Annotated in this window: 417 protein-coding genes, 2 tRNA genes and 3 pseudogenes (2 of these 422 cut by a window edge); 202 read left to right on the top strand and 220 right to left on the bottom strand. The window is 64.4% G+C overall.

From position 1 onward, the window contains the following. The 5 genes from LPA35_RS06070 to LPA35_RS06050 all read left to right on the top strand — a co-directional run. On the top strand, positions 1 to 1838 hold the 3' portion of the coding sequence (locus tag LPA35_RS06070) for a 2-oxoglutarate dehydrogenase E1 component (protein ID WP_055396677.1). Its footprint begins 1042 nt before the window's first position; 1838 of the gene's 2880 nt are visible here — the last part of the coding sequence; its start codon lies off the left edge, out of view; it ends in the stop codon at positions 1836 to 1838. 51 nt (positions 1839 to 1889) lie between these two features. Next, complete coding sequence (odhB, locus tag LPA35_RS06065) at positions 1890 to 3164, top strand: 2-oxoglutarate dehydrogenase complex dihydrolipoyllysine-residue succinyltransferase (protein ID WP_121420343.1); 1275 nt, start codon at positions 1890 to 1892, stop codon at positions 3162 to 3164. Positions 3165 to 3253: 89 nt separating this feature from the next. After that, positions 3254 to 4681 carry a dihydrolipoyl dehydrogenase gene (gene lpdA, locus LPA35_RS06060; protein ID WP_228895769.1) on the top strand — a complete coding sequence of 476 codons (1428 nt, stop codon included), beginning with the start codon at positions 3254 to 3256 and terminating at the stop codon, positions 4679 to 4681. Between the two features lie 81 nt (positions 4682 to 4762). Next, entirely contained in the window at positions 4763 to 5860 is a 1098-nt protein-coding gene (gene zapE, locus LPA35_RS06055) for a cell division protein ZapE (RefSeq protein ID WP_228895768.1), read from the top strand. Continuing rightward, positions 5857 to 6555, top strand: coding sequence for a hypothetical protein (locus LPA35_RS06050; RefSeq protein ID WP_228895766.1), 699 nt, complete (start codon positions 5857 to 5859; stop codon positions 6553 to 6555). Before zapE ends, LPA35_RS06050 begins: the two co-directional genes overlap by 4 nt. A 180-nt stretch (positions 6556 to 6735) precedes the next feature. Here LPA35_RS06050 and LPA35_RS06045 read toward each other — a convergent pair whose 3' ends face one another. Next, a complete protein-coding gene (locus LPA35_RS06045; protein WP_055396686.1) occupies positions 6736 to 7542 on the bottom strand; it encodes a PP2C family serine/threonine-protein phosphatase in 807 nt (268 codons plus the stop codon). A 106-nt stretch (positions 7543 to 7648) separates the two neighbouring features. On the opposite strand from LPA35_RS06045, the gene LPA35_RS06040 reads away from it, so the two are divergent. Both LPA35_RS06040 and LPA35_RS06035 read left to right on the top strand, forming a co-directional pair. Further along, positions 7649 to 7852: a YdcH family protein gene (locus LPA35_RS06040; protein WP_055396751.1), complete on the top strand. Its 204-nt coding sequence runs from the start codon at positions 7649 to 7651 to the stop codon at positions 7850 to 7852. Further along, positions 7852 to 9900, top strand: a complete 2049-nt coding sequence (locus tag LPA35_RS06035) for an ATP-dependent DNA helicase (RefSeq protein ID WP_228895764.1) — start codon at positions 7852 to 7854, stop codon at positions 9898 to 9900. Before LPA35_RS06040 ends, LPA35_RS06035 begins: the two co-directional genes overlap by 1 nt. Here the strand turns inward: LPA35_RS06035 and LPA35_RS06030 are convergent. Next, positions 9863 to 10660 carry an outer membrane protein assembly factor BamD gene (locus tag LPA35_RS06030; protein WP_055396690.1) on the bottom strand — a complete coding sequence of 266 codons (798 nt, stop codon included), beginning with the start codon at positions 10658 to 10660 and terminating at the stop codon, positions 9863 to 9865. The genes LPA35_RS06035 and LPA35_RS06030 overlap by 38 nt on opposite strands. Before the next feature lie 182 nt (positions 10661 to 10842). Between LPA35_RS06030 and dnaE the strand changes: the two genes are divergently transcribed. From dnaE to LPA35_RS06010, 4 genes are all read left to right on the top strand, one after another. After that, positions 10843 to 14376: a DNA polymerase III subunit alpha gene (gene dnaE, locus LPA35_RS06025; RefSeq protein ID WP_228895762.1), complete on the top strand. Its 3534-nt coding sequence runs from the start codon at positions 10843 to 10845 to the stop codon at positions 14374 to 14376. Between the two features lie 107 nt (positions 14377 to 14483). Beyond that, entirely contained in the window at positions 14484 to 14852 is a 369-nt protein-coding gene (clpS, locus tag LPA35_RS06020) for an ATP-dependent Clp protease adapter ClpS (protein ID WP_055396693.1), read from the top strand. 57 nt (positions 14853 to 14909) lie between these two features. Next, positions 14910 to 17258, top strand: a complete 2349-nt coding sequence (clpA, locus tag LPA35_RS06015) for an ATP-dependent Clp protease ATP-binding subunit ClpA (RefSeq protein WP_055396695.1) — start codon at positions 14910 to 14912, stop codon at positions 17256 to 17258. A 277-nt stretch (positions 17259 to 17535) separates the two neighbouring features. Beyond that, positions 17536 to 18669: a hypothetical protein gene (locus LPA35_RS06010; RefSeq protein WP_228895760.1), complete on the top strand. Its 1134-nt coding sequence runs from the start codon at positions 17536 to 17538 to the stop codon at positions 18667 to 18669. Positions 18670 to 18709: 40 nt separating this feature from the next. On the opposite strand, the gene LPA35_RS06005 is transcribed toward LPA35_RS06010, so the two are convergent. Beyond that, positions 18710 to 20083 (bottom strand): lytic murein transglycosylase, encoded by a 1374-nt coding sequence (locus LPA35_RS06005; RefSeq protein ID WP_228895758.1) that lies wholly within the window; start codon positions 20081 to 20083, stop codon positions 18710 to 18712. A gap of 212 nt (positions 20084 to 20295) precedes the next feature. Here LPA35_RS06005 and sbcB point away from each other — a divergent pair, with 212 nt between their 5' ends. The 3 genes from sbcB (at position 20296) to LPA35_RS05990 (ending at position 24531) form a co-directional block, all read left to right on the top strand. After that, positions 20296 to 21744 (top strand): exodeoxyribonuclease I, encoded by a 1449-nt coding sequence (gene sbcB / locus LPA35_RS06000; RefSeq protein ID WP_228895757.1) that lies wholly within the window; start codon positions 20296 to 20298, stop codon positions 21742 to 21744. Positions 21745 to 21898: 154 nt separating this feature from the next. Next, positions 21899 to 23146 carry a cystathionine gamma-synthase family protein gene (locus LPA35_RS05995; RefSeq protein WP_228895755.1) on the top strand — a complete coding sequence of 416 codons (1248 nt, stop codon included), beginning with the start codon at positions 21899 to 21901 and terminating at the stop codon, positions 23144 to 23146. A 29-nt stretch (positions 23147 to 23175) separates the two neighbouring features. After that, positions 23176 to 24531: a protein kinase gene (locus LPA35_RS05990; protein ID WP_121420335.1), complete on the top strand. Its 1356-nt coding sequence runs from the start codon at positions 23176 to 23178 to the stop codon at positions 24529 to 24531. A 42-nt stretch (positions 24532 to 24573) separates the two neighbouring features. Here LPA35_RS05990 and LPA35_RS05985 read toward each other — a convergent pair whose 3' ends face one another. Continuing rightward, positions 24574 to 26853, bottom strand: a complete 2280-nt coding sequence (locus tag LPA35_RS05985; RefSeq protein WP_228895752.1) for an EAL domain-containing protein — start codon at positions 26851 to 26853, stop codon at positions 24574 to 24576. Positions 26854 to 27178: 325 nt separating this feature from the next. After that, positions 27179 to 28408, bottom strand: coding sequence for a nucleoside recognition domain-containing protein (locus tag LPA35_RS05980; RefSeq protein ID WP_218299847.1), 1230 nt, complete (start codon positions 28406 to 28408; stop codon positions 27179 to 27181). A 232-nt stretch (positions 28409 to 28640) separates the two neighbouring features. Between LPA35_RS05980 and LPA35_RS05975 the strand changes: the two genes are divergently transcribed. The 7 genes from LPA35_RS05975 (at position 28641) to LPA35_RS05945 (ending at position 34770) form a co-directional block, all read left to right on the top strand. Next, complete coding sequence (locus tag LPA35_RS05975) at positions 28641 to 29354, top strand: YebC/PmpR family DNA-binding transcriptional regulator (protein ID WP_228895977.1); 714 nt, start codon at positions 28641 to 28643, stop codon at positions 29352 to 29354. Positions 29355 to 29421: 67 nt separating this feature from the next. Then, a complete protein-coding gene (locus LPA35_RS05970) occupies positions 29422 to 29715 on the top strand; it encodes a J domain-containing protein (protein ID WP_055396708.1) in 294 nt (97 codons plus the stop codon). Beyond that, the gene (locus tag LPA35_RS05965; protein WP_121420332.1) at positions 29712 to 30290 is read left to right on the top strand and encodes a hypothetical protein; all 579 of its coding nucleotides are present in this window, start codon (positions 29712 to 29714) and stop codon (positions 30288 to 30290) included. Before LPA35_RS05970 ends, LPA35_RS05965 begins: the two co-directional genes overlap by 4 nt. Before the next feature lie 5 nt (positions 30291 to 30295). Continuing rightward, positions 30296 to 31060 carry a hypothetical protein gene (locus tag LPA35_RS05960; protein ID WP_121420331.1) on the top strand — a complete coding sequence of 255 codons (765 nt, stop codon included), beginning with the start codon at positions 30296 to 30298 and terminating at the stop codon, positions 31058 to 31060. 157 nt (positions 31061 to 31217) lie between these two features. Further along, positions 31218 to 32501, top strand: coding sequence for a hypothetical protein (locus LPA35_RS05955; RefSeq protein WP_228895750.1), 1284 nt, complete (start codon positions 31218 to 31220; stop codon positions 32499 to 32501). 255 nt (positions 32502 to 32756) lie between these two features. Next, positions 32757 to 34025, top strand: a complete 1269-nt coding sequence (locus LPA35_RS05950) for a GGDEF domain-containing protein (RefSeq protein ID WP_228895749.1) — start codon at positions 32757 to 32759, stop codon at positions 34023 to 34025. Between the two features lie 115 nt (positions 34026 to 34140). Continuing rightward, the gene (locus LPA35_RS05945) at positions 34141 to 34770 is read left to right on the top strand and encodes a DUF1569 domain-containing protein (RefSeq protein ID WP_228895747.1); all 630 of its coding nucleotides are present in this window, start codon (positions 34141 to 34143) and stop codon (positions 34768 to 34770) included. 135 nt (positions 34771 to 34905) lie between these two features. On the opposite strand, the gene LPA35_RS05940 is transcribed toward LPA35_RS05945, so the two are convergent. Beyond that, positions 34906 to 35562, bottom strand: a complete 657-nt coding sequence (locus tag LPA35_RS05940; RefSeq protein WP_057224697.1) for a hypothetical protein — start codon at positions 35560 to 35562, stop codon at positions 34906 to 34908. A gap of 154 nt (positions 35563 to 35716) precedes the next feature. Between LPA35_RS05940 and LPA35_RS05935 the strand changes: the two genes are divergently transcribed. Genes LPA35_RS05935 through LPA35_RS05925 form a run of 3 tightly spaced genes read left to right on the top strand, consistent with a single transcriptional unit; the run spans position 35717 to position 40687 of the window. Next, entirely contained in the window at positions 35717 to 36784 is a 1068-nt protein-coding gene (locus LPA35_RS05935) for an HlyD family secretion protein (RefSeq protein WP_140426724.1), read from the top strand. Then, a complete protein-coding gene (gene rbbA / locus LPA35_RS05930; RefSeq protein ID WP_370641356.1) occupies positions 36748 to 39552 on the top strand; it encodes a ribosome-associated ATPase/putative transporter RbbA in 2805 nt (934 codons plus the stop codon). The genes LPA35_RS05935 and rbbA overlap by 37 nt, the downstream gene beginning before the upstream one ends. 1 nt (position 39553) lies before the next feature. Beyond that, positions 39554 to 40687 (top strand): ABC transporter permease, encoded by a 1134-nt coding sequence (locus LPA35_RS05925; RefSeq protein ID WP_228895743.1) that lies wholly within the window; start codon positions 39554 to 39556, stop codon positions 40685 to 40687. Positions 40688 to 40745: 58 nt separating this feature from the next. Here LPA35_RS05925 and LPA35_RS05920 read toward each other — a convergent pair whose 3' ends face one another. Then, positions 40746 to 42020 (bottom strand): amidohydrolase family protein, encoded by a 1275-nt coding sequence (locus LPA35_RS05920; protein ID WP_228895741.1) that lies wholly within the window; start codon positions 42018 to 42020, stop codon positions 40746 to 40748. Positions 42021 to 42149: 129 nt separating this feature from the next. On the opposite strand from LPA35_RS05920, the gene LPA35_RS05915 reads away from it, so the two are divergent. Further along, entirely contained in the window at positions 42150 to 42542 is a 393-nt protein-coding gene (locus tag LPA35_RS05915) for a VOC family protein (protein WP_228895739.1), read from the top strand. Between the two features lie 63 nt (positions 42543 to 42605). Here LPA35_RS05915 and LPA35_RS05910 read toward each other — a convergent pair whose 3' ends face one another. The 7 genes from LPA35_RS05910 to LPA35_RS05880 form a co-directional block, all read right to left on the bottom strand. After that, positions 42606 to 43343 (bottom strand): AraC family transcriptional regulator, encoded by a 738-nt coding sequence (locus tag LPA35_RS05910; protein WP_228895737.1) that lies wholly within the window; start codon positions 43341 to 43343, stop codon positions 42606 to 42608. Between the two features lie 14 nt (positions 43344 to 43357). Then, positions 43358 to 43831 carry a hypothetical protein gene (locus LPA35_RS05905; protein ID WP_228895734.1) on the bottom strand — a complete coding sequence of 158 codons (474 nt, stop codon included), beginning with the start codon at positions 43829 to 43831 and terminating at the stop codon, positions 43358 to 43360. Beyond that, a complete protein-coding gene (locus LPA35_RS05900) occupies positions 43828 to 44751 on the bottom strand; it encodes an ABC transporter permease (protein ID WP_055396734.1) in 924 nt (307 codons plus the stop codon). The genes LPA35_RS05905 and LPA35_RS05900 overlap by 4 nt, the downstream gene beginning before the upstream one ends. 114 nt (positions 44752 to 44865) lie before the next feature. Then, a complete protein-coding gene (locus LPA35_RS05895) occupies positions 44866 to 45927 on the bottom strand; it encodes an ABC transporter permease (RefSeq protein WP_218299835.1) in 1062 nt (353 codons plus the stop codon). A gap of 19 nt (positions 45928 to 45946) precedes the next feature. Continuing rightward, the gene (locus LPA35_RS05890; protein ID WP_228895732.1) at positions 45947 to 47503 is read right to left on the bottom strand and encodes an ABC transporter ATP-binding protein; all 1557 of its coding nucleotides are present in this window, start codon (positions 47501 to 47503) and stop codon (positions 45947 to 45949) included. After that, complete coding sequence (locus tag LPA35_RS05885; RefSeq protein WP_228895730.1) at positions 47504 to 48469, bottom strand: 5'-methylthioadenosine/S-adenosylhomocysteine nucleosidase; 966 nt, start codon at positions 48467 to 48469, stop codon at positions 47504 to 47506. It abuts the gene before it with no gap. Positions 48470 to 48609: 140 nt separating this feature from the next. Continuing rightward, complete coding sequence (locus LPA35_RS05880; protein WP_228895728.1) at positions 48610 to 49620, bottom strand: BMP family protein; 1011 nt, start codon at positions 49618 to 49620, stop codon at positions 48610 to 48612. 366 nt (positions 49621 to 49986) lie between these two features. Here LPA35_RS05880 and LPA35_RS05875 point away from each other — a divergent pair, with 366 nt between their 5' ends. Continuing rightward, complete coding sequence (locus LPA35_RS05875) at positions 49987 to 50526, top strand: hypothetical protein (RefSeq protein ID WP_199731217.1); 540 nt, start codon at positions 49987 to 49989, stop codon at positions 50524 to 50526. Positions 50527 to 50588: 62 nt separating this feature from the next. Here the strand turns inward: LPA35_RS05875 and upp are convergent, their stop codons facing one another. The 5 genes from upp to LPA35_RS05850 form a co-directional block, all read right to left on the bottom strand. Beyond that, positions 50589 to 51236 carry a uracil phosphoribosyltransferase gene (gene upp, locus LPA35_RS05870; protein WP_121420316.1) on the bottom strand — a complete coding sequence of 216 codons (648 nt, stop codon included), beginning with the start codon at positions 51234 to 51236 and terminating at the stop codon, positions 50589 to 50591. A gap of 182 nt (positions 51237 to 51418) precedes the next feature. Further along, entirely contained in the window at positions 51419 to 52411 is a 993-nt protein-coding gene (locus tag LPA35_RS05865; RefSeq protein ID WP_055401172.1) for a threo-3-hydroxy-L-aspartate ammonia-lyase, read from the bottom strand. A gap of 144 nt (positions 52412 to 52555) precedes the next feature. After that, on the bottom strand, positions 52556 to 53398 hold the full coding sequence (locus LPA35_RS05860) for an enoyl-CoA hydratase-related protein (protein ID WP_228895726.1): 843 nt from the start codon (positions 53396 to 53398) through the stop codon (positions 52556 to 52558). A 166-nt stretch (positions 53399 to 53564) separates the two neighbouring features. Beyond that, positions 53565 to 54371 carry a hypothetical protein gene (locus LPA35_RS05855; RefSeq protein WP_228895725.1) on the bottom strand — a complete coding sequence of 269 codons (807 nt, stop codon included), beginning with the start codon at positions 54369 to 54371 and terminating at the stop codon, positions 53565 to 53567. 189 nt (positions 54372 to 54560) lie between these two features. Continuing rightward, on the bottom strand, positions 54561 to 56081 hold the full coding sequence (locus tag LPA35_RS05850; RefSeq protein WP_228895723.1) for a helicase HerA-like C-terminal domain-containing protein: 1521 nt from the start codon (positions 56079 to 56081) through the stop codon (positions 54561 to 54563). A 79-nt stretch (positions 56082 to 56160) separates the two neighbouring features. Here LPA35_RS05850 and LPA35_RS05845 point away from each other — a divergent pair, with 79 nt between their 5' ends. From LPA35_RS05845 to rng, 7 genes are all read left to right on the top strand, one after another. Then, positions 56161 to 56880: a YebC/PmpR family DNA-binding transcriptional regulator gene (locus LPA35_RS05845; protein WP_010458745.1), complete on the top strand. Its 720-nt coding sequence runs from the start codon at positions 56161 to 56163 to the stop codon at positions 56878 to 56880. Between the two features lie 114 nt (positions 56881 to 56994). Next, entirely contained in the window at positions 56995 to 58275 is a 1281-nt protein-coding gene (gene purD / locus LPA35_RS05840; protein ID WP_218299826.1) for a phosphoribosylamine--glycine ligase, read from the top strand. Beyond that, the gene (hemF, locus tag LPA35_RS05835; RefSeq protein WP_228895721.1) at positions 58275 to 59246 is read left to right on the top strand and encodes an oxygen-dependent coproporphyrinogen oxidase; all 972 of its coding nucleotides are present in this window, start codon (positions 58275 to 58277) and stop codon (positions 59244 to 59246) included. Before purD ends, hemF begins: the two co-directional genes overlap by 1 nt. A gap of 194 nt (positions 59247 to 59440) precedes the next feature. Next, positions 59441 to 60313 carry a ribosome silencing factor gene (gene rsfS, locus LPA35_RS05830; RefSeq protein WP_228895719.1) on the top strand — a complete coding sequence of 291 codons (873 nt, stop codon included), beginning with the start codon at positions 59441 to 59443 and terminating at the stop codon, positions 60311 to 60313. Between the two features lie 56 nt (positions 60314 to 60369). Further along, the gene (gene rlmH, locus LPA35_RS05825) at positions 60370 to 60837 is read left to right on the top strand and encodes a 23S rRNA (pseudouridine(1915)-N(3))-methyltransferase RlmH (RefSeq protein ID WP_228895717.1); all 468 of its coding nucleotides are present in this window, start codon (positions 60370 to 60372) and stop codon (positions 60835 to 60837) included. 96 nt (positions 60838 to 60933) lie between these two features. Continuing rightward, positions 60934 to 61548, top strand: a complete 615-nt coding sequence (locus LPA35_RS05820; RefSeq protein ID WP_228895714.1) for a nucleoside triphosphate pyrophosphatase — start codon at positions 60934 to 60936, stop codon at positions 61546 to 61548. A 30-nt stretch (positions 61549 to 61578) separates the two neighbouring features. Continuing rightward, positions 61579 to 63066, top strand: coding sequence for a ribonuclease G (rng, locus tag LPA35_RS05815; RefSeq protein WP_121420308.1), 1488 nt, complete (start codon positions 61579 to 61581; stop codon positions 63064 to 63066). 24 nt (positions 63067 to 63090) lie between these two features. On the opposite strand, the gene LPA35_RS05810 is transcribed toward rng, so the two are convergent. Then, the gene (locus LPA35_RS05810) at positions 63091 to 63699 is read right to left on the bottom strand and encodes a glutathione S-transferase family protein (protein WP_228895712.1); all 609 of its coding nucleotides are present in this window, start codon (positions 63697 to 63699) and stop codon (positions 63091 to 63093) included. A gap of 95 nt (positions 63700 to 63794) precedes the next feature. Between LPA35_RS05810 and LPA35_RS05805 the strand changes: the two genes are divergently transcribed. Further along, complete coding sequence (locus tag LPA35_RS05805) at positions 63795 to 64745, top strand: YafY family protein (protein ID WP_228895710.1); 951 nt, start codon at positions 63795 to 63797, stop codon at positions 64743 to 64745. Between the two features lie 187 nt (positions 64746 to 64932). On the opposite strand, the gene LPA35_RS05800 is transcribed toward LPA35_RS05805, so the two are convergent. The 6 genes from LPA35_RS05800 to kdpF form a co-directional block, all read right to left on the bottom strand. Continuing rightward, on the bottom strand, positions 64933 to 65643 hold the full coding sequence (locus LPA35_RS05800; RefSeq protein WP_228895708.1) for a response regulator: 711 nt from the start codon (positions 65641 to 65643) through the stop codon (positions 64933 to 64935). 21 nt (positions 65644 to 65664) lie between these two features. Further along, positions 65665 to 68397: a DUF4118 domain-containing protein gene (locus LPA35_RS05795; RefSeq protein WP_228895706.1), complete on the bottom strand. Its 2733-nt coding sequence runs from the start codon at positions 68395 to 68397 to the stop codon at positions 65665 to 65667. A 67-nt stretch (positions 68398 to 68464) separates the two neighbouring features. Beyond that, on the bottom strand, positions 68465 to 69082 hold the full coding sequence (gene kdpC / locus LPA35_RS05790; protein WP_228895703.1) for a potassium-transporting ATPase subunit KdpC: 618 nt from the start codon (positions 69080 to 69082) through the stop codon (positions 68465 to 68467). Between the two features lie 52 nt (positions 69083 to 69134). Beyond that, entirely contained in the window at positions 69135 to 71201 is a 2067-nt protein-coding gene (gene kdpB / locus LPA35_RS05785; protein WP_228895701.1) for a potassium-transporting ATPase subunit KdpB, read from the bottom strand. A gap of 21 nt (positions 71202 to 71222) precedes the next feature. Continuing rightward, positions 71223 to 73016: a potassium-transporting ATPase subunit KdpA gene (gene kdpA / locus LPA35_RS05780; RefSeq protein WP_228895699.1), complete on the bottom strand. Its 1794-nt coding sequence runs from the start codon at positions 73014 to 73016 to the stop codon at positions 71223 to 71225. Further along, positions 73013 to 73108 (bottom strand): K(+)-transporting ATPase subunit F, encoded by a 96-nt coding sequence (kdpF, locus tag LPA35_RS05775; RefSeq protein WP_010458774.1) that lies wholly within the window; start codon positions 73106 to 73108, stop codon positions 73013 to 73015. Before kdpF ends, kdpA begins: the two co-directional genes overlap by 4 nt. Before the next feature lie 499 nt (positions 73109 to 73607). Between kdpF and LPA35_RS05770 the strand changes: the two genes are divergently transcribed. Continuing rightward, on the top strand, positions 73608 to 74510 hold the full coding sequence (locus LPA35_RS05770; protein WP_121420300.1) for a DMT family transporter: 903 nt from the start codon (positions 73608 to 73610) through the stop codon (positions 74508 to 74510). Positions 74511 to 74531: 21 nt separating this feature from the next. On the opposite strand, the gene LPA35_RS05765 is transcribed toward LPA35_RS05770, so the two are convergent. The 5 genes from LPA35_RS05765 to lptF form a co-directional block, all read right to left on the bottom strand. After that, positions 74532 to 75704 (bottom strand): pyridoxal phosphate-dependent aminotransferase, encoded by a 1173-nt coding sequence (locus LPA35_RS05765; protein ID WP_228895697.1) that lies wholly within the window; start codon positions 75702 to 75704, stop codon positions 74532 to 74534. A 55-nt stretch (positions 75705 to 75759) separates the two neighbouring features. Beyond that, entirely contained in the window at positions 75760 to 76701 is a 942-nt protein-coding gene (locus tag LPA35_RS05760) for a CysB family HTH-type transcriptional regulator (protein WP_228895695.1), read from the bottom strand. Between the two features lie 64 nt (positions 76702 to 76765). Continuing rightward, positions 76766 to 77146, bottom strand: coding sequence for a sirohydrochlorin chelatase (locus LPA35_RS05755; protein WP_055396016.1), 381 nt, complete (start codon positions 77144 to 77146; stop codon positions 76766 to 76768). 32 nt (positions 77147 to 77178) lie between these two features. Then, positions 77179 to 78285, bottom strand: coding sequence for an LPS export ABC transporter permease LptG (gene lptG, locus LPA35_RS05750; protein ID WP_055396018.1), 1107 nt, complete (start codon positions 78283 to 78285; stop codon positions 77179 to 77181). Further along, positions 78282 to 79385, bottom strand: coding sequence for an LPS export ABC transporter permease LptF (gene lptF / locus LPA35_RS05745; protein WP_055396020.1), 1104 nt, complete (start codon positions 79383 to 79385; stop codon positions 78282 to 78284). The genes lptG and lptF overlap by 4 nt, the downstream gene beginning before the upstream one ends. Before the next feature lie 73 nt (positions 79386 to 79458). On the opposite strand from lptF, the gene LPA35_RS05740 reads away from it, so the two are divergent. After that, a complete protein-coding gene (locus LPA35_RS05740) occupies positions 79459 to 80958 on the top strand; it encodes a leucyl aminopeptidase (protein WP_228895693.1) in 1500 nt (499 codons plus the stop codon). A gap of 7 nt (positions 80959 to 80965) precedes the next feature. Next, entirely contained in the window at positions 80966 to 81400 is a 435-nt protein-coding gene (locus LPA35_RS05735) for a DNA polymerase III subunit chi (protein ID WP_228895691.1), read from the top strand. 280 nt (positions 81401 to 81680) lie between these two features. On the opposite strand, the gene LPA35_RS05730 is transcribed toward LPA35_RS05735, so the two are convergent. Next, positions 81681 to 81818, bottom strand: a complete 138-nt coding sequence (locus LPA35_RS05730) for a hypothetical protein (protein ID WP_228895688.1) — start codon at positions 81816 to 81818, stop codon at positions 81681 to 81683. Between LPA35_RS05730 and LPA35_RS05725 the strand changes: the two genes are divergently transcribed. Continuing rightward, positions 81817 to 82017, top strand: a complete 201-nt coding sequence (locus tag LPA35_RS05725; protein WP_055396105.1) for a hypothetical protein — start codon at positions 81817 to 81819, stop codon at positions 82015 to 82017. The genes LPA35_RS05730 and LPA35_RS05725 overlap by 2 nt on opposite strands. 131 nt (positions 82018 to 82148) lie before the next feature. After that, positions 82149 to 83276, top strand: a complete 1128-nt coding sequence (locus LPA35_RS05720) for a branched-chain amino acid ABC transporter substrate-binding protein (RefSeq protein WP_121420293.1) — start codon at positions 82149 to 82151, stop codon at positions 83274 to 83276. 287 nt (positions 83277 to 83563) lie between these two features. Here the strand turns inward: LPA35_RS05720 and LPA35_RS05715 are convergent, their stop codons facing one another. Next, entirely contained in the window at positions 83564 to 84571 is a 1008-nt protein-coding gene (locus LPA35_RS05715) for a D-2-hydroxyacid dehydrogenase family protein (protein WP_121420292.1), read from the bottom strand. Positions 84572 to 84782: 211 nt separating this feature from the next. On the opposite strand from LPA35_RS05715, the gene LPA35_RS05710 reads away from it, so the two are divergent. Then, positions 84783 to 86078 carry a tyrosine-type recombinase/integrase gene (locus tag LPA35_RS05710; RefSeq protein ID WP_370641355.1) on the top strand — a complete coding sequence of 432 codons (1296 nt, stop codon included), beginning with the start codon at positions 84783 to 84785 and terminating at the stop codon, positions 86076 to 86078. Here the strand turns inward: LPA35_RS05710 and LPA35_RS05705 are convergent. The 17 genes from LPA35_RS05705 to LPA35_RS05625 form a co-directional block, all read right to left on the bottom strand. After that, positions 86047 to 86352: an AlpA family transcriptional regulator gene (locus tag LPA35_RS05705; protein WP_228895684.1), complete on the bottom strand. Its 306-nt coding sequence runs from the start codon at positions 86350 to 86352 to the stop codon at positions 86047 to 86049. The genes LPA35_RS05710 and LPA35_RS05705 overlap by 32 nt on opposite strands. Further along, positions 86349 to 88010, bottom strand: a complete 1662-nt coding sequence (locus LPA35_RS05700; RefSeq protein ID WP_370641354.1) for an RNA-directed DNA polymerase — start codon at positions 88008 to 88010, stop codon at positions 86349 to 86351. The genes LPA35_RS05705 and LPA35_RS05700 overlap by 4 nt, the downstream gene beginning before the upstream one ends. 338 nt (positions 88011 to 88348) lie before the next feature. Then, positions 88349 to 88825: a four helix bundle protein gene (locus LPA35_RS05695; RefSeq protein WP_228895683.1), complete on the bottom strand. Its 477-nt coding sequence runs from the start codon at positions 88823 to 88825 to the stop codon at positions 88349 to 88351. A gap of 75 nt (positions 88826 to 88900) precedes the next feature. Continuing rightward, on the bottom strand, positions 88901 to 89401 hold the full coding sequence (locus LPA35_RS05690) for a DUF1566 domain-containing protein (protein WP_228895681.1): 501 nt from the start codon (positions 89399 to 89401) through the stop codon (positions 88901 to 88903). Between the two features lie 83 nt (positions 89402 to 89484). Beyond that, a complete protein-coding gene (locus tag LPA35_RS05685; protein WP_228895679.1) occupies positions 89485 to 90123 on the bottom strand; it encodes a DUF1566 domain-containing protein in 639 nt (212 codons plus the stop codon). 36 nt (positions 90124 to 90159) lie between these two features. Further along, entirely contained in the window at positions 90160 to 90720 is a 561-nt protein-coding gene (locus LPA35_RS05680) for a hypothetical protein (protein WP_228895677.1), read from the bottom strand. Continuing rightward, positions 90717 to 91070, bottom strand: a complete 354-nt coding sequence (locus LPA35_RS05675; protein ID WP_228895675.1) for a hypothetical protein — start codon at positions 91068 to 91070, stop codon at positions 90717 to 90719. The genes LPA35_RS05680 and LPA35_RS05675 overlap by 4 nt, the downstream gene beginning before the upstream one ends. Further along, positions 91067 to 91705 carry an HD domain-containing protein gene (locus LPA35_RS05670; RefSeq protein ID WP_228895673.1) on the bottom strand — a complete coding sequence of 213 codons (639 nt, stop codon included), beginning with the start codon at positions 91703 to 91705 and terminating at the stop codon, positions 91067 to 91069. The genes LPA35_RS05675 and LPA35_RS05670 overlap by 4 nt, the downstream gene beginning before the upstream one ends. Continuing rightward, positions 91702 to 91923 carry a hypothetical protein gene (locus LPA35_RS05665; protein ID WP_228895671.1) on the bottom strand — a complete coding sequence of 74 codons (222 nt, stop codon included), beginning with the start codon at positions 91921 to 91923 and terminating at the stop codon, positions 91702 to 91704. The genes LPA35_RS05670 and LPA35_RS05665 overlap by 4 nt, the downstream gene beginning before the upstream one ends. Positions 91924 to 91938: 15 nt before the next feature. Further along, positions 91939 to 92316, bottom strand: coding sequence for a hypothetical protein (locus LPA35_RS05660; RefSeq protein ID WP_228895669.1), 378 nt, complete (start codon positions 92314 to 92316; stop codon positions 91939 to 91941). 18 nt (positions 92317 to 92334) lie between these two features. Next, the gene (locus tag LPA35_RS05655) at positions 92335 to 92709 is read right to left on the bottom strand and encodes a hypothetical protein (RefSeq protein WP_228895668.1); all 375 of its coding nucleotides are present in this window, start codon (positions 92707 to 92709) and stop codon (positions 92335 to 92337) included. 29 nt (positions 92710 to 92738) lie between these two features. Then, the gene (locus tag LPA35_RS05650; protein WP_228895666.1) at positions 92739 to 93656 is read right to left on the bottom strand and encodes a DUF2303 family protein; all 918 of its coding nucleotides are present in this window, start codon (positions 93654 to 93656) and stop codon (positions 92739 to 92741) included. A 60-nt stretch (positions 93657 to 93716) separates the two neighbouring features. Continuing rightward, entirely contained in the window at positions 93717 to 94109 is a 393-nt protein-coding gene (locus LPA35_RS05645; RefSeq protein WP_228895664.1) for a hypothetical protein, read from the bottom strand. A 60-nt stretch (positions 94110 to 94169) separates the two neighbouring features. Then, positions 94170 to 94400: a hypothetical protein gene (locus tag LPA35_RS05640; RefSeq protein WP_228895662.1), complete on the bottom strand. Its 231-nt coding sequence runs from the start codon at positions 94398 to 94400 to the stop codon at positions 94170 to 94172. Next, positions 94397 to 94576, bottom strand: a complete 180-nt coding sequence (locus tag LPA35_RS05635; protein WP_228895660.1) for a hypothetical protein — start codon at positions 94574 to 94576, stop codon at positions 94397 to 94399. The genes LPA35_RS05640 and LPA35_RS05635 overlap by 4 nt, the downstream gene beginning before the upstream one ends. Beyond that, complete coding sequence (locus LPA35_RS05630) at positions 94573 to 94734, bottom strand: hypothetical protein (RefSeq protein WP_228895659.1); 162 nt, start codon at positions 94732 to 94734, stop codon at positions 94573 to 94575. The genes LPA35_RS05635 and LPA35_RS05630 overlap by 4 nt, the downstream gene beginning before the upstream one ends. Beyond that, entirely contained in the window at positions 94731 to 95621 is an 891-nt protein-coding gene (locus tag LPA35_RS05625; protein ID WP_228895657.1) for a DUF1566 domain-containing protein, read from the bottom strand. The genes LPA35_RS05630 and LPA35_RS05625 overlap by 4 nt, the downstream gene beginning before the upstream one ends. Before the next feature lie 188 nt (positions 95622 to 95809). Between LPA35_RS05625 and LPA35_RS05620 the strand changes: the two genes are divergently transcribed. Continuing rightward, positions 95810 to 96370: a hypothetical protein gene (locus LPA35_RS05620; RefSeq protein ID WP_228895655.1), complete on the top strand. Its 561-nt coding sequence runs from the start codon at positions 95810 to 95812 to the stop codon at positions 96368 to 96370. A 45-nt stretch (positions 96371 to 96415) separates the two neighbouring features. On the opposite strand, the gene LPA35_RS05615 is transcribed toward LPA35_RS05620, so the two are convergent. Continuing rightward, positions 96416 to 96898, bottom strand: coding sequence for a helix-turn-helix transcriptional regulator (locus LPA35_RS05615; RefSeq protein WP_228895653.1), 483 nt, complete (start codon positions 96896 to 96898; stop codon positions 96416 to 96418). A gap of 70 nt (positions 96899 to 96968) precedes the next feature. Here LPA35_RS05615 and LPA35_RS05610 point away from each other — a divergent pair, with 70 nt between their 5' ends. Beyond that, complete coding sequence (locus LPA35_RS05610; protein WP_228895651.1) at positions 96969 to 97319, top strand: YdaS family helix-turn-helix protein; 351 nt, start codon at positions 96969 to 96971, stop codon at positions 97317 to 97319. A gap of 5 nt (positions 97320 to 97324) precedes the next feature. Here the strand turns inward: LPA35_RS05610 and LPA35_RS05605 are convergent, their stop codons facing one another. The 3 genes from LPA35_RS05605 to LPA35_RS05595 form a co-directional block, all read right to left on the bottom strand. Continuing rightward, positions 97325 to 97693, bottom strand: coding sequence for a hypothetical protein (locus LPA35_RS05605; protein ID WP_228895649.1), 369 nt, complete (start codon positions 97691 to 97693; stop codon positions 97325 to 97327). 423 nt (positions 97694 to 98116) lie between these two features. Beyond that, positions 98117 to 98494 (bottom strand): DUF2513 domain-containing protein, encoded by a 378-nt coding sequence (locus LPA35_RS05600; RefSeq protein WP_228895648.1) that lies wholly within the window; start codon positions 98492 to 98494, stop codon positions 98117 to 98119. 93 nt (positions 98495 to 98587) lie between these two features. Then, complete coding sequence (locus tag LPA35_RS05595; RefSeq protein WP_228895646.1) at positions 98588 to 98839, bottom strand: hypothetical protein; 252 nt, start codon at positions 98837 to 98839, stop codon at positions 98588 to 98590. Here LPA35_RS05595 and LPA35_RS05590 point away from each other — a divergent pair. The 3 genes and pseudogenes from LPA35_RS05590 to LPA35_RS05580 form a co-directional block, all read left to right on the top strand. Further along, positions 98838 to 99368 carry a phage regulatory CII family protein gene (locus LPA35_RS05590; RefSeq protein ID WP_228895644.1) on the top strand — a complete coding sequence of 177 codons (531 nt, stop codon included), beginning with the start codon at positions 98838 to 98840 and terminating at the stop codon, positions 99366 to 99368. The genes LPA35_RS05595 and LPA35_RS05590 overlap by 2 nt on opposite strands. Positions 99369 to 99573: 205 nt before the next feature. Further along, positions 99574 to 100410, top strand: coding sequence for a hypothetical protein (locus LPA35_RS05585; RefSeq protein ID WP_228895641.1), 837 nt, complete (start codon positions 99574 to 99576; stop codon positions 100408 to 100410). After that, positions 100407 to 100610, top strand: a pseudogene (locus LPA35_RS05580) (YdaU family protein); the annotation flags it as partial. The gene LPA35_RS05585 and the pseudogene LPA35_RS05580, both read left to right, overlap by 4 nt. On the opposite strand, the gene LPA35_RS05575 reads toward LPA35_RS05580, so the two are convergent. Further along, positions 100542 to 100841 (bottom strand): hypothetical protein, encoded by a 300-nt coding sequence (locus tag LPA35_RS05575; protein WP_228895983.1) that lies wholly within the window; start codon positions 100839 to 100841, stop codon positions 100542 to 100544. The pseudogene LPA35_RS05580 and the gene LPA35_RS05575 sit on opposite strands and share 69 nt — an antisense overlap. A 186-nt stretch (positions 100842 to 101027) precedes the next feature. Between LPA35_RS05575 and LPA35_RS05570 the strand changes: the two genes are divergently transcribed. The 25 genes from LPA35_RS05570 to LPA35_RS05450 all read left to right on the top strand — a co-directional run bounded on the left by LPA35_RS05570 (position 101028) and on the right by LPA35_RS05450 (position 124287). Continuing rightward, on the top strand, positions 101028 to 101432 hold the full coding sequence (locus LPA35_RS05570) for a hypothetical protein (protein WP_228895980.1): 405 nt from the start codon (positions 101028 to 101030) through the stop codon (positions 101430 to 101432). 225 nt (positions 101433 to 101657) lie between these two features. Beyond that, positions 101658 to 102209 (top strand): hypothetical protein, encoded by a 552-nt coding sequence (locus LPA35_RS05565; protein WP_228895639.1) that lies wholly within the window; start codon positions 101658 to 101660, stop codon positions 102207 to 102209. Further along, positions 102206 to 104290 (top strand): phage terminase large subunit family protein, encoded by a 2085-nt coding sequence (locus LPA35_RS05560; protein ID WP_228895637.1) that lies wholly within the window; start codon positions 102206 to 102208, stop codon positions 104288 to 104290. Before LPA35_RS05565 ends, LPA35_RS05560 begins: the two co-directional genes overlap by 4 nt. Further along, complete coding sequence (locus LPA35_RS05555) at positions 104287 to 104592, top strand: Mor transcription activator family protein (RefSeq protein WP_228895635.1); 306 nt, start codon at positions 104287 to 104289, stop codon at positions 104590 to 104592. Before LPA35_RS05560 ends, LPA35_RS05555 begins: the two co-directional genes overlap by 4 nt. 51 nt (positions 104593 to 104643) lie before the next feature. Next, the gene (locus LPA35_RS05550; protein ID WP_228895633.1) at positions 104644 to 104889 is read left to right on the top strand and encodes a hypothetical protein; all 246 of its coding nucleotides are present in this window, start codon (positions 104644 to 104646) and stop codon (positions 104887 to 104889) included. 11 nt (positions 104890 to 104900) lie between these two features. Further along, positions 104901 to 106532, top strand: coding sequence for a phage portal protein (locus LPA35_RS05545; RefSeq protein ID WP_228895631.1), 1632 nt, complete (start codon positions 104901 to 104903; stop codon positions 106530 to 106532). Beyond that, the gene (locus LPA35_RS05540; RefSeq protein WP_228895629.1) at positions 106529 to 107842 is read left to right on the top strand and encodes a S49 family peptidase; all 1314 of its coding nucleotides are present in this window, start codon (positions 106529 to 106531) and stop codon (positions 107840 to 107842) included. Before LPA35_RS05545 ends, LPA35_RS05540 begins: the two co-directional genes overlap by 4 nt. 42 nt (positions 107843 to 107884) lie before the next feature. After that, positions 107885 to 108523, top strand: coding sequence for a head decoration protein (locus LPA35_RS05535; RefSeq protein WP_228895627.1), 639 nt, complete (start codon positions 107885 to 107887; stop codon positions 108521 to 108523). 62 nt (positions 108524 to 108585) lie between these two features. After that, on the top strand, positions 108586 to 109599 hold the full coding sequence (locus LPA35_RS05530; RefSeq protein ID WP_228895625.1) for a major capsid protein: 1014 nt from the start codon (positions 108586 to 108588) through the stop codon (positions 109597 to 109599). Positions 109600 to 109612: 13 nt separating this feature from the next. Then, a complete protein-coding gene (locus tag LPA35_RS05525; RefSeq protein ID WP_228895623.1) occupies positions 109613 to 109921 on the top strand; it encodes a hypothetical protein in 309 nt (102 codons plus the stop codon). A 15-nt stretch (positions 109922 to 109936) separates the two neighbouring features. Next, positions 109937 to 110344, top strand: coding sequence for a hypothetical protein (locus LPA35_RS05520; protein ID WP_228895621.1), 408 nt, complete (start codon positions 109937 to 109939; stop codon positions 110342 to 110344). 35 nt (positions 110345 to 110379) lie between these two features. Continuing rightward, positions 110380 to 111165 (top strand): hypothetical protein, encoded by a 786-nt coding sequence (locus LPA35_RS05515; protein ID WP_228895619.1) that lies wholly within the window; start codon positions 110380 to 110382, stop codon positions 111163 to 111165. A gap of 116 nt (positions 111166 to 111281) precedes the next feature. Next, a complete protein-coding gene (locus LPA35_RS05510) occupies positions 111282 to 114155 on the top strand; it encodes a phage tail tape measure protein (protein ID WP_228895617.1) in 2874 nt (957 codons plus the stop codon). Between the two features lie 33 nt (positions 114156 to 114188). Next, positions 114189 to 117344 carry a discoidin domain-containing protein gene (locus LPA35_RS05505; RefSeq protein ID WP_228895616.1) on the top strand — a complete coding sequence of 1052 codons (3156 nt, stop codon included), beginning with the start codon at positions 114189 to 114191 and terminating at the stop codon, positions 117342 to 117344. Between the two features lie 9 nt (positions 117345 to 117353). Then, on the top strand, positions 117354 to 118988 hold the full coding sequence (locus tag LPA35_RS05500; RefSeq protein WP_228895614.1) for a carboxypeptidase-like regulatory domain-containing protein: 1635 nt from the start codon (positions 117354 to 117356) through the stop codon (positions 118986 to 118988). Then, on the top strand, positions 118985 to 119614 hold the full coding sequence (locus LPA35_RS05495) for a hypothetical protein (protein ID WP_228895612.1): 630 nt from the start codon (positions 118985 to 118987) through the stop codon (positions 119612 to 119614). Before LPA35_RS05500 ends, LPA35_RS05495 begins: the two co-directional genes overlap by 4 nt. A gap of 20 nt (positions 119615 to 119634) precedes the next feature. Further along, positions 119635 to 119970 carry a hypothetical protein gene (locus LPA35_RS05490; protein WP_228895610.1) on the top strand — a complete coding sequence of 112 codons (336 nt, stop codon included), beginning with the start codon at positions 119635 to 119637 and terminating at the stop codon, positions 119968 to 119970. Next, a complete protein-coding gene (locus tag LPA35_RS05485; RefSeq protein ID WP_228895608.1) occupies positions 119963 to 120289 on the top strand; it encodes a hypothetical protein in 327 nt (108 codons plus the stop codon). The genes LPA35_RS05490 and LPA35_RS05485 overlap by 8 nt, the downstream gene beginning before the upstream one ends. A 19-nt stretch (positions 120290 to 120308) precedes the next feature. Beyond that, a complete protein-coding gene (locus tag LPA35_RS05480; protein WP_228895607.1) occupies positions 120309 to 121031 on the top strand; it encodes a head decoration protein in 723 nt (240 codons plus the stop codon). Continuing rightward, complete coding sequence (locus LPA35_RS05475; protein WP_228895605.1) at positions 121028 to 121855, top strand: hypothetical protein; 828 nt, start codon at positions 121028 to 121030, stop codon at positions 121853 to 121855. The genes LPA35_RS05480 and LPA35_RS05475 overlap by 4 nt, the downstream gene beginning before the upstream one ends. Then, a complete protein-coding gene (locus LPA35_RS05470; RefSeq protein WP_228895604.1) occupies positions 121852 to 122226 on the top strand; it encodes a hypothetical protein in 375 nt (124 codons plus the stop codon). The genes LPA35_RS05475 and LPA35_RS05470 overlap by 4 nt, the downstream gene beginning before the upstream one ends. A 10-nt stretch (positions 122227 to 122236) precedes the next feature. Continuing rightward, positions 122237 to 122581: a hypothetical protein gene (locus tag LPA35_RS05465; protein ID WP_228895602.1), complete on the top strand. Its 345-nt coding sequence runs from the start codon at positions 122237 to 122239 to the stop codon at positions 122579 to 122581. Between the two features lie 22 nt (positions 122582 to 122603). After that, positions 122604 to 122966, top strand: coding sequence for a hypothetical protein (locus tag LPA35_RS05460; RefSeq protein WP_228895600.1), 363 nt, complete (start codon positions 122604 to 122606; stop codon positions 122964 to 122966). Then, complete coding sequence (locus LPA35_RS05455; RefSeq protein ID WP_228895598.1) at positions 122963 to 124126, top strand: glycoside hydrolase family 104 protein; 1164 nt, start codon at positions 122963 to 122965, stop codon at positions 124124 to 124126. Before LPA35_RS05460 ends, LPA35_RS05455 begins: the two co-directional genes overlap by 4 nt. Positions 124127 to 124137: 11 nt before the next feature. Next, entirely contained in the window at positions 124138 to 124287 is a 150-nt protein-coding gene (locus LPA35_RS05450; protein WP_228895595.1) for a hypothetical protein, read from the top strand. 31 nt (positions 124288 to 124318) lie between these two features. On the opposite strand, the gene LPA35_RS05445 is transcribed toward LPA35_RS05450, so the two are convergent. The 3 genes from LPA35_RS05445 to LPA35_RS05435 all read right to left on the bottom strand — a co-directional run bounded on the left by LPA35_RS05445 (position 124319) and on the right by LPA35_RS05435 (position 125201). Continuing rightward, positions 124319 to 124561 (bottom strand): hypothetical protein, encoded by a 243-nt coding sequence (locus LPA35_RS05445; protein WP_228895593.1) that lies wholly within the window; start codon positions 124559 to 124561, stop codon positions 124319 to 124321. 98 nt (positions 124562 to 124659) lie between these two features. Next, entirely contained in the window at positions 124660 to 124887 is a 228-nt protein-coding gene (locus LPA35_RS05440) for a hypothetical protein (protein ID WP_228895591.1), read from the bottom strand. After that, entirely contained in the window at positions 124860 to 125201 is a 342-nt protein-coding gene (locus tag LPA35_RS05435; protein WP_228895589.1) for a hypothetical protein, read from the bottom strand. Before LPA35_RS05435 ends, LPA35_RS05440 begins: the two co-directional genes overlap by 28 nt. A gap of 200 nt (positions 125202 to 125401) precedes the next feature. Here LPA35_RS05435 and LPA35_RS05430 point away from each other — a divergent pair, with 200 nt between their 5' ends. Further along, positions 125402 to 126067, top strand: coding sequence for an SOS response-associated peptidase (locus LPA35_RS05430; protein WP_228895587.1), 666 nt, complete (start codon positions 125402 to 125404; stop codon positions 126065 to 126067). Between the two features lie 292 nt (positions 126068 to 126359). Here the strand turns inward: LPA35_RS05430 and LPA35_RS05425 are convergent, their stop codons facing one another. Both LPA35_RS05425 and lexA read right to left on the bottom strand, forming a co-directional pair. Further along, on the bottom strand, positions 126360 to 126848 hold the full coding sequence (locus LPA35_RS05425; RefSeq protein ID WP_228895585.1) for a hypothetical protein: 489 nt from the start codon (positions 126846 to 126848) through the stop codon (positions 126360 to 126362). A 173-nt stretch (positions 126849 to 127021) separates the two neighbouring features. Then, complete coding sequence (gene lexA / locus LPA35_RS05420; RefSeq protein ID WP_176886099.1) at positions 127022 to 127696, bottom strand: transcriptional repressor LexA; 675 nt, start codon at positions 127694 to 127696, stop codon at positions 127022 to 127024. 89 nt (positions 127697 to 127785) lie between these two features. Here lexA and LPA35_RS05415 point away from each other — a divergent pair, with 89 nt between their 5' ends. The 3 genes from LPA35_RS05415 to LPA35_RS05405 are packed head-to-tail and all read left to right on the top strand — an operon-like array spanning position 127786 to position 129671. Beyond that, positions 127786 to 128736 carry an asparaginase gene (locus LPA35_RS05415; protein WP_228895583.1) on the top strand — a complete coding sequence of 317 codons (951 nt, stop codon included), beginning with the start codon at positions 127786 to 127788 and terminating at the stop codon, positions 128734 to 128736. 17 nt (positions 128737 to 128753) lie between these two features. Beyond that, positions 128754 to 129176, top strand: a complete 423-nt coding sequence (locus LPA35_RS05410; RefSeq protein ID WP_121420290.1) for a hypothetical protein — start codon at positions 128754 to 128756, stop codon at positions 129174 to 129176. 24 nt (positions 129177 to 129200) lie between these two features. Next, the gene (locus LPA35_RS05405; protein WP_121420289.1) at positions 129201 to 129671 is read left to right on the top strand and encodes a DUF6152 family protein; all 471 of its coding nucleotides are present in this window, start codon (positions 129201 to 129203) and stop codon (positions 129669 to 129671) included. Between the two features lie 123 nt (positions 129672 to 129794). On the opposite strand, the gene adk is transcribed toward LPA35_RS05405, so the two are convergent. From adk to LPA35_RS05375, 6 genes are all read right to left on the bottom strand, one after another. Further along, positions 129795 to 130451, bottom strand: coding sequence for an adenylate kinase (gene adk, locus LPA35_RS05400; protein ID WP_121420288.1), 657 nt, complete (start codon positions 130449 to 130451; stop codon positions 129795 to 129797). 227 nt (positions 130452 to 130678) lie between these two features. Next, on the bottom strand, positions 130679 to 131515 hold the full coding sequence (kdsB, locus tag LPA35_RS05395) for a 3-deoxy-manno-octulosonate cytidylyltransferase (RefSeq protein WP_255669569.1): 837 nt from the start codon (positions 131513 to 131515) through the stop codon (positions 130679 to 130681). Beyond that, the gene (locus LPA35_RS05390) at positions 131512 to 131694 is read right to left on the bottom strand and encodes a Trm112 family protein (protein WP_010458810.1); all 183 of its coding nucleotides are present in this window, start codon (positions 131692 to 131694) and stop codon (positions 131512 to 131514) included. Before LPA35_RS05390 ends, kdsB begins: the two co-directional genes overlap by 4 nt. A 70-nt stretch (positions 131695 to 131764) precedes the next feature. Continuing rightward, positions 131765 to 132829 carry a tetraacyldisaccharide 4'-kinase gene (gene lpxK / locus LPA35_RS05385; protein WP_228895579.1) on the bottom strand — a complete coding sequence of 355 codons (1065 nt, stop codon included), beginning with the start codon at positions 132827 to 132829 and terminating at the stop codon, positions 131765 to 131767. Positions 132830 to 132834: 5 nt separating this feature from the next. Further along, positions 132835 to 133269: a biopolymer transporter ExbD gene (locus tag LPA35_RS05380; RefSeq protein ID WP_121420285.1), complete on the bottom strand. Its 435-nt coding sequence runs from the start codon at positions 133267 to 133269 to the stop codon at positions 132835 to 132837. A gap of 106 nt (positions 133270 to 133375) precedes the next feature. Further along, on the bottom strand, positions 133376 to 134020 hold the full coding sequence (locus tag LPA35_RS05375) for a MotA/TolQ/ExbB proton channel family protein (RefSeq protein WP_055396044.1): 645 nt from the start codon (positions 134018 to 134020) through the stop codon (positions 133376 to 133378). 352 nt (positions 134021 to 134372) lie between these two features. On the opposite strand from LPA35_RS05375, the gene xseA reads away from it, so the two are divergent. Both xseA and LPA35_RS05365 read left to right on the top strand, forming a co-directional pair. Beyond that, positions 134373 to 135698 (top strand): exodeoxyribonuclease VII large subunit, encoded by a 1326-nt coding sequence (xseA, locus tag LPA35_RS05370; RefSeq protein WP_228895577.1) that lies wholly within the window; start codon positions 134373 to 134375, stop codon positions 135696 to 135698. Positions 135699 to 135908: 210 nt separating this feature from the next. After that, positions 135909 to 136490, top strand: a complete 582-nt coding sequence (locus tag LPA35_RS05365; RefSeq protein ID WP_121506237.1) for a superoxide dismutase — start codon at positions 135909 to 135911, stop codon at positions 136488 to 136490. 283 nt (positions 136491 to 136773) lie between these two features. On the opposite strand, the gene LPA35_RS05360 is transcribed toward LPA35_RS05365, so the two are convergent. Further along, positions 136774 to 137271 (bottom strand): DUF192 domain-containing protein, encoded by a 498-nt coding sequence (locus LPA35_RS05360; RefSeq protein ID WP_055396050.1) that lies wholly within the window; start codon positions 137269 to 137271, stop codon positions 136774 to 136776. Positions 137272 to 137460: 189 nt separating this feature from the next. Next, positions 137461 to 137706, bottom strand: a complete 246-nt coding sequence (locus LPA35_RS05355) for a hypothetical protein (protein WP_228895575.1) — start codon at positions 137704 to 137706, stop codon at positions 137461 to 137463. 199 nt (positions 137707 to 137905) lie between these two features. Here LPA35_RS05355 and icd point away from each other — a divergent pair, with 199 nt between their 5' ends. From icd to LPA35_RS05335, 4 genes are all read left to right on the top strand, one after another. Then, a complete protein-coding gene (icd, locus tag LPA35_RS05350; protein ID WP_055396054.1) occupies positions 137906 to 139165 on the top strand; it encodes an NADP-dependent isocitrate dehydrogenase in 1260 nt (419 codons plus the stop codon). A 281-nt stretch (positions 139166 to 139446) separates the two neighbouring features. After that, positions 139447 to 141300, top strand: a complete 1854-nt coding sequence (locus tag LPA35_RS05345; protein WP_228895573.1) for a PAS domain S-box protein — start codon at positions 139447 to 139449, stop codon at positions 141298 to 141300. Then, the gene (locus tag LPA35_RS05340) at positions 141297 to 141692 is read left to right on the top strand and encodes a response regulator (protein ID WP_055396057.1); all 396 of its coding nucleotides are present in this window, start codon (positions 141297 to 141299) and stop codon (positions 141690 to 141692) included. The genes LPA35_RS05345 and LPA35_RS05340 overlap by 4 nt, the downstream gene beginning before the upstream one ends. Before the next feature lie 18 nt (positions 141693 to 141710). Further along, the gene (locus LPA35_RS05335; protein WP_228895571.1) at positions 141711 to 145328 is read left to right on the top strand and encodes an EAL domain-containing protein; all 3618 of its coding nucleotides are present in this window, start codon (positions 141711 to 141713) and stop codon (positions 145326 to 145328) included. A gap of 163 nt (positions 145329 to 145491) precedes the next feature. Here LPA35_RS05335 and LPA35_RS05330 read toward each other — a convergent pair whose 3' ends face one another. The 7 genes from LPA35_RS05330 to LPA35_RS05300 form a co-directional block, all read right to left on the bottom strand. Then, positions 145492 to 146241: a glutamine amidotransferase gene (locus LPA35_RS05330; RefSeq protein WP_228895569.1), complete on the bottom strand. Its 750-nt coding sequence runs from the start codon at positions 146239 to 146241 to the stop codon at positions 145492 to 145494. After that, the gene (locus LPA35_RS05325; RefSeq protein WP_228895567.1) at positions 146238 to 147686 is read right to left on the bottom strand and encodes an ABC transporter ATP-binding protein; all 1449 of its coding nucleotides are present in this window, start codon (positions 147684 to 147686) and stop codon (positions 146238 to 146240) included. Before LPA35_RS05325 ends, LPA35_RS05330 begins: the two co-directional genes overlap by 4 nt. Next, the gene (locus LPA35_RS05320; protein ID WP_228895565.1) at positions 147683 to 148525 is read right to left on the bottom strand and encodes an ABC transporter permease; all 843 of its coding nucleotides are present in this window, start codon (positions 148523 to 148525) and stop codon (positions 147683 to 147685) included. The genes LPA35_RS05325 and LPA35_RS05320 overlap by 4 nt, the downstream gene beginning before the upstream one ends. Beyond that, positions 148522 to 149490: an ABC transporter permease gene (locus tag LPA35_RS05315; protein ID WP_228895563.1), complete on the bottom strand. Its 969-nt coding sequence runs from the start codon at positions 149488 to 149490 to the stop codon at positions 148522 to 148524. Before LPA35_RS05315 ends, LPA35_RS05320 begins: the two co-directional genes overlap by 4 nt. Further along, the gene (locus tag LPA35_RS05310; protein WP_228895561.1) at positions 149487 to 151100 is read right to left on the bottom strand and encodes an ABC transporter substrate-binding protein; all 1614 of its coding nucleotides are present in this window, start codon (positions 151098 to 151100) and stop codon (positions 149487 to 149489) included. Before LPA35_RS05310 ends, LPA35_RS05315 begins: the two co-directional genes overlap by 4 nt. Positions 151101 to 151118: 18 nt before the next feature. Then, positions 151119 to 153230, bottom strand: a complete 2112-nt coding sequence (locus LPA35_RS05305) for a TonB-dependent siderophore receptor (protein WP_228895974.1) — start codon at positions 153228 to 153230, stop codon at positions 151119 to 151121. Between the two features lie 413 nt (positions 153231 to 153643). After that, positions 153644 to 154033 carry a DUF2946 family protein gene (locus LPA35_RS05300; protein WP_228895555.1) on the bottom strand — a complete coding sequence of 130 codons (390 nt, stop codon included), beginning with the start codon at positions 154031 to 154033 and terminating at the stop codon, positions 153644 to 153646. A 306-nt stretch (positions 154034 to 154339) separates the two neighbouring features. Between LPA35_RS05300 and LPA35_RS05295 the strand changes: the two genes are divergently transcribed. Together LPA35_RS05295 and LPA35_RS05290 are read left to right on the top strand one after the other, a co-directional pair. Next, a complete protein-coding gene (locus LPA35_RS05295; protein ID WP_228895553.1) occupies positions 154340 to 154993 on the top strand; it encodes a hypothetical protein in 654 nt (217 codons plus the stop codon). 42 nt (positions 154994 to 155035) lie between these two features. After that, a complete protein-coding gene (locus LPA35_RS05290) occupies positions 155036 to 155575 on the top strand; it encodes a hypothetical protein (protein ID WP_131798434.1) in 540 nt (179 codons plus the stop codon). A gap of 54 nt (positions 155576 to 155629) precedes the next feature. Here the strand turns inward: LPA35_RS05290 and mmsB are convergent, their stop codons facing one another. From mmsB to LPA35_RS05235, 11 genes and pseudogenes are all read right to left on the bottom strand, one after another. Continuing rightward, positions 155630 to 156577 carry a 3-hydroxyisobutyrate dehydrogenase gene (mmsB, locus tag LPA35_RS05285; RefSeq protein ID WP_255669574.1) on the bottom strand — a complete coding sequence of 316 codons (948 nt, stop codon included), beginning with the start codon at positions 156575 to 156577 and terminating at the stop codon, positions 155630 to 155632. 55 nt (positions 156578 to 156632) lie between these two features. After that, a pseudogene (locus LPA35_RS05280) lies at positions 156633 to 157033 on the bottom strand (DUF488 domain-containing protein). A 26-nt stretch (positions 157034 to 157059) separates the two neighbouring features. Continuing rightward, positions 157060 to 157524 carry a TfoX/Sxy family protein gene (locus LPA35_RS05275; protein ID WP_228895548.1) on the bottom strand — a complete coding sequence of 155 codons (465 nt, stop codon included), beginning with the start codon at positions 157522 to 157524 and terminating at the stop codon, positions 157060 to 157062. A gap of 72 nt (positions 157525 to 157596) precedes the next feature. Then, positions 157597 to 158763, bottom strand: a complete 1167-nt coding sequence (locus LPA35_RS05270; protein ID WP_121420269.1) for an acyl-CoA dehydrogenase family protein — start codon at positions 158761 to 158763, stop codon at positions 157597 to 157599. Between the two features lie 42 nt (positions 158764 to 158805). Next, positions 158806 to 159228, bottom strand: coding sequence for a lysozyme inhibitor LprI family protein (locus LPA35_RS05265; protein WP_121506253.1), 423 nt, complete (start codon positions 159226 to 159228; stop codon positions 158806 to 158808). A gap of 168 nt (positions 159229 to 159396) precedes the next feature. Further along, positions 159397 to 160920 carry a CoA-acylating methylmalonate-semialdehyde dehydrogenase gene (locus tag LPA35_RS05260; RefSeq protein ID WP_055396084.1) on the bottom strand — a complete coding sequence of 508 codons (1524 nt, stop codon included), beginning with the start codon at positions 160918 to 160920 and terminating at the stop codon, positions 159397 to 159399. Positions 160921 to 161197: 277 nt separating this feature from the next. Beyond that, on the bottom strand, positions 161198 to 161743 hold the full coding sequence (locus tag LPA35_RS05255) for a phage tail protein (RefSeq protein WP_228895547.1): 546 nt from the start codon (positions 161741 to 161743) through the stop codon (positions 161198 to 161200). Between the two features lie 11 nt (positions 161744 to 161754). After that, entirely contained in the window at positions 161755 to 162945 is a 1191-nt protein-coding gene (locus tag LPA35_RS05250; protein WP_228895544.1) for an ABC transporter substrate-binding protein, read from the bottom strand. Then, positions 162942 to 163967, bottom strand: a complete 1026-nt coding sequence (locus LPA35_RS05245; RefSeq protein ID WP_228895542.1) for a sulfotransferase — start codon at positions 163965 to 163967, stop codon at positions 162942 to 162944. The genes LPA35_RS05250 and LPA35_RS05245 overlap by 4 nt, the downstream gene beginning before the upstream one ends. Then, positions 163955 to 164806 (bottom strand): aspartyl/asparaginyl beta-hydroxylase domain-containing protein, encoded by an 852-nt coding sequence (locus LPA35_RS05240; protein ID WP_228895540.1) that lies wholly within the window; start codon positions 164804 to 164806, stop codon positions 163955 to 163957. Before LPA35_RS05240 ends, LPA35_RS05245 begins: the two co-directional genes overlap by 13 nt. Next, the gene (locus tag LPA35_RS05235) at positions 164803 to 165645 is read right to left on the bottom strand and encodes a collagen-like protein (protein ID WP_199726989.1); all 843 of its coding nucleotides are present in this window, start codon (positions 165643 to 165645) and stop codon (positions 164803 to 164805) included. The genes LPA35_RS05240 and LPA35_RS05235 overlap by 4 nt, the downstream gene beginning before the upstream one ends. A gap of 479 nt (positions 165646 to 166124) precedes the next feature. Here LPA35_RS05235 and LPA35_RS05230 point away from each other — a divergent pair, with 479 nt between their 5' ends. Next, positions 166125 to 167021, top strand: a complete 897-nt coding sequence (locus tag LPA35_RS05230) for a LysR family transcriptional regulator (RefSeq protein WP_228895538.1) — start codon at positions 166125 to 166127, stop codon at positions 167019 to 167021. A gap of 111 nt (positions 167022 to 167132) precedes the next feature. On the opposite strand, the gene LPA35_RS05225 is transcribed toward LPA35_RS05230, so the two are convergent. From LPA35_RS05225 to LPA35_RS05210, 4 genes are all read right to left on the bottom strand, one after another. Further along, the gene (locus tag LPA35_RS05225) at positions 167133 to 168332 is read right to left on the bottom strand and encodes a hypothetical protein (RefSeq protein ID WP_228895536.1); all 1200 of its coding nucleotides are present in this window, start codon (positions 168330 to 168332) and stop codon (positions 167133 to 167135) included. 46 nt (positions 168333 to 168378) lie between these two features. After that, on the bottom strand, positions 168379 to 170133 hold the full coding sequence (locus LPA35_RS05220) for a DUF4384 domain-containing protein (protein ID WP_228895534.1): 1755 nt from the start codon (positions 170131 to 170133) through the stop codon (positions 168379 to 168381). Positions 170134 to 170173: 40 nt separating this feature from the next. Further along, the gene (locus LPA35_RS05215; protein ID WP_228895532.1) at positions 170174 to 170608 is read right to left on the bottom strand and encodes a hypothetical protein; all 435 of its coding nucleotides are present in this window, start codon (positions 170606 to 170608) and stop codon (positions 170174 to 170176) included. A 147-nt stretch (positions 170609 to 170755) separates the two neighbouring features. Further along, positions 170756 to 171229 (bottom strand): hypothetical protein, encoded by a 474-nt coding sequence (locus LPA35_RS05210; RefSeq protein ID WP_228895530.1) that lies wholly within the window; start codon positions 171227 to 171229, stop codon positions 170756 to 170758. Positions 171230 to 171797: 568 nt separating this feature from the next. Here LPA35_RS05210 and LPA35_RS05205 point away from each other — a divergent pair. The 7 genes from LPA35_RS05205 to LPA35_RS05170 all read left to right on the top strand — a co-directional run bounded on the left by LPA35_RS05205 (position 171798) and on the right by LPA35_RS05170 (position 176578). Beyond that, entirely contained in the window at positions 171798 to 172541 is a 744-nt protein-coding gene (locus LPA35_RS05205; RefSeq protein WP_228895972.1) for a response regulator transcription factor, read from the top strand. Positions 172542 to 172740: 199 nt separating this feature from the next. Beyond that, entirely contained in the window at positions 172741 to 173439 is a 699-nt protein-coding gene (locus LPA35_RS05200; RefSeq protein WP_228895527.1) for a sensor histidine kinase, read from the top strand. Positions 173440 to 173564: 125 nt separating this feature from the next. Then, positions 173565 to 174134 carry an NUDIX hydrolase gene (locus LPA35_RS05195; protein ID WP_228895525.1) on the top strand — a complete coding sequence of 190 codons (570 nt, stop codon included), beginning with the start codon at positions 173565 to 173567 and terminating at the stop codon, positions 174132 to 174134. Between the two features lie 5 nt (positions 174135 to 174139). After that, positions 174140 to 174931, top strand: a complete 792-nt coding sequence (locus LPA35_RS26110; RefSeq protein ID WP_304505250.1) for an expansin EXLX1 family cellulose-binding protein — start codon at positions 174140 to 174142, stop codon at positions 174929 to 174931. Between the two features lie 60 nt (positions 174932 to 174991). Continuing rightward, complete coding sequence (locus LPA35_RS05180; protein ID WP_055397783.1) at positions 174992 to 175444, top strand: YiiD C-terminal domain-containing protein; 453 nt, start codon at positions 174992 to 174994, stop codon at positions 175442 to 175444. 48 nt (positions 175445 to 175492) lie between these two features. Next, entirely contained in the window at positions 175493 to 175870 is a 378-nt protein-coding gene (locus LPA35_RS05175) for a PH domain-containing protein (RefSeq protein WP_121420259.1), read from the top strand. Positions 175871 to 175999: 129 nt separating this feature from the next. Further along, positions 176000 to 176578 carry a hypothetical protein gene (locus LPA35_RS05170; RefSeq protein ID WP_228895522.1) on the top strand — a complete coding sequence of 193 codons (579 nt, stop codon included), beginning with the start codon at positions 176000 to 176002 and terminating at the stop codon, positions 176576 to 176578. Between the two features lie 137 nt (positions 176579 to 176715). Here LPA35_RS05170 and LPA35_RS05165 read toward each other — a convergent pair whose 3' ends face one another. From LPA35_RS05165 to LPA35_RS05135, 7 genes are all read right to left on the bottom strand, one after another. Further along, positions 176716 to 176874 (bottom strand): DUF3309 family protein, encoded by a 159-nt coding sequence (locus LPA35_RS05165; RefSeq protein WP_007856361.1) that lies wholly within the window; start codon positions 176872 to 176874, stop codon positions 176716 to 176718. Positions 176875 to 177086: 212 nt separating this feature from the next. Continuing rightward, the gene (locus tag LPA35_RS05160) at positions 177087 to 178715 is read right to left on the bottom strand and encodes a DHA2 family efflux MFS transporter permease subunit (RefSeq protein ID WP_228895520.1); all 1629 of its coding nucleotides are present in this window, start codon (positions 178713 to 178715) and stop codon (positions 177087 to 177089) included. 16 nt (positions 178716 to 178731) lie between these two features. Then, positions 178732 to 180057 (bottom strand): HlyD family efflux transporter periplasmic adaptor subunit, encoded by a 1326-nt coding sequence (locus LPA35_RS05155; protein ID WP_228895518.1) that lies wholly within the window; start codon positions 180055 to 180057, stop codon positions 178732 to 178734. 60 nt (positions 180058 to 180117) lie between these two features. Beyond that, a complete protein-coding gene (locus tag LPA35_RS05150; protein ID WP_228895516.1) occupies positions 180118 to 181593 on the bottom strand; it encodes an efflux transporter outer membrane subunit in 1476 nt (491 codons plus the stop codon). 63 nt (positions 181594 to 181656) lie between these two features. Then, complete coding sequence (locus LPA35_RS05145) at positions 181657 to 182169, bottom strand: MarR family winged helix-turn-helix transcriptional regulator (protein ID WP_142145888.1); 513 nt, start codon at positions 182167 to 182169, stop codon at positions 181657 to 181659. 215 nt (positions 182170 to 182384) lie between these two features. Next, positions 182385 to 183026 (bottom strand): zeta toxin family protein, encoded by a 642-nt coding sequence (locus LPA35_RS05140; protein WP_228895515.1) that lies wholly within the window; start codon positions 183024 to 183026, stop codon positions 182385 to 182387. Next, entirely contained in the window at positions 183027 to 183374 is a 348-nt protein-coding gene (locus LPA35_RS05135) for a hypothetical protein (protein WP_055397794.1), read from the bottom strand. Between the two features lie 149 nt (positions 183375 to 183523). Here LPA35_RS05135 and LPA35_RS05130 point away from each other — a divergent pair, with 149 nt between their 5' ends. Continuing rightward, a complete protein-coding gene (locus LPA35_RS05130; protein WP_228895513.1) occupies positions 183524 to 184477 on the top strand; it encodes a ketopantoate reductase family protein in 954 nt (317 codons plus the stop codon). Between the two features lie 13 nt (positions 184478 to 184490). On the opposite strand, the gene metE is transcribed toward LPA35_RS05130, so the two are convergent. Then, entirely contained in the window at positions 184491 to 186872 is a 2382-nt protein-coding gene (metE, locus tag LPA35_RS05125; RefSeq protein ID WP_228895511.1) for a 5-methyltetrahydropteroyltriglutamate--homocysteine S-methyltransferase, read from the bottom strand. 108 nt (positions 186873 to 186980) lie between these two features. On the opposite strand from metE, the gene LPA35_RS05120 reads away from it, so the two are divergent. Next, entirely contained in the window at positions 186981 to 187907 is a 927-nt protein-coding gene (locus LPA35_RS05120; protein WP_228895509.1) for a LysR family transcriptional regulator, read from the top strand. Here LPA35_RS05120 and LPA35_RS05115 read toward each other — a convergent pair. Further along, positions 187899 to 188312, bottom strand: coding sequence for a nuclear transport factor 2 family protein (locus tag LPA35_RS05115; protein WP_228895507.1), 414 nt, complete (start codon positions 188310 to 188312; stop codon positions 187899 to 187901). The two genes, LPA35_RS05120 and LPA35_RS05115, sit on opposite strands and share 9 nt — an antisense overlap. Before the next feature lie 93 nt (positions 188313 to 188405). Between LPA35_RS05115 and LPA35_RS05110 the strand changes: the two genes are divergently transcribed. Further along, positions 188406 to 189272, top strand: a complete 867-nt coding sequence (locus LPA35_RS05110) for a LysR family transcriptional regulator (RefSeq protein WP_228895505.1) — start codon at positions 188406 to 188408, stop codon at positions 189270 to 189272. Positions 189273 to 189373: 101 nt separating this feature from the next. Here the strand turns inward: LPA35_RS05110 and LPA35_RS05105 are convergent, their stop codons facing one another. The 4 genes from LPA35_RS05105 to LPA35_RS05090 all read right to left on the bottom strand — a co-directional run bounded on the left by LPA35_RS05105 (position 189374) and on the right by LPA35_RS05090 (position 193113). Beyond that, positions 189374 to 190342 (bottom strand): 2-hydroxyacid dehydrogenase, encoded by a 969-nt coding sequence (locus LPA35_RS05105; protein ID WP_228895503.1) that lies wholly within the window; start codon positions 190340 to 190342, stop codon positions 189374 to 189376. Between the two features lie 72 nt (positions 190343 to 190414). Continuing rightward, on the bottom strand, positions 190415 to 190888 hold the full coding sequence (locus LPA35_RS05100; RefSeq protein WP_228895501.1) for a nuclear transport factor 2 family protein: 474 nt from the start codon (positions 190886 to 190888) through the stop codon (positions 190415 to 190417). A gap of 142 nt (positions 190889 to 191030) precedes the next feature. Continuing rightward, on the bottom strand, positions 191031 to 191942 hold the full coding sequence (gene kdgD, locus LPA35_RS05095) for a 5-dehydro-4-deoxyglucarate dehydratase (protein WP_121506278.1): 912 nt from the start codon (positions 191940 to 191942) through the stop codon (positions 191031 to 191033). Between the two features lie 199 nt (positions 191943 to 192141). Beyond that, the gene (locus LPA35_RS05090) at positions 192142 to 193113 is read right to left on the bottom strand and encodes a tripartite tricarboxylate transporter substrate binding protein (protein WP_121506279.1); all 972 of its coding nucleotides are present in this window, start codon (positions 193111 to 193113) and stop codon (positions 192142 to 192144) included. Positions 193114 to 193491: 378 nt separating this feature from the next. Between LPA35_RS05090 and LPA35_RS05085 the strand changes: the two genes are divergently transcribed. Both LPA35_RS05085 and LPA35_RS05080 read left to right on the top strand, forming a co-directional pair. Beyond that, the gene (locus tag LPA35_RS05085) at positions 193492 to 194589 is read left to right on the top strand and encodes a beta-propeller fold lactonase family protein (protein ID WP_228895499.1); all 1098 of its coding nucleotides are present in this window, start codon (positions 193492 to 193494) and stop codon (positions 194587 to 194589) included. Positions 194590 to 194691: 102 nt separating this feature from the next. Continuing rightward, positions 194692 to 195690 (top strand): tripartite tricarboxylate transporter substrate binding protein, encoded by a 999-nt coding sequence (locus LPA35_RS05080; RefSeq protein WP_121506281.1) that lies wholly within the window; start codon positions 194692 to 194694, stop codon positions 195688 to 195690. A gap of 105 nt (positions 195691 to 195795) precedes the next feature. Here the strand turns inward: LPA35_RS05080 and LPA35_RS05075 are convergent, their stop codons facing one another. From LPA35_RS05075 to LPA35_RS05025, 11 genes are all read right to left on the bottom strand, one after another. Next, positions 195796 to 196041 carry a helix-turn-helix transcriptional regulator gene (locus LPA35_RS05075; protein WP_228895497.1) on the bottom strand — a complete coding sequence of 82 codons (246 nt, stop codon included), beginning with the start codon at positions 196039 to 196041 and terminating at the stop codon, positions 195796 to 195798. 163 nt (positions 196042 to 196204) lie between these two features. Continuing rightward, a complete protein-coding gene (locus LPA35_RS05070; protein WP_228895495.1) occupies positions 196205 to 196537 on the bottom strand; it encodes an EthD family reductase in 333 nt (110 codons plus the stop codon). A gap of 114 nt (positions 196538 to 196651) precedes the next feature. After that, complete coding sequence (locus LPA35_RS05065) at positions 196652 to 198496, bottom strand: ABC transporter ATP-binding protein (RefSeq protein WP_228895493.1); 1845 nt, start codon at positions 198494 to 198496, stop codon at positions 196652 to 196654. A 122-nt stretch (positions 198497 to 198618) separates the two neighbouring features. Continuing rightward, complete coding sequence (locus LPA35_RS05060; RefSeq protein ID WP_176886055.1) at positions 198619 to 199296, bottom strand: hypothetical protein; 678 nt, start codon at positions 199294 to 199296, stop codon at positions 198619 to 198621. Positions 199297 to 199354: 58 nt separating this feature from the next. Further along, a complete protein-coding gene (locus LPA35_RS05055; protein ID WP_055397820.1) occupies positions 199355 to 199822 on the bottom strand; it encodes a CopD family protein in 468 nt (155 codons plus the stop codon). 94 nt (positions 199823 to 199916) lie between these two features. Then, positions 199917 to 201299, bottom strand: a complete 1383-nt coding sequence (locus tag LPA35_RS05050; RefSeq protein WP_228895491.1) for a diguanylate cyclase domain-containing protein — start codon at positions 201297 to 201299, stop codon at positions 199917 to 199919. A 166-nt stretch (positions 201300 to 201465) separates the two neighbouring features. Further along, a complete protein-coding gene (locus tag LPA35_RS05045) occupies positions 201466 to 202326 on the bottom strand; it encodes an oxaloacetate decarboxylase (RefSeq protein ID WP_228895489.1) in 861 nt (286 codons plus the stop codon). A gap of 77 nt (positions 202327 to 202403) precedes the next feature. Next, on the bottom strand, positions 202404 to 203681 hold the full coding sequence (locus LPA35_RS05040; RefSeq protein ID WP_228895487.1) for a PrpF domain-containing protein: 1278 nt from the start codon (positions 203679 to 203681) through the stop codon (positions 202404 to 202406). A 35-nt stretch (positions 203682 to 203716) separates the two neighbouring features. After that, complete coding sequence (gene acnD / locus LPA35_RS05035; RefSeq protein WP_228895969.1) at positions 203717 to 206353, bottom strand: Fe/S-dependent 2-methylisocitrate dehydratase AcnD; 2637 nt, start codon at positions 206351 to 206353, stop codon at positions 203717 to 203719. Positions 206354 to 206387: 34 nt separating this feature from the next. Beyond that, the gene (prpC, locus tag LPA35_RS05030) at positions 206388 to 207545 is read right to left on the bottom strand and encodes a 2-methylcitrate synthase (RefSeq protein ID WP_228895485.1); all 1158 of its coding nucleotides are present in this window, start codon (positions 207543 to 207545) and stop codon (positions 206388 to 206390) included. Further along, the gene (locus LPA35_RS05025; protein ID WP_228895482.1) at positions 207542 to 207937 is read right to left on the bottom strand and encodes an acyl-CoA thioesterase; all 396 of its coding nucleotides are present in this window, start codon (positions 207935 to 207937) and stop codon (positions 207542 to 207544) included. Before LPA35_RS05025 ends, prpC begins: the two co-directional genes overlap by 4 nt. A 134-nt stretch (positions 207938 to 208071) precedes the next feature. On the opposite strand from LPA35_RS05025, the gene LPA35_RS05020 reads away from it, so the two are divergent. The 8 genes from LPA35_RS05020 (at position 208072) to LPA35_RS04985 (ending at position 223434) form a co-directional block, all read left to right on the top strand. Continuing rightward, the gene (locus LPA35_RS05020) at positions 208072 to 209529 is read left to right on the top strand and encodes a short-chain fatty acyl-CoA regulator family protein (protein ID WP_228895480.1); all 1458 of its coding nucleotides are present in this window, start codon (positions 208072 to 208074) and stop codon (positions 209527 to 209529) included. 255 nt (positions 209530 to 209784) lie between these two features. Then, the gene (locus LPA35_RS05015) at positions 209785 to 212967 is read left to right on the top strand and encodes an EAL domain-containing protein (RefSeq protein ID WP_228895478.1); all 3183 of its coding nucleotides are present in this window, start codon (positions 209785 to 209787) and stop codon (positions 212965 to 212967) included. Between the two features lie 289 nt (positions 212968 to 213256). Then, the gene (gene smc / locus LPA35_RS05010) at positions 213257 to 216781 is read left to right on the top strand and encodes a chromosome segregation protein SMC (RefSeq protein ID WP_228895477.1); all 3525 of its coding nucleotides are present in this window, start codon (positions 213257 to 213259) and stop codon (positions 216779 to 216781) included. A gap of 22 nt (positions 216782 to 216803) precedes the next feature. Next, the gene (locus LPA35_RS05005; RefSeq protein WP_218301148.1) at positions 216804 to 217922 is read left to right on the top strand and encodes a cell division protein FtsZ; all 1119 of its coding nucleotides are present in this window, start codon (positions 216804 to 216806) and stop codon (positions 217920 to 217922) included. Between the two features lie 8 nt (positions 217923 to 217930). Further along, positions 217931 to 218398 (top strand): GNAT family N-acetyltransferase, encoded by a 468-nt coding sequence (locus tag LPA35_RS05000; protein WP_228895475.1) that lies wholly within the window; start codon positions 217931 to 217933, stop codon positions 218396 to 218398. After that, the gene (gene ligA, locus LPA35_RS04995; protein ID WP_228895473.1) at positions 218391 to 220478 is read left to right on the top strand and encodes an NAD-dependent DNA ligase LigA; all 2088 of its coding nucleotides are present in this window, start codon (positions 218391 to 218393) and stop codon (positions 220476 to 220478) included. The genes LPA35_RS05000 and ligA overlap by 8 nt, the downstream gene beginning before the upstream one ends. A 28-nt stretch (positions 220479 to 220506) precedes the next feature. Next, positions 220507 to 222840 (top strand): penicillin-binding protein 1A, encoded by a 2334-nt coding sequence (locus LPA35_RS04990; RefSeq protein WP_228895471.1) that lies wholly within the window; start codon positions 220507 to 220509, stop codon positions 222838 to 222840. Positions 222841 to 223053: 213 nt separating this feature from the next. Next, entirely contained in the window at positions 223054 to 223434 is a 381-nt protein-coding gene (locus LPA35_RS04985) for a collagen-like protein (RefSeq protein ID WP_304505249.1), read from the top strand. A 57-nt stretch (positions 223435 to 223491) separates the two neighbouring features. Here the strand turns inward: LPA35_RS04985 and LPA35_RS04980 are convergent, their stop codons facing one another. The 3 genes from LPA35_RS04980 to LPA35_RS04970 all read right to left on the bottom strand — a co-directional run bounded on the left by LPA35_RS04980 (position 223492) and on the right by LPA35_RS04970 (position 225093). Next, positions 223492 to 223716 (bottom strand): DUF1737 domain-containing protein, encoded by a 225-nt coding sequence (locus LPA35_RS04980; RefSeq protein ID WP_228895469.1) that lies wholly within the window; start codon positions 223714 to 223716, stop codon positions 223492 to 223494. An 8-nt stretch (positions 223717 to 223724) separates the two neighbouring features. Continuing rightward, positions 223725 to 224276, bottom strand: a complete 552-nt coding sequence (locus tag LPA35_RS04975; protein WP_228895467.1) for an NUDIX hydrolase — start codon at positions 224274 to 224276, stop codon at positions 223725 to 223727. A 121-nt stretch (positions 224277 to 224397) separates the two neighbouring features. Then, positions 224398 to 225093 carry a fumarylacetoacetate hydrolase family protein gene (locus LPA35_RS04970; protein ID WP_228895465.1) on the bottom strand — a complete coding sequence of 232 codons (696 nt, stop codon included), beginning with the start codon at positions 225091 to 225093 and terminating at the stop codon, positions 224398 to 224400. 169 nt (positions 225094 to 225262) lie between these two features. Here LPA35_RS04970 and LPA35_RS04965 point away from each other — a divergent pair, with 169 nt between their 5' ends. The 3 genes from LPA35_RS04965 to LPA35_RS04955 all read left to right on the top strand — a co-directional run bounded on the left by LPA35_RS04965 (position 225263) and on the right by LPA35_RS04955 (position 227361). Further along, positions 225263 to 225718, top strand: coding sequence for a MarR family winged helix-turn-helix transcriptional regulator (locus LPA35_RS04965; protein ID WP_055397946.1), 456 nt, complete (start codon positions 225263 to 225265; stop codon positions 225716 to 225718). Positions 225719 to 225820: 102 nt separating this feature from the next. Continuing rightward, positions 225821 to 226489 carry a maleylacetoacetate isomerase gene (gene maiA, locus LPA35_RS04960; protein ID WP_228895463.1) on the top strand — a complete coding sequence of 223 codons (669 nt, stop codon included), beginning with the start codon at positions 225821 to 225823 and terminating at the stop codon, positions 226487 to 226489. Continuing rightward, positions 226486 to 227361, top strand: coding sequence for a polyphenol oxidase family protein (locus LPA35_RS04955; protein WP_228895462.1), 876 nt, complete (start codon positions 226486 to 226488; stop codon positions 227359 to 227361). Before maiA ends, LPA35_RS04955 begins: the two co-directional genes overlap by 4 nt. Here the strand turns inward: LPA35_RS04955 and LPA35_RS04950 are convergent. Then, on the bottom strand, positions 227281 to 227607 hold the full coding sequence (locus LPA35_RS04950) for a hypothetical protein (protein ID WP_228895460.1): 327 nt from the start codon (positions 227605 to 227607) through the stop codon (positions 227281 to 227283). The two genes, LPA35_RS04955 and LPA35_RS04950, sit on opposite strands and share 81 nt — an antisense overlap. A gap of 124 nt (positions 227608 to 227731) precedes the next feature. Here LPA35_RS04950 and LPA35_RS04945 point away from each other — a divergent pair, with 124 nt between their 5' ends. The 3 genes from LPA35_RS04945 to phbB all read left to right on the top strand — a co-directional run bounded on the left by LPA35_RS04945 (position 227732) and on the right by phbB (position 231772). Continuing rightward, the gene (locus tag LPA35_RS04945) at positions 227732 to 229432 is read left to right on the top strand and encodes an alpha/beta hydrolase (RefSeq protein ID WP_228895458.1); all 1701 of its coding nucleotides are present in this window, start codon (positions 227732 to 227734) and stop codon (positions 229430 to 229432) included. Between the two features lie 74 nt (positions 229433 to 229506). Then, positions 229507 to 230685, top strand: coding sequence for an acetyl-CoA C-acetyltransferase (locus LPA35_RS04940; RefSeq protein WP_121420226.1), 1179 nt, complete (start codon positions 229507 to 229509; stop codon positions 230683 to 230685). 349 nt (positions 230686 to 231034) lie between these two features. Continuing rightward, entirely contained in the window at positions 231035 to 231772 is a 738-nt protein-coding gene (phbB, locus tag LPA35_RS04935) for an acetoacetyl-CoA reductase (protein ID WP_121420225.1), read from the top strand. 485 nt (positions 231773 to 232257) lie between these two features. Here the strand turns inward: phbB and LPA35_RS04930 are convergent, their stop codons facing one another. From LPA35_RS04930 to dapC, 6 genes are all read right to left on the bottom strand, one after another. Next, a complete protein-coding gene (locus LPA35_RS04930) occupies positions 232258 to 234300 on the bottom strand; it encodes an ABC-F family ATP-binding cassette domain-containing protein (protein WP_228895456.1) in 2043 nt (680 codons plus the stop codon). A 112-nt stretch (positions 234301 to 234412) separates the two neighbouring features. Continuing rightward, positions 234413 to 235348, bottom strand: a complete 936-nt coding sequence (prmB, locus tag LPA35_RS04925) for a 50S ribosomal protein L3 N(5)-glutamine methyltransferase (RefSeq protein ID WP_228895455.1) — start codon at positions 235346 to 235348, stop codon at positions 234413 to 234415. Continuing rightward, positions 235345 to 236538, bottom strand: a complete 1194-nt coding sequence (gene dapE / locus LPA35_RS04920) for a succinyl-diaminopimelate desuccinylase (protein ID WP_228895453.1) — start codon at positions 236536 to 236538, stop codon at positions 235345 to 235347. Before dapE ends, prmB begins: the two co-directional genes overlap by 4 nt. A gap of 163 nt (positions 236539 to 236701) precedes the next feature. After that, entirely contained in the window at positions 236702 to 237865 is a 1164-nt protein-coding gene (locus tag LPA35_RS04915) for a PilT/PilU family type 4a pilus ATPase (RefSeq protein WP_228895451.1), read from the bottom strand. A gap of 70 nt (positions 237866 to 237935) precedes the next feature. After that, positions 237936 to 238769: a 2,3,4,5-tetrahydropyridine-2,6-dicarboxylate N-succinyltransferase gene (gene dapD / locus LPA35_RS04910; protein ID WP_121420221.1), complete on the bottom strand. Its 834-nt coding sequence runs from the start codon at positions 238767 to 238769 to the stop codon at positions 237936 to 237938. 37 nt (positions 238770 to 238806) lie between these two features. Further along, positions 238807 to 240012 carry a succinyldiaminopimelate transaminase gene (dapC, locus tag LPA35_RS04905; protein WP_228895449.1) on the bottom strand — a complete coding sequence of 402 codons (1206 nt, stop codon included), beginning with the start codon at positions 240010 to 240012 and terminating at the stop codon, positions 238807 to 238809. A gap of 174 nt (positions 240013 to 240186) precedes the next feature. Here dapC and LPA35_RS04900 point away from each other — a divergent pair, with 174 nt between their 5' ends. Continuing rightward, positions 240187 to 241677 carry a methyl-accepting chemotaxis protein gene (locus LPA35_RS04900; protein ID WP_228895447.1) on the top strand — a complete coding sequence of 497 codons (1491 nt, stop codon included), beginning with the start codon at positions 240187 to 240189 and terminating at the stop codon, positions 241675 to 241677. Between the two features lie 27 nt (positions 241678 to 241704). Here LPA35_RS04900 and LPA35_RS04895 read toward each other — a convergent pair whose 3' ends face one another. The 6 genes and pseudogenes from LPA35_RS04895 to LPA35_RS04870 all read right to left on the bottom strand — a co-directional run bounded on the left by LPA35_RS04895 (position 241705) and on the right by LPA35_RS04870 (position 249805). Next, positions 241705 to 244266, bottom strand: a complete 2562-nt coding sequence (locus LPA35_RS04895) for a phytanoyl-CoA dioxygenase family protein (RefSeq protein WP_228895445.1) — start codon at positions 244264 to 244266, stop codon at positions 241705 to 241707. A gap of 214 nt (positions 244267 to 244480) precedes the next feature. After that, positions 244481 to 245465: pseudogene (locus tag LPA35_RS04890) on the bottom strand (IS5 family transposase). A gap of 32 nt (positions 245466 to 245497) precedes the next feature. Then, a complete protein-coding gene (locus LPA35_RS04885; protein WP_228895443.1) occupies positions 245498 to 245857 on the bottom strand; it encodes an ABC transporter permease in 360 nt (119 codons plus the stop codon). A 325-nt stretch (positions 245858 to 246182) separates the two neighbouring features. Next, positions 246183 to 246809, bottom strand: coding sequence for an RnfABCDGE type electron transport complex subunit B (locus tag LPA35_RS04880; protein ID WP_228895441.1), 627 nt, complete (start codon positions 246807 to 246809; stop codon positions 246183 to 246185). Between the two features lie 68 nt (positions 246810 to 246877). Beyond that, complete coding sequence (gene phaZ, locus LPA35_RS04875; protein ID WP_228895439.1) at positions 246878 to 248506, bottom strand: polyhydroxyalkanoate depolymerase; 1629 nt, start codon at positions 248504 to 248506, stop codon at positions 246878 to 246880. Positions 248507 to 248713: 207 nt separating this feature from the next. Beyond that, on the bottom strand, positions 248714 to 249805 hold the full coding sequence (locus LPA35_RS04870) for a GTP pyrophosphokinase family protein (RefSeq protein WP_228895437.1): 1092 nt from the start codon (positions 249803 to 249805) through the stop codon (positions 248714 to 248716). Positions 249806 to 250035: 230 nt separating this feature from the next. Here LPA35_RS04870 and LPA35_RS04865 point away from each other — a divergent pair, with 230 nt between their 5' ends. Next, complete coding sequence (locus LPA35_RS04865; protein ID WP_228895435.1) at positions 250036 to 252840, top strand: EAL domain-containing protein; 2805 nt, start codon at positions 250036 to 250038, stop codon at positions 252838 to 252840. A 55-nt stretch (positions 252841 to 252895) separates the two neighbouring features. On the opposite strand, the gene LPA35_RS04860 is transcribed toward LPA35_RS04865, so the two are convergent. The 3 genes from LPA35_RS04860 to LPA35_RS04850 all read right to left on the bottom strand — a co-directional run bounded on the left by LPA35_RS04860 (position 252896) and on the right by LPA35_RS04850 (position 255936). Beyond that, the gene (locus tag LPA35_RS04860; protein WP_228895433.1) at positions 252896 to 253522 is read right to left on the bottom strand and encodes a GNAT family N-acetyltransferase; all 627 of its coding nucleotides are present in this window, start codon (positions 253520 to 253522) and stop codon (positions 252896 to 252898) included. After that, a complete protein-coding gene (dusA, locus tag LPA35_RS04855; RefSeq protein WP_370641368.1) occupies positions 253479 to 254471 on the bottom strand; it encodes a tRNA dihydrouridine(20/20a) synthase DusA in 993 nt (330 codons plus the stop codon). The genes LPA35_RS04860 and dusA overlap by 44 nt, the downstream gene beginning before the upstream one ends. A 283-nt stretch (positions 254472 to 254754) precedes the next feature. Beyond that, the gene (locus tag LPA35_RS04850) at positions 254755 to 255936 is read right to left on the bottom strand and encodes an alkane 1-monooxygenase (protein WP_228895431.1); all 1182 of its coding nucleotides are present in this window, start codon (positions 255934 to 255936) and stop codon (positions 254755 to 254757) included. Positions 255937 to 256197: 261 nt separating this feature from the next. Here LPA35_RS04850 and LPA35_RS04845 point away from each other — a divergent pair, with 261 nt between their 5' ends. Beyond that, the gene (locus LPA35_RS04845) at positions 256198 to 256785 is read left to right on the top strand and encodes a lysophospholipid acyltransferase family protein (protein WP_121420213.1); all 588 of its coding nucleotides are present in this window, start codon (positions 256198 to 256200) and stop codon (positions 256783 to 256785) included. A 97-nt stretch (positions 256786 to 256882) separates the two neighbouring features. Here the strand turns inward: LPA35_RS04845 and LPA35_RS04840 are convergent, their stop codons facing one another. Beyond that, positions 256883 to 257335 (bottom strand): Lrp/AsnC family transcriptional regulator, encoded by a 453-nt coding sequence (locus LPA35_RS04840; RefSeq protein ID WP_228895429.1) that lies wholly within the window; start codon positions 257333 to 257335, stop codon positions 256883 to 256885. 170 nt (positions 257336 to 257505) lie between these two features. Here LPA35_RS04840 and LPA35_RS04835 point away from each other — a divergent pair, with 170 nt between their 5' ends. Beyond that, entirely contained in the window at positions 257506 to 258636 is a 1131-nt protein-coding gene (locus LPA35_RS04835; RefSeq protein WP_228895425.1) for a saccharopine dehydrogenase family protein, read from the top strand. 35 nt (positions 258637 to 258671) lie between these two features. Next, positions 258672 to 259610: a GSU2403 family nucleotidyltransferase fold protein gene (locus tag LPA35_RS04830; RefSeq protein ID WP_228895424.1), complete on the top strand. Its 939-nt coding sequence runs from the start codon at positions 258672 to 258674 to the stop codon at positions 259608 to 259610. 18 nt (positions 259611 to 259628) lie between these two features. On the opposite strand, the gene LPA35_RS04825 is transcribed toward LPA35_RS04830, so the two are convergent. Continuing rightward, positions 259629 to 261488 carry a long-chain fatty acid--CoA ligase gene (locus LPA35_RS04825; RefSeq protein WP_228895421.1) on the bottom strand — a complete coding sequence of 620 codons (1860 nt, stop codon included), beginning with the start codon at positions 261486 to 261488 and terminating at the stop codon, positions 259629 to 259631. A 235-nt stretch (positions 261489 to 261723) separates the two neighbouring features. Continuing rightward, positions 261724 to 262359, bottom strand: a complete 636-nt coding sequence (locus LPA35_RS04820; RefSeq protein WP_228895420.1) for a GntR family transcriptional regulator — start codon at positions 262357 to 262359, stop codon at positions 261724 to 261726. A gap of 143 nt (positions 262360 to 262502) precedes the next feature. Between LPA35_RS04820 and scpA the strand changes: the two genes are divergently transcribed. The 8 genes from scpA (at position 262503) to bioB (ending at position 272692) form a co-directional block, all read left to right on the top strand. After that, positions 262503 to 264671, top strand: a complete 2169-nt coding sequence (gene scpA, locus LPA35_RS04815) for a methylmalonyl-CoA mutase (RefSeq protein ID WP_228895419.1) — start codon at positions 262503 to 262505, stop codon at positions 264669 to 264671. Beyond that, positions 264668 to 265696 (top strand): methylmalonyl Co-A mutase-associated GTPase MeaB, encoded by a 1029-nt coding sequence (gene meaB, locus LPA35_RS04810; RefSeq protein WP_228895417.1) that lies wholly within the window; start codon positions 264668 to 264670, stop codon positions 265694 to 265696. Before scpA ends, meaB begins: the two co-directional genes overlap by 4 nt. 35 nt (positions 265697 to 265731) lie before the next feature. After that, positions 265732 to 267264, top strand: a complete 1533-nt coding sequence (locus LPA35_RS04805) for an acyl-CoA carboxylase subunit beta (RefSeq protein ID WP_056062687.1) — start codon at positions 265732 to 265734, stop codon at positions 267262 to 267264. Between the two features lie 21 nt (positions 267265 to 267285). After that, complete coding sequence (locus LPA35_RS04800) at positions 267286 to 267741, top strand: PH domain-containing protein (protein ID WP_228895415.1); 456 nt, start codon at positions 267286 to 267288, stop codon at positions 267739 to 267741. 23 nt (positions 267742 to 267764) lie between these two features. After that, the gene (locus LPA35_RS04795) at positions 267765 to 269813 is read left to right on the top strand and encodes an acetyl/propionyl/methylcrotonyl-CoA carboxylase subunit alpha (RefSeq protein ID WP_228895413.1); all 2049 of its coding nucleotides are present in this window, start codon (positions 267765 to 267767) and stop codon (positions 269811 to 269813) included. 37 nt (positions 269814 to 269850) lie between these two features. Beyond that, entirely contained in the window at positions 269851 to 270636 is a 786-nt protein-coding gene (locus LPA35_RS04790) for a YdcF family protein (RefSeq protein WP_228895411.1), read from the top strand. Between the two features lie 85 nt (positions 270637 to 270721). Beyond that, a complete protein-coding gene (locus LPA35_RS04785; protein WP_228895409.1) occupies positions 270722 to 271198 on the top strand; it encodes a VOC family protein in 477 nt (158 codons plus the stop codon). A 393-nt stretch (positions 271199 to 271591) separates the two neighbouring features. Next, positions 271592 to 272692 carry a biotin synthase BioB gene (gene bioB, locus LPA35_RS04780; RefSeq protein WP_228895407.1) on the top strand — a complete coding sequence of 367 codons (1101 nt, stop codon included), beginning with the start codon at positions 271592 to 271594 and terminating at the stop codon, positions 272690 to 272692. 11 nt (positions 272693 to 272703) lie between these two features. Here bioB and LPA35_RS04775 read toward each other — a convergent pair whose 3' ends face one another. The 3 genes from LPA35_RS04775 to LPA35_RS04765 are packed head-to-tail and all read right to left on the bottom strand — an operon-like array spanning position 272704 to position 277516. Further along, positions 272704 to 273900, bottom strand: coding sequence for a two-component system response regulator (locus tag LPA35_RS04775; RefSeq protein WP_228895405.1), 1197 nt, complete (start codon positions 273898 to 273900; stop codon positions 272704 to 272706). Then, the gene (locus LPA35_RS04770; protein WP_228895403.1) at positions 273893 to 276952 is read right to left on the bottom strand and encodes a response regulator; all 3060 of its coding nucleotides are present in this window, start codon (positions 276950 to 276952) and stop codon (positions 273893 to 273895) included. The genes LPA35_RS04775 and LPA35_RS04770 overlap by 8 nt, the downstream gene beginning before the upstream one ends. Before the next feature lie 36 nt (positions 276953 to 276988). After that, on the bottom strand, positions 276989 to 277516 hold the full coding sequence (locus LPA35_RS04765) for a molybdopterin-dependent oxidoreductase (RefSeq protein ID WP_228895400.1): 528 nt from the start codon (positions 277514 to 277516) through the stop codon (positions 276989 to 276991). Between the two features lie 412 nt (positions 277517 to 277928). Between LPA35_RS04765 and LPA35_RS04760 the strand changes: the two genes are divergently transcribed. The 8 genes from LPA35_RS04760 (at position 277929) to LPA35_RS04725 (ending at position 288426) form a co-directional block, all read left to right on the top strand. Continuing rightward, positions 277929 to 280859: an EAL domain-containing protein gene (locus LPA35_RS04760; RefSeq protein WP_228895398.1), complete on the top strand. Its 2931-nt coding sequence runs from the start codon at positions 277929 to 277931 to the stop codon at positions 280857 to 280859. A 15-nt stretch (positions 280860 to 280874) separates the two neighbouring features. Beyond that, positions 280875 to 281204 carry a hypothetical protein gene (locus tag LPA35_RS04755; protein ID WP_228895396.1) on the top strand — a complete coding sequence of 110 codons (330 nt, stop codon included), beginning with the start codon at positions 280875 to 280877 and terminating at the stop codon, positions 281202 to 281204. After that, entirely contained in the window at positions 281201 to 282043 is an 843-nt protein-coding gene (locus LPA35_RS04750; RefSeq protein WP_228895395.1) for an HDOD domain-containing protein, read from the top strand. The genes LPA35_RS04755 and LPA35_RS04750 overlap by 4 nt, the downstream gene beginning before the upstream one ends. Positions 282044 to 282055: 12 nt before the next feature. Then, positions 282056 to 283009 carry an ATP-binding protein gene (locus LPA35_RS04745; protein ID WP_228895393.1) on the top strand — a complete coding sequence of 318 codons (954 nt, stop codon included), beginning with the start codon at positions 282056 to 282058 and terminating at the stop codon, positions 283007 to 283009. A 3-nt stretch (positions 283010 to 283012) separates the two neighbouring features. Beyond that, entirely contained in the window at positions 283013 to 284356 is a 1344-nt protein-coding gene (locus tag LPA35_RS04740) for an HD domain-containing phosphohydrolase (RefSeq protein ID WP_228895391.1), read from the top strand. Between the two features lie 17 nt (positions 284357 to 284373). Continuing rightward, entirely contained in the window at positions 284374 to 284907 is a 534-nt protein-coding gene (locus LPA35_RS04735) for a response regulator (RefSeq protein WP_055397897.1), read from the top strand. Positions 284908 to 285098: 191 nt separating this feature from the next. Next, the gene (locus LPA35_RS04730) at positions 285099 to 287483 is read left to right on the top strand and encodes an EAL domain-containing protein (RefSeq protein ID WP_228895389.1); all 2385 of its coding nucleotides are present in this window, start codon (positions 285099 to 285101) and stop codon (positions 287481 to 287483) included. A 142-nt stretch (positions 287484 to 287625) separates the two neighbouring features. Further along, positions 287626 to 288426, top strand: coding sequence for an SDR family NAD(P)-dependent oxidoreductase (locus LPA35_RS04725; protein ID WP_228895388.1), 801 nt, complete (start codon positions 287626 to 287628; stop codon positions 288424 to 288426). A 75-nt stretch (positions 288427 to 288501) separates the two neighbouring features. On the opposite strand, the gene LPA35_RS04720 is transcribed toward LPA35_RS04725, so the two are convergent. Genes LPA35_RS04720 through LPA35_RS04705 form a run of 4 tightly spaced genes read right to left on the bottom strand, consistent with a single transcriptional unit; the run spans position 288502 to position 292182 of the window. Continuing rightward, positions 288502 to 289926 carry an MATE family efflux transporter gene (locus LPA35_RS04720; RefSeq protein ID WP_228895386.1) on the bottom strand — a complete coding sequence of 475 codons (1425 nt, stop codon included), beginning with the start codon at positions 289924 to 289926 and terminating at the stop codon, positions 288502 to 288504. Next, complete coding sequence (locus LPA35_RS04715; protein WP_370641367.1) at positions 289910 to 290413, bottom strand: MaoC family dehydratase; 504 nt, start codon at positions 290411 to 290413, stop codon at positions 289910 to 289912. The genes LPA35_RS04720 and LPA35_RS04715 overlap by 17 nt, the downstream gene beginning before the upstream one ends. Before the next feature lie 40 nt (positions 290414 to 290453). Further along, positions 290454 to 291713, bottom strand: a complete 1260-nt coding sequence (locus tag LPA35_RS04710) for an MFS transporter (protein ID WP_121420192.1) — start codon at positions 291711 to 291713, stop codon at positions 290454 to 290456. Continuing rightward, positions 291703 to 292182 carry a MarR family winged helix-turn-helix transcriptional regulator gene (locus LPA35_RS04705; RefSeq protein ID WP_228895383.1) on the bottom strand — a complete coding sequence of 160 codons (480 nt, stop codon included), beginning with the start codon at positions 292180 to 292182 and terminating at the stop codon, positions 291703 to 291705. The genes LPA35_RS04710 and LPA35_RS04705 overlap by 11 nt, the downstream gene beginning before the upstream one ends. A 74-nt stretch (positions 292183 to 292256) precedes the next feature. Between LPA35_RS04705 and LPA35_RS04700 the strand changes: the two genes are divergently transcribed. Next, positions 292257 to 292808: a PaaI family thioesterase gene (locus tag LPA35_RS04700; RefSeq protein WP_121508683.1), complete on the top strand. Its 552-nt coding sequence runs from the start codon at positions 292257 to 292259 to the stop codon at positions 292806 to 292808. Next, positions 292805 to 293218: a lactoylglutathione lyase gene (gene gloA / locus LPA35_RS04695; RefSeq protein ID WP_228895382.1), complete on the top strand. Its 414-nt coding sequence runs from the start codon at positions 292805 to 292807 to the stop codon at positions 293216 to 293218. Before LPA35_RS04700 ends, gloA begins: the two co-directional genes overlap by 4 nt. A gap of 128 nt (positions 293219 to 293346) precedes the next feature. Here gloA and LPA35_RS04690 read toward each other — a convergent pair whose 3' ends face one another. Continuing rightward, entirely contained in the window at positions 293347 to 293871 is a 525-nt protein-coding gene (locus tag LPA35_RS04690; protein WP_228895380.1) for an OmpA family protein, read from the bottom strand. A gap of 112 nt (positions 293872 to 293983) precedes the next feature. On the opposite strand from LPA35_RS04690, the gene LPA35_RS04685 reads away from it, so the two are divergent. Both LPA35_RS04685 and LPA35_RS04680 read left to right on the top strand, forming a co-directional pair. After that, a complete protein-coding gene (locus LPA35_RS04685; RefSeq protein ID WP_228895378.1) occupies positions 293984 to 294577 on the top strand; it encodes a gamma-glutamylcyclotransferase in 594 nt (197 codons plus the stop codon). A 99-nt stretch (positions 294578 to 294676) separates the two neighbouring features. Continuing rightward, positions 294677 to 295204 (top strand): superoxide dismutase family protein, encoded by a 528-nt coding sequence (locus LPA35_RS04680; protein WP_228895376.1) that lies wholly within the window; start codon positions 294677 to 294679, stop codon positions 295202 to 295204. Positions 295205 to 295296: 92 nt separating this feature from the next. Here LPA35_RS04680 and LPA35_RS04675 read toward each other — a convergent pair whose 3' ends face one another. Both LPA35_RS04675 and LPA35_RS04670 read right to left on the bottom strand, forming a co-directional pair. Then, entirely contained in the window at positions 295297 to 295860 is a 564-nt protein-coding gene (locus LPA35_RS04675) for an NTP transferase domain-containing protein (protein WP_228895373.1), read from the bottom strand. A gap of 83 nt (positions 295861 to 295943) precedes the next feature. After that, complete coding sequence (locus tag LPA35_RS04670) at positions 295944 to 296711, bottom strand: SDR family NAD(P)-dependent oxidoreductase (RefSeq protein ID WP_228895372.1); 768 nt, start codon at positions 296709 to 296711, stop codon at positions 295944 to 295946. 100 nt (positions 296712 to 296811) lie between these two features. Between LPA35_RS04670 and LPA35_RS04665 the strand changes: the two genes are divergently transcribed. Beyond that, positions 296812 to 297720, top strand: a complete 909-nt coding sequence (locus LPA35_RS04665) for a LysR family transcriptional regulator (protein ID WP_228895370.1) — start codon at positions 296812 to 296814, stop codon at positions 297718 to 297720. A 29-nt stretch (positions 297721 to 297749) separates the two neighbouring features. Here the strand turns inward: LPA35_RS04665 and LPA35_RS04660 are convergent, their stop codons facing one another. The 3 genes from LPA35_RS04660 to LPA35_RS04650 all read right to left on the bottom strand — a co-directional run bounded on the left by LPA35_RS04660 (position 297750) and on the right by LPA35_RS04650 (position 301258). Then, entirely contained in the window at positions 297750 to 300020 is a 2271-nt protein-coding gene (locus LPA35_RS04660) for a xanthine dehydrogenase family protein molybdopterin-binding subunit (protein WP_228895368.1), read from the bottom strand. 22 nt (positions 300021 to 300042) lie between these two features. Continuing rightward, entirely contained in the window at positions 300043 to 300504 is a 462-nt protein-coding gene (locus LPA35_RS04655) for a (2Fe-2S)-binding protein (protein WP_055401911.1), read from the bottom strand. A 181-nt stretch (positions 300505 to 300685) separates the two neighbouring features. Further along, a complete protein-coding gene (locus tag LPA35_RS04650; RefSeq protein WP_121506399.1) occupies positions 300686 to 301258 on the bottom strand; it encodes a TetR/AcrR family transcriptional regulator in 573 nt (190 codons plus the stop codon). Between the two features lie 149 nt (positions 301259 to 301407). Between LPA35_RS04650 and pdxH the strand changes: the two genes are divergently transcribed. The 7 genes from pdxH (at position 301408) to LPA35_RS04615 (ending at position 306772) form a co-directional block, all read left to right on the top strand. Continuing rightward, positions 301408 to 302046 carry a pyridoxamine 5'-phosphate oxidase gene (gene pdxH / locus LPA35_RS04645; RefSeq protein WP_228895365.1) on the top strand — a complete coding sequence of 213 codons (639 nt, stop codon included), beginning with the start codon at positions 301408 to 301410 and terminating at the stop codon, positions 302044 to 302046. A 45-nt stretch (positions 302047 to 302091) separates the two neighbouring features. After that, positions 302092 to 302487 (top strand): VOC family protein, encoded by a 396-nt coding sequence (locus LPA35_RS04640; RefSeq protein ID WP_228895363.1) that lies wholly within the window; start codon positions 302092 to 302094, stop codon positions 302485 to 302487. Positions 302488 to 302625: 138 nt separating this feature from the next. Further along, a complete protein-coding gene (locus LPA35_RS04635; RefSeq protein ID WP_121420177.1) occupies positions 302626 to 303219 on the top strand; it encodes a TetR/AcrR family transcriptional regulator in 594 nt (197 codons plus the stop codon). A 297-nt stretch (positions 303220 to 303516) separates the two neighbouring features. Beyond that, positions 303517 to 303810, top strand: coding sequence for a hypothetical protein (locus tag LPA35_RS04630; protein ID WP_228895361.1), 294 nt, complete (start codon positions 303517 to 303519; stop codon positions 303808 to 303810). Between the two features lie 121 nt (positions 303811 to 303931). Next, entirely contained in the window at positions 303932 to 304933 is a 1002-nt protein-coding gene (locus LPA35_RS04625) for an NADP-dependent oxidoreductase (RefSeq protein WP_228895359.1), read from the top strand. 113 nt (positions 304934 to 305046) lie between these two features. Beyond that, on the top strand, positions 305047 to 305751 hold the full coding sequence (locus tag LPA35_RS04620) for an SDR family oxidoreductase (RefSeq protein ID WP_218301097.1): 705 nt from the start codon (positions 305047 to 305049) through the stop codon (positions 305749 to 305751). Between the two features lie 49 nt (positions 305752 to 305800). Beyond that, a complete protein-coding gene (locus tag LPA35_RS04615; protein WP_228895357.1) occupies positions 305801 to 306772 on the top strand; it encodes an alpha/beta fold hydrolase in 972 nt (323 codons plus the stop codon). 50 nt (positions 306773 to 306822) lie between these two features. Here LPA35_RS04615 and LPA35_RS04610 read toward each other — a convergent pair whose 3' ends face one another. From LPA35_RS04610 to LPA35_RS04590, 5 genes are all read right to left on the bottom strand, one after another. Next, a complete protein-coding gene (locus tag LPA35_RS04610; protein WP_228895354.1) occupies positions 306823 to 307779 on the bottom strand; it encodes an AEC family transporter in 957 nt (318 codons plus the stop codon). Positions 307780 to 307977: 198 nt separating this feature from the next. Beyond that, positions 307978 to 309078 (bottom strand): ABC transporter ATP-binding protein, encoded by a 1101-nt coding sequence (locus LPA35_RS04605; RefSeq protein WP_370641351.1) that lies wholly within the window; start codon positions 309076 to 309078, stop codon positions 307978 to 307980. A 1-nt stretch (position 309079) separates the two neighbouring features. Next, positions 309080 to 310471 (bottom strand): HAMP domain-containing sensor histidine kinase, encoded by a 1392-nt coding sequence (locus tag LPA35_RS04600; RefSeq protein WP_228895350.1) that lies wholly within the window; start codon positions 310469 to 310471, stop codon positions 309080 to 309082. Continuing rightward, positions 310468 to 311193: a response regulator transcription factor gene (locus LPA35_RS04595; RefSeq protein WP_228895348.1), complete on the bottom strand. Its 726-nt coding sequence runs from the start codon at positions 311191 to 311193 to the stop codon at positions 310468 to 310470. The genes LPA35_RS04600 and LPA35_RS04595 overlap by 4 nt, the downstream gene beginning before the upstream one ends. A 305-nt stretch (positions 311194 to 311498) precedes the next feature. Continuing rightward, a complete protein-coding gene (locus tag LPA35_RS04590; RefSeq protein WP_228895346.1) occupies positions 311499 to 312059 on the bottom strand; it encodes a hypothetical protein in 561 nt (186 codons plus the stop codon). A 191-nt stretch (positions 312060 to 312250) separates the two neighbouring features. Between LPA35_RS04590 and LPA35_RS04585 the strand changes: the two genes are divergently transcribed. Next, a complete protein-coding gene (locus LPA35_RS04585; RefSeq protein WP_228895344.1) occupies positions 312251 to 312826 on the top strand; it encodes a Crp/Fnr family transcriptional regulator in 576 nt (191 codons plus the stop codon). Between the two features lie 191 nt (positions 312827 to 313017). Here LPA35_RS04585 and LPA35_RS04580 read toward each other — a convergent pair whose 3' ends face one another. From LPA35_RS04580 to LPA35_RS04570, 3 genes are read right to left on the bottom strand one after another with little or no spacing between them, the layout of a single operon-like run. Further along, complete coding sequence (locus LPA35_RS04580; protein WP_228895342.1) at positions 313018 to 313707, bottom strand: glycosyltransferase family 2 protein; 690 nt, start codon at positions 313705 to 313707, stop codon at positions 313018 to 313020. Continuing rightward, entirely contained in the window at positions 313704 to 314618 is a 915-nt protein-coding gene (locus LPA35_RS04575) for a UbiA family prenyltransferase (protein WP_228895340.1), read from the bottom strand. The genes LPA35_RS04580 and LPA35_RS04575 overlap by 4 nt, the downstream gene beginning before the upstream one ends. Further along, the gene (locus tag LPA35_RS04570) at positions 314615 to 318226 is read right to left on the bottom strand and encodes a glycosyltransferase family 39 protein (protein ID WP_228895338.1); all 3612 of its coding nucleotides are present in this window, start codon (positions 318224 to 318226) and stop codon (positions 314615 to 314617) included. The genes LPA35_RS04575 and LPA35_RS04570 overlap by 4 nt, the downstream gene beginning before the upstream one ends. A 595-nt stretch (positions 318227 to 318821) precedes the next feature. On the opposite strand from LPA35_RS04570, the gene LPA35_RS04565 reads away from it, so the two are divergent. Both LPA35_RS04565 and LPA35_RS04560 read left to right on the top strand, forming a co-directional pair. Beyond that, on the top strand, positions 318822 to 319031 hold the full coding sequence (locus tag LPA35_RS04565; RefSeq protein ID WP_055401919.1) for a hypothetical protein: 210 nt from the start codon (positions 318822 to 318824) through the stop codon (positions 319029 to 319031). A 123-nt stretch (positions 319032 to 319154) separates the two neighbouring features. Next, entirely contained in the window at positions 319155 to 319505 is a 351-nt protein-coding gene (locus LPA35_RS04560; protein WP_055401895.1) for an RNA-binding protein, read from the top strand. Between the two features lie 323 nt (positions 319506 to 319828). Here LPA35_RS04560 and LPA35_RS04555 read toward each other — a convergent pair whose 3' ends face one another. From LPA35_RS04555 to LPA35_RS04520, 8 genes are all read right to left on the bottom strand, one after another. Further along, entirely contained in the window at positions 319829 to 321451 is a 1623-nt protein-coding gene (locus LPA35_RS04555; protein ID WP_228895337.1) for a sensor domain-containing diguanylate cyclase, read from the bottom strand. Between the two features lie 309 nt (positions 321452 to 321760). After that, on the bottom strand, positions 321761 to 323899 hold the full coding sequence (locus LPA35_RS04550; RefSeq protein WP_370641366.1) for a TonB-dependent receptor domain-containing protein: 2139 nt from the start codon (positions 323897 to 323899) through the stop codon (positions 321761 to 321763). 280 nt (positions 323900 to 324179) lie between these two features. Beyond that, positions 324180 to 324662 carry a hypothetical protein gene (locus LPA35_RS04545; RefSeq protein ID WP_228895335.1) on the bottom strand — a complete coding sequence of 161 codons (483 nt, stop codon included), beginning with the start codon at positions 324660 to 324662 and terminating at the stop codon, positions 324180 to 324182. 46 nt (positions 324663 to 324708) lie between these two features. Next, positions 324709 to 325314 (bottom strand): DUF3299 domain-containing protein, encoded by a 606-nt coding sequence (locus tag LPA35_RS04540; RefSeq protein ID WP_121420164.1) that lies wholly within the window; start codon positions 325312 to 325314, stop codon positions 324709 to 324711. 147 nt (positions 325315 to 325461) lie between these two features. Then, a complete protein-coding gene (locus LPA35_RS04535) occupies positions 325462 to 325713 on the bottom strand; it encodes a hypothetical protein (protein WP_218301085.1) in 252 nt (83 codons plus the stop codon). Positions 325714 to 325772: 59 nt separating this feature from the next. Next, entirely contained in the window at positions 325773 to 327011 is a 1239-nt protein-coding gene (locus LPA35_RS04530) for an FtsX-like permease family protein (RefSeq protein ID WP_218301084.1), read from the bottom strand. Beyond that, on the bottom strand, positions 327008 to 327691 hold the full coding sequence (locus tag LPA35_RS04525; RefSeq protein ID WP_218301083.1) for an ABC transporter ATP-binding protein: 684 nt from the start codon (positions 327689 to 327691) through the stop codon (positions 327008 to 327010). The genes LPA35_RS04530 and LPA35_RS04525 overlap by 4 nt, the downstream gene beginning before the upstream one ends. Further along, on the bottom strand, positions 327688 to 328113 hold the full coding sequence (locus tag LPA35_RS04520) for a Fur family transcriptional regulator (RefSeq protein WP_218301203.1): 426 nt from the start codon (positions 328111 to 328113) through the stop codon (positions 327688 to 327690). The genes LPA35_RS04525 and LPA35_RS04520 overlap by 4 nt, the downstream gene beginning before the upstream one ends. Positions 328114 to 328499: 386 nt before the next feature. On the opposite strand from LPA35_RS04520, the gene LPA35_RS04515 reads away from it, so the two are divergent. After that, positions 328500 to 328946, top strand: coding sequence for a hypothetical protein (locus tag LPA35_RS04515; RefSeq protein WP_055401882.1), 447 nt, complete (start codon positions 328500 to 328502; stop codon positions 328944 to 328946). 73 nt (positions 328947 to 329019) lie between these two features. Here LPA35_RS04515 and msrA read toward each other — a convergent pair whose 3' ends face one another. After that, entirely contained in the window at positions 329020 to 329556 is a 537-nt protein-coding gene (gene msrA / locus LPA35_RS04510; RefSeq protein ID WP_228895333.1) for a peptide-methionine (S)-S-oxide reductase MsrA, read from the bottom strand. Between the two features lie 95 nt (positions 329557 to 329651). On the opposite strand from msrA, the gene LPA35_RS04505 reads away from it, so the two are divergent. Genes LPA35_RS04505 through LPA35_RS04480 form a run of 6 tightly spaced genes read left to right on the top strand, consistent with a single transcriptional unit; the run spans position 329652 to position 337291 of the window. Beyond that, on the top strand, positions 329652 to 330374 hold the full coding sequence (locus LPA35_RS04505) for a TetR/AcrR family transcriptional regulator (protein ID WP_121420158.1): 723 nt from the start codon (positions 329652 to 329654) through the stop codon (positions 330372 to 330374). A gap of 2 nt (positions 330375 to 330376) precedes the next feature. Further along, the gene (locus tag LPA35_RS04500) at positions 330377 to 331564 is read left to right on the top strand and encodes an efflux RND transporter periplasmic adaptor subunit (RefSeq protein ID WP_228895331.1); all 1188 of its coding nucleotides are present in this window, start codon (positions 330377 to 330379) and stop codon (positions 331562 to 331564) included. 24 nt (positions 331565 to 331588) lie between these two features. Further along, a complete protein-coding gene (locus tag LPA35_RS04495; RefSeq protein ID WP_228895328.1) occupies positions 331589 to 334771 on the top strand; it encodes an efflux RND transporter permease subunit in 3183 nt (1060 codons plus the stop codon). 41 nt (positions 334772 to 334812) lie between these two features. Continuing rightward, positions 334813 to 335526: a protein-L-isoaspartate O-methyltransferase gene (locus LPA35_RS04490; protein ID WP_121420155.1), complete on the top strand. Its 714-nt coding sequence runs from the start codon at positions 334813 to 334815 to the stop codon at positions 335524 to 335526. Positions 335527 to 335557: 31 nt separating this feature from the next. Beyond that, a complete protein-coding gene (locus LPA35_RS04485) occupies positions 335558 to 335899 on the top strand; it encodes a rhodanese-like domain-containing protein (RefSeq protein ID WP_121420154.1) in 342 nt (113 codons plus the stop codon). 57 nt (positions 335900 to 335956) lie between these two features. Next, entirely contained in the window at positions 335957 to 337291 is a 1335-nt protein-coding gene (locus LPA35_RS04480) for a TolC family outer membrane protein (protein ID WP_121420153.1), read from the top strand. 136 nt (positions 337292 to 337427) lie between these two features. Here the strand turns inward: LPA35_RS04480 and LPA35_RS04475 are convergent, their stop codons facing one another. The 5 genes from LPA35_RS04475 to LPA35_RS04455 all read right to left on the bottom strand — a co-directional run bounded on the left by LPA35_RS04475 (position 337428) and on the right by LPA35_RS04455 (position 342241). Continuing rightward, positions 337428 to 337970, bottom strand: coding sequence for a hypothetical protein (locus LPA35_RS04475; protein ID WP_228895327.1), 543 nt, complete (start codon positions 337968 to 337970; stop codon positions 337428 to 337430). 70 nt (positions 337971 to 338040) lie between these two features. Next, on the bottom strand, positions 338041 to 338499 hold the full coding sequence (locus LPA35_RS04470; RefSeq protein WP_228895325.1) for a hypothetical protein: 459 nt from the start codon (positions 338497 to 338499) through the stop codon (positions 338041 to 338043). 139 nt (positions 338500 to 338638) lie between these two features. Then, on the bottom strand, positions 338639 to 339982 hold the full coding sequence (locus LPA35_RS04465) for a 3-deoxy-D-manno-octulosonic acid transferase (RefSeq protein ID WP_228895323.1): 1344 nt from the start codon (positions 339980 to 339982) through the stop codon (positions 338639 to 338641). A gap of 20 nt (positions 339983 to 340002) precedes the next feature. Further along, entirely contained in the window at positions 340003 to 340779 is a 777-nt protein-coding gene (locus LPA35_RS04460) for a carbon-nitrogen hydrolase family protein (RefSeq protein WP_218301075.1), read from the bottom strand. Between the two features lie 73 nt (positions 340780 to 340852). Continuing rightward, positions 340853 to 342241 (bottom strand): phosphomannomutase/phosphoglucomutase, encoded by a 1389-nt coding sequence (locus tag LPA35_RS04455; protein WP_218301074.1) that lies wholly within the window; start codon positions 342239 to 342241, stop codon positions 340853 to 340855. A gap of 157 nt (positions 342242 to 342398) precedes the next feature. Between LPA35_RS04455 and LPA35_RS04450 the strand changes: the two genes are divergently transcribed. The 5 genes from LPA35_RS04450 to LPA35_RS04430 all read left to right on the top strand — a co-directional run bounded on the left by LPA35_RS04450 (position 342399) and on the right by LPA35_RS04430 (position 350186). Beyond that, positions 342399 to 343982, top strand: coding sequence for a DNA-3-methyladenine glycosylase 2 family protein (locus LPA35_RS04450; protein ID WP_228895320.1), 1584 nt, complete (start codon positions 342399 to 342401; stop codon positions 343980 to 343982). A gap of 65 nt (positions 343983 to 344047) precedes the next feature. Continuing rightward, positions 344048 to 344605 carry a methylated-DNA--[protein]-cysteine S-methyltransferase gene (locus tag LPA35_RS04445; RefSeq protein WP_228895318.1) on the top strand — a complete coding sequence of 186 codons (558 nt, stop codon included), beginning with the start codon at positions 344048 to 344050 and terminating at the stop codon, positions 344603 to 344605. Further along, the gene (locus tag LPA35_RS04440; RefSeq protein WP_055401926.1) at positions 344602 to 345528 is read left to right on the top strand and encodes a DMT family transporter; all 927 of its coding nucleotides are present in this window, start codon (positions 344602 to 344604) and stop codon (positions 345526 to 345528) included. The genes LPA35_RS04445 and LPA35_RS04440 overlap by 4 nt, the downstream gene beginning before the upstream one ends. Before the next feature lie 154 nt (positions 345529 to 345682). Continuing rightward, on the top strand, positions 345683 to 349501 hold the full coding sequence (locus tag LPA35_RS04435; protein WP_228895315.1) for an EAL domain-containing protein: 3819 nt from the start codon (positions 345683 to 345685) through the stop codon (positions 349499 to 349501). A gap of 136 nt (positions 349502 to 349637) precedes the next feature. After that, positions 349638 to 350186, top strand: a complete 549-nt coding sequence (locus tag LPA35_RS04430; protein WP_055401930.1) for a hypothetical protein — start codon at positions 349638 to 349640, stop codon at positions 350184 to 350186. A 75-nt stretch (positions 350187 to 350261) separates the two neighbouring features. Here the strand turns inward: LPA35_RS04430 and LPA35_RS04425 are convergent, their stop codons facing one another. Then, positions 350262 to 352196 (bottom strand): propionate--CoA ligase, encoded by a 1935-nt coding sequence (locus LPA35_RS04425; protein WP_255669573.1) that lies wholly within the window; start codon positions 352194 to 352196, stop codon positions 350262 to 350264. A gap of 274 nt (positions 352197 to 352470) precedes the next feature. On the opposite strand from LPA35_RS04425, the gene LPA35_RS04420 reads away from it, so the two are divergent. From LPA35_RS04420 to LPA35_RS04410, 3 genes are read left to right on the top strand one after another with little or no spacing between them, the layout of a single operon-like run. Further along, complete coding sequence (locus LPA35_RS04420; RefSeq protein ID WP_228895310.1) at positions 352471 to 353439, top strand: chromate resistance protein ChrB domain-containing protein; 969 nt, start codon at positions 352471 to 352473, stop codon at positions 353437 to 353439. Continuing rightward, positions 353436 to 354809, top strand: a complete 1374-nt coding sequence (chrA, locus tag LPA35_RS04415; RefSeq protein WP_228895307.1) for a chromate efflux transporter — start codon at positions 353436 to 353438, stop codon at positions 354807 to 354809. Before LPA35_RS04420 ends, chrA begins: the two co-directional genes overlap by 4 nt. 33 nt (positions 354810 to 354842) lie before the next feature. Next, entirely contained in the window at positions 354843 to 355772 is a 930-nt protein-coding gene (locus LPA35_RS04410) for a Fe-Mn family superoxide dismutase (RefSeq protein WP_228895305.1), read from the top strand. 201 nt (positions 355773 to 355973) lie between these two features. Here LPA35_RS04410 and LPA35_RS04405 read toward each other — a convergent pair whose 3' ends face one another. The 6 genes from LPA35_RS04405 to LPA35_RS04380 form a co-directional block, all read right to left on the bottom strand. After that, positions 355974 to 356603, bottom strand: a complete 630-nt coding sequence (locus LPA35_RS04405; protein WP_228895303.1) for a hypothetical protein — start codon at positions 356601 to 356603, stop codon at positions 355974 to 355976. Positions 356604 to 356799: 196 nt separating this feature from the next. Beyond that, positions 356800 to 357987, bottom strand: coding sequence for a hypothetical protein (locus LPA35_RS04400; RefSeq protein ID WP_228895301.1), 1188 nt, complete (start codon positions 357985 to 357987; stop codon positions 356800 to 356802). A 112-nt stretch (positions 357988 to 358099) separates the two neighbouring features. Then, positions 358100 to 358705 carry an isochorismatase family protein gene (locus LPA35_RS04395; RefSeq protein ID WP_121420141.1) on the bottom strand — a complete coding sequence of 202 codons (606 nt, stop codon included), beginning with the start codon at positions 358703 to 358705 and terminating at the stop codon, positions 358100 to 358102. An 88-nt stretch (positions 358706 to 358793) separates the two neighbouring features. Continuing rightward, a complete protein-coding gene (locus LPA35_RS04390; RefSeq protein WP_228895300.1) occupies positions 358794 to 359708 on the bottom strand; it encodes a ribose-phosphate diphosphokinase in 915 nt (304 codons plus the stop codon). 2 nt (positions 359709 to 359710) lie between these two features. After that, on the bottom strand, positions 359711 to 361327 hold the full coding sequence (locus LPA35_RS04385) for a thymidine phosphorylase family protein (RefSeq protein ID WP_228895298.1): 1617 nt from the start codon (positions 361325 to 361327) through the stop codon (positions 359711 to 359713). A 145-nt stretch (positions 361328 to 361472) separates the two neighbouring features. Then, a complete protein-coding gene (locus tag LPA35_RS04380; protein ID WP_370641365.1) occupies positions 361473 to 362609 on the bottom strand; it encodes a PQQ-dependent sugar dehydrogenase in 1137 nt (378 codons plus the stop codon). Positions 362610 to 362830: 221 nt separating this feature from the next. On the opposite strand from LPA35_RS04380, the gene LPA35_RS04375 reads away from it, so the two are divergent. Further along, on the top strand, positions 362831 to 363406 hold the full coding sequence (locus LPA35_RS04375) for a C40 family peptidase (RefSeq protein WP_055395932.1): 576 nt from the start codon (positions 362831 to 362833) through the stop codon (positions 363404 to 363406). Positions 363407 to 363426: 20 nt separating this feature from the next. Here LPA35_RS04375 and LPA35_RS04370 read toward each other — a convergent pair whose 3' ends face one another. After that, the gene (locus LPA35_RS04370; RefSeq protein ID WP_228895293.1) at positions 363427 to 363813 is read right to left on the bottom strand and encodes a hypothetical protein; all 387 of its coding nucleotides are present in this window, start codon (positions 363811 to 363813) and stop codon (positions 363427 to 363429) included. 286 nt (positions 363814 to 364099) lie between these two features. Between LPA35_RS04370 and LPA35_RS04365 the strand changes: the two genes are divergently transcribed. Together LPA35_RS04365 and LPA35_RS04360 are read left to right on the top strand one after the other, a co-directional pair. Next, positions 364100 to 364351 (top strand): GlsB/YeaQ/YmgE family stress response membrane protein, encoded by a 252-nt coding sequence (locus LPA35_RS04365; RefSeq protein WP_055395928.1) that lies wholly within the window; start codon positions 364100 to 364102, stop codon positions 364349 to 364351. Between the two features lie 75 nt (positions 364352 to 364426). After that, positions 364427 to 364930, top strand: a complete 504-nt coding sequence (locus LPA35_RS04360; RefSeq protein WP_228895291.1) for a hypothetical protein — start codon at positions 364427 to 364429, stop codon at positions 364928 to 364930. 59 nt (positions 364931 to 364989) lie between these two features. Here LPA35_RS04360 and LPA35_RS04355 read toward each other — a convergent pair whose 3' ends face one another. Beyond that, on the bottom strand, positions 364990 to 366030 hold the full coding sequence (locus LPA35_RS04355; RefSeq protein WP_121420136.1) for a tripartite tricarboxylate transporter substrate binding protein: 1041 nt from the start codon (positions 366028 to 366030) through the stop codon (positions 364990 to 364992). An 81-nt stretch (positions 366031 to 366111) separates the two neighbouring features. Further along, positions 366112 to 366588, bottom strand: coding sequence for a DUF3237 domain-containing protein (locus LPA35_RS04350; RefSeq protein WP_121420135.1), 477 nt, complete (start codon positions 366586 to 366588; stop codon positions 366112 to 366114). A gap of 206 nt (positions 366589 to 366794) precedes the next feature. Here LPA35_RS04350 and LPA35_RS04345 point away from each other — a divergent pair, with 206 nt between their 5' ends. The 10 genes from LPA35_RS04345 (at position 366795) to alkB (ending at position 377438) form a co-directional block, all read left to right on the top strand. Further along, the gene (locus LPA35_RS04345; RefSeq protein ID WP_228895290.1) at positions 366795 to 367688 is read left to right on the top strand and encodes a helix-turn-helix transcriptional regulator; all 894 of its coding nucleotides are present in this window, start codon (positions 366795 to 366797) and stop codon (positions 367686 to 367688) included. Between the two features lie 344 nt (positions 367689 to 368032). After that, positions 368033 to 368290: a PepSY domain-containing protein gene (locus tag LPA35_RS04340; protein ID WP_121506444.1), complete on the top strand. Its 258-nt coding sequence runs from the start codon at positions 368033 to 368035 to the stop codon at positions 368288 to 368290. A gap of 50 nt (positions 368291 to 368340) precedes the next feature. Next, on the top strand, positions 368341 to 368886 hold the full coding sequence (locus LPA35_RS04335) for a cytochrome b/b6 domain-containing protein (RefSeq protein ID WP_121506445.1): 546 nt from the start codon (positions 368341 to 368343) through the stop codon (positions 368884 to 368886). 14 nt (positions 368887 to 368900) lie between these two features. After that, the gene (locus LPA35_RS04330; protein ID WP_228895287.1) at positions 368901 to 369590 is read left to right on the top strand and encodes a response regulator transcription factor; all 690 of its coding nucleotides are present in this window, start codon (positions 368901 to 368903) and stop codon (positions 369588 to 369590) included. A gap of 4 nt (positions 369591 to 369594) precedes the next feature. After that, positions 369595 to 370923, top strand: a complete 1329-nt coding sequence (locus LPA35_RS04325; RefSeq protein ID WP_228895286.1) for a HAMP domain-containing sensor histidine kinase — start codon at positions 369595 to 369597, stop codon at positions 370921 to 370923. Positions 370924 to 370978: 55 nt separating this feature from the next. Beyond that, positions 370979 to 371701, top strand: a complete 723-nt coding sequence (locus LPA35_RS04320) for a hypothetical protein (RefSeq protein WP_228895284.1) — start codon at positions 370979 to 370981, stop codon at positions 371699 to 371701. 42 nt (positions 371702 to 371743) lie between these two features. After that, positions 371744 to 374569, top strand: a complete 2826-nt coding sequence (locus tag LPA35_RS04315) for a DEAD/DEAH box helicase (protein WP_228895282.1) — start codon at positions 371744 to 371746, stop codon at positions 374567 to 374569. Between the two features lie 245 nt (positions 374570 to 374814). Continuing rightward, positions 374815 to 375948, top strand: coding sequence for a bifunctional DNA-binding transcriptional regulator/O6-methylguanine-DNA methyltransferase Ada (gene ada, locus LPA35_RS04310; protein ID WP_228895961.1), 1134 nt, complete (start codon positions 374815 to 374817; stop codon positions 375946 to 375948). Then, positions 375945 to 376700, top strand: coding sequence for a 2OG-Fe(II) oxygenase (locus LPA35_RS04305; RefSeq protein ID WP_228895280.1), 756 nt, complete (start codon positions 375945 to 375947; stop codon positions 376698 to 376700). Before ada ends, LPA35_RS04305 begins: the two co-directional genes overlap by 4 nt. 84 nt (positions 376701 to 376784) lie before the next feature. Next, positions 376785 to 377438, top strand: a complete 654-nt coding sequence (gene alkB, locus LPA35_RS04300; RefSeq protein WP_228895278.1) for a DNA oxidative demethylase AlkB — start codon at positions 376785 to 376787, stop codon at positions 377436 to 377438. A 10-nt stretch (positions 377439 to 377448) separates the two neighbouring features. Here the strand turns inward: alkB and LPA35_RS04295 are convergent, their stop codons facing one another. Further along, positions 377449 to 379245, bottom strand: coding sequence for a DUF3592 domain-containing protein (locus LPA35_RS04295; RefSeq protein WP_228895276.1), 1797 nt, complete (start codon positions 379243 to 379245; stop codon positions 377449 to 377451). A 292-nt stretch (positions 379246 to 379537) separates the two neighbouring features. Between LPA35_RS04295 and LPA35_RS04290 the strand changes: the two genes are divergently transcribed. Further along, complete coding sequence (locus LPA35_RS04290) at positions 379538 to 380023, top strand: EVE domain-containing protein (protein ID WP_176885934.1); 486 nt, start codon at positions 379538 to 379540, stop codon at positions 380021 to 380023. 55 nt (positions 380024 to 380078) lie between these two features. Here the strand turns inward: LPA35_RS04290 and LPA35_RS04285 are convergent, their stop codons facing one another. The 3 genes from LPA35_RS04285 to LPA35_RS04275 all read right to left on the bottom strand — a co-directional run bounded on the left by LPA35_RS04285 (position 380079) and on the right by LPA35_RS04275 (position 382327). After that, positions 380079 to 380690, bottom strand: a complete 612-nt coding sequence (locus LPA35_RS04285) for an exosortase H-associated membrane protein (protein ID WP_055394618.1) — start codon at positions 380688 to 380690, stop codon at positions 380079 to 380081. Next, entirely contained in the window at positions 380680 to 381201 is a 522-nt protein-coding gene (xrtH, locus tag LPA35_RS04280; protein ID WP_121506455.1) for an exosortase H, read from the bottom strand. Before xrtH ends, LPA35_RS04285 begins: the two co-directional genes overlap by 11 nt. 172 nt (positions 381202 to 381373) lie before the next feature. Then, the gene (locus tag LPA35_RS04275) at positions 381374 to 382327 is read right to left on the bottom strand and encodes a class I SAM-dependent methyltransferase (protein WP_228895272.1); all 954 of its coding nucleotides are present in this window, start codon (positions 382325 to 382327) and stop codon (positions 381374 to 381376) included. 298 nt (positions 382328 to 382625) lie between these two features. On the opposite strand from LPA35_RS04275, the gene LPA35_RS04270 reads away from it, so the two are divergent. After that, positions 382626 to 382877 carry a GlsB/YeaQ/YmgE family stress response membrane protein gene (locus LPA35_RS04270; protein ID WP_055394624.1) on the top strand — a complete coding sequence of 84 codons (252 nt, stop codon included), beginning with the start codon at positions 382626 to 382628 and terminating at the stop codon, positions 382875 to 382877. A gap of 76 nt (positions 382878 to 382953) precedes the next feature. Here LPA35_RS04270 and LPA35_RS04265 read toward each other — a convergent pair whose 3' ends face one another. Both LPA35_RS04265 and LPA35_RS04260 read right to left on the bottom strand, forming a co-directional pair. Continuing rightward, complete coding sequence (locus LPA35_RS04265) at positions 382954 to 383574, bottom strand: NUDIX domain-containing protein (protein ID WP_370641348.1); 621 nt, start codon at positions 383572 to 383574, stop codon at positions 382954 to 382956. Next, positions 383571 to 383735, bottom strand: coding sequence for a hypothetical protein (locus LPA35_RS04260; RefSeq protein WP_158603809.1), 165 nt, complete (start codon positions 383733 to 383735; stop codon positions 383571 to 383573). Before LPA35_RS04260 ends, LPA35_RS04265 begins: the two co-directional genes overlap by 4 nt. A 93-nt stretch (positions 383736 to 383828) precedes the next feature. On the opposite strand from LPA35_RS04260, the gene LPA35_RS04255 reads away from it, so the two are divergent. Together LPA35_RS04255 and LPA35_RS04250 are read left to right on the top strand one after the other, a co-directional pair. Then, on the top strand, positions 383829 to 384590 hold the full coding sequence (locus LPA35_RS04255; RefSeq protein ID WP_228895270.1) for a DeoR/GlpR family DNA-binding transcription regulator: 762 nt from the start codon (positions 383829 to 383831) through the stop codon (positions 384588 to 384590). Between the two features lie 271 nt (positions 384591 to 384861). After that, positions 384862 to 387123 (top strand): hypothetical protein, encoded by a 2262-nt coding sequence (locus LPA35_RS04250; protein ID WP_228895267.1) that lies wholly within the window; start codon positions 384862 to 384864, stop codon positions 387121 to 387123. A gap of 137 nt (positions 387124 to 387260) precedes the next feature. On the opposite strand, the gene LPA35_RS04245 is transcribed toward LPA35_RS04250, so the two are convergent. Next, positions 387261 to 388208: a LysR family transcriptional regulator gene (locus LPA35_RS04245; protein WP_228895265.1), complete on the bottom strand. Its 948-nt coding sequence runs from the start codon at positions 388206 to 388208 to the stop codon at positions 387261 to 387263. 144 nt (positions 388209 to 388352) lie between these two features. Here LPA35_RS04245 and LPA35_RS04240 point away from each other — a divergent pair, with 144 nt between their 5' ends. Both LPA35_RS04240 and LPA35_RS04235 read left to right on the top strand, forming a co-directional pair. Continuing rightward, positions 388353 to 388772 carry a RidA family protein gene (locus LPA35_RS04240; protein ID WP_228895263.1) on the top strand — a complete coding sequence of 140 codons (420 nt, stop codon included), beginning with the start codon at positions 388353 to 388355 and terminating at the stop codon, positions 388770 to 388772. Between the two features lie 51 nt (positions 388773 to 388823). After that, positions 388824 to 389372, top strand: a complete 549-nt coding sequence (locus tag LPA35_RS04235) for a hypothetical protein (RefSeq protein WP_228895262.1) — start codon at positions 388824 to 388826, stop codon at positions 389370 to 389372. 263 nt (positions 389373 to 389635) lie between these two features. Here LPA35_RS04235 and LPA35_RS04230 read toward each other — a convergent pair whose 3' ends face one another. The 3 genes from LPA35_RS04230 to LPA35_RS04220 all read right to left on the bottom strand — a co-directional run bounded on the left by LPA35_RS04230 (position 389636) and on the right by LPA35_RS04220 (position 392445). Next, on the bottom strand, positions 389636 to 390364 hold the full coding sequence (locus LPA35_RS04230; RefSeq protein WP_228895260.1) for a hypothetical protein: 729 nt from the start codon (positions 390362 to 390364) through the stop codon (positions 389636 to 389638). Next, on the bottom strand, positions 390357 to 390860 hold the full coding sequence (locus tag LPA35_RS04225) for a hypothetical protein (protein ID WP_228895258.1): 504 nt from the start codon (positions 390858 to 390860) through the stop codon (positions 390357 to 390359). The genes LPA35_RS04230 and LPA35_RS04225 overlap by 8 nt, the downstream gene beginning before the upstream one ends. A 517-nt stretch (positions 390861 to 391377) precedes the next feature. Further along, on the bottom strand, positions 391378 to 392445 hold the full coding sequence (locus LPA35_RS04220; protein ID WP_228895257.1) for a LacI family DNA-binding transcriptional regulator: 1068 nt from the start codon (positions 392443 to 392445) through the stop codon (positions 391378 to 391380). Positions 392446 to 392712: 267 nt separating this feature from the next. Here LPA35_RS04220 and LPA35_RS04215 point away from each other — a divergent pair, with 267 nt between their 5' ends. From LPA35_RS04215 to LPA35_RS04185, 7 genes are all read left to right on the top strand, one after another. Beyond that, a complete protein-coding gene (locus tag LPA35_RS04215) occupies positions 392713 to 393396 on the top strand; it encodes an amino acid ABC transporter permease (protein WP_228895255.1) in 684 nt (227 codons plus the stop codon). Continuing rightward, positions 393393 to 394082 (top strand): amino acid ABC transporter permease, encoded by a 690-nt coding sequence (locus LPA35_RS04210; RefSeq protein WP_228895252.1) that lies wholly within the window; start codon positions 393393 to 393395, stop codon positions 394080 to 394082. The genes LPA35_RS04215 and LPA35_RS04210 overlap by 4 nt, the downstream gene beginning before the upstream one ends. Positions 394083 to 394096: 14 nt before the next feature. Then, positions 394097 to 394879 carry an amino acid ABC transporter ATP-binding protein gene (locus LPA35_RS04205; protein ID WP_228895250.1) on the top strand — a complete coding sequence of 261 codons (783 nt, stop codon included), beginning with the start codon at positions 394097 to 394099 and terminating at the stop codon, positions 394877 to 394879. A 56-nt stretch (positions 394880 to 394935) separates the two neighbouring features. Then, on the top strand, positions 394936 to 395730 hold the full coding sequence (locus LPA35_RS04200) for a transporter substrate-binding domain-containing protein (protein WP_228895248.1): 795 nt from the start codon (positions 394936 to 394938) through the stop codon (positions 395728 to 395730). Between the two features lie 95 nt (positions 395731 to 395825). After that, positions 395826 to 396368 carry a VOC family protein gene (locus LPA35_RS04195; protein ID WP_228895246.1) on the top strand — a complete coding sequence of 181 codons (543 nt, stop codon included), beginning with the start codon at positions 395826 to 395828 and terminating at the stop codon, positions 396366 to 396368. A gap of 83 nt (positions 396369 to 396451) precedes the next feature. Next, entirely contained in the window at positions 396452 to 397732 is a 1281-nt protein-coding gene (locus LPA35_RS04190; protein ID WP_228895244.1) for a ribulose-bisphosphate carboxylase large subunit family protein, read from the top strand. A gap of 3 nt (positions 397733 to 397735) precedes the next feature. Continuing rightward, the gene (locus LPA35_RS04185) at positions 397736 to 399091 is read left to right on the top strand and encodes a four-carbon acid sugar kinase family protein (RefSeq protein WP_228895242.1); all 1356 of its coding nucleotides are present in this window, start codon (positions 397736 to 397738) and stop codon (positions 399089 to 399091) included. A gap of 85 nt (positions 399092 to 399176) precedes the next feature. On the opposite strand, the gene LPA35_RS04180 is transcribed toward LPA35_RS04185, so the two are convergent. The 6 genes from LPA35_RS04180 to aceE all read right to left on the bottom strand — a co-directional run bounded on the left by LPA35_RS04180 (position 399177) and on the right by aceE (position 410979). Continuing rightward, positions 399177 to 400598 carry an aspartate kinase gene (locus tag LPA35_RS04180; protein WP_228895240.1) on the bottom strand — a complete coding sequence of 474 codons (1422 nt, stop codon included), beginning with the start codon at positions 400596 to 400598 and terminating at the stop codon, positions 399177 to 399179. A gap of 313 nt (positions 400599 to 400911) precedes the next feature. Continuing rightward, entirely contained in the window at positions 400912 to 403290 is a 2379-nt protein-coding gene (locus LPA35_RS04175; protein WP_228895238.1) for a bifunctional diguanylate cyclase/phosphodiesterase, read from the bottom strand. A 55-nt stretch (positions 403291 to 403345) separates the two neighbouring features. Next, positions 403346 to 404302 (bottom strand): substrate-binding domain-containing protein, encoded by a 957-nt coding sequence (locus LPA35_RS04170; protein ID WP_228895237.1) that lies wholly within the window; start codon positions 404300 to 404302, stop codon positions 403346 to 403348. Between the two features lie 386 nt (positions 404303 to 404688). Further along, entirely contained in the window at positions 404689 to 406533 is a 1845-nt protein-coding gene (lpdA, locus tag LPA35_RS04165) for a dihydrolipoyl dehydrogenase (RefSeq protein WP_228895235.1), read from the bottom strand. Positions 406534 to 406552: 19 nt separating this feature from the next. Continuing rightward, the gene (gene aceF / locus LPA35_RS04160) at positions 406553 to 408238 is read right to left on the bottom strand and encodes a dihydrolipoyllysine-residue acetyltransferase (protein ID WP_228895233.1); all 1686 of its coding nucleotides are present in this window, start codon (positions 408236 to 408238) and stop codon (positions 406553 to 406555) included. 17 nt (positions 408239 to 408255) lie between these two features. Next, positions 408256 to 410979, bottom strand: a complete 2724-nt coding sequence (gene aceE, locus LPA35_RS04155) for a pyruvate dehydrogenase (acetyl-transferring), homodimeric type (protein ID WP_121506474.1) — start codon at positions 410977 to 410979, stop codon at positions 408256 to 408258. Between the two features lie 167 nt (positions 410980 to 411146). Between aceE and LPA35_RS04150 the strand changes: the two genes are divergently transcribed. The 5 genes from LPA35_RS04150 (at position 411147) to LPA35_RS04130 (ending at position 418130) form a co-directional block, all read left to right on the top strand. Next, a complete protein-coding gene (locus LPA35_RS04150; RefSeq protein ID WP_055395892.1) occupies positions 411147 to 413708 on the top strand; it encodes a PAS domain S-box protein in 2562 nt (853 codons plus the stop codon). Then, entirely contained in the window at positions 413705 to 414331 is a 627-nt protein-coding gene (locus tag LPA35_RS04145) for a response regulator transcription factor (RefSeq protein WP_007848524.1), read from the top strand. Before LPA35_RS04150 ends, LPA35_RS04145 begins: the two co-directional genes overlap by 4 nt. A 72-nt stretch (positions 414332 to 414403) precedes the next feature. Further along, positions 414404 to 415258: a bifunctional methylenetetrahydrofolate dehydrogenase/methenyltetrahydrofolate cyclohydrolase FolD gene (folD, locus tag LPA35_RS04140; protein ID WP_228895231.1), complete on the top strand. Its 855-nt coding sequence runs from the start codon at positions 414404 to 414406 to the stop codon at positions 415256 to 415258. Positions 415259 to 415330: 72 nt separating this feature from the next. After that, positions 415331 to 417400, top strand: a complete 2070-nt coding sequence (locus LPA35_RS04135; protein WP_228895228.1) for a M3 family metallopeptidase — start codon at positions 415331 to 415333, stop codon at positions 417398 to 417400. Positions 417401 to 417476: 76 nt separating this feature from the next. Beyond that, positions 417477 to 418130: a DUF4124 domain-containing protein gene (locus tag LPA35_RS04130; RefSeq protein ID WP_370108469.1), complete on the top strand. Its 654-nt coding sequence runs from the start codon at positions 417477 to 417479 to the stop codon at positions 418128 to 418130. Between the two features lie 95 nt (positions 418131 to 418225). Here LPA35_RS04130 and rpiA read toward each other — a convergent pair whose 3' ends face one another. Continuing rightward, positions 418226 to 418915 (bottom strand): ribose-5-phosphate isomerase RpiA, encoded by a 690-nt coding sequence (rpiA, locus tag LPA35_RS04125; RefSeq protein ID WP_121506478.1) that lies wholly within the window; start codon positions 418913 to 418915, stop codon positions 418226 to 418228. 37 nt (positions 418916 to 418952) lie between these two features. On the opposite strand from rpiA, the gene LPA35_RS04120 reads away from it, so the two are divergent. Further along, complete coding sequence (locus LPA35_RS04120) at positions 418953 to 420005, top strand: quinone-dependent dihydroorotate dehydrogenase (protein ID WP_228895226.1); 1053 nt, start codon at positions 418953 to 418955, stop codon at positions 420003 to 420005. Positions 420006 to 420111: 106 nt separating this feature from the next. Here the strand turns inward: LPA35_RS04120 and LPA35_RS04115 are convergent, their stop codons facing one another. The 16 genes from LPA35_RS04115 to uvrB all read right to left on the bottom strand — a co-directional run bounded on the left by LPA35_RS04115 (position 420112) and on the right by uvrB (position 432562). Beyond that, a complete protein-coding gene (locus LPA35_RS04115; protein WP_121420102.1) occupies positions 420112 to 420444 on the bottom strand; it encodes a hypothetical protein in 333 nt (110 codons plus the stop codon). Continuing rightward, on the bottom strand, positions 420444 to 420839 hold the full coding sequence (locus tag LPA35_RS04110; protein WP_055395878.1) for a phage holin family protein: 396 nt from the start codon (positions 420837 to 420839) through the stop codon (positions 420444 to 420446). Before LPA35_RS04110 ends, LPA35_RS04115 begins: the two co-directional genes overlap by 1 nt. A gap of 42 nt (positions 420840 to 420881) precedes the next feature. After that, the gene (locus LPA35_RS04105) at positions 420882 to 421184 is read right to left on the bottom strand and encodes a DUF883 family protein (RefSeq protein ID WP_008904788.1); all 303 of its coding nucleotides are present in this window, start codon (positions 421182 to 421184) and stop codon (positions 420882 to 420884) included. A 146-nt stretch (positions 421185 to 421330) separates the two neighbouring features. Then, positions 421331 to 422428 (bottom strand): NAD(P)/FAD-dependent oxidoreductase, encoded by a 1098-nt coding sequence (locus LPA35_RS04100; protein WP_228895224.1) that lies wholly within the window; start codon positions 422426 to 422428, stop codon positions 421331 to 421333. A 29-nt stretch (positions 422429 to 422457) separates the two neighbouring features. Further along, entirely contained in the window at positions 422458 to 423495 is a 1038-nt protein-coding gene (locus LPA35_RS04095; RefSeq protein WP_218301028.1) for a histone deacetylase family protein, read from the bottom strand. 187 nt (positions 423496 to 423682) lie between these two features. Beyond that, positions 423683 to 423757 (bottom strand) — tRNA-Val (locus LPA35_RS04090). 48 nt (positions 423758 to 423805) lie between these two features. Further along, a tRNA-Val gene (locus tag LPA35_RS04085) sits at positions 423806 to 423880 on the bottom strand. A 37-nt stretch (positions 423881 to 423917) separates the two neighbouring features. Continuing rightward, positions 423918 to 424631, bottom strand: coding sequence for a DNA polymerase III subunit epsilon (gene dnaQ / locus LPA35_RS04080; RefSeq protein ID WP_228895222.1), 714 nt, complete (start codon positions 424629 to 424631; stop codon positions 423918 to 423920). Further along, positions 424631 to 424969, bottom strand: a complete 339-nt coding sequence (gene fdx, locus LPA35_RS04075) for an ISC system 2Fe-2S type ferredoxin (protein ID WP_228895220.1) — start codon at positions 424967 to 424969, stop codon at positions 424631 to 424633. Before fdx ends, dnaQ begins: the two co-directional genes overlap by 1 nt. Positions 424970 to 425010: 41 nt before the next feature. Further along, positions 425011 to 426882 (bottom strand): Fe-S protein assembly chaperone HscA, encoded by a 1872-nt coding sequence (gene hscA, locus LPA35_RS04070; RefSeq protein WP_228895217.1) that lies wholly within the window; start codon positions 426880 to 426882, stop codon positions 425011 to 425013. 80 nt (positions 426883 to 426962) lie between these two features. Beyond that, positions 426963 to 427481 (bottom strand): Fe-S protein assembly co-chaperone HscB, encoded by a 519-nt coding sequence (gene hscB, locus LPA35_RS04065; RefSeq protein WP_228895215.1) that lies wholly within the window; start codon positions 427479 to 427481, stop codon positions 426963 to 426965. An 87-nt stretch (positions 427482 to 427568) separates the two neighbouring features. Then, complete coding sequence (gene iscA, locus LPA35_RS04060) at positions 427569 to 427892, bottom strand: iron-sulfur cluster assembly protein IscA (RefSeq protein WP_008904781.1); 324 nt, start codon at positions 427890 to 427892, stop codon at positions 427569 to 427571. Positions 427893 to 427918: 26 nt separating this feature from the next. Continuing rightward, complete coding sequence (iscU, locus tag LPA35_RS04055) at positions 427919 to 428323, bottom strand: Fe-S cluster assembly scaffold IscU (protein ID WP_121420096.1); 405 nt, start codon at positions 428321 to 428323, stop codon at positions 427919 to 427921. Positions 428324 to 428362: 39 nt separating this feature from the next. Then, entirely contained in the window at positions 428363 to 429583 is a 1221-nt protein-coding gene (locus LPA35_RS04050; RefSeq protein ID WP_121420095.1) for an IscS subfamily cysteine desulfurase, read from the bottom strand. A gap of 109 nt (positions 429584 to 429692) precedes the next feature. Beyond that, a complete protein-coding gene (iscR, locus tag LPA35_RS04045) occupies positions 429693 to 430229 on the bottom strand; it encodes a Fe-S cluster assembly transcriptional regulator IscR (protein WP_008904778.1) in 537 nt (178 codons plus the stop codon). Between the two features lie 242 nt (positions 430230 to 430471). Continuing rightward, the gene (gene uvrB, locus LPA35_RS04040) at positions 430472 to 432562 is read right to left on the bottom strand and encodes an excinuclease ABC subunit UvrB (protein WP_121420094.1); all 2091 of its coding nucleotides are present in this window, start codon (positions 432560 to 432562) and stop codon (positions 430472 to 430474) included. A 105-nt stretch (positions 432563 to 432667) separates the two neighbouring features. Here uvrB and LPA35_RS04035 point away from each other — a divergent pair, with 105 nt between their 5' ends. Then, on the top strand, positions 432668 to 433864 hold the full coding sequence (locus LPA35_RS04035) for an amino acid aminotransferase (protein ID WP_055395858.1): 1197 nt from the start codon (positions 432668 to 432670) through the stop codon (positions 433862 to 433864). Positions 433865 to 434026: 162 nt separating this feature from the next. Continuing rightward, entirely contained in the window at positions 434027 to 434620 is a 594-nt protein-coding gene (locus LPA35_RS04030) for a nucleotidyltransferase family protein (RefSeq protein WP_228895212.1), read from the top strand. A 98-nt stretch (positions 434621 to 434718) separates the two neighbouring features. Here LPA35_RS04030 and ygiD read toward each other — a convergent pair whose 3' ends face one another. Then, entirely contained in the window at positions 434719 to 435624 is a 906-nt protein-coding gene (ygiD, locus tag LPA35_RS04025; RefSeq protein WP_228895958.1) for a 4,5-DOPA dioxygenase extradiol, read from the bottom strand. A gap of 139 nt (positions 435625 to 435763) precedes the next feature. Between ygiD and LPA35_RS04020 the strand changes: the two genes are divergently transcribed. The 3 genes from LPA35_RS04020 to LPA35_RS04010 all read left to right on the top strand — a co-directional run bounded on the left by LPA35_RS04020 (position 435764) and on the right by LPA35_RS04010 (position 438017). Next, positions 435764 to 436654 (top strand): CoA transferase, encoded by an 891-nt coding sequence (locus tag LPA35_RS04020; RefSeq protein WP_228895210.1) that lies wholly within the window; start codon positions 435764 to 435766, stop codon positions 436652 to 436654. A 15-nt stretch (positions 436655 to 436669) separates the two neighbouring features. Next, a complete protein-coding gene (locus LPA35_RS04015; RefSeq protein WP_228895209.1) occupies positions 436670 to 437359 on the top strand; it encodes a cold shock and DUF1294 domain-containing protein in 690 nt (229 codons plus the stop codon). A gap of 196 nt (positions 437360 to 437555) precedes the next feature. Then, entirely contained in the window at positions 437556 to 438017 is a 462-nt protein-coding gene (locus tag LPA35_RS04010) for a hypothetical protein (RefSeq protein ID WP_121420036.1), read from the top strand. A gap of 478 nt (positions 438018 to 438495) precedes the next feature. Here the strand turns inward: LPA35_RS04010 and LPA35_RS04005 are convergent, their stop codons facing one another. After that, entirely contained in the window at positions 438496 to 440898 is a 2403-nt protein-coding gene (locus LPA35_RS04005; protein ID WP_228895206.1) for a YgiQ family radical SAM protein, read from the bottom strand. 191 nt (positions 440899 to 441089) lie between these two features. On the opposite strand from LPA35_RS04005, the gene LPA35_RS04000 reads away from it, so the two are divergent. After that, on the top strand, positions 441090 to 442040 hold the full coding sequence (locus LPA35_RS04000; protein WP_228895205.1) for a helix-turn-helix domain-containing GNAT family N-acetyltransferase: 951 nt from the start codon (positions 441090 to 441092) through the stop codon (positions 442038 to 442040). 140 nt (positions 442041 to 442180) lie between these two features. Then, positions 442181 to 443203: a proline dehydrogenase family protein gene (locus LPA35_RS03995; protein ID WP_370641347.1), complete on the top strand. Its 1023-nt coding sequence runs from the start codon at positions 442181 to 442183 to the stop codon at positions 443201 to 443203. A gap of 84 nt (positions 443204 to 443287) precedes the next feature. Here the strand turns inward: LPA35_RS03995 and LPA35_RS03990 are convergent, their stop codons facing one another. Continuing rightward, entirely contained in the window at positions 443288 to 443479 is a 192-nt protein-coding gene (locus LPA35_RS03990) for a hypothetical protein (RefSeq protein ID WP_218301018.1), read from the bottom strand. Positions 443480 to 443695: 216 nt separating this feature from the next. Between LPA35_RS03990 and LPA35_RS03985 the strand changes: the two genes are divergently transcribed. The 3 genes from LPA35_RS03985 (at position 443696) to LPA35_RS03975 (ending at position 446650) form a co-directional block, all read left to right on the top strand. Next, positions 443696 to 444289, top strand: a complete 594-nt coding sequence (locus tag LPA35_RS03985; RefSeq protein WP_228895203.1) for a YigZ family protein — start codon at positions 443696 to 443698, stop codon at positions 444287 to 444289. 210 nt (positions 444290 to 444499) lie between these two features. Then, positions 444500 to 445915: a dihydrolipoyl dehydrogenase gene (locus LPA35_RS03980; RefSeq protein ID WP_228895201.1), complete on the top strand. Its 1416-nt coding sequence runs from the start codon at positions 444500 to 444502 to the stop codon at positions 445913 to 445915. 519 nt (positions 445916 to 446434) lie between these two features. Then, on the top strand, positions 446435 to 446650 hold the full coding sequence (locus tag LPA35_RS03975; protein WP_228895199.1) for a YjfB family protein: 216 nt from the start codon (positions 446435 to 446437) through the stop codon (positions 446648 to 446650). A 33-nt stretch (positions 446651 to 446683) separates the two neighbouring features. Here the strand turns inward: LPA35_RS03975 and LPA35_RS03970 are convergent, their stop codons facing one another. The 3 genes in view from LPA35_RS03970 to LPA35_RS03960 are tightly spaced (at most 43 nt apart) and all read right to left on the bottom strand, a layout consistent with a single transcriptional unit that may run on beyond the window. Continuing rightward, positions 446684 to 447829 (bottom strand): FAD-binding oxidoreductase, encoded by a 1146-nt coding sequence (locus LPA35_RS03970; protein ID WP_228895197.1) that lies wholly within the window; start codon positions 447827 to 447829, stop codon positions 446684 to 446686. A gap of 21 nt (positions 447830 to 447850) precedes the next feature. Further along, positions 447851 to 449410: an amidase gene (locus LPA35_RS03965; RefSeq protein WP_228895195.1), complete on the bottom strand. Its 1560-nt coding sequence runs from the start codon at positions 449408 to 449410 to the stop codon at positions 447851 to 447853. A gap of 43 nt (positions 449411 to 449453) precedes the next feature. Then, a protein-coding gene (locus LPA35_RS03960) for a tripartite tricarboxylate transporter substrate binding protein (RefSeq protein WP_228895193.1) crosses the window boundary here: on the bottom strand, positions 449454 to 450358 show its 3' portion. The gene runs 82 nt beyond the window's last position; only the last 905 of its 987 coding nucleotides appear in the window; its start codon lies off the right edge, out of view; it ends in the stop codon at positions 449454 to 449456.

The raw sequence follows: 450358 nt of genomic DNA, 5'->3' as shown, positions 1-450358 counted from the left end.
GCATGGACCGCCGCGCCGACCCGCACGGCAAGCAGGTGCTGCCGGTGCTGGTGCATGGTGATGCGGCCTTTGCCGGCCAGGGTGTGAACCAGGAAACCCTGGCGCTGGCCCAGACCCGTGGCTACTACACGGGTGGCACGGTGCACATCATCATCAACAACCAGATCGGTTTCACCACCTCCGATCCGCGTGATACGCGTTCCACGCTGTATTGCACCGACATCGTCAAGATGATCGAGTCGCCCGTGCTGCACGTGAACGGTGATGACCCCGAAGCCGTGGTGCTGGCCACCCAGCTCGCCTTGGAGTTCCGCATGGAATTCAAGAAGGACGTGGTGGTGGACATCATCTGCTTCCGCAAACTGGGCCACAACGAGCAGGACACCCCGGCTCTGACCCAGCCGCTGATGTACAAGAAGATCGGCCAGCACCCTGGCACGCGCAAGCTCTATGCCGACAAGCTGGCGGCACAGGGCCTGGGTGAGTCGCTGGGCGACGATATGGTCAAGGCCTATCGTGCCGCCATGGATGCCGGCAAGCACACGGTCGATCCCGTCCTGACCAACTTCAAGAGCAAGTACGCCGTGGACTGGAGCCCGTTCCTGGGCAAGAAGTGGACGGACGCTGGCGACACGGCCATTCCTCTGGCTGAGTGGAAGCGCCTGGCCGAGAAGATCACGACCATTCCTGAGAGCGTGACGCCGCACCAGTTGGTCAAGAAGGTCTATGACGACCGCGCTGCCATGGGCCGTGGCGAGATCCCCGTGGACTGGGGTATGGGCGAGCACATGGCATTCGCATCGTTGGTGGCCAGCGGCTACCCCGTGCGCCTGTCGGGCGAAGACTGTGGCCGTGGCACGTTCACGCACCGCCACTCGGTTATTCATGACCAGAAGCGCGAGAAGTGGGACATCGGCACCTATGTGCCACTGCAGAATGTGGCCGAGAATCAGGCTCCGTTCGTTGTGATCGACTCGATCCTGTCGGAAGAAGCGGTGCTGGGCTTTGAATACGGCTACGCCTCCAACGACCCCAACACCCTGGTGATCTGGGAAGCGCAATTCGGCGACTTTGCCAACGGTGCGCAGGTCGTGATCGACCAGTTCATCGCCTCGGGTGAAGTGAAGTGGGGCCGCGTCAACGGCATCACGCTGATGCTGCCACACGGCTACGAAGGCCAGGGCCCTGAGCACAGCTCTGCCCGCCTCGAACGCTTCATGCAGCTGTCGGCCGACGCCAACATGCAGGTGGTGCAGCCCACCACCGCCAGCCAGATCTTCCATGTGCTGCGTCGCCAGATGGTGCGTGATCTGCGCAAGCCGCTGATCATCATGACGCCCAAGTCGCTGTTGCGTAACAAGGATGCGACTTCGCCGCTGTCCGAGTTCACCAAGGGCAGCTTCCAGACGGTGATTCCCGAGCAGGACGAGGCCATCGTCAAGAAGGCAGCCAAGGTCAAGCGTGTGATCGCCTGCTCCGGCAAGGTGTACTACGACCTCGTGAAGAAGCGCACCGAGCGCGAAGACGACGATGTGGCCATCATCCGCGTGGAGCAGCTCTACCCCTTCCCGCACAAGGCATTCGCCGCTGAAATCAAGCGCTACCCCAACGCCACCGACGTGGTGTGGTGCCAGGACGAGCCGCAGAACCAGGGCGCTTGGTTCTTCGTGCAGCACTACATCCACGAGAACATGCTCGAAGGCCAGAAGCTGGGCTATTCCGGCCGCGCGGCTTCCGCGTCACCTGCCGTGGGCTACTCGCACCTGCACCAGGAACAACAAAAGGCGCTGGTGGACGGCGCGTTTGCCAAGCTCAAGGGTTTTGTCCTGACCAAGTAAGGCCAGCTGCGACCCGACAACAGAACAAAACCCCATTCCGAAAGAATTGATATGGCTATCGTAGAAGTCAAAGTCCCCCAGCTGTCCGAATCCGTGGCCGAGGCCACCATGCTGACGTGGAAGAAAAAGGCCGGTGAGGCTGTGGCAGTGGATGAGATCCTGATCGAGATCGAAACCGACAAGGTGGTGCTTGAAGTGCCTGCCCCCTCGGCTGGTGTGCTGGCTGAAATCATCCAGGGCGACGGCGCCACCGTGGTGGCCGAGCAGCTCATTGCCAAGATCGATACCGAAGGCAAGGCCGGCGCGGCCGCTCCTGCCGCCGCTGCTGCAGCACCCGCTGCCGCCACGGCATCGGCTCCTGCCCCCGCACCAGCGGCTGTTGGCGGCTCCAAGGGCGATGTGGCGATGCCCGCTGCCGCCAAGCTGCTGGCCGAGAACAACCTGTCCGCATCGGCTGTGGCCGGCAGCGGCAAGGATGGCCGCGTGACCAAGGGCGACGTGCTCAGCGCTGTGGCTGGTGGTGCCGCCAAGGCTGCTGTGGCGGCCCCGAGCGCCATCCCCACGGGCGTGCCCACCAAGGCACTGCCCCAGGTGTCGGCCCCGGCCGCCAAGGAAGACCTGGGCGACCGCCCCGAGCAGCGCGTGCCCATGAGCCGCCTGCGCGCCCGCGTGGCCGAGCGCCTGCTGCAGTCGCAATCGACCAACGCCATCCTGACCACGTTCAACGAAGTGAACATGGCGCCGGTGATGGACATGCGCAAGAAGTTCCAGGACACGTTCACCAAGGAGCATGGCGTGAAGATCGGCTTCATGAGCTTCTTCGTGAAGGCTGCCGTGCACGCCTTGAAGAAGTACCCCGTGCTGAACGCCTCGGTCGATGGCAACGACATTGTTTACCACGGCTACTTCGACATCGGCATCGCCGTGGGCTCGCCCCGTGGCCTGGTGGTGCCTATCCTGCGCAATGCCGACCAGATGAGCTTTGCCGACATCGAGAAGAAGATCGCCGAATTCGGCAAGAAGGCCGCTGAAGGCAAGCTGGGCATTGAAGAAATGACCGGCGGCACGTTCTCGATTTCCAACGGTGGCACCTTCGGCTCGATGATGTCCACGCCCATCATCAACCCGCCCCAGTCCGCCATCCTGGGCGTGCACGCCACCAAGGACCGCGCTGTGGTGGAGAACGGCCAGATCGTTGTGCGCCCGATGAACTACCTGGCCATGTCCTACGACCACCGTATCATCGACGGCCGCGAAGCCGTGCTGGGCCTGGTGGCGATGAAGGATGCGCTGGAAGACCCATCGCGCCTGCTGTTCGACATCTAACCTCCTGACCGCATGGACCCACCCGCGTGGCCGACCTCTGGTTGTGCCCGCCGGTGGGTCTTTCTCCAACAGACTGAACGAGATTTCCCATGAGCAAACAATTTGATGTGATCGTCATCGGCGGTGGCCCCGGTGGCTACATTGCCGCCATCCGCGCAGCCCAGCTGGGCTTCAATGTTGCCTGTATCGACGAGTGGAAGAACGACAAGGGTGGCCCCGCACCGGGCGGCACCTGTACCAACGTGGGCTGCATTCCGTCCAAGGCGCTGCTGCAATCGTCCGAGCATTTCGAACACGCCAACAAGCACTTCGCCGAGCACGGCATCACCGCCACGGGCGTCAAGATGGACGTGGCCAAGATGATTGCCCGCAAGGACACCGTCGTGAAGCAGAACAACGACGGCATCCTGTACCTGTTCAAGAAGAACAAGGTCAGCTTCTTCCATGGCCGCGGCTCTTTCGTGAAGGCTGCTGAAGGCGGCTACGAGATCAAGGTGGCTGGCGCCGCCGAAGAGTCGCTGACGGGCAAGCAGATCATCATTGCCACCGGCTCCAATGCCCGTGCGCTGCCCGGCACGCCGTTCGACGAAGAACTGGTGCTGTCCAACGACGGCGCGCTGCGCGTGGGCGCTGTGCCCAAGAAGCTCGGCCTGATCGGCTCGGGCGTGATCGGTCTGGAAATGGGCTCGGTGTGGCGCCGCCTGGGGGCCGATGTCACCATCCTCGAAGGCCTGCCGACCTTCCTGGGCGCGGTGGACGAGCAGATCGCCAAGGAAGCCAAGAAGGCCTTCGACAAGCAAGGTCTGAAGATTGAGCTGGGCGTGAAGGTCGGCGAGATCAAGACCAGCAAGAAGGGCGTGAGCATTGCCTACACCAACGCCAAGGGCGAAGCCCAGTCGCTGGACGTGGACAAGCTCATCGTCTCCATTGGCCGCGTGCCCAACACCATTGGCCTGAACGTCGAAGCCGTGGGCCTGCAGCTCGACGAGCGTGGCGCCATCGTGGTGGATGCCGACTGCAAGACCAACCTGCCCGGCGTGTGGGCGGTGGGTGACGTGGTGCGCGGCCCGATGCTGGCGCACAAGGCCGAGGAAGAGGGCGTTGCGGTGGCTGAGCGCATTGCGGGCCAGCATGGCCACGTCAATTTCAACACCGTTCCCTGGGTCATCTACACCAGCCCCGAGATCGCATGGGTGGGCCGCACCGAGCAGCAGCTCAAGGCCGATGGCGTCAAGTACAAGGCGGGCAGCTTCCCCTTCCTGGCCAACGGCCGTGCACGGGCGCTGGGTGACACCACAGGCATGGTCAAGATGCTGGCCGATGCCGAGACTGACGAGATTCTGGGCGTGCACATCGTGGGCCCGCAGGCCAGCGAGCTGATTGCCGAAGCTGTTGTGGCCATGGAATTCAAGGCCAGCAGCGAAGACATCGCTCGCATTTGCCACGCACACCCCAGCCTGAGCGAAGCCACCAAGGAAGCGGCCCTGGCCGTGGATAAGCGCACTCTGAACTTCTGATTTTTGGGTCAAATCGGGCTCTAGCGCTTATCTGATAAGCGCTAGTAGCTATAAAAATCATAGTTTCTGAGCATCCACCACGTGACTGTTAAACAGGCTTACCTGACCGAGTTGGCCGCTAAAGGCTACCAAAGTGACCCTGCCCAATTGCGCGCAGTGGATGCCCTTCAGCGTTGCGCTGATGACTGGGCCGCATACAAGGCCCAGCGTTCCAACGCACTCAAGAAGCTGATCAACCGGCCTGATGTGCCGCGCGGCGTGTACATGTATGGCGGGGTGGGGCGGGGCAAGAGCTTTCTGATGGAATGCTTTTTCGACGCCGTTCCCTTGAAGCGCAAGGTGCGCCTTCACTTTCACGAGTTCATGCGCGAAGTGCACCGCGAACTGGCGGGCCTGCAGGGCACGGTCAACCCGCTGGACGTGCTGGGCGCGCGCATTGCCAAGCGCTACAAGCTCATCTGCTTTGACGAGTTTCACGTGGCGGACATTACCGACGCCATGATCCTGCACCGCCTGCTGGCGGCATTGTTCGATAACGGCGTGGGCTTTGTGACCACTTCGAATTTCAAGCCCGACGACCTGTACCCCGACGGCCTGCACCGCGACCGTATTCTCCCGGCGATTGCCCTGCTCAATGAAAAGCTTGAAGTGGTCAATGTGGACAACGGTACCGATTACCGTCGGCGCACTCTGGAGCACGTGAAGCTGTACCACACGCCGCTGGGCCCCGAGGCAGATGCTGAAATGGGCCAGGCGTTTGACCAACTGGCCGAAGTGCACGACGAAGACCCGGTGCTGCACATCGAGGCCCGCGAGATCCGGGCACGCCGCAAGGCCGGTGGTGTGGTGTGGTTTGACTTCAAGACCCTGTGTGGTGGCCCCCGGTCGCAGAACGACTATCTGGAAATCGCGACGCAGTTCCACACTGTGCTGCTGTCCGATGTGCCCTACATGCCGGTGAGCATGGCGTCGCCTGCGCGGCGTTTTACCTGGCTCGTGGACGTGTTGTACGACAGGCGCGTCAAGCTCATCCTGTCTGCAGCAGTACCCCCCGAGCAGCTTTACACCGAAGGCCCCTTGGCGCACGAGTTTCCGCGAACGATTTCGCGGCTCAACGAGATGCAGTCCAAGGAGTTCCTGGCGCTGGAGCGCCGTACTGTCGATACGGGGCTGACATGATCTCCAGACGCTTCGTATCTGTGGCGATTTTCTTGCTTGCCTGGGGGTTGTCGGCCTCGGCCATTGCGCAGCCGACAGCTGCTGGTGCGGAGGCCAACGGCCAGCAGGCAGCCGCCAAGGCGGCCGAACGTAAAGTGGAACACGACCGCATCCGCTCCGAACGCGAGGCCATCAAGGCCAGGCGACAACAGGACGAATCGGCCTGTTACCAGCGATTTTCCGTAGAAGACTGTCTGCGCAGTGTGCGGTCGGGCGTGCGCGATGCAGAAGCCCGTTTGCGTGCGCAGGAGATCGAACTCAATGATGCCGAGCGCAAGGAAAAAGCGGCGGAGCGTCTCAAATCCATTGAAGAAAAGCAGCGCGGCGTGCCGGATAGCCCCTCAGCGGGCAGCGGTGCTGCAAGCGCTGTGGTGCGCAAGCCGTCGCAAGACCCCCAGGGCCTGAAATCGCAGCGTGACCACGAGGCTGAGCTGCGAGCACAGCAGCAGCGCATTAAGGTGCAAAAGCAGGCCCAGGAGCAGGCAGCGCGCACCAGTGGCAATGCCGAGCGTGCCGCAGAGGCGCGCGCACGCCACGCGCAAACGCTTCAGGCTGCGCAGGAGCGCCGGGACCGAGTCGAAAAGTTACGGGCAGAGGCCGCAGCCCAGGGGCGGGTCCCTGCAGCTCCGTTGCCAGCGGGTTCGGCAGCACGCTGAAACAGGTTTATTTGGGGTGGCTGCCCCAGGTGTTGAAAGTGCGCGTGGCGCCCAAAAGGCGCAGCGGGCCAGTGGGTGCAGAGGCTCGGTCAGCGTCGGCGCCGCATTCTTCAAGGGCCGCCGAGCCACTCGCCCTTTTGGTCACCGACCCACGCACGCACCAGCGGGTGGGGCGCTGCTTCAGGGACGCCCTGCGTCAGCGGGTACCAGGCGAGCGACCTTCTTTTCTTCCACCAGCGCCTCCATCTTCACGATGACCAGCGAGAGGTTGTCGCCGCCGCCCCGCGCGCGGGAGCGGGCTTTTTCAATCAGAAACTCCGTGGCTTCCCGTGGCGAGAGGGAATCAACCACGGAGCCGAGTTCGGTGGGCGAAAAGTAGTGCCACACCCCATCACTGCAGGCCATGAGCACATCGCCAGGCTGCAGTTGGGGGATCACATGGGTGGTGATGGGCGGGTCGCTTTCAGTGCCGAGGCAGCCCACCAAAATGTTCGAGTGCGGATGGTTGTTGGCCTCGGCTTCGGTCAGCTCGCCCCGGTCCACGAGAGCCTGTACATAGGAGTGGTCGCTGGTGCGGAACACCATGCGCGCACCTTGGAAGTGGTAGATGCGTGAATCGCCGGCATGCACCCAGTGGCAGTCGCCACGCGGGTTGATAAGAAAGGCTGCAATGGTGCTGTGCGGTTCCTGCTCGGCAGAAATGGCTGTGAGCCGGATCACGATGTGAGCTTCTTCCACCATGCTCTTGAGCATGGCTACCGGGTCGTCGGTGTCGGGCGAATAGCGCTCGAAGAGCTGGCGCGCAGTCATCATGACCTGGTCGGACGCCTTGCGCCCGCCGCTGCGCCCGCCCATGCCATCGGCAAGGACACCCAGTATGCAGCCATTGTGCCGCTCGTGGGAGATCAGGATCACCTGGTCTTGCTGGTACTCCCGGTCACCCTTGTGGATGCCGGTGGACGCGATGAGGCGAAACGCTTTGGTCATGCTGGTGATTGTGGGGGCGCGTACGCAAAGGGCCATCGCGCAAACGGGGGCAAGCGCGTATTATCCGCCCGCCTGTGGCATTTTTGCCATCCCACGGCCCCTTGCCTTGAACCCCAGCCTCCATTCCCCCCAACGCCAACTCATTGAGCTGCGCATCGAGCATGCCGATCTGGACGCTCTGATCGACCGGTGTGCCCCTGACGGCGTGGCGGACGAATTCACGCTGCGCCGCCTCAAAAAGCGCCGCCTCGCTCTGCGTGATGCCCTGGATCGCCTGGAACGGGACCTTCAACCCCAAGAGCCCGCTTGATGGCGTTGGTAGAGATGGTGCAGGAGGTGTTTGCCCCTGGCGGCGTGCTGGCGCGGGCCGACACGCATTTCCAGCCGCGCGAAGGCCAAACGCAAATGGCCATGGCCGTGGCGCACACCATCGAAACGGGCGGGGCGCTGGTCGTGGAGGCAGGCACGGGGGTGGGCAAGACTTTTTCCTATCTGGTCCCGGCACTCCTGAGCGGCGAACGGGTGCTGTTGTCCACCGCCACCAAGGCCTTGCAGGACCAGCTGTTTGCGCGCGATCTCCCGCGCCTGGCGCAGACCCTGGGCTTGCCGGTGCGCATGGCGCTTCTGAAGGGCAGGGCGAGCTATCTGTGCCTGTACCGCATGGAACTGGCGCGCCAGGATGTGTCAGCCCGTGAGCCTGGAGTGGCACGGGTTTTGGCCAAGGTCGAGAGTTGGTCGCATGGCACGCGCTCGGGCGATCTTGCAGAGCTGACGGGGTTGGACGAACGCTCGCCCGTGATACCGCTGGTCACCTCCACCCGTGAGAACTGCCTGGGCTCGCAGTGCCCCCGATTTCGCGAATGCCACGTGCATTTGGCGCGGCGCGAGGCCTTGGCGGCGGACATCGTGGTCATCAACCACCACCTTTTCTTCGCCGATGTGGCTGTGCGCGAGTCGGGCATGGCCGAGCTCTTACCGTCCGTGCGTGTGGTGGTGTTTGATGAGGCGCACCAGATCAACGAGACGGGCGTGCAGTTTCTGGGGCTTACGCTGTCCACGGGCCAACTGATGGATTTTGGCAGGGACCTGCTGGCAGCAGGGCTGCAGCATGCGCGAGGCCTTGCGGATTGGACGGGGCTTGCGAGCCAAGTGGATCTGTCTGCCCGGGATTTGCGCTTGGCAGCGGGAGATATGCGGGGCAGCGCAAAGCTGCGCTGGACCGATGAAACGCCGGAGAGCGTCAGGCCGGATGAATGGCAGACTGCCCTGCGCCGCGTGGCGCTCGCCTGCGCCCAGGCGCAAGAGGCGCTCGACACTGTCAGCGAAATAGCGCCCGACTTTGTGCGCCTGTATGAGCGCGGGACTGAACTGCTGGCGCGCCTGGCCCATTTTTCTGGCCCCGGCAATCCGGATGCGGTGCGCTGGGTCGATGTGGGGCCGCAGCTGCGCTTGACGGAATCCCCCCTGGACATTGCCGAGGCCATGCGCACACGCCTGCTGGCCACCCCTGCGGAACCCGTGGGTGACGATGGGTGGCCCGGGGAGCCTGCTGCCGGACCCGGCAGGGCCTGGGTCTTCACCTCGGCCACCTTGGGCGATGACGAGCAACTGAGCTGGTTCACGGAGCGGGCGGGTTTGCAGGACGCGCAGATCCTGCGGGTTGCGAGCCCGTTTGACTATGGGGCGCAGGCAGCACTGTATGTGCCACGCCACCTGCCGTCTCCGGCCGATCCTTCGCACAGCATGGCGCTTGCGCGCTGGGTGGGCGAGGCTGCAGCGCAACTGGGTGGCCGCACCCTGGTGCTGACCACGACGCTCAAGGCCTTGCGCACCATTGGCGATGCGTTGAAAGCGCAGTTTGCGGGCTCCGCTGTCCTGGAGGTGCTGGTGCAGGGCGAGTGGCCCAAACGGCGGCTGATGGAGCGTTTTCGCGAAGGGAGCGAGCACGGGCAGCAGGGCTGTGTGCTGGTGGCTTCCGCGACGTTCTGGGAAGGTTTTGATGTGCCTGGGGATGCCTTGCAGCTTGTTGTGATTGACAAGCTTCCTTTTCCTCCCCCGGGCGACCCTTTGGTGGAGGCGCGTACGCAGCGTATTGAGAAATCTGGCGGGAAAGCGTTCAAGTCTTACGCACTGCCCGAGGCAGCCGTTGCGCTCAAGCAGGGGGCGGGGCGGTTGATCCGGCGTGAGTCCGACCAGGGCATTCTGGTGGTGGGTGACACCCGCCTTGTCACCATGGGCTATGGCAAGCGCCTGCTGGCGGCCTTGCCGCCCATGCGGCGCCTGGAGTCAGAGCCCGAGTTTGAAGCAGCTCTTCAGGCGCTTACCAAAGCTTCCACCACGGCTCCGCCTTTTCCTTGAGGCCCCCGCGCAGATAGGCGCTTTGGGGGTACGAAGTGTCCATCACGCGGCGTGCATCGTCGCGCAGCTGCGTCATGCCCAGTGCGTCGTACGACTGGATCAGGATGTACAGAGCTTCTTCGAGCGCGGGCACGCCCTGGTAGTCCGCCAGGGCTACCTGGGCACGGCTGATGGCTGCCACATACGCGCCGCGCTGGAAGTAGTAGCGCGCCACATGCACTTCGTACTGCGCGAGCGAATTCACGATGTACGTCATGCGCTGGCGTGCATCCTGTGCGTAGCGGGATTCCGGGAAGCGGGTGGCCAGCTCGCTGAAGGCCTCAAAGGAGTCCTTGGCTGCTTTCTGGTCGCGCTCGGAAAGGTCCTGGCGCGAGATGAACGAGAACAGGCCAAGGTTGTCGTTGAAGTTCACCAAGCCCTTGAGGTACAGCGCATAGTCAAGCGCAGGGCTGGCGGGATGGAGCTTCATGAAGCGGTCCAGCGTTGCAATGGCCTGGGCTTTTTCGCCAGCCTTGTAGTGCGCGTAGGCCTTGTCGATCTGGGCCTGCTGCGCCAGCGGGGTGCCGGCTGCACGCCCTTCCAGCTTTTCGAGCAGAGGAACCGCCTTGTCGTAGGCGCCGCTGTTCATTTCGTCCTGCGCTTCCGAATGGATGCGATTGGGGCTCCAGTTGGCCGTTTTGTCTTCGGTTGTGCTGGAGCAACCCGCAAGCAGACCAGCAAGCAGCAGGGCAGAAACGAGGGGCAGTGGGGCACGCAGCATCGCAGGCAGCTTTCAGCAAAAAAGGAAACAAGGGTGCAGGATAGCTGGGCCGGTCCAGAGGGCCAGGCGCCGCTGGCATCCAGGGCACGAAAAAGCATTGTACTGGGGGTGGCACCTGTCAAGAGGCGTTGCGCTGCCAGCTTTCTCTCGGTGGAGGTGCTGGGCTTTCTACAATGGCCCCCATGTTTGTTCACTTGCGCCTGCACACCGAGTTCTCCGTCGTAGACGGTACCAATCGAATCGATGAGGTGGCCAAGGCGGCTGCCAAAGACGGCCAGCCTGCACTGGCCATCACCGATCTCAACAACCTTTTTGGCGCGATCAAGTTCTACAAGGAGGCGCGGGGCAAGGGCGTCAAGCCCATCCTGGGGGCCGAGATTTTTCTGGAAGGCGAAGCGGGCGCAGCCCCCTCACGCCTGATCGTCCTGGTGCAGAACCGCCAGGGCTACCTCAATCTGTCCGAACTGCTCGCGCGCGCGTGGACGCGCAATGTCGTCAAGAACCTGGCGCTGTGCACCTGGGCCTGGCTGGAAGAGTTGTCGGAAGGGCTGATTGCCCTGGCCGGGGCACAGGCTGGGCCTGTGGGCCAAGCTCTCCTGAAGGGGGACGAGTCGGGCGCCGCAGAGCTTGCCTTGCGCCTGGCAGGGCTGTTTCCACACCGGTTTTACATCGAGTTGCAGCGCGCGGGCCGTGTGGACGATGAAAGCCACGTGGTGGCTGCTGCACAGTTGGCGGCGCGCCTGAGCTTGCCCGTGGTGGCCACGCATCCTGTGCAGTTCGCCACCCCAGACGACTATGAGGCCCACGAGGCGCGCGTCTGTATTGCAGAGGGGGAGATCCTGGCCAACCCGCGCCGCGTACGCAAGTTCACGCGCGACCAGTATTTCAAGTCGTCTGCAGAAATGCAGGCCTTGTTCGCTGATGTTCCGTCGGCCATTGCGAACACGGTGGAAATTGCCCAGCGTTGCAACCTCACGCTGGTGCTTGGCAAGCCGCAGTTGCCGGACTTTCCCACCCCCAATGGCATGCCGATTGATGAGTTCTTTCGTTTTGCCTCGTTCGAGGGGCTGGAGGAGCGCCTGAAGCTTCTCTTCCCCAAGGAGTCCGACCGCGATCAGCAGCGTCCCCGCTATGTGGAACGCCTGGAGTTCGAGATCGGAACCATTCTCAAGATGGGTTTTCCGGGCTACTTCCTCATCGTGGGGGACTTCATTCAGTGGGCCAAGGCCAACGGGTGCCCTGTGGGGCCGGGACGGGGATCGGGTGCCGGTTCGCTAGTGGCGTATGCCCTCAAGATCACCGACCTGGATCCGCTGCAATACAACCTGCTGTTCGAGCGGTTTCTGAATCCCGAGCGGGTGTCCATGCCTGACTTCGACATTGACTTTTGCCAGTCCAATCGTGACCGGGTGATCGACTATGTGAAGGACAAGTACGGCAAGAATGCCGTGAGCCAGATTGCCACTTTCGGGACCATGGCTGCCAAAGCCGCCATCCGCGACGTGGGCCGGGTGATGGACATGAGCTACATGTTCTGCGACGGCATCTCCAAGCTGGTACCGGGCAAGCCCGGCATGTCGTACACGCTGGCCTATCCGCCCGAGGTGAAAAAGGAAGGCGACAAGAACAACTACGCACTGGAGCTGGAGCCGCTGCTGTACGAACGCGTGCAGAAGGAAGAAGACGTCAAGACCATCATCGAGATGGCGCAAAAACTCGAAGGCATGACCCGCAACATCGGTATGCACGCGGGTGGGGTTTTGATTGCGCCTGGCAAGCTCACGGATTTCTGCCCGCTCTACCAGCAGCCGGGCAGCGAATCGGCTGTGAGCCAGTACGACAAGGACGACGTGGAAGCTATTGGCCTTGTGAAGTTCGACTTCTTGGGTCTCGCCACTCTCACCATTCTGGAAATCGCGCGTGAGTTCATCATCAAGCGCCACAAAGGCCAGGAGAACTTCGCCTTCGAGAACATTCCGCTGGACGATGGCCCCACCTACCGGCTGTTTTCCGACGGCAAGACCGAGGCCGTGTTCCAGTTTGAAAGCCGTGGCATGCAGGGCATGCTCAAGGAAGCGAAGCCGAGTCGGCTTGAAGACCTGATTGCACTGAACGCGCTGTACCGTCCGGGTCCCATGGATCTGATCCCGAGTTTCGTGAACCGCAAACACGGCAAGGAAGTGGTGGAGTACCCCCATCCGCTGGTGGAGCCCGTGCTGGCCGAGACCTACGGGATCATGGTGTACCAGGAGCAGGTGATGCAGACCGCCCAGGTTCTGGGGGGCTACAGCCTGGGCGGCGCCGACATGCTGCGCCGCGCCATGGGCAAGAAGAAGGCCGAGGAGATGGCCGAGCACCGGGAGATCTTCCGAAAGGGTGCGGCCGAAAAGAACATCAGCCAGGAGAAGGCTGACGAAGTGTTCGATTTGATGGAGAAGTTTGCAGGCTACGGCTTTAACAAGTCACATGCGGCTGCTTACTCCCTGTTGGCTTACCACACGGGTTGGCTCAAGGTGCATTTCACCGCAGAGTTCTTCTGCGCCAACATGACCGTGGAAATGGATGACACCGACAAGCTCAAGGTGCTGTTCGAAGACGCGCAAAAAATGGGGCTCTCTTTCGAGCCGCCGGACGTCAACCGTGGCTTCTACCGGTTCGAGCCCGTGACCGACAAAATCATCCGCTACGGCCTGGGCGCCGTTAAGGGCACGGGCCAGCAGGCCATCGAGGCCATGGTGGCGGCGCGCGAGGGGCGTGGCGAAGGGCCCCACGGCGCCACCACCGGGCCTTTCAAGAGCCTTTTCGACTTCTGCCTGCGCGTGGACAAGGCGCGCATGAACAAGCGCACGGTGGAGGCTCTGATCAAGGCGGGTGCATTTGATTCCATCAACATGAACCGGGCATCGATGGTGGCGTCGATCGACCGGGCTTTTGACTTTGCGGCTGCCACGCTGGCCAACGTGAACCAGGGTGGCTTGTTCGACATGATGGGTGATGATGCCCATGGTTCCAGCACGCAGGAGCCTGAACTGGTGGACGCGGTTCCCTGGGGGATCAAGGAGCGACTCACCCTGGAGAAAACGGCGGTCGGTTTCTATCTGTCCGGCCATCTGTTCGATGAAGTCGCCACGGAGGTGCGCCGCTTTGTGCGCACCCAGATCGATGAGCTGCTGGACAGTCGCGAACCCCAGGTCTTGGCCGGGATCATCAGTGATTTCCGGGTCATCAATGGACAGCGGGGCAAATTGGGCCTGTTCAAACTGGACGACAAGTCTGCCGTCATTGAGGCGTCTGCCGATGAGGCCTTGCTCAACACGTACCGCAACCAGCTCAAGGAAGATGAGTTTGTGGTGATGATGGGCCGCTTGCAAATGGACCATTTCAGCGGTGGCCTGCGCGTGAAGGTGCAACAGGTGTGGGACTTGGCAGGGGCGCGTTGCCGTTTTGGCAAATACCTGCATGTCACCGTCGGCGACAAGGGCCCGGATGTGCACCGCCTGGTCAAGGAGTTTCCGCCGCGCAGAGAGGAGCTTGCCGAGGGTGAATTGCTCCACGGCCTGCGTGTGCGCATGGGGGTGCGCTGTGTGGCGCAGGACGCGGCCGCTGTGGCGGAGCTGCAACTGGGGGAGAGTGCCCGTTTTTATCCCACCGATGCTGCGCTGGCCGCCTGGACCGCCCAGGCGGGCAGTGGTTCGGCCACCGTGGTTTACGAATAAATCGGGTGTTGGAAACCATTCGGTGAATATCGTGAAGGCGACAGCTTGAAAAAAACCGGATCAACGTCAGATTTCCCTCACGGCAGCATGCCGCGCGGATCGCTAGAATGATTTTCATGGCAACAAAACCACCTTCACCCCCCACCGCGCTGCCCGTGACCCGGCCCGCGCGGGATGATGGCGGTTCGGTCGTGCTCGAAAGACGCACCCAGAAGACCCAGCCGCCGCAGATGTACCAGGTGGTCATGCTCAATGACGACTACACCCCCATGGAGTTCGTCATCGTGGTTTTGCAGGAGTTTTTCAGCAAGGACCGTGAACAAGCCACCCAGATCATGTTGAAGATCCATCTCGATGGCAAAGGCGTCTGCGGTGTTTATTCCCGCGATGTGGCTGCCACCAAGGTGGAACAAGTGCTTGACGCCGCCCTCAAGGCGGGCCACCCACTCCAATGTGTCAGTGAACCTGTTGAATAACAGGTTTTTGATCCCGATCTACAGTTATCCCTTCCACGCAAGCACAAAGGAGTTCACATGATTGCCCAGGAACTGGAAGTCAGCTTGCACATGGCCTTTGTTGAGGCCCGTCAGCAGCGCCACGAGTTCATCACCGTGGAGCATCTGTTGCTTGCACTGCTCGATAACCCCAGCGCAGCGGAGGTGCTGCGCGCATGTTCGGCCAATATCGATGATCTGCGCTCATCGCTGGCGAACTTCATCAAAGACAACACGCCCCAGGTGGCTGGCACCGATGAGGTGGACACGCAGCCCACGCTGGGATTCCAGCGTGTGATCCAGCGCGCCATCATGCACGTGCAATCCACGGGCAATGGCAAGAAGGAAGTCACGGGTGCCAACGTGCTCGTGGCCATCTTTGGCGAGAAGGATTCGCATGCCGTGTACTACCTGCACCAGCAGGGCGTGACGCGCCTGGACGTGGTCAATTTCATTGCCCACGGTATCAAGAAGGGCGAACCCCCAGAGCCTGCCAAGCCGGACAACCAGGCGGAAGGCGAAGAGGGTGGTTCTTCTGAGCGCAACGAAAAAGCCTCGCCGCTGGAACAGTTCACCCAGAACCTGAACCAGGCCGCCAAAGACGGCAAGATCGATCCGCTGATCGGGCGCCACTACGAGGTGGAGCGCACGATCCAGATCCTGTGCCGCCGCCGCAAGAACAACCCACTGCTGGTGGGTGAAGCTGGCGTGGGCAAGACGGCGATTGCCGAGGGCCTGGCCTGGCGGATTACCCAGAACGATGTGCCTGAAATCCTGGCCGAGGCCACGGTGTACTCGCTAGACATGGGCGCATTGCTGGCAGGCACCAAGTACCGGGGTGATTTTGAGCAGCGCCTCAAGGGCGTTCTCAAGTCGCTGAAGGACAAGCCCAATGCGATTTTGTTCATCGACGAGATCCATACGCTGATCGGTGCGGGTGCCGCGTCGGGCGGCACGCTGGATGCCTCCAACCTGCTCAAGCCCGCGCTTTCCAGCGGCCAGCTCAAGTGCATTGGCGCAACGACCTTCACGGAATACCGTGGCATCTTCGAAAAAGATGCAGCGCTGTCGCGCCGTTTCCAGAAGGTGGACGTGGTGGAGCCCAGCGTGGCCGAAACCATCGACATCCTCAAGGGCCTGAAGTCGCGCTTTGAAGAGCACCACAGCGTGAAGTATGCGGCGGCGGCCCTGCAGGCTGCAGCCGAGCTGAGCGCCAAGTACATCAATGACCGCCATCTGCCTGACAAAGCGATTGACGTCATTGACGAAGCCGGTGCTGCACAGCGCATCATGGTGCCGAGCAAGCGCAAGAAGACCATCGGCAAGGCCGAGATCGAAGAGATCGTGGCCAAGATTGCGCGTATTCCGCCTGCGAACGTGTCCAATGACGACCGTGGCAAGCTCCAGACGCTGGAACGCGACCTGAAGAGTGTGGTGTTCGGCCAGGACAAGGCCCTGGAAGTGCTGGCCAGCGCGGTCAAGATGGCGCGGTCCGGTCTGGGCAAGGGCGACAAGCCCATCGGCTCGTTCCTGTTCAGCGGCCCCACAGGCGTGGGCAAGACCGAGGCGGCCAAGCAACTGGCCTACATCATGGGCATCGAGCTCTTGCGCTTTGACATGTCGGAGTACATGGAGCGCCATGCGGTCAGCCGCCTGATTGGTGCGCCTCCGGGCTATGTCGGGTTCGACCAGGGTGGCCTGTTGACCGAAGCCATCACCAAGAAGCCGCACGCTGTGCTGCTGCTCGACGAAATCGAGAAGGCGCACCCGGACATCTTCAACGTGCTGCTGCAGGTGATGGACCATGGCACGCTGACCGACAACAACGGGCGCAAGGCCGACTTCCGCAACGTCCTGATCATCATGACGACGAATGCGGGCGCCGAGACCATGAACAAGGCGACGATTGGCTTCACCAACCCGCGCCAGGCGGGCGACGAAATGGGCGACATCAAGCGCCTCTTCACGCCCGAGTTCCGCAACCGGCTGGATGCCATCGTCAACTTCAAGGCGCTCGACGAGCAGATCATCCTGCGCGTGGTGGACAAGTTCCTGCTGCAGCTGGAGACGCAACTGGCCGAGAAGAAGGTGGAGGTTACCTTTACCGATACGCTGCGCAAGCACTTGGCCAAGAAGGGTTTCGATCCGCTCATGGGCGCCCGCCCGATGCAGCGTCTGATCCAGGACACCATCCGCCGCGCGCTGGCCGATGAATTACTCTTCGGTCGCCTGACGGACGGTGGGCGTCTGACGGTCGATATCGAGGTGAAGACCGACGACAAGGGCGTGGAAACCTCCGAGGTGCTGCTGGACATCCAGCCGCTGGCCAAGAAGGAACGCTCGGCCAAGTCCGAGCCCGCCGAGCCCGAGGAAGCCACGGCGGACTGATGGGCACTGGCGCCACTGGCGCCTTGCCGACACGTACCGGCACTCTCCAGACGCCAGCCATCATCGCGATGGCTGGCTTTTTTTTGTCCGCAGTGCAGTGTCAACAGCGTGGTGGCGGCGAAGTCTGCACAGGCAGTCTTTGACGAGCTGGATCAGCGAACTGGTGTGCGCGAACGCCGTCCGGTGCCCCAATGTCATTGAAACGTTTTCGCACAGTTCCGTGGCGAACCAGCACCTTTGGGGCGGCATACTGCGCGCTGACTGAGGAGACGCCCCCATGACCATGACCCCCACACCTTGCGCCCCGTTGCTTCCCGGTGATGCCTTTCGCAAGCGACGTCTGGGCGCGATCAGCCGGTGCCTCGCCATTGCCAGTTTTGGTGCCCTGGTGGCAGCTTGTGGCGGCGGCGGGGGTGATGCGGCGCCGATTTCACCGCCGCCGGGCTCCCCGGCGCCAGGCGCGCCAGCGCCAGCTCCGCCCCCCGGGGGCCATGTGTATGGCGATGTGCGCGGCGCAACCCTGGGTGTGGGCGCGCCGCTCAATGGCGCGCTGCCGTTCCCTGCCAACAATGACTGGAACGCGGATATCAGTGGGCTCCCCATCGATCCCAACTCTGACAACCTCATCGCCAGCATTGGCCTCTCCCGGGGTTTGTTCCCGGATTTCGGCGCGGGCCTGTGGGAAGGCGCGCCTATCGGCATTCCCTATGTGGTGGTGGCAGGTAACCAGCCGCGTGTGGCGGTGCAGTTCACCGACTACGGCGACGAGAGTGATGCAGGCCCGTACCCGATTCCGCCCAACGCGCCTATTGAAGGCGGTCCTTCCAGCGCGGGAGACCGTCACGTGATCGTGATCGACCGCGACAACAACCGCTTGTATGAAACCGGCAACAGCTACCCGCAGTCCGACGGCAGCTGGCGTGCGTCGGGTGGTGCTGTCTTTCACCTGGACAGCAACAACGTGCGTCCCACCGCCAGGCCACGATGGACCAGCGCAGACGCAGCGGGCCTGCCGATTTTTCCGGGCCTGGTGCGGTACGACGAGGCGTCGCTGGGCGCCGGTGGCATCCGCCACGCGCTGCGCTTTACCGTCAGCCAGACCCGCCGCGCTTACGTGCCGCCCGCGACCCACTGGGCATCGAGCAATACCAGCCCCAACCTTCCCCCCATGGGCATGCGCGTGCGCCTGAAGGCGGGCTATGCGATCCCGCCGGGCTTCTCTGCCGAAGCGCAGGCTATCCTCTCCGCCCTCAAGACCCACGGGATGATGGTGGCCGACAACGGCTCCAACTGGTTCCTGAGCGGGGCGCCGGACGAACGCTGGAACAACGATCGCCTGAAGTCCGAACTGCGCCAGGTGCTGGGCCGCGACTTCGAGGTCGTGCGCATGGACGGGCTGGTGACGCCATGACTCCGTGGGGCGGCCAGTTGGGCAGGCCTTGGGGCTCTGTCTACTGGCGCGCCGTAAGCCGCTCCAGCAGTTCCACGGTGGGATAGCCGTCCGCCACAACGCCGATGCTGCGCTGGTAGCCTCGCAGCCCCGCGCGGGTGGCGGGGCCCATCACGCCGTCCGGGGTGCCCGCGGCAAATCCCTTGCGGTTGAGCGCCTCTTGTAGCTCCTGCAATTGCTGGCGTGAAAGGGGTGCAAGGTCGCGCGGCCAGGCGGCAACCACGGGCCCGCCACCGCCAATCTGGCGCGCCAGCAGCGCCACCCCCAGCGCGTAGTTGACCGAGTTGTTGTAGCGCAGGATGACCCGGAAATTGCCCCCTACCAGAAAGGCCGGGCCTCGGGCACCTGCGGGCGTGACGATGGACGCGGAGGCCAGGGTGGGCAATGCCTGCCCGTCGATGCCGCGCACACTTTCGGCGTCCCACTGGGCTGTGGTCTGCCGTACGGAAGGGTCTGCGCGGGCGTGGTCGAAAGACGCGGGCAACTGCACCTCCACCCCCCAGGGTTCGCCCGCCTGCCAGCCCGAACGCGCCAGGAAATGCGCGGTAGACGCCGTCACGTCCGGGATGCTGCCCCAGATGTCGCGGTGGCCATCGCCATCGGCATCCACGGCGTAGGCCAGAAACACCGAGGGCAGGAACTGCGTGTGCCCCATGGCGCCGGCCCAGGAGCCGAGCATGCGGTCTGCTGCGATGTCGCCCTGGTCCACGATGCGCAGCGCGGACAACAGTTCGGCCTGGGCCCAGGCGCGGCGGCGGCCTTCATAGGCCAGCGTGGACAGCGCGTCCACGGTGCGGAACGTCCCGAAATTGCTGCCGTAGTTGCTCTCCATGCCCCAGATGGCGGTGATCACGGTGGCAGGCACGCCATAGCGGGCGGCGGCGGCTTCCAGCGTGGCGCTGTGTTCGGCCAGCTTGGCCTGGCCTTGGGCAATGCGCTGCTGCGAGACCGCACTGTCAAGGTAGGCCCAGGGTGTGCGCGTAAATTCAGGCTGTGCCCGGTCAAGCTCCACCACACGCGGCTGCCATTGCGCCTGGCCCAGCACTTCGCGCACCGTGCGAGGCTGGATGCCCGCCTGCAAGGCCTGCGTCGAAAACGCGTCGCGCCATGCGGCAAAGCCTGCCGCATGGTCCACGCCAGCGGTGGGGCTGCCGGTAGATGTTGCGGCATCTTGGGCCGGTGTGCTGGCGGTGGCAGGGGGGGCGCTGGCTGGCGGCGGTGTTTTCACCGCGTCCGGGCGATGGGGAGGCGCTGCGGCGCAGCCCGCCAGAGCCAGGGCTGCCCAACATGCTGCGAGGGAACGTGGGGACCAAGAGGACAAAAGGGAAGGGCGGAGCCGCGAAACGGAGGGATTGGCTGGGTGGGTGCTTTGCATGCGCCATTGTCCTGCGCTGCAGCGGCGGTGCTGCGCTGCAGGTGTATCACGGCGTGAAGCGGCATCCGAGGGGTATTTGTATTTGCTATATATTTTATAGCTGCTAGCGCTTTATCAGTATGCGCTAGGGGCCTAAAAAGCTTGTAAATCAGGTTACAGTTCACGGTATCCCTCGCCCTGTTCTTCTGTCGCCCCCTGTTTGCCCATCGACCATGGCCCCCCACACCTTCCTCTGGCACGACTACGAAACCTTTGGTGCCAACACGCGCCGCGATCGGCCTGCGCAGTTCGCGGCCATCCGCACGGACGCGGAGCTGAACGAAATCGGCGAGCCGCTGATGTTCTATTGCCAGCCTGCCAACGACTACTTGCCCGACCCGGTGTCGTGTCTCATCACAGGCATCACGCCGCAGCTGTGCCTGGAAAAGGGCGTGCCCGAGCACACGTTCGCTGCGCGCATTGAGTCCGAATTTGCGCAGCCCGGCACGATAGGCGTGGGCTACAACACCATCCGGTTTGACGACGAGATCACGCGCTTCATGTTCTGGCGCAACCTCATCGACCCGTATGCGCGCGAGTGGCAAAACCAGTGCGGCCGCTGGGACCTGCTGGACGTGGTGCGCATGACCTATGCGCTGCGGCCGGATGGCATCACCTGGCCAAAGAAAGAAGACGGCGTGACCCCCAGCTTCAAGCTGGAACACCTCTCCAAGGCCAATGGCCTGCAGCACGACGCGGCGCACGATGCGCTGTCAGACGTGCGCGCCACCATTGCGCTGGCGCGGCTGATCCGCGAGCACAACACCAAGCTGTTTGACTTTGCACTGAGCCTGCACAAGAAAGACCGCGTGGCCGCCGAGCTGCGCCTGCCCGCCACCACCAGCACGGCGCGGCCGTTTCTGCATGTGTCCGGCATGTTCCCCACCGAGCGCGGTTGCCTGGCCGTGATGTGGCCGCTGGCCAGCCACCCTACCAACAAAAACGAGCTGATCGCCTGGGACCTGGCCCACGACCCGCGCGAGCTGGCCACGCTGAATGTGGATGACATCCGCCTGCGCATGTTCAGCAAGGCCGACGCGTTGCCCGAGGGCGTGACGCGCCTGCCCATCAAGACCATCCACCTGAACAAGTCACCCATGGTGGTGGGCAATGTGAACACGCTCACGCCCGCGCTGGCGCAGCGCTGGGGCATCGACCTGGCCCAGGCCGCACAGAACGCCGAGGTGGCGCGTGCGCTGCCCGACATGAGCGGCATCTGGCCCGCAGTGTTTGCCCGCCCACAAGAGCCGGCGCCGGATGTGGATCAGGACCTGTACGGCGGTTTTGTGGGCAACAACGACCGGCGCCTGCTGAACGACCTGCGCACCCTGAGCGGCGACAAGCTGGCCAAGGCGCGTGCGAACTTTGATGACCCGCGCCTGGCCGAGCTGCTGTGGCGCTACCGGGCGCGCAACTTTCCGCAAACGCTATCGCCCGATGAGCAGGAACGCTGGGAGGCTCACCGCGCTGCCTGCCTGTTCGACGGGCAGGGCGGGGCGCGCACGGTGGAGCAGCTGTTCACCGAGATCGACGAACTCTCGGAGACCGCCGACGATGAGCGGACCCAGGACATTCTGGGCGCCTTGTACGATTACGCGGAGCACATCGCGCCGGAGAGGTAGCCCCCCTGAGGCGCTGCGCGCCTTTCCCCCGAGGGGGACGCACCCGGTGGCCTGGCGGAGCCAGTTCCACGGGTGCACTGGCATCAGGGCGCGCCAGTAGTGATCGCCCCGCCTCGTACGTAGACCAGTAGAAACAAAGCAGCCGCAGATTTTTATGACGACACCGCAGAACCACAGTTTCACCACCCAGATCGTGCACGCCGACCGCCTGGGCGGCGCCGAGCATGGGGCCATCCACAAGCCGATCCATACGTCCGTTCAGTACGGGTACGAGAAGATGGAAGAGCTGATCGCCGTGTTCCAGGGCACGAGCAAGGGCGGCTTTAACTATGCGCGCCAGGGCACGCCCACCACGGCGGCGCTGGAGGCCAAGATCACGCAGATGGAACGCGGGCACGGCTCCATCGTTTTCTCCACCGGCATGGCGGGCATTTGCGCGGTGTTCGTCACCCTGCTCAAGGCGGGTGACCATCTGGTGGCCAGCCAGTTCGTGTTTGGCAACACCAACAGCGTGTTCGGCACGTTGGCCGACCTGGGCATTGAAGTGACCACGGTGGATGTGACCGACGCGGCCAAAGTGGCTGCTGCCCTGCGCCCCAACACCCGCATGGTGTTTGTCGAAACCATTGCCAATCCCGGCACGCAGATCCCCGACCTGGAAGGCATTGGCGCGCTGTGCCAGCAACGTGGCGTGCTTTACGTGGTGGACAACACCGTGGCATCGCCCTATCTGTTCCGCGCTGCCACGGTGGGCGCGGGCCTGGTGGTCAATTCGCTCACCAAGAGCATCGGCGGGCAGGGCGCTGCGCTGGGTGGCGCTATCACCGACACGGGGCTGTACGACTGGTCGGGCTACCCCAACATCTTTGCGCCCTACCGCAAGGGCGACCCCAAGGGCTGGGGCCTTCAGCAGCTGCGCAAAAAGGGCCTGCGCGACATGGGTGGCACGCTGTCGTCCCATGCTGCGCACCAGCTGGCGCTGGGCGCTGAAACGCTGTCGCTGCGCATGGACCGTACCAGCGCCACGGCCCTGGCCTTGGCGCAGTGGCTGGAGGCGCACCCGGCCGTCTCGCGCGTGCTGTACCCCATGCTGCCTTCGCACCCCCAGCATGCCTTTGCCAAAAAGCTCCTCCAGGCGGGCTCATGGCTGCTGTCGTTCGAGCTGCGCAACCCCGACCAGTGCCTGGCCGTGTGCAACCGCCTGCAGTTGCCCATCAAGGCCACGGGGCTGGCCGACACGCGCACGCTGATCATCCCGGTAGCGCACACCATCTTCTGGGAGGCCGGCCCCGCCGTGCGTGCCGCCATGGACATTGGTGACAGCATGATCCGCCTGTCAGTGGGCCTGGAAGACCCACAAGACCTGCTCGCTGACTTTGAGCAGGCCCTTGCAGGCGCCTGACCTGTCAAATACCCGCCCAGGAGTCCCTCATGGCCACAGCAACCTCGGCGCCCCCCGCCAGCATCGGCAAGTACCGCATCGAGCGTGAACTGGGCCGGGGTGCGAGCGGCATCGTGTTTCTGGGGCTCGACGGCTTTAGGGGGCGCAAGGTGGCCATCAAGCAGACGCATGCCCATCTGCTGAAAGTACCCGAGCAGGCCGAGCGCTACCGCAAGCTGCTGCGCAACGAGGCTGCGCTGTCGGGCCGCCTGCGCCACCCCAACATCGTGCGCCTGCTCGATGCGGACGAGGAGGCGCTGCCCCCCTACCTGGTGCTGGAATATGTGGATGGCCAGCCCCTGTCAGCCTATGCCACGCCGGATGCACTGCTGCCCGTGCCCCAGGTGCTGGACATTGCCTTCAAGTGCTGCAACGCGCTCGAGTACGCGTGCCGCGAAGGCCTGGTGCACCGCGACATCAAGCCCGCCAACCTCATGCTGGCCAAAGACGGCGACATCAAGCTGACCGATTTTGGTGCGGCGCTGTCACTGCGCAGCGATGCCACGCAACTGTCGGGCCTGGTGGGCTCGCCGTCCTACATGTCGCCCGAACAGGTGCGTGAACACGACCTCACGCACCACAGCGACATGTTCTCGCTGGCTGTTGTTGTGTACGAGCTGCTCACGGGTCGCCGCCCGTTTGACGGCGACACCGACTTCGCCACGCTCTACAAGATCAGCAACGAGGCGCCCACGCCACCGAGCCTGCTGCGCGCGTCGCTGCCAGCCCATGTGGACGACGTGTTGCTGCGCGCCCTGGCCAAGCAGCCCTCCGACCGTTTTGCGACCTGGGACGATTTTGCACGGGCGCTGCTGGCCGCCCACCAGAGTCTGCCCCGCCAAAAATCCCAAGACACCGAGGCCGAGCGTTTTGCGCGCCTGCGTGCGCTGCCGTTTTTTGCCGACTTTCACGACGTGGCTCTGTGGGAGCTGATGCGCCTGGGCAACTGGCGGCGGCTGGAGCGGGGCACGGTGCTGATGCGCGAAAACACGCCCGGCGATTCGTTCTGCATCCTGATCGAGGGCCAGGTGGCCGTGAGTCGCCAGGGCTGGAATCTCAGCACACTGAGTGCGGGTGTCACCCTGGGTGAAATGACCTACCTGCGCCCCGACAACAGGCTGCGCACCGCCACCGCCGTGGCCGAGTCCGAAGTGCTGGTGCTCAAGGTGCGCAACCCCGCGCTGCGCGGGGCGTCCGAAGACCTGCAGTCGTGTTTTGACAAGGCCTTCATCAAGCTGCTGGTGGGGCGGTTGATTGCGACCAACGAGCAACTGGCCGAGTGGGAGCTGGTGGCTGCCCCTCCCGCCCCGGTAACACCGGCATCGCCTTCCGCGCCGCGCGGCTGAAGCGCCTTCGTTGCGCCCGCCGCTGGCTCGGCAACCAGGGAGTCAGTGCGCCACGGTTTGCAGTAGCAGCTCGTCAAGCGGGGCAGGGCGGCCCAGGGCGTATCCCTGGGCAAAGTGCACGCCCAGCCCGGTCAGCAGGTCCACGACGGCCTTGCTTTCGGCAAACTCCGCCACAGTCTTCTTGCCCATCAGGCAGCCAATTTCGTGGATGGACTTCACCATGGCGAAGCTCACCGGGTCGTCGGCCATGTTCTTCACAAACTGCCCGTCGATCTTGAGCATGTCCACCGCCAGCTCGCGCAGGTAGGCATACGACGATAACCCGCTGCCAAAGTCGTCGAGCGCGAACTGGCAGCCCCGCGCGCGCAGGGCGTGGATGAAACGGTTGGCCGCTGCCAGGTCGCCCATGGCGGCGGTTTCGGTGATCTCGAAACACAGGCGGTCGCAGCGCACCGGGGTCTGGTCCATGGCCTGCAGCACCTGGCTCAAAAATGCGGCGTCGCCCACGGACTGGCCCGATAGGTTGATGCAGCACAGCTCCACACGCTCCTGGTGTTCGGCCATCCAGGCCAGGGCTTTTTTGATGACCCAGCGGTCCACCCGCGCGGCCAGGTGGTAGCGCTCCACGGCGGGCATGAATTCGCCCGGCGAGACCCGTTGGCCGTCGGCCGTGCGCATGCGCAGCAGGATCTCGCAATGCAGGCCGTGCGGCGGGCTGCCCTGCAGTGTGCCCAGGCGGGCGATGGGCTGGCCAAACAGCTCAAACCAGTCATGCTGTAGCGCATGCTCGATGCGGCTGACCCATTCCATGACGCCATAGCGCTGCGCCAGGGCAGGGTCGTTCTCGGCATAGACGTGGATGCGATTGCGCCCCCTGTCCTTGGCCACGTAGCAGGCGCTGTCTGCCGCCTGCAGCAAGGCGCCCACGCTTTCGGTGGCGGCATCCAGCACCACGGCTCCGATGCTGACACTGACACTGAACACATGGTCGCGCCAACCAAAACGGAATGCGGCCAGTTCCTGCTGCATGCGCTCTGCGACCTTCAAAGTCTGTTGCAGGTCCTGCTGCCACAGCAGGATGCCGAACTCGTCGCCTCCCAGGCGGCACAGCAGATCCTGAGGCTGCAGGTGGGCCAGGAACAGGCGCGCCACCTGCCGCAGCAGTTCGTCCCCTGCCGCATGGCCGCAGGTGTCGTTGATCACCTTGAAATTGTCCAGGTCAAGGTAGCACACGCAGTGGCGGTCGGAGGCCTCCCGCGTGGCGGCAAAGGCCTGGGCCAGCAGGTGCTCGAACGCGCGGCGGTTGCCCAGGCTCGTGAGCGTGTCGTGCAGGGCCTGGAACTCCATTTCGCGACTCAGCCGGCTGGCCTCGGTCACGTCGCGAAACACCAGCACCACACCGTCAGCATCCCCGCCGGGGCGCAGCAGTGGTGAGGCGGACAGGTCCATCAGCAGGGGGGCTCCTGCCAGTGGTGTGGACCGCAGCTTGGAATGCAACTGGGTGCTGCCTTGCGCCAGTGCGCGGCCCACCAGGTCGGGGGCAGCCTGGGTGCCAGGTTCGGCGGCCAGGCCCAGCACGTCCTGGTGCCTACGTCCGCAGGCGGCGGACAGCGACCAGCCTGTCAGCGTCCGGGCTGCAGGGTTCAGGTACTGCACCAGCCCCGTGGCGTCGGTGGTGACCACGGCGTCGCTGATCGAGTGCAGGGTGACCTGCAGGCGCTCCTTTTGCTGCAGCAGCGCTTCTTCGGCCTCGTGCCGCGCGGTCATGAACCGCACCCGGTCCAGCGCCACGGCCAGATGCCCAGCGGTGGCCTGCATCAGTGCGATCTGCCAGGGCTTGGGGGGCCGCACGCCTTCCTCGTCGCCATAAGTGCCCATGCCCAGTGCGCCCATGCGCTGGTCCGCCATGATGAGCGGCACATTGACGATGGTACGGTTGTGCAGCACGGCGATCACGGCCTTGTTGGTGCGTGGGTCGGTGCGGGCATCTTCCACCACCACGACGTGGGTGGCCTGCATGATTTCTTCGAGCAGCGCATCCCCCTTCACGGGGATTTTCATGGTCTGCAGCTGGCGGCTCAGGGCACCCTCCTCACCGCTGGTGGTGTGTGTGAGGAAGTCCAGCATCCCCGAGGATTCGTCAATCAGGGCCAGCCAGACGTGGCGGTAGTCAAAAACACTCTCTCCCATGGGTTTGACGGCATCGAGCACGTCGGACAAGGTCCAAGCGCGTTCCAAGCGTTTGCACAGCTGGAGCAGGGCCTCGGAGTGCCTGCGCTCTTCGGCGTCGTGGGGCGCTGTGGGGTTGGGGGGCAATGTCATGGAACGTGGTGAAGGGCGTTTTCCGGGAGCCCTGGAGCAAGGGACGACGTGCTCGATCGCTGCCGTGGCGCCGCTTGCGCGCCCATGAGGCAGAGCATAGGTACCGCCTCAGTCGCCCGCATGGTGGAAACCACCAATTGGCTTTGGATGGTCCGTGCAAGCCACCCCGGAGTCTTTGGGGTCCGTGGTGCGCTCAGGGGCAACCCCCGGTGGGAGCGTCGGAATGGCCCCAGTGAGAAGGAGTTGGGTAGGAGCAACTTGCTATTCAATTTATAGCTACTGGCGCTTAATAGATAAGCGATAGGGCCATTTTTCTTCAATAACTTTAACCAAAAAACCGATAGCACACCACAACGGCCGCCACCACCCCCGCCAGTTCGGCCAACAGCGCGCAGCCCACCGCGTGCCGCGCACGCTGAATGCCCACCGCCCCAAAGTACACGGCCAGTACATAAAAGGTGGTCTCAGTACTGCCCTGAATGGTGGCTGCAGCCAGCGCCGCAAAGCTGTCTACCCCTTGCGTCTGCATGGTCTCGATCAGCATGGCGCGCGCAGCGCTGCCTGAAAACGGCTTGACCAGCGCAGTGGGCAGGGCGTCCACAAACCGGGTGTCTGCACCCAGCACCTGCACGCACCAGCGGATGCCATCGAGCACATAGCCCAGCGCCCCCGATGCACGGAATACCCCCACGGCACACAGCATCGCCACCAGATAGGGCAGCAGGCCCTTGGCCACGTCAAAACCTTCGCGCGCGCCCTCGATGAAGGCTTCGTACACGGGCACCTTGCGCCACGCGCCGATGCCCACGAACAGGACGATCAGCGCAAACAGCGTGAGGTTGCCCAGCAAGGACGACAACTGGGCCAGCGCGGCGGCGCTCAAGGTGGTCAGCAGCGCCATGAAGCCGCTCAGAACCAGCGCGACGGGCAGCAGATAGGCCAGCACCACGGGGCTCCACAGCGGCAGGCGCTGCACCACTGCCACGCTGAGCAGGCCCACCAGCGTGGACGCTGATGTAGCCAGCAGAATGGGCAAAAAAACCAGCGTCGGGTCGGGCGCTCCCTGCTGCATGCGGTACATGAAGATCGTCACCGGCAGCAGCGTGAGCGAAGAGGCGTTGAGCACCAGGAACAGGATCTGCGCGTTGGTGGCGGTGTCGGGCTCGGGGTTCAGCTCCTGCAGGGCTTTCATCGCCTTCAGGCCCATGGGGGTGGCCGCGTTGTCCAGCCCCAGGGCGTTGGCGGCAAAGTTCATCGTGATCAGCCCCAGCGAGGGGTGGCCGCGCGGCACCTCGGGCATGAGCTTGGCAAACAGCGGTGCCAGCCAGCGCGCCAGGGCGTCCACAATGCCCGCCTTTTCGGCAATGCGCAAGAAACCCAGCCACAGCGTGAGCGTGCCAAACAGCAGCACCATCACCTCGACCGACAGCTTGGCCATCTGGAACAGGGCCTGCACCATCGACGAAAAGATCTCGGCATTGCCGCCCACCAGCCACTGGGCCAGTGCGGCCACGGCAGCGGTCAGAAAAAAGCCCAGCCACAAGGTGTTGAGCATCAGTGGTCCTGAATGACGGGGAAGCGAAGGGCCTGCATGGTGGTGAGGTTACCTGCCCCCAGGCTGGGCGCTGGCTTGGGCGTGGCGGCAAGGCAACGGGTGGCTCGGTGGTACCCTATAGGGTTCGGTTCCAACCTGCACAGGGGCTTATTTCGGGCTTTTGGTGCTCGAATGGGCCTCCATCACATCGACAGGCGCCCTGGCGCGCCACAACTCCAAGAAAGACATCACCATGGGCGCGCAGTGGAAAGCAAAAGGCAAGGCACAGGTGGCCGACGCCAAGGGCAAGCTGTTTGGCAAGCTGGTCAAGGAAATCACCGTGGCCGCGCGCGGCGGTGCCGACCCGGCCAGCAATGCGCGCCTGCGCCTGGTGGTAGAGCAGGCCCGCAAGGCCTCGATGCCCAAAGATACGCTGGAGCGTGCCATCAAAAAGGGCTCGGGCACCGGTGCTGATGCCGTGAACTACGAGCGCGTGATCTACGAAGGCTTTGCGCCCCACCAGGTCGCCGTGATGGTCGAATGCCTGACCGACAACGTCAACCGCACCGCGCCCGAAATGCGCGTGCTGTTCCGCAAGGGCCAGCTGGGCACCTCGGGCTCGGTGGCCTGGGACTTCAACCATGTCGGCATGATCGAGGCCGAGCCCGCCACCCCTGACGCCGACCCCGAACTGGCCGCCATCGAAGCCGGTGCACAAGATTTTGAAGCAGGCGACGAAGAAGGCACCACCACCTTCTGGACCGACCCCACCGACCTCGACCTGGTGAGCCGTGCGCTGCCCGCCCACGGCTTCAATGTGCTGTCGGTCAAGCTGGGCTACAAGCCCAAGAACCCGGTAAACCCCGCCAACCTGACCGCCGAGCAGCTCGAAGAGGTGGAGAACTTCCTGGCCGCCATCGATTCCAACGATGACGTGCAGAACGTGTTTGTGAGCCTGGGCGGCTGATGGTGGTGGCCCGCTGGCCTGGTCGCCGGTGCCAGTTTCATCCCGCCCCCGCTCCATTGAATCATCCATGACCGCAGACCACTACGCCGCCCTCGGGCTCGCGGCCAACGCATCGCTGGCCGACATCAAGAAAGCCTTTCGCCAGAAGGCGTCGTTCTACCACCCGGACCGCAACGACGCCCCCGACGCTGCCCAGCGCTTTCAGGCTGTGCAAAAAGCCTATGAAGTGCTGTCGGACGACACCGCCCGCCAGGCCTACGACGACAACCGCCGCCGCAACCTGCTGGACGACCCGCTGCACACCGCCCAAGAGATCTGGCAAGCCTATTCCACGCGCATTTTGACAACGACCACTCCGTGAAACTTTCCCCTTATTTTTATGACCTGCGCTCTGCCTACCAGGCCGAGCTGGACGACCTGGTTTCCGACTCCGAAGGCAAGGATGTGCTGCGCAAGCGGCTGGCCGAAAAGCGCAACGAGATTGCCTTTCTGGTCCAGATGATGGAGTTGGCCCCCGAAATGGTGGCCGTGGTGTTCCACCAGGGTTTTCGCTTCACCAAGCCGGCTGTGGTGGAACACCTGCTGAGCCTGCCGGTGGACGAACTGCCCGACTGGCACAGCCTCTCGCCTGCCATCGCACTGGAGCCCTGGGCCAGCAGCCTGGCGCAAACCGTGCTGCGCGAACCGCAGGGTGCCCGCTTCATGGCTGTGGCTGCAGGGCTGGAATACCTGCAGCAGCACGCCCGCCTGGCGCACCATGCGGCCTCGTCGGCCGAGGGTGACAGCGACGCCGATGACGGTGAAGACGCCGCAGAGCATGATGACGACTACAACGCACTGAGCGCCGATGACGCTGCGGACCCACAAAACAGCCGCAGCCGCGAAGAGGCCAGCTCCAACTGGCTGGCCGACGCGGGTTTTGACCGCAAGGAGTGACGACCATGAGCAGCAACAACCAACACCTCGCCCTTATCACCAAGACCACTAGCCTGATCGCGGCTGGCGACATCGTGGGCGCCGAATCGGCCTTGTCGGAGCTGGCGGATGCTGAGGGCGACAACGCCTTGATGGTGGTGCTGGACCAGCTGGCCCCCAAGGACATTCTGGCCGTGATGCGCGAGTACGACGAGTCCAAGGCCTCTGTGGTCAACATGCTTGTGACGCCCGAGCAGTTCGCGCGCGCCATGGTGCTTGAAAAGCAGTACAAGGACCTCACCCACACGCACCTGCGCAGCATGGTCAACGCGGTCATCTTCCGCGACGATGCCGACCCGGTGGAGTTTCTTACTGCCATTGGCGACCTGGACGGTGGCGCCGAGGCCTTGGCCAACTACTTTGCCGAAAAGTGGAGCCGCATCGAAGCCTTTGCCCGCACCGGCACGTTTGACGCGGTGGAAGACTATGGCCCCACGCTGACCGACGACGAACTGCTCGCCTCGGGCTACGTGCAGCCGCGCATCGATCTGGACGAGGTGGCCGACCGCGACTGGATGCAGATGGCCTGGCTGCTGCGCTACGAGTGCCGCGACCTGTTCATCGAAACCTTGCTGGTGCTGCGCGCCAAGGCACGTGCCTTTGACCTGGGCCTGGAAGAGGGCGACGAATCGCCCGCCGAGGAAGACGACGGCAAATTCGAGACCAGCGAGACGGATCGCGGCAAGGCCACGCCCGCCGCACGTACGTCGGATGAGGAATCGGCGATTTGAGATGAAGCACCCCCTGAGTCGCTTCGCGCCTTCACCCCTCTCTCGCATTGCTGCGCAACGCGGGAGGGGGACGCCCCCAGCGCGGCGGGGCGGCCCTTGCGCGGGGGCGCTGGCCTTCGCAGCGCCAGTTTCAACGGCTGCGGGAATGGCCCACTAAATGACCATCGACGAACAGTCCTCTACCCAGGCTGCGGGGGCCAACACACTGCAGCTCCACGACGCCCGTCCTTTCTTTGAAAAGGCGCTGGCCTATGGCGTCCAGCATGGCGTGATTGGTGCCGACAAGCTGGCCGCCATCAATGCCGATGCGCCCAAGGGCATGGTGCAGATTGCCCGCTACTTTGGCAGCGAGTTTTTGCGGCCCGAACTGGAGAAGGCGCGTGACCGCATGGTCAACCTCATCAGCCTGTACCTGCTCGATACCACTGAGGGCGACCTGCACCAGGCCGCCATCTCGCTGCGCGACCATTCGTTGCTGTCGCGCTCCAAGGGCGGCTCAGACATGCTCAAGCGCCTGATTGGCATGCCCGAGAGCAGCAACTTTGGCATGGCGGGCTATGCCGATGCCGAGACCCCGCTGCTGGCCGTGTGGTCACTGCGCAGCCATGCTGACTACCGGGCTGAGCTGGCGCGCCGCACGCAGATTGCGCAGGCCATCCATGCCGCCCAGTGGCTGGCCGAGCAGTTCGACCTGGACCCGGACGAGCTCGAAGCTGCGGGTGCCGATGCTGAAGCCGTGATCCGCACCGGCCTGCTCGTGCTGGCCCTGGCGCCCAGGTCCATGGACCTGGGCGAATGGCCGAACACCGTCGCGTTCGAAAAAATGCTGATGGCACAGCGCAAGAAGAAGCTGGCGCCGCCTTCACAGCTGCGCCTGCCCCCCGGCTTGCCTGCTGAACTGCGCGAGGTGGTGTTGGCGCACTGCGCCAGTGTGCTGGCCGACCTGCCGAGGCTGCTGGATTCCGCCACACTGGTGCGTACGCTGCTGCGCCCCACCGGCGCTTTCCGCGCGCGCTACTTTCTGCTGGACGACCCGCTGGCCGAGGTGGACAACTTCCACCGCAGCCTGGATGCGCTGGAGGAGGGCGAGGAACCCCCGCTGCCCGCCAGCAAGACCTGGACAAAAACCACCCAGGGCAACGATGACGAGCATTCGCTGCTCACGCTGTTCCTGTGCCTGGCTGCGGGTGTGCCCAAGAAAACCCTGCTGACCGAAAAGACCGCCGCCAGCCTGGTGCGCAAACTGCGCAAATCCGGCCTGCAGCCCGCGTTGGCCACCGAGTTCATCCGCACCCACGCGCCCGGTGTGCACCAGCAGGACTACATCGCGCTGTGGACCAGCTTTGTGCAGGACGCAGAAAAAACCTTGCTCAACGACATGGACTACCAGATGCACGATGCCCTGGCCCTGCTGCGCCGGGAATGCAATGTGGTGGGCTAGGAGGCTGCGCGGCAGAAGGAACATCGGCTGCAACGCGCGAAAAACCGCTCTCGCGCGGTACTACCTCCTGCGCCCAGGGGCCCACCCTGGGCTTGTCGGTAGCACCACGCGGTCCTCGGTTTTCGCACGTCTCGCTTCGATGCCTTCTTCCGCGCAGCCTCCTAGCCGCGAACGGCACGCTGCTGGCTTGGCGCCGTCATCCGCCCAATTTATCCCATTTGCACCAGGCGGCACCTTTACACAGGTCAAGGAAAGGTGCCGCGCGACACGGTGCCCGGCGGCGGTCCGGTTAACATTCCAGCCGCCCGCCAGCCCGCCCTCAAAGTGCACAGCCCCACACTCCTCATCATTGCAGCGCTTCTGACTGCGCTCGTCACCACGGTGTTGTATGCCGTGTGGTCGTTCAACCGGAACATCCCCGGCCTGCGCCTGTGGATGGTGTCGTTCCTGCTGGGGTCGGTGTTCAGCGTGAGTCTGCTGGTGCGGGACTGGTTTCCCGAGGTGGTGGCGGTGGTGATCTCGCAAGGTTCGGTGTCGCTGGCAGCCTACCTGTGCCTGATGGCCAGCCGCATGTACATGGGGCGACGCCCGTTTTCTCATTGGTATGCGGTCGTGGGTATCGGGGCCCTGATGGTCGCGTCGGTGTATTTCACCGTGGTGCAGCCCCATCTGGGAATGCGGTTTGTTTTTGTGGGGCTGGGTGCGGGCATCTGCTTTTTGCTCACGGCGCGCACGATGGCCGATGGTGGCGTGCGCCGCGTGCCCGCGCGCTACCTGTTCGCGTTGGTGGCGGGTCTGCATGGCCTGTTTTTGTTGCTGCGTCCGGCACTGTTCAAGCTCGCTCCCGTTGCGCCCGGCGGCTTGCCAGACGCAGGACTGGTGACGCTGGTATCGCAGTTTGTTCTGCTGGAGGCCATTGTGGCCGTGGTGTTGCTGGGGTTTGGTGCGCTGATGCTGGCCAACGAGTTCATCACCAGCGAGCTGCGGCACCTGGCCGAGATGGACCCGCTGACCAACGTGTTCAACCGCCGCGCGTTTCTCACGCTGCTGGACAAGGCCATCAGTGCCGCCCAGCGCACCGGGACGGCTGTGCCCGTGCTGGTGATGGACCTGGACCACTTCAAGAACATCAACGACACCTGGGGTCACCGGGCGGGTGACGATGTGCTGCGCCATTTTGTGATGCTGGCCCACCGTTGCCTGCGCAAGGAAGACGTGATGGGGCGCCTGGGGGGCGAAGAGTTCGCCATCTTCCTGCCCAACGCGAGCGCCGCTGGTGCCCTGGCCGTGGCTGAACGCCTGCGCGCGCTGGTTGAAGCCCAGCCAGTGGCCACGGGCCCGCAGTCCATTCCGCTGACCGTGAGTGTGGGCGTCACCCTGTGTGCCCACGGCGACGCGGCGGGCGCTGCGCTGCAGCGCGCCGACGAGGCCATGTACCTGGCCAAGGAGCGCGGCCGCAACCGCGTGGAAGTGTCTGAAAAAATCTTGGGCACTCCGGTGGCGCCAGCAGCGACTGCTGCTTGAGCCGCCGTACGCGCCGCCTGTGTCGGCTGCCCGACCTTCGCTGCGCCGCTGCAGCATTTGCTGGCGGCAAAATGGCGGGCACCCCTTCGGCCCACAACAACCTGACTACCATCCCATGGCAATCAATCCCCACGGCAGCAATCCGGGCGCCCCGTTCGATGTGTTGCCCACACCACCCGCTGCACCGCGCAGGGCGTTCCTCCGTTCGGGTACGGGGTTGGCCACCCTGGGTGTGGTGGCGGTCTCTGGTGCTGGTTACCTGCTTTACCGGCCCGGCAATGACCGGCAACTGGTCTTTGGCAACCTGCGCGAGGCCATGCAAGAGGTAGAGCGCCTTGCGGGCGCCGAGGTCCAGCCGCTTGCGCCCGCCACGGCCTGGAACTGGTCCCAAACGCTGGAGCACTGCGCACAGAGCATCGAGTTCTCGCTGCAGGGTTTTCCGGCCCCCAAGTCGGCGCTGTTCCAGAACACGCTGGGTGCAGCAGCTTTCAACGTGTTTGCCCTGCGCGGCCGCATGAGCCACAACCTGGCAGAACCCATTCCCGGCGCGCCCGCGCTGGATGCGTCCACGCCCGACGCGTCAGCGGCCCTGGCCCGGCTGCGCAAGGCCGTGCAGGACTTTGCCGCCCATGCCGGGCCGCTGCAGCCGCACTTTGCCTACGGGGCATTGAGCCGCGCGCAGTACGAGCAGGCGCACGCCATGCACTTGGCCAATCACCTGTCGGCGTTTGATGTGCGGGGCTGAGTGGAGGGCTGGTGCAACGCGTGCGGTGTGGGCCGCGGAACCCTGACTGAGATTGTTTGCTATAAATAATGTAGCTATTAGCGCTTGTTCAATAAGCGCTGGAGCCATTTTTCTTAACATTTTCTGATTGTCAGATCAGCCCAGATCGTCAAAGTCCCACTGGGCGCACAGCGCCTCAAAGCGATCGGCGTCCAGGGCGCTCAGGAACAAGCCCGGCTCTGCAAGCTCCCCCTCGGCATGCAGGTACCACACCAGCGCCTGCGGCCCCACGGTGAAGATGCGCAGCCCCGCTACATCCACCACGGCCTGCGCCTGCATGGCGTGCAGCAGCGCTGCCAGGCCCCCCTGCGTTGAGAACCCATGGCACGCGCGCATGCCGCAGAACGGGTAGCCACCCTGGGCCATCTGGTAGTAGGCGATGGTGTGCAAAAACGCATCCAGGCCCAGGTCTTCCTCGTGCCAGTCGGGGGCGTCCAGGTCGGTGGTTTGCCATACCCGCTGCTGCGCATCGGTGGCCCACCAGCACACGGCCTGGTTTTCTTCCAGAAACAGCAGCTTGTCGCCCAGGCACTCCAAATCCTGCAGCGGCGCAAACCGCTGAAAACCGGCCATCAAATCGGCACGCCTGCCCACGGCGGCGTAGTAAGCGTGCAGGGCAGGGGGCACCTTGCACCCCAGGCGATGGCTTGCGGCAGCCAGTTCATCTTCCGTCGGCCCGTCTTCGGCGCTGACAGGACGGCCCAGCAACCAGGCAAGGGTGTCGGAAAGGGGCGGGGGGGTGAAGGCGGTCATGGGTTTCGGTTGTGAGAGCCACGCGCGGCCGGTGCAGGCCGGATGTTGGGGGGACGATTGATGCAGGTCAAGAGAGGGCGTGCTGCAGCTTGGGGCAACGTGGAGTGCAAAGCTACCATCCCCCGATGGGCCCAGGTGCCCGCAAGGATGGACCATGAGCAAGCATTGGAAGACAGCGGCGGCCCTGGCCGTGGTGCTGCTGGGAGGAGGGCTGCTGTTGCACTGGGCACCCTGGCAGGCCAAGGGGCCCGGCCCCGGTTTTGTGAGCGGCAACGGCCGCATCGAGGCCACCGAGATTGCCGTGGCCACCAAGCTGGCGGGGCGTGTGCTCGATGTTTTGGTGGCCGAGGGCGATTTTGTGAAGGCGGGGCAGCCTCTGGCCCGGATGCAGATCGACGGCCTGCAGGCCCAGCGCGAAGAAGCCGTGGCCCGGCTGCAGCAGGCGCAACTGGCCATCGGCAGCGCCCAGGTGCAGGTGGCGCAGCGCGAGAGCGACTACCAGGCTGCCCTGGCCGTGGTGGCCCAGCGCGAGAGCGACCTCGACACCGCCCGCCGCCGCCTGCCGCGCTCAGAACAGCTGGCGCGCGAAGGCTTTTTCTCCAGCCAGTTGCTCGACGACGACCGCGCCAAGGTGCGCAGCCAGCAGGCCGCCGTGACCGCAGCCAAGGCCCAGGCCAAGGCCGCGCAGGCGGGCATTGGGGCATCGCGCACGCAGGTGACCAGTGCCGAGGCGAACGTGCGCGCGCTTCAGGCCACGCTGGCCCGCATCGATGTGGAGCTGGCCGACAGCGAGCTCAAGGCGCCGCGCGACGGCCGCGTGCAGTTCCGCGTGGTGCAGCCTGGCGAGGTGGTGGGCGCGGGCGCACGGGTGCTGCAGCTGGTGGACCTGAGCGATGTGTACATGACCTTCTTTTTGCCCGAGACGGTGGTGGGCCGCGTGGCGCTGGGCAGCGAGGTGCGCATCGTGCTCGATGCCGCGCCGGGCTTCGTGATCCCGGCCACCGTGTCGTTCGTAGCCAGCACCGCGCAGTTCACCCCCAAGACGGTGGAGACCGCGAGCGAACGCCAGAAGCTCATGTTCCGCGTGCGCGCCCAGATCGACAAGGCGCTGCTGCTGCGCCACCAGGAGCAGGTCAAGACCGGCCTGCCTGGCGTGGCTTGGCTGCGGGTGGACCCTGCGGTGGAATGGCCCGCCAATCTCGCCGTCAAGGCCGACCAGTGAGCCTCCCCGGCAGCGTGGCACCCGTGGCCCGCCTGCGTGGCGTGGGCCAGCGCTACGGGCGCACGGTGGCGCTGGATGGCATCGACCTGGAGGTGGCCGCCGGCCGCATGGTGGGCCTGATCGGGCCGGACGGCGTGGGCAAGTCCAGCCTGCTGGCGCTGGTGGCGGGTGCCCGCGCGGTGCAGCAGGGCACGGTGGAGGTGCTGGGCGGCGACATGGCCCAAAGCCGCCACCGCAGCCGCGTGTGCCCGCGCATCGCCTACATGCCGCAGGGCCTGGGCAAGAACCTGTACCCCACGCTGTCGGTGGAAGAGAACCTGCAGTTCTTTGGCCGCCTGTTCGGGCACGACGCGGTCGAGCGTCGCCGGCGCATCGATGAACTCACGCGCAGCACCGGCCTGCACCCATTCCTGCCGCGGCCTGCGGGCAAGCTCTCAGGCGGCATGAAGCAAAAGCTGGCCCTGTGCTGCGCGCTCATCCACGACCCCGACCTGCTGATCCTGGACGAGCCCACCACCGGCGTGGACCCATTGGCGCGCGCCCAGTTCTGGGATTTGATCGGCCGCATCCGCGCCGCGCGGCCCGGCATGAGCGTGATCGTGGCCACGGCCTACATGGAAGAGGCCCAGCGCTTTGAATGGCTGGTGGCCATGGACGAAGGGCGCATTCTGGCCACCGGTACGCCTGCCGAGCTGATGGCCCGCACCGGGCATGATGCGCTGGAGCAGGCCTTTGTGGCACTGCTGCCCGAGGCCAAGCGCCGGGGCCACCATGCGGTGCAGATTCCGCCGCTGGACCGGTCGCAGGCGGATGACGCCGCCAATGTCGCCATCGAGGCGCGCGACCTGACCATGCGGTTTGGCGATTTTGTGGCGGTGGACCATGTGAGCTTTCGCATCCAGCGCGGCGAGATTTTTGGCTTTCTGGGCAGCAATGGTTGCGGCAAGTCCACCACCATGAAGATGCTCACCGGCCTGCTGCCCGCCAGCGACGGGCAGGCCTGGCTGTTCGGCCAGCCGGTCGACCCCAAGGACATGGCCACGCGGCGGCGGGTGGGCTACATGTCGCAGGCGTTTTCGCTGTACAGCGAGCTGTCGGTGGAGCAGAACCTGGTGCTGCATGCCCGGCTGTTCCACGTGCCCGAGGACGAAGTGCCCACGCGCGTGACGGCCATGCTGGAGCGCTTTGACCTGCAGGCCGCTCGCAGCGCACTGCCCATGAAGCTGCCGCTGGGCATGCGCCAGCGCCTGTCGCTGGCCGTGGCCATGGTGCACCAGCCCGAGCTGCTGATCCTGGACGAGCCCACCTCGGGCGTGGACCCGATGGCACGCGACAACTTCTGGCGCCTGATGGTAGAGCTGGCACGGCGCGACAAGGTCACCATCTTCATCTCCACCCACTTCATGAACGAGGCCGAGCGCTGCGACCGCATCTCGCTGATGCACGCAGGGCGCGTGCTGGAGAGCGCTGCGCCGCAGGACATCGTGGCCAAACGCGGCGCCGCCACGCTGGAAGAAGCCTTCATTGGCTACCTGGAAGATGCTGCGGGCACGGCCCAGGCTCCTGTGTCCGAGGTGGCTTCGGGCACGACTGCGCTATCGCCGGTGTCCCCGCCCAATACTCCCACCTGGCCCACCCGCCTGCGCCAAAGCCTGGCCCGCATCCACAGCACCCAGTGGCGCGAATCGCTGGAGCTGCGCCGCGACCCGGTGCGGGGCGCCATGGCGCTGCTCGGCTCGCTGATCCTGATGTTTGTGATGGGCTACGGCATCAGCATGGATGTGGAGAACCTGCGCTTTGCCGTGCTGGACCGCGACCAGACCGCGCTGAGCCGAGCCTATACGCTGAACCTGGCGGGCTCGCGCTACTTCACCGAGCAGCCGCCGATCACCACCTATGCCGAGCTGGATGCGCGCATGCGCTCCGCCGAGATATCGCTGGCGCTGGAGATCCCGCCCGGCTTTGCCCGCGACGTGGCACGCGGCCAGCCGGTGCAGATCGGCGCCTGGGTGGACGGCGCCATGCCGCAGCGCGCCGAAACCGTCATCGGCTACGCCCAGGGCCTGCACCAGCAATGGCTGGTGGAGCAAAGCCGCAGCCGCACGGGCGTGGTGCCCCGGGGCCTGCTGGAGGTGGAGCCGCGCTACCGCTACAACCCCGACGTGCGCAGCCTGCCGTCCATGGTGCCTGCCGTGATCCCGCTGCTGTTGCTCATGCTGCCCGCCATGCTCACGGCCCTGGCCGTGGTGCGCGAGAAGGAGCTGGGCTCCATCATCAACCTGTATGTCACGCCGACTACGCGCACCGAATTCATGCTGGGCAAGCAGCTGCCCTATGTGCTGCTGGCGCTGTTCAACTTTGGCCTGATGTGCCTGGCAGCGGTGACGGTGTTTGGCGTGCCGATGACCGGAAGTTTTGCCACGTTGACATTGGCCGCCGTGGTGTTCAGCCTGTGCTCCACGGGCATGGGCCTCCTGGCCTCCACCGTCACGCGCAGCCAGATTGCGGCGATGTTCTTTGCCATGGTGGGCACGATCATTCCGGCCGTGCAGTTTGCGGGGCTCATCAACCCCGTGTCGTCCATGACGGGCTTTGCGCGCTGGTTCGGAGAGGCCTATCCGGCCAGCCACATGTTCACCATCAGCCGGGGCGTGTTCAACAAGGCGCTGGGCCTGCAGGATTTGCAGGCCGAGTTCTGGCCCATGCTGGTAGCGGTGCCGGTCATCGTCGGCACCGCCATCCTGTTGCTACGTAAGCAGGAGACCTGACATGGCGCTGAGAGGTCGTTGGTCGAACGTTTTCAGGTTAGGCATCAAGGAACTATGGAGCCTGTGGCGCGACCCGGCCATGCTGTTCCTCATCGTCTACACCACCACGCTGGCGGTGTACTCGGCGGGCATGGCGCAGCCTGAGACGCTGTACCACGTGCCCATTGCCGTCGTGGACGAGGACGACTCGGCGCTGTCCCGGCGTATCGCCACGGCGTTTTATGCGCCCCAGTTCACACGCCCCGCCATGATCAGCATGCGCGAGGTAGACCCGTTGCTGGATGCCGGCCGCTTCACGCTGGTGCTGCACATTCCCGCCCATTTCCAGCGCGACGTGCTGGCGGGCCGGGTGCCGCAGGTGCAGCTCAACATCGACGCCACGCGCATGGGGCAGGCGTTTGCGGCCAATGGGGCGGTGCAGCAGATTGTGCAGCTGGAGGTGGCGGAGTTCGTGCAGCGCGACCGCACCGTGGCCGAGCAACCCATCGAGCTGACGGTGCGCGCACGCTTCAACCCGGCGCTCAACCCTGCGTGGTTTGGATCGCTGATGGAGTTGATCAACATTGTGACCATGCTCTCCATCATCCTCACCGGCGCCGCGCTGATCCGCGAACGCGAGCATGGCACAGTGGAGCACCTGCTGGTCATGCCTGTCACCCCGGGCGAGATCATGCTGGCCAAGGTCTGGGCCATGGCGCTGGTGGTGCTGGTCGCTACCTGGGTGTCGCTCACGGCGGTGATCCGCTGGGCGATTGGCGTGCCCATCGAGGGCTCGGTGCCGCTGTTTCTGCTGGGGGCCACGTTGCATCTGTTCGCCACCACGTCCATGGGCATCTTCATGGCCACGGTGGCGCGCAGCATGCCGCAGTTCGGGCTGCTGATGGTGCTGGTAATGATGCCGCTGGAGATGCTGTCGGGCGGCATGACGCCCCGCGAGAGCATGCCCTTGTGGGTGCAGTACGTGATGGCGCTGGCGCCCACCACGCACTTCACCGAACTGGCCCAGGCCATCCTCTACCGGGGCGCGGGCTGGGCGGTGGTGTGGCCGTCGCTGGTGTGGCTGCTGGGCATTGGGGCGGTGCTGTTCAGCCTGGCGCTGGCGCGGTTTCGCAAGACGATTGCGCGCATGGCGTAGATGCTTGGGATACTATTGAATTTGTAGCATGTTGCGCTTGTTGGATAAGCGCCAGGGGCTAATTGGACGTGAAATCCACGCTGCAGGGCCGCCCCGGCAGGTGCAGTTGCGCCACGGGTGCCGGGCTGCTGGCGAGCCGCTGGCCCCGCCGCCACACGCCCAGGCGGGTTGCCCGCAACGCAATGGCCTCGACGGGGGTGCGTGCGTGCAGCAGCACGAAGTCGGCATGGCAGCCGGGTGCAATGCCATAGCCCTCCAGGCCCAGCAGGCGCGCGGGGTTCACCGTCACCGCATCAAAACACTGCCGCATCGCAGCCTGGCTGGTCATCTGCCCCACGTGCAGGCCCATGTGCGCGGCCTCCAGCATGTCGGCGCTGCCGCCGCTGTACCAGGGGTCGAGCACGCAGTCGTGGCCGAAAGCGACGGTGAGACCCGCAGCCATCAGCTCGGGCACGCGGGTCATGCCCCGGCGCTTGGGGTAGGTGTCGTGGCGGCCCTGCAAGGTGATGTTGATGAGAGGGTTGGCCACCACGCCCAGATCGGCCTCGGCCATCAGGGGGATGAGCTTGCTCACGTAGTAGTTGTCCATGCTGTGCATGGAGGTGAGATGCGAGCCCGTCACACGGCCGTGCAGGCCCAGGCGCTGGGTTTCAAAAGCCAGGGTTTCGACATGGCGCGAGTGCGGGTCGTCGGATTCGTCGCAGTGCATGTCCACGCGCTTGCCGCGTTCGGCGGCCAGCTCGCAGAGGATCTTCACGCTCTCGGCCCCCTGGGCCATCGTGCGTTCGAAGTGAGGAATGCCGCCCACCACGTCCACGCCCATATCCAGAGCCCGTTTCAGGTTGTCGAGCCCGCCCGGCGCGCGCAGCACGCCGTCTTGCGGGAAGGCCACGAGCTGCAAATCCAGGTAGGGCGCCACGCGCTGTTTCACATCCAGCAGGGCCTGCACCGGGAGCAGGCTGGGGTGGCTCGTGTCCACGTGGCTGCGAATGGCCAGCAGTCCGCGCGCCACGGCCATGTCGCAATAGCGCAGGGCGCGCTCTACGATGGCCTCGTGCGTCAGCGTCGGCTTGAGCTCGCCCCACAGTGCAATGCCTTCGAGCAGCGTGCCACTCTCGTTCACGCGCGGTTGGCCGTAGCTCAGGGTCGAATCCATGTGGAAATGCGCATCCACAAACGGCGGGCTGACCAGCATGCCCGCAGCATCCACCGTTTCGTGCGCGGGGGCTTGCAGGCCTTCGGTGACTTCGGTGATGCGGCCGCCCTGCACGGCAATCGACATGTTCTGGCGGCCGTCGGGCAAGGTGGCGTGGGTGATGAGCAGGTCGAGCATGGCGTGGGTCTTGTGGGTCAGGCTAGGTGTCGGGTTTTTTCAAGACATGAGCCGGCTCTGTGCCTAAGCTCTGGGTCTCGCTTTGATCATCAACGATTCAGCGCATCCATTCTTACAAAGGCAGCTCTCATGCAATTTGGCTACACCATTCTCTACGTCGAAGACGTTCCCAAAACCATCGCTTTTTATGAAGCTGCTTTCGGCTTTGTCCGCCGCTTTGTGCACGAGGCAGGCGACTTTGGCGAGTTGGACACCGGAGCCACCGCACTGGCCTTCTCGTCGCTGCGGCTGATGGCCGAGCTGGGCAAGAACCCGCAGCGCGCGTCGGCCGATGCGCCCAGTTTCGAGATCGCGTTCACCACGGCCGACGTGGCCGCCGCTGTGCAGCGCGCGGTGGATGCCGGTGCGCGCCTGGTGCAGGCGCCGGAGCAGATGCCCTGGGGCCAGACCGTGGCCTATGTGGCGGATATCAACGGGGCGCTGGTGGAGCTGTGCACGCCTGTGGGGCCGCCGACCGCTTGAACTGTGGGGATCACTTCTGCGCTGGCAGCATCGCCCCTTCATCAGCGCTAAGTTCATACAAGATCAGCCATAGCCCGCCTGTGCCACCGTGGCCAGCAGTTGCGGTGTGCTGCGCAACGACGCAGGTGTTTGCCCCAGCCAGCGCAGGCAATCGCGGCTGAAGTGCGCCTGGTCGGCATAGCCGTGATCTGCCGCAATTTCGGCCAGCGGTTGCACAGTGCCCAAGGCCTGTGCTGCTCTGCGCACGCGGGCCAGGGCGCGCCAGAAGCGGGGCGTTTGGCCGGTGGTACGTTGGGTCAGGCGCTCCAGGCTGCGCTCTGAGACTCCCAGGCTGTGCGCCGCCGCGCCCACGGTGCGGCAATGCGCCAGCGAGCGGAGCGCTTCTTGCGTACGCGGGTCCGCGCGGGTGTGCTGGTCGATGGCTTCCAGCAACAAGGCTTCCGGCGCCGTTGTGCCACCACCGGCAAAGCTGAAGGGGGGCCGCCCTGCGCGGTGCTGGGCTTGCTGCCAGATAGCTTGTGCAGACCTCAACAAGGCTGACGCGTCAATGCGGGTGCCCGGTACAAGGCGAAAGCCCAGCCATTGTTCGCCCGCACGCCCCGGCACGACCATTGCAGCATCGGCCAATGCAGAGATATGCCAGTCAGACTGGCCGCGCGCATTGGTATGCAGGATGAGGTCGCTGCAGCCATCGGGCAACACCGTGGTCGGGTTGGCGTCGGTGGTGTTGAACTGCCAACGTGCCAGCACCGTGGCTGGCAACACGGGTGGTGCGATGTGATGAAGCTGCGTGGCGGGCATGGTCGGCAGGGGGCTCAACGCCTTTGGTTGGTGCGAAAACGCACATCGCCCGGCTTGTGCCCTGCATCGATGGTGATGCGGAAAGCACGGTCTCCATGGCCGGACTCTGCCCTGGCCGTAAAACGAATGCCTCGGCGCGTGGCCTGGCAGTTCATCTGGCTCAGGGTAAGAGAGGCGTGGTCGTTGTTGATCTGCGCAAAGCTCTCGGAATGGACCTCGGTGGCACTGTCGGTGCCGTCGCGCACGATCCACTGCAGGTACAAGAACGACTGCGCGTAGCGTGTGGCGTGCACGATGCGATACATGCCACCGCCCTCGCCAAGCTGCACGGGGGCGGGCCACTGGCCACAGACCTTGATCCAGTCCACGTCGGGCGCAGTGGCAAAGGATTCATACGGCATGTCCATGCCCAGCGCATGCGCCTGACCCGCGCACGCCAGCAGGGCCGGGGCCAGCCAACGGGCAAAAGTATGTGGAACCAGTTTCATCGCTCTCCCTTGCGATACGGCTTCATCAGCGCCTGCGGATACGCGGCTTTGCGTGCCACGAGCACCAGCGCCAGAATGGACAGCAGGTAGGGCAGCATCAAATACACCTGGTAAGGCAGCCACGCATCGCCCGCCTGCTGGAGGCGCAGCTGCAGCGCATCGAAGAAGGCAAACAGCAGGGCCCCCAGCAACGCCTTGCCGGGCCGCCAAGACGCAAACACCACCAGCGCCACGCAGATCCAGCCGCGCCCGTTGATCATGTTGAAGAAAAACGCGTTGAAGGCCGACAGCGTGAGAAACGACCCCGCCACGCCCATCAGCGCCGAGCCCGCCACGATGGCGCCCGTGCGTGTGGCCGCCACCGAGATGCCCTGGCCTTCGGCCGCTTGCGGGTTCTCGCCCACCATGCGCACGGCCAGGCCGAGCGGTGTGCGCAGCAGCACCCAGGCCAGCAAAGGCACCAAGAGCAAGGCCAGCAGTGTGAGCGGCGTCTGTGCCGACAGGATGGGAATGCCCAGCCACTCCATCGGTGCAAACGGCTCGATGGTGGGCGGCGTGTTGACCTTGGGGAAGCTCACGCGGTAGCCGTAGTAACTGAGCGCCGTGGCCAGCAGCGTGATGCCGAGCCCCGACACATGCTGCGACAGCGCCAGCCCCACGGTCAGCCAGGCGTGCAATAGCCCGAAGACAGCGCCGGTGAGCGCCGCCACCAGCACCCCGGTCCACAACCCATGGCCTGCATACACCGTGAGCCAGCCGGTAAAGGCCCCGGCCACCATGATCCCTTCAATGCCCAGGTTGAGCACACCCGCGCGTTCGCACAGCAAAACCCCCAGCGTGCCCAGGATGAGCGGGGTGGCCACGCGCAGTGTGGCGATCCAGAACGCAGGGTTGGCGAGGATGTCGAGCAGTTCGGTCATGCGGCTGCTCCGGCATGGTTTGCTTTGTTTTTGATAGCTAAAAAGGCATGATGGACGCGCGGTAACGGCCCATTTTTCTTGAAATTTTGGTGTGAATGAAGGTTCATGCCGCCCTCACTTCCAGCGCACGCGGTACTGCGTGAGCAGCCCCGCCACCAGCACTGCGATCAGCGAGGTCGCCACGATCACATCCGCAATGTAGGTCGGCACGCCCACCGCACGGCTCATGCTGTCGGCACCCACCAGCACGCCCGCCACAAAGGTGCCCGCCGCAATCACGCCCAGCGGGTGCAGCCCCGCCAGCATGGCAATCACAATGCCGCTGTAGCCGTAGCCGGGCGACATGTCGAGCGTCACATACCCAGTGCGGCCCGCCACCTCGATAGCCCCCGCCAGCCCCGCCAGCCCGCCCGAGAGCAGGGCGACCAGCACCACGGTGCGGGTGATGGGCACACCTGCGAAGGCCGCAGCGCGCGCATTGGCCCCGGCGGCGCGGATGTCAAACCCCGGCACCGTGCGCGCCAGCAGCGCCCACAGCATCACGGCCAGAGAGATGGCCCACAGCAGCCCCGTGTGCAGCCGCGTCTGCGGCACCAGCTTGGAAAGTTCCAGGTCGCCCTGCAGCGCCACGCTCTGCGGCCAACCCATGGAAAGCGGGTCTTTCATCGGCCCATCTAGCAGGGCCGACACCAGCAACAGCATGATGAAGTTGAGCAGCAGCGTGGTGACCACCTCGTCCACCCCCAGCCGCGCCTTCATCAGCGCCGGGCCCAGCAGCAGCGCTGCCCCGGCCAGCGCAGCCGCCAGCATCATGAGTGGGAAGAGCAGGTAGGGCGACCACTCCAGTCCCGTGCCGCCGTGCATGCCGCCCACGGCCACGGCGGCCAGCGCGCCTGCATAGAGCTGACCTTCAGCCCCAATGTTGAACAGCCGGGCGCGGAAGGCCACTGCGGCCGCCAGCCCGGTCAGGATCAGCGGCGTGGCGCGGGTCAACGTCTCGGTCAGCGCAAACACCGAGCCGAATGCGCCTTGCAGCAGCAGCGCATAGGTCTGGCCCACGGGGGCGCCAGCCCACAGCACCAGCAGGGCGCTGACGATCAATGTGAACACCACGGCGCCCACCGGTGCCAGCACGTAGGCGGCGGGGGAGGTGTGGTTGCGTTTTTCGAGTCTCATGGATTTTTCTTGTTGTCGCTCAGTGGGTCGCACCGGCCATGGCCAGACCGATGGCTCCGCGTGTCCAGTCTTCTGCGGGCCGCGCCTCGCTCAAATGCCCGTCGTGCATCACCGCCACACGGTCCCCCAGGGCCAGTACTTCGTCCAGGTCATCTGAAATCAGCAGCACGGCCGCCCCCGCATCGCGCGCTGCAATGAGCTGTTGCTGCACAAAGGTCACCGCACCAATGTCCAGCCCCCAGGTCGGTTGGTGGGCAACGATGAGCTGGGGCGCTTGCGCGGTGCTGCCTGAGGCATCCTTGGGCGGCATCAGGGCCCGGCCCAGGATGAGCTTTTGCATGTTGCCGCCCGACAGCGCCCGCGCAGGCGCATCGGGCCCGCCGCCGCGCACGTCAAAGGTCTCGGCAACGCGCTGCGCATGCTGGCGTGCCGCTCGGCGCTTGACCCAGAAGGCACGGAACCACGGGTGTGCAAACGAAGGGCCGCGCAGGCGTTCGGACACGGCGTTCTCCCACACGGGCAGGTCGCCCACGACGCCCACGGCGTGCCGGTCTTCGGGGATGCGGGCCACGCCCTGGCTCACCAGCCACGCGGGCCGGGCTTGGAGCGGTGCGCCACGCAGCGTGACCGCGCCGGAGGAGGCCGCACGTACGCCACACAGTACATCGGCCAGCGCCACCTGGCCGTTGCCGCTGACGCCTGCAATTGCCACGATCTCGCCCGCGCGCAGGGTGAGAGACACATTGTTCAATCGATCGCGCCCCATGGGGGCAGTGCTGACGTTGCTCAGGGTGCAGACAGGCTCGCCTACATGCTGTGCTGGGCGGCGCTCGGCCACTTCGATCGCGTGGCCCACCATCCATTGCGCCAACTGCCCCTGCGTTGTGCCCTGTGCAGGCGCTTCGGCCACCAGCTTGCCCTGGCGCAGCACGGCCACGCGGTGGGACACGCGCAGCACCTCGCCGAGTTTGTGGCTGATGAAGATGATGGACAGGCCCTGCGCCACCATCTGCGCCAGGGTGTCGAACAGCGCTTCACTCTCTTGCGGGGTGAGCACGGCAGTGGGTTCATCCAGGATCAGGATGCGGGCGCCCCGGTAGAGCGCTTTCAAAATTTCGACCCGCTGGCGCTCGCCCACCGAAAGGCTGCCGACCTTCGCATCGGGGTTCACTGGCAGGCCAAACTGCTGCGACACGGCCAGCAGCTTGGCCCGCGCTTCGCTGCGGCGCGAGAAAGGCTGCCACAGCGGCTCGCTGCCCAGCAGCACGTTGTCCAGCACCGTGAGGTTGTCGGCCAGAGTGAAGTGCTGGTGCACCATGCCAATGCCCGCCGCCAGCGCCGCGCGCGGCTGGCCGGGGTGCAGGGGCTGGCCGAAGACTTCGATGCTGCCTTCGTCGGCCACGTAGTGCCCGAACAGGATGGACATCAGCGTGGACTTGCCCGCGCCGTTTTCGCCCAGCAGGGCCAGCACTTCGCCGCGTGAGAGGGTCAGGCTGATGCTGTCGTTGGCGACGAGCTTGCCGAAGCGTTTGGTGATGCCCGACAGGCGCAGGACGGGCGCTGTGGTGGAGTCCATCTACTTCCAGGCCGCCAGAAACGCGCGCAGCACCTTGGCAGAATTGGCCGCCGCCAGGCCCATGAAGGTGCCCATTTCGTTCTCACCCTCGCCACCACCGGCCAGGTCGCTCAGCGAGCGGAAGGCGATGTAGGGCACGCCATTGCTGTGTGCGACCATGGCGGTGGCGGCGGTTTCCATGTCGAGCACGTTGGCCTCGAAGGTCTTGAAGGCGTACTCGCGGAAGGCCTTGTTGTCCACAAAGGCCTGGCCCGACACGCCGTTGCCGCCCACCACCAGTTGCGGGCGCTGCTTCAGGCAGTTGGCGGCTACGCAATGTTCCAGACCTACGTTTTGCAGGCTGCGGGCGGTGGCCAGCATCTTGGGGTCGGCTTCAAACCAGAATTTTTTGGAGAGCTTGGGCTGGGCGGCCGAGCGCACTTCCACGGGGCGCGGGTGCATCATGCCGAAGGCGGGCATCGTCAGCTCGCTTTTCATCCAGGCGGGGGCGCTGTACTGGCCAGGTTTGTCTTCACGCGCCATCAGCCATTCCATGTACTGGCCCCACTGCGCGGGCACCGTGACGTCGCCAATGTGCAGGCTGGGGTTGACGCCGCCCGCGATGCCGCTGAAGACCACATGACTCACGTTGAAGCGGTCCAGCACCAGCTGGGTGTTCATGGCCGCGTTGGTCATGCTGATGCCTGAGAGGAAGACCACCACGGGTTTGCCTTCGAGCGTGCCGGTGGTGAACTCCACGCCGTTGATGCTGTGTTTGGCGGGCCGCTGCACCTGGGGCAGCAGTACGGTCAGCTCAGGGGAAAAGGCGGAGATGACGGCGATGCGGGGCGTGTCGTCCAGCCGCACAGCCGTCTTGCCGGGCGCGGTGGCGGCACAGCCTGCCACCACGGCGGCGAGGGTGAGGGCGCCCAGCAGGCGTGTGCACCGGGAGATCAGGGAGGGCTTGGCGGCGGAGAGGGATTGCATGGGTGTGGTGCCTCGTCAAAGAAAAACAGCGGTGTGCGCAGTCAACGCGAAAAAAACAAACAGGCCACCGCTTTGCTGGGGTGGCCTGTGCACAGACTGGAACAGGGGCGGGCAGGGTGGGTGCCCGCTACATTCAGTGCCTACTTGGCCGTCGATTTTGGCTGGCTGTCGTCCACCTTAACGGTGAACTTGCCCGCCAGGATGTCGGCCTCTTTCGCCTTGACCTTGGCCACGATGTCGGCGGGCACCTTCTTCTCGAACGTGCCCAGCGGCGCGAGTTCAGAGCCCTTGTGCTTCATCATCGAGTACGGGCCGTAGTCTTCGGCGGTGAACTTGCCTTCCTTGACCAGCTTGAGCGCACGGTCGATGCTGGGCTCCATGTGCCAGATGGCCGATGCCACCACCGTGTCGGGGTACTGCGGCTGGGTGTCGATCACGTTGCCGATGGCGAGCTTGCCCTTTTCCTTGGCCGCGTCGCTCACGCCAAAACGCTCGGCGTAGAGCACGTCGGCGCCCTTGTCGATCATTGCAAAGGTGGCTTCCTTGGCCTTGGGCGGGTCAAACCAGCTGTTGATGAAGGTGATGGTGAACTCGACCTTGGGGTTGGTCTCTTTGGCGCCTGCCATGAAGGCGTGCATCAGGCGGTTGACCTCGGGGATGGGGAAGCCGCCCACCATGCCGATCTTGTTCGTCTTGGTCATGCCGCCCGCGACCATGCCGCTGAGGTAAGCGGGTTCCTGGATGTAGTTGTCGAACACGCTGAAGTTGGGCGCCTGCGGCTTGCCGGAGGAACCGAGCAGAAAGGACGTCTTGGGGAAGTCCTTGGCCACCTTGCGGGCGGCGGCTTCCACCGCAAAGGCCTCGCCCAGGATGAGCTGGTTGCCGCCGGTGGCGTATTCGCGCATCACGCGCTCGTAGTCGGCGTTGCTCACGTTTTCGGTGGCCTTGTATTCGATCTCGCCCCGTGCTTCTGCGGCCTTCAGGGCCTTGTGGATGCGGCTGACCCATTGCTGCTCGAAGGGTACCGTGTAGATCGCCGCGACCTTGAGCTTGGACTGCGCTGTGGCCAGTGATGGTGCGAGCGTCAGGGCTGTGGACAGGGCCATGGAGGTGCAGAGCAGGCTGCCAGTGAAGATGCGGCGAGTGGTCATGGTTGGGGTCCTTGTGAAATGCAACAAAAGGGGATGTGCGCTCGGGTCCAAGCAATAAGTATGCACACAAAGGGCATGGCGGTATCTTGATTGCAAGATGCAAGCGTTAGAACATTGTGTTTCGGTAGCCCCCGAAATTCGCAAGCCCATCGCTGTCGAGCGTATTTCTCGCACTACCATCCTGCGCTCGAATGAGGGCGTCTGGACCGGCTGGCTGGTACGAGACGGCGCGGGGAGTTTTCAGATGTTCCTTGAATTCGTTGGATGGATGCCGGGGGCGGCGCTGAAGACGGGGCCTTGCGAGGTTCCCCTGAACTCGCCCGAAGCGCTTGTGTGTGACTACAAAATGACTTGGGAGGGATTCTTGTGAAAGCATTGATGGCAGTGGCAACCGCAATGACGTTGGTCGGGTGTGCTTCGGTAACGAACGACACCACCCACGGCGTCCGCGTGGATACAAGGCAAAAGAGTGGCGCGGTGGTAGCTGGCGCCGACTGTGTGGCAACTAACGACTATGGATCGACAAGCTTCAAGTCTGGTGGCACGCAGGCACTGCGCCGTTCAGCGGGCGATATGACGATCGTCTGCACGAAGAATGGAGAGCAGCCAGCCAACGCACGCTTGATATCCCGCCCCAATGGCGGGATGGCGGGGAATATCGTCCTTGGCGGCGTCATCGGCGCAGTGGTGGACCATAACCGTGGTACAGCCTACACCTACCCGACCTGGGTGGAGCTGGTATTTGGCGAGTCGCTGGTGTTCGACCGATCGCTTCAGACCGGGGATGCCGTGGTGAAAGGCCTAGCGGCTGGCTCGGTTACGGCAAAGGCAAACGCACCCGCGCCCGGCCGTTCGAACACAACCTCGCACCAGTGCATGCAGCAGCTCCCTGGAGCCATCTGCTGAACTGCGGTACTGCAGTATCAAAAAAGCCCCGCATTTGCGGGGCTTTTTTGCGGGTGCGTGGCCTATTTGGTGCCAAAAATCCGGTCGCCCGCATCGCCCAGGCCCGGCAGGATGTAGCCGTGGTCGCTCAGTTCGCGGTCAATCGCTGCGGTGAAAATCGGTACGTCGGGGTGTGCCTTTTGCATGGTGGCGATGCCTTCGGGGGCGGCCAGCAGGCAGACGAACTTGATGGAGCGGGGGTTGAGCTTTTTCAGGCGGTCTACGCAGGCGGAGGCCGAGTTGCCGGTCGCCAGCATGGGGTCCACCACGATGATGTCGCGCTCGTCCATTTCGGACGGCATCTTGAAGTAGTACTCCACGGGCTGCAGCGTGGCCGGGTCGCGGTACAGGCCGATGTGGCCTACGCGGGCGCCGGGCACCACGTTGAGCATGCCATCCAGGAACCCGTTGCCCGCGCGCAGGATGGAGACCAGCACCAGCTTCTTGCCGTCGATGACCTTGCCGGTCATGGTCTCTAGCGGGGTTTCAATCTCGATGTCCTGCAGCGGCATGTCGCGCGTGACTTCATACGCCATCAGCGTGCTTAGCTCCCCCAGCAAGCGACGAAAGCTGTTGGTGCTGGCGTCCTTTCGGCGCATGAGCGTGAGCTTGTGCTGGACGAGGGGGTGGGTGATGACGGTGACGTTGTTGTTGGTGCTGGCAGTGCTCATGGCGAGGCCTATGGTCTACAGGTAGAAATGAAAGGGGTGGCGGTATTTTGACGGTACTTGCGCCAGCGCCCGTAAAAACTGGCGCGGCCCAGGCCAGTGGACGCCGTGGAACTGGCTTCGCCAGGCCACTGGCGGCGTCCCCTTGAGGGGAAGGCGCCGCAGGCGACTCAGGGGGGCGCGGGCTAGTCCGCCAGAAACCGCGCATAGCGCGCCAGGTCAACGTTGCCGCCGCTGATGAGAACGCCCACGCGCTCACCGTGCAGCAGCTTGCCTCCGTTGTCAGCGCCAGAGAAGGCCTGCGCACCCGCATAGGCCAGGGCGCCGGTGGGCTCCACCACGATCTTCATGCGCTCGGCAAAGAAGCGCAGGGATTGCATGAGCTGCTCGTCGCTCACGCTGATGATGTCTTCGGCATGGTCGCGGATGATGGGGAAGGTGAGCTCGCCCAGCGCCTGGGTTTGCGCGCCGTCGGCGATGGTGTGGGGCGTGGGGATGCGCACGATGTGCCCGGCGCGCAGCGACTGCTGGGCGTCGTTGCCCGTTTCGGGCTCGACACCCACCACGCGGCACTGGGGTGCCAGGGCCTGCGCGGCCAGCAGGCTGCCTGCCAGCAAGCCGCCACCGCCCACGCAGACAAACAGGTAGTCCAGATCGGGCACTTCTTCAAACAGTTCTTTGGCGGCGGTGCCCTGGCCTGCAATGACGTGCGGGTGGTCAAACGGCGGCACCAGCGTCATGCCGCGCTCCAGCGCCAGGTGGCGGCTGATGGCTTCGCGGTCTTCGGTGTAGCGGTCGTAGGTGACGACCTGGGCGCCGTAGGCCCGTGTGGCCGCCATCTTGGAGGCGGGCGCGTCTGCGGGCATGACGATGACGGCGGGCATGTCCAGCATGCGGGCCGACAGCGCGATGGCCTGCGCGTGGTTGCCGGCCGAAAAGGCCAGCACGCCGCGCTCGCGCTGCTCATCGGTGAACTGGGCCAGGGTGTTGAAGGCGCCCCGGAACTTGAAGGCGCCGGTGCGCTGCAGGTTCTCGCATTTGAAGAACAGTTGCGCACCCAGCAGGTCGTCGGCGGTGGTGGAGCGCAGCACCGGCGTGTGGTGCGCCATGCCCTTGAGCCGGTGCGCGGCGGCGGCCACGTCGTCGTAGGTGGGCGGGGTGAGGCTGGGCAAGGTCATGGCGGCATCCCTGGTGGCGGGGCAAACGCTTGCCCCTTCAGCCCTCGGATGATAGCGGGTTGCCGCGTGGTTTCAACCCAAAATAGCCATTCGCGCTTGTGTAGCAAGCGCGAGCCGCTATAGATTTTGATGGTTGACGGCGGGTCAGCCCAGCTCGCTGAACCGTTGCAGCGGCGTCAGTGCCGGGAAGTCGCCCGCGCGCTTTTGCTTCATCGCCGTGACCGACTCGCGCACATGCTGGTTGCTCCAGATGGCGCCTTGCAGCCAGCCCATCTGGCGCAGGCTGTCTTCCACCGAATGGTCGCGGGCGTAGTTCACGGCCTGTTTGGTGCCCCAGATGGCCACGGGCGGCTTGCTGGCGATCTCTTGCGCGCACTGCAGCGCGGCGGCAAGCATTGCTTCTTGGGTCTCGAACACTTCGTTGACGAGGCCGTAGCCCAGGGCCTTGGCTGCGCTCAGGCGGCGGCCGGTGTAGGCCAGCTCTTTCACCACACCCAGCGGGATCAGCTTGGGCAGGCGCTGCAGCGTGCCCACGTCGGCCACCATGCCGATGTTGATCTCCTGGATGCAGAAGAACGCATCCTGCGTGGCGTAGCGGATGCAGCTCGCGGTGACCATGTCCACCGCGCCGCCGATGCAGCCGCCGTGGATGGCCATGATGACGGGGATGCGCAGGCTTTCGATGCGGGTGAAGGTGGCCTGCATGTCGGTCAGCAGGTCAAAGATGGCGGCGCGGCCTTCAGGGCTCTGGTCGTCCATGGTGATGGCGCCGCCAAAGGTTTCGAGCGCCATGCCTGCGCTGAAATGTTTGCCGGTGCTGCTGATGACCAGCGCCCGCGTTTCGCCCGCCTTGTTGAGCTGGGCCAGCACCTCGTCCAGCTCGCGCCAGAAGGTGGGGTGCATGGTGTTCATGGCCTCGGGGCGGTTCAGCACCAGATGGGCCACGTGGTCGGTGATGCTGAGGGAAAAGCAGGTGAGGGTGTTCATGGGGTGCCACTGTAGACCGGTGAATGCAGGTCGGGTCGTCGCCTGGGTGACTCTGAGCTATTTTGGCTGCCAGCGCTTATCTGGTAAACGCTGGCAGCTATGAAAACAGGAGTACTTTTGCGCGCGTTCGGCAGAACGGGCGGCGGACGTCTATAGGCACAGTCTGTCAATCGCCGCCCCCGCCACCACAGCCGCCGCCATCCCCTCCGCCGTCGCTTCCACCTCCATCCGAGCTTTCGGCGCCGCCAAAGTCGCCCGAGCTGCCGCTGTAGCTGCCGTCCGAGAAGCTGGTGCCGCAGTAGCTGTCTCCACCACTGCCACCCGCGTCGCTCTTGCGGGCGATGTCGGAGCAGTCGGGCACGTAGGAGAAGCCGCCTGCAATGGCGAACTTGGCATCCAGCGCAAACAGCAGGGGCAGGCGGCTGGGGGCCTTGGGGTCGATGGACTCCTCCTTGCATACCCAGTACCAACAGCGGCGCAGGCCATCGTTGTGGCGCGCCTTTTTACCCAGCGCCTCGGCGGGTGTGTGGTGCAAAAAGAAGCCCAGGGCGTTGTGGCACCAGGCTTTGTAGGCCTGGGTGTGCAGGATGAACTCATGCCACAGCGCGTCGACCGCCTTGGAGGGCATGGCCACAAACTGTTTGTTGCCGCGCAGGCAGGCCATGAAGAACTGGCGCAGGCCGCGTTCGACCAGCTCGCAGTCGCGGGTGCTCAGGTGGGGGTAGGTTTCGCGCAGCTTGCGCTGCAGAAAGCGGGGCAGGGGGGCCTCGCGGATATAGCGCTGGCGGACCGCGTTGGTCCACTGGATCACCAGGGCGGTGATGATGACTGTGGCCAAAAAATACAGAATCCAGGGCCACCGCAGGCGCCAGGCGCCCGCGAAGATCCCGACGATGGCGGCCACCCACACGGCAATCGCCAGCAGCACGACCTTGCTTCCCCACCACAGCAGAACGTTTTCGATGCGCTTCATCGTCCCTCCTTTTTTGTTGTTGTGTGGCGATTTCACGGCTGTTTGGTGACTGATTGATGACACTTTGGGTGGTGTCGCCAGATGGTCACGCGGGGGCTACCCCCAGCACCATCGCAGGCCGGAGCTGCCGTGATGGGGCCGCGCTTGGAGGCGCTGAGCAGGGGGGCGGAATCTGTGCCCCCCTTGCGTTCAACGCCGCTTGCTGCCGCCGAAGATGCTACCCAGCACCCCGCGCAGGATTTCCTTGCCAATGGTGGTGCCCATGGTGCGCACCGCCGACTTGGCCATGGTCTGGGCCAGGCCGTCGCGTTTGCCGCCGCGCGGGCCGGTGCTGCCAAACAGCACGTCGTTGAGCCCGCCCATCAGGCCGCCGCCGCTGTCTTCCGTGTTGGCGGGTGCACCTTTGCCATTGGCAGGTGCCTGCGCACTGGCTTCGGCGGCGCGGCCCTTGAGTTTTTCGTAGGCGGACTCGCGGTCCACCACCTTTTCGTACACGCCCGCCACCAGTGAGTTGGCCACCAGCACCTGGCGCTGCTGCGCTGTGATGGGTCCGAGCTGGCTGCCGGGTGGCAGCACAAACACGCGCTCGGTCACGCTCGGGCGGCCCTTGGCGTCCAGAAAGCTCACCAGCGCCTCGCCCACGGCCAGTTCGGTGATGGCGGTCTCGATATCGAGGCCCGGCTTTTGCCGCATGGTGGTGGCCGTGGCCTTCACGGCCTTCTGATCACGCGGAGTGAAGGCGCGCAGCGCGTGCTGCACGCGGTTGCCCAGCTGGGCCAGCACGCTGTCGGGGATGTCGAGCGGGTTCTGTGTGACGAAGTACACGCCCACGCCCTTGGAGCGCACCAGGCGCACCACCAGCTCGATGCGCTCGATGAGCACTTTCGGCGCCTCGTTGAACAGCAGGTGGGCCTCGTCGAAGAAGAACACCAGTTTGGGCTGCTCGGGGTCGCCGATCTCGGGCAGTTGCTCGAACAGCTCAGACAGCATCCACAAGAGGAAGGTGGCATACAGGCGCGGCGAGTTCATGAGCTTGTCGGCCGCCAGGATGTTGACCACGCCGTGGCCGTCCACGGTCTGCATGAAGTCCTGGATGTTGAGCATGGGCTCGCCAAAGAACTGCGTGCCGCCCTGCTGCTCAATCTGCAGCAACCCGCGCTGGATGGCGCCCACGCTGGCGGCGCTCACGTTGCCGTATTCGGTGGTGAACTCTTTGGCGTTGTCGCCTACGTACTGCAGCATGGCGCGCAGGTCTTTGAGGTCCAGCAGCAGCATGCCGTTGTCGTCGGCGATCTTGAACACCAGGTTGAGCACGCCCAGCTGGGTTTCATTCAGGTTGAGCATGCGGCCCAGCAGCAGCGGGCCCATGTCCGACACCGTGGCGCGCACAGGGTGGCCCTGTTCGCCAAATACGTCCCACAGCGTGGTGGGGCAGGCCAGGGGGGCGGGCAGGGGAAGGCCCCGCTCCTTGAGCACTGCCGCCAGCTTGTCGCCAATCTTGCCGGGTTGGCTGGCGCCGGTCAGGTCGCCCTTCACGTCGGCCATGAACACCGGCACGCCAATGCGCGAGAAGTTTTCCGCCAGCGTCTGCAAGGTGACGGTCTTGCCCGTGCCGGTGGCTCCGGTGATGAGCCCGTGGCGGTTGGCCAGTCCGGGAAGCAGGTGGCATTCAATCTTGTCGTGCTTGGCAATCAGCAGGGGTTCGGCCATTTCGGGTTTCCTCGGGGGTACGGGTTCGGCAAAAAGTAAAATCCACCGACTAGATTAAATCAATACAAAAGGACTTCTCGTGGCAGGACACAGTAAATGGGCGAATATCCAGCACCGCAAAGGGCGCCAGGATGAAAAACGCGGCAAGATCTGGACCCGCATCATTCGTGAAATCACTGTGGCTGCCCGCTCGGGCGGCGGCGACCTGTCTGCCAACCCCCGCCTGCGCCTGGCGGTGGACAAGGCCAAGGCGGCCAACATGCCCGCCGACCGCATCAAGTACAACATCGACAAGGCCACGGGCAACGCCGAGGGATTGACCTACGAGGAAATCCGCTACGAGGGCTATGGCATTGGTGGCGCAGCGATCATGATCGACACGATGACCGACAACCGGGTGCGCACCGTGGCCGAAGTACGACACGCGTTCAGCAAACACGGTGGCAACATGGGCACCGAGGGCTCGGTGGTTTTTCAGTTCAAGCACTGCGGCCAACTGATTTTTGCCCCCGGCACCAGCGAAGACAAGGTGATGGAAGTGGCGCTGGAGGCGGGGGCCGAAGACGTGGTGACCGACGACGACGGCGCAGTAGAGGTGCTGACCGCCCCCGCCGACTTTGAAGCCGTGAAGAATGCCCTGGAAGCGGCAGGCCTGACGCCCGAAGTGGCGGGCGTGACCATGCGGCCTGAAAACACCATTGAACTGACGGGCGACGACGCGGCGCGCATGCAGCGGCTGCTGGATGTGCTGGAGGACCTGGACGATACCCAGGAGGTCTACCACAACGCTGCCCTGTGACATTGCGCCTGTGGACCGCCGCTTTTTTCTTGCGCTGACTTGTTTTCCGACTGATATTTCCCCGAACCCCGCCAAGCAGCCCAGCGCTGCGAGCAGGGTTCACCAAAGGTTCCTATGAAAGTACTTGTGATTGGTGGCGGCGGCCGTGAACACGCGATGGCGTGGAAACTGAGCGAGTCCCCCAAGGTGACCAAGGTGTATGTGGCGCCTGGCAATGGCGGCACCGCGCTGAACTCCAAGCTCGAGAACGTGGCCATCACCGACGTGCGCGAACTGCGTGTGTGGGCGCAGGCCGAAAAGATCGCACTGACGGTGGTGGGCCCCGAAGCGCCACTGGCGGCGGGTGTGGTCGATGAGTTCCGTGCCAATGGCCTGCGCATCTTCGGCCCCACCAAGGCTGCTGCCCAGCTCGAAAGCTCCAAGGCCTTTTCCAAGGCCTTCATGCGCCGCCATGGCATCCCCACGGCCGACTACGATACCTTCACCGACCCGGCTGCGGCCCACGCATTTGTGGACCGGCTGGGCGCGCCCATCGTCATCAAGGCCGATGGCCTGGCTGCAGGCAAGGGCGTGGTCGTGGCCATGACGCTGCAGGAGGCCCATGATGCTGTGGACTTCATGCTGGTGGACAACAAATACGGCGTGACCCACAACGAAGGTGGCGCGCGTGTGGTGATCGAGGAGTTCCTCGAAGGCGAAGAAGCCAGTTTCATCGTGCTGTGCGACGGCAAGAACGTGCTGGCGCTGGCCACCAGCCAGGACCACAAGCGCCTCAAAGACGGCGACGAAGGTCCCAACACCGGCGGCATGGGTGCGTATTCGCCCGCGCCAGTGGTCACGGCCGATGTACATGCCCGCGCCATGCGCGAGATCATCCTGCCCACGATTCGGGGCATGGAAAAGGACGGCATTCCCTACACCGGTTTTCTGTATGCAGGCCTGATGATCGACGCCAAGGGCCAGCCCAAGACGCTCGAATTCAACTGCCGCATGGGCGACCCCGAGACGCAACCCATCCTCATGCGCCTGAAAAGCGACTTCAGCGACGTGATGGCTGCTGCCGCTGACGGCAAGCTCGACCAGATGGAACTGCAATGGGACCGCCGCACCGCACTGGGCGTGGTCATGGCCGCCCATGGCTACCCGGAGAACCCGCGCAAGGGTGACCCCATCACCGGCCTGCCAGCCGAGGCGGACGATGCCGTGGTGTTCCATGCGGGCACGCAGCTCAAAGATGGCGTGGTCAGCGTGACCGGTGGCCGTGTGTTGTGCGTGACGGTGCTGGCCGACAGCGTCAAGCAGGCGCAGCAGCGTGCCTATGACGTGGCGCGCGGCATCCAGTTCGATGGTGCGCAGTACCGCCGCGATATCGGCTTCAGAGCACTCAAGAGCTGATGGCAGACGTTCAGAACTTGAACCCCGCCGACACAGTGGCGAGGGTGCGCGGCTATCTGGTGGGTCTGCAGGCGCGCATCACCGACGCGCTCGAAGCCGTGGAAGGCGAGGGCGGCGCACGTTTTTTGGCCGACGCTTGGAGCAAGCCGCCCGGTGAGCCGTTGCAGGGCGACGGCATCACCAAGATCATGGAAGGCGGCCGCGTGTTCGAGCGCGCGGGTTGCGGCTTCAGCCATGTGCGCGGCCCCCAGCTGCCACCCTCGGCCACGCAGCACCGGCCCGAGCTGGCGGGTGCACCGTTTGAGGCCATGGGCGTGTCGCTGGTGTTCCACCCGCGCAACCCGTATGTGCCCACGGTGCACATGAATGTGCGCATGATCGCGGCTGGTCACCCTGGGCAAGCGCCGACCTGTTGGTTTGGCGGTGGCATGGACCTCACGCCGTACTACGGCTTTGAGGAAGATGCGGTGCACTTTCACCGCACCTGCCGTGATGCCTTGGCACCCTTTGGTGACGACAAGTACCCGCGCTTCAAGCAGTGGTGTGACGAATACTTCTACCTCAAGCACCGTAGCGAGCAGCGAGGCGTGGGTGGCGTGTTCTATGACGACTTCTCCGAGCTGGGCTTTGAGCAAAGCCTGGCGATGACGCAGTCGGTGGGCGACGCCTTTTTGAAGGCCTACCTGCCCATCGTGGGAAAGCGCCAGGGCACGCCCTACGGCGAGCGCGAGCGGGACTTCCAGCTCTACCGCCGCGGCCGTTATGTGGAGTTCAACCTGGTCTGGGACCGGGGCACGCATTTTGGCCTGCAGTCGGGTGGGCGCACCGAGTCCATTTTGCTGTCCATGCCGCCGCTGGTGGCGTGGTCGTACCAGCGTTCGGATGCGGCCGATTCCGCCGAAGCTGATCTCACACAGCGCTTTCTGCTGCGGCGCGACTGGCTCGGTGGCGAGTCTGCTGCAGCGGCTTGAAAGCCTTGAAAAGCGCAAAAGCTATAATTTCAATAGCTGCCCGCGCTTTTCACACCAGCGCAAGAGGCCAAAAACACCTCAAACGGACGCAGCGCCAACGCGCAACAGCTGCGCAACACCCAAGGCGCAGCCCCACTGGTTGCGCGCTGCGTTGCACGCTATATTGATTCCATTTCCTCTCTAATCACCGCCTGATGACCACCTCCACCAAATCGGAAACCGCCGCCAAAAAAGACGTTACCAAACTCCAGCGCGCCATCGTTGATGGACTGGAGGACGTCAAGGCGCAAGACATCCAGGTCTTCAACACCGAGCATCTCTCGCCGCTGTTTGAACGGGTGATCGTGGCATCGGGCACCTCCAACCGCCAGACCAAGGCCCTGGCCGCCAGCGTACGCGACGCGGTGAAAGAAGCGGGCTTTACCAAGCCGCGCATCGAAGGCGAAGACAACGGCGAATGGATCATCGTGGACTGCGGCGCCGCCGTGGCGCACATCATGCAGCCCGCCATCCGCCAGTACTACCGCCTGGAAGAGCTGTGGGGCGATACGCCCGTGCGCCTGAAGCTGGGCGCCGCCAAGCCGGTGTCCAGCGCTGCCACCGACTTGGCCGAAAAGAAGTCGGCCCAGAAGGCTGCCAAGTCCGACGCCAAGGCCGCTGGCAAGGCGACCGCCAAAAAGGCAACCGCACCAGCCGTGCCGGCCCGGTCGGGCAAAGCTACGGTCAAGGCCGTGGCCAAAACAGCTGCCAAGTCCGCTGCCGCACCTGCTAAATCTGCTGCCAAACCTGCAGCCAAGACAACCGCAAAAGCACCTGCCAAAACATCTGCGAAAGCCCCGACCAGGGCGCCCGCAAAGAGCAGCAGCACTGCCAAGGCCGCACCCGCCAAGACGACTGCAAAGCCAACCACTGCCGCCAAAAAGCCCGCAGCCACCAAGGCACCGATCAAGACCGTGGTCGTCAAGCCATCGGCCCCCCGTAGCAAGACCGCTGCCGCCAAGCCCGCACCCGCGCGTGGCGGAGCAGCCGCCAAGCCCGCCGTCAAGAGGGCACCGGGCCGCAAGTGACTGCAGCCTCGGCCCATCGACGACCACCTGTACCCGCGCACCGCGCCTGAGTTGCCATGAAGCTGCTGATCGTGGCCGTGGGCCAGCGCGTGCCCGACTGGGCGCAGACGGCGTACGACGACTACGCCAAGCGGTTTCCGCCGGAGCTCAAGGTCGAACTCAAAGCCGTCAAGACCGAGCCACGGGGCTCCAAGACGCTGGAGACGCTGTACGCCGCCGAGCGCGAGCGGATTGAAGCTGCGATCCCCCGGGGTACCCGCGTGGTGGCGCTGGACGAGCGCGGCACCAATCTCACCACCAAGGCCCTGGCCGAGCGCCTGCGGGGCTGGCAATTGGGCGGTGACGATGTGGCCCTGGTCATCGGCGGCCCCGACGGGCTGGACCCGGCCTTTCGCCAGGGCGCGCACGAGCGCATTCGCCTCTCGGACCTGACCTTGCCACACGCCATGGTGCGGGTGCTGCTCATCGAGCAGCTGTACCGCGCCTGGTCGGTGAATGCCGGGCACCCCTACCACCGAGAATGAGGCCTGGATCGGGGTGTGGGTGGAATACTATATTTTTTATAGCTGCTAGCGCTTGATGGGTAAGCGCTAGAGCCGATTTTTAATCAAAATCTGTTCATGCCTGACTTCATCTACCTTGCCTCCCAAAGCCCCCGTCGGCGCCAGCTGCTCGAACAACTGGGCGTACGCCACGAACTGCTGCTGCCCAATGTGGAGGGTGACGAGTCCGAGGACGCCGAAGCCATCGAGGTGGTGCTGCCCGGCGAAGCGCCTACGGCCTATGTGGAGCGCGTGACGGGCCTCAAGCTCGACGCGGCTGTGGCCCGGCGTGCCCGCCGTGGTTTGCCCGATGCGCCCATCCTGTGCTCTGACACCACCGTGGCCCTGGGCCGCACGATCTACGGCAAGCCCGACGACGCGCTCCATGCCGCGCGCATGCTGGCTGAGCTGGCGGGCCACGAGCACCGCGTGCTCACCGCTGTGGCGCTGCAGGTGGGCCCCAAGCGCCTGAGCGCGCTGTCCATATCCCGAGTGACCTTTGCAGCCATGACCACCGCGCAGATTGACGCCTACGTCGCCACTGGCGAGCCACTGGGCAAGGCGGGGGCGTACGGCATCCAGGGCCGGGCGGCGGCGTATGTGGAGCACCTGGCGGGCAGCTATTCGGGCATCATGGGGCTGCCGATGTACGAGACGGCACAGCTGCTGCGCGCGACAGGTTTCGCCATCTAGGCGACAGCAACAACAGACAACAACAACGCCATGCAACAAGACATCCTGATCAACTGGTCGCCCCAGGAAACCCGCGTGGCCGTGGTGGAGCACGGCGCCGTGCAGGAGTTGCACATCGAGCGCACGCTGGAGCGGGGCCTGGTGGGCAACGTCTACCTGGGCAAGGTCTCGCGCGTGCTGCCGGGCATGCAGTCCGCCTTTATCGACATCGGCCTGGAGCGTGCGGCCTTCTTGCATGTGGCCGATGTGTGGCAGCGCCAGCCCGATGGCGAGCCGCCCGCATTCGCCCGCAAGAACGAGCCGCAGGTGCCGATTGAAAAGCAGGTGTTCGAGGGGCAGGCGCTGATGGTGCAGGTCATCAAGGACCCGATTGGCACCAAAGGTGCACGACTGTCCACGCAGATCAGCGTGGCCGGGCGCCTGCTGGTGTTTCTGCCGCAGGACGACCATGTGGGCGTGTCGCAGAAGATTCCGCCTGCCGAGCGCGATGCGCTGCGCGCGCGGCTGCAGGCGCTGGTGGGCGATAAATCCACGGGCGGTGGCGGCGGCTTCATCCTGCGCACCAACGGCGAAGATTCGACCGATGCCGAACTGGCCGAAGACATTGCCTACCTGCGCAAGACCTGGGCGCGCATCAAGGAGGCATCGCTCAAGCTGCCTGCCATGTCGCTGCTCCATCAGGATTTGGACCTGCTGCAGCGCGTGCTGCGCGATCTGGTGGGGGACCATACGCAGACCATCCGGCTCGACTCGATGGAGCAGTTCCAGCGCCTGCGTGCGTTTGGGCAGGAATTCATGCCCGCCGCCGCCGGCAAGCTGCAGCACTACAAGGGTGAACGCCCGATTTTTGACCTGTACTCCATCGACGAAGAGGTGGCCAAAGCCCTGGGGCGCCGCGTCGATTTGAAGTCTGGCGGCTATCTCATCGTGGACCAGACCGAGGCGCTCACCACCATCGATGTGAACACCGGTGGCTACGTGGGGGCACGCAACTTCGACGACACCATCTTCAAGACCAACCTGGAGGCCGCCCAGGCCATTGCCCGCCAGCTGCGCCTGCGCAACCTGGGCGGCATCATCATCGTGGACTTCATCGACATGGTGCGCGACGACCACCAGCAGGCCGTGCTGGCGGAGTTCAAAAAACAGCTCGCCCGCGACCGCGTGAAGACCATGGCGGGTGGCTTCTCGCAGCTGGGTTTGGTGGAGATGACGCGCAAGCGCACGCGCGAATCCCTCGCCCATATGCTGTGCGAGCCCTGCGAGGCCTGCCAGGGCAAGGGCAGCGTGAAGACCGCGCGCAGCGTGTGCTACGACATCCTGCGCGAGATACTGCGCGAAGCCCGCCAGTTCAACCCGCGCGAATTCCGCGTGGTGGCGTCGCCCCGCGTGGTGGAGCTGTTCCTGGACGAGGAAAGCCAGCACCTGGCTGGTCTCTCGGACTTCATCAAGAAGCCGATCTCGCTGCAATCCGAGAGCGCGATGGGGCAGGAGCAGTACGACATCGTGCTGCTGTAGCGCCCATCGTTCTGCGCGCCGTCTTCAAGCGTCGATCTGCATCGCCGGGCGTGCCTGCACCCGCGCCAGCCAGGCCTGCACATGCGGGTGCGCGTTGACGGGGGCGCCCAGGTACAGGCTGTAGCCCAGCACCGAGCCCACTGCTAAATCCACCAGCGAATAGTCGGCACCCAGCATCCAGGGCTGCGCAGCCAGCCGCGCGTCCAGCACCGCCAGCAACTCGCTCAGTTGACGCAGGAGGGCTTCTGCTTGGGCGGCGTTGCGCCAAACCTCTTCGCCTTGGGTTGCCACATGCAGGCGTCCCACGAGCGCACCATAGGTCACATACGCCCAGGTGCACCACGACAGGGCCTGCAGCGCCTCGGGCGTGCCCGCAGCGGGCCACAGCCCGCGTTCAATGCCAAAGCGATGGCCCAGCCAGAGGTGGATGGCCAGGGCCTCGAACATGGGGGCGCCGTCCACAGTCAAGGTTGGCACCTTGCCGTTGGGGTTCATGGCCAGGTATTCAGGGCGGCGCTGCTCGCCGGTGCGGATGTCGATCTTCACGCGTTCGTGGGGCACGGCCAGCTCGGTCAGGGCGCAGGCGATGGGGGTGGCGCTGGACATGGGGTGCCAGTAGAGAACGATGGACATGGAAAGCTCCTTGGGTGGTTGTGGAAGAAAAGGTGGTGCCACTGTAAAAGCCATTGCGGACAATTTCAGTCCGCAATAGAAAGTAAAGTCGCGCCATGCTCACTTCATCAACCCGCCTGCTGCGTCTGCTCGCCTTGCTGCAGACGCGCAACCACTGGATGGGGCCGGAACTGGCCGAGCGCCTGGAAGTGCACCCGCGCACCTTGCGGCGCGACATCGACCGCCTGCGCCAGCTGGGCTACCCCGTGCATGCCAGCAGCGGCGTGGCGGGCGGCTATGCCTTCCGGGCCGGTCAGGCGCTGCCGCCCTTGCTGCTGGACGACGACGAAGCGCTGGCCGTGTCGATTGCCCTGCGCACTGCCACTGCCGGCGCGGTCGGCGGCATTGAAGAGCCCGCACTTCGGGCCCTGGTCAAGCTGGAGCAGGCCATGCCCGCCCGCCTGCGGCAGCAGGTGGATGCACTACGCTCCACCATCCTGCCCATGGACCGTGTCGGGCCGGTGGTGGATGCCTCGTTGCTGGCCACGCTGGCGTCGGCCTGCCGTGACCAGTTGCGCCTGGCGTTCACCTACGGCGACAGCAAGGGCCGCAGCGCCGAACGCAGCGTGGAGCCCCAGGGCCTGGCCCATACCGGCCACCGCTGGTACCTGGTGGCGTGGGACCGGGTGCGGGAGGACTGGCGCACCTTCCGTATCGACCGCATCGTGGGGGCTCCCACGGTGGGTGCCCATTTCGCGCCCCGGGTGTCGCCCGATGGCGGGGATCTGAAGGCATACGTTTCACGTTCGATTGCAGTGGCGCCCCATGCCGAACAGGCGCGCATTGTGTTGCATGCACCGTATCAAGAGATGGCCAGACGCATTCCGCAGTCGGCAGGTGTGGTGTCGGCGCTCGATGAGGGGCAGCGGTGCCAGCTGGATTGCGGCGCCAACGATTCGCTGGTGTACTGGCTGATGGCGCTCGATGTGGAGTTCGAAGTGCTGGCACCCGTTTCGTTGAAGGAGCGCTTGCGGGTGGCGGGGGAGCGGGCCTTGCGCTGCGCCTGAAGTGAAACACCCCCTGAGTCGCTTCGCGCCTTCCCCCTCTCTCACGTTGCTTCGCCATCTGTGAGGGGTACGCCCCCAGCGCGGCGGCACTGGGTTTGGGCTGCGCCAGTTTCATGCATCGCGGGCGGTGCACAACGCAACGGACAACTACGGTTTCATATTTTTGAAAGCAAATGGGTATGAGTGCTCAAGGCACGAAACGGTACCCGATGCCCGCCTCGGTCCGCAAATGCTGGGGCATCGAGGCGTTGCCCTCCACCTTCTTGCGCAGGTTGGCCATGTGCACCCGCACGTAGTGCGTGTCTTCGGCATGGCCCGGCCCCCACACGGCCTTGAGCAACTGCTGGTGGGTGATGACGCGGTCGGGCTGGGATGCCAGGTGGGTGAGCAGCTTGTATTCGATGGGCGTGAGGTGCAGGGCCTCGCTGCCATCCTCCCCCGTGCGGCGCTCTACCGTGCGGCGGGCCAGGTCCACGGTTATGGGGCCGAACTGGATAACGGGTGTGGCCTCGGCGCTTGAGGCCCGCTGGCTGCGCCGTAGCTGGGCGCGCACGCGGGCCATCAGCTCGCCCGAGCCGAACGGTTTGACCAGGTAGTCGTCGGCCCCCGCATCCAGCGCTGCGATCTTGCTGGCTTCGGTGCTGCGGGCCGAGAGCACGATGACGGGCATGGCCGACCAGGTGCGCAGGTCGCGGATCAGGTCCACGCCGTCGCCATCGGGCAGGCCCAGGTCCAGCACCACCAGGTCGGGGCGGCGCGTGCCAGCTTCGATCAGGCCGCGCTGCAGGGTGGCGGCCTCGTGCACGGTGTGGCCTTCGCTCTCCAGCGTCAGGCGCACAAAGCGGCGGATGTCGGCTTCGTCTTCGACGATGAGGATGTGGGTGGGCAGGTCGGTCATGGTGGTTGCGGGGCCGTGCCGTCAAACGTCGCTGTTGGTATCGGTATCGGTGCCCAGGTCGGTGGGCGGTGTGCCGCGTGGCAGCAGCAGCGTGAAGCGTGCGCCCGCAGGTTGGCCCTGGGCGTTGAGGATGGTATCGCCCCTGATGCTGCCGCCATGCGCCTGCACGATGGCGCGGCAGATGGCCAGCCCCAGGCCCACACCGGGCGTGGCGCTTTCGCGGGCCCCACGCTCGAACTTTTCAAACAGCAGCTCCTCGCGGCCTTTGGGCAGGCCGGGGCCTTCGTCGGTGATGGTCAGGGCCACCGCATCGCTCTGGGCCTGCGCCCCGATGTGGATGGCCGTGCCGGCGGGCGTGTACTTGGCGGCGTTTTCCAGCAGATTGACCAGCACGCGCTCCATCAGCACGGCGTCGATCTGCAGCAGTGGCAGGTCGTCGGGCAGGTGCACGTCCACACGGTGGGCGCCCATGGCGGGGGCGCTGGCAGCCAGCGCACTGCCCACCACTTCTTCCAGCGGCTGCCAGGCCTTGTTGAGCTGCACGGCCCCAGCCTCCAGGCGGGCCATGTCCAGCAGGTTGTTGACCAGCGCGCTCATGCGCTGGGCCGATTGCTGGATGGCGCCGGTCAGCTCCTGCTGGTGGGCGGGCAGGGGCGGCTGCACCATGGCCAGTGATTCGGCCAGGCCCACCAGTGAGGCCAGCGGCGTGCGCAAGTCGTGCGAGATGGCAGAGAGCAGCGAGTTGCGTAGCCGCTCGGACTCGATCTGCACCGTGCTTTTTTGCGCCACATCAATGTAGTGGATGCGCTCCAGCGAGATGGCCAGCAGCGAGGCACAGGTCTGCAGCAGGCGACGCGGTTCCACCCCTGGCACCTGGCCCTGGGGCATGGCCACCACCAGCACGCCGCGGATGCGCATGGGCGCCTTGAGCGGCAGCACCAGCGTGGGGCTGGAGTGCAAGGTGTCCGTACCCCGGCCAGCAGGCTCACCGCGCTCAAACGCCCATTGCGCCACGGCCATGTCCACCGGCGCGCTGCCACCGGGCAGTATCTGAAGGCGGTTGTCGTCGTCAGCCACCACCAAAGTGCTGCCTGCGTTGAACTCGCCGGTCATGAACCGCGCGCCGATTTCGGCCACTTGCTCGGGCAGCAGCGCGGCAGACAGGTCGCGCGCCATGTCGTACAGGCTGCGCACGCGGTGTTCGCGCTCGGTGGCGGACTCTGCCTGCACCTTGAGCCCGGCGGTGAGCTGGCCCACTACCAGGGCCACCACAAGCATCACGGCGAAGGTGACGAGGTACTGCGCGTCACTGACCGCAAACGTGAAGCGCGGCGGTACAAAGAAAAGGTCGAAAAACGCCACACCCAGAATGGCGGCCATCACGGCAGGGCCGCGTCCAAACCGCAAGGCCACGCCCACCACCACCAGCAAAAACAGCATGACGATGTTGGTCAGCTCCAGCACATCGGCCAGCGGCGTGGCCACCACGGCGGCAATGCAGCAGGCCAGGGCCGCCGCCAGGTAGCCAGGCCAGAAGGCAGTGCCCTTGTTCGTGGTTTCAGGCGATGCATTGGAGGTGGGGGGGCGCGCCAGGCCTGCGCGGGCGGGCAGCGTGCCCACCTGCAGCAGGTCGAGGTCGCTGGCCAGATGCCCCACCTGGTCGGCCAGCGTGGTCTGCCAGGGCCAGCGGCGTGCGCTGCGGCCCATGACCACGCGCACCAGGTTGTGCTCGCGCGCATAGCGCACCAGGGCCTGCGCAGGCTGGGCGGCAGGCAGTACCGTGCAGGCCACGGCCCCCAGCTGTTGCGCAAGTTTCAAGGTGCGTTCCACCTGCGGATGCAGCGTGGCCGACCGGCCTTGCTGCTCGGGCGTCTCGACATGCACGGCGTGCCAGGGCAGGTCGAGCTGCGCGGCCAGGCGGGCGCAGCTGCGCACCACCTTTTCGGCGTTGTCGCCCGTGCCCACGCAGGCCAGCAGGGCCTCGCGGTTGGGCCACACGGCTTCGGCAGTGGTGGTGCTGGCGCGGCGGTAGGCGCGCATTTCATCGTCCACCCGGTCGGCGGTGCGGCGCAGGGCCAGCTCGCGCAGAGCCAGCAGGTTGCCTTTGCGAAAGAAGTTGGCGGCGGCGCGCTCGGCCTGCTGGGGCAGGTAGACCTTGCCGGCCTTCAGGCGCTCGAGCAGCTCGTCGGGCGGCAGGTCTACCACCACCACTTCGTCGGCCGCGTCAAAAAACTGGTCGGGCACCGTCTCCCACACGCGGATGCCGGTGATACCGCTCACGATGTCGTTCAGGCTCTCCAGGTGCTGCACGTTCATGGTGGACCACACGTCGATGCCTGCGGCCAGCAGTTCTTCGGCGTCTTGCCAGCGCTTGGGGTGGCGCGAGCCTTGCACGTTGCTGTGGGCCAGCTCATCGAGCAGTACCAGGCCCTCGGGGTGCTCTGCGCCCCAAGCCAGGGCGGCGTCCAGGTCAAACTCGGGCAGGGTGCGGTCTTTGTAGGGCAGGGCGCGCAGTGGCAGGCGCGGCAGGTGCGTGGTCAGCGCCTCGGTGTCGGCGCGGCCGTGCGTCTCAACCACGCCGATGGTGACGGGCAGGCCCTGCGCTTGTGCGGCCCTTGCCGCCGACAGCATGGCGAAGGTCTTGCCCACGCCCGCGCAGGCGCCGAAGAACACCTTGAGCCGCCCGCGCTGCTGCTGGGCCTGCTCTTGCTGGATGCGCTGAAGCAGCGCGTCGGGGTCGGGGCGATCCTGCATGGGCACAGTGTACTCGTCAATTTTGAATCAAATTGGCCTCTGGCGCTTGTCCGTCAAGCATAAGCAGCTATTGTTTTGGTAGCGATTCGAGTGCGAGGTTCAAAGCCAGCACGTTCACACGCGGCTCGCCCAGCACACCCAGCCAGGGGCTTTCGGTGTGCTGCTGCACCAGGGCCTGCACCTGCGCCAGCGGCAGGCCACGGGCCTTTGCCACGCGGGCTGCCTGGTAGTCGGCAGCGGCGGGGCTGATCTGCGGGTCCAGCCCGCTGGCCGATGCGGTGACCAGGTCCACGGGCATGGGGCGGGTGTTGCCGGGGTCCGCAGCACGCAGGGCCTCGATGCGGGCCTTCACGGCATCTGTCAGCGCCGGGTTGGTGGGGCCCAGGTTGGAGCCGCCCGATGCCGATGCGTTGTAGGGCATGGGCGCCGTGGCTGAAGGGCGGCCCCAGAAGTGGCCGGGTTCGGTGTACGACTGGCCGATGAGCTCGGAGCCTACAGTCTTGCCACCCTGGGTGATCAGGCTGCCATTGGCCTGGTGGGGGAACGCGGTCTGCGCCACGCTGGTGACGAGCAGCGGGTAGAGCAGGCCGGTGACGATGGAAAGCTCGATAAACAGCGTGAGTGCAGGGCGAAGCAGGCCGCCTGGGCTGGCGGGCGCGTCGTCGCGGGGGATACGGATAGGCATACGATTTTCCTTGTCAGTGATTGGGGGGCGGTGTCTTTGGTTGGGGCACGGCTCAGGTCAGACCTGCGGCGGCCAACACCATGTCAATCAGCTTGATGCCAATAAACGGCACCACCATGCCCCCCAGCCCATAAATCGCGAGGTTGCGGCGCAGCAGCGCGGCGGCACCCACGGCGCGGTAGGCCACGCCCTTCAGGGCCAGTGGGATGAGGAAGATGATGATCAGCGCGTTGAACACCACGGCGGACAGAATGGCCGACGAAGGGCTGGCCAGGTGCATGAAATTCAGCGCCGACAGCTGCGGGTAGGTGGTGACAAACGCCGCTGGGATGATGGCGAAGTACTTGGCGATGTCGTTGGCGATGCTGAAGGTGGTCAGCGAGCCGCGCGTCATCAGCATCTGCTTGCCGGTCTCCACAATCTCGATGAGCTTGGTGGGGTTGCTGTCCAGGTCCACCATGTTTCCGGCCTCCTTGGCGGCTTGTGTGCCCGTGTTCATGGCGACGGCCACGTCGGCCTGGGCGAGGGCGGGGGCGTCGTTGGTGCCGTCGCCCGTCATGGCCACCAGCTGCCCGGCCGTTTGGTAGCTGCGGATGAGCTGCAGTTTCGCTTCGGGCGTGGCCTCGGCCAGGAAGTCGTCCACACCGGCCTCGGCAGCAATCGCGGCGGCAGTGAGGCGGTTGTCGCCGGTCACCATCACGGTCTTGATGCCCATGCGGCGCAGCTCGGCAAAGCGCTCCTTGATGCCGCCCTTGACCACGTCTTTGAGCTCCACCACGCCCAGCACGTGGGCACCATCGGCCACCACCAGGGGCGTGCTGCCACGGCGGGATACGTCGTCCACCGCCGTCTGCACGGCGGTAGGAAAGCGTCCGCCCAGTGCCTCCACATGCTTGCGGATAGCGTCTGCTGCACCTTTGCGCAGCAGGCGCGGGCCGGGCAGGTCCACCCCGCTCATGCGGGTCTGTGCGGTGAAGTGCACGAACTGGGCGCCCATGGCCTCGATGTCGCGCTCGCGCAGGTTGAACTTCTGCTTGGCCAGTACGACGATGCTGCGGCCTTCGGGCGTTTCGTCGGCCAGCGATGCCAATTGGGCGGCGTCGGCCAGGGCGGCATCCGTGACACCCGGGGCCGAGATGAACTGGCTGGCCTGGCGGTTGCCCAGGGTAATGGTGCCGGTCTTGTCCAACAGCAGCACGTCCACGTCGCCTGCAGCCTCCACCGCGCGGCCTGAGGTGGCGATCACATTGGCCTGCATCATGCGGCTCATGCCCGCCACGCCAATGGCGCTGAGCAGGCCAGCAATCGTGGTGGGGATCAGGCACACCAGCAGGGCCACCAGCACCACCAGGCTCACAGGCTCGCCCGCACCGCTGGCCTGCACGCTGAACAGCGAGAACGGCAGCAGCGTGACCACCACACCCAGGAACACGATGGTGAGCGCCACCAGCAAAATGGTCAGCGCGATCTCGTTGGGTGTCTTGTGGCGCTTGGCGTTCTCCACCATGGCGATCATGCGGTCCACGAAGGTCTCGCCGGGGTTCACGGCCACGCGCACCACGATCCAGTCGGACAGCACGCGGGTGCCGCCAGTCACGGCCGAGAAGTCTCCGCCCGATTCGCGGATCACCGGGGCGGATTCGCCGGTGATGGCGCTCTCGTCCACTGAGGCCACACCATCGATCACCTCGCCATCGGCAGGGATGGTGTCACCCGCCTCCACCAGCACCACATCGCCCTTGCGCAGGTTGGCTGCCTCCAAGGGCAGCCAGGTCATGGCGGTGCGTGGGGTGTTGCGGTCAAACTGGCCGTCCAGCTTTTTCGCCCAGGTCTGCTTTTTCAGGCCGCGCAGCGAAGCCGCCTGGGCCTTGCTGCGGCCCTCGGCCATGGCCTCGGCAAAGTTGGCGAACAGCACGGTGAACCACAGCCACAGCGCCACGGCAGCGGTGAAGCCCTCAGGTTTGCTGGCGGCCAGCGCGGTGGTGAATGCGCTGCCCACGTACACCACAAACATCACGGGGTTGCGCCATTGCACGCGCGGGTCCAGCTTCTTGAAAGCCTCCAGCAGCGCGGGGCGCACCAGGGCGGGGTCGAACAGGGTCAATGTTTTGCGAGTCATCACAATCTCCCAGCTATCTTCTTAACGTGGCCAGAGCATCAAATGCTCGACCACCGGTCCCAGCGCCAGGGCGGGTACATAGTTCAGCAAACCCACCAGCAGCACCACACCAGCCAGCAGCGCCACAAACAGCGGGCCGTGGGTGGGCAGGGTGCCGTCGGTGGCGGTGGCGCGCTTCTTGGCGGCCAGGGCACCGGCCATGGCCAACACGGGCACGATCACGCCAAACCGCCCCAGCCACATGGCCACGGCCAGCAGCGTGTTGTAGAACGGGGTGTTGGCCGACAGGCCTGCAAAGGCGCTGCCGTTGTTGTTGGCGGCGGAAGACAGCGCATACAGCACCTCGCTGAACCCATGCGCGCCCGGGTTGGCCAGGCCAGCGCGGCCTGCTTCGCTCATCACCGCCACGGCAGTGCCCAGCAGCACCAGCAGCGGGGTGATGAGGATCGCGATGGACACAAGCTTCATCTCGTGCGCCTCGATCTTCTTGCCCAGGTATTCGGGCGTGCGGCCAATCATCAGCCCGGCAATAAACACGGCCATGATGGCGAACACCAGCATGCCGTACAGGCCCGAGCCCACGCCGCCAAATACCACCTCGCCCATCTGCATGAGCACCATGGGCACCATGCCGCCCAGGGGGGTGAAGCTGTCGTGCATCGCAATCACCGCGCCGCAGCTCGCGGCTGTGGTGATCACTGCGAACAGGGCCGAGGCGGCGATGCCAAACCGCGTTTCCTTGCCTTCCATGTTGCCGCCCGGCTGCAGCGCGCTGGCGGCTTGGTCCACGCCCAGCGAGGCCAGAAGCGGGTTGCCCTGCTGCTCAAACGTGGTGGCTGCCACCACTGCGACCAGGAATAGGAGGCTCATCGTTGCCAGAATCGTCCAGCCCTGGCGCTCATCGCCCACCATGCGGCCAAACACCAGGCACAGCGCGGCGGGGATGAGGAAGATCGCCAGCATCTGCAGCAGGTTGCTGGCGGCCGATGGGTTCTCGAACGGGTGGGCCGAGTTGGCGTTGAAGAAGCCACCGCCGTTGGTGCCCAGCATCTTGATGGCGAGCTGTGAGGCCACGGGGCCCATGGCCAGCGTCTGGGTGGCTTGCGCGGCGGGTTCCGTCACCGGGGCGCCCTGGGCGTCCAGCACCGGCTGGCCCGCGCCATCGAGCTTGGGCGCGTCGTAGTGCACAGACTCCAGCGTCTGCACCTCGGTGTAAGGCGACAGGTTCTGGATCACGCCCTGGCCTGCAAACACCACGGCCAGCACCAGCGACAGGGGCAGGAGCACCCACAGCGTGGCACGGGTCAGGTCAGTCCACACATTGCCAATGCTCTGCGCTGAATGCCGCGCGAACCCGCGCACCAGTGCAATGACGACGACCAGGCCCGTGGCGGCAGACAGAAAGTTCTGCACCGTCAGCGCCAGCATCTGCGTGAGGTAGCTCATGGTGCTCTCGCCACCATAGCCTTGCCAGTTGGTGTTGGTGACAAAGCTGATGGCCGTGTTGAAGGCCGAGTCCGGCGACACGGCAGCCATGCCTTGCGGGTTGAGGGGCAACACCGCCTGCCAGCGCTGCAGCGCATACACGGCCAGCACGCCCAGGCCGTTGAACACCAGCAGGCCCAGCGCGTAGCGCAGCCAGCCAGTTTCTTCGTCGGGCCGCACGCCAGCCAGTTTGAACAGCGGCCCCTCCAGCCGCCGCCCCAGGGCAAAGCGGCCTGCCATGACGGCGTCAATCCAGCGCGCCAGCGGCCAAGCCAGCGCCAGCAGCAGTGCCATAAACACTGCCAGTTGCAGCCAGGCACCGGTGCTCATGAAAAGTCCTCCGGCCGCAGCAGCACAGCGACCAGGTACACCAACAGGGCAGCAGCCAGCACGGCCGCCAGAATCATCCAGCCGCTGGTCATGACCGCCCCCCTTGCGCTTGCTGTTGCAGCCGCGCGCAACCCTGGGCCAGCCCATAGCCAGCCAGCCAGAGCAGGCCTGCTGTCGCCAAAAATATCCAGTCCATAGCGTCCTCCTTGAGACATGGACCGATGCTAGGAATGGCCGCATCAAGACGAGCGCAAGAGTGCGGGGTGGGGTATCAAGATCGCATCAAGATGCGCGGGAGCGCGGCCGGACTATCAAACAGGTGTGTGGTGGTGTGCTATCCAGTTGATAGCTGTTGGCGCTTTATCTTCCTGCGCTAGAGGCTGTTTTTGCTCTGATTCACCTTTGTGCGGGGCACGGGCTGGCTGTGGTGGTGCAGGCGCTGGGTGTGTCTGCTGCTGCACGCCTTGCTGGGGCACACACTGAGGCTTTCTAGCAAGAGAGCCGGGTCACAGCAGTGCTTGGATGCCAGCCCGGAGCCAAGGCGCTCGCGAGGTGAGATCATCCCCACCCCGGTTTTCGTTTCTTTTCTTCATGACCCAGGCCACTCCACTCCGTCCCAGCGCTTCCAGTCCGCTCAATTCGCTGGTCCCTTTGCTTTTTGTGGCGCTCTGGAGCACCGGCTTTATCGGCGCCAAGCTGGGGCTGCCGTATGTGGAGCCACTGACCTTTCTGGCGCTGCGGTTTGCCATCGTCATCGTGCTCATGCTCGCGGTGGTCGCCGTGGCGCGTGCGCCGTGGCCGCCAACGGGAAGGGCCTGGCTGCACATTGGGGTGTCGGGCCTGCTGGTGCATGGCGTGTACCTGGGTGGGGTGTTCATGGCCATCGGGCACGGGCTGCCGTCAGGCATCACGGCGCTGGTGGTGGGGTTGCAGCCACTGCTGACCGCCCTGGTGGCCGGGGCTTTGCTGGGCGAGAAGGTGCGGCCGGCCCAGTGGGCGGGCCTGGCCCTGGGCTTTACCGGCGTGGCGCTGGTGGTGGCCGGCAAGGTGGCCACCGTGCCAGCCAATGCACTGATGGGCATGCTGCTGCCCGCTGTGGTCGCGCTGCTGGGCATCACGGCCGGCACGCTGTACCAAAAGCGGTTCTGCCCCTCGTTCGACTTGCGCACGGGCTCGGTGATTCAGTACCTGCCCTGTGCCGTGGCCATGGCCGCCGTCGCCTACGCCACCGAATCCATGGCCATATCGTGGACCGGCGAATTTGTGTTTGCGCTGGGCTGGCTCGTGCTGGTGCTCTCGCTGGGGGCCGTGAGCCTGCTGAATCTGCTCATTCGCCGGGGCGGCGCAGTGAATGTGGCCAGCCTGTTCTACCTGACCCCGCCCACCACCGCGCTGATCGCCTGGGCCATGTTTGGCGAGACGCTCAGCGGCTGGGCGCTGGTGGGGATGGCGTTGGCAGTGGCGGGGGTGTGGCTGGCGCGGCAGACGAGGTAGGGCCTCAATAGGCCCTGCAGATCACAGCTTGCGCAGTCGCTCCAGCGCGGCGCGCAGCGTTTCGTCCTTCTTGGCAAAGCAGAACCGCACCACGCGCTGGTCAAACCCGTCGCCATAGAACGCTGACAGCGGAATCGCGGCGACGCCTACCTCGCGGGTGAGCCACTGGCAGAAATCGGCCTCGTTCAAATCGCTGATGGCCGAAATGTCCACGCACTGGAAGTAGCTCCCGGTACTGGGCAGCAGCTTGAAGCGCGAGCCTGCCAAGCCCTCGCGAAACAGGTCGCGTTTGGCCTGGTAGAACGCGGGCAACTGCAGGTAGGGCGTGGGGTCCTGCAAATAGGCGGCCAGGCCATGCTGCATGGGCGTGTTAACGGTGAACACGTTGAACTGGTGCACCTTGCGGAATTCGGCCGTCAGCGCTGCGGGCGCAGCCACGGTGCCGACCTTCCAGCCGGTGACGTGGAAGGTCTTGCCAAAGCTCGACACGATGAAGGCGCGGGCGGCCAGGCCTGCAAAGCGCGCGGCGCTCTGGTGCTCGGCGCCGTCGAACACCATGTGCTCGTACACCTCGTCGCTGATGAGCAGGATGTCGGTGGGGGCGAGCAGGTCTTCGAGCTGGCGCATTTCCTCGGCCGTCCAGATGGTGGCGCTGGGGTTGTGCGGGCTGTTGATGAGGATGGCGCGGGTGCGCGGCGTGATGGCGGCGCTGATCTTGGCGAAGTCGGGGCGGAAGGTGCCTGGCGTGAGCGGCACGCGCACGGCCTTGCCGCCAGCCAGCTCGATGTTGGGTACATAGCTGTCGTAGCAGGGGTCGAGCACGATCACCTCATCACCCGGGTGCACGATGGCGAGTATGGCGGTGATGATGGCCTGCGTGGCGCCCGCAGTGATGGTGATTTCGGTGTTGGGGTTATAGGCGCGGCCGTGCAGCGCCTCGATCTTGCGAGCCACGGCCTCGCGCAGCGCAGGGATGCCGGGCATGGGTGGGTACTGGTTGTGCCCGGCCTGCATGGCAGCGGTGACGGCGTTCACCAGCTCAGGGGCGCATTCAAAGTCTGGAAAGCCCTGGCCCAGGTTGACGGCCTTGTGTTCGGTGGCAAGGGCCGACATCACCGTGAAGATGGTGGTACCGACGTGGGGCAGCTTGCTGGGGAAGGCTGGGGTGCGGGCGGCAGCGTTAGCTTGGGTCATGGCGCAACAACGTAAAAATCAAAGGTGTTCTGAAGACAGGCGAACTACGGCGAAGTCACAGCTCATAGTCGTTGACGTGCCCCGTCATCGCTCGGGCGATAAGGTCACGGCTCAGCCGGTCGCTGAGCAGTTCGGCAAATTTATAGACAAAGTTGCGCAGGTAGGCGCTGCGCTTGAAGGCAACGCGTGCCACGCTCTGCCCGAAAAGGTGACCCACAGGGCGCACGGCCAGGTCGCCCACCGGGTCGTCGCGCATGGCCATCTCGGCCACGATGCCGATGCCCAGGCCCAGGCGCACGTAGGTTTTGATCACGTCCGAGTCGATGGCTTCGAGCACGATGCGCGGCTGAAGCTTGCGGACGGCAAAGGCCTGGTCGATCTTGCCCCGGCCGGTGAACGAGGGGTGGTAGGTAATCAGCGCCTCGTGCGCCAGGTCGTCCAGGCCGATGCGTTCCTTCTGCGCGAGCGGGTGGTCGTTGGGCACGACCAGCACGTGCTGCCATTCGTAGCAGGGCAGGGTGACGAGTTCGGGGTAATCGGCCAGGGATTCGGTGGCCATGCCGATTTCGGCCACTTCATCGATCACCATGCGCGCCACCTCGTGCGGCGTGGCCTGGTGCAGGCTGATGTTGACTTTGGGGTAGGCCTCACGCAGCCGCGCCACGGGCACGGGCAGCACGTAGCGGGCCTGGGTGTGGGTGGTGGCGATGCTCAAGGTGCCGCTGTCTTGCGCGCTGAACTGCTCGCCAATGCGCTTCAAGTTACCCACCTCGCGCATGATGACTTCGATGCTTTTGAGCACGTGCTGGCCGGGCTCGGTGATGCGCTTGAGGCGTTTGCCGTGGCGGGCAAAGATGTCCACGCCCAGTTCTTCTTCCAACTCGATGATGGCCTTGGAGACGCCGGGCTGGGAGGTGTGCAGGGCCTTGGCGGCTTCAGTCAGGTTGAGGTTGCGGCGTGCTGCCTCTTGAACGAAGCGGAATTGGTGCAGGTTCATATCTGATATCGCCTAAAGGGTTGCATCATTATGCTGCAAGCATCTAAGAGATATTGGAAGAACCTCAGCTTTGGGGCGCCTCGCACGCGATTTCTGCCATCAATGCGGTCATGCGCGGGTCTTCGCCGATGGCGGTCTGCACGTGGAAATGAACGCCGGGGTGGGCGGCACGCAGGTCCTGCACCAGCACGGGCAGGTCTTCACGCGCATGCTTGCCGGTGCCCAGGAACATGGGCACCACGGTGACCTGCGTGGCGCCCTGCGCGGCGAGTTGCTGGGCGGCATCTGGCAGCGATGGTGTGCACAGTTCCAGGTAAGCGCAAAGGACCGGCCTGCCAGGCTGCTGCGCGGCGATATGCGCCGCAACGGCTTCCAGTGGCACGCGCCAGAGTGGGTCCCGCGATCCGTGTGCGAATAAAATGATAGCGGCTTGCGCTTGCTGCATAAGCGGTAGAGGCCAAAAAGGCTTAAAAAATTTTACCGGCGAAGCACCAGCCAGCCGAAGGCGGCTAGCGACAGCACGGAATAGATGAGCCCAGGCGCGGCGGCGGTGAGCCAGGGCGACCAGTTCTGCAGGTTGCCTGCATAGCCGAACACGTTGTTCAGCAAGAAGAAGCTGATGCCCGCCATGACGCCACCAAACACATAGCCCGCAATGCCGCCCGAGCGGAAATGCAGGTAGGCAAAAGGCAGGGCCAGCACCACCATCACTAGGCAACTGAGCGGGTAGAAAACCTTGCGCCAGAACTCGATTTCGTACCGCTGGGCAGACTGGCCGTTGGCGTCGAGGTGGCGGATGTACTGGAAGAGGTCGATGGTGGCCATGCGGTCGGGTTTGAGCAGCGAGGCGGCCACCATGTCGGCGCTGATGCGGGTGGGCCACTGCAGGGTGGGTGCATCCAGGTGCTCCACACGCGCCTCGTCGTTGCCGCGCTGTTCGAAGCGGCTGCGCTGCACTTGCTCCAGGTTCCACGCACCGTCCGGCCCAAACTGGCCGGATGCGGCCCGCGTCTGCGAGGCGAGCCGGCCCTTGGCATCGAATTCAAAGATACGCACGTCCAGCATGCCGCCATTGGGTGTGAGGGCGCGCACGTTCACGGCATAGGAGTGGTCGTCCTGGCGCTCTTTGAGCCAGGCGCCCGTGGCGCCAGTGGTCAGGCGCCCCAGGTATCGCACCTTGACGAGCTGGGCGGCGCGGTCGGTCAGCGGCGCAATGTAGTCGCCTACCGCAAAGGTCAACAGTACAAAGAAGCCCCCCAGCGCCACCAGGGTGCGCAAGGCACGCCACGGGCCCATGCCGCTGGTGCGCATGATGGTGAATTCGGAGCTTTGGGCGAGCCGAGCCATCACGAAGATGGTTCCGATGAGCACGGTAATGGGCAGCAATTCGTACAGGTGGCTGGGAATGCTCAGCACCACGAACAGGAATGCGTGCGAGAGCTGGTAGCCCTCGGCGCCGGTGCGGCCCACCCAGCGCAGTTCGTCCACCAGGTCAAAAAAGAAAAACAGCGCCAGAAATCCGGCGGTGACAAAGGCCACGGCGAACAGGGCTTCGCGGTGGATCAGGCGGCGAATGGTTTTCATGCGGGGCTCCTGGTCGGACGGGGCTGCCAGAGCCGCCGCACGGTCCAGTGGTTGTGGCGCGCAGCCAGGATCAGCAGCGACATGGTCAACATGCCGCCATGCAGCAGCACCATGAAGCTCAGCAGGCCCAACCGGCCCGCACCCACCCAGCTTTGCCCCAGCGTCATGAGGTTGTAGTACACGATGAATGCAAAAAGCGCGAACACCAGGCTGGTGCTGCGCGCAGCGCGCGGGTTGACGCTGGCCACGGCCAGGCCCAGCACGACGAAGTTGATGGCGGCCAGCGCCAGCCCCAGGCGCCAGCCCAGCTCGGCGCGGTAGGCAGGCAAGGGTTGCATCAGCAGCTCGTGCGTGGCGCGGGTCTTCACAGACAGTTCTTCCGCCGAGCCTGCAGGTGCCGACCCAATGCGGGTGCCGTATTCGGAGAACTCGCTGATCTTGACGCCGGGCTTGTCGCGCGAGGTCTCCAGGCGCTGGCCTTCGCTCAGCACCGCCATGCGCTCGCCGCCCCGTGTCTCCAGCCGCGCGCTGCGCGCAGAGGTCACGGATTCGCGGGCGCCGTCGGTGGCGGCGATGAAGATGTTGTTGCCAGCCTGCGTGTCGGGGCTGTCCTTGTCGATGAAGAACACCCGGCTGCCGTTGGAGGATTCCTGGAATTCGCCGGGCGCGATGCGGTCGATGTCGCTGCGTTGTTCGTAGCGCGTCTTGAGTTCCTGAATCTGGGAGTTGGCCCAGGGCCACACCAGCAGCGACAGCACAGCAATGACCACCATGACCGGCCACGCAAAACGCAGCAAGGGCCGCAGCAGGCTGATGAGGCCACGGCCGCTGGCAAACCAGATGACCATTTCGCTGTCACGGTACATGCGCGAAAGTGTGCCGACCACAGCGATGAAGAGGCTCAGGCTCAAGATGGTGGGCAACTGCCCCAGCACCGTGAAGCCCATGACCAGCATCACATCGGAAGGGCTCACGCTGCCTTTGGATGCCTGTCCCAGGGTGCGGATGAGCATCATGGTCATGACCACGGTCACCAGCACCACGAGCGTCGCGCCAAAGCTGCGCGCCAGCTCCTTGCGGATGGATGAATCGAATAACATTGGCTAGGAGCGCGCTATGCACTTTTGCGTGCATATCAAAGTGCATAGCACGCTCAAAAGGAAAACACCGATTATGAACTTTGATCTCAAGACCCTTGACCTTGCTGCGGCAGCTTCAGAGAAATGCGACCTGCTGGTTGTGCTGCTCCCTGAGGGCTTCAAGCCCGGCAAGGATGCGCTGTCCGCCCTGGCGGCCCTGGCGCTCAAGAACGGGGATCTGGCCACGAAGGCGGGCAAGCACCTGCAGCTGTACCAGGTGCCTCCCGTTGCCGCCCGTCGCGTAGTGTTGGTGGGGCAGGGTGACGGATCTGCCCGTGCCACCCGCCAGGCGCTGCAGGCGGTGGGGGGTGCCGTCAAGGCGCCGCAGACCAAACGAGTGGTGTTGTGTTTTGCCGGGGCCGTGCAAGCCGCTTCTGTCAGCGCCGCTGTGCAGGCCGTGGCCGAAGTGAGCTATGTCTACACCACCACCAAGACCAAGGTGGAGGCGCGCAGTCTGAGCCGCTGCGTGGTGGGTGTACCCACCGCCCCGGATGTGCGCGAGGACTTCGACGCCGGTGTGGCGCTGGTGGCTGGGGTGGAGTTTGCGCGGGAATGGGGCAACCGCCCCGCCAACCATGCCACGCCCACCCTGCTCGCCGACGCCGCCAAGACCCTGAGTAAGCTGCCCCGCATCCAGTGCAAGGTCCACGGCCCGGCCGAAGTGGCCCGGTTGGGCATGGGCGCATTCCTCGCTGTGGCAAGGGGTTCCGAGGAACCCCTGAGATTCATCGAATTGCGCTACAACGGCGCGGCCAAGGACCAGGCTCCCGTCGTGCTGGTGGGCAAGGGCATTACGTTCGATACCGGGGGCATCTCCATCAAGCCTGCCCCGGAGATGGACGAGATGAAGTTCGACATGTGCGGCGCTGCCAGCGTGCTGGGCACCTTTCGCGCTCTGGGAGAGTTGCAGCCCTCGATCAATGTGGTGGGGCTGATACCCGCCTGCGAGAACATGCCCGATGGCCGTGCCGTCAAGCCGGGTGACGTGGTCACGAGCATGAGCGGTCAGACCATCGAAATCCTGAACACCGACGCCGAAGGCCGTCTGGTGCTTTGCGACGCGCTCACCTACGCCGCCCGCTTCAAGCCTGCCGCCGTGGTGGACATTGCCACCCTGACCGGCGCCTGCGTGATTGCGCTCGGTGGTGTGCGCAGTGGTCTGTTCGCCAACAACGATCCCCTGGCATCCGCATTGCAGCAGGCCGGCGAGTCTGCCCAGGACCCTTGCTGGCGCATGCCGCTGGACGACGACTATGCCGATGGTCTCAAGAGCAATTTCGCCGACATGGGCAATGTAGCCGGCCGTGCGGGGGGCTCCATCACCGCCGCGAAGTTCCTGCAAAAGTACGTGGGCGACGTGCCATGGGCGCACCTGGATATTGCTGGCACGGCCTGGAAGGGTGGCGCCGCCAAAGGTGCCACAGGGCGGCCGGTGGGACTTCTGGTGCACTATCTGATGGGCCAGGCCATTGCCGCCAAGCCGGTTTCAAAGCCTGCGGCGGCAAAACGCTCCGTGCGCACCAAGACGGCCTGAGCGTGCCATGACCGAGGTTGCGTTTCATTTCAATGCGCCGGACAAGCTGGCCTACGCATGCCGCTTTACGCGCAAGGTGCAGCGCAGCGGGGCCCGCCTGGTGATTGCGGCGCCGCCCGACACCTTGGCGACGCTGGACCGCATGCTCTGGGCCCTTGCTCCGCAGGACTTTGTGGCCCATTGCCTTGGCGATGCTGATGAAGACCTAGTCCATGCGTCTCCCGTGTTGCTGACTGCCGATGCCCGGTCTGCCCCGCACCATGAAGTGCTACTGAACCTGCACGCGGAGGTGCCGGAGGGATTTGGCCGGTTTGATCGGTTGGTGGAAGTGGTGAGTGCGCAGGATGAGTTGGATCGCGGCGAGGCCCGGGCGCGCTGGCGCCACTATGCATCGCGCGGCTATGCCATCACCCGCCACGACTTGGTGCTGAAAGCTGGCTGATGGCGCTGCCTCCTCCCAAAACGCCCCCGCGCTTTGTTCCCACCCTCACCGAAGTGGTGCAGGTGCCGGACTCCGCGCCTCTGCCGCCGGCGTCCTCTGCACCATTGCGCACCACGGTCATGTCTCCGTCCGCGTTGCCCGCTGCAAGACCCAGCCCGACAGCAGCGCAGCCTGCGACACGACCGCTGAGCCCACCTCTGCCCAGTGCCCGCCCGCCTGCTGTGATGGCGCCACGCCCGGCTGCACCAGCGCCCGTGCAGAGTGCGCCCGCTCCGTTGGTTCACCATGCTCCCGTTGCGGCGGCAGTGGCTCCCGCGTCTTCGTCTTCGCCTGCATCTCTCGCGTCGACCATCGGGTCTTCAAAGACGCCCAGACCGCAGCTCACCCGGCCACTGCCGGAAGGCATGGAGGAGTACATGGTGCACAGGGTCATGCAGCGTGTGGACGTTGTGCTGGATCAACGTTTGCGCGAAGCCATCGCCACCGTGGTGCAGGAGCAGACACGATCGGTGCTGCCGCGACTGCGTGAAGAGATTGAATCCGTGGTCCGGCATGCCGTGTACGAGGCGGTGGCAGACGAGCTGGCCAGTGGCGCGGCCTCGGTGCCAAAGGGATGACAGGGTATTCCCCTGTGGTTTCTCTCGCGTTTAATCGTGTTCCCTAATGATCTGGCCCGTAAATTGCGATATGTTCGCCTGCGTTGAGACACAAGAAGATTCTCAGCGTTTATCTTTACTGGAGATTTGATATGCAATTGAAGTTGAAACTGACCGTGGTTGCTGCTATCGCGGCTGTTGCTGGTGTGGCCTCTGCACAAGAGCAGGTGGTCAAGATCGGCCATGTGGCTCCGGTTTCCGGCGCCCAAGCCCACTACGGCAAGGACAACGAAAATGGCGCCCGCATGGCCATTGAAGAGCTGAACGCTCAAGGCATCACCATCGGCGGCAAGAAGATCAAGTTCGAACTTCAAGCTGAAGATGACGCTGCCGATCCAAAGCAGGGCACGGCCGCTGCACAAAAGCTGTGCGACTCCAAAGTTGCAGGCGTTGTCGGCCACCTCAACTCCGGTACCACCATTCCTGCTTCCAAGGTCTACAACGACTGCGGCATCCCGATGGTGACGGGCGCTGCGACCAACCCCAACCTGACCAAGCCTGGCTACAAGACCACCTTCCGTATCATCGCCAATGACAACGCCCTGGGCGCTGGCCTGGCGTTCTACGCTGTGGATACGCTCAAGCTGAAGACCGTTGCCATCATCGACGACCGTACCGCTTACGGCCAAGGTGTGGCAGACGTGTTCAAGAAGACTGCCACTGCCAAGGGCATGAAAGTGGTGGACGAGCAGTTCACGACCGACAAGGCTACCGACTTCATGGCCATCCTGACGGCCATCAAGTCCAAGAACCCTGATGCCGTGTTCTACGGCGGTATGGACCCTCAAGCCGGCCCCATGCTGCGCCAGATGGAACAACTGGGCATGGGCAACGTCAAGTACTTCGGTGGTGACGGCGTCTGCACGTCTGAAATCGCCAAGCTCGCAGCGGGTGCTAAGACCCTGGGCAACGTGATCTGTGCTGAAGGCGGCTCTTCGCTGGCCAAGATGCCCGGCGGCACGGCCTGGAAGGCCAAGTACGATGCCAAGTACCCCAACCAGTTCCAAGTCTACAGCCCCTACACCTACGACGCCACGTTCCTGCTGGTGGACGCTATGAAGCGCGCCAACTCCGTGGACCCCAAGGTGTATGTGAACGAACTGGCCAAGTCCAACTTCAAGGGTGTGACCTCCACCATCGCTTTTGAACCCAATGGCGAAATGAAGAACCCCGCCATCACTCTGTACGTCTACAAGGACGGCAAGAAGACCCCTCTGTAATCGGAGTGGTCTGGCTCTTCAAGGTCTTTTTGGCTTTGGAGAGCGCCAAATAAAAGGGCTTCCTTTGGGAAGCCCTTTTTTTGTTGTTCAAATGCAGCTAGGTGAGGTGAGCAGGTTGTTCTGCTTGGCTGCTCAATGCCCAGGAGCTGGAGTTTGTTGAAGACTCGGGCGATGACCAAAACCGGCGCTAGGCGCAGCAGAAGGTGCAATCGTACTGAGGTTAGGAGCTTCCAGTTTTGTTGCTTCCCGCAATAGCGAGGATGGATGTACCCGATTTTTGCGCCAAATTAACGCCGCACCTGCAGTGCGCCTGGATTCACGATGTTGGTGGGAGTGCCTTTGATGAAATTCACCACATTGTCGAACGCTGCACCAAAATAAAGCTCATAGCTGTCTTGCTCGACATAGCCAATGTGGGGCGTGCAAATGCAGTTCTCCAGCCGCAGCAGGGCATGGCCCTGAAGGATGGGTTCGCTCTCGAATACATCGACTGCGGCCATGCCGGGGCGGCCCCGGTTCAGGGCTGCAATCAGGGCATCGGTCTCAATCAGCTCGGCACGCGAAGTGTTGACCAGCAGGGAGGTGGGCTTCATGCAAGACAGATCTTCGAGTGAGACGATGCCGCGCGTTTCGTCGTTGAGCCGAAGGTGGAGCGAGATCACATCGCATTGCGAGAAAAACTCCTCGCGCGTGGTGGCAGCCTGGTATCCATCCGTCAAGGCCTGGGCGCGTGATGCCTCACGCCCCCAAATGCGGACGTTCATTCCAAAAGCACGCCCGTAGCCCGCCACCAATTGGCCAATGCGGCCATAACCCCAGATACCCAGCGTTTTGCCCCGCAGCACGCTGCCAAGGCCAAAATTGGGAGGCATGGACGCCGTCTTCAGCCCTGATTGTTGCCAGGCGCCATGCTTGAGGTTGGAGATGTACTGCGGCAGTCGGCGCATTGCGGCCATGACAAGTGCCCACGTCAGCTCTGCGGGGGCCACGGGTGAGCCTATGCCTTCTGCCACTGCAATCCCACGTTCCGTACAGGCAGCTACATCAATGTGACTGCCGATCTTGCCGGTTTGCGCGATGAGCTTGAGACGGGGAAGTTTCTCCACCAGTTGACGGGTGATCTGGGTGCGCTCCCGCACGAGCACGATGATGTCAGCGTCTTTGAGGCGGACGGACAGCTGGCCCAGCCCCTTGACGGTGTTGGTGTAGACCTTGGCGGTGTACGCGTCGAGCCGGGATGCGCAGTGGAGCTTGCGGACTGCGTCCTGGTAGTCGTCGAGGATAACGATATTCATCGTTTGTTCAACTTTCATAACTCATTGATTCTCAAGGCTATATTGCTGTAGAGCCTTGTTTTTATTGGCAAAATCCTACACCTTGATGCCCCGTTGTTGTTGTTGATTTGGTGAGGGCGTTTGGTGGGATGGCGGCTACACTTGCTGCCCCGGCGTAGGTTTGGCGTAGGTTTTTCAATGCTGCGCTGCGGGTTAATCCAAAGGGTGGCAAATGCAGTTTGATGCACGGGCCGCTAAGGCCCTGCAGCCTGGCGCCTCCATTGTCGTACAAGGTTGCAAAGGCCTTCGGCTTGTGGCCTCTGTCAGTCGCAAAACTTGGACCTATCGTTACAAACACCCCGACACCGGACAGATGAAACAGGTGCGTTTGGGCTACTGGCCAGACATGGCGCCGGTGGATGCTGCTGCGCGCTGGGCTGAGCTGCGGGCGGTGCGTGAGGCTGGGGGCGACCCCAAGGCCAGTGGCCGTTCAAAGCGGGCCGGTGCAGGCGGGGCGCCGATGGTGGCTGTGGCCTACACGCTGGGCGACCTGGTGCGCGACTACGCCACGGGGTATCTGCAGGTGCGGCGCGAAGCCAAGGGTGCCCGCGCGGTGCGCCTGCGGCTGGAGCGGGCTACGGCCCAGCACCAGGGGCTGCCGGTTGCTGACGTTACGCGGCGTTTCGCATTCGACCTGATCACCGGCCTGGCTGACAGGCCCGTGCTGGCCAACTCGGTGAAAACGGAGCTGGCGGCGGCGTGGGTGTATGCCATGGACGCGGGCCGCATCCCCGAGGATCTGCCCAACTGGTGGGCCCAGGTGCTCGCGCGCAAGCTGCGCAGCAAGGGGGCCAAGCGCGATGGCGTGCACAAGGGCACGGGCAAGCGGGTACTGCAGGATGCTGAGATTGCCCGGCTGATGGCTGGCAACATGCACCTGTTTAGCCAGCAGGTGCAGGACTTTTTGACACTGCAGCTGTGGACGTGCACTCGGGGCGCTGAGATTGTGGCCCTGCGGCCCGAGTTTGTGCGCGAGGATGCCGGCGTGCTGTGGTGGACGATGCCCAAGGGCCTGACCAAAAACCGGCACATCGAGGATGCGGTGGATCTGCGGGTACCGCTGTTTGGCCGGGCTGCGCGCATTGTGCGACGGCTGATGGCCGATGGGGGCGAATGGCTGTTCCCCAGTGTGTCACGCGGTGGGGTGCTGCAGGCGCAAACCCAGGCCTACATGCAGAGCAAGGTGCACTACCGCCAGCCCTACAGCAAGGCTCGGCCCGACCATGTGCGCGAGCGGCTGACGGTAACCCACTGGTCGCCCCATGATCTGCGGCGCACGGGCCGCACGCTGCTGGCGTCCATGGGCTGCCCGCATGAGGTGGGCGAGGCCATTCTGGGTCATGTGGTGCCGGGTGTGGCGGGTGATTACAACCTGTACCGCTACGACAAGGAGCGCGCCCACTGGCTGGCCGCGCTGGATGCGCGGCTGGAGGCCATCATTGCGCAGGCTGCGCCGCCGCCCGGCTAGCCTTGGGCTTGGCCGCCCCGGTGTTGTGCGGCGGCAGCTGGGTGGACCTGGGGCGCGATGCTGCCCAGGCTGCTACCTCAATGGTGAGCCAGCCCACGCGGCGGCCCGATAGCTGCCGCGGCTCGGGGAATTCTCCCTGGCGCACCATTAGCTGCACGGTGGAGACCGACACGCACAGGGTTTCAGCCACCCCGGACAGGTCCATAACGATGGGCGATCCCGGCGGCAGCAGCTTTTCGGGGGAGATGGAGGTGTTGCTTTGCGTACTGCTCATGTCTCTGCCCTTCTGAATGCCTTGCTTAGATGCAACCCCTCCACCGCATGCCCACGCTTGAGCAGTGCTCGGCAAACCGCCGCCCGCTCCTTGTGGCTGTGGCTGGCCTGGCGCACCAGGCCCAGGTAGCTGTTGCCTGCGCTGTAGACCTCGGCTGCTGGCATGTGCTCGATGCGCTGCAGGGCGCTGGCCAGGGTGCGGCGGCGGGTGGTGCGGCGCCAGGGTTTGATGACCTGGCCGACGAAGTCGATACCCCGGTCCACCGGCTGCAGGATGGTCTTGCTGGGGTTCAGGCGCACGCCCAGGTGGGCGGGCAGCCAGGCGGTGATGTTGAGCAGCGCGGCGCTGAGCCACTGGGCATCGGGGTGCAGCAGGATGAAGTCATCCACATAGCGCACATAGTGCGGCGCGCGCAGCTGGTGCTTGGCGTACTGGTCCAGGCCGTCCAGCAGCACGTTGGCAAAGAACTGGCTGCTCAGGTTGCCGATGGGCAGGCCGGTGTCGGCGGGCGCGTTGAACAGGCTTTTGTGCGCGGGCACGCGGCGCAGGGTGCTGGCCTTGCCACGCACCTCCACGTCGCTGCGCGGGTCGTGCATCAGGATGGTGGTGGCCAGGGCCAGCCACCAGGGTTCATGCCGGATGCGGGCGGCCAAGCGCTGCAGCAGGATGGGCTTGTGGATGCTCACGAAGAAGTTGGCGCAATCGCACTTCAGGTAGTGGGCGGGGCGGGCCCAGTTCTGGGTGCAGCTGCGCACCTGGGCTTCCAGCCGCTGGGCGCCGTACAGGGTGCCCCGGCCCGGGATGCAGGCGCAGGAGTCGGCTACAAACGATGCCTCGAAGCGCGGGCCGATGTGGTTGTACAGCAGGTGGTGCACGATGCGGTCGCGGAACTGCGCGGCCCACACCTCGCGCGGCTTGGGGCGGGTGATGGCAAAGCAGATGCTGCGCCCGGGCCGGTAGCAGCCGTCCAGCAGCTCGGCGTGCAGGTCGCACAGGTTGCGCTCCAGGTGCTGCTCGAACTCGCGCGCGCTGGTGGTGTTGCGCTTGTGCTGGCGGCAGTCGATGTAGGCCTGCAGCAGGGTGTCGAGGGTGGGGGTGGTCATGCGGTCAGCTCCGGTGCCTTGCAGCGGCTGGCCAGCTCCACCAGCCATGCGGCCAGTTGGGGGGGGCGTGTGCTCGCGTTCGGCTTTGGTGATGGATGGCAGGCGCGGGTAACTCTTGGTGGGTCGCACGCAGTGCGTGGCCCGGCCGGGGCGTCGCGGCATGGGTGGAAGGTCTGCGGGCTGGCATCCCACGATGTAGAGCCACGTCGCCTTCTGGGCGCGGTGGCCCCAGTGGAATTGCTCGATGTACAGCGTCCAGCCGCCCCATTCGTCGGGGAACTCGCCCGGCTCTGGCATGCGGCAGTGCGGGAAAAGGGTGGACTCTTCGGGGTGTTCCAGCACGCCGCCAAAGCGGCGCACGTGGGCAACAGCGTCAATGCCCAGCTGTTTTTCGCCCGGGCGCGGTTTGGCGAACTGGCGCAGGCGGCCCCATGCGCGGCAGGGTGGGTGCGCAATCAGGGGTGTGCCGCCCGGCCACTTGCGGGCGTCGCGGGCTTCGTCCCAGACGTCGCAGCCCGGGATGGTCTTGTAATGGCTGTCATTGCGGGCGAACAAGACCGCAATGGTCTTGCCCTCCCTCGGGCATGAATCTGCGGACGGGACGCGCGCGGAGCTCGTTGTCCTTGTTGTTGGCGTTGCTGTTGCCGTACTCGAAGTCCTGGCACCAGGCGTTGTTGCGCGAGTACTGCGAAGCGTCGAGCTATCTACGTCGCCCTGCCGAAGGCGCTCAGCGGCGCCGATCAGTGGGGTAACTGCGCCGGACCGGGCCGCGCTGGTGTGCCGCGCGGTGGTATCCGTGGTGCGCCTGGCGGTGGGGCTGGCAGCGGGTGTGCTGCAGGCGCCCAGCGGCTCGACCAGATTCATAAAGCGCACGGGCATGGCGGCCTTGGCTGTCATGCTGCAGGCGCTGCGGTGTTGGTGTCGAACAGGCCGGGCGTGTAGCCCTGTGGCTCTGCCGACGGTGTGGCGGTGGCATGGGGGGTAGTCATACCATCGCTGGCCGGGCTGCTGGTGAGGCGTGCCCGGGCGGACTTGAGCCAGCCGTTGGCCATCTTGCCGATGGTGTCGGTCAGCTCGATGCTGGTGGCCCACAGCTTGGTGGCGATGAGCCGTTTGGCGTGCGCGGTGCGCAGCAGGATCTGCGCCACCTGCAGGCGCTCCAGCAGTTGTTCCAGGTGGGTGGCCCGGTCTTGCGGCTGGCGGGCGGCGTTGGCGCGGCCGATCAGCACCAGGATCTCGACACATTCGTCCGCAATGCGGTAGCCCATGGACGCGCGGAAGGCGCGGGGGATGCGGGCTTGCACGTCGGCGCACAGGTCAAGCAGGGCGGTGCCTTGCTTGTGGATTTCGAGGTCGGTGGCGAGAGACATGGTGCGAAGCGGGGTCGGGTGGGTGAAAAAATCACGCGCGACCGGCGCTCCGCGCCGGGGCGTGGGCGGAAGGGCTTAAGTGTTCAAGGCTTGAAGTTGAATTCTGCGGACGGGACGCGCGCGGAGCTCGAGGTCCTTGTAGAAGGCGCCGCTGCTGCCGTACTCGAAGTCCTGGCACCAGGCGTAGTAGCGCGAGTACTGCGTGCTGCTCCAGTAGTAGTCCTGCTGGTTGAACAGCTCCGGCACGGTGGCCGACAGGGCGCGCAGCTCGGCGGCGGCGGGCAGGTACCAGTCGGTATGGCCACCCAGGTCCAGGGCCTTGATGCGCTGGGCCAGCTGCAGGCCTGCGGAGGCCATGGCGGCGGTGTTGGCCGGGCCGTCGGTCTTGCTGTCGGCGCCTTCGATGGTCTTGTATTCGTCGGCCCAGGTGGCGTCTTCAATCTCGGCAGACTGCTCGGCCACGATCAGGGCAAAGTCTTCGCTGCCGTCGGCGGTCGCGCCGCGCAGGATGGCGCCAAAGTGGCCGCCGTGGCTGGCAAGGAGGGCGCCGAACAGGGGTAGGGTGATGGTGCGCATGGGGTACTGCCTTTCAAAAAATTGCGTCGGACCGGCGCTGTGCGCCGGTGGTGGGTGGGTGAAAGTGGCTGAGGGCTAGAGGGCTAAAGTTGAATGCTGCGGACGGGACGCGCGCGGAGCGCGTAGCCCTTGAGGTTGGCGCTGCTGTCGCCGCACTCGAAGGCCTGGCACCAGGCGCTGCCGCGCGAGGACTGCGAGCTGCTCCAGTACCAGCCCGTGGTCTTGAACACCTGGGGCGCGTGCAGGTAGCACATCAGCAGCTCGATGCGGCTGGGCAGGTAGTAGTCGGCGTGGTCGTCTTCTGTGTATTGGCTGGCCCAGACGGCGGCGGGATGGTCTTTGCCGCTGGCTGTCAGGGCAGCTGTATTGGTGCGGCCATCGGTCTGGCTGGTGGCGCCTGCAGCCTCTTCGCCGTATGGGCCCCAGGTCAGGTCTTCGGCCTCGTTGGTGCCCACCACCAGGTGGCGCGCTGGCAGGCCAAACTCGGCGGGCAGGGTGCAGATGTAGATGCCGCCTTGGCCGGGCCAGGGTTGGCCTGGGGCGGGTGGGGTGAGGGTGGTGGTGGCGACCGGCGCGGGTGCCGATGGCGCGGCCACGGTGCGCAGGGTAGTGCCGCTGACTGCAACGCGCTGCAGGGTTTGCGGCACTTGCTCCAGGCCGATGTGGGCGGCGTGCGAGGCCTCGGGCTGCGGCAGGGTGATGTAGAGGTTTTTGATGTACATGGTGGGTGCCTTGGTGGTGGGGTGGTGGTTGGCTGGTCAGATGGCCATGACGTGCACGCCGTCTGGCAAGCGGTCGATGCGGTTGAAGAGCTCGCGGGTGCGCTTTTCGGTGGAGCGGTGGCAGCGCACCATGGTCCGGGCGGGCAGAGCGTCCAGTGCGGTGAGGTAGTCGTCTGTGGCGGCGCGCACGGCTTCGATGCCGGGGCCGTCCAGGCGCATCGGCTTGCCTTCCAGCATGCGCTGGCCTGCCTTTGCCATGGCGGTGATGGCGTCTTGCAGCAGGCCGCTGGCGTCGGCAATCTCCACCGGTGCGCCGTCGCAGCCGCGCCAGTGGCTGGCCACTACCTTGCCGGTGTCGGGGTCGGTGATGGGTGCCTCGCCGTGCAACACCAGTGTTTCAGTGAGGTTGATGGCGTCGCTGATCACGCGCCAGCAGTTGTTGCCGGGTGCGGGCGCGTGCATCAGCTCGTGCAGCGCATCAGCCGGGCGCATGCGCTGGTGGCGCCGGTTCTCGATGGCCATGGGCTGGCTGGGGCTGGCCAGCAGCTCGTGCATCTTGCTGTAGACCATGGGCGTGTTGGTGCGCTTGCGGGTCATGGCTGTGGCACCTCTTCAATGCGTCCATCAGGGAAGTGCAGGCGGTTGCCCACGCGGCTGGGCAGGGCGTAGGCGGCAAAGCGGGCGGCGGGCACGCCGGGGTTGCGTTGCAGTTCAGCGCCGGTGTAGTCGCCGCCGCTGCTGGTGCTGTACCAGCGGGGCAGTGGGTTGGGCGCGTCGCCCTGGCCGTGGTCGTAGCGGGTGCCTTTGGGTGGCTTGGTGCCGTAGCGGTGGCCGCTGGCGGTTACGTCCTGCAGCCCGGCGCGGGCAGCGCGCGTGGCGGCGCGCTTTTGCGCGGGGGTGGGGTGGCGGGCTTCGTAGCTGCCGGGTTCGGGGGTGGGGTGGGTCATGATGCAACCCCTCCCGCCATGCCGCTGCACTGCGCCGTCAGCACCCGGTACCGCTCCAAAAACGCATCGCGGTGGTGCCGCCATGTCATGGCTGCGCGCACGGGGCTGTTGAGGTCTACGCTGTCCACGGGCTGTACTTCGGCGCCGGGGGTGTCGAGGATGGGCCAGGGGAGGTTGGTGCTGGCGTCAAAGCGCGTGAGGTCGCGGCGCTCGGTGGCCAGGGCGGCCAGGTCGGCGTGCTTGATGTCCTGGCGGAACGCGGTGTGTGCGGTCTGCAGGTGGTAGGCCTGCCGCAGCATGCGGGCGTGCAGGTTTTCAAAGCCCAGCCATTCGGTGCCCAGGGTCCATTTGATGGGGCTGGCCACGTCGCCGGTGATGGCTTCGTGTGCGTCGTGCATCAGGGCGGCGCGCTGGGCCTGCGCGCCCAGGCCGTTGCTGGCGACGATGTCGCACACCAGCAGGCTGTGCTCTGCCACGCTGTAGGGGCGGGTGGCGTGGCCGGTGAAGCGGTTGATCTGCGCGAGGCTGTGGGCGATCACGTCGATGCTGGGCATGGTGCCGGGCACGAGCACGGAGGTGCCGCTGATGGGGTGGTCGGTGCCGTCGGCGGTGACCAGCCAATGTGAGGGGGTCATGCTTTGGCTCCGCGCTTTCTGAAAATCTCATCAAAGGCGCTGCCCAGCGGGCCGCTGGTGGGTGGTGTGGTTGCCTGGTTCTGTTCCTTGACCATCGCCTCCAGGCGCTTAACGGTGTCGGCCAGCCAGAGCACGTCTTTTGCCATCAGGTCTCGGTTGACCGACATGCCGTCCAGCTGGCGCTGGGCGGTGGCTTTCATTTGTTCAAGCGTTCGCATGGCTGTGGCTCTTGATCAGGCCTTCGACTTCTGCGCTGCCTCGGCGCCCAGCGCGGCATAGGCTGCGCCGTCCTGGTAGTCGTCGGGGTTGAAGCGGCCATTGCGAGCAGTGTTGGCGGCGCGCACCAGCTTCAAGGTCTGCATGAAGGCCCAGCCCTGGCGCTCGTCTAGGTTGGTGCCCTCGATGGCGTTGAAGGCGGCCACGGTGGCGGCCATGCTGCGTTCTTGCGGCTGATCGGCGCCGCCGGTGTCGCGCTCCACGCCACGCTGGAGGATGGTGTGGGCGGCATCAGACAGCAGGGTGACGGGGTAGGGCTGCTGGGTGGCCTGTGGTTCAGGTGTTGCTGCGTTGGCTTGGGAGACGGCTTTGAGTTGCTTGATGGGGTTTGCCATGGTGATTCCTTGGGTTGGTCAGGCGGTGGCCGCCTCGGGGGTGGTGGGCGTGCTGCTGGCGCGGTGGGGCAGCAGCTTCATGTGCAGCACGCGGCCGACCAGCTCGGGCATGGGTGGGAATGCCAGGGGCCCGGGCAGGGCGCGCAGGCGCTCCAGCTCCACATGCAGCGGGGTGCCTGGGGTTTTCAGGGCGTCGCTGTGGGTAGCCCAAAAGGCTTGTGCCTCGGGTCCGCTCCAGCGCACGCGGTAGGACTCTTTTTCGTCGCGGCCGGTGTGCGGGTTGCGGCCCAGGTTGTCCACCAGCACCAGCTCCAGGCGAAACGCGCCCGCGCTGTCTTTGTCCACGGTGGGGCGGTGCTTCTTGCCTACGAAGAGGGTGCCGGTGTGGTGCATGGTGGGCTCCTGCTGGGCGCGGTGGCTGCTTACCCGGCCTTGCTGTAGCTGCCCAGCAGCACGGGCATGGCGCCGCTGATGGCTTCTCCTACCAGTGCGGCCAATTCGGAGCCCATGGCCTCTACGTGCGCCTCCAGGTTCTGAATGCGCAGCACCAGCGATGGGGCCTTTTCGCCGGTGAGGATGGACAGGCGCAGCACAAAAGTGCGCTCTTCCAGGTCTGCAAACGGCTTGCAGGTGTAGTAAATGGTGGTGGGGATGGGTTCCTGGCTGGAGGCCTTGACGCTCTCGAAGGCGGTGCGGTTGGCGCTGAGCTGTTGTTCTTCGCTCTCCACCTTGCGCAGGTTTTCGATGGTGATGCGGCGGATGGCGGCCAGGGCTTTGCCCATTGGGATTTCGCCATCGGGGGTGAAGAAGTTCAGCGCGGCAACGCTGCCCCAGTCTTCGAGGAACTCGGCCAGGGCTTGCTGGCTTTGCGCGCGGCCGTTGATGGTCAGCAGCATGGCGTAGGGCGCGGTTTTGGTGAGCTGCAGCTTGGCGCGGTTGTCGGTGTGGCCGGGGGTTTCTTTGGTGCCCAGGTCCAGCACTGCGGTGGCGGCCATGTGCTCGGCATCCACAAACACGGCGGCGCCGGGTTCTGCGTAGGCGGTGGCGTACTGGGCGAAGGGCGCAACGTAGGCGGTGGACATGGTGCCGCGCGCGCGGCGGCGGCAGGGCAGCAGGTGCTCCAGGTCGTGCACCTTGTAGTCTTCGTGCAGCGCCGTGGCGCCCCACGAGGTGAACACGGCTTCTCTGACGTTGTTGTGCACGGCGATGGCGGTCAGGCCCTCGCGTATCGCTGCAATGAACTGGTCGGGCACGTTGACAGTGGTGCCGATGGTGATGTCGCTCTCCAGGGGCAGATCGGCCCCCAGCTCGGGGGTGGCGGCGGTGTTTTCAGTGGTCATGGTGGTCCTGTGGTTGGTGGTCGAGGTGGTGTGGATTGGTGGCTGGCGGTAGCTGGGGCGTTACGCGCCGTTGCTGGCGGTGGGGCCGGGTGCGGCGGGCGCGCCGCTGCGGTCAAACATGGCCATCTGGTTTTCGGGCGCCAGGGTGAGGCGGCCAAACTTGCCTACGTGCAGGGCGGTTTTGCGGCTGGTTTCTTCGCTGGCGCGGCCGCTGGCTGTAGGGCGCGAGAACTTGAGCGAGTGGTTGCAGATGACCTGCGATGCGCCGGGCACTTTGGTAAAGCTGAACTTCACCAGCACCTCGCCCTTGCCGTCGTTGTCCACGGTGCCTGCGGCAACCTGGCTCAGGGCAATGGACAACATGCGGTCGAACTGGCCGCCGTCGAGGTCGGTGATGAATTCGCCCACATCGGTGGCGGCGCTGGTGCTGGAGTGGTTGGCGGGTTGGTTCACGGCTTGGGCTCCGGGTGGTTGGTGGTTGATATGAAATTGATAGCTACCAGCGCTTGCCCATCAAGCGCCAGCGCCAACAAACAGCAGGTAACAAAAGCCCACTACAGCGGCGGCCACTATCAGCACGTAGCCGGTGATTTCTGCGTTGGTGTAGGGCGGTTCCTCGGGCAGCTCGCAGGCCTGGGGCACGGGGCATGCGCGGTGGCCCTGGCGGCAGCGGTCGGCCTGGCAGGCGTGGGCGGTGCGCGGCTTGGTGCGGCGCTCGGTGGTGGGGGTGGGGTGGCAAGTCATCGCAGCCATCCCAGCAGCACGGCGGTAGCCATGCCCAGTACAAAGCCCACTACCTTGCCGTTCCACCAGCCGGAGCGGAACGCGGCTTGCTCTGCGTCGTGCAGGGTGGGCAGGGGTGTGGGTGCGCCCAAGCGGGGGTTGCTGGCCCGGGTGGTGTGGTTGCCGGTGCTGTTCATGGCTGCACTTCCACGGGTTTGGCGGTGGCGGCGTGTGCGCCGTGCAGGGCCATTGCGTCAATGCAGGCAATGCCTGCGCTGGGGGCCATGGCGATGAATTCGAGGCCTGCGCAGCGGACGTAAAACGCGCGCAGCGTGATGTACCCGATGTGGTTCACGCTGCCACCTCGGTGCCCAAAATTTCACGCGGATCGCCTTCGGCGATGGGCTGGGGGAGTTGCGAAGGTGTGAAGGGCTGAAGTTGAATGCTGCGGACGGGACGCGCGCGGAGCTCGTCGTCCTCGTCGCTGGCGCTGCTGCTGCCGTACTCGAAGTCCTGGCACCAGGCGTGGCTGCGCGAGTACTGCGAGCTGGTCCAGTACCAAGAGTCCTTGTCGAACAGGTCGGGCGATGTCTCATACAGCGCCAGCATCTGCATCCGGCTGGGGATGAACCAGTCGGCGTGGCCTTCGATGTTGAGGGCGCGCACGGCCTGGACGATGGGGCTGCCTGCGGCCGCCATGGCCTGGGTGTTGGCGGCGCCGTCGGGGCCTTTGGCGCCGGGTACGTCCTGGCCGTATTCGCCCCAGGTGCCGGTCACGTCGTGCGCGGCGTCGGCAACGATCAGGCCGTAGGTGGTGCCGTCGCGGCGGGCAATGATGGCGCCCAGGGTACCGCCCTCGGCGGGTAGGTGGGTGCCGATGGGGGTGAACGCGTGGACGAGTGCGTTGGTGATGGCATCTGCGACCGCAGTTGTTTCTGCGGCTGCCTGGGGCATCACCACCAGCGCGCCGTCCATCGTCAGCCCCACGGTCTTGCCCGCTTCTTGCAGGTCGTTCACCAGCTCGGTGGTCTGCTCGCGCCACGAGTCAGCGGCATCCCATGCGCGGCTGACTTCGCTCTCCAGTGTGTCTACGCGGCCCAGTGCGTCGTCAAGGCGTTGTGCCAGGTCTGCGCAGTGGTGGCGCAGGTGGTCCAGTTCCCAACGGGCAAGGCGCTTGCGCAGGGCGGTGATGGCCTTGGCGGCATCGGCCTGTGCTGCGGGTGTTTCTGCGGTGGTCTGCATCGTTCCTCCAGGGCGCCGGGGTGGCGTCTGGAGGAACTTTAACAAGAAAAACTAGCAAGCACAAGAAGAACTAGTGCAATTTCTTGTTCTGACTACCTAAGCAGATACGTAGTACATGGGATGTCCTGACGATTGTTACCTTTGGATGCGGGTGGTACGCTTGTGAAAACCAACAGGAGGGAGTGGCTGTGTCGCTTATCGAGCTGTCTTGTGTCAATTGCTCTGCACCCTTGCAAATCGGGGACGATCTGGAGAGCTTTGCGTGTTCTTACTGTGGCACTACCCAGGTGGTGCAGCGGTCTGGTGGGGTGGTGGTGCTGCGTAAAGTGCAGGCGGCGATTCATGCCGTGCAGCGTGGTACTGATCGGACGGCGGCTGAGTTGGCGATTCCTCGCCTGACTAAGGAGTTGGCTGAAGTGCAGGCTGTTCGTGCAAATAGCGTAAAGCTTGCAAAAGAGAAAATGGCAAGTGCGCGTAAAGGACGCAGTAACCTAACGGCTTTAGTGGCTGGTGCGTTGTTGGTACTTTGGGTTTGGGGAGTGACAAGTCTCCCGGCGAATATCAACGGCTGGATGGAAAAAACGATTGCTTGGGCCGGGCTGGCGGCGATAGTTGCAGTGTCGACCTTTGTTTTTCAAACAATCAAACTGCCTAAAGATGCAACGCCGGATGTGCTGGCCCGCTATGACGCGCTCATTGCAAAGATCGAAGCGCAGATCGCGGCGAATCGCGCCATTCTGGATGCATAGCGACTTGCAATTAATTGCTTGGCCGCTCGCTAGTTCTCCGCTATCTTAATCTTGGGAACCTGTATATTTTCGCGGAGGCACTGTTTCCGGCACCTCCAATATGGCGACGATGCGGCGCGCTGTTACTTCTGCTTCGCTGGGGTTCTCGCACATATGTTTAATCAGGCCGCCCACTGCGGCGCGCACTGATAGATCATTCTTTTCTACCGCTGCAGATAATTGAAGCAGCAGAGAATAAGTAGAAGGTAGCGATACAGGCGCCGCTGTGTTGTAGCGCGCCAGTTCTTCGCCAGCCTGGGGTGGCGCGCTCCCGGGTTGGGTGGGCGGCTCTGGTGTCAGGCCAAGCAGTTGCTCCACCACTGGCATGCGGGAGCGCTTCGGGGCGGAGTCGCCGCGCTCCCACTGTTGGATGGTCTGCCAGGCCAGGGGCTTTGCGAGGTTTTCGGCGTCGCTAACGGCTTTCGCCAGCTGCTCCATAGACCAGCCCTTGCGCTCCCTGGCGGCTCGAATTCTCTCGTGAATTGACATAGGCGCAAGCTTTCCATGTGCCGTCTTGTGCGGCAACGCAAGATCAACTAGCATTGCTAGAAATTCTTGTATGATCCGCGCCATGACCAACCGACAGCCCTTGTCTCGTCCGCGCCCCAATAGGGAGGCTGCCGCGAAGGCTGTCGCCTTGATGGGTGGTGCGGTGCAGGCCGCCAAAAAGCTCTGCGTCTCCAACTACCAGACCATCCAGAGTTGGGCGACCAAGGGTGTCCCAGTTGCCTACAGCGCAACGGTTGAGCGCCTCATTGAGGGGCGTGTGACCCGGCGCGAGCTGTATCCGTTGGACTGGCAAGACATCTGGCCGGAGTTGGTGGGGTTTGAGGAAAAGCAGGCCCCAGCGCTCGCTCATCAAGCGCCAGTAGCTATCAATTCCGAAGCAAAGGAGGCCGCGCATGCATAGCGCCGTCACCAGCCCAGCAATCGCTTCATCGCTTCGGTCAACATGCCTGCCGCAGCGTCCAGCAGCAGTCCACACACTGCGCCAGAAAGCGCCCATAGCCAGTTGCGCAAACGCCTTGTCAGCTTTCTTGCCTCTGCTTGTTCCTGGAGTTGCGCGGCGTAGAGGCGCCCTTGCATCGTCGGCGCGAAGCCAGTCAGTGCGTCGATTTTGCGTTGCCCAGTGGTTGATTCGCGGTGTGCCTTGCCATGGGCAAAGCCTGCGTCGATCAGTTCGGCAGCGGCTTCCCAGTCTTCGGGCGCTGGTGTCTCCCCAGTCAGTAATCGGAGGTACGTGGCTGTGAAGCTTGTCGAATTGTTTTTGTTCTTGGTTTGCATGTTGCTTGGCATGGTGTTGGTGCGATTGGCGGTGCATGAGGGTGGCCTCCATCGCCTTTGGCCTCAGTTTTTCGACGCCCCGCCCGCTGTGTGCACGCGCGGTGCCCTGCGCCCCGACGACTGGCAGTCCATCTGGCCCGAGCTGGCCGAATCCAATCAAAACACCCCGCCAGCGCTTGCCAGTCAAGCGCAAGGCGCTATCAATTCCGAAGCACGGCAAGCCGTGCGGGAGGTGGCGTGATGTCTGTTGCTGGATCTGTTCACCCGCTCCCGATGGCGCTCGCGTTGATGGCGCGTGGCTGGTTTCATCGTGCTGGCTGGGATATCGCTTGTCGCCACCAGATTCAGGCCACGGACCTGGTGCATGACGACGGCAAATCTGCCGACTACGCGCTGCTTGCAGCTGCGTGCGATGTGGTGGATTTACTGTGCCAAAGCCCTGACGGTCGGCAGGCCTTGCGTGATCTCGGATTTGAGCCAGTCCTTCAGCACGTCGAAGGTAAATGAGATGCCTGGCTTGAGGATGTTGCCCTTGGCCTTGTTCCAGAGTGTGTCGCTGCGCACAGCATCTGCGAACTCGCAGCCCGCCCAGGTAAGCCGAAAGACGGCGGCGAATGTGGCCATGGAGCCGCCGCCCCCTTCTTTGTGCGTTGCTTTCACCAATCCGGCTTCGTCCATCCAAGCGACATGCGTGGCGAAAACCTCGGGTGCAACGTCCGGTAGCGCGCTCAGCACCGCTCCGTATTCCATGTCGGCTGTTGCCAGCACGATCTGCCGAATCAAGTCCATGTCCCGTTTCATGGGCATCCCTCTCGAAAGATGGTGTGAAGTGAGATCCCCATTGTCTTTCGTTTGTGGATGCCCGCCCATCTTGCGCCGTGTGCGCGGCGCCGTTCACCGGACCACCTCATTGACGAGGTTCTGCAGGGCGTTGGTCTCTGCGGCCGGCACGCTGCCCGTGGCGCGCATGCGGCCGATGGCAATGGCCATCCAGTCGGCAAAGGCGTCAGCATTGAGCGCGCCTTGTGCATCGAGCACGAATACCAGGTTTTGCACCAGCAGCTCCATCGCGGCCAGGCGGTGGGGCAGGGCGGTGCTGTCTTCATTTGTGGCCGCGTTGCTGTGGTCAAGGGGTTGATTTGTCATGAGAGCTACTGTCTCAATTCCGCCCGGTCTTGCCTATGGCGCCGATGAGGCGATGCCCGACACGCCCCAGGGCTTGACGGTGCCTGATGCTGTCTATCACACGGTGCACGGCTACCCCGGCGGGGTGGTGGCGTTGGCTGTGCGCATGGGTGTGTCTGCCAATACGCTGACGCACAAGGCGAACCCGAACAACGACACGCACCACATGCGGCCCGACGAGCTGGTGGCCATGCAGGCCCTGAGCGGCAACTACGCGGTGCTGCATGCCATGGCGGCAGCGCTGGGCTATGTGTGCGCGCCTGCCGTGCCGGATCAGTCGGATGGCGACCCGGTGGAAGTGTTCATGCTGCAGCAGAAGGCGCAGGGTGAGTATTCGGCGGCGGTGGCTGATGCCTTGCTGGTGGAGCAGCCCACGCCCAGGGCGGTGCGCCGGGTGTCTGATATGGCGCAGGACCTGATTGCCAAGACGGGGCACCAGGTGGCAGTGCTGCGTGGGCGCATGCGCAAGGCCCCAGGGGGTGTGCTGTGACGCGCGCGCATGCCTTGAGGATGTTGCTGCAGCACGGCCCGCTGCGCCTGGCTGAGATTGTGGAGATCACGGGTTGGGGGTATTGCGTGGCCCGCCATGTGGTGCGCCGCCTGCGGTGTGCTGGTGTGGTGGTGTCGTGCAATCTGGCTGGGTGGCCCTATCACTGTGCGTTGCGCGATGGGTGTGGCGCTGAGGGGGGCTGCTGATGGCTGGCCTGAGTTTGTCGGTGCGGACTGAGAACCTGCGCTCGGTGCTGGATGTGCTGGAGAAGCTGAGCGGGCCACAGGCGCGGGCGGCGTATGCCAAGGCGTTGACGGACACGGGTTTTGAGGCCCGGCGTGCGCAGCAGAAGGCGCTGCGGTCTTCGTTTGACCGTGTGACGCCGTTCATTGAGCGCAGCCCCAAGGTGTTCGCGGCCACGCCGGACAACCTGAGTGTGGCCATTGCGCCCACCTTGCACACGGATCGAGTGTTTCAGCGCGGCGGCAAGGTGGGGGTGGACCCGCAGCAGGTGTTGCAGTCGCAGGAGTATGGCGGGCGCCGTGCTGACAAGCGCAGCGAGGTGGCCTTGCGCAAGGCGGGCATCTTGCCCACGGGCTTTCAGACGGCGATCCCGCGTGATCCGTACCCGGGCAGCGATGACGGCCGGGGCAACATGCGCGGTGCGTTTGTGGCGCAGTTGATCAGCTATCTGCAGGCGAGCTCGGAGCAGGGTTACCGCGCAAACATGTCGGACAAGCGCAAGGCCAAGCTGCGCAATCAGCAGGGCATTGGCAATATCAAGGCGAAGAAGGTCTACAAGACCACGCTGGGCAAGCGTTTCTTTGTGAGCCTGGGCCGCCTGCGTGGCCACCACCTGGCCCCGGGCATCTGGGCTGCCAGCGGCACGCACGATGTGGAGGTCAAGCCGGTGCTGATGTTTGTGCGCAGGCCCACGTATCAGCCGCGCATCGATATGGACCGCATCGCGCAACAGGCTGGGCTGCAGGAGTATCTGGACCGGCGCCTGCGCTTTCGGATCAGGGAGGCGGCTGGGGTATGAATCACTATCCACACCACATCGGTGATTTCAACACCGCCACGCGACACCTGTCACGTATCGAGCGTTCCGTGTACCGTGACATGTTGGACATGTATTACGACACCGAGCGTCCCCTCGATGGTTCGGACATGTCACGCTTGGCACGCCGCCTGTGTTGCAGCAGTGACGAAGAGGTGTCGGCCATGCAGTTCGTGCTGGCTGAGTTCTTCACCCGCGAGGGGGATGAATTTGTTCACGACCGTTGCGAGCGCGAGCTGGCGACGTTTCAGGTGCGACAGGCTGATAAGCATGTGGAACAGGACAACGTCCGCACCCGTCAACAGCGGCACCGGCAAAGGCGTGCAGAGCTGTTTACCGCTTTGCGGGCGGTGGGTGTGGTGCCGTCTTACAAGACCAAGATGCCCGAGCTGGAGCGCTTGCACAAGCAGCACTGCCCGGCGCCTGCATCCACCCAGCCAGGCAGTGGTGATGGCCCTGGCAACGCAACCCCAAACGGCACTGGTGACGCTTGGAACGTGACAGGTGACACATGTCACGCAAATGCAACGGCTATACCAGAACCAGAACCAGAACCAAATACATCCCCCCAACCCCCCTGTCGGGGGGCGAGTGGTGGTTTGGCTATCGCCACGGCACTGAGCAGCCACTTCCCCGAGCATCGCCGCACCCGCATTGCCGAGGTGGCTGAGCTGGTGGCCAGCCTTGAATCCAGCGGGCAGGCCACGGGCCAGCAGCTGCTGCAGGCGGCAGCGCAGCAGGCGGGGCAGTTGGGCAGGGATGGGGGCAAGCACGCGCCCAACGTGCTCACGTGGTTGCGCAGGCAAGGGTGGCTTGACAGTGCGGCGCTGCCTGTTGGTGGTGGTGTGGCTGCCGACTGGCGCGATACCCGCAGCGGTGTCGAGGCCATGGGCGAGCGCATGGGCCTGGGGCCATGGGACAGCGAGCGTTGGCGCCTGTTCGCGGACTACGAGCGCGAGGTGGTTGCCTTGGTGCAAGCCCACACGCAAGGGGTGACAGCGTGATGCGCCGGTCACTCTCTCGCTGCATCAACGCCACGGCCGTGCGGTTGGCAGAGCCAATCGGATGGCCAGACCTCGCGCTGGAAATTCGCGGGTCCTTCCCGGCTCCCTCCAGTGCGGGTAATTCGCACCCCGGTCGTGGACTGTTGCGCAGGGTTGCTAAGGGGGTTAAGTGAAGATGGCTATTAGCTTTTATGCTCTGTTTTTTGTAGTGCATGGGGGTGATGTTTGAAGATCATCCCCATCCTTGAACAGCAGATTTCCCAGGCGGAATTCGCAGCCATGATCGGCGTGAGCGAGGCCCGGGTGAGTCAGCTTGTGTCCGAGGGGGTGATCGTGCGCGGCGACTCGGCGCAGGAATGGCTGGTGGCCTACTGCGAGCGGTTGCGCGATCAGGCAGCCGGGCGCATGGGTGATGGTGCGGGCGGGCTGGACTTGGTGCAAGAACGCGCAGCCCTGGCGCGCGAACAGCGCGAAGGCCAGGCCATCAAAAACGCGGTGGCCCGCAGGGAATACGCTCCGGTCGGCCTGCTGGCCGATGTGCTGGGCCAGGCCGCCAGCGCCGTGGTGGGGCGGTTCGACCAGCTCGAAGGCACGCTGCGCAAGGCCTGCCCGGATCTGCCCGACGAAGCAAAGACCGCTGTGCTGCAGGTGATCGCCTCGGCGCGCAATGAGTGGATTCGCTCCACCGCAAAGCTCGTGTCTGACAGCGTGGACGCCATGCTCGAAGCCGACGAGCTGGGTGAAGACGAACCCTACAGCGAGGGCCTGCCCGCATGACCACCATGCCACCGGCCATCCACCCCGAGACGGCTGCCGCCATCAAGGCCGCCATCCGCATCGGGTTGGAGAGCCTGCGGGCAGAGGTGCCGCAGCGCCTGGGCGACTGGGCGCAAGAGCACTTCAAACTGGCCGGCGAAAGCAGCCACCAAAAAGGCGCGTGGGTGGCTTGGGCGTTTCAGGTCGGCATCCTCGATTTTTTGAGCGATGACCGCATCGAAGAAGTTGACGTGATGAAGGCCAAGCGCGTCGGCTACACCAAGATGATCACGGCCAAGATTTGCTACAACATAGCCCACCGGCGCCGCAAGCAAGGCCTGTGGCAACCCACCGACGACGACCGAGACAGCTACGTCAAGAGCGAAATCGACCCGCTGCTCGACCCCATCAACGGCGTGCAGGCCATCAACAAGGCCCGCAAGCTGGGCAAGGGCCACGAAGAAACGATTAAGTACAAGCCCTTTCGCGACAGCGCTGCGCACTTTCTGGGCGGCAAGGCCTCGCGCGCGTTTCGCCGCATCACGCTGGATGACGCGATCCTCGACGAGATCAGCAAGTTCGATCGCACCATCGAAAAGTCGGGCCCGCCCCGTGGCCTCGCCCGTGGCCGCCTGGAGGGCGCGCCGTACCCCAAGCTGATCTGCGGATCCACTCCGCTGCTCAAAGGTCTGTGCCACATCGAAGACGCGGTAAACGAAGCCGAAGGCCTGGTGCGCTTCCACATCGATTGCATCCACTGCGAGCTTGAACACCCGCTGATGTGGGGCGGCAAAAAGGTAGCCCACGGGTTCAAGTGGACCCGTGGCCAGCCCGACACGGTGCACCACGTGTGCCCCCACTGCCGCAAGTCCATCACCCAGGCCGACTACATGCCCGGCGGCGTTCCCGTGGGCGGCGCCTGGGTGTGCGAACGCACCGGCAAACGCTACGGCCGCGACCGCATCTGGCGCGACAACATGGGCATGCCCTGCAACCCACCGCGCAGCCTGGGTGTGCACGTGTGGACGGCCTACAGCCCGCAGCGCGCATGGACCGACATCGTCGATGAATTTGAGAAAGCGCTGAAAGCAGAGGCGGCTGGCGACTCTGGACCACGTCAGCTCTTTACCAACGAAACCCTGGGCGAAACCTGGGAGCTGGCAGGCGAGCGCACCGACGAACACGCCCTGCAAGCCCGGGCCGAGCCGTACAAGCTCTGCACCGTGCCAAAGGGTGGGCTGTACCTCACCGCAGGCGTGGACGTGCAGCGCAACCGCTGGGAAATTACCGTGTACGCCTGGGGCCGGGGAATGGAGTCCTGGGTAGTTGATTTTGTGGTGATTGACGGCAATCCCGCTGTGGATGAAGAGTGGGACTTGGTGGTGCAAAACCTGCAGCGTCGCTACGTGCAAGAGTGGCATGGCGGAAGCCTTGGCATCAGCGCCGCCAGCATTGACAGCTCCGACCAGACTCAAGCCGTCTACAACTGGGTCAGCAAGGCGCAGCACGTCGTCTCCAAGCTGCGCGCCATCAAGGGTGACGGCGATGAAAAGATGGCCATCGTCGGGCCCACCAGCTTGCAAGAGATCAACTGGCGTGGCCGCAAGGTGGCGCGCGGTATCAAGCTCTGGAAAGTTGGGGTTGATGCCGCCAAGGACCTGCTCCTAGGCCAGCTGTCCATTGAACACCCAGGCCCCGGCTACGTGCATTTCAGCGACGAACTGCCTCGCGAGTTTTACGAACAGCTCACCGCAGAGCAGCGCGTGCCCGCAAAGCTCAATGGCCGCGACACCTTCAAGTGGATCAAGCGCCGGCCGCGTAACGAGCAGCTCGACAACCGGAACTATGCCATTCACGCGGCCATGGCCGAGGGTCTGCACAAGTGGACAGACGCCCAATGGTCCCGCCTGGAGGCTGCAGTGCAGCCGCCCTTGGACCTGTTCAGCCAGCCCGCACAAATAGAAGTGAAAACCGCTGCTGGCGCACAACCATCAAGCGCTAATAGCTATGAAAATGATAGCTACTCAGAACAGCGCTCCCAGAAAACTGCAGCGCATTCCCGAAGCGACGACGACGTGTTCGCACCCATCGGATTCAGATGACTACCACCACCACTCACCCCGACGAACCGCGCGACCTGTTCAGCATCCTGGAGGCCGAAGCCCGTGCCGTGGCTGCTGCGTTTGGTGTCCCCACGGCCAACGAGCTGGCCGCCGCATTGATTGACCGGGTGCACCACCGCTTGCATGCCGATCGTGTGCGGGTGGTCAAGCGCAGCCGCCTGCGGCGTCAGGAAGTGCACGCGGCCATGCGCCGGGACTTCAATGGCGTGAATATTTCGGAGGTGGCTGATCGGTACGGCTACAGCCGCGCCCAGGCCTATCGCATCCTCTCTAAAAAATAGTCTCATTTACGGGCTAGAAATGAGACGCCCAACCCGGAATGATCCGGGTCCATGGGTATCTACAGCCACCACACCGTTGATGAATTGCAGGCGATGCGAAGTCGCCTCAGTGCATCGCTGATGGACCGGCTTACCAAGCCCACCACCATCGGCTACAACGGCGGCAACGGCGCGGGCCGCAATGCCACTTACGCCCAGGACTCCGACAAGATCAAGCGCGAGATCGAGGCCATTGGTGCTGAGATCGACCGGCGCTCTGGTGCTTCTGCCTCGCGCGGGCCCATCTACATTGTTTGACGCGGCACACCATGACAAAGCGCCGCAGCAACCCCCAATCCCGCCACGCCAACGGCCACGCCGCTGCAGCTGTGCGAGTTGGCGCTGGCAGCGCCTCGATGGCAGCGCACAGCGGCGCGGGCAGTAGCAGCGACGACTTGGCGATGTACGACTGGAACCCGCAGCGCGGCAGTGCCGATGCGGATCTGCTGCCAGACCTGGATGCGCTCACCGCCCGCAGCCGCGACCTCGGCCGCAACAACGGACTGGTGGCTGGCGCCAACCAGACGTACCGCGACAACATCGTCGGCGCCACGCTGCGCCTGAGCTGCATTCCTGACTACCGCCTGCTGGGCTGGTCCCGTGAATACGCCCGGGAGTGGGGCAACGTCGTGGAACCAAAATTCCGTAGTTGGGCGGAAACAACCGAATGCCACGCCGGGCGCAAACTGAACCTGTTGGGCCTCACCCTGCAAGCACTCAGCGGCGCCATGGGCAACGGCGATGCGCTGGCCTTGCCCCTGTGGCTGCCTCGCCCAGGAAGCCGCTGGAACACGCGGTTGATGATGATCGAGGCGGACCGCCTCAGCACGCCACATGGCATGGAGCACCGCGAAGACATTCGCGGTGGCATCGAGTTTGACCAGTACGGCGCGGACGTGGCCTACCACATCACCAAAAAGCACCCCGGCGACATGCTGGGCATGGGCTTCTATGGCGCCGCGTCGTCCGCCGCCATGCAGTGGGAGCGCATTCCCGCCTTTACCCCCTGGGGGCGCCGCCGCGTCATTCACCTGGCCGACCACGAGCGCTCGGGCCAGTCGCGCGGCAAGCCGATTATTTCGGCGGTCATGCGCGAATTCCACATGGCCGGCAAGTATTCGTCCAACGAGCTCGAATCCAGCGTTGCCAGTTCGCTGATCACCGCGTTCCTTGAATCAGACCTCGACCCCGAATCTGCCGCCGCGCTGTTTGGCGAAGACCCACGCGGCGCCTGGAAGTCATCGCTGGCCGAAGGCCGCAGCAGCCTGCGCAAGATGAAGGGCGGTGCCGTGGTGCCCCTGCCTGCGGGCGCGCGCCTGAGCGCCTTCAACCCAGGCCGTCCCAACCCCGCCTTCGAGGCATTCATGCTGTCCGTGCTGCGGCACATCGCCGCTGGCATGAACCTGCCCTATGAGCTGCTGCTCAAGGACTTCTCCAAGTCCAACTACAGCAGCGCCCGCGCCGCACTGCTGGAGGCCTGGCGCTACTTCAACGGCCGCCGCCGCTGGCTGTCTGACCACTGGCTGCGCTGCATCTATGAGCTGTGGTTTGAAGAAGCCTTGAACGCGGGCGAGATCGAGGCCCCTGGCTTCTACGAAAACCGCTACGCCTACCTGCGCTGCCGCTTCATCTTTGGCGGGCGTGGTTGGGTGGATCCAGTCAAGGAGGCCACCGCCAGCGTGATGCGCATGAAGGCTGGCATCACCACGCTGGAACACGAATGCGCAGAGCAGGGTACCGACTACGAAGAAGTGCTGGACCAGACCGCTGTGGAAGAAGCCATGCGCAAGGACCGTGGCCTGCCCAGCCTGTATGCCGACCAGATCGTGGTCCACCTGAACAACGGCGATGACGAAAAGGCCTCGGGCCAGAAGTCAACCGCCACCGAGGAATCTGCATGAACTACGCCCACCTCAACACCCGCATTTTCAACACCCCCTTGCTGGTGCATCCCGGCAAGCTGGATGCGCTGATCGCTGGACTGGGTGGGCGCCTGCTGGGCGGCGCGCTGGAATTCGCGCCCGCAGCGCTGCAGGAGGGTCTGACACCTGAGATGTTTAGCACTCGTCGCGCGACAGCGCGTGGCGATGAGGGCTATGCCATCACTGAGGGTGTTGCCGTGGTGTATGCCAGTGGCGCCCTCGTGCACCGCAGCCGCGTGGATGCAGATAGCACCTATTTGCTCGGCTACAACGAGCTGGCCCGCCAGGTCGAAGCCGCTCAGGCAGACCCCGAGGTCCACGCTGTCCTGCAGGTTTGGGATTCCCCCGGCGGCGAAGTGGCGGGCGCTTTTGAGTACGCCGACCGCATGTTTGCCCTGCGTGGCGCTAAGCCCATGTGGACGATTGCCGACAGCATGGCTGCCTCTGCTGCCTACCTTGGCGGCTCTGCATTTGAGCAACTGGCGGTGTCGTCCACCGGCTACGTGGGCTCCATCGGCGTCGTGATGCGTCACGTGGACTTCTCGCGGGCGCTGGATAACGAGGGCATCAAGGTCACCCACATCTTCGCGGGTGACCGCAAGGTGGACGGCAACCCCTACGAACCCCTGCCCAAGGATGTGCAGGCCAAGTTTCAGGACGAGATCAACGGCCTGTACGCCATGTTTGTGGATGCCGTGGTTCGTCAACGCGGCATGTCTGCAGAAAGCGTGCGCGCCACCCAGGCCGCCGTCTATCGCGGCGTGTCGGCTGTGTCCATGGGCCTTGCTGACCGCGTGGCCACCACCGATCAACTCATTTCCGAATTGGCCGCAATGCGTTCGCGGTCGTATCCCGCCGGGCCTTCCGCCCGATCCATCGCCAACACCACAGGAGAAACCATGTCTGGCACCACCAACCAAGCCCCGGCGGGCGCAGCTGCAACCGCCCCGGTCACTCTCACGCAGGCCGATATCGACAGCGCGCGGGCCGACGGCCATGCCGCTGGCGTAGCGGCCGAACGTGCTCGCACCTCGGCCATCCTCGGCCATGAAAAAGCAGGCGGCCAGGCTGCCCTGGCGCTGCAGTGCGTATCGCAAGGCCTCAGCGCTGAGCAATCCGCTGCCATTCTGGCCGCAGCCCCGGCTACCGCGCCCACCAAGGCTGCGGGCGCTGACTTTGCCGCAGCCATGGCCGCCATGGGCAACCCGAAAGTCACGGGCATCGAAGCCAGCGCCGGCGGCGGCGACGACGAAGCCGCCCTGGCTGCGCAGATCCTGGCCCTGAAGTAATTCAGCCAGGCCCCCCATCCCGAAACTACAGGAGCGCACACCATGAATCGCGCAAGCTTCTCTTCTTCTGACCTGGCGGTGGACAACCTCATCGCTGGCAATGCCCATCTTCTGCTGGGCCAGCAAATCACCTTGGCCGCTGGCGCGGTGTACCCGCGCGGCGCCGTGCTGGGCAAGCGCACGCTGGGTGCTGCCACCTCGGGCTTTGTTGGCACCGGCAACGGCGCCATGACGCTGGACGCCACCACGCCGCTGCTGGCTGGTGCCAAGCAGGGCGCCTACACGGTCACCTGCATCACTGCGGCCCCCAACTCCGGCACCTTCCGCGTTGAAGACCCCAACGGCGTGGTGCTGGGTGACGTGGCTGTGGGTGCCACCTTTGCCGACCAGATCAAGTTCGTGATCGCTGACGGCGCCACCGACTTCATCGTGGGCGACAAGTTCACCGTGACGGTAGCGGCTGGCACGGGGCAGTACCTCACCAGCGTGGCTGCAGCGGTGGACGGCAGCGCGGTGCCTGACCTGGTGCTGTCTGAGACGGTGGACGCCACGCTCGCTGCCGCGCCCGCGATGGCCTACAAGCGCGGCGACTTCAATGCCAGCGCGCTCACCTTCGGTGCAGGCCATAGCGCCACCACCGTGGCCGAGACCCTGCGCAGCAAGGGCATCGCCATCCTGTAAAGCGCGCCGCACACGCAGCCGCAGAAATCTCAGCAACCCCACCCATTCAACGAGGCCACACCATGGATATCTTTACCACTGGCGTATTGACGCGCGTTGTGCAGGCTCTGCCCCTGCCACCCCTGTTCATCCTGAACAACTTCTTCGGCGAAGAACAAACCGAAACGTCCGAAGAAATTCACTTCGACGTTAACCAGAACCGCCCCCGCCTGGCGCCCTTCGTCTTGCCAACCATGCCTGGCAAGGTGATGAGCAGCAACGGCTACAAAACGTCCACCTTCAAGCCAGCCTACGTCAAAGACAAGCGGATCTTCACGCCCAACCGCGCACTGAAGCGCGCAGTGGGCGAAGCCATTGGCGGCAGCCTTTCTCCTGAGCAGCGCATGCAGCTGCTGCTCCGGCAGGACCTGGCCGACCAGCTCGAAATGCTGGGACGCCGCCAGGAGGTGATGGCTATCGAGGCTTTGGTTACGGGCCGCGTCACCGTCAAGGGCGATGGCTACCCTGAAACTATCGTGGACTTCGAGCGCCATGGTGATCTCACTGTGGAGTTGACCTCTGGCGACCGCTGGGGTGAAACCGGCGTGGACCCACTGGACGATGTGGAAGCCTGGGCGCTGGACGTTGCGAAGCACTCTGGCGCGGCCCCCGACACGATGGTGATGGACCTCAAGTCCTGGAAGCTGTTCAGTGCCAGTGAGCGCGTGCAAAAACTGCTGGACCGTTTTCGTGGCTCCGACACGTTGGCCAGCACCGTGGGTGGCGAGGGTGCCAAGTTCATGGGCAACATCGGCGATTACGACATCTGGGTGTACTCGGGCTTCTACGAACACCCAGAAACCGGTGTGCTCACGCCCTACCTGGCCGACCACACCGTGATCCTCACCAGCAAACAGGTTGAGGGTGTGCGGGCCTATGGCGCCATCCAGGACGAAGAGGCTGGCCTGCAGGCGCTGCCTTACTTCCCTAAGTCGTGGGTCGAAAAAGACCCCGGCCTGCGCCAGCTGTTGATGCAATCGGCACCCCTTACGGTGCCGTACCGCGTCAACGCCAGCATGTCGGCCACGGTCCGATAACAGGCGGCCTGTCGTGATCGCCTTGCCGTTCGCCCAGGCTGTTGCTGACCTCGATGCCGAGGTTGGCAGCATGCTGCCCAACGCCACCGCCACCTACCAAGGCGGCGAGCCCTTCGGCGTCATCCTCGACCGCAGTGCGTCCGACCCGTTCGGTCCTGCGGTGGATGTGGCGCAGATCTCGGTGGCGTACTGCGTGGCCAACACGCCGGGCGTGCGTGAGGGCAGCGAGCTGGTGGTGGATGGCGTGGTGCACAAGGTCACCGGCCCGGTGCAGCCCGATGCGGGCGGCTGGGTGGTGCTGCAGGTGTACCCCAAGGCATAGGCGCAAGGCACCACCATGCTGGCACTCATCGCCCCGCTCAAGACCCGTCTGGGAAAACTGCCGCAGCTCACCGGCTGGGATGTGCGCACCAACACCGAAGAGGTGGACCGCAGCAAGGTGCCTGCTGCGGACATTCGGTGTGTTGGCGCTACCGCCTCGGCGAAGGCTGGCGCCGTTACCTTGTCGGCGCAGTGGCGCATCACCCTGGTGGTGTCGCGCAGCAGCACTGCTGCCGACACGCTCGACACCGCCATGGGCGCGGTCATCTGCTCATTGCATGGGTGGCAGCCAGGTCAGCAGGGCGATCGAGGGTGGAACCGGCTGGAACTGCTCAGCGCCACAGAGCCCGACTTCGCCAGTGAAGGTGTGGTGGGCTACGAACTCACATTTTCCACGGCTGGCCTGTACACGGGCCAGCAGTAAACAACGCAACAGTCTCATCAATCTGGAGGCCCCACATGCCAATCGTCCACGTTCAAAACCAATACGTCATTCCGCGCGGCCGGGTGTACATTGATCCCTACGATGCCAACGAGCAGCTCACGGGTGAGATTCCGCTGGGCAACTGCCCTGAAGTGACGATTGAGATTTCCCAAGACAAGTGGGAGCATTTCAGCAGCGAGCAGGGCCTGGAAGAAAAGGACGCTGGCGGCGCCATTCGCGTGAACCGTACGGGTAGCATCACCTGCGACAACTTCAGCCCACGCAACGCAGCGCTGTGGCTGTCGGGGGCGCACACTGTGGTCACGCAGGGCACAACGCCAGTCACTGGCGAAGAGCGCACCGTGCTGCCGGGCCGCATCTATCAGCTGGGCTCCACTGCAGGCAACCCGCTGGGCGTGCGCAACGTCACCGCAATCACAGTCAAAAACGAAGATGGCACCGTCACCTATGACGTGGGCGATGACTACAACGTGGATCCGGAAAACGGCCGTGTGCAGATTGTTGAGGGCGGTGCTATTACCGCTGGCGTGGTGCAGTTTGGCTACACCCCCGTGGGTGGCACCTTCGACGCCGTGCAGTCTGGCGCCACCGCCGAGTTGATGGGCGCGCTGCGCGTGGTGCCGGACAACGCCACCGGCCCGAACGATGACGTGTACCTGCCCAAGGTATCGCTCAGTTCCTCGGGCAACCTGTCGCTCATCGCCTCTGGCACCGAACCCATCACTATGGAATTTGGCATGGAGGTTCTCAAGCCTGCCAACGCCCAGGCCATCTACCGCGCGGGCCGCCCCGTAGCGTAACCACCCCACCCACGGCGCCCAGCGCGCCGTGCAACGCCTCCCTGTGCCGCTGCCCCAGCGGCGGCACATGAAGCCGCTGCATTGCCCAAACGGTCCCACCACCACATCCACCCGCCATGGCCTTCAAGCCCATTCAGATCGTGATCAACGCCAAGGACAACGCCTCGGCGGTGTTCTCGTCGTTGCAGGCGAAGGTGGCGGCGGTGGGCACGGCCATCCTGGGCTACTTCGGTATCCAGGCGTTTGCCGGTGTTGTTCAGGGGGCGGCTGACTTTGAAGCGGCCATGAGCCGCGTGCAGGCAGCCACAGGCGCCACCAAAGATGAAATGGCGCAGCTCACCAAGCTGGCCAAGGATGCTGCGGCATCGTCCGGTTTCTCCAATGTGGAAACCGCTGACGCGCTGACCAACCTGGCAAAGGCTGGCGCCGATGTGAATGAGGCCATGGCAGCGCTGCCAGGCGTTATTGCGCTGGCCCGGGCGGGTGAGGTCGGGCTGGCCGAGTCGTCTGAGTACCTCACCAAGATCATGGCCGCCATGGGCGGTGAGTTTGCCGACGCTGGCAAATACGCCGACGTGCTGGCCATGGGCGCCAATGCTTCCAACACCAGCGTCACCGGCCTGGCTCAGGCGCTCAGCTACGCCGCGCCGTCTGCCAAGGCGCTGAACCTCAGCCTTGAAACCACGGTGGGCCTGATCGGCAAGTTTGCCGACGGCGGCATTGATGCCAGTCGCGCAGGTACTGCGCTCAATGCCATCCTGAGCCAGTTCCTCGACCCGGCCAGCAAGTTTCGCAATGAGCTGGCTTTGGCGGGCATTACGACCAACAAATTCGAGGATGCCCTGCAGCAGCTTGCCGAGGCGGGTCCAAGGGGTGCCCAGGCAATTCTGGCTGTTGGTACTGAGGCTGGGCCTGCGCTGCGTGGTCTTCTCAACGCTGGATTCCCGGCCCTTCAAGAGCTGATTGACAAGCTCAAGAATGCAGAGGGCAGTGCAGCCGCCACCGCCAAAGCGCTGCGCGACAACCTCAACGGATCGCTGTCTTCTCTGGGTAACGCCTGGAAGGCGGTGACGGATGTGCTTGGCACCCCGGTGTTGCCGGTGCTCAAGCAGGGCGTGGATGAGCTCGCCGCTGCCTTCCGTCGTGCGGTTGAAGACGGCACGGTGCAGCGCTTTGGTGAGTCCATCGCTACCGCCATGCGCCAGGGCATTCAGTTTGTGCGTGAGTTCCTGAGCACGGTTGACTTCACGGTGGTCATCGCCCGCATGCAGAAGTTCGCGGACGATACCAACGCCTCTCTGACCAAGGTGGGTGAATACGCCACCAACGCTGGCAATGTGGTCAAGCTGGCGTGGGGGGTGATGACAGCCGGCATTGATGGCGCGATGGCCATCATCTACAAGACCACGGAAATCATGGTCGGGCAGTTTGCCCGCATTCAGCTTGGGGCTGCTGCGCTGATCGAGGCTCTTTCGAAGATCACCTTCGGTGAATTGTCCGAGCGGTACAAGCGCGCAGCCGATGAGATTCGTATCTCTGCAGAGGCAACTGCTGCTGCCAGTCAGGCGCTGGGCGAAAAGGCGAAACAGGCGTTGGAGGATTCTGCAAAGGGTGCGGAGCTTGCCAGGGCTGGGTGGGACGGCGTCACCAAAGCCATGGCCGAGACCGAAAAGCAGGGCACCCGCACAAGCGCCGTGATTGCCAAGATCGCCGAGGATCTGGGCAAGGGTGCCCAGGCTGCTGCGGACTATGGCATTGCAATACAAAAAAAGGCAAACGCCGAAGCCTTGGCCTCTATCGCTGCCGCTGACCATGCGGAAAAGGTGGAAGCCCTTGAAAAGCGGTATGCCGAACTGAGGGCTTCGGGCAACGTCAACGAGGCGATCAAGGTCTTTGATGAGCTCACAAAGACTCTGCGCCAGGGCTCTGTCTCTGCAGAAGACTACGCCAAAAAGATGGCGGATGTGGCTAAGGAGGTGGACGCTGCATTCACACGTCTCGGTGTTGTGAGTGCGGCGAAGCTCAGGCAGCTGGCGGAAGCTTCGCAGGCAGATTTCGAAACGATCAGAAGTTCCGGCCTGGCAACCGCAGAGGATCTCTCGCGGGCCTTCAAAAAAGCTGCCGAAGATGCGATTGCTGCCAATAAAGGCATTGCCCCGGGTTGGGTGACGGCAGAAGCTGCAGCGCGTGGGTACAGGATCGTTGTGGATGAGGCTGGCCGCGCCACGCTGGAGCTGGTGAACAAAGGTGCCGAAGGCCTGGAGCGCATGGCCCGTGGCTGGCACATGAACCGCGAAGCCATCGAGGCGCAAAAAGACGTCATGGCTGAAATGCTCATGCGCTACACGATGACGGCCGACCTCACCGAGCGCCAGATCAGGCTGCTTGAACGTGAGGCCGCAGCCGCCGAGAAAGCCGCCGAGGCCTACCGCAAAAAGTGGAACATGGACAAGGAGGGCTACGCCCTCAACACCAAGGGCGAGCGCGCCTTGCAGGGCGAGTCACAAGAAACTATCGACGCCGACATTGCCCGCCGCTACGGCCAGCAAAACGTGGGCAACCCCCTGGCCGAAGAAGCGCGCCAGCTTGCCAAGATCCTGTCGGACATGGCCCAGATCGGCGGCCTGAGCCGCATCGAATCTGCCGAAAGTGCCAAGCAGATTGCAGAGCAGCGCCGCCGCCTGCAAGAGCTGGAGGCCCTGCTGCTCAATGGCATTGGCGCTGCGACAGAGGGCGATGACCAGGGCGGCGGGGCTGCCCCGCAAAGGCCGGGTACTGGTGGTGGGCGCGGTGGCTCATCGTCTGGCGGTGGGTCTTCTTCTGGAGGCGGCTCCGGCGGCGGTGGCGGCATATCCCCCGGCCTCAGCGGCCCCCAGCAGCCCGCCCCGCCATTCAACGTTGTCCTCAATGTTTACGGCATTACCGACCCCGTGAAGTTGGCGCGCGAGTTGGAGCCTGAGCTCAGACGCCGCGCGGCCCTGTCCCGCTGACCCACCACGCACGCCCCAACCCCGCACACACCCATGCCCTCCGTACAACGCTACCTCTCTGGCCGCCACAACCTTGCACGCACCGCCGCGCTGGTGGCGTCCAGCGTGCGCGCCAGCACCGCCATAGAGCGCACCAGCGCCGTGCGGGCGGGGGGGGGGCGGGTGCTGCTGAGCGGTGCCTACACCGGGCACGAGGCCGCCCAGGTGGACGTGGAGATTGTTGCGGCAGGCGGCATCCCCCGCGCATCGGTGCCGCAGTTCGTCGGCGTGGGCAATGGCCAGCTGGCTGTGCAGGATGTGGACATTGGCGCCGATGAGCAGACCTTCACCCTCACCCTGGCAGACCTGGGCGTGCCCACCGCCAGCGCCGCGCTGGATGTGCGCGAGGTGCGCATTCGCGCCAAAACCCCAGGCGCCTTGGGTAACGACCTGCGCATCACGGTGCAGCCGCAACTGGTGCGCACGGCCACCGCCTGGGCGCTGCTGAGCGACTGGGCTGCAGGCACGGCCACGCAGCAGGGCCCGCAGTGGGACTTTGGCGGCCTGCCTCTGTCGGCAGCGGGCGAGCTGGATGCAGCGGGCTCGCGCATCCAGTTTGGGTTTGACCCCCAGGTGTACCGGCCTTACCGCGTGTTCAAGGATGGCGCATGGCGCTTTGGCGTGTCGCCCGAGCTGCAGCGCAGCGTGGCCACCGGCACGCAGGTGTTCACCGTCACGGGTGGCTACGTGATCACCGTCACCGACGGCACCACCACCGAGACCTATGGCGACACCGAGGCCCCAATCCCCCAGCCGCCCGTGGTCAGTTTTCATGACCTGCTGGTGGCGCTGGCTGATTCGGCGCTGGTAGAGGTGGCGGGCGTGGTGGTGGCAGACCGCACCATCGGCGGCCAGGCGGCCATTGATGTGCCGCTACGCACCTCTGCCTGGCTGCTGGCGCTGTCGGGCGTGGTCAAGCTCGAAGGTGTGGCCGTGCCCGCCGATGCGCCCACCCAGGCCATCACCGTGCGGTGTGTGAATGCCGACGTGGCGGGACAAGAACGCTGGAGTGTGGTGGGCGATGTGTCCGGCACGCTGGCCCAGGCCACCACGGGCACGCCTTACACCAGCCTGGCCGCGCTGTTCACGGTGCCGGTCATCCCGCCGTCGGGGCAGGGCAACGGCACCTGGTCCTTCAAATACGCGCCCGTCACCCGGGCAGCGGGCGTGGGCGCGCCCAGCGTGTGCGTGCGCCCGTTCCGGTTTGGGGCCAATGCGCGGCCGCTCACCGTCACGTTCGTGTATTCGCGCCGCCCCCCCGCAGATTGCAAATGCAGCGACATGCCCACGCCCCGGGTGTCGCTGGAATGTTTGGGCCTTGAAGAAGGAGATGCCATGGCTCTTGACCCCGCGCACCTGACGCGGCTGCAAACCCTGTACGCGTGGCGCAAGGACTTCCACGCGTCCAAATGGGCCAAGTACTACACGTCGGCCAAAGACCTTGACTTTGCCGACCTGCTCACCTCGGTGTTCAGCACCTGCCTGACCGAGTTGTATGCAGAGCCGCCCGCAGTCACTGCGGCGCTGGATGAATGGGACGATGCCCTCACGGGCATGGACACCGACCTGGCCGACCTGGAAAGCACCACGTTTGCCAACTATGCCGGCGGCAACCTGCCTGAGACCCTGCCCGCTGGCGAGCAGGTGGCTGTTGCCATGCCTGGTTACGTGGGCGCACCTGATGTGTTCATGCCCCAGCAGCTCAGCGTGGCCATCACCGACCTGGTGCGCAAGTACCAGGCCCGGCTGGACTACGTGCGCACCCTGGCGGGCATAGTCCCAAAATCTGACCCCAGTAGCGGAGACGCGGGCGGCTGCTGGGTGGACCATGGTGATGACTATTGGTGGGTAGACGCCGATGGTTATTACCTGCCCGCATTTACCAACCAGGCGTATATCAGCGCCCGGCGCAACACCGAAACCGGGGTGGCCTACAGCACCAAGGAATTCGGCTTTGGCCTGGTGGTGGCCTGCCCTGAACGGCTGGTGCTGGGCGACAGCCTCACCATCCGGCTTGAACAGGTAGACACCGCACGCCCCTACAGCGTGGGCGACACCGCCTTGCTGCAAACCGTGGGCGCTGGCGCCGCATGGCTCACCGGTGGGGTGGACGGCACCGACGAGCAAACCTGGCGCGTGGCCGCCAGTGTGGCCGGGGCCTTGCCCGATTACATGGTGCCCACCGACGGCAGCGCCGTGCCCGCGTACATCCAAGAAGGCATAACGCTGCAGCTGGCGCTGGGCGGCATCCCCTACGCGCTGGGCGACAAGTTCACCTTTGCCGTAGAGGCAGGCCAGTACCGCTGGCGCAAGGATGCCGGCGCGTGGAGCGTGGCCAGCGACATCCCCGCCACCGGCATCGCCGCCCTGGCCGATGGCCTCACGGCCACGTTTGAGCCCGGCGCCGCCCCCAGCTTTGTGGCGGCCGATGCGTACAGCTTTGCCGTGTACCAGCCCAATGCCGCCAGCCATGTCAAAAACGCCACCGCCAGCGCCTGGGGCTGGGCCGGTGCCGCCGCCAGCACCACGGTAGATTTTGGCGCAGCCACGGCCATCGGCATGCTGGCCCTGGCCCGCTACAGCCTGCCCCCTGGTGCCACCGCCACCGTGCAGCTCAGCGATGACGGCACCACCTGGGGCACCGCCCAGGCGTTGGATGTAAGCGGCCTCATTGCCCTGCACACCTTTGCGCCCGGCACCACCGCCCGCGCCGTGCGCGTGAACGTGGCCAGCGCCACGGGCGGCAGCATCGGCTGGCTGTGGGTGGGCGAGCCGCTGGCCACCACCTACAGCGCCACCACCTGCCAGCCCACGCGCCGCTGGGCTGTGCAGCGCGGGCAGGGCGTGAACGCCGCCGCGCTGTATTCCGGCGCCGGTGTGGGCTGGGGGGTCGAATGGGACATCAACGGCCAGCTGGGCGGCTACATCACCCAGACCGAGGCATCTGCACTGCTGGGCCTGGTGGACTGGGCGCAGCAGCACGACGAGCCGCTGATTTTTGTGCCCCACCACCTGCACCCGCAAGACGCCGCCCTGGTGCGCCCGGCAGACGACGCCATTGAGGTGACAGACGCCATGGAATACCAGCCCAACGACACGGGCCACCGCAAGCTGCAGGCGCGCCTCACTCTCGACCCGCTGTACACCTGATTGCCGCGCATGACGATGACGCTCCACATCACCATCGCCGCCACAGACGCATCCAGCGCCTACCTGCTGGCCGCGCCCGGCACCGCCCAGCCCGCCACCGGGCTGCTGGTGCCCAGGCTCAATGCCATCAGCACGCTGCAGCGGCCCTTGTCCATCCCCGGTATTGCCACCGCGCCCGGCAGCAATCTGGACGCCGACCTGGGCAACGAGGATGGCAGCCTGACAGCCCTGTGGGGCGCCCGCCCACCCGTGCGCCGCCGCGCCACGGTGGTGGATGTGGCCACCGGCAAAACCCTGTTCGCAGGCATCGTTACCGGCCTGCAGCTGGGCGAGCAACTGCGCCTGACGCTGGAGGCTGGGCTAGACCGCCCCCTGTCTGACAACCTGCCCCTGCGCACCAGTGCCGTGTGGGGCGGCTGGCGTGATGTGCGCGTGCTGCCCTGGGTGTATGGCGCCTGCACCCTGGCCCCCATCCAGTACAGCGACGACCAGCGCCTTTACCTGCTGGCAGACCACCCCATTGCGGGCGTGGACGCCGTGGCCCGTGATGACGTGCCCGTGCAGGACTGGGGCTGGTACAACACGGTAGACAGCACCGGCCGCGCCGTGGCCATGCTGGAGCTGGCCCAGCCCCTGGCAGAGGGCGAGCGCCTGGCCGCCACCGTGCGCGGGCGCATGCACCCCACCACGGGCGCGCTGCTGCAAACCCCGGCCGAGGTGCTGCACGACGTGCTGGCCCATCTGGCCCGCGCCCCGGTGCAGTGGGCCGATCTGGACGACTACCGCACCGAGACCGCGCACATCGTGCTGGGCGGCCTGCTCGGCGACAACAGCATTACCATCCGCGCAGCGGTGGACGGCATCATGCAAAGCGCGGGCAGCGCCTGGGCTGCGGCCATGCCCGGCATTGCCACCACCTGGCCTCCGCTGCCCGATGCCGCCGCGCCCGCGCTGGTGGTGGACAAGATGACGGCCCAGGGCCTGCAGGCCGCCACCAGCGCCCAGGGCGTATACACCGTGCTGCGCGTCTTGTATGACTACGACCACGCCGCCCAGCGCTACCGCCGCGCCATCCAGCTGCGTGCGCCCGAGGTGGTCAAGGACTATGGCGAGCTGGAGCTGGAATGGCCCGCCCCCTGGCTGCGCAGCCCCCGCCATGCCGAAGCCCTGGGCCAGCGCATGCTGGCCTGGCTGGCCCGCCCCCGCTGGCGCGTGACGTGGCAGCAGTCGTATGCCGACGCGCCCACCGGTGCCTGGGTGGATGTGGTGCATCCCTTGTCGCCCCTGCAGGGCCGCCACCGGCTGGTAACCGCGGATCTGGACCTGGCCGCCGCCACCCTGGCCTGCGCCATCGAGGCGCCCGTGGGTGCCGCCCCCGCCATCGAGACCATGCGCCTGTCCACCGCGTTCGACCCCGTGGTGCAGCCCGGCATCACGGTGGAGGTGGGTAAAAACGAAATCATCTTTACCGCCACCGATGAGCAGGGCCGCGCCCTGGCTGGTGCTCGCATCACCCTCAACGGCGGCGCCAGCCGCATTGCCGATGGGGCGGGGCGCGTGTCGTTCCCTGTACAACGCGGACGGCATGTGCTTCTGGTGGAGGCCTCGGGCTACCAGCCGTATGAGGTCGAGGTGGTGGTATGACCGAGCGCCGCCGCTTTTTCCCAGCCCGCTCTGTGCAGCAGGTGCCCGGCCAAACCGTGGGCCTGCAGGTGCGCCTGCGCCCCACAGCCGCGCCAGCCGCAGCGGCTGCGGCCGAGGTGGTGTGCACCGGCTGGCTGGTGCCCTGGCTGTGCGCCGCCACGCCCGAGCTGATTGCGGTGGATGTGTTGCCCGACGGCACCACCGAAATCCACGGCATCTATTACGACCCAGAAACGGGCATCGACTACGGCGGGCTGGAGTCTTCGGTGTGGGTGGGCGCCCCTGTGGCCTTAGATGGTACGGGCCGTGCGCGCCCCATCCCTGGTGATGGCTTTGTCTGCACCGAGCTGCAGATCAACACGACTTACTACACCGCCTACCCGGGCCGCCACTTCATGGCCCTGGCGCCCGGTGGCACCTGGCAGGCCGAATGGGATTCAGCCACCACCGACCCGCTGGTGGCGGCATCCGGCCACCGCGCCATTGTGGCGGGCAGCACCCTGGCTGTAGCGGCTTTGGACACCGAAACCGGGGACGACACCATCGAAACCCTCACGGCCACCGCGTATTCCGGCGCCACCCAGGTAGCGCAGCTGGTGCTGCGCACACACCGCATCGCCACATAAGCACAGACAAGGGCAAGCCCATGAGCAACACCTGCACCCCCGACACCCACAAGCGCGGCGACAGCTTCGACCGCGTGGGCGAAATGCCCGCATTTTTTCCCGACGGGTACTTCGTTGGCTGGGAGGTCGCCTCACAGATCCGCACGCCCGATGGTGTGCTGGTGGCCGATCTGGAATGCGCCTGGCTCGATGACGTCACCACCCGCAACCTGCGCCTGACAAAGATCGACACCAAAGCCTGGCCGTTGGGCGAGGCAAAGATCGACGTGCAATTCAAGCGCACGTCAGACGGCTTCACCTTCAGCAGCGGCACCGAAACGCTCTGGATCGTTGGGGATGTGACGCACGATGACTAACCCCACGCCCATCAAGCTCAGGTTTGCCCCGCTGCTGCCCGCGCTGCAGCTGGAGTTTGCAAAGCGGGTGGAGCGCCCGCTGGCGATCGCAACGGCCTACGTGGGCCCGCCCGGCCCACCGGGCGGCATGACCTACACGCACACCCAGGCCATCGCGACGGCGGTCTGGACCGTGGCCCACAACCTGGGCCGTCGCCCCTCGGTATCAGTCACCGACCACCTGGGAAACGTGGTGCATGCGGACGTGCGCTACCTGGACGACGACATGGTGCAGATCACCCACGGCTCTGCACTCATCGGCTTCGCTTACTGCAACTGACAACGGAGGGCACCACGCCATGAAAATCACCAACACCCTCGACGCCAATGGCTTCAAGGTCCAGAATCTGCAAGACGGCACCAACCCGCAGGATGCCGTCACCAAGGCCCAGCTCGACGCGGCTGTGCAGGGTTGGAAATGGAAGGACCCCGTTCGCGCGGCCACCACAGCCAACATCACCCTTTCGGGTGCGCAGACTATCGACGGCGTGAGCGTCATCGCTGGCGACCGTGTGCTGGTCAAAGACCAAAGCACCGGCAGCGCCAATGGCATCTACGTGGCCGCATCGGGTTCTTGGTCACGCGCCACTGACTTCGACGCAGCGAGCGAGCTGGTGGGCGCCACAGTGTTCGTGTCCGAAGGCGCCACCAACGGCAACAGCCAGTGGCTGATGACCACCGACGGGCCCATTACGCTGGGCAGCACCTCCCTGGTGTGGACTCAGGTCGGGGCTGGCACTAGCTATACGCAGGGCAACGGCATCATCATAGGCGGCGGCGTTATCGCGGTGGACGCTACCGTGGTAGCCCGTAAGTACAGTGCCACCATCGGCGACGGCTCTGCCACCACGATCACGCTGACGCACAACCTCAATACGCAGGATGTATCGGTCAGTGTGCGCGAATCGACCGGCAACGCGGGCGTGCTGGTGGACTGGGTTGCCAACGGCGTCAACACGGTGCAGCTGACATTCGGTACGGCGCCCACGTCCGGCCAATACCGGGCCACGGTGATCGCATGAAGCACGTTGGCGTTCGCAGCAATGCGAAGGATGTTGTTTCACAAGAGCAATTGGTCTTTCGCGAAAAGCTCACGGCTGCCCGCACCTACTATGTGCGCACGGATGGTAGCGACAGCAACACCGGGCTGGTGGACTCCGCTGGCGGGGCCTTCCTGACGGTGCAGAAAGGCATCGACACACTCTGCTCCCTGGACCTCAGCTTGTACGACTGCACGGTGCAGATTGGTCCCGGAACGCGGACGGCAGCGCTCACCCTGAAAAAGTACGTCACCGGCGGCGGCGTCGCCATACTGCTCGGTGACACCGCGACCCCCTCGAATGTGGTGATGAGCGTCACGAGCAACAACTGCTTTGCAGGTGTGGAGTGCGGCCTGTGGCGCATCACGGGCATGAAGCTGCAGACCACCACCAGCGGGTATGCGGTTTTCCCGAGCGGTAAAACATCCAACGTCGAGCTGCGAAACATTGATTTCGGAGCCTGCGCGAGCGGTCATGTTGTTGTTGGTGCAGGCGGATTTGCCCGCTACTCCGCAAATTGCACGATCAGCGGCGGCGCGCCGACACATCTGCAAATAGCGAACGGCAGTTCGTTCGTCGCCGGTGGGATCACGATCACCTTGACAGGCACCCCGGCTTTCACAACGTTCGCTAGCTTGGACTCCCTGGCTCTCGCCGCGATTCAGTCCGTGACGTTTTCCGGATCCGCAACAGGTGCGCGCTACAGCGTGACGCTCAACTCGGTCTTAAACACCTTCGGTGCAGGTGCGACCTTTCTGCCAGGTAACTCAGCCGGATCAACGGCCACTGGGGGGCAGTACGCATGACTACCTACCAGCTCACCCATGAAGGCTATGTCATCAAGGATGGTGAAACGAAGGTGCCAACAAACACGCTGGATGGGGTTGATCCACACCCCGAAACAGCGGCGTATTACGCGTGGCGCATGGTTGGAAACATCCCGTTGCCAGCCGACCCGCCCACATCAGAAATTGCCCTGGCATTGATTGCTGAGCTTGAGCAGGCCAGCGGATCGCCCCAGCGCATCGTGCGCGAGGGCCTGATCTTGATGGTGGAGTCGCAGGCCAAGGCTCAGAACGTGCCGCTTGAATATGTGCGCGCCAAAAACAAGGGCTATCGGCTGCTCAAGGAATGTGAAGAGCAAATCGCCGTGCTTCGCCAATACCTCATCACCTAAAGGGCCTGCCATGTCTCAAGCCATCATCCTCGCGCCTGTCTATGCCTTGCTGCTGCTGTACGCCCTGTGGGTGTTCTTCCTGGCTGTCATGAGCCTCAAGCGTGCCAAGGACGCGGGGCTGCTCACCACCACTGCCAAGTGCTTTGGCTACCCGGTCTTGTTCGCTGGGTTGCTGCTGGACTTTCTGGCAAACACCCTGGTGCTCACCGTGCTGCTGATGGAGCTGCCGCGCGAGGGCACGGTCACCAGCCGCCTCAAGCGCCACAACGCCGCCGGCACCGGCTGGCGCAAGGCGGTGGCGGCCTGGGCGGAGCCGCTGCTGGACCCTTACGACCCTAGCGGGGACCACATCTAAAAAATCAATCAGGAGGGACGATATGCCAGACACCCCAACGCCGCCGCATTTCTCAGGCCCCGAGCGCCGCCGCTCACGCCCTGCCGAAGTGCGCCTGACCGACGCCACCATCGACTACCTCGAAGAAAAGATGAAAGTCGCCGTGGCCGAAGGCATCAAGTCGGCCATGACCGAAGACACCGCCAAAGCCTTCTGGTCCGCAGGCCTCTCGGTGCTGCAAAAGCAGGCCACCGCGCACACCGGCCGGTTTGTGGTGGGTGGGCTGTGGGGGCTGGCCACCGGGCTGGGCAAGTTCCTGGTGCTGGGCGGCATCGTTTACGCCATCGGTGGCTGGTCGGCGCTGGCCACGCTTTTCAAAGCTGTTTTTTTGAGTGGGCAACCATGACCAATTCACAAGACCCGATCGCGCTGATTGCAGCGCTGCAAGACACCAATGTGCAGGCCTTCTTGCGCATGCTGCGGCATGGCGAGGGTACTGCAGGTGATGACGGCTACCGCGTGATGTTTGGCGGCGGCCACCTGGTGGGGCTGGATGGTCAGCCGGGCACAGCTGATGACTTTGCCGACCACCCGCGCCAGGCCATCACGCGCAAGCTGGGGGGTAACCCCATCACAAGCACCGCCGCTGGCGCGTACCAATTCCTATCGCGCACGTGGGATGGGTTGGTCAAGCAGTACGGCTTTGCCGACTTCTCGCCCATGAACCAGGATCTTGGGGCTGTGGCGCTGATCAAAGGCCGCAAGGCGCTGGATGATGTGATTGCCGGGCGCTTTGAGGATGCGGTGCGCAAGTGCAACCGCGAGTGGGCCAGCCTGCCGGGTAGCCCCTATGGCCAGCCTGTGGTGACCATGGCCCGGGCCCGCCAGGAGTACGAGGCCCACGGCGGCACGTATGCCACGGCATTGCCCGAGGCGGCGGCCACGCCGGCTGATTTCATCAACCCGGTGGCGCTGGCCGCCGACACCATCACCCCCAAACCCAAGGAGCAACCTATGGCCCCCTTTATCGCTGCAGTACTGCCATCCCTGATTGACCTGGTGCCCAAGCTGGGCCGTTTGTTTTCTTCGGGCTCTGAAACTTCTGAGCGCAACATAAAGGCCGCCGAGATCGTGGTGGCCGCCGCCAAGGAGGCCATTGGCGCGCGCAATGAGCAGGAGTTGCTGGAGACGATCAAGACCGACCCCGCTGCTGCTGCTGCCGTACGCGGCGCGATTGAGTCCCAGTGGTTCAAACTGGAAGAAGTGGGCGGGGGCATCGTGGCTGCGCGTGAGGCCAATGCGGCGTACCTGCAGCCGGGCATGCAGGGGTTTTGGCACAACCCGGCGTTCTGGATCTCTCTGCTGCTGCTGTTGCCTTTGTATGGCCTGATCGCGGATGTGCTGTTTGTGCACCCGGACAACTACAGCAGTGAGCTGCGGGTGCAGTTTGTGACGGCGCTGCTGGGGGTGATCGCCCTGATTGGCGCGTATTGGCTGGGGACCAGCTTCAGCAGTCAGCGCAAGACGGAGCTGCAGGCGGGAAGTGGCAAGTTGCCCGGGGTCTGATAGGTGGCGTGATGCAACCCGCCCGCAGCCGCAAGGCCGCCCGCCTAATCGAGCAGCGCCAGCGCCGCGAGTGGCGCGAGCAGCAGCGCGAGCTGCAGGACCGCACCCAGCGCCAAGCCATCCCACGCAGGGACGACGGGCCGCCGCCGAGGATTGACTAAGCGAGCGCCTGGCTGACAACGATCTGATTTGTCACAAACCCGAGCAATCCGCATCCCCCACTGGGTCAGCGGCCTCGTTTTCATAAGGCCGCCCCTCGGCCGCAGCCAGAGCCAAAGTCCCGGCATCCAGCGCAGCGTCCCAGTCGGTGAAGTCGCAATCCGAGGCCGAGTGCTCGCGAAAGCGGCCGACGTCATCCGGCTCCTGTGCCAGCACAACCCACCGGTAGCTATTGGTATCGTCGGGATCTGTGATGACCTGTAATGCGTAGGGCATGTGCGTCTCCTGTTCAATCGGAAAAGTTTAGCCAGTGCTCCAACAAGCCGGTGTAGGCCAACACGCCCGTGCATGGCGCTTCAACGACGGGTGTGAAGCTAGAAGGGTGCCGGTGATTCAATGACCTCCACCGGCCCAATCCCCCGATACAGTACCTCACCCGTGTGCTTCACGGTCACAGTCCATCGGTCGGGCTCGACCTGCTCAACCAGGTAGGCAGTGGGCTCTAGCGGCAGCACCATTTCATCGGGCATCCCGCCGTACCAGGTCGGGTAGCGCAGTAGGGTGGGGTAGGGGATCAGGCTTTCACGTGGGTCTTGTGCCATTGCTCGCTCACTGAGGGTTCTTTGCCCGTGCGCTCTTCCACGGGCAGATTTTTCATCCATTTGCGTGCGTCGAACCGGGGCAGGGCGGGCGCCTCGGGGCCACTCAGGGGGCGCACCAGCCACAGCTGCAGATGCTCGTACTGCCGCCCCTCCTGGTTGCTGATCACATAGCCGCGCAGCAAAAAGCCGTCGCCCACCACGTCCACAAACTCAGGGTCAAACAGCAGCAGCAAGGTGAGGGGGTGTGACACCCACTCACCCATCAGCTCGGCCCTGCGCAGCGTGCGCTTGGCAGAGCAGTCGGCATATGACATGTGACACACCCGCAGCAGCCCCCGCGCTGGCTCGGGCCATTCGGCTGGGTGCAGGCGCAGGCCTGCAGATCGGAGGGGGATTACTTCGCAAAACACTGTGAAAGCATACAGTGTTTTGCGGCGCGAAGCATGCCTATTTCTCCTACATCAGCACGGGCTGCATTGGGCCTACGATGCGTGCTATCCAGGCAGGAGCGCACATGTGCAACAGGTACACACCACCGAAGGAATTGGAAATTGAGCGCGAATGGCATGTCGGCAACCGCAACCCGCTGCGCTGGTGGGACGAAGTGCTGTTCCCACGCGGGCAAGGTGCCTTCATCCGCCGGGCGAAGGACGATGCTGGCTACAGCCGCGAGCTTGTGGTGGGGCAGTGGGGCCTGATCCCCTGGTTTGCCAAAGAACCCAAGCTCAAATACCCCACCAACAATGCGCGCTCCGAGGAGCTGGCAGACAAGGCCAGCTACAAGCACCCCTGGGCGCGTGGCCAGCGCTGCATCATCCCGGCCGCCGACTTCGATGAGCCCAATTGGCAGAGTGGCAAAAACGTGTGGTGGCGCTTCCGCCGTGCTGATGCCCGCCCCTGGGGCCTGGCGGGCTTGTGGAACACGTGGACGGACAAGGCCACGGGCGAGGTGCACGAGAGCTATACCATGCTGACCATCAACGCTGACGCGCATCCGCTGATGAACAGGATGCACAAGCCAGACCCAAAGCTGGCCGCTGACCAGCAGGACAAGCGCAGCGTCATCCCCATCGAGCCTGGGGACTATGACCTGTGGCTGGCTGGCACCCAGGCCGAGGCCCAGGCCCTGCTCAGGGTGGCGCCTGTCGAGTTGTTCGACGCTGGGCCGGTTGTGGCGTAGGGGGCGCAGACCGCTGCAGGCCCATATTCAAGCGTAGCTATTGGCGTAGCTATTCGAATAATCGAAAGATTCCTATAGGGGAAAATAGGAATCGAGGATCACAATGTTCATCCCGACATTGTGCCTTGGCCACGCCGGTCGTTTCGCACCGAACAGCCTCCTGGCACAGGAAAGGATGGGGCTTTTGGTGACGGAGTGTTGGCGACCTCGACAAGCGCCGTCCACAGCGATCAGGCAGCATCCTCCATATACAAAGCAGTCAATGGATCGCTGGGTGGTGCATGCCTTGGGCTCAACAGGCTTGTAGCGCCGCCTCGGATGCAGCCAGGCGGTCCAGCTCGGCGCACACATCGGCCATGCGGCCGGCGATCACCAGTCGGCCTGAGCCGCCCGATGTGGGGACCCTGCGCAAGACCTTGGCAGCCCTGCCGCCTGAGCCGTCTGCCAATCTGGATGATCCACAGGCAACGCGGGTAGCGGCAGGCGACGGTATGAACGCCCGGGCATCGGTATTGGTGGCCACAAACCGTGTGGTGGCACAGGTGGGTGGTGTCTGCGGGCTGACCGTAAAGGGCCAGTTGCCTCGCGGTGGGCGTTGGCTGGGGATGTTGGATGGACGGCGGGGCTTGTCAGTGCCTGCTGATCCGCTCCTGCGGCCCGGGTCCGCGTCATCGGGATGGGGGCGGGGCGCAGGCAGGTCTGCTGCAGACGGCTCCTTGAAGGTGTGGAGCCAGAGGGTCAGGGTGCGCAGAGTACTGGAGAGCGCAGAAAAGGTGGTCAAGGCAATTCCCATGTGAAAACTCCGAAGGTCGGGGGTTGGACATAGGCAGGATTGCAAAGTAAACCGGCACCGCAGGGCTGGCGTACTGGTTTTACCAGTGCGCCAAACGCCCGCCACCTGCAGCGCGGCAGCTAACGAACTAATTCATGAGTGAATGCGATGGAGCGCTGTGGCTACATCAACATGGTGTTGCGGATGAGGCCGACGGCCAGCCCTTCAATCTCAAAGGGTTCGCCGGGCTGTACCACGATGACCGGGTAATCCGGGTTCTCGGGCAGCAGTTCGATGGCGGTCGCAGTACGGCGCAGGCGCTTGACCGTCACATCGTCTCCCAGGCGGGCCACGATGATCTGGCCGTTGCGGGCTTCGCGGGTGGACTGCACAGCCAGCAGATCGCCATCCATGATTCCGGCATCGCGCATCGACATACCGCGCACTTTGAGCAGGTAATCGGGCTTGTGATGGAACAGACTGTTTTCCACACTGTAGGTTTGGTCAACGTGTTCCTGCGCGAGAATGGGCGACCCTGCCGCCACACGTCCCACCAGGGGTAGCACCAGTTGTGAGAGTCCGGGAATCGGCAGGCTGAACTGGTTGCCGCGCGCTGCATTGATGGAGCGCACGGTGTCACCGCGCAACCGGATGCCACGGGATGTGCCACTGACCAGCTCGATCACGCCTTTGCGCGCCAGCGCCTGGAGATGTTCTTCTGCCGCGTTGGCCGACTTGAACCCCAGTTCGGCAGCGATCTCTGCACGGGTGGGGGGCGCCCCGGTGCGTGCAATGGCCGTCTGGATGAGATCCAGAATCTGTTGCTGGCGGGCAGTGAGTTTCGGGTTGTCGAGCATGGTGGTTTCCGGTGGAGGCGGCTACAGTGATGGATAACTGTTTTTTAATCCAGTAACTGTATTTTTCACCAGTTTTTCGGAGTACGCAAGTGAGTGGGCAAAAAATTGTGGTTTTGGGTACCGGAGGGACCATTGCGGGCACGTCCGCGCAGGCGGGCGACAACATCGGCTACACCGCTGCGCAGGTAGGGGTCGGGCAGCTGCTTGCAGCTGTTCCCGGATTGCAGCAGGCCGCGCGGGGCGTGCTGGTGGCGGAGCAGGTGGCCCAGATCGACAGCAAGGACATGGATGGCCATGTGTGGCAGGAGCTGGCGCTGCGCTGTGCGCACCACCTGGAAGATCCCGAGGTGCGTGGTGTAGTCATTACCCACGGAACCGACACGCTGGAAGAGACGGCCTGGTTTCTGCATGAAGTGCTGGACACCCGCGCGAAACCCGTGGTGCTGACCTGTGCCATGCGCCCGGCCACGGCGCTCACGCCCGATGGGCCTCAGAATCTTCTGGATGCTGTTGCTGTGGCGGTCACGCCCGGCGCACGGGGTGTGCTGGCGGTCGCCGCTGGCGAAATTCATGGGGCACGGCAGGTTCAGAAGGTGCACCCCTACCGGGTGAATGCATTCAACTCGGGCGAGGCCGGGCCTTTGGGTTGGGTGGAGGAGGGGGCTGTCCGCCTCGTGCAGGATTGGCCCCTGGCGCCTGGTGTTCCAGCATTGAATGCTATTGAAAATGTAGTGAATGCCGCAGCCTGGCCCCGCGTGGAAGTGGTCATCAGCCACGCTGGCGCATCGGGAACCATGGTGGACTCACTGGTCCGAGATGGGGTCCAGGGGCTGGTGGTGGCCTGCACGGGCAATGGCACCATCCACCATGCTCTGGAGGCCGCATTGCTGCGTGCCCAGGAGGCGGGTGTGCGAGTGGTGCGGTCCACGCGCTGCTCCGAGGGGCAGGTGCTGCCCAAGCCGGGGGACGCATTGCCGGACTCCCAGGGGCTATCCCCCTTGAAGGCCAGGATCTCGCTGATGCTCGAACTGCTGCACTGAGCAACAAGGCCGCCCCGATGTTTTTTGCAACTCTTAAATCCCATGCGTGGGCCTACCCCGCGCTGGAGGTGGTGCACATCGTGGGCATTGCCTTGCTGCTGGGCAATTTGGTCTTGCTGGAGTTGCGGGTGTTTGGCCGTGGGGCGGCGCTGCCCGTCAAGGATTTGGCGCGGCTCAGCCTGTCGCTGGCGTTGTGTGGTTTTGGCCTGGCGGCGGCGTCGGGCCTCTTGATGTTTGCCACACAGCCTGCCGAACTGCTCGCCAGCCGCGCATTCACCTTGAAGATGCTGCTGTTAATGCTTGCAGGTTGCAACGCCGCGTGGTTCCATGGGCGGGGTTCCCTGGCTCGCCTGGATGCTCTGGCCCGGGTACAGATGCTGGGTTCCACCGTGATCTGGCTGGCTGTGGTGGTGTGTGGCCGCTGGATTGCTTACCTCTGATCAGACATGACAAGGAGAGAACCGATGAGCCTGCAACGCCGCCACGTGCTCCTGGCCGCCACGGCCATTCCCTGGGGCGCGCGTGCCCACCATGGGTGGAGCAGTTTTGACCCCGACCGTCCCATCTACCTGGAAGGCACCGTGCGCAAAGTGCGCTGGCAAAATCCACACGCCGAGCTGGAGCTGGAGACACCTGCCGAGCTGAAGCTGCCTGCGGATCTGGCCCAGCGTGCGGTGCCTGCGCAGGCGTCCCCCGTGGATGGCAAGGCCTTGCTGGCCAAGACGGTTTTACCCACCCGCAAAGACCGCCGCTGGGAGGTGGAGCTGGCGCCCCTGACCCGCATGCAGGCCTGGCAGGTGCAGGAGATCAAACCCGGCACTGCGGTATCGGTGGTGGGCTTTACCCTGCGCGAAGAGAAGGGCGACGCGGTGCTGCGGGCGGAATACCTGTTTGTGGATGGCAAAGCCTACGGCTTACGCTCCAGCCCAGCCTGACCCACTGGTATGGCCCGGGTATAGCCATGCGAAAGGCTGGAAGCGGGTTCCCTGCGCCGCACAAAAAAAGCGACGCCCTGCTGCCATGGCGCCGCTGGTTGCAAGGGGCGATCGCCCCGTGCCTTAACTGGCCAGTGCCTGCAGTGCGCGTGCCGTGATCTCGTCCACGCTGCCCGTGCCGCTGATGGCGCGGTACTTGGGGGCCAGCTCGGGTTCGGCCTGGGCCCAGTTGCTGTAATAGTCCACCAGGGGGCGCGTCTGGTCGCTGTAGACCTGCAGGCGCTTCTTGACGGTTTCTTCCTTGTCGTCTTCGCGCTGGATCAGCTCTTCGCCCGTCACGTCGTCCTTGCCTTCCACCTTGGGCGGGTTGAACTTGACATGGTAGGTGCGGCCGCTGGCAGGGTGCGAGCGGCGGCCGCTCATGCGTTCGATGATGGCGTCAAAAGGCACATCGATTTCGAGCACGTAGTCGAGCTTGACGCCCGCTGCCTTCATGGCATCGGCCTGGGGAATGGTGCGGGGGAAGCCGTCGAACAGGAAACCGTTGGCGCAGTCTGCTTGCGTGATGCGCTCCTTGACGAGACCGATGATGATGTCGTCGCTGACCAGGGCGCCCGAATCCATCACCGCCTTGGCCTGCAGGCCCAGAGGGGTGCCGGCCTTGACGGCTGCGCGCAGCATGTCACCGGTGGAGATCTGGGGGATGCCGTACTTCTGGCAGATGAAGGTGGCTTGCGTGCCCTTTCCGGCGCCAGGCGCGCCCAACAAAATCAGTCTCATGGAAGTCCTCGAAGGTTAGAAATCGGTTGGCGCCGCTGGCGGGGACGTTCGAAGGGCGCCTGAAGCCGTTCTGTGCGCCCGGGATGCGGTGCTCTCGTTGCGGTCGAGGATAGCATGCGACTCCCTTGCGCTGACTTACATGCTGCACCGGGTTGGGCAGGGGTGTCGCAGGGTGGATAGCCGGGGCATTCGGCGGACCGGCGCGGCGCGCGCCACCGGCCCGCTCCTCATCGGAAAAGGCGGCGAACCCGTTCCAGGTCTGCGGGCGTATCCACGCCCGGGCCAGGGGCTGCGTTGGCCAGATGAACCGCAATGCGGTGGCCGTGCCACAGGGCGCGCAGTTGCTCCAGCGCTTCCACCGCCTCGGTGGGGGCGGGTGCCAGGGCAGGAAATTGGCGCAGAAAGCCCGCACGATAGCTGTAGACGCCCACATGCCGCAGTGGCGCGAATCCCGCCAGGGCTGCTACACCGGGTGCCGCCGTCTCGGCGGCACCTTGCCACCAGGCCAAACCCACATGGTCCCGCGCAAAAGGGATGGGCGCGCGGCTGAAGTAGTGGGCCAGGCCACGCGCGTCCAGCACCACTTTCACCACGTTGGGGTTGGTGTAGTCGGCCAGTGACGCAATCGCGTGGGCTGCGGTGCCCATGCTGGCCTCCGGCCGGGTGGGCAGGAGGGCTGCCACAGCGTCGATGAGGCCTGGGTCTATCAAAGGTTCATCGCCTTGCACGTTGACGACCACGTCGTCCCCGTCCAGGCCCAGCTGGGTACAGGCTTCGGCCAGGCGGTCGCTGCCGCTGGGGTGGTCGGCGCGGGTCAGTATCGCTTGCACGCCATGGGCGGCGCAGGCCTGCAGGATGCGAGGGTCATCGGCTGCCACCACCACGCAGGCTGCTGCACTTTGGGCGGCACGCTGGGCCACGCGCACCACCATGGGCAGGCCAGCGATATCGGCCAGGGGTTTGTCGGGCAAGCGGCTGGATGCCATGCGCGCTGGGATCAGCACCGTGAAGCGACCGCTCGCGGTTGGAGCGCCTGGCGTGCCGGGATCCGTTGCTGCGCTCACTGCTCCAGTTCCTCGTCGGTGAGTGTGCGGGCTTCGTTTTCGAGCAGCACCGGAATGCCGTCCCGCACCGGATAGGCCAGGCGAGCGCTGCGGGAGACCAGTTCCTGGGCATCGCGGTCGTAGGTCAGCGGGCCTTTGGTGACGGGGCAGACCAGCAGTTCAAGCAGTTTGGGATCCATGGTGACAGCGCTTTCCAGGAGGTTCGTTCGGGCAGGCAGGGATGATAGCGGCGGCCCGGGCGGTGAATCATTAATGCCTTTGGACGCCCAAGGCCAGCAGGCGCGCATCCAGCGCTGCGAAAAAGGCCGGGTCAATGTGCAATTGCAGGGGCACGGCCAACGCGTCCGGGTGGTGTTGCCAGAGCTTGACAGCGTCTTTTTCGGTGCAAATTAGCGGGTAGCGCTTGTCAGATGAGTGGGTCCAGCTATCAAAATCATAGTGATCTGGCAAGGCTTCCGTGTGTGCCAGCTGCAGCGCCTCAGCCTGCAGCATGGCAAAGAACACTTCGGGGCGTGCCACCGCCGCCACGGCATGCAGCGGCTGGCCTTGCAGGTCCGACAGCGGCACCCGGGTGCCGTCTGCACGCAAGGCATAGGGGGCCAGTCGGCGTTGCAGGCCATAGGCATGGGCGGGGTCGCTTCCAGGCGGCAGAGTCCCTGCATGCAGCACAAAATCCACCGCGCGTGGCCAGGGCTCACGCAGGGGCCCCGCTGGCAGCAGGAAACCGTTGCCCACGCCCTGTTCGTTGAAGATGCAGACCTCCAGATCGCGCGCCAGGGCCAGGTGCTGCAGGCCATCGTCGCAAACGATCACGTCGGTGTCCGGGTAAGCAGCCCGCAGGGCGCGGGCGGCGGTGATGCGGCGAGGCGCCACAAACACGGGCACCCCGCAGTTGCGCGCGATAAGGGCGGGTTCATCGCCCACCTCATGGGCGGGGCTGTCGGGCGTCACCTCACGGCAGTCGGTGGTGCTGCGGCCGTAGCCGCGGGAGACCACGCCGGGGCGCAGGCCCAGACCTTGCAGATGCTGGACAACGGCAATGACCACGGGGGTTTTACCTGCGCCTCCGGCAATCACGTTGCCCACGACGATGACGGGGCGGCCAGGGTGCTCCGCCTTCAGCATGCCGATGCGGTAAAGCCCGCGCCGCATACCGACCAGCGTGCGGTAGACCCGCGAGACCGGCCACAGCACCCAGGCGAGCGGGCCGCGTGTCTGCCAGATTTTCTGGAGCCCGGGGGCGGGTGGGGGGAGGGCTGCGCCCCGCAATGCGGGGGCGCTGGGCGAGGGCGGCTGCAGCCCGGGGGCAGCCATGCGTGTCAGCGGCTGGGGCTGCGCGCCGCAGCCGATGACTGCGTGGCAAACGTGATCTGCGTGAGGCCCACGCGGCGCGCTGCCTCCATCACCGAAACCACCGACTGGTGCGGCGCCATCGCATCGGCACTGATGATGACCACACTGCCCGTGCCCGCCGTGGCGGCGCTGCGCAAGGCCTGCGCGATCGCGTCCACGCTTTTGCCGTCCACGCCCGTCTTGTTGACGGCGTAGCGCCCGTCGGCGGCGACGGACACGATGACTTCCTTGGGGTGGTCGCGTTGCTGCTCAGCATCGGCCACGGGCAGCGTGAGCTGCAGCTCGGTGAACTTGCTGTAGGTGGTGGTCAGCATCAGAAAGATGAGGATCACCAGCAGCACGTCGATGAACGGGATCAGGTTGATCTCCGGCTCTTCCTTGGCGCGGGGACGGAAGTTCATTGGCGAAGCCTTTCAGGCTGAGGTTTTGCAGCCGGGCCGCCCCAAGGCAAAACGCGGCCCCCTTGGGGGGCAGGGAGCCACGCGCAGCGGGCGGACCGTGGGGGCGTCATTTCTTCCGCAAACGCAGGATGTGGCGCACAAATTGTTCCGAAGCCAACTCCAAGGTGAGCAGATAGGCATCCACCCGGGCGCGGAAGTAGCGCCAGAAGATCAGCGCCGGGATGGCCACGATGAGGCCAAAAGCCGTGTTGTAGAGCGCGATCGAGATGCCATGCGCCAGCTGGGCCGGGTTGCCGCCTCCCATGGCCTGGCCCACGCCACCGCTGCCGGCCTGCGAGCCAAAGATCTCGATCATGCCGATCACCGTGCCCAGCAGGCCCAGCAAGGGAGCGGCCGAGGCGATGGTGGCCAGTGCCGACAGGTATTTTTCCAGCCGGTGCGCCACAGCGCGCCCTGCGCCTTCCATGGCGGCACGCAGGTCGGTCTCGCTGCACTGGGGGTTGCTGTTGAGGGTGCGCAGGCCGCTGGCCAGCACCTCGCCCAGGGCGGAGTTTTGCGCCAACTGGTTCACCACGTCGGGGGTGGGCACGGCCTTGGACGAGACCGTAATGGCTTCATCGAGCAATTTCGGGGGGGCGACACGGGCCGTCTTGAGGGCCACGAAACGTTCAAAAATCAGCGCCATTCCCAGGACGGAACACGCAATCAGGGGCCAGATCGGCCAGCCTGCGGCTTGTATGATGGACAGCAAATCTCTCTCCGCGCAGATGAAAGCAATCGGCGATTATGGCCCAGCTTGCAGGGCCCACCTCGTCACAAACCGTTACGTTGCTGTGCGCGCCGTCGCCCCATCTGCTCACCCACAAAATCTGTGGATAACTTTGTGGGCAACCACTGTTCCAGGCCACGCAAAGTGGCGCCACGCCGTGCTTGCAACAGATTGATGAAAAATTGTGCAATGAAAAAGCTATATAAATCAATAACTTGTACGTGCTCTGGTGTTTTGCGGGCGGTTTTTAGTTATGTGGCTGTGGTAACCGCCGCTGGCCAGATTCTGTGGAGTACTTGCGCGGTGCGCGCGGCGCAAACGCCCGCCGTTTCTCATGTTTGAGCGCCCCAGCCCCGCAGCGGCGCCGCGCGTCTGGGAAGTTGGCGCGCTATGCCGCGCCATTGCTGATGCTTTGGAGGCGCGCTTCAATCCTGTCGCGGTGCGCGGCGAGATCACGGGCTTCTCGCGCGCATCCAGCGGACATTGCTACTTCTCGGTCAAAGACGCGAACGGCCAGTTGCGCTGCGCCATGTTCCGCCGCGCCGCCAGCCTGCTTGACTTTTCGCCGCGCGATGGCGAATTGGTGGAAGTGCGCGGGCGCCTTTCGGTGTACGAGGCGCGGGGCGATCTGCAGTTCATTGTGGAAAGCATGCAGCGGGCCGGGCAGGGCGCGTTGTTCGAGCAGTTCCTGCGCCTGAAGGCGCAGCTCGAAACGGAAGGCTTGTTCGACAGCGCCCGCAAGCGCCCGCTGCCTTTGCAGCCGCGTGGCATTGGCCTTGTCACGTCCACCGGGGCTGCGGCCCTTCACGACGTGGTCACGGCGCTGCGCCGTCGCGTGCCGCACATTCCGGTGGTGCTGGTGCCTGCGCAGGTGCAGGGCGCCGCAGCACCTGCTTCGTTGGTTGCGGCGCTATCAAAACTGTACATGCTTGCGCAAGCGGGACAAGCGCCAGGGGCTGATTTGACCAAAAATCCGCCCATTGAAGTGATCTTGCTGGTGCGCGGGGGCGGTTCCATCGAAGACCTCTGGGCCTTCAACGACGAACAACTGGCCCGGACCATCGTGCAAAGCCCGGTGCCGCTCATCAGCGGGGTGGGGCACGAGACCGACTTCACCATCGTCGACTTCTGCGCCGACCTGCGCGCCCCCACGCCCACCGCCGCCGCTGAGCTGGTGGCCCAGCCGCGCGATGTGTGGCTGGGGGCGCTCGGGCTGCTGGCTAGGCGCATCAGCGACGGCGTGCAGCGCCAGCTCGACACCCGGCACCAGCGGCTGGACCAGGCGGCGGCGCGGCTGGGCCGCCCGTCGGGCCTGGTGGCGCGTGAGCAGATGCAACTGGCACGCCTGGCCCAGCGCATGCGCCATGGAGTGCTATTAAAATTGCAGCGGCTTGCGCAATCCCAGAAAGCGCTGGAGGCCGATTTCCCTCAAAAAATGCAACGGCGCCTGGTGCAGCAGGCCGAGCGGCTCGACCGCGCGGCCTTGCGGCTGGAGCTGCTCGACCCGCGCCTGGTGCTGCAGCGCGGCTACGCGCTGCTCACCGATACCGAGGGCCGGGCCGTGACCAGCGTGCGCCAGGCCCAGCCTGGCGATGCCCTGCGCGCCACACTGGCCGATGGCGTGGTGGACGTGACGGTGGCCCAGCCGCGACTGCTGTAACGGGGTGATGTCGCGGCGCGGTAGACGGCGCGCCTCTGTAGGACAGCAGCGGTTTGTGGTGCTGCAGACCGGATCTGGGTGGCCTCACGCTGCACAGGTCACCTGATGTTCCTACAATGCCCCCTTCGCGCTGTGTCCGACTGCATTGCTCAGGAAAGAAAAGCGTTGCAGATGGCATCCCGGAATTTCAAACCACAAGGAAACACCACCATGGAACATACCCTTCCCCCGCTGCCCTACGCCATCGATGCCCTGGCTCCGCACTACAGCCAGGAAACCCTGGAGTACCACCATGGCAAGCACCACAACGCCTATGTGGTGAACCTGAACAACCTGCAAAAGGGCACCGAGTTCGAAGCCATGACGCTCGAAGAGATCGTCAAGAAGTCGAGCGGCGGCATCTACAACAATGCAGCGCAAATCTGGAACCACACCTTCTTCTGGAACTGCATGGCTCCCCAGGGCGGCGGTGAGCCTTCTGGTGCACTGGCTGCAGCCATCACCGCCAAGTGGGGCAGCTACGCAGCCTTCAAGGAAGCGTTCGTGAAGTCTGCCGTGGGCAACTTCGGTTCGGGCTGGACCTGGCTGGTGAAGAAGGCCGATGGCAGCGTGGACATCGTCAACACCGGCGCCGCCGGCACGCCGCTGACCACCGCCGACAAGGCGCTGCTCACCGTGGACGTCTGGGAACACGCGTACTACATCGACTACCGCAACATGCGTCCCAAGTTCGTTGAGACCTTCCTCGACAAGCTGGTGAACTGGAAGTTTGCCGAAGCCAACTTCGCCTGATGCGCGATCCGCGCCCCGCGAGTGACCTGTCCTGACGGACTGAGGTCTGCGGGCAACAAAAAACGGCCTTCGGGCCGTTTTTTGTTGGGGAATTTGAGGTCGTTTTGGAATCTAGCGCTTGCTGTATAAGCACTGGTAGCTGTATAAATGATAGTAAGTTGCACTCCCGGATCCTGGGAGTGCGATGTCGGCAAGACAGCGCTCGGGCAAGCGGCAGGGCCCAGGGCCAAGGCCTATGGGGCTGTGGCATCCCGATCTGCGCAAGTCGCTGGGTGGTCCTGCGTCACTTGCGGCTGAAAAGCGCTCCACCCAGCTTGGCGCCTGCCTTGATGTTTTTCTTGGCAAACCATCCCTGGTTCATCTCCAGCACGTAGCGCACCGGTTTTGCCGAACAGTGCGAATCCAGCGTCTGGGGCTTCATGTCGGCCAGGTTCACGATGGTGCCGTCGTCATCCACAAACGCTGCCGTGAGCGGCAGCAGCGTGTTCTTCATCCAGAAGCACTGCTGCGCGGGTTGTTCAAACACAAACAGCATGCCCTCGTGCTGGGGCATCTCCTTGCGATGCATCAGGCCGGTCTGGCGCTCCTGGGGCGTGGCGGCCACTTGGGCGTCAATGCGGTGCATGCCTGCGGTCAGTTCCACACGCTGCAAATTCAGCTGGGGGCCGTCCTGGGCCTGTGCCGTGGTGAACGGCAGTCCCGCAGCAGCGGTCAACAGCGCGGCGGCCACGGTGCGCCGTGTGGCAGCGGAAAAAGGCAAGGCAAGTGCAAAAGCGGTCATGGGCAAGGCTTTCTGGACAAGGGGGCAGCGTCCGCACAAGGGGCGCCGAACCGGCGGGCAAAAGAAGGGGAAAAGAACGGAAAAAGAACGGAAAAAGAACGGAAAAAGAACGGAAAAAGAAAACGCCCGCAGTAGCGGGCGATTTTGAAGCAATGTGCATGACCCCGCGAAGGGTGCTGCATGCCAGCGTCAGGCTGCCTTGTGGGTGGTCTTTTTCTTGGCGACCTTCTTGGTGGTTTTCTTTTTGGCCGTTTTGGTGGCCTTGGCCTTTGCCTTGGTTTTGGCGACGGGTGCCGGGGCAGCAGCTACAGGTGCAGCGGGTGCAGCCACGGGCGCTGGGGCTGCAGGGGCGGGGGCCGGAGCGGCTGCAGGCGCCTGTGCAAAAGCACTTGCACCCAACAGACCAGCCACCAGGACAGCGAGGAGTTTTTTCATATATGCCGTTTCCAGTGAAGGGGTTGAAAGAGAGGATCTGAAGCCGCGCAAACCTGCACGGCTTCGCCCGCAACGATAGCAGCGGCGCGCAGGCTGGCAGGGACTTTGCCCAAAAAATTGTCATTAGAATTGACTGGCTACCGAGCGCTTTGCCCCATCTGCTGAATCTGCTTCAGCTTCCACAGGAGACACCCCTTCCATGACCAGCTACCAGCACATCAAGGTGCCTGCCGAAGGCCAGAAAATCACGGTCAATGCCGACATGTCGCTGAATGTGCCGGACCAGCCCATCATTCCCTTCATTGAAGGCGATGGCACGGGGCTCGACATCACGCCGGTGATGATCAAGGTGGTGGACGCTGCGGTGGCCAAGGCCTATGGCGGCAAGAAGAAGATCCACTGGATGGAGGTGTATGCGGGCGAGAAATCCACCAAGGTCTACGGCCCTGATGTGTGGCTGCCCGAAGAAACCCTGCAGGTGTTGCGCGAGTACGTGGTGTCGATCAAGGGCCCGCTGACCACGCCCGTGGGTGGCGGCATCCGTTCGCTGAACGTGGCACTGCGCCAGGAACTGGATCTGTATGTCTGCCTGCGCCCCGTGCAGTATTTCAAGGGCGTGCCTTCGCCGCTGAAAGAGCCCGAAAAGACCAACATGGTGATCTTCCGCGAGAACTCGGAGGACATCTATGCCGGCATCGAGTTCGAAGCCGAGTCGGACAAGGCCAAGAAGCTCATCAAGTTTCTGCAGGACGAGATGGGCGTGAAGAAAATCCGCTTTCCCAACACCTCGGGCATCGGCGTCAAGCCCGTCTCCATCGAGGGCACCGAACGCCTGGTGCGCAAGGCCATCCAGTACGCCATCGACAACGACAAGCCCAGCGTGACCATCGTCCACAAGGGCAACATCATGAAGTACACCGAAGGTGGCTTCCGCGACTGGGCGTACGCCCTGGCGCAAAAAGAGTTCGGTGCCGAGCTGATCGATGGCGGCCCGTGGTGCAAGCTCAAGAACCCCAAGACGGGCAAGGACATCACCATCAAGGACAGCATTGCCGATGCCTTCCTGCAGCAGATCCTGCTGCGCCCGGCCGAGTATTCGGTGGTGGCCACGCTCAACCTCAATGGCGATTACATCTCCGATGCGCTCGCAGCCCAGGTGGGCGGGATCGGCATTGCGCCCGGCGCCAACATGTCTGACTCGGTGGCCTGTTTTGAAGCCACCCACGGCACGGCCCCCAAATATGCAGGCAAGGACTATGTGAACCCCGGCTCCGAAATCCTGTCGGCCGAGATGATGCTGCGCCACATGGGTTGGATCGAGGCCGCAAACCTGATCATCAGTTCGCTGGAGAAGTCGATAGCCTCTAAGAAGGTGACTTACGACTTTGCCCGCCTGATGGACGGAGCCACCCAGGTGAGCTGCTCGGGTTTTGGCCAGGTCATGATCGACCACATGTAAGCCAGCGCGGCTTTTGCGCCGTTTCGCAAGCCCCTGTTCCCTTGTTGGTGCAGGGGCTTTTTGTCGTCTGGCGGCTGCAGGGCTCCGCCCAGGGCCAAACTGCCCCGATGGTCGTCGGCGCGGAACTGGCTGTGGCATTTCAGAGTTGGCAATCGGGAGGCTTCCCGCCTAAGATGGGTCCAGCCATGGGCCCGCGCGGGCATGGCACGGGCTTGCATCCGCAGTCGCACACAAACACAACAACGGGATGCAGAGGGATGGGTCCCCACAGGGAGTTCTGCATGGCATCTGATTTTTCTGCCGCATATTGGGAGCAAAACCCCGATGCGCTGCTGGTGCTGTCGCCTGAAGGGGTGGTGCTCAACTGGAACCCGGCTGCCGAAGCGATCTTTGGCTATGCACCGGCAGAGGCTCAGGGCAGGCGCCTCATTGATCTCATTGTTCCCGAGAACCGGACCCACGAAGAAGACGAGATCCGGGCCGAGGCCCTGCGGGGCCTGAGCAGCACCGTGCACGAGTCGGTGCGTCGCCGCAAGGATGGATCGCTGGTGCATGTCAACGTTTCCACCAAGGCCGTGCGCGACGAAGCTGGCCAACTGCTGTACTTTCTGTCGAGCAAGAAGGATGTCACCCAGCTCAAGGTCCAGCGCGAGGCCAAGCTGCTGGAGGCGCGGTTCCGTGACCTGCTCGAATCCACACCCGACGCGATCGTGATGGTCAACGTGACAGGCCGCATCGTCCTGGTCAACTCCCAGGCCGAGCGCGTGTTTGGCTATGAAAGGACCGAATTGCTAGGGCAGGCTGTGGAGGTGCTGTTACCACACCGCTATCGGGGCGCGCACCTGGGGCACCGCAGCGGGTTCTTTGGGGCGCCGCGCACGCGCACCATGGGTGCGGGGCTGGAGCTGCATGGCCTGCGCAAGGATGGTGGCGAGTTTCCAGTGGAGATCAGCCTGAGCCCGATCGACACCGAAGAAGGCGCGATGGTGATGAGCGCGATCCGAGACATCACCGACCGCAAGCGGGCCGATCAGAAGTTCAAGGACCTGCTCGAAGCCGCGCCGGACGCGATGGTCATCGTTGACCGCGACGGCCGCATCGTGCTCGTCAACTCGCAGGCCGTGAAACTGTTTGGCTGGAGCCGCAGCGAACTCCTGGGTCAGAAGATCGAGCTGCTGGTGCCAGAACGCTTCAGCGGTCGGCACCCTGAGCACCGCCGGGGCTTTTTTGCCGAACCACGCTCCCGCTCCATGGGGGCTGGCCTTGATCTGTATGGTTTGCGCAAGGATGGTTCCGAGTTTCCAGTCGAGATCAGCCTGAGCCCGCTGGAGACGGAAGAAGGCCTGTTTGTCTCCAGCGCGATCCGCGATGTAACGGAGCGCAAGCGGATCGAGCGGGCCTTGCGCGACAAGAACCTGGAGCTTGAAAATGCCGCCTTGGTCAAAGACCGCTTCCTGGCCAGCATGTCCCACGAACTGCGAACCCCGCTGAACGCCATCATCGGTTTCACGGGCACCTTGCTCATGCAGCTGCCGGGGCCGCTCAACCCGGAGCAGGACAAGCAGTTGCGCATCGTGCAGACTGGGGCGCGGCACCTGCTTTCGCTCATCAACGACCTGCTCGATGTGGCCAAGCTCAGCGCCAACAAGGTGTCGCTCCACAAGGAGCTGCTTGACTGCCGCAGCATTGTTGCGGAGGTCGCTGCCACGCTGGAGCCCGAAGCCGTGCGCAAGGGCTTGCTGTTTAATGTGCATGCCCCCGCCCAGGCAGTTCAGTTGCACACCGACCGCCGGGCATTCAGCCAGATTCTGATCAATCTGGTGGGCAATGCCATCAAGTTTACGCCGCAGGGGCGTGTGGATGTGGTGCTGGAGGAGACCTCGTCGGCCCAAGGGCGCACTGTGCAGGTTCAGGTGCGCGACACCGGGCCTGGCATTCCGCTGCAGGAGCAGTCGCGGCTTTTCGAGGCCTTCTCCCGGGTCGAAAGCGCCGACCGGCGTCACCACGAAGGCACCGGCCTGGGCCTGCACCTGAGCCGCAAGCTTGCCGAAGCGCTGGGGGGCAGTGTGGGGCTGGAGAGCGCCGAAGGGCAGGGCAGCACGTTCATTGTGGAGTTTCAGGAGACCAGCCCATGAAAGCCACCATCCTGGTCATCGAAGACGATGATGCCAGCCGGCAACTCGTCACCTACCTGCTGGAAGCCGCGGGCCACCGTGTGCTGGCCGCCGAAAACGGCGCCCTTGGCCTGGGGCTGGCGCTGGCCGAGGGGCCCGACCTGATCTTGTGCGACCTGCAAATGCCGGTGATGAATGGCTATGAGGTGGCACAAAGCCTGCGCTCGCACCATGGGTGGCGTGTGGTGCCGCTGGTGGCTGTGACCGCTTTTTCGATGCCGGGTGACCGCGAAAAGGCCCTTGAGGTGGGTTTTGACGAGCACCTGTCCAAGCCCATCACGCCCGAAACCTTCGTGAGCCAGGTCGAGGCGTTTCTGGGTTCTTCATTCCACGCGCCGCCGGGCGCAGCCTGACGTTGGACCCCGGGTAGCATGGCCAAGATCCTTGTTGTCGATGACCTGCCGGCCAACCGTGCGCTGGTGGTCACGCTCATCGGGCACAGTGGCCACCAGGCCCTGGAGGCCGCAGACGGTGCCGAGGCCCTCGCCCTGGTGCGTGCCGAGCGTCCCGATCTGGTGATCTCCGACATCCTGATGCCGACCATGGACGGGTACGAGTTTGTGCGCCAGCTGCGCACAGACCACCAGCTCGCCGCAACCCAGGTGATCTTCTACAGCGCGCACTACCGCGAGCAAGAGGCCCGCAACCTGGCCCTGGCTTGTGGGGTGACGCAGGTGCTGGTGAAGCCCTGCGAGCCACAGGACATCACCTCGGCCATTGAGCAGGCCTTGTCGCAGGTGCCGCCGCAGCCCTTCCACCCGATGGAGCACAGTTTTCAGACCCGGCACCTGCGGCTCATGACGGACAAGCTCACGGGCAACGTCGCCGAGCTGGAAACCATGAACCGGCGCCTGGCGGCCCTGACCGACCTGAACCTGCAACTGGCCTCCGAGCGCGACCCGCAGGTGCTGCTGGCCAATGTATGCCGTGGCGCGCGCGAACTGTTGGGGGCGCAGTATGCGGTGCTGTGTGTGGTGCGCAAGCAAAGCGATGCCTCCATCGTGTGCACCAGCGGCATCGAGCCTGCGCTGAGCGGGCTGCTGGACCTGCCCGTGGTCTCGCACGGCCTTCTGGGGCAGTTGCGTGCTGCGCGCCGCTCTGAGCGGCTGGTCAATGAAAGCGGTGCGCCGAGCGACATCGGCCTGCCTGCAGGCTACCCGCCACTGCACTCCGGCTTGATTGCGCCCATCACTTCGCTCTCGTTCTCCTATGGCTGGATCTGCCTGGCCAACAAGCAGGGGGAAGAAGCGTTCACGGCCGACGATGAAAAAGTCCTGGCCGTCCTGGGCGCGCAGGTGGGTCGTATCTACGAAAACGGCAGCCTTTATATCGAGATCCAGAAGCATGCCGAGCAACTGCAGGTGGAAGTGTTCGAACGCCAGCGGGCCATGGACGCGCTGCGCGCCAGCAAAGCCAGCCTGCGAAGGGCGCAGGCACTGGCAAAAATCACCCATGTGATCAGCGGTGCTGATGGTGCTTTCGAGAGCTGGCTGGATACGCTGCCGGATATGCTGGGGCTGGGGGCCGATGCCATGCCCAAGTCCGCGCGCGAGTGGCTGGCGCTGGTACACCCGCAAGACCGCGACATGTTCCGCCAGCATGCGCTGCAGGCTGCACAGCAAGGCGCCCGCCTGGATTTCACCTACCGCCTGTTGCGCGCAGATGGCGAACTGCTGCATTTGCGCCAGGTGATGGAGCCCTTGGAGGATGAGGCTGGCCGGGGCGAGCAGGGCCGTTGGTTCAACACCATCCAGGATGTCACCCGGGAGAAACGCGCCGAGGAAGAGCTGCACGAAAGCGACCGCCGTTTCAATGACATGCTCGACAAGGTCGAGATGATCTCGCTGATGCTCGACTGCGAAGGGCGCATCACCTATTGCAACGACTACCTGCTGCGCCTGACAGGCTGGGAGCGTGAAGAGATCGCTGGCCGCAACTGGTTTGACATGTTTGTGCCCCCTGAGATGGGCAGTGTGCGCAGCGTGTTTGCCGATGTGCTGGCGGACCGGCCTTCGGCCTGGCACTACGACAACGAGATCCTCACCCGCTCGGGCGAGCGGCGCCTGGTGCACTGGAACAACACCGTGCTGCGCTCTGTGGGCGGACAGGTGACGGGCGTGGCAGCGCTCGGTGAAGACATTACCGAGCGCCGTGAGGCCGAGCGCAAGATCAAGCGCCTGAACCGCGTGTACGCGATGCTCAGCGGCATCAACACCCTGATCGTGCGGGTGCGCGACCGCGAGGAACTGTTCCGCGAGGCGTGCCGCATTGCGGTGGAGCACGGCCATTTCCGCATCGCCTGGATAGGCCGCGTGGACCGCGCGGCGCAGCAGGTGGTGCCGGTGGGGCTGTCGGGCGTAGAGGCCGATTTTGTGCACAACATCCGCGACCGACTGGGTTTGTTTGACGTTCCCACACCGGGTGAAAGCCTTGCCGCCGCGGTGGTGCGCACTCGCAAGGCCGTGCTGTGCGACGACATCAGCGGCGACCCACGCGTGATGCTGCGCGATCAACTGCGCCAACGGGGTGTGGCCAGCATTGCGGTACTGCCCATCCTGGTGGGCCAGGAGGTCGCCGCCACACTGGCCCTGCTGGCAGACGAGGTGGGCTTCTTCGACGAGGCCGAGATGAAGCTGCTGACAGAGTTGTCCGGCGACATCGGTTTTGCCCTGGACCACCTCGACAAGGAAGACCGGCTGAGCTACCTGGCCTATTACGACGAAATCACCGGGCTGCCCAACCGCACCCTTTTTCTGGAGCGTACGGGCCAGCACCTGCGCCCGCGTGAGGGCACACGGCCTCTGATGGGTATTGCGCTGATGGATATCAGCCGCTTTCGCTTTGTCAATGACACGCTGGGGCGGCAGATGGGCGACGAACTCCTCAAGCAGGTCGCGCAGCGGCTGCAGCACGCCAGCCGCGATGTGTACGACGTGGCACGCATTGGCATCAACAGCTTCGGCATCGCCGTGACCGACGCACGCGATGCGGGCGCGGTGGCCATGGCGGTGGATTACCTCCTGCGCGCCTGTTTTGATACACCTTTTGCGCTGGGCGGCACCGAGCTGCGCATGGCCGCCAAGGCTGGCGTGGCCTTGTACCCCATGGATGGCGCTGATGCCGAAACGCTGCTGCGCAATGCGGAGGCCGCCGTCAACAAGGCCAAGGCATCGGCAGACAGCCTGCTGTTCTACATGTCGGAGATGAATACCCGCGTGGCCGAGGCCCTGGGCATGGAAGGCCGCCTGCGCGATGCCCTGGAGCGCGGGCAGTTTGTTCTGCACTACCAGCCCAAGCGGTGCCTGTCCACTGGCGCCCTGGCAGGCGCAGAGGCCCTGATCCGCTGGAACGACCCTGAGCGTGGCTTGGTGCCGCCGGGGCTTTTCATCCCCATCCTGGAGGAAACCGGCCTTATCTACGACGTGGGGCGCTGGGCGCTTGGGCAGGCACTGGCAGACAACCAGCGCTGGCGGCAGGCCGGCCATGCGCCGCTGCGGGTGGCGGTCAACGTGTCGTTTCTGCAGCTGCGCCACCGCAGCTTTGTGGCCGAGGTGCGCGAGGCGCTGGCGTTTGACCCGGCCGCAGGGGCCGGGCTGGAGCTGGAGATCACCGAGAGCATGGTCATGGAGGATGTGGAGCACAGCCGTAGCAGCCTGCACGCCCTGCGCGAGATGGGCATCACGATTGCCATTGATGACTTCGGCACCGGGTTCTCATCACTGAGCTACCTGGCGACGCTGCCCGCTGACACCCTCAAGATCGACCGCTCTTTCATCATGGGGATGGACACCGGACCGCAAGGGCAGGCGCTGGTCTCCGCCATCATCAACATGGGGCACTCGCTGGGGCTCAAGGTGGTTGCCGAAGGCGTAGAAACGGACGAACAATGCGGCCGGCTCGCGCTGCTGGGCTGTGACGAAATCCAGGGCTACCTGCTCAGCAGGCCGGTGGCCGCCGAGGTGTTTGAAGCCCGCTTCCTAGCTTCCTAGTCCACTGAGTCCGAGAAATTGGCGGTGCGCCGGGGCTGCGCCGGGTGATGCACTGGCGAGGCGCTACGCCCAATGCAGAGCAATCGCAGCAGAGGATTTGCTATTGTGTTGATAGCTGTTAGCGCTTGATAGATAAGCGCTAGAGCCAATTTTCATTGAGATTTCAAGTGGCGGCCGCTGCCGCCAGCTGCGCAAAACGCGCCAGCAGGCTGGCCGATTCTGGCGTGGCCTGCACACCTTGCTCCAGCGCTGCCACATCCATGCCCGCGCGTTGCAGAGCAGGCGCAAAACACGCTACGTAGTCGCGCATCACCGCATCGCTGAACTCGGGGTGAAACTGCACGCCCCAGGCACAGGGGCCGACGCGGAACGCGTGGTGCGGCTCATGGGCGTTGGCGGCCAGCGCCACGGCACCAGGGGGCAGGCGCCGCACCGTTTGCTCGTGCACCACCTGGGCGCCAAAGCGGGCTGGCAGGTGGCCCAGCAGGGCGTCGCCCTCGGCACCGGCCAGGCGCTGCACGGCCACGGTGCCTATCTCCAGCCCGGCGGGGTGGCGCGCCACCTCGCCGCCCAGCGCGTGGGCCAGCAGCTGATGGCCGTAGCAGATGCCCAGCACGGGCACCCGGGCCGCCACCACGCTGGCCAGCCATGCGGCGGTGCGCTCGCTCCAGGGTTCGCGGTCGGTCACCATGGCGGGGGAGCCGGTCACCACCACGCCCGCTATCTGGCCGGGCTCTGGCCATGCGGTGGCGGTGCGGGCGTCCAGTGTCTGCAGCGCCAGCTGCGTGCTGGCGGGGGCTTGGTTCAGGCCGCCCGCAATCCAGTCTTCAAAGTCGCCATGCCGGGCCCGTTGGGCGGGCAGGGTGTCGCCGGTCTTGATGATCCAGAGGATGCGGGAGGGTGTCGCTGTCATGCGGCGAGCATAGCGGCGGCGGGCTCCTTGCCCGCGCTCGCGAAGTCCAGCGTGCGGGTGCCCACGGCGGCGGCCAGGTGGGGGTCGTGGGTCACCAGCATCAGCGCGGCACCGGTGTCCTGCACCGCCTGCAGCAGCACCTGGATGGCCTCCTGCTGCGTAATGGGGTCCAGGCGCGAGGTGGGCTCGTCGGCAAACAGCAGCGCTGGTTGCGCCACCAGCACCCGCGCCAGCGCAATGCGCTGCAGCTCGCCGCCCGACACTTGGTCGGGCCTGCGCGCCAGCAGGTCCTCGGGCACGCGCAGCTGCGCCAGGCGCTGCTGCACCGCCTTCCAGTCGCAGCGGTGCAGCCGCGCAGCGTCGCGCAGCGACTGGGCAAGGCTGACGTGCGGCGCAAACGAGCCCACCGGGTCCTGGTACAGCTTTTGGAACGCATGCGGGCGCAGCCGGGCGCTGCGCTCCACGCGGCCCGTGTCGGGTGCCACCAGGCCCAGCAGCACATTGCCCAGCGTGCTTTTGCCAGTGCCGCTGGGGCCCTGCACGGCGATGCGTTCGCCGCCGCGCAGTTCCAGGTCCAGCGGCGCAAACAGCTTCTGCGCACCATAGGCTTTGGATATGCCATGCGCCTGTACGACGGGCTCACCCAGCGTGGGCTCGGCAAACGGCAGCCAGCGGGCCGGGTCGGCCAGCAGCAACTGGCGGGTAAAGGCGTGCTGCGGCGCGGCGGCCACGGTGTGGATGTCGCCTTGCTCCACCGCCTGCCCGTGGCGCAGCACGATCACCTGGCCGCCCAGCGCCTGCGCCACCTGCATGTCGTGGGTGATGGTGAGCAGGCAGCCGCCTGCCTTTAGCACGCCCTGGAACAACTCCACCATGCGGCCGCGCCAATGCGCGTCCAAGCCCTTGGTGGGCTCGTCCACCATCAGCACCGGGGCGCCACCGGCCAGGGTGATGGCGGCCACGGCGCGCTGGGCCATGCCGCCCGACAGTTGCCAGGGGTAGTGGTTGCCTGCGCCGCCCAGGCCCGCAGCGCCCAGCACCTGTTCGGCCTTGGCGCTGGCGGCGCTGGGGGGCTGCTGGTGCAGCAGGCGGTACACCTCGGCCAGCTGCGGTGCCACGCGGGCCAGCGGGTTGAGTGCCAGCGAGGGCTCCTGCGGCAGCAGCGCCAGCTTGCGGCCCCACAGGACGCGGCGTGCGGCGGCGTCCTGGGCGCGGGTGGTGGTGCCATCCAGCGTGATCTGGCCCGTGGCCTGCAGCGCAGGCGGCAGGTTGCCCATGATGGCCTGGGCCAGCAGCGACTTGCCCGCGCCGCTTTCGCCCACCAGCGTGAGCGCCTCGCCCGGCCGCAGGCTGAAGCCGATGTCGCGCAGCAGCCGCTTGCCGCCCACCTGGATGCCCAGCCCCTCCACAACCAGCAGGGCGTCGGATTTCAAAGGCGTGGTCATGCGGTCTCCCGGTCGGGGTTGAGCAGCATCATCGCGGCCACCAGCCACACCAGCAGCGCGGTGGGGGCGGCAATGAGCCACGGGGCTTCTTCGTAGTAAGGCATGGCCTCGGTCATCATCAGGCCCAGCTCGGGCGTGGGCGGCTGCATGCCCACACCCACAAAACCCAGCGCGGCCAGCGCCAGCACGGCCTGCGACGTGGTGAAGGCCAGCAGCGTGCCCAGCGTGGGTGCCAGCGCGGGCAGCAGGTGGCGGCGCAGCACATAGCCGCGCCCAAACCCCAGCAGGCGCGATGCCTGCACCGCGTCGCCCGCCAGCACGGGCCGGGCCACAGCACGGCTCACGCGGAAGTATTCGACCCACAGCGCAGCCGACAGGCCCGCATACAGCGCCCACAGCGCGCCGGGTGCCAGGGCCGCAATCAGCAGCACCAGCAGCAAGCCAGGAATGGCCAGCACCGAGTCCGACAGCATGAGCAGCGCCCGCTCGGTGCGCCCACCGCGCCACGCGGCGACGATGCCCAGCAGCGTGCCGGGCACGGCGGCGCTCACGGCCGCCAGCAGCGCCATGCCCAGCGACAGCTGCGCGGCGTGCGCCAGCCGCGCCAGCGCCGAGCGGCCCAGCACATCGGTGCCCAACCAGTGCTGGGCGCTGGGGGGCGCCAGGGTGTTGCGCAGGTCTTGCACCACCGGGCTGGCGCCCACCAGCCAGGGGCCGAACAGTGCAAACAGCGCCAGCAGGCCGAGCAGGACCAAGCCCAGCATGATGCGCAGCGGCCAGCGGGGCTGGGCTACTACGGCGCCTGTGGGCGATGAAAGAGTGGAAGGCACGGCACTCATGCAGCCACCTTCTGGGTATGCCGGGGGTCCAGCGCCAGGCACGCCGCATCCACCAGCAGGTTGAAGACCACAAACAGCACGCCCATGCACAGGGCCGTGCCTTGCACCACAGGGATGTCGCGCCCGAACACGGCGTGCACCAGCGCGTGGCCGATGCCGGGCCAGGCAAACAGCGTCTCCACCACCAGCGCGCCCTCCACCAAAAACAGCGCCTGCACGCCCAGGTAGGCCGTCACCGGCACGGCGGCATTGCGCAGGCCGTGGCGCACCAGTGCCTGCCAGTCGCTCAGGCCCTTGGTGCGCGCAAATTCAAAGAAGGGCGACACCACCACCTCCAGCATTGCAGCGCGGGTCACACGCGCCAGCCCGGCGGCCAGACCCAGCCCCAGCGTGAGCGCGGGCAGCACCAGGCTGGCCTGGCTCTCGTCACCGCCCGCAGGCAAAACGCCCCACTGCACCGCCACCAGCAGGATGAGCAGCACCGACAGCAAAAACGGCGGCAGCGCGCGCAGCACCACGGCCATCAGCCAGCTGGCCTTGTCCACCCAGCCCTGGGGCCGCAGCCCGGCCCACACGCCCAGTGGCACGCCCACGGCAAAAGCAATGGCCAGTGCGGCGGCAGACAGGCGCAGCGTGGCGCCCAGGTGGTGCGTCACCTCGTGCCACACCGATCGCTGCGACACCAGCGACTGCCCCAGGTTGAAGGTGGCCATGTCGCGCCACCAGTGCAGCAGCGCCAGCCAGCCGGGGCGGTCCAGCCCCAGCTCCGCGCGCACCGCGTCGGCGGCAGCGTTGCTCACCAGGTCATAGCCATGGCGGCCCGCCGCCACGCGCATGGCCAGGTCGCCCGGCAGGGCGCGCACCATCAAAAAGCACAGCGTGCCGATCAGCAGCGACACGGCCAGCACCTGCACCAGCCTGCGGCCGAGCAGGGCGGCCCAGGGTTTTGACATCAAGGGGTTCATGGGTTGGTCCACTCCATGCCGGTCAGGCGGTAAGAACGCTCCAGCGGGTCCAGCGTGACGCCCGCCAGCCGGGGCGCCACGGCCACATGCTGGCGGTACCACGCCACGGGGATCACGGGCAGCTCGGTTTGCAGGGTGTGTGTGATGATTTGCCGCAGCGCGCGCGTGCGCTCGGGCGGCGTCTGGGTGCGCGTCAGCTCGTGCAGGGCCTGCACCACGGTGTCGCTGTGCCAGCCCATGGCGCCCCAGTCGCCGCCCTGCGCCGCAAAGTCGCCCGCTAGCGTGCCTGTGGGGTCGGGCACATTGGCGTAGTTGCGTGCCGCCAGGGCCAGTTGCAGGCTGCCGTCGCGGTGGCCCCGGGGCACGTCGCCCGAGTTGCCGATGCTCACCTTCACGGCCATGCCCGCCAGGCGCCACTGCTCCTGCAAGGCGGTGGCAATCAGCGGCAGCTCGGGCCGGTCCACAAAGGTGCGGATCACCAGGTGCAGCGGCTGGCCTTCGGCATTGCGCAGGCCGTCGCTGTGGCGCTCCCAGCCTGCGGCGCGCAGCAGGCGCGCGGCGGCTTCGGGGTCGTGCTGCAGCGGGGGCAGGTGCGGGTTGTGCCACGCGCCCAGCGTGGGGGGCAGCAGCTGCGTGGCGGCCAGCGCCTCGTCGCCCATCAGCGCCAGGGCAATGCCCGCACGGTCGATGGCCAGGCTCAGCGCCTGGCGCACGCGCACATCGCGCAGCGCGGGCAGGCCTGCATTGAGCTTGACGATTACGGTGCGCGGCAGCGTGACCGAGGCAATGCGCACTGCGGTGCGGCGCGCCAGAGCAGGGTTTTGGGCATGGCGCTGCAGCCGCCGCAGGCTGGCCGGGTCCAGCCCATAGGCCAGATCGGCCTGGCCGCTCTCGGCCATCAGCGCGCGGGTTTCGGCACGGCTGGCGGCCAGGTAGCGCACGGCGGCAATCGCGGGGCGCGGGCCGTCATAGGCGTCAAACACCACCGTTTCGACCTGCTGCGGCGGCACCAGCACCGCAATGCGGTAGGGGCCGCTGCCGATGATGCTGCGCACCTTGCCGTCTGCCCCATAGCTGGCCGGGGCCAGCACCATGGTGCTGGAATGCGCCAGCAGCGCGGGCAGGGCAGTGTGGGGGCGTTGCAGGCGGATGAGCACCGTGCCTTCGTCAGGCGCGGTGATGGACTCGATGGGCGCCTGGCTCAGCAGCGCTGGCGCCACCTGCGCCGCCTGCAGGCTGCGCACCACGGCGGCGGCTGTTACGGGCGTGCCATCATGAAAACGCGCCCCGGGCCGCAGCTCAAACTGCCACACCAGCCCATCCGCCGACCGGCGCCAGAGCCGCGCCAGCGCGGGCCGTGGCTGGCCGTCGTCTGCGGCGTCCAGCAGGGTTTCGGTGACCTGCAGGCGCGTGAACACATAGCCACTGCTGGCGGGCGCCAGGCCGCTGATCTCCCACGGGCCGACGATTTGCAGCGGTGCGGGGGTGGAGGCGGGTGGTGTGCCCTGCGCCCAAGTGGCGGGCAGGGCACCTGCCGCCAGCGCGGCCACGGGGGCCTGCAGGGCGCGGCGCCGGGTCAGGGGTTTGGGGGCGGCTGAAAGTGTTGTCATGCAGGTCACCGGCACCACTCAGAACTTGGCCTGCAGGCCCACCGTAACGGTGCGCGCGGCCCCCGGCGCCACCCACACGCGGCTGTACGAGCTGGTGTAGTGCACCTTGTCAAACACGTTGTCCACGTCCAGCGACAGGTTCAGCGTGGGGCTCAGGCGCCAATACGCCATCAGCTTGGCCGTGGTGTAGCTGGGCAGCTCAAACGCAGGCATGCCCGCATTGGCCTCGGCCTGCGTGCGTGCCTGGCCCAGGCGTTTGCCCATGTGCGTCACGCCACCGCCTACGCCGTAGCGCTGGCCGTTGGCCAGTGCGTTTTCGTACACCGCCAGCACGCTGCCGTTCACGCGCGGCACGTTCAGCAGGCGGCCGCCCACCTCCAGCGTGTTGTCGCGGGTCACCTCCACATCGTTGACCACCAGGCTCGCATTCACGCGCCAGTGGGTGCTCACGCGGCCAGCCAGGTCCAGCTCCAGGCCCCGGCTGCGCACCTCGCCTGCAGCCACCGAGAAGCCCGTGTTCAGCGGGTCGCTGGTCAGCACATTGCGCTTGGTGATGTCGAACAGCGCCGCCGTGGCGCCCAGGCGCTGGTCGGCGCTCTCCCACTTGGCGCCCAACTCCAGCGCGCGGGATTTTTCGGGGTCAAAGCCATTGCCCGCCACATTGCTGCCCGTGTTGGGGCGGAACGAACTGCCCGCATTGGCATACACCGTCCACCCCGGCGTGGGCAGCCAGCTCACGCCCAGGCGCGGCGACACGGCCGAGGGGTTTTGCGCCGTGGTGCGGCTGGTGATGCGGTTTTGCAGGCTCTGGTCGTAGTTGTCTGCCCGCAGCCCGGCCATCACGCGCCACTGCTCACCCAGCTTCAGGGTGTCTTGCACATACAGCGCGGTGTTGCGCTGCTTCTCCAGCGTATCGGTGTTGCGCCCCGGCGTGGGCTGGGCCTGGCCGTATACGGGGTTGAAGATGTCGATGGCATACGGCGCGGCGGCGCTGGGGTTCACGCGCAGCATCACCGAATCCATGCTGAAGCGGTAGCTCTCCACGCCCACCAGCAGCTCATGCTCCAGCCCGCCCGTGCGCAGGGTGCCCTGCAGCTCGGCCTGCACGGCCACATCGTCCGACTGGAAGTCGCGATGCCGCCGCTGGCGCGTCAGCGTGTGGCCATTGGCCTGCAGCGCGGTGGCCTCGGTCGAGAAGCCCTCCATCCCCGTCTCGCGGTACGACAGCCCCGCGCGGCTGCGCCAGTCGGGGTTCCACTCGTGCGACAGCACCAGTTGGTGCGTCTGGTTGGTCACCGTCACATCGCCATCGGCAGGCTCGCCCAGGAAGCGGCTGGCGGGCACCGCGCCCAGGCGGTTGTTGACCGCCACCACGCCCCGGTCCAGCGGCGTGGCGTGGCGCAGAAATTCAGCCGTGTACTCCAGCACCGTGTCGGGCGAGAGCTTCCACGTCAACGCCGGGGCCACCACCTGCCGCTGCGCGCGCACATGGTCGCGAAAGCTGCCCTTGTCTTCCACCGCCACATTCAGGCGGTAGGCCAGCCGGTCGTTGATGGGGCCGGTGGTGTCCAGCGCCGCACGGCCCAGGCCGTAGCTGCCCGCATAGGCCTCTACCGAATGCGCGGCCTTCCACAGCGGCTTCTTGCTCACGATGTTGAGCGTGCCGCCGGGCTCGCTGCTGCCATACAGGGCGGCGGCCGGGCCCTTGAGGAACTCCACCCGCTCCACCCCCGCCAAGTCGCGCGGCGCGTTGAAGCCCCGGTTGGACGAAAACCCGTTGAGCAAAGTCGCCATGCCCGTGTTCTCGTTGCCCGGCAGGCCCCGGATGGCAATGTTGTCCCACAGCCCACCAAAGTTGTTCTGGCGCGAGACCCCGCCCACATAGTCCAGCACATCATCGAGCCGTGTGGCGCCCAGGTCGTCCAGCGTCTGGCGCGACATGACCCGCACGGATTGCGGCAGCTCGCGCAGCGGCAGGCTGGTCTTGGCGCCCTCGGCCTCGTCGGCGTAATAGGCGCCCGAGGCACTGCGGCCGACCACGTCCACGGCAGACAGGGTGGGTGGGGTGACCACATTGCCGTCTGCGGCCCAGGCGGGGTGCAGGGATGCCAGAAACGCCGCCGCCGCCATGGCCGTCAATGTGGGGCGCGGCAGGGGCGCAGGGCGTGAAGAAGAATCAGGAGAAGACGAAGAACGCATGGCAAACCAGTCCAAAAGCGGTGAATGCAAAAGCCAGTAGCAACGCGGCTCACACCCGCCAGGGAGTTGGCAGGCGCACATGGCCGCGTGCCCGCACGCACCCCACGGGGGTGAATGCAAGGGCAAAAACGAAAAGGGGATGCGCTGGGGAGCGCAGGCTGGCTAGGGATCCTCTGTGCGAATCGAGCGGCGAGTGAGCGCTGCGGATCGGGATGGGCTGCTAGGCGCAAAGCACAGCAATAGCCGTAGCTATTGCGAGCATTTGCAACGCCGCAGACCGCCCGAGACCGCAGATGCACACGGCGCGGTGATTTGCGCAGAGGATCCCTCGGGCCCGACGCGTGTCAGGCCCGCTGGGCTGGCGGGGGATCGCGTGCTGCAAACGGCCAGCGCACCTGCTGGGCCGTAAAGGGGTCTGCGCTGTGCGGCGCGACGGCGCTGGGTTCTGCGGGGACTTGCGGCTGGCGAGCCGGTGCATGCGCCAGCCCCGCCTCCAGCGCGTGGGTCAGGCACCAGGCGCAGGTGGTGTGTGTCTCTTCGCTGTGATCGTCGCTGGCTGTGGCGTTGTTTGCCAACGCATCCACATCGCCTGCGGTTGCTGAGACTGTGGCGCTGCTAACCAGCTCCTGGATGTGCCGCGCCTCGTGTAAGGGCGTGCCCGCCAGCGCGTTGAACAACGCCACCAGCAGAAGCACGATGTGGAAAGGCAGAGCGGGGATGGTGCGGCGCAGCATGAGGGATGCGAATCATACTCAACTGCGGGCTGCGAATTGGTGGGCAAGTCGTTCCGCCATGAAGTGACGGGGAGGCAAAAGCCGTCAATCCAACCTACGTGAAATGCTCGGGTGAGAACGCTCCGTTGGACTGCGCAACTCAGGTCGGACCGACTGAATGGCAGTCGTTTTAGCTGGCTAAAACAACCTGCATCCGGAAGCTAAACTGCCCCTTTCGGACTGAAGCCGCCACTCCCGCGCCTTCTCCGATGAAGCTAAATTCGACGCTCCGAAGGGTTAGCCAAATGAAAAACTACCGAGGGACCAATGAAAGAAGACGATAACGAATTTGTCCTCTACGAGCCCACAAAGTCTGTAAGTTATGGTCATCAGGCTCGGGAAAAGAATGCACGGAGGGCGTGGGCACAAATTGAAGACTTTCTTCAAAAGTGGACCATTGCAAAGCTGCATGACTCCATCTCACTTCAATGCGTACCTCCCTATGATGGCCCGGTGAAGGTCTATAACGAGTTTCGCGCGCACATTAATCGCACTCTCGGAACGGAAGGCGAGGGACTCTGGCACTTCTCGCCCGAAGACCTTCCCAGGGCACTGGCGTTGGCATTCGACGAAGAAAAATGGCCAAGGCAGCAAGGCGATGGCCCTGCATATTTGCGGTTTACCTATGATTTTGAATGGGCGACACCGATACTACCGGCCGCCAGTCCCCTGCGGCGAGGTTCATCGTTCACCATCACTGTCAGCGGTAAACGCATTTTCATTCAGCCGACGCTTATTTTCCCTTGGCCCATCGACTCAGGCATAACCCAAAAATTTTTGTCCGACATTGGGCCTGATGCTCCTATTCAATTGCGAGAGGGTTATTTCAAGCGCATGATTCCAACGAAGAATGGCGAACATAGGGTCCTGCGCATTGCCAAAGATCGCCTAGTTCTTGGTCCTGGGATAGTATTGTCATAGTGGCGGCGCAAACCACATTCATTCCATCAGCGTAGGTAATATATGAAATCACCAGAGGTTTATGCACTACTCAAGTCCGAACTCGCGCCTTGGTTCAAATCTGCTGGATTCAAGCGCGCAAACGGGCCTTTGAGCTGGTATCGTGAATGCGGCAGCGCTTACGTCGTCGCGTGGTTTCAGATTTCGCAAGACGGTTGGGATTTCCACTCCGGCTCAAAATTTGTAGTTGAATTTCAAAAGTCAACGAAGCCAATCGTCGGAGCCAATCCGTCAAGAAGGAAGCGGCTCGCAAAATTTCTCTCAGCAGGTGAGCGAGAAGAAATTCGATTAATTCAAAACAGAGTTATTTCGGATCTGCCCCCTCCACCTCAAGATCATCCGACGTTTCAAATATCTCCAGACGTTGCAAAGTGGTATATTGAGAAGTTCCGAGAAGTCTCGGCTCCTTATCGTGAAAACGAGGACATATGGCTGCGGTACCACTCCTCCCAGCACGTGTCTAGCTGGGCAAGTTTCATCGGGCCCAAATTGCCAGAATGCGTCAGTATTGCTGAGTCATGGAGTTCAGAATTTTTTTCTTAGCACCAATGAAAAAACGCCAGCAGACGCTGGCGTTTTTCTGTGACGGAAGAGCGATTAACCCTTCTGCACCATCTTGATAATGCTGGAAAAATCCAGCCCCCCATGCCCCGCCAGGCTGTGCGCCGCATACAGATTGCGCGCCATGCCCCCCAGCGGCGTGGCAGCCTTCACCGCCATCGCGTTCTCCTGCGCCAGCCCCAGGTCCTTGAGCATCAGGTCCGTGCCAAAGCCGCCCGCGTAACCTTTGCTGGCGGGCGCTGTTTCCATCACGCCGGGGAAGGGGTTGTACTTTTCCAGCGCCCAGTTGCCGCCCGAGCTGCGGCGCATGATTTCGCTCAGCACCTTGGGGTCCAGGCCGTTGGCAACGCCCAGGGCGATGGCTTCGCTGGTGCCGGCCATCAGGATGCCCAGCAGCATGTTGTTGCAGATCTTGGCCGTTTGGCCTGCGCCCACGCTGCCTGCGTGGAAGATGTTGGCGCCCATCTTTTCGAGCACGGGGCGGGCGCGTTCCAGGTCGGCAGCGTCGCCGCCCACCATGAAGGTGAGGGTGCCTGCAATGGCGCCGCCGGTGCCGCCCGACACGGGTGCGTCGATAAACGCCACGCCCTTGGCCTTGGCAGCCTCGGCCACCTTGCGGGAGGTGGCGGCAGCGATGGTGGAGCAGTCGATGATCAGCGTGCCCGCAGGCAACTGAGCCAGTAGCTCGCCCGCGCCCAAAAAGAGGCCTTCCACATGCTGGCTGGCGGGCAGCATGCTGATGACGACTTCGGCGCCTGCGACTGCCGCCTTCGCGTCGGCGGCGATGGGCACACCGTCTGCGGCCAGCTTGTCGCGGGCGGGTTGGGAGAGGTCGAACGCGCGCACTTCGTGGCCTGCCTTGTGCAGGTTGTGTGCCATAGGGCCGCCCATGTTGCCGAGGCCGATGAATGCGATTTTCATGGTGTGTTGCTCCTGGATGTCGTTGTGATGGTGAAAGGGAAGGGGTACGGTTTTGGTATGAATTTGATAGCTAAAAAGGCTTATCCATAGAGCGGTAGCGGCCTAAAAAGCTTGAAATCTAGGGGCTGATGTCGGCCCCACGGCTTGCCAGCTCGGCGCGCAGCACCGAGCGGTGGCAGCGGGCTTCGTCCTCGCAGTAGCAGCCCAGCGACATGGCGCTGTGGTGCGACAGCGCGGCCAGCAGATCGAGCGTGCGGCTGGCCTCGGGCTGGGCCAGTTCTTTGCGGAACTGTTTGGCGAAGGCCTCCCACGCCTTGTCGCCTTCTTGGCCGGTGGGCACCTGCTGGCCCTGGGCCATGAGGTCGGCACTGGGGGAGAGCAGGGGGTACCACACGTCGTAGTAGTCGCGGCTAGCGAACTCGGCCTTGGGCACGCCACGCGGCGGGCGCGCACGGTGCCGATGCGGGTGCCTTCCCCGGCGGCGCGCGGGGTGCCGAGACGGACGATGCGAAGGGGCATGGTAGTGGGCTCCGGTAGGGGGCGAGTCAGTCGTCGGCTTCGAAGATGCTGTGCTTCTTCGCGGCGGCTTTTGTCTTCGGCTTGGTGCCGGTGCTAGCGGGTGCTTTCTTCGCTGCAGCCGGGGTGTTGGTTGTTTTCTTCTTGCGTGGAGAGGCCTTGGCCAGCGGGTTGTAAGCCAGGGCTTCTTCGACCCAGTAGTTCCACTGCGCGCGGGTGGTGTAGCCGTTGGGCTCCACCCAGAAGTAGCCCTGCATGCCGCCGCCGGGCGATAGTTCGCGGGTGTTCTGCATCTCTTGCAGTTCGCCGTGGCGCTCGGGTGGCAGGCGCACCAGCAGCTCTTCACCTTTGATGCCAATGCACAACTTGCCGTCCACAAAGAAGCAGTAGCAGCCGAACATGGTCCGTTCTTCCACGTCGCTGCGGTGCGCGAGCGCCGTGCGCACGGCGTCGATCAGGTGCAGGGTTTCGTCGGAGAGGGGGCGGGCGGGCATGGGTTCTGATCCAAATGTGCTGCTACCGCCCGTTGGATAAGCGCTAGTAGCTATGAAAACAGGAGTAAGCGCTCAGCGAATCACCTCCGTCGCATCCCCATCCAGCATGCGCCGCGCAATGATGACCCGCATGATTTCGTTGGTGCCTTCCAGGATCTGGTGCACACGCGCGTCGCGCAGCAGGCGCTCCAGCGGGTATTCGCGGATGTAGCCGTAGCCGCCGTGCAGTTGTAGGGCGTCGTTGATGACGGTAAAGCCTGCGTCGGTGGCAAAACGCTTGGCCATGGCGCAGTAGGTGGATGCGTCGCGCGCACCGGCGTCGAGCTTGCTGGCGGCCAGGCGCACCATCTGGCGGGCTGCGACGAGTTCCGTTGCCATGTCGGCCAGCTTGAACTGCAGGGCTTGGAAGCTGGCGATGGGCTTGCCGAACTGCTTGCGGTCTTGCATGTATTGCTGGGCGGCGTTGAGCGCGCCTTGCGCAGCGCCCACGGAGCAGGTGGCGATGTTGATGCGGCCACCGTCCAGGCCCTTCATGGCGATCTTGAAGCCTTCGCCCTCGCGGCCCAGCAGGTGGTCGGCAGGGATGCGCACGTTGTCAAAACTGATGGTGCGCGTGGGCTGGCTGTTCCAGCCCATCTTCTGTTCCTTTTTGCCGTAGCTGATGCCGGGCGTATCGGCGGGCACGGCAAAGGCGCTGATGCCGCTGGCGCCAGACTGCGCATCGCCCGTGCGGGCCATGAGCACCAGCACGTCGGTGCTGCCTGCACCGCTGATGAAGGCCTTGCTGCCGTTGATGACGTATTCGTTGCCCACCAGCTCGGCGCGGGTCTTGAGCGAGGCGGCGTCGGAGCCTGCGCCGGGCTCGGTCAGGCAGTACGACGCGAGCTTTTCGCCTGTGGTGAGCAGCGGGCCCCAGTGGTCGCGCACGGCGGGCGTGGCCCAGGTGCCCAACATCCAGGTGGCCATGTTGTGGATGGTGATGAAGGCGGTGGTGCTGGGGTCGACGGCGGCCATTTCTTCAAAGACCAGGGTGGCATCCAGCCGGGGCAGGGCGAGGCCACCGGCGGCTTCGGGTGCGTACAGGCCACAAAAGCCCAGCTCGCCCGCCTTGGCGATGGCTTCTTTCGGGAAGATGCCTTCTTCGTCCCAGTGCGCGGCGTGGGGTGCGAACTCAGCTTGTGCAAAGTCGCGGGCCGTCTGGGCAAAGGCGCGTTGTTCTTCGGTGAGTTCAAAGTCCATACTGCTTGTCTCGTTGGTTCTTGTTGTTCTGGGGTGGAGTTTTTAAGGCTTGGCAGACGGATGGTCCAGCGTCAGCCAGCGCATCAGGCCTCTGCGGCGGTTCTCGGTCTCTGCGGTGAGGCAGTCGTGGTACAGGCGCGGCCACTCGGGTTCTGACTCACTGGCGCGTGTGGCCTGCTTGCAGCGCGTGATGCGGTCGCGCTGCCAGTTGGTGTGCTCCTGGCGCAGCTGGGGGCGTTCATGGGCCGACAGGGCGCGCATCACATCACCGTAGAGGATGGCGATCTGCGTGTCCGCGACCTGGTAGGCCTTGACCGCGCACGCGTTGGTCTCTTCCAGACTCCCGGCGTCGCGGCATGCTGCGCCTGCCTGGGCGTGCACGCTGGGGCTCAGCAACAACGCACCCACGGTGCCCGCGATTACAGCCACCGTTGACACCCAATTCTTCAGTTTGAAAATTTGCATGTCCTGCTTTTACCACCGACCAATGCAGTCGAAACCGGCGCGGCCCAATGCCAGTGCCACCGTGCAAGGGCCGCCATCTCACGGTTCAGGCACGGGTGGCGTCCCCCTTTCCGCATCGCGCAGCGATGCAGAGAAAAAAGGGGGAAGCGGCGCAGCCGCTCAGGGCTGTTATTTCAGGCTAATTGTGGTGTTGACGCCCTGGCTCACCGTGCTGTCATCAAACCAGCGTGCCGTCACCGTCTTGGTCTGTGTGTAGAACATGACGACCTGCTTGCCGTAGGGGCCCAGGTCACCCAGCTTGGAAGCGCGCGAGCCGGTGAACGAGAACAGCGGCACTGGCACGGGGATTGGCACGTTGATGCCGACCTGGCCCACGTCGATCTCTTCCTGGAACTTGCGCGCTGCCGCACCCGACTGGGTGAAGATGGCAGTGCCATTGCCGTTAGGGTTGGCGTTGATGAATTCGATGGCTTCGTCGATGTCTGCGGCGGGCACCAGGGCCAGCACGGGGCCAAAGATTTCCTGGTCGTAGATGGCCATGCCGGGCTTCACGTTCGAGAAGATCGTGGGGCCCACGAAGTTGCCCTTTTCATAGCCGGGCACCACGGGCTTGCGGCCATCGAGCTCCAGCGTGGCGCCGTCGGCAATGCCGCGCTCGATCAGGCCTTCCACGCGGGCGAGGGCGGCGCAGGACACCAGCGGGCCCACATCGGTGCCCTTTTCGGTGCCGCCGTTGACCTTGAGCGTCTTGGCCTTGGCCACCAGCTCGGGAATCCACTTTTGCGCCTCGCCCACCAGCACCACCACGGGCAGGGCCATGCAGCGCTGGCCAGCGGCGCCAAACGAGGCACCGGCAATCGCGTTGAGCGTTTGTTCCTTGTTCGCGTCGGGCAGGATGATGGCGTGGTTCTTGGCGCCCATCATGCATTGCGCGCGCTTGCCGGCCAGGGTGGCGCGGTTGTACACATGGGTGCCCACCTTGGTGGAGCCCACGAACGACACGGCCTTGATGTCCTTGTGGTCGCAGATCGCGTTCACGGCCATTTCGCCGCCGTGGATCACGTTGAGCACGCCGGGTGGAATGCCTGCTTCGAGCGCCAGCTCCACCAGGCGCATGGTGACCATGGGGTCTTGCTCCGAAGGCTTCAGCACAAAGGTGTTGCCCGTGGCAATCGCCATCGGGAACATCCACAGCGGAATCATGGCTGGGAAGTTGAAGGGGGTGATGCCTGCGCACACGCCCAGCGGCTGCAGCAGGGTGTAGGTATCGACACCACCGGCCACGTTGTTGGCCAGCTCGCCCAGTTGCAAGTTGCCGATGCTGGCAGCGTGTTCGACCACTTCGAGGCCACGGAACACATCACCTTCGGCGTCCGGCAAGGTCTTGCCTTGTTCTGCCGTCAGGATCGCGGCCAGCTCGGCCATGTTCTCGCGGATAAGCTGCTGGTACTTGAGGAAGATGCGGGCGCGGGTGCCGATGGGCGTCTTCTTCCAGGTCTTGAACGCTTCCTTGGCCGAGGCCACGGCGGCGTCGATTTCTTCAGCGGTGGCAAACGGCACGCGGGCCAGCACCTCTTGCGTGGCGGGGTTGACCACGTCGCGCCATTCAGTGGTCTTGGATTCGACGAACTGGCCGCCGATCAGCAGCTTGACGGTGGGGGCCAGTGCGGCCACGTTGGTGGGTGCGTTCATGGGTTTGTCTCCGGGGTGGTGAAGGGCCTGCAATCGGGCCAACCTGCGCATGGTATGCGTGCAAATATGTAATTGCAATGCGTCAATTTGCAATTTGAATGTGCTTTTACGCACATTGTTTGCCTTGCACCTTCGCCCTTCAGTTCATGGGCTTCCAGATGAAGGGGAAGCCTTTGGAGCTTGCGCTTCACCCCATCGACGGGAGGGCCCGCCTTCAGAAAAAAAGGGGCAGGCCCTGCGGCCTGCCCCTTTTCCTGATGCGCGCAGCGCGGAGCACTCAATTTCTGGAGGGAAAAATGCCTTGCAAAGCGATGATGAAGCTAACAGCCAGAGACGGTTGCATCACGGAAACAGGCGAGTTGTTTCCAGCGCTTCCGGTGTTGCCATTGCTCACCGGAAGTTGCGTATTGGCGCTGGCACTGGGCGCGTACTGCGCATTGCGCTGGTTGGACGCTGCCGGTACGTTACCTGGACCGGGTTCCATGAGCGTGCCAAGCGTGGTTGTTGCGGGTGAAGAGAGAGACACGGTGTGCGTGTGTGCCGGTAAATTTGTGGAGAGCAACGTGACATTTTCAGCGCCACTAACCTCACCCAAGCTGCGAAATGAAAGCCCCGGACCCGAACCTTGGCCCATGGGAACTCGACCTCGCAGATCGGGCAAAGCAAAGGTGGTTGATCCGTTGCCGCCATAGGTGGTGCCAAGCAGGGAAAACAATGCAGTGTTTTGGGCAATGGAGAGAATCTGGCCATTGCAAAACGCCCAGCCGTTGGGGGCAAAGGTGCCTCCGAACATTCGTATTTCACCGATAAACGGATTGGACATAGGTGTACTCCTTAAGTCAAAAGATAGCCAGTGGTCCAGCCGCGTTGTGCAACGGCTGCTGCTGGTGTGGGGTGTGAGGTAGGGTGTTGTCGTCGGGCGCTGACGCCCAGGAAGGTGTTTTCCCACAGGGGGCCTGCGCTGTCGGTGCCTGCATTCACCCATTGGCGCTCCCCGCGGGGGCCTACAAGGGGGGTGTGGTGCAGGTCGGCCCAAAGGTCGCGCATGTGGGTGCCCAGGGGAGCAGCAACCACGGCCGTTCCCAGGGTGGCGCCCGCCTCGGCACCCAGCAGTGCAGCGGCCGTCCAGCCCAGGCCCGCTTGGGCCAAGCGGGCCTTCCAGCCTGCGTCGGCCGATTCGGCCTGGGGCCAAGTCGCAATCGTGTGTGCATGTAAACCTGGGTTGTGTTCAGACAGCCACGGCAAGCCCGCCAGATCGGTGCGCAGCGCTGCAGAGTGCTTTTGCCACCATTGCGCAAAGCGCTGCGACTGGGGGCCCGAATACAGTGCAATCACCGCATCGGGCTGGTGCGAAATGATGGACTGCTTCAGGCCCCCAAATTCGGAAGCGTTGTTCGGCATGTCGGCAATGTGGCGGCCCACCACCTTCCCACCCAACGCCTGCCAGCGTTGCTGAAAAGACTGCAGGAAGTCAAAGCCCGACTCGTGCCGCCCCATGCTGAGAAAGGCGCGCGGGCCGCATTGCGCGTACACCCGGTCGGCGAGGGCTGTGGCCATGGCACAAAGTTCCAGGCTGTGGCGAACCGTCAGCGGGTGGGTATCAGACTGCGAAACCATGTCTGCGCCCGTGTCGCTGATCCACAGTGGCACGCCTGCCGACTCTGTCAAGGGCGACACCTTGTTTGCCAGCGCGGGAGGCATCCATCCCATCACCGCGTCAAACGGCCTGGCTTGAAGCGCCGCACCCACTGCCTTGGCAGGCGCTGATGGCAGCAAGCCTGCAGTCAGCCAGGTCAGGGCGACTTGGGACGAGGCTCCGGCCTGGGCCAGCCCCAACTCCACACCTTGCTGGTAGTCACGGGTCAGCTCCGGCAGTTTTGCAGAGCTGGGGGCGATGGCCAAGATGCGCCAGCGTGGGTTTGCTGTGCCCAGGGAGTTCAGGAGCGGGGTGGAAGCCTGAACGCCGGTGGCCGCTGCAGCCCCGCCGGTGGCCAGAAAATGACGTCGATGCAGTGCCGCGATCATTGCAGTGCTTCCTCAGACTGGGTGGTAACTGCCGCAGGGTGGCTGCGCCGCTTGGCGTGGAGCCTCTCGTAGTGAGGTGCGATCCACTGCGCAGTCAAGGATTGGAGAAGGTCGCTTGCCATGCTGTGTTTGGTGTGTGTATCTGGTTCAAAGACTTCGTGGGGTTGCTTGCCATGCCGTGTGGCGCGCTCGCGCATTCTTTCGCGATCCGCGTGCGAGACCTGCCAGCGCATGTGGGGGAGCACCTGTGTTTCGATGGCATCGGGCAACTGGGCGTAGTCGAGCAACAGCGCGCGTGTGGGGTCGAATTGCTGCGCCATGGCTGCGTAAATACTGCCAAGCATCTGGGCGCAATACTGCTCGGCAGACATGGCGTGCATTTCGGCAGGGTTGACCCCACCAAAGTTATGGCCCAGCGCGCCTTGGACCATAAAAAACGCACGCTCGCGCATCTGGGACACCAGCACCGCGAGCGGCTCGCGGGTGAGGAAGACCCAAGGCGCATCGGGCCAGGCTTTTGCAAACAGCGCTGCCTTGTCGGTGTTCCAGGCGTCCTGCTTGAGGCTCATTGTCTGCAGCGGCGGGCTGGCGCTGTCGCAGCGTTGCGCCCAGGCGCTGGTCCACGCGCGCAACGCACGGACCACCTGGGCTTCGTCGATCAGCCCACTGGCCAGCGCCTGTCTTACCAGGAAGTCCACGGGGCCCGGCTCAGACAGTTGCAGGTGGTGGGGGCTTTCTGCCAGCGTTTGTGTGATCAGGGTGGACCCGCAGCGCGACACATGGAAGATGACGAGCGAAGGATCGAGACCTGGGGATCGCTCATGCCAGGCCAGCAGGTCGTGAAGCGGCGTCTGGCGCCGAAACGCCAGGTGGAAGGGGTGCCTCAGCTGATTCTGGATGCCATGCTGGAAAAACGGTTCACGCAGCGGCGCGTCCAGCAGGCGAGCCCAGTCCACCATCACCTGGCCCTGTGCGATGTAAAAGCGAATGGGTCGCCAGCCGCTGAAGTTCACAGTACCCATTGCTCAGTCCATGCGCGGCGCCCGGCCTTCATGGCCGACTCCACGTCCGATGCGTCAAATTGAAAGCCCGCGGCCTGCCCCATGTCCACCGACTCGCGCACGAAGTCGGCCATGTTGGTGATGGTGCTGAGTCGCTCTGCGTAGTCAGCGTTGGTCCCCACCAGGTCGCGGAACTGGATGAACTGGCGCCACGGGTCATCCGCGTCGGGCAGGGGGTCACCGCAGTCGCTCGCGCGCAGGGCATCGACCAAGCGCATGTCCACCGAGGTGTCGGCCACCAGGTGGACTCGGCTCAGGGTGCCACGGTTGCGCACCCGGTGCGGGCGCGACACATCCACATACCAGCATTCGCCAGCGCGCAGCGGAATGCGCTCGCCATCCACATGGAAGAACACCCGTTCGCCGGTTTGCAGCGGCACATGCAGGCGAGCCTCACCACGCCCCACACAGAGGTCGGCGTCGGTGTGCTCCTTGATCTCGCAGCCCGGCAGCAATTGCATCAGCCGCACGGACTTCCATGGCAATGCCATGGTGTCCAGCATGGCGCGCAGCGTGGGGCATTGGTCCAGGGCCGGTGTGTCGGCATAGCGCGATGCAGCCACATCCACGGGAACGACATCGATAGGTGCCTCGGGCGCAGCACGCAGCGCCAGCGCCTGCCATCCCCCGTCATGGCGGCCTTCATTGAAATGGGTGCGCCAGAGGGAGGCCGGCAGCGCATTCACCTCTGCCAGGGCGGCGGGGGTGTCAAACCGCCAGGGCAGCCGTGCTGTCTGCGCGCCCTGCACCCACAGGCCCCGTGGTGGCAGTTCAGCAAGCGATGATTCCGCAGACGTCATTGCGTGCAGATGGCGTAAGCACTGCAGGCGGTCGTCAAAGCGGGAACGCGGTAGGAGTTGAGCAGGCGGACTGACCAGCCCTGCACCCCGGCCGCACAAGCACCGCCTTCGACGGGGCGGTTGGCCGCCACATATACACCGTCTGCTTCGATCCCCCCAGCGCCACTGGCCCCTTCGTACCCGCCGCCGATGACTTTCTCGCCCGCATTGCAGCAGGAGGTCACAGCGCAGCTGTCTGCCGTGCCTGTGCCAGTGGCTGGCCGAATATTGACAGTGATCGCGTTGCTGCCTGCAGGACCCTGGGGGCCGGTGGCCCCTGTGGCGCCTGCCGGGCCCACCGAGCCGGTGGCACCCGTGGCGCCGGTAAGGCCTGCTGTTCCTTGGGCGCCGGGTGTTCCCGCTGGTCCGGTAGCGCCTGTAGCGCCGGCCGAGCCCGTGGCACCCGTTGGACCTGCGCTGCCCGTGGCTCCTGTCGCTCCCGCCGGGCCTGTGGCGCCCGTAGCCCCTGTCAGGCCCGCCGGGCCTGTTGCTCCTGTTGCACCGGTGGCGCCCGTCGCTCCGGTGGTGACCCCGGGAGCACATTGGCCCAGACGCCCGGTTGGGCCGTCAAAACACAGCACATTGGCATTGGTATTGGCCGTTCCCGAGAGACTGGGAACCCGCACTTCGCCAGAGTCTTGTACGCGCAGGCGCTCGGTATTGCCCGGCCCCTTGACCACGAATCCACCACCTGCCGGGGGCGTGAAACTTATATCCGCAGCGTGGACGGACACAGTGGCCAGTGCCAGGCAGGCTGGACCAGCCCAAAGCGACTTATAGGGAAAAGTGGTGCGTTTCATAGAGGTTGAGGGCTAAGGATGCGGGTGGGCAAAGCAGGGCAGGACAGGCCCCGTGGTGCGAAAAGATGGGAGGGGTGACAAATGGCCCGTGGCCGCGAAGGTGAACGCCCTGGACAGGCGCGGGAGCCGGTGGGACCCCTTGCACGGCATTGGCATGCCGGCAGACAGCCCCGGAGGCTGCGCGAATGCGTTCATCTTTTCTCCCTTGCGCTGAACTGTTGCTGGCCGCCATGGCGGGTGTGTAGACCCGTTTGGCTCTGGTTGCGGTGCGCTGCCCTGTTCTGTGTGCAGGTTTCAGCGCGGGCGGAGTGTGCAATAGAAAGCATACTGTGTAAATTGTTAAATGACATGTATCAAACGATACGTGGCGACATGACGTACCTATCCAGTGGGTCTTGGTGGGCCCTGCCGGGCTGATTTCGGCGGCGCTGGGCCGGGTGTTCTTCCGCCATCTCTGCGCGGAGCGCCACAATCGGGCCATGGATTGGGACCATTTCCGCTATTTTCTGGAGCTGGCGCGCGCTGGCACGCTGGCAGGCGCCGCCCGCCGCCTTGGGGTGGAGCACACCACTGTGTCGCGCCGGTTGCAGGCGCTGGAAAAGCAGGTCGGCTCGGCCCTGTTTGCCCGTGAAGCAGGCGGCCACCGGCTGACCGAGGCCGGGCGGCAGCTGATGCCCAAGGTGGAGGCGATGGAGACGGCCTTTCTTGCGGTCGAGAGCGCGGCCCCGGGTGTGCGCCAGGGCCTGCACGGCCTGGTGCGCATTGGCACCACCGAAGGTTTTGGCAATTTGATCCTGGCGCCCCAACTGGCCCGCTTTGCGCTGGGCCACCCGGGCCTGGTGGTGGACCTGCTGGCGCTGCCCCGGCTGGTGCACCTGTCGCGGCGCGAGGCGGACATCGTGATCTCGCTGGAGCGCCCGGCGCGCGGGGCGGTGCTGGTGGTCAAGCTCACTGACTATGTGCTGCAGCTGTACGGTGCGCGCAACTACTTGGCGGGTCATGCGCCCATCCATACGGCCGATGATTTGCGCGGCCACACCTTCATCAGCTACGTGGATGACCTGCTGTTCAGCAAGGAACTGCAGATCCTGGACGAGCTGCACCGCCCGGCGCATTTTGTGCTGCGCAGCACCAGCATCCTGGCGCAGTACGAGGCGGCGCGTGCCGGCGCTGGGCTTGCGGTGCTGCCTGCGTTCGTGGCGGCGCAGGACCCGTCGTTGATCCCCGTGCTGCCTGGGCTGGCGCGGTTTCAGCGAACGTTCTGGATGTCGATGCCTGCAGAGAACAAACACGTTGCACGCATGCAGGCCACATGGGCGTTCTTGCGCGAAGCCGTGGCAGCGCAGCAGGGGCTCTTGTTGCCACAAGTTGTTTGAATTTGCTATATAAATAATAGCGTTTTGCGCTTTATCTACAAGCGCCAGGGCCTGTTTTTATTCATTTTTTGCCCACCAAAGCCGTGTTCATCCCGCTGGCGCCGGGGCCGATCAGCGCCGGGTTGCTGTGGCGGAGGTTCTCCACTCTGCTGGAACCCATTCATACAAAGGGCTGGGGTCCCGCTGCCAGCCCTGGGGCGCCACGGCCTGGGCAGTGCCTGCGGGCAGGCCGCCGCCTGGACCCATGTCGATGGCGGCCAGTTGCTGCATCCAGGTGACGTCCACGGTGCCGTCGGGCGCGGGGCGGGAGAAGATCAGCGCCAGCATCCGGCGCGCCTGGGGATCGCCGCTGCTGGCAGCGATCTGGTACAGGCGCACGGCTTCGGTGTAGTTGGCCGGAACGCCATCGCCCTGGTGATACCTTCGGGCTTCGATGTACCAGTCTGCTGCGCTGTAGCGTGCGGACCGTGCGCCCCCGGCGGGTCCGCTTTGGATGCGGCTGGTCAGCAGGCTGGCGTTCGCTGCCGCGGCTTCAGACCGTGTGGACGCCGACTGGAACTGGGCCAGCGCTTTTTCGAAGTCGCCTGCCGCCAGGTATTCCAACCCGAGCTCGTTTCTGGCCTGTGCATTGCCCGCGCGGCTGGCCTCGGTCAGCAGCTTCAGCAGGGTGGGGCTCGATGGGGGCGGGGCCAACGCGCCTGCGTCCCGCGCCGGTGCTGCGGCACGGGGCTCGTCCATGGGGGCCAGTGCCTTGGCGGCATGCCATTGCAGGTACTTGGCCAGGCCAGGCTCTGTACGGCGCACCAGAGCGATCCAGTGCATGGCCGCGACCGGGTTGGGCGCTGCAACACAGCCGCTGAGCTGGCACCACGCCAGGCCGGCAGGTGCCAGTGGGTGGCCCAGCATTTGCGCGCGCTCGAACCAATGCTGGGCTTGTGGCGGGTCTGCGGGCATGGCCAGGCCATGCAGCGCCAGCAAGCCCAGCAACCAGGCCGCATCGGCAGGGGTCATGTCGGAGGTCACACGGACCGCGGAGGGGCGCTGTTTGCGCATGGCCGCCCCATCGCCTTGCGCTGTGCGGCGAAGTGTCTGCAACTTTTTCTCCCGGTCAGGATGGTCAGGCCCCGGTGCGCGTGGCGATGCTGCATGCAGGGAGGAACGTTCGATGGGGGCTTCGGCAGGTGAGGGCAGTGCATGCACGGACCCCAGGGCCGGCAAGGCCAGGCCCAGAAAGGCTGTGCCGACCGCTGCCAGTGCATGGGCCACATGGCCGCAGTTGAAGCGGCGGCGGGTGAGGGGCAGGGCGATCATGGCTGGCTTGCGCGGCGCTGGATGGTCTGGCTTTGCGGGCCGGTCCTTACTTGCGCACAGCGGGTTGTGCGGGGGCGGGCGGTACCACCCTGCGGGGCACCACGTTCCAGTACACCGCGTTGCCCGTGTATCCCCCAGCGCCCCAGGCCGCCGCAAAGGCTTCGTTCAGCCGCTCCAGTGCGTGGTAGTTCTTGAGGGGCTTGAGCGGCGGGCCACGCAGCGCCTCCGGCAGCCGGGGCGTGCTGTCTTCGTCGGTGGCAAAGCAGGCGACACCTTCGGTGCCGGGGCTGGCCGCATCCATGATGAAACCGGGGTTGGGGCTCATCCAGTCGGGGATGCGGATTGCCTGGTTGGCAGATACCCATCCTGTAGGGTGTGCCTGATTGGGCAGCAGGCGTATGACGGTTCCGGTCGCATCAGCCAGATAGCACTGCAAATAGGAGGCCCGTGACACCGTGGCGGACAGGAAGATCTGCTCGCCCACTTCGAAGGCTGTGCGCTCCAGCAGCACATTCTCGATCTGCAGGTTGATGGTGCGCTCGGGCGGTGTGGCGCCATACTTCACCGCACTTTGCGTGCTTGTCACCACATCGTCCAAAGCATCTGGCCCTGCCTGCCCTTCGGCGGCCTGTGCCAAGGGCTCAGCATGGGTGCTGGCCCAGCCAATGCGGGCCAGCGTGCCCTGGGCCGAAAGTCCCACAAAGTTGCGCAACGCGCGTTCGTAGGTGGGGAAGTCCACCACCCCTGTCACCACCATGCCGTTGTCGGCCTGAAAGCGCGCCAGCGCCCTGCGCAATAGAGGGCTGTTGTCGGGCAGCGGTGTAGCGCTGGGCGCCAGATACCCCTGGCTGGCGAGCGAGCGCGCCACCAACTGCGTGCGCACTGCAGGCGAGCCCTCGTCAAACCAGTCACGCAGCTGCCGCTGGAAATCGGGGTGGTTTTGCTCCAGCGTCAGGCACTGCCAGTACGGCACGCGGGCCCATTTGCCGACGAGCTCGATGGTGGCCAGATCCACCAGGGTCCGCACGGCGCCGCCCGATCCCTGGGTGTAGTCGCGCCCCACATTGAACTGGACTCCGTAGGTGCCGATGCGCCCGGCCAGATCAACGCCTTGGCCGCCGTTGCCGATGATGACTTCGTTGGCCGAGTCGAGCCCGGGGATCAGCGTACGGGTGCGAAAGTCGCCCAGGTGCATCTCCAGCCCGATGATGGTTGCGTTGCGGCTCTGGCTGTAGCCCAGGTCGATCCGCGGTCCGGAAAGCCCTGTATCGAACCGGTTGTTGATGACGTTCTGGTCCACGTACGAGATCGAGCCCGACAGGTACAGCGCGGGCCGCTGCAGCTGCATCTGGTTGTTGTTGAGCAGGATCGTCGTGAGGTTCTGCACCGTGTCCTGGCGCGCAATGTCCACCTCGTAGTCGACGAAGCGGAACGCATTGCTCAGGCGCGACATCTGCGACAGCGCGGTGATCACCATGTCCTTGGTGGCCACGGTCACGCGGGTGGAGTAGTCGGGGATCTGCTTGCTGGTGATGAGCGTGGTCGGCAGCTGTGCGTCGCGCAGCAGGTGGTCCATGCACATCAGCGAATCGGAAAAGCTGGAGATGGAGCGGGTAGGGCGCACCACGGGCCGGTCGGTGATGGAGGCCAGGCTTTGAAACTCCTGGTCCTTGCGCGGGTCCCGGGGGGTGGCACAGCCGCCAAGCACCAGCGCCAGCAGCAACACCCACAGCGTTGCGTGGTGGGGACCTGCTTGGGTGTGCTTGTCGGCACGGGCCTGGCCGAGTGCGATGGGCGGCATGTTGTCTCTCCTCGCTGCAGGAACTGCAGGGCAGAACGTGTTACTTGCAGATGTTGACGAGATCGCCCCGCAGCACCACCACCTGGGGGGCTTGGTTTGGGCCATATTTACCTGTGCCCGTTGCGGCGCCCGATACGGTGTTGCTGCCCACCTCCTGAACGCAGGTCTTTTGCATGCCTTGCGCGTTGGCGGTGGTGACGACGTCGTTGTTGGTCAGAACGCCGCCCGGGTCGTCGGAGAAAGCCTTGGCCTCATAGCGTGCAATGCGGGCGCGCAGCCACGACGGCATGGTGCTGGCGTTGTCCAGGCCTGTGGATGCCGCTGCCGCCCCTGTGGGCTGCATCTGGATGGTGAGCTTTTTGGTGAGGACGACCGGGTCTTCGCCGGGGGCCTGGGCCCCCGCCGGGACCGCAAAAAGCACGGCTGCGAAGGCGGCTGCCCATGTCGCCCAGTGTGCAAAAAAACGTGTGCTCATGGAACACCTCCTGGAAAGGGGAAAGGACCGCACCCGGGCTGCCAATGCAGCCATGCCAGTGCGCTCCTTGGCAAACACGTCCGGGCAGCTGCGCGCGGCCCGGACCCAGGCCGCCATCGGCCGTTGTGTGCCGCAGTGGCGGCGCTCTCAGTGGGGCCAGCCAACTGTCTTGGTGGGCTGGCAGGTGAAGCAGGCATTGTTCGAGGCAATGTTCTGCACGGCCTTGCTGTTGCTGCCGCTGGACAGGTTGTTGACCGACGAATTGATCATGGCGGTGAACTGGTTGGAATTGCCGCCGATGGTGACCCCTCCAACGTTGGAGGAGAGGTTCTGGCTGGCATAGGCTTCGCTGCCGCTGGCGGTGTTGGTCAGACTTCCGCCGAAACCGGTCACGGTCTGGACCGAGTTGCCGCTGATGGTGACGTTGCCTGTGTTGGAAGCGAGGTTCTGGAACGCTTCACTCTTTGCGCCTGTCGAGTTGTTGTTCACCGACACCGAAGTCAGGGACACAGACTGGGTGGAGTTCCCGGTGATGGTGATTTCCGGGCTGGAAGCTACGGGACCGGTGGCCAGGGCGGCAGTGGCAACGGCGCTGAGTGCGATGAAAGCAAGGGTTTTCATGACAGATCCTTCAAGGATGAACTTCGACACATGCTGCAACCGCAGCGAATCTGCGATGCAGGGCTGGACAGGCTGTCTGGTCAGTGCCCGGAAGGGGGCGATGGCCGTGTGGCGCTGTCTGGTTTCAGTGTGTTCCTGGATGTGTCGGCCGCAAATACGCTGGGCGGGCTACCTCAATCGATGGAGCGACCCGCTTCTTGCGTTCACTTTGCTTCCTCTGCCACGGTCAAAGGTGCGCACTGCTGCGCATAGGAAAAAGCGGGGAACGAGCGCTGAATTTCAGGTAGTAACCATTTGTGAAGTTTGTGAAGTTCACAATTAGTTATAGATTTCAATCTTTTTTTGCCGCATCTTGATGCGCCGCAGCCCCTTGGGGTGGCGCGCGGAAAAAATGGAATTGAAAGCCGCGTCGGCTTTGGAGCCTCGTACAGAGATACAGCAGCGAAAACCGTCATTGAGTCGCAATGGACCAAGTCCGCAGGAGTTTCTAGTGATGAGCAACTGGCAGCCTGACAACTCTCCGAACCCGCCCGTGCCGGCGTTGGCCTGCTTACCCTTTGCAGATGCAATGCCAGCGCCGCTGTGGTCATCCGGGCAATTCGACACTTTTGACAGCCCTCCTTCTGTGTGGCCTGCCTTTCTCACGGGGCAAAAGGCCAGCCCGGTGCGGGTGCTTCTGGTGGATGACGACCCGCATATCCGCCTTGTCATCGCCCAGGAGCTGATGGCAGATCCCCGCACCCTGCTCGTTGCGCAGGCCGGCAGCGTGCGGGAAGGGCGCAGAGCGATCAAGCAGCATGATTTTGATGTGCTGCTGGTGGACCTCAATCTCGGCGATGGCGATGCCTTTGATTTGCTGGGGCTCCTCAAGTCGGCGCGGCCTTCTGCGCAGGCCGTGGTCATTTCGGTCATGGAAAACGACGAGCAGGTCATGCGCGCATTCGAACTGGGAGCTGCAGGCTACGTGGCCAAGAACTCGTGGTTTCGCAACTATTCGATGGCGGTGCTGCAGGTGGCCAACGGTGGCGCATCCATCACGCCTAACCTGGCCCGCAGGCTGCTGCAGCGTTTTGACCGCATCCACGGCGCCGAGACCAAGCGGCGACAACCCGACGAGGCAGAGCGCCTGTCTGAGCGCGAAAAAGAAATCCTGCGCATGGTGGCCAGCGGCTACACCAGCGCCGAAGTGGGCTCGCGCCTGCTGATCAGCGGCATGACAGTCAACACCCATCTGCGCAACATTTACCGCAAGCTGCAGGTGCGCACGCGCGCGCAAGCGGTGCGTTTTGCCTCGCTGCGGGGACTGTTTTAGCGAGCGTTCATTGGGGGGGAGCCGCTGTACATGTGCAGGTCCCGGAAAGGCAGATGCCCTTATGTTTCGCACCCGCCCACCATGGTTTGCCGTCGTTTGCGTTGGTATCTGGCTACTACAGATGGCACTGATTGCCGTGGCATTTCACTGGATCGGGTCCGTAAGTTCGTCAATGCAGCGGTGGTGGGAGATGGCTGTGGTGGGCGCGACCATGGGGCTTGGTGCAATGCTGCTGGTGCAACTGCCCAGGGCCTTGCAGTGGCGCCCCCGGCTCAGCCCGCGGCCCAGTATGGAGGTCCTCGCCGAGCGGCGGCGAATCGCCAGGGATCTGCATGACAACCTGGGCGCCCAACTGGTCTGCGCCCTGGTCTTGCTGGAATCTTCGAAGCTCCGCGAGCCCGCGCTTCATGCGGCGCTGGAAAAGTGCCTGCTCGACCTGCGGTTGATCGTGGATTCCATGGACAGTGCGGACGCACCGCTGGCGGATCGCCTGGCGCAGCTGAGATACCGCATCTGTCCTGTGCTGGCGCAGCGCGGCATCCGCATGCTGTGGGATGTTGAAACGCCCCCATGTGCAGATTTTCCGCTCCCGGAGAGCACGACCCATCTCGTAGCCATTGTTCAGGAGGCCTTGAGCAATGCGCTGCAACATGCGCAGGGCACCGAGATCGAGGTGCGCGCGAGGAACCTCCTGGACACCGGGGCCTGGTGCATGGAAATCCGCGACAACGGCCGGGGTATGGAGCCGCCGGGGCCGCAAAGCACGGTGGCCACTGGCAAAGGAATGGCAGGGATGGCGCACAGGGCAACGCTGGCGGGTGGAGATTTGCAGGTGCTCCAGGGCGAGCACGGCGGCACCTGCATCCTGGTGGTGGTGCCCTGGGCACGCGCAACATGAAGCGCCACGCACCGTGGCATGCCTTGTTGCGATTGCTTTCAAGCTGATCGGCGGCGGGAGTGGACCAGCGGGCGCAAGTGGATAGGATCGCCTCGCTGCTGTCCTTCGCCCCACGCTGATTTCTCATGCCTGACCCAAGCCTGCCTCCATCCACTCCACCCTGGTGTTTGCGCCACCGCGCCGCAGCCCTCGTCACCCACGGCGGACGGGTGTTGCTGCACCAGCTGGACGGCGACAGCTTCTGGGCTCTGCCCGGCGGCGCGATCGAGCCTGACGAGAGCGCGTGCGATGCCCTGGCGCGCGAGCTGCAAGAAGAGCTGGGCGCGGACAGGGGCACGTGCATCGCCGTGGGCTCCCTGGCCGTGGTGGCTGAGAATTTTTTTGCCTATGGGGGCGTGTCGTACCACGAGATCGGGCTGTATCTGCGCGCCAGCCCTCTGCCCGGCAGCCCGTTGGCAGCGACTGATGGCCCCTATGACGGCGTGGAGGGCGCTCGCAGGCTGGTGTTTGCTTGGTTTTCTGCCGCCGAGCTGGCCGGCTTGGATATTCGGCCTGCTTTTCTGCGGGCATTCCTTGGCGACTTTTTGAAGCAGGAGCCCGCAGGCGTTCTGCACATCGTGCACCGCGATACTCCCCCGCAAAAAACGGATGGAACGGCTGGTGCCCATCAACACACTGCCCTCACCACAGGATGACGACAATGACGCCCCAAAATTCTCAGGCCCATCCAACCCGCTGGGTCCGGCTCACCGCACTGCTTTTGCTGGTCTCCCTGGCTGCCTGTGGTGGCGGCGGCTCGGCCGACGGACCCACCGCAGGTGCCGATGCGCCATCTCCGGCACCGGCCCCGGCGCCCGCACCGGGGGCATCCCCTGCACCGTCCGTGCCCGGTGCGCTGTCGCCCACCTACACCGGCGAAGGCACGTTCTACGGCGCCACGGGCGAGGGCAACTGCACTTTCGACGCGAGCCCCAGCAACCTCCTGGTGGCGGCGATGAACGGCCCTGACTATGCGGGCAGCGCCGTCTGTGGCCAGTTTGTGGCGGTGACAGGGCCCAAGGGGGCCGTCACTGTGCGCATCACCGACCAGTGCCCCGAGTGCAAGACGGGCGACCTGGACCTGAGCGAGTCCGCATTCGCCCGCATTGCCGACCCCGTCGCAGGCCGTGTTCCCATCCGCTGGCATGTGGTGCCGGGTGATGTCACGGGCCCGGTGAGCTACCGCTACAAGGAGGGCAGCAGCCGCTGGTGGGTGGCCATCCAGGTGCGCAACCACCGCTTGCCCATCACCGGGCTGGAGATCAAGCCCAGCGGCAGCGCAGACTGGATTGCCGTGGCGCGGACCGACTACAACTACTTCGTCCACCCCAGCGCGATCGCCACAGGCCCGCTGCAGGTTCGCATCACCGCTCTGGGCGGCGCCACGTTGATCGACACGCTGCCAGAGCCCTCTGACGGAGTTGTGGTCGCGGGGGCCGGGCAGTTTCCGTGAGCGTCCTGTTTCGTCTCCATCTCGTCACCCTCTGACCCTCTGACCCTCTGACGCCAAGCCGTGAACCCTCTCGAACTTCAGTCCTATCTGCACCAGCACATCCCCTTGTCCCAGGCCATGGAAGTCACCGTGGTCGAGGCATCGCCGCACCAGGTGGTGCTGAGCGCGCCGCTGGCTCCCAACATCAACCACCGCGAGACGGTGTTTGGCGGTAGCGCGTCGGCCGTGGCCATCCTGGCTGCGTGGTCGATGTTGCACCTGCGGCTGTCGGCCGAGGGGCTGGGCAGCCGCCTGGTGATTCAGCGCAACACCATGGACTATCTGGCACCCATCGACGGCACCTTCACCGCCGTGGCCCAGGCTCCTGCGCCAGAGACCTGGCAGCCGTTCACCCGCATGCTGCAGCGCAAGGGGCTAGGGCGGATCGCGCAGGCTTCCGCGCTGCACTACCAGGGGCAGCCTGCGGGCCAGCTGGTGGGGGAGTTTGTGGCCTTTGGGCCTGGCTATTCATAGCCGTTGAGGTACAACACGCGATCCAACGACTTCACCGGAGCACAAAACATGGGATTGCTTGACGGCGTGATGGGTAACGCATCCAAGATTGATGCTGCCAAGATTCAGGAGGAATTCAGCCGCATCCTGGCCCCGGGGGAGGTGGTGGAGCATGCCTACCAGCTGATCCGCGACTATTTTGTGTTTACCAACAAGCGGTTGGTGCTGGTGGACAAGCAGGGCATGACGGGCAGCAAGGTCGAATACCACTCCCTCCCGTACAAGAGCATCACGCACTTCAGCATCGAGACCGGTGGCACGTTCGATCTGGATGCAGAGCTCAAGATCTGGATCTCTGGCTCAGCAGCGCCGTTTCAAAAGCGGTTCAACAAGAAGCTCAGCATCTATGAGGTGCAGTCGGTGCTGGCCAGCTACGTGCTGAAGTAACGCGGTTTACCCAGTTTCATCCGGGCATTGCAGCAATGGGGGTCGCGTACCCTCAGCTCACTGGGCGAAGCGGTGGCCTGTCCTTTTGACACAGGCACCGGGGCTTTCGCCACACAGGAGTTCACAGCGATGTCCCCCCTTATCTCTGGCCTGGCGTCGGTCGCCTCCTTGATTTTCAACGCCACCGCCGGTGGCCCTGGCAAGTCGTCTGCGTCGCGGCGCAGCGGGGCCGATGTGGAACCCGAGCCGTCTGCCGTGCTCACCCTGAGCCCGCAGGCGGAGGCTCTGGCGGGCTTTGCAGGCAAAGGCATCCTGGTGTCGCAGGGCAAGTTGGAGAACACCCTCGGTGCGGTGGCACGCGGCAGCGCGGGGTCGGCCGCCAATGCAGCGTCGGCCGCATTGTCGGGCCGCCCAGTGCCCACTCAGGATTTTCAGGAGCTGCTCACCCGGTTTGGCGCGGACGATGCGCAAAAGGCGCAGCTGACCGCCGGGTTTGATGCGAACAAGGACGGCTCCATCACGCAGGATGAATTCTTGAAAGGCCTGGCCAAGACCAAGGGCGCCCAGGCGGGCAGCGACTTCTCGCAGGCCGTGATGCAGCTGATGGACCGCAGCGGCAATGCCGATGGCAGCGTGACGGACAAGGAGTTTTCAGCGTTTTCGACCGCGTTTGCCGCGACCGTCGCCCAGCGGGCCGGGGTGGCGTGAGCGGCGGCTTCGTTTGGGCGCGATACGCGATTCCGTTCACAAAAAAGCACAACGGCCCAAGAAGGGCCGTTGTGCTTTTTGCGGTTGCCGCTGTCCCTTTTTGGGGACCGAGCGCAACCGCAAGGGGTGGGTGAGGTTTATATCCTGCCCATCAGCAGCAAGATCACCAGGATCAGCACCACCAGGCCAATCCCGCCGCTGGGTCCGTAGCCCCATGAGCGGCTGTGGCCCCAGGTGGGCAGCGCGCCGACCAGGATGAGGATCAGGACGATCAGGAGAATCAGCGAGAGTGACATGGCGGTTCCTTGTTGTGGGTTGCGGTGAATGCATTGTTGGGTGCATCCAGCGCGCTACCCGCAGGTGCCACGCCCGCACGGTGGTCAGGGTTTTCCGACACGCCGTGTGGGATGGAGGGCTGAGGTCGTGCTGATGGGAAACAATAAAGTGCTATTGAAAATATAGCTGCTAGCGCTTTATGGATAAGCGCTAGCAGCCAATTTTTATCAAATTAGTGCGCTCCAGCGGCATCTGCAGCGCCTGCGCCCCCCGTTCTGGCGGGGCGGCGGGTCAGCCAGATCAGACCGATCAACAGCAGGAACAACCCGGCGGAGCCCAAGAAGATGTCGTTGGCCGCGCGTGTGAACGCCTGCTGGTCGATGAGCCGGTTGATCTGCGCCAGCGCCTGCATCTGCGTGAGGCCGGACGCGGTGAGGTTGTCCAGCGTCTGTGCAAACACGCCCTGGCCCTGCACCAGCCCTTCGGTCAGGTGTGCATGGTGCATGGCGGCGCGGCTCTCCCACAGCGTGGTGGCGATCGACGTGCCCATGGCACCGGCGGTGATGCGCACGAAGTTGCTCAGGCCCGCAGCTGCCGGGATACGCTCTGGCGCGATACCTGCCAAGGTCAGCGTGGTCAGCGGGATGAAGAAGAACGCCATGGCCGCGCCCTGCAGCAGTGTGGGGATCAGGATGTGGATGAAGTCCGTCTGCACCGTGAACTGCGAACGCATCCACAACACCGTGCTGAACACGATGAACGCGCCCGTGGCCATGCGGCGCGGGTCCCACTGGCCTACCTTCTTGCCCACCAGCGGCGTGAGCAGGATGGCGAAGATGCCCACAGGCGCCAGCGCCATGCCGGCCGAGGTGGCGGTGTAGCCCATCCACTGCTGCAGCCACAGCGGCAGCAGCACCACGTTGCCGAAGAAGAGGGCGTAGGCCACCGACAGCGCCAGCGCACCAAAGGTGAAGTTGCGGCCCTTGAAGAGCTTCAAGTCCACCACCGGGTGCTTCTCGGTCAGCTCCCACACCAGGAAGACAGCAAACGCCACCACGGCGACCACGGCCATGGTGATGATCTCGCCCGAGGCAAACCAGTCCAGCTCCTTGCCCTTGTCGAGCATGAGCTGCAGCGCGCCCACCCACAGCACCAGCAGGCTGAGGCCCACCGTATCGATGGGCAGCTTGCGGATGGGGGTCTCGCGCTGGCGGTAGATGCCCCAGGTGAGCAGCCCGGCCAGCAGGCCCACCGGCACGTTGATGTAGAAGATCCACGGCCACGAGATGTTGTCCGTGATCCACCCGCCCAGCAGCGGCCCCACCACGGGTGCGACCAGCGTGGTCACGCCCCACAGCGCCAGGGCCGTGCCCGCCAGGGCCTTGGGGTAGCTGGCGAGCAGCAGCGTCTGGCTGAGCGGGATCATCGGCCCGGCCACCAGGCCCTGCAGCACGCGGAAGAACACCAGCATTTCCAGCGACGAGGCAAAGCCGCACAGCCAGGAGGTCAGCACAAAGAGCATCACGCTCATGGTGAACAGGCGCACTGCGCCAAAGCGCTGCGTGAGCCAGCCGGTGAGCGGCACCGAGATCGCATTGGCCACGCCAAAGCTGGTGATGACCCAGGTGCCCTGGCCGGGGCTCACGCCCAGGTCACCGGCAATGGCGGGGATGGAAACGTTGGCAATGGACGAATCCAGCACGTTCATGAACGTGGCCAGCGACAGGGACAGAGTGCCCAGCAGCAAGGCCGTGCCTTGCAGCGGCGGGTAGGCGGCGGGGGCCGGTGGTTGCGCTGCTGCGGGCGCGGCCTTGGCGGGCGCCTGATCGGCTGCGTCTGCAGTGGGGTTGGCGGCGGTCATGCGCTATCCACCCCGTTTACTGCACCACAGGCGACTGCACTGCCGAGGCCACCGGGGCCGAGGCGTGTTGCTGCTGGCTTTGCGCTGGCGCCTTGCCCACCTTGGGCGATGCCACGGCTACGGCCGCCTTGCCGCTGCGGCCCAGGTTGGCAGCAATGATGTGCGCCACCTCGTCGTCGGCAGCCTTGAACTGCGCGTCGAACACGGCGGTGGCAGCCACGGGGGTGGTGCGCTGGGTGTCGGCCAGCGTCTTGCCGCTCTGGTCGGCCGTGTCCACCTTGACTTCCATCGACAGGCCCACGCGCAGGGGGTGCTCCGCCACTTCCTTGGGGTCGAGCGCAATGCGCACAGGCACCCGCTGCACTACCTTGATCCAGTTGCCGGTGGCGTTCTGCGCAGGCAGCAGCGCAAAGGCGGCGCCGGTGCCCGCACCCAGGCCCGTCACCGTGCCGTGGTAGGTGACCTTGGTGCCGTACACGTCGGCTTCCAGCTCAGCAGGCTGGCCGATGCGCAGGGTCTTGAGCTGGCTTTCCTTGAAGTTCGCGTCCACCCACAGGTCGTTCAGCGGCACCAGCGTCATCAGCGGGGCCCCCGCCTGCACACGCTGGCCCACCTGCACACCGCGCTTGGCCACATGGCCGTCCAGCGGGGCGACCAGCTGGGCGCGCTGCACAGCCAGGTAAGCCTCGCGGACGCGGGCCGAGGCACGCGCCACGTTGGGGTGCTGCTCGATGGACGTGCCCTCGGTCTGCGTCTGGCTGGCTGCCAGCTGCTCTTGCGCGGCCAGCACGGCCGACTGGGCGGCGGCCACGGTGCTCTTGGCGGCTGCCAGCTGGGCAGTGGCGTGCTGGAACTCTTCCTTGCCCACGGCGCCGCTGGCCATCAGCGGGGTGCGGCGGTTCACGTCGTCCTGCATGCGGGCGGCATCGGCCTGGGCGCGGGCCAGGTCGGCGCTGCGCAGGCTGACCTGGGCCTTCAAGGTGGCGTTGTTGGCATACAGCGTGCGCACTTCGCGCACCGTCTGCGCCAACTGGGCCTCGGCCTGCTCCAGCGCCACGCGGGCGTCGGCGGGGTCGAGCTTGACCAGCAACTGGCCGGCCTTCACGTAGTCGGTGTCGTCCGCACCGATGGAGACCACGGTGCCGCCGATCTGCGGCGTGATCTGCACCACGTTGCCCGCCACGTAGGCGTTGTCGGTGGTCTCCACATGGCGGCCATTGGCCCAGTGCCAGCCGCCCCAGCCGATCGCCACCAGCGCGACGGCGGCGGCAATGATCGTGAGGCCGCGGCGGCGGGCGGTGTTGGCTTCGTTGGCGGTGAGGGGTTCGCTGTTGGAGGTCATGGCAGTGTTCTTTCAGGAATGTGTTGTTGTGTTTTTGGATGTATGTGGTGTGGTTGCCGGTCAGTGTGCTGCGGCGGTGTGCAGCACCGCTGTGTCATCTGTCCAGCCGCCGCCCAGGGCCTTCATCAGCACCAGGCGTGTGTCGAGCTGGCGGGCACGCAGGTCCACGGCCAGGCGGCGCTGGGCCAGCACCTGGCTTTCGGTGGACAGGACCACCAGGTAGTTGCCCAGACCCGCGCGGTAGCGCTCCTGCGCAAAGCGGTAGGCTTTTTCGGCGCTGGCCACAGCGTCGTCCTGCAGCGTTTGCTGGCGGTTGAGCGACTGGATGGAGGCCATGGCGTCGCCCGCTTCCTTGACCGCATCCAGCACGGCGGCGTTGTACTGGGCGATGGCTGCGTCCAGCTCGGCAGCGCGGCCGCCCAGCTGGGCGCGCAGGCGGCCGCCGTCAAAGATCGGCAGGCGCAGCGCGGGCGTCACACCCATCTGGCGCGAGCTGCCGTTGAACAACCGGTCCAGCCCCAGCGAGTTCAGGCCAATGAACGCGCCGATGTTGATGTTGGGATAGAACTCGCTGCGCGCACTGTTCACGCCCTGTGTTGCCGCCTCCACGCGCCAGCGCGCGGCCACCACGTCGGGGCGGCGGCCCAGCAGGTCGGCGCCCAGGACCTCGGGCACGGCGGTGGGTTGCAGTGCGGCGAGTTGCGGCGTGACCGTGGGCAGGGCATCGGGCGCCTGGCCGGTCAGCACGGCCAGCTGGCGGCGGGCCAGGGTGATCTGCTCTTCGAGCGCTTCGATCTGAGTGCGCGCATCGGGCACGGCGGCCTGGGCCTGGGTCAGCTCGACCTGGCTGTCCAGGCCTGCAGAGGTGCGCTCTTGCGTGAGCTTGCGTTGCTCTTCGCGCTGCTCCAGCGCGCGCGTGGCCACGTCGCGCTGGGCCACCAGCCGGGCCAGCGCCACATAGCTGCGGCCCACCTGGGCGGCCAGGGTGTTGGCGGCGGCTGCGGCGTCAGCCTGGGCCGCACGCGCCTGACCCAGGGCGGCCTGCAGCTCGGCGGCATGCTGGCCGAAGAAGTCGGGCGACCAGCTCAGCGTGGCCTGCACGGTGCCGCTGTTGTAGGTGTTGCCTGCCACCGGGGCGGGCACCAGCCCGTTGGCGGTGTAGCGCTGGCGGGTGGCGTCCACGCCCAGCGTGGCCTGCGGGCCGTTGGCGGCCTCACGCACCTGGCTCAGGGCCACGGCCTGCTCCAGGCGCGCCCGGCTCACGGCCAGGCTGGGGTTACTTTGCAGGGCTGTGTCGATCAGGGTGTTGAGCTGCTCGTCGCCCAGTGTTTTCCACCATTGGGTTGGGGCGGCGGTGTCGGTGGCTGCGGCGTTCAGGCCCACAGCCGACGGGGTGGTCTGCGCGAGCGGCGTGTGGGCCGGGCCGGGGCTGGCGCAGCCCACCAGCAGGAGGGCGGCGGCCAGCGCCAGGGCCGATACCGCGAAATGCGCGGCCAAGGCCGAGCGGGTAGAGGGCAGGGGGGATGGGGTGTTCACGGGGTTCTCCAGAATGGTTTTGGGGTGTTGTGTGGAGGAAAACGGTGTGGACTGTCTGTGTGTTCAGTCGGCGTCTGCGCCGCGCTGCTGGCGCAGCGCTTCGCCATTGGCCAGCATGCGGCGCAGCAGGCGCAGCAGCAGTTGCCATTCGTCATGGGTGAAGTCGCTGAGGTGGCCGTTGAGCACGTCGGCCAGCACAGGCGGAACTTGGGCAGCCACCTTGTCGCCCTCGGGGGTGAGCGCCAGTTGCACCACGCGGCGGTCGGTGGTGGAGCGCTCGCGCGCCACCAGGCCCTTGGCCTCCAGGCGGTCCAGTGCGCGGGTCATGGAGGCCGGGTCGGTCTCCAGGTCCCGCGCCAGGCTGGCCACGGTGGTGGTGGGGCAGCGCGAGATCTTGAACAGCGGCAGCCACTGGGCGTAGGTCAGGTCGTGGGTGGACAGCTGCGCATCGGCCTGGGTGCGGATGGACGTCATCACCTTGCGCATCAGGTAGCCCACGCTGTTTTCGGGCTGGAGCTGGTTGGGGCTGTAAAAGCCAGGGCCGGGCTGCGACGGCGAGGAGGTGTGGGAAGTCATGGAGGGTGAATTTAATTGACTAGACAATGATTGTCTTGGCAAATAGATAACACCCGCGATGTACTCAGGGTTTTTACGGGGTCATGATTGCTATCAAAGGGATAGCTATGGATGATTACAGACGTGCGCAGGGCCCCAATCTGGCATTGAGCCGACGGCACAGAAGATGAGAGTGGGCCGCCCGCGCAGGCCCGTGCAGCGCGTGGACGTATCGGCTATTGACCGGTCAGGCGCTGCGCCCAGGCGGGCAGCGGCTGGGCCAAGGGCGTGACCTGGGCGCGGGAGCACACGGCCACCAGCTGCGGCCCGGTGCCGGTGGCCTCGGCAGCGTCATACAGAAAGGACACATCCGCCTGCCGCACGGCCCGGGCCAGGTTGTCCATGGTGCGGGGGTAGCGGGCCAATATGCGTTCGGGCGGCACCGGGTGCCCACCTTCGCGCACGCGCTGCGCCACGCGGGCCAGCAGCCGGGCCGGGTCGTCCAGCGCCACGATGTGCAGGGCCACGGTGTAGCCGCAGCGCTGGGCTTCTTCGATCAGCGCCAGTTTGGAGGGGTGCGAAAACACGGTTTCGCTGGCGAAGTCTGCGCCTTCGCGCAGCAAGGTGGCACGGCGGTCATCGGCCCATTGGCGGGCGGCTTCGGACCGGGCTTCGGGGTCAGCAATGTGCTGCAGGTGCGCCTGTTCATACAGGTCGGCGTTCACAAACTCCAGCGGCGGACCCAGGATGCCTTCGCGCACCAAGGCGCGGTACAGCGTGGATTTGCCCGCGCCGTTCGGGCCTGCCAGCAGGTGGAACCAGCGGGGCGGCGTGTTGTGGCGGGGCGGTGAGAAGGGCTGCTGGGCGGGGGGCACCATTCAGTGTGAGGCGACAGGGGTGGCGGCTTTGGCCTGGTTCTCCAGCACCACTTCACGCACCCGCTGGGCGAGCGTGCCGCGCGTTTGGGCTGCCAGCAGGCGGGCGGTGAGGGCATCCACCGACGTGGGGGCCGCCAGGGTGGCGGTGCGCGCCGCTGCAGCTTCGTACTGCTCGATGGCGCTGCGGGCTTCCTGCACGCTCAGACCCGTGTGTTCCACGATCTGGCCCAGCGTGGCCCAGTATTCGATCTGGCTGGCCACCGAGCGGCGCATGGGCTGCGCGGCCTGGCGGGCCTGCTCCACCAGGTGGGCGGGGAGCTTGACGGAAGAAAAGGCAGTGGCGGACATGGCGATCTCCTGATTGGCGCATTTTGCGCCAATCAGGGCGTGAAAGCAAAGTGCTCTGCCGGCCTCACTCTCTCCGTGTAAGGGTATAGGGCGATACCATGCGCGCTCAAACCTTCATTCACCCGCTGATTCAGCCTGCAGACTGCCCTATGACCGAATCTCCCTTGCTCGCATCCGCCCCTTCCGCCATCCCACCCCTGCGTTTTGCTGTGATGGGCGCGGGCGCCGTAGGCTGCTACTTTGGCGCCTTGCTGGCCCGGGCGGGCCATGCCGTCACGCTTATCGGGCGGCCGGCCCATGTGCTGGCGATACGGGACAACGGCTTGCGGCTGCAGACGGCGGAAATGGACGTGCAGGTGCCCCTGGCGGCCAGCACCGAGGCCAGCGCAGTGCACGGCGCGGACGTGGTGCTGTTCTGCGTGAAGTCGTCCGATTCGGAAGACGCTGCACAGCAGATTCGCCCCCATCTGGCCCCTGGCGCGCTGGTGCTGACCTTGCAGAACGGCGTGGACAACGACGAACGCGTGCGCGCCGTGCTGGACGCCAGCACCCCTGTGGCCGCCGCCGTGGTGTACGTGGCCACCGCCATGGGCGGCCCGGGGCATGTGGTGCACCACGGCCGGGGCGAGCTGGTGATTGCGCCATCGCCGCGCAGCGACGAGGCCGCACGGCAGCTGACAGCGGCGGGTATTCCCACCCAGGTGTCAGATAACGTGCGCGGCGCGCTCTGGGCCAAGCTGGTGCTCAACAGCGCCTACAACGCGCTGTCGGCACTGTCGCAGCAGCCCTATGGTCCGCTGGTGCAGGTGCCCGGCGTGACGCAGGTGATTGCCGACATCGTGGCCGAATGCCTGGCGGTGGCGGCGGCCGATGGGGTGACGATTCCGGGCGATGTGCAGGCGGCGGTGCGCGGCATCGCCAGCACTATGCCCGGGCAGTATTCGTCCACCGCGCAGGACCTGGAGCGTGGCAAACCCACCGAGATCGACCACCTGAATGGCTATGTGGTCAAGCGCGGCGCCGCCTTGGGCGTGCCGACGCCGCTGAACCACGCGCTGCAGGTGCTGGTCAAGTTGGCCGAGATGAAGCGCGCTGCCGGTTGAGTTTCGGACACGGTCAGGCCAGCGCCGCCTCTTCCAGCAGCCGCTCGCGCACTTCCTGAGCGGCCTGCACCATGTGGCGCAGGGCGGCTTCGGTCTCGGGCCAGCCCCGGGTCTTGAGGCCGCAGTCGGGGTTCACCCACAGGTGCTCCACGGGCACGACCTCGGCGGCTTTTTCCAGCAGTGCGGCCATTTCCTGCACTCCGGGCACGCGGGGCGAGTGGATGTCGTACACGCCGGGGCCGATCTCGTTCGGGTACTTGAAGTCGCCAAAGCCTTGCAGCAACTCCATGTCCGAGCGGCTCGTTTCGATCGTGATCACATCGGCATCCATGGCCGCAATGGCGGGCAGGATGTCGTTGAACTCGCTGTAGCACATGTGGGTGTGGATCTGCGTGTCGTTGCGCACGCCGCTGGCGCTGATGCGGAAGGCGCGGGTGGCGCGCTCCAGGTAGCTCTTCCACCCCGCGCGTCGCAGCGGCAAGCCCTCGCGGATGGCGGGCTCGTCGATCTGGATGATGGCGATGCCGGCGGCTTCCAGGTCGCACACCTCGTCTCGGATGGCCCAGGCGATCTGGTCGGCCGTGGTGGCGCGGGGCTGATCGTCGCGCACAAAGCTCCACTGCAGGATGGTGATGGGGCCGGTGAGCATGCCTTTCATGGGTTTGGCGGTGAGGCTCTGCGCGTACTGGGTCCAGGCCACCGTCATGGGCGTGGGGCGGGCCACATCGCCGTAGATGATGGGCGGCTTCACGCAGCGCGAGCCATAGCTTTGCACCCAGCCGTTGGCGGTGAAGGCAAAGCCGTCGAGCTGCTCGCCAAAGTATTCGACCATGTCGTTGCGCTCGGCCTCGCCGTGCACCAGCACGTCAATGCCCAGCGCTTCCTGCTTGCGCACGGCCAGGGCAATTTCAGCTTCCATCTTCTGTTGGTAGTGGGCCGCATCCAGTGCCCCGCGCTTGAAGGCGGCGCGTGCGGCGCGGATCTCGGCCGTCTGCGGGAACGAGCCGATGGTGGTGGTGGGCAGCAGCGGCAGCTTGAGCCGTGCGCGCTGGGCCTTTTGCCGGGCAGGGAAGGCGTTGGCGCGCTGATCGGCCCCTGGCGCGGCCGCGGCAATGCGGGCCGCCACGGTGGCGCGGTGCACGCGCGGGCTGGCGCGGCGGGCGGCCAGGGCGGTGCGGGCGGCGTGCAGTTCGTCGTCTACCGCCGCTTCGCCTTGCGACAAGGCGGTGGCAAGCACGCGCAGCTCATCGAGTTTTTCCACCGCAAACGCCAGCCAGGATTTCACTTCGGCGTCCAACTGCGTTTCGGCCTCTAAGCTGAACGGCACATGCAGCAGAGAGCACGACGGTGCCAGCCACAACTCGCCCTGGTGCTTGTCGGCCACGGGCCGCAGCTTTTGCAGCGCCGCATCCAGGTCGGTGCGCCAGATGTTGCGGCCGTCCACGATGCCCACCGACAGCACTTTGTGCGACGGCAACCAGTCGGCCACGCCCACCAGTTCGTCAGGGGCGCGCACGGCATCCACATGCAGGCCGGCCACGGGCAGCTGGCAGGCCAGGCGCAGGTTCTCGGCCAGGGGCGAGAAGTAGGTGGCCATTAGCAGCTTGGGCGCGCTGCGGGCGAGTTGCCAGTAGCTGGGCTCAAAGGCGTGGCGCCACACGTCGGGCAGGTCCAGGCCCAGGATGGGTTCGTCGATCTGCACCCATTCCACGCCCTGGGCCTTCAGGCGTGCCAGCACGGCTTCGTACACGGGCAGCAGGGACTCCAGCAGGCTGAATCGGTCGAAGCCCGCCGTTTTGGATTTGCCCAGCCACAAGAAGCTCAGCGGCCCCAGCAGCACGGCCTTGACGCGGTGGCCCAGTGCTTGGGCCTCGGCCACTTCGGCAAACAGGCGCTCACTGGCCAGGTGGAACTGGGTGTGGGCGCTGAACTCGGGCACGAGGTAGTGGTAGTTGGTGTCGAACCACTTGGTCATCTCCAGTGCGGGCTGGCCTGCGGTGTGGTGCTTGGCGGTGCAACCGGCGCTGCAGCCTGCGTGGTCAGGTGTGGTGTGGGCCGACACGCCCCGTGCCATTGCAAAGTAGCGGGCCAGCTCGGGCGTGTGGGCATCAAAGCCAAAACGTGCAGGCTCGCAGCCCAGCAGTTGGATGTGGTTGGCCACATGGTCGTACAGAGCAAAGTCGCCCACGGTCACACAACCCAGGCCTGCATCGGCCTGCGCTTGCCAGTGTTGCTGGCGCAGCTGGGCGGCGGTGGCCTGCAGCTCGGCCTCGGTGCTGTCGCCGCGCCAGAAGGATTCGAGCGCGAATTTCAGCGCGCGCTGCGCCCCCATGCGCGGAAAGCCCAGGGTGTGCGTGAGCACGGGGCGGCGGGTGGTTGGAGCGGCGAGCGACATGGTGATTTCCTTCTTCTGAATGGAGCAATGCAATGAAAGCACCGATGGTCGCGCGGGCTCGTTTATTATTCAAACGAAAGTTTTAGTTGATCAACTTGAAAATTAATAATGAACCAGTCGATTCTGGAAGTGCGCCACCTGCGCACCCTGGTGGCCCTGCGCGACAGCGGCAGCCTGGTACGGGCCGCGCAGTTGCTCAACCTCACGCAGTCGGCGCTGTCGCACCAGATCAAGCTGTTGGAAGACCGCTACGGCCAGCCGCTGTTTGAGCGCAAATCGGTGCCACCGCAGTTCACCGCCGTGGGCGAACGCCTGCTGGCGCTGGCCGATGCCATGCTGCCGCAGGTGGAAGGGGCCGAGCGCGACATTGCCCGCCTGGTGCTGGGGCAGGGTGGGCAGATGCGCATTGCGGTGGAATGCCACACCTGCTTTGACTGGCTGATGCCCGCCATGGACGCGTTTCGCACCCGCTGGCCCGAGGTGGAGCTGGACATCGTGAGCGGCTTTCATGCCGACCCTGTGGGCCTGCTGCACCAGGGCCGGGCCGATGTGGCCATCGTGTCGGAGGTGGATGCCGACGAGGTGGGCGTGGACTACCACGCGCTGTTCGGCTTTGAGATTCGCGCGTTGCTGGCCAACACGCACCCGTTGGTCGCCAAGCCGCACCTGGTGGCGCAGGACTTTGCCGACCAGACCATCATCACCTACCCCGTGCCCGACGAAATGCTGGACCTGATCCGCCAGGTGCTGGAGCCCGCCGGTGTGCGCCCCCCACGCCGCACCACCGAGCTGACGGTGGCCATGCTGCAGCTGGTGGCCAGCGGGCGCGGCGTGGCGGCGCTGCCTCTGTGGGCGGTGCAGAGCTATCTGGACCGGGGATACGTGACTGCCAGACCGATTGGCGACAAAGGCCTGCGCGGCGAGCTGCACGCCGCCTGCCTGCCCAGCCTGTCGGCCAAGCCATATCTGCAGGACTTTGTGCAGGTGACGCGCGAGACGAGCTTCGTCACGCTGAAGGGCGTAGAGCTACTTTGATGGATCCGGCGCGTACTTGTCGCCCACTTCCTCGCGCAGCGGGTGGGTGTCATAGACGATGTTCATGTCGCGGATCCGCGTGCTGCCTGCGTCGAACGTGAACACATCCACGCAGGTGAAAGTCACCTCGCGGCCGTCGTTCAAGGTCCAGTCGTAGCGGAAGTAGGCGGCAATGCGCACCGCGCCGCCGCTTTCTGGTTGGGCCGAGGCAAACAGATCCAGCACGGTGATCACGCTGCTGCTGGAGGCCTGGGCGAGCTTTTGGAAAAAGTCGCTCGCGCGCATGGTGCCCAGGAAGGGCGAATGCACCACGCCATCGTCTTCAAAGCAGGCAATCAGCCCGTCGGTGTGGCTGGCGTGCAGGTGGGCGAGGTAGGTGCGGACGGTGTCGAGTGGCGTGGTCATGGGCAGGAGCGTGGTGGAGAAAGATGCCCAGAGCTTCGCCGCGCCCGGCGGCTGCGGCAAGAGACAATGGCGCCTCATACATAAAAGCTGCTTATGTATCTGCGCTACCTGCATTACCTCCAATCCGTCATCGACCAGGGCTCGTTTGCGCGCGCGGCGCAGGCCTGTGGGGTGTCGCAGCCCGCCATCAGCCAGGGCATGAAGGCGCTGCAGGCGCAGTTCGACGCGCCCCTGCTGGTGCGGGACGGGCGCCGCTATGTGCCCACCGACCTGGCCCGGCGTGTGGTGGCCGAAGGCGCGCCGCTGGCCCAGCGCATCGACGCCTTGCCGCAGGCCCGCCGGGCCGCTGTGGACCGCAATCGGTTGCGCGTGGGGCTCACGGCCTCCGCCGCGCTGGTCTGTGGGCCGCTGCTGTACGAGGCCTGGTGCCTGCCGCAGCCCCAGCGTTCACTGGAGATGACCACCACCGACGAGGGGAGCCTGCTGACGGGCCTGCTGCATGGCAGTTTCGACGCCGTGATTGCGCCCCGGCCGCGCCAGTTTGCCCACCCGGATGTGGTGCAGTGGCGCTTGTACGAGCTGCAGCCGCAAATTTATGCACGGCGGCGCCACCCGCTGGCGCAGGCCCGGTCACTGGCCGATTTGCAAGGCGCCGCCTGGGGCTGTGTGGGCCCGAGCGTGAGCGGCCCGGTGGATGTGCTGACCGAGGCGCACCGCGTGCGGCGCATGCCCGCGCCGCGCATGGCCGTGCGCTGCCCGGACTTTGCCAGCCTGCTGAACCTGGTGGTGGGCTCTGACCTGCTGGCTGTGCTGCCACACCCCGCGCTGCTGGGGGCTGCGGCAGAGCAGGTGGTGCCGCTGCAACTGGCCGAGGCACTGCCGCTGTATGGCATGTGGCTGTTCGAGCGCAAGGCGCGCAAGCCCCGCCTGGGGCCGGAGGTGTTTGCGGGGCGGGTGTGAGGCAGGGGCGCCTGGGTGTGGTGCCTGATGCTATTTATTTGATAGCTAAAAAGGCATGATGGACGAGCGCAAACAGCCTAAAAAGCTTGAAAAACCAACGATCAGCCAGCCACCGTGCCTGGCACCGGCATCCGCACGGCACCCGAGGTATAGAACGCATGCAGGTTCTCCAGCACCAGGTCCGCCATCGCACGGCGGGTTTCGTGCGTGGCACTGGCGGTGTGGGGGGTGAGCACCACGTTGTCCAGCGCCATCAGGGCGGCGGGCACATGGGGTTCGTTGTCGAACACGTCCAGGCCCGCACCGGCGATGCGGCGCTCGGCCAGGGCGTCGATGAGCGCCGCCTCATCCACCACGCTGCCACGCGCCACGTTGATGAGGTAGCCCTGCGGGCCCAGGGCATCGAGCACATCGCGGTTGACCAGGTGGCGCGTGCCCGCGCCGCCCGCTACCGTCAGCACCAGGTAGTCGGCCCATTGCGCCAGTGCGGTCAGCGACTCGAAGTAGGGTAGCGCGCAGCCCTCGGCCGGGCGGCGGTTGTGGTAGCCCACCTCCATGCGGAAGCCCGCCGCGCGCTCGGCCACGGCCTGGCCGATGCGGCCCATGCCCACGATGCCCAGGCGCTTGCCCGACACGCGCGTGCCCAGCGCAAACCGTGCCTTGGGCCATTGGCCCTGGCGCACAAACCGGTCGCTGGCGGCAATGCCGCGCGACACGTCCAGCATCAGCGCAAACGCCATGTCGGCCACACAGTCGTTGAGCACGCCGGGCGTGTAGCCCACCTGCACGCCACGCGCCTTGGCCGCGCCGATATCCAGCGCATCAAAGCCCACGCCAAAGCTGCTGATGACCTGCAGATGGGGCAGGGCGGCGATCACCTCGCCTGTGAGCCCGATGGACGCCGTGGTGACCACGCCCGAAAACTCCGCGCCGTGCGCCGCCAGAAAGCCCTGCGGGTCGGCCTGGTCGGCCAGGCAGGCCACGCTGTAGCGCGCGGCCAGTTCGGTTTCGAGGGCGGGCAAGGGCAGGCGGCCGATTTGCAGGAGGCGGGGCTGGGAGGTAGCTGTCATGGGGCTGTGAAGGGTTTCGGGGGGCGCCGGAATAAAAACAAAGGGCCGCGCGTGGCGGCCCTGCGGGCTACATCATGCCGCTACACGCACGGCCTGGCGGGCCAGCAGCTTCCACTGGCCGCCTTGCTGTTGCCACACGCCCAGGATCTTGATCTGCACCTTGCCGGGCTTGCCCGAGTCGTTGGTGTCGGCCGTGAGGGTGTGGCGCACGATGGCAGAGTTGCCCACCACCTTGATGGTCTGGTCGGTGATGGCGATGGTTACGAAGTCCGACTTGCCCGCCACCAGATCGCCAATGAAGCTGTCCTTGGTGTCCACGCGGCCGCCCGAGTGGCCATAGCTCAGGTCGTCGGCCACGAGGGCAGTCAGCGCAGCGGGCGTGGGGTCGATCATGGCCAAGCGCAGGCGTTCGGCAGCGGCGGCCACAGCCTGCTCGGAAGCGGCCGGTGCAGGGGGCGCCGCGGCGGTGGTCGCGTGGCTGGCGCAGCCGCTCAGCGTGACAAGGGCCAGGGCGCTGGCTGCGGCGAGGATGAGGGTTTTGAGCATGTTGTCTGTCTCCTGATGGTGTTGTGTGTTGGCGTGCCGCGCTGGCACCACACGCCCGTGCACGGCCAGGCGCGTGGTGTGTGGAATCGCTGAAAAAAGGGCCTGGAGAACCAGGCCCTTGGAGGCATCTGTCAGGCCGTGCTTACTGCGGGCCGAGCTTGTCGATCAGCGCCTTGAGCTCTTCCATCTCGCTGGGCTTCAAGTCCGTCAGCGGCGCGCGCACCGGCCCGCCGTCGTGGCCCACGATGCGGGCACCTGCCTTGATGATGGAGACGCCATAGCCTTCCACGCGGTTGCGGATGGCCAGGTAGGGCATGAAGAAGGACTTGAGCAGGCGGTGCTGGGTGGCCGTGTCGTCGCTGGCCACAGCCTTGTAGAACTCCATCGCCGTCCTGGGGATGAAGTTGAACACCGCCGACGAATACACCGGTGTGCCCAGCGCCTTGTAGGCCGCCGCATACACCTCGGCCGTGGGCAGACCGCCAAGGTACGAAAAGCGATCGCCCATCTTCATGTAGATGGAGGACATCACCTCGATGTTGCCCACGCCGTCCTTGAAGCCCACCAGGTTCGGGCAGCGGTCGGCCAGGATGGCCAGGGACTCGGCCGTGAGTTTGGTGCGGTCGCGGTTGTAGACGATCACGCCGAACTTCACGCTCTTGCAGACCTGCTCCACATGGGCGATCAGGCCTTCCTGTCCAGCTTCGGTCAGGTAGTGGGGCAAGAGCAGGATGCCGTGCGCACCCAGGCGCTCGGCCTCTTGCGCATGGGCAATGGCCGTGCGGGTGGGGCCACCGGCACCGGCAATGATGGGCACCTTGCCACGGCAGGTATCCACTGCGGTCTTGATGACCTGGCCGTACTCGGGGCCCGAGAGCGAGAAATACTCGCCTGTGCCACCGGCGGCAAACAGCGCGCTGGCGCCGTAGGGGGCCAGCCATTCCAGGCGCTCGATATAGGTCTTGGGGCGGAATTCGCCCTGCTCGTCAAAGTCCGTGATCGGGAACGACAGCAGGCCGGAGCCCATGATGGTTTTGAGTTCTTGGGGAGTCATGTCAGTGCGGGGCGGTAGTTGGAAATGGGAAGGCGAGGGCTGAGGTGTGAGTGAATACCGCATGTCCGAGCAGACTGCCAAAACGCGGCCGGTCTAGGCGCAAAGCGCAGCCATAGCACGGGCTATGGCGAGCATTTGCAACGACGAGCGGGCGTGTTTTGGCGGGATGAGCGGGCATGAGGGGTTCGCTGACACCTTCTTAGTCGAGCTTGATGTTGGCGGCCTTCACCACGGTGGCCCAGCGGGCGCGCTCCTTGGCGAAGAACTGGTCTTGTTCGGCAGGGGTCATGGTGACCACCTCGGCACCCTGGCCGGCCAGGCGCGAACGGATCTCGGGCGCGCGAATGGCGGTGATCAGCGCCTTGTTGAGCTTCTGCACGACAGCTTCCGGCGTGCCACGCGGAACCAGAATGCCTTGCCATGTGCCCGATTCGAAACCGGGCACACCCTGCTCGGCAATGGTGGGCACGTCGCCGATCAGCGGCATGCGCGTGGCCTTGGAGACGCCCAGCACCTTGAGCTTGCCGTTTTGCACGTGGGGCAGGGTGGCGAGCATGCCGTTCATCAGGATCTGCGTCTGCCCGGCCACGGTGTCCTGGATGGCAGTGACGCCGCCCTTGTAGGGGATGTATTGCCAGCGCGCACCGGCGGCGCGCTCCAGTGCCACGCCAGCGACGTGGGGGGCGCTGCCAGTGGCGGTGACGGCGAAGTTCAGGTCGTTCTTCTTCGAGTACGCCACCAGCTCCTTGAGGTTGCTGACGGGCACCGAGGGGTGCACCACCAGCAGGTGGGGCGAGTAGGCCAGCATGGTCACGCCACGCAGGTCCTTGGAGGGGTCGAACGACAGCTTGGTATAGACCGAAGGGCTGATGGCCAGCGCGCCCACGTCGCACAGCAGCATGGTGTAGCCGTCCGGCTCGGCCTTGGCCACGAAGTCGGCACCCAGGTTGCCATTGGCGCCGGGTTTGTTCTCCACGATGACGGACTGCTTGAGCGCCTCGGACATCGCCTGGCTGATGGAACGGGCAATGATGTCCGAGCTGCCACCGGGCGGGTAGGGCACCACGATGCGCAGGGTCTTCGCGGGCCAGTCAGCGCTTTGTGCGGTGGCGGAGGCCGCTGCCAGGGTGGCGATGCAGGCGAGAAGGGCGGCTCTACGGCGCAGGGTCATGGAATGTCTCCTGAGTGATGTTGTTAGTCATCGTACAACTAAGATTGCAAAATGGCAATACATGCCGTGAGAATTTTGGGTGGTCTTAGGGCAGATTGAGGGTTTTCACTAGCTCTTTCCTGACCGTATTCCTCCTCTGCCAGGCAGGTGTGGAATCCTTGCAGATTGTTCGTCGAAATTCGGGTAATCCCTGCGTGTGTAAGACAGGCTTGTGGTGACAATGCTGATCTTGTTGTACGACAACATATAACGTATGACAAAACACAACCGCTCCGCCAACAGCTGGGTGCCTCAGCACACAGCCCGGCAGATGACCATCCACCCACACAACCCGCGGTCCAGGCCCTGCTACCGCGCAGACCCCTTCGGGAGACGGCAATGACCTCTACACCACGCATACGCACCCGGGTGGCACAACTGGCACTGGCAGCCGTTGCCGCGCTGTCCACCCCCGGCGCCTGGGCGGCAACCTGGGTGTATGTCGCCAACGCGGACAGCCAGGATGTCTCGGTGCTGGAACTGGACCGCAACACTGCCACGCTCAAGCCGGTAGACACCGTGCCGCTGGGCGGCACCGCCATGCCGATGGCCGTGAGCCCTGACAAGAAGGTGCTGTACGTGGCGTTGCGCTCGCAGCCTTTCAGGGTGGTGAGCCTGGCGATCGACCCCGTCAGCGGCAAGTTGCGCAAGCTGGGCGAGGCTCCGCTGGCCGACAGCATGGCCAACATCGACACCGATGCCACGGGGCGCTGGCTGTTTGCGGCGTCCTACCCCGGCCACAAGATCACGGTCAACAGCATTGGCAAGGATGGGGCGGTGGGTGCGGTGCAGCAACTCATCCCCACGGCGCCCCACGCGCACGCCATCCACGCCGATGCGGCCAACCGCCATGTGTTTGCCACCAGCCTGGGGGGCGACAACCTCTCGGCCTGGCGTTTTGATGCCGAGAGCGGCAGGCTCACCGCCCATGAGCCCGCGCTGACGCAGGTTGCTCCCGAAAAATCCGGCCCGCGCCACTTCGTGTGGGACAGCGCCCAGCGCACGATGTACGTGCTGAACGAGCTGGATGCCGCCGTGCATGTGATGGCCTACGACAAGGAGCGCGGAACGCTGCGCCCGGTGCAGCGCACCACGGCACTGCCCGCAGGCTTTAACGGCAAGCCCTGGGCCGCGGACATTCACCTGTCGCCCGACGGCCGCACGCTGTATGCGTCCGAGCGCACCTCCAGCACGCTCAGCAGCTTCCGCGTCGACGCTGCCACCGGCCAGCTGCAGCCGCTGGGCCAGGTGCTCACCGAGAAATCACCGCGCGGTTTTGCAGTGGATTCGTCAGGCCGATTTCTGATCGCGGCAGGGCAGGAGTCGCACCACCTGGCGCTGCACCCCATCGACCCGGCCACCGGCATCCCCGGCACGCCCACGCGGGTGCCGGTGGGCAAGAACCCCAATTGGGTCGAGATCGTCGATCTGCCCTGAGCGTCCATTGCATTGCACGCGCCAGCCGCACCGGCTTTTTTGCGCTCCGTTTTTCTATCGCCGTTCCGTTCACCATCCACAAAACACCCAGGAGACACCACCATGCAACGCAGAACCCTCATCCACACCGCCGCCCTGGCGGCCGCAGCCTTCAGCACCCTTGTCAGCCTGCCCGCCACAGCCCAGGGCACCTGGCCCACCGGCAAGCCCATCACCTACATGGTGCCGTTTGCTGCAGGTGGCACCACCGACACGCTGGCGCGGCTGATTGGCCAGCAACTGGGTACTGCCCTGGGCACCACGGTGGTGGTGGAGAACAAGGGCGGCGCGGCGGGCAGCATCGGCTCTGAAGCGGCTGCGCGCTCTGCGCCGGATGGCTACACCCTGCTGGGCGGCACCGTCAGCTCGCACGCCATCAACGTGAGCCTCTACCCCAAGCTGGGCTACGACCCCATCAAGTCCTTCAGCCCCGTCACGCTGATCGGCACCAACCCGGTCGTGCTGGTGGTGGCGGCCAACAGCCCTTACAAAACCCTCAAGGACGTGCTGGCGGGGGCGAAGGGCAAGCAAGGCGGCCTGTCGTCGGCCTCGGCCGGCACGGGCAGCTCGCAGCATTTGGCCGTGGAGTTGCTGGCGTACAAGTCGGGCGTGAAGTTCACTCACATCCCCTACAAGGGCAGCGGCCCGGCCATCCAGGATGTGATCAGCGGCCAGGTGGACATGATGTTTGACACCACGGTGGTGGCCGCGCCGCACATCCAGAGCGGCAAACTGCGCGCCATTGCCGTCACCTCACCCCAGCGCCTGGCCTCCATGCCCGACGTGCCCACCGTGGCCGAGTCCGGCGTGGCAGAACTCAAGGACTTCCAGGTGCAGTCCTGGCAGGCCATCTTTGTGCCGGCTGGCACGCCCACGCCGGTGGTCACGCGCCTGCATGACGAGATCCGCAAGATCCTGGCCCAGCCCGACATGCAAACCCGCCTCAAAGGTTTTGGCATGGAGCCTGCCGACATGACCGTGGCCCAGATTGCTGCGTTCCAGAAGGCCGAAGTCGAGAAGTGGGCGCAGGTCATCAAGGCCGCCAACATCAAGGTGGATTGAGCGCCCTGAATCGAATCTCCCTGTGAAGACTTTGCGGAACCGCCTTCGGGCTGTTCCGCTTTTTTTATGGAGGCGTGGTTCTTAGCTGCCGACTGCGGTGCTTCCCTAGGGCAGGCGTGGGGCGAGTACAAGATCCGGATGCTGCCCCGTCAGCAGCAAAAACATCGCAAACACCGGCCCCTGCATGTTGCGCTCGTCGGTGGTGCTCTCCAGCGCCTGCCAGGTGCGCGACTGCACGCCGCCCCGGCTGCCCGTTTGTAGCGGGTAGCCCATCAGCTCCGCTGCCTGCGCCTGACTGAGGCCAGCGGCAACACGCGCGGCCTTGAGTTGGTCGCCGGTGGGAGCGGGCATGTGCAGCGGGGTAGGTGGCAAAGGCGCTTCAGGGGTCATGGTGGGCTGAATGGGGCTGAGGATCTGCAGGTTTGCTATATTTTATATAGCTTATGACGCTTTATGGATAAGCGCTAGAGGCCAATTTGATTGAAATTCAACCATCGGCAACACGCTGCGGTGGCTACTCTGCCGTGGTCAAGCTGTGTTCGTTCAGCTGCGCCAGGTACGACTCGGGCTCGATGTTGGTGTAGTTGGGCACATCGGCCATCAGCGCCGCTGCCGTCTGCTTGGCGGCCGTCTGCGCCTGCTTCAGGTCGCTGAAGAACGCGTTGGTCAGCGCCACCACCTGGCCCGGGCGAGGCTCGCCAGGGTAGAGCACGCGGTCGCTCTCCAGCCGCAGCAGGCCCAGTGGCTGCAGTGCCGCGCGGGCAATGCGCATGTGTTCGCCGTGGTAGTAGTCGTGATTGAAGGTGGCGCCTTCGCGCCAGCGGTACAGGGCGGTGACTTTGATCATTGGTGCGATTCCATCCAGTGGTTGAAACCCGCCACCGTAGGGACAACACACCCGCCGCACAGCCGCGTGCGCGACAGCGTGTCGCCCATGTGGCTCGTATCCGTCCTCGCCGACTCAGTCTTCTTCCGATTCGCCCAGGAACCCGCCGCTCTGGTGCCCCCACAGCCGGGCGTACACGCCGCCCTGGCCCAGCAGCTGGGCGTGTGTGCCTTCTTCCACAATGCGGCCTGCGTCCATCACGATGAGGCGGTCCATGGCGGCAATGGTGGACAGGCGGTGGGCAATGGCGATCACAGTCTTGCCTTGCATCAGCCCGTCCAGGCTTTGCTGAATGGCGGCTTCGACCTCGGAGTCGAGCGCGCTGGTGGCTTCGTCCAGCAGCAGGATGGGCGCGTCCTTGAGCATCACGCGTGCAATGGCCACGCGCTGGCGCTGGCCGCCCGAGAGCTTGACGCCGCGCTCGCCCACATGTGCCTCGTAGCCGGTGCGGCCCTGCAGGTCGGTGAGCGTGGCGATGAAATCCGCCGCCTCGGCGCGCTCGGCCGCCTGGTGCAGGTCGGCCTCGCTGGCGTCGGGGCGGCCATACAGGATGTTGTCGCGCATGGAGCGGTGCAGCAGCGAGGTGTCTTGCGTGACCATGCCGATGTTGCGGCGCAGGCTGTCTTGCGTGACGTGGGCAATGTCCTGCCCGTCGATGAGGATGCGGCCTGATTGCACGTCATGAAAGCGCAGCAGCAGGTTGACCAGCGTGGACTTGCCCGCGCCCGAGCGGCCAATCAGGCCGATCTTTTCGCCCGGGCGGATGGTCAGGTTGAGCTGGTCGATGACCGGGCGGGCGTTGGGGCCGCTGCCGTAAGCAAACGTCATGTTGTCGAAGCGCACTTCGCCTTGCGACACGGCCAGGGGCTTAGCGTCCGGAGCATCCACCACCGTGCGTGGTTTGGTCAGTGTGTTGATGCCGTCCTGGATGGTGCCCACGCTCTCGAACAGCGTGGTCATCTCCCACATCACCCAGTGGGCGTGGCCCGATACGCGCAGCGTCATGGCGGTGACGGCAGCCACGGCCCCGGCACCGACTTCGCCGGCCGACCACAGCCACAGCGCGGTGCCGCAGGCGCCCAGAATCATGGCCACCACCAGGATGTGGTTCACGATCTCGAACCGGCTCACCAGACGCATCTGCGCATAGCCGGTGAGCTTGAACGCGTCCATGGCCGCGCGCGCAAATTCTGACTCGCGCCGCGTGTGCGAGAACAGCTTGACGGTGGCGATGTTGGTATACGCGTCGGTGATGCGCCCGGTCATCACCGAGCGCGCATCGGCCTGCGCCTTGCCCACCTGGCCCAGGCGCGGCACAAAGTACCAGCAGGCCAGGCCATAGGCCACCATCCACGCGGCAAAGGGCACCAGCAGCCTGGCGTCGAACCCGGCCAGCAGGACGAGGATGGTGACGAGGTAGATGCCCATGCCGATCACCACGTCGGTGGTCGTGAAGATCATGTCGCGCACGGCAAGGGCCGTCTGCATGATCTTGGTGGTGATGCGGCCCGCAAACTCGTCGGCGTAGAACGCCATGCTTTGGCCCAGCATCAGCCGGTGAAAGTTCCAGCGCAAGCGCAGTGGGAAGTTGATGGCCAGCACCTGGTGCTTGATGCTGGTCTGCACGGCCACCAGCAGCACCGAGGCCAGGAGCAGGGCGGTGATGCCCATCAACTCTCCTTTGCGCTCGGCCCACAGCGCACCCGCGGCGGTGCTGGAGATCCAGTCCACCACATGGCCGAGCACCGCAAACAGCAGCGCTTCATAGATGGCGATGGCCGCAGACAGGCCTGCCATGGCTGCCACATAGCCACGCAGGCCACGGGTGCCATCCCACACAAAGGCCATGAAGTCTTTGGGGGGCAGGTGAGGTTCGGCGGGGGGATAGGGGGGAAGGCGGCTTTCGAAAAAACGGAACAAAGTCAGAACTCCTTGTCCACCATGGTACGTGCGGTGGTACCGCTCTGTGGCGCACGGCCGCAATGCACTCAGGACCATGAGGGTCAGCCCCATGGGTGGGGAATTGGGGTAGGAGCAGGCCCCTACGCCGACGGTTTGTAGACCACGCGGATGCGTGGCACCTGCTTCACGCCGGGCTGTTTGGTCAGAAAGCCGTACAGAAACTCGGTCAGGCTTTTTTCGCACAGCGCCAGCACGGCCGGATCGGACGCCATTGCCTCGCCCTGCTGGCGAGCGCGTTTGGCGGCCTCCTGACTCAGCTTGATGACAGCGCCCTTGTTGTCGGTCAGCAGCCCGCCCGAGAGGATGCGGTGCTGCAGGTTGGTAACGGCTGGTGCGGCCACCAGCGCGGGGCGGTGGATGTGCACCTCGATGCCGCCGTTGGTGGCGTGCAGCTCGTAGCTTTCGGGGCGCAGGTCAAAGCCGAAGGCGTATTCGGCGGTGTAGGTGATGGCTACTACACCGGTGGATGCGATGCCCAGCACCGATTTTTCGATGATCTGCGTGGCTCCTTCTTCGCGGACCACGGTGGCGGCGAGCAGCTTCATCTGCTCGGCCAGCGTCTGTTTGCCTGCGGTGAGGTAGCTGGTGTAGCGGGTATAGCCCAGCAGCGCATTGTTGAGTTCGGTCACTTGGCGCTGCAGTTGTGCCGTCTGTGCCAGGGCACTGTCAACGCGGTGCTGCGCCCACCAGCTGGCCGCGCCTGCGGTGAGCAGGCACACGGCCAGGGCCGCACAAGAGATCCAGGCAATGCGTTTCATCAATGGGGTACAGCGCAGGGCGTGTGGTGGCCAACAGGTCGCTGGTGGGCGCCCACCGTTAGACGAGCAGCGTGACCACCACGATCACCACGCCCAGGGCCAGATTCACGCCCACCCAGCTGCGGATGCTGCCCAGGGCCTTGCCGCCGGCGGGCCAGTCCGATGCAGCCACCGCCCGCTGCAGGCGTCGGAACAGCGCAAACCGGATGTGCCCGAAGATGACCATCATCGCCAGGCCCAGCGTGGCCATGATGGTCCAGTCCAGTGGCATGGCAAAGCTGCCACCGGCCTGCACCGTTTGTTTCGCCACGCGGCCGATCATCCACAGCCCGCTGCCCAGCACCACCAGCACGGCCACCCCCACGGCGGCGAAAAAGCGCTGCAGCACATCGTGCATGAGCCGCACACGCTGCGGGGGCTCCAGCGACTGCGCTGCGGGGCGCAAAAAGAAATGGGCAAACACCATGCCACCGATCCACACGATGATGGACAGGACATGGGCGAGCTGGAGCGCGTTGTAGAGCATGGCGTGGAACGTTTGGAATAAAGGGTTTGGGTGGAAGTAAAAGAGAGAGGGCGCGGCGGGTCTGCTCAGCAGGCTGGCGGTGCGGCAACCAGTGTCAAGGCACCAGCCCATCCCGGGGTGAAGCCACCCGCACCTGGTTGCCGCCACTTTTCTTGGACAGGTACATCGCCTCGTCGGCATGGCCCAGCAACCGGTGTTCTTCGCCCCCATGCTCGGGGTAGATGGCCACGCCGATGCTCGGCTGGATGCTCAGGCGGATACCTTCCAGGTCAAATGGCTGGCCGAAGGCTGCCAGGATCTTGTCGGCCGCTGCGGCGGCGTGTTCGCGGGCATGGCCGCCTTCGAGCAGCACCACAAATTCGTCGCCCCCCAGGCGCGCGACGGTGTCCGAGCCGCGCACGCACTCCAGCAGCCGCTGGGCCACCCGCTGCAGCAGCAGGTCGCCCATGGCATGGCCCAGGCTGTCGTTGACCTGCTTGAAGTCGTCCAGATCGAGGAACAGCAGCGACAGCAGGCTTTGGTCGCGCCGCGCGCGGGCCAGTGCGGTCTTGAGGCGGTCCAGAAACAGCTGGCGGTTGGGCAGGTGCGTGAGCTGGTCGTACTGCGCCATGTGCTCCAGGCGTTCGTGCATCTGCTTGCGCTCGATGGCGGCTGCGACCTGGGTGGAGACAAACTGCAGCAGCTCCTTGTCTTTTTCTGTGTAGCGGGCCTGCTCGGTGTAGCTTTGCAGCACCAGCGCACCGATGGCGCCTTTCTGGGTTTGCAGCGGCACGCCCAGCCAGTAGAGCGGTGCGTGTTCCTGGGGTAGCTGCCGACGCAGTTGCGCGGCGCGGGGGTCGGCGTTGTCGGGGGTATCGGGCGTCAACAGAAGGGTGCTGCCGCTGTGGATCACCTCGGCACACAGCGCATCCTGCACTGGCGCCGGGGGCGTGGGGGCGGCGCCCGGTTCGTTGACGTGGTACGGAAAACTCAATGAATCACTGCAGGCGTCGTAGAGCGCGACCGCGAAGTTGGTGGCAGGCAGCAGGCGCCCGATGATCTGGTGAATGTGCTGGAACAGCGCCTGCAGGTTGTGTGTGGTGTGAGCGGCTTCGGAGATGGCATAGATCACCGCCTGCATGGACTCGGTGAACTTGCGCTCGGTGATGTCGTGCGCCACCGCCAGCCGCCGCTGCTTGTCAGGCAACCAGCGCGCAGTCCAGCGGACGTGCGCGATGGAGCCATCCTTGCGCACATAGCGGTTTTCAAACTGCAACTGCAGATGGCCATCCATCACACGCTGCGCCTGGCTTTGGGTGACTGCCAGGTCTTCGGGGTGCACCAGGTCGAACATGCGCTTGCCAATGACTTCCTCGGGGGCGTAGCCAAAGATGCGCTCGAACGCCGGGCTTACAAACTCAATGGTGCTGTCCACATGGACGACGCAGACCGCGTCTAGCAGCAGGTCCACCACGTTCTCAGAAGGGATGCTTTGCATGAAGGGAAGCGCGCACAAGGTGCCAAGAAGACCCATTGTGCCGTGCGCCCCCTTGTTGTGCGGCATGGATGCAGCCCGCAACCCAAGGGATATCCATTAGGCGGTTGCTGAATGCTATCCAATTGATAGCTGTTAGCGCTTGTGGTTAAAGCGCTGGATGCACTTTTTATGTGTACTTTTCTTCCAGCGCATCCCAGGCCATTTTTTGCACCAGCCGCTGGCGCTCGGCAAACGGCGCCACCAGGGCGGGGTCTTCATCAATGCGTTGGGTGTCGCGCAGCACGGTCAGCGCCTTCTGCATGCCCGCCACCGCGCCCTGCAGCGCGGCGTTGGCGTACAGCACCAGGCCGTAGCCCAGGGCGGCCAGTTCTTCAGCGTTGGTGATGGGCGTCTTGCCGCCGATCACCATGTTCATCAGTTGGGGCGCGGCCAGCCGCTGGGGCAGGGCGCGGATCTCGTCCAGCGTGGTGACGGCTTCGACAAACAGGATGTCGGCACCGGCCTCCTCAAACCGCTGGGCGCGCTCCACGGCGGCCTCGAAGCCCTGAGTGGCGCAGGCATCGGTGCGCGCCAGGATGAGTGTGCCTGCGTCGCGGCGCGCGTCCACGGCGGCTTTGATCTTGCCCAGCATCTCGTCGGTGCCGATCACCTCCTTGCCGCTGAAATGCCCGCAGCGCTTGGGGCTGACCTGGTCTTCGAGCTGGATGCAGTCGGCACCTGCGCGCTCCAGCGTTCGCACCGCGTGGTAGGTGTTGAGTGCGTTGCCAAAGCCCGTGTCGGCATCCACGATGAGCGGCAGCTCCACCGCGTCGCGTATGCGGGCCGTGTGGTCGGCAATGTCGGTCAGCCCCATGAAGGCCTGATCCGGAAGGCCGAACCACATGTTGGTGACGCCTGCGCCGGTGATGTAAATGGCTTCAAACCCCAGGTCGGCCACCACGCGGGCGGAGAGGGCGTTGAAGGCGCCAGGCACGATGACGCCACGGCGGGCGTGGGCCAGGGCCTTGAGTTGTTGTTTGGTGTTCATGAATTGCAAGGGACTTGATTTGCTACTGTTTTTGTAGCTGTTAAGGCTTGATGGACGGGCGGAAGGGGCCAAAAAACTCAAAAAATACCGCCAGGCACACGCACCCAGCCTTCCATCAGGATGCGGGCGCTGCGGCTCATGAGGGCCTTGGTCACTGTCCACTGGCCGTTGGTCTGGACTGCCTCGGCCCCCACACGCAAGGTGCCCGAGGGATGGCCAAACCGCACGCTGCTGCGCACACCACCACCCGCTGCCAGGTTGACCAGCGTGCCTGGGATGGCTGCCGCCGTGCCAATGGCCACGGCCGCCGTGCCCATCATGGCGTGGTGCAGCTGGCCCATGGAGAGCGCGCGCACCAGCAGGTCGATGTCCTTGGCGTCAATGGCTTTTCCGCTGGAGGCCGTGTAGCTGGCAGGCGGCGCGACGAAGGCGATCTTGGGGGTGTGCTGGCGCATGGTGGCCTCGCCCAGGTCACGGATCAGCCCCATTCGCAAGGCGCCGTGGGCGCGGATGGCCTCGAAGCGTGCCAGCGCCGCCGCATCGCCATTGATGGCACCTTGTAGCTCGGTGCCGGTGTAACCAAGCTCTTGCGCATTGAGAAAAATGGTGGGGATGCCCGCGTTGATCAGCGTGGCGGCGAAGCTGCCGACCCCGGACACCTCCAAGGTGTCCACCACGTTGCCCGTCGGGAATAACGCCCCCACGCTCCCCACTGCGTGTGGTTCGCTGCCCCCCGAGGGGGCCCTAGCCAGCTTGGGGCGGCCCGGCGCTGTCGAGATGGCTCCCCCGTCATCGCCATCCTCCGCCGGGTCCATGAACTCCAGCGCCACCTCGGCCGCCGCAAAGGTCACGCCATCCAGCTCAAAGTCGCCCGTCTCCTGCACCTGACCGTTGCTGATGGGCACATGCGCCACGATGGTCTTGCCGATGTTGGCCTGCCAGATGCGGATGGGGATGGTGCCGTCCTGCGGAATCCGCGCCGCATCGATCAGCCCCATGTGGATGGCGCACGGCCCCACAGCGGCCGACAGGTTGCCGCAGTTGCCGCTCCAGTCCACAAAGGGCTGGTCGACGGATACCTGCCCAAACAGGTAGTCCACGTCGTGGCCCGGCCGCGTGCTGCGGGACAGGATCACCGCTTTGCTGGTGCTCGATGACGCATTGCCCATGCCGTCGATCTGCTTGCCATACGGGTCAGGGCTGCCCAGCACGCGCAGCAGTAACGCGTCCTGCGCCGGGCCGGGTTGCTGGGCGGGGGCGGGCAGGTCGTCAAGGCGAAAGAACACGCCTTTGCTGGTGCCGCCCCGCAGGTAGGTGGCGGGGATGCGGATCTGTGGTGCGGAGTGGATGCTCATGAAGAAATATCAAATTTAATAGCGCACAGTGCTTTCTAGGCGGGCGCAAGAGCCTGTTTTTGGTCTGCATTCTTGGCAAGAAAGTCTTGCGCAAAGCGTTGCAGGACGCCGCCCGCTTGGTAGATGGAGACTTCTTCGGCGGTGTCGAGGCGGCATGTCATGGGCACCCGGGTAACTTCACCATTTTTGCGGCGGACGACCAGGGTGAGGTCGGCACGGGGTTGCATGTCTCCCTCCACGCCATACACCTCTGTCCCATCCAGCCCCAGCGTAGTGCGGTTGACCCCCGCCTCAAACTCCAGCGGCAGCACCCCCATGCCAATCAGGTTGGTGCGGTGGATGCGCTCAAAGCCCTCGGCCACCACCACCTCCACCCCCGCCAGCCGCACACCCTTGGCGGCCCAGTCGCGGCTGGACCCCTGGCCGTAGTCGGCGCCAGCAATGATGATGAGCGGCTGGCGGCGGTTCAGATAGGTTTCCATGGCCTCCCACATGCGCATGACCTGGCCTTCGGGCTCCACGCGGGCGAGTGATCCCTTTTTCACTTTGCCATCCACCACGGCCATCTCGTTGACGAGCTGCGGGTTGGCGAACGTGGCGCGCATGGCGGTGAGGTGGTCACCCCGGCGCGTGGCGTAGGAGTTGAAGTCCTCCTCGGGCACGCCCATGCGCACCAGGTATTCACCTGCTGCACTGTCCGGCAGGATGGCGTTGGAGGGCGAGAGGTGGTCGGTCGTGATGTTGTCGGGCAGGAGGGCCAGCGGGCGCATGCCCTGCAGGGTGCGCGGGTGGGCGGCCAGCGCGCCGATGCCCTCGGTGTCCCAGTAGGGCGGGCGGCGGATGTAGGTGGACTGCGGGCGCCAGCCGTACTGCGGCGACACGCGCTGGCCATCGCCCGGCCGGATGGCGAACATGGGTTCGTACACGGAGCGGTACTGCGCGGGTTTGACGGCTGCCTTCACCATCGCGTCGATTTCGTCGTCGCCGGGCCACAGGTCTTTGAGGCGAATCGCCTGGCCGTCCACCACCGCCAGCACGTCTTTTTCAATGTCAAAACGCACCGTGCCCGCAATCGCATAGGCCACCACGAGCGGGGGCGAGGCCAAGAAGGCCTGCTTGGCATAGGGGTGGATGCGCCCGTCGAAATTGCGGTTGCCCGAGAGCACGGCGGTGGCGTACAAGTCACGGTCAATGATCTCCTGCTGGATGGCAGGGTCCAGCGCGCCACTCATCCCGTTGCAGGTGGTGCAGGCAAAGCCGACGATGCCAAAGCCGAGCTTTTCCAGGTCGGCCAGCAAGCCCGCTTCCTTCAAATACAGCTCCACCGCCTTGGAGCCGGGCGCCAGCGAGGTCTTGACCCAGGGCTTGCGCGTGAGGCCCAGCCGGTTGGCGTTGCGCGCCAGCAGCGCGGCGGCGATCACGTTGCGCGGGTTGCTGGTGTTGGTGCAGCTGGTGATGGCGGCAATGACCACGGCGCCATCGGGCATCGTGCCCTCCTGTGGTGCGGGCATGGCCCAGGGGCCCGCGATGCCTTGGGCCGCCAGGTCGGACGTGGCCACGCGCGCATGCGGGTTGGAGGGGCCGGCCAGGTTGCGCACCACGCTCGACAGGTCGAACACCAGGTTGCGTGCGTAGACAGCGTCTTTGAGGGTGTCGGACCACAATCCCGCTGCCTTGGCATAGGTCTCGACCAGCTTCACTTGTTCCGCCTCGCGGCCCGTCAGCGTCAGATACTCCAGCGTCTGTTCGTCGATGCTGAACAAGGCCGCCGTGGCACCGTATTCGGGCGCCATGTTCGAGATGGTGGCGCGGTCGCCAATCGTGAGCTTGGCTGCGCCTTCGCCAAAGAACTCCAGGTAGGCGCCCACCACCTTGGCCTTGCGCAAAAACTCGGTGAGCGCCAGCACCACATCGGTGGCGGTGATGCCGTCCTGGCGATGTCCGGTCAGCTCCACGCCCACGATCTCGGGCAGCCGCATCATCGATGCGCGCCCCAACATCACGTTCTCGGCCTCCAGGCCGCCCACGCCGATGGCGATCACGCCCAGGGCGTCCACATGCGGTGTGTGGCTGTCGGTGCCCACGCAGGTGTCGGGGTATGCCACGCCCCGGTCGGCATGGACCACGGGCGACATTTTTTCCAGATTGATCTGGTGCATGATCCCGTTCCCCGCCGGGATCACATCCACGTTGGCAAAGGCTTTTTTCGTCCACTCGATGAAGTGAAAGCGGTCTTCGTTGCGGCGGTCTTCGATGGCGCGGTTCTTGGCAAACGCATCGGGGTCGAACCCGCCACATTCCACCGCCAGGGAATGGTCCACGATCAGCTGCACCGGCACCACAGGGTTCACCTGGGCCGGGTCGCCGCCTTCTTTGGCAATCGCATCGCGCAGGCCTGCCAGGTCCACCAGCGCCGTCTGGCCCAGGATGTCGTGGCACACGACGCGCGCCGGGTACCAGGGGAAGTCGCGGTCGCTGCGGCGCTCGACGAGCTGGCGCAGGCAGTCGTTGACGGTGGCCGGATCGGCGCGGCGCACGATGTTTTCGGCAAACACGCGGGCGGTGTAGGGCAGGGTGGCCCAGGCGGCGGGTTGCAGGGCATTGACGGCCTCGCTGGCGTCGAAGTAGTCCAGCTGCGTGCCGGGCAGTTGCTTGCGGTACAGGGTGTTCATGGCCATGGGGCTGGGTACTGGGTCGTCTTGATTTTTATTTGCGGTCCTGGATTGGTACGAACGCCAGGTCTTCCGGCCCGGTGTAGTTCGCACTCGGCCGGATGATCTTGTTGTCCTGCCGCTGCTCTATGATGTGCGCCGCCCAGCCGCTGGTGCGTGCGATGACGAACAGCGGAGTGAACATGGCGGTGGGAACACCCATCATGTGGTAGCTCACGGCGCTGAACCAGTCGAGGTTGGGGAACATCTTTTTCACCTCCCACATCACGGTCTCCAGCCGCTCGGCAATGTCATACATCTTGGTGCTGCCAGCCTCTTGCGACAAGTTGTGCGCAACGCCTTTGATGACCACATTGCGCGGGTCGCTCACGGTGTAGACCGGGTGACCAAAACCAATGACCACCTCCTTGGCCTCCACGCGGCGGCGGATGTCGGCCTCGGCCTCGTCGGGGCTGTCGTAGCGTTTCTGGATCTCAAAAGCCACCTCGTTCGCACCGCCATGCTTCGGGCCCCGCAGCGCGCCAATGGCGCCGGTGATGGCCGAATACACGTCGCTGCCCGTGCCTGCCACCACGCGTGCGGTGAAGGTGGATGCATTGAACTCATGCTCGGCATACAGGTTGAGCGACGTGTGCATGGCGCGCTCCCAGTCCGCGCTGGGTTTGGAGCCGTGCAGCAGGTGCAGGAAGTGCGCGCCAATGGAGTCGTCGTCGGTCTCCACCTCGATACGGCGGCCCGAGCTGGCCCAGTGGTACCAGTACAGCAGCATGGAACCGAGTGATGCCATGAGTCGGTCGGCAATGTCGCGCGCGCCCGGCAGGTTGTGGTCGTCCTTTTCAGGCAGCGCGCAGCCCAGGGCCGACACGCCCGTGCGCATCACATCCATGGGGTGGCTGGCGGCGGGCAGTTGTTCCAGTGCCTGCCTCACACTCATAGGCAGGCCACGCAGGGCCTTGAGCTTGGCCTTGTAAGCCTTGAGTTCGGCGCGCGTGGGCAGCTTGCCGTGCACCAGCAGGTGGGCAATCTCTTCAAACTCGCAGACCTCGGCAATGTCCAGGATGTCGTAGCCCCGGTAGTGCAGGTCGTTGCCCGTGCGGCCCACGGTGCACAGGGCGGTGTTGCCCGCCGTTACGCCCGACAGGGCCACGGATTTCTTGGGCTTGAAGCCCGGGGTTTCAACGGTGGTAGTCATGCGGTCTCCCGGTTTACATATGTGTTGGTGATGGCAGCGGGGCGGCCTTTGCCATCCACCGCCACCATTTCAAAAATTCCCTTCAGCACCTCTTCCGGTGGCGAGCCCAGCGTGGCGGCTAGACCGGTCACGCAGACGGTGAGCGAGCTGCTGCCGACGCGGGTGACCCAGGCGCGCAGCGTGAGCACATGGCCCACGGGCACGGGGGCCAGAAAACGCACGTCGGTCACCCCCGCCATCACCACGTCGCGCTGTGCGGCACCGCGTGCCGCCAGAAACGCCGCCTTGGCCATGAGCTGCAGGGCGTTGCCGCCAAACAGCGTGCCGTAGTGGTTGGCTTCGGCGGGGAACACGATTTCCGTCAGCTCGACGGTGCCGGTGTGGGTTGTCATGCTTCGCAATTTACGCACAATGGCATTCCTCTGTAAGTCCTGAATTGGCGAATGATTGCGAAAGCAAAACCGTCGATTTGCAAATATTGCGAATGACGCTGAAGGTGCTACCAAGAACCACTGAGAAAGATGGAATGAAAAAAACCTTCATGGGTGTGCGCTTGCGCCGCCTGCGCGAAGAGCGCGGCATGACCCAGGTGGCGCTGGCCCGGGCGCTGGACCTGTCGGCCAGCTACCTCAACCAGCTGGAGCAGAACCAGCGCCCGCTCACGGTGCCCGTTCTGCTCAAGATCAACGCCGTGTTCGGTGTGGATGTGCAGCGGTTTTCTGACGACGACGAGGCGCGTCTGATCACCGGCCTTCGAGAGGTGCTGGCTGACCTGCCTGCGGGTGTGGGCGGGGAGGGCGCGGGCGATGCCGTCTCGCTGGCCGAGATCCGCGAGCTGGCCGCAGGTATGCCTGCCGTCGCGCGCACACTACTGGCGCTCCACCAGCGGCACCGGCAGGCCCTGGAGCGGCTGGCGGCCCTGGGCAACGACCGCAGCGGCGAGGGCGTGTTGGCCCCGCACCCACCCATGGCCTATGAAGAAGTACGCGACTTCTTCTTTGCGCGCCAGAACCACATTGCCGAGCTGGACGACGCGGCCGAGCGATGTGCCGCCGACTGGGGCCTGCTGCCCGGCCGGGCCGATGAGGCGCTGGCCCAACGCCTGCTCGTGGCCCACGGGGTGCGCGTGGTGGATGTGGCCGACTTGCCTGGCCAGGCGCAGCGCGTGTTCCAGGCCGAGGCCGGGCTGCTGCAGCTGGCGGCGGGGTTGGAGCGCGGGCAGCGCGCGTTTCAGATGGCGACGCAGCTGGCGTTTCTGGAGCAGGGCGCGGAGCTGCAGCGCTTGGCCGACAGCGCCGGGCTGTCCAGCGACCAGGCCCGGGCGCTGGCGCGCATCGGTCTGGCCAACTACTTTGCGGGGGCGCTGGTGCTGCCCTACACAGCCTTCTTGCGGGCGGCCGAGGCGGCGCACTACGACATCGACCGGCTCGGCCACCAGTTTGGCGTGGGTTTCGAGACGGTGTGCCACCGCCTGTCCACCTTGCAGCGGCCCAGCGCGCGCGGCGTGCCGTTCTTCTTCATCCGCGTGGACCGCGCGGGCAACATCAGCAAGCGGCAGTCGGCCACACACTTTCACTTCAGCAAGATCGGCGGCACCTGCCCGCTGTGGAATGTGTACGAGGCCTTCGCACAGCCGGGCCGCATCGTGCCGCAGGTGGCACGCATGCCCGATGGTCGCGCCTACCTGTGGGTGGCGCGCGTGGTGTCGCGCAGCGGCGGCGGCTGGGGTGTGCCCGGCAAGGAGTTCTCCGTAGCCCTGGGTTGTGACATCCGCCATGCGCCGCAACTGGTGTATTCCCGTGGGCTGGACCTCGCCAACCCCGAGGCCGCCGTGCCGATCGGCATGGGCTGCAAGGTGTGTGAGCGCGACGCCTGCCCGCAGCGGGCGTTTCCCCCCATAGGGCGCGCGCTGGATGTGAACGAGAATCGAAGCCGCTTTGCGCCGTACCCGGTGGCGGGCCGCCCGGGGCAGACACTCTCTTGACCTGGGTTATGAAAACCGCTCATCAATTCATAGCTGTCGACGCATGAGGGTGTTGCGCTGACGGCACTTTCTACCAAATAACTGATTGGTAACCAGTTGTTGTGCCACCGCTTGCTCCAACGGATGGCAGATTGCCGCTATCCTGCGCTTTGCCCGAATCCTTGGTGCGGCTGCCATGGCACATGCCCATAACGCAGGTACCTTTGTCCAGGCTCTGCTCTGATACCGAATGCCAACGACCACCCGCCCCACGCCATGGCCCCACTGACGCAAAACGGTCGATACCGGCACTGGATGGCCGGGTTGGGCGTGGCTGTGCTCGGCGTGACGGTAAGCCTTTGGCTGGCCTGGCAGCAGGCCGACTCTGTGGCCCAGGTCGGGCGTGCGCGATTCATGCAGGAGGCGCGCGGGTTTGCCGATGCGCTGAGCCAGCGCATCGAAGGGCATACCGAAGTCGTCAACGGCCTGCGCGGCCTGTTCACGGCGAATCCCCACCTCACGCGCCTGGAGTTTGAGCGCGCGGCCAGCGACCTGGAGGTGGGCCAGCGCTACCCCGGTGTGCGCAACCTGTCCTTCACCCGCTGGGTGCCTGGCGCCGAGCGGGCCGCCTACGAAGCCCGCGTGCGTGCCGACACTTCGCTGACCTCCCAGGGCTACCCCAACTTCACCATCCGGCCGCCGGGCGAACGGGCGGAATACTTTGTGGCCGAATACCTGTGGCCCATGGCAGGCAACGAAGGTGTGCTGGGCTTTGACATCAGCAGCCAGCCCACCAACCTGGCCGCCATGCAGTACAGCCGGGACAGCGGCCACACCGTGGTCTCTGCCCCGTTTGATTTGCTGCAGGAAGAAACACACCGCCAGGGATTCGTGATCCGCGTGCCGGTTTTCGACTACACGGCGGGCACGCCGGAGCCTCGTTTTCTGGGGGCCGTGGCATCCACCATCCGGGTGTATGACCTGGTGCAGGCGCTGGGCAGCCAGGGCCTGCTCAACGGGATCGTCGTGTCCATGGCCGACCATGGTTCGGTGCGGGCAGGCTCTGCCGACTCCACGGTGCGGCCCTTGCTGGCACAGTCATCGGCGGCATTGCCGGGCGCGCAGCCGTTTGTGCGCGACCTGCAGGTGCATGACCGGCGCTGGCGACTGACCTTCTACCCGGCGCGCTCGTTCCTGTCGCCCTCCGAGGCGCGGCTGCCTGTGCTGGTGGGGCTGGGCGGTGCGCTGGTCTCCATGCTGCTCGCGTCTACCGTGGGCCTGCTGGTGCGCCAGCGCACGCTGGCCCTCGCACGGGCCCAGGTGTCCGAAGATGCCCGGCGCGAAAGCGAAGAGCGGTTTCATGCTTTGTTCAACCAGGCCAGCGTGGGCGTGGCGCTGCTGGACACCACCACCGGCCGATTTCTGCGCGCCAACCAGCGCTATTGCGACATCGTGGGCTACAGCCCTGACGAGATGGCTGCGCTCCATGTCCAGGCCCTCATCCATCCTGACGACCTGGAGGCCGACACGCAGCACCTGGAACGCCTCAAGAAAGGCGAAGTGCCCGAGTACCGGCTGGAGAAGCGCTACCTCCACAAGAGCGGGCACATCGTGTGGGTGGACCTCACGGTGTCGCCCATGTGGGTGCCCGGGGCCCGGCCTGACCACCACATCGCGGTGGTGCAGGACATTACCGCGCGCAAGCGCATGGAAGACACCCTGCGCAGCAACGAGCACCGGCTGCGCGGCATCCTGGAACGCCTGCCCATGGGGCTGTGCCTGGTCCAGACCGACGGCCGCATCAGTTTTCGCAACGACCGCTACGTGCAGATCTGCGGCTACACGGCGCAAGACGTACCGGACGTGGAAACCTGGTGGCAGCGCGCTTACCCCGACGAATCTGAACGCACCGCTGTCCACGATGCCTGGCGCCAGGCCGCAAAGCAGGCCGTGGCGGGCGACGGGGTGATACCCGCCCGCGAATACACCATTCGCTGTGCCGATGGCACACGGCGGCCCGTCGAGGTGTCGGGGGTGGTGGTGGAGGGCGGGCACCTTGTCACCATGCAGGACCTGAGTCAGCGCAAGGCGGCCGAGGAAGAGATCAACAACCTGGCCTACTACGACCCGCTCACCCGCTTGCCCAACCGCCGCCTGCTCATGGACCGGTTGCAGCAGGCGTTGGCCACCAGTGCCCGCCACCAGCGCAGCGGCGCCTTGCTGCTGCTGGATCTGGACAATTTCAAGACACTGAACGAAACCCGGGGCCACGACAGCGGCGACAACCTGCTGCAGCAGGTGGCCCACCGGCTGCGCAATTGCGTGCACGAGGACGACACCGTGGCCCGCCAGGGGGGCGACGAGTTTGTGGTGGTGCTGGAAGACCTGGGCGACAACCCCGAGGAGGCTGCGGCCCGCAGCGAAGAGGTGGGTCAGCGCATCCTGACCGCCCTGCGCGAGCCCTACGTGCTCAACGGCGCGGCGCACCACAGCTCGCTGAGCATGGGGGTCACCATTTTCAGCGGCATGCGCGAGACGGTCGACGAACTGCTTAAACGGGCCGACCTGGCGCTCTACCAGGCCAAAAATGCGGGTCGCGACACCCTGCGCTTTTACGACCCCCAGATGCAGGCTGCTGTCAGCGCGCGCGCCGCGCTGGAGCTGGACATGCGCATCGGCCTGGCGCAGGGCCAGTTCGAGCTGTACTACCAGCCGCAGATCGACCGGGGCCGCATCACGGGGGCCGAGGCGCTGCTGCGCTGGCGCCATCCCCGCGACGGCTTTGTCTCGCCTGCGCATTTCATTCCGCTGGCGGAAGAGACCGGCCTCATCCTTCCGCTGGGTGAATGGGTGCTCCAGGCGGCCTGCGCGCAACTGGCCCGCTGGGCGCGGCACGCCGACCTGGCGGGTTTGGGGCTGGCCGTGAACGTGAGCCCGCGCCAGTTCCACCAGGCCGGTTTTGTGGCCCAGGTGCTGGCAGCACTGGCCAGCTCAGGCGCGCAGGGGCCGCAGCTCAAGCTGGAACTGACCGAAGGCCTGCTGCTGCAGGACGTGGAAGACACGATCGAGAAGATGGGCCAGCTCAAGGGCTATGGTGTGGGCTTCTCGCTGGACGACTTTGGTACCGGGTACTCGTCGCTGGCCTACCTCAAGCGCCTGCCGCTGGACCAGCTCAAGATCGACCAAAGTTTTGTGCGCGACGTGCTCACCGACCCCAACGACGCCGCCATCGCCCGCACCGTGGTGGCCCTGGGCACCAGCCTGGGCCTGCGCGTGATCGCCGAAGGGGTGGAAACCGAGGCCCAGCGCGAGTTTCTGGAGCGCCACCACTGCCACGCCTGGCAGGGCTATCTTTTCAGCCCACCCGTGCCGGTGGCGGAGTTCGAGGCGCTGGTGCGCAAAACCAATGGGGTGGATGCGCAGGACCCGCAGGACGCACACGACGCACACGGCGCGTAACCCGGGAGCGCTGCCCCCATCCGGCCCGGGGCCTTGCTGGCACTGCAGCGGAACATCAATATTGATAGCATTAAAGCGTTGCTGGATAAGCGGTAGGGCCTGTTTTTTCCAAATGTTTCTGCCGCGCCCTGGCTCTAGGGTCTGGGCATGCTGCCAAGGGCCCGTGGTCATCGGGCGGCGCGGTATCATTCCGCCCTTGCTGCGGCCTGCGTGTTCCGGCCCGGAACGTCCGTCTGGCGCCACTTTTTGCACCCCAGCCTTCTTCCTCTTTTTGCCCGCCCCCTGACCCGTGCGTCTCACCTCGATCAAGCTTTCCGGTTTCAAGTCGTTCGCTGAACCCACCAACTTCATGCTGCCCGGGCAACTGGTCGGCGTGGTGGGCCCGAACGGCTGCGGCAAGTCCAACATCATGGATGCGGTGCGCTGGGTGCTGGGCGAGAGCAAGGCCAGCGAGCTGCGTGGCGAGTCCATGCAGGACGTGATCTTCAGCGGTACCACCACCCGCAAACAGGCCAGCCGCGCGAGTGTGGAGCTGGTGTTCGACAACTCCGACCACCGTGCAGGCGGCCAGTGGGGCCAGTACGGCGAAGTGGCCGTGCGCCGCGTGCTCACGCGCGACGGCACCAGCAGCTACTACCTCAACAACCAGCCCGTGCGCCGCCGCGACGTGCAGGACGTGTTCCTGGGCACCGGCCTCGGGCCCCGCGCCTACGCCATCATCGGCCAGGGCACCATCAGCCGCATCATCGAAAGCCGCCCTGAGGAGTTGCGCCTGTTCCTCGAAGAGGCTGCGGGCGTCTCCAAATACAAGGAGCGCCGCCGCGAGACCGAAAACCGCCTGTCGGACACGCGCGAGAACCTCACGCGGGTCGAAGACATCCTGCGCGAGCTGAATGCCAACCTCGAAAAGCTCGAAAAACAGGCCGAGGTGGCCGCCAAGTACAACACCCTGCAGGCCGACGCTACGCTCAAGCAGCACCAGCTGTGGTTTTTGAAGCGGGCCGAGGCTGAGGAGCAGCAGAACAAGGTGCGCCTGGACGGCCTGCAAGCCGTGAACGACCTGGAATCGCGCATGGCCGATCTGCGCGCGGTGGAGTCTGACCTCGAAACCATCCGCCAGGCCCACTACGCCGCTGGCGACCAGGTGAACCAGGCCCAGGGCAAGCTTTATGAAGCCACGGCCGAAGTCGGCAAGCTTGAAGCCGAGATCCGCTACGTGATAGAAGGCCGCCAGCGCGTGGAGCAGCGCCTGGTCACGCTGGCAGAGCAGATCGCCCAATGGCAGGCCCGCAAGGAAGAGGCCGACGTGGAGCTCGAAAACCTGGCCGGTGCCGGTGTGGACGCCGAAGAACGCGCCGAGATGCTGGCCGCCCAGGTCGAAGAACAGGCCATGCAGCTGCCCGACCTGGAAGAGGCCCTGCGCCTGGCGCAAAGCCGCACGGCCGAGCAACGGACTGCCGTGGTGCAGGTCCAACAGCAGATTGGCGTGCTCGCTGCCGAGCAGCGCAGCTTTGACGAACAAAGCCGCCAGCTCGACGCCCGCTTTGAGCGCCTGCGCACCGACCGCAACGCGCTGGCCGCGCCCGACGAAGCCCGCCTGACCAACCTGCGCGAGCAGCTCGAAGAAGCGCAAGAGATCGCAGAAACGACCGAAGCCCGCCTGCACGAGCTGCAGGAGTCCGTACCCCAGCTCGACGACGACCGCCGCGCGCGCCAGCAGGCCGTCAACACCGAAAGCGCTCGCCAGGCCGACCTGTCGGCCCGCATGGAGGCCCTGAAGGCGCTGCAGGAAAAGGTCAAGACCGACGGCAAGCTGCGTCCCTGGCTTGCCAAACATGGGCTCGACGGCCTGCAAGGCCTGTGGAGCCGCATCCACATCGAGCCCGGCTGGGAAAACGCGCTGGAAGCTGCATTGCGCGAACGCCTGGCTGCCCTGGAAGTAGGGCGCCTGGACATGGTGCGCGGCTTCCTGGGCTCCGGCGGTAACGATGCGCCGCCCGCACGCCTGGCTTTCTACAGCGCCCCCGCTGCGGGCCACCCCGAAACATCGTCCCCCCACGCCCGCCTGTCGGACCTGCTGCGCCTGAACGATGCGGGCCTGCGTGCCGTGTTGGTGGACTGGCTGCAGGGGTGCTACACCGCTCCCACGCTGGACGACGCTTTGGCCCGCCGCAGCACGCTGCAACCCGGCGAAGTGGTGTTTGTGCCCACGGGCCATGCTGTCAGCGCGCACAGCGTGAGCTTCTATGCGCAGGACTCCGAGCAGTCCGGCATGCTGGCCCGCGCGCAGGAAATAGAGCACCTCGAAAAAGAACTGCGCGCGCAGGCCCTGATCGCCGAAGAATCGCGCACGGCCCTGGTCCGCGCAGAGGCTGCGTATGCCGATGCTTCCCAGCGCCTCGTGGCCGCACGCCGCGAAGCCACCGAAACACAAAGTCGTGCCCACGAGCTGCAAGTCGAAACCCTGCGCCTCACGCAGCTGGCCGAACAGACCCGCGCACGCAGCCAGCAAATCGACGGCGATCTGGCCGAGGTGGAAGCCCAGCTGGCCGACCTGCAGGAGCGCCGCGTGGCTGCCGAGGCACGCTTTGAAGAACTGGACATGCAGCTGGCCGACAGCCAGGAGCGCGAGGCCCAGCTGGGCGACAAGGTCATCGAAGCCGAGCGCAAGCTCACCGCTTGCCGCGAGCAGCAGCGCACGCTGGAGCGCCAAGCGCAAGAGGCCACGTTTTCGCAACGCAGCCTGGAGGCGCGCCGCGCCGAACTCAACCGCTCCATCGAAACTGCCACCCAGCAGGCCAAGGCCTTGGCCGACGAAGAGCAGCGCGCGCGCGATGAGCTTGCCCGCCTGTCGGATGCCGCTGCGCAAGGCGGCCTGCAGGCCGCGCTGGAAGTGAAGATGGAGCGCGAAAAGGCCCTTGGTGCCCAGCGCAGCGAATACGACGATCTGACGACCAAGCTGCGCGCCAGCGATGAACGCCGCATGCAGCTCGAACGTGCGCTCGACCCGCTGCGCGCGCGAATCACCGAATTCCAGCTCAAGGAGCAGGCCGCGCGCCTGGGCCTGGAGCAGTACACCACCTTGCTGACCGACGCCCAGGCCGACCTCGAAGCCGTGGCCCAGTCGATCACCGAAGGCAATGTGCGCGTGGGTGGCCTGCAAAGCGAAATCGACCGCCTGCACCGCGAGATCGCCGCCCTGGGCGCCGTGAACCTGGCAGCGCTGGACGAACTGAAGCTGGCCAGCGAACGCAAGATCTTCCTCGATGCGCAAACCGCCGACCTGACCGAGGCCATGAACACGCTGGAAGACGCGATCCGCAAGATCGATGGCGAAACACGCCAGCTGCTCTCAGGCACTTTCGATACGGTCAACGGCCACTTCGGGCGCATGTTCCCCGAGCTGTTTGGCGGCGGCCAGGCCAAGCTCATCATCACGGGCGACGAAATCCTCGATTCCGGCGTGCAGGTGATGGCCCAGCCACCCGGCAAGAAGAACCAGACCATTCACCTGCTGTCGGGGGGCGAAAAGGCCCTCACGGCCATCGCGCTGGTGTTTGCCATCTTCCAGCTCAACCCCGCGCCGTTCTGCCTGCTGGACGAGGTGGACGCGCCGCTGGACGACGCCAACACCGAGCGTTATGCCAAGCTCGTGTCCAGCATGAGCAAGGGCACGCAGTTTTTGTTCATCAGCCACAACAAGATCGCGATGGAAATGGCCGAGCAACTGATCGGCGTCACCATGCAGGAGCAGGGCGTGTCGCGCATCGTGGCGGTGGACATGGAGTCCGCGCTTTCGATGGCCGACGCCTGAAAAACTCAAATTCTCTGAACCCATGAGCACATTGCAACTGAGTCTGGCCATCATCGGCGGTCTGGTGCTGGCCCTCATCGTGGCCTACAACACCTGGACCTCGCGCCGCAATGCGCCCAAGCGCGCGCTGCCGCAAGAGCCCGTGGATCCCGCCGGTGAGCCGGTCCAGCGCCAGGAGCCCGGCTTCGATGCGGGGGCTGCCGTGGCCGTACCGCCGGGTGAGTTTCACGGCCTCGACCGGGGCCCCGATCCCTCGGAGCATGCGGTCGATGCCGATGAGGCCCTGCAGCTGCCCGTGCCACCGTTTTCGCTGGAGCGTCGCCCCGGGCTCGATCCGCTCATCGATGTCATTGCATCGCTGCAGCCCGAGCATGTGGTGTCGGGCGATGCTGCCCTGGCCGCGCTGCCGCCGACCCGCCGCGCAGGCAGCAAACCGTTTGCCATCGAAGGCCTCAACGAAGCGAACCAGCAGTGGGAAACCCCTGCACCGGGCCAGCGCTACCAGAGCTTCCAAGCCGGTGTGCAGCTGGCCAACCGCATGGGCGCGCTCAACGAGATCGAGTTTTCCGAGTTCGTCGTCAAGGCCCAGGCGTTTGCCGACGCTATCAATGCCGCCCCCGACTTCCCCGACATGCTGCAGGAAGTGGCCCGCGCCCGCGAGCTGGACCAGTTCGCCAGCGACCACGACGCCCAGCTCATGTTCATGCTGCGCGCCCGCCAGGCCGCCTGGAGCCCCGGCTACGTGCAGCAGAACGCCGCCCGCCTGGGCTTTGTGCCCGGAGCCATGCCCGGCCGCCTGGTGCTGCCTGCCAGCGCACAGGGCCTGCCGCCCCTGCTCACGCTGGGCTACGACACCCAGGCTGCGCTGGCCGAAGACCCCGACCAGTCCGCCATCCGCGACATCACTCTGAGCCTGGACGTGGCGCAAGTTCACCGTACCGAACAACCCTTTGCGCGCCTGCGCGACGTAGGGGCCGCGCTGTGCGACGCAATGGATGGGGTGCTCTGCGACCAGAACGGCCAGCCGCTGCCCGCGATGGCCATGGATCCGATTGCTGCGGACCTGGAGCTGCTGTATGACCAGCTCGATGGACGGGATCTGTCGGCGGGGTCGGTGCTGGCGCGACGACTTTTCAGCTAGTGCAGCGCATGAGTGCAATGCAGGTCCGTCTGGCAACCGAAGCTGACCACGGCGCCGTCAAAGCTCTGTACAGAGAACTGCGGCCTCAGGACCCCGAGGTGGACAGTGATGCGTCCTTGACGCATTTTCGTGTCGTGTTGCAGTCTCCGCAGGCGCGCCTCGTCGTTGCGCTTTGCGAAGGCGAAGTCGGTGCCACCTGCATGCTGGCTTCGATCCCCAATTTCGCGAGTGCAGGAATGCCCATCGGTGTCATTGAGCACGTGGTTACGGGCGAGCGCTTTCGTCGCCGGGGGCTGGCACTTGCTGCTCTGGAGTTCGCTCTGGATGCAGCTTGGACAATGAATTGCTGCAAGGTGTTTCTTCTCTCGGGTGCTCAGCGCGAGCAAGCGCACCGACTCTATGAATCTGCCGGCTTTGTTGGCAACCAGGAATTGGGCTTCGTCCAGAAGAACCCCAGGGCGGTCCGCCATGACTGAGCAATCTGATCTTTTTTCTGCTCCAGCGCCCGCAGATCAAGCGCAACCAGCTATCAAAATCAAAGCACTGCGCGACCAGCTCAACCACTGGGCGCACCAGTACTACGTGCTGGACGAACCCACGGTGCCCGATGCCGAATACGACCGTGTGTTCCGCGAGTTGCAGGCGCTGGAGGCCGCGCACCCCGACCTCATCACCCCCGATTCGCCCACGCAGCGTGTGATTGGCGCGGTGATGGAGGGCTTGGCATCGGTGCGCCACGCGGTGCCCATGCTCAGCATCCACACCGAAACCGACACCGAGGCCACCGGCGCCCAGGCGTTTGATGCCCGCGTGCGGCGCGAGCTGGGCCTGTCGGAATCTGATCCTGCCATCGAATACGTGGCCGAGCCCAAGTTCGACGGCCTGGCCATGAGCCTGCGCTACGAAAACGGCCGTCTGGTGCAAGCCGCTACGCGCGGTGATGGTGAGGTTGGCGAGGACGTGACGCACAACATCCGCACGATCCGGCAGATACCCCTCACGCTGCCTGGCGGTGTACCGCCGCTGCTCGAAGTACGTGGCGAGGTCTACATGCGCCGCGCAGACTTTGATGCTCTCAACGAGCGCCAGCGGGAGCAGGGCGGCAAGACCTTTGTGAACCCACGCAACGCCGCAGCGGGTGCGGTGCGCCAGCTCGACTCCGGCATCACCGCCCAGCGCCCCTTGAGCTTTTTTGCCTATGGCCTGGGCGCCATCACGCCGCCCGGCGATGGCGGGCCGGTGTTCCGCACGCACTACGAGATGCTGCAGACGCTGAAGTCCTGGGGTTTTCCAGTTGCAGCGCAGGTGCAGATTGCGGTAGGTGCTACTGAATTGGTAGCATTTCACCAACAGATGGGAGCCAGCCGCGATGCGCTGCCGTACGACATCGACGGTGTGGTCTACAAGGTCAATTCCCTGCAGTTGCAGCGCGACCTGGGCTTCAAGACCCGCGAGCCGCGCTGGGCCGTGGCGCACAAGTACCCTGCCCAGGAGATGGCCACCAAGATCGAAGGCATCGACGTACAGGTAGGCCGCACCGGCAAGATCACGCCGGTCGCACGCTTGGCGCCAGTGTTTGTGGGCGGTGTCACCGTCACCAATGCCACGCTGCACAACCTGTTCGAGATTCGCAAGAAGGGCGTGCGCGTGGGCGACACCGTCATCGTGCGCCGCGCGGGCGATGTGATTCCCGAGGTGGTGGGCGTGATGCCGGGCAAGCGCACGGGGTATGTGCCCAACTTCCGCATGCCCGCAGCTTGCCCCGTGTGCGGTAGCGATGTGGTCCGCGAAAAGGGCGAAGCCAACCACCGCTGCACGGGTGGCCTGTTCTGCGCCGCACAGCGCAAGGAGGCCATCCTGCACTTCGCCGCGCGCCGCGCCATGGACATCGAAGGCCTGGGCGACAAGCTCGTGGACCAGCTGGTGGACGCCAATGTGATCCGTACGCTGCCCGACCTGTATCGGCTGGGCCTCACGTCGCTCATCGCGCTGGAGCGCATGGCCGAGAAGTCGGCCCAGAACGTGCTGGCTGCGCTCGAAAAATCCAAGCAGACCACCTTGCCGCGCTTCCTGTTCGGCCTGGGGCTGCGCCATGTGGGCGAGGCTACGGCCAAGGACCTCGCTCGGCACTTTGGCACGCTGGACGCCATCATGGATGCGAGCGTGGAGCAGTTGCTGGAGGTGAACGACGTGGGCCCCGTGGTGGCACAGAGCCTGCACACCTTCTTCCAGCAGCCCCACAACCGGGAGGTGGTCGAGCAACTGCGCGCCTGCGGCGTGACCTGGCCCGAAGGCCCGGTGGCCGAGCGTGCCCCGCAGATCCTGGCGGGTAAAACCGTGGTGCTGACCGGCACCTTGCCCACCCTGAGCCGCGACGCGGCCAAGGACATGCTGGAAGCCGCTGGCGCCAAGGTGGCCGGTTCGGTCAGCAAGAAGACCAGCTATGTGGTGGCGGGCGCCGAGGCCGGCAGCAAATTGGCCAAGGCCGAAGAGCTTGGCGTGCCCGTGCTGGACGAAGCCGGCATGCTGGCCCTGCTGTCGGGCACAGGCGCCTGAAGCAATCTCCCCTTTCTCTGAGTTTTTGATGCGCACATTGCTGCTTTCCTTTCAGGCCCGCGCGGCGGCCCTGTTCCGCTGGCTGGCCGGCCTGTTCGCCTGGATACCCCGCCCGCTGCGCCGCGCGCTGATGTGGGGAGCCCTGGCCGTGCCTGCCGCCGTGCTGGCCTACACGCTGGTGCTGATCCCGTTCACCCCCTCCATCAGCGACATCCGCAAGGCCAAAAGCGAGCTGCCCGCGCAGCTCATGTCGGTGGACGGCAAGCTGCTGGCCGAATACCGCTGGGCCAACCGCGAATGGGTGGAGCTGAGCCAGATATCGCCCAACGTGGTGAACGCCCTCATCGCCACCGAAGACCACCGTTTTTACGACCACTTTGGTCTGGACTGGCGGCGCACGGCATCGTCGGTGGTGCACACGCTGCGCGGGGACCCTCAGGGTGGCTCCACCATCACGCAGCAGCTGGCACGCAACCTGTTTCCGGAGGAGATCGGGCGCTCGCGCGTGTTCCCACAGGCCCTCACGCGCAAGCTCAAGGAGGCGATCACCGCGCTCAAGATCGAGGCGTCGTACACCAAGGACGAGATCCTAGAGACTTACCTCAACACCGTGCCGTTCCTCTACAACGCTTACGGTATCGAGATGGCCGCGCGCACGTATTTCGACAAGTCGGCCGACAAGCTCAACGTGCTGGAAAGCGCCACGCTGATCGGCATGCTCAAGGGCACGGCCTACTACAACCCCGTGCTCAACCCCGAGCGTGCCCAGGCACGGCGCAACACCGTGCTGTCGCAAATGGTCAAGCGCGGCAAGCTCGAAGAAAAGCAGCTGGAGGCCCTGCAAAAACGCCCGCTGCGCGTCAATTTCGAGCGTCAGACCGAGGTCATGGGCCCCGCGCCCCACTTTGCGATGCAGTTGCGCAAGCAGCTCATCGAGTGGGCCGACAGCCATGGCTACAACCTGTATGCCGATGGCCTGGTGATCCGCACCACCATCGACTCGCGCCTGCAGGCCATTGCCAACCAGGCCGTGGCGCGCCAGGGGCGCCAGCTGCAGGGCGTGGCCGACACCGCCTGGTCCCAGCGCAATGGCTGGGGCCCGAAGAGCGAGCTGGTGCAGACGCTGGTGCGCGAAAGCCCCGAATACCGCACCGCCATGGACAAGGGCCAGACCCCGGAAGATGCATTGCAGGCGCTGCTGGATGACACCGCCTTCCTGCAGAAACTGCGCGCCGAGAAGACGCGCGTGCAGGCCGGGTTTCTGGCGCAGGACCCGGTCACCGGCCATGTGCTGGCCTGGGTGGGCAGCCGCGACTTTGCGCAAGACCCGTTCGACCACGTGCAGGCGGCGCGGCGCCAGCCAGGTTCCACCTTCAAGCCCTTTGTGTATGGCGCGGCGTTTGCCAGCGGCGCATCACCCAGCGATACGCTGATGGACACGGCCGTGGAAATCCCCCTGGGTGGGGGCCGCGTGTGGCGCCCCACCGATGGCGGCCCGCCCAGCGACCAGCCCATGACGCTGGCCGATGGCCTGGCGTTTTCCAAGAACACCATCACAGCACAGGTCATGCAGCAGGTGGGCCCGGCCCGCGTGGCCGAGGTGGCCCGGGCCTTGGGGGTGCGCCAGTCGCCGCTGGAAGAAGTGCCATCCTTGGCGCTCGGCACCAGCCCGGTCACCCTGAAGGAAATGGTAACGGCCTACAGCTCCATCGCCAATCTGGGCCGCTATGTCGAGCCCGTGCTGATCACCCGCATCGAGGACCGCCACGGCAAGGTGCTGGAGACTTTTGCGCCGTCTGCCCCTGAAACGGTTTTCGAGCCACGCGCCGCGCAGACCTTGCGCAACACCATGCGCGGCGCCATCGACCGGGGTACGGCCACCGCAATCCGCACCCGCTATGGCATCCAGGCCGATGTGGCGGGCAAGACCGGCACCACGCAGGACAACACCGACGGCTGGTTCATCCTGATGCACGCGCGCGTTGTGGCGGGTGCCTGGGCGGGTTTCAACGACGGCCGCATCACGCTGCGCAGCGATGCGTGGGGGCAGGGGGCGCGCAGCGCGTTGCCCATGGTGGGCGAGTTCATGCAGCAGGCCATTCGCACCAGGGCGGTCAACGGGAATGACCGCTTTGTAGACGAGTTTGTGGAGACCCCCCCGCCACCGGCGGATGGATCACTGGGCGCGATGCGGGAATGGATCCGGGGCCTGTTCGGAGGGGATGCGCAATCCCCCTCTGCACCGGCCCCCTGGCCCGGCACTCCGCCACGGCCCAGCGGTGATGGGCTGCCACCGGTCACCACGGACCCTCCTGGTTCGTCCCGGCCGCCTGTGCCAGCCGAGGAGCGGGTGGGCGGGTAGGTGCGAAGCGGCGGGGTGGGCCTGCGCACCCCAAGCCACCGAAGCGTTGCACAACGCTGCCAACTTTGACGTTGTAGGACGGCGTCGCCAGTCACTCCATGGTGCGGCTGGCGCTTGGCTTATGCGCGTAAACGAACAGACCTTTCATGGTGGGGCCCGCACATTGGCCCATGCAGTCGTTGTTGGACTGCATGCAACGCCAAAGGACTCACCATGAAAACGATTACCACCACCTTGCTTGTGCTGGCCACCCTCACCCTCGGCGCCTGCACCGGCCCCATGGGCCCCCCGGGAGCGCAGGGCAATACCGGAAATACGGGATACACCGGCAAGACCGGTGACACCGGAGCCACGGGCAACCAGGGAAACACGGGTTACACAGGGGCTACGGGCAGCATGGGGTCCACAGGGGCCACAGGCGGGCAGGGCAGCACCGGTGCTACCGGCATGCAAGGCGCCACGGGCTACCAAGGGGATACAGGTGCCACGGGTGCCAAGGGCAACACCGGCAACACTGGTAGCAAGGGCAACACCGGTAATACCGGAACCTCGGGCGATGGCAGTACCGTCATCGTCATACCCGCCAAGCCGTGACACGGCGCGCTCGGCGGCTGACGGCCCGCGCCCGGCGATGCGTCGGACGGGCGGAGGTCAGACCACTGTGCCAGGCCACACAATGGCCTGCGCCACGATCACGTTCTGGCCGTTGAACGTGGCGGCGGGGGATCCGTACAACCGGTAGCCCAGTGCCAGCGCGTCGCTGACACGGCGGCTAAAGCTGGCGTCATCAGGGCCTGTGAGCAAGCGGTAGGCTGGCAGGCCATCGGGAGGTGTGCTGGCCGGGGCAGGGGACGTTGGGGTGGTAGTGGCAGTCATCCCACGGCCTATTCGATGTCAATGAAGTGCATACCCATGGCGCCCGCCTTGCGGTCGGCAAAGTAGCATTCGAGGGTTTCCTTCACGGTGCGGAAGGCCAGCTCGTCCCAGGGCACCTCGTCTTCGGCAAACAGACGTGCCTCGATGGTCTCGTAGCCGGGGTTGAACTGGTCGCTCAGCAGCGTGGCTCGGTAAAACAGGTGTACCTGGCCCACTCGGCGCACATTCAGCAGGCTGAACAGCGGGCCCATTTCAATCTGGGCGCCAGCCTCTTCGTCTGTTTCTCGCGCGGCGCCCTGGGCCGTGGTTTCGTCCAGCTCCATGAAGCCTGCGGGCAGGGTCCACTTGCCCCAGCGGGGTTCGATGTTGCGCTTGCACAGCAGGATGCGGCCATCGGGCAACGCGGGCACGGTGCCCACCACGTTGAGTGGATTTTCGTAGTGCACCGTGTTGCACATGGGGCACACCGCGCGCTGTTTGGTGTCGCCGTCGTCCGGCAGGCGGTAGACCACGGCGGTGCCACAGGCGCGGCAGTGTTTGATGGGGCTGCGGAAGGTCATCGGAGGATTTTTCGAATCAGATCGGCTGCCAGCGCTTTATCAATAAGCGCAAGCAGCTATGAAAAGCATAGTGCGGAGGCTGTGCGTCCGGGTTGGGGCCGCGGCTCCCAGGCCAGGGGCGTTACACCACGCTCAAGCGCAGCGTGCCCAGGCCTTCAACACCACCCTCCAGCACATCGCCGCGCACCACGGCGCCCACGCCTTCGGGGGTACCGGTGTAGATCAGGTCGCCGGGCTGCAGCTCCCACGCGGCCGAAAGGTGTTCGATGGTTTCGGCAATGTTCCAGATCAGCTGCGCCACACTGCTGCGCTGCTTGTCCGCTCCGTTGACCTGCAGCCAGATGGCCGCTTTGGCCACGTCGCCCGCCTGGGCGGCCGGGGTGATGGGGCCAATGGGCGCGCTGGCATCAAAGCCCTTGCCGATGCACCAGGGGCGGCCCTGTTTTTTCATGTCGTTCTGCAGGTCGCGGCGTGTCATGTCCAGGCCCACGGCATAGCCATAGATGTGTGCCAATGCGTCGGCGGCCTTGATGTTTTTGCCACCCTTGCCGATGGCCACGACCAGTTCGATCTCGTGGTGCAGGTTGGCGGTGAGGCTGGGGTAGGGCAGCTGGCCCGTTTCGCCAGCGTTGACCACCACGATGGCATCGGCGGGCTTCATGAAGAAGAAGGGTGGCTCGCGGCCGGTGAAGCCCATTTCCTTGGCATGCTCTTCGTAGTTGCGGCCCACGCAATAAATGCGGTGCACGGGAAAGCGGTCGCCGCTGCCCGCCACGGGCACGCTGGCCACGGGGGCGGGAGAAAACACGTAGCTCATGTCAGCCTCTCGAATTTCTGGGTTCAATGGAAATGAATGGTTGCCGGACGGCGCGGATGCCAGGGCAAGGACTGTGTCGCAAAAACCCCGGGCTGGACCCTGCGCGGCCTCGGTGTGGCAGTGTGCCATGGGCGCGGGCCGCCTGCTGGGGGGCGCTACACTCGCGCCCATGGCAAAGAGCTTCGATTTCCACAACACGCCAGGCCACCTGGTGCGCCGTGCCCACCAGCGAACCGTGGCGCTTTTCATGGAAGAGACTGCGGGGTTTGACGTGACGCCGGTGCAGTTCGCCATCCTGCACGAGCTGCTGGCACGGCCCGGTGAAGACCAGGTCACGCTGGCGTCCCGCGTGGCGTTCGACGCTGCCACATCGGGCTCGGTAATTGGGCGGCTCGAAAAACGCGGCTGGATCCGCCGCGAGCCCGACACCCGCGACCGCCGCCGCAAACTGCTGTGGATCACCCCCGAGGGCGAGGTTGCCGCGCTCCAGATGCGTGATGCCGCCCAGCGTGTGCAGGAGCGGCTGATGGCGCCACTCAATGCGCAAGAGCGCGTTGATCTGATGGCCATCCTGTCCAAGGTTGTCTACAACCACCAGGACCCGGCAGGGGCCTCGGGCGCCTGACGGCCCCGGGCGGCCCCGAGGCTTGCCCATTCAGCGCCCGCGGTAGTGTGGGACTCCCGCTGCCACGCTTTGAAGCGTCCCCTTTCACAACGTATTTTCTGCATGCAGCTCTACAACTACTTCCGCTCCTCCGCCTCGTTCCGCGTGCGCATCGCGCTGCAGATCAAGGGCCTGCCTTACGACTACATCCCCGTGCACCTCGTCAAGGGTGAGCACCAGGCCCCCGCGTACGCCAGCCGCATCGGCGATGCGCTGGTACCCACGCTGGTGATCGATGACGGAGCGGCGCTGTCCCAGTCGATGGCCATCATCGAATACCTGGAGGAAACCCACCCTACGCCCGCGCTGCTGCCTGCCACGCCCCTGGCGCGGGCACACGTGCGTGCGCTGGCGCAGATGGTGGCGTGCGAAATCCATCCCATCAACAACCTGCGCGTTCTCAAGTACCTGGTGCGCGAGCTGAAGGTGGACGAGGGGGCCAAGAACGCGTGGTACCACCACTGGGTGCGCAGCGGGCTGGAGGCCTTTGAGCGCCAGCTGGCACTGTTGGCGCAAGAGCGCGAAACTCAGGGCCTGCCTCCCTCCGTGCTGTGCTGGGGCGACACCCCCACGCTGGCCGACTGCTGCCTGGTGCCGCAAATCTTCAACGGCCAGCGTTTCAACGTGGACCTGGGTGGCCTGCCACTCACGATGGGGGCATTCGACGCCTGCATGGCGTTGCCCGCATTCCAGAAGGCCCAGCCGTCCGCCTGCCCGGACCACGAAGCTTGACCCCGCACGAAGGCCCTCTGGCGGCGGCCGACTGCCTAGTGCCCGACTGGCCTGCGCCCGAGGGCGTGTTTGCACTGTGCACCACACGCACGGGGGGCGTGAGCCTGCCACCCTATGACAGCCTGAATCTGGGGACCCATGTGGGTGATGTCGCGGCCGCCGTGCACACCAACCGCATGCGGCTGCAATCCACGGTCGCTGCGGTGGCGAATGGCACACGGGCGGTGTTTCTGAACCAAGTACACGGCGATGGCGTGGTGCACCTGGACAGCAGCACACCCGACGGCATCGACGCCGATGCCTGCGTGGTCACCGCGCCCGGCGTGGCCTGCACCATCATGGTGGCGGATTGCCTGCCGGTGCTGCTAGCACACCGCTCAGGCCGTGTGGTGGCGGCGGCACATGCAGGCTGGCGCGGGCTGGCCGGAGTGGGCGGGCAGGGAGTGCTGGAATCGGTTTTCAAGCGTTTTGAGGCCCTGGCGCTGGATGGCAAAGCGCTAAATGCTATCAAAATGGAAGCAAACGATCCTGCCCAAACGTTCGCCCAGGACACCCTGGTCTGGCTGGGCCCCTGTATTGGCCCGCAGGCCTTTGAAGTGGGGGCCGAGGTGCGCGCGGCATTTTGCGAGGCGAACCCGGCTTCAGAGGTGTGTTTTGTGCCCAGTGGCAGCGCCAAAGGCAAATTCCTGTGCGACCTGGCTGGACTGGCTCGCCTGCGGCTGCAGGCGCTGGGGATCGCCCACATCCACGGCAACGATGGCACATCGCCTTGGTGCACCGTGACCAACGCTTCACGGTTCTTTTCGCACCGCCGCGACAGTGGAGCCCTCGGCGCTAGCGGGCGCTTCGCCGCCTGCATCTGGCGCAGCTGACGCCGTGGCAGTGGCTGCGGCTGCGGCTTGCTCCGCATCGTAGGCCGCCTGCTCTGCGGCCTCGCGTGCCTTGATCGCCCGCTTGCGCGAAGGAGTGCCAAGGATGTACACCAGAATGCCCATGGGCAGCATGCCATACAGCGCAAAGGTGATCACGGCGCCGAGCACGGTGCCGTTGGGGCTGGTGGCTTCGGCCACCGCCATCATGAGGGTGACGTAGGTCCAGGCGATGACGATGAGGTACATTGGTTTGTGTTCAGTGCAAGCGTTGAATCCGTTGCCATGTGCAAAGGGCTCGGCAACAATGAACCCGAGAGATAAAAAACCAGAAGCTTTGCCGCTGCGAGCGACCAATCACTGAGGAAAGAGCATGAATTCTGAATCACCCTGGGCCGAGAGCGCCGAGCAGTTCCAGAAGATTTTCGGGCAAAGCTGGTCGCAGGCGCTGCAGTCGTTCCAGAAGCTGGACATGGGCACCCAGGTTCCTGCAGCACCACCCCTGAAATTTTCGCCCACCAAGCTGCAGTCCCTGCAGCAGCAGTACCTGAAAGACGCGCAGGAACTCTGGGCCCAGGGCCTGCAGGGAACCCCCGAAGTCAAGGACCGCCGCTTCTCCGGCGAGGGCTGGGCCAGCAACCCCGTTGCTGCGTTCTCAGCCGCAGCCTACCTGCTCAATGCCCGCACCCTCATGGGGCTGGCCGACGCGGTCGAGGCTGACGAGAAGACCAAGGCCCGCATCCGCTTTGGCGTGGAGCAGTGGATGGCTGCCATGGCGCCCAGCAACTTCCTGGCCTTCAACGCCGAAGCACAGAAAAAAGCCATCGAGACCAAGGGCGAGAGCATTGCCAAAGGCATGCAGAACCTGCTGCACGACATCACGCAGGGCCATGTGTCGATGACCGACGAAAGCCTGTTCGAGGTGGGGCGCAACGTGGCCACTACCGAAGGCGCGGTGGTGTACGAGAACGAACTGTTCCAGTTGCTCGAATACAAGCCGCTGACCGCCAAGGTGTACGAGCGGCCCTTCCTGCTCGTGCCGCCGTGCATCAACAAGTTCTACATCCTCGACCTGCAGCCCGAGAACTCTCTGATCCGCTACGCCGTGGAGCAAGGCCACCGGACCTTTGTGGTCAGCTGGCGCAACCCTGACGACAGCCTCGCCCACAAGACCTGGGACGATTACGTGGAAGACGGCGCCATGGCCGCCATCGACGTGGTGCAGAACATCACGGGCGCCGACCAGATCAATGCGCTGGGTTTTTGCGTAGGCGGCACCATCCTGAGCAACGCGCTGGCCGTGCTGGCAGCACGCGGCGATGAGCCCGTGGCCAGCGCCACTTTCCTCACCACGCTGATCGACTTCACGGACACCGGCATCCTCGACGTTTTCATCGACGAGGCTTTCGTGAAGTTCCGCGAGATGCAGATGGGCAAGGGCGGCCTCATGAAGGGGCAGGACCTGGCCTCGACCTTCAGCTTTCTGCGCCCCAATGACCTCGTGTGGAACTACGTGGTGGGCAACTACCTCAAGGGCGAAACACCGCCCCCGTTCGACCTGCTGTACTGGAACAGCGACAGCACCAACCTGCCAGGCCCGTTTTACGCTTGGTACCTTCGCAATTTCTACCTTGAAAACAACCTCGTCCAACCGGGCAAGCTCACCGTGTGTGGCGAGAAGATGGACCTGGGAAACCTCACGCTGCCCGTCTACATCTATGGCTCGCGCGAAGACCACATCGTGCCCATCAACGCCGCCTATGCGTCCACCCAGGTGCTACCCGGCAAGAAGCGCTTTGTGATGGGTGCCTCGGGCCACATTGCGGGCGTCATCAACCCGCCCGCCAAAGGCAAGCGCAGCCACTGGATCCGCGCCGACGGCAAGCTGCCCGCCACGCTCGACCAATGGCTGGACGGCGCTACCGAGCACCCCGGCAGCTGGTGGACCGACTGGGCCGGCTGGATCAAAGGCCATGCAGGCAAGCAGATTGCAGCGCCCAAGAGCTATGGCAAGGGCACCAAGTTCAAGGCCATCGAGCCCGCACCTGGCAGCTACGTGAAGCAGAAAGCCTGATACGCAAAAGTCCTGACTGTCAGCACTGCGAGAATTACCAAGCAACCAACAACCTCCAACCACAAGGACATTCCATGGAAGACATCGTCATCGTTTCGGCCGCCCGCACTGCTGTGGGCAAGTTTGGTGGTGCGCTGGCCAAGACGCCTGCGACCGAACTGGGCGCCATCGTGATCCGCGAAGCCATCGCGCGCGCGGGCCTGTCGTCCGACCAGATTGGTGAAGTCATCATGGGCCAGGTGCTGGCCGCTGGCGTGGGCCAGAACCCCGCCCGGCAGGCTTCCATGAAGGCCGGTGTGGCCAAGGAAACTCCTGCGCTCACGATCAATGCGGTGTGCGGCTCAGGCTTGAAGGCCGTGATGCTTGCTGCGCAGGCTGTGGCCTGGGGTGACAGCGAGATCGTCGTGGCTGGCGGCCAAGAGAGCATGAGCATGGCGCCCCACGTATTGCCCGGCTCCCGCGATGGCCAGCGCATGGGCGACTGGAAGCTCATCGACACCATGATCGTGGACGGTCTGTGGGACGTGTACAACCAGTACCACATGGGTATCACCGCTGAAAACGTGGCCAAGGCCTATGGCATCACGCGCGATATGCAGGATGCCCTGGCATTGGGCAGTCAGCAAAAGGCAGCAGCTGCACAAGACGCAGGCAAGTTTGTGGACGAAATCGTGGGTGTGAGCCTGGCGCAGAAGAAGGGCGACCCCATCCTGTTCAACGCCGACGAATACCTCAACCGCAAGACCAACGCCGAAGCGCTGGCAGGCCTGCGCCCCGCATTCGACAAGGCCGGCAGCGTGACGGCGGGCAACGCATCGGGCCTGAACGACGGCGCAGCCGCTGTGGTGGTGATGACCGCTAAGAAAGCTGCAGCCCTGGGCCTCAAGCCCCTGGCACGCATCGCTGCATTCGGCACCAGCGGACTCGATCCCGCCACCATGGGCATGGGCCCGGTGCCAGCGTCACGCAAGGCCCTGCAGCGCGCAGGCTGGAACGCTGCCGATGTGGATCTGTTCGAGCTGAACGAAGCCTTTGCCGCACAAGCCTGCGCGGTGAACAAGGAATTGGGGATTGACCCTGCCAAGGTGAACGTGAACGGCGGTGCCATCGCTATCGGCCACCCCATCGGCGCTTCCGGCTGCCGCATCCTGGTGACCCTGCTGCACGAAATGCAGCGCCGCGATGCCAAGAAGGGCTTGGCAGCGCTGTGTATTGGTGGCGGCATGGGCGTGTCCCTGGCCTTGGAGCGCTAACAAGCCCCTGCGCCTGTTTGCACCTGCGGTTCAGCCGTTTCTCAGGGGCAAGGCCAAAAATCGAAGCCGCGTTACGACGCGGCTTTTTTATGTCTGGCTTCAGTGTGAACGTGTCGCCGCCGTGGCCTCACTTCTGCGTGCGCAGGTGGTTGCAAGATGTTTCTATGGGATCGTTGGAAGGCTGTGGCTTGCACCAAAACTGTGACTCTGCCGAGACACATAGCGCGTAAGGCGTGTGACGCATGCCGATATGCCAAAAAGAAAAGGGCTTCAGTGTTTTCCTTCACGGCAGCGGTAGATTTCTTCGGTAGAGTGGCTGTTGAGCAAATCACTAACAAGGAGAAATCACATGAGCCAGAAAGTTGCATACGTCACCGGCGGCATGGGCGGCATCGGGACTGCCATTTGCCAGCGCCTGCACAAGGAGGGCTTCAAGGTCATCGCAGGTTGTGGCCCTACCCGTGACCATGCCAAGTGGCTGGCCGAGCAGAAAGCCCTGGGCTACACCTTCTATGCGTCGGTGGGCAATGTGGGCGACTGGGATTCCACGGTAGAAGCCTTTGGCAAGACCAAGGCCGAGCACGGCACCATCGACGTGCTGGTGAACAACGCTGGCATCACCCGCGACCGCATGTTCCTCAAGATGTCGCGCGAAGACTGGGACGCGGTGATTGAAACCAACCTCAACAGCATGTTCAACGTCACCAAGCAGGTGGTGGCCGACATGGTGGAAAAGGGCTGGGGCCGTATCATCAACATCAGTTCGGTGAACGGTGAAAAGGGCCAGGCGGGCCAGACCAACTACTCGGCCGCTAAGGCGGGCATGCATGGCTTTTCGATGGCGCTGGCGCAGGAGCTGGCGACCAAGGGCGTGACGGTCAATACGGTGAGCCCCGGCTACATCGGCACTGACATGGTCAAGGCGATCCGCCCCGATGTGCTTGAAAAGATCGTTGCCACGGTTCCCGTCAAGCGCCTCGGTGAACCCAGCGAAATCGCTTCCATCATTGCGTGGCTGGCTTCGGATGAAGGTGGCTACGCGACCGGTGCCGATTTTTCGGTCAACGGTGGCCTGCACATGGGTTGATGCCCGAAGGCTTGGAAAAACAAAAAACCCCGCAATGCGGGGTTTTTTGTTGGAGGAGCAAGAGGGAAGGGGTCGCCGGTTATCTTGCTTCGAGGAGCCTATGAAATGGGCCGTTTGGCGGAAACACAAACGGTACCTTGGTACGCTTTGTGCTTTGATTTTGCGGCTGGCATTGGATGGGCGCTTGAAGCGGGAAGCTGGCTGCCACGCCTTCAGAAGCGGGCGGGAGCGCGCTTGCGATCGCGTTCGTCTTCGGGCCAAGCGGACAAGATTGCGGTGGTATTCATGCTGGAAAACTCCTGTGATGTACCAACAACGCGGCCCATCTACTGTCCGTTGACAGCGTCTCGCAAAAAAATGCAACCGTAAGTGCCCGCAGATTTACCTCTACACCGCTATCAAAAATAATAGCTAAAAATCATTGCTGGATAAGCGCAAGGGTCGAAAAAGATCACTTTGTGATTACATGAATTTACATTTTTGGCCTATGCCGCTGCCGAGATTTCTTCCAGTTCCGAAGAAATTTCCAGCCAGCGTTCTTCCAGTTGGGCCGTCTCTTCATGGCCTGCCTTCAGGGCGCGGCCACACTCTGCGATCTCGGCCGGGGGCAGGGCTTGCGTGAGCTTGTGCTCGAGCGCAGCCCGTTCGCCAGCCAGCGTCGCCAGGCGCTTGTCGATCTGCTCCAGCTCTTTTTTGAGCGGCCGTGTTTTTTCGGCTTGTTGTTGGCGCGCCTGGGCATCCAGTTTGCGTTGTTCTCGCCCGTCCCTTGAAGGTGTTGGGGCGGAGGCTGGTGTGGGCACCGGGGCCGCGACAGGAGCGGGATTTGCTGCCGCTGAAGGTGCGTTGGCCTTGGGGGCCGTGGAGCTTGCCACCGAGACCTGTGCCTGCTCGGCCAGGCGTGCCTCTTCGCGAAGGCGTTTGGACTCTTCGAGCAGGTAGCGCTGGTAGTCGTCCAGATCGCCATCGAAGGGCCCCACAACGCCCCGGCCCACCATCCAGAAGTCTTCGCAGACCGAGCGCAGCAGCGAACGGTCGTGGCTGACCAGCATGACGGTGCCATCGAAGTCGTTGAGCGCCATGGCCAGGGCCTCGCGGGTCGCCAAGTCGAGGTGGTTGGTAGGTTCGTCGAGCAGCAGCAGGTTGGGACGCTGCCAGACGATCATGGCCAGCACGAGGCGGGCTTTTTCGCCACCGCTCATGGTGCCCACGGCCTGCTTGACCATGTCGCCCGTGAAGTTGAACGTGCCCAGATAGCTGCGCAGGTCTTGCTCGCGGCTGGGTTGCTTGATGTCGGGGCCCAGTTCCTTGGCCAGGCGGATCATGTGCTCCAGCGGGTTCTCGTTGGGGCGCAACACGTCCAATTCCTGCTGGGCAAAGTAGCCGATGTTCAGGCCCTTGCCTTCGGTCACGCTGCCGCCCAGGGGCTTCATGGTGCGGGCAATGGTTTTGACCAGCGTGGACTTGCCCTGGCCGTTGGCACCCAAGATGCCGATGCGCTGGCCCGCCAGCACCGAGCGGTTGACGCTGGTGAGGATGGTGGTGGGCGTGCCCTCGTCGTCCACATAGCCAAATGATGCATCGCTGATAGCCAGCATCGGGTTTGGCAGATTGGCAGGTTCCTTGAACTCGAAGGTGAAGTCCGCCTCGGCCAGCACGGGGCCAATCTTTTCCATGCGTTCGAGCTGCTTGACGCGGCTTTGCGCCTGCTTGGCCTTGCTGGCCTTGGCCTTGAAGCGGTCGATGAACTTCTGCAGGTGGGCCATCTTCTCCTGCTGTTTGGAGAAGCTGGCCTGTTGCAGTTCAAGCTGCTGGGCGCGCAGCTCTTCGAACTTGCTGTAGTTGCCACCGTAACGGTTCAACTCGCCTTGCTGGATTTGCAGGGTGACGTTGGTGATGGCGTCCAGAAACTCGCGGTCATGGCTGATCACGATCATGGTGCCCGCGTAGCGCTTGAGCCAGGCTTCGAGCCAGACCAGGGCGTCCAAGTCCAAGTGGTTGGTGGGCTCGTCCAGCAGCAGCAAATCGCTGGGGCACATCAGTGCGCGGGCCAGTTGCAGGCGCATGCGCCAGCCACCCGAGAAGCTGTTGACGGGTTGGTCCAGTTCGCTGACGCGAAAGCCCAGGCCCAGAATCAGTGCCTGTGCACGTGCCACGGCATCGTGGGCTCCCGCGTCGTGCAAGTCGGAATAGGCATGCGCGATGGCCATGCCGTCGTCGCTGGCCTCTGCGTCGAGCAACTGTTGCTGGACCTCGGCCAGACGCGTGTCACCCTCCAACACAAAGTCAGTGGCCGACTGGTCGGTTTCGGGCATGTTCTGCGCGACCTCCGCCATGCGCCAGCTGGTGGGGATGTAGAAATCTCCCCCGTCTTCGTGCAGTTTGCCGCTGAGCAAGGCAAACAGGCTCGACTTGCCCGCGCCATTGCGGCCCACAAGGCCTACGCTTTCGCCGGGGTTGATGGTGGCGGAAACGCTGTCGAGCACGACTTTGGCGCCGCGTCGCAGGGTAACGTTCTTGAGGGTGATCATCCGGAACTCAGAAAAAAGCGCACCCGCACTGGGCGGGTGGCGTGAAAAAGCAGGGGGCCAAGGCTGTTGCAAACCATCCAAGGGATGCAACAAGCCGGTGGCGCGCAACCCTCTATTGTGCCGTGAGCCGGCTTTGGGCGGCCAAGGCCTGCCGAGTCACCAGCAAAACCTGGTCTTCACCTGCACTGGTATCGAGCCAGAAAACAGGCAGTTGGGGGAAAGCGGCCTCGAAGTAAGCGCGTTCGTTGCCAATCTCCAGAATGATCACTGCATCCTCACTCATGCAGGCGGGAGCAGCGGCAAACAGCTGGCGCACAAAGTCCATGCCATCGTTGCCTCCGGCCAGGGCCAGCTCGGGCTCGGCACGGTATTCGGCGGGCAAGGCGGCCATGCTGGCCGCATTCACGTAGGGCGGATTGCACAGGATCAGGTCCCAGGGGCCGGGCAGTGCAGCCAGGCCATCGGACAGCTGCAGCTGGATGCGGTCTTGCAGGCCATGTTTGTCCACGTTGATGCGGGCTACCGCCAGCGCATCGGGCGATATGTCGGCGCCCGTCACTTGCACCTCGGGCCAGGCCATGGCCGCCAGCACGGCAAGGCTGCCGTTACCCGTGCACAGGTCCAGCACCTGGCGGGTGTGGTCGCTCAGGTACTCGTCAGCCCCCCCATCGACCAGCAGTTCGGCAATGAAGCTGCGCGGCACGATGGTGCGTTCGTCCACGTAGAACGGTACACCCTGCAGCCAGGCCTCTTGTGTGAGATAGGCGGCGGGCTTGCGGGTGCGGATGCGCTCTTCAAAAAGAGTAGCTACCAGCGCTTGATCGGCGGGCGCTACGGGCTGATTCTTCATGGAATCGGGGGCTTCCGACAGATCACTGTCCAGCGGCAGCCCTAGACGCCAGAGCACCAGCCAAGCGGCTTCGTCGTGGGCATTGGTGGTACCGTGGCCAAAGGAGACGCCTGCTGCGGCAAGGCACTGCGCACCCGATTCGACCAGGGCACCCACGGTATCGCCCGCGACGGTGGGGTGCTGTTGTGGAGTGTTCATGCTGGCACTCCATTGGCGGCCAGGGCCTGCGCATGCAGGTTTTCCAGCGTGCGGCGGTAGATGTTCTTGAGGGGGTCAATGTCGGCCACGACGATGTGCTCGTCGATCTTGTGGATGCTGGCGTTGGGAGGGCCGAGTTCAATCACCTGGGGGCACACCTGGGCAATGAAACGGCCGTCGCTGGTTCCGCCCGTGGTGGAGAGTTCGGTGGTCAGCCCGGTCTCTGCAGTGATGGCCTGCTGCACGGCGCCCACCAGTTCGCCGGGGGTTGTCAAAAACGGCTGGCCGCCCAGCGTCCAGCGCAGGTCGTATTCCAGGCCATGGCGGTCCAGCACGGCGTGCACACGCTGCTGTAGGCCTTCGGCAGTGGATTCAGTCGAGAAGCGGAAGTTGAAGTCGATCACGACCTCTCCCGGAATCACATTGGTGGCACCCGTGCCGCCGTGCATGTTGCTGATCTGCCAGCTGGTGGGCGGGAAAAACGCGTTGCCCTCGTCCCACACCGTCGCCGCCAGCTCCGTGAGTGCGGGCAGGGCCTGGTGAATGGGGTTGCGGGCCAGTTGCGGGTAGGCAATGTGCCCCTGAATACCGCGCACAGAGAGCTTGCCACTGAGCGTGCCGCGCCGCCCGTTCTTTATCATGTCACCCGTTTTTTCGACGGATGTGGGTTCTCCCACGATGCAGTAATCGAGCTTTTCACCACGTGCCTTGAGTTTCTCGACCACGACCTTGGTGCCATCCACCGAGGGGCCTTCCTCGTCGCTGGTCAGAAGCAAAGCCAGCGCAATCTGCGGATCGGGCGTGGCGGCCAGGAACTCTTCCACCGCCACGACAAAGGCGGCGATGGAGGTTTTCATGTCGCTGGCACCACGGCCATAGAGCTTGCCGTCCTTGTGGGTAGGCACAAACGGGTCGCTGCTCCACTGTGCCAGCGGGCCGGTGGGTACGACATCGGTGTGGCCGGCAAATACTACGGTTTTAATAGCTGCTTGCGCCTTTCCATCAAGCGCTACAGGCCTTTTTGCCCACAAGTTGCTGACACGAAAGTCCGCCGGGCCGCTGTCCAGGCGCTCACACACAAACCCGAGCGGAGCCAGCCGCGCGGCCAGCAGGTCCAGGCAGCCCGCATCCTCGGGGGTGATGGAGGGCAGGGAAATGAGCTGTTCGGCGAGGTGCAGGGTACGGGACATTGGGGATTCGGTGGGATGGGGCCGTGCAGTCAGCTATAGTTAGAGAGCGAAGCGTAAGCATCAGCGCGGCCTAGGCGAGAGACGGCAAGCCAAGGACCGCCCCGCAGCGAGGGCGTCGTCCCCCAGGGGGAAGGCGCCGCAGGCGACTCAGGGCGGAGACATTTCATGCCACTGGTTTGACGTCCAGCACGATCTCGGTGAAGGAAGGCGCGTCGTCGGGTGCATCCCGCGCTTCCTTCTGCGCCTTGGCGGCATTGGCGGCCAGGGAGAAATCGTTTTGCAAGCGCCACATGAGGTTGGTAGGCGAGTCAGCGTAGGCCATGCCTTCCTTGCGGTCGATCTTGGAGTCCATGATCAACCGGGCGAGGGCTTCCTCAAAGGTCAGCGAACCTTCGGCCATGGACTTCTCCATCGCTTCTTTGACGCCTGAGAAATCGCCTTTTTCGATCAGGTCGGACACCAGCTTGGTGTTGAGCATGACTTCCACCGCCGGAGCACGGCTGCCGTCGATGGTGCGCACCAGGCGTTGGGAGATGATGGCCTTCAGGGCGGATGCCAGGTCGCCCAGCATGGTGGGACGCACTTCGACGGGATAGAACGACAAGATGCGATTGAGCGCGTGGTAGCTGTTGTTGCCGTGCAGCGTGGCCAGACACAAGTGGCCGGACTGGGCGTAGGCAATTGCGGCCGACATGGTTTCGCGGTCGCGGATTTCGCCGATCAGGATCACATCCGGCGCCTGGCGCAGCGCGTTCTTGAGGGCGGTCTGCAGCGATTGGGTATCACTGCCGATCTCGCGCTGATTGACGATGGATTTCTTGTTCTTGAACTGGTACTCGACCGGGTCTTCGATGGTGAGGATGTGGCCGGTGAGTGCTTCGTTGCGGGTGTCGATCATCGACGCCAGGGATGTGCTCTTGCCCGAGCCCGTGGCGCCGACCATCAGGATCAGGCCCCGCTTTTCCATGATGAGTTCGCGCATCACGGGTGGAAGGCCCAGCGAGTCGAATTCGGGAATCTGCTGCGAGATGAAACGGATCACCACCGCGTAGCTGCCGCGCTGGCGCATGGCACTGATACGGAAGCGGCCCACACCGCTGAGCGGCACGCCCATGTTCAGCTCGCCGGTTTCCTCCAGTTCTTCGATGCGATCTGGAGGGACCACTTCGGAGAGCAGGTTGCGTGGCGCATCGGGCGGCAGGATCTGGTTGTTGATCGGGATGCATTCGCCGTTGATCTTGATCAGCGCCGGGGCATTGGCCGACAGGTAGACGTCTGATGCTTTCTTTTCGCTCATCAGGCGAAGAATTCGCTCCATCGTGCTCATGGTGTTTCCCTCTTGTTGTCGGTGTCTGTCGGCGGGCAGGCGAGATGGCCTGCCCCGGGCTTGAATGCGATCAGTCGCGCAGCAGATCGTTGATGCTGGTCTTGGAGCGCGTCTGCGCGTCCACCTGCTTGACGATGATGGCAGCGTACATGCTGTAGGGCGCGCCGTTGGCGGCTGTTTTGGGCAGGTTGCCGCTGACCACCACCGAGCCCGAGGGCACGCGGCCATAGCTGATCTCGCCCGTGGCGCGGTTGAAGATGGGGGTGCTCTGGCCCAGGTACACGCCCATGCCCAGCACGGAGTTCTCTTCGACCACCACGCCTTCAACCACTTCGGACCGTGCACCGATGAAGCAGTTGTCTTCGATGATTGTGGGGCCGGCTTGCAGAGGCTCCAGCACGCCACCAATGCCCACGCCACCCGACAGGTGCACGTTGGCACCGATCTGTGCGCACGAGCCCACGGTGGCCCAGGTGTCGACCATGGTGCCTTCGCCCACATAGGCGCCGATGTTCACGTACGAAGGCATCAGGATCGCTCCCTTGGCGATGAAGCTGCCACGGCGGGCGACGGCGGGTGGCACCACACGCACGCCGGTGGCCTTCATTTCTTCTTCGGACAAGTGGGCAAACTTGGTCTGCACCTTGTCGTAAAAGCCCAGGTCGCCGGCTTTGACGACCTCGTTGTCTTTCAGGCGGAACGACAGCAGCACCGCCTTCTTGATCCACTGGTGCACGGTCCACTGGCCCACACCTTCGCGCGTGGCCACGCGCAGCGTGCCGTTGTTCAGCTCGGCGATCACATGCTCGACAGCGTCCTGGATTTCCTTGGGGGCGGCGGAGGGCGAAAGGCTGGCGCGGTTGTCCCAGGCGTTGTCGATGAGGGTTTGCAGTTGTTGGGTCATGTTGTTGTCTGTCAGTCTGTGGATCAGGAATCAGAAATCAGGCAGTGCGGGACTGGATGAATTGCACGATGCGCAACGCAGCCTCCACGCACTCTTCGGTTTCGGCCACCAGGGCCATGCGCACGCGCTGGGCACCGGGGTTGCTGCCCTGGGCCTCGCGGGCCAGGTAGCTGCCAGGGAGCACCGTAACATTGTATTGAGCCAGAAGGGCCCGCGCGAACTCGGCGTCGTCCATGGCAAGCTGCTCGGGGACTTTGGCCCAGAGGTAGAAACCTGCATCGGGAAGGGCTACTTCCATGACACCCGCCAGCAGCGGCGTGACTTGGGCGAACTTCTTGCGGTAGCGCGTGCGGTTTTCCACCACATGCTGCTCGTCACCCCAGGCCGCAATGCTGGCTGCCTGCACGATGGGGCTCATGGCGCTGCCGTGGTACGTGCGGTACAGCAGGAAGGCCTTGATCAGGGTCGCATCTCCCGCCACAAAACCACTGCGCATGCCGGGCACGTTGCTGCGCTTGGAGAGACTGGTGAAGGAGATCAGGTTCTTGTAGTCGCTGCGGCCGAGCTTGTCTGCAGCCTGCAGGCCGCCCAACGGCGGTTCGTCGCGGAAGTAGATTTCGCTGTAGCACTCGTCCGAGGCAATCACAAAACCATACCGGTCGCTCAGTTCAAACAACTTCTTCCACTCCGTCAGCGGCATGACGGCGCCGGTGGGGTTGCCAGGGGAGCAAACAAAAAGCAACTGCGTCCGCTGCCACACGGAGTCCGGCACCGCGTCCCAATTCACGGCGAAATTGCGTGCCGGGTCGCTGGCCGCGTAATAAGGGGCCGCGCCCGCCAGCAGGGCTGCACCTTCATAGATCTGGTAGAACGGATTGGGGCAGACTACCAGCGGCTGGCCTTTTGAAGGATCGATGATGGTTTGGGCAAACGAAAAAAGTGCTTCCCGAGAACCATTCACGGGAAGGACCTGGGTGGCCGGATCCAGCGTGATGGCATAGCGCAAATTCAGCCAGCGGGTGAAGGCCTCGCGCAAGCCCAACTCGCCAGCGGTGGCGGGGTAACTCGCCAGGCCACTGAGGTTGTTACTGAGTGCATCTTTGATGAACTGCGGTGTAGGATGACGTGGCTCACCCATGCCCAGGCTGATGGGGCTGTAGGCTGCCGGGGGCACCACCCCCGCAAAGAGCTGCCGCAGCCGCTCGAAGGGGTAGGGCTGGAGATGGGAAAGCAGGGGATTCATGGGGCGCCATTATGGGCGATCACCTCAGATCAGTCGGCGCTGGATCGGCCGTGGTTTTGCGGATCGTGACCGGAGCTGACCTCAATGCGTCGATGGGCCCGTGGTCTGTCAATCCGCCGTAAGTGCGTGTACCTAGTATTCAGGCCATTTGATCAGAACAATAGAGGAGACACGATGTCAGGATTCCTACCGCTGCGTCCGGGGCTCTGGTGGATGCGCAGGTGGCATTTGCTTGGCAAGCTGCTCTCGCTGAGTCTTCTGGTGGGGGCGGCACTTGCCATTGCTGCGTTTGGGGCGCCTTGGTGGGCGCTTGCCTTGGCCGCAGTGGTGGTGTTGTACGCTCTGCTCGTGCTTTACCGCAGTCTGGCCACCGACCTTGCGGGTCTGGCGCAAACCATAGAGCTGACCCAGGCCGGGGATCTCCGGGCCCAGCCCCGTCGCGACTACGGACAAGACGAAGTGGCCGAGATGGCGCAGTCGCTCGACCGCATGGTGATCACGCTCTCCTCCATGGTGGCAGACATCCGTAGCAATGCGGCGCTGGTCGCCCATGCTGGGCAGAGCCTGGCCGAGGGCAATCGCTCGCTGGCCGACCGCACCGAGCAGCAGGCCGCCAACCTGGAGCAGACGGCCGCCAGTGTGGAGCAACTGTCTTCAGCGGTGCAGAACAACGCTCAGACCGCGCACAGTGCCGATACCCGGGCGGCGCAGGTGCGTGACGCAGCCGATGTGGGCGCCCAGGCCATGGCACGTGCGGTGCAGTCGGTCGAGGCCATCCAGCAAGGTGCGCGGCGCATGACCGAAATCATCGGTGTGATCGACAGCATTGCATTTCAGACCAATATCCTTGCCCTGAACGCAGCCGTTGAGGCTGCTCGCGCCGGAGAGCAGGGCCGTGGGTTTGCCGTGGTGGCAGCAGAGGTGCGCACGCTGGCCAAGCGGTCCAGCGATGCCGCGCACGAAATTCGTGAACTGATCGGTGCCTCGGTCAGTCAGGTCGAAACCAGTGCGGGCCTGATTCGGTCGGCCGGGGAGGGGATCTCGGACATGGCGGGGGGCATTCGCAGCGTGGCAGCCAGCATGAGCGAAATCTCCGGATCGAGTGCCGAGCAAAGCACCGGCCTGCGCGAGGTGAGCGCCGCCGTGCAGCAACTGGACCAGATCACCCAGCACAACGCCCAGATGGTGGGCCATGCCGTGCAACAGGCAGAGGCCCTGGAAAGCCGCGCATCCACCTTGTCGCGTGCGGTCTCTGCATTCCGCCTGCAGCAGGGCACGGCCGAGGAGGCTGTGGCGCTGGTGGGCAAGGCCATGGCGCTGCACAAGAGTACCTCGCGCGACCAGTTCCTGCGCAGCATCACTGACAAGAATCAGCCCTACCACGACCGCGACATGTATGTGTTTGTCCTCGACCCCGCCGGCACCTACCTGGCCTTTGGAGGCAACACCGCCAAGGTGGGCACGCGGGTGCAGGACATTCCTGGCATTGCGGGCGGCCGGCTGGTGAACGACATCGTTTCCCAGGCGGATCGTGAGCCGGGCTGGGTGGAGTACGACATCACCAACCCTGCCACGGGTGCGGTGCAGACGAAAATGTCTTACGTCAGCCGCGCGGGCGATCTGTATGTGGGTTGTGGGGTTTACAAGGCACTCGCTGCCCGCTGAGTTGTCGGCCCTCGGCCACCGGCGGGCTCACCCCAGCAGCCGGCGGTACCAGGCAGTGGGTGGTTGTGGTGCAGGTGCTTTTGCGTTGGTCGCCTCAGCTTCGACCTCAGTTCCGGAGGCATCCATGGGCAAGAGCGCAATCCGGCGTATACCCAATCCCAGAGAGCGCTTGTCCGTGCTCTCCGGATTCAGATCGCAGGGCCGAACGAGGGGGGAGCCCTGGAGCACCACTCTGACCCGGTCCGCACGGCTTCGCAAGACCGCATCGGGAACACGGGCCTCCAGGACGAGCGTGTCGCCCACTTGTTCCTGGTGCACCGCAATCGCTTGCCCATTCACCTGCATTTGAAGCTCGCTGACAGCTGCCATCGTCAACAGGTGGACGACTTCCATCCGCAGCAGGTGATCGCCAACGCCTACCGGGCGGAAGTCGATCCATGTCTCAGGCTCCAGGCCTGTCCATGCAAAGTGATGTGGACCTTCGGTCTCCCGGACATGCCAGCCCCGTCCCGGGATGGGGCGGTCAAAGAGGTAGTCGTGTCCAGGCGGCAGGGAGGCGAGCCAGTGCGAATCGGGCTCGTCCAAGGGCGCTTCAATGTACCGGTTGAAGCCCATGCGGTCTTCACCCCGCAACATGACGCAGGGGAAAGGTTCGCTGACCTTTGCGATGGGGACCGTCACTCGGACGGCCAGTCCCAGCCTGTGCTCCGTGGTGCGGTTGGGGTTGGAGTGATGCAGCAGCCGTTCATTGAAGAGAAAGAACTGGCCGGGCTCCAGCACCATGGATACCTTGCGGGTTTCATCCACGTAGGCGGGGTCTGAAGCGATGCCCCCGAACCGAAGGCTCTTGGCTGGATCGGTATCGATGGCCGGAGGGATGATTTGCCGGTGCGAGCCTGGAATGATTTCCACGCATCCATTTTCCAGCGTTGCCGGCGTAATCGCCAGCCAAGCTGAAATGTTCAGGATGGGTTCCATGTTCCAGTTGTAATGATCTTGGTGCCAGGGGTATTCCTCTTGCTGTTCAGGCCGGGCAGGCGGTTTGTTGAAAAGATTGGAGTTCCACAGAACGAGATCCGGCCCATAGAGAGAAGCCATGCGTTCCACGATGGCCGGGGCCGAGCACATCGCATGGACCGCTTGGCTGTCCAGGTGCCGCACGCGCAGGCCGAATGGGCAATAAGGCGTAGGCGTGGGCAGCACCCGCTCACATACCGTTGTGCGGAATTTTTCCATTTCATGGGGCGAGAATGCCGTGAATGGCCCTGCGTAGCCCTGTGCCCGGAATTGCTCAATTTCCTCCGGAGACAAACAGACGGGGAGTTCGGAGGTGTCTTTGTTCATGGGTGCCTGCGTAGAAATACCTGTCAATTCTGAGGTTGCGCTGTCACGCGGGTTGGCTGGAACGTCCTCCACTAGCGCGGTCAGGCGCTCGTAGGCAGCCCGGCCCACGCTGACCTGCTGTCGTGCCACTTGCAGCAACCGCTGCCGTTCAGTCCCTGCTGCATGCCACGCATCCTGTATGGCGGTCGCCAAGTGCGTGGCCGTTTCCTCACGGTCCAGAAACACTATGTGGCAGGCGGCGCCAAACTGGGCTTGAAGCCCTTGCATTTTCGACCGGTAGTGGGGCGATGCCACCAAGGCAATCACCGACACCCCTTGCGACAGTGCGAACACTGCCGCATGGTAGCTGCCGGTGATGACTACACGGCATGCACCGATCTGCTGCACGACGTCCTGTGGCGTTGCAACCGGGTAGGAGGTGTAGCTGATGCCCGGGATACCATGGAGCAGTGAGGCAATGGCGTCCGGATCGGAAGGACCGGCAAGCGAAATGGGCACACCGGCAACAAGAGGTGCACCCAGCCGTGAAATGGCACTTCCCAACCCTTCCCGCAGGCGCGACAGGGTGTTGGCATCGACGCCGGCGTAGTCCGCTTGGCGGACGTTGATGCCCAGGCTCTCGCCCAGAACTGTGGGGTGCAAGTTAAACGCCAGTTCAATCGCCTCGTCTGCTGCCACGACCAGGCGTTGTTCTGGCACCCCAAAGGATCTCGCCACCATCGGGCTTTGCTGCGATTCTCTGCAGACCACCAGGCTCAAAAGAGGAAATACCCCCAGCATCTTCTGCGAAAGGCTGCGAACGCTGACGGGTTCAAATCCACAGCTCAGAATGACCGTTGGCTTGCCGAACCTGATACCCGCTTCCAGCGTCTGCAAGATGACTTCCGATTGACCAGAGAAATCGTCGCTGAAATATCCGCCGCCGGTCGCCATCACCATATCGCAATCCATCAGCGCCGACTCGATGCGCGCACAGTCCGCTGATGATTGGGTTACCAGGTTCCGGGAATCAGCACCAAGGGCGATGAGTGGCAGGGGGAGGCGTTCTTCGGTGAGCTCAAGCGCAATGACTTCGGGACAATCCTTTCTGAGCAGGGCTGCATTGCGGGTTATCCAATGTATTTGACAATCTGGCCAGAGATGCCGTAACCGGCGAAAAATGACCTGGTAAATCGCCCTGTCTCCCAGATTGTCGTTGTTGGAGAAATAGTTTCCTGAATCGACCAGAATTCGGTGCGGTGCCATTTGTGAATGTCAGAAGTAATAGGTGGTCAATGCCTCATCATGGAACGATACCAAACCGAGTGTGGTTGGGCGAGCCACCACTTTAGGGAAGCTCTTCACGAATCGGTTCTGGCTGTGCCGTAGCGACGCCCGAACTAAAACAGCACCCGCTTTGGGTAATTGGGCACGCCCAGCAGGCACTGCGCGAGGGCAATTGCCCGGCTTCGCGGGGGCATTACGCGTCCTTGCAGACGCACCTGCCCCTACAAGCCATCAACTTGTGCCTCGCCATCCACAGGTTTGACAGCGCAAATAGAGTGACGAGCTGCGCCGTGTTCTTCTTGAGCCCCCGGTAGCGCACCTTCACGTACCCGAACTGCTGCTTGAGCACGCGGAACGGGTGCTCCACCTTGGCCTGGATGCTGGCCTTGGTGCGCTCCAGTTGATCGATCAGCGCCTCAATAGGCTTGTCCTTGTCCAACTCCCGGCGCAATCCTGGACGCATGGCTACGTGCCAGCGCAAGGTTGGCTTGGCATCAGGCCGTTTGTGCACGCCTTGGTAGCCCGCATCTCCAAATGCGTCTGCCTCCTGCCCGTGCAATAGGCTGTTGGCTTCGATCACGTCACCCACGTTGCCGCTAGTGCCTCGCACCGTGTGCACCAGGCCCGAGTCCGTATCCACGCCAATGTGGGCTTTCATACCGAAGTACCACTGGTTGCCCTTCTTGCTTTGGTGCATCTCGGGGTCGCGCTCGCCGCTTTGGTTCTTGGTGGGGTGGGCGCAGCAATCAGCGTGGCATCCACCACAGTGCCCGCTTTGAGCTGCAACCCTTTAGCTTGCAGGAGTGCATTGACGGTGGCCAGGATCTGATCGGCCAGCTTGTGGCGTTCCAGAAGGTGCCTGAAGCGCAGGATGCTCGATTCACTGGGGATGTGCTCGTCCCAGTGGGACAGGCCTGCAAAGTCCCGAAAGCTGGCACGTCGTGCAGCGCTTCTTCCATGGCGGGATCGCTGAGCTTGAACCATTGCTGCATAAAGTGGATGCGCAGCAGGGTCTGCACTGCAAAGGGCTGCTGACCCCGGCGTCCGGCTTCGGGCGCGTACGGCTCTATGAGCGAGACCAGTTCAGTCCAGGGCAGCACCAGTTCCATGGCGTCCAGGAACTCGCGCTTGCGGGTGCGCTTGACTGTATTGCTCAGGCCCAGGCTGCTTTGCTTCATGCGACTATTGTCTGGGCTTCAAGCTTGCTCAATCACATCGCAGCGGTATTCGTGCAGAGGGTCCCTAGTGGGAAAACCACCTTCTTCACGAAGTTAGGGTTCCTGGCTATCAGAAGAGGTGATTTATTCAGGACTTCTGAAAATGCATTGAAAATAATCAACCCGGCGAATAACATGAATGCATAGTCAGCCGCGCTGCCTGCATTGTTCCAGCGAGATTTGAAAATTACTCCAAATGCGATAATGTAGATGGTCAGTAAAAAAAGGGGGTGCACCAGCGACCAAAATATTCCGCCAAAGGAGCCGCGATATTGGCTGGAAAATTCACGCTTGACGAGTTCAAGGACCAAACTGCGGTGCCGCCACAATGTGGTGGGAAGGCTAGATTGCATGGATTGCACATTCCATTTGAAATCGCGGCTGTATTGATTTGGTTGGTATAGTCATTAATCTCAGCCTAATATTGCGCGATGTGCATTGTCGAGAAGATCTGTGCTAGGCGGGCGGGCGGGTGGGGACGCTCTTATTGAATCATTGAAGGTTGCCCTGCAGCGGGGGGGCTGTTCGATGCGCCGTCTGAACGTGAAATTTGCTCCAATGTGCTCGATTTTGCGGGGTTTGTCTTCCCTCAAAGTGCCAGGGAGGGCTGGGCCTGAAGATTTCCCGGTCCTAGTCGACCTGGGCGGATGAAGAGGGCTCTTGCTCAGAGCCCCCAACCTAGCGCGGAGCTTGTGACCGCCGCTGGCGGGCTCGCTCCAGGGCTGCTGCAATGGTGGCCTGGCGGGCAACCTGCGCCGTGGCGGTATCTGCGAGGGAGGCAGGGACAGGGCCGTTGTCAACGGAGGACGGAGGGGTTTCATCATCCGCGTCCGGTACTGCTTCCAAGGGCAGGCGTTCACGGTGTGCCTGGTAGCGCAGGCGCGCCTGTTGCGCCAAAGGACCCGACCATGCGGCCCAGCCGGTGGCATTCCCGCTGGCGTTTTCGAGCTGGATGCAATCCACGGGGCACACCGGAATGCACAGCTCGCACCCGGTGCAATAGGGCTCGACAACGGTGTGCATTTTCTTGTGGGAGCCCACGATGGCATCGGTGGGGCAGGCCTTGATGCACAGCGTGCAGCCGATACACCAGGCTTCGTCGATGTACGCCACGGTGCGTGGGGCTTCCACACCATGCTCCGCACTCAGCGGCAGCGGAGCTTGCCCTGTGATGGCTGCGAGGCGGGCGATGCCCTCAGCGCCCCCGGGGGGGCACTGGTTGATGGGCACGCCCTCTTCGGCAATGGCCAGGGCGTATGTGGCGCAGTCGGGATAGCCGCAGCGTGTGCACTGTGTCTGGGGCAAGGCCGCGTCGATCCGCGCCGCAAGCGTGAGGACGGCGGCAGTTGATGCAGAAGCTGGCCGGGGGGGGCTCAAGCCTTGCGCGCCGAATTGCGGCGGGTGCGGGCAGATGCCGCGGCGGTCACCGTAGTCTTCGCTGGCGTGGCAACGCCCACCTCAGCGGGTGCGGCAGCGCCGGTGGGCTTGCTTGTGGTGGCTGCGGGTGCTGGTGCCACCCAGCGGGTGGCCACCGCCGCAGGCGCCTTGGCCGTGGGCTTGGTTGGCGTTTTGGCGGCTGCTTTGATGGGCGCTTTTACAGCCGCTGTGGCGGCGGGTTTGGCGAGTGGCTTGGCGGCTGCCTTGGGGGCGGGCGCTGCGGCTTTTGTTGTTGCTGCTGCGCGGTAGGGGGGGTTGTCGTCCGGCGTTTCCGTGACGGGAGCTGCGATTTTTGCCTGGGGCTTTTCGTGTTCCAGGATGAAAGCGCGTACCTGGGGGTAGACCACTTCGCGCCAGCGCCGGCCGCTGAAGATGCCATAGTGGCCCGCGCCCTTGGCCTCCAGATGGCGCTGTTCCTTGCGCACGATGCCGCTGCACAGATCGTGCGCGGCTTCGGTCTGGCCCGAGCCGGAGATGTCGTCAAGCTCGCCTTCCACCGTGAACAGGGCGGTCGTGGTGATGTCCTGCGGGCGCACGCGCTCGATCTTGCCGTCGGGGGAGCGCACATCCCAGGTGCCGTGCACCAGTTTGTAGTCCTGGAAAACGGTCTGGATGGTTTCCAGGTAGTAGTCGGCGTCCATGTCGAGCACGGCGTTGTACTCGTCGTAGAACTTGCGGTGGGCCTCGGCGCTGGCGTCGTCGCCCTTGATCAGGTCCTTGAAGTAGTCATAGTGGCTGCTGGCGTGGCGGTCCGGGTTCATGGCCACAAAGCCGGTGTACTGCAGAAAACCTGGGTACACGCGCCGCCCTGCGCCGGGGAAGTTCTCGGGCACGCGGTAGATCACGTTGTTCTCGAACCACTCAAAGCTACGGTTTGTCGCAAGGTTGTTCACCGAAGTCGGGGATTTGCGGGCGTCGATGGGGCCACCCATCATGGTCATCGTCAGCGGCGTGGTTTCGCCACGGCTGGCCATCAGGGACACGGCTGCCAGCACGGGCACGGTGGGCTGGCACACGCTGATCACATGGCAGTTGCCGTAGATGCCCTGCAGGTGGCGGATGAACTCCTGCACGTAATTCACGTAGTCGTCGAGGTGGAACTCGCCCTCGGCCAGGGGGACCAGCCGCGCATTCTTCCAGTCGGTGATGTAGACCTTGTGGTCCTTGAGCATGGTGCGCACGGTGTCGCGCAGCAAAGTGGCGTAGTGCCCCGACAAGGGCGCCACGATCAGCACCACAGGCTGGGCCTTGAGCTTGGTCAAGGTGGCGGTGTCGTCCGAGAAACGCTTGAAGCGGCGCAGTTCGCAGAACGGCTTGTCCATCTCGATGCGTTCGTGCACCGCCACACCGACGCCGTCCACATCCACCGAATGGATCTCGAAAGCGGGCTTTTCATAGTCCTTGCCCAGGCGATACAGCAGTTCGTAGCCCGCAGACATGCGCTGCGCCAGCGGGCTTTCGCTGAAGGGGGACATGGGGTTGCTGAACAGCTTGGCTGCAGCCTGCGCGAAATCGGTAAAGGGCTCCATCAGGGAGCGCTGGGTTTCGTAGATGTGATACAGCATGGGCGAAACTCCGTTATGTTGCAGTGCAATATAACAGCACTTCGTAACAAGCGCATGGAGGAAAACCACCAATGCCAAGTCACCTATGCGACAGATCAAGGCGTCTCACTTGGAGCTTGTCCAATGAGCCGATGCCAATCAAAATGCTATTGAAAAGATAGCGGTAAATTTAATGTGGACGAGCGGTAGGGCCCAATTTTTCTCAAATTATTGCGGCTTTGGCTCAGCCTGCTCCTGCAACCACGCCTCGAACGACTCCCGGGCCGAGTTGCGCAGGGCGGGGCGGAACGCGGTCTTGTTACTCAGGTACAGGCAATGCCGGATCACGGTATACGGATTGAAGCTGGCCTGGGGGTTTTGCTCTTCGAAGTGCTGCTTGTAGCGCTTGACCACACCCACGGTCTCGCGCATCAGCGCATTGAAGCGGGCCCGCGTCATGCCCCGGGACCACGCCTGAATGTCGTCCACAAAACCGTCTACCTTGGAAGGCTCGAACTCGAAGTCCTTGAAGAAGTGCGTTGCAATCTTGAGGAAGGTGAACGCGTTGAGCTCGCTGCTGGGGACTTGGGCCTTGCTGGGGACCTGCGGGTTGTCGGCGGTGGCAGGGTCGGGCAGCGGCTCGGCGGTTTCGTCGGGGGCTTGCAGCAGTTCGGCGGCCGTGGCGTCGCGGATCTGGCGGAACTCGCGGTCGGCCAGCTCGAACAGGGCTGACAGCACATTGATGCGGCGCTTGAGTTCGCCTGGGATCGATTTCTTGTACTTGATCCGGTGGTCCAGCACGCTCCAGGAGTCCTGGATGATGGTGCGCACCTGCAGCTCGAACGGCAGGTGGGCATAGGCTGCATGCTCAGGCTGCGTGCGTTCGGCATGGCTGAGCTTGAGGTCCAGATGCAGGCCTTTGTAGCCAAATGAGGCCTCGGTGCTTTCCACCGCCGTCACCTTGTCGGTGACATCGATCACGGCAAAGTGCCCGCGCACGATGGCCGCAATTTTCTCCAGCTCGTCCTCGTACAGGCACACCACACGCACGCCGACCAGGTCGGTGATGTAGTGCTGGATCTCGTAGGGCGTGTTGTTTTCCTCCAGCGCTGGGCGGTATTTGCGCACGAACTTGCGGATGCACTCATCCACATCCTTGACGCGGCCCTCCACCTTGGCGATCTCTACCCCTCCCGACTGCGTGACCACGGCGGCCACCATGGCGGTGAAGGCGGCGCAGGCGGTTTCCAGCGCAGCGGATTGCTCCGCGTAGAACGCGCGGAAATGGGATTCCTCCAGGTCGAAATCAAGCGATGGCATGCTGGTTCTTTGGTGTGCGAGGGTGGTGGGTGGGGGCGTGCTCAGGCCCCTGGTGCGGTGTTGAGGATGGTGCGCAGGAAGCATATCCAACAATGCCCGCCCGGCGTTGCCCTGTGTGCAAAGTGTTTGCGCAAATACAGCTTTCTTGTGCCGGACAGATGCCCATAATGGTGCAGATCGCCACGGCGGTGGCTTTTGCCGACCGTGGCGGGCATATCACCCAGAAAGCCATGACCCAACATTCTCCGGCAGGGATCGTCGATGCAGCCGCTGGGTCCACACCCTTGGCGCCTTCCCCTGGAGGAGGGAAGGGGACCACCAGCCACCGGTGGGTTCCCGTCGTGCTGCCACCTCTGGTGGGGCTGCTGACCCTGGGGCTGACGTTCTTGTACTGGCAGAGCGCCGAGAGCGGTGCCCGCGCCAAGCAGGAGCAGAACTTTCAGGTCGCGGCCGACCAGATCGCCTACAACCTCAAGGACCGGATGGCCACCTACGAGGTGGTGCTTCGCGGAGTCAAGGGGTATTTTGAAGGGTCCGAGCGCATCGATCGGGCCGAGTTTCAGGCCTATGTGGGGGCGCTCCAGCTGCGTGAAACGCGCCCTGGCTTGCAGGGGGTTTCGCTCGTCATGCAGCTACCTGCTTCGGCACTGGCGGCACACCTGGATGACATGCGCCAGCGCGGTTTTGCCCAATACACCGTGCGCCCCGAAGGTGCGCGCGAGGTGCTGGCGCCCATCACCCACATCGAGCCCTTGGAGGGCAACAACCTCAAGGCGCTGGGATTCGATGTGCTGACACTTCCCCCAGCAAAGGAAGCACTGGACCGGGCCCGTGACACCGGAGAGCTCGCCTTGTCCGGCCAGTTGACGCTGCTGCAAAACAGCAGCCCGGGGCTGGTCATGTACATGCCGCTGTATGGCGCGGGCGTCGATATGCGCGCGGTGCATGGTCGGCGCGCGGGCCTTGCCGGCTGGGTGTCCGCGCCGTTTCGCCTGGAAGACGTCGTCCATGGCATGTCGCGCGAGTTTGATGCCGACATCGGCTTTCGGATCACCGACGACACCCAAGCAGGCGCTCAAACCCTGCTATTTAGCAACGTTGTGCACCAGGCCGCTGTGCAGGGGGATGCCCCCTCGGGTCTGCAGGCACGGCGTGTGCTGGAACTGGGTGGCCGCCGCTGGGTGTTGCAAATGTCGCCACTGCCTGCGTTTGCGGCGCGTTTTCAGGATGAGGGGCACCACCCTGTGGCCCTGATGGGTATGGTGCTGAGCCTGTTGCTCGCCTGGTTCACCTGGCTCTTGGCTACGGGGCGCGAGCGGGCCGTGGCACTGGCACGCGACATGACAGCGGAGCTGCGCGCCACGCGCGATGACCTGGAGAGCACGCTCAACGCCATCCCCGACCTGTTGTTCGAGGTGGGGCTGGATGGCTGCATCTACCACTATCGGTCGGCGCGGTCCGAAGCACTGGCCGTGCCGCCCGAGATGTTTCTGGGTCGCTTGCTGCGCGACGTGGTCCCGCCCGAGGCCGCCGCAGGCTGCCATGCAGCGCTGGAGGCCGCGCACCGCACGGGCTATTCGGCGGGCCACCAGTACCGCCTGGAACTCCAGGGCGCTACGCACTGGTTTGAGCTGTCCATTGCCCGCAAGGAAAGCGCCACTTCGGGCGATAAACCCCGGTTCATCGCGCTCTCGCGCGACATCACCGAGCGCAAGCAGGCCGAGGCGCGCACGCACCAGCTGGCCTATTTCGACGCGCTCACCGGCCTGCCCAACCGGCGCATGCTCCTGGACCGCATGGAGCACGCCTTGCGCAGCGCCCAGCAAACGGCGCAGGTGGGCGCCGTTCTGTACATCGACCTCGACAACTTCAAACAGATCAACGACGCGCGGGGGCACACGCTGGGCGACACGCTGCTCATGCAGGTGGCGCAGCGCCTCACGCAGCAGCTGCGCCCCGGCGACACCGTGGCCCGCCTGGGCGGGGACGAGTTTGTGGTGCTGGCGCACAACGTGGCGACCGACATGGAGGCCGCCGGGCGCCAGGCCCTGCTGGTGGCCGAAGAAATCCGCACTGCGCTGGAGGCGCCATACACCATCGACACGCACCTCTACAGCACCACGGGCAGCATCGGCATTACGCTGTTCCCCAAGCGCGGCGAAGGCGTCGAAGATCTGCTGCGCGAGGCCGACACCGCCATGTACCGCGCCAAGGACCTGGGCCGCAACCGCATTCGCTTTTATGAGGCGGCCATGCAGGCTGATGTGCAGGAACGCCTGGCCCTGGAGCAGGACCTGAAGAAAGCCCACGCCCTGGGCCAGCTGGCTGCATTCGTGCAGAGCCAGGTGGACGCATCCGGCACCGTGGTGGGCGGCGAGCTGCTGATGCGCTGGGACCACCCCACGCGCGGCAATGTGCCGCCCGGCCGCTTCATCCCCATCGCCGAAGCCTCGGGCCTGATCCTGCGCATGGGCGACTGGATGATCCAGCAGGCCTGCGAAACCCTGGCGCGCCTGCAGGCTGCGGGGCGCGAGCTGTCGCTGTCGGTCAACGTGAGCGAGCGGCAGTTCCGTCAGGACGACTTTGTCGAGCGCGTGCGCCACATGCTGGCCCACACCGGCGCCCATCCAGCCAACCTGATACTCGAAGTGACAGAGAGCCTGCTCATCGAAGACCTGGACGACACCATCGCCCGCATGACCGAAATCGTGGGCCTGGGCGTGCGCTTTTCCATCGACGACTTCGGCACTGGTTATTCGAGCCTGGCCTACCTCAAGCGGCTGCCGCTGTACGAGCTCAAGATCGACAAAAGTTTTGTGGACGACACCCCTGACGACCCGAGCGACACTGCCATCGTGCAGTCCATCATCTCGGTCGCCAGCCACCTGAACCTGCGCGTGGTGGCCGAGGGTGTGGAAACCCGTGCACAAGCAGATTTTCTGGTGGCGAGCCAGTGTGACTGCCTGCAGGGCTACCTGTTCGGTCGGCCGGAGCCGCTGGCGGCGTGGCTGGGTAGGCTGACTTCACCGCAATGATGCGCTACGCGCTTGGTGTAAGTGCTGCACCGCCTAACCAGGAGCCGAAGGTGGCTCAATGGGCCACGAACGCCCAGCGTTCATGGTCCCGCCAGCGGCCATTGATCTTGAGGTAGCGGGGCGAAAAGCCTTCTTGCCGGAAGCCACAAGCCCGCACCAGCGCAATGGACGCTGCGTTGCCGGGCTGGATGTTCGCCTCCAGCCGGTGCAGCTTCAGTGGCCCAAAGGCGTGGCGCAGCAGCTGTTGCATGCCCGCACGCATCAGGCCCTGGCGCTCGTAACCGGCGAAGACGTAGTAGCCCAGGTAAGCGCTGCGAAAGTTGCCCATCACGATCTGTGAGAGATTGAAGACGCCCACGATCTGTTCGCCTTCGCCCGCTTTGCGCGGCCGGCACACCAGAAAACCCTGGTTCGCAGGCGTGTCCAGCTGCGCCAGATAGGCTGCAAACGATTCGGGGGTCGATGGCGCCGAGGTCCAGGGTGTATGCAGGGCCTGGCTGCGCTCGGCCAAAGTGACAAAGCGCTCTGCATCCGCTGCCACGGGTGCGCGCAAGGCGACGGGCGCGGTGGCTTGGGTTTTTACGCGCACTTGCACACGCTTTGGTTCTGCCCGCAAGCCATCACCCCGCTGCGCGGCGTCAGGCAGCCAGGGCCTGGGCTGCTGGGTCTGCAGAAGATTCATGCGCGTTGGCATACGCCTGCATCGCCAGCGCATGCACCTCGCGCGCAGGGCGGTCCTTGAGCAGATGGTTGCTCCACACCTGGCGCCAGATGCGGGCACCGGGCAGGCTGTGGCGCAGGCCCAGCATGTGGCGGGCGATGTGCGGCCAGGGGGTGCCGTACTGGGCAGCCTCGCGCTCCATGTACTCGACCATCTTGATTTCGACCTCTTCGCGCGTCAGGGGGCAGGGCATACCACCTTGTTCGCCGTAGTAGAGCTGGTCCCAGCGGGCCAGCCACCAGGGGTTGTGGTAGGCCTCGCGACCGATCATCACGCCGTCCAGGTGCGTGAGCTGCTCTTGCACCACCGCATCGGTGGTGATGCCGCCGTTGATGGCGATGGTGAACTGCGGAAACTCTGCCTTGAGCTGGTGCACCACCTCGTAGCGCAGGGGCGGGACATCGCGGTTTTCCTTGGGGGAGAGGCCTTGCAGCCAGGCGTTGCGCGCATGCACGATGAACACGGTACACCCGGCGTCAGCCACGGTGCCGATGAAGTCGCGCACAAAACCGTAGTCCTCCACCTTGTCGATGCCGATGCGGTGCTTGACGGTGACGGGCACGCTGACCACGTCCTTCATGGCCTTCACGCAGTCGGCCACCAGCTGAGGCGATTTCATCAGACTGGCGCCAAACGCGCCGCGCTGCACCCGGTCGCTGGGGCAGCCGCAGTTGAGATTGATTTCGCCGTAGCCCCATTGCGCGCCCAGGCGCGCAGCCTCGGCCAGCTTGTCGGGCTCGTTGCCGCCCAATTGCAGGGCCACGGGGTGCTCTTCGGCGTTGAAGCGCAGGTGCCGCTCGGTGCCGCCATGGATGATGGCGCCCGCGTTCACCATCTCGGTGTACAGCAGGGTCTGGCGGGTCAGCAGCCGGTGAAAGTAACGGCAGTGGCGGTCGGTCCAGTCCATCATCGGGGCGACGGACATGCGCCAGGGGCTCAGGGTGGTTTCCACGGGCAAACTAGAAAAGCGGGGAGGGTGGGGGTTGCGTGGGGTGCGCCTGTGGGGGCGAAGGCGCCCGCAGGGCTGCAACTGGAAAGCCGCGATTATCCCACCGACCTCGCGGCCAGCACCAGCGTGTGGTTTTGAATAGAAATGGGTGCTAGCGCTTATCTAGCAAGCGCTAATTGCTATCAAAAACAGAGCTTTCGAATGGCTTGCAACAAAACGCTGTGCGGTTGCGCCTTTGGGCGTGCTAGCCCGCCGGCTGCGCCCCTTCGCGCAGCCCATAGCGGCGCACCACCTGGGCGCGTTGGCGCGGGTCGATGTTGATGTGGGTTGCATCGCGCCCCGCCATGGCCAGCAGGCGTGGGTCCATCACGCGGCGCCACAGGGGCGGCACGTAGGCCAGGGTGAACATGCCGAAGTAGCCAATCGGTAGCTGCGGCACATGGTCGAAATGCCGCAGCGACTGGTAGCGCCGCAGCGGATGCGCGTGGTGGTCGGAATGCCGTTGCAGGTGAAACAGCGCCCAGTTGGAGAACAGGTGGTTGCTGTTCCACGAGTGGTGTGGCTGGCAGGGCTCGTAGCGGCCGCTGGCGTCTTGCGTGCGCAGCAGGCCGTAGTGCTCTACGTAGTTGGCCGAGGTGAGCTGAAAGTTGGCCCAGAACGAGGCCACTACCAGAAACGGCAGCACGAAAAGGCCCAGCCACAGGGCCAGGGCGGTCCATAGCAGCAGGGTAATCAGCGCGGGCTGCAGGATTTCGTTGTGCCAGGAAAACTGCGGTTGTTGCTGGCGCGCCAGCCGGTCTTTCTCCAGCGCCCAGGCCCGGCGCAGGGCTCCGGGCATTTCGCGCAGCGCGAAGCGGTAGATCGACTCGCCCATGCGCGACGACGCCGGGTCGGCCGGGGTCGCCACGTCGCGGTGGTGGCCCCGGTTGTGTTCGATGAAGAAGTGCCCGTAGGCCGTGGGTGCCAGTACCAACTTGGCCAGCCAGCGTTCGAGCTTGGAGTTTTTATGGCCCAGCTCATGCCCCAGGTTGATGCAGAAGCCGCCCACCGTGCCCGTGGTCAACACCATGGCCAGAACACCATGCCAGGGCAACGTCTGCGTGGCCACAAACCAGGTGCTGAAGATAAAAGCCGCCCACAGCACCGGCACCAGCAGGTAGGTGATGCGGCGGTAGTAGCGGTCTCGCTCCAGCGCCGGCACGGCGGATTCGGGTGGGTTGCTCTGGTCCACGCCCAGCAGCCAGTCCAGCAACGGCGCCGCCAGGTAGAAAAACGCCACCGGCGTCCACAGCGTCAGCGCCTCGCCAGTCCAGAGCATGAGCGCTGGGCCCACGGCCACGGTGCAGGGAACCACCAGCGACAACAGCCACGCATACCGCTTGCGGTCGCGGTAGGTGGCGTCGTCGTTGCGGGCGGCTTGCAGCATGGTCCAGGGCGTAGCGTGGCGTGGTGGGTCGGCTCCGGGGAAGGAGAGCCATGCCAGTCATTCTGGTCAAGCGCCTTCGAAATGCCAGATCTTTTTGACCAAAGTGAGGCCGGGAGAAGATTGTTGACAATGCCGCCAACGAGATTCTCCGCGGGCAGGTTGCCCTGCCTCAAAACTGGGCATAGGGGCTATCGGCGATACTCCCGGCGCTTGCGATTGACGGTGGCACGACCGCCGCTGCCTGTTTTCTGCCTCCCCCTCATGCACCACACCATTTTTGACACTCCGGTTGTCAACACGCTCCTGCGCGCCTTTTCCCGCTTTACGCTGCGCATTACCGGCTGGAAGATTGAAGGCGCTTTGCCCACCCACGCCGCCAAAAGTGTGCTGATTGCCGCGCCCCACACCAGCAACTGGGACTTGCCTTACACGCTGATGCTGGCGTTCTCGCTCCGCCTGCGGGTGTACTGGATGGGCAAACACAGCCTGTTCAAGGCGCCATTCGGTGGCGTGATGCGCTGGCTGGGCGGCATTCCGGTGAACCGGGAGCAGTCCGGCAACCTGGTCGCCACGTCGGCCCAGGCGATGCGGGAGGCCGATGGCCCCATGCAACTCATCGTGCCGCCCGAGGGCACACGCGGCAAAACGCGGCATTGGAAGACAGGCTTTTACTTCATCGCCCAGCAGGCGGGTGTGCCCATCGTGCTTGCGTTTGTGGACTATGGTCGCAAGGTAGGCGGCCTGGGCCCGGTGTTCGAGCCCACGGGTGACCTCGACAGCGACATGGCGCGTATCAAGGCGTTTTATGCGCCGATCCAGGGGAAGAACCCGAAGCAATTCGAGACCTGATGCAGGTCATTGAATTTTGGTGAAATTTGGCTCTGTCGCTTATCTATAAAGCGCAAGCAGCTATCAAAAATGAAGTGAATGCGGGCGTTAATGGTGCTCACGCCCCCACACTGCGGCGATCAATCTTGCGGCTGAGCACGATGCTGGTCTGCGTCTGGTGCACGCCGTCCAGTTGGCCCACCTTGTCGAGCAGGGCGTCGAGCTGCTCATGGCTGGTGCAGCGCAAGAACACCAGATAGTCAAACGGCCCGCTCACGGCGGATACCTCTTCGACCTCGGCCATGGCCTCCAGCGCGCGCAGCACGGTGGGCGCGGTTTTGGGCAGCACGCTGATGCTGCACCAGGCCCGCACGGTGGTGGCATCGAGCCGGGTGCCCAGCCGCACCCCGTAACCCGCGACCACCCCCGAGCGCTCCAGCCGCGCGATGCGCGCCACCACGGTGGTGCGGGCCAGCCCCAGCTTGCGTGCCAGCGTGGCCGTGCCCTCGCGGGCATTGGCCTGCAGGAGGCTCAGCAGCTGGCGGTCGGTGTCGTCCAGGGGTTGTGTCATGGGGTCCTACTCAAAAAGTCATAACGTCCATCATATTCGCCGTTATGGCAGAACAAGGAGCGTTTTTCGACGTTATTAGCGCTACACATTGACAGCACCCTTGCCTAGCATCAAGGCATCTTCAACACCGCTCACTGCTTCACGCAGTGACCACCACCGGGAGTGCCGCTATGACCACCCTTTCCAACACCTCCACCGCCTCCCACGCCGCCACCCATCGCGCCATCACCATCCTGGGCGCGGGCCACATCGGCTTTGCCATGGCGCTGCTGCTGCAGCAGGCCGGCGACTACGACATCCTGGTGGTGGACCGCGACCCGGCGCGCCTGGCCGAGGTGGCTGCGCTAGGCGTCTCTACCCAGTTGGCGACAGACGACGCAAGCCTGCAGACCGCCATCGATGGCCGTTTTGCCGTGCTGAACGCGCTGCCGTTTCACCGCGCCGTGCCGGTTGCGACGCTTTGTGCCGGAGCGGGAGTGCACTACTTTGACCTGACCGAAGACGTGGCAAGCACCCAGGCCATCCGGGCACTGGCGGCCAACGCCCGCAGCGTGCTCATGCCCCAATGTGGTCTGGCCCCGGGTTTCATCGGCATCGTGGGCAACGATTTGGCGCGCCGTTTTGACACCCTGCACACGCTGCGCATGCGCGTGGGCGCGCTTCCGCGCTACCCCCAGGGCGCCCTGCGTTACAACCTGACCTGGAGCACCGAAGGGCTCATCAACGAATACTGCAACCCCTGCGAGGCCATTGTGGACGGAGTGCGCACCACAGTGCCCGCGCTGGAAGGGCTGGAAACCTTCGCGCTCGACGGTGTGGAATACGAGGCGTTCAACACCTCGGGTGGGCTGGGCACATTGACCGAGACGCTGGCAGGCAAGGCGCGCCAGGTGGACTACCAGTCCATCCGCTACCCCGGCCACAACGCCATCCTGAAGCTGCTGCTCAACGACCTGCGCCTGCGTGACCGGCGCGATCTGCTCAAGGACATTCTGGAGACGGCCATTCCGACCACCGATCAGGATGTGATCGTGGTGTTTGCCACCGCATCCGGCCTGAAGGGCGGCCGGCTGGTGCAGGACTCGTACTCCGCCCGCATCATCGGCACCCAGGTGGCGGGGCACACGCTGAGCGCTATCCAACTCACCACGGCCGCAGGCATCTGCACGGCGCTCGACCTGGTGGCCCAGGGGCGGTTGCCTCAGCGGGGTTTTGTAGGTCAGGAAGCGTTGGGGCTGGGGGATTTTCTGGCTAACCGGTTTGGGGTGGCATATGCGGGGGAGCGCCTAAAAGCGATTTAGCCGTATAAAATAAAAAATTGAAATTTATACGGCCAATGGACTATCTTCCCCTTCCGGACAGTGCTGCGCGGCAGTTCATCGACTCGATCACCATCTTCGAGGAGTACCAGCGCACCCGCAAACAGGCATCGCAATATGCGGGCGGCATGTACTGGAAGGCACAAGGCCCCTACGAATACCTTGTAAAGACCCAGCGCGACAACAGCCAGGAGCGCATCGGACCGCGCAATGAACAAACGGAGGGGGTCTACAAAGAGTTCACAAGTCGCAAGACAGCCGTGGAGGACCGCCTCAAGACTCTGCGCGCTGCGCTCACTGACGCTCAGCGGCTGAACAAGGCCTTGAAAGTCGGCCGCACCCCTGCGATGGTGATCGACATTCTGCAGGCGCTCGAAGACGCGGGCCTGGCGGAGCACTTCACCGTGGTTGGGACGCATTCGCTGTATGCGTACGAAAGCGCAGCGGGTGTACGCATCGTGCAGGGCGCATTGGCTACGCAGGATGTGGATCTGCTGTGGGATGCCCGCCGCAGGGTGCGGTTCATCACCGAGATGGAGCGTTCAGACGTGTCGATGCTTCAGGTACTGCAACGCGCAGACTCCACCTTCCAGCGCAAGGAAGGTCAAAACGAGACTGCCATCAACGCCAAAGGTTTTGAGGTGGACTTCCTGCGCAGGATGGCCGAGGGCGATGACCCGCACCCCTTCCGCTTCTCTTCCGACGAGGATGATCTGTGGCCTGTGCAGGCCGTCCGCGCTTCGGTACTGACCACCGCGCCGCGCTTCGAGCACGTTGTGGCATCGGCCACCGGACACATGGCGATGATGCGCACCATCGCTCCGGCAACCTTCGTGAAATTCAAGCGTTGGATGGCAGAAAAAGCCCCCGCGCGCGAACCACTCAAGCGCAACCGGGACCGCCGCCAGGCCGACATCGTTCGAGGTCTGCTCGACCAAGGAATGCTGGTGTCCTGACGGTGAACTTCCGAGGGGTTAGCGTCCGCCAGGCTTCTGGTACATCCCCTCAATCGCCTCGGCAAAGTGCGCCATCAGGTTGTTGCGCTTGAGCTTGAGCGTGGGCGTCATGAAGGTGTTTTCAATGGTCCACGGCTCCAGCGTCAGGTGCACCGCACGCGGCACGGCGTATCGGGCAAAGCTGGCGGTGTTCTTTTCGATGCGGGCCAGCACGGCGCGGTGCACACTGGGGTTGTTCAGGCTGTCGGCGTCTTGGGCCGAAAGACCCAGATCGCCCGCCAGCCGCTGCCATTCGTCACGCTTGAGCACGGCCACGCAGGCGATGAAGGGGCGGTTTTCGCCCACTACAAAGGCCTGCTCCAACAAAGGGTCGGCCAGCAAGGCCAGCTCCAGGTCGCCCGGTGGGATCTTTTCCCCGGTGGAGGTGACGATGATTTCCTTGATGCGGCCCTTGATGTAAATGCGGCCGTTCACGATCTCGGCCTGGTCGCCCGTGCCCAGCCAGCCGTCTGCGCCCAGGATCTTGGCCGTGTCTTCCGGGCGCTTCCAGTAGCCCTTCATCACGATGGGGCCGCGCACCTGCAGTTCGCGGTTGTCGCCAATGCGCACTTCCACACCGGGTAATGCCTTGCCTACGCAGGCGGGGTCGTTGTCGTCTAGTGCGTTGACCGACACCACCGGTGCAGTCTCGGTCATTCCGTAGCCCTGGATCAGCGGCAGCCCCAGGCCCAGAAAACACTTCGCAATGGTGGGCGACAGCGGTGCCCCGCCACTTACCGCCACGCGCACACGGCCGCCAAATTGGGCCAGTAGCGGCTTTGCCACCAGGGCCTGCAGCACCGACCAGGGCAGGGCAGCCATCCAGCCTGCGGCCTGGCTGCTGGCGTCGGGAGTCGGCGCGGGCAAGCCTTGGGCGGCGCAAAACCGCGCCCAGCCCTTGTTCTGCGCGGCTTCATACAGCTGCATCTTCCAGGGCGTGGGTGACAACTTTTCGAGCAGCTTGGCGTGGATGCGTTCGTAAATGCGCGGCACCGACACCAGCACCGTGGGGCGTACCGTTTTCAGGTCTTCGGCCAGTTGAGGCACCGAGCGCGCATAGGCCACACAACTGCCCGCCGCAATCGGCAGGTAGTACCCGCCCGTGCGTTCAAACGTGTGCGACAGCGGCAGGAACGACAGGAACACGTCGTCAACCGTGGGGGCAATGCGCTCCAGCACCGCCTTCACGTCGCTGACCACGTTGTGGTGCGTCAGCATCACGCCCTTAGGCTTGCCCGTGGTGCCAGAGGTGTAGACGATGGCCGCCAGGTCGTCTGCCTCCGGGGCTTTGGGAACGGTTGCGCTGCCCGCATGTGCCGCACCGGCCAGCCATTGCACCAGCGAACCGACCGCAGGGCCGTCCCCAGACGCTGGTATTGCGGTGAGCGAGGCGCCGCCATCTGTGATGACCACTGCACGCAGGGCCGGAAATGGCGTGCCGACGGCCTGAATTTTTTCCCACTGCTCCACGTGGCTCACAAAGAGCATCGACGCCTCGCAGTCGGCCAGGATGTAGGCAATGCTGCCGGCGTTGTCGATGGCATGCAGCGGCACGGGAACGCAGCCGGTGGCCAAGGTTGCCTGGTCCGCGCACATCGCGTTCAGGCCGTTGGGCAGCAGGATGGCGATGCGCGCCGCTGCGGGCAGTTGCATGGCCGCCAGGGCCTGGGCCCATGTGCCCACGCGTTGGGCTGTCTCAGCCCAGGTCAAGCTCGTCCAGGCTTGGGAGGTGGTGTCGAAGGCTCGGTACGCCTCGGAGTTGGGGGTGCGCGCAGCGCGGTAGGCGAGAAGCTGGGGCAGCGTGCAGACGCTGGCGATATCGGCGGGGGAGGGGGTCATGCAGGCTCTGCGGGGAAGTCGTCAGGCGCGGGATGCGCCGTGGCCTTGGTGTAAACCCGGGGAATGATAGCGAGCGAACCAGCGGGATCTGGCGCTGCAACACGCTGTTGTGTTGCAAATGGTGCATTCCGATTTACGAAATGATGATGCGCTGCAATAGCGCGGCGAAAGCCCGAACAGACCAGATGCACTCGCTGGTGAATCGCTCGCAGGCCGTATTGCCGCAGGTCGTCTCTCAGGTCGCCGCTTCCAGCCCCTGCGCAAAATGCGCCTGCATCGCCTTCACCGTCGCCTTGGCATCGCGCGCCATCATCGCGCCGAGGATGGCGCGGTGCTCTTTCAGTGAATCCTCAATCCGCCCCTGCTTGAGCAGCGAGTTGTGGCGGTTGAGCTTCATCACCTTGCGCAGGTCGGCCACCATCTGGCTGCGCCATCGGTTGTCGGCCAGCTCCAGCAGCAGCATGTGAAAGCGCTCGTTGACTGCAAAGAAGCGCTCACGCTCATTGGCGGCGGCCTCCAGCTCGGCATGCAGATCCTGCAATGCTTGCAGCTGAGCCTGTGTGGCGGTGGTGGCCACCACGCCTGCGGCATCGCTCTCCAGCAGGCTGAGCAGGTGGTACACGTCGCGCAGGTCTTTTTCGCTCATCTCCGTCACATAGGCGCCACGGCGCACCTTCATCGTGACCAGGCCTTCAGCGGCCAGCACCTTCAGCGCCTCGCGCAGGGGCGTGCGGCTGATGCCGAATTCTTCGGCAATCTTGAGTTCGTCAATCCAGCTGCCCGGCTCCAGTTCGCGCCGGAAGATGCGCTGGCGCAATTGCTCGGCCACTTCTTCGTAGAGCGCGCGGGGAGTGAGGGTGAGGGCAGACATGGGGTGGATTGTAAGCTGGGCGGAATATTTTGAATCAATAATTATGAATGATGTAAACTCGCCGCCACACCACTGCACCTGTGCGGTCACCGCCTGTGCGCTGTGTGGGACGCCCCAACGCCATCTTCGGAGTAGCTTTTGCCATGAGTGACAACCCCACCAACAACGCCCCAGAGTTCGCCGCGTCTTCGCTGGAAGCCTGGGCCAAGGCCGCAGCCAAGTCGGCGCCGGGGGGCGATGTCAGCGCCCTCAACTGGGTCACGCCCGATGGCATCACCGTCAAGCCGCTGTACACCGCCGAAGACACGGCCAGCCTGCCGTACGCCAACACGCTGCCGGGTTTTGAACCCTACCTGCGCGGCCCCCAGGCCACCATGTATGCCGTGCGGCCCTGGACGATCCGCCAATACGCAGGTTTTTCGACCGCCGAAGAATCCAACGCCTTCTACCGGAAGGCCCTGGCTGCGGGCGGGCAGGGCGTGAGTGTGGCCTTCGACCTGGCCACCCACCGGGGCTACGACAGCGACCACCCCCGTGTGACGGGCGACGTAGGCAAGGCGGGCGTGGCGATCGATTCGGTCGAGGACATGAAGATCCTGTTCGACCAGATCCCGCTCGACAAGGTCAGCGTATCGATGACCATGAACGGTGCCGTGCTGCCCGTGCTGGCAGGCTACGTGGTGGCGGCCGAAGAGCAGGGCGTCTCGCAAGACCAACTCTCAGGAACCATTCAGAACGACATTCTGAAAGAGTTCATGGTGCGCAACACCTACATCTACCCGCCCAAGCCCTCGATGCGGATCATTGGCGACATCATTGGCTACACGGCCAAGAACATGCCCAAGTTCAACTCGATCTCGATCTCGGGTTATCACATGCAGGAAGCCGGGGCCAACCAGGCGCTCGAATTGGCCTTTACGCTGGCCGACGGCAAGGAGTATGTGAAGACTGCCATCGCCAAGGGCATGGACGTGGACGAGTTCGCCGGGCGCCTGTCGTTCTTCTGGGCGATTGGCATGAACTTCTATCTCGAAGTCGCCAAGATGCGCGCCGCGCGCCTGCTGTGGTGCCGCATCATGAAGGCCACGGGCGCCAAGAACCCCAAGAGCCTCATGCTGCGCACGCACTGCCAGACCTCGGGCTGGAGCCTCACCGAGCAGGACCCCTACAACAACGTGGTGCGCACCACCATCGAGGCCATGGCGGCCGTGTTTGGCGGCACCCAAAGCCTGCACACCAACAGCTTTGACGAAGCCATTGCGCTGCCCACCGAGTTCAGCGCCCGCATTGCGCGCAACACGCAGCTCATCATCCAGGAAGAGACCCACATCACCAACGTGATCGACCCCTGGGCTGGCAGCTACATGATGGAAAAGCTGACCCAGGACATGGCCGACGCGGCCTGGAAGATCATCGAAGAGGTCGAGGCCATGGGTGGCATGACCCAGGCCGTGGACAGCGGCTGGGCCAAGCTCAAGATCGAAGCTGCTGCGGCCGAGAAGCAGGCGCGCATCGACAGCGGCAAGGACGTGATCGTGGGCGTCAACAAGTACAAGCTGGCGAAGGAAGACCCCGTCGATATCCTGCAGATCGACAACATGAAGGTGCGCGACGGCCAGATCGAGCGCCTGAAGAATATTCGGTCAAAACGGGACCCAGCGCTTGTCCAGCAAGCGCTGGATGCTCTCACTTCTGCAGCAGAAAGCGGCGAGGGCAACTTGCTGGACCTGTCGATCAAAGCCGTGCGCCTGCGTGCCACTGTGGGCGAGATCAGCGATGCGCTGGAGAAGGTTTTTGGGCGCCACCGCGCCGATACACAAAAGGTGACCGGTGTGTACGCAGCTGCCTATGACTCGGCCGAAGGCTGGGACAAACTCAAGACCGAAATCAACGCCTTTGCCGAAGAACAAGGCCGCCGCCCGCGGGTGATGATTGCCAAGCTGGGCCAGGATGGGCACGACCGGGGCGCCAAGGTGGTGGCCACCGCGTTTGCCGACCTGGGCTTTGACGTGGACATGGGCCCGCTGTTCCAGACCCCTGAGGAATGTGCGCGCCAGGCGATTGAAAACGACGTGCACGCCGTGGGCGTGAGCACGCTGGCTGCGGGCCACAAGACGCTGGTGCCCGCCATCATCCAGTCGCTCAAGGACCAGGGCGCCGACGACATCATCGTGTTTGTGGGCGGGGTGATTCCGGCGCAGGACTATGAGCACCTGTACGAAGCGGGCGTGAAGGGCATCTACGGCCCTGGAACACCGATTCCGGCCAGTGCCAAGGATGTGCTGGAGCAGATTCGCAAGGCGGTGGCGTGACACCTGCGGCGCTTCTTGACGGGGTGGTGCAGGGCACGGCGGCGGTGCAACGCAGGGCCATGTCCAAAGCCATCACGCTGCTCGAATCGACGCGGGTGGACCACCGCGCCCAGGCCGACGAGCTGCTGACCCAGCTGCTCCCGCACACGGGAAAGGCTTTCCGCCTGGGTATCAGCGGCGTGCCCGGCGTGGGCAAATCCACCTTCATCGAAGCCTTGGGCCTGTACCTGATCGCCCAGGGCCACCGCGTGGCCGTGCTCACCATCGACCCGTCCAGCACCGTCTCGGGCGGCTCCATCCTGGGCGACAAGACGCGCATGGAACATCTCTCCGTGCACGAAAAGGCCTACATCCGCCCCAGCCCCTCCAGCGGCACACTGGGCGGCGTGGCCGAGAAGACCCGCGAAGCCATGCTGGTCTGCGAGGCCGCAGGCTACGACGTGGTGATCGTCGAGACCGTGGGCGTGGGCCAGAGCGAGATCGCGGTGGCGGGCATGACGGACATGTTTGTGCTGATGCAGCTGCCCAACGCGGGCGATGACCTGCAGGCCATCAAGAAGGGCGTGATGGAGATTGCCGATCTGGTGGTCATCAACAAGGCCGACATCGACAAGAACGCCGCCACACGGGCCGAGGCGCAGATCACGTCGAGCCTGCGCCTGCTCAGCCAGCACGGCAACCCCGAGAACGCTCACCACGACGAAACGCTGTGGCACCCGAAAGTAGTGCAAATCAGCGCGCTGCTGGGGCAGGGCGTAGACAGCTTCTGGGGCGCCGTCACGCAGTTCCGCCAGCTGCAAACCGCCAACGGACGCCTGGCCATGCGGCGCGAGAAGCAGGCGCTGTCTTGGATGTGGGAGCGCATCGACGCAGGCCTCAAGCTCGCGTTTCGCCAGCACCCGCAGGTGCGCGAGCTGCTGCCGCAAATGCAGGCCGATGTGGCCGCAGGGCGCATTGCGGCATCGACTGCAGCACGTAATTTGCTCCTAGCGCAATCCAATCATGCGCTGGCAGCTATCAAATAAATAGTAAACACCAACCCATTCACCAAAGGACGACCATGCAAGACATCCTGGATCAACTGGAGAAAAAGCGTGCGCTGGCACGCCTGGGCGGCGGGCAAAAGCGCATCGATGCGCAGCACGCCAAGGGCAAGCTCACGGCGCGCGAGCGCATCGAGCTGCTGCTGGATGACGGCACGTTCGAGGAATGGGACATGTTTGTCGAGCACCGCTGCACCGACTTTGGCATGGAGGACAACAAGATCCCCGGCGACGGTGTGGTGACGGGCTACGGCATGATCAACGGCCGCTTGGTGTTCGTGTTCAGCCAGGACTTCACGGTGTTCGGCGGCGCACTCAGCGAAACCCACGCCGAGAAGATCTGCAAGGTGATGGACCAGGCCATGAAGGTCGGCGCACCGGTCATCGGCCTCAATGACTCGGGCGGCGCGCGCATCCAGGAAGGTGTGGCGTCCCTCGGCGGCTATGCCGACGTGTTCCAGAAAAACGTGCTGGCCAGCGGCGTGATCCCGCAGATCAGCATGATCATGGGCCCCAGCGCCGGTGGCGCCGTGTATTCGCCCGCCATGACGGACTTCATCTTCATGGTCAAGGATTCGAGCTACATGTTCGTGACCGGTCCCGAAGTGGTGAAGACCGTGACGCACGAAGAAGTCACGGCCGAAGAACTGGGCGGCGCCGTGACGCACACCACCAAGAGCGGTGTGGCCGACATGGCGTTCGAGAACGACGTGGAGGCGCTGATGATGCTGCGCCGCCTGTACAACTACCTGCCGCTCAACAACCGCGAAAAAGCCCCGGTGCGTCCCAGCAACGACCCGGCCGACCGCATGGACCTGAGCCTGGACACCCTGGTGCCCGAGAACCCCAACAAGCCCTACGACATGAAGGAGCTGATCCTCAAGACCGTGGACGACGGGGACTTCTTCGAGTTGCAGCCCGAGTACGCCAAGAACATCCTCATCGGCTTTGCCCGCATGGAAGGCCAGACCGTGGGCATTGTGGCCAACCAGCCGCTGGTGCTGGCGGGTTGCCTGGACATCAAGAGTTCCATCAAGGCCGCGCGTTTTGTGCGCTTTTGCGATGCGTTCAACATCCCGGTCGTCACGTTTGTGGACGTGCCCGGCTTCATGCCCGGCACCAGCCAGGAGTACGGCGGCATCATCAAACACGGCGCCAAACTGCTGTACGCGTATGCCGAGTGCACCGTACCCAAGATCACCGTCATCACCCGCAAGGCCTACGGCGGCGCGTACGACGTGATGAGCAGCAAACACTTGCGCGGCGACGTGAACCTGGCCTGGCCCAACGCTGAAATTGCGGTGATGGGCGCCAAGGGCGCGGTGGAAATCATCTTCCGCGAAGACAAGAACGACCCGGTGAAGCTGGCCGCCCGCGAGGCGGAATACAAGCAGCGCTTTGCGAACCCGTTTGTGGCCGGTGCTCGCGGCTTTATCGACGACGTGATCCTGCCGCATGAGACGCGCAAGCGCATCTGCCGCAGCTTGGTCATGCTGCGCGACAAGAAGCTGGAAAACCCCTGGCGCAAGCACGGGAACATTCCGCTGTAAGCAGGGCATCGGCAGCAGGCAATGGCACAGATCCGCGCGTTCTTCCCATCCAGAGTGGACTCATGGCTTGTTGCCATCGGCCCGCTCGCGGCATTGACGGCAGCAACCGCAGTAGCAGGGCTTGCGGGGCCGTTCGTGCTGAACTCTGGTGGCACGCCACCGATGCTTGCGCTGTTGGCGGTCATCGTGGCCCTTACGCTGCTGCTGCCGCTGTGGTTGGTACTGGACACCAACTACACACTCACGGCGGACGATCTGCTGATTCGCAGTGGTCCGTTTCGCTGGCGCATTGTGCTGGGCGATGTACGCGAGGTCTCGCCATCGCGCAGTTGGATTTCGTCGCCTGCGCTGTCGCTCGACCGCTTGAGCATTCGCTATGGGGCAGACCGAAGCATTTTGGTGTCGCCGCGTGAGAAGCCGCGCTTCATTGACGCTTTGCGCCAGCGCTGTCCTTCCGTCTTAGTTACTGGTTTTTGAAATTTCCTTTTGAGGAACTTGTTATGTTCACCAAAATCCTGATCGCCAACCGTGGCGAAATCGCCTGCCGAGTGATTGCAACGGCCAAGAAAATGGGCATTGCCACCGTCGCCGTCTACTCCGACGCCGACAAGGAAGCCCGGCACGTCAAGCTGGCCGACGAGGCCGTGCACATTGGTGCCGCGCCCTCGCGCGAGTCGTACCTGCTGGCCGACAAAATCATCGCTGCCTGCAAGCAGACTGGCGCGCAGGCCGTGCACCCGGGCTATGGCTTCCTCTCCGAAAACGAGGCTTTTGCCAAGCGCTGCGAAGACGAAGGTATTGCCTTCATCGGCCCCAAGGCGCATTCCATTGCGGCTATGGGCGACAAGATCGCGTCCAAGAAGCTGGCCAACGAGGCCAAGATCAACACCATCCCGGGCTACAACGACGCCATCGCTGGCCCTGAGCAGGCGGTGGAGATCGCGAAGGGCATTGGCTACCCCGTGATGATCAAGGCGTCGGCCGGGGGCGGTGGCAAGGGCTTGCGCGTGGCGTTCAACGACAAAGAGGCGTTTGAAGGCTTTGCCAGTTGCCAGAACGAGGCGCGCAACAGCTTTGGCGACGACCGCATCTTCATCGAGAAGTTTGTGCAGGAGCCGCGCCACATCGAGATTCAGGTGCTGGGCGACAGCCATGGCAACGTGATCTACCTGAACGAGCGCGAGTGCTCTATCCAGCGCCGCCACCAGAAGGTGATTGAAGAGGCGCCCAGCCCCTTCATCAGCGACGCCACCCGCAAGGCCATGGGCGAGCAGGCCGTGCAGCTGGCCAAGGCCGTCAAGTACCAGAGCGCGGGCACGGTGGAGTTCGTGGTCGGCAAGGACCAGGACTTCTACTTCCTCGAAATGAACACCCGCCTGCAGGTGGAGCACCCGGTGACGGAATGCATCACCGGCCTGGACCTGGTAGAGCTGATGATCCGCGTGGCGGCGGGCGAGAAGCTGCCATTGACACAGGCCGATGTGAAGCGTGACGGCTGGGCCATCGAGTGCCGCATCAACGCCGAAGACCCGTTCCGCAACTTCCTGCCTTCCACCGGCCGCCTGGTGCGCTTTCAGCCGCCAGAGGAATCCATGTTCCAGTCCGATACGACCAAAAAATTGGGCGTGCGGGTGGACACGGGCGTGTATGAGGGCGGCGAGATCCCCATGTACTACGACTCGATGATCGCCAAGCTCATCGTGCACGGCACGGACCGCAACGATGCGATTGCCAAGATGCGTGCGGCGCTGAACGGCTTTGTGATTCGCGGCATCAGCAGCAACATCCCGTTCCAGGCCGCGCTGCTGGCGCACCCCAAGTTCGTGACGGGCGACTTCAACACCGGCTTTATCGCCGAGAACTACGGCAAGGGCTTCCACGCCGAAGACGTGCCGCACGCCGACCCGCTGTTCCTGGTGGCGCTGGCAGCCTTCATGCACCGCCGTTACCGTGCGCGCGCCTCGGGCATCAGCGGCCAGCTGGCGGGCCACGAGGTAAAGGTGGGCGAGCAGTTTGTGGTGGTGACGCTGGGCGCAGAAGGGCAGAACCAGCACCACGAGGTGACGGTGTCCGACTTTGAAGACAAATCGGGCTCTAGCGCAGTACTGGTGGGTGGTGCAAGCTATCAAATCAGTAGCAACGCCACGCTGGGCCAGATTCGCGTGCAGGGCGCTTGCAACGGCCAGGGCTTTACCGCCCAGGTGGAGCGCGGGGTGGGCAAGAACCCGCTGGCACTGCGCATTGCGCACAACGGCACGCAGATCGATGCGCTGGTGCTGTCGCCCCTGGGCGCCAAGCTGCACAAGCTGATGCCGTTCAAGGCACCGCCGGATCTGTCTAAGTTTCTGCTCTCGCCCATGCCCGGTCTGCTGGTCGATGTGGCGGTGCAGCCCGGCCAGAAGGTGCAGGCCGGTGAAAAGCTGGCGGTGATCGAGGCCATGAAGATGGAGAACATCCTCTTTGCCGCGCAGGATGGCGTGGTCGGCAAGATCACGGCGGGCAAGGGCGAATCGCTGGCGGTGGACCAGATCATTCTGGAATTCGTCTGATGGCGCCTTCGCCTCGCGCTCCATCCTGCAGCCTGCGATGACGGCGGTGGCTGTGCGCACGCTGCTGGCGCTGGTCGGCGGGGTGCTGTTTCTGGACGGCGCGGTGCTGATGGTTCTGGGGCACTTCAACCTGGGCACCATGTTGCCCGTTGCGCTGGGGGCGTTGTTTCTGGCCATCGCGGTGTGGTGGGCACCCCTCACGCGCTGGCGGCACTATGACCGGCGGCGTCAGCAGTGGTGGCGCGTGGGCTGGTGGGGTCTGGCGGCGTGGATTCTCAGCGTGGTGGTTTTCTGGGTGTTCTTCTTGCGGGGCGCCGGCGTTTCTCCGGCAGAGGCACCGCCTGTGGAGGCCATTGTGGTGCTGGGAGCGGGTATCCAGAACGGACAGCCCCGCCCGGCACTGGCGGCGCGGCTGGACACAGCGGCCGCGCTGGCCCGCTTGCAGCCTGAGGCGCTGATCGCTGTGTGTGGTGGGCAGGTCTGGGGCACTACGGACACCGAGGCGGAGGTGATGGCGCGCTATCTGCAAGAACGCCACGGTATCGCGCCGGAACGCCTGGTGCTGGAGAAGGACAGCACCAGCACCGAGCTGAATCTGGCGTTAAGTCGCCCCTTGCTGGAGGCGCGCGGTGTTGCCGCCACGGTCCCGCTCGCACTGGTGACCAGCGACTTCCACCTGCCTCGTGCTCTGCGCATTGCCCAGCGCCATGGTTTTACCTACGTGGTGCCGGTAGCGGCACCCACGCCCCTGGCCACGCGCTACAACGCCTGGCTGCGCGAATATTTCGCCACGCTCAGCAGCTGGGTGCTGAACGAGGGGTAGCCGGGAGCAAGGTATTTTTAGATCATATTGGCCTCTAGCGCTTTATCCATAAGAGCAAGAAGCTATCAATTAAGGAGCAAACTCAATGACCACATCCCTTCGTCGCCCGTTCAAAGTCCTGGGCATCCAGCAGGTCGCCATTGGCGGCACCGACAAGCAGCGCATGAAAACCCTGTGGGTGGACATGCTGGGCCTCACCCAAACCGGCACCTTCCAGAGCGAGCGCGAAAACGTGGACGAAGACATCCTGGCCATGGGGCAGGGTGCCTACAAGGTCGAGGTGGACATCATGCAGCCGCTGGACATCGAAAAAAAACCCGCCGTGCACACCACGCCGCTCAACCACATTGGGCTGTGGATCGACGATTTGCCCAAGGCCGTGGAATGGCTCACGGCCCAGGGCGTGCGTTTTGCGCCCGGCGGTATCCGCAAGGGCGCGGCGGGCTACGACATCACGTTTTTGCACCCCAAGAGCAATGACGAGTTTCCGATTGCGGGCGAGGGCGTTTTGATCGAACTGGTGCAGGCCCCGGCCGACGTGATTGCTGCACTGGGTTCATAGTTGCGAAAAATCGTTCTCCAAAGCGCACCAACGTCGGCCATCTCCCGGCGCTGCTCGGCTGCACAGAGTGCCAGATGGGAGCAGATAACCACCACAACGGGGCTGTTGAAGGCGCCAAGAAACTGACTGCCGCAAAGGCCCGGCAAGTTCAATCAACCTGCAGCCTTCTGCTCCTAAAAGATTCAGAACTTGACGGTTGTTGATGCCTCGTTTTTCTTGGCATCTTTTGTGACCCTGTGGCGTGCTTTTGTGCCGTTTTCTCGTCCAGAATCCGCCCACCTCGCAGCGCGCCATGCCAAATCATCCGTGGCGTGCCGTGCGCGCGGTGTCGCTAACAACTTCTTAAGCCTCGGGTGGCTCCGTGCCACGGTGGGGCGAATGCCTTGAAGGGAATTGATCGCCATGTCCTCCACGACCCTTGCCATGCCCGCCGCCCAGCCTGTGCCGCCAGCACCCACCGTACAAAACGTCCAGGTGCATCGGCGCCCAGCCACTGCCACCTCACAAGGCCCGTGGAGCGTGGAAGCCATCCAGGCGTTGCTCGACAAGCCCTTGATGGACCTGCTGTTTGAAGCGCAGACCGTGCACCGCCAGCACTGGCCTGCGGGCGACATCGAGCTGGCCACGCTGCTGTCCGTCAAAACCGGCGGCTGCCCCGAAAACTGTGGCTACTGCCCGCAGGCGGCCGAGTTCGATACGGGCGTGAAAGCCGACAAGCTGATGGAGGTGGACGAAGTGGTGCGCGCTGCCCAGGCTGCCAAGGATGCGGGGGCCACGCGCTTTTGCATGGGCGCCGCCTGGCGCGCGCCCAAGGACCGCGACATCGAAAAAGTCAGCGCCCTGATCGGTGCCGTGAAGGGCCTGGGCCTGCAGACCTGCGCCACCCTGGGCATGCTCGAATCGCACCAGGCGCAGGCCCTCAAGGATGCGGGGCTGGACTACTACAACCACAACCTGGACACCGCCCCTGAGTACTACACCGATGTGGTGAGCACCCGCGCCTACCAGGACCGGCTGGACACACTGGCGCATGTGCGCAGCGCGGGCATCAGCGTGTGCTGCGGCGGGATTGTTGGCATGGGCGAGGCGCCCGTGCACCGCGCTGGCCTGATCGCCCAGCTGGCCAACCTGCAGCCGTACCCCGAGTCGGTGCCCATCAACAGCCTGGTGCGCGTGCCCGGCACGCCCCTGGCTGACAGCGAGCCCATCGACCCGTTCGATTTTGTGCGCGTGATCGCCGTGGCCCGCATCACCATGCCCAAGGCCCGGGTGCGCCTGTCCGCAGGGCGCCAGCAGATGGGCGAAGCCGTGCAGGCGCTGTGTTTCATGGCGGGCGCCAACTCCATCTTTTATGGCGACAAGCTGCTGGTGACCGGCAACCCCGATGTCGAGGCCGACGTGCAACTGCTGGCCAAGCTGGGCCTCAACGGACACCGCACCACCACTTCCTCTGAAAGTGGGGCAGAGGAAAGCGCCGCAGGCGCCTGCTGCTGAGAGCGTGGCGGTTAGCCGCCGCTGCTGCTGACGCTGCCTTCGCCGATGACCACACCCTCGGTTGAGAGGTCCTGGGCAATGCGGTCGCGCTGCGCCTGCAGCGCATGTTCGCTGTCGGCAAACTGCTGCGCAATGCGCCGGAACTCTTCGGAGAGCGAGAGGAAGGCGTCCACCATGTCGGGGTCGAAGTGGCTACCTCGGCCGTCGCGGATGATTTCTACCGCCGTCTCGTGGGAGAAGGCGGCCTTGTACACGCGCTCGGAGATCAGCGCGTCATACACATCGGCCACCGCCATGAGCCGTGCCGACAGGGGGATGGTGTTGCCCACCAGCCCTTCGGGGTAGCCTGAGCCGTCCCACTTTTCCTGGTGGCTGTAGGCGATCTCCTTGGCGTAGCGAAAGAACGGGTTGTTTTGCGTGGTTTCGGTTTCTGCCGCCACGATGGCGTCCCGGCCCAGCGTGGTGTGGGTCTTCATGATCTCGAACTCTTCAGGCGTCAGCTTGCCCGGCTTGAGCAGGATGCGGTCGGGGATGCCAACCTTGCCAATGTCGTGCAGGGGGGCGGACTTGAAGATCACCTGGATGGCGTCTTCCGTGAGTTCGTCGCGAAAGCGCGGATGGTCCTGCAGCTTGCGGGCCAGCGCTTCCACATAGTGCTGCGTGCGGCGGATGTGGTTGCCGGTCTCGTTGTCCCGCGTTTCGGCCAGCGATGCCATGGCGCGGATGGTGGCGTCCTGTAGCTCCGCCAGGGCGCGCGTGCGGTTGGCCACCTCCTGCTCCAGAAAGTGGTTGTGGTGGGCGAGCAAATCCCGCGCTCGCTTGAGCTGCAGGTGGTTGCGCACGCGCGCCATGGTGATGGCGGGGTTGACGGGCTTGGTGATGTAGTCCACTGCGCCCAGCTCCAGCCCCACCGTTTCGTCGTCGGTGGCGCTCATGGCGGTGAGGAAAATCACCGGAATGTCTTCGGTCTCGGGGTTGAATTGCAGGCGCCGCAGCACCTCGTAGCCATCCATGTCCGGCATCATGATGTCGAGCAGGATCAGGTCGGGCTTTTCGGCCGCCACGATCTGCAGCGCGCGTTCGCCGGTGGGTGCCAGCTTGACCTTGTAGTCGGGGCGCAGGAGGTCGCTCATCATCGACAGATTGCCCGGGGTGTCATCCACCACCAGCACCGTGCATTTGCCGCTCAATTCCAATGGGCTATTCATGAACTGGGTCCTCCTTGTGTTGTATATCGTTCCCCGCCTTGCGCAGCACGTCGAGCGCATCGGCAAAGAGGTAGTTGTCGAGCAGCCGCTTCATGTCGGCGTAGGCGGGGCCCAGCAGGGCCTGAAGACTGGGGCCGGAGTCCTTGAACAACTCGATGGCGTCGGAATCACTGTCTTCCAGCAGGGCGCCAAGGCGTTCCACCAATGCGCGGGCCTGCGCGCCATCCAACGGGGTTCTGGCAGCGCTCGCCGTGCCGGGCGTGTCTGCCTCAGGGGGCAGGGCGCTCTGCAGCGCAGCCACCAGGGTCTGGCAGGCGGTGTCTACGGGCGGGAGCAGGGCTTCGAGGACGTCGGCGGTCGCGTTGTGTGCAATGGCTTGCTCCGCCGCGCCTGCCAGTTCGGCCAGACCCACCGCGCCTATGGTGGCAGCGGTACCTTTGAGCGTGTGCATGGCGCGCTGCGCCGCCTCTGGCTGGGCGGCCGCGAGGTGCGCGCGCGCTTCTTTCACTGCGCTGCCTTGTCCGGCCACGAATTTGCGCAGCAGGCTCTCATAGGCCGTACGTTTGCCGAGTACACGCCGCAGCCCGGCGGCGGTGTCCAGGCCTTCGATGTGTGTCAGCGGGTCGGGGGTGTCCGCCGGCGCCAAGGAAGGAGCGCCAGGCACCGCAGGTTGCAGGGCAACAGTCTTACCGCTGGCGCCCCCAGTGTGTGGCAGTGCAATCCATTGCAGCAGGGCGGCGAACAGCGCGTCGGGGTCAATGGGCTTGGCTATGTGGCCGTTCATGCCCGCTTCCAGGCACTGCTCGCGGTCGCCGCTCATCGCGTTCGCGGTCATCGCCAGCACCGGCAGGCGCGCCCAGGCGGGGTTCTGGCGCAATTGGCGCGTGGCGGTGAGGCCATCCATCACCGGCATCTGCATGTCCATGAGCACGATGTCATAGGTGCCTCGGGCCAACATGTCGAGTGCGGCCTGGCCGTTGTCGGCCACATCCACCACCAGCCCGGCACTGGCCAGCAGTTCGCTGCCCACCTGCTGGTTCAGGTCGTTGTCGTCCACCAGCAGCACGCGCGCCCCTTGGATCGATGTCAGGTTGGCGCCCCGTGCCGCTGAGGCTGGCAGACGCCGCCCGTCGTCCACCCGCTGCGCGCCTCCCAATGCTCGCATGGCGGCATCAAAAAGCTGAGATGGGTTGACGGGCTTGGTCAGCATCAGCCCGATGCCGGTGCGTGTGAGTTCGGCCAGAACGTCGTCACGCCCATGCGCGGTGACGATGACCGGGCGCGGAGGGTGGGGCAGTTGGGCCAGCTGGCGGGCGGTTTCAAAACCGTCCATACCAGGCATCTTCCAGTCCAGAAAGGCGATTTCGCAGGGCCTGCCTGCCAGGTCCGCGGCGCGTGCCAGGTCCACGGCCTGCGCCCCCGAACTGGCCAGCGTGACCGAAAAACTCATGCTGGACAGCAGCTCGGCCAGGATCTGCCGGGCCTGTTCGCTGTCGTCCACCACCAGCACGCGGCGGCCACGCAGGTCGGGTTCCGGCAGCAGTGGCCGCTGCACGGCCGCGCCCAAACCCAGTCGCGCCGTGAACCAAAAGGTGCTGCCCTTGCCCGGCGCGCTGTGCACGCCCACCTCGCCGCCCATCAGGCTGGCCAGTTTCTTGGAAATCGCCAGGCCCAGGCCGGTGCCGCCGTACTTGCGCGTGGTCGAGGTGTCGGCCTGCTCAAATGAGCGAAACAGGCGTGCCTGCTGTTCTTCGGTCAGGCCGATGCCCGAGTCCTGCACTTCAAAGCGCAGCAGCACGCCCTGGGCATCCCGCGCTGCTTCGCGTACCCGCACGATGATCTCGCCATCGTCCGTGAACTTGACGGCATTGTTGGCGTAGTTCACCAGGATCTGCCCCAGCCGCAGGGGGTCTCCACGCAAGTCGGAGGGCAGGTGGGAGTCCACGTCGAACATCAGCTCCAGGCCTTTGCTGGCGCATTTCTCGCCCAGCAGGTTGGCCACGTTGTCGAGCACGGCATGCAGGTCGAAATCCACCACCTCGACTTCGAGCTTGCCCGCCTCGATCTTGCTGAAATCCAGGATGTCATTGATCAGGCCCAGCAGGTGCTGTCCCGACCGCTGTATCTTTTCGACGTAGTCGCGCTGGCGCGCGGTCAGCTCGGTGGCCAGCGCCAGGTGGCTCATGCCAATCACGGCGTTCATGGGCGTGCGGATCTCGTGGCTCATGTTGGCCAGGAAGTCTGATTTCATGCGCGATGCGTCCTCTGCCTTGGCGCGGGCCACCTCCAGTTCATCCTCATGTTCCTGCAGCGCGGCGTTGGCTCGCTGCAGCTCCGTGGTGCGCTGGGCTACCCGGGCCTCCAGGGCTTCCTCGTTGCGCTTGAGGGCTTCCACCAGTTCGGCCTGGGCCTCCAGGGCCTGAGAAGTGGCCTTTTCACGCTGGAGGAACTGGCGCGCCATGGCAATGGCCAGCAAAAAGGTCAGGATGGCCTGGAACGCGGTCAGCCCGGTGGTCAGCAGGGTCTGGTGCTTGACCTCTTCGTTGCGCCGGTCGCCCAGCAAGGCGGAGATGCGCGATGCCTGCAGCGACAGCTCTTGAACGATGTCGCGCAGCTTGTTCAGCTCGGCCCGCAACAGACGCATATTTGTCTGGCTCGATGCCGCGTCCACACTCTGCCCGAAATGGTTGTCCCCTGCGGCGACAAACTTCTGCAGTGCTTCCAGGGCTGTGGCGTAGATCGGTTCCTCCTGCATCAGCGTGCGGGCGGTGCCGCTCTCCAGCGCGCTGAAGCGGCTCAGGAACAGGTCATAACGCAGCTCCAGCCGGTCCATGGGCAGGCTGGGCGGGTCCAGCTCGAACTGGTGCAGGGCGTGGTCGAGTTTTTCGTACTCCACATTGAGCTGCAGGAATGACCACAGGGCATTGACGTCGCCCCGGCGCATGACCGCCTCGACGCTGCGGTACTGGTGGTACTGCACCCCGGCAATGGCCACATACGCCACCACCAGGCCCGCGATGATCAGCCGCAGAAAGTGCTTGCCCCGGATCATGGTGTGGTTCCTGGGAAGTTGGGAGGAGGGGGTGGACTAGCGAATTCGCAGGATATGGAGCTGCCAGGCGGCGCGGTTGTAGTACAGCTCGCTGCGCAGCTCTGCCTTGGTGTCAAACGGATAGACAATGAAAAGCGGCCCCTTTTCGCGCACACGCATGGGGCGGTTGTTCATGAGCCGGGCAACGATCACGTCGTGGCGCGTGGCATCGTCGATGGGGATTTCCGTCTTGTAGTCGTTGAGCGCCACCGCTGTGATGTTCTTGCCCTTTGCGCCCACGGCCGCCAGCACATCGCGCAGCAGGGGGCCAGTGAAAGTGACGGCGCTGGGGTACCAGGGGGTTTGGGTGGAGAAGCTGTGCTGGGGCAGCTTCTCCAGCATGGCCATGTCGAACTGGGCTTGCGAGCCGTTGTTGGTCTGGCTGATCGCGCCGTCGATGGTCAGAACGACCGTGCCGGTGGGTTTGTCCAAAGCGTGGGCCTGGGGCAGCGTCGCCGCAGCGACTACAAACACTGCGATGCCCAGCCACAAGGCAACGCGTGCCCCTGAAAGACTCGTATGCATAACGCTCCCCCTTTTGCAACAGTCTTGCAGACAGTTGCCCAAAATGTAAATCGTTTTCTAGCAGCATGGGTCTTGTGATGCACCAGCGACGCAGATGAGTACCCATACCAGGGCTGCGCTCACACGGCATAGCAGGACATACCCTGCCTGTGCACTCGCTGCAAGGCCGTGACAAGCTCAAAGGGGATAAGTACAGTGGGTAGCAGGTCCGATATTCCAAAGCAGGTTTGTCGCCTGCGCCAATTATTCGGGAGGGAGGTGCATGGGCTCACGAAAGCTCTGCAAGCGTTGGCCCCCAATCTGCGCAATGCAGCGCCGTCGGTAGTGAGGCCACAGAGGTCCTCAATGCGCCGCACAGCCCTGCATCGCATAACGTGGTCGCATCATTTCCGTGTTGGCAAGGCATCTCACCATGGGTAGTTTCGATACTGAAGACCGGCCGTTTGAACAGGAAATGGCACTTTCTGAACCCGACTACCGGCTGTTGGTAGATCAGGTGCAGGCGGCCGTCTTTGTGATTCAGAAGGGGCGGTTCCTTTTTGTGAATCCCAAGCTCCTGGAGCTTTTCGGATACTCCAAGGAAGAGATGCTCAGAGGCATGGATCCCATGCTGCTGTGCGTGCCCGAGCACCGGGACATGGTGCGGGAGCAGACGAACGCCCGGGTAGCGGGGGTCCCAGGCAAAGCCTATGAGGTCGAATGCCTGCGCAAGAACGGCGAGCGGTTCAGCGCCCAGGTCTGGGGCGTGCGCATTTTTCTGTCGGCGCAAGCAGCGGACTTGGTCACGTTGCATGACGTCAGTGCAATCCAGGCGGCCACGCGGTACGCGCAGCAGCGTGTTCAGCTGTTTCGCAATGCTGAAGAGCTTGCGCGCATTGGTTCTGCGGAGGTGGACTTGGTGTCCGGGACGGTCACCCTGTCGTCGGGCATGCATGCCATCTTGGGAATCCCGCTCACCGAGACGCCCCCCGGTACAGACTGGCTGCTGGCGCGCGTACCTTCGGTAGAGCGCCCCTATGTTCAGGCCATCAGCGAGGGCGTTTCCCCCGACGACGTCTGTGAGTTCCAGCACCGTATTGTTCACACCGACGGCAGCTTGCGCACGGTGCTGCACCGGGTCCTTGCCGAGGCCGATGAAGGCGGAAAGGTGATCAGGACGGTCACACTCCTGCAGGACATCACGCTGCAGCGGGCGGCTGAACAGAAACTGGACAAGCTCGCGAATACCGACGAAATCACCGGGCTGCCGAACCGCAACGCGCTGACGGAATACCTTGATACCAAAATGCGCGAGGCCGCGCGGGGAGGGCGGCACATTGCGGTCCTGAGCGTTGAGATTGACAGACTCAAGCTTGTCAGTGAATCACTGGGTCACGCGGCTGGGGACCAGTTGCTCATGGAGGTCGGCAGACGGCTCCAGCCCCAGGTTTCCCAGGACGATCTGCTGGCGCACTTTGGAAGCGGCGAGTTTTCCTTGGTGCTGGCACGGGAAGAGTCTGTGGATGAAGCCATGGCACGGGGCACCGCCGCCTCATTGGTAGATGCGCTGTCCCTTCCAGTTGCCATTGGCGACAACGAGATCAAGGTGACCTGCGATATCGGAATATCCCTCTACCCCGTGCACGGGGATGATCCTGAAAAACTGCTCCAGCAAGCGCAAGCGGCGATGTATCGCGCCCATGAGCTGGGCAAGAACCAAATCTGCGTTTTCAGTTCGGGCATGCATTCCAAGGCGATCTCCAGGCTTGTCATGGAGTCGGGATTGCGTCGAGCTTTGGAACGCAACGAGTTTGAACTGCATTTTCAGCCCAAACTCGAATTGGTCAGCGGGTCCATCATTGGTGCCGAGGCATTCCTTGAATGGAAATCCCCCGATGGCGCATTAATTTCCCGGTCCAGCTATATCCGGGCCGCTGAAGAAACCGGCCTGATCGTGCCGATCGGTGAATGGGTTCTGCGCACCGCCTGCCTCCAGGCGCTGGAATGGCAGCGCGCTGGTCATTCCATGTGCCGGGTTGCCGTCAACCTGTCGGCTCGCCAGCTTCAACAACCCGATCTGGCTCAGAAGATAGAAAAGATCCTCATCGAAACCGGCCTTGATCCAAGGCTGCTGGGGCTGGAGATCACCGAGGGTGCGCTCATGGGGGAAAGCACTCGCATCGCGCGGATTTTGGGTGACCTCAAGACGCTGGGCATCGAGATTTCGCTGGATGATTTTGGCACCGGCTATTCCAGCCTGAGCTACCTGCGCACACTGCCCATTGACGTTGTGAAGGTAGACCGCTCGTTTGTCCACGACGTCACGGCAGCTTCTCAAGACGTGTCCATCACGCGCGCGATCATCAACATGGCGCACAGCCTGCAGATGAGAGTGTTGGCAGAAGGTGTTGAGACCGAGGGGCAACTGGCGTTGCTCATCGCCAACGGCTGTGACCAGATGCAAGGGCACTATTTCAGCGGACTGCTAACGGCCGACGCCATGGGTTCCCTGTTGCGTGAAAGCAAGGCCTTGCCTGAGCACTTGTTATTGCGCCGCGCCCAACAACGTACCTTGTTGCTCGTTGATGACGAGGACAGCATTGTTTCTGCGTTGCGCAGATTGCTGCGTCGGGATGGCTATCACATCGTGACGGCCAACAGCGGGGCGCAAGGTTTGCAAAGGCTGGCCGAAAACTCGGTGGATGTGATTGTCTCGGACCAGCGGATGCCCGGTATGACGGGGGTGGAGTTCCTGCGCCGGGCCAAGGAACTGTATCCAGACACCGTACGAATGGTGCTGTCTGGCTACACGGAGCTTCAGTCCATCACCGATGCGATCAATGAAGGGGCTATCTACAAGTTCCTCACAAAACCATGGGATGACGAGCGGCTTCGCGGGCATGTGGCGGAAGCGTTCTCCCAAAAGGGAATGGCCGATGAGAATCGGCGGCTGGCGAGCGCAGTTCTGCGAGCCAACGAAGAACTCACTGCCGTTAACGACCGTTTGCAACAGTTGCTAACGAATCAACGTGAGCAAATTCACCGCGAAGAGAGTAGCCTGAGCGTCGCACGGGAGGTCTTGGATCATATTCCTGCGGCGATCATTGGGGTGGACCTGGAGGGTATGGTGGCATTTGTGAATGCAGATGCAGAAGCACTGTTTGGAAGGACCACCGCGTTGTTGGGACAGGATGCGGACGACGTGCTACCGGCAGATCTGCGCCATGTATGGCGAGCCGCCGATCAGAGCTACCACGATGTGCAACTCGCCAGAGAGACGTTTCGCGTTGTATGCCGCTCCATCGGAGGAGAAAATCACTCACGAGGTCGATTGCTGGTCTTGGTGCCAGGCAGTGCGGCTTGAACTCTATGCGCGCCCATGCAAGCTCTTGCTACCACCACTGAACGGGTTCCGGAGGGACTACTTTTAGCGCAGCCCGTACTGGATGCCCATGCGCAACTTCTGTTGCCAGAGGGGACGCCTGTCACGCGCGAAATTCTCAACAACTTGCAGCATCGAGGTATCGACGCGATTTTTGTGAATGCCCCCGAGGAGCTAGCACAGCGCAATGGAAAAGTGGATCCGGTTGAGCAACGGGTACTGACGGAACAGCGTTTGCTGCATTTGTTCAGGCCTGCCCTGCGGGCAGGGCAGCTCAACCCTTTGCTGCACATGATTTTGAGGCACCGGCTTGAGGAGAGGCCATGAAGCAACTCACTGCGGATGCAATCTTGCACAGCGTGCACGGATTGCCTGCCTTGCCAGCAGTCGTGCTGGAGTTGATCCAGTCCTTTGGCGACAGCGATGTTTCGGCGGAGCAACTGGCCATAAAGATATCGCACGACCAGGCCATTGCCGCGAAAACCCTTCGACTTGCGAATTCTTCCTTCTACGGGTTGCCGCGTCAGGTCACTTCGATCACTGAGGCTACGGCAATCCTGGGGCTGCGCACATTGCGCGGCGTGGCAACGGCCGCAGGCCTTGTCAGCGGGTTTGCCAAGTCGCGCTGCCAAGGCTTCGATTTCGATGCGTTCTGGTGCCATTCCATCGGTACGGCGCTTACCTGCCGGGCCCTGGCGCAGCGCACCCGATTGGATGAAGACGCCGCGTTTACGTTGGGGCTGTTGCATGACATTGGGCGCTTGGTTCTGGTCAGCTCCTATGAGGAGGAATATGCCCAGGCCATTGCATATCGGGCAGAACATGACTGTTTCATGCATGTTGCAGAACAGCATCAATTTGGTGTTGACCACGCAGAGGTCGGCGGCCTCATCGCTGAGCATTGGCACTTTGCCCCAGAGATCGTCGCAGCCATCGCATGCCATCACCGGCCTCGGTCCCATGCTGGCAAAGGGCTTGTGGATCTCGTCCATGTTGCTGACAACATTGCCCATGGCCTCGATCTTTCGCACCAGGAAGATGACATGGTGCCGCTGCTGTCACTGGATGCCTGGGGCAGGCTCGCGCTGGGTGAGAAGGACTACAGGGAAGTTTTTGACACCGTTGCTGAACAACACGACGTCGTCTGTCACGCGTTGCTGGCCTGAAGGAGGGTTGACATGAGTTCTCACGATCCGCTATTGGCTGAGGCCGCAAACACGACATCCTCGCAGCCCACTGCCGCCGATGTCACGGCAGACCGGGTCAAGGAACTGCTGCGCTCCAATGAGGAGCTGATGCAACTGAATGCCAAACTTTCGGATGCACAGGACAAGCTCATGCAGTCGGAAAAAATGGCCTCCATCGGTCAACTGGCTGCCGGAGTGGCCCACGAAATCAACAATCCGATTGGATTCATATTCTCTAATTTCGGGACTCTCGAACGCTATCTGGGTGATCTTTTTCAGATGCTCGCTGCCTATGAAGAGGCCGAGTCCGCATTGGCAGGCACTCCGGCAGCAGCCCGACTGAGGGCACTGCGCGAAAAGATAGAACTGGACTTTCTGAAGGAGGACATCCCCTCGTTGATGGCAGAGTCGAAGGACGGCATCACGCGGGTGCGCAATATTGTCCAGAACTTGAAGGACTTCTCCCGGGTGGACACCTCGCAAAAGTGGGTCCTGGCCGATTTGCACCATGGCATTGATTCCACACTGAACATCGTCAACAACGAAATCAAATACAAGGCGGAGGTCGTCAAGGCGTACGGTGAACTCCCGGATATCGAGTGCCTTCCGTCTGAACTCAATCAGGTTTTCATGAACCTCCTGGTCAACGCTGCGCACGCCATCCAGGCAGACAGGGGCGTCATCACTATCAGCACCGGCGCTGACGACAGCCGGGTGTGGGTGGAAATACAGGATACCGGCGAGGGCATTGCCAAAGAGAATCTTGGAAGAATTTTCGACCCGTTCTTTACCACCAAAGCGGTGGGCAAAGGGACCGGGCTTGGACTGTCTCTTTCCTATGGCATCGTCAAGAAGCACTTTGGCAGCATTGACGTGTTCAGCGAGCAGGGGGTTGGGACTCGTTTTCGTGTCACGCTGCCGATTCAGCACCCGCAGGAGGCTTGAGGTGTGAATTCCCCTATCGACGTCACCGCCTTGTCAGGGGCGGCTTTGCAAGAGGAGGGCGCCAGCCTGCAGGGCGGTGGTCAGCGCGTCTGGCGCATTCTGTGCGTGGACGACGAGCCCAACATTGTGGCCTCGCTCAGGCGGCTGTTTCGTGGCAGCGGATACCAGGTGACAACGGCCACGAGTGGTGCACAAGCCATTGCGCACCTGGAGCAAGAGCCTGTGGATCTGGTCTTCTCCGACATGAGAATGCCCGGCATGAGCGGGGCCCAGTTGCTGGAGCAGATACGGGTGCGGTGGCCCAAAACGACACGCGTACTGCTCACAGGCTACGCTGACATTGGGTCAACCATCGCGGCCATCAACAGCGGGGAAGTCTATCGGTACATCACCAAGCCGTGGGATGACGGTGAGGTGCTTGCCACGGCTCACCAGATTTTTGAGCGGCATGCCCTGGAAGACGAAAAAACCCGGTTGGAAGAACTGCTCAGGGCCAAAAACCAGGCCTTGATGGAATTGAATGAAACGCTGGAGGAAAAGGTTGCGGCGCGCACCAGCGAGTTGCTCCAGCTCAGTCAAAAGATCAAGAAAAACTACCTTACCTCCATCAAGGTGTTTTCCAACCTCATGGAGTGGCGAGGTGGGCAACTCTCCGGCCACTCGCGCCGTGTGGCGGATCTGGCCCGTCGCACCGCACGGGCCATGAACATGGCGGAAGCGGATCAACAGGACGCGTTCATCGCAGGGCTCATGCATGACATTGGGCAGATTGCCTTGCCTGACACCTTGCTGGCCAAACCGGTCCCCAAGCTTTCCGATGAAGAAACTGCGCAATACCGACGGCATGCCGTTCTGGGAGAGCAGGCACTGATGGCGCTGGATGACATGCAGACGGTGTCCAACATCATCCGCAGCCACCACGAGCGGCACGATGGGCTCGGATATCCAGATGGCCTGGTCGGGGAGATGATTCCAATGGGGGCCTGCATCCTCGCTGTGGCAGATACCTACGATGATCTGCAGATCGGCCATCTCAGCTCCACCCCCCTGAGTGCTGCAGACGCACGATCAATGATTGCCAGGGGCAGGGGAACCCAGTTTCATCCCGAAGTGGTGGATGTGTTCCTGCAGATGCTCCTGAAGGCTGCGCCCGTTGCAGACGCTCCGCCGCGCATGCTGCGAACGGTGCAACTTCAACCCGGCATGATCCTGGCGGGCGATCTGTTATCCAGCGAAGGCGCCGTGTTGCTTGCCGCCGATCACGTGCTCACCGCCGAATTGATCAAGCGGTTGCGATTGCGCGAAGGGCGGGACGATGTGGAAATGATCTTGCCCATAAAACCGTAACGGAGAGGGAGCCAGCCATGCAGAGAATTCTCTTGCTCGATGATGAACACCACGTCTTGGCTGCAATCAAGCGCAGTCTGCGGGCGGGACTCGGTTCTGACCTCCGCATTGAAGAGACCGTGGATCCGGAAGTTGCCTTGGCCAGACTGAGAGAGACCGCCTTTGACGTGGTGATCTCGGACTTTAGGATGCCGCTCATGACTGGCGTGGAGTTTCTGGGTCTGGTGCGAACCATTCAGCCCAAGGCAGTCCGGATGGTTTTAAGCGCGTCGTCCGATTCGGAGAACCTGATGCGAGCCGTCAATGACGCAGAAGTCTTTCGTTATCTGTTGAAGCCCTGGGATGAAAAAGACCTGCTTGGTCACGTCCGCTCAGCCCTGGAGAGAGCTGATCAACTGCGCCATGAAAGTGAACTTGCCGACGTGGGGCGGCATGAATTGGGGCAGCTCAGTGCAACGGAGATGGAGCGCCGTCGATTGGAAGCCATGGAACCCGGATTGACACAGGTGACCTGGGGCCCCAATGGAGAGGTTTTGGGCCCCGAGAACTAGCGTTACGCCTTTTGTGCTGGGCAGCGTCGTGGTGTCAGGACGCTGGATTGCATAACCTGGAAGTCTGCCAAAAGACCGTGGATAGAATGTTTGTTATTTAACATAATATACATCGTATCTATTTTAAAGATAGCGTCACATCGGATCGTGCCATTCCTTATGATGGCCCACCAATCGCACGAGAAGGCGCCATGAACATCGACACCACGTCTTTGATTCGGGACATGGGAATGAACGCGGGCCTGCTGTGTTTTCTGGCCGCGCTGTACAGCATTGTTCTGAGTGGCCTGCGCCATCCCGACCTGGGCATCAGGAAGGCGCGGCAACGATGGTTGCCCTGGATCACAGGGCTCATGTTTGGAGTCATCGGCATCCTGACCATGCTCGTGCCTTTGCGGCTGGCCGAAGGCGTGATCGTTGACGCCAGGTTGGTGATGGCGGGCCTGGCCGGCGCCTATCTGTCGCCGCTGGGTGCTGTGCTGTGCGCTGTGGTGCTCGGCGCCTACCGGCTCAGCCTGGGCGGCATCGGCAGCGGCCCGGCCATGGTCGGTATTGTTTTGACCACGGGTATCGGGTGGCTCTGGCAGCGCCACAGGCCTTACTTTTCTCCACAGCGTTTTGGAGCCTTTTCCGATGGGGTCTGGCTAATCGGACTCGGCTTGAGCCTGGCGGCCGGCGGCATGCTGGCGATACAGACCTTGCCGCCAGAAATTGCGCGGGCAGTCACGACGCGCTCCTGGATGGCTGTGGTGGTGATCTACCCCATCGGCACGGTGCTGCTGGGGTTCCTACTGGACAACACGCAAAAACTCAACCAGCGCGAAGAGACCCTGGAGCAGACAGCCGAGACCTTGAAGACCATGCTGGCCGAAGCGCGGCAGGCCGCCAGCGTTTTCGTCAACAGCAAGGACACGATTGCCATAGTGCAACCGGACGGCACCGTGCTGGATGTCAACCCGACCTACAGCAACGTGCTGGGCTACTCGCGCGAGGAGCTGATTGGCAAGTCATCTGCCGTCCTGCGCCTTGATGAAGGGGGCGAATCCACATTCCTGCGCCGCGTCGCACAGGCCATCGAGCGAGACGGCCGATGGCATGGCGAACTGGTCAGGCGCCGCAAAAATGGCGAGGCCTTTGTCTCGGAGGTCACCATCGAAGGCATCAAGGACCCGGACGGCGTCGTGCGCAAATGGGTCTCTGTGGGTAAGGATGTGACCGAGCAGCGCCGCCTGGAGCAGGCCCTGCAGCAGTTTGGCAACTACGACGCCCTCACCGGCCTGTCCAGCCGCCGCCTTTTTGCCAAGGAGCTGAATGCGACCCTCCAGAAACGCATCGAAACCAATGGCATCCTGGCCCTGTGTTTGCTGGACATCGACCAGTTCAAGGACCTCAACGAGCAATGGGGGCAGCCCCTGGCGGACCAGTTCCTTCGGGTATTTGCACAGCGCCTGCGGGCCGAGGCGGGACCAGACAACCTCATTGGCCGCATTGGCGGCGATGAATTCGCCGTGGCACTGAAAGACTGCGCGCACACCGAAGCCGCCCTGCAGCGGCTGGAGGGCCTTCGCCAGTCGCTCGCGAGGACGGCCGTTCTGGACAATGTGCAACTGCGCCTGACCTGCAGTGCCGGGGTCACGTTCTATCCCGATGATCTGGGGGACGCTGACGGCCTGCTGCGCCATGCAGACCTGGCGCTGTATGCGGCCAAGGAACAAGGCAAGGACCGGATCGCGGTGTTCGACGTCCAGCAGGGCCAGCGGCTGCAAGCGCGCAGGCACACGGCCAAGCTGGTCGAGGACGCCCTGCTGCAAGGCGAGATGGAGCTGTTTTTTCAGCCCAAGGTCAGAATCTCGGATGGGCAGGTGATTGGTGCCGAATCCTTGATCCGGTGGCACCATCCCGAGCGAGGGCTGCTGGCGCCGGGTGCGTTTATGGACGACATTGTGGGCACCCCTGCTTCCGGCAAACTGGACTATTGGGTGCTGGACGCTGCATTCAAAGCCGGGCACACGCTCGTCACCCAGGGCTGCCCCCTGCCCTTGAGCATCAACATCGCAGTGCCCACACTGATCGACAGCCGGTTTCAGCAGGAAGTCGCGCGACTGCTCAAGCGGCACCCATCCTTGCCCCAGCCCTTTCTGGAGGTCGAGTTGCTGGAAACCGAAACCTTCAACGACCTCTCGGCCGTGGCCTATGTCATCCAGGGGCTGGACGAGCTGGGTGTGCAATGCTCCATCGACGACTTCGGCACGGGCTACTCATCGCTCACCTATCTGCAACGCCTGCCCGCACAGATCGTGAAGATCGACCAGTCCTTCGTGCGCGAGATGCTCGACAACGAGCGCGATCGTGCCCTGGTGCGCGGCATCGTGAGCCTGGCCCATGCGTTCAACCGCACCGTGGTGGCGGAAGGTGTGGAGACCACGGCCCATGCCGGGGCACTGCGCGATCTGGGGTGCGATGGCCTGCAGGGCTATGGCATTGCCAGGCCGATGCCGCTGCCGGATCTGATCCGCTGGATCCGGGCGTGGCAGCCGCCGCCGGAGTGGGTTGGTGCCCCGCAGCCGGTGCGCTGACGGTCTGCGGGGCTTCCTTGCAAACCCCGCAGAAAGCGAGAACAGGCATTGATCGCCCTCGGGCCCGCGCACTGGCGGTAACTCGAAGCTAATGCAGGTTTCCGGCTCCACCCTCCTCCCCCACCCGCTACCATCCACGACCATGAATCCTACAAGCCCCGCCCCATCCCTCCGGTCTTCCATTCACTTTGGCCACACAGGTCGCGTCTGTATCGTTACCGGTGGCGCGCAAGGCATTGGTGAAGCCTGCGTCCGCCGGTTTGCAGTTGAAGGCGCCAAACCGGTGATCGTGGATGTGGACGATGCACGCGGCCAGGCCCTGGCTGCGGAACTGGGCGCGCTGTATGTGCGCTGCGACGTAGGCGACAAGGCGCAGGTGGATGCGCTCGTCGCCCAGGTGCTGGCCGCCCACGGGCGCATCGACGTGCTGGTGAACAACGCGGGCATCTTCCGCGCGGCGGATTTTCTGGAAGTGACCGAGGCCGACTTTGATGCCGTGCTGCGGGTCAACCTCAAGGGCTCGTTCCTCGTCGGGCAGGCCGTGACGCGGGCCATGGTGGCTTCGGGTGGCGGCTCCATTGTCAACATGAGCTCGGTCAACGGTGTGCTGACCATTCCCAATATCGCGAGCTACAACGTGAGCAAAGGCGGCGTGAACCAGCTCACGCGCGTGATGGCGCTGGCGCTGGCCGACAGGAACATCCGCGTGAACGCCGTGGCGCCCGGCACCATCGCCACCGAGCTGGCCGCCAAGGCCGTGCTGACCAGCGATGAGGCCAAGAACAAAATCATGAGCCGCACGCCCATGAAGCGGCTGGGCGAGCCGTCCGAGATTGCCGACGTGGTGGCCTGGCTGGCCAGCGACGCCGCCAGCTATGTGACCGGCGAGATCGTGACCGTGGATGGTGGCCGCATGACGCTGAATTACACCGTTCCGGTCTGATTCAACGAAAAACTACCAAATTGATAGCTACTAGCGCTTGATGGGTAAGCGCTAGCAGCAATTCTGGCTATATTTCTACGCCTGTGGCATGCGCCGCAGCAGGCCCGCCATGCTGCGTGGCCAGCCGACCGGACCGAACCAGGCGCCACCTGCAATCGCCCAGGCGTTGACCACGCCGTACAGCACCAGCGCCACGGCTTGTGCGGCAAACACCGCCGCCAGACCACCACCCCAGCGCAGCGCCAGCCAGCCGCCAGTCACGGCCACCGCCAGGCGCGTGATGTTGCCGATGACGGGCCAGAGCAGGCGCCCTGCCCCTTGCGAGGCAAAGTACAGCACCAGGCCCAGGCCGAAAAAGCCATACACCGGCCCGACGGTACGCAGATACAGCGCGCCCGCCTCCAGCATGGCGGGGTCGCTGTTGAAAAGCGACAGCCACGCATGGGGAAAGGCCGCCGCCCACAGACCAATCGCCTCGGCCATTACAAAAGCCATGGCCGCGCCGATCCAGGTGGCGCGCAGGGCGCGCTCACGCTGGCCCGCGCCGATGCAGGTGCCGACCATGGCCACCAGCGGCGCACCCAGGCCAAATACCAGGGGCACCAGCAGGTACTCAAGCCGCGATGCGGTTCCATACCCGGCAATGGCCGCCGTGCCAAAACCGCCGACCAGCGCGGTGGTCACCCCAATCGCTACATTGGTGGCCACGGTCGACACGGTGCCCACCAACCCGACCCGCAGGATGTCCTTGAACAGCACCCAGCGAAACCGGATGTGCGCCAGCGATGGCCGCAGCAGGCTGCGCGGCGACCACAGATAGGCGGCCAGCACCACGCTGCCGATCAGGTAGTACGCCATCAGCGCCATGGCACCGCCGGCAATGCCCAGGCCGGGCACGGGGCCCCAGCCAAAGATCAACAACGGTGACAGCGGCACCAGCACGAAGGCGCCCAGCACCGTGACATAGGCTGGCACGGCCATGTTGCCCGTGCCCCGAATGACGGCCGAAAGCGTGTTGAACAGCCACACCAGAAACGCGCCCGCAAACACCCAGTTGGAATAGACCAGCGCCGCAGCCAGCGCGCCGCCGGTGCCGCCCATGCGGGTGTAGAGCCAGCGCCCTCCTCCCACCACGCCGACTGTAAAGATCAGCGAGAACACCGCCGCGATGACCAAGGAGTGCAGCACCAAGGCGTCGGCATCGTCCCGTCGCCGAGCGCCCAAGGCACGCGCAATGGCCGACGCAATGCCGCCGCCCATGGCACCGGCGGAAGTCATCTGCATCAGCATGACGACCGGGAATACCAGCGCCATGCCGGCCAACGCATCGGTGCCCAGCTTGCCGACAAAGTAGGTCTCGATGAGCCCGACGCCCGCTTGCGCCAGCATCACCAGCACATTGGGTGCGGCCAGGCGCAGCAGCGTGGGGGCGATGGGCGCCTCCAGCAGCATGCGGGTGCGGGGGTTCAGTGCATCGGTCACATCAAGCCCCTGCCCCATCGACCGCAGGCTTGCGCGGCACCACGATGCGCACGGTAGACAGCTGCAGCACATCGCCATGCTGGTTGCGGGTCTCACTGCGCACCGTGACCATGCCGCGATCGGGCTTGGACTTGGAGGGCTGTATCGCCAGCACCTCGCTCACCACATGCAGCACATCGGTGGCGCGCGTGGGCCGGGGCCAGCTCAGCTCGCCCCCCGCCCCGATGATGCCGCCCGCAATGGGCAGTCCGCTGGTCACCTGCAGGCGCATGGTCACGGCCGCCGTGTGCCAGCCGCTGGCGGCCAAGCCGCCAAACAGCGTGTCACGCGCGGCGGCGTCATCCAGATGAAACGGCTGCGGGTCGAACTGGGCGGCAAAGCTGGTGATCTGCGCTTCATCCATGGCGTGTTCGCCACTTTTGAACTGGTCGCCCACGGCCAGGTCGTCCAGATAGATCGGAGATTTTCCTGCCATGGAGGCGCTGCGGGCGTGGATGTCCGTCATGTCATTGGCTTTCATTCAAGGGGATGGATGCCTTGTGGGCTCAGGCGGCGGAGGCGGCCCGGCGCGCCAATCGCGCCTCGCGGATCGGCAGATTGATCAGTGCCGCGCCCACGGCCAGCACGATGTCGATGTACCAGACCCAGTCATAGCTGCCCGTGGCCTGGAATACGCTGCCGCCCAGGTAGGCGCCAAAAAAGCCGCCAACCTGGTGCGACAGCATCACGATGCCGAACAGCATGGCCATGTTGGCCGTGCCGAACATCTTGGCCACCAGCCCGGCGGTGGGGGGCACGGTGGAGAGGAACGTCACACCCATCACGGCGGCGAAGATCAGCACCACCATGGGTGTCTTGGGTGCGAACAAGAAGACCAGCACCGCCAGGCCGCGCGTGGCGTACAGCAGTGCCAACAGCGACTTCATGCGCCAGCGCCCTACCGCCCAGCCCATGGCCAGGCTGCCGACAATGTTGAACAGCCCGATGACAGCCAGCGCCCAGCCGCCCACCTCGGGCGCCAATCCACACGCCGCAATCACCCCTGGCAGGTGCGTGGCCAGGAAGGCAACGTGAAACCCGCATACCAAGAAGCCCACCGCAAGGTACCGGTAGCTGGGCGTTGCCAGCGCCTGGGCAATGGCCTCGCGCGCGGTCAACGCCTTTTGGCCGGACGCAGCCGCAGCCTGCGCAGCCAGCGCGTTGGAATTGCCCTTGAGCACCCACACCGCAGGCAGCGCCAGCAGCACCAGCACGCCCAGCCACTGCATGGCACTGGCCCAGCCCACGGCAGCGGTCAGGCTGATGGCAATGGGCGCCATCACAAACTGCCCGAACGATCCCCCCGCGTTCACGATGCCACTGGCCAGCCCGCGCTTGCTGGCGGGCACCAGCCGCGCCGTGGCCGCCATCAGCACCGACGGCCCGGCCATGCCCGCGCCGCCTGCGGCCAGCACGCCAATCGCAAAAATCAGCCCTGCCGTGGTCGTCATGTACGGCGTGATGAAAGTGCCCAGCGCCACCAGCGCCACGCCCAGCAGGATCACACGGCCCGTGCCAATGCGGTCGGCCACAGCCCCTGCAAACGGCTGCGTCAGCCCCCACCACAGCTGGCCAAACGCAAAGGCCAGGCTGATGCTGCCAATGCCCAATGCCGTGGAGGTGTTGAGCGCCGACAGGAACAGGCCCATGGTCTGGCGCGTGCCCATGGTGAGCGCAAAGGCGCCAGCGGCGGCCAGCAGCACGAGCCACAGTGCCAGTGGCGCGACGGACTTGGCTGCGACCGGAGGGGTGTCGTTATTCGTCATGCCCAGCCTCCTGCACTGGCAGTGCTGCCAGCAAATCGAGCGAGTCGTCCACCAGCGCATGCAGCGCCATCACGCGTTCCACGCCCAGCGTTTCATTCAGCGCGAGTTGCGCAGCCTTCCAGTGGCGCTGCGCCTCGGCACGTTTTTCGCGACCTGCGTCGGTGATGTGGGCCAGGCGGCTGCGAGCATCGGCGCCCGCCTCCAACGTGACCCACCCTGCATCCACCAGAGGGCGCAGGTTACGCGTCAGCGTGGACGCATCCATCTTCATGGCCACCGCCAGGTCGCCCGGGCGGATAGGCCCCAGCGTGAGCACATGCGATAGCAGCGAATACTGCGTGGTCTTGAGCCCGCACTTCGCCATTTCGGCGTCGTAGTGAGCGGCTACGCGGCGCATCAGCTGGCGCAGCTTGAAGTTGGTGCAGCCCCGCGGCAGCACGGGGGCCAGGGTGGTTGGTTCGGCTTGCATGAATTTAATTGTATCTGCAATAATTGCATATGCAACTCATGCATGTAAACCCCGCCAACAACCCGGACGCCCCCATGACACAGCACAACCAACTGGAACATTGGCTTGCACAAGAGCGCGACATCCTCGCCACCCTGGACGCAGGACCCGGCCCTGGCGTGGCCCGGCGCGAGCAGATCGCCCACCTGAACGGCCTGCAGCAGATGCAGGCCATGCTGCGCGGCGAACTGCCCTACGCCGCCATCGCCAAGACGCTGGACTTCTTGATCGTGGAAGTGGGCGAAGGCACAGCCATCTTCCAGGGCACACCCCGCGCTGAGCACCTCAACCCCATGGGCACCGTGCACGGCGGCTGGTTTGCCACCCTGCTCGACTCGGCCCTGGGCTGCTCCATCCATACGCGCATGGAACCCGGGCGCGGCTACACCACGGCCGAGCTGGGCATCAACCTGGTCAAGGCCATCACGCCCAAGGTGCAGCGTGTGCGCGCCGAAGGCCGGGTGATCCACAGCGGGCGCCAGTTGGCCACGGCCGAAGCGCGCCTCGTGGGGCCGGACGGCACGCTGTATGCCCACGCCACCACCACCTGCCTGGTTTTTGACATGCCTGCACAATCGAAGGGATGAAATTCCTCCACACGATGCTGCGCGTTGGCAACCTTCAACGCTCGATTGATTTCTACACCAACGTCCTGGGCATGCAGCTGCTGCGCCAGTCCGAGAACCCCGAGTACAAATACTCGCTGGCCTTCCTCGGTTTCGAAGGCGGCAACCCCGCCCAGGCCGAGATAGAGCTGACCTACAACTGGGGCGTGGAAAGCTACGAGATGGGCACCGCCTATGGCCACATCGCCCTGGGTGTTCCGGATGCTTACGCGGCGTGCGAGAAGATCAAGGCCTCGGGCGGCAACGTGACGCGCGAAGCGGGCCCGGTCAAAGGCGGCACGACGGTGATCGCGTTTGTGACCGACCCGGATGGCTACAAGATTGAATTGATCCAGCGCACCGAGGTGGCTGGTGGCGCAGGCTTGCGTTAACCATCACTATTAAATAGATAGCTACTAGCGCATGATAGATAAGCGCTAGAGGCAAATTTGACTCAATAAAAAACCCGGCACTGCCGGGTTTTTTATGGAGCGACCTGCTGCAGGTCATTACGCAGGCATCAAGCGCCCAGTGCCACTTCCACGCGGCGCGCTTCGGCATTGCTGCCGGTGGCGGTGGTTTCTTCAGGCTTCTTCAGCTCGATCTTGTCTTCCGCCACGCCCAGGGCCTTGAGCGCATCGCGCACTGCAAAGGCGCGTTGCTTGGCCAGCTCGGCGTTCAGGGCTGCGTCACCCGTGGCGTCGTGAAAGCCCGAGATCACAGCCTTCTTGCCCTCGGCCACACCCTTGACCACGTCGGCCAGGGCTTCGTTGGCGCCAGCCGCCAGCTCGGCCTTGGCAGTGGCAAAGTAAAACTTCACCACGCCGTTTTCGACGCGCACGCTGGCGGCGTCGTCAGCGACTGCGGCCGCTGTTGTAGCTGGCGCGCTGCTTGCAACGGCCGTTGCAGCAGGCTTGGAGGCACCCGAAGCGCCCACGCGCTTGACCACCACGGTGCCGACCACCACCGAGATCACCAGCGCAATGAGTGCGAACAGGAAACCCAGGGCAAAACGTTGTTGGCTATCGTCGTCAGAACTAGACATTGGAGATTCCTGCAGTGATTAAGAAAAAGAATGGATGCTGGGGCCGTAGCGAAACCCGTAAACACAAGTCCCCAGAGCGTTAAAGCAAAGCTTTCGATTGTAGAGTGAACCCATGACGAACCTGCCCGCCCCGCTGCGAGATCCGGCCCCCATGCTGGAGCGCGCCCTGAACGAATGGGGTGGTCACGAAGACCTGTGGATCTTTGGCTACGGCTCGCTCATCTGGCGCCCGGACTTCGACTATGCCGAGCGCCGCCCGGCCAAGGTGCATGGCTGGCACCGGGCGCTCAAGATGTGGAGCCGCATCAACCGGGGCACGCCCGAATGCCCAGGCCTGGTGTTCGGCATGTTGTCGGGCGGCAGTTGCCGGGGCATGGTGTTCCGTGTGGACAAGGCGCATGCGCGGCAGGTCATGATCAACCTGTGGCAGCGAGAGATGATCACCGCCGTGTACGACCCGCGCTGGCTCACCTGCCACACCCCGCACGGCCCGGTGCGCGCGCTGGCCTTCACCCTGTCGCGCAAAAGCCCCAACCACACGGGCGAGCTGCCCGACCAAGAGTACTGCCGTATTTTTGAGCAGGCCTGTGGGCGCTATGGCACCACGCGGGACTACGCCCAGGCCACGTATGACGAGCTGCGCAGGCACGGCATCCATGACCGGGCCCTGGCCCGTTTGATTGCGCTGGCCCAAAAAGAGGCATAGTGCACATCTTTGCTGGACGCGCATGGGCCCGACGGGGAGACTGCGCCTCGGTGCCAGGTTAAATACCGGGTGGTTTCATTGTTCTAAGGAGTTTGAGTCATGAAGATCCGTTTCGCTTTTGTCCTGTCATCCGTTACGGCGCTGGCCTTGGCGGGCTGTGCAGCCTATACCTCAGGGCCCAGCGCCTCCGCCAAACTAGAACCCACGCGCGGCAACACCACCGCTGGCACGGTCACATTCGTGCAGTCGGGCGACGTGGTGAAAGTGTCTGGCTCCATCACCGGCCTCAAGCCCAATGCCGAGCACGGCTTTCATGTGCATGAAAAAGGCGACTGCAGCAGCGGCGACGGCATGAGCACCGGCGGCCACTTCAACCCAGGCGGCAAATCCCACGGCCACCACGGCATGGGTGATCACCACACGGGCGACCTGCCCAGCCTCAAGGCCGATGCCAATGGTGTGGCCAGTTTCAGCTTTGAGTCGCGCACGATCCGCGTCGGCAGCACGGCCAATGACATCGTCGGCAAGGGCCTGATCGTGCACCGCGACCCGGACGACTACAAGACCCAGCCCACTGGCAACGCCGGTCCCCGTCTGGCCTGTGCGGTCATTGCCGCCAAGTCATAAACAAAGAGGCTGCTACGGGCTCCTGGGCCTGAACCGCCCCTCCCCCGCAACCCGCCCGCCAGAGATGGCCGGCGGGTTTGGTTTTTGGCAGATCAGGCCGGTGGACGGCTGGCAAGGAGGCGTTCGGCGCGCGCCAGATCCTGCACGGTGTCAATGTCCGTCACCGTGCCCTCGTCCTCCACCGCCAGGGTTTGCACCTGCCCTTGCTGAGCAAACTTGCGCACCACGCTGGCGGCACCTTGCTCGCCCGACAGGGCCAGCAGATCCGGCAAGCACTGCGCAGCAAATCCCACGGGGTGGCCGCGCTCGCCGTGAAAAAACGGCACCGTCACCGCCCTCTTCGCCACGGCCTGGGCCAGCATTTGCAGGGTGTCAGGCCGCACCAGAGGCAGATCTCCCGGCAACACCAGCCAGCCTGCCGCATGGAACGTGGCCCGCACCGCCGCCGCAATCGAATCGCCCATGCCCGGATGGCCCACATCCTCCAGGTGCCATGCCAGCCCGCTGGCGCGCACGGCGGCCAGCGTGTGCTCCAGCACCGGTACCCCCGCCAGCAATGCGCGCAGCTTGTGCACCTGCCCGCCCGATGCCACAAACCGATCGCCCCGGCCGGAGGCCAGCACCAGGACCACGGGAGACGAGGGATCGAGAGACATGGAGATAGGACCTGCGTTGGACAATGAACCGTGCGGCGCACAGCGGGCGAGATTCTAGGCCGTCCGCCGCACTGCGACGGGACTCAAGCCAGCGTATACCCGCCATCCACAACCAGGTTGTGCCCGCTCACAAAGCTGGCTGCATCCGACAGCAAAAACAGCACCGGCCCCGCCATCTCGGCCGGGGCTGCAGGGCGGCCCGACACCGAGGCTTGCAGTGTGTTGCGCATCGCATCCTCGTTGCCAAAGGCGGCCAGCGCCATCGGCGTGACCGTGGGTCCCGGGCTCACGGCGTTCACGCGGATGCCTTGCTGAAAATACTCCATCGCCGCATTGCGCGTGAGGCCCAGGGCCGCGTGTTTGCTGGCGGTATAGGCGCTGATGCCGTTGAACCCCACCTGGGACGAGATGGACAGGTTGTTCACGATGGCCCCGCCACCCGTCTTCAGCATTGCGGCAATCTGGTGCTTCATTGCATAGAAGATGCCCAACGTGTTGGCCTGCAGCACCGCCTGCACGTCCGCTGCATTCAGGGTGTGCAAAGGGCCTGCGACCCCCAGGGCGCCTGCGTTGTTGAAGGCGCCGTCCAGGCGGCCAAAGTGCTGCACTGTGGCCTCGACACTGCGCTGGACGCTGGCCTCATCGGTCACATCCAGGGCCATCACCCAGGCCTGTCCACCGGCGGCACGTACCCGCTCGGCCACCGCTTCGCATTCGGCCGTGCGGCGCGCGGCCAGCACCACATTGGCTTTGTGGCGCCCCAGCGCCACGGCGGTTTCGGCGCCAATGCCCGAAGACGCTCCGCTCACCAGATAAGTTTTTCCGGCCAGATTCCACTCGCTGTTTTGCATGTTTTCTCCTGTGGTGTTGCAAATCAGCGGGAAGCTTATTGTTGAAAATGGAATATATAAATGGCCTGAAAATGCACACATCAATGAACTGATTTCAACAATGAGCCTGGACCTCGCAGATCTCAAACTCCTGAGCACCATCGCCCGCCACCTGAACTTTCGGGCCGCCGCGCAAGAGCTGGGCCTTTCAGCCTCGGCCATCAGCCATGCCGTGCGTTCGCTGGAGGAGCGGCTGGGCGTGCGCATGTTCAGCCGCACCACGCGCAGCGTGGCGCTGACGCCAGCCGGGCGCCAGTTGCTCGATCGTGTGGGGCCCGCCTTGCAGGATATTGCTGCTGCCATTGACGACATCAACGTGTTCCGCGACACCCCGCAGGGCCTGCTGCGCATCAATGCACCGCGCTCGGCGGGCGATTTGGTGCTGGGGCCGCTGGTTGCACAGTTTCTGGCGCAGCACCCGCAGGCCGAGGTCGAGTTGGTGCTGGACGACGGGTTGGTCGACATTGTCGAAGGTGGCTTTGACGCAGGCGTCCGCTACGGAGAACGCCTGCAGCAGGACATGGTGGCCCTGCCATTGGGGCCGCAGCAGCAGCTGATGGTGGTGGCGTCCCCTGCCCTGCTCGCGGGGGTGGGTGCGCCGCGCAACCCGCGCGATCTGATGCAGATGCCCTGCGTGCGCATCCGCTTTCCGAGCGGAGCGCGCTATGCGTGGGAGTTTGAAAAGGCCGGCGAAAAGATCGCGGTGGATGTGCAAGGCCGCCTGACCGTGGGCGACATGCCGCTCATCCTGCAGGCGGCCTTGGCGGGCGTGGGGTTTGCGTACCTGTACGAACCCTACGCCCGCGAGGCCCTGGCCAGCGGCGCGCTGGTGAGCGTGCTGGACGACTGGTGCCCACCCATCCCGGGCTTCTACCTGTACTACCCCAGCCGCAGGCAGCCCACGGCCACCCTGCGGGCGTTTCTGGAGCTGGTCAAGATGGCCGCTGCATCAGGAGCACCCGGGGGGTGAGGCACCCGCCCCCCGGATGCACGCTGCACTCAAGCCAGCTTGAACGGCAGCTCGCGCGGCGTTTTGCCCGTTAGTTGGGCAATGGCATTCGCAAACGCAGGTGCCAGCGGCGGCAACCCAGGCTCGCCCATGCCCTTCGGTGGATCAGCGCTCGGCACAATGTGCACCGTCACCTGGGGCATGTCGGTGATGCGCGGCACGGCGAAGTCGCCAAAGTTGCTTTGCTCCACCACGCCGTCCTTCAGCGTGATGGCGCCGCCGGGCAGGCACATCGACAGGCCCATCAGCGCCGCGCCCTGCACCTGGGCTTCCACGCTTTTGGGGTTGACCACCAGATTGCAATGCACGCCGGCCGCGATGCTGTGCAGCTTGGGCGTGCCGTCCTTGACGGACGCCTCGACCACATAGGCCACCACCGACTCGAACGACTCGTGCACCGCCACGCCCCAGGCGCGGCCAGCAGCCAGCTTCTTCTTGCCATAGCCCGACTGGGCCACGGCCAGTTGCAATGCGGCCTTGTGACGCGGGTGTTTGTCGCCCATCAGGGCCATGCGGTAGGCCACGGGGTCTTGCTTGGTGGTGCGCGCCACTTCGTCGATGAGGGTTTCCATGGCATAGGCCGTGTGGGTGGAGCCCACACTCCGCCACCACAACACCGGCACATTCACGTCGGGGTGGTGCACCGACAGTTTCATGGGCACGTTGTACGGCTCCTTCATGCCCTCCACGGCCGTCGCATCGATGCCGTTTTTGACCATGAAGGCCTCGAACGGCGAGCCCTTGGTGATGGATTGGCCGACGATGGTGTGGTCCCACGCCAGGATCTTGCCTTGTGCGTCGAACCCGATCTCGGCGCGGTGCACGTGCATGGGGCGGTAGTAGCCGCCCTTGATGTCGTCCTCGCGGCTCCACAGCGTGCGCACCGGGGCGGTGATGCCCGCTGTGCGCGCCGCCTTGGCCACGCCGCAGGCCTCCACCACGTAGTCGCTGGTGGGAATGGCGCGGCGGCCAAAGCCGCCACCGGCCATCTGGGTGTTCACCTTGATGTTCTGCGGCTGCAGGCCCAGCGTCTTGGCGGCGGCCATCGCGTCCAGACCGGGCATCTGGGTGCCCATCCAGAGCTCGGCCTTGTCACCATCCAGCTTCACCGTGCAGTTGAGCGGCTCCATGGGGGCGTGCGCCAGGTAGGGGAAGACGAACTCGGCGCTGATCTTGTGCGCAGCGCCAGCCAGCTGCGCCATGTCGGCCTGCATGGCCACGTTGCCGGGCTTGGTGGCCAGCTCGCGGTACTGCGCCAGCAGTGCCGTGGTGTCGGGCTTGCCCACCGCGCTGGTGTCCCATTCCACCTTCAGCGCATCACGGCCCTGCTTGGCGGGCCAGTAACCATCGGCCACGATGGCCACGCCCTCGCCGCCCCGGTCGGTGGGCACGCGCAGCACGGCCTTCACGCCCTTGATGGCTTTGGCGGCACTGTCGTCCAGCGACTTCAGCTTGGCGCCGAACACGGGTGGGCGCGCCACCACGGCCGTGAGCATGCCGGGCAGGCGCACGTCAATGCCGTAGTCCTGCTGGCCGCTCGACTTGGCCTTGGCGTCGAGCCGGCCCGTGGGCTTGCCGATAAGACGGAACTGCTTGGGGTCCTTCAAGGTGACCTTTTCAGGCACGGGCTGCTTCATGGCCGCTTCGGCCAGTGCGCCGTAGCCCAGCTTCTTGCCCCCGGGGCCGACAACGAAGCCGTTGCTGGTGCGCAGTGCCGAGGCATCCACGCCCCACTGCGCGGCAGCGGCCGAGACCAACATGGCCCGGGTGCGCGCGCCCAGTTCGCGGTACTGGGTGTAGGAGTTTTTGATGGAGTTGGAGCCACCCGTGAGGTGCATGCCCATCATCGGGTCGGCATAGGCCTGGTTGGCATCGCCGTGCACGCTGCGCACCTTGCTCCAGTCGGCATCCAGCTCTTCGGCCAGGATCATGGGCAGGCCGGTTTGCACGCCCTGGCCAAAGTCCAGGCGGTTGATGGTGACGGTGACCGTGCCATCGGCGTCGATACGGACGAAGGCTGAAGGCTGCTCGAACGGCTTGAGGCCTGCGGCCGCTGCCCCGGCGCCCTGCGCGCTGGCCACCAGCGGAAACGCACCCAGCGCAAAACCGGATGCCGCAGACACCTTGAGGAACGTGCGGCGCGCCACGCCTTCGTGGGAGGCTGCGTCTGCTTCTGTATTGATAGCGCCTTGCGCCTGATTCATAAGCGCTACCAGGCCTTTTGGCATATGGGCGCGGGCGGTTTGAGCGTCGAAATGCATAGTGTTCTCCTGCTCGGTGTTCTTAGGCCAGAGTCTTGGCAGCGTCATGGATGGCCGCGCGGATGCGCACGTAGGTGCCGCAGCGGCACACATTGCCCGCCATGGCAGCGTCAATGTCGGCGTCGGTGGGTTTTTTCTTGCCCTGCAGCAGTGCGGTGGCGCTCATGATCTGGCCGCTTTGGCAGTAGCCACACTGGGCCACGTCGTGCTTGACCCAGGCAGCGTGCACGGCCTTGCCCACCTTGTCATTGGTGGTCACCGCCTCGATGGTGGTGATCTTCTGGCCTGCCGCCGCCGAAATGGGCGTGATGCACGAACGAATGGGCGCACCGTTCAGATGCACCGTGCAGGCCCCGCACAAAGCCTGGCCGCAGCCAAACTTGGTGCCGGTCATGCCCAGCGTGTCGCGCAGGGCCCAGAGGATGGGGGTGGATTCATCGGCATCCACAGCCGTATCTTTGCCATTGATGTTGAGGGTGGGCATCGTGGGGTTCTCCGTGGGGAAGGTGTTGTTGTGTGGTGGGAGGCGGTTGAACAGAACGGGATGGTGTCAGCGACGCCATCGGCCATGAAACGGTTGGAGCGTGGTGAGTGGCATTTTTAAGAGAATAAAAATTCGACTAAAAGATCAACCTCGGGTAGACAAATTCATCGCAATCTCCTGCTCAGGCCTTCAGGGCGTCCCAGCACAGCCCAAAAGCCATCTGGTGCACGGCCTCCTCATCGGGCAGCACCTTGGTGCGGATGAGGTTGCCCGTCTCGCGCACAGACCCCACCAGGCTGGCCGTGAGCAGCGGGATGGGCACGGCCTTCAAGATCTCTTGCTGCTGGCCCTCTTCCATCAACGCAAAAAACCCAGCCATCAGGCGGGTCGAGAATTCGCGGTTGCCCTCGGTGAACCAGGGCGAGTTGTAGTACTGCTCCTGAAACACCACCTCGGCATACTGGTCCAGCCGGTGGCGCAGCAGGTTGCCCCAGGCGCGCCGCACGCGGGCGCGGTAGGGCATGCCGGGCACGATGCCCTCCATAATGCGCGCGGCCGTGACCGTCTTGGCATCCTGGTAGAGCTGGCTGATGAGTTCATCCTTGGACGGGTAGTACACATACAGCGTGCTGGTGGCAATGCCCGCCGCGCGGGCAATATCGGCCAGGGTCAGGCCGCTCAGGCCCGTCTGGGCCACCAGTTCGAAGGTGGCCTGGGCAATGGCACGCTGCTTTTCGTCGTCTTTGGGTTTCATCGGTGGGGCAATATAAGCGAATAGTTATTCGACGACAACCAGGGCCACCGAAGACCCCACGTTACCCGGATCCCGCCCGACCGTCGCCCTCTTTGCAGCCTGCCCGCCGTGGCTGGCAACCGCCCTGCCCTCGCATGCACAATTGGCCCATGACCACCTCCATCGCCGACCTTCGCAAGAGCTACGAGCGCGCCGAACTCAACGAAGACGCCTCGCACGCCGCCCCCCTGCTGCAGTTTGACCAGTGGCTGAAAGAAGCCATCAATGCCGAAGTGCCCGAGCCCAACGCCATGACCCTGGCCACCGTGGGCAGCGACCTGCGCCCCAGCACCCGCATCGTGCTGATCAAGGGCTATGACGAGCGCGGCATCGTCTGGTTCACCAATTACGACAGCCGCAAGGGCCGCCAGATTGCTGGTAACCCCTACGCAGCCCTGCAGTTCCACTGGGTAGAGCTGGAACGTGTGGTGCGCATCGAGGGCGTGGTGGAAAAGGTCAGCGATGCTGAGAGCGACGAATACTTCAACAGCCGCCCGCTGGATTCGCGCATCGGCGCCTGGGCCAGCCCGCAAAGCCAGGTGATTTCTGGCCGGGGCGTGCTGGTGGCCAATGCCGCCAAGTACGGTGCGCAGTTCATGCTGAAGCCACCCCGCCCGCCGCACTGGGGTGGGTATCGCCTCAAGCCTGATCAGTGGGAGTTCTGGCAGGGGCGCAAAAGCCGGTTGCATGACCGGTTGCGGTACCGTCTGGATTGCGGCGAATGGATGCGTGAGCGGCTGGCGCCCTGACTGCGGCCCACCCAGGGACAACAACAGACCTGCAAGAGGCCAACGATGTTTTCGCACATCTTCATCGGCGTCACCGACTTCGACCGCGCGCTGGCGTTCTACCAGCCCGTGATGGCAGCGCTGGGCATCGCGCCGCGTTTTGTGGATGCCGCCCACCCTTGGGCCGGATGGCAAAGCCACCCCAATCCGCGCCCCCTTTTTCTCATCGGCCGTCCTTTTGAAGGCGAACACGCACCGGGCAACGGCCAGATGACCGCCTTTGCTGCCAGCACCCGCGCGCAGGTGGATGCAGTGCACGCTGCGGCCCTGGCAAACGGGGGGCATTGTGACGGGCCGCCAGGCCTGAGGCCGCAGTACCACGCCAACTACTACGGCGCGTATTTCCGAGATCCGGATGGGAACAAGCTCTGCGTGGCGTGCCACGACCCCCAAGACGCCTGAGCCCAAGCCACTTCGTCGTATCTTTTCTTCACGTCGCGGCGCCATGAGCATCTCTTGTCCTCAAGAGCCTGCGACTTGGAAAAGCCTTTGGCGGATAAAAATTATGATGGTCATCATAATTCGTGATACAGTGAGGGCATGAAGAACGCAGCCCCATCACGCAAAGAGCTAAGCCATGAGCGCATCGTGGCGGCGGCGGCGCGTGCCATCAGGCGCAATGGATTCAGCGGAGCGGGCGTTGCGGACATCATGAAGGACGCAGGCCTCACGCATGGTGGCTTCTATTCCCACTTCCCTTCTCGGGAGGCGATGCTTGCGGAAGCCACAGACAGAGCGGGCGCAGAAACCGTTGGGCTCGCCGAGTCTGCAGCTGCGTCGGTTCCAGCCGATCAAGCGCTGGAGGCCATGTTGGGGGCCTATTTGTCGGAACAGCATATCAACAATCCGGATGTTGGTTGCCCTATGGCAGCCCTCAGTTCGGAGCTGGCCCGCCAAGCCCCCGAGGTGCGGCGTGCAGCCACCCGGCGAATGAAAGAAATGGTGGATGTGATCGCACGACAGTTGCCCACCTGGGGTACACCAGAAGCCCACGAGCGAGCACTTTTTCTGGTTGCCACCATGGTGGGAGCCGTTTCCCTGGCGCGCGCCGTAGACGATCCTTCGCTGGCTGGAAGGCTCAGCAAAGCTGCTTTCAAGTACGCCCGCTCCAGTGGTGAAGAGTCGCAAAAATAGCTTCCATTTTTTTGGGGGTTAAATTATGATGAACATCATATTAGAAACTGAGGTGAATTGGAAAAGTCGAAAATCAGCCTATCGAGGGCTTGTTCTCTGGCCTGTTTCGGCGTTCTTGTTTGTGCGGAAATATGATGATCATCATGAAATCTTTTAGCCGTCGAACTTTGAAACGCCCTATTGATTGCCTTGACCACCAACCCTTCCACAGCAAACCACGCTGAGTGACTCGCCGAAAAGCCTGGCATTCAGCATTTTCCGAGGCGCGTGAGCCTCATTTCCTAGGAGATATCTACCATGAACACCTTCTCTCGCTTTCTCTCCGTCGCAGTAGCCGCAACGCTCACCTCAGTCGGCGCACAGGCTTCTGAGTTGGACCCGGCGCAATTTGCCACCCAGTTTGAGGGCAACCGCACGCGGGCTGAAGTCGCCGCGGAAGCTGCACAAGTACCCATGACTCGAAGCCAGATTCCTTCGGGCTCCAAAGCCGAGTCTTACAAGTCTGTGGCTGACCGCGCAGCCATCCGGGCACAGGCGGCAGATGCAGTCCGTACTGGCCAGATCTCCTCTGGCGAGACTGGCGCGCGCTAACTTGACGAAGGTGATGCGGTCCTTGTCTCGATCTGAAATATGACGAAAATCATATAAACACAATTTGATCGTCGCCAGTGGGCCGTTCACCAACCTGGATACGCCAGGAGTAAGGAAAACCATGAAAGCATTTGTCATTGATCGCTACAGCAAAAAAGGGGATCTTCGATTGGCCGAGCTGTCAACCCCGGAGCTGCGCGACGACGAAGTCCTGGTCCAGGTCCACGCTGCGGGTGTGAATCTTCTGGACTCGAAGATCCGCAGTGGAGAGTTCAAGCTCATCCTGCCTTACAAACTGCCCCTCGTCTTGGGCCACGACGTGGCTGGCGTGGTCACCCAGGTGGGCCCCCGCGTGCGGCAGTTCAAAGTGGGTGATGAGGTCTACGCACGGCCGGACGACTTTCGCATCGGTACGTTTGCTGAATTTGTGCCGGTGAAAGAGGCCTCGCTGGCGCTCAAGCCAAAGAACATCACCATGGAAGAAGCAGCGTCCCTTCCCTTGGTGGCGCTGACGGCTTGGCAGGCGCTGGTCGAGAAGGCCCAAATCAAAAAGGGCCAGAAGGTCTTTATCCAGGCGGGCTCTGGCGGCGTGGGGACCTTTGCCATCCAGCTGGCCAAGCATCTTGGTGCCACGGTGGCCACGACCACCAGCACGGCCAATGCCGCACTGGTGAAGGCCCTGGGGGCCGACGTCGCGGTGGACTACAAGACGCAGGATTTTGAGGACGTATTGCGCGACTACGACGTCGTACTGAACAGCCAGGACGGCAAGACCCTCGAAAAATCCCTGCGAGTGCTCAAGGGCGGTGGAGAGCTCATTTCCATTTCCGGCCCGCCGGATCCCGATTTCGCAAGCGCGATCAGGGCGTCCTGGTTCGTGAAGCTGGTCGTGCGGCTGCTGAGTGCAGGCGTCAGGCGCAGGGCATTGGCGCGCCGGGTCGGCTATTCGTTCCTTTTCATGAGGGCCAACGGAAGTCAGCTGCGCGAGATCACGCGCCTGGTGGAGGCCGGGGTGATACGGCCTGTGGTGGACCGGGTCTTCTCGTTTGAGTCCACCAACGACGCACTGGCCTATGTCGAATCCGGCCGCGCCAAAGGCAAGGTCGTGATCAAGGTGCGGTAGTCACCCAAAAAGCCAATCAGAGCAAAGCCAAGCAGGGCCCAAGGCAGACATGGCCCGCCTGGCTTGGCTTTGCCCTGCGCAACGAAATCTTGATTTTTGAACTGGAGCTTTTTATGAAGATTGAAAACGCCGTAGCCCTCGTGACGGGCGCCAACCGTGGCATTGGGCTGGCCTTTGCACGTGAACTCTTGAACCGGGGTGCCCGCAAAGTCTATGCAGCCGCCCGAGATCCGGCCTCCGTCACCCTGCCCGGTGTGCAGGCGCTGAAACTTGATGTGACGAAGCCCGACGAAGTCGCCAATGCCGTCGCCCAGGCCGGGGATGTGACCTTGCTCATCAACAACGCGGGCATCGCCCAGCCAGGGGGATTTCTCGCTGACGACAGCGAAGAAGTCGCACGCCGCATCTTCGAGACCAACTTCTTCTCCGTGCTGCGCATGAGCAAGGCGTTTGCGCCCATCCTGAAGGACAACGGGGGCGGTGCCCTGCTGAATGTGCTGTCGGTCGCCTCCTGGGTGAACGGCGGAGAGCTGGCCGCCTACTCCGCCAGCAAGTCTGCCGCCTGGTCGCTCACCAACGCGCTGCGCAACGAGTTGCTGGCCCAGAAAACCCAGGTGCTCGGCCTGCACATGGCGTACGTGGACACCGATCTCACCCGGAGCTTCGATGTACCCAAGTCGAGCCCTGAAAAAATCGTCCAGCGTGCGCTGGACGGCCTTGAAGCGGGTCTGGATGAAGTCCTGGCGGACGAACTCACCATGCTGGTCAAAAACGGCATGACCGCGCCCACGCCGACCTACCTGCACCCCATGGGCTGAGTAAGCCCCGATACCCGCCCCTGTGTCTTTGGCCTACCGAAAGCCCGCCATGAACCCCATCCTGAAGAAAACGGCAGCGGCGCTGCTTGCGCTGGCTGCCCCGTTTGCATCCACTCCATCACATGCCCAACAGGCCGTGCCTGGGGGCACCAGGCGCGCCGCGCCAGTAGCCAGCCCAGAGCGGCCAACCTGGGCCACTGCGCCCACCCAGTCCATCTCTGCGGGCGGGCTGGACTTTGCCTACCGCGAACTGGGCAAGCACCACGGCGGGACGCCGCTGATTCTGCTGGTCCATCTGGCGGCGGTGCTGGACAACTGGGACCCCCGCGTGGTGGACGGGTTTGCCGCCCAGCGCCACGTGATCGCGTTCGACAACCGGGGCGTGGGTGCATCCAGCGGCTCGCCATCCAACTCCATGGAGCAGATGGCCGATGACGCGATCACTTTCATCAAGGCCAAGGGCTACCAGCAGGTGGATCTGTTCGGCTTCTCGATGGGCGGAATGATTGCCCAAGAGATCGCCTTGAAGGAGCCCGATCTGGTTCGCAAAATGATTCTCGCTGGCACCGGCCCAGCTGGGGGCGAGGGCATCAGCTCCGTTGCAGGGGTGGCCAATCTGGACCTTTTGCGAGGCTTTTTCACGGGCCAGGACCCCAAGCAGTTCCTGTTCTTCACCCGCACGCCCGGCGGCATCGAAGCCGGCAAGGCTTTCCTGAAACGGCTCTCGGAGCGCACAGACAACCGTGACAAGGACATCACCGTGAGCGCCTACGTGGCCCAGTTGCAGGCCCTGAGCGCCTGGGGCAAGAAGGCGCCTGCCGATCTCTCCCAAATCAGGCAGCCGGTGCTCGTTGTCAACGGTGACAACGACCGGATGGTCCCGACGATCAACACGCACGACCTGGCACGGCGGCTACCCAACAGCCAACTGATCATCTATCCCGACGCGGGTCATGGCGGGGTTTTCCAGTTCCACGCCGAGTTCGTCATGAAGGCGCTTGGATTTCTCGCCGTACCCTGACCGACAAGCGGCAGCAGAAAACCGCCGAGCAGATCATCAGCCCATCAAATTCAGCCCACCACCCACCGCGTCACCGCCAAAATCACCACCGGCATCGTGACCAACGCCAGCGCCGTAGACACCGCCACACTCGCCGTCACCTCATCCTCGGCCACCGCATAGCGCTGCGCAAACAGGAACACGTTGGCCCCCACCGGCAGCGATGCCGCCACGATCATCACCGCCAGCGGCATGCCCGACAGGCCCAGTGCCCAGCCCAGGGTGGCCAGTACGATGGGGTGCACCACACACTTGACCAGCGCAATGCGCAGGGCGGCCTTGAAGTGGTGGCCGACCTTGGTAAACGCCAGCGTCACCCCCACCAGCAGCAGCGCAATCGGCCCCAGCGCCTGGCCCAGCAGCAGCAGGGGTTTGTCAACCACCTGCGGCACCACCAGCCCGGTCTGCGCAAACAGCAGGCCCGCAATGATGGGCAGCGGCACCGGGTGCACGATACCGTTGCGCACGGCCTGCAGCACGGTGCGCCAAATGGGCTGCTGCGCGGAGCCCTCCCGGCCTGCATGCTCGCGCGCGGCGGCCAGTTCAAACACCACGGTGGCGGCGGTCAGCAGGATGAGCGAGTGCACCGAGATCAGCGTGAACAGCGTGACCAACCCCGCATCGCCAAACACCAGGCCCACCAGCGGCACGCCGATCATCAGCGTGTTGCTGAAGGTGTTGGCCAGCGCCCGCGCCGCGCCCAGGCTGGTAAAGCCCAGCACCGCCAACGTGGCCGTGTACACCACGCCAAACGCCACAAAGTAGATCCCCACGGGGCCGAAGTTGAGGTCTTCGATGTGCACCGTGCTCATGGTGCGAAACAGCAGCGCGGGCGTGAGCACCATGAACACGAGGTTGGCCAGGTCCTTCACCGCTGCGGCCCGAATCCAGCCGCGCCGCCCCACGTAAAAGCCGATGGCGATGAATAGGATGACGGGGATCAGCGAGGTGAAAACGGGAGAGTTCAAGGTGAAAAACCGGTGGCCGTGCGGTGGTGGAGGCCCGTATTGTGGCCCGGGTCACCACGCCGGCATCCGCTGGTCACTATTGTTTTTGTAGCTGCTTGCGCTTATCCATCAAGCGCCAGGGCCCATTTTTGCTTGCATATTTCATGCCCGGCAGTCGGTGTGCCGGTGCGTGGTGGATTGTCCGAGCCATAGGGCATCTCACCCCGCCACCACCGACACCCCGTGGTCTGCCAGCGTCAGGCTCACCGGTGCGCCCACTTCCAGCGGCAGCTCCACCTGGGGCGAAACCACAAAGATCTCGCCCAGCGCGCTCGCAAAGGTGTATTCCATGACACTGCCCAGGTAGGTGCGTTTGGTCAGCCGGGCGGCCAGCCCGCTGGAGGTTGCGGGGCCTATGACCCAGGCTTCGGGCCGCACGGCGATCTTGACCGGGCCGGGGGCGAGGGATGCTGGCGATGGCACGCGCAAAGGGCCGAGCCGGGCATGGCTGCCAGCCGCCGGGCTTTCCCCATCTGCCAGATTGAGCGCATGGATGTGCCCCTCGAACAGCATTGCCTCGCCCATGAAGCCCGCAACAAACTCGGACGCGGGCTGCTCATACAGCGTGCTGGGCGCGCCGCACTGGGCGATGGTGCCTTTGTCCATCACCACAATCTGGTCGCTGACCGCCAAGGCTTCACTCTGGTCGTGGGTCACATAGACCACCGTCAAGCGCAGGCGCTGCTGCAGGGCGCGGATCTCTTCGCGCATGGCGCGCCGCAAGCGGGCGTCCAGGTTGGACAGCGGCTCGTCAAACAGCAGCACGGCGGGCTCCAGCGCCAGCGCCCGGGCCAGGGCCACGCGCTGTTGCTGCCCCCCCGAAAGTTCATGGGGCCTGCGCAGGTCCAGGCCCTGCAGGCCCACGGTGTCGAGCATGGCGCGGGCCTTGTCGCGCACCTGCGGCGGGCGCAGGTGCAGCCCGTGCAGGCCGTAGCACACGTTGTCGATCACGTTCAGGTGCGGGAACAGTGCATAGCTCTGGAACACCAGGCTCACATTGCGCTGCGCCGGGCCAAGGGTTGTCACGTCCTGCCCGTCGATGAAGATGCGGCCTGCAGTGGGCGATTCGAGCCCGGCAATCATCCGTAGCGTGGTCGTCTTGCCGCAGCCCGATGGCCCCAGGATGGTGGTGAGCGTGCCACGGGGCACCACAAAGCTGATGTGGTCCACCACCATCGGCGCGCTGGGCAATGGTCCGTACCGCTTGCTGACATCCCGGAACTCGATGCCATGCGCGGCAGATGACTGCTTCACGGACATCTCAACCTTCCCAGGCAACAACGGCATCGACACCGATGACCTGCCCTGCGTCCATGCGGTTGAACAGCATGACCTGGGCGCCCATCGCCTCGGCAATCTGCCGGCAGATCGACAACCCCAGCCCCACCCCGCCCTGCCCTGCCGAAAACGGCTGGAACAACCGTTGTCGCACGGCGTCGTCAATGCCAGGGCCTTCGTCCCACACCAGCAGTTCGCGCCGCCCGGTGCTGTTGCGCAGCAGCACCCCCAGCCGCCCATGCACGGGCGTGTGGTGGATGGCGTTGGCCAGCAGGTTGCGCATGAGCTCGCCCAGCAGCGCCGCGTCGCCGGGGGCCCACAGCGTATCGGGGCCTTCCAGCGCAAAGTCCAGCCGCTTGGCGGCGATCAGTGGCGCCAGCTCCATCACGGCCTCGCGGGCCATGGCGTTCAAATCAACGCTGGGCAGCTCGCCCATGCGCTGAAGCTGCTCCACCTTGCTCAGGCTCAGCAGCTGGTTGGCCAGGCCCGAGGCGCGGTCTACCGTGTGCAGCATCTGCTGCAGCGCATCGGCCACCAGCACATCGCCCGCAATGGCCGACTGCAGCTGCGTGCGCAGCACCGCCATGGGGGTGCGCAGCTGGTGCGTAGCGTCGGCCAGAAAACGCCGCTGCTCCTCGATCCATCGGCTCTGGCTTTGCTGCAGTTCGCCAAAATGCTGCACGGCAGGCGCCAGCTCTGACGGGCCTTCGTAGCCCTGACCGGTGCCGCCTGCACCTGGCTGGGTTGGCGGAGTGAGTGACACATCCGCGTGCAGCAGCCAGCCCGACGCGACGCGCGCCAGCACCATCGCCACCGCCGTCATGGCCAGGGCCAGCAGAACCACAGGGCGCAAACCCGCGCCTTCACCCATCAGGCGGGCCACGCTGGGCAGGCGTTCGCTGAACGGCCGCGCCACCTGGCGCACCACCGGCGGGGCGGCGCCCTGCCCGCCCCCAGCCACCGCCGGCTGGTGCAGCGTGGCGGCCACGCGCACCAGTTGGTCGCCCACCTGCGCCAGGTAAAAGTGCACGCTGCCCTGCCCTTGCACGGCCTCAGAGGGCGGTACACGCGGCAGGTCGGCGCTGCCCGCCAGGCGCTCGCCGTCCAGGCTGCTTTCGCGGAACCAGACCGCAGGGGCTTGCTCCATGGCGGATGCACCGGCCTGCGGCTGCAACACCGTCGGCCAGGTTGTCAGCGCCCTGTGCAGCACGGCATCTTGCGCGGCTGCGTTGTGCCGTACCTGCTGCACCACCTGCACCGTGGCAACCAGGGCCACCAGCGCCCACAGCGGCACGAGCAGGCCCACCAGAATCAGCCGCTGTAGCGATCCGCCGCGCGGGCGCCAGGGCCAGCGCTGCCACCACGGCGTGTTCACCGGAGCGCCCCGCCCTTCTCGGTCTTGTCGACCTTGTCGCCTTTTTGGGCAGCCATGCTGTCAGCATCACACAGCAGGTAGCCCACGCCGCGCAGGGTCACGATCTCGGCATTGGTGCCCACCAGCTTCTTGCGCAGGCGGTGCACCACCACCTCCACCGCATCGGCCTGCACCTGCTCATCGGTGTTGGCAAACACCTGGGTGCGCAGCTCTTCCTTGCTCACCACGCGGTCGATGCGCGACATCAAGAGGCGCAGCAGCTCCGCCTCACGCTGCGACAGCTCCAGCGGCAGTGCCTCGTTGTAGAACGCGCCGCTGGCCGGGTCGCGGTGGAGCGCACCACAGCGCAACTGCCCGTCGCGCCCCACCCGGCGTGTCAGGGCCCGCAGGCGCGCCACCAGCTCGTCCAGGTCAAACGGCTTGGCCAGGTAGTCGTCCGCCCCCGCCTCCAGCCCTGCCACGCGGTCGGTGACGGCCGCACGGGCCGTGAGCGCCAGCACGGGCGTGGTGCTGCCGCCATCGCGCAGGCGCCGCAGCACCTCCAGCCCGTCCAGACCCGGCAAAGACAGGTCCAGCGTGATCACATCAAAGGCCGTGCGCCGCGCCGCCGCCAGGGCCTCCTTGCCGTCGGCGCAGCACAGCACCTCAAAACCGCGCGCCACGAGGCTGCGGCTCAGGGCACCGGCCAGATCAAAATCGTCCTCGACCAACAGCAGTTTCATGCCCCGATCATGCCGCCTGCGCTGGGCCCCGGCCACTGTGGTTGTACGGAGGGGGCGTGAAAGGAAGGCGAAAGCGTGAGAGGACGACGCGAATGAAAGCTCGTGCCCTGAGTTGGAGGTTCGTTGATGAAATAAAGATGTCGAAATCGTCGCCAGGCAAGGCGCAAGCCACAGCGGTAGCCTTAGCTATCGCGAGGATTTGCAACGCAGTATGGCGGCGATTCTGGGCGTCTTTATGAAGTGAATTTCCAACTCAGGACACTTGGGTGCCTCGCTCCAACCAGCGGTGAACGGGTTGTAAGAACTCAATGGTGCCCTTTGTGCGCCGGGCGTGTTGCAGGCGAAGGCTCTGAGCCCGCAGCGTAGCCGCGCAGGGCGGAATACCGCTGGATCTGGTCACTGTGGAGCAGCGCGGTTTGCGCAAGGTGCGTGCGCAAATGCTCTTCGCGCAAGCGCGCCTGGCGTTGTCCGATTTCGCCGGTCAGTGCCGATAGCCTCGCGGGGTGGATCGTGCCCGTTTTGAACGCCTCATCCAGTGCCTCTTCCGAGGCGATCAGGGCCGCTCCGAGCTTTCGCGCGGCCTCCTTGTGCGCGTGCAGCAAGGCGGTTGTGGCCGTTCTCTGCTGGTCGGTCAACGCCAGCGCGTCTGCGTGCTCCAGAACGTGGGCTGGTCCGGGGTAGCCGTTCAGCTCGGCCGCCTTGGCCAAACCCATGCCCTGCCCCTGCAACAGATCTGTCACGTCCTGGTCAGACAACGATTTGATGGCGCGTTTTTGCTGGCCGGCATAGGGCGCAGGCTCGGCGGTGGCGAGATGGGCAGCCAATGCCAGTGCAATGTACCCCGCCGTCTTGATCAGTGCGGGCATGTGGCCCCTACCCTGTGGTGACCGGGCGCCTGTATTGCGTAGCTGAACTCTTGCTGTCATGGTCATGGCCCACGTTGTTGTGATTACCGTGGGCATGCTACGAAGAAGGTCGCCCTGAACGATATGATTTTGGTCATATGAAAAAAGCGATAGGTGTGGGTGTGTCCGGCTCGGGAGCCGATTTTCCATGGATGCGGCTGATGCCCCCAAGCCTGCGCGAACTGGCAAAGGCGCGGCAATTCGCAGCACACCACGCCGTCTTTCAAACTGGCAATCCTGTGTGCAGCATTTACCTGGTGGCCACGGGTGAAGTGCGCCTCGTTCGCTTCAGCCGCAACGGCGGCGAAGTCATCCTTCAGCGATCACGGCAGGGCTTTGTGGCAGAAGCCAGCCTGGACAGCCAGCTTTACCACTGCACCGCGGTAGCGTCCGAGCCCAGCGATCTGCTGGAATTTCCAGCGGATGCATTTCGCACTGCGTTGCACGATTCGTCAGACTTTCGCGCAGCTTGGCTGTTGCAGCTGTCGCAAGAACTGCGCAAGCTTCGTGCGCAGTGTGAGCGGCTGAGCCTGCACAGGGCTGCGGACCGCATTGCTCACTACATCCACGCTGAAGGGGTTGATGGCTGCCTAACCCTGCAGCAGCCTCGAAAGGCCTGGGCCGCCGAACTCGGCCTCACGCATGAGGCCCTTTACCGAACCCTGCGGCGAATGCAGGACGAAGGGCTTATCCACATAAACGGCAACTTGCTTCAGGCCTTGGGCTAGGAGCCCACCACCCGCCCTCCTTCATCGTCCACCTCGGTCTGCAGCACGTGCCACTGACGGGGAGCATCAACACCCTTTTCGGGAGGTGCTTGCTGATGAGGACACGTATTGCCGCGAGACAACAAGGGTTTATGGAAAGTAGGCTCATCCTGTCGGGTGCGAAGCGCTGATGTCCATATTGGCAAATAAAATTATCGAAAAATATTATATTTTATTATGCAGTAGAGGGCTCTGACCCCGTCTTTCCAGCCGATTTTCTTGCCGTCTTCGTAAGTTCTTCCAAAATAGGAAATGCCCACCTCATAGATGCGGCAATTCAATTTTGAAACCTTGGCTACAATCTCCGGCTCAAATCCAAAACGATTTTCTTCAATGCGAATGGATTGAATTATTTCTCGCCGGAATGCCTTGTAGCAGGACTCCATGTCCGTCAGATTTAAATTGGTGAATACATTGGAGGCCAACGTCAAGAACCCATTGCCCACGCGATGCCAGAAGTACAAGACGCGGTGGCAATTGCCACCAATGAAACGCGAACTGAACACTACATCGGCCCTGTTGGATAAAATAGGCTCTATTAAAATGGGATATTCATCGGGGTTGTATTCAAGATCGGCATCCTGAATGATGATGATATCTCCGGTGGCATGTTGGATGCCAGACCTGAGTGCCGCCCCCTTGCCCTGATTGGTTTCATGAAATACCAGCCTATCAATCTTGCCAGCCAACTCATTCGCAAGTATCTCTCTGGTTCCATCTGTTGAAAAATCATCGACAACAATGATTTCTTTCTGCGGATAAGGCGCTGAACGCACTGCGTCCACAATAGACCGGATGGTTTGCTTTTCATTGAAGCAAGGAATGACAATCGTCAGCTTCATGGAAGAAGGTATATCCATTTTTGCGCCAATAGTACGGAAACAATCATGACAACGCCCATGCCCGCATATAGCGCACGATAGCGCGCCTGCAGACTGCGTACACTCTCAAATGTCAGTCCTTCCCGCATCGCCTGGAGCATCCAGTAAAAATGCAGCGGATAGATCAACGCAACAAACATGGCCAGCACTTGCGGCACCGTTCCTCTCAGCGCCAGCAGGACCAACAGGGCGTCGGCCAGCGTGAAAAGCACAAAACTAGCGATGAAGCTCCGCTTTTTGCCGAACTTCACTGCATTGGTTTGAATCCCGTTGCTTAGGTCGGCCTCGCAATCGCGAACCTCCTGCGTCAGGTGGCCCGCGCTGAAAATAGTGGCAAAGAACAAGCCGATCTGCAGGCCATTCATGTCGGGGCTTCTGAATACTGAATAGCCCAGCAAAAAATGCAGCAACCCGCTGGCAACATGGAGCAGTGTGTTCGCAAGCGGGATGCCCTTCAGGTAAACATGCGGGATGGAGTAGAGCGCGCCTGCCACTGCGATCGACAGCGCAATAGCCAGCGTTGCCGCGTTCAGCTGGCTGAGCGTCATGAGGCTCAGCGCCAGCAGAATCAGCAACAAGGCCCCGATCTCATTGCGCCGAATGCCGCGATTGATAAAAACCCCTGCGGCCCTGGTTGGGTCCCGAAGGTCCTGGTGCACTCCGGACCAATCGTTGAGCATGAAAATGTGGGCCACCAAAAAGGCGTTTCCTGCCATCAACAGCAACAGCATCGCGGCGCTCTGATATGTGAAGTGGCCCATGGCAAAGACGGCGCCCAGCAAAGGCGCGCCCTGAAGCACCAGAACCTCGTCGAATCGAATGCACGACAACAGGCGCAGAACCCGCCGGGCTCCCTGGGGACGATCCATCATGGTGTTTTCGGGGCAGTCCGCCTGCCATCGGCTGCAGAGCTGCCGGTGTTGTTGTCAAGGCCGTTGCCGTTGTCGGCCAGAAGGCCCAGTCGCGCGCTTTCCAGGTACAGCCGCAGCCAGAGCGCATAGCCCACATCTTCCGACCAGTAGAACCTGCGCACCGAGGCGGTGAGATCGTTGTGGTACAGCAAGGGCGGGTTCAACTTCACGGCGAAGAAGTCATTTTTTGACAGCTCTTGAAGCAGATGGATGATCTGGGTCGGCTCGGGCACCCTGCCCTTGCCGCCCTGGAGCCGCTGCAACATGTCGCTGGCGCGCAGCCAGATTTCCTGCCCTGGCAGGGCTGTTTGCGAACGCGAGGGCGGCAACTGCACATCGCAGCCCACAGCTTTCATGTCGGCCAGGCGCAAGACGGGTACCAGCGGTGCCCTGCGGTAGTAAACCCACACGCGGTCCTGGTCGATGGCTTGGCGAAGCGCGCCGCACAACATCTGGGCCGCTGGTGGGTCGGCCTGCGCCAGCCACATCAGCACATGCATCTGGATTGCCACGTCGGTAGGGTTCGGGTCGGAGCCTGGGTCGATGCACCGGTACTCATTGCGCTGGCCCAGCCAGGTGTTGTACAGGCCTTCGGCGGTACGGTACTGCATCAGCGCCGTCAGGGCCGCTGGCCGCAGTGCATCTGCACCGGGGGCCAGTCTCCACACCAGGGCGGTGTCGTCGGCATCGGGTGTGATGGGGCACAGCCCATGCGTGGTCATGGCGGCGCCATCCGGCCGGCCGTGGTAGCGCACGAGCCCACTGGCCTCGATCTGGCTGCGCAGATGGGTCCGGGCCCGGTCCAGGCTTCCCCCCAGCCCCACGGTGCCTGGTCTTGAACCGAGAACGTCCACCATCATCGAAGTGACGTAGGTATTCATTTCCAGCTTCGGCTTCTCAAAACGCTCTTCGCTGGTGTACGCAGTGAGCCAGTAGCCATCGACCTGTTGCCGGCGGCTGATCAAACCCACAGCCTTGCGGGCGCTGTGCGCAAGCTCGCCATGGCGGGTGGGGTTGGGGGCTGGGTCCGCTTTGTCGGGCAAAGCTGGCCGCATCACGCCTGCGGTGGCTGCAGGTGCGGCAACCGGCCCTGGTTCGATGCGTATCTCGTGCAGGCCCATGACCAGATTGCGGGTATCGCCATTGGGCAGTGGCTTGATGGTGGCGGTATCCACCGCGAAGAAGCTGATGACGTTCCGCCCCACATGGAGGCGGGTGCGCGCCACCACCGAAGCCCTCCCGCGGAAGGTGTACTCGCCTTCCGCCGCAGGGACGCCGTCCTGCAGCACCATGACCCTCCGGTCGGGCGCAGTCAGGCCGTGCCCCGGGGATACCTCGAACCGGAGGTCCACGTCGTGGTCCTCGCGCGACCAGAGTGCGAACTCGATGCCCTCGGCATGCCCCTGCCCCATCCACAGGAAACCGCCCTCTCTGCCACCCAGGTTTTCAACAGGCCATGGCGTCTCCAGCAAGGCGGGATCGATGCCCACCTTGGTTTTGAGACTGTCGGCGACCCTGATCAAAGGTGAACCCGGCGGGACGGCCGTCGTCTGGAATGGCCTTTCGTTGGCCAATGTGGTGCCGCTCACTTCGAACAGACGCATGTGGGGTGTGTTGAGGGGGATGGACTTCAGTCCGGCCTGGGCGCTGAGCCACTTCACCATTTCGCGGGTATCGACGGTTGGAAACCACTCGAAGAACACCTGCTTGTCGTCCTGGATCAAGACGTGGGTGGCTTTTTCGGATGCGATCATCCGGCCCATTCTTTCTGGGTCAAAAGGCCCCGTGCCCCAGGGAATCACTGCGTTGGAATAACGGGTTTCCGGCGAGAAGAGCGAATAGTCGCGGGCGTCCTGGTGCCCCACAAAAAGCACGCGGGAACCAGCCGGCAGCATGGATCCGACAATTTCTTCAAATGGCTCATTGATCAGCTTTTCCGAGGCGGGAGCTGCGATGGCCTGTACAGCGTCGTAAGCCAGAGCCCTCATCGGCTGGTATGCGGCATACGTGACCACCATCGCAATGAGCGCCTGGGCAAATTTCTTTCTGGAGAGGTACGGCGCAACCAGCGCAATGCCAACGGGCAGCAGCAATGCATACGGGCCAATGAGAAATCGCGCAGGAACGTCGGACTGGGCCATCCACCGCGCGCCAAACAGGATTGCGCACAGCAATGGAATTGCCAACAGCGTTTGTGCCGACACCGCCGTCAGCCTCACGTGCGGCCAGGTCGCGACCAGGTTGCGAACCAGAAGGTACACGGTGATCAGCAACATGGGAATCCACAGCAACCCCCACAACGAAAACCGTGTGGAGTGCTCTGGCAGCGAGTACACGAAACTCCCCGGCCACGCGCCCTTGTTTTCGCCCGCCAAGGGTGCGCCAGCGCCAATGGAATAAATGAATTGGTTGGCGGCACTGCTGAAACGGGACCGCGTTTCGCTCGAAGCCGGAACGTCCGGCAGTTCCAGGAGCAAAAATACAAAACGCACCGCGTGGGTATAGATCACTTGCGGAGTGATGTCGGCCTGCACCACGCGCCGCACCTCCTGTGGCCCCAAGGGGTGGTGGTAGAGCGCCGTGTTGAATGCCAGGGGAACAAGCAGCGAACTCAAAACACCCGCACACACCCATCCTGCAGCCAGTGCCTTGAACCGCGCAATGCATGAAAACGGACTCGGCGCCCACCACACGATCAGCAGCAAGCTAGGAATCATCGACACTGGAAACGACCGGACATTGATGCTCAGTACCGTGAATGTCCCCAGGAAGAAATATTGGGCCTTCGATGCATCAGGCTGCGTGCAAATGGAAACCACCCAATAGGCAATACCCAGCAGGGTGACGATGGACCAGATTTCAGGCTTGAGCCCCACTGCACTGGATGCAACAAGAGGCGTAGAGACCAGAATCAACACGCCCACCAGAGCCACTGTCTGGCTCAATTTGAGTGCCCGCAATAAATAATATTGACCGATGGCTGCCAATGGAAACGCCAGCCAAAACACAATGCGGCCCATAGCTTCAGTTTTGGTGAACAGCACCGGCCACAGGAAGAATAACTCGCTCCCGAACGGAATCATCGTCTGTCGGATATTGTGCGTGTCAAACGGGAATACCGATTGATTTTGAATCCAGTAGATAACCCGCGAGGCGTGGTACATCCTGTCATCAAAGTTCTGGAGAGGCGCTACGGCCTGCCCTACCAATGACATCCAGAGGACTCCGCAAATCGCCATCAGCGTTATCACTCCCCACTGCGATAATCCCCGCGCGAACGCTGCAAGCTTTGTGCGCTGCGCACTCCATATCCCCAGAAAGCCCCGAAGCGTGGGCCACCCCATTTCGCGTGTCAACCGCAAAGTGGCAATGCAAAAAAGCAGCTGGACCAGCATCCACGCAGCCGGATTCAATGCGTGAACCAACGATGTCAGGCTTGCAATTGCACCCACCTGCAGCATTGTGCTGGCGATGAAAATCCAGAAACTATCGGCAGAAGAATTGGCAAAGCGTGAAGCCCATCGCTGTGAGGACCAGACGATCAACAACAAGGAAATGGAGAAAATCATTGATTTATAAAATATTCACATCAATTCACATTGGCAACACAAACATCAATTAATTTTGTTGATTTTCTATCACAAGTTGTTACTTGTGCAAATATACCATGCAGCTCACTAGAAGCCATTTTCTGGGGGTGAATCGCTCGGCACGCGTACTCTAAAAGCCAAGCGGTCCTGGGGAAACAAGCCTGTACGCGGCAGGCAAAAGTCACCCCCTTGCTCGGCCTGATCCACAGCATGAGCAGAGTTGCGGCCCTTGCTGGGGCCTGATCGAGGGCCGAGCAACCGAAGGGATGGGGCCGTGTGGGGCGCCGACGCAATCCAGCAAGAGCGCCTTTTAAAACCAAAAATAATATTAAACTGTAGATACATGCAAATTGCTGTATACTCCGTGTCGTTGCAGTCACGGCTCTTGACGCGTGCAGTCACCGCAACGCCTGCTCAGGGTGGCAATCCGCCCCAGGCAAGCCGCCTTTTGCAACCTTTGTGGTTGCCCATTGGGTCTGTAGAGCTGCAGCCCACTGCGTCCCTTGATGCTCACGCAGGTCGATTTCCACGCCTGCGATCCTGATTGATCCAGATTTCACAGACCGCCATTTCCATGGGCAAGTACGTCGTTTCGCCCACGACACACCCGACCGACTGCGGCCGCTTCCGCGCCTCCTTCTCGGTCCATCGTTCTCAGGGCAACGGCAGCTATTGCCGCGTGTTCCGTTTTGACAAAGCCTTTGCCTCGCGCGAAGCCGCCCGGCTCTTTGCAGTCACCCAGGGCTGGCTGCAAACGTGCATGCCGCACCCCCCAACGTGCTGAAGACCTGATCTGCGACCTGCAGATCCCATCCACCCATCTCAGTTGCTGCGGACACTCGATCCGCACAGCTGCATCCCAACGGTACGCCCTTCGTTGCGCACCACATTTCAGAAAGGCTCATCCATGAGCAGCAAAATCTACGTGGGCAACCTGCCCTACTCCGTGACCGATTCCACCCTGGAAAGCAACTTTTCCGAATTCGGCCGGGTCTCTTCTGCCAAGGTCATGATGGACCGCGAAACCGGCCGCTCCAAGGGCTTCGGCTTTGTGGAAATGGCCTCCGCCGAAGTCGCCCAGGCCGCCATCAGCGCCCTGCATGGCATGTCTGTTGACGGCCGCTCGATCGTCGTGAACCTGGCCCGCCCCCGTGAAGAGGGTGGCGGCGCCGGTGGCTACAAGGCCGGCGGCTACAGTGCGAGCACACGCTCGGACGTTGGCTACGGCACGGGTGGATTCGGCGGCGGTCGTTACTGATCCAGGCAACCCTCTGTGAAAAACCGGTTCTGAGGAGCCGGTTTTTTTTTCGCCTCGCATCCATAGGATACGCAGGGTTTCAGTTGCTATCAATACAGTAGCTGCTTGCGCTTGATGGCTAAGCGCACAAGTCCGAAAACATGTTCGATTGCCAGCATCCAATGGAGGCATCAGGCATCAGGCATCAGGCATCAGGCAGCAATCACCCCCTGGTCCCAGGCAAAAGCGCACTGGAAGCACCCCAGCGAAACCACCGAAAACCAGAAGGGGACGAGGAAGGCAAGCCATGCGACAGCCTCGCAGGCAATTGCCCCTGGCACGCCTTACTGAAACACGCAAACGCCCAATGACTGACTTTTGGCCCGGTACATGGCGGTGTCTGCAGCGCGCAGGTAGTCGTCGACCGTCGCCAGCCTGGATGCGCTGCTGGCCAATCCGATGCTCGCACCACTGATCACGGTGTGCCTGCCAATGACGTAAGGTACCTCCAGGGCGGCGGCAATCTGCTCCGCGCGTTGGCGGGCTTCAGCGGGATCGATGGACTCCAACAGCACATTGAACTCGTCGCCACCCATGCGGGCGACCAGATCGACAGCCCGCACGCAGGATTCGAGCCGCCGCGCCACCTGTTGCAAGAGCTGGTCGCCCACATGGTGCCCGTAGCTGTCATTGACGGCCTTGAACCCGTTGAGATCCAGCAGCAGCACGGCGAACATCGTGGCTCCATCGCGTATCGGAACGCCACCTCCATTCACCACCTCGTTCTGGTGCAGCGCGATGAGTTGCGCGAGGCGATCGCGGAACAACGGCCGGCCGGGCAAGTTGGTCAGCGCATCGTAGGAACTGCCACGCTCGGCCAGATCGCTCAACGATCCCGCCATGCGCACGGGAACACCCTCTTCGAACTCGGCGAGCCCGCGCCAATTGACCCACACCAGCCGCCCTGCTCCGTGGAACGCGCGGAAGTCCACCGAAAAGTTCGGGCTGTTTCCCGACAGGTGCCTGCGGTAGGCCTCCTGCACGCGCTCGCGATCCTCGGTATCGATGAGCTGCTCCAAAAAGCGCCAGCCTCCGTCATGCACAAGATCGGCGCTACCCAGTCCGACGATCTGGAGAAAACGCCCGGACACATGCAGCGCGTCCGTTCGCAAGTCCCAGTACCAGATGCCGTCATTGGATCCCCGCGTCGCCAGCGAATAGCGGTTTTCGGAGCGCAACAACTCGAGTTCGGTGTTCTTCTGCTGGGTCACGTCGATCATCAGGCCGATCATGCGGTTCGGCCGCCCCGGCTCGACCACCGCGCGGCACAGATCGCGCACCCACACGACCTTGCCGGACTTGGCAATCAGCCGATAGCTCATCTCGTAGGCATGGCTGTGCGTGGCGTTGTAAGCGGCATCGTCGATGCGCAGGGCCTCCTCCAGATCGTCGGGGTGTACATGCGCCCGCCAGAAGCCCGGGTCAGCCCGCCACTCCTCCACGGAGTAACCGAACAAGCGCTCGACCTGCGGGCTCAGGAAGGTATTGCCCACGCCGATTTCAGCTTCCCACACCACGCCATCAATGGTTTCCAGCAAGCGCAGAAAGCGCTGGCGAACTTCCACCAGCACCTGCTCGGTGACCTCGGTGATCTCGATCAGGACACCCTGGCGGCTGATCACCCGGTCCGCCACATCCGTCGCCGGGTGGAACTGCAGACGCACCCAGCGATAGTCCGCGTCGGCAAAACGCAAGCGGAACACCGGCATGCCCGAGCGCATGGTGCCGATGTCGTCGGGATGCACGAACTCCAGCAAAGACCTGCCAAGCGCCGCCGCCACCGAATGGCCGGTGAGCTTGTGCCACGCCGGGTTCAGATAGATGATCTCCCACAGCGCATCGGTTTGCACCACCGCCTCAGGAAGCAGTTGCAACAGGTTTGCGGACGGCGTGGGAGTGGTGGGCATGCAGGGCTATTGCAAATGGGTCAGATTCATGCACGGCCGCGCCGAACAAGTCCTTCGCGCGTCGCGCAACCCTGCGTTGGGCGGCCTGCTGCGGAGCCAATCCCATTTCCGAATCGGGTGCGCGCCATCACCGGGACAGAGGCAGCGTCGCCTTGACGGATCGAAAAATCAACCACGTCAAAGCGAGTATGGCATGCATCCAAGTCACCTTTGGACTCGGTGGTTTGGGTGGTTTGGGGCCGCCAGATGTGCGAGCCAGCAACGCCGTCCTCCGCCGCTGGCTCGCTCACATCACGACGGCTTCACCCGTCAGAACGCCACCTTCACCCCCACCGTCAGATTGCGGCCCATCAACGGCGCGGCATTCTTGATGAACGAGGTGTGCGCATACGCCAGGCGGTCCGTCAGGTTGTTCGCCTTCAGGTACACCTGCCACGGCGCGCCGCTGCTGAACTGGCCGTTGTAGCTGACACCCAGGTTCAGCATGCCGTAGCCGGGGGTGGCGCTTTCAAACTCGGCCACGCGGTTCTGGCGGGCCACCTGGACCCATTCGACCTGGCCTTCCCACGCTTGCCAGTTGGCGTCCAGGCGGATGCCCGCGCGGGTGGCGGGGATGCGGGGAAGTCGCCCGCCGCCTGAGTCGAGCGTGGCGCGCACGGTGTCGCCGAACAGCGTGATGCCCAGGTTGCGGTTCAGGCGCTGGCGCACCTGGCCTTCGATGCCGGTGAAGGTGGCGTCGGCCTGGCTGTATTGCAGCAGTTGCAGGCCATCGACTTCATCGAGCGTGCGGCCGTAGATGTAGTTGTTGATGCGGTTGCGGAAGATACTGACGCCAAAGGTGGTGTCGCCGCTGGTCTTCTTCAGGCTCACGTCGATGTTCTGCGAGATCTCGGACTTCAGGTCGGCGTTGCCGCGTTCATACGTGCTGGTGGCCATGTGCAGGCCCTTGGCATACAGCTCTTCGGCCGAAGGGGCGCGGCTGGCGCGGGTGAACGAGGTGCCGACCTGGTAGCCGGGCGTGAACTTCCACACCGCGCCCAGCGATGCGGAGGTGCCGTTGTGGCTGCGCTCGATGCCGCTCGTTTGCGCTTCGGCCGTCTGGCGGTCGTGGCGCAGGGCGGCTTCGAAGCGCCAGTCGCCCAGGCGGTATTCCTCCAGCGCGAAGAAGCCCAGCTTGCGGGTGATGGTGGGCTCCACGTAGGCCTCTTCGCCGTCGGCGCTGAACTTTCGCTGCGAGGTCTGCAGGCCGATCAGGCCCTTGAAGCCTGCAATGGGCTCGTGCTGCAGCTCGATGCGGGTGTCGTAGGCCTTGTTCTTGAAGGTGGTGCTGATGGCGCCGTCTTCGACTTCGTCGTGCACGTAATCCGTCACGCCCGCGCGCAGGCGCAAGGCCGAGACGCCGGCGAAGGGGTTGCGCAGCTCGCCGCGGATGTCGAAGCGTTCGCTGCGCAGGTCCACCACAGGCACGTCGCCATGTTCTTCGGCGCCGTGGTCGTGGCCGTCTTCCTCCTCTTCGTGGGCGCCGCAGTGTAGGTGGTCGCCGTGCGTGTGGCAGCCTTCAAAGCTGTGGTTGTGGCCCGGCAGGCCGTATTTGGCGGTCTGGCGGGTGTAGGCGGCGCCCAGGTAGCCGCGCTCGCCCACCCACGACAGGCCCACGCTGCCGGTGTCGGTGCGGTTGAAGCTGCCCAGCACCTTGCGGGTGGGTTCGCCCTCGGGCGCCCAGCCCTTGCCCACGCGGTAGTCGCCCGCATCGCGCGCCACGCCTTCCACATGCACGGCCAGGTTGCCAGCGCCGCCGGTCAGCGAGAAGGCTCCTGCTTTTTCACGCGCGCCGGAGTTGGCGCGCAGCTCGGCGCTGCCCTCGTAGCCCTTTTGCGGGACAGCCGTGGGGATCTTGCCGTCGAGCACATTGACCACGCCGCCCACGGCGCCGTTGCCGTAGACCAGGGCCGAGGGGCCGCGCAGCACTTCGATCTGTGTGGCCAGCAGTGGCTCGGATACCACGGCGTGGTCGGGGCTGATGGTGGAGGCGTCGTGCAGCTCGGCGCCGTCGCTCAGCACCTTGACGCGCGGGCCGTCCATGCCGCGGATGATGGGGCGGCTGGCACCGGCGCCGAAGTGGCTGCTGGTGATGCCGGGCTCGCTGTTCAGCGTTTCGCCCAGGGTGGCCTCACGGCGGCGCACGAGTTCGTCGCCTTCCAGCACGGTGACCGGCGTGGTCATCTCATTGGCGCCCAGTTGCAGGCCGCTGGCCGAGACGGTGACGGCGGGCAGGCTGGCGGGGGCCGCAGCGCTGTTATCGGCAGGTGCTGCCACCGGCGCGGCTTGCGCGTGCGCCACGCCGGTGCCCGTCAGCGCCAGCATGGCGGCCAGGGCCACGGGGTGGAGGGTGGGACGGGCGCGAAGAACAGCAACGGGGCGGCGAGGTTGGGATGTGGTGTGGGTCATGGTGCGGTGTGGCAACGGGTGCTTGAGCGTTTGCGGGTACGCATGCGCAGGGGCGTGGGACATGACCGGTGATGGCGGGGCCGGCACGCAGATACATGGCTTCCACGCCCTGGGCATGAAAATTTGACTAAAAATGGCCGCCAGCGCTTGTCTATCAAGCGCGAGCAGCTATGAAATCAGGAGTAAATGGGCAAAGCGCGGTAGCGCAGCCCTGCAAGGCCGGGCAAGGTGTTGGCGGCCCTGCCCGCGATGCGGTGGGCGCGTAGGCGATTTGCTGCGGTCAGGCCGTGGGCGGGCCACGCGCCTGGAACAGCGCAACGTGCGGGGCCGTAGAGCGCCCGGCATGTTGTACCGGCGATGCCTGCGCGGGCACCAGGGTGGGCAGCGCCGAGGGGGCGCTGTGCAGTGCATCGCCCAACGCAAGCTGGTCGAGCAAAAGGCAGTCCACGGCCGCGTGGGGGACCAGGAGCAGTGATAGCAGCCCGTGGGTGTGGTCTGCCTCGGTGGACGGGGCCGCGTCCTCATCCGCTGCCAGCGAAGCGGCTGCGAGCCTGTGGTGTGCGTCGGCTTGTTGCGCAGCTTGCACCGCGTGGCCGGCACGCATCTGCTCCAGCGCCCCCGCATGCTCCACTTGGTGCAGGCGCCCCAGCGTGGGCACCACCACCAGCGCCAGCAGCAGCCACGCCAGGGCGGCCTGCGCGGGCAGTTGCTGGCGCAGGCGGCGCCACAGGGCGGCCAGTGGGGTTGGAAACAACGGGGTCACAAGAGGAACAAGGAAGGCAGCGGGATCGGGGAAAAAGGCGGAGGAATTACTTCACGGGCACCGCGTCCACCACGCGGTAGTACAGGCCATATTGGTCGTTGGGGAGCACGGTGAACTTGCCCTCCACCACCACCGGTTCCAGCGAATAGCGCACGGGAGTCTTGGCCTTGACCTCGACCATGCTCTCTGGCCCGCCCGGCGTGCAGAACGAGCAGGTCATTGGCACGGAGGTAAGTAGAAAGTGGGTCTGCGTGGGCTTGGCATCCAGCGGCACCATGAAGCCCTGGATGCGCTGCGTGGTCTTGTCCATGCCCTTTTGCGCGTCGTTGAACACGGGCAGGATGCCGTCCTTGGTGGTCTTTTTGGTCAGGTCGGTCAGCACGGACCACGGCACCACGTCATTGCGCTGGGGCAGCGGCGCAATGGGGCTGTTGGGGCTGTGGTAGCCCGCCCCGCTGCCCGACGCAACGCCCGATGGCATGGCGGTGCCCGCGCCCGCAGGCAAAGGAGACGAGAGCGCGGGTGCGGTGGTGGGCGCGGCACCGGGCGTTTTTCCGGTCGCGCGTTCAAATTCCCCCGGCGCTGGTTTGCCCGTGGGCGCAGCGGTCGGCGACTGTGCGAGTACGGCCCCAGTCCAGGCCAGCACCACCATCGCACAGGCGCGCCGGGCAGTGCGGGTGCGGCTGGCTCCGGCATCGGGTTGTGCAGCTGGATGACGGTGAGCGGGGTGGATTGCCATGGCGGGAAACCTGATCTGTAGCGTTTTCAGAAATGGTAGCGGGCCTGGAGGCCCATCGCCTCAGTGCGCGTGCTTCATGCCGCAGTATTTGCCAATCGCCAGACCCTTGCAGGCAGCCTGGAGTTCCTTCTGGCAGACGTCCTCGCCCTTGCCGGATTCGAGGCACTTGGCGGCGGCCTCGTGGGCGGCGGCCATGGCGCGGTGGCGGGCGATGTCTTCTTTGGTCTCTTTGTCGTTGTGGGCCTGGGCGTGCGCCAGGGCGCCGACGAGCAGCATGGGGGCCAGGGCGAGTGCGGTGAGGAGCTTTTTCATGGAAGGCCTTTCAGATTGGTTGGGGGACGGTTTTTAGAGGACAGAACTCGATGGCTGCATCAGGGCTGGCTTAACAGGTCGGCCACGTCCGTGCGGTACGCCTGCATGGCGGGCAGCAGCGCCGCCAGCGCCGCCACACCGGCGGCCATCAGCGGCACACCCGCTTCGGCGGGCAGCCAGATGAGGCCGGTGACAGGCAGCAGCCCCTGCGCCTGCAGTGCCCAGCCCAGGCCATGGGCCAGGCCGTGGCCCAGCAGCAGGCCCAGAACAGACGCCATCGCGGCCAGCCACAGGGCCTCCCACAGCACCAGCCCCGCCACGCGGCCCGGGGGCGCGCCCAGCATGCGCAGCATGGCCAGATCGGCACGGCGCTCGCGCACGGCGTTCCACAGCGCGATGAACACGCTCAGTGCGGCCACCGCCAGCAGCACGCCGCCAAAGGCGCGCAGCACGTCGGCCCCTACGCCCAGCAGGCGCATCAGGCGGGTTACCTCGATGGCGGGCGCCGCTGCCTGCATGGCGGTGTCGCTGTTGATTTGGCGCGGCAGCGTGATGGCGGCCATGGGCGTGCGGTAGCGCACCAGGGCCACGGTCACTTCGCGCTCTTCTTTCAAGATTTCCAGGTCTTCGGCATCGGTGGCCGTGGCGGTCTCGTGCACCATCCAGACGGATTCGGTGCTGGTCAGGATCAGCCGGTCCAGCACGCAGCCGCAGGGCGCCAGCACGCCGCTCACGCGGTAAGGGTGGTCGCCGTGCGCGTGCCCTCCCCCACCCAGGCCGTGGCTGCCGATGAAGGTGGCGCCCACCAGCGGTGCGCCCGCATGGCTGCTTTTGACAATGCCGCGCGCCGCGCTGGCGCCCAGCACCGCGTCCATGGGCTGCTGCCACAGTGCGCCCTCAGCCAACGTTGCCTCGTAGTGCGCCACGTAGTCGGGCGTGGTGCCCACGATGCGAAAACCCTGGTAGCTGTCGCCCAGGCTCAGCGGGATGACCTGCGCCACCAGCGGGTTCTTCTGCAGTGTCTGCACCTCTTGCAGCGGGATGTTGCCCGTGGGTACATCAATATGGAAAACGCCCGCCAGGATGAGCTGCAGCGGGCTGCCCTTGGCGCCCACTACCAGGTCGATGCCGCTCAAATCACGCTCAAACGCCTTGTCGAGCTGCGTGGCCACCAGCAGCACCAGCGTGATGGCGGCCAGGCCGAGCGTCAGCACCAGCAGGTTCAGCACCGCGGCCAGCGGGCGGGACCACAGGTAGCGCCACGACAGGCGGGCCAGTTTGAAGACTCCTGAATTCATAGCTGCTCGCGCTTATCCATCAAGCGCTGGGGGGCAATTTCATTCAAATCCAGCGTTTGCACACCGGCCAGGGCTTGCACCACACGCTGGTCGTGCGTGGCAATCACCAGGCTGGCATCGCAGGCGGCGGCGCTGTGCTGCAGCAGCGCCAGCGCGTCGGCGGCGGCCTCGTCGTCCAGGCTGGCCGTGGGCTCGTCCGCCAGCAGCACCTGCGGCGCCAGCAGCACGGCCCGCGCCAGCGCCACGCGCTGCGCCTGCCCGCCGGAGAGCTGGTGCGGCTTGCGGGCGGCCAGTTCGGCCACGCCCACTTGGGTGAGCGCGCGGTGGATGGCCGCATCGTCACGCGGCAGCCCGGCTGCAAAGTAGACCAGCGCCAGGTTGTCCGCCACCGTGAGCGCGCTGCTGAGGTAGAGCTTTTGCGGCAAAAAGCCAATGCTGCGCGCGCGCCAGGCATCAATCTCGGCCCCGCGCTGCGTGCCCAGCTGCGTGCCCGCCACAAACAGGTCGCCCCCGCTGGCTCCGCGCAGCCCGGCCATCAGCGCCAGCCAGGTGGACTTGCCCGAGCCCGAGCGCCCGCGCAGCAACAAGGTGCCCCCCTGGCGCAGGTCCACATCGGGGAAGCGCAGCGGCGCGGCGCCGCCCGTGGCATAGGTGTAGGAAAGGCCTCGGGTGCGGATCATGCGGCAGCGCCCCCGGCCGGGTGGGCGCATTCAGCACATCGGCCGTGCACGGCAATGTCCACCGCCAGGCTCTCATGCCCGGCCGTGGCCAGCGCCTGCAGCACCTGCTTGAGGGCGGTCTGCACCTTGGCCGATCCCTGCGAGAGGCGGAACTGGCGGTGGCAATCGTCGCATTCGAATCTGGGGGCTGCGCCCTCTTCGCCTTGGGGTGCCAGTGCATACCGGGTCACGCGGGCAGCGTCCACCTGCTTGTGCAGCAGGCCTGCAGCGGCAAAGCGGTCGAGCATGCGGTAAACGGTGACTTTGTTGACGGGAGCGCCAGCGGTGGCGAGGGCGGCTTCTACTTCGGGTTCGGAGAGCGCCGCGTCAGGCCGGGCCTCGTACAGCGCCGCCAGCGCCCGCGTGGCACGGGTGGCGCGCATGCCCGGGGGGAGCGACCAGGGCTGGTGGTGTAGGGATGAAGAAGATGGGGTGGAGGGCATGGCGAGATGCGGCGGCAGGTGATGCCTGTAACGCAATTGGTTTGCATTATGCCTTCGTGCTGACCCTCCACCAACTGAAACCTCTGAATGAAATGGCAGAGGCCTGACGGCTACAGCGACATGGTTGGCGATGGAGCCGTTCAACACAGAGAAGCGCCTCAGGTTGGGCGGACCTTTTGGCTGCTTCTTTCAGGTGCGCCTCATAGCATGCCCGTGATGCATATCAATTGTGAGGCTCAAGCCCTGACCATAATTCCTAATTTCCCCAATCGTTCACTTCATTCGACATATTGAGTTGAATACCGTCTGGATAAGGTCCAACCAAAATGCAAGCACTGCTATTACCACTTCATCTCACGTTTGTCGGTCTTTGGCTCGGTTGTGTTCTTACCGAAGCCCTTTTTGAACGCGCGTTGTTGGGTCAAGGTCGTGACAAGGAACTCATTCTTTCGGCACTTCACAAGCGCGTGGATATTTTCATTGAAATACCCACCTTCATCATGGTTCTGGCTACAGGTGCAATGCTGCTGGCTACCGCCACAACAAACCCGATCCTCTACGCCAAGCTTGGTTTTGCCTTGATAGCCATTGCCACCAATACCTATTGCGTATATCTGGTCTTCAAGCGCCATCGACTGGCTGTGCAAGGTCATTGGCAAGCGTTTGACGCCGTAGATCATCTGCAACACAAAATGGGAGCCATCGTCTTGGCGGGAATAATATGCGCGCTGGGGCTGGGGCTTTATTTGCTCCACCCGACTGCCAATGGATAGATTGACTAGTTAATCTATCCATTGGCTTGGACCCGTGTTGGTTTTGCTGCCGAGAAGACTGCTCGGCGGTCTATCAACTCTTCAAATACCGCGCAAACGTCTTGCGAAACTTCTCCACCTTCGGCCCCACCACAAACGCGCAATACCCCGCGTTCGGATTGTTCGCAAAGTAGTCCTGGTGATACGCCTCGGCCGTGCTGTAGTTGTCCAGCGGCTTCACCTCGGTGGTGATCGGCGCACCAAACAGCTTGTCTTGCGACATCTGGCGAATCATGTCGTTGGCAATGTCACCGTGCGCAGGGTCTTCGTAATAGATGCCGCTGCGGTACTGGGTGCCCACGTCGTTGCCCTGGCGGTTGAGGGTGGTCGGGTCGTGGGTATGGAAGAAGATTTCCAACACCTCTTGCAGGCTGATCTCGTCGGCGTCAAACGTCAGGCGCACCACCTCGGCGTGGCCGGTGTCGCCCCGGCAGATTTGTTCGTAGCTGGGGTTCAGCGTGTGGCCGTTGGTGTAGCCGCTTTCCACGTCGGTGACGCCGCGCACGCGGTCGAAGACCGCCTCCGTGCACCAGAAACAGCCGCCGCCCAGGGTGATGGTTTGCAAAGTCATGGTGGTCCTCGGGTTCAAACTTGACCATTATGAATTGACGCCCTATCCCGTGCTTGCTACATTACTAACCGGTCAGTCATTAACGAAGCCCTTCCTTGCCTTCCACCTCCCTTCCCCCCACCGCCTCCGTCGGCACCAAACGCGAGCGCCGCAAGGAAGCCCGCCCGGGTGAGCTGCTGGAGGCCGCGCTGGACCTGTTTGTCGAAAAAGGGTTTGCCGCGACACGGGTGGATGAAGTGGCGGCCCGTGCAGGCGTCTCCAAGGGCACGTTGTTTTTGTATTTCCCCAGCAAGGAAGAGCTTTTCAAGGCGGTGGTGCGCCAGAACATCGCGGGCCGTTTTGAAGAGTGGCGGGATGAGCTGGATTCCTTTGTGGGCACCACCAGCGATCTGCTGCGGTACTGCTACCAGGTGTGGTGGGAGCGCATAGGCGCCACCAAGGCCTCGGGTATCACCAAGCTGATGTTCAGCGAGGCCCAGAATTTCCCGGAGATCACCGAGTTCTACCAGCAGGAGGTGATTCTGCCGGGGCAGGCGCTGATCCGCCGCATCGTCGAACGCGGCATCGAGCGCGGCGAATTCCGCCCCGTGCCACTGGACTACATCGTGCATGTGGTTCTGGCGCCCATGATCTTCCTCATGATGTGGAAGCACTCGGTGGGGGCCTGCATTCCAGACTCGCTGGGCCTGCGGCCTGAGTTGTACATCGATGCCCAGATCGACAATGTGCTGAACGGGCTGCTGGTGCGGCCCGACCCTTCTTCTCCCGTGCCCTCCCCCTCTCACACTTTTTCTGCGCCGCCCTCACGCGGCTCCTGACCATGAAACGCTGGATTCCCTGGATGGTGGCAGCCGTCGTTGTTGTCTTGCTCGGCGGCGGCGTGTGGCGGGCCATGGCGGCGCGGCAGGCGCAGCAAAAGGCATTGGCCGAAACCACGGCCCAGCGCGCCCAGGCGCCGCTGCATCTGGCAGCCCAAGAGGTGTTGCCGGTGCGGCGGCAGAACCTGGCGCTTGGCGTGCCCGTATCGGGCGCCTTGCGGGCGGTGGACTCGGCCATGGTCAAGGCGCGCGTGGGCGGTGAGTTGCAGGGGCTGACGGTGCGCGAAGGCGACAGCGTGAAGGCCGGGCAGGAAGTGGCCCGCATCGACCCCACCGAAGCCCGCGCCCGCCTGCGCCAGGCGCAGCAGCAGGCCGACGCCGCCAAAGCCCAGGTGGATATCAACCAGCGCCAGTACACCAACAACCGCGCGCTGGTGGACCAGGGCTTTATCTCGGCCACGGCACTGGTCACCTCGCAAGCCAGCCTCGAATCTGCGCAGTCCAACCACCAGGCCGCAATGGCCGCCGCTGATGTGGCCCGCAAGGCGCTGGAGGACACCGTGCTCAAGAGCCCCATCAGCGGGCTGGTGGCGCAGCGCCTGGCCCAGCCGGGCGAGCGCGTGGCAGTGGACGCCCGCATCATCGAGGTGGTGGACCTGTCGCGGCTCGAGCTGGAAGCGCTGCTCAACCCGGCGGATTCCGTGGCGGTGCAGGTGGGCCAGAAGGCGCAGCTCACCATTGAGGGCATGCCAGCCCCGGTGCCTGCCACCGTGGTGCGCATCAACCCCAGCGCCCAGGCAGGCAGCCGCACGGTGCCCGTCTACCTGCGGGTAGAGCAAGCCCCCGGCGCCACGCCACTGCGGCAAGGCCTGTTTGTGCAGGGAACGCTCGATACTGGGCGGGCCGATGTGCTGGCCGTGCCGCTGGACGCCGTGCGCACCGACAAGCCCGCCCCCTACCTCCAAACCTTGAAAGATGGCCGCGTGGTCTATGCACCCGTCAAGACCGGCACCCGCGCGGTGGTGAGCGGCCAGACCCTGGTGGCGGTCGAAGGTGTGCCCGAAGGCACGGTGGTGATTGCGGGCCGGATCGGCCTGCTGCGCGAGGGCACGGCCGTGGCGGTGGCTGCATCAGCTGCGACAGCCGCTGCTGCACCTGCATTGGCAGCGGCATCCCGCGCTGCTCCCTGATCACCCTGACTACCCCGACCCGCCATGTGGTTCACCAAAGTCAGCCTCAAAAACCCCGTGTTCGCCACGATGGTGATGCTTGCCATCGTCGTGCTGGGCCTGTTCTCCTACCAGCGCCTGAAGGTTGACCAGTTTCCGAACATCGACTTCCCGGTGGTCGTGGTCACCGTGGACTACCCCGGTGCGTCGCCGGAAATCGTCGAGAGCGAAGTCACCAAGAAGATCGAGGAAGGCGTCAACTCGATTGCAGGCATCAACGCCCTGACCTCGCGCAGCTACGAAGGCACGGCCGTTGTCATCATCGAGTTTCAGCTCCACATCGACGGCCGCAAGGCCGCCGAGGACGTGCGCGAGAAGGTGGCCACTGTGCGCCCCCTGCTGCGCACCGAGGTCAAGGAACCCCGCGTGCTGCGCTTTGACCCGGCCAGTCGCGCCGTGTGGTCGCTGGCGGTGCTGCCGGACGAAAAATCCGGTCGCAGCGCTGTCGAGCTGACCACCTGGGCCGAGCAGATTCTGAAGAAACGCCTGGAGAACGTGCGCGGCGTGGGCGCCGTGAACCTGGTGGGCGCCACCAAGCGCGAGATCAACATCTACCTGAACCCGCAGGCGCTCGAAGCGTTTGGCGTGACCCCCGACCAGGTGGCGCAGGCCGTGCGCAACGAGAACCAGGACCTGCCCGTGGGCTCCATCCGGTCCCTCGCGCAGGAGCGCGTGGTGCAGATCGACGCCCGCATGGAGCGGCCCGAGGACTTCGGCAAGATCATCGTCGCCCGCAAGAACGGAGCGCCGGTCCGGCTTGACCAGGTGGCCCGCGTCAACGACGGCGCGCAGGAGGTGGAAAGCCTGGCCCTGTACAACGGCCAGCGCACGTTGCTGCTGTCGGTGCAGAAGTCGCAGGGCGAAAACACCATCGAGGTGGTGGACGGCCTGAACGCCGCTGTGGTGGAGCTGAAGAACCAGCTGCCCGCCGGCGTGCGGCTGGAGACCATTGGCGACAGCGCCCGCCCGATCCGCGTGGCGGTGAACAACGTGCGCCAGACATTGATCGAGGGCGCCATCCTCACGGTGCTCATCGTGTTCCTGTTCCTGAATTCCTGGCGCTCCACCGTGATCACCGGGCTGACGCTGCCCATTGCGCTGATCGGCACGTTCTTGTTCATGAACATGTTCGGCTTCACCATCAACATGATCACGCTGATGGCGCTGAGCCTGTGCGTGGGCCTGTTGATCGACGATGCCATCGTGGTGCGCGAGAACATCGTGCGCCACGTGCAGATGGGCAAAGGCGCCTACGCAGCCGCCATGGACGGCACGCAGGAGATTGGCCTGGCGGTGCTGGCCACCACGCTGTCCATCGTGGCGGTGTTCATGCCCATTGGCTTCATGGGCGGCATCATCGGCAAGTTTTTCCACGAGTTCGGCATCACCATCGTGGCGGCGGTGATGATCTCGATGTTTGTGAGCTTCACGCTTGACCCCATGCTGTCGAGCATCTGGCACGACCCGAGCATCCATGCCCACGGCCAGAAGATCGAGCCCGTCACCTTCTACGACAAGACCATTGGCCGCGTCACAGGCTGGTTCGACCGTGCCACCGATGCATTGGCCGAGGGCTACCAGCGCATCCTGCGGTGGTCGCTGGTGCACAAGCTGACCACCATGGCCATTGCGCTGGCCATCTTTGTGCTGAGCATCTTCATGGTGCCGCTGCTGGGCACCGAGTTCGTACCCAAGGCCGACTTCTCCGAAACCTCGCTCAATTTCTACACCCCCGTGGGTTCGTCGCTGGAGGCCACCGAGGCCAAGGCACAACAGGTGGAGGGCATCCTGCGCGAGATGCCGGAGGTGCGCTACACACTGGCCACCATCAACACCGGCAGCGCCCAGGGCAAGATCTACGCCAACATCTACGTGCGCCTGGTGGACCGCAAGGACCGCAGCCGCAGCGTGGACCAGATGTCCGACGTGCTGCGGGAACGCCTCAAGACCGTGCCCGGCATCACCATCACCCACGTGGGCCTGCTGGACGCCGTGGGCGGCAACAAGCAGGTGGAGTTCTCGCTGCAAGGCCCCGACCTGCAGGAACTGGAGCGCCTGACCAAGGTGGTCACCGAAAAAATCCGCGACATTCCCGGGCTTGTGGACCCGGACACCAGCGCCAAGCCCAACAAGCCGGTGATCGCCCTGGAGGTCAAGCGCGACGTGGCGTCGGACCTGGGCCTGTCCGTGGCGCCCATGGCAGCATCGCTGCGCACCCTGGTGGCAGGCACCACGGTGGGCAACTGGCGTGCCCCCGATGACCAGACCTACGATGTGAACGTGCGCCTGGCCCCCGAAGCCCGCACCCAGCCCGCCGACCTGGAGCGCCTGCCCTTTGCCCTGGCGGCCACCGACGGCACTACGCGCATCGTGCGCCTGAACCAGGTAGCGAGCGTGACCGAATCCACCGGCGCCAACCAGATCAACCGCCGCGACCTGACCCGCGAAGTGGCGGTGAACGCCAACGTGGCAAAGCGCTCGGCCGGTGAAGTGTCGAACGACATCAAGAAGGCGCTGGAGGAAGTGAGCTTCCCGCCCGGCTATCGCTACCAGTTCAGCGGCTCCACCAAGAACATGGCCGAGTCCTTTGGCTACGCCATTTCGGCGCTGGCCATGGCCATCATCTTCATCTACATGATCCTGGCGAGCCAGTTCAAGAGCTTCTTGCAGCCGCTGGCGCTCATGACCTCGCTGCCGCTTACGCTGATTGGCGTGGTGCTGGCGCTGTTGATGTTCCGCTCCACGCTGTCGATGTTCTCCATCATTGGCGTGGTGATGCTGATGGGGCTGGTCACCAAGAACGCCATCTTGCTGGTGGACTTTGCCATCCGTGCCCGCGAGGAGCACGTGAACGACCAGGGCCAGACCGTGCCCGGCCTGCCCCGTGCCGACGCCTTGCTGCTGGCTGCCCGGGTGCGGCTGCGCCCGATCCTGATGACCACTCTGGCCATGATCTTCGGCATGGTGCCACTGGCGTTCGCGTTGTCCGAAGGCTCGGAGCAGCGCGCGCCCATGGGCCAGGCTGTGATCGGCGGGGTCATTACCTCTTCCCTCTTGACCCTGGTGGTGGTGCCGGTGGTGTATTGCTACATGGACGACTTGGCCCAGTGGGCCCTTCGCAAGATGGGGCGCGCCCCGGCAGCGCCTAAAATCGAAGGTTTGTCCTGATCGTCCCGATCGGCCTTGCATCTGCCCCACGGAGAAATCCCATGAACCTGCCCCTGAACACGTCCGCCAACATCAGCGACCCTATTGCCCAGGCCCGCTACAACATGATCGAGCAGCAGATCCGCCCCTGGAATGTGCTCGACGCTGACGTGCTCGACCTGCTGGCGGTGGTCCGCCGTGAAGACTTTGTTCCCCCGGCCTACCGCAGCCTGGCCTTCATGGACATCGAAGTGCCCCTGCTGGGTAACGACGCCGAAGAGGCCGTGCGCCTGGGCCACAGCATGCTGCAGCCGCGCGTCGAGGCACGCATCCTGCAAGACCTGCAAATCCAGCCAACAGACCGCGTGCTGGAGATCGGTGCAGGTTCGGGCTACATGGCAGCCCTGCTGGCCGCCCGCGCCGAACGTGTGGTGTCGCTCGAAATCAACCCCGAACTCGCCGAAATGGCCCGTGAGAACCTGCGCGACGCGGGTGTTCAAAACGCCGATGTGCGCCTGAACGACGGCGCCCGCGACGCCATTCCCGACGGCCCGTTCGACGTGATCGTACTGAGCGGCTCGGTGGCCGAAGTGCCCACCTCCCTGCTTGCGCTGCTGCGTGACGGCGGCCGCCTGGGCGCCATCGTGGGGGGCGAGCCCGTGATGCGTTTCACCCTGACCCGCCGCACCGGCGACCGTTTCGAAACCACCTCGCCCTGGGACACCATCGCCCCGCGCCTGGTGAACTTCCCCGAACCTTCCGGCTTTACGTTCTGACCCTGTTGTTCGGCTTTCTTCGGAGTTCTGCATGATCGATCACGTCCGCCCCGCCCAGCTGTCTGCCTGGTTTGCCGCCGCACCCGAAGGCAGCCAGCCCCTGGTGCTGGACGTGCGCGAACCCTGGGAGCTGCAGACCGCCAGCGTGCGCGCCGACGGGTTTGAACTGGTGGCCATCCCCATGGGCGAATTGCCCGGGCGACTGGCCGAGCTGGACCCCGCCCGCCCCATTGCGTGCCTGTGCCACCACGGCGCACGCAGCCTGCGGGTGGCATCGTTCCTGCAACACAACGGGTTTGAACAGTTGGCCAATATCACCGGTGGCATTGATGCCTGGTCGCACGAAAACGACCCCACCGTGCCCCGCTATTGATCACGCCCCTGGCACCCCGCTCTCCCATCGAACCGCAGACTCTTCCGAAGGACCCCCATGACTCCGCACCGGCCCCTCTCCCTGTCACTTCTGTCCCTGGCGCTCGGCGCGGCGCTGAGCGCCCCGGCGCACGCCCAGAGCCTGCTGGAGCTGGTGGAATCGGCACGCACCTATGACACGACCTGGCAGTCGGCCCGAGCCCAGCTTGACGCAGCATCCCGCCGCGCCGACCAGGCCCGCGCCGGCCTGCTGCCCAGCGCCGCGCTCACGGCCGGACTCAGCCGCGCCAATGTGGAACTGAGCCGCCCGCCTGTGGAGAACACCGGCACCACGCAGACGGTGGGCGTGCAGGCCTCTCAACCGCTGTACCGCCCCGCCAACCGCATCACGCTGGAGCAAGGCCAGCGCGGCATTGACGTGGCCCAGGCGCAGCTGGACGCCGCCACGCAAGACCTGCTGGTGCGCGTGAGTCAGGCCTACTTTGACGTGCTGGCCGCGCAGGACACCCTGACCTTCGTGCAGGCGCAAAAAGCGGCCGTGTCAGAACAACTGGCCTCCGCCAAGCGCAACTTCGAGGTGGGCACCACCACCGTCACCGATTCGCGCGAGGCCCAGGCCCGCTACGACCTGGTGGTGGCCCAGGAAATCGCGGCCGAAAACGACCTGCGCGTGAAACGCCTGGCACTGGACCAGCTGGTGGGCATCACCGGCACCAAGCCCCAGCCGCTGGCGCTGCCCGTGCAACTGCCCACGGTGCAGCCCGACAACGTGACCACCTGGGTGGACACCGCACGCGACCAGCAGCCCGGCGTGCGCCAGGCCGCCATCGCGCTGGACATTGCCCGCCTTGAAACCAAAAAGGCCGAAACCGGCCACCTGCCCACCCTGGACCTGCAGGTGGGCTACAACGTCACGCGCAACCCGAACGGCACCATCACGGCGCCCGGCGTGAACAACCGCACCAACAGCGCCAGCGTGGGCGTGGCCTTCAATCTGCCGCTGTTTGCCGGATTTGCGGTGCAAAACCGCGTGAAGGAAACCCTGGCGCTGGAAGAAAAGGCCAGCGCCGACCTGGAGACCACGCGCCGCAACGTGGCCCAGGCCACGCGGGCCGCCTTCTTTGGCGTGCAATCCGGCCAGGGCCAGGTGCAGGCCCTGGAGGCTGCCGAAGCCTCCAGCCAGAGTGCGCTCGATGCCAACAAGCTCGGTTACCAGGTGGGCGTGCGCATCAACATCGACGTGCTCAATGCCCAAAGCCAGCTCTTCCAGACCAAGCGCGACCTGGCCCAGGCCCGCTACAACGTGCTGCTCGGCACGCTGAAATTGCGCCAGGCGGCGGGCACGCTGACGCAGCAGGACATTGAGGCGATCAACGCCTTGCTGGTGAAGTAGTAAAAAACTTGTGAGGGTGTCCCCAGGGCGCCTACACGATGCACCAATCGACGTTTTGGAGCCGCTCGGGTCACGACATATCAGAAGCTGCGCTCCAATAATCTCGCTTGATTAATACTCATCCATATAGGCGACCCTATTCGGAGTGTCTTTGCAAAAACACAGCTCCCGTCAACTCCTGATGCTTGACGAGACTTGCGTCTAACGGACGATATACCCAGTACACAATAATAGACCCCTTTCGAAGTAGCTCATTTATTCCAGGGAAGCGTTCTTCGAGATCAACGTTGCCTATCAAAGACGCACCTGAATCGATCACGATTTCAGTCAAACTGTGAAATAAGGCTCCGGCGGGCCTGATTGGTGTCAACGCTTCATCGCCCTCTTTGAAGTTACCGCTGAAACCAACAAGTCGAGCACCGGACACTCCGTCTACCCAGGGCAGTGCGCCTTGAAAAATCACCTTCGAATCGGAGCTGATATTTTTCAGCTCCATTCTTAGTTGAGGGCCAACCAAGCCCTTGGCTGGTGTCACCGTTAGAGCGAAATCGGTTGTTTCTGCCGCCACCGCCAAATTTGGAAGCAGATTCGCAAGGACCATTGCAAACAAATTTGCAATTGCCAGTACAACGCTGCGGCGGATCTCCAATTTAAGCGCCACCAAAATATTCGTCTCCATCAATCCAATTTATTGATCGACTTCTAGATCGTGAATCTGCTTTTAGGCGCAGCCAGATTTCCAGGCGGCACTACTTTCGCACTTCCGTTTTACGGCGCAGATCATCAAATGTTGGCAGCGACTTTTCAATTTCATCACTAAGAATTGCGAAACCATTTGCAAGGGTATTCAAGTTCGGGAAAATTTTGGGAAGCGCAGCTCCTTCGGAATATTCGCAAATCAATTCTGCAATGCCATTATCTGCGTACTCAATGTACTGAACAACCTTTCCTTTGCTAAAAAATATCTGCATCGTGATGCGACCTTTGGAATCCCACATGGTCTGGCAGCCGGTAGAGAAAATAATTTTTTTGGGTGACACGTAAACTTGCAAACCCGCGACAAAGTTAACGCCCGCCGACTCATTCAATATCGAATGTTCACAATTTGATTTTTTGTCAAGAGAAGCCGCAATACATCCGCCAGAAGCGATTGCTGAAGCCAATGTAATAGCTACAGTATTGTGAATCCAGGATAGGAAGCTGCTCATTTTTGCACTCACAAATTTACGTGTATTTTGCAATCAGCGGATTGGGTGCATTTACCGTATCTCTCAGCGCATTTTGCGGCGGCAGTCCGCACCGCTCTGGCAGACCGATGCTGTAGCAGTTACCGGAGGGGGGCACCTATCAACGTGAGTCGGTTTGTACGATTTCCAAAATTGCCTGCACTGTGGCCCGCGCTGCCCCCCGGTGCGCCGTGGCAAAAAGCGTGGCTCGCTCACTGGCGGCAGCCTGCTGCGCGGCAACCGTGGCTAAATCAGTGGCCACTGCCATGCCTGCGGCCATATCGGGCACGCGCTGCGCAGCCCCTGCCGCGCAGGCCAGCTCGGCGGCCTCGGCAAAGTTGAAGGTATGCGGCCCCAGCACCACAGGGCAGCCGCAGGCGGCGGCCTCGATCAGGTTCTGGCCGCCCAGGGGGGCAAAACTGCCACCCAGCAAGGCCACATCGGCCAGGCCGTAGTACAGCGCCATTTCGCCCAGTGAATCCCCCAGCCACACGTCGGCCGCCTCGGGTTCTGCCGCCCAGTGGCTGCGGCGCGATACGGTGAGCCCAGCGCGCAGGAGCAGCTGTTGCACCTCGTCAAACCGCTGAGGGTGGCGCGGCACGATGAGCCATTGCACGCCATTTGCTATATTATTAATAGCTGCTTGCGATTGTCCATCATGCGCTGCGGCCTGTTTTGGCTTGAAGTTTTCGAGCCACATTGCCTCCTCGCCCTCCCGGCTGCTGGCCAGCAGCACCACGGGGCGCCCGGTGTGGGTGTGCCAGGCCCGACCTTGGGCGATCTGGCGGGCGTCGGGCACCACGTCAAACTTGAGATTGCCAAACACGCCGCGCACCGGGGCGCCGATGGCCCGCAGGCGGGTGGCGTCGTCTTCGGTCTGGGCCCAGGCAGCGGTTAACCCCCCATAGGCGGGCCGGGCCAGCGTTGCCAGGCGCTGGGCCTTGTGCAGCGACTTGGCGTTGAAACGCGCATTGGCCAGCACCAGCGGCACGCCACGCTGGTGGCAGCCCGCCACCAGGTTGGGCCAGACCTCGGTTTCCATGAGGATGCCGATGGCCGGGCGAAAGGTGCGCAGAAAGCGCGCCACGGCGCCCGGTGTATCCCAGGGCTGCCACACTTGCACGTCGCCGGGCAGCAGAAGCTTTTCGCCCTCGGCCCGCCCGGTGGCCGTGCCGTGGGTGAGCAGCAGACGCATGCCCGGAAGCTGCTCGCGCAGCTGGGCCAGCAAGATGGCGGCGGCGCGGGTTTCGCCCAGCGATACGGCGTGGACCCAGACAAACTGGCCTATCGGATCGACGCTGTGGTGCGACACCATGCTGTCCATGGGCACCGGATAGCGACCAAAACGCTCGCCCACCGCATGGGCATAGCCGGGTTCGGCCACGGCGCGGCGGCGCAGCTTGCGGCGCAGCAGGGGCTGCGCGCACCAGGTCACCAGCGAATACAGGGCGCGGGCAGCGTTCATGCGGGGGATCGATCAGCGGATCAGCCGACCAGCTCCACCACCCCGCCCGTCCAGCCGCTGTCGCCCCGTGCCGCCCACACCAGGCTGGGGCTGTCATCGGGCGCGGCTGCCACGCAGTGGCCACCGGGTGCCCAGAAGGCGCTGCGACCCGCGCTCACGTAGCCGCCAGAGGGCCCGCTGTAGTTGGCCACCAGCACTGCCATGTCGTGGTCACGGGCATAGCCTTGCAGCAGAGCCGATTCGGCCCCATAGGCCTTCTCGGAAATCAGCACGCCCGCCGCGTAGAGCGCGGCTCCCGCATTGCTGGCGGCCATTGCGTGTTCGGGATGGGTGATGTCGGCACACACGGCCAGCGCCGTGGGTTCACCGGCCAGCAACAGCACCTGGGCGTCGTCGGTGCCAGCACTGGCGAACCGCTCCTCGCTCGGGTGCAGGTGGCGCTTGCGGTACAGCGCCACACTGCCGTCGGCCCCGAGCACCCAGGCGCCAATGGCGGGCAAGGCGCCCGCCACCACCGGCGCAGCCGGGGCGCCCACCACCAGGGTGATGCCATGTTGCTGAGCAGACTGCCGCAAGGGAGCCAGCGCGGGATGGTCGGCCGACAGCACGTTGGCCGCCAGCAGGTTCGGTTCATACCCCGTGAGCGACAGCTCGGGAAACACCAGCACCAGCACACGTTCGTGCACCGCCGCCCGCACGAAGGCCAGGTGCGTTTGCACGTTGCGCGCCACATCACCCGGCGCCGAGGGCGACTGGGCAGCGGCAACACGCAAGGGGGTGGACAGTGACGGTTTCATGCGGGGCGGTTCAACAACAAATACAGAAAGAGGGGCACAGAAAGAGGGGCGCGGCGGGTTCGACGATACGGCGTCAGTGGCTGGCGGCGCCGACGTGCGCATCGGGCTTGACCCGGTGCAGCAGGGCCAGCATGGCCGCTTCGATGCGGGCCAGGGCCTCGGTGGTGTGGCCCTCAAAGCGCAGCACCAGCACCGGCGTGGTGTTGCTGGCGCGGATCAGGCCAAAACCGTCGGGCCAGTCCACGCGCAGGCCATCGATGGTGCTGATCTGAGAGGGCGCGGCAAAGGTCTCTGCAGCCAGGGCCTGCAGCTCGGCCGTGAGGCGGTGGGGTTCGCCCTCGGCGCAGGCCACGTTCAGCTCGGGGGTGGAGAAACTGGTGGGCAGCGCGTTGAGCACGGCGCTCGGGTCGGTGGACTTGCTCAGGATTTCCAGCAGGCGGCAGCCCGCGTAGGTGCCGTCGTCAAAGCCGTACCAGCGCTCCTTGAAGAAGATGTGGCCGCTCATCTCGCCGCCCAGCGGGGAGTGGGTCTCCTTCATGCGGGCCTTGATGAGCGAGTGGCCGGTCTTGAACATCACCGGCACGCCGCCAGCGGCCGCAATGGCAGGCGCCAGGCGCTGGGTGCACTTCACGTCAAAGATGATCTCGCCGCCGGGCACGCGCGAGAGCACGTCTTGCGCAAACAGCATCATCTGGCGGTCGGGGAAGATGTTGGTGCCGTCCTTGGTCACGATCCCCAAGCGGTCGCCGTCGCCGTCAAACGCCAGGCCCAGCTCGGCGTCGCTGGCCTTCAGGGCCTCGATCAAGTCACGCAGGTTCTCGGGCTTGCTCGGGTCGGGGTGGTGGTTGGGGAAGTTGCCATCCACCTCGGAGAACAGCTCGATCACTTCGCAGCCCAGGGCGCGGAAGATGTCCGGCGCCGAGGCGCCCGCGATGCCGTTGCCGCAGTCCACCACGATCTTGATCGGGCGGGCCAGTTTCACATCGCCCACGATGCGTTCGCGGTACGCGGGCAGCACGTCCACATGGCGCACCGAGCCGCCGGGCAGCAGCTGCCAGGTTTCCTGCTCCATGGTGCGGCGAAGCTGCTGGATCTCTTCGCCATAGATGGCGCGGCCGTTCAGCACCATCTTGAAGCCGTTGTAGTCCCTGGGGTTGTGGCTGCCGGTGACCTGGATGCCGCTGGCACACAGCGTGCTGGCTGCAAAGTACAGCAGCGGCGTGGTCACCAGGCCCACATCGACCACCTCAATGCCCGCCTCCACCAGCCCCTGGATCAGCGCACCCGAGATAGCCGGGCCCGACAGGCGCCCGTCGCGCCCCACCGCCACGGTGGTCTGCCCCTCGGCGCGGGCTGCCGTGCCAAAGGCCCGGCCCAGGCCGAGCGCAACTTCTTCGTTGAGCGTGGACGGCACAATGCCGCGGATATCGTAGGCTTTGAAAATGGCGGGTGTGGGCTGCACGCAGGGGCCTTTCGCGTAGGGAGTTGGGCTGTTTTCGGAAGTCCGCTGCATTGTAGGCGCGCCCTCCGGGGGTACTGGGGGCAAACCCTCGCGTTGGGCTGAGGCACATGTCCGAAAACGGCCAGTGAAAACACCCCCGGCTCCTATGATCCAGCCCATGAATCCGCCCTCCCCCCCCACCCCACCCGTTGCCCAGGCACCTGACACCGCCTTGGACGAAGGCCGCTACCTGGCGGTGCTGGCGCGGGATGCACGGTTTGACGGGCATTTTTTCACGGCGGTGACCTCCACCGGCATCTATTGCCGACCCGTGTGCGCCGTGCGCACGCCCCGGCGCGAGAACTGCCGCTTTTTTGTGCTGGCCGCGCAGGCTGAGAACGCGGGCTTTCGGCCCTGCCTGCGCTGCCGGCCCGAGCTGGCGCCGCAGGCGCTGGTGTGGTCGGTGCAGGACGCCAGTGGCATCCTGGTGCAGCAGGCCGTGCGCCTGCTGGATGCGCCCGACCTGTGGCCCGCCCCATCCGCACCGGGCGAAGGCAGCGCCACCGTGGCCCGGCTGGCCGAGCGCCTGGGCGTGAGCGACCGGCACCTGCGCCGCATTTTTGAGGCGGCCCTGGGCGTATCGCCGCTGCAATACCTGCAGACGCGCCGGCTGCTGACCGCCAAACAACTGCTCACCGATACCCCCATGCCCGTTACCCAGGTGGCGCTGGCCAGCGGCTTTGCGAGCGTGCGGCGCTTCAATGCGGCGTTCTCGGGGCACTACGGCCTGAACCCCACACAGCTGCGGCGCAGCGGCACCACCGCAGGGGCGCAACCCACCAGCACCTTGCGCCTGGCCTGGCGCCCGCCGTTTGATGTACCTGCGCTGCTGGCCTTTTTTGAACGGCGGCAGTTCCACGGCGTGGAATGGGTGCTGCCGGAGGAGACCACGCTGCGGCGCACGGTGCGTCTGCCCGCTTCCTGCACCGGCCTGCCCGGCGAAACCACGGGATGGTTCAGCGCACGCTTTGACGGGGCCCGCCACCAGGTGCTGCTGCAGACCAGCGACAGCCTGTACCCCGTGTTGCCGCTCGTGATCCGCCGCGTGCGCGCCATGCTCGACCTGGACGCCGACCCCGCGGCCATCAACGCTGTGCTGCACCCGCACTTCCCCCAGGGCGACGGCCTGCGCGTGCCCGGTGCGTTCGACGGCTTTGAGCTGGCCGTGCGCGCCGTGCTGGGCCAGCAGATCACCGTGGCCGCTGCGCGCACCCTGGGCCAGCGGCTGGTGGAGCGGCTGGGTGAGCCCATCGAAACGCCCTGGCCCGGGCTGAACCGCCTGTTCCCCACCGCTGCCACGCTGGCAGTGGCCGACGGCGACACCCTGGGCCAGCTGGGCATCGTGCGCCAGCGCCAGGCTGCCATTGTGGCGCTGGCCCGCGCCGTGGATGGCGGCACGCTGGCCTTGCACGCGGGCGCCGACGTGGCCAGCACCACGGCCGCGCTGTGCGCTCTGCCCGGTATTGGCGACTGGACGGCCCAGTACATCGCCATGCGCGTGTTGCGCTGGCCCGATGCGTTTCCGGCCGGGGATGTGGCGCTGCACAAGGCCCTGGGCGTGCAGGGGCACAAGAACCCGGCCCGCGCCGCAGGCGAGGCCTCGCAGGCCTGGCGGCCCTGGCGCAGTTACGCGGTGCTGCGCGCCTGGGCAGCGGGCACCCCGGCGGGTGCCGTGCCACCAGTTCCATCACTATCAAAGTAGGAGCTGCTGGCGCTTATCCATCAAGCGCTGGAGGCCAATTTCATCTAAAAATCGTTCATTCAGTCATGCAATTTCACCCCCACACCGTGCAAATGCGCACCTCCACCGCGCTGGGGCCCGTGCGCCTGGCGGCGTCGCCCGCCGGCTTGGTCGGCGTCTGGTTTGAAGGCCAGCGCCACGAGCCCAGCCAGCGGCTTCATGGCCCCACGGCCTGGGCTGACACGGCAAGCCACCCCGTGCTGGAGGAAGCCGCCCACCAGCTCCAGCAGTACTTCGCCGGGCAACGTGCGGGGTTTGACCTGCCGCTGGACCTTTCGGGTGGCACGCCGTTTCAGCAGGCTGTGTGGCGTGCTTTGCTGGCCATCGGCCGGGGTGCCACCACCAGCTACGGCGCCTTGAGCCGCCAGCTGGGCCGCCCCCTGGCCGTGCGCGCAGTGGGCGCCGCCGTGGGGCGCAACCCGATCAGCGTGGTGGTGCCCTGCCACCGCGTGGTGGGATCGGACGGCAGCCTGACGGGCTATGCCGGTGGCCTTGATCGCAAAGCGGTCTTGCTGACGCTGGAAAATGCGCTGCCCTCCACCTCCCCCAGCGCACCCAACGCTTTCCGCAAAGGACATGCATGAACAGCCCCGGCAACCAGCCCGTTTCCACCTGGATCGGCGAATTCATCTTGCTGGCGGCGCTGTGGGGCGCGTCCTTTCTGTTCATGCGGCTGGGTGCGTCCGACTTCGGCCCTCTGCCCACGGCCGGGCTGCGCGTGGCGCTGGCCACGGTGTTCCTGTGGCCCATCATGCTGCGCCAGGGCCACTGGCCTGCGCTGCGCCAGCACTGGCGGCCCATCCTGTTTGCGGGGGTCATCAATTCGGCCATTCCATTTGCGCTGTTTTCCTGGGCTGTGCTGCACATTGCCACGGGCCTGACCTCCATCCTCAACGCCACCGTGCCGCTGTTTGGCGCGCTGGTGGCCTGGATGTGGCTGGGTGACCGCATCAACCGCCTGCGCTGGGCGGGCCTGGCGCTCGGTTTTGTGGGAGTGGCGCTGCTGGCCTGGCGTGCGCCAGCGGGCACCGGGTTCAAGAGTGACAGCGCCGAATGGGCCATTGCCGCCTGCCTGTTGGCTTCGAGCTTCTACGGGCTGTCGGCCAGCTTTGCACGGCGCTACCTCACGGGCATTCCACCGCTGGCCACCGCTACCGGCAGCCAGCTGGGCGCGGCGCTGGGACTGGCCCTGCCCACGCTGTGGTTCTGGCCTGCGCAGATGCCAGGCCTGCGCGCCTGGGGCGCCATCATTGCCATTGCGGTGCTGTGCACGGGCATTGCCTACATCCTGTACTTTCGCCTCATCGCCAGTGCCGGCCCCAGCCGGGCGCTGGCCGTGACCTTCATAACCCCCGTGTTTGCGGTTTTGTACGGCACGGTCTTCCTGGGCGAACGCATCACGCCCTGGATGGTGGGCTGCGCCGTGGTCATCGTGTGCGGCACATTGTTGTCAACCGGACTTATCAGGACACTCAGGCCCGCCCTGCCCGCCTCAGAACGGCCCTAAACTTGGCCCATGGGGTTTTCTTCGGGCTTTTGCCATCTGACCAAGTCCGTCAACGGCACCGGGCGCTGTACTGCCACACACATCCCCGGCCGCTCCCCCTGCAACTCCTGGCCTGCGGCTACCCCGCCGCAATTGGCTTGCCCAGGGGTTTTCCATGGGTAACAACACCCTTTTGGCCGCCACAGCGCTGATGTCGCTGCTGCTGGTGCTTGCCTGGCTGCCGCCGCGCGAGTCCTTGCACCCGTCGCGCCGCACCTTGCTGCTGCTGGGGTTGGCAGGCGGCCTCGTTTCCTGGATTTCTTTTGAGGCGCTGCGCTGGAACGCCCCTGAGCTGCGGGTGGTGGCCTACCCCACGGTGGCGGCGTTTCTGGCGCTCTTTTTCAGGTTTCCGGCGGCCATCATTGCGGCGCTCATGGCCCTGGTGGCGGCGGTGGGTACTGATGTGTCCGATGCGGTGCCAGCCGTTGCCGTGCTGGGCGTGTCGGTGGCCACGGGGTTGTTGTGGCGCCATGTGGGGGCACGCCTGCAGGTGCCCAAATGGGCTGCACTGATCGGCCTGACGCTGACCCTGCCCCTGGCCGTGTCTGGCAGCCTGTGGGCCACCGACGGCGCATCCGACATGGCGCGAAGCCTGCCATGGCACCACGGCGCCGGGGTGCTGATGCTGGGCGTGGGCCGGTTGCTGCTGGCCAACGGAGCACGCTCCGAGCTTTCACGCAGCGACATCCAGCAAGCCCTTGCACAACAAGAGCGCAGGCTGCGCCTGGTGCTCGACTCCATGGGTGGCGGGCACTGGGAGTGGGATGTGGTGCAGCGCCAGTTCCGCTGCCACGGCAGCTTCTACGACACCTTCGGCATCACCGCCGCCGATCTGGAGGCGCCAGACCTGTGGCAGCGCTGGTATGCCCGGCGCCACCCGCAGGATGCCGAGCGCAATGCGGCCAGGCTGGCGCGGGCCATGGACGGGCTGGAAGACAGCTACGAAGCCGAATTCAGGGTGATGGACACCGAGGGCCGCTGGCACTGGCTCATGTCGCGCGGCACGGTGGCCACGCGCGACGCCCAGAACCGGCCGACCAGCCTCATTGGCATGGACGTGGACATCACCGCCCACCGCGCGGCCGAAGATGCGCTGCGCTCGTCCGAGGCCAAGTACACGACCTTCTACCAGACGCTGCCCGACCCCGCAGGCATCTCGCGCATCTCGGACGGCCGCTACATCGACGTGAACCCCGCATTCTGCGAGGTGCTGGGGCGCCCGCGCGAGGAGGTGATCGGCCGCACATCGACCGAGCTGAACATCTGGGCCTCTGAACAGGAACGCAAGCGGCTGGTGGAGACCTTCCGCCGCGACGGCAAGGTGGACCGCCTGCCGCTGGTTGCGCAGCGCGAGGGCGGACGCATCCCGGGACTGATGTCGGCACGCTCCGTGCTTGTGGATGGCGAAAACTGTTTTGTGTTCGTTTTCCATGACATGACCGAAGCCCACCGCGCCAGTGACGAGCTGCGGGCCCTCAACGGCCTGCTGCAGCAGGCCGGCCGCCTGGCCCGGCTGGGTGCCTGGGAGGACGAGCGCGGCAAGGGCCTGGTCTACTGGTCAGACGTGTGTTTTGACATCCACGGCCTGCCCCCCGGTTCGCCGCTGCCCCACGACTACATCGACCGCCATGTGGCGCCCGCCTACCGCGAAACGCTGCGCGCCAACTTCCGCTTGAGCATTCTGGAGCGCCGCGAGTGGAGTATGGAGATCGAGGTGCTGCACACCGACGGTCGGCTGGTGTGGGTGCGCGCCATGGGCGAGCCGGTGATCGAAAACGGGCGCGTGACCCGCGTACGCGGCGTGATGCAGGACATCGACGAGGCCAAGCGCGCCGAGCAGCGCCTGCGCCAGTCCGAAGAGCGTTTCTCGCGCATCTTTCAGCTCATGCCCTACCCCATGGGCCTGTCGCACCGCCGCGACGGACGCTATGTGGACATCAACCCCGCCTGGGTGGACATGCTGGGCATCCCGCGCGAGGAGGCCATCGGCCGTACTGCGGTCGAGCTGGGCATCTTCACCGCGCACGACCGCGAAAAGCTGATTGCGGAGGTGGAGCGCTCGGGCCACCTGAGCAGCTACGAGGTCAACCTGAATGTGCGTGGCGGCCCACCCCGCACCGTGCTGCAGTCCATGCGCGCCACCGAATTCGATGGCGAGCCGTGCTGGCTGTTCTCGGTGCACGACATCACCGACCGCAAACGCAACGAAGAGCAGGTGCGGGAACGCGAGGAACTGCTCTCGCTCACCATCTCGGCGGCATCGTTGGGCCTGTGGGACTGGAATTTGCACACAGGCACCGTCACCGGCGACAGCCGCTGGCACGCCATGCGAGGCCTGGACACGCCCCACACCCCACTGGCCTCCACGCAGTGGACCGCCGGCATTGCCCCCGACGACATCGACCGCATCACCAGCGAACTGGCCCGCCACACCACCCACCCCGGCACCCCGTTCGACGCCACCTGGCGTGTGAACCAGCAGGGCGACCCCGCCCGCTGGCTGCGCAACCTGGGCAAGATCGTGGGCTTCGATGCGGCGGGCCGCCCCGCACGCATGCTGGGCGTGGCCATTGACGTCACGCCCCAGCGCGAGCAAGAGGTTCTGCTGCAGCGGCTGGCCCTGTTTGACGCCCTCACGGGCCTTCCCAACCGCGTGCTGCTGGCCCGCAAGCTGCAGGAGTGCATGGACCAGGCGCGCCAGAACGGTCGGCAACTGGGTGTGGCCTACCTGGACCTGGACGGCTTCAAGCCCGTCAACGACCGCCTGGGCCACGGCGCGGGCGACCGCCTGCTGGTGGTGGTGGGTGGCCGCCTCACACGCGCGCTGCGCCCGCTGGACACGGTGGCGCGCCTGGGCGGCGACGAGTTCGTGATCCTCATGCCCGACCTTGAATCCGTGGGCGACTGCGAGCGCATGCTGCACCGGGTGATGGACAACATCTCAGCGCCCTACACACTCGACACCGAGCGTGTGGTGGTCACTGCCAGCATCGGCTACACCGTGTTCCCGCAGGATGACGCCGACGCCGACGCCCTGCTGCGCCACGCCGACCAGGCCATGTACGCCGCCAAGCAGGCCGGGCGCAACCGGTTCCACCAGTTCGACGCTGCGCAGGAACGCGCCCTGCAACTGCAGCGCGAACAGGGCCGCCACTTGCGCGAGGCCCTGGCCGCCGCGCAGTTCACGCTGTACCTGCAGCCCAAGGTGGACATGAGGAGTGGGGCCGTGGTGGGTGCCGAAGCGCTGGCGCGCTGGCAGCACCCCGAACGCGGCCTGGTGCCGCCGGGCGAGTTCTTGCCCCTGCTGGAGGGCACCGAGCTGGAAATCGACTTTGGAGAATGGGTGGTCGAAGCCGCACTCACCGTGCTGGCGCAACTGCAGGCACACGGACTGCACCTGCCGCTGAGCATCAACATCGCCGCCCAGCACCTGCAAAACCCAGACTTTGCCGACTGGATGGCCCGGTGCATCGCCCGCCACCCAGGCGTACCCGGCCACCTGGTGGAAATCGAAATCACCGAAAGCGCCGCCCTCTACGACCTGACCGCCGTGGCGCAAACCCTGACGGCGCTGCGTGCGCTGGGGGTGGCGGTGTCGCTGGACGACTTTGGCACCGGCTACTCGTCGCTGACCTACCTGCGCCGCCTGCCCATGGACACGCTCAAGATCGACCAGAGTTTTGTGCACGGCATGATGGGCGACCCCGGCGACCTGGCCATCGTGCAGGGGGTCATCGGCCTGGCCCGCTCCTTCGGCTACCGCGTGATTGCCGAAGGCGTGGAAACCATCGAACAAGGCCAGATGCTGCTGCAGCTGGGCTGCATGCAGGCCCAGGGCTACTGTATCGCCCGGCCCATGCCGCTGCAGGATTTCATCGGCTGGACGCCAGGGTGGCAACCGCCGGTGGGGTGGCAGAAAAACCGGCCTGCGTGATTGCGCTCCGGCCGGAGTCTCGCCCCGCTCTGGCCCGGTGCCAGCGCACTGCGCCGATGGCAAAAAATCCGGGCGTTGCGACCGCCAAGGCGGTAAAAATGAATCTCCGTTCTTTTCTTACTATCGGAGGGGTCCCATGAGCGCTTTGACTTTGACCAACAGCACCTCGTACATCGCCCAGTACGTGATTCACCGGGGTGGGCTGGCCCTCGCCCGCCTGCCGGGCCTCGCCCCCGGCGCGACGCTATCCGTCCCGGAGGCCGAAACTTTCGAGATCACGGCCAGCACCATACTGGAAGGCAACACCTATACCTCCGCACCGATAGCAGTCAGTGGTGCAACCCGTTTTCTGGCGCAGGTGAAGCAGCAGCGCGCCCAGCAAACCTACGAATTCGAAGTGGTGACAACACCCAGTAGCGTTGCCAACCAGATGCAATTCGAAAAAACCAGCCTTGGCCCGGTGACCTTCCAGATCACGCACCAAGGTGTGCCAGTGCAAGACGTCGTAGTGCCTGACTCATTCGTGCAGGTCACGGTGGAAATCAGCGATGTCTACTCCGTCTACGCCGTCATCAATGGCATCACGACTGACAGCGTGACCACATCCAATCCCAACGCCACCGTCACAGCAGTGTCCGAAGCGACCGACATGGAGTTTGGCTACTTCACCCTGGTAATCTCCTGAGCCCTGGCGTGCCAAGCCCCACGCGAACAGCACGGAGGCCTTTGCACGGAGCCCACTGCGGGTGGAAAAGGCTCGTCACCCCACCAGGTCCTTCACCTGTTGCAGCGCCGCCGGGTCTTCCATCGTCGTCAAGTCACCCGGGTCGCGCCGCTCGGCGACGGCCTGGAGCGCGCGGCGCAGCAGTTTGCCGCTGCGGGTCTTGGGCAGCACGGTCACGAAGTACACACGCGACGGCCGGGCCACGGCGCCGAGCTGGTGGTCCACCTGCTTCATCACTTCGCCTTCGAGCTTGAGGCGCGCCGCATCGTCCGTGAGGCCCGACGCATCGCGTGCCACGGCAAATGCCATGGCGACCTGGCCCTTCAGGCTGTCGGCGACGCCCACCACGGCCACTTCGGCGATGTTGGGGTGGGAGGCAATGCTCTCCTCGATCTCGCGCGTGCCCAGGCGGTGGCCTGCCACGTTGATCACGTCGTCCGTGCGGCCCAGGATGAAGTGGTAGCCGTCGGCGTCGCGGATGCCCCAGTCGAAGGTGCTGTAGATCAGCCGACCGGGAATGCTCTTCCAATAGGTGTTCACAAAACGTGCATCGTCGCGCCACACGGTCTGCATGCAGCCGGGGGGCAGCGGGCCCTCGATGGCGACCACGCCTTTCTGGTTGGGGGCGGTCAGCTCTTCGCCGTTGCTCTCGTCGATCAGCTTGACGTGGTAGCCGTACATGGCCTTGCCGGGGCTGCCAAAGCGCGTGGTCTGCTGCTCCACGCCATTGGCCAGCGTCAGGATGGGCCAGCCGGTTTCGGTCTGCCAGTAGTTATCGATGATGGGAACCTGCAGCGCGTCGCTGATCCACTGGGCCGTGGGCTCGTCCAGCGGCTCGCCCGCCAGCCACAGGGCCTTGAGGGTGGAGACGTTGTACTTCCTGAGCCAGCTGGCGTCCTGCTTCTTGAGCACCCGCACCGCCGTGGGTGCCGAGAACATGTGGGTGACCTGGTACTTTTCGACAATGCTCCACCACACACCGGCATCGGGTCGCGTGGGCAAGCCTTCGTACATGATGGTCGTCATTCCCGCGATCAGCGGGCCATAGACGATGTAGCTGTGACCCACCACCCAGCCGATGTCGCTGGTCGCAAAGTAGGTGTCACCCGCTTTGGCATCAAAGATGTGCTTCATGCTGGCGGCCAGCGCCACGGTGTAGCCACCGGTGTCGCGCTGCACGCCCTTTGGTTTGCCCGTGGTGCCGCTGGTGTACAGCGTGTAGCTAGGGTGGGTGGACTCCACCCATTCGCACGGCACCACGGTGTTCAGGTGATGCTCGCGCAGCGGCGCCCATTCATGGTCGCGGCCCGGCTGCAGGTGCATGGGGGCCAAGCCGCGGTTCACCATGAGTACAGCGGCGGGCTTGTGTTTGGAGAGCGCAATGGCATCGTCCAGCAATGGCTTGTAAGGCACCACCTTGCCACCGCGCGACCCGGCATCGGCGCTGACCACAGCCACGGGTTCGGCGTCTTCGATGCGCGAAGCCAGCGAGCCCGAGGCAAAGCCGCCAAACACCACCGAATGCAGCGCCCCAATGCGCACGCAGGCCAGCATGGCAAAGGCGGCTTCGGCAATCATGGGCATGTAGATGAGCACGCGGTCGCCCTTCTTCACCCCCAGGCTCTGCAACACGGCTGCCATGCGCTGCACTTCAGCATGCAGCTCGGCAAAGCTGTAGCTGCGCTCGGTATCGGTTTCGGTCGAAATGGCCACCAGCGCCGCTTGGCTGGCGCGCGTGGCCAGGTGCCGGTCTACTGCGTTGTGGCACAGGTTGGTGGTGCCGCCCACAAACCATTTGGCAAAGGGCGGGTTGCTGTAGTCGCACACCTGCTGGGGCTGCGTCTTCCAGTCGATCAGCTGCGCCTGTTCGCTCCAGAAGGCGTCGCGGTGGTCGATGGACTGGCGGTAGAAATCAGCGTAAGCGGTCATTGTGGGGGTCTCCTCGGCATCTCTCTCGGCCTGCCAAGACAGCAGGTTTTGAATTCATAATTATTCATAACGGGCTTGCGGCAAACTGACGCAGGGCTTGGCATCGGCCCTGAATCCACTTACACGGCGCCACATCTCCATGGACAAAAGCGACTGCCGCCCTGCATTGGGCGCTGTTCCTGTGTACCGGATGCCTTTTCGTCTGCACCGCTCCCTTGTATGACCAGAAGCACCCGGCATGCAAGGAATCTTTGGTGATGACGATTTTTGAAATAGAAATAACTATTTCACTACTTAATGCATATACTTCAATGTCATGTGGTCCACCCTCATCATGACGCTGCCGACGCAGCCCAACGCCGTGCGGCTGCGCATCTGGCGCAATCTCAAGGCACTGGGTTGCGCCGCCCTGCGCGACGGCGCCTACCTGTTGCCTGAAGAACACGCGGGCCTGCTGGCCCCCATTGCCACCGAGGTGCGAGAACACGGCGGGACGGCCATGCTGCTGACTCTTACTGCGCCGGACAGCGCACAGCGCCAGGAGATCGAAGCGTTGTTCGACCGCACAGAAGCCTTCACTCAGTGGCGCGACACGGCCACCGCCTTGCAGGCGGAGCTGGCACAGCTCACGGAAACCGAAGCGCGCCGCCGCTTGCGTGGCATTGCCGACGCCCTGCAGGCCTTGCACCGCACCGACTACTACCCCAGCGGCGCCGCCGCGCAGGCCGATGCCGACCTGGCCACCCTGCGGCAGGCCCTGGACGCCTGCTTTTCACGCGGGGAGCCCGCCGCCCTGCCCGCCCATGGCATCAAGCGCCTTGACACCGCCCAGTTCCAGAACCAGCGCTGGGCGACGCGGGCGCGGCCCTGGGTGGACCGCCTGGCCTGCGCCTGGCTGATCCGCCGATTCGTCGACACGGGTGCGCGTTTTGTGTGGCTGGCCGATCCGGCATCGCCGCCTGCTGATGTCCTGGGCTTTGACTTTGACGGCGCCCGGTTTACCCACGTGGGTGCCCTGGTGACCTTCGAGGTGCTCATTGCCAGCTTCGGGCTCGAAGTCGACCCCCGCCTGCAGCGCCTAGCCCGCGCCGTGCACTACCTGGACACCGGCGGCATGCCCGTGCCCGAAGCCGCCGGGCTGGAGGCCGTGCTGGCTGGCCTGCGCGAAGTGCATGCCGATGACGATGCCCTCGCCCAGGCCGCCGCGCAGGTGTTCGACGCGTTGTATGCCGTGCCGCCCACCCATCCATCTTCCCAGGCTCCGCTGACCAGCGCCGCACCATGACTACCCTCACCCCTGCGCCCACCCCCTCCGCCCTGGACCGCCCCACCCCGGTAAGCTTTGGCGAGGCGTTCCTGTTCTGGCTCAAGCTCGGTTTCATCAGCTTTGGCGGGCCTGCGGGCCAGATTGCGATCATGCATGCCGAGCTGGTGGAGCGCCGCCGCTGGATCAGCGAAAAGCGATTTCTGCACGCCCTCAACTACTGCATGCTGCTGCCCGGCCCCGAGGCGCAGCAGCTGGCCACCTACATCGGCTGGCTCATGCACCGCACCTGGGGCGGCATCGTGGCCGGGGCGCTGTTTGTGCTGCCTTCGCTCTTCATCCTGATCGCGCTGTCGTGGGTGTACCTGCGGTTTGGCGATGTGCCGGTGGTGGCGGGCATCTTCTATGGCATCAAACCCGCCGTGACCGCACTGGTGCTGCACGCAGCACACCGCATTGGCACGCGGGCTCTCAAGAACCGCTGGATGTGGGGCATCGCTGCCGCATCGTTTGTGGCCATCTTTGCGTTCGATACGCCCTTCCCTGCCATCGTCCTGACGGCCGGGCTGATAGGCTACTTTGGCGCACAACGCTGGCCTGGCGTGTTTGCCCTCGGAGGCGGCCATGCTGACGGCCACAAGGGCTACGGCCCAGCACTGATCGACGACGACACCCCCACGCCCCCCCACGCCCGCTTCTCGCGCAGCCATCTGGCCAGGGTGCTGGCGGCCGGGCTGGCGCTGTGGCTGGCGGCCATGGCAACGCTGGTCGTCACCCAGGGGGTACATGGCACGCTCACGCAGATGGGCTGGTTCTTTACCAAGGCCGCGCTGGTCACCTTCGGCGGCGCTTATGCCGTGCTGCCGTACGTCTACCAGGGCGCTGTGGAGCAATACCAGTGGCTCAGCGGCCCGCAGATGATCGACGGCCTGGCGCTGGGCGAGACCACGCCCGGCCCGCTGATCATGGTGGTGGCCTTCGTCGGCTTCGTGGGCGGCTGGCTGCAGCAGGTGTGGGGGCCGGAAGCGCTATTTGCCGGCGCCACAGCCGCCGCCGCCGTGGTGACGTTTGTGACCTTTCTGCCCTCGTTTATCTTCATCCTCGCGGGTGGCCCGGCGGTAGAGGCCACCCACGGCAAGCTCGGTTTCACCGCCCCGCTGTCGGCCATCACCGCCGCAGTGGTGGGTGTGATCCTGAACCTGGCGCTGTTTTTTGCCTACCACCTGCTATGGCCCAAGGGTTTTGGCGGGGCGTTTGATGCCGTGTCGGCGGTGATCGCCGTGGGCGCACTGGTGGCGCTGTTCCGCCTCAAGCTGGGGGTGATGCCGCTGCTGGGGCTGTGCGCGGCCGTGGGGTTGGCAGTGACCTTCCTCAAACCCTGGCTGGCCTGAACCGGTTGTCATCCACTTCCCGGGAGTATCCCCATGCAAGCACGTCCCCAAGCCCTTCCCCTTGACCCGGCCACGCTGCCCGGGCTGTCCGAAAGGCTGCTGCGCAGCCACCACCAGAACAACTATGGCGGTGCGGTGGCGCGGCTCAACGCCATCCGGGCGCAGCTCTCGGGGCTGGACTTTGCCTCCACGCCCGGCTTTGTCGTCAACGGACTCAAGCGCGAGGAGCTGATCGCCAGCAATTCGATGCTGTTGCACGAACTGTACTTTGGCAGCCTGGGCGGTGGTGGCGCCGCCCCTGCCCCCGGCATGTTGCTGGCCCTGGCAGCCAGCTTTGGCAGCGCGGAGCGCTGGCGTGAAGAGTTTGTCGCCATGGGCAAGGCACTGGGCGGCGGCTCGGGATGGGTGCTGCTGGTGTTCCAGCCGCGCGATGGCACGCTCGTCAACCAGTGGGCCAGCGACCACACCCAGGCTGCTGCCGGTGGGGTGCCCATCCTCGCGTTGGACATGTATGAACATGCGTACCACCTCGACCACGGCGCTGCAGCGGGCGCGTATGTCGATGCCTTCATGGCCAATATCGACTGGGCTGCCGTGTACGAGCGCTACCAGCGCGCGGTCCACGCCGCCAGCGAGGGCTTGGAGGCATCGGTACAAGACGCGCAGCAGGCACGCCATCGCATCGATGTGCGCCGCGCTGGTGTTTACAACGCCGCCACCACCATCCTGCCCGATGCCCCCTGGGGCGACCCGGCGGCCATCGACGCCTGGGCTGGTGAGCTGCCGACCGACGAAGAGGTGGTGGTGGTGTACTGCGTCTATGGCCACGAGGTCAGCCGTTCCACCGCGTTGCGCCTGCGTGCCGCAGGCATCAAGGCGCGTTTTCTGCAAGGTGGCATCGACGGCTGGATCGCGGCGGGCCAACCGGTGCAAGCCAAAGCCTCAGCATTGCCCACGGGTTGAGCCGGGACTGATTGGACACCCGTCCACAGCTTCGTTGTATCTCTAAAAATGATAGCTATCAGCGCCTGGTGGATATGCGCTAGAGGCAAAAAACACCCCTATTTCTAATCACGGCCCCGTGTGTCGCAATGATCGGCGTTTGGGCCCATTCCATGCGCCATACCTTGGCTCACTCAGAGGCCGCCCAAACCTCTACCCATCTCACGATGCCGGTTCAGCAACCGCCCGGGTGCGCAGCCTGCGCTCATAGGACTCCCGCTCGCTGAAAGCCACAATGCGCCGCCCGCGGTAGTGCGCGTATTCGTCCACAAAGGCCTGCACGCTTGCGTACGGCCCGGCGATGTGGCCTGGGCGTTTGGAATCGGCAAAAAAATAATGCTGCCCGCCCCGTTCGAACGACACCAGCCAGTGTCGGCGCAGCGTGTTGCCGCGCACAGAGACGGGGTCGAACTCGATCATCAGGTAGCGCGGCTGCACGCCGGGTTGCAGGGGTCGCAGCGTCTCCAGCGCAAAACGGGCCACGTCCACACACACGCCGCGGGGGGCTGCAAAAAAGGCGTCAGGCGCCAGGATGGGCATGCGCCCGCTGGCCTGGCGCTGGGTTTCAGACAGCTGCATCGCGCGGTCTGTGTCGTACCGGAACCGCGCGCCAATCCAGGCGTTGATGTCTTCTGGGCTCTGCCAGCGCTGCAGCGCTTCGTCGTATGTCGGCGCGTCGATGAATGGGCCACGCGGGGCAAACGCCGCCTTGGGGGCGTCGGAGTTGGGATCCGCGGCCTGTGGGACTGCACTGCAGCCACTGAGCGCCGCCAACGTCGTGAACGTCGCCAATAGCCATGCACACGACGTAAAGAACGGCCGCCTCGCCCCTTCAGGCGCCGCGCGGCGCAAGTTGACCCAAAAATCAGGGGAAGACGAAGAATAAAAACGTCGGTACATGAAAAAACCACCTTGTTGGGCTGCCCAAGCATAGGCTTTGGGCGCTCGGGTGTCTTCAATTAGACGACCGCCGCTGACCAGTGCTACCTCACGCCGCTGCCCCACCCCAACGCGGAGGGTCTGGCGCCCAGCCCTCGTTATCGACAATGTCCAGCAAGGCGCCCACACTGCTCCCCAGGTCCACGGACAACACCTCGACCGCCGCTTGCGCCCCGGCATCGCGGCGCTGCGCTGTGGTCACAAAAGCGGTAAACGCGGCCCAGTCGCGCGCCATGTGGTCCACCAGAATGCGCGCCAGCTCATACGACAGCAGGTTGCCGTCGTCGGTGCGCTGAAACGACGTGCCCGCCCAGAACTCCTGCATGCGCTCGGGCGTCCAGAAGCGTTGGTGCAGATGGTGCAGTTGCGCGGGGGTGTGCTGTGCTGGTGGCGCGCCCTTCAGGCGGCGCTCGGTGTTGACAGCCAGGCCCTCGTCCAGCCAGGTGGGCAGGTGCAGGTGGGCCAGCGCGCTGTGCGTCATCTCGTGGGCAATCACCGGCTCGATGGCTGCAAGGTCGGCTGCCACGACCACAAAATGCGGGCAGCCGAAGTGGACGAACATGCCGCCGCTGCGCGCAAACTCGCCGTCCGATCCGTAGAACTGCGCGACGTAGTGGTAGTAGGTGTCCTCGTCATCCAGCACGAGCAAGATGCTTTTTTCGGCCACGGGGAAATGCGCCATGCCCGCCAGCAGCCGGTCGATGCGCTGACGTGTGGTGGTCACATAGCGCGCGGTGGCGCGCGCCACTGACGGTTCCAGCGGCGACAGGATGAAGCAATCCGCCCCTTCGTGCAGATGCATGTGCGTGCCCAGCGCATCGCGCAGGTGCAGCAGCCAGGCGCGTCGGCCTTGGTTCAGCGCGTCGGCCACGGCCGCCGGTGCACGATCGCCCGCGCCGTGGGCCCAGGCGTCCAGCGCGGGCCAATCCAGCTGCGGCAGATTCTGTGTGTTTTGCAGATGCCCCCGTACGTCAAAACTCGCAACGCCTGGCGCCTCAAGGTGCTCAGGGGCTGGCTCGGCCTCCCCTGCACCAGATTCACCGGGCGCCGGCACTGCGGCGGACTGCAGGTGGACCTTCACCAGCCAGGCGCCCAGGAACGGCAGCACCCACACACCGCCCGTCAGCATCGTTTTGCGAAAACCTTGCAGACCGGTGCGCACAATCTGGCGGGTGGCCTGGACATTCAGGACCAGCAACACCACGAGCAGAACGAGACCAATCAAGACAGGGGACATGGGCGAATGGGAGCAATCAGCGCCCTCGGTGGTGCCTAACGAATACTACTATTTCGATAGCTGCTAGCGCTTGATAGATAAGCGCCAGAGGGCAAAAAGACTCAAAAACTGGCTACTTGATCAAGCCCAGCACATCCTTGAACGCCGGGTGCTCGCAAGTGCCCAGCCATTCAAACGCCACCATCTCGGTGGTCACCAGTTCGGCGCCCGCGCCGGCCAGGCGGTCGAAGGCGGCGTCGCGGTTGCGTTCGGTGCGCGAGCCGCAGGCGTCGGTCACCACCCACACCTCAAACTCGTCCTCCAGCAAATCGAGTGCGGTCTGCAGCAGGCAGACATGGGCTTCGCACCCGGCAATGACGATGGTGCCGCGCTCGGGCTCCTGTTGAGCGGGTTTTTGAAGGTGCTTGGGCAGGCTGCGCGCGTTGCCGCCCTGCTGGGGCTTGGCCGGGGGGCGCAGCCATTCGCCCAGGCCTTCTTCGGCGGCACTGAAGTGCATCTTGGCCAGGGTCTTCTGGCACAGGGCACGCAGCGCGGGGTCGTTCGCACCCAGTCGCGAGGGGTTTTGCTCGGTGCCCCACACGGGTACGTCGAGCATGCGGGCCACCTCGGCCAGGCGGCGTGCGTTGGCCAGCACGGCGGGGCCTTCAAAGATGGCGGGCATCAGGCGCTCCTGGTAATCGACCAGGACGAGTTGGGATTCGGTGGCGTCAAGCAGCATGGTGGGACCGTTTCTGTATTCGTTGAATCGCTGTGCGGGCGCAGCGTCGGAGGCAATGGCGCATTGTCGCAGCCCGAGCCCGGGGTTTTCAGGTGCGAAGGACCGACTGCAGCGCGGTGGCCAGCGGCCCGGCCATGGGCACGGCGTTGCTCGGGTGCGGGATGCAGTCCGTGCTCCACACCTCCCCCACCCCGGCTTCATGCAGCACCTGCAGCGCATCGCCCGCAAACAGCGCGTGGGTCACAGCCACATCCACCGATGCCGCGCCCGCCTGCAGCAGCAGCCGCGCCGCCAACGCCAGCGTGCGGCCGGTGCTGGCCATGTCGTCCAGCAGCACCACGGCCCGGCCTTGTGCGTTGAGTGAGGGCAGTTCAATGGCCACATGGCGGTCGCCATGGCGCACCTTGGTACAGACAGCATGGTCAAAACCGTGGCGGGCGGCGGCCTGGGCGATCCACTGGGCGGATTCGCCGTCCGGGCCTACCAGGAGTGCATTGGGGCGCCGATCAGCGATCAGATCGGCCAGTGGCTCGGCGCCGCTGAGCACCACCGCCTGCGGCACAGGGATGGCCTGCTCCAGCCGCTCGATGCGGTGCAGGTGCGGGTCCACCGTGATCACCGCGTCGAACAGGCCCGCCAGAAACCCGCCCACCACCTGCTGGCTCACGGCCTCGCCAGGGTGGAAGGCGATGTCCTGCCGCATATAGGCCAGGTACGGCGCTACCAGCGTGAGCTGCTGCGCGCCCAGGCTGCGGGCCGTGCGCGCGGCCAGCAGCAGTTCCACCAGCTTTTCATTGGGCTGGTGCAGGCTGCGCAGCAGCACCACCCGCCGGGGCAGGCGGCCCGCAGCGCTGACGGGCAAACGCAGCTTGAGTTCACCATCGGGGAAGCGGTGGCGCTCGACGGCCTGGGCAGTCATGCCAGCTGCCTGCGCCAGGCGCAGCGCAGGGGCCTCTTCGTCGGCAAAGTACAGCAGACACGCTTGGTGGGGGGCAACAGTCACTGTCAGAACTCCACAAAAACCTTGGGCACCTCGTCGGCGGTCCCCAGGCGGTAGCCGCTGTCCCCCTCGCACGCGTGGCGCGCAAACTCCAGGTCGGCCGGGTAGCTGGCATGCACGCGGTACAGCACGTCCCCGGCAGCCACGGTGTCGCCCAGCTTGTGCATCAGGTCCACCCCCGCGCCGGGCACCTTGGGCGCACCGGCCAGTCGGGCCACGCGGGCGATCTGGTAGTTGTCGATGCCCGCGACCACGCCGCTGGCGGGGGCCACCACGTCCAGTGTCAGTACACCCAGTGCCGGGTGGTTGTGGTCAAACCCTGTGCCGCCCTGGGCGGCGATGATGGCGTTCATGCGCGCCAGCGCCCGGCCGGAGTCAAGAATGTCGCGCGCAATCGCGTAGCCGTCGCCGCCGCGCACATCAGGGTCGCACTCGATCAGGCGCCCAGCCAGGCGCAGCGCCTTCTGCCGCAGGTCGTCGGGTGCGCGCGGATCGTTCTGCAGCACGCGCATCACGTCGCGCGCCTCCAGCACCGGGCCCACGCCGTTGCCCACGGGCTGGCGGCCATCGGTGATGACCACGTCCAGCGACAGGCCCATGCGCCGCGCCACATATTCAAACAGGCGGCGCAGACGCTGGGCGTCTGGCATGGAGCGCACCTTGGCCGTGGGGCCGATGGGAATGTCGAGCACGAGGTGCGTGGCACCGGCCGCCACCTTTTTGGACAGGATGGACGCCACCATCTGCCCGGCAGAGTCGATGGACAGCGGCCGCTCCACCGAGATCAGCACATCGTCGGCGGGCGACAGGTTGGCCGTGCCGCCCCAGGCCAGGCAGCCCCGGTAGTCGCGCACGATGTCGGCCAGCTGCTCCAGCGGCAGCTCGACCTTGGCCAGAACCTCCATGGTGTCGGCCGTGCCGGCAGGCGAGGTGATGGCACGCGAAGACGTCTTGGGGCACAACATGCCGTGCGCCGCCACTATGGGCACAACCAGCATGGTGGTGCGGTTGCCCGGTATCCCGCCAATGCAGTGCTTGTCCACCACCAGCGGTTCGTGCCAGTCCAGGCGCCGGCCGCTGGCCACCATGGCATCGGTGAGGAAGAACACCTCCTCCCGGTCCAGCTCGCTGCGGTGGCAGGCCACTACAAAGGCGGTGAGTTCGATCTTGGAATACCGGTGGTCGGCGATGTCGCGCACGATGGCGCCAAAGTCCTCGCGGGTTAGGCGCTCGCTGGCGATCTTGCGGAACAGCGCGCCCATCGATTCGGGAGGCTCGGCCTGGGCGACCGACACGGTGTGGCCGTTGTCCACGCCCAGCTGGGCGAAGGCGTCTTCCGACAGGCCCAGCTCGTTGCAACCCACGATGGCAGGGTCGTCCACCACGTTGACCGTGGCCAGGATACGGCGGCCATTGGCGCGCACCTCGATCTTGGACAGGGCCTGGAAGCCCTCGGCCCGGTACACGGCGCAGTCGCGGTGCAGGTAAGCCACGTTTTCGCGCCAGGTGTCGATGGCCACGCGGCGCAGGGCCAGCTGAGACCGGGGCGGCGCGTCGGCCGAAGCGGATGGCTCTGCGGGATCAGAGGCAGGAGAGGAAGAAGAGGACGGCTCGGAATGCATCGCGTCAGCCTAACTCCAAAGTGACCACCAAGACCCTGGGAACACCCCGCGCGACGGCGTCTGGAGCGTAGATCTTTCAGTCGCCATGACCTAGGTCAAGACTGCCATGCCTCCTGCGGCGGTTTCACACCCGGTCTCACGCTTGTCAGTTCGGCTGCAGCCGCAGCAACCGGCCTTGCGGGCTGTCAGTCACCATATAGAGCAGACCATCCTGCCCCTGGCGGACATCACGGATGCGTTCGCCGTTGCCTTGCAGCAGTTTTTCCTCGCGCTGTACCTTGTCGCCCGCCACCTCCAGGCGGTGCAGGGTGCCAAATTTGAGCGAACCGATGAACAGGCTGCCCTGCCACGCTGGGCCATAGCGCGTGCTGGTCAGAAAAGCCATACCCGACGGCGCAATCGACGGCACCCAGTAGTGCTGTGGCTGCTCCATGCCCGCCTTGGCTGTGCCTTCGCCCAGCTTGCCGCCGCCGTAGTTTTCGCCATAGGTAATCACCGGCCAACCGTAGTTGCGGCCCGGCTGGGGTTGGTTGATTTCATCGCCACCCTGCGGGCCGTGTTCGTGCATCCACAGCTTGCCGTCTGGCCCCAGCGTTGCACCCTGGGGGTTGCGGTGGCCGTAGCTCCAGATCTCGGGCAAGGCGCCAGGTTGTTTGGCGAACGGGTTGTCGGGCGGCACGGCGCCTTCGGGGGTGATGCGGATGATCTTGCCGTGGTGGTTGTCGAGCTTTTGGGCATCGTCCTTGCGGTGGTAGCGGTCACCCAGGGTCAGGAACAGGTTGCCGTCCGCCGCCTGCACGATGCGGCAGCCAAAATGCAGGCTGCTGTCGACCTTGGGCCGCTGGCTGAAGATCACCTTGACGTCCTGCAGGCTGCGAGCATCCTCGGACAGCGTGGCCCGAGCCAGCGCCGTGCTGTTTCCGCGTGCGCCCGACGCTGCGGGCTCGGAAAAACAAAAGAAGATGCGGCGGTTGCGGGCAAAGGCAGTGTCCGTCACCACATCCAGCAGGCCGCCCTGCCCGCCTGCTGCCACAGCAGGCACCCCGGCCAGTGGGGGGCTGACCTGCCCGCTGGCACTGACAACCCGCATGCGCCCCGGCCGCTCAGTGATCAGAAACTGCCCCTGCGGCAAAAAGTCCACCGCCCAAGGGTGATCCAGGCCCTGGGCCACGGGCACCAGCGCTACCGCCGGTGTGGTGTTCTGGGCGTCAGCACTGACTGAAACCCCTGCCACTACCAAAAAGATAGCTACTTGCGCTTTTACAGCAAGCGCTGGAGGCATTTTTGACTTGAACTTCATAAGGCTGCGATCCTGAAAAAGCGGTGGAAACCACCCGTCCCCGGGCGACGCCCGAGGTGCATCGTCGGAGTGTGCCTGCAGGGGCTTTCAGGGCCTTGTGATCCCTGGGGAAACCCGGGGTTTTGATTTACTTCAACGAAATCAACGGCTTGCAAAGGTGATTATTTTCGATAAGCAAGCGTTGCGTGTTACCCTTCGCCCCCATGTCCCGATGGCTTTGCATACTTCTCCTGGCCTGCGCCACCACCGCCCAGGCTGCGCCGCAAGCGGCAAACCCTGACGATATGGACCGTTTCATCACGGACAAAGGCCTGCTGACGCGGCTGGAAGACGTGAGCCACAAGGTGGCGGACCGGGCCCACACCGTGGCCGACCAGGCATCTTCCCTGGTGGTCAACGCCATGGGGTTTCTGGGCGTGCCCTATAAGCGTGGTGGCAGCAGTGCCGAAACAGGCTTTGACTGCAGCGGCTTCGTGCGTGCCATGTACGAACAGACCGTGGGCCTTTTGCTGCCCCGCCGTGCAGATCAGCAAGCTGCCGCCACCCAGGTCATCGACAAAAAAGAGCTCCAGCCGGGTGATTTGGTGTTCTTCAACACCATGCGCCGCAATTTCAGCCACGTGGGCATCTACGTGGGGGACAACAAGTTCATCCATGCTCCCCGCAGCGGCGCCCAGATCCGTGTGGAAGACATGGGCGTAGCCTACTGGGCCCGCCGCTTCAATGGTGCGCGCCGCGTGGCGGGCACTGCCGACGGCGACACCGCGCAAGCAAAGTAACTGCCGGCCTGCGGCACCGGTTACTTTTTGATTTCGTACACCGTTTCGGTGCTGCGGATCGGGCCTCCCACCACATTCACCGGGCCCAGCGAAGGGTCGCGCAACATGGCTTTGGCAGTGGCCATGTCGGCCTGATAGCGTGCCCGGGCCTGGGACTCACAGCTTCTGCGCTCCGCCGCAGCCATGGTGCGGCATTCCTCCAGGCTGACCTTGAGGCCACCGCCTGCCTCGCGGATGGCGGTCTGGTAGCGTTGCTGAGGGGTCGTGTCCGGTACCGCACCGCGCGCCAGCGAAGCCTCATCGCCATTTTGTGCGGCCGCAGTGGTGGGCAGCGCCACGGCGCCCCCCAGGGCCAGCGCGGCCATCAACACCAGGGGGAAAGAACGGGTCTTGGGGGTTTGGGTCATCAGTCTTCCTTAAAGTGCAGACGCTTGAATGTAGGGCCCAGCGCACGCTGGCTTGGCAAGCACCCGCCGCACCAGGATGTCAGACAGCACCCACAACCCGCTACCGACCGCTTGCAGCGTCATCCAACGGCGCCGACACGCGGAGCGAAAGCGAATGCATGGCGAGAACAGGCGACGGCGCGCCACCAGACGGGACGCCCACAGGGCGCGTTGTCCGACACCCCCACTTTCCCGCCTTCTTTAGAGTCAGCGCATCGCCGTCGTAACAACACAAGGGGAAACAATTATGGTGTCATTGATCGGAACGCTGGTGGTCGGTCTGGTGGTGGGTCTTCTGGCCCGGGCCTTCAAGCCGGGGGATGACAAGCTGGGGTGGATCATGACCGCACTGCTCGGGGTGGCGGGTTCATTTCTGGCCAGCTATCTGGGCCTAGCCATGGGCTGGTACCAGCAAGGCGAGGCCGCAGGCTGGATCGCTTCGGTGGTGGGCGCCATGCTGCTGCTGGCGGTATACAGCCTTGTGAAGGGCAAAAACTGATGAAATGATGGATTCACTGCTACTGTTGGCAGCCGCTCCTTCTTTCACCGACATTTCATTCAATACCACCCAACCATGCCCACTTCCCTGCAGATGGCAGCTGGCAATCCCGCCTTGGCTGCCGCCGTGCAACGCAGCCGCAAATTGCTCCATCGGCGTGCCCTGGTGGCTGCCGCCGCCAGTGCCCTGCCCGTGCCCGGGCTCGATTGGGCGGTGGATGCCGCACTGCTCTCACGCCTGCTACCGCAGATCAATGCCGAGTTCGGCCTGTCGGCGGCGCAGATTGACCAACTCGACCCGAACAAGCGCGAGCAGGTGCAAAAAGCGGTGAGCCTTGTGGGGTCGGTGCTGATCGGCAAGCTGATCACGCGCGAGCTGGTCATCCGCGCCACGCAGACCGTGGGTCTTCGCCTGACGACCAAACAGGCCGCCAAGTATGTTCCCCTCGCGGGACAGGCTGTGGCTGCCACCATTGGCTATGCCACGCTGCGCTACCTTGGCGAGCAGCACTTGAAGGACTGCGTTCGCGTGGTGCAGGAGGCGCAGCTGCAGTTGCCCGCACCCAAGGCATCTCGGTAATCCTGCTGAGAACCTGCGAGGGCTAGCCGCAGATGGCGTGACCCTAGCGTCTGGGCGCATCAATCGGCCTTGAAACCCGTGGCGGCCACCGCTTTGCCCCAGGTCACCGTGTCGGCGGCAATGGTGCGAGCAAAATCCTGCTGGCTGGTGCCCGTCACGCGGAAACCGGCCTCTTCCATCTTCGCCTTGCCTTCAGGCGACTGCACGGCCCGCACGATGTCGGCATTGAGCTTGGCAATGATCTCGGGGGGCGTCTTGGCGGGTGCCACGATGCCAAACCACGATGAGAACTCCAGATTGGCGTAGCCCTGCTCCTTGATGGTGGGCACATCGGGCAGCGTGGGCGTGCGCGTGGCCCCGGTGGTGCCCAGCGCGGCGAGCTTTCCAGCCTTCACGTTGGGCGCGGCCAGCCCCACGCTGGCAAACACGCCCTGCACGTCGCCACTGAACAGGCCGCCCAGCGCATCCGACGTGTTCTTGTAGTGCACGGGCTCTGGCTTGAGCTTGACCGCGTCCCCAAACATGAAGGCGCCAAAATGCCCCGGAGTGCCGGCGCCAAAGGTGGCCAGGAACAGGCCCTTCTGCTGCTTGGTCCAGTCCACAAACTCCTTCACGTTGCGTGCCGGCACCTTTTGGGGGTTGACCAGCAGCACAAAGTCGGACGTGACCACCTGGCTCACAGCGGCGAAGTCCTTGGCCGGGTCGTAGGGCAGCTTGTTGTAGCTGCTCGGGGCGATGCTGAGCTGGCCCGTCTCGCCCAGCATGATCGTGTAGCCGTCCGGCGCGGCGCGGGCTGCTTCGCCCGCTGCAATGAGGCCACCAGCGCCGGGTTTGTTGTCCACGATCACGCCCAGGTTGCCCCAGCCTTCCGACAACTTTTGCGCCAGCAGGCGCGCCACGATATCGGGCCCCGTGCCCGCCGGAAAGCCCACGATGATGCGCACCGGCTTGTTCGGATACGCGCCGCCACTGGCTTGCGCCTGCGCGCCCGACCAGGGCAGCAGGCTGGCGGCCAGAGTGACCGCTGCGGCAAGCAGTGTGCGGCGTGTGCCGCTTTTTCGTGCATCGGCGGCGGGGGCGGAATGGAAAGAAGGCGTCATGGTTGTCTCCAGGAGTTCTGTCAGTGTGGTCAAGGGAAAAAAGAATGCAGCGCTGGGTGGTCAGAAGGAGGAACCGGGCTCCTAAAGCAGCTCGAAAAAACGCATGACCACAGCGTCGGGATAGCGGGCACCCGTGCCCACAAACATGCGCTCGCCCATCCAGGAGAGCGCGGGGGCAGCGGTCTCGAAGCTCGGGCTGCAGCGGAAGTAGATTTGCTCCGGGTCCACCGGCTCGCCGCGCACCAGGCGGGCAATCAGCTCCGGCGGCCCGGAGCGCACGGCCCGGTTCTGTACATAGATGAAGTCGCCTGCGTCGGTCTCCAGCACGTAGCGCGCATCCAGCTCTGACAGCCGGTCATTCACGATGAGCTGAAAATCCGCACCGCCTGGCAGCACCCGGGCGCTCCAGCCATCGCCCGTGGCGGTACCGCCGGTGATGGGAATCAGGCGGCGCAGGCCATGCACGGTCTGCCCCACCTGCTGGGGTGCCCCCACTTCCACACGCAGATCGGCAAAGAACTTCAGCCGAGGTTCGGCCAGGGTCGGTAGGTCAGGCATAAGAGGGCTTGGGCTGCAGAATGAGTCATGACTTACGCAAACAGGGTTCAGGCAAGCGGTTCACCCCAGAGCGAGGCGGCCGCTGCATCCCGGTTTGCGTAAACCCTATTGGTTATGAACCTAGCGTAAATCCCGTGGCGCAAACCCCCTGTCATCCCAGAGGATGACAACGCAATGACACGGCGTAACCCCCACCCCTGCCCGCCATGAGGCAATGGACCCCTTCCCCACCGTCTGCCACCGGCAGGCAGGCCACCACGGGCCCGGCGGGCCATGCGCTGGCGGGCATGGTGCACCGGCTGGGCGAACCCGGTTTTGCGTCGGGCTTGCTGCAGGACCTGGCCCCCGTGCTGCCGGCTGCCTCGTGGTCGGTGTACCGCACAGGGCATCGCTGCAAGCCCACGCTGTTCATGTCGGCCAGCCTGGGCGTGCCAGACACCACGCAGGACTGCTGGTGGGCCTACCTCTCAGGCCCCTACCGCCATGACCGCACCTGGGGCCGCTCCTTTGACGAAGCGGCGCCCGCAGAATCCCCTACCCGCCTGTGCCACCTGACGGCCCGGGAGGTCGATGGAGAGCACCGCGCCCGGGTGTACGAGGCCCATGGCGTGGCCGAGCGCGTGTCGGTAGTCGAATACGAAAGCGATGGATCGGTATTTGCCGTCAACTTCTACCGCCACCAGCACCAAAAACCCTTCCGCGATGCCCACATCGGCGGCTTCGAGGCGGTGGCGCCCGTGCTGCTGGCGCTGGCACGCAAACACATTGCACTGTCGCACAGCGACACCCTGGCACCCGCCGCCTGGCCACGGTCTGGAAGCGCCGGCTTGGCATTGCCGCAGGCCGAACACCCTGCCTGGCACGGCCCCCTGCCCGCCAGCTTGCCCGCGCTGCGTGAGCGCCTGCTGCGTGTGCACGCCGACTTCACGGACCGCGAGCTGGACGTGTGTGCCCGCCTGCTGCAGGGCATGACACACGAGGGCATCGCCAGCGACCTGGGGCTGGGCGTGCCCACCGTCAAAACCTACCGCAACCGCGCCTTTGCGCGCCTGGGCATCCACTTTCGCAACGAGCTGTTTGCGCGGGTGCTGAGCGGTTAGCACGAAGGCCACTGCCCAGGTAAGGGGCGACGCTGGGGACAAGTCCTTCGCGAACGGAACAGCTCGGTTGCGCTACAGCCAGCGGTGTATGCAGGCGCAGAGCCGTCCCCCAAGCCAATTGGCTGCCGAAGGCTGTCCTTGCGTTGTCTGCGGCGGCCCCACTCACCGCAGCACCTTCCACCATCCCCCTTGTTAACAAAAGTTTTCCTGGAGGTGCAGCGCATCTGTGGCCTGTGTCCGGCGCGCCGCAGTGCGGCTTCATCCCCACTTAATCTTGGCCGCGTCCAATGCAGTTTGTGGGCAGTCAGTCCACATGTTCAAACCCACTGACACCAACATTCACCATGAAACTGCACATCACCGCCCTTGTTCTCGCCCTTGGTTCTACCGCTGCATTTGCGGGCCCCACCTGCAATGTTCCAGAAGAAAAATGGATGAAAGAAGCCGACTTCAAGGCCGGGCTCGAAAAGCAGGGCTACCAGATCCGGACCTTCAAGGTCAGCAAGGGCAAGTGCTACGAAATCTACGGCCTGGACAAAGCGGGCAAGAAGGTGGAGATCTATTTCGACCCCGCCACTGGCGCTGAAATCGAGCGCAAGTAAGCCTCAGAGAAGCGTCCCGTCCTGCCCCTCGCATGCACCCCGAGTCGCCCATGAAGCCCGTCCCTCTCCACCACCCCCCTGCCGCCACCAAGGTGTGGGACCCATTTGTCCGCATTTTTCACTGGAGCCTGGTGAGCTGCGTGGTCCTGAACCAGTTTGTTCTGGAGCCCGGCAAAACAGCACACGAGTGGGTGGGCTACACCGCCAGCGCCCTGGTGCTAGCGAGGCTGGTCTGGGGCTTCGTAGGCAGCCGGCACGCGCGGTTCAGTGACTTTTTCCCCACTCCGCGCAGACTGGCAAAGCACCTGGGCGCACTTCGCAATGGCGAGCATCCGGTCTACGTGGGCCACAACCCCCTCGGGGCGCTGATGATGCTGGCCTTGATGGCCATCGTTCTGGCCCTGGGCGTCACGGGGTGGATGCAAACCACCGACACATTCTTCGGCGAAGAATGGCTGATGGAGTTGCACGAGGTGCTGGCCAACGGACTGCTGCTGGCGGCAGGGTTGCACGCTGCGGCGGCCATCGTGATGGGGCGGCTGGAGCGAGTGCGCCTCGTGCGGGCCATGGTCACCGGCACCAAGCAGCACTTTTGACGAACCAGGCTCGCATGCGACTGTTGCTGCTGGAAGACGATCACACTCTGGGCGAAGGCTTGCGGGATTTTCTGCAGCATGACGGCTATCTGGTGGACTGGTGCACCACCCTCGCGCAAGCCCGGGGTTTGATCACAGAGCCCTACGACGCCTGGCTGCTGGACTGGAACCTGCCCGATGGCTCCGCCCTCGACTGGCTGCGCAGCCTGCGCGTCAAAGGGGCTAAGACACCGGCCCTGGTGCTCACCGCGCGTGACATGCTCAGTGACCGCATCCACGGGCTGGACAGCGGTGCTGACGATTTTCTCGTCAAGCCCTTTGCCCCCGAGGAGTTGTGTGCCCGGCTGCGTGCACTGTCCCGCCGGATGACCGGCGGCACTCCCAGCAAGGCATTTGGCGCGGTGGAGGTGCTGCTGGCCGACAAAGAAGTGCGGCTGCACGGCCAGCGGGTGGAGCTGACCGCCCGTGAATGGGCGGTGCTGGAGGCGCTGGTGTTGCGCGCGGGGCGCACAGTTTCCGCGTCGGATCTGGAGGCGCTGGTGCTGGGGCTGGACAGCGACTTGGCCAGCAACGCGCTGCAGGTGCACGTTTTCAATCTGCGCAGCAAATTGGGCAAGGATGTGATCCAGACGGTGCGGGGCATGGGCTACCGCATTCCTGCACCCGTTGCCCCGCCGACGGCTCTAACGGCCTCTACGGGCTAACGACATGGGTATGCGCACGGGCGAGACAAAACCGCCGTCCATCCGGGGGCGGCTCGTCCAATCGCTGCTGTTTATCTCCATCGCGTTCGGCCTGTTGACCTCCGTGGTCGTCTGGTACGTGATCGCCCACGAAATGGGCGAACTCATGGACCAGGAACTGCGAGAGGCTGCTGAGATTTTTCACAGCGTCATGGCCATCCAGCCCGATCTGGCCACCAGCGGCCAAAGCGCCACCAAACACTTTTCGTATGAGGAACACTTGGTCTGGCAGGTGGTGGACGCTCCGTCGGGCCGCGTGAAAAGCCGCTCGCACAAGGCCCCCGAGCTGGCCTTGCAAACCGCCCCCACCGAGGCGATCGCCTGGACGCAAGACGGGCAATGGCGCGCCTTCACGTCGGTATTCAGCCAGCGCCCCGGGCAATTCCTGGTGGTGGCACAAAGCCGCACGGAGCGCGACGAGGTGCACGGTGAAGTGGTCTGGTACACGCTGATGGCGGCGCTGTCGATGGGCCTGCTGTCGGCCCTGCTGATGAACTGGCGCATCCGCCAGGAGCTTCGCCCGCTGGGCGCCCTGGGCCAAAGCGTTCAGCACTATGACCCGCTTCGGCCCGACACCGCGCCCAAGGCCGCACCGAGGCAGGAGCTGCATCCCATCGAGCAGGCCATTGGCGACCTGGGGCACCGGCTGGCACAGCGGATCATCAGCGAACGCGCGTTCACCTCGCACGCGGCCCATGCCCTGCGCACGCCGGTGGCGGGTATCGACGTGCAACTGGCCCTGGCGATCAAAGAGGCGCCCGAGTCGATAAGGCCGCGCCTGGTGCGCGCGCGAGACGCTGCGGGCAGGCTCGGTCGGGTCATGCAAGCGCTGCTGATGATGTTTCGCAGCGGCATGGAGCCACAGCGCCAAAACGTTGACATGCGCCAGCTCATCGATGCGCTGGCGTTTCACGACATGGCCATCTCCATCCAACAAACCACCCCAGTGGACGCCGACCCCGATCTGCTGGCCGCCGCCCTGCTGAACCTGCTGGACAACTCGCACCGTTTCAACGCCCACCAGGTCACCATCACCGCGCTGCAGGAGGGCGCCGACACCGTGTTGCGCGTGCAGGACGATGGCGATGGCTGCCAGCCCCACACCAAAGTCCGTTTACAGCAATCGCTGCAGCAGCAGGCCTATGGCGAAGGCAGCGCCATGCGCGGCCTGGGGCTGGTGCTGGCCGACCTGGTGGCACGCGCGCACGGGGGCCACACGGTGCTGCCAGACTGTGCTCCGGGCTTTGGCATTGAGCTGCGATGGCCTGCCGCCCTGCCCCGTTCTACGGACTGACGATGCGCCTGACCTGCCCCGCAATAATTCGAATCCCACTACAAAGAGAGACCCCATGAGACGCCCCCCCAAAGCCACAAAACCCTCGCAAATCGCGCCCCTTTGCATCGCACTGTCCAGCCTGGCAAGCGCCTTGAACGCCCACGCCGAAGCGCCCATGCACACCGACGATGCGGGCACGCTGACCCAAGGCGCCATGAAACTCGAAGGTGTCTTCGGCCGCGATGACAAGGCCCGAGGTGCCGAGGTGCTCTTTGGCGCTGGCGTCGCGCCGCAGCTGGAAATGGAGGTCTCGCTGGCACGCGCCAAAGACACGGCCATGGGTGCATCCACCACCTTCCACGGGCATGGCTGGGGTGTGAAGTGGGTGCCCATCCAGAACGAAACAGGCTGGTCGGTGGGGGCGCGGTTCGACATGGGCCACACCCGCGTTCGCGACCACGCCACCCCACAGCGTTTCACCGAGCGCGAAACCGCCCTCACAGCGCTGGCCAGCTACCGGTTGGCCAATGCGCAGGTGCTGCACCTCAATGCCGGCCACAAAACCGTCAGGGCACAAGGCGCCCGCCACCGTGCGGCCACCTGGGCCGTGGGCTATGAGATTCCGCTTACTGAACAACTGCAGCTCACGTCTGAGGTGTACGGCGAACAAAGGTCGCGCCCGGACAAGGCCGTGGGCCTGCGCTACGCCATCACCGACGGGCTCAAAGCATCCGCCGCCGTGGGCCGTGGCAACGGCCGCACGTTCAGCCAGGTGGGCATGGCCTGGGAGTTCTAGGCGCAGTCCGGGACGCCGCCGGCACGGCACAATCGGCGGCCTATGCCTGCATCCGGTGCCCGCCCCACAGAACCCATCCCGTCCCGCGCTGACCGGGCGGCGTTGGTACAGGCCTGGGTGCTGGCCCTGCGCACCCAGACCGGGCCAGCCCAGCTGCAGGCGCTAGCGCCCCTGAGTGATGCGGAAGCCGCACGCGTAATGGCGCTGCTGCGCAACGATGAGCCCCCCACGTCTGTTCAACCCGACCGCCCTGCCCCCGAAAGCGCCCACAACTCTGGCATAACCACCGGCCACTTCCGCCCGCGCATCACCCTCATGACCCTGGGCCGGGGCGACGGCCTGCTGGGCATGGCGCCCCAGGGCAAGCTGGGGCCGCGCGGCGACAGCGTGACGCTGGTGCAGATTGACTGGACCTACCGCACTGATGATGGCGCCCACTGGCAGACGCCTGCCCCCACGTCCATCCTCAACGCGCGCCCGGGCCCCGTGCAAGACCTGTTCGACACCGGCGGCCCGGTTGTGCGCATGCAGCGCAACCTGGGCGCCGAGGCCGACGCCATGGACCGCGTGTGGGATCTGGGCCTGATCCCCGTCGATGCGAACAAGCTGCAATGGCGCCACCGCGCCGCAGCCGCCACGCTGGGCCCCGTGTGGACGCTGGCGCAGGAGGCCCACTTTGGCGACTTCTGGGCCGAACAGATCCCCCAACTGCGCACCGAGGGCTGGAGCGTGGTGGTGCAGCCCGGCTTTGCGCACGAAAGCGTGCCCGTGTTGCGCTGGAAGCTGCTGATCGCCCCTGACACCGGCGAGCTGCTGGGCAAGGAGGTGGACGGCCCGCTGGCCCTGCGCGAACGCCCCGTGCAAAAGCTGCAACTGCCCGAGCGCGAAGGCGCCTGGATGCTCAGCTTGGGGCTAGAGATCGACGGCGAAACGCTGGACCTGGCCCCCATGCTGGCCGACCTGTTGCGCCGCGACGCCCGTTGGCTCAACGCGCAGCAGATGGCCGCCATCGACGACATCGCCATCATTTCGCTGCGCGCACCCGGCGGCAAACGCATCGACGCGCCCGCCGGGCCGCTCAAGGCCATCGTGGGCGCCATGGTCGACCTGCTGACCGACCCCACCCGTAACCAGCGCAAGGATGGCGATCCGCTGCACCTGGGCGCGTGGGAGGCCCGCCGCATCGAAGCCCTGCGCGCCGGGCTGGTGCTGGCCCACCGCGTGGGTACGGTCAATGGCTGGGACAACGACTGGCAGCTGCAGGGCGACGTGGGCCTGGCCCAGCTCGCCAAGCGCCTGCGCACCATCGGCACCCCGCAGCCGGTGGCTGCGCCTCAGGGACTTCAGGTGCAACTGCGCCCCTATCAACTGGAGGGCCTGGCCTGGCTGCAGTACCTGCGCGCGCAGGGCCTGGGCGGCATATTGGCCGACGACATGGGCCTGGGTAAAACCGCGCAGGCGCTGGCCCATGTGCTGGCCGAAAAGGAGGAGGGGCGCCTGACCCGCCCCGCCCTGGTGGTGCTGCCCACCTCACTGCTCTTCAACTGGCAAGCCGAGGCCGCCCGCATGGCCCCCAGCCTGCGCGTGCTGGCGCTGCACGGCGCGAGCCGTGGCCAGCGCTACCTGCAGATGGCCGACCACGACCTGGTGCTGACCACCTACCCACTGCTCTGGCGCGATGTGGACGCGCTGGCCGCACAGCCATTCCACCTGCTGATCCTGGACGAAGCCCAGATGGTGAAGAACGCGGGCAGCCGCAGCGCCCGCGCCCTGCGCAAGCTGCAGGCGCCCCACCTGCTGTGCCTGACGGGCACGCCGCTGGAGAACCACCTGGGCGAGCTGTGGGCACAGTTTGACTTCCTGATGCCCGGCTTTCTGGGCGATGTGCGCAGCTTCAACGCCCGCTGGCGCAAGCCTATCGAGGAGAACGGCGAAACCCTGCGCGCCCAGCTGCTGGCCCAGCGCGTGCGCCCCTTCATCCTGCGGCGCCGCAAGCAGGACGTCGCGACAGAACTGCCGCCGCGCACCGAAGTCATCCAGCGCGTGCAGCTACAAGGCAAACAGCGCGAGCTGTACGAGGCCGTGCGCACCACGGCCGACAAACAGGTGCGCCGCGCGCTGGAGCGCCAGAGCTTTGACGGCGCGCAGATCACCATCCTCGATGCGCTACTCAAGCTGCGCCAGGTCTGCTGCGACCCACGCTTGGTAAAAGGCACCACGAAAACCGCCCACACGATGGAACGCGCCAAGCTCGAGTTGCTGGCCGACATGCTGCCCGCCCTGGTCGATGAAAGCCGCCGCGTCCTGGTGTTCTCGCAGTTCACCGAGATGCTGGGCTTGGCGGCCGAGCTGCTCGACACCCTGGCCCTGCCCTACCTCACCCTCACCGGCCAGACGCCACCCCGCCAGCGTGGCGCGGTGGTGCGGCAGTTCCAGGCGCAGGACGACACCAGCGCCCCCATCCTGCTCGTCAGCCTCAAGGCCGGTGGTCTGGGCCTGAACCTCACCGCCGCCGACACCGTGATCCACCTCGACCCCTGGTGGAACCCCGCTGTCGAAGAGCAGGCCACCGCGCGCGCCCACCGCATCGGGCAGGACCAGCCCGTGTTTGTCTACAAACTGGTGGTGGAAGGCAGCATCGAAGAACGCATGCTGGAGCTGCAGGCCCGCAAGGCCGCGCTGGCCCAGGGCGTGCTGGGCCACGATGCTGAAGGCGCGGTCAAGTTCAGCGAGGCCGACCTGCACGCACTGCTGGCGCCTTTGAGCGAGCCAGTCAACAACCCGCTGGGCATTCCGGGCGAAGACGCACTGCGCTGGGGCGGCACGGGCAAACGGCGGCCCCGGCCGCTGCAGCCACCAGAAGTTTGAGTGTTTTTGCCCCTGGCGCTTATCTACAAAGCGCTAAAAGCTATCAATATAGTAGCAATCTGAGCCTGAGACCCTTGGTCCCCGAAAAGCGCAGAATTCAAAAGCAAGCTTCGGAGTGCGCCCCTCACCACCCATCACTAGAGTGCATGGCATCGCAATCCCCTTGTGAGCCATCCACCATGAACCCGAACGCCACCCAGCGCAGCGCCAGTCTCCCGGACCGACCATTTACCTACGCCGTCTCCATGCCCCACCGCGCCACCCCCTCCACCAAGGCCGCACAGGCCGCAGCCACCCAGGCCGACCCGCGCTGGGCGGCGGTGGCGGCGCGCAGCGCAGCGGCGGACGGCAGCTTTTGGTATTCGGTGCAGACCACGGGCGTGTATTGCCGCCCCAGCTGCGCGGCGCGTGCACCCCGGCCGGAGAATGTGCGGTTTCACGACAGCTGCGCGGATGCAGAAGCCGCAGGCTTTCGCCCCTGCCAGCGCTGCAAGCCCCGGCAGCCCACGGCGTTGTCGCACCACGCCGCGCTGGTCACCGAGGCCTGCCGCATCATCGAAGGCGCTGCCGCCGGTGAAGCGCCCACGCTGGATGCGTTGGCCGCCCAGATGGGCCTGAGCCCGTCGCACCTGCACCGCATCTTCAAGCAGTCCACGGGCCTCACGCCCAAGGCGTATGCCGCCGCCCAGCGTGCGCAGCGCCTGCGCAGTGCGCTCGACAACGCACCCACGGCCTCGGTGACGGACGCTATCTACAGCGCGGGTTACCAGTCCAGCAGCCGCTTTTACGAACAATCGGCCCAGGTACTGGGCATGACGCCCAGCCGCTACCGCGCGGGGGGCGCGGCGCAAGACATTCGCTTTGCCATCGGCCAGTGTTCGCTGGGCGCCATTCTGGTCGCCCAGAGCGACCGGGGCATCTGCGCCATCTTGCTGGGCGACGACGCCGAGGCCCTGGTGCGCGACTTGCAGGACCGCTTTGCACAGGCCCACCTGATCGGCGGGGATACCGCGTTTGAAGCGCTGGTGGCACAGGTGGTAGCGTTTGTCGAGGCCCCGGGCCTGGGGCTGAACCTGCCGCTGGACGTGCGTGGCACGGCGTTTCAGCAACGCGTGTGGCAGGCCCTGCAGGCCATACCCGCCGGGCAGACTGCAAGCTACGCCGAGGTGGCCCAGCGCATAGGCGCCCCCACCGCCGTGCGCGCCGTGGCGCAGGCCTGCGCGGCCAACGCGCTGGCGGTGGCCATACCCTGCCACCGGGTGGTGAAAAGTGATGGCGCGTTGTCGGGCTACCGTTGGGGCGTGGAACGCAAACGTGCGCTGCTGACGCGTGAAGCAGTGCCAGAACCCGCACAACCGCTGGCGGAGAAGGTGGCATGAGCGCTGGCCCGCTGTCTCACCAACCCGGTCTGAAGAACGACGATTGGGCGCAGCGTGCAGTTGCCATCGACTGGCCAACAACCACGGAGGCCCTGCACCAGCAAGGCAATGCGGTACTGCCGCAACTGCTCAGCGCCATCGAATGCGCCACGCTGGCCCGCCTGTATGGCAACGCGGATGAGAGCACCTTCCGCAGCCGCGTGGTGATGCAGCGCCACGGCTTTGGCCAGGGCGAATACCGGTACTTCAGCTACCCGCTGCCCGGTGTGGTGGCCGGGCTGCGCGAGGCTCTGTACCCGCACCTCGCACCTATTGCCAACCAGTGGAACACCGCCATGGGCATTGATGTGCGCTACCCCGCACAACACACCGACTTCATCGCCCGCTGCCATGCCGCAGGCCAGGTGCGCCCCACCCCGCTGCTGCTGCAATACGGCGCTGGTGACTACAACTGCCTGCACCAGGACCTGTATGGCGAGCATGTGTTTCCGCTGCAGGTCGCGGTGCTGCTGTCAGAGCCCGGGCGCGACTTCACGGGCGGCGAATTCGTGCTGACCGAGCAGCGCCCGCGCATGCAGTCGCGGGCGGAGGTTGTGCCGCTTTTGCGCGGCGACGCCGTGGTGTTTACCGTGCACCACCGCCCCGTGCAGGGCACGCGTGGGCCCTACCGCGTGCAGATGCGACATGGCGTTAGCCGCTTGCGCAGCGGGCAGCGGCACACGTTGGGTGTGATCTTTCACGATGCTGAATGATGTTCCCCCTGTGCCGCTTCGCGCCTTATCCTCCGGGGACGACGGCAGCTGCGGTCCACACTGTCGCCATGGATTGCCACCGTTATGAGCCTGCGCCTTTTCGACGACCCACCCCAGCCTGCCCAGCCGCCCGAGGTGCTGGAGCCCGGCGCCATGGTGCTGCGCGGCTTTGCGCTGGAAAAGGCGGCAGACCTGCTGCAAGCGGTGCAGCAAGTGACGGCACAAGCCCCCTTTCGGCACCTTATCACCCCCGGGGGCCTGCGCATGTCCGTGGCCATGACCAACTGCGGAAGACTCGGCTGGGTGAGCGACCGCAGCGGCTACCGCTACGACCCCCTCGACCCCGACAGCGGCCAGCCCTGGCCCGCCATGCCGCCGCTATTGCGCCAGCTGGCATTTGACGCGGCGCAAGCAGCGGGCTTCCCCGGCTTTGCGCCCGACGCCTGCCTCATCAATCGCTATGCCCCCGGCACCCGGCTGTCGCTGCACCAGGACCGGGACGAGGGCAACTACGTGCACCCCATCGTGTCCGTGTCGCTCGGCATTCCGGCGGTGTTTCTTTGGGGCGGCGCACAGCGCTCCGACAAGGCGCGGCGCATTGCGCTGATGCATGGAGATGTCGTGGTGTGGGGCGGCCCGGCGCGGCTGCGGTTTCATGGGGTGTTGCCGCTACCTGAGGCTCATCACCCGATGACGGGCAGCTACCGCATCAACCTCACGTTTCGCAAGGCGCGCTGAACCCACCCCTTCACCGGGCATAGCCCGTGGCTTTGGCCAAGGTGCTCAGCATCTGCTCCGCCACAGGGCGGCCCTGGAGGCTGTCTGCAATGCTCACGCTCTTGCCGTTGCGCAGATTTACCTGCACCCGAAAGAACGTGGTGCGCTGGTTACCACTTTGCAGCGTGTAACTTTCCTGAATAGAGAGGCGGGCAATGTCGTGCGCAGGCACCTGCCGCCAGGCCAGCATCAGGCCCAACAGACGGCGTTCGGTGCGCAGGCCCTGGCGGTCCAGCTGCACGGTCAGGCTGTTGGACACTGCATAGAAGCCCCACACCAGCATGGCGCCGCCCACGCCACCAAACGCCAGCGGAAACAACACAGGCGCGCCGATGTAGCCCGCCATCACGCCCAGGCCCAGGAAGCCCCCGCCCATCACCAGCCACAGCAGGTTCTGCCGCCACAGGCGGCCGTAGGGCTGGTACAGGCGCACGCCACCTTCCACGGGCTCGATGTCGCTCACCGCGTCCAGCTCGGCCTCGCGCAGGGCTTGCATCTGCGGGTGCTTGGCGGCGTCGTGTGCGAGCCAGGTGGACTCTGCACCCGTGGCATACACGGGCACCTCAAACCGGCGCGAGAACTTCAGCGCCGGATCGGTGCTTTCCAGCAGCACCGTCCAGTGGTGCTCGTTGGTGCCCACGGCTTGTTCAGACTCGGGCAGGCCCTTGGGCACGCTCAGGCGGAACGCCACGCGGCTGCCCCGTCCCTGGGGTTGCACCTGTGCGGCACCCTCGCCCTCCCACACGATCTGCTCACGCGATTCGCTGCTGTTGTCGCCGCCTCCCGTGCGCGTCTGGTAGTGGTAGGCACAGCGCAGCGTCACGGCAAATCGCAGATCAGGCCGGTACGGCACACCGGGCAGGTCCACGGTGGCGCCCACATGCCCGCCGATGGCTCCAGGAAACGGGTCCATCACCAGCCGCACCTCGCCATGGCACCGCGCATCCAGCGTGGCGCGCACGGCCCACACCAGCAGGCCCAGCCCCACGGCAACCATCAGCACCAGCACGCACAGCACGATGTGGTTCTCGTTGCGCCAGGCGCGGGGAATGGCAGACAACGCCGCGGGGTAGGCAATGGCACCCCACACCACGGCAAAGCCCCAGGCGAACCACACCTCCCAGCGCTTGCTGGAGCGGATGCGGTTGTCGGCCCATGCCTTGTTGGCCAGCCAAGGCTCGTCGCCATGGGTCTGCAAGCGCTCCGCCTTGTGTGCATCGCTGCGCCGAAGGCTCCACCCCCAGATCAACATGCCCACCCCGGCGCCACCAAACAGCACCACAAAAATCATCTGAAAACCCAGCAAACCCAGGCGCAGGCTGCGGTCGGCCACCGAATCCTGCGGGCGCGACGGGTTCACCCACACCGGCACAGGCGTACCGCTGCGCTGCGCACTCTCCAAGCGCCAGGCCAGGTTCTCATGGAAGCTGCCAATGTTGTCGGCCAAGGTGTTGATGGCAGGCCGGTGGCCGTCATACGCCACGCCCGCCACTTCATAACGGTAGTGGACCGACACGCTGTAGGTGCTGCCTGATTTGCTGCCCCGGTGCGTGTTCAGCTGGGCCGAAACCACCCGTGCGGGCACCTCATGCCAGAACTGCATGCGCGACCAGTCGTACAGAGTGGGCAGCACACCCAGCAGCAGCATGCCAATGCCCACGGCGGAAAACGGCAGCGCAAACAGCATGAGAAACCAGGAGCTGCTTTTGTTGCTTGCCGCGGCCTGATGGTTGGCACCTTTGGTGCGCCGCCGTGCCTGGTTGGCCATACACCCTCCCTCTGCGTGCCCCCTTGCCGGGGGCTTTTGTTCTTCCGGAATCCGGGCGGCGCTGATTCTGCGGCTTGCTGCGGCGGCGGGCCAGTACGTTTTGCAACTCCTAGGGGCCCATGTGGTTTTGCAAGGCCCGTTCTGCTGCAGTACTGACGCAGAAATGCAAACCAAAATGGCACCTAGCGCTTATCCATCAAGCGCAATTAGCTATAAAAACAGAAGCACCGTGGTAAAACGTGCGCGGCCTGTCCTGTATGCGCACCACCACACCTTTGCCAGAATGGCGGCCATGACTGCCTCTGCCACACCCCGCCCCGCGCGCTACTGGCTCATGAAATCCGAGCCCGAGGAATGCTCCATCGACGACGCCCTGGCCGCGCCCAATGCCACCGTGCCCTGGACGGGCGTGCGCAACTACCAGGCCCGCAACTTCATGCGCGACGACATGCAGGTGGGCGATGGCGTTTTGTTCTACCACTCCAGTTGCCCCGAACCAGGCATTGCCGGCCTTGCGCGCGTGGCGAGCGGCACCCGAACCGACCCTACGCAGTTTGACCCCGCCTCGCCGTACTACGACCCCAAATCCCCTGCCGACAAACCCCGCTGGCTGCTGCTGGATGTGCAGGCGCAGCGCAAGACACGGGTGGTGGGTTTGGCGCAGCTGCGGGAGCACCCGGATCTGGCGCAGATGCGAGTGCTGCAGCGCGGCAACCGCCTGTCCATCACCCCCGTGGAGCCCGTCGAGTGGGCAGCGATCATGGAGATGCTGGGCTGAGCCACAGGCTTGCCCTGCTTTGCCCCCGCCTTGCCCGCCCTGGGGCCTCCCCGTTTTACTGCGGCCGCTGAACGGCCACGGCGGCGCGCGCCTGGGCGTGGAGCTTGGCCAGGAACTCTCGGTCCAGCAACAGCCACAGCATCACCGGGGCCAGTGCGGTAAAGATGAACAGGTTGAAGTGGTACAGAAATGCCACCACGTCGGCCACCCACCCGGGCAGTCCCGTCTGCACAAACACCTCAGGCCCCGCCCGGTTGAAGACATCGTTGCACCACTGCAGGGCCACGTTGAGCGCCTGGATCGGCAGCATGGCCAGGGAGCCTATGAGCAGCTTGCGCCCCCAGTGACGGGGAAACGATGCCAGCACCAGCGCCCAGAAGATCACGATGCCGTAGCCCAGCAAGCGGTAGTCCACCAAAGGCGCCAGCTTGCCCGACTTGAACTGGCCGTTTTGCACGGAGACCACCTTGAGCGTGGTGTTCAACAACGCCGTGGTCTCTTTCTGGGTGTAGCTCAGTGCCCAGTGAAACAGGGTGGAAGCCGCCTCGCCCGCCATGAAGAACACGGGCTTGGACAGTTGTGGCGACAGGTAGTACCACAGCGGCATCAGGCACAGCAGGCTGGCGATGGCAACCAGCAGGAAACGTCCGACAGAACTAAGCTGCATTGGCGAGGGGGGGTTGAGGGGGTGAGGGAGGTTGCTGGCGGGCGATCCAGCGAATCCAGAGCATCCAGACCACCAGCACATCCAGCATGATGAGCGCCTGCCAGAGGTACAGGTGGGCAAACTCGAACACGGTCATGTTCCACTTGCCCAGGTAGTACAGGCTGATGATGCGCAGCAGGTTGACGACCTGCACCGCCGCAATGCCAATGGCGATGCCGGCGAGCTTGTGTTTCCAGCTGGAAGGAAACGCGATCATGCCGGCGATAAGGATGATGGCCGCCTCCACGCCGTTGCAGCCCGCCTCGATGGACACCGCAAAACCCGTGGCCTTGCTCATCAGGATGCGGCCATGGTGCGCCACATCCGAGTCCAGTGGGGTCATGAGCGCTGCGCTGGCGGTGGCGAGCAGGCTGGTCCAGGGCTCGATGGCGACCCGTTGCACCTCATCGAGCATGTCGATGCGAAAGAGGACCGCCAAGACGGCGATGAAAATCAAGAAAAATCGGACCATACGTCGATGAGAAGAACCTGGTGAAGCGCGCACCAACACGCCAGGAATGCGCCAGGCGGCGAGGCCGTGAGAACGTGGGCCTGTGGTTCACACAGGCGCCGCAAAGAATATCAGAAGCTACCCATAACCCACAAAGCCCAAATGGCACTCGCAAGCGGCCCCGAGAACCTGTTCAAAGGTTCGGGGCGGCGTACACCAGCACCTTGAGGGCGCGCTCGGGGTCCACATCCGCAAACACAGCCGGGTTGGCCACCCGTTCGACAAAGTGCAGTTCAGGCGCCAGCTCCTGCATCTGCTCTTGCAGGAAGCCCACGCCCAGCTCGGGCGCGTTCAGACACAGCAGTGCATGGCCGCCGGGTGCCAGCAGGTCGGGCAGGCGGCGCATCAGCCGTGCGTAGTCCTTGGTGGCCACGAAGCTGCCCTTTTGGTAGCTGGGCGGGTCCACGATGACCAGGCCATACGGCCCGCTGCGGGTGATCTTGCCCCAGCTGCTGAAGATGTCGTGCGGCAAAAACGCCGCGCCCGTGTTAATGCCGTTGAGCTGGTGGTTTTGCTGCCCGACGCCGATGGCGCCATGGCTCATGTCCACGTTGACCACGTGCCTGGCGCCCGCCTGCAGCGCCACCACCGAGAAGGCGCAGGTATAGGCGAACAGGTTGAGCACCTTCAGGCCATAGCGGTCGGTGCTGCGGGCGGCCGCAAAAGAGCGCACCCAGCGACGGCCCTCGGCCATGTCCAGGAACAGGCCGTGGTTTTGCCCCCGCAGCACATGCACCCGATAGCGCGCGCCAGCCTCCGTCACGATGTGCGGGTCGGGCACGGCGCCTGCCATCAGCCGTGTTTCGCTACGGCCCTCCATGCGCAGAGCCTCGCCCCGGTGCTGAAAGACCCAGTTGAGCGGCTCGCCAGCCGGTGCGATCTGCGCCCAACGCGCCTGCAACGCGGCGCCGATGGCGGCCAGGTCTTCGTCCTTGGCGGGGGCGAAACTGGTCAGTACGAACACCGGCGGGTAGGCGTCCAGCGACCACTGCTCAGAACCCGGATGCAGCCCGCCCCGCCCGTGAAAGACGCGTTGGGCCTCAACGGGCAGGGGCATGGTGGCGATGGCGTCGAGCAAAGCTTGCATGGAGGAGCGGGGGCGGGTTGGAAAAACGAGACTATGAGAAAAAATGGCCGCTGGCGCTTGAAATATAAGCGCTGTTAGCTACTGAAATAGTAGCACCATCCATTATCGTTCCTGCAAGGACCAAGGCGCCGTGCCGATCCGCGCCACCATCGCCTCGCCAGGAGCATGCAGGCCATTCTCAAGGTGCGTCGTCGGCCTGCAAAGACCTGGATCCTGCGTGGAAAACCGTGGTCAGAAATGCAATTACAGTCGCTGCCGGGCCATCGGTGCGGCTTGACCATCATCACAAAGGAATTCCATGTTTTCCATTCTCGGAACCATCGTTGTCGGCTTCATCGTCGGATTGCTCGCGCGCGCCTTGAAGCCGGGCAATGACAAATTGGGCTTGATCATGACCACCGTTCTCGGCATTGCCGGGTCGCTGTTGGCGCGCTATGTGGGCGTGGCCATGGGCTGGTACGGGCCCAACGCGTCCGTCGGCTGGATCGCATCGATCATCGGCGCCATCGTGCTGCTGGTGATCTACGGGCTGGTGAAGAAGAAGGCCTGATGCGCGGCGGCGCATTGCCCGGCGGCACACCGCGATAGGCATCGCAGGCCTTAACGCCTGCGCCGCCCGCATGTCCTCATCCCGCCGCCTCCTGCAGCATCAACGCCACATGCTGCAGCAGCATCACCGTCTTGCCGTCCTCGATCACGCCGCTGCCAATGCCCGCCAGGGCTTCGGCCAGTGGCATCTCGATCACTTCGATGTCCTCGCCCTCGTGGGCGAGGCCACCTCCGGTGCGGATGCGGTCTTGCGGTTCGTATTCGGCGACAAAGAAGTGGAGCTTTTCGGTGACCGAGCCGGGGCTCATGTAGGCCTCGAACACCTTGCGTGGCTGGCGCACGCGGTAGCCGGTTTCTTCCTCGGCTTCGCGGCGGATGCAGGTTTCGGGGTCGTCCCCGTCGAGCAGGCCGGCGCAGGTTTCGATCAACATGCCGTCGGCACTGCCGTTGAGGAACGCCGGCAGCCGGAACTGGCGTGTGAGCACCACCGTACGACGTCGCGGGTCATAGAGCAGCAAGGCCGCGCCGTTGCCTCGGTCATAGGCCTCGCGGCTCAGCGTCTGCCACTGGCCGTCGCGGCGGCGCAGGTCAAAGGTCACCTTGCGCAGCGTGTACCAATGGTCGGACAGCACGTCCACCGACTGCAGCTTGACCTGGTCGGTACTGGCTGGCACCGGTGCGGGCACGGGGCGGCTCACAGGCTTGGCTCCGTTGCGGGAATGGCGTTGGCAGCGCAGGCGTGCTGCCGCAGCGGCCATTCATTCACGGGGTGCACCACGGGGTCGCCGTCGGTGCCCGAGAGGTAGGGGCCAGCAATAAGCACCAGGAGCGGAGGGTTTGGGTGGGTGGGGGTGGACATGGTCTTGCAAATTTTTAATCGTGCAATATCATGCACAAACATGCAAATTCATGCAACCCTGGTTTTGATCCATGGTTGCCCCGCTTCACGCCCATGCTCACCACCCAACGCAAACAACTCATCCTGGAGCGCCTGCGGCAAGACGGCCATATCGTGGCCAAGGCACTCAGCGAGGAACTCGGGATCTCGGAAGACACCGTGCGTCGCGACCTGCGCGAGCTTGCGGCCGAGGGCCAGCTGCAGCGCGTGCACGGTGGCGCCCTGCCCGCATCAAAGGCCGTGGGCAACTTGCAGGTGCGCGAGCACCTCGCCACCGACGACAAGCGCGCGCTGGGCCGTGCCGGCGCGGCCCTGGTGCAGCCTGGCCAGGTGGTGATCCTCGACGGCGGCACCACCTCGCTGCAGGTGGTGCAACACCTTCCGCGGGACCTGCGCGCCACCGTGGTCACCCACAGCCCCAGCGTGGCTGTGGCGCTGGCGGACCACCTGCAGGTAGAGGTGCTGATGCTGGGCGGCCGCCTGTTCCGCCATTCGATGGTGAACGTGGGCGCCAGCGTGACCGAAGCCGCCATGAGGCTGCGCGCAGACCTGTACCTGATGGGCGTGACGGGTGTGCATGCCGACGCCGGGTTGACTACCGGGGATTTTGAAGAGGCCGCCGTCAAGCGCACGTTGCACACGCGCGCTGCAGAAACCGTGGTGCTGGCCTCCATCGACAAACTCGGAGCCGCCTCCCCCTTCGGCATTGCGGCGCTCAAGGAGCTGGCCACACTGGTAGTGCCAGCCGCCACGCCCGCCAAGCTTGTCGCCAGCCTGCGAGTGGCGGGGGCCAAGGTCGTCAGCGCCCGGCCGTGATGGCCGTCTGCTTCCCCGTCAGGAGCAGCCAACAGCATGGCCATGCCGAACTCGAAGGATTCCCCAAATTCGTGGCCAACGGTCGGATGCGCAGCTTCAGGTTGGTGATCAGCCGAATGCCTGAAAAACCTCGTGTGTTCATGCCACGCACACGACCCATGCAAGCTTTGGACTGTTCGACGCGACCCTCTGTCGCTAGCCTTCGGTTCTTCCCAACACCGGCTGACAAGCGCGGAGCAGCGCCCACCAAGCCGACTACCAGGAGAACCTCATGGACATCAAAGTCAATCAACCGCTCGGTCCGGATCAGACGCAGCAGCAACCTCGCAAGGTCCCGATGCGCTTTCGCACACGCACAGCGCTTGCGGGTGGGCGTAGGCCAGGGGTGGCTTTTTTCGGTAGCGCCGAGCACTGGTCGGTCGTGGATGGGCTCAGGCTCACGCTGGCGGATGGCAGCTCACACGATGCCGCTCATCTCGAATTCACATTGGAAAACGGCTGCCGACTGAGTTTCGGCCAGATCGTCGCGCTGGCTGGCGATTTTTATGCCCTTGCGCACAAGCCCATCTCCGATCAGGCGGACAAGCCCGCTGCGTTTCGCGAAACCTTCGCTACGCTCGACAAGGCAAACCCCCAGGAGGTCAAAAAGATTTTGGGAATCATGGAGGAAGAGTTTCAGGCCATCGCCAACGCGATCGCTAAGGGCGAAGACCCCCACGAAGCTTACGCACGCAACAGCGACCACTGGGACCTGCAATACAACGTCGCCACCGGCGGGGCGGACAAAAAAATCTATCCCTATGACACCAGTTTTTGGGGCCGCTACATGTGGATTGCCAGCTTCAACTGGGACCACTTCGGTGCCCACGCCCACGATGTCTGCCGCGCAGGTCTTCAAGTAGCAATGGAGACCGCCGCTTCAGCCAGTGCCCAGCAGGGACTGCATCGCAGCAACGGACTGTTGAAGGCGTATGCGTACCTGGCATTCGCCAGCCACTATCTGACCGACGGTTTCGCCAGCGGACATCTGCGCACGCCGCGGCGTCACCTGCACGACTTCCAGAGCTCTCAGACCCATTCGATCGACTTTGCGCCGGATGCATGCGCCAAGGCGATGCATGACGAGGATGGTTTCAACGGTTTGTGGGTAAGCAATGCGGCTGGCGACCACTGGATCGCCTACGGCGATGGGCGCTACTTTGACGCCGTGAATGCGGCCAACCGCAATGTGATGCGCGCGGCCCTTCGCGCGGCTATCGCCGATGTATATCGCGCGTTCACCGATGGCAAGGCCGTGGCCGCTCCCACTTACCTGCGACTTCTTCCCAAGCTCCCGCTCGACCCTCAGGCTACCGACAATTTTTCACCACTGTTTGTCGCAAAACCGGGTGAAGCCTTGGCTCGGGTACGTGTCCCAACTGCAAACCCCAATTCGCGCGAATGGATGCGCGCGGGAATACTAGGCGTCGCGCCTTGGTGGGTACTGGCGGCAGAACTCAATGGTGCGCTGCGCCCCCCAAAAATTGGCGTACCACCCGGCAAAGGCCAGGCCACAGGCCCAAACACCGGTTCTGGCAGCGCCACAAACTGGATAGTGCAAGCCCGTCTGCTGGAGCGTCAGGGCAAACCGCTGACCACGCAGTCTTCACCTGCCATCGCCGAGTTCAAGGGTGAACGGTGGGTGTGCGTCAAACAAGGAAACCAGTTTTTGATCGGGCGCCACCGCACGCAGTGGACCGACTTTCAACTGCTGAAGGTGTCCGGCGACCCGGTGCAGACATCCACCCCTGCGACACTGGTTGTTCATGGCGACGTGCTGCATTGCTTCTATGCCGACTTCGAGGGCTGTCTACAGTGGCTGCAATGGAACGGCGACCGTTGGATGAAACATGGCACCGTGCAAGTCAACGGCGGTGCCGCCAAAACCGATCGCGCCCCTTGTGCGGTTTCACTGCCCAACGCACGCCACCTCGTGCTGTTCTTCAAGGGATATCGGTCCAGTGACCTCTACTACGCATGGCGCTTTGAAAAGGAAACCAAGTGGTTGGGAAACACACCGGTTCAGACGGGCCAGGGCTACGCAGCAATGACAGATGAACAGCCTTGCGCTGCCTGCACGCGCGAGGGTGCTTTCGTGTACTTCCGCGCCCATGGCGGACGCAGTGTGTACTCCATCTGGGTCAGCGACAACGACCCCGCTAGAAACTTCTACTTCTACGGCAACGAGCCCATCCGCCTGATCGACAAAAGCGTCGCGTGGACGTCAGCAGCCGTAGCGGCTGCCGCACAGCCCACTGACAGCCAGGTGTTGCTGGTCGTGCCGCACGATGACAACGCACTTCGCAGCATCACCCAGCAGACCCTTGGCGACACAACACAACGCCAGTACCTTCCTGGTGATGTGGATGCAGCTGACGGCGAGCAGCTTTTAAGCAACATCACCCCTGCCCTGGCCCTGATTGATGGACGCTACTGGATGTTGAGCGTGGAGCCAGAGGGGCATCAAGTGATGTTGAGCTTCGGGCAACCTTAGCCCTGATGCAGTGCGGCACCCAGCGGCAATGAAAGCCGAGCGCCTTCTCCATGGCCACGGTGGTGCCAAGGCAAGGCAGCGTCAAAAGTGTCCTCTTGCAAAATGCGCAGCAGCTTGACCTGCATGGGCGGTGGTGTTCAGTCCGCCGCCCCGCTGGGCCGCTTGCCCGGCGGGCGCACCGGCGGCGCATGCTTTGCCATCAGCGCTGCCACCCAGTCGATGAACACCCGCGCCTTGGCGCTGACATGGCGATTGGGTGGGTAGGCCACGTACAGCGGCATGGGGTCGAGCGCCCAGTCTTCCAGCAGGGGCACCAGTTCGCCGCTGCCCAGGTGCGGGCGGGCCATGTAGTGCGGCAGCCAAAGAACACCCATGCCGGCCAGCCCGGCCGCGAGGTAGGCGTTGCCGTCGTCGACCGCCAATACATAGCGGCCCTGCACCTGAATTTCCTCGGCGCCACGCCGCATGGCGTACGGAAACGTCTTGCCCGTGCTTGACCACAAAAAGCCCACCACGCGGTGGTGCGAATCCTCGAGCTCGTGCGGGTGTACAGGGCTGCCTGCACGACTCAGGTAGCTGGGCGCCGCGTACACGCCCAGCTGCAGGTCGCCCACACGCCGCGCAATCAACGACTGGTCCTGAATCTCGCCCCCGCGCACCACGCAATCGACGTTGTCGCCGATCAGATCCACCATGCGGTCGCTGACGCCCATGTCGAGCTGGATGTCGGGGTACTGGGCATGAAAGTCCGGCAGGGCCGGCACCAGGATCAGCCGCGCCAGCGGGCTGGGCACATCCACCCGCAAGCGGCCCCGGGGCGCAGCGGATGCGCTCGACAGGCTGGTCTCGGCATCGTCCATGTCGGCCAAGAGGCGCACGGCGCGCTCGTAGTACACGGCCCCATCGGCGGTGACCTGCACCCGCCGTGTCGTGCGGTGCAGCAGCTTCACGCGCAGCCGCGCCTCCAGTTGCTGCACCAGCTGCGTCACCGTGGTCTTGCTCACGTGCATGGTGTCGGCCGCCTTGGTGAAGCTGCCTGATTCGACCACCCGCACAAACGCCTGCATTGCATCGAACCGGTCCATGGCGCTCCTGCCTCGTCAGAGATTGTTTGGAGTTTACAAACAGTGATGGACAGGCTTGCCCGTTTATCTGCCGGGGGCACGCCGATAAATTCCTTTCAACAACAACCCAAGGCCCCTGCGGCCTACCGAAAGGAAAACACTCCTATGGCATCGACGCACACATCCCCTCGCGACGTGGTCTTTCCACCCGGGCGCCAGGCACTCTACGAAAGGAACCGCTACTCGCCCGCCATCCGCTCCAACGGTTTCCTCTTCGTCTCGGGCCAGGTGGGCAGCCGGCCCGATGGCTCGCCAGAGCCCGACTACCAAGCCCAGGTGCGGCTGGCGTTCGACAACCTCAACGCCATCCTGCAGGCCGCCGGCTGCACGTTTGACGACGTGATCGATGTGACGGTGTTCATAGTGGACCCAGAAAAGCACTTCGAGGCAGCCTGGGGAGTGATCGGCGAATACTGGGGCAACGCGCCGCACCCCACGCTCACGGGCATTGGGGTGACGTGGCTGTATGGCTTTCAGTTCGAGATCAAAGTGATTGCGAAGCTGCCAGAGGGGGTGAGACGCTGAAATGTGGCGGCGCGCGCGTTGCTCCATCACCGCCATCGACGCTGTCGTCACTTGGCAGGCGCCCGCGTGCTGGGCATGCCGTGGGCCCAGGCGCGCAGACGCCAGCTGCTGGCCAGCCGGGTGGACACCACCTTGGCAGTCGTCAGCCTGATGCGGCGCCTGCAAAAAGCCCCGCGCGTGCTGGTCAGCGCATTGGCCGTCGGCTTCTACGGAGCATCGCCCAACGCGTCGATGGAGCCCTTGGACGAAATCGCCCCACCCCGCCCGGGCGAGTTTCAGTCCGACCTGTGCGCTGTGCTGGGCCATGGTCGTCAGCATGCACCGTGGATTCACTTGGCTGACGCGGTGGGGTTGGTGCGGTTTGCGTTGGCGCACCAAACCCTGCAAGGCCCCGTCAATGCCGTGGCGCCTAAGGCGGTGACGCAGGCCTCGTTTGCGCGGGCGCTGGCTGCAGCGTTTGGTCGGCGTGTCTGGCTGCGCAGGCCGGGGTTGCCGTTGCGGGCCCTGCTGGGAGCACTGTCTACTTTGCTGCTGGACGGGCAGAACGCGGTGCCGAGTACAGCGCGGGTCAGGGATACCGTTTTGTGCACCCGCGGCTGAGTGGTGCGCTGGCAGACCTTGCGATAGCTAATGCTAGCGGGAACGGATTTGGCTCACACAGAATATTAATAAAAATAGGTCTTGGCGCTTATTGGTAAAGCGCTAGCAGCTATAAATACAGTAGCAATTACGAGTCGCTATGTCAGCTGTGCAGCGGAAGCCGACGGCCTGGATATCCTCTTAGCCGGCCACTCTCGGCCAGAAGCAGCCGGTTGCGTCAGACGGGCGCGGACGCTCAGCTTGCTTCTGACCAGCGATTGCGGCTAGAACTTGGCAAACACGTTCTGGATCAGTGTCTCGACATGCGCGGAAGCCTTGTGCTCCCCGACTACAAGTGAGTTGGGATGCCCGCATCCATTCCGTAGCTTGAGGCAGACCTCAAGCTCGTCTTTGACATTCTTTCCCAGCACACCGATCGCCGGGAGGATCTGAAGGAAGTCGAACTCCTTCATTCGTGCGAGGTCGTCCGCGTTCTTTGCGGTGCGCCACTTTGGATCTCGCTTGATCGCCTCGGCATTGAACGTCGCGAGGTGTGAGGCGACCACGTCGTCATAGAGGACAGCAACGGCACCTACCCATGACGTCACGATTGCAGCTCTATACAACTTTGCCTCAAGACATTTAACGGCCTCAGCCACGAACTGCTGTGTGTCCGCGTTCAGGATAGACGGCAGTTGATTACGGAGTGCCGACACCACCAACACCGAAACAGACGGAAGCAACGGCCCAGCCGCGGACCCCACGTGGGCCTTGCCGGCCCCAGTGAGTTCCCATCCATGAGGTGTGCGTATAGCGAGGGTTTTGGCCTTCGACAGGTAGTCTGAGACGTTCCACTTGGCGATTGCCCTCAGCCCAGCCTCAATGGCAACCGATCGTATTTCCTCAACCTTCATGACGCCAAGCGGCTCCGCGCCCAGGCAGATTAGGACTTTGTCTCTGTTTGATAGATCGCTTCTGGCGAGTAGCTCTTTTAGCACCTCTCGATCAAACAAGGTGTTGCTCCAAGTCCTTCAGGCTTGCGGCAGTGAGCGCGTATTTCCCCTGGCTGGGCTCGTTTAGCTTCCCATCCTTCACGAGGTTGTTCAGGGAAACGGTCAAATTGCTTACGTAGCTCGCCTTGTAGTACGCGGTAGCCGTCTTCATCTCATCGATGATCTTCTGCCGGGCAAGCGTCGATTCTTGGAGGACAAATGTCAGCCGTGCGGCCGCCGCCATAATCAGCTCGGGCCCAGACTTGCAGTTCAGCTTTGCTGCGATGGAACCTGTGGTTGCCTCAAACTTCGGCTTGCCGCCCGCATTCGTGCTTGAACCAAGCAGCGCGTTCGGGTTGCCCTGAGAAGGCTGCGGCTCAAGTGCGGAGCGAGACTTCGCGTAGAGATCAGATACCGCGGAAAGCAACTGAGGTAGCTCCTCCTTAAGAAAGCTCTCTGATCCTTCGTACTCGACTTCGATAGCGCCGAGCTTGATCTTGATCTTGCTAGTCGTCATGAGCTTTCCTTTCTCCTGGAGGGCGAATGCAATCTAATGTAATGTATGCCGCAAAGCTTGCAGGTTGCGCTGGTCTGTGCAGGATGTTTTAGTCATTCATTCCTCCTGGAACTGGCTTTCAGCCTGGGTTTTCTTTGGTTCTGCTGTAGCAAGGCTTGCTGTCGGCCCAGGGCCTCAAGTAAGCGGTCGATATACCGTGCGGGACAGCCCTTTACTTGGCTCGCGTAGCGGCCTTAGCACGTCGGATGCGACGATGGCAACAGTCGCCGCTAAATGGGCGGAGTTGGTCGCCGTCTAGGTCATGCTATCGACATTCGCGGACGGCCATTGAACCTTGACCGCGTGCAGTCTCCGTTGGGGACGTCTGGTGTCGGACAAAGCGGTCCTCCGCGCCTGCAGGGGCGATCGGCTGCTCACAGCCTGTGCGGTCAATGAGCCAGCTCAGCATAGGTTTCCCAATACAGAGCAAGCCTTCGCGCGCCTGTTAGCCTGCCGCCAACGTTGTGCAGCATTGCCCCTACGGCAAATTCTCCCGAAATATCACCTGACTCCGCGTAGTCTCCACCCCGCTCGTCGGCTCCCGCCCATCCCGCAGATTCGCAAAAATCCGCACGCAGTTCATCACCGCGCCCTGCGGGTTCTGCGTGATGACTGCATCCATCGTCCCGTCGATCAACAGCGCCCGCGTATCTGGCGTGAGCCCGTGGCCGATGAACACAATCTTGCGGTCCGCCCCCGCCTCTTTCAGCGCCCGCCCAATGCCTTCGGCCCCGCCGCCGATGTTGTAGATGCCTGCCAGGTCATCGTGCTGCTCCAGCAGGGCGCGGGCCTGGCGGTAGTTGCGTTCGGCGTCGTCCTGGCCTTCGCGCACGCCCACCACCTGCACCAGGGGGAACTGTTCCTCAAACAGGTGCAGAAAGCCCGCCTCACGCTCCTCATGGGCGCGGTAGCGCAGCGATCCAACAATCATCGCCACATGCGCCTTGCGGCTGTGGGCCAGCGGGCCCATGAAGCGGGCGATGAGGTAGGCGGCGGTGCGGCCTGCGGCGCGGTTGTCCAGGCCCACGTAGGCCACGCGGCGCGAGTTGGATAAATCCGAGATCAGTGTGACGGTGGGCACGCCCTGCTCTGCCAGCTGGGCCACGGCCTCGCGCACCACGGGGTGCTCCAGCGCCATGAAGGCGATGCCGTCGCAGCGCTTGCCGTAGTGCAGCAGCGCTTTGGCCAGTGCGTCGGGGTTAAAGCTTTCGATGTACGCCGCCTGGCAGCGCACGTTGAACGGTGCCCAGTGGTCTTGCGCGTAGCCAATCACGTCGCCCAGCATTTGCAGAAATCGGTTGCTGCCCTCGGGGATCAGCACCATCAGGCGCAAGGGTTGCGGTTGCAGCGCTGCGTGCAGCTCGGCCTGCGGCAGGTAGCCCAGGGTGGCGGCGGCCTGCAGCACCCGCTGCGCGGTGGCGTTGCGCACGCCCGACCGCTGGTTCAGCACCCTATCGACCGTGGCCGTGGAGACGCCGGACAGCTGGGCGATGTCGGGGATGCGCGGGCTGCGGGGATTGCTGGGGTTGGGCGGGTTTTGGGCCATGGTGGATTCAATCAAAAACCATCATTTTGTTTGCTGGTATTTGATGGATTCCGCGGATAGTATCACTGGGCGTTCGATGCTGAAAGGCATCAGAAACCATCAGTACAAACCCTAGGTTGCAGCGGCCAAAACCGATTCCGCAGGAGACAAGACATGCCTGACACCCCAACTCGCGCCGCGTGCAGCGCCCCGGGCCTGCCCGTGCCCTTCGTGCCGTTCGTGACCATGCGCCCCGCCTGCGTGCGCTGAAGCATCGCCGCCGCGCCCATGCAATACGAGTTCGACTTTGCCAGCGTGCTGGCCAACTGGCCCCAGTTTCTGGAAGGGGCCTGGATGACCATCCTGCTGTCCTTCCCGGCCACCGTGATTGGTTTTGTGGGTGGCACGCTGCTGGCCATTGGGCGGCGCGGCGACACGCGCTGGCTGGCCAAGGCCTGCGGCGCATATGTAGAAGTGCTGCGCAACACGCCGCTGCTGGTGCAGGTGTTTCTGGTGTTCTTTGGACTGGCCAGCCTGGGTTTCAAGGTGTCGGCGTTTGCTGCGGCGCTGCTGACGCTGGTGATCAACGTGGCGGCCTACACCTGCGAAATCATGCGGGCGGGCATGGATTCGATCCACAAGGGCCAGATCGAGGCGGCCGAGTGCCTGGGGCTGACGCGCCGGCAGGTGTATTGGCATGTGGTGCTGCGCCCGGCGATGGAGAAGGTGTACCCCGCGCTCACCAGCCAGTTTGTGCTGCTGATGCTGGCGTCGTCCATCACCTCGCAGATCTCGGTGGAGGAACTCACGGCCGTGGCGGCGCGGGTGCAGTCGGAGACCTTCCGCCCGTTTGAGGCTTACATCCTGGTGGCGGTGGCGTACCTGGCGCTGTCGCTGCTGATGCGGCTTGGGTTGTGGGTGTTTGGGCAGATCGTGTTCACGCGCCAACGCAAATTGGGGAGCGCTAAATGATTGACGGTGGACTGAACTCGTACCACCTGCAGTACCTGCTGTTTGGCGCGCTGTGGACCATCGGCCTGTCGCTGATTGCGTTTGTGGGCGGTGGCCTGGCCGGGGGCGTGATTGCGCTGTGCCGCGTCAGCCCGATCAAGGCAGTGCGCTGGGCGACCATTGCGTGGATTCAGATCATCCAGGGCACGCCGCTGCTGGTGGTGCTGTTCCTGTGCTATTTCGGCCTGTCCATCGCTGGGCTGGAGCTGCCCGCCATCGTGGCGGCCAGCATTGCGATGATTGTTTACGTCAGCGCGTATCTGGGCGAGATCTGGCGCGGGTGCATTGAGTCGGTGCCGCGCACGCAGTGGGAGGCGGCCGAGTGCCTGGCGCTGTCGCGCACGCAGCGCATGCGGCTGGTGGTGCTGCCGCAGGCAGTGCGCATTGCCACGCCGCCCACGGTGGGCTTCATGGTGCAGATCGTGAAGAACACGTCACTCGCGTCCATCGTGGGGTTTATCGAGCTGGTGCGTGCCGGGCAGCTCATCAACAACTCCATCTTTCAGCCTTTCACCGTGTACCTGCTGATCGCCATCGTCTACTTTGCGATGTGCTACCCGCTGTCGGTCTGGAGCCGCAAGCTGGAGCAGCGCCAGCAGTTTGGAAACACCCGTGGCGCAGCCACCCCCTCTGTGACCACCGCATGAAACGAGAAGACACCATGAACCTCGCCCGAGACGCTGCCGCGCAACCCTCCCAGCCAGCGGCCTCGCCTGCGCAGCCCGTCGTTGAACTGAAGGACGTTCACAAGAGCTTTGGCAGCAACCAGGTGCTCAAGGGCGTGTCGTTTGCCATTCCCCGGGGCCAGGTTGTGGCCATCATCGGCAAGAGCGGCTCGGGCAAGAGCACGGCGCTGCGCTGCATTGACCGGCTGGAGATCATCGACAGCGGCACCATCAATGTCTGCGGCCACGCGGTGCATGACCCTGCCATAGACCTGCGCCAGCTGCGCCAGGACGTGGGCATCGTGTTCCAGAGCTACAACCTGTTTCCGCACCTGACGGTGGAGCAGAACGTGACCCTGGCCCCCAAGGCCGTCAAGAACCTGCCCGCAGCCAAGGCGCGCGAGATTGCCGCGCGCACCCTGCAGCAGGTGGGCCTGGCCGACAAGGCGCAGGCATACCCCGAGCAACTGTCGGGCGGGCAGCAGCAGCGCGTGGCCATTGCCCGGTCGCTGGCGATGGAGCCGCAGGTGATGCTGTTTGACGAGGTGACATCGGCGCTGGACCCGCAACTGACCGGCGAGGTGCTGCGCGTGATCGAAGCCCTGGCCCAGGGCGGCATGACCATGGTGCTGGTCACGCACGAGATGGAGTTTGCCGCCCGCGTGGCCGACACCATCATCTACATGCACGAAGGCAAGGTCTGGGAGACGGGCCCGGGCGCGATGCTCAAAAACCCGCAGACCGCCGAGTTGCGCGACTTTCTATCTCACGGGCTTTGAGTTTCAGGCCTGCCCCTTTCGATTCGCTATTCAAAAACCACCAGGAGACAACCACCATGACCGCTTCCCTCTTCTTCCGCCGCACCTTGCTGGCTGTGGGCGCCGCCGCCCTGTGCGTGCCCGCCATGGCCGAGCTGGCCGACATCAAGTCCGCCGGCAAGCTGCGCGTGGGCATTGACTTTGGCGCGCCGTTCTATGGGTTTGTGGACGACAAGATGAAGCCCGTGGGCTCTGACGTGGAAGCGGCCGAGCTGCTGGCCAAGGACCTGGGCCTGACGCTGGAGATCGTGAACACGACCAACTCCGCGCGCATTCCCAACCTGCTGTCGAACAAGGTGGACCTGATCATCTCGTCGCTGTCGATCACGCCCGAGCGCCAGAAGGCGGTGGACTTCTCCATCCCCTACGGCGCCATCCAGGCCGCGGTGGGTGCGCCCAAGAGCATGAAGCTCACCAGCATTGACGACCTGGCGGGCAAGACCGTGGCCGTGACCCGCGGTGGCCCGCAAGACAAGATCGTGACCGAGCGCGCGCCGCAGGCCAAGGTGGTGCGCTTTGATGACGAATCCGCCTCCATCACCGCCGCCGCCACCGGCCAGGCCGACATCGTGGCCATCACGCCGCCCATCATTGCGGCCATCGCCAAAAAGAACCCGTCGCGCGACTTCGAGACCAAGTTCATCCTGCAGTCGTACCAGCTGGGCGTGGCCATGCGCAAAGGCCAGCCCGAGCTGATGGCCGCCGTCAACGGCTGGATCAAGACCAACCTGGCCAACGGCAAGCTGAACGACATCCATGTGAAGTACGCGGGCGTGCCGATCCCCAAAGAAATCATCGACGGCGCGAAGTAAGCCAACAAGCAAGCCAAGCCTGCAACCTGGGCGGCGCCTGTGGGCCCCGCCCGGCTGCGCCCTGCCCTGACGCATCACCACCAAAGGAAATTCTTATGAGCCGTCATTTCGGCGCCATCCGCCAACTTGGCTACGTGGTCCACGACATCGAAGCCGCCATGGACTACTGGAGCAAGACCCTGGGCGTGGGCCCCTGGTTCTACAACCCCAAGGTTCCGATCAAGAACTACGTTTACAAGGGCGAATCGTACGAGCCACACAACTCGGTAGCCCTGGCCAACTCGGGCTACGTGCAGGTCGAGCTGATCCAGACGCGCAACGACGTGCCGTCGATGTACCGTGACTTTCTGCAGGCCGGGCGCACCGGGCTACAGCACGTGGCGTACTGGACGAGCGACTACGACGCCGACCTGGCGCGCCTGACGGCCCAGGGCTTCAAGACGGTGATGAGCGGCGAAGTGGGCGAAAAGGGCCGCTTTGTCTACTTCGACACCGAGTACCACCCCGGCACGGTGATCGAGCTGTCGGAAGTGGCGGGCCCCAAGGGGCGCATGTTCGACCTGATCCGTGCGGAATCGGAAAGCTGGGACGGTACGACCGACCCGGTGCGGCCGTTTCCGAATCTGTCCAAGATCTGAAGAAGGTCAATTTTTAAGCCAAATTTGCCTCTAGCGCTTATTCCATAAGCGCTAGTAGCTATCAAAACAGTAGTTCACCCACCATGTCCCCAGACCGCTTTGAAGCCACCTACCTGATCGAGACCCCGCTGAACCCGGCCCATGTGGCCGAGGTGCTGGCGGGCGAACAATCGTGTGGCACCTTCACCCGGGTGGAGGGCGAGACCGACGCGCTGCGCGAACGCGCCCGCGCCACGGTCGAATCGGTCGAGTTGCTGGACGTGGCGCCCGCCCCTTCGCTGCCCAACGGCTGGATGCAGCGGCGCGGCATGTTCGACACGCCGCAGACCTGGCAGCGCGCCCGGCTGCGCGTGAGCTTTCCGTGCGACAACATCGGCCCCAACCTGCCCACGCTGGCCGCCACGGTGTCGGGCAACCTGTACGACCTGGGCGAGGTCACCGGCCTGCGGCTGGAGTCGATGAAACTGCCCAGCGCCTACCGCGCGCAGTTCGACATGCCCCGCCACGGCATCAGCGGCACCCGCGCGTTAACTGGCGTGCAGGGGCGCCCGCTGATCGGCACCATCATCAAACCCAACGTGGGTTTGTCGGCCGAAGAGACCGGCGACCTGGCGGGCCGCTTGTGCGCCGCCGGGGTGGACTTCATCAAGGACGACGAGGTCTGCGCCAACCCGGTTCACGCACCGCTGGCCGACCGCGTCAAAGCCGTGATGCGCCGCGTGCGCGCCCACCAGGACAAAACCGGCAAGCTGGTCATGGTGGCCTTCAACATCACCGACGAGACCGACGCCATGCGCCGCCACGCCGACCTGATTGCCGCCGAAGGCGGAAGCTGCGTGATGGTCAGCCTGAACTGGTGCGGCTACTCGGCGGTGCAAACCCTGCGCCGCCACACCCCGCTGGCGCTGCACGGCCACCGCAACGGCTACGGCGCACTGTCGCGCCACCCGCTGCTGGGCTTCTCGTTCAACGCCTGGCAGACGCTGTGGCGCCTGGCTGGGGTGGACCATATGCATGTGCACGGCCTGCAAGGCAAGTTCTCGCAGACCGATGAAGAAGTGATCGAATCCGCCCACGACACCCTGGCCCCGCTGTGCGAAGGCCTGGACGACCGCGTGTTGCCCGCCTTCTCCAACGGCCAGTGGGCCGGCACGGTGCCCGCCACGTGGGACAGCATCCAGTCCAACGACCTGCTGTTCATGTCTGGCGGCGGCATCCTGGCCCACCCGGACGGCCCCGCTGCGGGCGTGGCCAGCCTGCAGCAGGCATGGGACGCCGTGCAGCATGGCGAAACCCTGGCCGAGCGCGCGGCACGCGCCCCCGAGCTGCGCCGGGCCATCGAATTCTTCGGCAAGAAGTCCTGAACCATGACCACTGAAGCCCCCCGGTTCGGCTGGTACGGCGACGACTTCACCGGCGCCACAGACACCCTGGCCGTGCTGGCCCAGGCGGACCTGCGGTCCATGCTGTTCATGGGCGTGCCCAGCGCACAAGCGTTGGTGGCCGCCGGGCCGCTGGATGCCATCGGCATTGCCGGCGCCGCGCGTGCGATGGACCCCAACGCCATGCGCGTCGAGCTGACCGGTGTGGGCCAATTTTTCCGGCAAATTGCGCCCACCGTGCTGCACTACAAGGTGTGTTCCACCTTCGACAGCGCACCCCATGTCGGCAACATTGCCTGTGCCATCCAGACGCTGCACCCCAGCGTGGACAACCGCTGGGTGCCCATCCTCGGAGGCCAGCCCAGCCTGGGCCGATACTGCGCGTTCAGCAATCTGTTTGCGGCGGCCGGGACGGGTGGAGCCGTCTACCGCATTGACCGGCACCCGACGATGCACAGGCACCCAGTGACCCCCATGGCCGAGGCAGACTTGCGGGTGCACCTGGCGCAACAAGGATTGCAGGGCATCACGGCGTTGCATTACCCGTTGTTTGAAGCGGATACAGGGCAAAACGCTGCAACCTTGCGCACCGCACTGGGCACGCTTCTGGACAATGGCCCGGCCGATCTGCCCGATTTGCCTTTGGTGCCCACGCTGCTGGACCTGACCAGTGCAGATCAGTTGGCCAGCGTGGGGCGCCTGCTGTGGCAACAGGCACAACACGCGCGCCTGCTCGCAGTGGGGCCCAGCTCCGTGGCGCAGGCGCTGATCGCGCACTGGGGAGCCCACGCAAACCACCCCACCCCAGCCTTGGCGCCATCGACTGGCCCTGTGTTCGCCTGGGCGGGCAGCCTGTCCCCCATCACTGCGGCCCAGGTCCAGGCCGCAGCGTCTTACCAGCGCATCTCTGTGGACGCGCAGCGCCTAGGCGACGATGCAGCGTATGCCCAGGCCACCCAGCGCACGATATGTGCCGGGCTGCAGCAAGGCCACCACGTTCTGGCCTACACCGGGCCAAACGACGGCGCCCATGCCCCCGCCGGTGGCGCATTGGCAGCCGTCGCCCCTGCCAGCGCTGCCCTGGTCGCCGGTGTGGTGCAGGCGCAGGCCGACAACGGCACGCCCCTGGGGCGCATTGGCATTGCGGGCGGCGACACCTCCAGCCACGCCGTGCAGGCGCTTCAGCTGTGGGGGCTGTCGTACAAAACCACGGTATGTCCCGGGGTCACGCTGAGCAGCGCACACAGCTCAGATCCGTCGCGCCACGGGCTGGAGTTGATGCTCAAGGGTGGGCAGATGGGTGGAACGGACCTTTTCGAAAGGCTGCTCGGCGCCGGCTGACGGAGACATCCAGGCGATAAAAAGCCCGCACAGGGCGGGCTCGTTATGGAACGGCATAGCGGAAGGCAAGCCTGCCGCTATTCCTTCAAACACGTGGAACGGGAGTTCCTGAGTTCACGCAGAGTGCCAGGTTCAGCGCCTTGATCGCGGTCTTGTAATCCTCGCGCTCGATCACGAACTGCATGTTCACCTGGCGCAGGGTTTGCGACACGCAGTTCACGTTGACCTGCGCATCAGCCAGCGCCTGCGCCGCCTTGGCCAGCACGCCCGGGATACTAATGTTGGAGCCGATGGTGCACACGATCGCGCTGGGCTTGATCGTCACGACCTGGTAGCCCTCCTGCAGCTCGGCCACCAGCTCGGGCGTGACCTGGTTGTCCCACACCAGATGGGCGATGGAGTTGGCGTTGGTTGCCTTCAGGATGTAGCTCACATCATGCTTGCAGAACACGTTCATCAGGCCCGCATCAAAGCCCACCGTGCCCACCATGCTGGGGTCGTGGATCTCGATCAGCGTGACCTTGTCGGTACCGGTGACGATCTCCACGCGCGCGCGCTCGCCCACGAAGTCCTTGGTGATCAGCGTGCCGGGGTGGTCGGGCTCAAACGTGTTCTTCAGGCGGATGGGAATGCCAGCCAGTTCCATAGGCTTGGCAGCCTTGGGGTGGATGGCTTCCATGCCCACGTCAGCCAGCTGGTCGGCCACGTCGTAGTTGGTGGCGCCCACCACGATGGCGTTTTCCAGGCCCACAAGGTTGGGGTCGGCGGACGAGAGGTGGAATTCCTTGTGGATCACGGCCTCGGCGGGGCGCACTTCCACGGCGATCTTGCTGAAGGTGACCTCGGAATAACCGCGGTCAAACTCGCGCATGATGCCTTCGGTGCCCTTGGTATAGCCGGTGGCCACCACCACCTTGTCGCTCAGGTCCAGGCCCTTGAAGCTTTGCGCAATGCGCTCGTCAATGGTCCAGGCTTCGTTGTCGTCAAAACCGGCCAGGTCCATCAGGATGGCGTTGACGCCATTGACCTTGAGGATCTCGACCGAGTTGAACGCGCTGTGCGACTCGCCAATCGAGGCCAGCACTTCCCGCGCGGCCAGCAGCACATCCTTGCGGCTCAGATAGCCACTGGCGAGCACGTGCTGCATGGCGTTCAGGTACTCACGCGCCTGGCCAATACGCTGGTCGATGAAGGCATCGGCCACATCCAGCGGCAGGCCCAGGTCGGCGTAGCCCGCGTTCAGCTTTTTCAGGCTGGCGGCCAGTTGGGTCAAGGCGTCCTGGTAGCCCTTGCCCTCTGCAAACAGGGCATAGATGCCGCGCTCGCCCGTCTTCTTGTGCTCCAGCAACTGGTTCGTCACGCCAGAGTAGGCAGACACCACATAGATCCGGCCATAAATGCGCTTGGGATCGTGCAGCATGATGTGGCGCAGCACATCGCCAAAGGCGGTCATGGAGGTGCCGCCGATTTTCTCGACAGAGATCTTGGAGGAGTTGACGTCTGACATGGACAAGCTCAGAGGAGCAAAAGTGATTGGGAGGCCGGGCGAATGTTCTGCCCCATGTGTAGCGGCAGAAAACCCTCTATTTTCCACGACTTTTGTTAGGGCAGCTTGGGGCAAGCCCGACAGACGGATGCAAGGCACGTACCGTGGCAAAAGAAGCCCTCATTGCGATCTGTGATCGCAGTTGAAGGACCAGGCTAGTTGCCCGGCACGCTGACTCCGTCACGAAGGGCCCGCAAAACTCAGCGTAGCAGCCCTGGGCGGGCGGCAATTCTCGGCGTCTGTATGAGACGAACTTCTGGTTTGCAACACTTGATCAAGGTCGCGAAGCATCTGCTGTTGAGCGGGGGGCGCTGGAATCGCAAGCTGCGTCTCCAGTCCTGCATACGGAAGGGTCGTGCATGGCTTCAAAATCCGCAATCGGTACTGGGGGCGCCATTAAATACCCCTGGTAGGCATGGCAGCCGCAGTTGGCCAGAAAGGCCCTCTGCGCCTCCTGTTCCACGCCCTCGGCAATTACGCGCAGACCCAGGCTTTCCGCCAGGGCGATCACCATGCGGGCGATGGCTGCGTCGTTCTGGTCGACCAGGATGTCTTTGATGAAGCCCTGGTCGATTTTGAGCTGGTCCAGCGGCAGGCGCTTCAAGTAGGTCAGCGACGAGTAGCCGGTACCAAAGTCGTCCAGCGAAAAGCCCACGCCGTGGGCCTTCAGCGCGTCCATCTTGATGATGGTGTTCTCTACTTCGACGACGAGGACGCTCTCGGTCAACTCCATCTTGAGCCTGTGTGGCGGGGCGCCGGTGTCGCGCAGAAGCGCCAGCACCTGTGGCACGAAGTCGTCCTGCTGCATTTGCTTGGCACTGACGTTCACCGCGATGCAGAGTCCCGCCGTTTCCGGGCGCAAGGCCCATCGCGCCAGCTGGGCGCAGGCCGTATGTATCACCCAGTAGCCCAGCGGCACGATCAAGCCGGTTTCCTCGGCCAGAGGAATGAAGTACGACGGACTCACCATGCCGCGCTGTGGGTGCCGCCAGCGCAGCAACACCTCGGCTCCAGTGATCTGGCTCTGGCCCTCTACCTGGGGTTGGTAATGCAGCGCAAACTGCTGCTGCCGCAAGGCTTCGCGCAGATCGGACTCCAGCACCGCGCGCTCACTGACCGCAGCCTGCATTGCCGTATCGAAAAACCGCAAGGTGTTGCGCCCTGCTGTCTTGGCCTGGTACATCGCCAGATCGGCCTGCTTGAGCAGTTCGTCGATGGAGTCACGCGGCCCGTCAAACAGTGCCACGCCAATGCTGGGGGTGCTGCGCACATCGTGCCCCGCCAAGGAGTAAGACAGATTCAGCGCCGAAAAGATCTTCTCGCCCACGACCCGGCAGTGGGCGGCCACCTCCTCCGGGTTCTCGCCCAGGTCTTCCAGGATCACCACAAACTCGTCGCCGCCCAAGCGGGCCACGGTATCGCCCTCGCGCACACAGGTCACCAGGCGGCTCGCTACCTGCTGCAGCAGCAGATCGCCTTTGTCATGGCCCAGGGTGTCGTTCAGGGTTTTGAAGTGGTCCAGATCAATGAACAGCAAGGCGCCGCACTTGGCGCTGCGGGAGCTTGCGACCAGGGCCTGTTTGAGCCTGTCCATCAGCAGGCGGCGGTTCGGCAACCGGGTCAGCGGGTCGTAGAAAGCCAGGCTGTTGATCTCATCTTCGGCCGCCTTGCGCGCAGTGAAGTCTTCGATCACCCAGATGCTGCCGGCCTGCGGCAACCGAGGATCCAGGCTGCGCTTGCGCACCTGTGCCCAGAAGTGCGTGCCGTCCTGCCGCTGCAAAAACCGCAATTCCTCGTCCAGCCGTGTGTCGGGCAGCGGTCCGTTTGCCGGATAGAGTGCGCTGGCCGGCAAACCCGCCATGGTGCCGTGGCCATAGCCAAAAATCTGCTCGGCATGGCGGTTAGCGATGTGCAGTTTGCCGTCGCGCACGAACAGCACGCCCACCTGCACATTGCTCAAGATGACCTGCTGCTCGGCGAACGAGGTTTTCAGGTCGCTGCGCATACGGTCCATCTGATGGGCCAGGTGGCCGATTTCGTCCTGCCGCTCCCAGCCTATGGACTGCTCAAAATCGCCACCGGCCAGCCGGTTCGAAAACAGCGTCAACCTGTGCAACGGCCGCAGCACGCGCAAGTGCAGCGCCACCAGAATACAGCCCAGAGACAGCACAAACTGACCCAGCAGGATGAACGCATAAGCCCTGCGGTCCCGGGCAAACTCCTGCTGCTTCAGGCCATCGTCGACCTCGATCTCGACGAAGCCCGCCAGCTCTTCAGTGCCATTGCCGCGCATGAGCAGCGGCCGCTGCACCACTTGGGACGTCCCCAGCCTGCGCTGGGCTTGCTCCAGCACCACGATAGGCACTTTGTCGGAATCGCTCACCGTGATTCGCACCACTTGCGGATCCAGCAAGGCCGACTGCCCGATGGTGCGCACACTGACGGTGTTGTAGTTCCACACTGGTACCGCCAGGCTGTTGGACAGCTGCAGAGCCCTTTCGTCCAGGTAGGCAGACAGCTCCTTGTTGATCTGCTCCTGGCGTAGGTAGCTGAGGGTCATGATGCCAATCAGGGCGGGCACGAACAGGCCGGCCGCCATGGCAACCACCATGCCGACGCTCAGGCTGCTCAGCCGGTCACCCAGCTTGGACATGGACTTTCTCGGTCTTTGCAATGAGCAGGGAACGGTGAACCCTGGGCCATGGGTGTCAACACCGGCTGCACATCAGCTTCTGGATTTCGGGGGTCTTGTAGTTGGCGCGCGTCACCAGGGTGATGTCGGTAAAAATGGTTCGGGTTTGGATCGCCTGGTTGCGGGCCGCTGCAGCGGCAGCCTGTATGCCCTTGTAGCCCATCTGGGTGGGGTTTTGAATCACCAGTCCATGGATCTCCTGCTGCTCCAGGCCTGTGAGCAGAAAGTCGGTGGAGTCAAAGCCGATAAAACGCAGCTTGCCGGCCAGGCCTTTGTCGCGCAACGCGCGCAGCATGCCGTCGGTGGACGATTCGTTGACCGCAAACACGCCGTCGATGCCCGGATGCGCCGCCAGCAGCTGGGTAGCGCTGTGCCGCGCCTTGCCAATCGAGCCGCCGCCGTAGACGTCGGCCACCAGCGTGACCTTCGGAGCCTTCTCTTTCAGGTAGTCGACAAAGCCCCGGGCTCGCTCATCGGTGGACGCGCTGCCGGCCACGGTCCGGAGCATGGCCACCTTCCCCTGGTTGTTCAGCAAGCCAGCCAGGGTCTTGGCCGCCAGTTGCCCTCCCGCGTAGTTGTCGGAGGTGACAAAGTTGAGGTGCTGGTTACCGTCCAACCCCGAATCGACCGCAATCACCTTGATGCCCAGGGCCACGGCCTTCTGCACAGACTCGACCAGGCGCGCCCTGTCGGTGGGCGCGATCAGGATTGCATCCACCCCGGGCTTGGTGTAGAGCTGGACGATCTTGATCTGGGAATCGGTGTCGTCGTTGTGCTCTGGTCCGCGCCATGTGAGCTTGACGTGACCGTCTTCCTTCACCGCTTTATCGACCCCAATGCGCATCAGCTCCCAGAAAACCTGGTCGCTGGACTTGGGGATGAAGACGATGTTGACGTCCTTTTCTGCCGCCTGTGCCGTGCACAGCGCAAGCAACCAACAGCCAACCAACACGGTACGAAAGAACGAGTTCATTGGTATCCCCTTGGTGGGGCTCGCCGCACACTTGTGCCTACCAAGACGGGGCCCCAATGCGCGCCTTGTAACCAGAAGATACACGATTCAAGCCCGAGCACCGCAAGAACATACCCTTGCCTGCAAATAACCCGGAAAAACGCTAACAGGGCCATCCTCAACGCCCTGTTTTGATAGCACCTCACGATTTATCTATAAGCGCTGGAGGCCGATTTCGTCGATAAAAAATGGGGGATGGAAAGCCGCTTCTGCACATGCTTGGGCGTCTCGGTATCGACGACGATGGCCACCGCCATATCGGCGGCCGATCATTGATCTGGCGCGCCAAGCAAAAAGCCCGAACCGTTACGGGTTCGGGCTTCCATGCAGGCAAGCGTTAAAGCACTTTATTTCTTCTGCGGCGGAACATCCGTGCAGCTGCCGTGCGCAATCTCCGCCGCCATGCCGATGCTTTCGCCCAGCGTGGGGTGCGGGTGGATGGTCTTGCCGATGTCCACGGCGTCGGCGCCCATCTCGATGGCCAGGGCAATCTCGCCGATCATGTCGCCGGCATGCGTGCCCACCATGCCGCCGCCCAGGATCTTGCCGTGGCCATGGGCCTCTGGCGAGTCGTCGAACAGCAGCTTGGTCACGCCCTCGTCGCGGCCGTTGGCGATGGCGCGGCCGGAGGCCGTCCAGGGGAACAGGCCCTTCTTGACCTTGATGCCTTGCGCCTTGGCCTGGTCTTCGGTAAGGCCCACCCATGCCACCTCGGGGTCGGTGTAGGCCACCGACGGAATCACGCGGGCGTTGAAGGCGGCGGAGGCCAGTTCCTTGTTGCTCTGCAGTTCACCAGCAATCACTTCTGCCGCCACATGCGCCTCATGCACCGCCTTGTGCGCCAGCATGGGCTGGCCCACGATGTCGCCGATGGCGAAGATGTGCGGCACGTTGGTGCGCATCTGGATGTCGACGTTGATGAAGCCACGGTCCGTCACGGCAACGCCTGCCTTTTCGGCGGCAATCTTCTTGCCGTTGGGTGTGCGGCCCACAGCCTGCAGCACCAGGTCGTACACCTGCGGCTCGGGGGCGGTGCCGCCCTCTTCCGCTGGCGCGAACGTGACCTTGATGCCTTCAGGGGTTGCCTCTGCACCGACGGTTTTCGTCTTCAACATGATGTTGTCGAAGCGCTTGGCATTCATCTTCTGCCAGATCTTGACGAGATCGCGGTCGGCGCCCTGCATCAGGCCGTCCATCATTTCGACCACATCGAGGCGCGCGCCCAGCGTGCTGTACACGGTGCCCATTTCGAGGCCGATGATGCCGCCGCCCAAAATCAGCATGCGCTTGGGCACTTCCTTGAGCGCCAGGGCGCCGGTGGAGTCGACCACGCGTGGATCGTCGGGCATGAAGGGCAGGCGCACGGCCTGGCTGCCGGCGGCGATGATGGCCTTCTTGAAGGCGATGACCTTCTTGTTACCCGTCTTCTCCTGCGCGGTGCCGGTGGTTTCTTCCACTTCGAGGTGGTTGGCGCCGACAAAGGCTCCGTAGCCGCGCACGGTGGTCACCTTGCGCATCTTGGCCATGGCGGCCAGGCCGCCGGTGAGCTTGCCGATGACTTTCTCTTTGTGGCCGCGCAGCTTGTCGATGTTGACGGCGGGCGCGCCAAAGTCCACGCCCAGGTCGGCCATGTGGTTCACTTCGTCCATGACGGCTGCCACGTGCAGCAGCGCCTTGGAGGGGATGCAGCCAACGTTCAGGCACACGCCGCCCAGGGTGGCGTAGCGCTCGACGATGATGACCTTGAGGCCCAGGTCGGCTGCGCGGAAGGCTGCGCTATAGCCGCCAGGGCCGCCGCCCAGCACGAGCACGTCGCAGTCCAGATCTGCAGTGCCTGCAAAGCTGGATACTACTGGATTGATAGCTGCTTGCGCTTGTGGGGCGGGCGATGGGGCCTGTTTTTGCTCAGAAACTGCGGGTGCCGGGGCTGTAGCAGGCGCTGGAGCTGCCGCGCCCTGCACTTCCAGCGTCAGCACCACCGAGCCTTCGGCGATCTTGTCGCCAAGCTTCACTTTCAGCTCCTTGACCACGCCAGCATGGCTGGAGGGGATCTCCATGGAGGCCTTGTCGGACTCCACGGTGATCAGGCTTTGCTCGGCCTTGATGGTGTCGCCGGGTTTGACCAGCACTTCGATGATGGCCACTTCGGCGAAGTCGCCGATGTCGGGCACCTTGATGTCGATGATTGCCATGGTGTGTCTTGCCCTTTCGTTACATCACGATGCGGCGGAAGTCCGCCAGCAGCGAGGCAAAGTACACGTTGAAGCGTGCGGCGGCCGCGCCATCGATCACGCGGTGGTCCCAGCTGAGCGACAGCGGCAGCATCAGGCGCGGTGCGAACTGCTTGCCGTCCCATTTCGGTTCGATGCTGCTCTTGCACACGCCCATGATGGCGACTTCGGGCGCGTTGATGATGGGCGTGAAGTAGCGCCCGCCAATGCCGCCCAGCGAGCTGATGGAGAAGCAGCCACCGGTCATGTCGGCCGGGCCGAGCTTGCCGTCGCGCGCCTTCTTGGCCAGGTCGCCCATCTCTTGCGAGATCTGGACGATGCCCTTCCTGTCGGCGTCGCGGATGACGGGCACAACGAGGCCGTTGGGCGTGTCGGCCGCAAAGCCGATGTGGAAGTACTGCTTGAGCACCAGCTGGTCGCCGTCGAGCGAGCTGTTGAACTCGGGGAACTTCTTGAGCGCGGCCACGGCGGCCTTGATCATGAAGGCGAGCATGGTGACCTTGACGCCACTCTTCTCGTTCTCTTTGTTGAACTGCACGCGGAAGGCTTCGAGGTCGGTGATGTCCGCGTCGTCGTGGTTGGTGACGTGCGGGATGACGACCCAGTTGCGGTGCAGATTGGCGCCACTGATCTTCTTGATGCGCGAGAGGTCCTTGCGCTCGACGGGGCCGAACTTGGTGAAGTCGACCTTGGGCCAGGGCAGCAGATCCAGGCCCACACCGGAACCGCCAGAGCCACCGGATGCGGCAGGCGCCTTGGCAGCCTGCGCCTTGGTCTGGGCTGCGCCAGCCATCACCTGCTTGGTGAAGGACTGCACGTCGTCTTGCGTGATACGGCCCTTGGGGCCACTGCCCTTGACTTCATCGATGGGCACACCCAGCTCGCGGGCGAACTTGCGCACCGAGGGCGATGCGTGCGGCAGGCCCGCTGTGGGCGTGCCAGGCTGGTGGGCGGGCACGGAGGCCGTAGCGGCGACCGGTGCAACGGCTGCTGCAACCGGTGCGGGGGCTGCAACAGGCGCAGCAGCGGGAGCCGCCGCCGGCGCTGCGGGCGCTGCAGTGGCAGCAGGCGCACTGCCCGCCACGCCTTCCAGCACGGCCACGAGGTCGCCGATGTTGACGGTGTCCCCAATCTTGACCTTGAGCTCCTTGACCACGCCCGCGGCGGGCGACGGAATCTCCATGGAGGCCTTGTCGGATTCGACGGTGAACAGCGATTGTTCGAGCTTGATGGTGTCGCCCACCTTGACCAGCAACTCAATGACGGCCACGTCCTTGAAGTCACCGATGTCGGGCACGCGCACTTCCACCGGGCCTGCAGTTGCAGGGGCTGCAGCGGGTGCAACCGGTGCTGGCGCAGCGGCCGCAACGGGGGCGGGGGCAACAGCTGCAGGGGCTGGCGCAGCAGCCGAGGCTGAGGCAACCGCGTCTGCCGACTCGACCACGGCAATCACAGAACCCTGCTTGACCTTGTCTCCCAGGGCGATCTTGAGTTCCTTGACCACGCCTGCGTGGCTGGACGGAATCTCCATCGATGCCTTGTCAGACTCGACAGTGATGAGCGACTGCTCGGCCTTGACCGTGTCGCCCACCTTGACCAGCAGTTCGATCACGCCCACTTCGTCGAAATCCCCGATGTCCGGGACTTGAATGTCTACCAATGCCATTGTTGTCTCCGTTCGGTTTACGCGTACAGCGGGTTGACCTTGTCGGCCTGGATGTTGTACTTGGCGATCGCCTCAGCCACCTTGGTGGCGGGCAGCATGCCGTCTTCGCTCAGCGCCTTGAGCGCAGCGACCACGATGTAGTGGCGGTTGATCTCGAAATGCTCGCGCAGCTTGCTGCGGAAGTCGCTGCGGCCAAAGCCGTCGGTGCCCAGCACCTTGTAGGTGCGGCCCTTGGGGATGAACGGACGAATCTGCTCGGCATAGGCCTTCATGTAGTCGGTGGACGCGACCACGGGGCCTTGCGATGCGGACAGTTGCTGGGTGACGAACGGCACCTTGGCTTCTTCGGTCGGGTGCAGCAGGCTCCAGCGCTCGGCGTTCTGGCCGTCGCGGGTCAGCTCGTTGAAGCTGGGGCAGCTCCACACCGAGGCGGCCACGCCCCAGTCCTTTTCGAGCAGTTCTTGCGCAAAGAACGATTCACGCAGGATGGTGCCGCTGCCTAGCAGTTGCACGGTGGGCGCGTCCTTGGGCAGTGCGGGCGCCTGTTTGCACAGGTACATGCCCTTGATGATCTGCTCTTCGGTGCCGGGCTGCAGGCCGGGCATGGGGTAGTTTTCGTTCAGCAGCGTCAGGTAGTAGAAGACGTTTTCCTGCCGCTCGACCATGCGCTTCATGCCGTCGTGCATGATCACCGCGACTTCGTGCGCAAAGGTCGGGTCGTAGCTCACGCAGTTGGGGATGGTGTTGGCCAGGATGTGGCTGTGGCCATCTTCGTGCTGCAGGCCTTCGCCGTTGAGCGTGGTGCGACCCGAGGTGCCGCCCAGCAGGAAGCCACGGGCTTGCATGTCACCCGCCGCCCAGGCCAGGTCGCCAATGCGCTGGAAGCCGAACATCGAGTAGTACACGTAGAACGGGATCATGATCCGGTTGTTCGTGCTGTAGCTGGTGGCCGCCGCGATCCAGCTGCTCATGCCACCGGCTTCGTTGATGCCCTCTTGCAGGATTTGACCAGCCTTGTCTTCCTTGTAGTACATGACCTGGTCTTTATCGACCGGGGTGTACTGCTGGCCTGCGGGGTTGTAGATGCCGATCTGGCGGAACAGGCCTTCCATGCCGAAGGTACGGGCTTCGTCCACCAGGATGGGCACCACGCGCGGGCCCAGGGCCTGGTCGCGCAGCAGCTGCGTGAGAAAGCGCACGTAAGCTTGCGTGGTGGAGATTTCGCGGCCCTCGGGCGTAGCCTCCAGGATGGCCTTGAAGGTGTCCAGCGCAGGCACGGTGAAGCTCTCGTCGGCCTTCACGCGACGGTGTGGCAGGTAGCCGCCCAAGGCCTTGCGGCGCTCGTGCAGGTACTTCATTTCCGGGGTGTCGTCGGCGGGCTTGTAGAAGGGCAGTTCGGCAAGTTGGCTGTCGGGGATCGGGATGTTGAAGCGATCACGGAAGGCCTTGATGTCTTCGTCGCTGAGCTTCTTGGTCTGGTGAACCGTGTTCTTGGCTTCGCCAATCTTGCCCATGCCAAAGCCCTTGACGGTCTTGACCAGCAGGACGGAAGGCTGGCCGCCATGGTTTTGAGCGGCATGGAATGCGGCATAGACCTTTTGCGAATCGTGGCCGCCGCGCTGCAGGTTCCAGATCTCGTCGTCGGTCATGTGCTCGACCATCTTCAGAGTGCGAGGGTCGCGGCCGAAGAAGTTCTTGCGCACGTAGGCACCGTCGTTGGCCTTCATGGCCTGGTAGTCGCCGTCGTTGGTTTCCATCATGAGCTTGCGCAGCGCACCATCATGGTCTTTGGCGAGCAACTCGTCCCAGCCCTTGCCCCAGATGAGTTTGATGACGTTCCAGCCCGCGCCGCGGAACTCGCCTTCGAGCTCTTGAATGATCTTGCCGTTGCCACGCACGGGGCCGTCCAGGCGCTGCAGGTTGCAGTTGATGACAAACACCAGGTTGTCGAGCTTCTCGCGCGCGGCCAGGCCAATGGCGCCCAGGGATTCGACCTCGTCCATTTCACCGTCGCCGCAGAACACCCAGACCTTGCGGTTCTCGGTATTGGCGATGCCGCGGGCGTGCAGGTACTTGAGGAAACGCGCCTGGTAGATGGCCATCAGCGGGCCCAGGCCCATCGACACCGTGGGGAACTGCCAGAACTCGGGCATGAGCTTGGGGTGCGGGTAGCTCGACAGGCCCTTGCCGTCCACTTCCTGGCGGAAGTTGAGCAATTGCTCTTCGCTCAGGCGGCCTTCCAGGTAGGCGCGGGCATAAATACCGGGCGATACATGGCCCTGGATGTAAAGCAGGTCACCGCCGTGGTTCTCGCTCTCGGCATGCCAGAAATGGTTGAAGCCCGCGCCAAACATACTGGCCAGCGAGGCAAAGGAGCCGATGTGGCCGCCCAGATCGCCACCTTCGGGCGGGTGATGGCGGTTGGCCTTGACCACCATGGCCATGGCGTTCCAGCGCATGTAGGCGCGCAGGCGCTGTTCGATTTCAAGGTTGCCGGGGCTGCGTGCCTCCTGGCTGGGCTCGATGGTGTTCACGTAGCCGGTATTGGCCGAGAACGGCAGGTCCACGCTGTTCTGGCGGGCGTGTTCCAGCAATTGCTCCAACAGGTAGTGGGCGCGCTCGGCCCCCTCTTTGTCGATGACGGCGGACAGCGCATCCATCCACTCACGGGTTTCCTGTTGGTCGGTATCGGTGGCGGGCGCGTTGCCGTTTCCGGCCTGAGGGTCGGGCTGAGCTGACATGCTTTGTCTCCTGTAGGTGTGGCAGCAATTTAGTACGTTGGCTCTAGTTTCGCATATTTTTTTAGAATTTCAAATGGTGCCCATGCATTTCATATTGCAAGAAAATGCTGCGAACGCACATTGCACGTGCCCCGGATTCCAGGCTGCGGCTCCCCTACACTTGAAGGATGGATTCCCTGCCCCCTCACCCCTCCCCCACAGCCATGGTCGTGGCGGCGCCCGCCCGCTGGTGGCGCAAGTGGTGGCGCGGGTTGTCGCCAACCCGGCAGGACCGGTTTGCAGCGCTGGCACCCTTGGCTGCCGTGCTGATGTTTCTGGCCGCCATCGTGGCGGCGTTCTGGTATTTGCGCGCCGAAGAAGCCGAGCGCGAACAAGAAGCCCTACGGCGTGACGTGGAATACGCGCAACAGCGTGTGCGCCTGCGGCTGCTGGAGCGGCAGGAACAGCTCATGCGCATTGCGCGTGACCTGTCCAACCAGGAGCTGGAACGCACGGAGTTTGTGAGCCGTGCCGAAAGCCTGATCAGCCAATACCCCGAACTGCAGGCCATCACCTGGATCGACGAGCGCCGCCGCATCCGTGCCAGCCATGCAGCGCCCACGCTGGCCAGCAGCGAGTTGCGCATTGCCGGCGAAGTGCTCAAACCCGGCGACACGGCCGACACCTTTGGCCTGGCCCGCGACCTGCAACAGCCGGTGTACGCCCAGCCGGCCGCAACCTCGGGCGATTCAACCCCGCTGCTCCAGCTGCAGGTGCCTTTGAACAACCAGGGCAAATTCAGCGGGGTGGTGCTGGGCGAATACTCCATCGACAGCCTGCTGCGCTACGGCACGCCGACCGAGGTGCTGGCGCGCTACGCCGTCACGCTGCTCGATGGCAAGAACCAGGTGCTGGCCGGAACCCCCCTGGGACCGCGCAACACGGCCACACAGCTCCTGCCTTGGTCACCCCGCGCCAACGAATACGAGGTCCCCGTCTCCCCGGTGGGCAACGGGCTGGTGCTCAAGGCGCAGGCCTACCGCACCTCGCTGGGCGTGGTGGGCAGCGGGCTGTTCTGGCTGGTGGGCACGCTGAGCGCGATGACAGCCTGGATGCTGATCGCCACCTGGCGCCATACCCGCCGCCGCATGCAGGCCCAGCAGGCCCTGGTGGCCGAGACGAACTTCCGCCGCGCGATGGAGAACTCCATCCTGACGGGCATGCGCGCGCTGGACATGGAAGGCCGCATCACCTATGTGAACGCCGCTTTCTGCCAGATGACTGGTTGGAGCGAGGCCGAATTGGTGGGCCTGAAAGCACCCTTCCCTTATTGGCCCGACTCCGACCACGAAGCCTTGCACGCCAAGCTGCGCGACGAACTCTCCGGTAAAACGATCGTGGGCGGCTTCCAGGTGCGGGTACGGCGCAAAAGCGGCACTCTTTTCGATGCACGGCTCTACGTGTCGCCCCTGATCGATGCACACGGCCAGCAGACGGGCTGGATGACCTCGATGACGGACATCACCGAGCCCAATCGCATCCGCGAACAGCTTTCCGCATCGCACGAGCGCTTCACCATCGTGCTGGAATCGCTGGACGCCTCGGTGTCCGTGGCGCCGCTGGGCAGCGAAGAACTGCTGTTCGCCAACAAGCTCTACCGCCAATGGTTCGGCTCGCAGACCGGCGGCCACCTGCAGCTGGTGGCGCAGGCGGGCGTGGTGCCCGTGGCGGGCACGGAGCACACGGGCATGGACGACGAAGACGGACTCATGGGCCTGCCCACCGACCCACTCACCAGCGCCCGCACCGAGAACGCCGAAATCTACCTGCCCGACCTGGGAAAGTGGCTCGAAGTACGCTCGCGCTACCTCAACTGGGTGGACGGCCGACTGGCCCAGATGGTGATTGCCACCGACATCACCCCCCGCCGCCAGGCCGAGGAGCAGGCGGCACGCCAGGCCGAGCGCGCCCAATCCGTCAGCCGCCTCATCACCATGGGCGAGATGGCCTCCAGCGTGGCGCACGAATTGAACCAGCCGCTCACGGCCATCAACAATTACTGCAGTGGCATGGTCTCGCGCATCCAGAGTGGCCAGCTGACCGAAGAAGCGCTGCTCACGGCACTGCAAAAGACCGCCCACCAGGCCCAGCGCGCGGGCCAGATCATCCAGCGCATCCGGGCCTTTGTGAAGAAGAGCGAGCCCAACCGCACCCTGGCCGACGTGCATTCGATGGTCAACGAAGCCGTGGAGCTGGCCGACATCGAGCTGCGCCGACACAACGTGCGCCTGACGCACTATGTGGCCGCCCGCCTGCCGCCCGTGATGGTGGACACCATCCTGATCGAGCAGGTGCTGGTCAACCTGATGAAGAACGGCGCCGAAGCCATCCAGCACGCCAACCGTCCACCGTCGGGTCGTAGCGTGGAACTGCGCGTGGTGCCCAAACACGTCGAAGACCGCGAAGTGGTGGAATTTTCGGTGCAGGACACCGGCAAGGGCCTGGCCCCCGAAGTGCTGGAGCGCCTCTTCGAAGCCTTCTTCTCCACCAAGGAAGAAGGCATGGGCATGGGCCTCAATCTGTGCCGCAGCATCGTCGAGTCGCACCAGGGCAGGATGCTTGCGGAGAACCTCTACAATGGATCCGAGGTCACGGGCTGCAAGTTCTCCTTCTGGCTGCCGCTTGCCAAGCCTGCTGATGCCACTACAAATTCTGTAGCAAACATTCAAAAACCAAGGACAATTGCATGAGCTTGATTCCGAAAAAAGGCACTGTCTACGTTGTGGACGACGACGAGGCAGTTCGCGATTCCCTGCAGTGGCTGCTGGAAGGCAAGGACTACCGGGTGCGTTGCTTTGATTCGGCCGAGACCTTTCTCTCACGCTACGACCCCCGCGAAGTCGCCTGCCTGATTGTGGACATCCGCATGGGCGGCATGACGGGCCTGGAGCTTCAGGATCGACTGATCGAGCGCAAGTCCCCCCTGCCCATCGTGTTCATTACAGGCCACGGCGACGTGCCCATGGCTGTGAACACCATGAAAAAAGGCGCGCTGGATTTTATCCAGAAGCCTTTTGACGAAGAAGAACTGGTCGGACTCGTCGAGCGCATGCTCGACCACGCCCGCGAGGCCTTCGCCGGCTACCAGCAGGCCGCCAGCCGCGATGCCCTGCTCTCCAAGCTGACCAGCCGCGAAGCCCAGGTGCTCGAACGCATCGTGGCCGGTCGCCTGAACAAGCAGATTGCCGACGACCTGGGCATCAGCATCAAGACGGTGGAGGCGCACCGCGCCAACATCATGGAGAAGCTCAACGCCAACACCGTGGCCGACCTGCTCAAGATCGCCCTCGGCCAGAACGCCCCCAAGGGTTGATACTCACATTTTGATAGCTGATCGCGCTTGCTGATAAAGCGCTAGAGACCAATTTGACTCATATTCTCTGACATGACAGCCCAACTCATCGACGGCAACGCCCTTTCCCGCCAACTGCGCGCCGACGTGGCGCAACGCGCCGCCTCCCTGAAAACCCGTGGCGTCACCCCCGGGCTGGCCGTTGTCTTGGTGGGCGACAACCCTGCCAGCCAGGTGTATGTGCGTAACAAGGTCAAGGCTTGCGAAGACAGCGGCTTGTACTCCGTCCTCGAAAAGTACGAGGCCGACATGACCGAAGCCGCGTTACTGGCCCGTGTGGAGGCCCTCAACAACGATCCGGCCATTCACGGCATCCTGGTGCAGTTGCCCCTGCCCAAACACATTGATGCGCAGAAGGTGATCGAAGCCATCTCGCCCGCCAAGGATGTGGACGGCTTTCACATCGCCAGCGCCGGGGCTCTGATGACCGGCATGCCCGGCTTCTGGCCATGCACACCCTATGGCTGCATGAAGATGCTGGAAAGCATCGGCTACGAGCTCAAGGGCAAACACGCCGTGGTCATCGGCCGCAGCAACATCGTGGGCAAGCCCATGGCGCTGATGCTGCTCGGCCAGAACGCCACCGTCACCATTTGCCACAGTGCCACCCAGGACCTCAAGGCTCAAACCCTGCAGGCCGATGTGATCGTGGCCGCAGTCGGCAAACGCAATGTGCTGACCGCCGACATGGTCAAGCCTGGCGCCGTGGTGATTGACGTGGGCATGAATCGCAATGACGAAGGCAAACTCTGCGGCGACGTGGACTTTGACGGCGTCAAGGAAGTGGCCGGCTGGATCACCCCCGTGCCTGGCGGGGTTGGCCCCATGACCATTACCATGCTGCTGGTGAACACCATCGAAGCCGCTGAGCGCACTGCAGGGCACTGACCTGGGTCAGTGCTGTCGATGTCGGCGGCTTTGCAACTTGAACCTGCGCCATCTGGCGCCATCTGATTTCGCATGAGCAACGCCCTTCTCGACTTCTCGGACCTCCCCCATTTCGACCGCATCACACCGCAGGACGTGGCGCCTGCCGTGGATGTTCTGCTGGAGCGTGCCAATGCCGCGCTGGAGACCGTCACCGCACCCGACTTTCCAGCCCGCTGGGATGCGATTGCGAAAGTGCTGGATGTGGCCACCGAAAGGCTGGGCACCGCCTGGGGCAGCATCAGCCACCTCAACAGCGTGGCCGACACCCCTGAACTGCGCGCAGCCTACAACGCCGCCTTGCCCAAGGTCACCGAGTTCTGGACGCGCCTGGGTGCCGATGAACGCCTGTACGCCAAGTACAAGGCCATCGACCCCGCCACCCTGACTGCAGAGCAGCGGCAGGCACACCTGAACGCGGTGCGCAACTTTGTGTTGAGTGGCGCGGAGCTGACCGGTGCCGCCAAGGAGCGTTTTGCGCAGATCCAGGAACGCCAGGCCGAGCTGAGCCAGAAGTTCAGCGAAAACGCCCTCGATGCCACCGACGCCTACGCTTACTACGCCACGGCCGAAGAGCTCGATGGCATTCCAGACGATGTCCAACAGGCCGCGCTGGCCGCAGCACAGGCAGACGGCAAGGAAGGCTACAAGCTCACCCTGAAGATGCCCTGCTACCTGCCGGTCATGCAGTTTGCCGCGCGCAGCGACCTGCGCGAGAAGCTCTACCGCGCCTATGTGACCCGTGCCTCCGACCAGGCTGAGGGCGATGCACGCAAATTCGACAACACAGCGCTGATCAGCGAAATCCTGGCACTGCGCCGCGAAGAGGCCCAACTGCTGGGCTACGCCAATTTTGGGGAAGTGTCCGTGGTGCCCAAGATGGCCCAATCACCGGCGCAGGTGATCACCTTCCTGCGTGATCTGGCCCGACGCGCCCGCCCTTACGCCGAGAAGGACATCGCCGACCTGCGCGCGTTTGCCGCCGAACACCTGGGCCTGGCCAATCCGCAGGCCTGGGACTGGCCCTACATTTCCGAAAAGCTCAAGGAAGCGCGCTACGCCTTCAGCGAGCAGGAGGTCAAGAAGTACTTCACGGCGCCCAAGGTGCTGGCAGGCCTGTTCAAGATCATCGAAACCCTGTTCGAAGTGTCCATCCGGCGCGACACGGCCGCCGTCTGGCACCCAGCCGTTGAGTTCTACCGCATTGAGCGCACGCACCCGGAGGGCGCCCATAAGGGCACCCAGCTGGTGGGCCAGTTCTACCTCGACCAACCTGCACGCACCGGCAAACGCGGCGGCGCATGGATGGACGATGTGCGCACACGCTGGCTGCGCCCCGACACGGGCGTGCTGCAAACCCCGGTGGCGCACCTGGTGTGCAACTTCGCCAGCGGCGTGGACGGCAAGCCACCGCTGCTCACTCACGACGACGTGATCACCCTCTTCCACGAGTTCGGCCACGGCTTGCACCACATGCTCACCCAGGTGAACGAGCGCGACGTCTCGGGCATTGGCGGCGTGGAGTGGGACGCGGTGGAGCTGCCCAGCCAGTTCATGGAGAACTTCTGCTGGGAATGGGATGTGCTCAAGCACATGACGGCCCATGTGGACACGGGCGAGCCCCTGCCCCGCGCGCTGTTCGACAAGATGATTGCCGCCAAGAACTACCAGAGCGGCATGCATACGCTGCGACAGATTGAGTTCTCGCTGTTCGACATGCTGCTGCACACCGAACACGACCCGGCCCAGGACATCATGCCTCTGCTGGACCAGGTGCGCCGCGAAGTGGCCGTGCTGCAGCCCCCGGCATTCAGCCGCACGGCACACACCTTCAGCCATATCTTTGCGGGCGGGTATGCCGCTGGCTACTACAGCTACAAATGGGCCGAGGTACTGAGTGCAGACGCCTACGCAGCCTTCGAGGAAACCGCGGGAAGCGACGGTCTGCCGAGTATAGAAACGGGTCGCCGCTACCGCCAGGCCATTCTGGAAGCCGGTGGCAGCCGCCCTGCGATGGAATCGTTCAAGGCCTTCCGGGGCCGCGAGCCCAGCCTGGAAGCCCTGCTGCGCCACCAGGGCATGGCGGAAGAATCGACTGCCTGAGCGAACCGAACCCACGGCCTGAAATGCACACGTTGCACCCAGGCCTGACGACAAAGAAGGAGCAAGGAGAATGAACATGCACAAGCCACTGACCGCCCCCCTGTTGGCGACTTTGCTGATGACACTGGCCTGCGCCAGCGTGCAAGCACAAGGCGTCTACCGCATCGTCGGCCCGGATGGCAAAGTGACGTTTTCGGACCGACCTCCCGCCGACGCCAATGCCAACGCGCAGCCCGCCCGCACGGCCAACGAGGCGCCCGCTATTGCCAACGGCGCGCTGCCCTACGAGCTGCGCCAGGTTGCCAACCGCTTTCCGGTCACTCTCTACACCGGCAACGACTGCCCGCCCTGCACCTCTGCGCGCAACCTGCTCACGTCACGGGGTGTCCCGTTCACCGAGCGCACCGTGTCCAGCAACGAAGACATAGCGGCGTTTCAAAGGTTGAGTGGCGGTACCGGCCTGCCCTTCGGCACCATCGGCGGCCAGCAGCTCGCAGGCTTTTCCGAAGGGGAATGGGTACAGTATCTGGACGCTGCGGGTTACCCGAAACAATCCGCACTGCCCCGAAACTACCGCCAGCCAGCGCCCACGCCATTGGTGGCCGTCAAGGCGGCAGAACCCGCAGCAGCGGCCTCGGCCCCAGCGCCCGCAGCGCCTTCCAGGGCACGCCCGCCCGCACCTGTCAATGATGGGCCATCACCCAGCAATCCCGCAGGTATCCGGTTCTGATCTCGGAGTGCGGGAACGCGCGGCCAACTGGCAAAACAAAGGGGCCTATTCAGGCCCCTTTTTCTTTGCCGGAAAAACTGCTCAGGAGTTCATGCTCAGTAGGTGAGCGTTTTCACACCCTGTGCGGTGCCCAACAGGCAGACAGACGCCTTCTGGTGGGCAAAAACCCCCACCGTCACCACCCCCGGCCACTGGTTGATGTCGGATTCAAACGCCAACGGGTCCGCGATCGAGAGCCCACGGACATCCAGGATGTGTTGACCGTTGTCGGTCACCAGGGGTTGCCCATCCCGCATCCGCAGCTGCGCCTGCCCCCCCATCGCCGCAAAACGCCGTGCAATGTGGTTGGCAGCCATGGGGATCACCTCGACCGGCAAGGGAAACTGCCCCAGCGCCTGGACCAGCTTGGATTCATCGGCAATACACACAAAACGCGTGGCCAGTGCCGCGACGATCTTCTCGCGCGTCAGCGCAGCGCCACCGCCCTTGACCATATGGCCTTTGCCATCGATCTCGTCGGCACCGTCGATGTAGACCGCAAGCGAAGCCACTTCGTTGGCATCAAACACTGGAATACCGAGCGCCTTGAGCCGCTCCGTGCTGGCCACCGAGCTGGAGACAGCACCCTTGATCTGGTCCTTGATGGTAGCCAGTGCGTCAATGAACTTGTTGACGGTGGAGCCGGTGCCTACGCCCACAATCTCGCCAGGCACCACATATTGCAGTGCGGCTTGGCCTACCAGGGTCTTGAGTTCGTCTTGGGTCAGGGAAGGAGTGGTCGTCATGGGAGAAAATCAGGGGTAATCCTTGAATTATCCCTCCATGTCCCTGATCCCCTACGCCCTCACCCGCCCCTTTCTCTTTGGCATGGATGCCGAGACCGCCCACGAACTCACCATGGACATGCTGGCACGCGGGCAGCGCACTCCGCTGCAGTGGGCCTGGTGCAACGAAACCGTGGACGACCCCGTGGAACTGGCAGGCCTGACCTTTCCCAACCGCGTGGGTATGGCGGCAGGCCTGGACAAGAACGCCCGCTGCATTGACGCGCTCGGTGCCATGGGCTTCGGCTTTGTCGAAGTGGGCACGGTGACGCCCAAGGCGCAGCCCGGCAACCCCAAGCCGCGCATGTTCCGCCTGCCCGAAGCCCGGGCGCTGATCAACCGCCTGGGCTTCAACAACGAGGGCCTGGACGCCTTCCTGCACAACGTGCAGCAGGCGCAATTTCGAACCCAAAGCCGCAAACATCCCCTTCTGCTGGGCCTCAACATCGGAAAGAACGCCACCACCCCCATCGAGAATGCCACCAGCGACTACCTGACCTGCCTGGAGGGCGTCTATGCCCACGCTGACTACGTCACAGTCAACATCAGCTCACCCAACACCCAGAACCTGCGCGCTCTGCAAAGCGACGCTGCCCTGGACGCCCTGCTGGGTGCCATCGCCGAAAGGCGTGAGGCCCTGGCCACACAGCATGGCCGCCGCGTGCCGGTGTTTGTGAAGATTGCCCCCGACCTCGACGAAGCCCAGTTGTCCGTGATCGCCGCCACACTGCAACGCCACGGGATGGACGGCGTGATCGCGACCAATACCACCATCAGCCGCACTGCCGTGCAAGGCCTGCGCCATGCAGGAGAGACCGGCGGCCTGAGCGGAGCGCCGGTTTTGGAGGCCAGCAACCAGGTCATCCGCCAGTTGCGGGCCGCACTGGGCAGCCGCTTTCCCATCATTGGTGTGGGCGGCATCATGAGCGCAGAGGATGCCGTCAGCAAAGTCCGCGCGGGCGCCGACGTGGTGCAGATCTATACCGGACTGATCTACGAAGGCCCCGCTTTGGTGGTGAAGGCCGCAAAGGCCATCAAAGCCATGGGTTGAGTCCAGGTCGCCCCGCTGAACCGGAAACACAAAGAGCCGCTGTGATCAGCGGCTCTTTGTGTTTGCGAGAGGCAGGCCGCCTTGCGCAGGTGCGTGCAGCACCGGCCTAGCGCCGCAGCCGCATCAACATGGGCAGCAGCACACCCGCCCAACGAATCAGGCGGCGCGGCCCTGCCACCAAGGCAACCCCTGCCATGGCCGCAACCGCCAGGGGATGCTCCCGCGCAAACCCTGCAGCGCGAAGCGCCATGGATTCGTCCATGCCGCCTGCCCCAGGGTCACGCTGCGCCAAGGCCAGCGACTGGGCCCGCGCAGCCCTGCGAGCGCGAAGACGTTCGCGTTGCAGGGCAATGCGGTCCAGCACCCGCTGCTGGGCAGCCGTCGGCGGGGGAAACACAGGCTGCGACATGGGAGATGGAGATGAAGGGGTCGTCGCCATTACAAACGCTCCTTGATGTCACGCCAGTCCTGTGCGAGTTCGCGGCGCGTGAGGGCGAAGCCATTGCCCGCCTTCTGAACCACGGAAACCAGCGACATCAGCGTCGCGGCCCATCCCACAGTCCACACGGCCGCGACCAACCAGGCCACCAGCGTGCGATGGGGGGTATCCCAGAAATGAACCAGCACCGCCAACGAAAGCATGATCAAGGCCACCACCGTGAGCCCTGCCACCACGATGGTCAACACCAGCATCTGCTGCAGGCGTTGTTTCTGATCCTGCCATTCCAGACGGGCGAGGTCCATCCGGTCTTCGGCCGCAATGGCGCCTTCGATCACATTGGCGCGCCACCGGGCCACCAGCGACTCCAGCCCCAGAAGAGAAAGCCAGTTCATGCGCAGCCCCCGTGTTGTGCAACCGAGCCCTGACGGCCCGGATCAGCGGCGTGCAAGCAGGAAGCCCACCAGCGCGCCCACCGCCAGTGCGGCCCCGGCCACGCGCCATGGTTCATCATGCGCATAGCGGTCGGCTGCAAGTGCCGCTTCTTTGGCCTGGCGGGCGGCATCTTGCGCCGCACGCACGGCAGACTCGCGCACGTTGTGCATGCCATCGTCAAGACGCTGGCGCAGCAGCTTGATTTCCGGAACCGCGTCGAGATCTTTGTTGGCCAGTAGCCCCCGCAGATCAGAAACCAGCTTTTCCAGTTCGCCCTGGGTCGTGGTGGTGTCGGAAGCAGTCATACAAGCCTTTCTTTAAGCAACAAAAAAATCAGTCAGCCCTGTCGGCAGAGCCGTGCAAAACACCAGTTCATCTTAGTCACCCGCTCTGTTCCCCTTCGTAGGACGGGGTCTCAAGAGGTTACCGATTGCAAATGGCTTGCCCCAGATCAAACGAGTGCGGCCACATGTTCTGCAATCGCCAGAGAACTTGTCAACCCCGGGGACTCAATGCCAAACAGGTTCACGAGACCGGGGATGCCATGGACTGATGACCCCTGGATCACAAAGTCCGCTGCCGGCTCATCCGGTCCGTGGATCTTGGGCCGCATGCCCGCATAGCCGGGTGCCAGCGCCCCGTCGCGCAGTGCGGGCCAGTACTTGCGGACCTCGGCGTAAAACGCATCTCCGCGTGCGGGGTCTACCAACAGGTCATCTGGCGAATCCACCCACTGCACGTCGGGGCCGAACTTGGCCTGCCCACCCAGGTCCAGTGTCAGGTGCACGCCCAGGCCTGCAGCCTCGGGCACGGGGTAGATCAAACGGCGGAAGGGGGCTTTGCCAGACAGCGTGAAATAGCTGCCTTTGGCATAGCGAGCATGGGGCACATGATCCGCCCCCAGCCCCGCGAATCGGCGGGCCAGCCCGGGGGCGTGCAGCCCTGCTGCATTGACCACCGTGCGCGCTCGCAAGCGCGTACCGTCGAATGCTTCCAAATTTATAGCATCTTGCGCACATTCCGCAAGCGCCAGGGGCGAATTCAGTGCAACAAGTCCCCCCGCATGCTCCAGATCGCCCTGCAGCGCGAGCATCAGGGCATGGCTGTCCACAATGCCGGTACTGGGCGAAAACAAAGCGGCAACACATTCCAGCGCAGGCTCCATGGCCTGGGCTTCATGGCGACCCAGCCAGCGCAGATCCAGCACGCCGTTGGCTTGCGCCCGCGCCTGGATGGACTCAAGACTCGACAACTGGCCCGGCGAGGTTGCCACCAGGAGTTTGCCGCAGCGGCGGTGAGGCACATTGCGCTCAGTGCAGTAGGCATACAGCATGTCTCGGCCTCGCACGCACAGCTTGGCCTTCAACGAATCGGTAGGGTAGTAGATCCCGGCATGGATCACCTCGCTGTTGCGCGAGCTGATACCCGTTCCGATGGCATCGGCAGACTCCAGCACCATCACTTCGCGGCCCTGCAGGGCCAGCGCCCGCGCGACGGCAAGGCCCACGACACCCGCACCAACCACCACACAATCAACAGCATCCGCCATCACTCAGCCCTCCAATAGGCACCGCATCCTCAAACCTGCTCGAACCCGTCGAGCACATTGACGGCGTTGGTGCCCAGTTCTGCAGCCGCATAGCCACCTTCCAGCACAAAGACGGTGGGCAGGCCCGCCCGTGCAAGGCGCTCACCCACCCGGGTGAAATCGGCGGATGCCAGCGCAAACTTGGAGATGGGATCGCCCTCAAAGGTATCGAGCCCGAGGGAGACCACCAGGGCGTCGGCCCCCTGGCTGGCAATACGCGCACAGGCGCTTTCCAGCGCATCGAACCAGGTCGTCGCACTGGTGCCTGCAGGCAGCGGCAGGTTCAGATTGAATCCAGCGCCCTCGCCCACCCCGGTTTCGTCCGCATGGCCCAGATAAAACGGGTACTCGGTGCGGGGATCGCCATGGATGCTGATGAACAGCACATCGGCCCGGTCGTAGAAGATGCTTTGCGTGCCGTTGCCGTGGTGGTAGTCCACATCAAGCAACGCCACACGCTGTGCACCCTGGTTGCGCAGCACCTGTGCGGCCACGGCAGCATTGTTGAGAAAACAATAGCCGCCCATGAAGTCGGGGCCGGCATGGTGGCCGGGCGGCCGTGTGCAGCAAAACGCCGCGCGGGCCCCTTGCGCCACAAGGGTCGCAGCGCTGGCGGCAGCATCGGCTCCCGCCTTGGCTGCAGCCCAGGTACCCGACGCCATGGGCGTGCCGTTGTCCATGGAGTACAGGCCCAGGCGTGCCACAAAATTCTCAGGCTCCAGATCACTGCGCAAGGTACGCACGGGCCAGACCGACGGGAATGGCTGCACTCCAGCGTTGGCAGGATCAAGGGCCAGCCAATGCTGCCAAGCGGTCTGCAAAAAGGCCAAATAGCGTGGCGCGTGCACCTGAGACAAAACGGGGGCGCTATCCACATCCGGGGCCATCAGGCCATGGCCCCGCACCCGCAGCGCCCCTTCGACATAGTCCACGCGTGCAGGCTTCTCAAAACACGGCACGCGTTCGCCGCGAAAAAATTCATGGACGGGGGCGTGACCCTGGTGAAACGGATTGTGGAAGGTGATCATGGGTCAGGGCGTATCGATAGCGGCAAAGGGGCCAGAGGACAGCGAGTGCTGTCCCAGGAAATGCAACCGCCGTGGAATCAAGTCCGACACTTTAGCCTCTCTACGGCATGTAGCAGGCGAAACAGCCGCCCATGCAAACGCCCATGAAAAAACCCCTGCAGACCAAAATCTGCAGGGGTTTTCAAATTGGTGGGTGATACATGGATCGAACATGTGACCCCTGCCGTGTGAAGGCAGTGCTCTACCGCTGAGCTAATCACCCGACGTAGGCACCCTGAAACAGAGTGCATTCGCAAGAAGTCAAAAAGCGTGGTGGGTGATACATGGATCGAACATGTGACCCCTGCCGTGTGAAGGCAGTGCTCTACCGCTGAGCTAATCACCCGTTTCTCTGTGACAGCCCTCTATTATGGCACAGCTTTTCAGGCCGCCTGAACAGTTCTCCAAATTGTTTTGCCACCACTGGCCTTGTCGATCTGCACCAGCAGCTCCGCGTGGGCCACCTGTTCCTGCTCACTGGCACGCAGGACGGGCAGGCTCAATCCGCGCAGGTCGATGGCTGCGATCTTCAGGCCATCGCCACTGTCCTGCGCATCATCGGAAATCAGCAGGGCATCCTGGCCGCGCGTGAGATTGATGTATACATCGGCCAGCAGCTCGGCATCCAGCAAGGCGCCATGCAGCGTGCGGCCCGAGTTGTCCACACCCAGGCGGTCGCACAGGGCATCGAGCGAATTGCGCTTGCCCGGGTACATCTCCTTGGCCATGGCCAGCGTGTCGGTCACGCTCTCCACATACGTGCGGAACGCGGGACGCCCCACCAGTTCCAGCTCCTTGTTCAGAAAGCCCACATCGAACGCGGCGTTGTGGATGATGATCTCGGCACCTTGCAGGTACTGCAGGATGTCATCCACCACCTCGGCGAACTTGGGCTTGTCCTTCAGGAACTCGTTGCTGATGCCGTGCACCTTCAGCGCGTCTTCGTGGCTGTCGCGGCCGGGATTGAAGTACAGGTGCAGGTTGTTACCGGTGAGCTTGCGATTGAGCAGCTCTACACAGCCCAGTTCAATGATGCGATCGCCCCCCTCGGCCGACAGGCCGGTGGTTTCGGTGTCCAGAACAATTTGCCGGGACATCAGTGGTTTTCCTTCGCGTGGTTGATCGTGTATTTCGGAATTTCGACGGTCAGATCGGTTTGCGCAAGGATGGCCTGGCACGACAGGCGCGATTGTGGCTCCAGGCCCCAGGCGCGGTCCAACAGGTCTTCTTCCTCTTCCTCGGCCTGGTTGAGCGAGCTCAGCCCCTGGCGCACGATGACGTGGCAGGTGGTGCAAGCGCAGCTCATGTCACAGGCGTGCTCGATGTTGATGTGGTTGTCCAGCAGGGCTTCGCAGATCGAGGTGCCAGCAGGCGCCGTGATTTCAGTGCCTGCGGGGCAGTATTCGGGATGGGGGAGGATTTTGATGACGGGCATGGGGTGTCTTTTTCTTGTTGAGAGGGATGCGTCGGGCACGCTCAGAGGCTCGCGACGTTCTTGCCAGCCAATGCCTGCTGGATGCCGCGATTCATGCGCTGGGCCGCAAAACCTTCGGTGCCTTTGGCCAGTGCATCGGTCGCGGCTTCGATGACAGCGGCATCATCGGCATCGCGCTGGTGGCGCAGGGCCACCATCAAGGCATCGATGGCGGCGCGCTCCTTGGGGCTGAGCACATCGCCATCCGCATCCAACGCACTCTGGGTGGCGATCAGCATACGGTCGGCATCCACGCGCGCCTCGACCACGGCGCGAGCCTTCATGTCCTGCGCGGCAGTGGCAAACCCGTCCTGCAGCATGCGCGCAATCTGGTCATCGGAGAGACCATACGACGGCTTCACATCAATGCGCGCTTCCACACCGCTGCCCTGCTCCTTCGCACTCACACTCAAAAGTCCATCGGCGTCGACGGTAAAGGTCACACGGATGCGAGCAGCCCCTGCGGCCATGGGCGGGATGCCACGCAGCTCAAAACGCGCGAGGCTGCGGCAGTCTTGCACCAGGTCGCGTTCGCCCTGCACCACATGGATCGCCAAGGCGGTCTGACCATCCTTGTACGTGGTGAAGTCCTGCGCCTTGGCGGTGGGAATGGTCTCGTTGCGCGCCACGATGCGTTCCACAAGCCCGCCCATGGTTTCGATGCCCAGCGACAGCGGAATCACATCAAGCAGCAGCAGATCACCTGAGGTGTTGTTGCCCGCCAGCTGGTTGGCCTGGATGGCGGCGCCCAAGGCTACGACTTCATCGGGATTGAGGTTGGTCAGCGGCGGCTTGCCGAAGAACTCCTCCACGGCGCGCTGCACTTGCGGCATGCGGGTGGAGCCACCCACCATCACCACGCCTTGCACCTCGTCCCGTGCCAGATGGGCATCACGCAGCGCACGGCGCACTGCGGCCATGGAGCGTGCCGTCAACTCAGCAGTGATCGCTTCAAAGTCCGACCGTTTGACGTCAAATCGGGCCTCAGCGCTTGATAGTAAAGCGCTGAATGCTGCCAAATCAGTAGCAGTCAAGGCCTCCTTGCAGGCGCGTGCAGCCATGCGCACGGCGGATTTGTCGGCTGCAGTGGTCGCCCGCAGCCCTAGCTGATGCAGTACCCAATCGGCCAGCGCGGCATCGTAGTCATCCCCCCCCAAAGCCGAGTCACCCCCCGTGGAAATGACTTCAAACACGCCCTGCGTCAGGCGCAAGATCGAGATGTCAAAGGTGCCTCCGCCCAGGTCGTATACGGCATAGACCCCCTCGCTGGCGTTGTCCAGGCCATAGGCAATCGCGGCAGCGGTGGGCTCGTTGATCAGGCGCAGCAGGTTAATGCCGGCAAGCTTGGCCGCATCCTTGGTGGCCTGGCGCTGCGCGTCGTCAAAGTAGGCCGGCACGGTGATGACGGCGCCATAGAGATCGTCGTTGAAGGTGTCTTCGGCTCGGTAGCGCAGCGTGGCCAGAATCTCAGCGCTGACCTCAACGGGCGACTTGTTGCCATCCACCGTAGCGAGACTGACCATACCGCCCTCGTCACTATCGGCAGCAACCACGAAGTCGTAGGGCAACTTGCCCGCTTCCGCCACGTCTTTCAGGCCACGCCCCATGAAGCGCTTGGCCGAGGCGATTGTGTTGCGCGCATCCTGGGCCTGCGCCGCCACGGCGTCATATCCGATCTGGCGACCACCGTTTTCGAGGTAGCGCACAACGGAGGGCAGCAGCACCCTACCCTGCGCGTCGGGCAGGCACTCTGCCACGCCATTGCGCACGGCGGCAACCAACGAATGGGTCGTACCCAGGTCAATGCCCACGGCAATGCGCCGCTGGTGTGGGTCGGGAGATTGGCCGGGTTCGGAAATCTGCAAAAGCGCCATGAAATTTCGGGTCTCAACGTGGTGGAGCCTACCGTCACGTCAGCAAACGATAGAGGCCCCAAGGGGAAGGCAAAACCGCTCTATTGTCCCAGTTGCTCTCGGCGTCGTTCAATGTCGTCGGCAAATCGCGCAATGAACATGAGGGCTCTGACCTGGCGGGCCGCGCCCGCGTAGTCCTGCTGCTGGTCGATGAGTTGCTCGCACTGCGCCAGCGCGGCGCTGCGGGCCTGCGCGACAGCGTCGTCCAAGGTGTCGAGTTCGCTCTCTGCGCGGGCATCTTCCAAAGCCTCGCGCCACTCCATCTGCTGCATCAAAAACGCAGTGGGCATGGCCGTGTTGTCCTCGGCATTGATGGGGGCTGCGTGCAGTTCGCACAGGTAGGCCGCACGGCGCATTGGATCTTTCAGGCGTTGGTAAGCCTCGTTGATGCGCACGGACCACTGCATGGCCACGCGTTGCGCCGCCGCACCCTGCGCCGCGAATTTGTCGGGGTGGGCTTCGCGCTGCAGTTCCTTCCAGCGCGCATCGATGGCGCTGCGCTCCTGGGCAAAGCGGCGCGCAAGGCCAAACAATTCAAAGTCGTCAGATTGCAGGTTCATGCGCTAGTAGGCTGAATGCGGAAATCCAAGAAAAAACCGCCAGCACGCGACGCGATGGCGGTTCGACGGCGCGAAAGCAGCTGGTGATCAAACGCGGAAACTCTCCCCACAACCGCAGCGGTCACGCTCGTTGGGGTTGTTGAACTTGAAGCCTTCATTGAGACCCTCGCGCACAAAGTCCAGCTCGGTGCCGTCGATGTAGGCCAGGCTCTTGGGGTCAATCAGCACTTTGACACCGTGGTTCTCGAACACGATGTCCTCAGGCTCGCTGTCGTCCACATATTCGAGCTTGTAGGCAAGCCCGGAGCAGCCGGTCGTCTTGACTCCCAGGCGCACTCCCAGGCCCTTGCCTCGGCGGGACAAGTAGCGGTTGACGTGCCGTGCAGCGGCTTCTGTCAGCGTAATGGCCATGTCTCTCGATCTATTTATCTGTCAAATCAGGCAGCGGCAGTTGCAGTGGCTGCGTGCTTGGTCTTGTAGTCGAGCACAGCAGCCTTGATGGCATCTTCAGCCAGGATGGAGCAATGGATCTTGACGGGCGGCAGGGCCAGCTCTTCAGCGATCTCGCTGTTCTTGAGGGCTGCCGCTTCGTCCAGCGTCTTGCCCTTGACCCATTCAGTCACCAGCGAAGACGAGGCGATCGCCGAGCCACAGCCGTAGGTCTTGAAGCGCGCGTCTTCAATCACGCCGGTCTCGGGGTTCACCTTGATCTGCAGCTTCATCACGTCGCCGCAGGCGGGCGCGCCCACCATACCGGTGCCCACCGAATCGTCGCCCTTGTCGAACGAACCCACATTGCGGGGGTTTTCGTAATGGTCAACCACTTTTTCTGAGTAAGCCATGATGTGTACCTCTTCAATTCTTCCAAAATCTTCAGTAAATCAGTGCGCAGCCCACTGGATGGTGCTGATGTCGATGCCGTCCTTGTACATCTCCCACAGTGGGCTCAATTCGCGCAGGCGGGCCACGTTCTCGCGGATGGTGGAGATGGCGTAGTCGATCTCTTCTTCGGTCGTGAAACGGCCGATGGTCATCCGCAGGCTGCTGTGCGCCAGCTCATCGCTGCGGCCCAGGGCGCGCAACACGTAGCTAGGCTCCAGACTGGCGGATGTGCAGGCAGAACCCGACGACACCGCCAGGCCCTTGATGCCCATGATGAGCGATTCGCCTTCGACGAAGTTGAAGCTCATGTTCAGGTTCTGCGGCACGCGGCGCTCCATGCTGCCGTTGATGAACACCTGTTCAATGTCCTTCAAGCCATCGAGCAAGCGCTGCTGCAAGGCATGGGCCTTGGCATTGCTCTCGGCCATTTCTTCTTTGGCGATGCGAAAGGCTTCACCCATGCCCACGATCTGGTGCGTGGGCAAGGTGCCCGAACGCATGCCACGCTCGTGACCACCGCCGTGCATCTGCGCTTCCAGCCGAACACGAGGCTTGCGGCGCACATACAGCGCGCCAACGCCCTTGGGTCCGTAGGTCTTGTGTGCGGTCATGCTCATCAGGTCGATGGGCAGCACGTTCATGTCGATCTCGACCCGGCCTGTGGCCTGGGCGGCATCCACGTGCAGCAGGATGCCCTTTTCACGGCACAGCGCGCCGATGGCGGGGATATCCTGGATCACGCCGATCTCGTTGTTCACAAACAGGATGCTAATCAGCACCGTGTCGGGGCGGATGGCGGCCTTCAGGGCATCCATGTTGACCAGGCCGTCTTCCTGCACATCCAGATAGGTGGCTTCAAAACCCTGGCGCTCCAGCTCGCGCATGGTGTCCAGCACCGCCTTGTGCTCGGTCTTGAGCGTAATGAGGTGCTTGCCCTTGCCTTTGTAGAAGTGCGCTGCACCCTTCAAGGCCAGGTTGATGGATTCGGTAGCGCCGCTAGTCCACACGATTTCACGCGGGTCCGCACCAATCAAGTCTGCCACCTGCACCCGCGCCTTTTCAACCGCTTCCTCAGCCTCCCAGCCCCAGGCATGACTGCGCGACGCCGGGTTGCCGAAGTGTTCACGCAACCAGGGAATCATGGCATCGACCACACGGGGGTCCACGGGGGTGGTGGCGCCGTAGTCGAGATAGATGGGGAAGTGCGGGGTCATGTCCATGGCTGGCTCAGTAGTGGTTGCTGGCTGGCAAACGCAATAAGAAACAAAAACGGGTTCAAAAACTGTTCAGGGCGGTGCCGACCCCAGGGTCGGCACCGCCCTTGGGCTATCAGGATTTGGCGAAAACGTTGCCCAGAGCGAACACAGAGTTCGGAGCATTCACGCGGATCGGCTTGACCACCGGGGTCGTCGAAATGGCACGGCGTACCACCGGCTTGTCTTCGATCTGCACGCCCTTGGCAATCTGTTCGTCCACCAGCTTTTGCAACGTGACGGAATCCAGAAACTCGACCATGCGTTGGTTGAGCGATGCCCACAGCTCATGCGTCATGCAGCGGCCAGCTTCGCCCAGGCAGTTTTCCTTGCCACCGCACTGCGTGGCGTCAATGGGCTCATCCACCGAGACAATGATGTCGGCCACGGTGATGTCGCCCGCCTTGCGGGCCAGGGTATAGCCGCCACCGGGGCCACGGGTCGATTCGACCAGTTCATGGCGGCGAAGCTTGCCGAAAAGCTGCTCCAGGTACGACAGCGAGATCTGCTGGCGCTGGCTGATGGCCGCGAGGGTGACTGGGCCATTGTTCTGGCGCAGGGCCAGATCAATCATGGCGGTGACCGCAAAACGGCCTTTGGTTGTGAGACGCATCGCAAGCTCCTTGTGCTAAGGCTTGTTCGTTGTAGAAACCGCCTGCACTGACTGTTGGTCAGCAAGGCACCGTCTCCGCCCCTTACTCCGAACAGTCGCCTGCCACGGAGCCCTTCATCGCTGGGCTGTTTTCTTGAGTATTTTGTGCGAGTATAACACAAATCCCTATCGAATCTGTCGGGTTAAAAAACCAACTAGTTTTTAATTGACCTGATAGTTATTTCCGATTGTTCTTTCGCCCATTACAAGGCCACCGAATCATTGCCATGTGCACCAAATGCCTGGTCCTTTAGCCGCGTGAGCTGGTCGCGCACCCGGGCGGCCTGCTCGAACTCCAGATTGCGAGCGTGTTCCAGCATGAGTTTTTCCAGCCGCTTGATCTCGCGCGCCACGTCTTTCTCTGACATGTCCTCCACCTTGGCGCGCTGCAGGGCTTCCTGCTCCAGCCGTTCTGCGTCCTTACCGGCCTTTTCGCTGTAAACCCCGTCAATCAGGTCTCTTACCCGCTTGACAATGCTGCGCGGCGTGATTCCGTGGGCCTCGTTGTGTGCGATCTGCTTGACGCGCCGACGTTCCGTCTCGCCCATGGCTTTTTTCATGGAGTCGGTGATGCGGTCCGCATAGAGGATGGCCCGGCCATTGAGGTTCCGCGCCGCACGGCCGATGGTCTGGATCAGGCTGCGCTCGGCCCGCAGGAAGCCTTCCTTGTCCGCATCCAGAATCGCCACCAGCGACACCTCGGGAATATCCAGGCCTTCGCGCAGCAGGTTGATGCCCACCAGCACGTCAAAGGCGCCCAGGCGCAGGTCGCGGATGATCTCCACCCGCTCCACCGTGTCCACGTCGCTGTGCAGGTAGCGCACCTTCACGCCGTTGTCCGTCAGGTAGTCGGTCAACTGTTCAGCCATGCGCTTGGTCAATGTAGTAATGAGTACGCGCTCATGCTTTTCGACACGAATGCGTATTTCTTGCAGCACATCATCCACCTGATGGGTGGCGGGACGCACTTCCACCTCGGGGTCCACCAGTCCGGTGGGGCGCACCACCTGGTCGACGATCTGGCCAGAGTGCGTGCGCTCGTAGTCCGCCGGTGTGGCGGTGACAAAGATCACCTGCCGCATACGCTGTTCGAACTCCTCGAATTTGAGCGGTCTGTTGTCCAGCGCCGAGGGCAGGCGAAAGCCATACTCGACCAGCGTGGTCTTGCGCGAGCGGTCGCCGCTGTACATGGCGTTGAGCTGGCCGATCATCTGATGGCTTTCGTCCAGGAACATCAGAGCGTTCTTGGGCATGTAGTCGGTCAGCGTGCTGGGCGGGTCGCCGGGCGCGGCGCCCGACAGGTGGCGCGTGTAGTTCTCGATGCCCTTGCAGTGCCCTACTTCGCTGAGCATCTCCAGGTCAAAGCGCGTGCGCTGCTCCAGCCGCTGCGCCTCCACCAGCTTGCCGTCGGCCAGCAACTGTTTGAGGCGCTCGGCCAGTTCGACCTTGATGGTCTCCACCGCTGCCAGCACCTTGTCGCGTGGAGTGACGTAGTGGCTGCTCGGGTACACCGTGAAGCGCGGAATCTTCTGTTTGACCCGGCCCGTCAGCGGGTCAAACAGCTGCAGGCTCTCGATCTCGTCGTCAAACAGCTCGATGCGCACGGCCAGCTCGGAATGCTCGGCCGGAAACACATCAATGGTGTCGCCCCGCACGCGGAACTTGCCGCGCGAAAAATCAGCCTCATTGCGCTGGTATTGCATGCGTATCAGCTGTGCGATTACGTCGCGCTGGCCCAGCTTGTCACCGGTGCGCAGCGTCATCACCATGCGGTGGTAACTCTCGGGCTCACCGATGCCGTAGATGGCCGACACCGTGGCCACGATGACCACATCCGTGCGCTCCATGAGGCTCTTGGTGCACGAAAGCCGCATCTGCTCGATGTGCTCGTTGATGGCGCTGTCCTTCTCGATGAACAGGTCGCGCTGCGGCACATACGCCTCGGGCTGGTAGTAGTCGTAGTAGCTCACGAAATACTCCACGGCGTTCTTGGGGAAGAACTCGCGGAACTCGCTGTACAGCTGCGCGGCCAGCGTCTTGTTGGGCGCGAAGATGATCGCCGGGCGCCCCATGCGGGCGATCACATTGGCCATGGTGAAGGTCTTGCCAGAGCCCGTCACCCCCAGCAGCGTCTGGAAGGTTTCCCCATCGTTCAAACCTTCCACCAGCTTGTTGATGGCCTCGGGCTGGTCGCCGGCCGGTGGGTACGGCTGGAACAGTTCGAAGGGGGAGTTGGGGAAATGGACGAACTCGCCGTCTTGCTTTTCCGTTATGACTTCTGTGAGATCCGGCATAGGTGCGGTCAACGATTGGTAGAGGCAGGCCGTTAAAATCGGCCGAACCCGGCACAGTACACCACGCCCGGATTCTTCGCTACTGACAACCTTTCAAGGATTTTCATGTCTCTGTTCACCGCCGTCGAAATGGCCCCCCGCGACCCCATCCTGGGCCTCAACGAGCAATTCAACGCCGACACCAACCCCAACAAGGTCAACCTGGGCGTCGGCGTTTATTTCGACGACAACGGCAAGCTGCCCCTGCTGCAATGCGTGCAGGCGGCAGAAAAGACCATGATGTCCACCCCCACGGCCCGTGGCTACCTGCCCATCGACGGCATCGTGGCTTACGACAACGCCGTGAAGGCTTTGGTGTTCGGCGCGGACAGCGAACCCGTCACCTCGGGCCGCGTGGCTACCGTGCAAGCGGTGGGTGGCACGGGCGGCCTGAAGATCGGCGCCGACTTCCTCAAAAAGCTCAGCCCCAACGCCAAGGTGCTGATCTCCGACCCCAGCTGGGAAAATCACCGCGCACTGTTCACCAACGCCGGTTTTGAAGTCGATACCTACACGTACTACGACGCGGAAAAGCGTGGCGTGAACTTCGAAGGCATGCTCGCCAGCCTGAACGCTGCAGCCCCCGGCACCATCGTTGTGCTGCACGCCTGCTGCCACAACCCCACGGGCTACGACATCACCCCCGAGCAGTGGGACCAAGTGATTGCGGCCGTCAAGGCCAAGGGCCTGACGCCCTTCCTCGACATGGCCTACCAAGGCTTTGGCCACGGCATCGCCGAAGACGGTGCCGTGATCGGCAAGTTCGTGGCTGCAGGCCTCAACTTCTTTGTCTCTACCTCGTTCAGCAAGAGCTTCAGCCTCTACGGTGAGCGCGTGGGCGGCCTGTCCGTGCTGTGCGCCGACAAGGAAGAAGCTTCGCGCGTGCTGAGCCAGCTCAAGATCGTGATCCGCACCAACTACTCCAACCCACCCATCCACGGTGGCGCGGTGGTGGCTGCCGTGCTGAACAACCCTGAGCTGCGCGCGATGTGGGAGAAGGAACTGGGCGAGATGCGCGTGCGCATCAAGGCCATGCGCCAGAAGCTGGTGGACGGTCTCAAGGCTGCGGGTGTGAAGCAAGACATGAGCTTCATCACCACCCAGATCGGCATGTTCAGCTACTCCGGCCTGTCCAAGGACCAGATGGTGCGCCTGCGCAATGAGTTCGGCGTGTACGGTACCGACACCGGCCGCATGTGTGTGGCAGCCCTGAACAGCAAGAACATCGACTACGTCTGCCAGGCGATCGCAAAAGTGGTCTAACCCCCTGAGTCGCTTGCGCGCCTTCCCCCTTTCTCTCGAATTGCTGCGCAATTCGGGAAGGGGGACGCAGCCAGCGCGGCGGGGCGGCCCTTGCGCGGCTACCTCGCATGGGCTGCGCTTGTTCGGGGGGCAGTGGCGATACGCAATCCATTGAATGCCCCTTTGAACCCTCACTCTGATCTTCAGCGCCGCTTTGTGAGCGAAGCGCTCCAGAACCCGCACAACGCGGCCCTTCTGGAGCGTTTGCCGTTTCTGGGCCTGCCCGACGCGTGGCTGGTGGCGGGCTGCCTGTTTCAGACGGTGTGGAACCTGCGCTCAGGCCTGGAGCCCACGGCGAACATCAAGGACTACGACCTGTTCTACTTCGACGGCAACGACTTGTCCGAATCGGCGGAGCAGCAGGTGCAAGCCCAAGTCACCGCCCTCTTCGCCGACCTGCCCATCACCGTGGAAGCCAAGAACCAGGCCCGCGTGCACCTCTGGTACGAACGCTGGTTTGGCTACCCGTATGCGCCACTGCAATCGGCCCGCAACGGGATCGAGCGTTTTCTGGTGCCCTGCACCTGCGTCGGGCTGCAACCTGCTGACAACCTGAGCGTCAACGAGTCCACCCTGTACGCGCCCTACGGGCTGGAAGAACTGTACGCAGGACTGCTCAAACCCAACCCCGCATGCCCGCATCTACCGCTGTTCCAGACCAAGGCTGAAAGCTATCGAGAACGCTGGCCGTGGCTGACGATCCGGGCCACCGCCTGATCGGCAAAGCCGCCAATTTTTACGTCTTTTTGATCCCTAGCGCTTGATGCAAAAGCGCTGGCAGCTATCAAAATAGAAGCAACCGGCGCTATCCTGCATCACCCCCACAGCACCGACCGCATCGAGATCGACGCCGACTGGTAACCCGTATTGAAGAAACGCGGCATCTCGCTGGGCAAAACAGCTCCTGCGGCGTACAGCAGCGGCAGATAGTGCTCGTGCGTGGGGTGCGCCTGCTGGGCCACCGCACCCAGTTTCTGGAAGTCCTGCAAGGCGCCCAACTGGCCCTTCTTGATCTGCTCCTGAACCACGGTATCGAACTCGGCCGCCCAGTCGTAGGCTTCGTTGGCGGCCGAGCCACGGCGAGATGCGCGCAGGTTGTGCACGATGTTGCCGCTGCCCACGATGAGCACACCCCGCTCGCGCAAGACCTTGAGCTGCTGGCCCAGCGCATAGTGCTCGGCCGGGGCGCGGCTGTAGTCCATGCTCAACTGCATCACCGGGATCCGAGCCTGGGGGAACATGGGCTTGAGCACCGACCAGGTACCATGGTCCAGGCCCCATTCGCCTTCGTCCACACCCAGTGCCCCGCCGGTAGCGGGCGACTTCAGTTCGGCCGCCAGACTGCGCGCCACCTGCGGCGCACCGGGCGCGGGGTATTGCTGGTCGAACAGCGCCTGCGGAAAGCCGCCGAAGTCGTGGATCGTCTTGGGGTTGGCCATGCCCGTCAGCTGCCAGCCGCCGCGTGTGAGCCAGTGTGCCGACACACACAGGATGAGCTGGGGCTGCACCGCGCGCGCCATCAGCTCCGCACCCATGGCCTGCCAGCTGCGGCGCCAGGCGTTGTCCTCGATGGCGTTCATGGGGCTGCCGTGGCCCACAAACAGCACGGGCATGCGGGGCGAGGGCTTGAGCGCCTGCAGCGCGGTCGCTGTGGCGGCGCTGCTCAAAGCCGAGGTCATGAAAGCTCCCGGAAAGGCGGCCAGGCCCGTCAGGGCGGCCAAAGAGGTTCTGCGTTGCATGGGTGGGGGAGCGTAACAAATTATGTATAACGCGGGGAGTGAGCCCGCGCGCCCCTTGAAGTTCCAGCGCCGCGCCTTCTCCTTTCGTTCAAAACCACAACACCGAGACAACCCCACCCCCATGACAACCGCCCTGCCCCAGCCCCTGCGCAATGTCCGTGTCCTGAGCCTCGCGCTCAACCTGCCCGGCCCCGCCGCCCTGATGCGCTGCGCGCGCATGGGGGCCGACTGCACCAAGCTCGAACCTCCTCCAGCCCCTGGCTATCCCAGTGCGGACCCCATGGGCATCTACAGTCCAGCGGCCTACGCCACGCTGCACCAAGGCGTGCGCGTGCTGCATGCCCACCTCAAGACGGCAGAAGGCCAGGCCGCGCTGCACGAAGAACTGACCCGCACCGATGTACTGATCACCTCATTCCGCCCCTCGGCGCTCACCAAGCTGGGCCTCTCCTGGGAGGCGCTGCAAGCGAAATACCCGCGCCTGTCGCTGGTGCGCATCGTGGGCGCTGCGGCCGAGCGTGCCGAAGAACCCGGCCATGACCTCACCTACCTGGCCGATGCCGGGCTGGTCACCGGCACCGAGATGCCCCCCACCCTGTACGCCGACATGGGCGGCGCCCTGATGGCCAGCGAGGCCGTGCTGCAGGCCCTGCTGGAGCGTGGCCACACGGGCAGCGGCGTGTGCATCGAAGTCGCCCTGGCCGACGCCGCCGCTTGGCTGGCCCAGCCGCGCGACTGGGGCCTGACCACGCCCGAGGGCGACGTGGGCGGCAACCACGCGGGTTACCGCATCTACCCCTGCGCCGATGGCCGTGTTGCCGTGGCCGCGCTGGAACCCCACTTTGCCGCCAGCCTGTGCGCCGCTGCAGGCCTGCCCGCCACGGGCGACCCGCAGGTGCTGCGCGCCCCTGCCACGCACGCGGCCGTGGCAGCCTTCCTGCGCACGCAAACCCGCGCGCAACTCGATGCGCTCGCGGTGGCGCAGGACATTCCCTTGCACACCCTTGTTTGAGAATTCCGTTTACTGATGCAGAAACAAGGCACCGTCATCCGCTGGGACGCTACCCGCGCCTTCGGCTTCATCCGCAGCCCGGACACGTCCGCCGATGTGTTCTTTCATGTGCGGGACTACCGGGGCGCCACCCCGCCGCGCGAATGGCTCGCCGTGGTGTACGAGGAAATTCATGTCGGCGGAAAAGGACCACGGGCCATGGCAGTGCTGCCTGCGGCCCAGCAAGGGGGCGCATCCCCGTCCCGCCCAGCGGCCACATCAACCCCTCAGCGGGGACGACAGAAACCGTCGCAGCGGGCGCCCCAATCCCAGCCTCAACGCCGCCGGCGCCCCCCAGAGTCCAGCGGCCCACCCAACCCTGCCAGTCCTGCACTGGTGTTGATGCTGGGCTGGGTGGCGCTGCTGGCATGGGGCTTCTGGGCGGGCCGACTCCCATGGTGGGTGTTGGGGGCGGCCCTGGCCGTCAACCTCCTCACGTTCTTGGTCTACGCCATCGACAAAAGCGCCGCACAAACCGGCCAGTGGCGCACCAAAGAGAGCCATCTGCACCTGCTGAGCCTGGCAGGCGGCTGGCCGGGTGCGTGGTTTGCGCAGCAATGGCTGCGGCACAAATCCCGCAAGGTGGAGTTTCGCGCCGTCTACTGGGTCACCGTGGTGTTGCATTGCGGGGCGCTCGGGGCCTGGGTGGGCGGGTGGCTGCCATAGCGGCGCCACCAATGCAGTATCAATTTGATAGCTGCTAGCGCTTGATACATAAGCACCAGAGGCAATTTTGATTCAAAATTTGCAGCCCATCGCGCGCAACACAGGGGGCTGACGCGCAGATTGCCCGCTGGCCTACACCGTGCGCCACAGCCACGGGTTTCAATCCCTAAGGTCTGAAACACCTCGGGAGAAGCCCATGAAACCCCTCATTCTTGATTCCACCATGACCAACATGGGCGGCGTTTTCTACCCCACCGGCCATGTGTTCGCACTCTTCCCCGACGAAGACTGCGTGCGCCAGGCCGCCACCGCGTTGCAGGCCGCCGGCCACCAGGGCGACACCGCGTACGCCAGCCCCGAGGTTATTCTGCAAGAGATCGTCCGCACCCTGGGCACGGCAGATGCCCCGATGCCCTCGGTGGGCGCCGAGGGCGACATGGTGCGCCGCATTGCCGACCTGGCGGGCACTGGCCACCACGGCATGCTGATCGCCATGGCCGACAAAGACAACACCGATACCCTGGTGGAAGCCATTGCCCCCCAAGGTGCAGTCACCGCCTTCTACTACCGTACCTTCATCATCGAAGACCTGATCTCACAGCCCGCCGGTGACGGCCCGCAATCGGTGGTGGTGGGCACCCACGCAGCAGAAGGCTGAAGCTTGCGTTCATCGCGCAGCAGCGGTACCGGCCGGGCTGGCGACGCTGGTTGAAAACGGCAGAAGGAGTTTTGGCCGCGGGATCCAGCAAATCCATCCGGGGCGCAAAGGCCCAGTGCTTGCGCCTGGTAAACGCTGCCGCAATACCGTGCCGGGGCATCACCAGCAGGATTTGCCGGTGGAACCCCACGGCCATGAACACCCCGCGCTCCAGCATGCTCCACCACTGGTCGGCGTAGCGCGCAGCCCCCAGCCCATAGACACCGTGGGCGCAAACACCCTGGCTACCCAATCGCGCGGTACCAGCTGGCGGCCATTCCACTCGCCGCCACGCAGGTAGAGCAGCGCCAGGCGCGCCATGTCGCGCGTGCGCATCTGCACGCCAAATTCGCCGGTGGAGGCACCTTGTGGATCCGCCTCCCGCGACACATCCCGCAAACCCAACGGGCCAGACAGATGCGTCAGGGCGTAGGCATGGTCAGCGGGGCTTGCGTGCCGATGGTTTGGCCGCCCCGGTCACACGCGGCGGCAAGCCGGTGTGCTGGGTCAGCATGCGGCCCTTTTGGGGCTGCCCTGGCTTGGCAGGCCGGGATGGCAGCACTTTGGCGGCTTCTGCCTTCTGTCCCACGGGCGTCGAGTTCTTGCGCCGCGCACTCTGGTATCCGCCGTCGGTCAGCGGCTGGAAGGTCGGGATCAGGTGGTGTTTGCCATTGCCGATCAAATCCGCTCGGCCCATGGCCTTGAGCGCCTCGCGCAGCAAAGGCCAATTGTTGGGGTCGTGGTAGCGCAGGAAGGCCTTGTGCAGGCGGCGGCGTTTGTCGCCGCGCACGATGTCCACCGCTTCGCTGTCGCGTGTGATCTTGCGCAGCGGGTTCTTGTTGCTGTGGTACATGGCCGTGGCCGTGGCCATGGGGCTGGGGTAGAAGGTCTGCACCTGGTCGGCACGGAAGCCATTCTTTTTAAGCCAAATGGCGAGGTTCATCATGTCCTCGTCGCTGGTGCCCGGGTGCGCGGCAATGAAGTACGGGATCAGGAACTGCTTCTTGCCCGCTTCTTCGCTGAACTTCTCGAACATCTGCTTGAACTTGTCATAGCTGCCGATGCCCGGCTTCATCATCTTGGTCAGCGGCCCCTGCTCGGTGTGCTCGGGCGCGATCTTGAGGTAGCCGCCCACGTGGTGCTGCACCAGCTCCTTCACGTATTCAGGGCTTTTCACAGCCAGGTCGTAGCGCAGGCCCGAGCCGATCAGGATCTTCTTGATGCCCTTCAATGCGCGGCCACGGCGGTAGATCTTGATCAGCGGATCGTGGTTGGTGCCCAGGTTGGAGCAGATGCCTGGGTACACGCAACTCGGTTTGCGGCAGGCGGCCTCAATCTCGGGGCTCTTGCAGCCCAGGCGGTACATGTTGGCCGTGGGGCCGCCCAGGTCGCTGATGGTGCCGGTGAAGCCCTTGACCTTGTCGCGGATGTCCTCGATCTCCTGAATGATCGAATCTTCACTTCGACTCTGGATGATGCGGCCCTCGTGCTCGGTGATGGAGCAGAAGGTGCAGCCGCCAAAGCAGCCGCGCATGATGTTGATCGAGAAGCGGATCATCTCCCACGCGGGGATCTTGGTCGCGCCGTCGTGGCTGCCGTTCTCGTCGGCGTAGCTCGGGTGCGGGCCACGGGCATAGGGCAGGTCGAACACGTAGTCCATCTCCGCCGTGGTGAGCGGGATGGGCGGCGGGTTGATCCACACGTCGCGCGCGGTCACGCCCTCGCCATGCGCCTGCACCAGCGCGCGGGCGTTGCCGGGGTTGGTCTCCAGGTGCAGCACGCGGTTGGCATGGGCATACAGCACGGGGTCGCTTTTGACCTGCTCGTAGCTGGGCAGCCGGATCACGCTTTTGTCGCGTGGTGGCACCTTGAGCTTGGCCTTGAGCGCCGGGTTCGCCACGAACAGCATGGGCTGGATGACGGGGTTGGGCTCGTCAGATTTTGGGTCTTTTTGGCCGCTAGCGCTTATTCCACCTGCACTAGCAGCTACAGAATCAGGAGCATCATCCTTACTACAGGTGCTGCCTTGCGCAGCCGCCTGCTCGCTGGTCGTCATGTAGGGGTTGACGTGGGCCTCCACGCGGCCAGGCTCGTCCACACTGGTGGAGTCAATCTCGAACCAGCCCTTGCCGGTCTCATCGTCGGGCCGGCGCACAAACGCCGTGCCACGCACGTCGGTGATCTGCTCCACCGGCTCGCGAGCGGCGATGCGGTGGGCCACCTCAACCAGCGCGCGCTCGGCGTTGCCGTACAGCAGCAGGTCGCACTTGGCATCCACCACGATGGAGCGGCGCACCTTGTCGCTCCAGTAGTCGTAGTGCGCAATGCGGCGCAGGCTGCCTTCGATGCCACCCAGGATGATGGGCACGTCCTTGTAAGCCTCGCGGCAGCGCTGGCTGTAGACGATGGCGGCGCGGTCCGGGCGCTTGCCGCCGATGTCGCCGGGGGTGTAGGCGTCGTCGCTGCGGATCTTCCGGTCGGCGGTGTACCGGTTGATCATCGAATCCATGTTGCCCGCCGTCACGCCCCAGAACAGGTTGGGCTTGCCCAGCACCTTGAAGGGCTCGGCGCTTTGCCAGTCGGGCTGGGCGATGATGCCTACGCGAAAGCCCTGGGCTTCGAGCGTGCGGCCGATCACGGCCATGCCGAAGCTCGGGTGGTCCACATAGGCATCGCCCGTCACCAGGATGATGTCGCAGCTGTCCCAGCCCAGTTTGTCCATCTCGGCGCGGCTCATCGGCAGGAACGGGGCCGTGCCAAAGCGCTTGGCCCAGTACGGACGGTAGCTGGTCAATGGCTTTGCGGCGCGCGCAAAAAAGGAGACGTCAACGGGGGCGTTCATGCAGAGGAGTTTCGCGACCGGCCCTTGTGCGTCAAGGGCGTCGTGGGGCGCGGCTGTGGTGGTTAACCCGCGATTTTACGGCGGCAAGCCCTTTTTGTCGCTGCTTGCGCGTTGCCCTTGTGCGTTGGAGGTCTTGATGAACATCAGGCATATACTTGCCAAAGTCAATCAATTGCATGACTATGGCATTCATGACCACAACCAGCACTCTATCCCAGCCCACCTCCACAGCCGTGAAGGCAGTGCGGCGTTTCAACCGCTTTTTTACCCGGCGGGTGGGCGTGCTCGACCCGTATCTGGGCAGCGACCTGTCGCTCACCGATGTACGCGTGCTGTACGAACTGGCGCACCGCGAGGCGCCCGTTGCCAGCGAACTGGCGCGCGACCTGGGCCTGGACGGCGGCTACCTGAGCCGCATCCTGCGCCGTTTTGAAGCATCCGGCTGGATCACCCGCAGCGCCAGCACCAAGGATGCCCGCCAGAGCATGCTCACCCTCACCCCCACGGGGCGCGAGGTGTTCGAGCCGCTGCAACAACGCTCACGCGACGAGGCCGCAGCCCTGCTGACCCCCCTGCCCCCCGCGCGCCAGCAGGAGCTGGTGGACGCCATGGAACGCATCGAAGCCTTGCTGGACCCCGCCAACGCGGCGCCTAAGGCCACGCGCATGGCCGTGCTGCGCGACCCGGTTCCTGGCGATATCGGCTGGGTGGTGCAACAGCACGGCGAGATCTACTGGCGCGAATACGGCTGGGACAGCCGCTTTGAAGCCCTGGTCGCGGATATTGCCGCGCAGTTTGTGCGCAAGTTCCAGCCCGCGTGGGAGCGTTGCTGGGTGGCCGAGCTGGACGGCGAACGCGTGGGCGCTGTGTTTGTGGTGCGCAAGTCGGCCACCACGGCCCAGCTGCGCATGCTGATCTTGTCACCCAAGGCGCGCGGGCTGGGTCTGGGCGCGCGCCTGGCTGACGAGTGCATCGCCTTTGCGCGGGCCAAGGGCTACAAAAAGATGGTGCTGTGGACCAACAGCTGCCTGGCTGCTGCGCGGGGCATTTATGCCAAACGCGGATTCAAGCTGGTCAAGTCAGAGCCGTACGAAGGTTTTGGCCAGCAGCTGGTGGGGGAGACGTGGGAGCTCAAGCTGTAACATCGCCTGCTTGGCACCACGTCGACAACTACCCAGAGAAGAACGCATGCAACGCGCCGCCTGGCCTCCATTGATGTACTGAACGCCCGCAGCGTGAGCCTCCACTGCGCCTTTGGCACAGACGGTGGCAACCGCTGCCCTTGCTGGCCCCCTGCCCGGGCCAGCGCTTTGCTTTTTTCGTCTATTTCGAGTGCTCCGTTGCCATGACGGAGCTCGGAAGACGAAAGGCGGCAGTTCTCATCCTGGATACCGACATGCAACTTCTCGACACACTGGTGGCGCGCGCCATCCCTTGGGTGCCCCGCGCACTGATCCGCAAAATTTCTCGCCGCTACATCGCAGGCGACACCCTCGCCGAAGCCCTCGTGCGCGTGCAACAGCTCAACGCGCAAGGCTTCTCCGTGACGCTCGACGTACTGGGCGAAACCATCTCGACCCTGCAGCAGGCGCAGGCCACTGCCAACATCTACATCGAAGTGCTCCACGCCGTCCACGCCCAGGGATTGCAGGCCAACATTTCGATCAAGCCTTCCGCACTCGGACTGCTGCTGGATGCGCAGCAGTGCGAACAACTCATCCTGAGCATTCTCGACACCGCAGAGCACCACCGGAACTCCGTTTGCCTGGATATGGAGGACACCCGCTGTACCCAAAAGGAAATCGAATTGTTCGGACGCTTGCGGGAAGGCTTTGACAACGTCGGCCTGGCACTACAGGCGTATCTACTGCGCACCTACCAGGACATTGAGCCGCTCTTGCGCGAAGCCAGCACCTTGCGCATGTGCAAAGGCATATACGTGGAGGATCGCTCGCACCTCGTGCACGAGGCCTGGAACGACCGCAGTGCCATCAACGAACACTTCCTGAAGCATGTTGAGCGTTGTTTCGAAGCAGGTAGCTTCGTCGGCATTGCCACGCACGATGCTGCATTGATCGCGCGCATCGTCGAACGGGCGCGCCGCGATGACATCGATCGAAGCCAATTTGAATTTCAGATGCTGCTGGGCGTGTGCGAACCCCTGCGCGACAAACTGCGGGACATGGGCTTCAACGTGCGCATCTATGTGCCCTTTGGCAAGGACTGGTATGGCTACAGCACACGGAGGCTGAAGGAGTCTCCCCGAATCGCAGGGCATATCGCCAAAGCGCTGATCGGGCTCTGAAAACACCCCATAAAAAAATGGTCCCTCAGGACCATTTTTTTTGTGACGCGGTGGCAATACCACCACCGGCAGCAGGCGAGACAGCTACCACTCCCCCACTTCGCGCACCCGCTGGGCCAAGTCCGGGATCGCATCGTCCTCCACAACGGGTGCTGCCTGCACTGGGGCCATGACCGCCTCCGCCACACTTGGCTGCGCGCGCTGGGGCATCAACCGACCAAAAACGTGGCTGGCGAGGGTTTCATGCAGGGGAGCGGTAAATGGTGCGGCAAACATGGCAGTTCCTTTTCTGATGGCCTGAGTGCTTTCAAGTCGGTAGCAGCAGGTTAGGCCACAGCAACAAGCCTCAAGTGTAGGAACGAGCGCCTTTTGCAGGTGTGACAGAACGCACAAACAACACGGTTTTGTCACGAAGGGCGCGCTTATCGCGACAAACGGCACGGTGCACGCCACAAATCGGCCGAATCCGCCACGCCGTAAACTCTTCGCCCCATGTCACAGACCCTGGCTGCGCCCGCGCACAGCGAAATCATCATCAAGAAAAGCCGCTTCATCGGCTGTGTGCAACCCATGGCCGACCGTGCCAGTGCGCAGGCGGCGGTGGATGCCCTGTGGAAGCAGCACCCCGGCGCCGCCCACATCTGCTGGGCGCTGCTGGCGGGCGGCCAGTCGGCGGCGGTGGACGATGGCGAGCCTGGTGGCACGGCAGGCCGCCCCATGCTCGACGTGCTGCGCCACCAGGACCTGGAAGGCGTGCTGGCCACCGTGGTGCGCTACTTTGGCGGCGTCAAGCTGGGCGCAGGCGGACTGGTGCGAGCCTACACCGACGCCATTGCCCAGGCCCTGCTGACTGCGCCCAAGGTCACGCTGCAACGCATGAAAACCCTGCAGTGCCATGTGCCCTATGCGCTGGAGGGGCTGCTGCGCCGCGAGATCGAGGCCGCGGGTGCGGAGCTGATCAACGTGCAGCACGGCACGCTCGTCACCCTGCAGTGGCGCTTGCCCGAGGCCCAGGCCGCCGCCTTTGTGCTGCGCATCAACAACAGCGGCCAAGGCCGCGTGGGCTGGACCGAGCCCGACGCCTGAGCTGGGAGTGTGGGCTGCAGAGGGAGCATCGGCTGCAACGCGCGATAAACCGGTCTTGCGCGTTTCGCTTCGATGCCTTCTGCCGCCCACCCTCCTAGGGGCAGCCCAGCCGGACCTGGCGCCGACTCGGAACAAATGCCTTTACGCCTACAAGCGCTGTAGCGGCAGGCCGCCACACTCAGAGCTTTACCGGGCTGCTAAGGAGACGCTATGAGCCAACCGCTCGACACCATAATCATCGGCGCAGGCACCGCCGGTCTGGCCGCCCTGCGCGAAGTGCGCAAGCGCACGGAACGCTACCTCATCGTCAACGAAGGCCCCTGGGGCACCACCTGCGCCCGCGTGGGTTGCATGCCCTCCAAGGCACTGATCGAGGCGGCCAACGCCTTCCACCGCCGCCATACGTTTGAAGAATTCGGCCTGCGGGGCGCCAGCGCGCTGACCGCCGACCTGCCCGCCGTGCTGCAGCGCGTGCGCGATCTGCGCGACGACTTTGTGGCCGGCGCCCTCAAAGCCACCAGCGAACTGGGCAGCGCACATATGTCGGGGCGCGCCACCCTGCTGGGCCCCCACTCGGTGGACATTGACGGCACCGCCTACGCCACCCGCAGCATCATCATCGCCACCGGGTCACGCCCCAGCGTGCCGGAAGAATGGCTCGCGTTTGGCGACCGCATGCTCACCACCGACACCTTGTTCGAGCAAAGCGCCCTCGGCCCCCGCATTGCCGTGATTGGCATGGGCCCCATTGGGGTGGAGATTTCGCAAGCCCTTGCGCGGCTGGGCTTGCAGGTGGCCGCATTCACCACGGGCGATACGCTGGCGGGCCTGAGCGACCCAGTGCTCAACGCCGAACTGACAGCGCTGCTCAAGCAGGAAATGGTGCTGCACATGGGGGCCGAAGCGCAGCTGCGTGAAGTACCCGGCGGCATTGAAGTCACCAGTGGCAACAACCGCGTGGTGGTGGACCAGGTCATCGCGGCCATGGGCCGGGTGCCCAACATCCAGTACCTGGGCCTGGAGACGCTGGGGGTGCCCCTGGACCCGCGCGGCATGCCCACCGTCAATCCACAAACCCAGCAAATAGGCGATTTGCCCGTGTTTCTGGCCGGAGACGCAAACACCCATGCCCCCCTGTTGCACGAGGCCGCCGACGAAGGCCACATTGCGGGCATGAACGCGCTGGCTGACACCCCCACACGCTTTCAGCGCCGCACCCCGCTGGGCATCGTGTTCTGCGACCCCAACATCGCCACCGTGGGCCAGCGCTTTGCCGACATGGACCCCGCCCACACCGTCACCGGCACAGCCAGCTTTGACAACCAGGGCCGCGCCCGCACCGCGCAGCAAAACCACGGGCGCATCTGCATCCACGCCGACCAGGCCACCGGCCGCCTGCTGGGCGCTGAAATGTGCGCCCCACAAGGCGAACACATGGCCCACCTGCTCGCGCTGGCCATTCAGCAAAAACTCACCGTGCACGATCTGCTGGGTATGCCGTTCTACCACCCTACGCTGGAAGAAGGCTTGCGCACTGCGCTGCGGGATACAGCACGGCAATTGCCCCAGGGGCGCGAGTCTGATTTGGCGACGTGCACGGCCATTGGGGTGGCGGCGCTGGAGTAGGAGCCTTAGAGCCTGTTTACGATCTCCCAGGAGTCGCGCAGCGGTCTTTGCGGGATGGTATGCAAGGCGCGGTGCGCAGCCAATAGCTCGGCTATCGGCAAGCGCCGCCACGCCGCAGACCGCCCGCAAAGACCGCTGCCCGAAGGGTTGGAGCGAAATCGGGCGATTGAACGCCTCGGCTGCTTGCATGGGCATGAGCCCACGCGGCGCACCCGAAGCATCCACTCATCCCGATTGCGCTCCAACGCGACCCCTGGGAGATCGTAAACAGGCTCTTAGGGATGACCTGCACAACTCCCTGCGGTCTGTGATAGCGCGATCTCGGGCGGTCCACTGCGTTGCTTTTCTTGCCAATAGCGCGGCTATTGGCAAGAAAAGACGCCTTGTGCCCCATCCCGATCCGCACTACCACCGCCTCGCGAGGGTTATGCAGGTCATCCTTAACAGGGCAGAGATGTAACACCCCTCAAGCCCAGTTCGCAAATTGCCGATATCCACCCATTACCCCAAGGAACCACCATGGACGTCGCCCTCACCAACAGCATCGTCAACACCGCCACCGCGCTGGCCAGTGCCAAGACGTCGGACGCGCTGAACATGGTGGTCTTGAAGAAGGCGCTGGACATGCAGGCCGTGTCGGCCGCCACGATGCTGGACGCCATGCAGCAGTCCATGCCCCAGCCGGCGCTGGCAACGTCTGGCAGGCTGGGCACCCAGGTCAACACGTTCGCCTGAGCCGCTCGGCCACCCAAATCAAGGGGCGCTGAACTACCTCAGCCGCGCAGGCGACAGCCCTGCCACATCCACCTTCTCGCGCACCAGCTCCTCGGCCAGCGATTCGCCGCGCAACAACTGCCGGGCCAACAGCGAGGCACCTGCAGCGCTTTGAATCCCATACCCACCCTGCCCGGCCAGCCAGAAGAAGCCGGGCACATGGTTGTCCCAGCCAATCACCATGTCGCCATCGGGCACGAACGAGCGCAGGCCCGCCCAGGTGTGGGAGGGGCGACGGATCTGGAAGGTGGTTTTTTCCTCGATGTGATAAATCCCCGTGGCCACGTCCAGTTCTTCGGGCACCACGTCGTGCGGGTGTGTCGGGTCCGCGTTGGCGGGCGAGCCCAGCAGCTGGCCCGCATCGGGCTTGAAGTAAAAACTCTCGTCGATGCCGATCACCGCAGGCCAGTGCGTGGCGTCCATGCCCTCGGGCACGGCAAAGGTGAAGGCGGTGCGGCGGCGCGGCTCCAGGCCGATGGGCGGCACGCCTGCCAAGCCCGCTACCACGTCAGCCCAGGCGCCTGCGGCGTTCACAATGGTTTTGGCCTGCAGCACCCGGCCATCGGCCAGGGTCACCTTCCAGCTATCGCCAACGCGCTGCAGGGCCGTGACCTCGGCATTCGTCAGCACCTGGCCGCCGCGCTGGCGCAGGCCACGCAGGTAGCCCTGGTGCAGCGCGTGCACATCGATGTCGGCCGCCTCGGGCTCGCTCATGCCTGCGGCCACGGCTTCGGGCTTCAGGCACGGCAGCTGGGCCAGCAGTGCGGCCTGCTCCACCCATTCCACGTTGGGCGAGATCGCATGGGCTTCTGCATAGGCCTGTTTCAGCATGTCGAGCTGGTCCGGCCCGGCCACGTAGACCACGCCACGGGGCGAGAGGATGGGGTCTGACCCGAACTCCGGCGGCGGCGCGTCGTAAAAAGCGCGGCTCGCCCGCGTCAGCGCCTGGATGTTGGGTGTGCCGTAGGTAGCCATGTACAGCGCGGCCGAACGGCCGGTGGTGTGGTAACCGGGCTGCGATTCGCGCTCCAGCAGCAGCACGCTGGCGCCCTCCCCACCGGCTTTGTCCTGTACCAACTGCCAAGCCACCGAGGCACCTGCAATGCCCGCGCCAATGACGATGGTGTCCACTGATTGCATGGTTTTGTCTCCTGGCTTCGTTCAGACCGCAGAGACTTGCGCCGCCGAGGTGGCACGGTCATCACGCGGCAGGCTGCGCGCATCACGCTGATCGGGCGCGCCGGTGACGATGGAGGTCAGCGCGGGATCGGCATTTGTTTGCATCAGCTTGGCGATGTCAGGCCGTGGGCGGGCCAGCTCGGCGATGCCCTTGAATGCTTGCTCCAGCGCGTGGCCCACGCCCAGCGTGTGGCGGTCGGCGCGAAAGCGCCCGACGATCTGCAGACCAAACGGCATCCCCACGTCATCCAGCCCGCACGGCAAACTGAGCGCTGGGTGCGTGGTCAACGTGGTCACATAGGTCAGCGCCAGCCATCGGTAGTAGTTGGCCTGCGGCTCGCCGTTGATGTGGCTGGCGAACAGCTGCGTCCACGCAAAAGGCGACACGGGCGTGGTGGGCGCCAGGATCACGTCGTACTGCTCATACAACTTCTGGAACCGCGCCAGGATGCGCGTCTGCTCGGCCTGCGCCCAGGCGCTGTCCAGCAGGGTCATCGCAGCGCCCATTTCGTAGTTGGCGCGGGTGTTGGGGCCCAGGCTGGTGGGGTCGCGCTCATAGGCCTCGCGCGTGCTGGCCACAAAGGCTTCGGCGCGCAGCACGTCAAAGCAGCGGTGCACGTCACCCAGGTCGATGTCGATGGCATCGCAGCTGGCAAACAGGTGCTTCATGGCCTGCACCTTGCGGCGGAACACGGCGCGGATGCCGTTGTCCACAGCGCAGGCGCCGAAGTCCTCGGTGTAGGCCACACGCAGGCGGCCCAGGTCTACCGTGTCGGGCAACAAGAAGCTCATCGGGTCCAGCGGGTAGCTCAGCGGGTCGCCCGCCGATATGCCCGCCGTGGCGGCCAGTTGCAAGCAGGCCTCTTCCACCGTGCGGCCCATGGGGCCCACCACCGAAATGGGGGTCCAGCCCAGCAGCTTGCGCGAGCTGGGCACCACCCCGGGCGATGGCCGGAAGCCCACCACGCCACAAATGGACGCCGGTATGCGCAGCGACCCGCCCGTATCCGACCCCGTGCACACCGGCAGCATGTCGCACGCCAGCGCAGCGGCCGATCCGCCCGACGAGCCCCCGGCATTCAGGTTCGGGTTGAACGGGTTGCCGGTGGCGCCCCACACCGTGTTGCGCGAGTTCGCGCCCGCACCCATCTCGGGGATGTTGGTCTTGCCGGTGACGATGGCGCCCGCCGCGCGCAGCCGCGCCACCAGCACGTTGTCCTCCGCCGGGATATTGCTGCGGTAGATCTCCGAGCCGTAGGTGGTCAGCAGCCCAGCCGTGGCTTCGAGGTCCTTCACGCCCAGTGGTAGCCCGTGCAGCAGGCCCAGCGGTTCGCCACGCAGCACCGCCTGCTCGGCGGCCTTGGCCTCGGTGCGGGCGCGGTCGTAGCAGGTGGCGGTGATGGCGTTCACATGCGGGTTGATGGCCTCGATGCGCTCAATGCAAGCGTCGAGCAGCTCGACGGGCGAGACTTCCCGCGTGCCGATGCGGTGGCGCAGTTCGTTGGAGGTCAGCTCGACCAGGGTGCTGTGTGAAGTCGTCATGTCGAATTTGTCTCCTTTTTCTTGCTTGCCTGGTGGGGCCCGATCAGTCTGCCGTGATGGCCGCCCGCTGCGCCACGGCGCGCATCAACGGCAGTTCCCTGTCGATCAGCTCGCTTACCGCCTTGGCAGAAGCATAGGTCGGTTCAAACCCCACGGCGATCAGTTTGTCGCGGGTTTCGGGGTCTGCCACCACCTGCGCCAGTGTCAGCTCCAGCCGTGCCTTGACGGCGGGCGGCAAGCCGCGTGGGGCCACCATGGCCAGCCAAGTGTCCATCTCCACGCCGGGGTAGCCACTTTCTGCCAGCGTGGGCACCTTGGGCAGCAGGGCCGAGCGCTTGCCCGCCGTCACGGCAATGGCCTTGATCTTGCCGTCTTTGAGCTGGGGCAGCGCGGCCGACACGGTATCGACGGTAAACGGAATCTGTCCGCCCATCAGGTCCACCATGGCGGGGGAGCTGCCCTTGTAGGGCACATGCTGGATCTTGAGGCCCGCCGCGTGGAAGAACATCTCGCCCGCAAACTGCGACGTGGTGCCGGCACCATACGAGCCGTACGAATACTTGTCGGGCGCGGCCTTCACCATGGCCACAAACTGCTTTACGTCGCTGACCGGCACGTCCTTGTTGGCCAGCAGGATCAGGCTGGTGCGCCCTGCGATGCCAATGGGCTCAAAACTCTTGACCGGGTCGTACGGCAGCTTGGCGCGCACGGCGGGGTTCACGGTGAAGGTGGTGCCCGAGCTCATCAGCAGCGTGTAGCCGTCCGGCGCGGCCTTGGCCACATAGGCCGCGCCGATGGTGGTGCCCGCCCCCGCGCGGTTGTCGATCACCACGCTCTGGCCCAGCTTGTCGCCCAGCTTCTTGCCAATCAGGCGGCCCAGCACGTCGGTAGCGCCACCGGGCGGGAACGGAATCACCAGCGTGATGGGCTTGGAAGGGAACGTAGCCT

It is taken from the genome of Acidovorax sp. Leaf73, from assembly GCF_916855635.1.
GTDB classification, from domain to species: domain Bacteria; phylum Pseudomonadota; class Gammaproteobacteria; order Burkholderiales; family Burkholderiaceae_C; genus Acidovorax; species Acidovorax facilis.
The sequence above is the reverse complement of the archived record's forward strand: the minus strand, read 5'-3'. Positions and strand labels throughout refer to the sequence as shown.

Excerpts from the sequence above, each read along its gene's own strand:
- LPA35_RS05795 (WP_228895706.1), bottom strand. The coding sequence starts at position 68,397 with ATGCAGGATCGCCCCGACCCCGACGCGCTGCTTCAGCGCATCCAGCAA.
- LPA35_RS05160 (WP_228895520.1), bottom strand. The coding sequence starts at position 178,715 with ATGACCGCCGCCAACCCCACTGCAGACGCAGCCGATCAGGCGCCCGCC.
- pdxH (WP_228895365.1), top strand. The coding sequence starts at position 301,408 with ATGACCACCTCCATCGCCGACCTTCGCAAGAGCTACGAGCGCGCCGAA.
- LPA35_RS05005 (WP_218301148.1), top strand. The coding sequence starts at position 216,804 with ATGAGCACATTGCAACTGAGTCTGGCCATCATCGGCGGTCTGGTGCTG.
- msrA (WP_228895333.1), bottom strand. The coding sequence starts at position 329,556 with ATGACTTTGCAAACCATCACCCTGGGCGGCGGCTGTTTCTGGTGCACG.
- LPA35_RS05720 (WP_121420293.1), top strand. The coding sequence starts at position 82,149 with ATGCAATTGAAGTTGAAACTGACCGTGGTTGCTGCTATCGCGGCTGTT.
- LPA35_RS04615 (WP_228895357.1), top strand. The coding sequence starts at position 305,801 with ATGAACCCCATCCTGAAGAAAACGGCAGCGGCGCTGCTTGCGCTGGCT.
- ada (WP_228895961.1), top strand. The coding sequence starts at position 374,815 with ATGCCCCACCGCGCCACCCCCTCCACCAAGGCCGCACAGGCCGCAGCC.
- LPA35_RS04720 (WP_228895386.1), bottom strand. The coding sequence starts at position 289,926 with ATGGGGCAGGGGCTTGATGTGACCGATGCACTGAACCCCCGCACCCGC.
- LPA35_RS04105 (WP_008904788.1), bottom strand. The coding sequence starts at position 421,184 with ATGACTGCTTCCGACACCACCACGACCCAGGGCGAACTGGAAAAGCTG.
- LPA35_RS05170 (WP_228895522.1), top strand. The coding sequence starts at position 176,000 with ATGTCCCCCCTTATCTCTGGCCTGGCGTCGGTCGCCTCCTTGATTTTC.
- LPA35_RS05805 (WP_228895710.1), top strand. The coding sequence starts at position 63,795 with ATGCTCACTTCATCAACCCGCCTGCTGCGTCTGCTCGCCTTGCTGCAG.
- prpC (WP_228895485.1), bottom strand. The coding sequence starts at position 207,545 with ATGACTACCACCGTTGAAACCCCGGGCTTCAAGCCCAAGAAATCCGTG.
- kdgD (WP_121506278.1), bottom strand. The coding sequence starts at position 191,942 with ATGACTCCCCAAGAACTCAAAACCATCATGGGCTCCGGCCTGCTGTCG.
- LPA35_RS05810 (WP_228895712.1), bottom strand. The coding sequence starts at position 63,699 with ATGTCCATCGTTCTCTACTGGCACCCCATGTCCAGCGCCACCCCCATC.
- LPA35_RS05155 (WP_228895518.1), bottom strand. The coding sequence starts at position 180,057 with ATGACCTCCAACAGCGAACCCCTCACCGCCAACGAAGCCAACACCGCC.
- LPA35_RS04710 (WP_121420192.1), bottom strand. The coding sequence starts at position 291,713 with ATGACGAATAACGACACCCCTCCGGTCGCAGCCAAGTCCGTCGCGCCA.
- LPA35_RS04480 (WP_121420153.1), top strand. The coding sequence starts at position 335,957 with ATGACTCCGCACCGGCCCCTCTCCCTGTCACTTCTGTCCCTGGCGCTC.
- alkB (WP_228895278.1), top strand. The coding sequence starts at position 376,785 with ATGAGCCTGCGCCTTTTCGACGACCCACCCCAGCCTGCCCAGCCGCCC.
- LPA35_RS04865 (WP_228895435.1), top strand. The coding sequence starts at position 250,036 with ATGACCCAACATTCTCCGGCAGGGATCGTCGATGCAGCCGCTGGGTCC.
- LPA35_RS05555 (WP_228895635.1), top strand. The coding sequence starts at position 104,287 with ATGACTACCACCACCACTCACCCCGACGAACCGCGCGACCTGTTCAGC.
- clpA (WP_055396695.1), top strand. The coding sequence starts at position 14,910 with ATGATTGCCCAGGAACTGGAAGTCAGCTTGCACATGGCCTTTGTTGAG.
- LPA35_RS04850 (WP_228895431.1), bottom strand. The coding sequence starts at position 255,936 with ATGCTGCAAGCCGCCCGCAACGACGACGCCACCTACCGCGACCGCAAG.
- LPA35_RS04530 (WP_218301084.1), bottom strand. The coding sequence starts at position 327,011 with ATGAATTCAGGAGTCTTCAAACTGGCCCGCCTGTCGTGGCGCTACCTG.
- LPA35_RS05885 (WP_228895730.1), bottom strand. The coding sequence starts at position 48,469 with ATGCAATCCCTCTCCGCCGCCAAGCCCTCCCTGATCTCCCGGTGCACA.
- LPA35_RS04965 (WP_055397946.1), top strand. The coding sequence starts at position 225,263 with ATGGCAAAGAGCTTCGATTTCCACAACACGCCAGGCCACCTGGTGCGC.
- LPA35_RS05015 (WP_228895478.1), top strand. The coding sequence starts at position 209,785 with ATGGCCCCACTGACGCAAAACGGTCGATACCGGCACTGGATGGCCGGG.
- LPA35_RS05045 (WP_228895489.1), bottom strand. The coding sequence starts at position 202,326 with ATGAACACCAAACAACAACTCAAGGCCCTGGCCCACGCCCGCCGTGGC.
- LPA35_RS03970 (WP_228895197.1), bottom strand. The coding sequence starts at position 447,829 with ATGCAATCAGTGGACACCATCGTCATTGGCGCGGGCATTGCAGGTGCC.
- LPA35_RS04010 (WP_121420036.1), top strand. The coding sequence starts at position 437,556 with ATGAAACCCCTCATTCTTGATTCCACCATGACCAACATGGGCGGCGTT.
- LPA35_RS04185 (WP_228895242.1), top strand. The coding sequence starts at position 397,736 with ATGACCACTGAAGCCCCCCGGTTCGGCTGGTACGGCGACGACTTCACC.
- LPA35_RS05710 (WP_370641355.1), top strand. The coding sequence starts at position 84,783 with ATGCAGTTTGATGCACGGGCCGCTAAGGCCCTGCAGCCTGGCGCCTCC.
- LPA35_RS04330 (WP_228895287.1), top strand. The coding sequence starts at position 368,901 with ATGCGACTGTTGCTGCTGGAAGACGATCACACTCTGGGCGAAGGCTTG.
- LPA35_RS04350 (WP_121420135.1), bottom strand. The coding sequence starts at position 366,588 with ATGCCTGACCTACCGACCCTGGCCGAACCTCGGCTGAAGTTCTTTGCC.
- LPA35_RS04735 (WP_055397897.1), top strand. The coding sequence starts at position 284,374 with ATGCAGAGAATTCTCTTGCTCGATGATGAACACCACGTCTTGGCTGCA.
- LPA35_RS04765 (WP_228895400.1), bottom strand. The coding sequence starts at position 277,516 with ATGCATACGAGTCTTTCAGGGGCACGCGTTGCCTTGTGGCTGGGCATC.
- LPA35_RS05115 (WP_228895507.1), bottom strand. The coding sequence starts at position 188,312 with ATGACCACGCCACTCGACACCGTCCGCACCTACCTCGCCCACCTGCAC.
- LPA35_RS03985 (WP_228895203.1), top strand. The coding sequence starts at position 443,696 with ATGTCACAGACCCTGGCTGCGCCCGCGCACAGCGAAATCATCATCAAG.
- LPA35_RS04970 (WP_228895465.1), bottom strand. The coding sequence starts at position 225,093 with ATGAGCTACGTGTTTTCTCCCGCCCCCGTGGCCAGCGTGCCCGTGGCG.
- dapD (WP_121420221.1), bottom strand. The coding sequence starts at position 238,769 with ATGACCCAACAACTGCAAACCCTCATCGACAACGCCTGGGACAACCGC.
- LPA35_RS05480 (WP_228895607.1), top strand. The coding sequence starts at position 120,309 with ATGAAAATCACCAACACCCTCGACGCCAATGGCTTCAAGGTCCAGAAT.
- dapC (WP_228895449.1), bottom strand. The coding sequence starts at position 240,012 with ATGAATCCCCTGCTTTCCCATCTCCAGCCCTACCCCTTCGAGCGGCTG.
- LPA35_RS04420 (WP_228895310.1), top strand. The coding sequence starts at position 352,471 with ATGTGGTCCACCCTCATCATGACGCTGCCGACGCAGCCCAACGCCGTG.
- LPA35_RS04525 (WP_218301083.1), bottom strand. The coding sequence starts at position 327,691 with ATGATCCGCACCCGAGGCCTTTCCTACACCTATGCCACGGGCGGCGCC.
- LPA35_RS05865 (WP_055401172.1), bottom strand. The coding sequence starts at position 52,411 with ATGACCTTGCCCAGCCTCACCCCGCCCACCTACGACGACGTGGCCGCC.
- LPA35_RS03980 (WP_228895201.1), top strand. The coding sequence starts at position 444,500 with ATGAGCCAACCGCTCGACACCATAATCATCGGCGCAGGCACCGCCGGT.
- LPA35_RS04375 (WP_055395932.1), top strand. The coding sequence starts at position 362,831 with ATGTCCCGATGGCTTTGCATACTTCTCCTGGCCTGCGCCACCACCGCC.
- lptG (WP_055396018.1), bottom strand. The coding sequence starts at position 78,285 with ATGAAAACCATTCGCCGCCTGATCCACCGCGAAGCCCTGTTCGCCGTG.
- LPA35_RS05615 (WP_228895653.1), bottom strand. The coding sequence starts at position 96,898 with ATGTCAATTCACGAGAGAATTCGAGCCGCCAGGGAGCGCAAGGGCTGG.
- dnaE (WP_228895762.1), top strand. The coding sequence starts at position 10,843 with ATGTTTGTTCACTTGCGCCTGCACACCGAGTTCTCCGTCGTAGACGGT.
- LPA35_RS05380 (WP_121420285.1), bottom strand. The coding sequence starts at position 133,269 with ATGAACTTCCGTCCCCGCGCCAAGGAAGAGCCGGAGATCAACCTGATC.
- LPA35_RS05650 (WP_228895666.1), bottom strand. The coding sequence starts at position 93,656 with ATGACCACTGAAAACACCGCCGCCACCCCCGAGCTGGGGGCCGATCTG.
- LPA35_RS04790 (WP_228895411.1), top strand. The coding sequence starts at position 269,851 with ATGACGGCGGTGGCTGTGCGCACGCTGCTGGCGCTGGTCGGCGGGGTG.
- LPA35_RS04580 (WP_228895342.1), bottom strand. The coding sequence starts at position 313,707 with ATGAAGCTGACGATTGTCATTCCTTGCTTCAATGAAAAGCAAACCATC.
- LPA35_RS05055 (WP_055397820.1), bottom strand. The coding sequence starts at position 199,822 with ATGCTCTACAACGCGCTCCAGCTCGCCCATGTCCTGTCCATCATCGTG.
- LPA35_RS26110 (WP_304505250.1), top strand. The coding sequence starts at position 174,140 with ATGACGCCCCAAAATTCTCAGGCCCATCCAACCCGCTGGGTCCGGCTC.
- LPA35_RS05915 (WP_228895739.1), top strand. The coding sequence starts at position 42,150 with ATGCAATTTGGCTACACCATTCTCTACGTCGAAGACGTTCCCAAAACC.
- LPA35_RS04575 (WP_228895340.1), bottom strand. The coding sequence starts at position 314,618 with ATGATGGATCGTCCCCAGGGAGCCCGGCGGGTTCTGCGCCTGTTGTCG.
- LPA35_RS05760 (WP_228895695.1), bottom strand. The coding sequence starts at position 76,701 with ATGAACCTGCACCAATTCCGCTTCGTTCAAGAGGCAGCACGCCGCAAC.
- LPA35_RS04470 (WP_228895325.1), bottom strand. The coding sequence starts at position 338,499 with ATGAGCAGCTTCCTATCCTGGATTCACAATACTGTAGCTATTACATTG.
- lpdA (WP_228895235.1), bottom strand. The coding sequence starts at position 406,533 with ATGGCAATCATCGACATCAAGGTGCCCGACATCGGCGACTTCGCCGAA.
- LPA35_RS05040 (WP_228895487.1), bottom strand. The coding sequence starts at position 203,681 with ATGAGCATCCACTCCGCACCACAGATCCGCATCCCCGCCACCTACCTG.
- LPA35_RS04035 (WP_055395858.1), top strand. The coding sequence starts at position 432,668 with ATGTCTCTGTTCACCGCCGTCGAAATGGCCCCCCGCGACCCCATCCTG.
- LPA35_RS05595 (WP_228895646.1), bottom strand. The coding sequence starts at position 98,839 with ATGACAAATCAACCCCTTGACCACAGCAACGCGGCCACAAATGAAGAC.
- LPA35_RS05500 (WP_228895614.1), top strand. The coding sequence starts at position 117,354 with ATGACGATGACGCTCCACATCACCATCGCCGCCACAGACGCATCCAGC.
- LPA35_RS04770 (WP_228895403.1), bottom strand. The coding sequence starts at position 276,952 with ATGATCCGGGGCAAGCACTTTCTGCGGCTGATCATCGCGGGCCTGGTG.
- LPA35_RS05335 (WP_228895571.1), top strand. The coding sequence starts at position 141,711 with ATGGCCAAGATCCTTGTTGTCGATGACCTGCCGGCCAACCGTGCGCTG.
- LPA35_RS05060 (WP_176886055.1), bottom strand. The coding sequence starts at position 199,296 with ATGAAACGCATTGCCTGGATCTCTTGTGCGGCCCTGGCCGTGTGCCTG.
- LPA35_RS05635 (WP_228895660.1), bottom strand. The coding sequence starts at position 94,576 with ATGAACAGCACCGGCAACCACACCACCCGGGCCAGCAACCCCCGCTTG.
- LPA35_RS05365 (WP_121506237.1), top strand. The coding sequence starts at position 135,909 with ATGGAACATACCCTTCCCCCGCTGCCCTACGCCATCGATGCCCTGGCT.
- metE (WP_228895511.1), bottom strand. The coding sequence starts at position 186,872 with ATGTCGCTCGCCGCTCCAACCACCCGCCGCCCCGTGCTCACGCACACC.
- LPA35_RS04465 (WP_228895323.1), bottom strand. The coding sequence starts at position 339,982 with ATGAACGCTGCCCGCGCCCTGTATTCGCTGGTGACCTGGTGCGCGCAG.
- LPA35_RS04985 (WP_304505249.1), top strand. The coding sequence starts at position 223,054 with ATGAAAACGATTACCACCACCTTGCTTGTGCTGGCCACCCTCACCCTC.
- LPA35_RS04495 (WP_228895328.1), top strand. The coding sequence starts at position 331,589 with ATGTGGTTCACCAAAGTCAGCCTCAAAAACCCCGTGTTCGCCACGATG.
- LPA35_RS05925 (WP_228895743.1), top strand. The coding sequence starts at position 39,554 with ATGGCGCTGAGAGGTCGTTGGTCGAACGTTTTCAGGTTAGGCATCAAG.
- LPA35_RS04500 (WP_228895331.1), top strand. The coding sequence starts at position 330,377 with ATGAAACGCTGGATTCCCTGGATGGTGGCAGCCGTCGTTGTTGTCTTG.
- LPA35_RS05625 (WP_228895657.1), bottom strand. The coding sequence starts at position 95,621 with ATGCAGACCACCGCAGAAACACCCGCAGCACAGGCCGATGCCGCCAAG.
- LPA35_RS04005 (WP_228895206.1), bottom strand. The coding sequence starts at position 440,898 with ATGAACGCCCCCGTTGACGTCTCCTTTTTTGCGCGCGCCGCAAAGCCA.
- LPA35_RS04820 (WP_228895420.1), bottom strand. The coding sequence starts at position 262,359 with ATGTCTGCCCTCACCCTCACTCCCCGCGCGCTCTACGAAGAAGTGGCC.
- LPA35_RS04670 (WP_228895372.1), bottom strand. The coding sequence starts at position 296,711 with ATGCAAAACAGCGAGTGGAATCTGGCCGGAAAAACTTATCTGGTGAGC.
- LPA35_RS04475 (WP_228895327.1), bottom strand. The coding sequence starts at position 337,970 with ATGGAGACGAATATTTTGGTGGCGCTTAAATTGGAGATCCGCCGCAGC.
- dusA (WP_370641368.1), bottom strand. The coding sequence starts at position 254,471 with ATGATGGACTGGACCGACCGCCACTGCCGTTACTTTCACCGGCTGCTG.
- LPA35_RS04705 (WP_228895383.1), bottom strand. The coding sequence starts at position 292,182 with ATGCAAGCCGAACCAACCACCCTGGCCCCCGTGCTGCCGCGGGGCTGC.
- LPA35_RS04315 (WP_228895282.1), top strand. The coding sequence starts at position 371,744 with ATGCCTGCATCCGGTGCCCGCCCCACAGAACCCATCCCGTCCCGCGCT.
- lpxK (WP_228895579.1), bottom strand. The coding sequence starts at position 132,829 with ATGGCTGCCCCCGGGCTGCAGCCGCCCTCGCCCAGCGCCCCCGCATTG.
- hscA (WP_228895217.1), bottom strand. The coding sequence starts at position 426,882 with ATGGCGCTTTTGCAGATTTCCGAACCCGGCCAATCTCCCGACCCACAC.
- LPA35_RS04325 (WP_228895286.1), top strand. The coding sequence starts at position 369,595 with ATGGGTATGCGCACGGGCGAGACAAAACCGCCGTCCATCCGGGGGCGG.
- LPA35_RS04095 (WP_218301028.1), bottom strand. The coding sequence starts at position 423,495 with ATGATCACCTTCCACAATCCGTTTCACCAGGGTCACGCCCCCGTCCAT.
- LPA35_RS05935 (WP_140426724.1), top strand. The coding sequence starts at position 35,717 with ATGAGCAAGCATTGGAAGACAGCGGCGGCCCTGGCCGTGGTGCTGCTG.
- LPA35_RS04175 (WP_228895238.1), bottom strand. The coding sequence starts at position 403,290 with ATGTCCAAGCTGGGTGACCGGCTGAGCAGCCTGAGCGTCGGCATGGTG.
- LPA35_RS04975 (WP_228895467.1), bottom strand. The coding sequence starts at position 224,276 with ATGACCTTCCGCAGCCCCATCAAACACTGCCGCGCCTGTGGCACCGCC.
- LPA35_RS05265 (WP_121506253.1), bottom strand. The coding sequence starts at position 159,228 with ATGCAAATTTTCAAACTGAAGAATTGGGTGTCAACGGTGGCTGTAATC.
- LPA35_RS04675 (WP_228895373.1), bottom strand. The coding sequence starts at position 295,860 with ATGTCTCTCGATCCCTCGTCTCCCGTGGTCCTGGTGCTGGCCTCCGGC.
- LPA35_RS05100 (WP_228895501.1), bottom strand. The coding sequence starts at position 190,888 with ATGCTCAAAACCCTCATCCTCGCCGCAGCCAGCGCCCTGGCCCTTGTC.
- LPA35_RS05025 (WP_228895482.1), bottom strand. The coding sequence starts at position 207,937 with ATGACAACCCACACCGGCACCGTCGAGCTGACGGAAATCGTGTTCCCC.
- LPA35_RS05105 (WP_228895503.1), bottom strand. The coding sequence starts at position 190,342 with ATGACAGCTACCTCCCAGCCCCGCCTCCTGCAAATCGGCCGCCTGCCC.
- LPA35_RS04130 (WP_370108469.1), top strand. The coding sequence starts at position 417,477 with ATGCACAAGCCACTGACCGCCCCCCTGTTGGCGACTTTGCTGATGACA.
- LPA35_RS04430 (WP_055401930.1), top strand. The coding sequence starts at position 349,638 with ATGAGCGCTTTGACTTTGACCAACAGCACCTCGTACATCGCCCAGTAC.
- LPA35_RS05980 (WP_218299847.1), bottom strand. The coding sequence starts at position 28,408 with ATGCTCAACACCTTGTGGCTGGGCTTTTTTCTGACCGCTGCCGTGGCC.
- LPA35_RS04730 (WP_228895389.1), top strand. The coding sequence starts at position 285,099 with ATGAACATCGACACCACGTCTTTGATTCGGGACATGGGAATGAACGCG.
- LPA35_RS05450 (WP_228895595.1), top strand. The coding sequence starts at position 124,138 with ATGCAACCCGCCCGCAGCCGCAAGGCCGCCCGCCTAATCGAGCAGCGC.
- LPA35_RS05465 (WP_228895602.1), top strand. The coding sequence starts at position 122,237 with ATGTCTCAAGCCATCATCCTCGCGCCTGTCTATGCCTTGCTGCTGCTG.
- scpA (WP_228895419.1), top strand. The coding sequence starts at position 262,503 with ATGAGTGACAACCCCACCAACAACGCCCCAGAGTTCGCCGCGTCTTCG.
- LPA35_RS05085 (WP_228895499.1), top strand. The coding sequence starts at position 193,492 with ATGACCTCTACACCACGCATACGCACCCGGGTGGCACAACTGGCACTG.
- LPA35_RS04760 (WP_228895398.1), top strand. The coding sequence starts at position 277,929 with ATGGGTAGTTTCGATACTGAAGACCGGCCGTTTGAACAGGAAATGGCA.
- LPA35_RS04385 (WP_228895298.1), bottom strand. The coding sequence starts at position 361,327 with ATGCATTCCGAGCCGTCCTCTTCTTCCTCTCCTGCCTCTGATCCCGCA.
- LPA35_RS05800 (WP_228895708.1), bottom strand. The coding sequence starts at position 65,643 with ATGACCGACCTGCCCACCCACATCCTCATCGTCGAAGACGAAGCCGAC.
- LPA35_RS04050 (WP_121420095.1), bottom strand. The coding sequence starts at position 429,583 with ATGGACATGACCCCGCACTTCCCCATCTATCTCGACTACGGCGCCACC.
- LPA35_RS05490 (WP_228895610.1), top strand. The coding sequence starts at position 119,635 with ATGAGCAACACCTGCACCCCCGACACCCACAAGCGCGGCGACAGCTTC.
- LPA35_RS04845 (WP_121420213.1), top strand. The coding sequence starts at position 256,198 with ATGCACCACACCATTTTTGACACTCCGGTTGTCAACACGCTCCTGCGC.
- LPA35_RS04755 (WP_228895396.1), top strand. The coding sequence starts at position 280,875 with ATGCAAGCTCTTGCTACCACCACTGAACGGGTTCCGGAGGGACTACTT.
- LPA35_RS05250 (WP_228895544.1), bottom strand. The coding sequence starts at position 162,945 with ATGATCGCGGCACTGCATCGACGTCATTTTCTGGCCACCGGCGGGGCT.
- LPA35_RS05920 (WP_228895741.1), bottom strand. The coding sequence starts at position 42,020 with ATGCTCGACCTGCTCATCACCCACGCCACCTTGCCCGACGGCCGCCAG.
- rbbA (WP_370641356.1), top strand. The coding sequence starts at position 36,748 with ATGGCCCGCCAATCTCGCCGTCAAGGCCGACCAGTGAGCCTCCCCGGC.
- LPA35_RS05295 (WP_228895553.1), top strand. The coding sequence starts at position 154,340 with ATGAAAGAAGACGATAACGAATTTGTCCTCTACGAGCCCACAAAGTCT.
- LPA35_RS05410 (WP_121420290.1), top strand. The coding sequence starts at position 128,754 with ATGTTTTTTGCAACTCTTAAATCCCATGCGTGGGCCTACCCCGCGCTG.
- LPA35_RS04270 (WP_055394624.1), top strand. The coding sequence starts at position 382,626 with ATGTTTTCCATTCTCGGAACCATCGTTGTCGGCTTCATCGTCGGATTG.
- LPA35_RS04870 (WP_228895437.1), bottom strand. The coding sequence starts at position 249,805 with ATGCCATCGCTTGATTTCGACCTGGAGGAATCCCATTTCCGCGCGTTC.
- LPA35_RS04020 (WP_228895210.1), top strand. The coding sequence starts at position 435,764 with ATGACAACCGCCCTGCCCCAGCCCCTGCGCAATGTCCGTGTCCTGAGC.
- phbB (WP_121420225.1), top strand. The coding sequence starts at position 231,035 with ATGAGCCAGAAAGTTGCATACGTCACCGGCGGCATGGGCGGCATCGGG.
- LPA35_RS05145 (WP_142145888.1), bottom strand. The coding sequence starts at position 182,169 with ATGACTTCCCACACCTCCTCGCCGTCGCAGCCCGGCCCTGGCTTTTAC.
- LPA35_RS05820 (WP_228895714.1), top strand. The coding sequence starts at position 60,934 with ATGCCTGACTTCATCTACCTTGCCTCCCAAAGCCCCCGTCGGCGCCAG.
- prmB (WP_228895455.1), bottom strand. The coding sequence starts at position 235,348 with ATGAACACTCCACAACAGCACCCCACCGTCGCGGGCGATACCGTGGGT.
- LPA35_RS05290 (WP_131798434.1), top strand. The coding sequence starts at position 155,036 with ATGAAATCACCAGAGGTTTATGCACTACTCAAGTCCGAACTCGCGCCT.
- LPA35_RS04435 (WP_228895315.1), top strand. The coding sequence starts at position 345,683 with ATGGGTAACAACACCCTTTTGGCCGCCACAGCGCTGATGTCGCTGCTG.
- LPA35_RS05000 (WP_228895475.1), top strand. The coding sequence starts at position 217,931 with ATGAGTGCAATGCAGGTCCGTCTGGCAACCGAAGCTGACCACGGCGCC.
- LPA35_RS04450 (WP_228895320.1), top strand. The coding sequence starts at position 342,399 with ATGAATCCGCCCTCCCCCCCCACCCCACCCGTTGCCCAGGCACCTGAC.
- purD (WP_218299826.1), top strand. The coding sequence starts at position 56,995 with ATGAAAGTACTTGTGATTGGTGGCGGCGGCCGTGAACACGCGATGGCG.
- LPA35_RS04640 (WP_228895363.1), top strand. The coding sequence starts at position 302,092 with ATGTTTTCGCACATCTTCATCGGCGTCACCGACTTCGACCGCGCGCTG.
- LPA35_RS05850 (WP_228895723.1), bottom strand. The coding sequence starts at position 56,081 with ATGGCCGAACCCCTGCTGATTGCCAAGCACGACAAGATTGAATGCCAC.
- dnaQ (WP_228895222.1), bottom strand. The coding sequence starts at position 424,631 with ATGTCCCGGCAAATTGTTCTGGACACCGAAACCACCGGCCTGTCGGCC.
- LPA35_RS04440 (WP_055401926.1), top strand. The coding sequence starts at position 344,602 with ATGAACAGCCCCGGCAACCAGCCCGTTTCCACCTGGATCGGCGAATTC.
- kdpA (WP_228895699.1), bottom strand. The coding sequence starts at position 73,016 with ATGAGCACCGGTGCCTGGCTGCAACTGGCAGTGTTTATGGCACTGCTG.
- LPA35_RS05945 (WP_228895747.1), top strand. The coding sequence starts at position 34,141 with ATGGCAATCAATCCCCACGGCAGCAATCCGGGCGCCCCGTTCGATGTG.
- lptF (WP_055396020.1), bottom strand. The coding sequence starts at position 79,385 with ATGTTATTCGATTCATCCATCCGCAAGGAGCTGGCGCGCAGCTTTGGC.
- LPA35_RS05755 (WP_055396016.1), bottom strand. The coding sequence starts at position 77,146 with ATGCAGCAAGCGCAAGCCGCTATCATTTTATTCGCACACGGATCGCGG.
- LPA35_RS06050 (WP_228895766.1), top strand. The coding sequence starts at position 5,857 with ATGATCTCCAGACGCTTCGTATCTGTGGCGATTTTCTTGCTTGCCTGG.
- LPA35_RS04295 (WP_228895276.1), bottom strand. The coding sequence starts at position 379,245 with ATGGCCAACCAGGCACGGCGGCGCACCAAAGGTGCCAACCATCAGGCC.
- LPA35_RS05255 (WP_228895547.1), bottom strand. The coding sequence starts at position 161,743 with ATGTCCAATCCGTTTATCGGTGAAATACGAATGTTCGGAGGCACCTTT.
- xrtH (WP_121506455.1), bottom strand. The coding sequence starts at position 381,201 with ATGGTCCGATTTTTCTTGATTTTCATCGCCGTCTTGGCGGTCCTCTTT.
- LPA35_RS04380 (WP_370641365.1), bottom strand. The coding sequence starts at position 362,609 with ATGCCTCCAGCGCTTGCTGTAAAAGCGCAAGTAGCTATCTTTTTGGTA.
- LPA35_RS05985 (WP_228895752.1), bottom strand. The coding sequence starts at position 26,853 with ATGACATTGCCCCCCAACCCCACAGCGCCCCACGACGCCGAAGAGCGC.
- LPA35_RS05360 (WP_055396050.1), bottom strand. The coding sequence starts at position 137,271 with ATGACCGCTTTTGCACTTGCCTTGCCTTTTTCCGCTGCCACACGGCGC.
- sbcB (WP_228895757.1), top strand. The coding sequence starts at position 20,296 with ATGGCCCCCCACACCTTCCTCTGGCACGACTACGAAACCTTTGGTGCC.
- LPA35_RS05235 (WP_199726989.1), bottom strand. The coding sequence starts at position 165,645 with ATGAAACGCACCACTTTTCCCTATAAGTCGCTTTGGGCTGGTCCAGCC.
- LPA35_RS05535 (WP_228895627.1), top strand. The coding sequence starts at position 107,885 with ATGAATCGCGCAAGCTTCTCTTCTTCTGACCTGGCGGTGGACAACCTC.
- LPA35_RS04400 (WP_228895301.1), bottom strand. The coding sequence starts at position 357,987 with ATGTCCCCTGTCTTGATTGGTCTCGTTCTGCTCGTGGTGTTGCTGGTC.
- LPA35_RS05455 (WP_228895598.1), top strand. The coding sequence starts at position 122,963 with ATGACCAATTCACAAGACCCGATCGCGCTGATTGCAGCGCTGCAAGAC.
- LPA35_RS04240 (WP_228895263.1), top strand. The coding sequence starts at position 388,353 with ATGGCATCGACGCACACATCCCCTCGCGACGTGGTCTTTCCACCCGGG.
- LPA35_RS04585 (WP_228895344.1), top strand. The coding sequence starts at position 312,251 with ATGCGGCTGATGCCCCCAAGCCTGCGCGAACTGGCAAAGGCGCGGCAA.
- LPA35_RS04180 (WP_228895240.1), bottom strand. The coding sequence starts at position 400,598 with ATGTCAGACGTCAACTCCTCCAAGATCTCTGTCGAGAAAATCGGCGGC.
- LPA35_RS05880 (WP_228895728.1), bottom strand. The coding sequence starts at position 49,620 with ATGACCACTCGCCGCATCTTCACTGGCAGCCTGCTCTGCACCTCCATG.
- LPA35_RS05165 (WP_007856361.1), bottom strand. The coding sequence starts at position 176,874 with ATGTCACTCTCGCTGATTCTCCTGATCGTCCTGATCCTCATCCTGGTC.
- LPA35_RS05955 (WP_228895750.1), top strand. The coding sequence starts at position 31,218 with ATGACCATCGACGAACAGTCCTCTACCCAGGCTGCGGGGGCCAACACA.
- LPA35_RS04830 (WP_228895424.1), top strand. The coding sequence starts at position 258,672 with ATGGACTATCTTCCCCTTCCGGACAGTGCTGCGCGGCAGTTCATCGAC.
- LPA35_RS05600 (WP_228895648.1), bottom strand. The coding sequence starts at position 98,494 with ATGAAACGGGACATGGACTTGATTCGGCAGATCGTGCTGGCAACAGCC.
- LPA35_RS05510 (WP_228895617.1), top strand. The coding sequence starts at position 111,282 with ATGGCCTTCAAGCCCATTCAGATCGTGATCAACGCCAAGGACAACGCC.
- LPA35_RS04190 (WP_228895244.1), top strand. The coding sequence starts at position 396,452 with ATGTCCCCAGACCGCTTTGAAGCCACCTACCTGATCGAGACCCCGCTG.
- LPA35_RS04725 (WP_228895388.1), top strand. The coding sequence starts at position 287,626 with ATGAATCCTACAAGCCCCGCCCCATCCCTCCGGTCTTCCATTCACTTT.
- LPA35_RS05355 (WP_228895575.1), bottom strand. The coding sequence starts at position 137,706 with ATGAAAAAACTCCTCGCTGTCCTGGTGGCTGGTCTGTTGGGTGCAAGT.
- LPA35_RS05970 (WP_055396708.1), top strand. The coding sequence starts at position 29,422 with ATGACCGCAGACCACTACGCCGCCCTCGGGCTCGCGGCCAACGCATCG.
- LPA35_RS05205 (WP_228895972.1), top strand. The coding sequence starts at position 171,798 with ATGCCAGCGCCGCTGTGGTCATCCGGGCAATTCGACACTTTTGACAGC.
- LPA35_RS05470 (WP_228895604.1), top strand. The coding sequence starts at position 121,852 with ATGACTACCTACCAGCTCACCCATGAAGGCTATGTCATCAAGGATGGT.
- LPA35_RS05070 (WP_228895495.1), bottom strand. The coding sequence starts at position 196,537 with ATGATCAAAGTCACCGCCCTGTACCGCTGGCGCGAAGGCGCCACCTTC.
- LPA35_RS04540 (WP_121420164.1), bottom strand. The coding sequence starts at position 325,314 with ATGGTGGTGCTGGCCTGGACTGGGGCCGTACTCGCACAGTCGCCGACC.
- LPA35_RS05550 (WP_228895633.1), top strand. The coding sequence starts at position 104,644 with ATGGGTATCTACAGCCACCACACCGTTGATGAATTGCAGGCGATGCGA.
- LPA35_RS04620 (WP_218301097.1), top strand. The coding sequence starts at position 305,047 with ATGAAGATTGAAAACGCCGTAGCCCTCGTGACGGGCGCCAACCGTGGC.
- LPA35_RS05530 (WP_228895625.1), top strand. The coding sequence starts at position 108,586 with ATGGATATCTTTACCACTGGCGTATTGACGCGCGTTGTGCAGGCTCTG.
- LPA35_RS05050 (WP_228895491.1), bottom strand. The coding sequence starts at position 201,299 with ATGCAAAGCATCCCTTCTGAGAACGTGGTGGACCTGCTGCTAGACGCG.
- LPA35_RS04635 (WP_121420177.1), top strand. The coding sequence starts at position 302,626 with ATGAAGAACGCAGCCCCATCACGCAAAGAGCTAAGCCATGAGCGCATC.
- LPA35_RS05605 (WP_228895649.1), bottom strand. The coding sequence starts at position 97,693 with ATGCAAACCAAGAACAAAAACAATTCGACAAGCTTCACAGCCACGTAC.
- LPA35_RS05260 (WP_055396084.1), bottom strand. The coding sequence starts at position 160,920 with ATGAACGCACCCACCAACGTGGCCGCACTGGCCCCCACCGTCAAGCTG.
- LPA35_RS05675 (WP_228895675.1), bottom strand. The coding sequence starts at position 91,070 with ATGACCCACCCCACCCCCGAACCCGGCAGCTACGAAGCCCGCCACCCC.
- LPA35_RS05300 (WP_228895555.1), bottom strand. The coding sequence starts at position 154,033 with ATGCTGCGCCGCACCATCCCCGCTCTGCCTTTCCACATCGTGCTTCTG.
- acnD (WP_228895969.1), bottom strand. The coding sequence starts at position 206,353 with ATGAACACCCTGTACCGCAAGCAACTGCCCGGCACGCAGCTGGACTAC.
- LPA35_RS04590 (WP_228895346.1), bottom strand. The coding sequence starts at position 312,059 with ATGCCCGCACTGATCAAGACGGCGGGGTACATTGCACTGGCATTGGCT.
- LPA35_RS05485 (WP_228895608.1), top strand. The coding sequence starts at position 119,963 with ATGACTAACCCCACGCCCATCAAGCTCAGGTTTGCCCCGCTGCTGCCC.
- kdpC (WP_228895703.1), bottom strand. The coding sequence starts at position 69,082 with ATGCCTATCCGTATCCCCCGCGACGACGCGCCCGCCAGCCCAGGCGGC.
- LPA35_RS04195 (WP_228895246.1), top strand. The coding sequence starts at position 395,826 with ATGAGCCGTCATTTCGGCGCCATCCGCCAACTTGGCTACGTGGTCCAC.
- LPA35_RS05695 (WP_228895683.1), bottom strand. The coding sequence starts at position 88,825 with ATGTCTCTCGCCACCGACCTCGAAATCCACAAGCAAGGCACCGCCCTG.
- LPA35_RS04100 (WP_228895224.1), bottom strand. The coding sequence starts at position 422,428 with ATGGCGGATGCTGTTGATTGTGTGGTGGTTGGTGCGGGTGTCGTGGGC.
- LPA35_RS04885 (WP_228895443.1), bottom strand. The coding sequence starts at position 245,857 with ATGCAATCTAGCCTTCCCACCACATTGTGGCGGCACCGCAGTTTGGTC.
- LPA35_RS04245 (WP_228895265.1), bottom strand. The coding sequence starts at position 388,208 with ATGGACCGGTTCGATGCAATGCAGGCGTTTGTGCGGGTGGTCGAATCA.
- LPA35_RS04225 (WP_228895258.1), bottom strand. The coding sequence starts at position 390,860 with ATGACGACTAGCAAGATCAAGATCAAGCTCGGCGCTATCGAAGTCGAG.
- LPA35_RS04205 (WP_228895250.1), top strand. The coding sequence starts at position 394,097 with ATGAACCTCGCCCGAGACGCTGCCGCGCAACCCTCCCAGCCAGCGGCC.
- LPA35_RS04915 (WP_228895451.1), bottom strand. The coding sequence starts at position 237,865 with ATGAGCACGATGGAGCGAATTCTTCGCCTGATGAGCGAAAAGAAAGCA.
- LPA35_RS04990 (WP_228895471.1), top strand. The coding sequence starts at position 220,507 with ATGCGCACATTGCTGCTTTCCTTTCAGGCCCGCGCGGCGGCCCTGTTC.
- LPA35_RS05270 (WP_121420269.1), bottom strand. The coding sequence starts at position 158,763 with ATGGACTTTGAACTCACCGAAGAACAACGCGCCTTTGCCCAGACGGCC.
- LPA35_RS04570 (WP_228895338.1), bottom strand. The coding sequence starts at position 318,226 with ATGATTTTCTCCATTTCCTTGTTGTTGATCGTCTGGTCCTCACAGCGA.
- LPA35_RS04360 (WP_228895291.1), top strand. The coding sequence starts at position 364,427 with ATGCCCACTTCCCTGCAGATGGCAGCTGGCAATCCCGCCTTGGCTGCC.
- LPA35_RS04825 (WP_228895421.1), bottom strand. The coding sequence starts at position 261,488 with ATGACCCCCTCCCCCGCCGATATCGCCAGCGTCTGCACGCTGCCCCAG.
- LPA35_RS03990 (WP_218301018.1), bottom strand. The coding sequence starts at position 443,479 with ATGTTTGCCGCACCATTTACCGCTCCCCTGCATGAAACCCTCGCCAGC.
- LPA35_RS04365 (WP_055395928.1), top strand. The coding sequence starts at position 364,100 with ATGGTGTCATTGATCGGAACGCTGGTGGTCGGTCTGGTGGTGGGTCTT.
- iscA (WP_008904781.1), bottom strand. The coding sequence starts at position 427,892 with ATGGCCATTACGCTGACAGAAGCCGCTGCACGGCACGTCAACCGCTAC.
- phaZ (WP_228895439.1), bottom strand. The coding sequence starts at position 248,506 with ATGCTGTATCACATCTACGAAACCCAGCGCTCCCTGATGGAGCCCTTT.
- gloA (WP_228895382.1), top strand. The coding sequence starts at position 292,805 with ATGAAATTCCTCCACACGATGCTGCGCGTTGGCAACCTTCAACGCTCG.
- LPA35_RS04115 (WP_121420102.1), bottom strand. The coding sequence starts at position 420,444 with ATGGCGACGACCCCTTCATCTCCATCTCCCATGTCGCAGCCTGTGTTT.
- uvrB (WP_121420094.1), bottom strand. The coding sequence starts at position 432,562 with ATGCCGGATCTCACAGAAGTCATAACGGAAAAGCAAGACGGCGAGTTC.
- LPA35_RS05860 (WP_228895726.1), bottom strand. The coding sequence starts at position 53,398 with ATGAACACCCTCACCTGCTTTTCCCTCAGCATCACCGACCACGTGGCC.
- odhB (WP_121420343.1), top strand. The coding sequence starts at position 1,890 with ATGGCTATCGTAGAAGTCAAAGTCCCCCAGCTGTCCGAATCCGTGGCC.
- LPA35_RS05730 (WP_228895688.1), bottom strand. The coding sequence starts at position 81,818 with ATGTACTCCTCCATGCCTTCCGGCAGTGGCCGGGTGAGCTGCGGTCTG.
- kdpB (WP_228895701.1), bottom strand. The coding sequence starts at position 71,201 with ATGACTCGCAAAACATTGACCCTGTTCGACCCCGCCCTGGTGCGCCCC.
- upp (WP_121420316.1), bottom strand. The coding sequence starts at position 51,236 with ATGAGCACTGCCAGCACCAACAACAACGTCACCGTCATCACCCACCCC.
- LPA35_RS05130 (WP_228895513.1), top strand. The coding sequence starts at position 183,524 with ATGACCGAATCTCCCTTGCTCGCATCCGCCCCTTCCGCCATCCCACCC.
- LPA35_RS06030 (WP_055396690.1), bottom strand. The coding sequence starts at position 10,660 with ATGCTGCGTGCCCCACTGCCCCTCGTTTCTGCCCTGCTGCTTGCTGGT.
- LPA35_RS05910 (WP_228895737.1), bottom strand. The coding sequence starts at position 43,343 with ATGCCCGCCACGCAGCTTCATCACATCGCACCACCCGTGTTGCCAGCC.
- LPA35_RS05110 (WP_228895505.1), top strand. The coding sequence starts at position 188,406 with ATGTATCTGCGCTACCTGCATTACCTCCAATCCGTCATCGACCAGGGC.
- LPA35_RS05725 (WP_055396105.1), top strand. The coding sequence starts at position 81,817 with ATGGTGCACAGGGTCATGCAGCGTGTGGACGTTGTGCTGGATCAACGT.
- LPA35_RS05995 (WP_228895755.1), top strand. The coding sequence starts at position 21,899 with ATGACGACACCGCAGAACCACAGTTTCACCACCCAGATCGTGCACGCC.
- kdpF (WP_010458774.1), bottom strand. The coding sequence starts at position 73,108 with ATGACCAGCGGCTGGATGATTCTGGCGGCCGTGCTGGCTGCTGCCCTG.
- LPA35_RS04945 (WP_228895458.1), top strand. The coding sequence starts at position 227,732 with ATGAATTCTGAATCACCCTGGGCCGAGAGCGCCGAGCAGTTCCAGAAG.
- LPA35_RS04680 (WP_228895376.1), top strand. The coding sequence starts at position 294,677 with ATGAAGATCCGTTTCGCTTTTGTCCTGTCATCCGTTACGGCGCTGGCC.
- iscR (WP_008904778.1), bottom strand. The coding sequence starts at position 430,229 with ATGCGTCTCACAACCAAAGGCCGTTTTGCGGTCACCGCCATGATTGAT.
- LPA35_RS05770 (WP_121420300.1), top strand. The coding sequence starts at position 73,608 with ATGACCCAGGCCACTCCACTCCGTCCCAGCGCTTCCAGTCCGCTCAAT.
- LPA35_RS05210 (WP_228895530.1), bottom strand. The coding sequence starts at position 171,229 with ATGAAAACCCTTGCTTTCATCGCACTCAGCGCCGTTGCCACTGCCGCC.
- LPA35_RS04900 (WP_228895447.1), top strand. The coding sequence starts at position 240,187 with ATGTCAGGATTCCTACCGCTGCGTCCGGGGCTCTGGTGGATGCGCAGG.
- LPA35_RS05090 (WP_121506279.1), bottom strand. The coding sequence starts at position 193,113 with ATGACCCTGCGCCGTAGAGCCGCCCTTCTCGCCTGCATCGCCACCCTG.
- aceE (WP_121506474.1), bottom strand. The coding sequence starts at position 410,979 with ATGTCAGCTCAGCCCGACCCTCAGGCCGGAAACGGCAACGCGCCCGCC.
- LPA35_RS05230 (WP_228895538.1), top strand. The coding sequence starts at position 166,125 with ATGGATTGGGACCATTTCCGCTATTTTCTGGAGCTGGCGCGCGCTGGC.
- LPA35_RS04625 (WP_228895359.1), top strand. The coding sequence starts at position 303,932 with ATGAAAGCATTTGTCATTGATCGCTACAGCAAAAAAGGGGATCTTCGA.
- LPA35_RS04210 (WP_228895252.1), top strand. The coding sequence starts at position 393,393 with ATGATTGACGGTGGACTGAACTCGTACCACCTGCAGTACCTGCTGTTT.
- LPA35_RS04260 (WP_158603809.1), bottom strand. The coding sequence starts at position 383,735 with ATGTCCACCCCCACCCACCCAAACCCTCCGCTCCTGGTGCTTATTGCT.
- LPA35_RS05765 (WP_228895697.1), bottom strand. The coding sequence starts at position 75,704 with ATGACCCAAGCTAACGCTGCCGCCCGCACCCCAGCCTTCCCCAGCAAG.
- LPA35_RS05515 (WP_228895619.1), top strand. The coding sequence starts at position 110,380 with ATGCCAATCGTCCACGTTCAAAACCAATACGTCATTCCGCGCGGCCGG.
- aceF (WP_228895233.1), bottom strand. The coding sequence starts at position 408,238 with ATGGCATTGGTAGACATTCAAGTCCCGGACATCGGGGATTTCGACGAA.
- LPA35_RS03975 (WP_228895199.1), top strand. The coding sequence starts at position 446,435 with ATGGACGTCGCCCTCACCAACAGCATCGTCAACACCGCCACCGCGCTG.
- LPA35_RS05440 (WP_228895591.1), bottom strand. The coding sequence starts at position 124,887 with ATGGCACAAGACCCACGTGAAAGCCTGATCCCCTACCCCACCCTACTG.
- LPA35_RS04340 (WP_121506444.1), top strand. The coding sequence starts at position 368,033 with ATGAAACTGCACATCACCGCCCTTGTTCTCGCCCTTGGTTCTACCGCT.
- LPA35_RS05225 (WP_228895536.1), bottom strand. The coding sequence starts at position 168,332 with ATGATCGCCCTGCCCCTCACCCGCCGCCGCTTCAACTGCGGCCATGTG.
- LPA35_RS05540 (WP_228895629.1), top strand. The coding sequence starts at position 106,529 with ATGAACTACGCCCACCTCAACACCCGCATTTTCAACACCCCCTTGCTG.
- LPA35_RS04660 (WP_228895368.1), bottom strand. The coding sequence starts at position 300,020 with ATGCATTTCGACGCTCAAACCGCCCGCGCCCATATGCCAAAAGGCCTG.
- LPA35_RS05680 (WP_228895677.1), bottom strand. The coding sequence starts at position 90,720 with ATGACCCGCAAGCGCACCAACACGCCCATGGTCTACAGCAAGATGCAC.
- LPA35_RS05705 (WP_228895684.1), bottom strand. The coding sequence starts at position 86,352 with ATGAGCAGTACGCAAAGCAACACCTCCATCTCCCCCGAAAAGCTGCTG.
- rng (WP_121420308.1), top strand. The coding sequence starts at position 61,579 with ATGCAACAAGACATCCTGATCAACTGGTCGCCCCAGGAAACCCGCGTG.
- LPA35_RS05690 (WP_228895681.1), bottom strand. The coding sequence starts at position 89,401 with ATGCGCACCATCACCCTACCCCTGTTCGGCGCCCTCCTTGCCAGCCAC.
- adk (WP_121420288.1), bottom strand. The coding sequence starts at position 130,451 with ATGAGACTGATTTTGTTGGGCGCGCCTGGCGCCGGAAAGGGCACGCAA.
- LPA35_RS04630 (WP_228895361.1), top strand. The coding sequence starts at position 303,517 with ATGAACACCTTCTCTCGCTTTCTCTCCGTCGCAGTAGCCGCAACGCTC.
- LPA35_RS06035 (WP_228895764.1), top strand. The coding sequence starts at position 7,852 with ATGGCGTTGGTAGAGATGGTGCAGGAGGTGTTTGCCCCTGGCGGCGTG.
- LPA35_RS05495 (WP_228895612.1), top strand. The coding sequence starts at position 118,985 with ATGACCGAGCGCCGCCGCTTTTTCCCAGCCCGCTCTGTGCAGCAGGTG.
- folD (WP_228895231.1), top strand. The coding sequence starts at position 414,404 with ATGACAGCCCAACTCATCGACGGCAACGCCCTTTCCCGCCAACTGCGC.
- LPA35_RS04335 (WP_121506445.1), top strand. The coding sequence starts at position 368,341 with ATGAAGCCCGTCCCTCTCCACCACCCCCCTGCCGCCACCAAGGTGTGG.
- LPA35_RS05960 (WP_121420331.1), top strand. The coding sequence starts at position 30,296 with ATGAGCAGCAACAACCAACACCTCGCCCTTATCACCAAGACCACTAGC.
- LPA35_RS04745 (WP_228895393.1), top strand. The coding sequence starts at position 282,056 with ATGAGTTCTCACGATCCGCTATTGGCTGAGGCCGCAAACACGACATCC.
- hemF (WP_228895721.1), top strand. The coding sequence starts at position 58,275 with ATGGCAGACGTTCAGAACTTGAACCCCGCCGACACAGTGGCGAGGGTG.
- LPA35_RS05560 (WP_228895637.1), top strand. The coding sequence starts at position 102,206 with ATGACCACCATGCCACCGGCCATCCACCCCGAGACGGCTGCCGCCATC.
- LPA35_RS05345 (WP_228895573.1), top strand. The coding sequence starts at position 139,447 with ATGGCATCTGATTTTTCTGCCGCATATTGGGAGCAAAACCCCGATGCG.
- LPA35_RS04355 (WP_121420136.1), bottom strand. The coding sequence starts at position 366,030 with ATGACGCCTTCTTTCCATTCCGCCCCCGCCGCCGATGCACGAAAAAGC.
- LPA35_RS04320 (WP_228895284.1), top strand. The coding sequence starts at position 370,979 with ATGAGACGCCCCCCCAAAGCCACAAAACCCTCGCAAATCGCGCCCCTT.
- LPA35_RS05305 (WP_228895974.1), bottom strand. The coding sequence starts at position 153,230 with ATGGCGGCGGCGGCGTTTCTGGCATCCCTGCACCCCGCCTGGGCCGCA.
- LPA35_RS04520 (WP_218301203.1), bottom strand. The coding sequence starts at position 328,113 with ATGCGCGCCACCCGTGCCACGCGGGCGCTGGCGGCGCTGTACGAGGCC.
- LPA35_RS05220 (WP_228895534.1), bottom strand. The coding sequence starts at position 170,133 with ATGCCGCCCATCGCACTCGGCCAGGCCCGTGCCGACAAGCACACCCAA.
- LPA35_RS05120 (WP_228895509.1), top strand. The coding sequence starts at position 186,981 with ATGAACCAGTCGATTCTGGAAGTGCGCCACCTGCGCACCCTGGTGGCC.
- LPA35_RS04410 (WP_228895305.1), top strand. The coding sequence starts at position 354,843 with ATGCAAGCACGTCCCCAAGCCCTTCCCCTTGACCCGGCCACGCTGCCC.
- LPA35_RS04485 (WP_121420154.1), top strand. The coding sequence starts at position 335,558 with ATGATCGATCACGTCCGCCCCGCCCAGCTGTCTGCCTGGTTTGCCGCC.
- LPA35_RS04665 (WP_228895370.1), top strand. The coding sequence starts at position 296,812 with ATGAGCCTGGACCTCGCAGATCTCAAACTCCTGAGCACCATCGCCCGC.
- LPA35_RS05215 (WP_228895532.1), bottom strand. The coding sequence starts at position 170,608 with ATGAGCACACGTTTTTTTGCACACTGGGCGACATGGGCAGCCGCCTTC.
- hscB (WP_228895215.1), bottom strand. The coding sequence starts at position 427,481 with ATGAACCTGCAATCTGACGACTTTGAATTGTTTGGCCTTGCGCGCCGC.
- LPA35_RS04250 (WP_228895267.1), top strand. The coding sequence starts at position 384,862 with ATGGACATCAAAGTCAATCAACCGCTCGGTCCGGATCAGACGCAGCAG.
- LPA35_RS06045 (WP_055396686.1), bottom strand. The coding sequence starts at position 7,542 with ATGACCAAAGCGTTTCGCCTCATCGCGTCCACCGGCATCCACAAGGGT.
- LPA35_RS05735 (WP_228895691.1), top strand. The coding sequence starts at position 80,966 with ATGACCGAGGTTGCGTTTCATTTCAATGCGCCGGACAAGCTGGCCTAC.
- LPA35_RS04015 (WP_228895209.1), top strand. The coding sequence starts at position 436,670 with ATGCAGAAACAAGGCACCGTCATCCGCTGGGACGCTACCCGCGCCTTC.
- rlmH (WP_228895717.1), top strand. The coding sequence starts at position 60,370 with ATGAAGCTGCTGATCGTGGCCGTGGGCCAGCGCGTGCCCGACTGGGCG.
- LPA35_RS05855 (WP_228895725.1), bottom strand. The coding sequence starts at position 54,371 with ATGAAGCGCATCGAAAACGTTCTGCTGTGGTGGGGAAGCAAGGTCGTG.
- ligA (WP_228895473.1), top strand. The coding sequence starts at position 218,391 with ATGACTGAGCAATCTGATCTTTTTTCTGCTCCAGCGCCCGCAGATCAA.
- rpiA (WP_121506478.1), bottom strand. The coding sequence starts at position 418,915 with ATGACGACCACTCCTTCCCTGACCCAAGACGAACTCAAGACCCTGGTA.
- LPA35_RS06005 (WP_228895758.1), bottom strand. The coding sequence starts at position 20,083 with ATGCAAAGCACCCACCCAGCCAATCCCTCCGTTTCGCGGCTCCGCCCT.
- LPA35_RS04255 (WP_228895270.1), top strand. The coding sequence starts at position 383,829 with ATGCTCACCACCCAACGCAAACAACTCATCCTGGAGCGCCTGCGGCAA.
- LPA35_RS05665 (WP_228895671.1), bottom strand. The coding sequence starts at position 91,923 with ATGCGAACGCTTGAACAAATGAAAGCCACCGCCCAGCGCCAGCTGGAC.
- LPA35_RS05445 (WP_228895593.1), bottom strand. The coding sequence starts at position 124,561 with ATGCCCTACGCATTACAGGTCATCACAGATCCCGACGATACCAATAGC.
- LPA35_RS04795 (WP_228895413.1), top strand. The coding sequence starts at position 267,765 with ATGTTCACCAAAATCCTGATCGCCAACCGTGGCGAAATCGCCTGCCGA.
- LPA35_RS05520 (WP_228895621.1), top strand. The coding sequence starts at position 109,937 with ATGCTGGCACTCATCGCCCCGCTCAAGACCCGTCTGGGAAAACTGCCG.
- LPA35_RS04685 (WP_228895378.1), top strand. The coding sequence starts at position 293,984 with ATGACGAACCTGCCCGCCCCGCTGCGAGATCCGGCCCCCATGCTGGAG.
- LPA35_RS05325 (WP_228895567.1), bottom strand. The coding sequence starts at position 147,686 with ATGACCACGCCTTTGAAATCCGACGCCCTGCTGGTTGTGGAGGGGCTG.
- LPA35_RS04690 (WP_228895380.1), bottom strand. The coding sequence starts at position 293,871 with ATGTCTAGTTCTGACGACGATAGCCAACAACGTTTTGCCCTGGGTTTC.
- LPA35_RS05585 (WP_228895641.1), top strand. The coding sequence starts at position 99,574 with ATGGCTGGCCTGAGTTTGTCGGTGCGGACTGAGAACCTGCGCTCGGTG.
- LPA35_RS04930 (WP_228895456.1), bottom strand. The coding sequence starts at position 234,300 with ATGATCACCCTCAAGAACGTTACCCTGCGACGCGGCGCCAAAGTCGTG.
- LPA35_RS04940 (WP_121420226.1), top strand. The coding sequence starts at position 229,507 with ATGGAAGACATCGTCATCGTTTCGGCCGCCCGCACTGCTGTGGGCAAG.
- LPA35_RS05640 (WP_228895662.1), bottom strand. The coding sequence starts at position 94,400 with ATGACTTGCCACCCCACCCCCACCACCGAGCGCCGCACCAAGCCGCGC.
- LPA35_RS04805 (WP_056062687.1), top strand. The coding sequence starts at position 265,732 with ATGCAAGACATCCTGGATCAACTGGAGAAAAAGCGTGCGCTGGCACGC.
- LPA35_RS05080 (WP_121506281.1), top strand. The coding sequence starts at position 194,692 with ATGCAACGCAGAACCCTCATCCACACCGCCGCCCTGGCGGCCGCAGCC.
- LPA35_RS04120 (WP_228895226.1), top strand. The coding sequence starts at position 418,953 with ATGTCCCTGATCCCCTACGCCCTCACCCGCCCCTTTCTCTTTGGCATG.
- LPA35_RS05590 (WP_228895644.1), top strand. The coding sequence starts at position 98,838 with ATGAGAGCTACTGTCTCAATTCCGCCCGGTCTTGCCTATGGCGCCGAT.
- LPA35_RS05075 (WP_228895497.1), bottom strand. The coding sequence starts at position 196,041 with ATGCCCGCTCCCACCGGCGACCAACTCAAGGCCGCGCGTGTTGCCGCT.
- LPA35_RS04595 (WP_228895348.1), bottom strand. The coding sequence starts at position 311,193 with ATGAAACTGCTGTTGGTCGAGGACGATTTTGATCTGGCCGGTGCCCTG.
- LPA35_RS04460 (WP_218301075.1), bottom strand. The coding sequence starts at position 340,779 with ATGAAACCGTCACTGTCCACCCCCTTGCGTGTTGCCGCTGCCCAGTCG.
- LPA35_RS05195 (WP_228895525.1), top strand. The coding sequence starts at position 173,565 with ATGCCTGACCCAAGCCTGCCTCCATCCACTCCACCCTGGTGTTTGCGC.
- LPA35_RS05175 (WP_121420259.1), top strand. The coding sequence starts at position 175,493 with ATGGGATTGCTTGACGGCGTGATGGGTAACGCATCCAAGATTGATGCT.
- LPA35_RS04000 (WP_228895205.1), top strand. The coding sequence starts at position 441,090 with ATGACCACAACCAGCACTCTATCCCAGCCCACCTCCACAGCCGTGAAG.
- LPA35_RS04950 (WP_228895460.1), bottom strand. The coding sequence starts at position 227,607 with ATGTACCTCATCGTCATCGCCTGGACCTACGTCACCCTCATGATGGCG.
- dapE (WP_228895453.1), bottom strand. The coding sequence starts at position 236,538 with ATGTCCCGTACCCTGCACCTCGCCGAACAGCTCATTTCCCTGCCCTCC.
- LPA35_RS04605 (WP_370641351.1), bottom strand. The coding sequence starts at position 309,078 with ATGTCCGTGAAGCAGTCATCTGCCGCGCATGGCATCGAGTTCCGGGAT.
- LPA35_RS05895 (WP_218299835.1), bottom strand. The coding sequence starts at position 45,927 with ATGAGACTCGAAAAACGCAACCACACCTCCCCCGCCGCCTACGTGCTG.
- LPA35_RS04655 (WP_055401911.1), bottom strand. The coding sequence starts at position 300,504 with ATGCCCACCCTCAACATCAATGGCAAAGATACGGCTGTGGATGCCGAT.
- LPA35_RS05990 (WP_121420335.1), top strand. The coding sequence starts at position 23,176 with ATGGCCACAGCAACCTCGGCGCCCCCCGCCAGCATCGGCAAGTACCGC.
- LPA35_RS03965 (WP_228895195.1), bottom strand. The coding sequence starts at position 449,410 with ATGACGACTTCACACAGCACCCTGGTCGAGCTGACCTCCAACGAACTG.
- icd (WP_055396054.1), top strand. The coding sequence starts at position 137,906 with ATGACCAGCTACCAGCACATCAAGGTGCCTGCCGAAGGCCAGAAAATC.
- LPA35_RS05975 (WP_228895977.1), top strand. The coding sequence starts at position 28,641 with ATGGGCGCGCAGTGGAAAGCAAAAGGCAAGGCACAGGTGGCCGACGCC.
- LPA35_RS04980 (WP_228895469.1), bottom strand. The coding sequence starts at position 223,716 with ATGACTGCCACTACCACCCCAACGTCCCCTGCCCCGGCCAGCACACCT.
- LPA35_RS05900 (WP_055396734.1), bottom strand. The coding sequence starts at position 44,751 with ATGACCGAACTGCTCGACATCCTCGCCAACCCTGCGTTCTGGATCGCC.
- LPA35_RS05715 (WP_121420292.1), bottom strand. The coding sequence starts at position 84,571 with ATGAATATCGTTATCCTCGACGACTACCAGGACGCAGTCCGCAAGCTC.
- LPA35_RS04215 (WP_228895255.1), top strand. The coding sequence starts at position 392,713 with ATGCAATACGAGTTCGACTTTGCCAGCGTGCTGGCCAACTGGCCCCAG.
- LPA35_RS05610 (WP_228895651.1), top strand. The coding sequence starts at position 96,969 with ATGATCCGCGCCATGACCAACCGACAGCCCTTGTCTCGTCCGCGCCCC.
- LPA35_RS05685 (WP_228895679.1), bottom strand. The coding sequence starts at position 90,123 with ATGTACATCAAAAACCTCTACATCACCCTGCCGCAGCCCGAGGCCTCG.
- LPA35_RS05940 (WP_057224697.1), bottom strand. The coding sequence starts at position 35,562 with ATGACCGCCTTCACCCCCCCGCCCCTTTCCGACACCCTTGCCTGGTTG.
- LPA35_RS05460 (WP_228895600.1), top strand. The coding sequence starts at position 122,604 with ATGCCAGACACCCCAACGCCGCCGCATTTCTCAGGCCCCGAGCGCCGC.
- LPA35_RS04290 (WP_176885934.1), top strand. The coding sequence starts at position 379,538 with ATGACTGCCTCTGCCACACCCCGCCCCGCGCGCTACTGGCTCATGAAA.
- LPA35_RS04220 (WP_228895257.1), bottom strand. The coding sequence starts at position 392,445 with ATGGCCCAAAACCCGCCCAACCCCAGCAATCCCCGCAGCCCGCGCATC.
- LPA35_RS04370 (WP_228895293.1), bottom strand. The coding sequence starts at position 363,813 with ATGACCCAAACCCCCAAGACCCGTTCTTTCCCCCTGGTGTTGATGGCC.
- LPA35_RS04785 (WP_228895409.1), top strand. The coding sequence starts at position 270,722 with ATGACCACATCCCTTCGTCGCCCGTTCAAAGTCCTGGGCATCCAGCAG.
- LPA35_RS04135 (WP_228895228.1), top strand. The coding sequence starts at position 415,331 with ATGAGCAACGCCCTTCTCGACTTCTCGGACCTCCCCCATTTCGACCGC.
- LPA35_RS04860 (WP_228895433.1), bottom strand. The coding sequence starts at position 253,522 with ATGAATCTTCTGCAGACCCAGCAGCCCAGGCCCTGGCTGCCTGACGCC.
- LPA35_RS05240 (WP_228895540.1), bottom strand. The coding sequence starts at position 164,806 with ATGACGTCTGCGGAATCATCGCTTGCTGAACTGCCACCACGGGGCCTG.
- LPA35_RS04565 (WP_055401919.1), top strand. The coding sequence starts at position 318,822 with ATGGGCAAGTACGTCGTTTCGCCCACGACACACCCGACCGACTGCGGC.
- LPA35_RS04170 (WP_228895237.1), bottom strand. The coding sequence starts at position 404,302 with ATGAACTCGTTCTTTCGTACCGTGTTGGTTGGCTGTTGGTTGCTTGCG.
- LPA35_RS05890 (WP_228895732.1), bottom strand. The coding sequence starts at position 47,503 with ATGGACTCCACCACAGCGCCCGTCCTGCGCCTGTCGGGCATCACCAAA.
- LPA35_RS04345 (WP_228895290.1), top strand. The coding sequence starts at position 366,795 with ATGAGGCAATGGACCCCTTCCCCACCGTCTGCCACCGGCAGGCAGGCC.
- LPA35_RS05435 (WP_228895589.1), bottom strand. The coding sequence starts at position 125,201 with ATGTCATATGCCGACTGCTCTGCCAAGCGCACGCTGCGCAGGGCCGAG.
- LPA35_RS04150 (WP_055395892.1), top strand. The coding sequence starts at position 411,147 with ATGGATTCCCTGCCCCCTCACCCCTCCCCCACAGCCATGGTCGTGGCG.
- LPA35_RS04555 (WP_228895337.1), bottom strand. The coding sequence starts at position 321,451 with ATGCCCACCACTCCCACGCCGTCCGCAAACCTGTTGCAACTGCTTCCT.
- LPA35_RS04305 (WP_228895280.1), top strand. The coding sequence starts at position 375,945 with ATGAGCGCTGGCCCGCTGTCTCACCAACCCGGTCTGAAGAACGACGAT.
- LPA35_RS05140 (WP_228895515.1), bottom strand. The coding sequence starts at position 183,026 with ATGGTGCCCCCCGCCCAGCAGCCCTTCTCACCGCCCCGCCACAACACG.
- maiA (WP_228895463.1), top strand. The coding sequence starts at position 225,821 with ATGCAGCTCTACAACTACTTCCGCTCCTCCGCCTCGTTCCGCGTGCGC.
- LPA35_RS04145 (WP_007848524.1), top strand. The coding sequence starts at position 413,705 with ATGAGCTTGATTCCGAAAAAAGGCACTGTCTACGTTGTGGACGACGAC.
- LPA35_RS04750 (WP_228895395.1), top strand. The coding sequence starts at position 281,201 with ATGAAGCAACTCACTGCGGATGCAATCTTGCACAGCGTGCACGGATTG.
- LPA35_RS04835 (WP_228895425.1), top strand. The coding sequence starts at position 257,506 with ATGACCACCCTTTCCAACACCTCCACCGCCTCCCACGCCGCCACCCAT.
- LPA35_RS05135 (WP_055397794.1), bottom strand. The coding sequence starts at position 183,374 with ATGTCCGCCACTGCCTTTTCTTCCGTCAAGCTCCCCGCCCACCTGGTG.
- LPA35_RS05430 (WP_228895587.1), top strand. The coding sequence starts at position 125,402 with ATGTGCAACAGGTACACACCACCGAAGGAATTGGAAATTGAGCGCGAA.
- clpS (WP_055396693.1), top strand. The coding sequence starts at position 14,484 with ATGATTTTCATGGCAACAAAACCACCTTCACCCCCCACCGCGCTGCCC.
- LPA35_RS04650 (WP_121506399.1), bottom strand. The coding sequence starts at position 301,258 with ATGAAACCCAAAGACGACGAAAAGCAGCGTGCCATTGCCCAGGCCACC.
- LPA35_RS04775 (WP_228895405.1), bottom strand. The coding sequence starts at position 273,900 with ATGAATAGCCCATTGGAATTGAGCGGCAAATGCACGGTGCTGGTGGTG.
- LPA35_RS04895 (WP_228895445.1), bottom strand. The coding sequence starts at position 244,266 with ATGGCACCGCACCGAATTCTGGTCGATTCAGGAAACTATTTCTCCAAC.
- LPA35_RS04560 (WP_055401895.1), top strand. The coding sequence starts at position 319,155 with ATGAGCAGCAAAATCTACGTGGGCAACCTGCCCTACTCCGTGACCGAT.
- lpdA (WP_228895769.1), top strand. The coding sequence starts at position 3,254 with ATGAGCAAACAATTTGATGTGATCGTCATCGGCGGTGGCCCCGGTGGC.
- LPA35_RS04840 (WP_228895429.1), bottom strand. The coding sequence starts at position 257,335 with ATGACACAACCCCTGGACGACACCGACCGCCAGCTGCTGAGCCTCCTG.
- LPA35_RS05390 (WP_010458810.1), bottom strand. The coding sequence starts at position 131,694 with ATGGATCCCAAACTGCTTGAACTGCTGGTCTGCCCCGTCACCAAAGGC.
- LPA35_RS04285 (WP_055394618.1), bottom strand. The coding sequence starts at position 380,690 with ATGCAGCTTAGTTCTGTCGGACGTTTCCTGCTGGTTGCCATCGCCAGC.
- LPA35_RS05740 (WP_228895693.1), top strand. The coding sequence starts at position 79,459 with ATGAACTTTGATCTCAAGACCCTTGACCTTGCTGCGGCAGCTTCAGAG.
- LPA35_RS04715 (WP_370641367.1), bottom strand. The coding sequence starts at position 290,413 with ATGACGGACATCCACGCCCGCAGCGCCTCCATGGCAGGAAAATCTCCG.
- LPA35_RS05660 (WP_228895669.1), bottom strand. The coding sequence starts at position 92,316 with ATGGCAAACCCCATCAAGCAACTCAAAGCCGTCTCCCAAGCCAACGCA.
- LPA35_RS05340 (WP_055396057.1), top strand. The coding sequence starts at position 141,297 with ATGAAAGCCACCATCCTGGTCATCGAAGACGATGATGCCAGCCGGCAA.
- LPA35_RS05315 (WP_228895563.1), bottom strand. The coding sequence starts at position 149,490 with ATGAACCCCTTGATGTCAAAACCCTGGGCCGCCCTGCTCGGCCGCAGG.
- LPA35_RS04490 (WP_121420155.1), top strand. The coding sequence starts at position 334,813 with ATGAACCTGCCCCTGAACACGTCCGCCAACATCAGCGACCCTATTGCC.
- fdx (WP_228895220.1), bottom strand. The coding sequence starts at position 424,969 with ATGCCCGTCATCAAAATCCTCCCCCATCCCGAATACTGCCCCGCAGGC.
- LPA35_RS04550 (WP_370641366.1), bottom strand. The coding sequence starts at position 323,899 with ATGACCCACACCACATCCCAACCTCGCCGCCCCGTTGCTGTTCTTCGC.
- LPA35_RS05330 (WP_228895569.1), bottom strand. The coding sequence starts at position 146,241 with ATGACAGCGACACCCTCCCGCATCCTCTGGATCATCAAGACCGGCGAC.
- LPA35_RS05505 (WP_228895616.1), top strand. The coding sequence starts at position 114,189 with ATGCCCTCCGTACAACGCTACCTCTCTGGCCGCCACAACCTTGCACGC.
- LPA35_RS04200 (WP_228895248.1), top strand. The coding sequence starts at position 394,936 with ATGACCGCTTCCCTCTTCTTCCGCCGCACCTTGCTGGCTGTGGGCGCC.
- LPA35_RS04700 (WP_121508683.1), top strand. The coding sequence starts at position 292,257 with ATGACACAGCACAACCAACTGGAACATTGGCTTGCACAAGAGCGCGAC.
- LPA35_RS04110 (WP_055395878.1), bottom strand. The coding sequence starts at position 420,839 with ATGAACTGGCTTTCTCTTCTGGGGCTGGAGTCGCTGGTGGCCCGGTGG.
- LPA35_RS05405 (WP_121420289.1), top strand. The coding sequence starts at position 129,201 with ATGAGCCTGCAACGCCGCCACGTGCTCCTGGCCGCCACGGCCATTCCC.
- iscU (WP_121420096.1), bottom strand. The coding sequence starts at position 428,323 with ATGGCTTACTCAGAAAAAGTGGTTGACCATTACGAAAACCCCCGCAAT.
- chrA (WP_228895307.1), top strand. The coding sequence starts at position 353,436 with ATGACTACCCTCACCCCTGCGCCCACCCCCTCCGCCCTGGACCGCCCC.
- LPA35_RS04515 (WP_055401882.1), top strand. The coding sequence starts at position 328,500 with ATGCAAGCACTGCTATTACCACTTCATCTCACGTTTGTCGGTCTTTGG.
- LPA35_RS05020 (WP_228895480.1), top strand. The coding sequence starts at position 208,072 with ATGAAAAAAACCTTCATGGGTGTGCGCTTGCGCCGCCTGCGCGAAGAG.
- LPA35_RS05670 (WP_228895673.1), bottom strand. The coding sequence starts at position 91,705 with ATGACCCCCTCACATTGGCTGGTCACCGCCGACGGCACCGACCACCCC.
- LPA35_RS06010 (WP_228895760.1), top strand. The coding sequence starts at position 17,536 with ATGACCATGACCCCCACACCTTGCGCCCCGTTGCTTCCCGGTGATGCC.
- lexA (WP_176886099.1), bottom strand. The coding sequence starts at position 127,696 with ATGCTCGACAACCCGAAACTCACTGCCCGCCAGCAACAGATTCTGGAT.
- LPA35_RS05545 (WP_228895631.1), top strand. The coding sequence starts at position 104,901 with ATGACAAAGCGCCGCAGCAACCCCCAATCCCGCCACGCCAACGGCCAC.
- xseA (WP_228895577.1), top strand. The coding sequence starts at position 134,373 with ATGTTTGAGCGCCCCAGCCCCGCAGCGGCGCCGCGCGTCTGGGAAGTT.
- LPA35_RS04275 (WP_228895272.1), bottom strand. The coding sequence starts at position 382,327 with ATGCAAGCTTTGCTCGACGCCATCGCCACCATGCCCCTGCCCGTTGAG.
- LPA35_RS05245 (WP_228895542.1), bottom strand. The coding sequence starts at position 163,967 with ATGGGTACTGTGAACTTCAGCGGCTGGCGACCCATTCGCTTTTACATC.
- LPA35_RS05905 (WP_228895734.1), bottom strand. The coding sequence starts at position 43,831 with ATGAAACTGGTTCCACATACTTTTGCCCGTTGGCTGGCCCCGGCCCTG.
- LPA35_RS04800 (WP_228895415.1), top strand. The coding sequence starts at position 267,286 with ATGGCACAGATCCGCGCGTTCTTCCCATCCAGAGTGGACTCATGGCTT.
- LPA35_RS05655 (WP_228895668.1), bottom strand. The coding sequence starts at position 92,709 with ATGCACCACACCGGCACCCTCTTCGTAGGCAAGAAGCACCGCCCCACC.
- LPA35_RS05475 (WP_228895605.1), top strand. The coding sequence starts at position 121,028 with ATGAAGCACGTTGGCGTTCGCAGCAATGCGAAGGATGTTGTTTCACAA.
- LPA35_RS05310 (WP_228895561.1), bottom strand. The coding sequence starts at position 151,100 with ATGACAACACTTTCAGCCGCCCCCAAACCCCTGACCCGGCGCCGCGCC.
- LPA35_RS04535 (WP_218301085.1), bottom strand. The coding sequence starts at position 325,713 with ATGAAAAAGCTCCTCACCGCACTCGCCCTGGCCCCCATGCTGCTCGTC.
- rsfS (WP_228895719.1), top strand. The coding sequence starts at position 59,441 with ATGACCACCTCCACCAAATCGGAAACCGCCGCCAAAAAAGACGTTACC.
- LPA35_RS04445 (WP_228895318.1), top strand. The coding sequence starts at position 344,048 with ATGCAATTTCACCCCCACACCGTGCAAATGCGCACCTCCACCGCGCTG.
- LPA35_RS04395 (WP_121420141.1), bottom strand. The coding sequence starts at position 358,705 with ATGCTGCTTGACGCCACCGAATCCCAACTCGTCCTGGTCGATTACCAG.
- LPA35_RS05320 (WP_228895565.1), bottom strand. The coding sequence starts at position 148,525 with ATGAGTGCCGTGCCTTCCACTCTTTCATCGCCCACAGGCGCCGTAGTA.
- LPA35_RS05275 (WP_228895548.1), bottom strand. The coding sequence starts at position 157,524 with ATGCCCGCCCGCCCCCTCTCCGACGAAACCCTGCACCTGATCGACGCC.